The organism is Ilyobacter polytropus DSM 2926 (genome assembly GCF_000165505.1).
Classification (GTDB): Bacteria; Fusobacteriota; Fusobacteriia; order Fusobacteriales; family Fusobacteriaceae; genus Ilyobacter; species Ilyobacter polytropus.
The window spans coordinates 285,881-747,253 of the sequence record NC_014633.1; the positions used below are offsets into that span (position 1 = coordinate 285,881).

Here is a 461,373-nt window from a genome sequence, read left to right on the forward strand (position 1 = left end):
TCCGAATACAGGTCCTAGAGAAGGTTCTCTCAAGGCGGCAATTGATTTTTTTCCTAACCTGTTTAGAGCCTGAGTAAGTCCTACTGAAACAGTTGATTTTCCCTCTCCTGCAGGAGTAGGTGTAATAGCTGTTACAAGTACTAGTTTTCCGTCTTCCTTGTTTTCCAGTTTTCTTAGTAAATTAGGATCTACCTTTGCCTTGTACTTTCCGTACTGCTCGTAGTCATCTTCACTGAGACCGATTGTTTTTGCCACTTCACTGATTTTTAATAACTTGGCTTCTTGAGCAATTTGAATATCACTTTTCATCTGCTAAAACCCTCCAATTTTTTCTGTATAATTTATATTTAAACTCCCTAAGTTTACAATTTTGGTATTTAAAAAACCTAAGTTCACATTAATTAAAGATTAATGCGTACTTAGGCCTTCTATGAAAAAATATATCGAAGTCCACACTTATCCCGTACCATTTGATCTTCAGTTGGCCTATATAGTTGCCCAAAAGTGAAAAAAATGATAACAGCACGTGTAAACCTCCTTCCTCAAAAATCATAAAAATCCGACATTTATCATATATGGAATGAAGTAAATGTCGGGACATGAATAAGTCCGGTCACTTCACCCATAGTAGCTAATTTAAGGTTAGCTGTAGAGACTCCCGACCAGATTACGGGATTATACGAGTGTTACAAATTGCGAATTTCTTTTCTACCAGGCCACTTTACCACGAAAAGTGGCTTTTGTCAAAAAATAAAACATCTGTATTACTATTTGAGAGGAAGGAAATCCTTTAAAATAAAGGGGTAAAAAAATTATTAAATAACTATCTGGATTTTTTTCCTCTTTTGAATATTTTACTTTCACATGGAATATCAAAAATTTCTTTTTTTTGATATTCCATGTGAAAGTACCTTTGAGATTGAGTTTTATAATTTTCTTAAAATTTTTTAAAAACATATCAGTTGACAGAAAGACTAAGTTTTGATATATTACTTCTTGATAATTTTTTTAATAAAGAGGGGGAAATCTGATGTTCGATTACAAGAAAAAAAACATTCTAAAACAATTGTTTTCACCTCTATCTATTTCCAATATATTTTTAGATTTTCCAGTTGAGATATTTATAGTGAATATTTCAAATATATTTATTTTTAATAATTATTTAAATTTTAGGAATAATGACTGATTGATATTATCAGTGTTATTCCTTTTTTTTTAGTCAAAAACACTTTTTATATAATGAAGGAGGATTATTACATGAAGGCTAAGTTAATCCTAGAAAACGGAATGACTTTCGATGGAAAGGCGTTTGGTTATTTTAAAGATACTACAGGAGAATTGGTTTTTAATACGAGTATGACTGGATATCAAGAGCTTCTCACTGACCCGTCTTATTACGGTCAGATAGTGGTTATGACCTACCCACTTATAGGGAACTACGGAATAAACCTAGAGGACACCGAATCAAACAGCGTAAAGGTAAGAGGTCTTGTTGTTAGAGAGGAAGGAAAATATCCAAATAACTTTAGATGTGAGATGACTCTAGACGGATACCTAAAGCAACACAAGGTAATGGGATTTAAAGGTGTAGATACAAGACAACTTACAAAAATTATAAGAGAAATAGGAACATGTAAGGCGATAATAACGACAGAAGAGCTGACTCAGAAAGAACTTAAAGAAAAATTTGATAATTTTTCCAATAGATACGCTGTGAAGGAAGTTTCAAGTCAGGAGAAATATGTAATACCTGGTAAAGGTAAAAAAATCGGGGTAATGGATTTTGGAATAAAGCAAAATATATTGAGATCGTTTGAAAAACGTGGATGTGAACTCACTGTATTTCCATTTGGAACAACTGCCGAAGAGATACTGAAACATGACCTAGACGGTCTTTTCCTGTCAAATGGTCCTGGAGATCCTGCTGATCTTACAGACACAGTAAACGAGATAAAAAAAATAGTAGGTAAAATGCCTCTTATAGGTATCTGTCTAGGGCATCAGCTTCTGGCATGGGCTCTAGGAGGAAGCACAGTAAAACTAAAATACGGGCACAGAGGTGGAAATCATCCTGTAAAGGACCTTCAGAAAAACAAGATTTTTATCACGGCTCAAAACCACGGCTATGTGGTAGATAAAATGCCAGAAGGTGTAGAGGTCACTCATGTGAATCTAAATGACAACTCTGTAGAGGGAATGAAAAGTGATGAACTGAAAGTAATGAGCATCCAGTATCACCCTGAAGCTTGTCCCGGACCTGAGGATTCTGGATATATCTTTGATGATTTTCTAAAAGCTATAGATAAATAAAAAAATTAAAAGAAAAGTCGGACAGATATTTTTAGATAGATCAGATAAACTCATATTTTAGGAGGAAACTATGTTAGATAAATCAATAAAGAAAACCCTTGTAATCGGATCTGGGCCTATAGTGATAGGTCAGGCGGCGGAGTTTGATTATTCAGGAACTCAAGCTTGCGAAGCCTTAAAGCAGGAGGGTATAGAGGTTGTACTTATAAACTCAAACCCTGCAACTATAATGACAGACAGAGCAGTTGCAGACAGGATTTACATAGAGCCTATTACCATAGAATTTGTAGAAAAGGTGATAAAAAAAGAAAGACCTGATTCCATATTGGCTGGAATGGGTGGACAGACTGCCTTGAATATAGCGGTTGAACTTTATGACAGCGGAATTTTAGATAAATATAATGTAAAAGTAATAGGAACTCCCATCGATTCCATAAAAAGAGGAGAGGACAGAGACCTATTTAGAGATGCAATGAAAAAAATAGGGGAACCTACCATCGAGAGTAAGATAGTTGAAAACCTAAAGGATGGTCTAGAATTTGCAGCCCAGATAGGTTATCCTCTTGTAGTTAGACCTGCATATACTTTAGGAGGATCAGGAGGAGGAATAGCCAACGATCCTCAGGAACTAGAAGACATACTTCTTAAAGGTCTAAAGCTTTCAAGGGTAGGACAGGTTTTAGTAGAAAAGTCTATCTTAGGTTGGAAAGAGGTAGAGTATGAAGTAATCAGAGACGAGAATGGAAACTGTATCACAGTGTGTAATATGGAAAACATTGACCCAGTGGGAATACATACAGGAGACTCTATAGTTGTGGCTCCATCTCAGACTCTTTCTGATAAAGAGTATCAGATGCTTAGAACTTCATCTATAAAAATAATAAATGAGATCGGTGTAATCGGTGGATGCAACGTTCAGTTTGCCCTTCATCCAAAGTCGTTTAAGTATGCGATTATAGAGATTAACCCAAGAGTTTCAAGATCCTCAGCCCTTGCATCAAAAGCCACAGGATATCCTATTGCAAGAGTTGCCACAAAACTTTCTCTTGGTTATACCCTAGATGAGGTAAAAAATGAAGTTACAGGTCAGACCTATGCATGTTTCGAGCCTGCACTTGACTACTGTGTAGTAAAGATACCTAAGTGGCCATTTGATAAATTTAAGAAAGCAGACAGAAAACTCGGAACTAAGATGATGGCAACAGGAGAGATCATGGCTATCGGAAATAATTTTGAGGCGGCCTTCTTAAAAGGGATAAGATCCCTGGAAATAGGTCAGTATAATATGGAGCATCCTGTAGCTAAGAAAATGTCAATCAGAGAGCTCAAAAATGCCGTAATGAGACCTGATGACGAGAGAATATTTGTAGCAGCAGAGATGCTAAGACGTGGATATGTAAAGTCTAAACTCCAAAAGATTACCGGTATGGATAAGTTTTTCATGGAAAAAATAGAGTGGATAGTAAAACAGGAAGAACTTCTCAAAAGAAGTACTTTAAAAGATATGGATAAGCATACCCTAAGAAATTTAAAGAAAAAAGGTTTCTCTGATAAAGGAATAGCGGCTCTTATGAATGTCTCTGAGGCGGATATTGTCGCTAAGAGAAAAGAGCTTGATATCAGACCTGTATACAAGATGGTAGATACTTGTGCAGCAGAATTTGATGCAGTTTCATCTTACTATTATTCTACCTATGATATCTATGATGAAGTAACTGTTTCTGACAAAAGAAAAATACTTGTTGTTGGCTCTGGTCCAATAAGAATAGGCCAGGGAATAGAATTTGACTATTGTACGGTTCACAGTATAAAAGCCCTTCAGAAGATGGGAATAGAAACTATCATTATAAACAATAATCCTGAGACTGTATCTACTGACTTTTCTACTGCAGACAAGCTTTATTTTGAGCCACTTATTACAGAAGATGTAATGAATATAATCGAAAAAGAGCAGCCTGAAGGTGTGGTTCTTCAGTTTGGAGGACAGACAGCTATAAAACTTGCCAATGATCTAGCAGCAGCTGGGGTAAAGATAATAGGTACTTCTGCAGACAAGATCGATGAGGCAGAGGATAGAGAAAGATTTGAAGCAATGATGGAAAAACTAGATATAAAGAGACCAAAAGGAAGAGCTGTCTGGAAAATAGAGCCTGGAATAGAGATTGCAAATTCAGTGGGTTATCCTGTGCTTGTTAGACCTTCTTATGTTCTTGGAGGGCAGGGAATGGAAATCTGTCACGATGAATATAACCTTGTAAAATATCTCGAAGCTTCTTTTGACAGAGATCCTGAAAATCCAGTACTTATAGATAAATACCTAAATGGTATAGAGATAGAAATAGATGCAATATGTGATGGGGAAGATGTACTTATACCTGGAATAATGGAACATCTAGAAAGAGCTGGAGTTCACTCAGGGGATTCGATAACTGTTTATCCTTCTAAGAATCTTTATGAAGGTACAGAGGTAAAAATCTTAGACTATGCCAAGAAGATAGCTAAAGAGTTAGAGATAAGCGGAATGATGAATATTCAGTTTATAGCCTTTGAAAATGAGATATATGTAATAGAAGTAAACCCTAGATCATCTAGAACTGTTCCTTATATATCAAAGGTAACAGGAGTTCCTATGATAGAGCTGGCCACAAAAGTAATGTTAGGTGAAAAACTGGCAGATATGGAATATGGAACAGGAATCTATAAAAAACCAAATGTCTACGCTGTAAAAGTACCTGTGTTTTCAACAGAAAAACTTGGAAATGTAGAAGTTTCCCTAGGACCTGAGATGAAATCTACAGGTGAAGTATTAGGAGTGTCTGAAAGTCTAGATGAAGCTATCTACAAGGGACTTGTAGGTGGATACAGGCTGAGTCAGATAAAAAATAAAAATGTTCTTGTTACCATAAGAGATAAGGATAAAGAGGAGTTTTTACCTCTTGCAAAGAGACTTATAGGACAGGGATGTAAATTATTTTCTACAGTGGGAACTCAGAAATTCCTTGAGACACACGGAATCACTGCAGAAAAGGTAAATAAAATATCTGAGGAAAATCCAAATATTCTTGATAAACTTAAGAATAGAGAGATAGACCTGCTAATAAACACTGCAACTAAGGCCAATGACGCCATGAGAGATGGGTTCAGAATAAGAAGAACTGCAATTGAATATGGAGTGGAGGTTCTTACTTCCCTTGATACTTTAAATGCTATACTTAATATTATGGAGAAAAATATTCATCTGAACAAAGAACTCAAAGTGTATGACATATCACAAATATAAAACTTAAGAAATAATCCATTAAAGAAGGGTGATCCAGGTAGAAAAACTACTTGAGGATCACCCTTTTTAATGAAGAATTGCAGTTTAATAATTTTGTTTTAATTTAATAATTCTGATGCAATAAGCTCTAAGACCTGGGTTTCCCTTTCAATGGAAAGTCCCATTTTTTCATCTTTTTTTGATATTACTTCTTTATTATGAGCAATAGCCTCGTGGATATCGATCCAAAGTGCACTCATCCCGTTTTTGATCTCATAATCTTCTAAGCTTGATGTTCCCAATTCGTCAGCAATGCTACAAATATAAAAGTGAGAAGTCATATGCATAAAGTCAAAGTCATCATAATGAACAGGTCTAAATTCTTCGTAAATGCCATAGTGACCGTCAACCTCTATATCTCTTGCACCTGTCTCTTCAACAAGCTCTCTTTTCAGTCCTTCTATCAGGTCCTCATGGGGTTCTACTCCACCTCCTGGAAAGCTGTAGTCATTGTATCTTTTTGTGTATAGCATCAGAATTTTTGAATCTTTTAAAACAATCCCTCTTGCAGCTATTCTTCTATAGGGATTTCCATCTAAACTGTTCAGACTATTGTGAACAGATTTTTTTAATAATCTCATAAAGCACCTCTAAAATAAATTATTCATAATATTTAAATATTTTATCACAAAAAACAAAAAACTTCCAATTAAAGGGATTCTTGTAGGGGAATGTCATTATTTTGTTATATTGAGAAATTAATTGACATTATTATAGTTAGATATTGTTGAAAAATTTGGTTCAATTGTCCAAAATATTTTGTTATAATGTTATTTTAAATTAAAGTATTGAATTTATAGGGATTCGTTACTTTTCTCTTGAAAGAAAAGTAACCAAAAGTTCAAGAATTTTCAAATGTCTAGGAAGTAGATATTTCTTTTATCGCCTTTGTAAGCTACAGTCCTCGGTTCCCTGCGGAACTTATTCTGTAGGACGGCTTAGTCCAGGTTCTTTCCTGTATAAGCCCTGCGACTTGAAAATTCAAAAAATATAAAACCGTATGTTCTCTCTATAAGAAGCAAGCGCAAAGGTTTATCAAAGTTTTCTCACTCAAAAAGGGTTTTTAAGTTTTTGGCCATTGACAAAATCAGCGTTAAGAATAACCGCAGTAAAATTCTTAGAAAAAATCGACTGTATGAGCGTAGCGAGTTTCGAGTTTTTCTTGGATTTTCAAGGTTGTTTAGCTTATTTTTCACAGGACTTGATTTTTGGTTACTTTTCATCAAGGAAAAGTAACGGAACTTTGGATAAAGTCAGTAATTTATTTAAACCAGTAACTATATTTAAGTAAAAAAGCTCTAAATTAATTTTGGGGGTAAATTCCCAGGTTTTGAATAAAATAAACTCAGATAAGTTCAACAGGAGGAATCAGTGAAAAAATCCCCTACTAACATAAAGAAAATAACAACTGAAATTTTTATAAAAATAGCAATGATCGTCCTTCCGCTACTTTTGGTTGTGGGTATACTTATAGACAGTGCCTACAAGTATGAAATTGAAAAATCCAAGAAAAACATTCTTGGTGAAATTTCAAATAAAACTGAAATTTTCGAAAAGACCGTTCAGTCACTTTTTCAGGAAGTTTTTCAGGATGTATATATAATAGAAAATGCAAATGAATTTGAAGATTTTATGCAAAATCAGAGTTATCAAAAAAGAATTGAAGCCCGAAGACTCTTTGAGCGTTACATGGGAAATAAAAGAGACTACCTACAACTGAGGTTCATAGGTATAGATGGGAAAGAGGTCATTAGAGTAGATAGGCTAAATGATCAAGTAATAGTTGTTCCAGATGAAAAACTACAGCAGAAAAAAGACAGGTCTTACTTTGCAAACTGTATAAATTCCAAAAAAGAAGGAATTTACATATCAAATCTAGACTTAAATATCGAGTTTGGGAAAATAATTGAACCCTATGTTCCTGTAATAAGATTTTCCAAAGCTGTAAAAGATAAAACTGGAAATATAATTGGAGTTGTTGTTATAAATTATGATGGGCAGAAGTTTATAAACTCCTTTAAAGATTATCTGAGGGATAACAGGAATTTTGTAGAGCTTTTTCTAACAGATAATGAGGGATATTATCTGTCCAATGAAGATTCTGACAAAAACTTTGGTTTTATGTTTGAGGGGAAATCATCAGACTACACAGTGAAAAAAGAGATCCCAGAATTATGGAATGAAATTATAAAAAATTCTGAAAAAACAGTTGAAATAAAAGATAGGATTTTTTACTTTAAAAAACTTATGCCGACTTTTAAAGATTCAGTGTACTTTGAGGATACAGATTATTACTGGAATATTATTACCACAATAAAAGAACAGAACATACCAAAGATGTTTTCAGAACAATTTTTATTCAAAAAAAATATGAAGTTTTATATACTTTTTACGTTGTTTTTACTGAGCTCGATAATAATAACTATCCTCCATCTGAAAAAAAAGGAAAGTGATCAGCTTTACTTAACTAAGATGATTTTAGGTCATGTGGAAGAGGCAGTTTTAATAACCGACCATAAAAGAAACATACTAGACCTGAACAAAGGCTTTACAAAAATGACTGGATATTCAAGAGAAGAGGCATTAAATCTAAACACAAAAATATTCAGCTATGACAAGTCGCATCCGAAACTATATATGAAGATAAAAGAACAACTTGAAAAGGGACGTGACTGGAAAGGGGAGCTCTGGCTCAGAAAAAAAGATGGATCTAAGTACCCTGCACTTCTGACGATAAATAATATAATAAATCCAAAAAATAAGAAGACTGATTATTACGTCTCAGTTATAAAAGACCTTTCACGGGAAAAGGAGAAAGAGGCGGAGATTGAGTATCTTTTGACTCATAATTCAAAAACCAATCTTCCAAATGAATTTATGTTTTATAGCTTTATAGATGAAGAGATAAAAAAAGAAAATGAATTTGGTGTTTTGTATGTGAAATTGAAAAAAATAGATGATCTGGAGATGAAATATAACGAAGAATATTTAAGTATTATTTATGAAGAAGTAATTGCAAAATTAAGGGGTTTAGCTGGTGACGATGGCAATATAGCTCATATTTCAAAAGATGTATTTATTGTTATATTCAAATTCTCAGAGGATAAATATTTTATAAACAGATCTCTTACAGAACTGTCTTCGAGACTAAAATCCACCATAAAGATAAGAGATAAGGATATAAATATTGAGTTTGACTTCGGAGCTGTTTTCTTCCCGGAACACGGTAACTCTCCTAAAGAACTTTTGAGGAAGGCTATGTTCTCAGTAAAGGCACTGAAATATTATCCAGATAGAAGTTTTTTAATTTATCAGAATTCCCTGGAAAAAAAGATACAAAGAGAGCTAGATATTGAGGAGCACCTTCCTCTTGCAATCAAAAATAATGAACTAGAGGTATATTTTCAGCCGCAGGTAAACAGTGAAAAGGATATGCTTATAGGAGCGGAAGCTTTGCTCCGTTGGAACAGCAAATCCTTGGGCAGTGTTTCTCCTGCTGAGTTTATACCCATTGCTGAAAGTATAGGGGTTATCAATAAATTAGGTATGTGGGTAGTAAAAGAAGTAGCCAGACAGACGAAATTTCTGGGACTTGATAAACATAAAGATATTAAAATTTCAATTAATTTGTCTGCTACTGATTTTAAAAATGAGTTTCTTGTGGAAGAGATCACATATATCTTAGAGATATACGGACTTGATTTTTCCCAGTTTGAAATAGAACTCACTGAAGGGGTTTTGGTAGATGATTATGATTATGTTAAACCAAAATTAGATGAATTTCAGATGAATGGAATATCTGTGGCCATAGATGATTTTGGAACTGGATTTTCTTCTATGACTCACCTTAAAAAATTGAACTTTGACAAAATTAAGATAGACAGAACTTTTATAAAAGACTATCCGAAATCAGACAGCGGTTCTATAGCTGAGATAATAACATATCTTGCAAAAAGACTTGATATCAATGTGATCGCAGAAGGAGCAGAGACCAAAGAGCAAGTGGAATTCTTAAGAGGCATAGGATGTTCCAATATACAGGGATATTATTACAGCAAACCTCTTTCAGCTTCTGATTTTAAGGAATATATAGATACTTATTTTCTAAATAAAGAACAAATTTAGTGACAGAATTTATATAGGGAATTTTTTAAAATAAACTTTTGAAATTATAAAAGAAAAAAATTCACTTGAAAAATATCTCTTAAAGTATTAAACTTATATATGTAATATTATAATTTATTTTTTTGGTATATGATTTAAATTTTATGAGGATTTGCGCGTTATTTTATTCCAAGTTATATAAGAGCACCATTGTTATATTTTTATTATTTTATTAAAAAGGGTATTTCAATAAAATTTAGCGACCTAAGAGACAGGGTATTTATAGTTTACATCAACAATGATTTAAAATCATAAAATGAAAGTACAAAAGGGAGGAAATTATGAAAAAACACTTATCCTTGGTCGCCTTTATAATGGCGATCATATTCGGAGCTGTGGCCTGTGGTAAAAAAGCAGAAACGAGTAAAAAATATTTTAGATTGGCAAAAGATGTAGAAATGGCATCTATGGATCATCACCTTGCTTCAGACGGGCTTTCTTTCGAGACAATAGGTGCGACAATAGAAGGACTGTACGGTGTAGACGGTGCAGGAACACCTATTCCTGCCATTGCCGAGTCTTACGAGGTTTCAGAAGACGGACTGAATTACACATTTTATCTAAGAAAAGAAGCAAAGTGGTCAAATGGAGACCCTGTAACTGCAAAAGACTTTGTTTTTGCATGGAGAAGACTTGTTGATCCGGTTATAGCCAGTGAATATAACTTCATTATGGACATAGCTTCTGTAAAAAATGCTTCAAAGGTAATATCAGGAGAGCTTAAAACAGATGAGCTAGGAGTAAAAGCAGTAGACGACAATACCTTAGAGGTTAATTTAGAGGTTCCAGTACCGTACTTTATAAGTCTAATGTCTTTCCCTTCTTTCTTTCCTATGAATGAAAAGTTTGTAACAGAAAAAGGCGACCAGTATGCTATGACACCTGATGACCTTCTTGCCAACGGACCATTTAAAATGGTGGAATGGAACAGAGGTTACGGATTTAAACTTGACAAAAATCCAGATTACTATGATGCTTCAAGTGTAAAAATAGACGGAGTGGATATACGTATAATAAAGGATAATCAGACGGCTGCCTTAAAGTTTGAGAAAAATGAGCTGGATATGGTAAAACTTTCTGCAGAGCTTGTAGATAAGTATAAATCAAATGAGGCTTTGACTAAGATGCCAGCAGGATATCTATGGTATATGGCTCCAAATTTCAAAAACGAAATATTTTCAAATGTTAATGCTAGAAAGGCCCTGTCTCACGCCGTAAATAAACAGTATATAGTTGACAATATTATGAATGACGGTTCTACATCTGCAGACTTTATAGTCCCTGTAGGTCTTGCAACAGGTCCTGATGCAAAAGATTTCCGTGCAACTTCTGATTCATATACTAAATATGATAAGGAAAAAGCTCTAGAATATTGGAATAAAGCCAAATCAGAACTAAAGTTAGATAAGATGGAGATAGAACTAGTATTTGATGATTTTGAAAGTAATAAAAAAATAGCAGAATTTGTGCAATCTGAACTTCAGGTAAATCTTCCTGGATTAATGGTAAGCTTAAAGGCTCAGCCAAAGAAAAATCGTCTTGCTTTAATGCGTAGCGGAGATTATGACCTTGGACTTACACGTTGGGGGCCTGATTTTGCAGATCCGCTTACATATTTAGGAATGTTTGAAACAGGTAATCCTACAAACTATCCTCAATATAGCAGTGAGGCTTATGACAAAATGATTTTTGATGTATCCAAAGGAGAACTTGCATCCAAACCGGAAGCTCGTTGGGAAATGATGAAAACTGCAGAGAAACTTCTTGTAGAAGAAGACGCAGCAGTGGCACCTCTATACCAGAGAGGTTACTCATTCTTGAAAAATCCTAAGATAAAAAATCTAGAGTACCATACAGTGGGAATTTCTTTTGTCTATAAGAATATGACTATCGAAGACTAATATATAAATTTAACTGATAAAGCCATAGGCGGCGGAAGTCAAGGCCTATGGCTTTATTACAATATTTGGACTAAAAAAAAGGAGTTGAGATACATGCTGAAATATATCGGAAAGCGATTACTGATTTCAGTAGCTACCCTGTGGGTCATCCTGACGATATTATTTTTACTTTTAGAACTAATGCCAGGTTCTCCTTTTAATGATGAGAAGCTAAACAGAGATCAGAAAATATTGCTAGATCAAAAGTACGGTTTAGACAAGCCGCTTCCTATAAGATATTCTAGATACATGCAAAATATTGTTTTTAAGGGAGATTTTGGGGATTCATACACTATACAGAAAAACTATCCTGTTATAGAGATTATAAATAAAAGACTTGCTGTCTCTGCCCGTCTTGGGTTTCAGGCACTTTTATTTGGATCAATTATAGGAATAGTCTTAGGGGCCATAGCAGCCATTTACCGTAACACTATATGGGACACCATGACGACAATGTTTGCAGTTATAGGCGTTTCGGTGCCATCCTATGTATTTGCATTGGGGCTCAGTTATTTCTTGGGGTACAAACTATCCTGGTTTCCCTTTACATATGACATCTATTCCCCTATTGAATCTAGTGTCCTTCCTACAATGGCCCTGGCAATGTTTGTAATAGCTACAGTTGCACGTTTCATGAGAACCGAACTGGTGGAAGTTTTGGGATCAGATTATATCTTACTGGCAGAAACAAAGGGACTAACAACTACAAAGGTCATAGCAAGACACTCAATAAGAAATGCGTTAATTCCTGTAATAACTGTTTTAGGACCTTTGACTGTTGGTCTTATGACTGGTTCTCTAGTTATTGAAAGAATATTTGGTATCCCGGGAGTTGGGGATCTGCTTGTAACTGCAATCAGTGTAAATGATTTTAATGTAATAATAGCAATCTCTTTTTTCTATAGTATATTTTATATATTTATGATGTTGATTATAGATGTATTATACGGAGTCATTGACCCTAGAATCAGAGTAACAGGAGGGGATTCTAATGGATAACAACATCAAGGTATATGACAAAGAGATGTTTGAACGTGTTTTTTCTGAAGAAAAAGTACAAAAAGATATAGTCTACAAGGGAGTGAGTTTCTGGAAAGATGTGAGACTCCGTTTTAAGCAAAACAAAGGTGCGATTTTTGGAATTATAATGATCACAGTCATCATATTTTTTGCCGTACTTGGGCCTCATATGAACAGACACAGTTATAGAAGCATAGAACAGCAGCATGCAAACCTTCCTCCTAGGATAGCAGTGGTTGAAAAAATTGGAATTTTTGACGGTACCTTGGAAGATAAAAATATATATCTTGAAAAAGGACTTGAGGATGTATACTATTGGTTTGGGACAGACAGTCTAGGAAGGGACATCTGGACCCGTGTATGGATAGGGACTAGAGTTTCTCTTTATATAGCCTTGCTGGCAGTAATAATAGATATGCTTATAGGAATGGGCTATGGCCTGATCTCAGGATATGTAGGGGGCAGAACAGATACGGTGATGCAAAGGATAATTGAGATTATGAGTGGAATACCGAATCTTGTAATTGTCACTCTTTTTGTTATGATAATGAACCCTGGAATAATGTCTATTTCTCTCGCCCTTGTTATCACCGGGTGGATAGGGATGAGTCGTGTTGTACGTTCACAGGTTCTAAAAATGAAGGAGCTAGATTTTATACTTGCATCTAAAACTCTAGGTGCCAGTTCTAAGCAGATAATCGCAAAGGATCTCCTTCCGAATATTTTTGGACAGGTTATCATTATGAGTATGTTTTCCATTCCGAATGCTATATTCTATGAGTCATTTTTGGCATTTATAGGTCTTGGATTGCAGCCGCCTATGGCTTCCTTAGGAGTGCTTATAAGCGATGGATATAAATCAGTACTGGTTTATCCCTATATGATAGTTACTCCTATCCTAGTTCTGGCTTTTCTCATGCTAAGTTTTAACCTCGTTGCAGACGGGTTGAGAGATGCCTTAGATCCAAAAATGAAACAACAATAAGAGGTGAAAAATGGTTAAAGATAAAATAATTGAAATAAAAGATTTGCATGTCTCATTTGAGACTCACAACGGAAAGGTATCTGCCATAAGAGGAGTCGACCTGGATTTGTATGAAGGGGAAACCCTGGCCATAGTAGGGGAAAGTGGATCAGGAAAATCTGTTACTACAAAGGTGCTCATGGGTATTCTGGCAAAAAACGGAATGATTGACCAGGGAGAGGTTTTATTTGAAGGAAAGGACCTCACAAGGCTTCCAAAGAAAGATATGGTAGCTATCCGTGGTAAAAAAATAGCCATGATTTTTCAGGATCCCATGACCTCTCTAAATCCAACTATGACAATAGGAAAGCAGATTGCAGAGTGTCTCATAGAGAATCAAAATAAGTCAAAGAAAGAGGCCAAAGAAAAAGCTCTCGAGCTTATAAATCTTGTAGGAATAACGCAACCGGAAAAAAGATTTAAGCAGTACCCTCACCAGCTTAGCGGGGGTATGCGTCAAAGGGTGGTCATAGCCATTGCCCTTGCATGTAATCCCAAGGTATTGATTGCAGATGAACCTACTACGGCACTAGATGTGACTATACAGGCTCAAATCATTGACCTTATAAAAGACCTTCAGGATAAGATGAAAATTTCCATAATTTTTATTACCCACGACCTTGGAGTAGTGGCAAATGTGGCAGACCGTGTGGCTGTAATGTATGCAGGGAAGATTGTGGAATATGGAAAGTCTGAGGAGATATTTTTTGACCCGAGGCACCCCTATACATGGGGACTTTTGGCCTCTATGCCAAACCTCGAGTCAGAGGGAGAGGAGCTTTATGCCATCCCTGGGTCTCCTCCAAACCTTCTTTATCCTCCAAAAGGAGATGCCTTTGCAGTTCGAAGTGAGTACGCACTCAAGATTGATTTTGAAGAACAGCCTCCATTTTTCAAGATAAGTGACACACATTATGCCGCCACTTGGCTGCTTCACGAGGATGCTCCCAAAGTAGAGTTGCCCCATGTATTGAAAGAGAAGATTTAGAGGATATGAAAGAGGTGCAGACAATGAATGAAAAAGATCAGATAATTTTACAGGTGAGAGACCTCAAGCAATATTTTCCCATGGGGAAAAAATCAGTTGTAAAAGCAGTGGACGGAATATCCTTTGATGTGTATAAAGGTGAAACTCTTGGACTGGTTGGAGAAAGCGGGTCTGGAAAATCAACAACTGGGAGAAGTATTATCCGTCTGTACAATCCCACAGAGGGAGAGGTTGTTTTTCGGGGTGAGAAAATATCCGGGAAAATCGACAAAAGTATAGAGGGGATGCTAAGGACAAAGATGCAGATGATTTTTCAAGATCCTATGGCATCTCTGAATCCTAGAAAAAAAGTTCTTGATATCATAGCTCAGGGACTTGATATACACGGCCTGTATAAGGATGAAGAAGAACGTCGAAAAAAAGTTTATGACATACTGGAAACTGTAGGTCTGGCAAAAGAACACGCTCACAGATATCCACACGAATTCAGTGGTGGACAGAGACAGAGAATAGGAATAGCCAGAGCAGTGGTTATGGAGCCTGATTTTATAATCGCTGATGAGGCTATAAGTGCTCTAGATGTTTCTATCCAGGCACAAGTTGTGAATCTTCTGAAAAAAATGCAGAAGGATAGAAACCTTACTTATATTTTTATAGCCCATGATCTTTCTATGGTAAAGTATATAAGTGACAGGATTGCAGTTATGCACTTGGGAAAAATAGTAGAGCTAGGTACGGCGGATATGATTTATCATTCCCCTATACACCCCTATACGAAATCCCTTCTTTCAGCAGTACCGCAGCCTAATCCTATTACAGAGAGAAAAAGAAAAAGAACATACTATGACAAGAGTAATATAGACTATGATGCCGGGAAATTTACAGAAATAACAAAAGGACATTTTGTCCTCTGTACTGAAGAGGAATTAGTAGAATGGACTAAACAATAGAAAAAGGCTTGAATCCATCAAATTGAGGGATTCAAGCCTTTTTTAAATACTATATTTATTTTATCCCCGGATACTTAACGCCGCTCCAGTAAATGTTGTCCTTTGTAACTGTTTCAGAAGGTAATTTAACCTCTTTTAAAGCCCATTTTTTAAACTCCATAAATCCGGTTCGGTCTACGATATAGCCGATATGCTCCTTGGGAAGGGTACGATCAATATATTCGTTGACATAGTCATAGGTGTTTTTTATGATTTTTATGATTGACTCTTCGTCAGCCCAGATCATCCAGTCTTCGGCTAGTCTAGGATTTCTCTTTCCTGTTCTTCCCATGATAGCCAGTCTGTAGTATTTTTTTGAATCCCTTGTCCATGCAGAGACAGGGCAGTTTAATACACATTCTCCACAGCCTATGCACCTGTCATGCTCTCTCACAGGCTTATAGTTATTCATTTTTATTGCACCAGTTGAGAGACTTTTACATTTTTTCTCACATCTTCCACAAGAGATACATCTATGTGGTTCGAGCTTTGGCAAAGTCATTCCGATTATTCCAAAGTCATGCATTCTTATTTTCTGGCAGTCATTGGGACAACCTGTGAGGGCTATCTTAAAATGAAAATCATGAGGGAAAACTTTTTTTTCTATTTTTTTAGCTAATTCAGTTGTGTTGTACTGGGCCTTAGGGCATATTTTATTTCCGATACATGCAGCTATGTTTCTAGTTCCTGCCGCAGGATAACCCTTATTTTTGTCGTTGTGGTTTATTCCTAACCCCTCCATAAGAGATTCTACCACAAGGTTTACTTCATCTATCTTATCCCAGTCAATTCCCATTATCTCAAAGCCCTGTCTGGTAGTAAGGTGTACTTTACCGTTACCGTAGTTGTTTGCGATTTCAGATACCTTCAGAAGAAGTTCTCCGGAAATTTCACCGCCGGGAACTCTGACTCTGAGAGTTGTCTTGTCTCTGACCTTGGTAACTCTATAGGCGTTTTTGGTGACCTTTTTTCTGTTTATGTCTAAACTCATGGATTAACCTCCTAATCTACTAATTTTTCTGCTTCGTCATATCTGAATACAGGGCCTTCTAGGCATATATAAGTTTCGTCAATTTTACAGTGACCACATTTTCCCACACCGCAGGACATTTTTCTCTCAAATGAAACCCATATTTTCTCTTTAGGAACGCCTCTGCTCAGAAATTCCAAAGCAGAATACTTCATCATGACAGGGGGCCCAACTATAACCACTTCCATGTCTGCAATATCATCTGCCAGCTCAAGGTCTGGGATATACTTTGTAACTAATCCTTCGCACACACCGTCGATGCTGCATGAATTGTCTACAGTTATCAGGGTGTTAAATTTTTCTTTCCACTGTTTTATCTCGTCTTTAAATATAATGGAGTCGTAGTCCTTGAATCCCAAAAGAAGGTCAACTTTTGTATCATTAGCTTCATCGTTATAGAAATGATTTATCATAGATCTTACAGGAGCCAGTCCAGATCCTCCTGCGACGATAATAAGATGCTTCCCTCTATACTCTTCTTCTGCAGGGAATCCATTCCCGTAAGGGCCTCTGAGGAACATCAAGTCTCCCGCCTTTAGGTCAAAAAGACAGTCAGTCACCTTTCCCACCTTTCTTATGAGAAACTCTATCCATCCCTCCTCTTTGTTGAACTGAGTTACCGAAAGTGGGGCTTCACCAACTCTTGGGATAGATATTTCGATAAACTGTCCGAAGGTTACTTCCTGATCGTACTCGACTCTGAAAAGCCACTCGATCTCTGTGAGCTTATTTAGGGAGATAAGCTTGTATCCTTTTGGTAGGTAGACATTTTCTATAGGGGTATAGGGGTTTCCTGGAATATAGGTATTATTCATCGTTTCCCTCCAATTCTTTAGATAATTTGTTTACACAGTTTGAAAATGAGATATATTCAGGGCAGACGTCGTCACATCTTCCGCAGCCTGTACACATATGATATCCGAATCTTCTCTTGAAATCTGATATCTTATGCATTGTCTTAAACCTCATTCGATCTCCATGCTTTTGTCTAAAAGTGTGACCTCCCGCCATATCTGTAAATCCGTCTACATGGCATGAAGCCCATACCCTTCTTCTTTCTCCAGTATTTTCATTTTCACTATAGAAAATATCCTGGGTTGTAGAACAGGTACACGTAGGACATACAAAATTACACTTACCACAGGCAACACATCTTTTATCGTATTCCCTCCATAGCTCAAGGTCTTTTACCTCTGCAAGGCTTATGTTTTCAGGCACATTAACTTTAACCTTGTTTTCCTCTACGAATTTGACATCAAATTCATCTTCCTCACCTGAGAAAACGCCTTTGAATTCATCTTCCTTTATATAAAGTTCCACAGAATCATTGTTTAAGTTTAGCCCCATGTGATAGTCATCTGTTTTGTTTGTTCCCATGCTAACGCAGAAACAGTTTTCAAAGGAGGTCGGACATCCCATAACTACAAACTTGACTTTATCTCTGATTCTCTTATAATACATATCCTGATATTTGTTTCTGAGGTATATCTCGTCTACTCTTTTCACACTGTGAAGGTCGCAGCTTCTCAAAAATACGATAATTCCCTTATCATCTATATCTGGAACCTTGAACTCCTTTTCTGTAAAGTAAAACATAGTCTGTGTAATAGGAAGCATTACCTCTTTCGGTGAAAATTCTGATTTTTTATCAAAGCAGATCTCTTGGATAGAGTCGATCTCACTATATTTCACAAGGTCAGTGTCGGAAAATCTTCCCTCACCTGCAAATACCTTTGGTGCAAATATTCGGTAATTTTCTTTTAAAAGTTTTAGCCCCTCATCAAAAGAGGTTTTATCCAAAGAAATTTTCATTATTTCACTCCCTTCTATAATTTATTTTCTGCCAATATACTTTCTTTGACTTTAGATTTTTTACCCATGTAGTAGTAGCAGAGTCCAAGTGCACTTCCCCCAACAAAGTTACCCAGTGTCACCCAGAGCATATTGTATCCGTAGCCAGCAAGAGAAACCTCAGGTCCGTGAGGAAGAAGAAGCCCCATTGTGAATATCGTCATATTTGCAATACTGTGTTCAAATCCAGCTGTAATAAATGCAAAGAGACACCAGAAGATAACCACTAACTTTGCCGATTCTTCCTTCATCTTTATACAGCAAAGAACAGCTAGACATACAAGGATATTACATAAAAAACCTTTAAAAAACAGAGTAGATGGACCTGCGTTCATTTTACTCTTAGAAAGGGCCACGATAAACTCTCCTACAGCTCCGTGAGGGGCAGTAGCACTTCCTGATAGAGTAAAAAGAGAGCCTATAAGAGTAGAACCAGCCAAGTTACCGATGTAACTTAATATCCAGATGTTTATTGCGTCTTTCCAAGTTACTTTTTTGTCTGCAGCTCCTGCTGACATTATAAGGTTATTACCGGTAAATAACTCTGAACCTGCCATTATAACCAATGTTAATGCTATTCCGAAAGCCAAGCCCATGTATATTCGAAACTGTGGACCTGTACTTTTTGTCAGTCCTCCGATGGTGGTTATGAGAACGATACCGATTCCTACATAAAACCCTGCCAGTAGAGAAGCTATAAAATATTTTGATTTGCTCTCCTTTAATAATGTTACTTTTGCAACTGCACTGTTTGAAAGTTTACTAAGCGTTTCTGAAAACATACACAACCTCCGTTTAAATATTTTTTTCACTTTGATTGAGTCTATTTTATCATCCAATAAAAAAAAACAATGTGACCTAGGTCACACTGTTTAAATTTCTCTGTAAAATTTTCTTAATTCTTCTCTTTTTACCAGGAGTTTTTTCCCTTCCCATTTGATATATCCCCTAGACTCCATTTTTTTCAACTCTCTAGAGACGGATTCTCTGCTGCTTCCAAGCATATCGGCTAAGTAGGTTATGGTCAGATTGAAGTTTATCCCTGTCCAAGGAACACATTCTTCTCTGAAATCCCTGCAGTTATAACCGTTTAGATTGCAGCTTATCCCGTAGTCCCTTGAGATTTTCCATAGTTTTGCAGCTACCTTTTTATCCAAACCAAGGGGGATAGTATTTTTTATCTGTCTGTAAAGTCTTCTTATTTTTTTACCCATGGAATTGGTTATATTTTTTGTTAACTGAAAATCAGACTCCATTATCCCTTGAAGATCTTTTTTATCATATCGTAGTAGAAGAGTTTTTTCAAAGGCCTCTGCATTTACAGATGACGGAAGGTCGTCAAAGATAACTTCATTTATGAATTCTCCATCGCCTAATATATAAATAACCCTTCTCTGGGCCTTTTGTGAATAACGGAAAATACTTATTTTCCCCTTGATGATAATATATATTTTGTTCACAACATCTTTTTCAAAAAAAAGCATACTGCCTTTTTTGATTTCAAACAATTCTCCGGATGTCTGAAGTTTATCAAGGGTCTTTTTTTCTAAATTGGAGAAAGCAGGTATTTTTTTCAGATAATCTTCATCTTTTATCACAGCACACCTCTTTAACATCTAATTTATAATAGTGATTATATATTATAAAAGAATAAAGTGCAAAGAATAAGGCATATTCAGCTGTCAATTGATAATAATATTCATAACAGAGTCTAGATTTTCTATATTTCCCTCTATAATCTCAGGAAGTTCACATATTTTATCCACATACTCTTTTTTAACATCTCTTGGAACGGTCATAATAGGTGATAGCTTGTGTCCAATGCAGTGAATGTGAAAATCTAAGATCTGATCTTTTTCAGGGCCCATTATGGTAATTAGTTCAAAATCATTGCAAGGAAAAAGAGAGGTTTCATAAAATTCCTGTCCTGAAATATGAAAAATCTTGTTTTCTTCTACTTGGAATAAATACTGAGCTCCTTCGTCCTCTATTTCTTCAAATTCAATCATTTTTGAACTGATGCAATGAATTACCTTTGCAGTGTCTTTTTCTAAGATATCATCCATAATCTGATGAAGTTTATCTTGGAGCAGTGTATTTTTTATAAAGGTTTTTATTAATTTATAAATTACAAAGGGTGAAAATATTAAAAAAGTACCTGTTAGTAAGAGAAAAAAATTATCTATTTTTTTATATATAAGCATAAAAAAAACTATGGCACAGACAGTGAATAAAGCAGAATAAAAAGGAAGATATTTCATCACCTTTTCATTGATGAAAATAAGCCGCTTCTCCTGAAGTTTATATTTTTTATTTATATATTTTATATCCTCATCATTTAGTTTGCGTTCTGTATACTCAATCATAAATTTTACTCTCCGTTTAAACTTATATTTTATTTTTATGACATATTTGGTTCAGAGATGATTTTACCAACAATAAAGTGATAAAACTTATAAAAATTCTATTTTACTCTTTTTAAAATTTTGTTATAAATATCGAAATTTTCCCGATCAAAGCAGATGAAAATTACATTTTCTAGGGACTTGTTGTTTTTTAAAAAATTACTGACCTCTTCAATTGCAATTTCTGCAGCGGCTTCTTTTGGGTACCCGTAGACACCCGTGCTTATATTGGGAAAGGCTATGGATTTCATATGATGCTCTTTGGCTAACATAAGAGAGTTTCGGTAGCAGTTTTTGAGGAGCTCTTCTTCTCTAAACTTCCCCCCCTTCCATACGGGACCTACAGTGTGAATAATATATTTAGAGGGGAGGTTTCCTCCAAGGGTTAAGACAGCCTCACCAGTTTTGCAGCCGCCTGTTTCACGTCGTATTTCGCTGCAGTACTTGGCGATCAAGGGTCCACCTGCCTTGTGAATGGCACCGTCTACACCACCTCCGCCTGCAAGCATGTTGTTTGCGGCATTTACAACAGCATCCACCTTTAGAGTTGCAATGTCACCTTTTAACAGGGTTATTTTTTTAGACATAATAAACACCTTCATTTTATTTTTTGTGGAACTTACTTTAAGTATACCTAAGGAAGGTTTTCCTATCAAATAAATTCCTTCAGTTGAGAGTAATAAAAAATAAAAAAACCGTAAAATATTGTGAAAAATATAGTGATGAATTCAAAAAAGTGGTATTTTTTGCAAAAATAAATTAGTTTTTTCCCTCAAACAGCGATATACTGAAGTTGTTAGTAGTTCTTAATTTCACAAAAGCTTTTTAAAAAAGAACCGCTATAAAATATTAGTTTATTTTACATTTCAAAGAGCCCAGTGGCTGTAAAAAAATAAATAAAACTTCAGGGGGTAGAAAATGGCTTTACAATGGTTTAGAGTTCCAAAGGATATAGTTTTTGGGGAAAATGCACTAGAATATCTATCAACATTAGAAGGGAAAAGAGCTACGCTTGTAACAGGCGGAAGTTCTATGAAAAGATTCGGATTTTTAGATGAAGCAAAAGCTCAACTTGAAAAAGCAGGAATGGAGGTCTCTATAGTTGACGGAGTAGAACCAAATCCATCTGTGGAAACAGTATTAAGAGGCGGAAAAGAGATGGCAGAATTTAATCCTGATTGGATTATTGCTATCGGTGGAGGTTCTGCACTAGATGCAGCTAAGATTATGTGGGTGTTCTATGAATATCCTGATTCAAAATTCGAAGAGCTTGTAGCTGGTAAGTTCCCTCAACTTAGAAAAAAAGCCAAGTTTATAGCTATTCCATCTACCAGTGGAACAGCTTCTGAGATAACTGCTTTCTCAGTAATAACTGATACTGAAAATCATATAAAATATCCTTTGGTTTCTTACGAGATCACTCCGGATATAGCTCTTTTAGATCCGGCTCTTCCGGCAAAAATGCCAGCTCACATAACGGCGAACACTGGTATGGATGTTATGACTCATGCAATAGAGGCCTTGGTATCGACAAATGCAACAAGCTACACAGACCCTATGGCAGTGGAATCTATAAAACTTGTCTATGACAATCTTCCTTTAGCATATGAAAAAGCAGACCATATGGAAGCTAGAAATAATATGCATAATGCTTCTACTCTAGCAGGAATGGCATTTACAAACTCGTCTTTGGGCTTAGTACACAGTCTGGCTCACAAAATAGGAGGAGAACTAGGGATAACTCATGGACTTGCCAATGCAGTATTACTGCCATATATCGTAGAATATAATAAAAAAGCAACAGATAAGTTTTCTTATCTTGAAAAAACTCTAGGAAAATCTGATTTAATTGAGAGTCTGAAAGAACTCAATAAAAAAGTTGGAATCCCGACAAGTTTAAAAGAGATAACAGAGGTTGATATGAGTGAGGAAAAATTCAACGAAGTTTTAGACAGAATGAGTAAAAACGCCTTTGAAGATCCATGTACCCTTACTAATCCTAGACAGTCATCTGTAGAAGATGTAAAAGAGATTTATAAAGCAGCATATTATGGGGTTACAGCATCAAATATATAGTTATTGATAAATAATTTCAAAGGTGTGACAAATTTCTGTATGAAATTTGTCACACCTTTTTAAAAAATTAAGAGCTATAAATTTTTATTGAAACTTTTAATAAAATTAAATTTCTAGAGAAGGGTGAAAAAATGTATAAAATTTTAAAGAAAGAGATACTGAGCCAGGATATTGAGAAAATGGTCATAGAAGCACCATATATTGCAAAAAAATGCCAACCGGGGCAATTTGTCATGGTTATGGTAGAAGAAGGTGGAGAGAGAATACCTCTTACAATAGCAGATTACGACAGATCAGAAAACAGTGTAACTATCATATATCAGATAGTAGGATATACAACAAAACTTCTCAGCCAAAAGCTGGAAGGACAGACTATAAGCAGCATAGCAGGGCCTTTAGGACAGCCGGCTCATATGAAGAAAGTCAAGAGAGTCCTCGGTATAGGGGGAGGAGTAGGAGCGGCGCCTCTATACCCTCAGATAAAGAAATTAACTGAAATGGGGGCGTCCTGTGATGCTGTCATCGGAAGCAGGACAGAAGAGATGATGATACTTCAAGAGGAGTTTAAAGAAATAGCAGAAAACATATATTTTGCCACTAATGACGGAAGCAAAGGGAAAAAGGGCTTTGTCACAGACGTGCTGAAGGATCTTATTTCTCAGGGAAAAAAATATGATGAAGTTATTGCCATAGGGCCTCTTGTGATGATGAAGTCGGTTGTAGAGTATACAAAAGAACTGAATATACCAACCTCTGTTTCACTCAATCCCATAATGATAGATGGTACAGGAATGTGCGGCGGATGCAGGGTGACAATAGGAAAAGAGACCAAATTTGCCTGTGTAGATGGTCCGGATTTTGATGGCTTTTTAGTTGATTTTGAAGAGCTCATGAGAAGGCAGACTATGTATATGCCAGAAGAAGCAGAACACAGATGTAGATTAGGAATATAGGGGGATAAAAATGGGGAAATTTAACATGACTCTTCAGAAAACAAAGATTGCAGAACAAAATCCAGCAGAAAGAAGAAAAAATTTCAAAGAAGTATCTTTGGGATATTCTGAAGAGGAAGCGATAAATGAGGCAAAAAGATGTATACAGTGTAAATCACCGGCATGTGTAAGTGGATGCCCGGTAAATGTCCATATACCACAGTTTATAAATAAGGTAGCAGAGGGAAACTTTGAAGAAGCTTATGATATCCTGGTAGAACAGAATTCACTTCCTGCAATTTGTGGAAGAGTGTGTCCTCAGGAAAAACAGTGTGAGTCAAAGTGTGTAAGAGGTATGAAAGGCGAACCTGTGGGGATAGGAAGACTTGAAAGATTTGTGGCTGACTGGTTTATTGAAAATGGTAAAACAAAAGAAAAAAAGGCAGAGAATAATAACATAAAAGTGGCTGTAACAGGAGCCGGACCTGCAGGTTTAGCATGTGCAGGAGAACTTGCAAAATACGGGTATGACGTCACAATATTTGAAGCCCTTCACACAGCAGGTGGAGTCCTTATGTACGGTATCCCGGAATTCAGACTTCCTAAAGAAATAGTGAAAAAAGAGATCGAAAATGTTGCAGAGCAGGGAGTCAAAATACAGAAAAATGTAATAGTCGGAAGATCTATAACTGTAGACGAGCTTATGGAAGAGGGATATAAGTCTGTATTTATAGGAAGTGGAGCAGGGCTTCCAAATTTCATGGGAATCGAAGGTGAAAATCTAAACGGAGTCTATTCTGCAAACGAGTTTCTGACTAGGGTAAATCTTATGAAAGCCTATGATAAAAACAGCCCAACTCCTGTCAGTGTAGGAGAGAAGATAGCAGTAATCGGTGGAGGAAATGTGGCTATGGATGCTGCTAGAACAGCTGTAAGGCTAGGAGCAAAAGAAGTCTATGTTGTCTACAGAAGAGGTGAAGAGGAACTCCCAGCAAGATTAGAAGAGGTACACCATGCAAAAGAAGAGGGAGTGATATTCAGACTTTTATCAAATCCTGTGGGAATAAAAGGAGACAACGGCTGGGTAGAAAAGCTCGAGTGTGTAGAGATGGAGCTTTCTGAACCTGATGAAAGTGGAAGAAGAAGGCCTGTAGCTATAGAGGGAAGTGAATTTATGCTAGACGTAGACAGAGTTATAATCGCTATTGGACAGTCCCCGAATCCTCTGATAAGACAGACAACTAAGGGTCTAGAAACCCATAATTGGGGTGGAATAATAGTGGAAGTGGAAAGCATGGAGACAACAAAAGAGAGTGTTTATGCTGGTGGTGATGTTGTAACAGGTGCAGCTACTGTAATCCTTGCAATGGGAGCTGGTAAAAAAGCGGCTAAATCTATCCATGAAAAATTAAGAAAATCCATTTAAAAATTTACAGAGTTTAAAGGCAGTTTCTGATAAAGAAACTGCCTTTTTTATTTGAAGAAAGAAATCTATATTTTTCAATAAAAAACAACTTATGGTATTTTGATGACACCTTTTTTTTTGAAGGTTTAGGTGGTATAATCCATAAAAAGAAAGCTGTTAAAAAGATGGTTGAAAAAGATGTTGTTTTGTAACCAAATCAAATTTTATTTTTTACAAAACTATCAACTGTCAAAAAATATATTCAGGAGAAATTCTTATGAAAAAAATTATCCATATATTTCTTTTTTTTCTGTTCATTACATTTTCGTATTCCTCAGAAAACGGCTCTTTAAATGACAGGAATATATTGGTTATACATTCATATCATCACGGTTTAGGGTGGGAGGATAATATTTCTGAGGGCATTAAAGATACCTTTGATTCTGAAGAGTTTGAGATATTTTTTGAGTATCTTGACGGGAAAAGGAATTATGGAGAGGAATACTTTAAGAGCCTGGCACCTCTATACAAACAAAAAGCAAAGACAACAAATTTTGAGGCTATAATAGTGTGTGACAATATAGCCTTAGATTTCATAATTAAATACGGTCCTGAATTTTTACCGGAAATTCCAGTTGTCTTCTGCGGGATAAACAATTTTGATAAAAATATGCTAAAAGGCAATAAAAATATAGCGGGTATTTTAGAAAATGTAGATCATAAAAAAAATATAGATCTGATTTTGAATCTTCACAGCAGCGTTAAAAATATTCTGATAGTAAATGACAGTACCGAAACCGGAAAAAAAGTGAAGAAAGAGCTAGAAAAAATAATTCCCGAATATAATTCAAAAGTAAATATTGATGTATATTCTGATTTTTCCATAAAAGAGCTTGAAAATAAGCTACAAAATACAGGTACAGATACTGTGATCTACCTGTTAGTTTTAAACAGAGACAAGACAGGGAAGTTTATTTCATATAATGACGGTTTAAAGCTTGTGTCTGATGTATCTGATAATCCTATTTACGGAGCCTGGGATTTTTATCTAGGGCACGGAATTGTTGGTGGAAATATCTTAAGTGGGTATACACAGGGATCAGAGGCAGGGCAACTTTTAAAAGAGATCATAAATAATAAAGATAAAGATTATTCCGGATATTATAAAAAAGGCGAGACGAAATACATGTTTGACTATGAAGAACTTAAAAAGTTTAACATAACGAAGTCGTCTCTTCCTAAATACAGTGTAATAGTAAATAAACCCGTAGGCTTATTTTATAAATATCACATTGAAATAATCTCTATTACCTATCTCATAATGGTAATTTTGATAATAAATATTTTATACAAGAAAAAAAATGAAAAAAAGCTTATGGAAATGGTCAAGGAAAAGACACTGCATTTGGAAAAAGCCAATCAAGAGTTAGAGTGGATTTCAAATATTGACGGCCTAACTCAGCTATATAACCGAAGATACTTTGATAAAAATCTTGAGGATATCTGGAAAGAGTTACAGAGAATACAGTTACCTTTATCTATTTTGATGATTGATGTGGATTTTTTTAAAAGTACAATGACATTTACGGCCACATGGCTGGAGATGAGTGTCTCAAGACTCTTTCAAGGGTATTTTTCAAAAGCGTAGGTAGACCCTTTGATACAGTGGCTCGTTATGGTGGTGAAGAATTTACAGTCCTTGTAAGCTCTGATGCAGCTGGGGCGGAAAAAATAGCAAAATGGATTATAGAAGAGGTGGAAAATCTCAAAATACAACATGAAGGCTCACCCTCTGGGATAGTGACTGTGAGTGTAGGTATAGGGGTGGCAGTTCCTAGCCAAAAACTAAAGGCAGAAAAACTGTTAGATACAGCAGATCAGGCTCTTTATGAGAGTAAAAATAAAGGACGAAATCAATATACATTGAGAAATTTGGAATAATAATAATTAAACTTTAAAGAATTGGAGGAGAACCTTACATGATTTTAATTACTACTAGAGACAATGAAGCTTTTTTAATAGAATCTAAAAAACTTCAAAAGGCCGGATACAAGACCATACATGCCAATTCTTATGAAAAAACTCTCGAAATTCTGGGAGACTATAAAGATATAAAACTGATTATTTTAGATGTAGACAACTCCGATGATTTAGAAAAAATGACAAATAAGATCATTTTGAATTCTGATCTTCCTATTCTTTATATGACCGATAATGAAAAAAAGTTCAGTTTTGATGACTATTATAATGATTTCTCCTATGGATTTGTACTAAAAGAAAGTAGAGATTTTATTTTGCAGTCATCAGTAAAAACCGCTTTAAATTTATTTGAAAAAAGTAGAAACCTTAAAGCAGGATATGATTATGCCAGTCATGCAGAGATAATCTCTGGTTTTGGATACTGGGAGTTTGATCTCGATAATAATACTGTTAAATCTTCAAAGGGTTCTAGAAAAATTTATGGTATTACAGAAGAAACCCTTATGGTAGATAATATAAAAGAATACCCTCTCCCAGAATATAGAGAGAGGCTTGATAAAGCTTTTAAAGATTTGATAACTGGGCGAAAGAATTATAATGTGGAATTCAAGATTAAAAATAAAATAGATGGTGAGATAAGGGCTATACATTCTGTGGCAGAATATGACCCTAAAAGAAATATTGTAATAGGAACCCTTTATGATATAACCAGGCAGAAATCGGCTGAAGAATCGGCCTTTAAAAAAGAAGAAGAATACAGAAAAATATTTCAAAATCATAATGCGGTTATGCTGATGATAGATGTACAAACCGGTGAAATAGTAGACGCAAATAACGCAGCAGTAAAATTTTATGGCTGGACAAGAAAAGAACTAACAAAGATGAAGATAGCAGATATAAACATTCTCACAGAGAATGAGATATATAAAGAGATGGAGATGGCTAGAAGAAATAAAAAAAATTATTTTACCTTCAGACACAGATTGGCTGATGGTAGTATAAGGGATGTAGAGGCCTATTCCGGTGAAATAATATCTGGTAAAAGACCGAGACTTTTTTCAATAATACACGATATCACGAAACGAAGGGAAGCAGAAAAAAAGATAAAAAATCTGGCTTTTTACGACAGCCTAACCAATCTTCCCAACAGAAGGATGTTTTCTGATTATCTTGAAAAATCAATTGTTCAGGGTCAGCGGAATGATTTTCAAGTGGCACTTTTAAATATAGACTTAGACCACTTTAAACATGTCAATGACAGCTTTGGCCATCATATCGGGGATCTACTATTGATAAGGGTGGCGGAACGTCTCAGAAGGAATTTACGTAAAAATAATATTATATGTCGTCTAGGTGGAGATGAGTTTGCTGTGATTATAGAAGAATTTTCCAGTAGACAGGAGATAAACTTTGTATCAGGAAGGATTTTAAAAGTTTTAGAAGCGCCATTTTTAATTGATGATAAAGAAATTTTTATATCTGCCAGTATAGGGGTGGCTGTGTATCCAGAAGACGGGTCTGATGTCAACACTCTTCTTAAAAACTCTGACTTGGCAATGTATGGAGCCAAAGATCGAGGTAAAAACGGATATTATTTCTTTTCTGAAGATATGAAGCATGCCTCTAATAGTAAAATGGAAATAGACACTAATCTGCGTAAGTCTCTGATAAACGGAGAACTATGCCTTTATTATCAGCCAAAAATAGATATAGCTCAAAATAAGATCATAGGTACCGAGACTCTTTTACGTTGGTTCAAAAACGGAAAAATTTACAAGGCACCTTCAGAATTTATACCTATCGCAGAGTCAACAGGATTTATTCTAGAGATAGACAGATGGGTACTTTTAAGTGCATGCAGACAGATCGAAGAGTGGGAAAAAAATAATATAAAAGGTCAAAAGATATCTGTCAATATTTCAGGGCTGCACTTTAAGCAGGGACTTATAATAAAAACAGTAACAGAAGTTCTGAAAAAAGTAAAAATTCCTAAAGACTCTATAGAAATAGAGATAACAGAAGGGGTTTTTATGGAGAATATGGAAGAGGCTGTAGGTATTTTGAATCAGCTTCGATCCATGGGAATAGGAATATCTATAGATGATTTTGGTACAGGATATTCTTCTCTGAGTTATATAAAAAATCTTCCTATCAACAGAATAAAAATAGACAAGAGTTTTATTTTTAATATGATAGACAGTAAAAAAGATACTGCAATAGCAAAAACTGTTATAACAATGGCAAAGCTTTTGGATTTATACGTAATTGCTGAAGGAGTTGAAACTTCAGAACAGTTAAAAATATTATCAGAAAATGGCTGTAATGAAATTCAGGGATTTTATTTCTCAAAACCACTATCTCCAGAAGAGTATGAAAAGTTTTTTAAAAAATGGGCCTGATTAAAAAATAATAAAAAAGACCTCACTTGAGAGAGGTCTTTTTTTACTTGTTATTTGGGGTAAATCATATTTTCTTCTTTTATATTAGTTAAAACTTCTTCTAAAAACTTTTTTGCTTCAAATTTTGCCATGGGAAGATTCATATCCAAGTAATTTCCACAGTCTCTGGCAGTGGCTCCTGGGATATCCCCCTCAAAATCAGCTATAAACTGGAACATCTCAGTAATAATAGGAAGTACGTCTAAAGGGTTAAGATCACCCTTGAAAATAACATATACTCCTGTTCTGCAGCCCATTGGACCGAAGTAAACAGTTTTTTCATCCCAGACCTCGTGGTTTCTTAGGAATGTGGCAGCTAAGTGTTCTATAGTATGGAGTTCTCCGTTGTTGATAACGGGTTCTAAGTTTGGCCTTTTCATTCTTATATCAAAAGTTGTAAGTATATGTTCATTTGCAACGACATCTTTTCTAGAAACATAGACTCCTCTTAAGAGATCAATATGGTTTACTGTGAAACTTGCAATTTTTTTCATCGGCTACCTCCTTGAAAATATATGATGTTATTATATCACAGAAACAGTCATAAAGTAATATTAAAAGGAGAGCTAAGACATTCTTGATAGGAAGCTATTTTCTTTTCAAGATTTTTTCATTTTGATAGATTGATTTTATCAGAAAAATATCTACTATAATATTATTACTACTTGTTATAAATCTATTTTTATTGGTATAATTATTTTTTAAAGTAATGACTGAATTATTGTAAAACCAAAGTATTAAAGATTAAAAAATAAGTACTGAGATAATATAGTGAAATTTAAATGGAGGTAGAAATGGCAAAAGTTCATCTGAAAAAACTGGAAAAGATCTATCCAAATGGATTTAAGGCTGTTCATGGGATAGAACTTGAAATAAAAGACGGTGAGTTTATGGTCTTTGTGGGACCCTCTGGATGTGCTAAGTCCACTATACTTAGAATGGTAGCTGGATTAGAGGAGGTCAGTGGTGGTGAGCTGTGGATAGGGGACAGAATAGTGAATAATATAGCTCCTAAAAACAGGGAAGTTGCAATGGTTTTTCAAAATTATGCCCTTTATCCCCACATGACGGCATACGAAAATATGGCCTTTGGATTAAAATTGAAAAAAACTTCTAAAAAAGAGATAGATAACAGGGTGAGACAGGCAGCTGAAAAACTAGAGATAAGCTCTTTGTTAGAAAGAAAGCCTAAGGAGATGTCAGGGGGTCAGAGGCAAAGGGTAGCAGTAGGAAGAACCATAGTAAGAAAACCCGAGGTGTTTCTTTTTGATGAGCCGTTATCAAATCTTGATGCTAAACTAAGAGTTTCTATGAGGTTAAAAATTACTCAACTTCATAAGCAACTCAAAGAAGAGGGACAGGCAGCAACTATGATTTATGTAACCCACGATCAAGTCGAGGCAATGACCATGGGAGACAGGATATGTGTTCTTGATTCTGGGAAGATAATGCAGGTAGACACTCCTCTTAATCTTTACATCAGGCCTAAAAATAAATTTGTGGCTGGCTTTATCGGGTCCCCTGCAATGAATATAAAAAAGGCTACTCTAAAGGAAAAAAACGGGTATGTTATAGTAGAAATTACAAAGGATTTTAGCCTGAAGCTTCCTTATGATAAGGGCGATAAAGTCAGAAAATATATAGGGAAAAAAATTTGGTTTGGAATGAGACCTGAAAATATTAGTATAAAAAATAACGGAATACCAGGAGAAGTGACTGTAGTTGAGGAAATGGGGAATGAACAATACATACATATTCTAATATCTGGAGAAAAATTTACAGCAAGAAGTTCTTCAGAAAATGCACTACTTGCCCGGCACGGAGGAAAGTACAATTTTATTTTTGATATGAAAAAGTGTCATATATTTGATTTTGAAAGTGAAAAAAATATATCTTTGTAAAAATTATATATAAAAAATTTAAAGTAGAAGAGTAGTACGAACACAAGTTTTATGGTGTATTATAATTAGTCCATTGAAAATGTTGAATATTTATTAAAAAAATAGAACAAAAGTTTTTTTTAATTGTTGGCTAGAAAAAAACTTTATAAAAATGATATCATTTATTGTCAGATAAATTCTGTTTAATCTGACTTTATGAATATAAATTTTTTAAGTGCAAAAAAACTAGTGATAGTGTATAATAAGAGTGTACATACTTCTGAAAGTATTAAAAAATATAATAGAAATATTTATATTTACTTTAGTGAATAAATATTTATTAGACCCTATGGGTTTTGAAAGTGTTTTGATAATTCTTAACAGAAGTAAATGGCAAGTTTGATACAGACTCTGAATATTTGAAATGAATAAAAGATTTTTGAGATTAAAGGAAAAGGGTTTAAGATTTAAAGGGTCGGGGGGCTTTTTATATAGTATTTTATTTCAAAGTTCAGGGTTTTGTTGATATATATTTTGGGTAGATACCTGGGATTTGAATTTCAGGTATCGAAAATATTTTATTAGTATGATACTTATAAAAAAAGTTTGACAAAAGAAATTTTCTATAGTAATCTTTTGTAAAGAGTTGTGTTAGAGTTTATTATTAAAAAAGGGGATGCAGAGATGATGGCTAAATTTACTTGGTGGTGGCAAAACAAAATTGACCAATACAATAAAAGTCAAGTGAACCAGGTTTTGTCAAAGTCTGCATAAAAAAATTATCTTAGAAATTGATTTTTACGACCTGTTCTCAAAGGACAGGTCTTTTTATTAGAAATTTTAATCTTAAAGGACCTGTGCACAGGTCCTTTTTTTATACCTTTATCAAAAAGGAGATAAGAACTCATACAACTTAATAGAAGTAAATCCAAAGAAAGTATTTAATAAAACTCGAGGGGGAAAAATCATGAAAAAATTATTAATTATGTGTTTTGTAATACTAGCAGCAATAGGATGTGGAAAGAAAGAGGAGCTAAAACCTATAAAAGTAGGGATTACACAGATAGTAGAACATCCTTCACTAGATGAAGTCAGAAAAGGTGTAGAGGATGCTATTTCAAAAAGTGAATTTAAGGACAGAGTAGAACTCAACTATCAAAACGCACAGGGGGATTTTAATACTGCTCAGATGATAGCCACTTCATTTAAAGAGAGTGAAGATATGGTCGTTGCAATAACAACTCCTAGTGCCCAGGCTGCACAAAATCAAATTTCAGACAAGCCAGTTTTCTTTGCTGCAGTAACAAACCCCGATGTGGCAGGACTCACTGCTTCAAATGTAACCGGAGTAAGTGATCAGTCACCTGTTGAAAAACAGATAGAACTTATAATGGATCTTTTACCTGAGGCAGAAAAAGTGGGAATCGTATATAACACAAGTGAGCAGAATTCAGTTTATCTTACAGAACTTTTTACTGATAAAGCTAAAGAAGCAGGACTAAAAGTAGTAGTAAGAGGAATAACTAATGTAAATGAAGTTGCTTCTGCCTTAGATACTATAATGCCAGAGATAGATGTACTTTATACATCGATAGACAACACAATAGCATCTGCCTATCCACTGGTTATACAAAAGGCCGATCAAGGAAAGGTGCCTGTAATCGGAGCAACTAAGCCATATGTGTACCAGGGAGCCGTTGCTACAGAGGGTATAGAGGACTATCAGGTCGGTTACCAGACGGGAGAGATGCTTGTGAGATATCTTCAAGGGGAAAAAATAGAGGATATGCCGTATGAAACAGTAAAGAACTCTTCATTGTATATAAATAGAAAAAAATCCCAAGAGTATAATATAAAAATCTCAGAAACTTTAAAAGAAAGAGCTGAAATGGTGGACTAATACGAACAAAATTTATAGGAGTATACCTGTATACTCCTATTTTTAATGCGATCCCATCTTAAAAAACCGAACAAAATGCTTTTTTTATTGTTGGATAGAAGCCTTTTAACTAAAATGATATCATTTTATACAGAGATTAAATTTTAGAGGGGTGAGGAGTTTATGAAAAAAGGTTTATTTTTAGCTATCCTAACTTTAGTTATTTTAATTACAGGGTGCGGAAAAAAAGAAGAGAAGAAAACTAAGATAGGAATTACTCAGATAATAGAACATCCGGCTTTAGATGCTTCTAAAGAAGGATTTTTACAGGCATTAGAAGATGCTGGATATGATGAAACAAAGGTAGAGATAGAATTCCAAAGTGCTCAGGGTGATTTTGGAACAGCTCAGACAATAGCTAACTCCTATGTACAGGATAAAAAAGACCTAATACTAGCCATAGCAACACCTAGTGCACAGGCTGCTTATAACACGACTAAGGAGATACCTATTTTAATAACTGCAGTTACAGATCCAGAAACAGCTGGACTTACTGGAGACAATATAAGTGGAACAAGTGATATGTCACCAGTTAAGCAGCAGATGGAGCTTGTAAAAAAACTTCTTCCTGATGCTAAAAAAGTCGGAATAGTATATAATACAAGTGAACAGAATTCAGAATTTCTTGTAAAGAAAGCAATTGAGGAATGTGATAAGTTATCTTTAGAAGTAATTACTTCAGGTGTAACAAATGTTAATGAAGTATCTTCTGCCCTAGATGTTATTTTAGGAAAAGTGGATGTACTTTATGTTCCTACTGACAATCTTATGACAGCCGCTATACCACTTGTGCTCCAAAAGACAAATGAAGCAAAGGTTCCAGTAATAGGTTCTATAAAAGACATGGTAGAGCAGGGAGCAATAGCTACTGAGACTATAGACTATTATAAATTAGGTTATCAGACAGGAGAGATGGCAGTAGAGATATTAGAAGGTGCAAGCATTAAAGATATGCCTGTGGAGACATTAAAAGATACTCAACTTATTATAAACAAGAGAGCGGCTGAAGAGATGGGAATCTCACTTGATAATATCGATGGTTTGGATAAAGCTGAAATATTTTAAGATATAGTGCTGACTCTCTGCGGAAGGAGGAAGATACATCGTGATATTACTAGGAACACTGGAGCAGGGATTAATATTTTCAATAATGGTTTTGGGGGTCTATATCTCTTATAAGATATTAGACTTTCCTGACCTTTCAGTAGATGGAAGCTTTCCATTGGGAGCTGCAGTTGCTGCAGTGTGTGTCAGCAGAGGGATGAGTCCGGTTTTGGCACTTCTTCTAGCTGTGGTAGCAGGAGGAATGGCAGGTTTTGTAACAGGTTATATACATGTAAAATGGAATATAACAAACCTTTTGGCAGGGATAATAGTTATGACCGGTCTTTATAGTGTTAATCTCAGAGTCATGGGGAAATCCAATATACCTTTGTTTGGAGTGGATCACTTATTTAACACTGGATTACCGTCTATAGTTGTTATTCTAGTGCTATTAACAGTTGTAAAAGGATCTCTTGACTATCTGTTAAAGACAAAGTTTGGTTTTGCCCTTAAGGCCTTAGGAGACAATGAAACTCTTGTAGTATCGCTAGGGATAAATGAAAAGCACCTAAAGATATATGGTCTGGCCATATCCAATGCTCTGGTTGCTTTATCTGGTGGAATTCTTGCACAGTATCAAGGATTTGCAGATGTAGGAATGGGAACAGGAACAATAGTAACAGGTCTTGCAGCTATAATAATAGGTGAAACTGTATTCAAAACAGGTAAGTTTATGAAAGCAACAACAGTAGCTTTACTAGGAACCCTTATATTTAAATATGTAGTAGCGGCTGCACTAAAAATGGGTATGAGAGCCAGTGACCTAAAGCTTGTAACTGCTGTTATAGTGGTAGGAATAATGGCCCTTAAGGAGAAGAAAAAAGGTCTGAAAAGAGGTGTTGCATCAAATGGTTAAATTGGAAAATATAAAGAAAACCTTTATTTCAGAACTTGGAACTAAGAAAGAGGTGTTTAAAAATCTCAACTTTCATGTGAAAGAGGGAGATTTTATAACTATAATAGGAAGTAATGGAGCGGGTAAATCTACCCTTTTAAATGTAATCTTAGGAAATATAATCTCTGATTCAGGAAGGGTACTTGTAGGAAGCAGAGATGTGACATATATGGAAAAACATAAGAGAAACAGTTTTATGTCTAAAGTGTATCAAAATCCATCTTTAGGAACTGCACCTTCGATGACAGTTTATGAAAATCTTTCTATGGCAGACAATAAAGGTAAAAAATTTGGACTTTCTATTGGACTTAACAAAAATAGGAGAGGTTATTATATAGAGGCACTTTCTCAGTTGGGATTAGGTATAGAAAACCAGATGGATACCGAAGTGGGACTTTTATCAGGAGGACAGCGACAGTGCCTTGCACTAATAATGGCAACTCTTAATAAACCAGAAGTTCTGATGCTCGACGAGCATACGGCGGCTTTAGATCCTAAGACATCTAAGATCATAATGAATAAAACAAAAGAGGTAGTAGAAGGAAATAACATATCTACTCTTATGATAACTCATAACCTCCAAGATGCAATAGATTATGGAAACAGAATGATCATGCTTCATCAAGGTGAAATAATAATAGATATTAGTGGAAAAGATAAGCAGGAATTGACCGTAGAATCTCTTCTTGAAACATTTCATAAAAAAGAAGCCGGATTTAGAGGGGAAGAACTCTTTTCAGTATAGAATTCTCAAAGTCTTTATGATATAATCATATAAAGATTTTTTTGGGAGGGTTTTATGAAGAAGATACGGGTGACAGTCCCGGAAGATATCTGGCGTATGATGAGAAATGACGTAGAAGAGTTTGGTATAAACAACAATAAACTCTGCAATTATATACTGGATAAACTAAAATATAAAAAAGATATTAATGTGGAAAAGCTCCTGGAAACTCAAGGAAGACCTCTAAAGAAGATAATACAGTTTGACCTCAATGTGGCAAATAGAGAGATTTATTATGATGTATTGAAGGAAAATCATGTAGATATAGAGGCTGAGTTTTTCAGGGAGCTTTTTGAAGTGTATACATCTAAATTTAAATATCAAAGAGAGCTTTTTATATACGAAGAGAGACTAAAAAGTATATTAGAAGCCATAAAACTAAAAAGAAAACTTAAATTGAAATATATAAACAAAATCTACACTGTGGAACCTTTTTTTGTAAAAAGAGAGGAACAGGGAGATGAAAACTTTTTATTCTGTTTCTGTGAAGAAGCTAAAGGCTATAGAAACTATAAGCTAAAAGAATTAGAGATAATATCTATATTAGATGACAAGATAAAAGGTAAGGATAAAAAGTACATAGAAAGTGTAAGAAAAAACTTTGATCCATTTTTGGGTAACGGGAACTTTGTGAAGGTAAGGCTTACAGGAGAAGGGGTAAGTCTTATGAAGAGTTTGACAAACTACAGGCCTAAATTTTTAAAAAGATCAGGAGATGTCTACACCTTTGAGGCTTCAAATGAAAATGCCAAGCTTTATTTTAGACAGTTTCTAAAAGAAGCAGTTATTCTTGAACCCAAAGAACTAAGAGAAGAGATGAAAAATGAATTTTTAGAAGCCTTTGAGAGTTACAACTCATAATAATTAAAATTTCTATTGAAATCCAGAGTTAAAAGTGATATTATTTTTTCTTTAGTGAATAATCTGGAGTGTGAAACTTGGAAAATATTGTTATTAATCTTAGTAAAATTGCCTGGACAGTTGGGATATTGTTGACATTTTTTTTGGTTGGAAAGCTCTTTAACAGAGGCGTTGAAAAGTTTGGAAAAAAAAATAATTTCTCTACAGACAGGATAGTAAGGGCTAAAAGACTAATTGATAGTTTTTTTGCAATATGCTTTTTTACTCTTATGACACTTATATGGGGATTCCATCTGAAAGAGTTTTTCGTAGTGGCGGCAACTATTTTCACTATTTTGGGAACTGCTCTTTTTGCTTCATGGTCAAATCTCAGTAACATATCTTCTGGCTTGATTCTTTTTTTTAGCTACAGGCTGAAAGTAGGGGACAGGGTGCTGATCAATATAGGAGATCACAAACTTGAAGGGATAATAAAAGAGATGAGACTTTTTTATGTAGAGGTAGAAAATGATAATGGAAATCTAGTCATGTATCCAAATAATCTTATGATACACCAGATAGTGGTTGTTATGAAAAAATAAAACCAGTGGTCTAAGCACCACTGGTTTTTAAATACTCAGATATATCCTTTTCTAACGAGTAAGACTGGTATCTTATATTTTCCATATCTTTAGATAGGTTGTAATGACCGACTACTTTTAGAACCTCCTCTATACACCGGACAGCTTCCTGTATCCTTTTGAAATTGGATACCAAGAGCTGGTCTATACTCTCCTTAGAGTCATTTTTGATTTTCTGGCTCACAGTGAGTCCTATGTCACCTCTGGCATCTCTGCTTTGGATAAGAATATTATCTATATTTTTCATGGTTTTTCTCAAGCTGTGCCTTATAATCCTGCATTCTTTTGTGAGAGCCTCATTTTCAAAATAAAATCTAAAGAGATCCTCGACAACTCTGATTCCCTCAGATGCCCTATTTACATTGACATCAAGAATCCTGTAAAGTTTTTGCATTTTCCGATACCTCCACTCTGTTCCTACCGTTATTCTTGGCTTTATAGAGAGCCTTGTCGACTCTGTCTAGTATGTCATCTAAGGTTTCTCCTATGGAATACTGGCCTACCCCTATACTTACTGTAACAGGATGCCCAACTTTTGGGAAAGTTATGCTCTCCACAGCTTTTCGAAGTCTTTCTGCACAGAGAAGAGCTAATTCTAAATCAGTTTCAGGTAGAAGCAAAATAAATTCCTCACCTCCAAATCTTCCAAAAAGATCCATATTTCTGATATTATTTTTTATTTCAGAAGCTACGTTTTTTAATACCTCGTCTCCTCCTAAGTGGCCGCATAAGTCATTTACTTTTTTGAAAAAATCGATATCTATGAGCATAAGCGAATAAATTCCGCCGTTTCTCTCTGACCTGCTGATCTCTTTTTTTATGCTTTCAAAAATAAATCTCCTGTTATAAATACCTGTGAGTTCATCAGTTATAGAGAGTTCGTGAAGCTTTTTCCTACTTTTTTCGATTTCTGTAATATCATCAATTAGTACAAGAGACATGTCTTTATTGTTATAGGCTATCTTTTTAGAAGAGTATAAAAAGAACTTCTCTTCTTTTTTCCCGCAAACATAGTCCTCCCTGGAAAGGATTTTCTTATTTGTGTGGGAGTTCTTGGAAATAGAGTCATATACAGAGTTTCTGAGATGGCATTCGTGGCATTTACTGGTTTCTCCACAACCTTTGTTTTCTTCAAGGGCGTTGGCACATTGCAGTAGATCTCCACATTTTTTCCCGTAAATATCATTGAGGTCAAGACTTATCATTTTTCCTGAGGATTTATTTAACTCCTGAATTTCCATATCTTCGTTAAAGACAAACATTTTTGTTTCTAAATTATCCATTAGTATTTCTAAGAATTCTTTCTGTGTTTTTAGTTTTTTTAATTTCATAGTATTCTCCTTTAAAACTTGTAAAGAACAAAAATCTATATCAATTTAAAGAGCTAAAAATGCAAAAGTAACCGACATACAGCCGGTTACTTTTTTTCATCTTCAAGGGCCGATCTCAGCCTTTGGTTTTCCTCTCGAAGCAGAGAGAGTTCCTTATGAATCTTTCTAGATCCTGTCTGCAGAGAGTTTAGTCTTATCTCCAAGGAATTTAGAATCCAAAACTGAAAGTGATTAACCTTCTGCTGTTCATGGATCATCCAGGCGATTTTTAGAGATACAAGAAGTACTCCGAGCTCTAGAGAAAGTGTCACAGGGATATAGTGAAGGACTCCACCCATAAAGAATGATACCACCACAATAGTTAGAAACGCTGCATTAAGCATCTTATGTGTTCGAGACTGATGAGAACCACCGATACTTCCTACGATCTGTTTCACTTTTTCCTGTTCTAGCCGATAGTGTTCCATTTCTTCTTGTAAAAATTCTTGGGACATGCTACACCTCCTAGAGTTTTATATTAATATCCCTTTGATGCACAACGTGCAAAGAGAAACTTTACTTTCTTTGAATGTGGTCTAGGTTAGTATAGATTATATCATCTTTTATATATAATGATAAGTTTTTTTAAGATATTTATAAAAAAATCAAGAAAATTTTTATTTTTTTATGAGAACAAAAAAGACTTTTTGTTTAGAAGAGTCCGTGATAAAATACACGGATATTGGATTCGGAGGTAATATTATGGAAAAAATTATGCATGGAGATGTGTCAAAGTTATTTTTAAGGTATCTTATACCTTCAGTTACAGGGACATTGTCCATAGGAATTTTGATTTTTATAGATACGATTTTTATAGGCAGAGGAATAGGAAGCCTAGGACTCGTGGCACTAAATACAGTTATACCCGCCTATACCTTGTATTCTTCTACTGGGATGCTTCTCGGAATAGGTGGAGCTACAGCAGCTTCTGTAGATGCAGGAAGGGGAGATTACGATGGAAGAAATAAAATATTTACTCATTCTGTAATTTTGGCACTTGTCCTCGGATGTTTATATATTATTGGTCAGACTGTACTTTTAAAGGAGATCACTTTTTTTCTAGGAGCAAGGGGTGGTGCCATTCCTATGACTGAGGATTATCTGGGGATTCTTTCGAAGTTTACTCTTTTTTATCTGCTTCCACACTGTCTAAATGCTTTTATAAGAAATGACGGGAATCCCTCTATTTCTATGATGGGAATGGTTTTATGCGGGATAGTAAATATTATTTTAGATTATACTTTTATTTTTCAATTTAACTGGGGAATGAAAGGTGCCGCTCTTGCTACGGGAATAGCCCAGATGAGTTACACTGCTGTCCTTTTGACTCACTTTATATCAAAGAAGAACTCACTTGTTCTACAAAGTCATAAACTTGAAATTTTGGTTATTCATAGAATGTTCAAGGTGGGACTTCCTAGTTTCATAAATGAGATGTCTTTCGGTGCAGTAATCTTTGCCTTCAACTATATATTTCTCCGTATAGGTGGCGAAAATGCAGTTGCTGCATATAGCATAATCCTAAATATAAATATTCTTCTGTATCTTGTGTTTTTGGGAATATCCCAGGCATCACAGCCATTATTCAGCGTGAATTATGGAGGGGGATTACACAGTAGGGTTTGGGAGACCCTAAAATTAAGCACTTTGGTCAGTGGTTTGCTAGGAGCAGTTACTATTCTTGTCACAATTTTATATACAAAGGAAATAATAGGGTTGTTTATAAGAGATGATATGGAACTTATGAAAATTACAGGAGATGGAATGCCTTTGTTCTTTAGTGCATCTATCTTTATGGGTCTGAATATAATGATGTCGACTTTTTACCAGTCAATAGAAAGTTCTGCAGTATCTTCTTTTATAACGACTATGAGAAGTTGTGTACTCATGGTGGTCGGGCTGATTTTTCTTCCAGGAATGGCCGGTATAAAAGGTGTGTGGATGACACCGCTTTTTGCAGAGGGAATAGCTTTTGTAATCTCTTTGTTTTTTTTAAAGAATTATTTTGATAAAAATAAAGGGAGTTTTCAAAAATCAGTCAATATAACACCTATTTATAACAAATAATTTAAATTTTTTTATTTTTCCTTGCTTAAAATGACAGACTATGGAAAATTTACGTAAATTCTACAAGTGAAGATTAAAAATCTATTTAACGAAAATCTTAACCTTTTCTTTGAAGGAAAATTAATTAATCAGAGAATAAAACCATATAGATTAAATATGGGAGGTAATAAGATGGAGTATAGGATTGTGGCTATAAAGATGGAAGAAAGACAAAAAACTGCAGTTAAGGTGCAGGATATTTTGACTGAGTACGGATGCCTTATAAAGGTGAGACTTGGATTGCACAATGTGGCACCGGATCAGTGTAGCCCTACTGGGCTGATACTTTTGGAAGTTATAGCCCATGACCCTAAGGCTGGGGAGATGCTCGACTCATTGAACAATATAGAGGGAGTTCAGGCAAAGGAAATTTTGATTTAGTAAAAAGGCAGCCAGGCTGCCTTTTTTTTGTGAGGTGGAGTAGATGTTTGAATCAGAAAAAAGCAAGATGATAAAAGATCACCTTATAGGCAGAGGAATAAGAGATGCAAGGGTTCTAAAAGCCATGAGCAGTGTTCCTAGAGAAAAGTTTGTAAGGGAGAGGGATAAGTTGATCTCATATGCAGATACACCTCTTTCCATAGGATGGGGTCAGACAATATCTCAGCCATACATAGTGGCGTATATGCTAGAAGTTTTAGACATAGAAAAAGAAAACAGGGTTTTAGAGATAGGGACGGGATCGGGATATGAAGCTGCTATTTTGTCAAGACTGGCTAAAGAGGTTGTGACTGTAGAGATAGTGGAAGAACTCTATAAAGATGGCAAAAGAAAACTTGAAAATCTGGGGTATGAAAATATAGAAGTAGTAAGTGGTGACGGGTATAGAGGTTATAAAAAAAAGGCACCTTATGATAGGATAATATTATCAGCAGCTCCGACTGATATTCCTGAAAATCTTGTTGATCAGCTGGCTGCAAAGGGAAAATTAATAGCTCCTGTAGGGGGGATTTTTCAAGAGCTGATATTACTAGAAAAAGATGAATTTGGGAAGATATCAAAAAAAAGACTTTTACCTGTTAGATTTGTTCCGATGGTAAGAGAGTGAAGACTTTACTTTATACTATCTCTGGTATATAATTTATGTGACGTAAGGAAAAAAATGATAAAAAAGGAGAATTAATATCATGAAAATATGTGTAGCAGGAACTGGATATGTAGGGCTATCAAATGCAATACTTCTAGCCCAGCATAATGAGGTAGTTGCCTTAGATGTCATACAGGAAAAGGTAGACATGATAAACCAAAGAAAATCACCTATCGCAGATGTCGAAATAGAGGATTTTTTGGAAAATAAAGATCTGAATCTGACTGCCACCACTGATGCCTATAAAGCTTACGAAGGTGCAGAATATGTAATAGTTTCAACTCCTACAAATTACGATCCGGATAAGCATTACTTTAACACCAGGACAGTAGAGGCTGTTATAGCAAATGTATTGTCTATTAATCCAGAATCAACAATTGTTGTAAAATCAACTGTCCCTGTTGGATATACTAAAAAAGTAAGAGAGATGTTTGATACAGACAACATTATTTTTTCTCCAGAATTTTTGAGAGAGGGAAAAGCTCTTTATGACAATCTTTATCCATCTAGAATTGTAGTGGGAGAAAAATCTGAAAGAGCAAAAAAATTCGCAGAACTGCTAGCTCAGGGAGCAATCAAAGAAAACATAGATATTTTGTTTACTGATTCTACAGAGGCAGAAGCAATAAAGCTATTTTCCAATACTTATTTAGCACTTAGAGTTGCTTATTTTAATGAATTAGATACCTATGCAGAAATTAGGGGATTAAATTCAAAAGAGATAATAGAAGGCGTAGGTCTAGACCCTAGAATAGGATCTCACTATAACAACCCATCATTTGGTTACGGAGGATACTGTCTTCCAAAAGATACAAAGCAACTTAGAGCAAATTATGAAGATGTTCCTAATAATATAATAGGTGCTATAGTAGATGCCAATACCACTAGAAAAGATCATGTAGCAGATATGATAATCTCAAAAAATCCTAAAATAGTGGGGGTATACAGATTGACTATGAAAACTGATTCAGACAACTTCAGAGCTTCTGCTATTCAGGGAATAATGAAGAGAATAAAGGCAAAGGGAATAGAAGTTGTAATTTTCGAGCCGGCTTTAGAGGAAGAGAGCTTCTTTAATTCAAAAGTGATAAGAGACTTAGAAGAGTTTAAATCTATTTCAGATATTATAGTAACAAACAGGCTTTCAGATGATCTGCAAGATGTAGAGGAAAAAATATATACACGTGACCTTTATAAGAGAGACTAAATAATTTGGACCCCTATTCTATAGGGGTCCTTTACTTTTTCATTTATCTGAGATATAATTTATTGTTTGGTATTTATATGATTTTTTTTAAAAATGAAATTAAAATTCAGATAAAGGGGCGAGTCGGTATGATAGATAAAAAAGTTTTAGATAGAATATTTGAAATTCTTCCCAAGACTTCGCTTTTCGGAGGTATCTCAGAGGAGGAGATAGAGTATTTTGCCATGTTAATGGAAGAGGTTAGATATAAAGAGGGAGACGTCATTTTTAGTGAGGGAGAACCCCCTGGAGACTCTTACCTTATTTTAGATGGCAAGGTGGATTTTTTAATGCTTGGAGAGAAATTGGGAACGGTAAAAGATGGGAAACTTTTTGGTGTAGTGGCTCCTCTTGGAATACAAAAGCAGCTTTCGACGGCTATAGCTAAAACAGATATAACACTTGCGGTGATACCTAAAATGGCACTTCTTAAGATATCCGAAGAAAGACAGGAACTTTTTGGAAAAATAATGTTTAACATAGCACGAGATCTTGCAAGAAACCTAATTCTTGTAAAAAAGATCCTTATGGAACATATGGAATGGTGTAAAATAGACTAATTTTTTGAGATTTGTAAAGACTTTTGTGTAATCAATAGCAAAAGTCTTTTTTTATTGTGAAAAATTAAATTTTATAGGAGGAATACTTGGATTAAGTTTGTAGATACTTAAAAAGATTTAAGTAATTAAAATATGCTATAAAGAAATTATTTTTGGGGTGGTTGTCATGAAAAAGGGTTTTACTCTAATAGAACTAGTAGTAGTGGTAGCATTGATATTAATCTTATCAGCGACTATTATGGTGAAAGTAAGTAAAGTTATAAAAAATTCAAGAGATGCAAAAGCTTATTTTATAACTGGAGAATATCGGACTGTGTATAAGATAGCTGCTGTTGAAAGCGAAGACGGGGGAAATGATATAGATTTTAATGATCTTGTAGAACGAGTTGACAGTCATGCAGCCAATGAACTATATTCAAGCAGAATTTCAGATTCTAAGGGTGCCTATGCAAGCGGTAGTGTCGAAGATGGAGGTATAGGGGGATTCCTTGAGGTAGGTACCAACACCGGAGGCATTACTGTTGAAGGAAGTACGATGCCTCTGATTCTACTTATTATAGAAAAAGGAGTGGGAGTTTCAATAGCGGATAACTCTACTTACTATTTTGATGATGGGGAGAATGGTAAGGATACAAGAGGAGAAGAGTGGGACGGAATAGAGTAAGACTATACATATAATTTTTTTGAAAAAGGGAGCAATAGCTAGAAATAGCTTCTACTCCCTTTTATACATTAGGTTCTCAATTTTAAAGTTGATAGTTTATATGAAAACAGAAACTGATTCTTTAATGCCCATTTTACTACAAGTCAAGAAATAAAAAATGACATTCTATCTCATAAAGTTTTTCTAAATCATCTTTTTTTAATAGATTTCTTATGGAATTTTCATATATACTCATCTGTTTCTCGTCTTTTTCTCCGGTTTTATAGTCCACGATAACTATTTTTCCTGGATTTTTATCCTTTGCTTCTTTTATCATAAGACGGTCTATTCTTCGCACAGAATTGTTTTCATCTAAGATTTTAAATTCCCTATGAATATGATCCCAATCTTTGCTGAATATCCAGCTATTGTCACGAAAGAATTTTTTTATCCCTGTTCCTTCAAAAATATTTGCCATCATTCTTTCGCCAAGCATATTTCCATATTTTGCCAGAGTGATTTTTTGGGATTTTTGAAGTTCTTCTGGAGTAAGGTATTTTATGTTTTCAAGAAAGTAGTGTACTGCACTTCCGGATTTTCGTTTAAATTCCTGGTCCAAACTCATATTATAAGAAAAGTTTTTCTTTTTCACACTATTTTCCATTAGAATATCTGTATCTACAATGTAATTGTCAAGTTCCTGGTTAAAGGAAATTTTTTTATCTTGAGAAAAAACTGTTTCTATTGGGGACTCTCTGAAAAATCCGATACTTTTCATATCTAGGTTTTCGTTGTCCTCAGATCCCATGGCATTTTTCAGACCATTCAGAATCTTATTTTCCTTCTCGATAAGTTTTTTCCTCTCTATTCCAGCATCAATAAAAGTTATAAGATTCTTCTTTGGCCTGGTCATTGCAACATAGAGGTTGTTTATTTCCTCCATTTCGTCTTTCACATTGTTTTCTTCTACAAAGTCCATGTTCAGGAAATTGAGTATAGATTTATATGAGGCATTAGTAAGAAGATAATCTTTTGTATTTTCATAAGTGTCGTCCATTTTTAGATAAAATTTTAGACCTGTGTCTGGAAATTTTCTAGTTGAAAGAGGATGGTAAAAAAATTCAGTCTCAAACTCAAGACCCTTTGATTTATGTATGCTCATTATATTTACTGCATTTATTTCTTCTACAGCTACTTGTTTTAATTTATCTCCATCGGGATTTTCTTCAGCATAGGCGAGAAAATCCTCTATACTCCTATATTCTTTGAGTATTTCATAAAATCTGAGAAGATTTTTCACATCAGAGTTTGTAGGGAATATCTCCAATATACCCAGATCCTTTATCAGGGAGAGAGCCAGGTTGTCTAGACGTCCCTTTTGATCTTTTGTATTGATTTGGAAAACCCCAAGGAATTTTTTTCTAAATCCCTTTATTAAACCAAGTTGAAGTTTGCAGATATCAGTCTTATCTCTGATGCCGTCTAAATATTCATTTATCTCTATACGTTTTACAATGAGTTCTTTCAACTCTGAGTCATCTATATTTATAATGTCACTCCTCATAAATTCTAATAAATATATATATTCGTTGTAGGCAAGGTATTTTAAAAGAGAGAATATTCCTTTCACAGCTCTGTGCTCTAGCAGAGTGCCACTAGAGTTTATTATAAAGGGTATATGATTTTCAGCTAGTTTTTCTGATATAGCTATGAGATCCTTATTTCTTCTGGCAATAATTCCAACTTTATTGTAATTATTGACATTTTGCTGTAAAATCTCAATCATGGCGTCAAAAGAGCTTTTATCATCGTCCTTACAGTTTATAACTGTCTGCACAAAGCCATTGTCCTTGGACTGCAAATAATCTACATTTTCATAATTCCAAATCTTGTTTTCTTCGTCATACTGGTCTCTCAAAGAGGAGAAGAACTTATTTACAAAGTTGATTATTGTTTTTTCACTTCTATAGGATTTCTCCAAAGTTTCACTGGTACCGTTTATTATATTAGGAAGTTTATCAAAGAGATCTTTTTCTCCTCCACGCCATCCATAAATACTCTGTTTTTCATCTCCTACACAGATAACCTTATTAGCTCTCTCTGTTATTGATCTAAGAATTTTCCACTGAAGTATGCTGGTATCTTGAAATTCATCAATAAAAATGGTCTTAATTTCCCCTTCAGTTAGCTGATAAAAATAATCGGTTACCTTGTTATTTTCCACAAGAGAGAGTCTAGGGTCACTAAAATATTTAAAGGTAAAGGTAGATATATCTGTATGGGTAAACTTTTTTTCTCTAAACTTCATCTCATCGTATACTGAAAATATAAACTCTACAAAATCAAAGAGATTTTTTTCATAGGGGATAACCTTACTGTTAAAAATAAATCTGGAGAGCTCTATTTTAAAGAGAGAATAGGCTTCTATAATTCTTTCAACATGTTTTTCGGTGCCTTTTATCTTGGCTGTAGGATTAATAAAAGATTTTACCCAGAAGGTGTCCTCCTTTAGAAATAATTTAAAGTTTTCAGTTATAAATTTTAATTTTTCCGACTGGGTGTTTTTTGACAGATACCCTTTAAAAGCTTTTTTAAATCCATCTATTAGAACTTTAGACGGACTTTTTATCTTACCAGCCTCTTCAATATCAGTTTTCATATTGTCAAGTAAGTCTACGAGGTTGCAGATGTCGTAGGCTTTTCTATCTTTTTTCTTGAAAAGCAGAAATTTCCATCGTTCGTTGAGTATGTTTTTTATAAGCTTTAGATAAGCTTCTATATCTTTTTCAGCGTTTTCATAGAGAAAGTCCTTGAAGCTTTCGAAATAGGTCTTTTTTTCTAATAGTTTTTCTAGGATTTTCAAATGAAAGTCTTTGTTTCTGTCATCGTCTATTATCTCATAAGAATATATACCAAGGCTTGGAGCGATGGACTTTTTGAAGATTATATTTGTGAAGCTGTCAATTGTATGGATTTTTAATCTGTCTTTATTTTTCATAATCTCAGAATAGACATCGACAAGTTTCTCAGTATCTACAACAAGATCCGGGTAAAGTTTTTTTATATTTTCTACTATTTCTTGTGCATCTTCTCCATCTGTTGTTATTTCTTTTAGAAAGGATAATATTCGCTCTCTTATCTCACCTGTGGCTTTTCTGGTAAAAGTCAGTACCATAATCTCTTGAAAATTTTCTCCTAGCAGAAGACTGGCTATATATTCTAATGAAAGACGGTAAGTTTTTCCTGTTCCTGCACTTGCCTTTAAGATTTTTCTATTTTTCATCTTCCCACCTCATCCTGCATACTTGCTGATATTCACACCTGTTGCAGGTGCTGTGTTTTTCTGTTCTTTTATATATGGGATTAGCGATAAATTCCTTTAGTTGATTTTTCATGTCATTATAAGTGAGGGTATTTTTCCTGCTGCTAAAGTCTTCTAATTTTCCATCCCAGGCATTAAAAATATATTTTTTTGCCTGGGATTCCTCACCATAGTATAAGATAGAATAAAAATCCAGTTGCCTTGGATCTCCTTGACCTGTCTTGTAATCTAAGATACAGTTGTCTCTGCTGCTTTCTATAATAAGATCTATTCTACCACTTAGAATGACCTTTAGATTTTCATCTATAAGTTTTTCTTTTTTACTTTTTTCTCCTGAAAAACTTATTATATTTTGGTCTCCAATAATTTTTTCAAGATTTTTATAAAATCCTTTTATTCCTTCAATAAAAACAGGAAACATTATCTCCCTATAATAGTTATCTAGATGAAAAGGTATCTGGAGTCTCCTTTTATATAATGCTTTTCTCAGTAGCTCATCTATATTAACCTCAGCCAGGGAAAAGTTTTTATTTTTCACATCATCTTCTTTTATATTGGCAATCTCTTCTAATATCTCGTGTACAATTATACCTATGATTCTAGGGGAAAGTTTTGATTCCAATTTTCTGGTTTGATACTCTATGGATGCGATCTTTTGCAGATAAAACTTATATGGACAAATCGTCAAAAGAGAGTAATCATAACTTCCAAGTCTTATGGTTTTTTCATGAAAATCACTGTCATCTTTCTGAAGAGAGTTTACAGTGAGTTCTTTTTTTACAGGAGAGCTGCCTTTGAAAAAAGTTCTTGCCATGGACAACAGATCATTTTGATCATATTTTGGATCTGTGATTTTCAGCTTGTAGTTTAGCATCAATTCCTCTATAAACGGAGAGCTGTCCAGATCATTTTCCTCATTTTTCATACTGAAAACCAATGCTTTTTTGCAGTTAAATAGGCCCTGAAAAAATCTGTATTTTTCATAGAGCCTTTTTTCATCTGAGGATAAAAGATTGTTTTCTTCTCTTTGTATCTCTGTTAAAAGAAAATCCCTTATGTTATTTTCAGGAAGAGTTTTTCCAGAAATGTCTATGTATACTCCGGTTTCTTTTAAACAAGAGTTTTCTTCTCTAGAAGATTTTATTTTTGTAGGGACAAGGTCATTTCGGCTAGATACCTTAATTTCTTTAAGTTGCATATATTTAAGAAGAAGTTTGTATAAAGGTTCTGCTAGGTTTTCACCAAAGTAATCCTCCCAAGTTTTGTGCATCTCTAACATCTCTAGGGACTTGACTTCTGAGAGTGATTCAAAATACTTGTTTATAGAATCAATATAAATATCTTCATCTAGCTTAGTGAAATTGAAAAATTCTTTATTACCCATTAATTCTAACAGTTCTCCAGCATCAGAGACTTTTCTTATTTGACAAATATCTTCAATTATATGAGAAAGTTTCTCTATAAATCCAGATATATTATCTTCACTGTCTTTAGTTGTTTTTCTTCTGTCTAAAAGGATTCGAGTTAGTTCACCTTTGTTTATAAGATCCTTTGTGATATATTGATATTCGTTTTCTATTATTTTCATAAAAAATTTTATCTCTTCATGATTAAATGAATAGTAATCAGAAAAAACTCTGTTCTCCAAGGCTTTCAAAATAGTCTGAGAAGAAAAGTATAAGATTTTACTTTTTTCATTTTCATTATAAAAAATTTTTTCTGTTATTCCAGAAAGAATCTCATACTGTAACTCCATAAAACGATAAAGATCTGTGTTTTTAAGGATATTTTTATGACCTGTAAAAATTCTAGGTGCAAATAATGGATATATACTATTTTCTGGATTTTGAGAAAAAAGTTCTATTTTCTTTTCTTTCATAATATCCATGAGATTAATCAGCTGGTGCATCTCATCAGAAACTTCGATGACTTTAATGTTATCTGACTTTTCGGGGAATGTAAATTTCTTGATCTTCAGATCATCTTCACAAAAATCACCTTCTGTTATCTGCAAAATAAACTCTAACTCATAGGTTTCAGAGAGTTTTTCTATCATCTTTTTTTCAAAGGGAGTAAAAAAAGGTATGTCAACAAAGATAAAATTTTCATAATTTTCAAAAAAATCCAAGGAATAATTATTCAGATTATTTGTCCAGTCCTGTGGGATATAATTATATCTGTCTAAAAGATCAAGGTAATTCTTTTTAATAATCTCTAAATCTTTAAGGTATTCTTCTTGCCAATTTTGGAGGTTTTTCACATCTTTTACAAGATATTCTTGAAGTTCTCTGTAGAACTTCAAGAAGTTTTCCCCCAGGTCGATTATGTCGTAGTATGAGTTTATATTATATTTTTTCCTTAAATCTTCAGGAATAGCCCTGTAAAACAGCAGAGTACGTTTTTCTTCTCTTATTACCAGTCGTTCTTCAGGAAGGAGATATTCCTTCATAGAACTCATGGTAGTATAGAGGCTGTTTCTTCTGAAAAAATTCTTTTCTGCTTTATCTTCTGCAAAGTTTTTCAGAGTGTTGTCTGAAAAAACAAATACTGATTTTCCATCATCTATTAGTTTTTCTAAAATATCCTTGCCATAATCCACATAGGTAAACTTCATATTTTTACCACCTCAAAAATAAATTTTTCATATAAATAATACCATATTCAAAGGCTATATAAAAGAACAGTAAAAATAATCACCCCAGAGAGAACTCCAGGGCGATGTTTTTTATTATTCGATTTTTTTCAATATCTGAGGAGAATATATATAGTACTAAGTATCGCAGACTGAAGGACAACTAGAGATCCATATTTAAAGAACTCTTTAAATGTAATGGGATTTCCACTTTTTGAAGCTATTCCGGCTCCTACAACGTTTGCTGCAGCTCCTACAATAGTCATGTTTCCTCCCAGGCATGCTCCTAGGGATAGGGACCACCATAGTATATTGGTATTACCAGAAAAATTTGGAGATATCTCTGTGATTACCTTGGCAAATGATATGGTATAAGGTACAGCACCCATGAATGGCGATAAAAGTGATGAAAACCATAATGTCAGTATTGCAGTAAAGTTTAGGTTTCCATCAGTCATATTGACTACGTGCTCTCCTATTCTCTCAATCACACCTATATTTTCGATTCCATCTACCAGAACAAATAGACCAGAAAGAAAAAATATTGTAGGCCACTCGATGTGATTAAATATTTCTTCTGGACTTTTTTTAGATATCAAAATCAACATTCCTGCTCCCATAATAGAGATTGTAGCAAGTCCAAGTCCTGTAGAGGTGTGAGTAAGAAAACCCGTTATAACCAATATGAAAACAACCATAGATTTTATGAGAAGGTCTTTGTCTTTTATAACCCTCTCTGCTTCCATCTCCATTATTTTTGCCTTTGAAACTCTGGAGACATCCATCTGATCTTTGAAAATAAATACCATTGTAAATATCAGTACAGCAAGGTTTATTATCACCAAAGGTGCAAGGTTATATATAAAATCATTAAATTTAAATCCTGCCATACTTCCGATAATAAGATTTGGAGGATCTCCAATAAGTGTAGCCGCGCCACCTATATTAGCTGAAAAAATCTCCACTATAAGAAATGGAAGTGATTTTATTTTTAGCTGCTCTGCCAGAAGTATTGATATAGGAGCTACCAGCAGAACTGTGGTGACATTGTCTAAAAAAGCTGAGCAGATGGCGGTACCTAAACCCAAGAAAGCCATTATTCTCACAGGGTCTCCCTTTGCTTTTTGTGCAACTTTTATAGATAAATATTGAAACATTCCAGTTTCAGACATTATACTGACTATCATCATCAGACCCATTAGTAGAAGTAAGATCTCTAAGTTTCTGCTTATCGCAAGAAGGGCCTCATGTTCGTCTATTATTCTCAAGATTATCATAGCTCCACCGCCGATAATGGCAGATAAAGAGGGTGGAACTTTTTCTGATATTATCATGGAAAATGTCAGTATAAATATTATAATACCTGCAATAATTTTGAATGTAAGCATAAAATCACCCCTGCCACAGTAGTTTAAATAATCTTCTCTTTAATTAGGACTACGAATACTATTTAGATTTCCTTTAAACTTTTGGCAGTATTTACCTTTGGATTTATATAGGTTTTTTCATAGACTCTTCCAAAACGCATCAGATCATTAATTGATTTGAAAATTTGATGTGAGTCATAAAATGCCATATTTTTGTCATGTATGCCGAGTATACTTGCGCTAAAACATGTCAGGTAATACTCATTGGCCAAAGGGACACAGTTTATTTTGCTTTTTATCCTAGATAAAACAAGTTCACCTTTTTTAAGAGTAGTATTTGGTAAAATAATTACAAATTCATCTGATTTTGTCTTTCCTGTATAATCTGTTTTTCTCAAGTCATTTATGATCGCATCGGCAAATTTATTAAGTACATCGTCTTCAATATGATCTCCTAAAGGAAGAGCAATATCTTTGAAATTTTGAAAGTCTATCATTATGACAACTAGAGGCAGTCCCTCTGTTTTGGCCTTTACAATCTCAAGATCTAGTTTTTTCAGAATATTTTTTCCATCAAATAATTTTTCGTTTGGAATTCTGATAAGACTATCTCTTAATTTTTCTTTTATTTCTTTTCTTTTGATTATTTCTCTTTCGAAGACTTCGATTTTTTCCTCTCCTCTGTGATAAATATATTTTGAGTCAGTTTCACTGGGGAAAAACTTGCGATTCTTTTTTTTATTTAACTTAACAAAAAAATTAACCACATAAATTCCTGAAATAACTACTACAGAAAATAGGATAATATAAGAAAAGTAAAGGGTGCTATCTAAACCGAGGTTTTGAAATAAATTTTTTAAATTGATATATATAATCGGAACTCCGATAAAGACTCCGACCATAAGGCTTTTGTTTATTTTCATAACAGACCCCTCATGTAAAAAATTAGTAAAAATATACTCATTAATATTATCTACTGCTTAGAGGATAAAAAACCTTTTACTTTTGAAATTTTATCTAGTTTGCTGAAAATATGAATTATCAATTCCTAGAAGGCTATTTTTGAAATCATTTCCTGATGGATTTTGAAATACCTTTAGATCAAATTCGGGAAGTACAGCTAGAAGGTGGTCAAATATATCAGACTGTACTTTCTCATAGTTCTGCCAGACCACATCTTTTGAAAAGGCGTAGATTTCAATGGGTAATCCCTGGGGAGTTATCTCGAGCTGTCTCACTAAGAGTGTCATATTTTGATTGATTTCAGGATTATTTTTGAGATACGATAGGACATAGTGTCTAAAAGTACCTATATTTGTAAGTCTTCTACCATTTGCTGTCTGAGATATATCAATATTTTTATTGTATTCATTTACTTCTAAACTTTTCTCCCCTATATATTCGGAAATATATGAAATTTTTTTATATTTTTCAAGCATTTCATCTGTACAGATTTTTATTGTAGTAGCATCTATATATATAGGTCTTTTTATCCTACGCCCTCCCGACTCAGACATTCCCCTCCAGTTTTTAAAGGAGTCTGATATAAAGGCATACACTGGTATTGTAGTGATTGTTTTGTCAAAGTTACGTACCTTGACAGTTGTCAAATTGATCTCTATTACATCTCCGTCGGCATTATATTTTGGCATCTCTATCCAGTCTCCGATTCTGATCATGTTATTGGCAGCGAGTTGTATACCAGCTACGAAGCCTAAAATAGAGTCTTTGAAAATAAGTAAAACGATGGCAGTTACAGCCCCTATACCACTCAGTAGCTTCCATGGAGACTTATTCATCAGGTTGGAGATAATCATTATACCCCCGATGATAGTTGCGATCATTTGAAATACCTGGATATATCCTTTTATTGGCCTCTCCTTTGATATATTTAATCCTGAATAAACTTCCTCTATGGATTCCATGAGTTTGAATAAGACGATTATCGTTATTATAATAAGGTAAATAAGCGACAGTTTGTGAAGCCCGGTTTTGATGAGGGGAAACATACCTGCAGAGAGATAGATCACAATTGCTGGTGCTATTTGGGATAGATAATGAAATCCCTTTTTGTCCATGAATATGTCATCAAATCTGTTTTTTGTTTTTTTCACAAGTTTTTCCACAGCTATAAGAATGACTTTTTTAGATATAAGGTCTGCCAATAGGGCGGCAATAAAGACTATGCAGATTAAAACAATATAGCTGATATACTGGCTCAGTTGTGAACCTACACCGTTTTTTTGTAGTAGTTCTATTATTAGTTTTTTCATATTTCCCTCCGATTTTTCAGTCTGACTATTTTTAATATATTAATTTTACAACTCATTGGCAAAAAAATAAACCATAAAATTATGAAAAAGACTTTATGTGCAATGTAGTCAGGTGTATAATTAGTCTGAGTAAGTTTTTTATTTCTGGTTAAATGATTGAATTTATAAGGATTCATTACTTTTCTCTTGAAAGAAAAGTACCCCAAGGGAATTTCCTCCCTTATTAGTGCTAATTTTTTTGCCTTTCATCGACTTTTATTCGTGACAAAATCTTTTGACACTGATCTTTGGATAAATTCAGTAATTTATACGAATTTTTTTAACTAGCAAATTAATTTGTTTAACTTTTTATAACGAGAAAAGAATATAAATTTAAATAGATTTGATAATTTTGAAAAAACTAAAAACAATCTAGAAGGAGAATAATTATGAAAATTTTACATACATCAGACTGGCATTTGGGTAAAAAACTTGAAGGTTACAGCAGAATATCTGAACAGGAAAAGTTTATGGAAAATCTTGTGAGAATAGCAGAAGGTGAAAAAGTGGATATTGTGCTGGTAGCGGGGGATATTTACGATGTGCCAAATCCACCTAGTGATGCAGAAAGACTCTTTTACAGAGGTGTAAAAAAGCTGTCTGATGGTGGGAAAAGGCCTGTTGTGATAATACCGGGAAATCATGATAGTGCAGACCGTCTTGCTGCTAGCAATCCCTTATCACGAGAAATGGGCATAATTATATTTGAAAAGCCATTTGAGAAGAAAGAAACTGGAATCTACGGTGAATACAAGGTGGTTTCCTCTGTAGAAGGGGGGATAGAGATAGATATCTCTGGTGAGAGGGTTTATATTTATGCTCTTCCCTATCCTGGGGAAAAGTCACTGGGAGAAAAGTTTACAGTAACAGGGGATTCTGAGGATCAGATTAGCTACAGCAAAAGAATCGGGAAAATACTGCAAGATGGAATAAATGAAAAACCTGAAAAAATCCCTGGAATAGTAATGTCACATATATTTCTGACTGGTTCCTCTGGAGACGGGGACGAGAGGTCTATAGAGCTAGGTGGCAGTATGGCGGTAAATTTATCTGATCTACCAGAAGCAGATTATATAGCCTTGGGGCATATACATAGACCTATGTGTTTTGAGAAAAAAAGAGCGGTATACTCTGGATCTCCTATAGAATATAGAGTCAGTGAAAACAGATATCCTAAAAAGGTGTATACTGCCGAACTAAATGGAAATTTAAATACAGAGATAAAAAGTATAGAGGTAGAGAATTATAAACCTATAAAGAGGTATTTTATAGAGGGAATAGAAAATGCCATTGAAAAATCAGAGTCTCTTCAGGGAGAAGAGGAGTGGATCTATCTCGAAATAGATACAGACAGACCTCTTGATAGCAACGAAGTAAGGGCTATAAAGGCCAATAAAAACGTCATAGAGATAATCCCGAAAGTAAGATGGGAAGAAAACAACTCCTTTGAAATAAATGAATATACACCTGAAAATATAACAAAGGCATTTAAGAATTTTTACAAAAAAAGCAGAAACAGTGAACCTTCAAAAGAAATTATGGAAGTTTTTATGAGAATTACAGGAGAGGTGGAATAAATGAGACCTATAAAACTTGAAATCCAAGGGCTTCAGAGTTTTAACGAGAAACAGACTATAGATTTTGAGACTCTTACTGAGCACGGACTCTTTGGAATATTCGGAGAGACAGGAAGCGGTAAGTCCACTATATTAGACGCATTGACTCTGGCTCTTTACGGAAATGTTGTCAGAATAAAGGATACAAAGGATGATAAGCTCATTGACCTTCTGAATATAAACTCTGAAAAAATAATGGTAGCTTACGAGTTTTTCATAGGGGAGGATAGATATTATGTAGAGAGAACTTTTCCAAAAAAGAAAAATAAAGATGAATTCGGGCAGTCTAAGGCGAGTTTTATCGTAAATGGAGAGATAAGGGCTGACAAGGTAGGGGAGGTAAACAGCTGTATAGGGGAGATAATAGGTTTATCTATGGATGACTTTACAAGGTCTGTGGTACTTCCTCAGGGAAAATTCAGCGAGTTTCTAAAACTTACTGGGAAAGAGAAAAGGAATATGTTAGAAAGAGTATTTGGGCTTGAGGAATACGGAAAAAAACTAATGATGAAACTTTCGGGAGAAAAAAATTCTAAGGAAAAGGAAGTAGCTGCACTAGATAACATTATTTTAGGTAAGGGAGATGTAAGTCTTGAAGAACTCCAAGAGAAAAAAGAAGAATTTGCTAAACTTCAAGATGAAAAGAAAGAACTTTTTGAAAAGTTTGAAATTTTTATGAAGGAGTATTCTGATAAAGAGGAAGTTTATAAGCTTCTAAAAGAAAAAAACACGCTTTTAGATGAAAAGAAATCTCTGGATTCTGAAAAAGAAATGTCAGAAAATATTGATGAAAAAATAAAAAAAGGTGAAAGATCAGCTCAGGTCATTAAATTTTTTGATAAACTTTCTCAGTGTGAAAAAAGTATAAGTGACTATAAAAATCAGGTTGAATTAAAGGAAAAAGAGCTTTTGGAAAAAGTAAATGAAAAGAAAGCTTTTTCAGATATTTTAGAAAAACTTCAAGAGTCTGAACAGAAATTAATAGAAAGAGATCAAGATATTAATTTAGATTCTGAAGAATATGATGCTGTAAGTAATGGAGTTCATAATGGAAAAAGTTTTTTGGAATTAGAAAGTGAATTAACCAATCTTGGTGAAAATATCTCAGAAGAAAAAACTAATCTTGTGAAGCTTCAAAAGATCCAAGAAGAAAATATAGAAAATTTGTCAGAGGTTGATAAAAAATTAGAAGACTTAGAAGATAAAGATAATGATGCCCTTGAAGCTGTCAGAAAAAAAATAGAGATTCTTAATATTGAAAAAAAAGAGGTTGAGTTTTTAGAAGAAGATATAAAATTATTGGAAAAAGATCTGGATGAATCACAAAAGGAAAAAAGTTTCTTAGAGAAAACTCTTTTATCAAAAGATCAAGAACTGAAAAAGGCCTGTGAAGAAAAAGATGAGAAGATTGCGCAAAGACTAGCAAAAGACCTAAAGGAAGGAGAGCCTTGCCCAGTATGTGGTTCTAAGACTCATCCTAATTTAGCAATGGATTCTCAAAAAAACTCAGATGAAAGTCTCATAGAGTCTATAGAAGCAGATAAAAAAAATCTTGAAAAAAAATTATACAGAATAAATTTGGAAAAAATATCTTCTGATCTTGAAAATAAAAGAATTCAGCTAAATAAAAGAAACACATCAGATATAAACTCTAAAATTGAAAAACTGAAAAAAGAGTTTGAAAAAATAGATGTTGAAAATCAGGAGATAGCTACAAAAAAAGAAAAACTTACAAGCTTAAAAAACCAACTTTCCACAGACAAAACAGTTTTGACCCAAAAAAAAGAAAACTGCCAAAAGTTTTTGAAAAACCACGAGGAGTTGGAAAAAAATAAAATCAAAAAAAGAGATTTTATAAAAAAGCAACTAATACAGACAGTTCCGTCATATATGTCTGATGGCTTGCGTATAGAAGATCTTGAAATACGTCTTTCTCAAATGAAAGAAATAAAAAAAGAACAGCTAGAAATAAAAAAAGATCTTACAAATCTGAGATCAGGTATAAAAGAAAACAGTAAACTTCAAGAAAATTTGAATGAAGTTATAAATAATACAAAGAACAGCCTGTGGGAAATAAACGGTTCTCTGAAAGAAAAAGAATCTCAAGCGGAACTGTACAGCAAAGAAGCAAAAGAAAAAATGGAATGTTTTGGGTTTATATCTAAAAACGAAGTCGAGGAATCTTTTATTCCAGAGAATGAGATGGAAAATCTGAAAAACTGGATTGAAGAATATAAGAGTAAATATGAAAAAAACAGAATCTCTTTGGATAACCTCCAGAATAAAATAAAAGATAAAATGGTTACCGAATTACAATGGGAGAATTTGCAAAAGGATAAAAGCTACCTTGAAAATCAAAAGGAAAAATTAGATAGCAAAGTTCTTCTTCTTGAAAAAAATCTGTCAGATATGGAAAAACTTTTAAAAGAAGTGAGAGGTTTGAAAAATGAGCTGGCCATCAAGAAAAAAGAGCTCAGTCTTTTAGAAGACCTGTCAAAGCTTTTTCAGGGGAATACCTTTGTAGAGTACCTTGCTGTGAGCAGACTCAAAGGAATAGTTTCAAATGCTGCTTTAAGGCTTTCTAGAATAACCAATGGTAAATATAGTCTTACAATAGATGATTCGGCCAACTTTCTAGTAGTAGACAACTTCAACGGAGGGGCAAGAAGAAGGAGTTCCACACTTTCTGGAGGTGAAACTTTCCTTGTCTCTCTTTCTCTGGCCTTGGCCCTTTCCAATCAGATACAACTTAAAGGAAAATCACAGCTTGAATTTTTTTTCCTTGACGAAGGATTTGGAACTCTGGACTCTTCACTTCTTGACAGGGTGATAACCTCCCTTGAAACACTGAAGAATCAAGAAAAGCTAAAGGTGGGGATAATAACCCATGTAGAGGACATAAAGGAGCGTGTGCCTAGAAAACTAGAAGTTTATGCTGCTGTACCAGGAGAGAGTGGGACTGTGGTTAAGATGGTATAGAGGAATCTTTCTGCAACTCTTTATAAAAATTTGAATACGTGATAGAATAAAGAGATTGAATATATTTGTTGATATGTTTCCTTGGGAAACTGTCATATATAAAGGTTGGAGATGATACAGATGGATAAATTAAAAAAATTACTGGAGAAAATAAGTTCAGACGGGTCTATGATATCGGCCACACTGAGTAATAAAAAAAAGGGATCTGATGTTAAGTTTAATAAGGTTTCCATAAAGCCTTTTTTATCAAAAGATAAACAACAGTATCAGTTTTCTTATATTTTTGATAAAAACACTACTCATGAAAATATGAGTTCTGAGGAAGCAATAGAAGAGATTTTAGTGCTCCTTAAAACATATTTTAAACAAGGAGTAATCTTTGCTTCAGATGGAGATTATCAGCTTTTGGTGAACAAGAAAAACCAGGTAAAAATCATTAAAAATAAGGCTACTAAAACTCAGGAAAAGAATCTTTCACATAACAGAAAGAAAAATTATTTGATAGAGGAAGATAAGCCTTGTAATTTTTTATATAAATTAGGAGTTATGGATGCTGAAGGCAGGGTCTATAAAAATAAATATGATAAATTCAGGCAGATAAATAAATATCTGGAAATTATAGAGGACTCTATAAAAAACCTAGATATCCAAAGAAAACTCAAGATAGTTGATTTCGGATCAGGGAAGGCATACCTTACATTTGCGTTATACTGGTATCTCAGAGAGAAACTGGGTATAGAGGTTGAGATAATAGGTCTTGATCTAAAGGTTGACGTAATAAATTATTGTAACAAAGTTTCAGAAGAATTGGGTTATAAAAATCTTAGTTTTAAAATAGGTGATATAAAAGGTTTTGAAGATTATAATGACATAGATATAGTAATAACCCTCCATGCATGTGATACTGCCACAGATGATGCACTTATAAAAGCTGTAAACTGGAATACAAAGCTACTGCTCTTAGTTCCTTGCTGTCAGCATGAGCTCTTTAGGCAGGTACGCAATAAAACAATGTCCCCTATACTAAAACACGGAATTCTTAAAGAGAGAATGTCCTCTATGATAACTGATTCTATAAGAGGTAATATTTTGGAGATATTAGGTTATTCTGTTGAGATTTTTGAGTTTATAGATACTGAACACACTCCAAAGAATATAGTTATAAGGGCTATAAATAAAAATTCTCCGAGCAAGAAAGCAAAATCTGAGTATTATGAATTTAAAAAGATGTGGAGTATAGATCCTTATTTAGAAAAATCCTTAAAGAATAAAATTGATCTTGTTTAAAAAATAAAAGATGCCCTCTCAAATTTAAGAGGGCATCTTTTTAATGGTGCTTTTATTATAAAATTATTAGTAACTTCCTTTGAAATGAGTAATTTTATTTTTTAAATCCTCCATCAAGTCCAAAATAATATCTTGACAGCTTTGCTTTTCACAGATCATAGATGCTACCTGACCGGCCATAACACTACCATTTACAATGTCGCCGTCCTGAACAGCTAATCTCAGACTTCCTTTACCCATCTCTTCTAGCTTTTCAGCAGGGGCACCTTCTTTTTCAAGTTGGATTAGGTCTTTTGCAAGCTTATTATTTATTACTCTCACTGGATGTCCTGTATGGTTTCCAGTTGCAACTGTTGACCTGTCTTTTGCTTTTAAAATAGCATTCTTGTAATTGTCATGGACATTACACTCATGAGCCACTATAAACCTTGTCCCAACCTGCACACCGTTTGCTCCTAGTGCCAAGGCAGCCATAAATTGCCTTCCACTAGCTATTCCTCCAGCAGCTATTACAGGTATACTCACTGCGTCTACTACTTGAGGAACCAGTGTCATTGTAGTCAGCTGACCGATATGTCCTCCGGCTTCTGTCCCTTCTGCAATCAGGGCGTCTGCACCAATTTTTTCCATTCTCTTTGCAAGGGCCACAGAAGGTACCACAGGTACAACTTTTATCCCTGCAGATTTTAATTTTGCCATATAAGGAGCTGGATTACCTGCACCTGTTGTAACTACAGGAACCCCTTCCTCTATACAGACCTCTACCTGAGCAGCCACCTCTTCCATCATAAGCATAAGGTTTACTGCAAAGGGTTTGTCAGTGATTGATTTTACTATTTTGATCTCTTCTCTTAGAATTTCAGCAGGCATTCCACCGCCTGCGATTATACCTAGTCCACCCGCTTTGGATACATGGCCTGCCAGGTGACCATCGGCAATCCACGCCATGGCCCCCTGAAATATCGGGTACTCTATATTAAGAAGTTCACAAACACTATTTTTAATCATAAATTTCCTCCTAAGGTAAGATATATCAAGTTAGATTATAAACAAATCTTCAAGAAAAGTTAAGAAAAATTTAGAAAACTTCTCTGAATTTTTTCATAATATCTTCTACAGAAAGAATTTCCTCGATTTTCCAAGCATCTTTTCCGGCAAAGAATATACCCTCTTCATGGTCTCCTTCATGTCCTTTGACAAGTCTTTCATTTACACAAAATGTCATGGTACATTTTTTTAGACAACCACTACATTTTGTAGGTCTTTCAGTTTCTTCATTTAGAATTTTTTCTACATATGGTGAGATTATAGCGTTTGCAGGTAGTCCGGCAGAACTCATTATCTCTACAACGTCACCTTCTTTTGCATTGATATACATATTTTTGAACTCATCACTGACTTCACACTCGTCACTGGCAATGAATCTAGATCCCATCTGTATACCGTCGACTCCTAGAGCTAACATTCTTCTGGCATCATCAGGAGTTATCACTCCACCTGCACCGAAAACAGGGACAGAGATCTTTTCAGCTATCTCTCCAACGATATCCCAAGAGTCTAAATCAGTTCCTAGGTGTCCTCCTGCATTACCGCCCTCTACTATGATTGCAGATGCTCCTAATCTTTCTGAGATTTTAGCTAGCTTCAGTGAAGAAACTATAGGAACTATAGGTACACCTGATTCTTTACCTAGTTCAAATACATCTCTTGAAAAACCCGCTCCAAAAACGATAAGGTCTGCCCCGGCATTTATAGATGCCTTTACAAGATCAATAAAGTTATTTGCAGCGAACATTATGTTTACCCCTAATGCTCCACCTTTTTTCTTTATGAGTGATCTGGCTTTTTCGATTTCTGATTTTAGCTCTTCTGGAGAAAGGGCTGTTCCGGCGATAAGGCCGATTCCACCTTCAGTGGCCACAGCAGCGGCAAGTCTTGCCATGGATGCTCTGATAGCCATACCTCCTTGTATAATAGGAAGTTCTACCTGAAGATTACCTATTTTAATAGACATTATAAATTCCTCCTTAAATAACACACGTAATTAATCACATTAACTTATATCATAAATAAGCTAAAAAGTAAATGGCTTTATGGGAGGATAGACTCGTGTAATCCTACGTTAACCATCATAAAACTTAAACATTATCTGGTATTTCTTTTGGTTTTAATTTTTTTCTCAAATTCAAAAAAGAGTTTAAAATTTCCGTATCTGAATTTAAAATTAGTTCTTTAGGGTATTCAATTTTCTCAAGTAATCCACCAACTATATCTAGATCCCCTACAGACTGAGAGAAGTGAGCATCACTTCCTAAAGAGAGATAACATCCGTGTTTTTTAGCAATAGACATTATTGATTTACAGTTTTCTTCAGATCCCTCTCTTGAACCTTTAAAGGATGAATTATTTAGTTCTATTGCGACATTATACTCCTTAGCAGTTTTGATAACTTTTTCGTAATCCATTAAAAATTTTGGATTTCCCGGGTGGGCTATTATGTCTGCCTTTTGACTTTTTATAAGATTAATCATGGTTCTGGTATTTTTTTCTTTGTCTTTTCCATCGGGGTATCCTCTTACCGGATGAAATCCAACAAGTATTACATCCATTATTTCATAAATATACTGATTGAGGTCAATACTTCCATCTTCATCTATAACATTGGCTTCCACACCTTTTAATACCCTTATGCCGTCTATCTCATTGGGAAGAGCCCTTAAATTTCTAAGAGACCACCAGTGAGGCGAGTCTGGGAGGGCGGGGCCGTGGTTTGTTATTGCAATAACCTTCATCCCCTTTTTCTTAGCTTCCAGGATATTTTCACCTAGAGTACTATATGCATGAGGATTTACGTTTGTATGGGTATGTAAATCTATGAGGTATTTCATATTATAACCTCCTAAAAATTATTTATAAATTATATATATTATATCATAGATTACTAAAAAAGTCATGAATATAGACCCCAATGAATTCTTGAAATTATTATTAAAAATATTTTCATAAAAAATCCCGGAATTAACTCCGGGATTTTTTTTGTTTGATTTAAGTTTTTTTAATTTGATTTTAAAAACTCGTCTACAACTTCAGCTGCCTTTCTTCCTTCATTTATAGCCCAGACAATAAGAGATTGACCTCTTCTCATATCTCCTGCTGCAAATATACCGCTTTTGCTAGTCATATAATTTTCATCTGTTTTTACATTACCTCTTCCGTCTAATTCTACACCGAGATTGCTAATTAGACCTTCATGCTCTGGATGTACAAAACCTATAGCTAGTAGGACAAGGTCAGCATCGAGGGTAAATTCAGTTCCTGGAACTTCTTCCATATACTTTCTTCCGTTCTCTCCATCTTTCCACTCTACTCTTACAGCATGGAAAGTGGTTACATTTCCTTTTTCATCCCCTGTAAATTCCTTTGTAAGGATATTCCACTGTCTTATATCGGTGTTGCATACCCCTCCTAGACACAGCTCAGCTTCCTCGTGGGCGGTATTAACTTTTAATACCTGAGGAAAGTTTGGCCACGGATTTGACTGTGGCCTGTCAAGAGGTGGTTTTTCTAAAAGTTCAATCTGATAGATCTCTTTAGCACCCTGTCTAAGGGCTGTACCTATACAGTCAGCACCAGTGTCTCCACCACCTATTACGACTACAGATTTTCCATCTGCATTTATAAGCTCATCAGCAGGAATTTCTGTTCCTTCTAATTTTTTATTTTGCTGTACAAGGTAGTCCATAGCATAGTGAATACCTTTTAACTCTCTTCCGTAAACAGGAAGGTCTCTAGCAAGCTTTGATCCTCCAGCCAATACAACTGCATCATATTGTTTTTCCAGGTCATCTATACTTAGGTCCACTCCGACATTTGTATTATAGACAAATTTTATCTCTTCCTGTTCCAGTTGTTTTATCCTTCTGTCTACAGTCCACTTTTCTATTTTGTAGTCAGGGATACCATAGGTCATTATCCCTCCAGCCTTTGAATCTCTTTCGTAAACTGTGACACTGTGTCCAGCCCTATTTAGCTGCTGAGCGGCAGCCAGTCCAGCAGGGCCACTTCCAATAACAGCAACTTTTTTATTAGTTCTATTTTTGGGAAGGATTGGTTTAATCCAACCTTTTTCCCAACCTTTTTCTACTATGTTAAGCTCTATATTCTTTATAGTGATAGGCTCCTGATTGATTCCTAAGACACATCCCCCTTCACATGGAGCAGGACATACCCTTCCTGTGAATTCAGGGAAATTATTTGTACTGTGGAGTACTTCAAGAGCTTCTTCCCATTTGGCCTTGTGAGCAAAGTCATTCCATTCTGGGCACACATTTCCAACTGGACATGAAAAGTGGCAGAAAGGAATACCACAATCCATACATCTAGAAGCTTGTTGTATTAAATATTCGTCAGTAAATGGTTTATATAACTCTTTATAATCTTTTATTCTCTCGTCAACAGGTCTTTTTTGAGCCTCTTCTCTTGGTATTTCTAAAAATCCACCTAATTTACCCATTTTATTTCACCTTCCCTTGTGCAAGAAGTTCCTTGTATTTTGGAGCTATTACTCTTACAAATTTACCTAAGTTCTCTTCCCAAGAATCTAGAATCTCTTTACCTCTTGAACTGTTTGTATATTCTACATGTTTTTCTATCATTAATTTTAATTTTTCTTCTTCAGCATTGTCCTCTATTTTTTCTGCCAATACCATTAGTTGGTTGACTTTTTCTTTAAAGTCTCCCTGCTGATCATAGACATAGGCGATACCTCCGCTCATACCTGCAGCAAAGTTTTTACCTGTAGGGCCTAAAACGGCTACTCTTCCTCCGGTCATGTATTCACATCCATGGTCTCCTACACCTTCTACAACAGCTTCGGCACCAGAGTTTCTTACACAGAATCTCTCTCCAACCATTCCATTGATATATACCTGTCCTTTGATGGCACCATATAGAATAGTATTACCACCAATAATGTTGTTTTCAGCTTCAAATCCTTCAATCTCTGGAGTTTTTACGATGATTTTTCCTCCAAAAAGTCCTTTACCAATATAGTCATTAGACTGTCCAACTAGATTTAGGGTAAGTCCTGACATGCCAAAGGCACCGAAACTCTGACCAGAATATCCTTTGAAGTTAAATTTAATAGTGTCTTCAGGAAGTCCTTCAGCTCCATAACGTTTTGCTATATCACCGCTCAGCATGGTTCCTGTAGATCTGTTTAAGTTAAATATATCCATGTTAAATTCTACTTTTTCACCTTTTTCAAGGGCTGGTTTAGCTAAGTCGATAAGTTTTCTGTCTAGTACATCGTCGATTCCGTGATCTTGTGCCTGTACACATTTGGTGGAAATATTTTCACCTACTTCAGGCTTATAGAGTATTTTACTGATATCAATTCCGCTGGCTTTCCAGTGGGAAATTGCTTCATTCATCTCTATAAGATCAGTTCTTCCTATCATCTCATCGATATTTTTAAATCCAAGTTCAGCCATGATCTCTCTTACATCTTGTGCAATAAACCTAAAGAAGTTTATGAGATACTCAGATCTTCCCATGAATTTTTTACGAAGTTCAGGACTTTGTGTAGCTACTCCTACAGGACACATATTTGTATGACAAGCTCTCATCATTATACATCCTAATACAACAAGTGGTGCAGTTGCAAAACCAAATTCCTCTGCTCCAAGAAGTGCCGCAATGACAATATCTCTACCTGTCTTCATCTGACCATCAGCCTGAATTCTTACTCTACCTCTGAGGTCGTTTAGAATAAGGACCTGATGTGCCTCAGACAGACCAAGTTCCCAAGGAAGACCTGCGTGTTTTATAGAGGATATAGGGGAAGCTCCAGTTCCACCGTCATAACCAGAAATGAGAATCATATCAGAGTGGGCCTTTGCTACTCCTGCGGCTACCGTTCCTACTCCGACCTCAGAAACAAGCTTTACACTTATTCTAGATGTTGGGTTTACGTTTTTCAGGTCAAATATAAGCTGAGCCAGATCTTCGATAGAGTAAATATCATGATGTGGCGGAGGAGATATGAGATCTATCCCTGGGGATGTATATCTGGTAGCAGCAATCTCTTCTGTAACCTTGTGACCAGGGAGATGTCCACCTTCACCAGGCTTTGCTCCTTGAGCCATTTTTATCTGAAGTTCATCTGCATTTACAAGATAGTTTGTAGTAACTCCAAATCTTCCAGAAGCTACCTGTTTTATTGCACTTTTTCTATTGTCTGCAAATCTTTTAGGGTCTTCTCCACCTTCACCAGAGTTGGATTTACCTCCGATAGTGTTCATGGCTATGGCCATGGCCTCATGGGCTTCCCTAGATATTGAACCAAAGGACATTGCTCCAGTAACAAATCTTTTCATGATGCTTTCTACAGGTTCTACTTCCTCTAAAGGAATGCTGTTTGATCCTTTGAATTTGAAAAGCCCTCTAATTGTAGCTAGTTTTTCACCCTGCTCATTTATAAGTTTTGCAAATTTTTTGTATTCTTCATAGTCATTTGTACGGGTAGAGTGCTGGAGTGCTGCCACTGCCTCAGGACTGAATAGACGTCTTTCTCCACCTTTTCTCCATTTATAGTCACCTGTGTTAGGAAGCACTTGAGGACTAGGTTTGTAATTGTCTCTAGCTTTATCGACAGTTTGTCTAACACTTCTTTCTACTCCCTCTATACCGATCCCTTCGATCCTAGAGGTAGTTCCAGTGAAGTACTTGTCCACAAGTTCCTTTTTAAGTCCCACAGCTTCAAATATTTGTGCCCCTCTGTAACTTTGTACAGTAGAGATACCCATTTTTGACATTATTTTAACTAGACCTTTACCGATAGCCTTTAGATATTTTAATTTTTTCTTTTCGGCATTTTTAGAGGTCATATACAGTTCATTTTCTACCATGTAGTCTATAGACTCTAGTGCAAGATAAGGATTTACCGCAAGGGCACCATAACCTATTAGAAGAGCGAAGTCCATAACCTCTCTGGCATCTCCAGTTTCAACTATTATATCTACACCATTTCTCTTCTCAGTTCTGATAAGGTGGTGATGAAGCCCAGCAGTTGCCAAGAGACTAGGGATAGGATATTCATTTTCTCCCATCTCTCTGTCACTTAAAATAAGAATATTATGTCCGTCTTTTATGGCAGATTCAGCCTTTTCAAATAATTTTTCCATTCCCTTTTCTAATCCACTCTCAAGGTTGAACATCATAGGGATTACAGCCGACTTAAAGTTATCTTCATTTAATGAAGCAATCTTATCTAAATCTTCATTTGATATAAAAGGTGAGTCCATTTTTATGAGTTTTGCCTTATCAGCAGTTTCTTCCAAGATATTACCTTTTCTACCAATATTAGTAGTTATTGACATTACCACATCTTCTCTGATAGGGTCAATTGGAGGATTTGTAACCTGAGCGAAAAGCTGTTGGAAATAATTGAAAAGTTTCTTATCGTTTCCAGACAATACTGCTAAGGCGGCATCATTCCCCATAGATCCTGTAGGCTCTTTTTCATCTTTGGCCATAGGTGTAATAACTTCATGGAGGTCTTCTCTAGAATATCCAAAGGTCATTAATCTATTAAAAAGTGTGTCAAAGTCTATTTTATATCTTGAATCTGTTTCTGGAAGATTTGTGATACACTTTTTATTTTCAGATAGCCACTGACCAAAAGGTTTGTCTTCGACTATTTTTTCAATAATCTCTTCTTGAGAATAGATTTTACCTTTTTCAAGGTCTATCATAAGAACCATTCCAGGCTTAATTCTGAAATTTTCTTTTATGTCTTCTGGTTTTGTCTCAAGGGTACCAGCTTCTGACGCAAGAATAATGGTATCATCTTTTGTTATTGTATATCTAGCAGGTCTAAGACCATTTCTATCTAATTTTGTTACAATCTGTCTACCATTTGACATAACAAGTGCAGCCGGACCGTCCCACGGTTCCATAAGTCCTGAGTAATATTCATAAAAATCCTTAAGTTCTTTTTTTATACTTGGATCCTTTTCCCATGCAGGAGGAACTAAAATTGAAGCCGCCTGAAGTAGGGATTTTCCTGATGCAACTAAAAACTCAAGGGCTCTATCTAGATTTGAAGAGTCACTTCCCACAGGTTTGTTTATAGGGAATATTTTACTGATATTTTTTCCAAGTACATCGTTATATAATTCAGGCTGTCTCGCAGTCATCCAGTTTACATTACCTTTGATGGTATTGATTTCACCATTGTGTGCTACATATCTGAATGGATGTGCCAGGTCCCAAGACGGGAAAGTATTTGTACTATATCTTTGGTGAACTATTGCAAGGGCACTTAGAGTTCTGTCATCACTTAGATCTTTATAAAATCCTGAGATTTGATCAGGCTTCAAAAGACCCTTGTAAACTATCGTTCTGCTAGACATCGATGGAATATAGAAAAACTCTTCATTTTCAAGATCAAGTTTTGGAATCTCATTCTCGATTGCTTTCCTTATAATATATAATTTCAATTCGAAATTTTCAGTGTCTGAAGATTTTTTAATAAAAAGTTGCTTTATACATGGAGTTGTTTTAGATGCAGTTTTTCCAACTTTAGTTGGATCTACAGGAACATCTCTCCAGGCTAAAAATTCCTGTCCTTCATCTTTTATTATCTTTTCAATAAGTTTTTTACATTTTTCTCTTTCAGAATTCTCCTGAGGAAAGAAAATCATACCCACTCCGTAATCTCCAAATTCTGGAAGCTCTTTTATTTCAGACCTAAATAGTTTGTCAGGTATCTGGATAAGAATCCCGGCTCCGTCTCCAGTATCAGGATCTGCTCCTACAGCACCTCTATGTTCCATCTTTTCCAGAATCTCAATACCTTTTTTGACAATATCATGAGTTTTCTGACCTTTAATCTGTGCTATAAGTCCTATTCCGCAGTTATCCTTTTCAAACTCGGGAACATATAACCCCTGTTGTTTTGGAACCCCTATTCCTCTTTTCATGCTAAACCCCCTCGTATCTTCCATATTAAATTAGTTATTAAACTTAAATCTTAAAAAAACACCTGTAATTTATACCTTGAAATTTTTTTGACCTAAAAAAGTCACAATTAAAAGATCTTGATAAAAAAAGCCTTACTTTCTCCCTTAATGAGAGAAGTAAAGCAATGCAATACCTGTAAAAGTCAAATTGTTGAAAGTTTTATTAGACATTATGACAAGATACCACATCAAAATATAACTTAACCAAATTATTTTTTTTGACAAAATAATTTAGTAAATTTATACCATTAAATAATACATTATTTGAAATGGGTGTCTTATCAGACTACACAATTTCAGAATATATTTCAAATATATTATTTCAAACCATAGAATATATATAACTTATGATTGGGAAAAACCTACCATCAGAACCCTGATTTAAAGTCAAAAAAACTTAAAACAAACTAAAATATCTAAAACAGAACACGATGTAGGGTCTGAAATTATGGATATATAAATTGGTTTTTAAAATTTTTATTTGAAGCAGTTAAGGAAAATTAATATTAAATTAATATTAAATTAATAAAATTGCATGTAAATATTATACTTGATTTTTTTCTGAATCCTGTATTTATTTTAAAATATATTACTAATTGCTTAAATTGTATCTATTTATAAAATATAGGATTTACTGTAGAGACCTAAAATCTTATTTATTTTCAAATTCTAAAATTAGATAAAAAAATCCAAATTTTTGTCACAAGGTTGCATAGAAAAAATTTTTTTAAATAAAATACTGAATTTACAAGAATATTAAAGTCAAAAGATTTTGTCACGAATTAAAACTGATAAAAGGCAAAAAAAAATTAGCACGAATAAAGAAAAACCTTTTGACCATAGAGCATCATAAAAGTGTATGTTGCACAGAGAAAAAGAGAGAGTTTCACAGATTTAAAACTGAAACTATAAACCCTCTCTTTAGCGAAGGGTTTTTTATCCTTTTTCCCTTGCCATTGACAAAATAAGCGTTAAGAATAACCGCATTGAAATCCTTAGAAAAAATCCACTGTCTGAGCGTAGCGAGTAGCCAAAAAATAACGAGTTATACGAGTATATTTTCTGGTTCTCAGAAACTTGTTTTCTGAGTCTCATTACTTTTCTTGGATTTTCAAGGTTATTTAGTTGATTTTTCACAGGCTTGAACTTTTGGTTATGCCCTGACCGAAAGGAGGAAATGCCCTTGGGGTGCTTTTCTTTCAAGAGAAAAGTAACGAATCCTTATAAATTCAACACTTTAATTCAAAACAAAAGAGCAACTTAGGTTAATATTTACAATAGACGCAAAGAAATAAAAAAGGATAGCTTTAGAAAGCTATCCTTAGAAAAATTATTTATTTACCTCATTATAGGCCCACTCTAACCATAGTAACATAACATCTATATCTTGCTTTTCTACTGTTGCACCGCACCATATTCTTATTCCTTCAGGAGCAGTTTTATAGGAATTTATGTCATAAGCAGCTTTTTCATTTTCCATGAGTTTTAACATTTTTTTACGCTTTTCAGTTGGGAGGTCAATTGTGAGACATACACTGGTGTTAGAACGAGTACAAGGGTCATTGGCCAAAAAATCAATCCATGAATGCTTTTCCACAAAAGTTTCTACAACTTTAAAATTATCCATACTTCTTTTGATGAGTCCTTGTAGCCCCCCTATAGACTCTGACCATCTCAGTGCATCTAGATAGTCCTCATTACAAAGCATTGAAGGAGTGTTTATGGTAGAACCTTCAAATATCTCTTTTGCAACTTTATCGTCTTTTTTCAACCTGAAAATTTTTGGAATAGGCCACTGTGGTGAGTAGCTTTCTAGACGTTCTACAGCACGAGGGGAGATTATGAGCATACCATGCCCAGCTTCTCCTCCTAGAACTTTCTGCCATGAAAAAGTAACAACATCTAGCTTTTCCCAAGGGATATCCATAGCAAAAACTGCAGAGGTAGCATCACAGATAGTCAGTCCCTTTCTGTCATGGGATATGAAATCAGCTTTTGGAATTTTGACTCCACTGGTGGTACCATTCCATGTAAATACTATATCATTATCACAGTCAACTTGAGAAATATCAGGAAGCTTGCCGTAATCAGCTGAAAACTCTCTGACTTTTTCTAATTTTAGTTCTTTTAAAATATCTGTAGCCCAAGATTTTCCAAAGGCATCAAAATGAATAACATCTATCTTCCTTTCCCCTAATAGGTTCCACATTGCCATCTCTATAGCCCCAGTATCAGACGCTGGTACTATTCCCACGAGATAGTTTTTTGGTATACCTAGAATTTCCTTTGTTTTTTCAATTGATTCCTGTAGTTTTGATTTTCCTAGGACACTTCTGTGAGAACGCCCTAAGGGAGCATCCTTTAATGCACCTAACGTAAAGCCAGGATGTTTGGCACAGGGACCAGAAGAAAAATTAGGATTCTTCGGTTTTATATTTGGTTTTTTGATCATGAAATTTTCCCCCTTTTGAAACACATGATGATTTAGTAAATATTACTATAATATAAAAAATTACCCAAGTTATTTTTATATACTATTTTTTATTATGGTTTTAAAATATCAAGAATTTGAATTATTTTATTTATTTTGTAATCTGCAGATAGAGTATCGGAAAATAAGTTATTTTCATCAAACAATAAGGTAGACATACCTAGTGATTTTGAATTGACAATATCATTGTTATAGTCATTTCCAACCATGAGACATTCATTTGCAGAAAAATTTGTAGATTTCAGTATAGCTTTAAAAAATCTAATATCTGGTTTTTCAAAACCGAGATCTTTAGACGTGAAAAAATATGAAAAGAAATTATCTATACCTACTCTTTTTAAAGCAGACTTCATAAGTCCTGAGTCTGACTCTCCTGCATTTGATGCCACACAAAGAGTGTAATTTTTTCCTAACTCTCTTAAAACCTCTCTTACTCCAGGGATTATATCTACGTTTTTCCAGTGAGCCATAGGACCTGAATCATTATAGTCTCTCATGAGGGTATCTCCCCAGTCAAAAATTATGATTTTAATGTTTTTAATCATATAAATTCTCCCCTGTTTTGGAAATCGTTTAAATTATTGCTTTATAGATGAAATTAGATATGGTAAAAAATCAACTTAAGAATCTGAGAAATCTTTGTAAACATATGGCGATGTCATAAGAGAGAGACAGCCTCCGTAGTTTACTCTAAACTTTATAGTATCACCAACTGATAGGCTTTTTTCTGAATCAGTAACGTCTAGTATAAGATGGTCACTGCTTCCTCCTAAAATATTTATTTTATCGTCAAGAGGCGAAACATCTTCAGGGTTTACATCCTGTCTTCCTATGGCACATATCGCCTTAGAACGTATACCCATATCTATAAAAGAAGGCTTGTTTCCAAAGGCGTCTAAACCTTGCTTTCCAATAGGTTTAGATGGTTTCTTTCTAAGTTCGATTATTTCAGCTTCTAAAATAAAAGTGTCTGCCGAGAGGCCGTTAATGGGAAGGTGGTCTATTCCTATACCTAGGATTATTGAGGCTCCAAGTCGAAGTTGGTTTATCCCATCTGGGATCTGGTTGTCCTCAAATAGTCTAATTGATCCAGAATTTCCTCCTGAAAGAATTTCTGTGTCTATATTAAAAAGATTGCTTATTTTATTTTTTATAAGGACTAGTTTTTCTAAAATCTCTTTGCTGGGAATAACGGCACCATAACAGCTTAGATTTGTTCCCAATCCCAAAAGTTTTACATTTTTTAACTGTGCTATTTCAGCAACTGTCTCTAAGATCTCTTTTTCATAAAAAAGTCCCTCTCTCAAGTCTCCTAAATCAATCATGAGGATCAAGTCAATTATTTTATTCTGATTACTAGCCTGCTCTGATAATTTTTTTATTGTGAAAATTTCAGACACCAGGACAATATCGGAATATCTCACAACATCATCTGCCTGGCTTGGCATGGGGATTCGTAAAAGCATTTTTTTACACTTTATTTCTTTTAGTTTTTCTAAGTTTTCAACTCTTGAATCAGCGATTATTTCTATGCCTGAGTCAACAAGAGACTGTGCAATATAAGGATTTCCACAAACAACCTTTGTCACCCCTGCTATTTTTATACCTTTTCTGGCAGATTCCTTCACTAGTCTAGAGCTGTTATACTTTATTTTTTTTATGTCTATTTTTAATTTTGGGTATGGCATTTTAACTCCTTTAGAGTATCTAGGAAAAATTTTAACCAACAGGGGTATATCCTCTGCCGTTTTAGTTTTCCCTCTTTGTATTTAAGTCTAAGAAAAAGCTGTATATTTTTTTGGTCAGGATGACTTGTACTATCCTCAATCTTTTGAGAAACCCCGATACTTCCGGAAGTTTTAAAAATTTTAAATCCCATTTTTCTGTAAAATTCAGGGGCTATATAAATATTTCCAGGCAGTCTTTTTACATAACCTTTAGAGTTTAGCCAGTCATCAGCCATTGCCATTATATTCTCTCTGGTGATATTTTGTCCAGTCTTATAATTGAAATTAAGGTCAAAAGTTTCGTCGATGACCTCAGTGTAATATAGAAATTTTTCTTCCCCAAGGTCTATCTCATTTAAAGGATTAACTTTTTCAATTTTATTCAGAGCTGCTGTTTTTTTATCATATTTATTTCTGACCAGACCGATAAAAGCCTCCTCTGTCATGAGCAGAGTATAACAAGAAAAAGAAAATACTATTATATATAGGAAAATTTGTGAACTAAATTTGAATATTAACTTTAAAATACCTCCAACAAGAAAACCAAAAATCAAGCCAAAGACAGGGACGGCAAAAAATATAAAAAGCCACATCATTTCAAGGTTTGAATCAGTGTAATAGACAGTTGAAGCTACTGCTGAAAAAAATATAATAATCGTTGCTAATATAATTCCCGTAATATTTTTCTTGTTCATAAAGCCTCCTAAAATAAGGGTTTTGTCGTAATTATATTGGTAATGTATTGTGTTTTCCTTTATAAAATGAATATAAATTTAATTTATCTTAATTAATATGACATGAAAATGACATTTTTTTAAGTTATTGTGCCCAAGTATTTGGTCTTCTGTCAATATAGTAGTCAACCTAACACCAATTTTTTCTGTATTTTTTCAAACTCAACAGGGGAGACATTTCCTAAGAAACTGTGTCTCCTCTCTTTATTATAAAATTCTATGTAATCAAATACCATTGCCTTCATATACCTTTTAGTTACTAAACCTTCTACATAAATCATCTCTTTCTTCAAAGAAGCATGAAAGGATTCTATTACTGCATTATCATAACAGTTCCCACGTCTACTCATAGATTGGATTAATCCTAGCTTCTTTACAAGGTTAGAGTACTCCCTACTCGAATATTGCGATCCTTGATCACTATGAATTATCAGTTCTTCCTCTGGTTCCTCCAGTAAAAATGACCTTGTTAAAGTATCTATTACTAACTCACTAGTCATGCGCTTACCTATATCGTAGGCGATAATCCTTCTAGAAAAAAGATCCATAATTGTGCTTAAATATAGCCAACCTTCGCTTGTCCAAATATATGTGATATCTGTAACCCAGACCTCATTTTTTCTACCTACTTTGAATTTTCTTTTTACAATATTTCCTGTGATATTTTCTCTTTTACTCTTTTCATTTCCTGTTTTAAACTTCTTGGTAGAATTAACTGATATATCATTTTCTTTCATTATTCTATTTATTCGTCTTTCGCTTGTTATTATGCCATATTCATCTTTGAGCTCAACCTTTAGTCTAGGGGCTCCATAGCTCCTCTTATGTCTGTTCTTTCTGACCTCTAGAATACTATCTAGAATCCCTTGATCCTTTTTCTTTCTCTCAGTAGTTTTGTTATTCTGAAACTTATTAAAACCACTTCGAGAGACTTCTAGGGCTCTACATATCTGAGATATAGAATGAACATTTCTGTGTATTTCAACGAAGATAAAGAGTTCCCTCTTAGTTATCTTTTTTTCCTTGAGAATATGGCTGTAGCCTTTTTTAAGATCTCTATATCCTCTTCTTTTTCCTTAAGTAGATTTTTCAACCTGATAATTTCTTTGTCTTGAGCGCTTAACTCCATGTCCTTCTTAGGACCTCCAAAGTATTTCTTTTCCCAGGCAGCAACAGTATTAGTGGTAATACCGTATTCATTTGATAGCTCTACCTTTGTTTTTATTTTAAGGAAAGAAAGCTCAGCGATTTGCTTCTGTTTCTCCTCTGAAAATCTTGCATATCTTCTTTTTTCTTCCATCATAGCCACTCCTAAATATGTTTATTTTTTATTATATATTTTTGAGTGCTAAACTGTCTACTAAACCATCATAACACCATATTTTTAAAATAAAGAAGTAAAAAATATTGTAAAAATATTGTAAAAATGTTAAAAATTAAAAAAAAGTAATAAAACTTATAAAAAAGTCAGTCAAAAATGACTTTTAGAGGTATTATTTAATAGAGAAATAATTAATTGTGAGGTGTAGCATGAAGGAAAGAAATAGTGATACTGAAATTAAAAAGCTGCATCTGGATTTTGAAAATCTGGATAAGCTGAATTATCTGACAAAAAGACTCCAGAGTGTTATAATGGCGGCAGAAAATGAAATTGAATTTTTTGCAAATATATCCAATCTGTTTATGGATGAGTGTGGATATAAATTTGCAAATATAAAAATTATTGGGGAAGAATCTAAAAAAGAAGGCAAAGAATCAGCAAAAATAGAAAACTTTCAGCTTAAGAAAAATTTTGAATCAAACTTTTCTGTACCTATTTTATATGGTTCTTCTAGGATGGGGACTTTGAATCTTTACTCTGATAGAAAAAATGCATTTAAGAAAGATGAAAGAAATATTTTGGAAAAATTAGCTGGAGATATAGCATATGGTTTTTATATTCTTCGTTTAAAAAAAGAGAGAGACAAAGCATTAAAATCTCATGAAGAAGCACTTTTGAATACAATAAAGGCTTTTGTAACGACAATGAGGAAAAGAGACCCCTATACTGCAGGACACCAGCAAAGAGTCACAGAGTTAGCATTGGCCATAGGTGATAAGATGGGGCTAGATAAAAACTGTATAGAGGGACTCCGTATAGGGGCTATGATACACGACATAGGAAAGATAAATATACCCGGCGAAATATTAAACAGACCTGGCAAAATAACAAGGCATGAATTTGAAATAATAAAACCTCACTCACAACTAGGGCATGAAATAATAGAAGGATTAAATTTCCCGTGGCCTGTTGGCAAAATGATACTGCAGCATCATGAAAGGATAGACGGCACAGGATATCCAAAGGGATTAAAAGGCGACGAGATAATCACTGAAGCCAAAATAATAGCTGTGGCAGATGTTGTAGAGGCTATCAGTTCTCACAGACCTTACAGAGTGGCTCTAGGAATACAGGCTGCTCTAACAGAGATAAAAAACAGAAAAGGAAGTTCTTTTGACAGCCAGATAGTGGATATCTGTGTTGAACTCTTTGAAAAACAGGAGTTTCACTGGGAAAACAGTCACAGTTTCTTGGAAAATATAACTGCCTGATTAGACATTGTTAATTAGATTATATATAACCGACTGAAAAAGTCGGTTTTTTTGGTGGGAATATGATAGAATATTTGAAATTAATCTTGAAAATCGGAGGGCTGTTTAGTGGAAAAATTAAAAAATAAGTATGCACTTATTATAAATCTAATTCTAGTAGTGGGTTTTTTAAGTGTAAGTTTGACCAGTTATTTTGTTTCTTTGAGTTCACTTAGAAAAGAAATCCGTGAAAATCAGCTTCCCTTGACCAGTGACAACATATACTCAGAGATACAGAGAGATTTTTTACAGCCTGTTTATACTTCATCTCTCATGGCTATGGATACTTTTCTCAGAGACTGGGTAATATCAGGTGAAAAAGATGAAACTAAAATTGTAAAATATCTGAGAGAGATAAAAATGAAGTATAATACCTTTACCAGTTTTTTTGTCTCAGATCGAAGTTATAAGTACTATCATACTGATGGGATATTAAAAAAAGTCAGCAGAAACAGTTCTCGTGACGAATGGTATTTTCGAGTACAGAATATGAAAAATGATTATGAGATAAATGTGGACCCTGACATGGCAAATAATGATACCATGACAATTTTTGTAAATTATAAGGTCTATGGATACAATGGTTAATATATAGGGGCTACAGGAGTTGGTCTAAAGGTAGATGCCGTAAAAAATTTAATAGAAAGATACCAGAAAGATTACGGAAGTCAGATATATTTTACCGACAAAGACGGAAACATAGTTCTCCATGGTTCAAATTTTAAAATGGAATCAAACAATATCCATACAATAAAAGGCTTATCTGAAATTTCAGATGGAATTTTGAAAAATAAAAATGAAACTCAAAAATATAAAAAAAATGGGGAGTTTATCCATGTAAACAGCCGTTATATACCTGAACTTAAATGGCATCTTGTAGTTGAAAAAAGTGAAAAAAAAGCCATCAAAAATATTCACAAGGCCCTCTATATGAATCTAGGGATATGCGCAGTTATGGTTATAATCATCTTTGTTCTTATAAATATATTGACCTCTCCCTATGAAAAACAGCTTCACCAAATGGCCACCACTGATAAACTAACCAGGGCGTATAACCGACAGGCTTTTGACCTTATGATGATGCAAACTATAAAAGATTCTGAGAGAAACAGCAGCAGATTCTCAATTATTATTTTTGACATAGATTTTTTGAAAGAGGTCAATGATGAATATGGGCATCTGGCAGGTGACGAAGTATTAAAGAATGTGGCCACCTTAACAAAGACATTCCTTAGAAAATCGGATGTTTTTTCACGATGGGGAGGGGATGAGTTTATCCTACTTCTAAAAGACTGCGGTATAGAGGATGCATATAAGCTTGCTGAGGAAATCCGTAATAAAATAAAAATTAATAAGGTAATATGGAAAAACAATCATATCTCTAGTAGTGTGAGTATAGGGGTTGCAGAATATTACCTAAAAGAGGATGCTGATAAGCTTATAAGCAGGGCTGACAAGGCCTTGTATATTTCAAAAATAAATGGAAGAGACCGAGTTGAGAAGGGGTATTTAGAAGATAACTTTTCTGAAAAATCTAAACAGAAAAAAGCTATAACTGTCTGATCTTTGAAGGTTATTTAACAGTCTCGTTCTTACTAGAAGTAAATTCTTATAAATTACTGAATTTATCCAAAAGCTGTGTTACTTTCTTTGCTTGCCCAAAGAAAGTAACCAAAGAAAAGGCACCCCTAAAAAATACCTAAAATCACTTCTGAACTAACTTTCTATTGAAATATAGTTGGTAAACCTCCTTATTTCAATGAAAGTGGATTTCACAAGATGATTTCTTAACGGTATTTTTTAAAGGGGAATTTAAAATCTTAAATGATTTTTTTAAATCTTTTGAAATTTTTTTGGCCATTGATAAAATAAGCGTTAAGAATGACTGAGAGAAATCTCTAGAAAAAATCGACTGTCTGAGCGAAGCGAGTATCCAAAAAATAACGAGGGATACGAGTATATTTTCTGGTTCTCAGAAACTTGTTTTCTGAGTCTCATTACTTTTCTTGGATTTTCAAGGTTATTTAGCTGATTTTTCACAGGCTTGAACTTTTGGTTATGCCCTGACCGAAGGGAGGAAATGCCCTTGGGGTGCTTTTCTTTCAAGAGAAAAGTAACGAATTCCGATAAATTCAATACCTTGACTTAAAATAAAAGATTAGCTGAATATAATCTAGCAAAATAAAAAAACTTCCAGGTAATTTTTCATACTTGGAAGTTTTTTAAGTTAAATCTTATTAACTTAATTTTTACGTCTCCTTTATTGTGACGGTTCCTGTATAACCGTCTACCACGAGGGTCACACCTGTTTCGATAATTTCAGTGGCATTGTCTATTCCTGTGACACAGGGGATCCCGTATTCTCTTGCAATTATTGCACCGTGTATAAGCATACCACCTCTTCGCTCTACTATGGCAGAGGCGAATTGGACAATGAATGTCATGTTGGGATCGATGGCGTCACACACGAGAACTTCACCTTTTTTAAACAAGAAAATGTCTTTTTGGCTCTGGATTACCCTACTTTTACCGATTCCTATTCCAGGGCCTGCAGGCTGACCTGTAAACTTTCTCATTCTCATTTCCGAATTTTTGTCTATGGTTGCTATTTTTATAAGTTTATTTCTTTTTTGTTTGTCATTTGAAGGGAGAGGACTTGATTTTGTATCGACAGAAACTCTTGGTGAATAATCTGGATCTGCTAGCATCATAGCCACGGTATAGGGGGTGACTTTTTCATTGATTGAAAGCCTAATTTTCCCTTGATTTACAGAATCTAATAGGGCTGATTCTAGCTTTCCCAGATAGATGTTATCGTCATCTCTGATACGCCAGCTTATTCTTGCTAAATTTAAAATATCTTTTGCAAAATCTTGCTGATCTATTTTAAATGCCGATAGAAATTTATTTTCGAGATCAGATATATCTTTATATTCTTCTTCAAAATCAATATCGATATCTGCCATATTTAAGATTAGCCTGAGTACGTCTTTTTTATTTGCTAAAAGAGAATCTCCTCTATATGAAGAATTTCCATGGTGATGCATAAAAAAATCTAGAGCTTCAAAAAAATCTAGTGACGTATCATCAAAAATTTTATTTTTTAATTTTTCGTAAAGAACCGGATCATCCTTAATTTTTTTGATAAGAGATAAGAAAGATCTGTTTCTAGTAACACTTATCATATTGTCTGATTTTAAGAGTTCTGTAAATTCATAAGGATCGGTAGGTTTTACTGCATCATTGTATATTTTCCCAAAAAGTCTTACACCGTGGGCAAAGGGAATTAGCTCCTGCCAGTAGATGTTGTGCCATTTTTCGTATAATTCGATTCGTCTAAGGATTTCTTTTGATAAAGAAAGGTAGTCTATAGAAGAAATATCCATATTTTTCATATAAGCGGCAGCCTTTTCCATATCAGGGAGGATCTCTTCCTCTATACGCCTTTGCATATCCTTTAAAGTGTCAAAACTCTTTGTAAGGCTTCTATACCAGGGCCTCTTGTCCTCTTTTTCCCAGAGTTTTTCCTCTCCTCCTTCTCCTGTTAGTGTCGTTATAGGACGTACCTGGAGAAGATACACTTTATTGTCTTTTATGGTCCATTCCAAATCTATTGGAAATTTATATTCTTCATGGAGGTTTTTTAGGGTATTGTAAAGAATATTCAGTTCTCTTTCATCTAGCAGGCTAGTCTTTTTATTGCTGTATCTTTCTTTTATGCTTCCGTTTTCTATGTCGAGCATCCATCTTTCTGGTTCTATTTTGCCGTCTACGAGGTCCTGATTTAGGCCGGGAACAGCCTCTATCACCATCTGATACTTCTCTGTGGGATCTCGGCTGAAAGCTACTCCAGAGACCTGTCCTGTTATTAGCTCTTGTACGATAACCCCCATAGAGGATTTCCATGGATCTAGCCCTAATTCTTTTCTGTAAAGAAGAGCTCTGTCTGACCAGAGAGATGCCCATACCAGTTTTATATGGGTTATAATATTATCTATTCCTTTTATATCCACGTAAGATTCATGTAAGCCTGCGAAAGAAGAGTTGCTGCTGTCTTCTCCAGGGGCTGATGATCTAACGACCACAGGGATATCACTAAAGCCAGATAAACCTTGGCGAAGCTTTATGTAAATATTTTTTGGAATTTCTGTCCGCAGAAATAAATTTCTTATACGAAGAGACGTATCCCAGAGTTCTTCCCACCTCATTGCAGAAAGTTCTCTTCTTGCAAGTTCCATTCTAATTTTATCAATTAATCCTGTTTCATTTATGAAATTTCGGTATAGACCTTCAATGATAGAGATTCCATCAGGGATCAGGTAACCTGAAGATTTTAGCTTTGAAAGGTTGTATGCTTTTTCTCCTACTTTAGGGAGATCTTTTTTTCTTATTTCTTTTATTGGGATCATCATATCTATACCTCCCTAAGAGTTTTTACTGAACTCAAGTACAGAAACATTTTGAAATCTTTCAACTACATCATATCGGTTTATATCCACTGATACTACAGAACACCCTTTGGAAAAGGCAAATTCATTCATCTGGGGGTGTTTTGTAATAAATAAATTTAATAAATTTTCTCTTTCTTCTCCTGAGCTGTCTCGGGATTTTCCGGTGATTGTTATTCCCACAGCCTTTGATATATCCACCTTTTGGTTTTCACTGTTATCTATCATCAGTGATACATTATTATTTTCAGACAAATATTGAAATTTTCTTGTATCTCTAGGTGTTATGAAAACAAGTTTTTTTAAATCCTCAGTGAGGGCAAAGGCCACAAGACTTGTATAAGGCTGGTTTTTATTGGAAGTTGCAAGAACTGCAAAAAGCTGTTTGGAACCGATTTTACTAATTAGATTTTTTAATTCTTTTATGCTTTTCATATTGGCCTCCTTTATTTAAAGCCAGATTATATATTTTTCATTAGATTAAAAACGAAAAAATACAGTTATAAATTAATTATAATATGTATTTTGAGATTTTCATATGCTGAAATATATAATATTTACTGCTGTTTATATAAAAAACTCCCTTTTTAGACAGGGAGTCTTTTGGTTCTTACTGTTCTTCTGACTTTAAAACTGACATCTGATACTGCTTTGGAGTAAGGCTGTATTTTTTCTTGAAAAGTTTTATAAAATAAGAGATGTTGTCATATCCTAAGTCATAGGAGGTTTCAGTCACACTTTTTGTTTTTAAAAGTTCTTTCGAGTAATCTAGTTTTTTATCTCGGATATATTCAATAGGATTGCATCCGGTATTTTTTTTAAACATATGAGAAAAATTGGATTCAGACATATAAAGGGATTCTGAAAGTTCTTTGACAGAAATATTATTTGTTATATTTTCATCTATAAACTTTATAGATTTGGAGACAGGGTGAGAATCATTTGGATAAAGAAGATCGTGGGTAGATTCATCTTGTATAAGGTCATATACTAATTTTTGAACATAAAGGTCTATAAGAAATTTTTTATTATTGTTTTTTTCCCTGCTGGTGACAAAAAGATTCCATATATCCTCAGCAATTTCATTTCTCTTGCTTCCGAGCATATAATTTTTATGTTCTAAAGATTTTCTTGAGGATTTAAGTATATCTGTTTTTTTGAGAACTGTTTCTATGAGATTGTTGCTGAATTCAAAAGCCAGAGCCTTGGTGTTCTTTGTAATATCCATGTGGACATTAGAGTCAGAAGGTAGAAGAAGGAAGTTGTCCCTGTTATAGATTAGAATCTTACCATTTTCTAAAGTTACCTTTATCTCTCCATCTACAATAGTACAAAATCTTGGGAAATTAAAAGTTTTGTATTCTCCTGAGTAGTCTTTATCTAAATGATAGTAGAGTATTTTTACAAATTCGGTTTCTAGTCCTCCATTACCTTTTAGATCGTTTTTAAATGGCACCATGTTATCACCTGCTTAATTTGTTAAAATTATAACTATATTTTCAAAATAAGAGTAGTTTTTTCAAAAATATGTTAGTTTTTAAATTGATAATTTAATATAATTATTGAGTAAAATATACTTTATATTTGATATTGTGTCAATGAGAAAACATTAACCAAGTAAAAATAAAGTTATTTTTATCACCAACACTCCTAAAGTGAATTAAGAATAAGTAGGGTAAATAATGCTGGTTACACTTGTTAACCGGTCCCTAAAGCTTTTATCTTACTTATTCTGTCAAAGGCACAGAGTTGTAGAAAATTGATTTTTTTAGCTGTTGTGTTTAAAATAAATTTAGAGAAATATGTAGGCATGTTTTATCGTAAGGAATATGGAAACGGATACCTCTTAGCAGGTTAAATAATTTTAAACCCTTCCAATAATGTTGATAATGTTTGTGTTAGTATAGGCCATAATCCTTCGGTAGACAATTATTTCTTGATTTAAATTTTAAACACCACTTAATCAGCCGTAATGAAATTAATCAGTTCTTCTTAGAAAATTACTCGATAAAAATTAGACGTGCTAAATTGTTTTTATAGTGACATTAAAAATCTGACATCAACAAAAAAAACAGCTAATAAAGCTGTTTTTTTGTTTTGTATAATTTTATTCAACTTTAAAGATAAGTTTTTTAATCTGAAAACATATTCAAAAGAGCAAAATCTTTTTCTTCTATTACCTTTATATTGAAGCTGTCAGATATTTTTTGAAATTGATATGAATCAATAAGTCTTTTTTTTATTATAAATGCACTTTCCTTGGATGTGTTAAACAAAAGTAATATAAACCCTACAGAAGGAATATAACCTAGTATATCTTCATACCTAATATTTTCTAGCATAAGACCACCTAAATTTTCTATATTCTCTATTTTCATACAAGGAGTAAGTTTTTCAAAAAAAATATAGTTTAGGGGAAGAGAGTGTCTCTCAGCTTTAAACCGTTCTTTTAAAACAAGATCTTTTAAAATTTCTCCTTCATAAATCCGCCTGTCCCCTATAAAGGAATCATTGGGATTTTCTAATAGTTTGAATATCTCCTCCTTTACTTTTAATTTCATCTTGTGGTAAACCTTATCGTCAGATGCAATGGTGTTATGATGGTTTAGTAGACAGTTTAGCACTCAAAAATATATAATAAAAAATAAACATATTTAGGAGTGGCTATGATGGAAGAAAAAAGAAGATATGCAAGATTTTCAGAGGAGAAACAGAAGCAAATCGCTGAGCTTTCTTTCCTTAAAATAAAAACAAAGGTAGAGCTATCAAATGAATACGGTATTACCACTAATACTGTTGCTGCCTGGGAAAAGAAATACTTTGGAGGTCCTAAGAAGGACATGGAGTTAAGCGCTCAAGACAAAGAAATTATCAGGTTGAAAAATCTACTTAAGGAAAAAGAAGAGGATATAGAGATCTTAAAAAAGGCTACAGCCATATTCTCAAGGAAAAAAAGATAACTAAGAGGGAACTCTTTATCTTCGTTGAAATACACAGAAATGTTCATTCTATATCTCAGATATGTAGAGCCCTAGAAGTCTCTCGAAGTGGTTTTAATAAGTTTCAGAATAACAAAACTACTGAGAGAAAGAAAAAGGATCAAGGGATTCTAGATAGTATTCTAGAGGTCAGAAAGAACAGACATAAGAGGAGCTATGGAGCCCCTAGACTAAAGGTTGAGCTCAAAGATGAATATGGCATAATAACAAGCGAAAGACGAATAAATAGAATAATGAAAGAAAATGATATATCAGTTAATTCTACCAAGAAGTTTAAAACAGGAAATGAAAAGAGTAAAAGAGAAAATATCACAGGAAATATTGTAAAAAGAAAATTCAAAGTAGGTAGAAAAAATGAGGTCTGGGTTACAGATATCACATATATTTGGACAAGCGAAGGTTGGCTATATTTAAGCACAATTATGGATCTTTTTTCTAGAAGGATTATCGCCTACGATATAGGTAAGCGCATGACTAGTGAGTTAGTAATAGATACTTTAACAAGGTCATTTTTACTGGAGGAACCAGAGGAAGAACTGATAATTCATAGTGATCAAGGATCGCAATATTCGAGTAGGGAGTACTCTAACCTTGTAAAGAAGCTAGGATTAATCCAATCTATGAGTAGACGTGGGAACTGTTATGATAATGCAGTAATAGAATCCTTTCATGCTTCTTTGAAGAAAGAGATGATTTATGTAGAAGGTTTAGTAACTAAAAGGTATATGAAGGCAATGGTATTTGATTACATAGAATTTTATAATAAAGAGAGGAGACACAGTTTCTTAGGAAATGTCTCCCCTGTTGAGTTTGAAAAAATACAGAAAAAATTGGTGTTAGGTTGACTACTATATTGACAGAAGACCAGCAATGATGCTCTCGTAAAGAGATAGTAGTTCGTCTGCTTTTTTCTTCATAAATTTTTCTCCAAGGTAAAATATTCTTAAGAGACATTCTACCTTATTTTCCGTCAAAAATCCAATTTTTATAAGGGATTCAACCTACCATGTATACCAGTATCTATGGCATTTTATCTACTAGCCTAAATTAAGAATAGTTTTTATGGTATCTTCAAAGAAATGATTAAAGGGCTGTATTTTTTTTAATATAAAAAAACAGGATATTTATTTATTGTGTTTTAATTTTTAACGGAATTCCCATATAAATATTTTTTATAAAAAAAGAATTCACACAAAAAAATATTGACAAGTTGTTCTAAAAGTGGTAGAAATGTATTAGAGTGTGGTACCGATACCACAAGAGGTGATGAAAGATGACGATAAAAGAAATTGCAAGATTAGCAGAGGTATCTACTTCTACAGTATCAAGAGTATTAAATGATTCCGGTTACGTAAAGCATGAAGTCAGAGAAAGGGTAGAAAAAATAATAGATGATACAGGATATCTGCCCAGTGATACGGCAAAAGATCTGAAGAAAAAAAATACAAAACTTATAGGTATTATAATACCAAAGCTGAGTTCTAGGACTATAGGCCTTGTGGCAGATGGAATAACAAAAGTTCTTGATGAAAATGGATATAGTTCTATACTGGCAAATACCGGCTTGGATTTCAAAAAAGAGATTGAATTCATAAAGATATTTAAACAGAAGAGAGTCGACGGGATTATTTTTGTAGCGACTAATATAGCTGAGGAACACATAAAGTTATTGAAAAAGATGAAGATACCTACGGTTTTTATAGGACAGGATTCAAGTAGTTATGATTTTTCCTGTGTCGTTCACGATGATTATGGTGCTACAGTGGAGATGACAAACTATCTTTTGAATAAGGGACACCGAAAGATAGGATTTATAGGGGTAGATGAGATAGACAGAGCAGTAGGATATCAGAGAAGAAGAGGTTACGAAGCTGCCCTAAAGGAACACGGGATAGATGTAGACAGGAACCTTATCTCTATAGGTAACTTCGAAATTTCATCTGTGGATGCTTCTATGAGAAAACTTATGAAAGAAAATCCTACAGCAATATTTGCAGTTACTGATAACCTGGCTGTAGGTGCTATAAATTATCTCCTGAAAAATGGATACAGGGTTCCTGAGGATATATCAGTTGTGGGAGAGGGAGATTCTGGTATAGCGGAGATTTATAATCCTGGTTTGACGACTATAAAATATCAGTATTTAGAATCAGGAGAAGAGTCTGCCAGAGTTTTGATGAGAATTTTAAAAACCGATAAATCAGAAAAAAAAATAATGAATTATAGACTGGTGGAAAGAGAGAGTGCTAGGAAAATATAGCCTTCTCTTTTTTCCGGATTGTGGTATCGATACCATGTTTCGGAAAAATATTTTTATTGCTTTTATTTTAAAGTAAGGAGTGGATTTCAAATGGGTATTCTGTCAAAAATTTTTGGAAGTAAAAAAGTAGTTGAAAAAGAAGTAGCTGAAAAAAAAGTATTGGAAATATATTCTCCAATTGACGGCGATGTTGTGAGTCTTTCAGAAGTCCCAGACGAAGCTTTTGCATGTAAGGCTATAGGAGACGGAGTCGCAATAATTCCTTCAGGAGAGATGATATACTCACCAATGGATACAGAAGATATGAGCATATTTGAAACAAATCATGCAGTGTCTTTTGAGTCAAAAGAAGGTCTTGAGCTGATAGTTCATTTTGGGGTAGACACTGTGAATTTAAAAGGAAAGGGATTTGAAAGAATTGGAACAGAAGGATCGGCAAAGACAGGTGATAAACTTGTGAAATATGATCTTGAATATCTAAAAACCAATGCTAAATCTGTAAAAACACCGGTAATAATATCTAATATGGAGCTTGTAGAGGAGATAGAGAGAGTATCAGGGAAAGTAAAGGCCGGAGATCTTCTCATGAGGGTAAAAATGAAGTAAAAAAAAGTTATTGGTCTAAAAATGGTAATGTTATTCTAAAGCTATATAAAGGAGGAATGAAATGGATTATAAGAAAATTGCTCAGGAGATAATTATTGGTATAGGGGGAAGAGAGAATATATCAAGTGCAGCTCACTGTGCCACAAGACTAAGACTGGTACTAAATGACGAAACTAGTGTAAATAAAGAGAATATTGAAAAAATAGAGGGTGTAAAAGGAGCTTTTTCAACTGCAGGTCAGTATCAGATAATTCTGGGGCAGGGAGTTGTAAATAAGGTATATGCAGAGATGACAGGAGCGGGAGAGATAAAAGCCTCTTCTAAAAGTGAAGCAACCAAAGAAGCTATGAAAAATCTTAATATTGTTCAAAAAATTGCCAGAACATTATCAAATATATTTGTTCCTGTAATACCGGCAATCGTAGCATCGGGTCTTTTGATGGGACTTTTAGGTATGGGTGCAAGATTCAACTGGTTTGATTCATCTAGTGATATGTTTGCCCTTCTGGACATGTTTTCCAATGCGGCTTTTGTATTTTTACCGGTACTGATTGCATTCTCAGCAGCCAGAGAATTTGACTGCAACCCTTATCTTGCAGCAGCTCTCGGAGGGATTTTGATACATCCGGCACTTCAAAATGCCTGGACTGTGGGAGGAGGGATCACAGGATTCTTCCAAATTGGAGGACTTAAGGTAGCAAAGTTAGGTTATCAGGGAACTGTACTGCCTATACTTATAGCTGTATGGGTGATGTCTCATGTGGAAAAAAATATAAGAAAAATAGTTCCCAACGTTCTTGACATTATCTTGACGCCATTTTTGACAATACTTATTACAGGTTTTGTTTCGCTATTTATTATTGGCCCTGCTGGTAGAGCACTAGGTACTGGAATATCTCTTGGACTGGGATCGGTGCTGAGCGGAGCCGGTGCAGTTGCTGGACTTATTTTCGGAGGACTTTATTCTACTATAGTTATAACAGGAGTTCACCACTCTTTCCATGCCTTTGAAGCTGAAATGATAAAAAATATAGGCGGAAACTACCTCTTGCCTATCTGGTCTATGGCAAATGTGGCTCAAGGCGGAGCTGCCCTGGCTGTATTCTTTAAAACAAAAGACAAAAAACTAAAATCCATAGCACTTCCTTCAGGAATATCTTGCTTCCTTGGAATAACTGAGGCTGCCATCTTTGGTGTAAACTTAAAACTGATTAAGCCATTTATAGGGGCTGCAATTGGAGGAGCTGTAGGAGGAGCCTATGTAGTAATGAGCAAGGTCTTCATGACAGGAGTCGGGGTAACAGGGATACCTGGAACAGCCATTGTGTCTACAAATTCTACGGTTAACTATATTGTCGGTATGGCTCTTGCCCTGGGAGCATCATTTGTAGCTACATGGGTAATGGGTTTCAAGGAAAACAATTAAGGATTAAGAGGGACTTGTCCCTCTTATGCTTTATTTTAATTATAAATAAGTTGTAAAATACGGGAGTGAAGAGATGTTTAGTTTAATAAAAAAAGCCATGGATGAGGTGGAAAATAAAAAGAATATGGTAGAGAAAGATTATCACAGACTTTCTTATCACCTTATGGCTCCTTCAGGGCTTATAAATGATCCCAATGGATTTAGTTATTATGACGGAAAGTATCATCTTTTCTATCAATGGAATCCCTTTGAATGCAACCACAGTACGAAATTCTGGGGACATTTTACAAGTAAAGATCTGGTTTCATGGGAAAATCTTCTGCCAGTATTGGCTCCAGAGGACTGGTACGATAAAAATGGATGTTATTCAGGGAGTGCCATTGAAAAAGATGGTCAGCTAATTCTCTTTTATACTGGAAATGTGAAGGATGACTATGGGAACAGAGAGAGCTACCAGTGTCTTGCAATATCTGATAACGGAGAAGATTTTGAGAAATTAGGACCAGTTATTGTAAATCAGCCGGAAGGATACACCAGGCATTTTAGAGATCCTAAGGTGTGGAAAGAGGGAGAAGTATACTATGCAGTCATAGGAGCCCAAAGGGATAATCTCACAGGAGCAGCAGCCTTGTATAGTTCCGGTGACATGAAGAACTGGAATTTTTTAGGGGAGATAAAGACAAATCTCGAAAATTTCGGATATATGTGGGAATGTCCCGATTATTTTAAAATAAAGGGAGAAGGGGTTTTTATTTTTTCTCCTCAGGGAATACCACCAGAAGGAGACCGATATAATAACATATACCAGTCTGGATATGTGCTTGGAAATCTAGATCTTGAAAAGGCAACTCTTAATCATGGTGTATTTCACGAGTTAGACAGGGGATTTGACTTTTATGCACCTCAGACAATGATAGATGAAAAAGGAAGAAGGATAATGGTGGCCTGGGGAGGGCTTCCTGAGGTCACTTACCCAACAGAGGATAAAGGTTGGGTTCACTGCCTCACTATGCCTAGAGAGCTTGAGATAATAGATGGGAAGCTGGTGCAAAGACCTGTAGAAGAGATGAAAAAACTCAGAAGAGATTTCGTCCAGATTGAGGAGCGGATTTCCGGTAAAAAGACTTATCCTGGTATAGAGGGTGACTCCTTTGAAATGATCTGCAGAATGAAAAGTATAGAGGCTGGGGAATTTGGTATAAACTTACGTGTAGGTAAAAATGAGAAAACCACATTGAAATATAATAGGCTTGAAAAAAAAGTCACGCTAGACAGAAGCAATTCTGGAGAGATCTTTGCTGAAGAATACGGGACAACTAGAAAATGCCCTATTGATTCTTCAGAGATCACTTTTCATATATTTATGGACAAATCAATGATAGAAGTTTTCATAAATAATGGTAGAGAGGTTTTTACTGCTAGAATATTTCCAGATGAAAAAAGCCAAGGAATAGAGTTTATTTCAGATAGTGAAGCAGAAATAAGTATAAAAAAATGGAATATATGATGAGGTGAAAAGATGAATCCGAAAATAGTATGTATAGGGGAGCTTTTGATAGATTTTATCTGTAAAGATATAGATAGTGACCTTATTGACGGAGAAAAATTTGAAAAAAAAGCAGGGGGAGCTCCTGCCAATGTATGTGCAGCAGCGGCAAAGCTTGGTCAAAAGGTAGGATTTATAGGGAAGGTAGGATATGATTCCTTTGGAAAGTTCTTGGAGAGGACTCTTATAGAGACAGGAGTCGACACCAGGATGCTTTATTTTGACAGGGAAGAACCTACAACTTTAGCTTTTGTTTCTCTCAGGAAAGACGGAGAAAGAGATTTTATATTCAACAGGGGAGCCGATGAAAATCTTTCTTTTAAAGAACTGGATTTGGATAAACTAGAGGAAGTCAAAATATTTCACTTTGGGTCGGCTACAGCACTTTTAGGTGGAAACCTCAAAAAAACCTATTATGAACTAATGAAATATGCAAAATCTAAAGGGGCCTTTGTTTCATTTGACCCAAATTGGAGAGGAGCACTTTTCGGTGAGAGAAAAGAGGAGTTCAGAGCCGAAAGTATAAAATGTCTTGCTCAGGCTGATTTTACAAAGGTTAGTGACGAAGAGGCCAGAATTATAAGCGGGAAAGAAAATCTTGAAGAGGCAGTTGACGAGATTCATAAATACGGGACAAGGTCTGTTGTGGTAACTTTGGGGAAAGAGGGAACCCTTCTCAGCATAGACGGAGAAAAAGTAGTAGTTGAAAGTATAGGGGTGAAATCAGTAGATTCCACAGGAGCAGGAGATGCTTTTATAGGTGGAGTTCTGTATAAGCTGTCAATGGAAGAAAATCCAAATAAAGCTATCTGTGATTTTGAAAAAACAAGGGAAATAGTGAGCTTTGCCAATAAAGTAGGTGCTATAACATGCACTAAATTCGGAGCAATTGCCGCACTTCCGACTTTAGAAGAAGTAGAGGGAATTTAGACAGAGAAAATTTGAGTATTTAATAATAACTGCGGGCAAGTTTTGTAATGAATAAAATTGATGCTAAACCTTTTTCAGATGCTGTCTGGAAAAGGTTTTTTTGTATATTTTATGATTAGGCAGATTGCAGAAAATAAAAAATCCCTTATAAATATTATTTTATAAGGGATTTGGAAATCACTTGGGAATTCTCTTTTGAATTTTAAGTGATATATTTTATTTAAATTTTCTTTTAAATTCAACATATCCATTTTTTCTAAGTTTGCAGGCGGGACATTCTCCGCATCCATTTCCGATTATTCCGTTATAGCATGTAAGTGTCTCATTTTTGATTATATCAAGAACTCCCAGGTCATCTGCCATTTTCCAAGTTTCTGCCTTGTCTAACCACATAAGAGGTGTGTCGATTACAAACTGGTAGTCCATGGCCAGACTGAGAGTTGTGCTTATAGATTTTATGAATATATCCCTGCAGTCAGGATAACCACTAAAGTCACTTTGGGACACTCCAGTTATAACATGATTGATATTTCTCTGTTTGGCGAATATAGAGGCGAAAGTCAGGAAGATCATGTTTCTTCCGTCTACAAATGTATTTGGAAGTCCCCCTTCAGGAGCTTCTTTATCTACCTTTATATCTGTTCTTGTTAGAGCATTTGGAGCCAGCTGACTGAGAAGTCCCATATCGAGTATATGGTGTTCTACATCATATTTTTTACAGATATCTTTAGCACACTGAAGTTCTAGATCATGCTTTTGACCGTAATTAAATGATAGTGCTATAACCTCTTTAAACTTTTTTTTTGCCCAGAATAGCAGGGTAGAGCTGTCCTGACCACCGCTAAAAACCAATACGCATCTGTCTTTATCTATTATATTCTGCATCAATAATTTCCTCCTATGATCTGTAAAGTTCCATAAGTCTTCCATAAAGGGCATCATCTGATTTGAATCTTCCCCTCAGGGTAGTGGTAATAGTCTTAGTTCCAGGTTTTTTTATACCCCTGGTGGTCATGCATCCATGCTCACCTTTTACTATTACAGCCACATCGTGACTTTGAGTTACTTTTTGGATTATTTCTGCTATATCTTTTCCTATTCTCTCTTGAAGCTGAGGTCTTCTTGAAACCATATCTGCTATACGGGCTATTTTACTAAGCCCGATCACCTTTTCCCTAGGTATATATGCCACAGCTACTGTCATATTGTACATAAGTGAAAGATGATGTTCACAGTGGGAAAATATGTCAATATCCTTCATAAGTACCATATCGCTTCCAGGTTCGGTATAAATATCCTCTTCATCAAAAGTAACCCCATACATATCTGCTATATCATCGTTTGTATAGGCGAGACCCAAAAATATCTCTGCATACATATTTGCAACTCTCTTTGGAGTGTCAACTAGACCTGGTCTGTCAGGATCGTCACCTAAGGCTTCTAATATTCCTTTTACATGTTCCTCTATTTTTTTCTTATCTATTTTTTTCATTATACACCTCTTTCTTCTGGACTCCATATGATTTTATGAAGCTGTATCTGCAGCCTCACCTTATTTAACTTATTGGTTTTCATAAATTCTACTATGGTTTCTCCTTCAATTTCCTTATATATTGGGCTGAAGAACACATGACACACTTCTGTCAGGTGATATTTGTCAATTAAATCTTTTGCTTTGGAAAGGTCGTATTCATTTCCAACTACAAATTTTACCGTGTCATGTTCTGTAAGAGTCTCAAAGTTTTTCAAAAGCATTTTTTCTTCCATAAGGCTTGAAGATCCTTTATAATCCATTGTAAATGATAATCTTCTGCCATGATTTTTTCTGAATTTCTGTATAGCTACACTGCCGTTGGTTTCCACCTCTATACACAGCTTTTCATCGGTGAGCAGATAGTCTATGAGCTCTCCCACACCTTCCTGTATAAGGGGCTCTCCCCCAGTCAGGGTTACATTAGTCACCCCGGTACTCTTGATATAATCATAAATCTCTTCTTTGCTCATTGATTTAAAGACTACATCATCTTGGTTGGCCCACATGGTATCACAGTAGCTGCATCTCAAGTTACACCCCGCCAGTCTTATAAATACCGCCAACTCACCGGATTTTTTACCCTCTCCGTTTATACTCACAAAGGTTTCTACGACTTTATAATTCATCCTATCCTCCCTGCCTTTCATAGAGGGCGCAGTTAGTAGGAGTCTCATAGACGTGGATTCTCTTTATTCTATATCCCATATTTTCTAGTTCCTCATAAAACTTACTTGCAAATCTCTCTGCCGTCGGTCTAAAATCCACCTCTATAATATTGAAACCGTCCTCTATTAAGAAGGAAAGGGTCTCTTTTCTCATGGAACCGGACTCTATAATTAAAGAATGGTCATAGTAATCAACCATTTTTTTTATATCTCTTTTGAGATCACCAAAATCTACCACCATGTCTCTTAACTGTCCCTCAGAAAAAAGCTTATCTCCTTCTACTTCTGCCACAACTCTCCATCTGTGGCCGTGGATATTGGCACATTTTCCTTGGTATCCTTTTAGAAAATGAGCACTGTCAAAATGATGCTCTGCTTTCAATATATACATCTGTTCCTCCGTTATTTTTTCATATGATTGTGTGCAAAATAGCAGCATCCTATGGCTCCGTTGAACTGGGGATCATTTACTTCTGTTATTTTATCATAGTCGTTTTTCAGATATTTTTTAATTGCTTTATTTCGGGCCACTCCACCTGTCACCACTAGGTTTCTTCCACGAAACTTTGTAAGAAGAGGCTTTAGCCTCTTGTACATAGAGTAGTTTACTCCGGCACAGAGTCTATCTAATGAGATTCCTTCGGCGATACATCCTATGAGTTCAGACTCTGAAAAAACTGCACAGGTAGAATTTAGTTCCACTGGATTTTCATGATGTTTTGATAACTCTTCTAAGGGAGTCTCTAGAACAGCACACATGTTCTCGAGATATCTCCCGCAAGAGGCTGCACACTTATCATTTAGATCAAGGTCAGTGGATATGCCTTTTTCCACCTTCACTACTTTTACATCCTGTCCCCCTATATCTAGGAGGATGAAGTTTTTTAGCTTACTCTGAAAGGACGCCCCGTAGACATGGGCTTTTATCTCGTTTATAGGGGTAAATGTCTCTAAATCTGTGTTATTACGTCCGTATCCTGTAGACACAGCACGGTCTATCTCTTCTATTCCCAGTTTTTTTAGATCAACTAGGATTTTTCCGTCATAGGAGCAGTAGTCCCGATAAAATGAAACTGTGCTCACTTTGAGCTTTTTCAAGAGTTTCATATCTTCCATGACGGCTATTTTTACCTCTCGGCTTCCTAAATCTATTCCTACAACTTTCAATTTTTTCCTCCGCTAACTTTTCAAATCATGAAGCATGTCCAAGAATGCCTCTAGACGAAGTTTCGTCCTGGCATCAAGGGAATTATGTTTGTCACCCTCTATATTCATCACAGGTATATCAAGTTTTTCCTTTAGAATAATATCCTCTATTGCCCTGTGGCAGAATGCCTGAGTATAATGGACTATCCCGTCTAATTTTCGGAGTTTCACCTGTTCTAAGATATCTTTGAGACGGTACTCTATATCGTATGGATAGGTGTAGTCGTAATATTGTTCAAAGATATTTTCTGCTTCAATAGCCCTAGGAAAAGCAAACTCTCTTTGCACCTCGTTGTATACAAATCTTGCATCAAATTTTTCTACAAAGTGGTGAAGGTCTCCCTGCATAGGAGGCACCCCTAAGTATCCCAGCCTAAGCTTCTTCGGGTTTTTATCTCTTTTTTCTATCTGGTTTATTTTTTCCTTGAGAAACTCACCGTATTTTTCCATGTTTCCGTCAAAATCACTGAGGCAAAGCTGGAAAAGGTGATTTTCAAAACCATCGGCTTTTTCATCTATATAAGTCAGTTTATCAAGTCTTATGGCGTCTTTTCTCAATAAGTTTATCTCTTGTCTCACTTTTTCAACTTTTTCTAGTGAAACTCCGAAATTATCCATAAATTTACTTATCTCTCTTTTTACCGATTCTCTAGTGTGGCAGTGGGGAAATGCAAAGGGGTGTCCCTTTACTCCCTTACTTTTTAGAACTTCTAAGAGAACCTTTGTGTTTGAACAGTCTCCCTCTGTGACCCCTATAATCTCAGTAATATTATTTTCTAGGCACGCCCCGTATATACCCTTTATCCAGGCACACATACTCTTTGGGAATCCGTCCCTTTCAGCTATATCTATATATTTATAATACTCATCAGAAGTTATAAAAAGGTTGTTTAGGTCTACGGGTGTATATCCTGCAGCTATTAAAACTTCTGTGGGTACTGTTGTTGTTATCCCTATCTTCTTCATGTGACTCCTTTCTGTGTAAAATAAAAAAAGGCAGAAAATTCTGCCCTAGACAAACGAAAACTCAGTTCTTGAGATTCCTCAAAAACTTAGCCCTAGTTTTGTTTAGAGACAGGATGGTACAAATAAACTGTCTATTAATATTTATGAATTATTATATCATATTTCATATAAAATATAAAGCCGTAAAAATCATTGGACTAATCAAAAACCTATGACATATAAGTGACATATAAGTGACATAGACTTGCCATAAATCAATAATAAAATTCATTCAACAATAAGTTTTGTGGAGAAATTAAAATAACTGTTTAGAAATTAAATCAGGTCTTTATATTTTCTAGTGACAAAACTTTTAATACAAAAAATTATAAGTTTAAAAAGATGAAAGGAAGAAAATTATGAAAAAAATTCAGGATTACCGATTTTTAGTTCAGCTTTTATGTTTGATTTTAACTGCAGTATCATTTTCTATAAGTTTCAAATTTACATCTTTACTGATTCTGACCCTTACATTTTTTACAGGGGTATTCTACTGTGGCTGGGTCTGTCCCTTTGGATTTATACAGGATTCCTTTGGTTATATAGGAAGCGCCTTTGGAATCAAAAAGAGAAAAATTCCAAAATTTCTTCACAGGATTTTAAAATTTAGCAGATATCTGATTTTAATGCTTTTATTGTTGAACTGGTCAGACTTTATATTCACTGCTCTGCAATTTGACCCGAGGGTAAATTTTCTAAGCTTAGTATCAGGAAACACTGTAATTATAATATCCATTTTAGTTCTGGTGTTTTTTTCCTTGGTTTCGATATTCTTTCAGAGACCCTTTTGTAATTATCTCTGCGTTCAGGGAGCCAAGTACGGTCTGATAAGTCTTTTCAGAGTTTTTACGATAAAAAGAGACGCTGATAAATGCGTAAATTGTAAAAAATGTGAGCAAGTTTGTCCCATGCATATAGATATCACAAATACAGGAAACCTACGAGATCCAAACTGTATAAACTGCTTTCAGTGTATAAACAGCTGTCCTGTAGAAAAAACCCTTAGCTTTGGTAGGGTTAAACTAAGTAGACCGAAAAAGATTCATTTTTCAAAAGTTATCGTCTTACTTACATTAGCTTTATCTCTCTTTCTTTATTACAGCTCGTCTATAAGTCATGCATCGGGTAATAATGGACAGACTATAACAGCGGAAAAAGTCGATGGAATTGCAGATGTAGACATCGCAATAGGGATCAAAGACGGATCATATGAGGGAAGTTCTAAAGGTTATAAGGGAACAGTAAAGGTAGAAGTAACAGTGAAAAACGAAATTATTCAAAATATTGATATTATAAGCCATGAAGATGATGCTGTCTGGTTCAATAGAGCAAAAAATACCGTTCTTGGGGAAATAATAAAAAGTCAAAACACCGATGTAGACACTGTCGCAGGAGCAACTTATTCTTCTGTAGGTATAATAAATGCCGTTTCAAATGCAGTCAAAACCGGTACTCAATAAGACTTTAAATTATTTATATATAAAATCAATAAAATAAATAAAATCAATAATTTAAGAGACCTATTTAATAAAAAAGGAGAGGGTAATTATGAAAAAATCATTAAAAACATTAGTTTTAGTCGTATCACTGGCCACAATTACAGCATGTGCCAATGCTTCAACAGGAATGGGAAATTCTTCAGGGGGAATGAATAATAGACCTCCAAGATTTGAAAAGATTTCAGAGGAGGATTTTTATGCTGGGTTAAATGTTACGAGCAGTGTAAAAGCTAAAATACAGGTTATTTTAGATGATTTCAAAACTTCCTTTGAAAGTAAACTAAAAAGTTCGCAGATGCCGCCAGCCAGAGAAGAGATTGAGCCACTTGTAAAAGCAAGAGATTCAAAAATAAAACCTTTACTTACAGATAGTCAATACGAAACTTATAAGAAAACTGTAGAAGGTTTGTTTGCTCCTGATGAGGATCAAAGACCTCCGAGACAATAAGTTTTCAGTAGTTTTAAGTACAGCTTTAACTGTACTTAGAACTACCAGCCACAAAACTATATTGAGATAAATTAGAGTTTTGAATTTATGAGGATGGAAATCCAAAAAGAGTGTCGGAATTAGTTTTTTATAGTTATTCGTTACAGACTCTTCAGATTATTTCTTTCTCGATAAATTCAAAACTCACTCTGAGATTATAATAGCAAAGTAAAAGCATTTTGGGTTATGAGACTGAAGGTTAAAATATAATAATTTTATTTTTAGGAGGATTAAAATGATCAAAGTGATTAATGATAAGTGTAAAGCTTGTGGTGAATGTATACTGGCATGTCCTTGCGACGTACTTAGAATGGATAAAGAAACTGGTCTAGCTACTGTAAAATACCCTGATGACTGTCAGCTCTGTAATCTATGTGTCTATTACTGTCCCTATGATGCCATGGAATTGACAGCTGAAAAAAATGGAAAGCTTGTTCTCAGCTGGAGTTAATAAAAGAAGGTGGTGCAGGAAGTATGATAATCCATACAAAAGAAGAGTATACTACAGATATATTAGTTATAGGTGGAGGAATTGCAGCCGTTTTCGCAGCAACCAGAGCCAGTAAAAATAAAACCAATGTAATAGTGGTAGATAAGGGCAGTATAGGAAGATCGGGGCAGACACCATTTGCCAGTGCTATGGCTGTTTTTGATGAAGAACTTGGACATAAAAGAGATGAATGGCACAGAATTGTAGAAGAAAATTCTAAAAAACTCAATAACCCTGCATATTTAGATTCATATATGGATTATTCCAAGGAGATATATAAAGATCTGGAAAGCTGGAAAGCAACTGACGTTGGATTTGGGGGAGTATTAAGAAAAAAACTACTAGAGGATAAGAATATAAAAATTATTGAAAGAACCATGATTACAACACTTCTTGAGGAAAATAATGTTGTTACAGGGGCTGTTGGATTTTCTCTTGATAGCGAAAAAGCAATTGTAATAAAGGCTAAATCTGTAATCTTGTGTACAGGTGCCGGTGGATTTAAACCAAATGGCTTTCAAGTGAGTTCCCTGACTTTTGATGGAGATGCCATGGCCTATAAAATAGGAGCAAAAATCTCAGGAAAAGAGTTTGTAGATACACATGACAATGATCCTGATTCCCCTGCATATTGCTGGGGGCAATGGCAAGGAATGTGGAGCATGGGACTTCCAAAATTAACAGAAGGTCCTATGGAAGGCGGAGGTCAGGCCCTTGACTTAACTGGAGCCCTTGCGGCACATAAGGGATTAATACCTGTGGAAATGCCAAGGCCAGATGGACCACCTCTAGGTAAAGGAGATGGAAAACAAGGCCCGCCAAATGGTGAAAGATCAGATAGACCTCAAGGCCCGCCAGGTGGGAAAGAAGATAGAGAAGGTGATCATCCAAAAGGAGGGCACCCAGAGCATCCTATCGGAGGAGCATCAGCAGGACTCAGTGTACATAAGGCTGAAGGTTTATTTCCAAGTGACAATAAGTGTGCAACTTCTATCAAAGGGCTCTATGCAGCTGGAGACTGCCTGTCTTCAATGCTGGTTGGACCTATTTATAATGGAGTAGGTGGATTCTCTGTAATGGGGTCAGCTGTACAGGGAGCCGTTGCAGGAGAAGCTTCTGCAAAATATGTAAAGAATAAAATTATAAAAAATATTAGCGATGAAAAAATAACAAATTCAATTATTGAGATGTTTGAACCTTTAAATTATGAAAAAGGGTATTCTCCAGGATGGGTAGAGCATCTGATACAAGGGGTTTTAACACCTTATTATGTCTTATATATAAAAGAAAAAAATAGATTGGAATCTGCACTTACAATGGTTGAGTTTTACAGAGAGCATTTTGTACCTAGGTTAAAAGCTAAAGACCTTCACGACTTAAGGAAGGCTCATGAAGTAAAAAATATGCTCTTAAATGCAGAGATGAAACTGAGATCATCACTTTTTAGAACTGAAAGCAGAGGGAATCATTATAGAGAGGATTACCCTGAAAGTGATGATAAAAACTGGCTTGCCTGGGTAGTTATTAAGCGGAATAATAAGGGTGAGATGGAACTTGAAAAATTCAACAGAGATGATTATAAAAAAATGATTAAATCATAAAAAAATTGACTTCATAAAAATTCAAAATATAATCGAAGCTTTTTTAAAAACTTATAATTTCATCTTTTTTTATGCCTGAAAGGAGGTAAAATTGACGAATTATTCAAAAGATAGATACAGTACTGATGTATTGGTTATTGGCGGTGGAATAGCAGCTGTGTTTGCTGCTACTAGAGCCACTGAAGCTGGTGCAAAAGTAATTGTAGTTGATAAAGGAAGCATCGGTAGATCAGGTCAAACACCCTTTGCAAGTGGAATGACAATTTTTGATGAAGAGTCAGGTCATGATAGAGCTAACTGGCATCGAATATTAGAAGAAAATTCTAAAAAATTAAATAACCCGGCATATTTAGATATGTACATGGATTATTCTAAAGAGATCTATAGTGATCTAGAAAAATGGGGAGCTACCAATACGGGTTTTGGAAAAGTATTCAGAGATAAGTTACTTGCTAACGGTAATATCAAAGTTATTGAAAGAACAATGATAACAACATTATTAGAAGAAAATGGTCATATTGTTGGGGCTACAGGTTTTAAGCTAGATAGTGAAGAAGCCGTATTGATTAAAGCTAAAACAGTGATTTTGTGTACAGGAGCAGGAGGATTTAAACCAAATGGTTTTCAGGTTGGCTCGCTGACATTTGACGGAGATGCCATGGCTTATAGAATAGGTGCTAAAATTTCCGGGAAAGAGTTTGTAGATACACATGATACAAATAGTGAAACACCTGCATATTGTTGGGGACTACCATTTCAGAGAAAGTGGAGCATGGGACTTCCGAAAGAAACTGACGGACCAGTTGATGGCGGAGGGATGGCACTTGATTTAAGTTCGGCTATAGAGGCGCATAAGGGTTTGATTCCTGTAGAAATGAAAAGACCTGAAGGCCCACCACCTGGTGGAGATAACCCACCTATGGACAAAAGACCTAAAGGGGATAGACCACCAATGGGAAAAAAACCTGAAGGAAGACCTGAAGAAGGAAAAGCACATCTGGAAATGTCAGGAGATATGGTAGGAGGAGCATCAGCAGGGCTTAGTGTGCATAAGGCTGAAGGTTTATTTCCCAGTGACGATAAATGTGCAACAAATATAAAAGGATTGTATGCAGCAGGAGACTGTCTGTCTTCCATGTTAGTTGGACCAATATACAATGGAGTGGTTGGATTTTCAGTGACTGGATCAGCTGTACAGGGCTCAGTTGCAGGGAAGGTAGCGGCGAAATATGCAAAAGGAAAATCTTTTATAAATATTTCAGACTCAAAAATGTCCGCAGCTATCGATGAGATCTTTGAACCCTTAAAAAAAGAAAAAGGGTATTCCCCTGGATGGGTGGAGCATTTGATTCAGGGAATTTTGACTCCTTATTATGTCTTATTTATAAAAGACAAAGACAGGCTAGAGTCAGCACTTACAATGGTTGAATTTTATAAAGATCACTTTTTACCAAATTTAAAGGCAGAAGATCTACATGACTTAAGAAAAGTCAACGAAGTAAAAAATATGCTTTTAAATGCCGAGATGAAATTAAGATCATCACTTTTCAGAACAGAAAGCAGGGGAAATCATTACAGGGAAGATTATCCTGATCAAAATGACAAAGAGTGGCTTGCCTGGGTCGTCATGGAAAAGGGCCCTGACGGAAAAATGAAGCTTGAAAAATTCCCTGTAAAAGATTTTAAAAAATTAATTGCCTAAACTCTAATAAACGAGGTGAAAAAGATGTATGTTAATAGACGAGCATTTATTAAGGGTGCTCTTGGTATAGGTGTAGCAGGTGCCGCCATAGCAGCAGGATTTATAAAGAACAGATCACCTAAAGAGATCTCACAGCTTATGGAAACTGCGCTAGAGCAGGAAACTGATATTTTGGTAATCGGCGGAGGTATCGCAGGGGTTTTTGCAGCTCTGAGAGCCAGCAGAAACGGAGCCAAGGTGATACTTGTAGATAAAGGAAGTGTGGGAAGGTCTGGCCAGACTCCGTTTGCCAATGGTTTTGCTGTATTTGATGAGGCCAACGGAGATGACAGAGCTACATGGCACAAAAATATGGCTACAAATACTGATGGAATACACAGACCGGAATATCTAGATCAGCTAATGGACTACTCTAAAGAGATATATGAAGAGATGGAGTCATGGGGAGCTACAAAGGTTGGTTTCGGTAAGGTTTTCAGAGAGAAATTATACAATGAAGGAATTCAAATAATTGAAAGAACTATGCTGACTACACTTCTTGAAAAAAACGGGAAAGTAGCTGGGGCTGTGGGATTTAAATTAGACAGCGAAGAGGCAGTGGTAGTAAAGGCAAAATCTGTAATTTTATGTACTGGTGCCGGGGCTTTTAAACCCAACGGGTTTCAAGTACGTTCACTGACAAATGACGGTGACGCCATGGCCTATAGAATAGGTGGTAAGATTTCCGGGAAAGAGTTTGTAGATACTCATTTTACTGGCTCTGATAGTCCAGCTTATTGCTGGGGAAACTGGAAAAACCAATGGGAAACTGGGATAATGAAGGTAGAAAATGGCCCTGAAGCAAATGGAATGGGACTAGACCTCAATATGTATCACAGTGCACATGCAGCTAATATCCCAGTTACCATGGGACCTCCTGGAGGAGGGAACGTAGAAAAAAAACCACCAGAAAGCATGGGAACCGGAAAAAAAGAACCTGGAATGGAGGGAGGGAAGCCTCCTGGAATGGGTGACGGTGATCCTATAGGAGGATCTACAGCAGGAATGGGAGTTCACAAAAGTGAGGGACTTTTCCCAACTGATGCCAAATGCGGAACTAATATAGAGGGGCTATTTGCAGCAGGAGACAGTTTATCGTCTATGTTGGTAGGAGGTAAATATGTAGGAGTAATCGGATTTGCCCTTGCAGGTTCTGCAACACAAGGAGCCTTGGCAGGAGAGGTTGGAGCTGAATACATAAAAACATCCAGTATGCCTAAGATCAGCGACACCACTATAAATGCTATAAAAGAAGAGATGTTTGCACCGAGGGAAAGAGAAAAAGGTTATAGTCCAGCCTGGGTGACTCAGATGCTTCAGTTTAACATGATCCCATACTATGTACTTTACATAAAAAAAGAGGACAGGTTAAAGGCAGCATTAAAAAATATAGAGTTTTTCAGAGATCATTTTGCAGATAAGATGATAGCAAGTGATGCTCACGATCTGAGATTGGTTCATGAAACAAAAAATATGATATTGAATGCAGAGATGAAGCTGAAAGCTTCGCTGTTTAGGACTGAGAGCAGAGGAAACCACTATAGGGAAGATTATCCAGAAACAAACGACAAAGACTGGCTTGCCTGGGTTGTAATTGAAAAAGATAAAGGTGGAGAGATGAAACTGTCTAAAGTACCGGTAAATGGATAAATTCAATATTGATTTTTAATTTTAAAGGAGGAAAAGATAATGGGTTCAACAGAATTAATGATTGTTTTGGCTATAGTAGTTCTTGTATTTGGGTCATCAGCGATACCAAAATTAGCTAAATCAGTGGGAGAAGCAAGAAGAGAGTTTAATAAAGCAATTAAAGATGAAGATAAAGAGATAAAGAAAGACGGAGAAGTATAAACAATGGAAGCAAACGCAGCATCAGACAAGTATATGCATATATTTGAACATCTTAAGGAATTGAGGAAAAAGCTTATTATTTCAGTGATCAGTTTTGCAATATTTGTTGTGGTGGCCTTTGCTATTCACAATCAGATTGTAGATTTGTTTATTAAATTCTACTCCTCTATACCTAGCGGCGGAGAGAATAAGCTCTTTGTGAACTCCATAGTTGAAGGGATGACAACGAAAATTAAAATATCCCTCATCACCGGCCTTATTCTCTCCATGCCCTTGCATCTTTATAACATTGTGGCATTTATTTTTCCCGCCTTAAATAAAAAGGAGAAGATGTGTCTCGCGGCGGCACTAGTCTGCAGTTTTGTACTGGTAATAGTGAGCATATATCTCTCATATTTTAAGATACTTCCAATTTCAATTAAATTTTTGACAGATAGTGACTTTATACCTCAAGATGTGGGACTTCTATTGAATTACAATACCAATTTATTTTATGCCTTGTATTTTGTATTTTGGTCTATTATTGGGTTTCAAAGTCCTATAGTATTTGTGTTGTTAATGGCCTTTAATATCGTAAAGAGAAAGACGGCTCTCGCAGCTAGCAGGTATATTATTGTATTTATATTTATAATTTCGGCAGTAGTTACACCGCCAGATGTGGTGAGCCAGGTAGGATTGGCTCTTCCCCTTGTGATACTATACTTTTTGGCCATTCTAGTGGCAAAAATATTTAAGTTTGGAGAGTAGATATGTTTGGATTGGGATTTACAGAGATTATTATTATTTTAGTGGTTATTTTGGTAGTTGTAAAACCAGAAGATCTGCCTAAATTTTTCAAAAAAATAGGGCAACTCTACCGTGAACTAAAAAAAACATGCAGTGATGTCAATAAGATGAAGGATGAATTCGTAAAACTAGCCGATGCAGAAGAGGCTAAAGAGGATAAAAAAATAAATGAGTCTGCAGAATTGTCTAGTAGAGAATAAAAAAAACTTATTCATTGAAATAAATTAAAATAAACTACTGAATTTATTTAAAGTTCCGTTACTTTTCCTTGATGAAAAGTAACCAAAAATCAAGGCCTGTGAAAAATAAGCTAAATAACCTTGAAAATCCAAGAAAAACTCGAAACTCGCTACGCTCAGACAGTCGATTTTTTCTAAGGATTTCGCTGCGGTTATTCTTAACGCTGATTTTGTCAATGGCCGAAGAGTTTAAAAGATTTAGAATATTGGAAATCTAAATGTGCTAATGCGCATTCTTTTAATTTGGGCTGATATTATTTTTTATGTCTTTTGAATTTTCAAGTCGCAGGGCTTATACAGGAAAGAACTTGCACTCAGCCGTTCTACAGAATAAGTTCCGCAGGGAACCGAGGACTGTAGCTTACAAAGGCGATAAAAGAAATATCTACTCCTTAGACATTTGAAAATTCTTGAACTTTTGGTTACTTTTCTTTCAAGAGAAAAGTAACGAATTCCGATAAATTCAATACTTTAATTTAAAATGAAAAAGAGACTTTAAAAATGTTGACTTGGAAAAAGTCTGATAATCATATAGATATAAAAATTAAAAGGTGATTTCTGTATTTTACAGGAGTCATCTTTTAAATTTAGTAAAAAATACTTTTCTTTTTTGATAAAATCAGAGATACTCTAATAAGGGTAGTTTAACAATGATTCTGAAGTAAAAATACAGATTGATTTTATTATAAATAAAAGGGGTGTTGCAGCTATGAGAAAAATACTTTTTAAAAGTTTCATACCGTTTTTGATCGGAATACTTATATTTTCTTTTTTGATACTGCTGAACCAGCTTAATCAGCTGGCCTTATCCTCTACTTCACTGCTTGGAAGTTACGGCTATGTCATAAGCTGGGGACTTTTTACTGCTCTCGGGATATACACCTTCTATCCTGTAGTGAGGATGCTCACAATGCCAAAGGTTATAAAAAGACCTGACGGAACCTCAAGTCCTGAGGAAAAAAGAGAATTTTATTTTTCCCACAAGGACAGGATAGTACGGGAGTATTCTAGAAAAAACTCACATCTCAAGGATATAATATCCCAAGAAAACATCGAGGAGCTTAAGGAGGCTAACAGTATACAGACTATAAGGACTGCTCTCGGAGGTATAGAGGCTAGCATGGATAAAGAGGTGGACTCTCTGGCAAAGAGTTATGCCACTGCTATATTCACTGCCACTGCCCTTTCGCAGAATGGAAGCTTAGATGCTATATTTGTACTAAAGCTTCAGCTAGAAATGATATGGAAAATATCTAGAGTATATAATCAGAAACCAAAATTTAAAGAGTTGTTTTACCTCTATACAGGTGTATTCTCAAGTGCCCTAGCCTCTGCAGGGATATCTGAGATACCGGTAGAAGAGATAGCCAACACCTTCATAAACAGTAGCTTAAAGGGAATGCCTATCATATCTAGGATAGGAAGTAAGATAATTGACGGTGTCTTTGAGGGGACATGCAACGCCCTTTTGTGTCTGAGAGTCGGCTATATAGCCAAAGGGTACAGCAAGATATCAGAGGATCTAGATGAAAAATCCATAAGGAAAAGTAGCAGGATGAAGGCACTCAGAACAATAAAAGAGATAAACTATAAAGAAACCATAATTAATCTGGTAAAGAGGGATAAAAATGATGCTTAATTTGAAAAAGGGAGTAAAAAAGATACTTTTTCTAGACCGAGGGGAAAAAGAAGAAAAAACAGAAAAAATTGTCAAAAGTGATATAAATAGGTATGATCAGGATATAGAGGAACTAAGAATAGAGATAGAGGCCATAAATAAAGAGGTGGAAAAAATAAAGAAGATTTCCAAGAGGTATAGGGGGATTTTCATCCTCTTGATTCTCGGAAACCTTCTTATGGGTTTATATATTCTGTTCAAAATAGGACTTTAAGCATGAGCTTTAGTAGAGAATGAATTTGTCCAGATTGTCAGAAGTCTATAAATTGTTTATTTATTTTCGTGCTGATATGCCCCTGCTCCGTAGTGTAGTTCATAAGAGTGAGAGTAGATTTCTATGATATTTCCAAAGGGATCTTCCATATAGACCATTCTGTATGGTTTTTCTCCTGGGTAATATTCTCTTACCGGCATTCTTTGTTTTCCACCAGCCTCTACAATCTTCGCTGCTAAACCTTCTACATCGGGATCCTTTACAGAAAAGTGGAATACACCTGTTTCAAATGGCTTAAACTCTGCTTGTGGTTTCTTATTGTTAGGAAATTCAAACAGTTCAATTCCTATACCGTCTACAGTAGAAAGATGAGCTATTTTAAATGTCTTCCATCCAGTTCCGAATACGTCGATACACATTTGTCCTATGGCGGTATCCTTTTCTTCTGCAACTACAGTTGGATTCATGATAATATACCATCCCATTACGTCATTATAGAATTTTACTGCCTGCTCTAAGTCTGGTACTGTAATTCCTATGTGTGAAAATGCTCTTGGGTATCTCATAAATAAAAACCTCCTGAATAAATTTATTTTTTCTATAATGAAAGTCTAGCAGAATAAGCTAATGTAGGGAAGTAGGCACAATTTTATCATCAAGTTACCTAAAGGTTTCCTTTGTTGGAAAATAAAGGATAGGAGGATGCAAAAAAATTATAAAATTGATGAAGGAGAAATTTTTATGTATAGATGGAATGGAAAAGATTATAGATGTCCTATAGAGGTGACAATGGATATATTGGGAGGGAAGTGGAGATCCCTTATATTCTGGCATCTGGGACAGAAAAAACTTAGATTTGGTGAGCTTCAAAAGATAGTTCCCGGGATAAGTAAGAAAGTTCTGACTGAACACCTTAAGAACTTGGAAAAGGGAGGTTTTATTGAAAGAGAGGTATTTCCAGAAGTTCCTCCAAGAGTTGAATACTCTATCACAAGCAAGGGTAAAAAACTTTTGGAGGTATTAAATGTAATGGAAAAATGGGGTCGAGATTTTCTGGAAGCAGAAGGAGAAAAAATATAATGTCAAAAAGTACCTTGTGTATAGGGGGACTTAAATCAGAAAAATAAATTATTTTATAAATGTTCTTAGAGTTTAAACTCTAAGAGCATTTTTTATATGCTCAATAAGTAGGTATATAAATTTATTTTTGGTAAATTATTATATGGGCTTGCTTTTTAACAGGACTTTATTTTAAGTGTAAGAAAGGAGGATCTAGTTATGACAAAAAGAAAGTTGTATCTTTTTATATTTTTTCTAATCTATTTAACTATGCTGTCTTCATTTTCCTATGGAGACATATACATAAGACAAAAGAAACACGTAGACGGAGTGACTATTATGGGAAGAACCCAGCCGAGCAGGGATTTTATTGTACAGACATGGCTCACACCAGATAAAGTTTCAATTGAGGATGCCAAAAGCAAGACAGTTATAGAATTTGATAAAAATATAATCACCATAGCAGATCATAATGAAAAAACAATTATGAGAATGCCTATGAATTTTTCAGAAATAACCGATCAAAAAAGTAGCGATATGTCCAAAGAAGATTCTGAAGAATTTAAAAAATTTATGGACACAATGATGAAAATAAATGTGAGTGTGACAAAAACAAACGAAAAGAAAAAGATAGGCAGATGGAACTGTGCAAAATACATTCAGGTAATGAATACTGGAATGGGTGAATTTAAATCTGTGATATGGGCAACTGAGGATATTGACGTAGACAGGGAGCTTTATACGAAATATATTTCCGCTATAAAGGGAACAATGCCAGGAATGAATGAAAACATGAAGGAAATTATCAAAGAAACTAGTAAAATAAAGGGAATGGAAGTGTATTCAGAGCAGACTACTGAAATGATGGGTCAGACTATGAGATCTTCTACAGAACTTTTAGAGTACAAAAAAGGAAGGGCTCCAGCCTCAGCTTTTGATATGCCAACAGGCTATAAAAATGTGGAATTTTAACTAATTTTTCAGAGAAAACAAAAATATTTAAGTTTATTTAAATATTTAGAAGGGCAAAATTAATTTTTTTGCCCTTCTTTATTTTATGTTCTATTTAGAAAAATTTTATTTTTTAGGTCTTCTGAAAACCATATTTCCAACTCTTTCAGGAAGTGAGCTAGATCCAGGGCCTCTTTCAATGACAGAGTCTTCAGAAATATGATAATGATCTGCTATGAGTTCTCTTACACGGCTTGAGCAGAATTGTCCCTGGCATACTCCCATACCAGCTCGTGTACGTCTTTTCACGCCGTCTAGTGAGTCGACCTTGATCCCTCTGTCCAAAGAATCTCTGATGGTTTTTTCTGATACCTGTTCACATCTGCAGACCATCCTATCAGGGTCTCCTATGGGAAGGTTAATGAGAGGCATGGCTTCTTTCATAGGAATCATAGCATCCTTTGGTTTTTTCTTAATAATAGCCTTTCTATAGGGATCAAAATTTTCCTTAGGGAACATTTCTAAACCGGATCTTTTTAATATATCAGATACATATACTGCTATCTCAGGAGATGAAGTAAGACCTGGAGACTCAATTCCCGCTACATTGACAAAGCCTTTTAAGGTAGTTTCTTCTACAATAAAGTCTTTTAAGGAACTTGAAGCCCTTATTCCTGAGAAGGACCTGATTATTTTTTTTGTGTCAAAATCTGGAACTGATTTTCTGGCCTCATCTATAATGTGCTCTAGAGCCTCTATAGAGGTCGTGGTATCCTCTTTATCCATTATATCTTGAGCATCCGGTCCTATCATGAGATTGTCGTGATATGTTGAAGTTACCAGTATTCCCTTACCTTTTTTAGTAGGGCACTGGAATATCACTTTATTTATCATAGTCCCTGTTCCTTTTTCAAAGACCAGATACTCTCCTTTTCTGGGGTTTATCTGGAATCCCCCTATACCTGCCATCTGTGAGACCTTATCAGAATATACTCCGGCACAGTTGATTACATATTTTGCTTCAAATCTTTTTTTATTTGTTATGACAGAAAAGCTGTCATTCTCTTTTTGAACGGATTTAACCTCGTTGTTTAAAAATAGTTCTGCCCCGTTATGTATTGCATTTTCTATAAGAGCGATACAAAATTCAAAGGGTGAAGCTATACCTGCACTGGGGCAGTAAAGGGCGTATAAGGCATCTTTGCTCACATTTGGCTCGATACTTTGTATCTTATCTGCATCTATAATTGAAAGGTCATTTACCCCGTTTTTTTCCCCGTTAGATTTTATCTCTTCTAGCTTTTCTAGTTCTTCTTCACTAAATGCAAGGACAAGAGAACCGCATCTTGAAAAACCAAAGTTTAGTTCCTTTTCTAGTTGATCGAACCTTTGATTTCCCTTTCTGCTAAAGTAACCCTTTTTTTTCTTGTGATCAGCATCGTAACCTCCGTGGATTATCCCGGAATTTGCCTTGGTGGAACCGGTACTTACATCTTCGGTTTTTTCTATTACAGCAATACTTAGATTATATCTTGAAAGTTCTCGGGCAATGGCACAGCCTATGACTCCTGCCCCTATAATTGCAACATCATACATTTAAACTCCTCCTTTGTAATCATGACACTAAATATATTAGTACAAAAAAATAAAAGTGGCTATAGTAAATGAAAATATAATTAAAATATTTCCACTTAATATAGCCTTTAGTTCAATTTTTTTGTTTTTTTAAATATTCCAGAGATTAGGAAAATAGACTTCAATGACATAGATATTAAAGAAATACAGTCCTGTTGCTACAAGGGATAGAAAAAAAAGAAGAGACATAGCTTGAGAGCGAAATATTAAAAGTGCCAATACCAAAATAATCAATACAATACCAAGCATAGTAACCACCCCTGACTGAATTTCAAATGATTCTACAATTGAAATAATCTAAAAACCTTACTTAAAGTTATACTTAAAATTCAATTGATTCCTTTATATTTTTTATTTTTTTTTACTCAATTATTTTTATTTTGATCTGATTTCTATTTGAAAGAAATCTAGATAAATTACTGAATTTGCAAGGATATTAAAGTCAAAAGATTTTGTCACGAATGAAAATCTTATAAAAGACAAAAAAATTAACACGAATAAGGATAAAACCTTTTGGCCACAGAGGGCACAGAGAAAAAGAATGAGTCTCACAGAGTTAAAACCAAATTGTATACGCTTTCTTTTGCGAGAGGTTTTTATACCTTTTCCCGTACTATCGATAAAATCAGAATTAAGAATAGTCAAAAATTAAGGAATGACTTTGCATATTTTTTTTATTTAGGTTCATATCAGTTTTGTTTTTTGAATTTTCAAGTTGCAGGGCTTATACAGGAAAAAACCTGCACTCAGCCGTCCTACAGAATAAGTTCCGCAGGGAACCGAGGACTGTAGCTCACAAAGGCGATAAAAGAAATATCTACTTCCTAGACATTTGAAAATTCTTGAACTTTTGGTTATGCCCTGACCGAAGGGAGGAAACACTCTTGGGGTGCTTTTCTTTCAAGAGAAAAGTAACGAATCCCGAGAAATTCAATATTTTAACTAAAAATAAAAACAGCTGCCCGAGGGCAGCCGACTTTATTTTTAGTTTGTTCCTGTAATTTCTATTTCTACTCTTCTGTTTTGCTCTCTTCCAGATGCAGTTGAGTTTGAAGCAATAGGGAATTGATAGTCGAATCCTTGAGAAGATATTCTAGAAGAAAGAACACCTCTAGAAGAAAGATATCTTCCTACACTATTAGCTCTTTCTTGCGATAGTCTTTGGTTTGTAGCTAGGGAACCTGTATTGTCAGTGTGTCCTGAAACAAAAATAGTAGTATCTTTATATTCTACAAGAATTGTTGCAACAGAATCTAACACGTCGTAGAATCCGCTGTTGATATCAGAACTTCCTGTCCTAAATGTAAGGTTTCCCGGCATTACAAGTTCTAAAGTGTTGTCTGCAGTTCTTCTTAGGCTAACTCCTGTTCTCTCGAGTTCCTGTCTGAGTGCAGCTTCTTGTCTGTCAAAATAATAACCAAGTCCAGCTCCAAGTGCAGTACCTGCAGCAGCACCTGTAAGAGTTCCCTCAGTATCTTTACCTATAACCTGACCAGCTACAGCACCGACTACAGCTCCTCCTGCAGCATATTTACTGGTTTTATTAAATTGTCCTTCTCTTGTATATGGGTTTGTACTCTGACAAGCTGACAGCGCAGTTATAATAAGTGCTGCAGCTAATAATTTTTTAGTCATAATTTCTACACCTCCGTTATTTTTGAAAAAATATTAAGTAATTCTTACTTTACGCCTTTATTTGACTATCTTTATACTAGTTTGGTTTAAAATTATCTGTTATTTTTTTCTGGAAATAATCTTTCTTTAAGTGGTTTTATAAGTGCAGGTAAAATTATAAAAGTTGCTATGGAAGAAACCATTAAAATGGCAGAGATTAAAATACCTACAGTTTTATACGGAACAAGTGGAGCAAGTAAAAGGGGTAAAAATGCAATAGATATAATTATAGAATTTTTAACAACAGCCCTTGCAGGTTTTTCGTGCATCTTATCTAAGGTAGTTTTCCAATTTTTCTCTTCTGAGTATATCTCACGGGCCCTCTCGATAAAATGTATGGCAAAATCCACTGATAGCCCCAATGTAAGGGATGAGAGAACTGCAACAGGCATATCATAACTTTTCCCAACTAAGCCTATCATTCCATAGGAGAATAAAACAGTTACACTTAAGGGAATCATACTTAAAATTCCCCACAATGGTGATTTGAAAAGAAAGGCCATCATGAGAAAGACCACTATAAAAGATCCCATAAGGGAATTTAACATTCCACGAACCATTTCATTTTGCCAGATAACATTGACATAAGTCAGGCCGGCCCAGTTATGTTTTATTTTTATAGGAGAATTATTATTTTTCATCCAGGCCTCTATACTCTCGCTCACCTCCTGCATACTTTTATTGTCACCGTTTTTAAGCTGTACCCAGATATTTCCCTTTTCATAGTCTGGTGTCACAAAATGCCAGAGCATCTGAGGTGTATGGCTGTTCTGAAATGATAAGAGTGACTGAGCCACACCAGCATTTGTGCCAGGGATTCTAAAATTCTCTTCTTGTCCTCCAAGGAGTTCCTGGTATACTTTTTTTACAATCTGTATTATGCTGTTGCTTTTACCCACATTGGGATTGGAATCTAGCTCCTGAGATAGTTGGTCTATATATTCTAGCATTTTTGGATTTTTAAATGTCTGGCTTTCAGACTGATATTCTCCCAAGATGTCATAGACATCCTCTAAAGCAAAAGAGTCGTTTTCATCTATAGTCGGTTCTATCTGATCTTTTACCTTGGAGTAATATTCCTGGACATAATAGTTTTCAGACTCTGCCATTATTTTATAGGTTGAGTCTGCAGTCTGATTCAAATAATCGTATGTTTCTTTTCCTAGTTCCCCTCTATACTCGTCAAATAAAAGTTGAGTTTTTTTTAAGGCATTTTTTATATCCTCATTTTCATAATCCCTTTCTAAAACCAAATAGGCCATGTATGTACCGGCAAAGTGTTCGTTTAATACTTTGTCTGCCTTTCTGATCTCATGACTTTTTTCAAACCATATAACAGGATTGTCATTTATGATTATCTTGCTGATTCCATAAACAGAGATAAGCACAAGGATACAAGTTGCCGTAATTATTTTTTTGTAATGAGTAAAAGTAAACTCACTGTTCTTTTGCAAAAGTTTCTCTATGAGGCTGCCTTTTGAATCATCATTTTTACCAAAATTTGTGAGGGACTCCTCCTTGATAAATAAGATTATATAGGAGGGGATAAAGGTAACTGTGAGAATCCATGCCATGGCTATACCAAAGGACACAAACAACCCAAAAATCCTAACTGGAGGTATAGGGGTCAGGGCAAGAGAAGCGAACCCTACACAGGTTGTAAGAGAGGTATAGAGCATAGGAACAAATAATTCATCCATGGTATCTCGTAGAGCTTTTTCTTTATTTAAGGACTCTGGATAAAGATCATGAAATACACTTAGAATATGCACAGAATCAACTACAGCTATTGGCATCAGAAATATTGGTATCATAGAACTCATAATGTGTACCTTGTATCCCATTCCAATTAGAAGTCCCATTGTCATAAGAACACTCATGATAGAAATAATCATAGGTGAAAGTATGAGACTGTTTTTTTTGAAAAAAACTTTTAAAAGAATAAAAATTATAACCATAGCTAAAGGTGCTGAAATTTCCATCTGTTTAAACATCTGAACACCAAAGGTATCTTCAGCCACTGGGAGACCGCTTATATAGTAGGAATCTCCATTACTGAATTTTGAAATTATATTTTTTATCATGACAGAGTATTCATAACTCATATCCTTGGATTTTATAGGGATATACAGAGCTAGTGCCTTTCCGTCTTCTGAAACCATTGTGCCCTTTAACACCGGGTTTGACATTATGTTGTCTTTAATTTTAAGAGAATCCTCTATAGTCTTGGGAGGCTCTTTCATAAGCCATTCAAAAATGACCTCACCTACTCCTCCCTGGCTTATATTGTCTTGGGTTGATGGTGAGATTATATCTTCCTTTATAACTCCGTCCCATGTCTTAATATTCTGCGTAAGAGTATCTATGTCCTGCAAAGTTTTTGGATTAAAGACTCCTTCGTCTCTATTTTCATTTACAACTCCTACCACGATGATATCATTTAAAAGAAACTCGTTTTTGGCATAATTATGAAATTTTCTCACAAAGGCTTCTTCAGAAAGCATGTTCTCTGGGTCTGTGTCGACCTCTATCCTTGGAATAAAAAAAGCAAGGGAAAGGGTAACGAGTATAAAAATTGATATTATAAATTTTGGATATTTTATAGATATATCAGTAATATATTTTTTTATTTTCATATTTATTCCCCCGATTGTCAGAATGAATATCTTATTCTAAAATAGATATTAGTGTTGTCTTTTAGCTGTGCAAAGTCTGTGTAATAATATTTCCCGTAAAATATATTCATACCCAGAGATGTACTTAAACCGTCAGACCACTTGTATGAAATATCAGGATTTATATATCCGTCTTCATCTGTAGGGGAGTAAAATGTAAAAAGTTCATATTTAAGCTTTTGCTGCATCATTAGTTTGCTCAGTCTGAGGGCAAACATACTTCTGTTTTTATGTCTTGCATACTGACTAAAACTTTCTGGAAGTGATTCCCGGTAGTTGTCATAGTCCAACATATGTTCTAGGTAATACTGAACTCCCACAGTAAAGTCTCTTCCCATTTCTCTTTTATAACCAACTAGAAACTTAAGATATGAATTTGTAATATATGGATCGTCACCATCTCTGTCATCTCTAGAATCTTCATAGCCTATCTCACTGTTGGCTATTCCGTCTAAGGCAGAACCGATCCAGCTGGCTCCAAAAACATTGGTTTTAGAATAATAATATTCACCATCCTCTGAAGGATTTGGGTCTAGATAAAATCCTCTGTATCCATATAAGGCTATTTCATTACCCTCTATATTTTTCTTTATTCTCACGGCAAGCTGTGTATTATCTAGTGAGGTGGAGGGTTCATCAGCATTAAAATAATCCTCACCTGTATAAACAAAATCCCCAGAAGATTGATCAAAAAAAGTAAGCCTTTCACCGTTTACAACCTTATTTGGGGTAAAAATAGGGATGATCACAAGATCAACTATATACTTTTGAGGAAAGAAAGATATTTTCACTGCATCTGAAGGTACTTTTAGATATTCCATATCCCTTCCAGAATAAAAAGATTCATAGTCCTTTGGGAAACGGTCATTTATAAATATAAGGTCTCCTGTTCCCCAGGTTAAAACCTGACGTCCTGCTTTTATCTCATAAAAATAAGATGGGTAATAGGAGATATAACCCTCTCTCAGATAAAGTTTCCACTCTTCTAAAACCTCGTCCCGGTAAAAATCTATTTTGAATCTACTCTCAGAAGTGTCGGTGAGTAAAGTATCTGCCTGAAGCTGTAATCTGATCTCACCTAGGTTAAAGTCTTCCTGCTGATATTCCTTAGAGGCCACAGGTTTGCCTTCAGCACTCTCTAAAAACCCGCTGAACTCAGTATCCTCAAGGGAAGCATAGGATATCCCCTGGAAGGTTAGAAAAAATATAAAAAAATATTTTAATTTCATAATTTACCCTCCCTTAAAAAACTTTATCTGAGCCATTTTCGAGGAGGACGCCTGAGGTACCTCTCAGTGAAAATATTTTCCTCCATCCCTAGGTTGTACACTGTATCGCTAAACTTGTTTACGGTGTAGGTACCCTTTTCAATTTCGTCGGCTTTCATAATAGTTATTGTAGGGAAACCATCTATGACTTCTATTTTTTCAGCAGTTATTCTCCTATAAATATTTCCAGTTGAGTTATAGTACTCTGCCTTTATAGGTAGATAATTTTTTTTATCTATATAAGTTACATAGTATGCAAAATCTTCAAGAGTTTTAGGTGTATTTTTTATTATATAATAAGAACTATCCTCACCTGTCAGCTCATGTACATCCTCTTCTATAGAACGTCCCGATATATCCTCATAGGTAAAATCAGACCCCACAAAACTGCTTCTCTTGTCATTAGATGCTATTCTTTTTACAAGATCAAGTGCTGGGAGATAAAGCCATCGGTCGTCATCTTTTTTTGTGTTTTTGTGAACCATAAAGACCATATTTTTTACATCTGAAGGCTCTTTGAAATAGGCGTAATACATCTGTTCTTTTCCGTCTGTGATATCCTTTCGAAGCATGATAATACGTCTTTTTCTTATTCGTTTATTTTTGTCCACTATCTCCATATCTACTGTGGACCTACCGTCATCACCTGCATAATAAGCGGCATTATAGGCTTTTTTTACTATTTCATCTACGTTGGCAGAAAAAGTCACTGATCCCAATAAAATCAAGATGAGTATAAGATAGATTTTTTTCATCGAAATACCTCCCTTTTGAAAATAAAAAACATTTATATCAGTAAAGTATATACTGCCCTTTATACAATAATCCTATGAGCTTTATTATTTTCTTTATTTAGATTTTTATATAAAAAAACACCTGGAAAAGTAACAAACTCCAGGTATTTTTGTAAAGTATAAACGTTTGAATTTTTTTGTTGATGTCTGGTCTTTGATATTGTAATTATTTATTCTTCAGAGAATTTTTTAAGAAGAAATTCAAATTTGGAGAGTCTGTTTTTAAGAACTTCACTCTGAGTGGAATCAGAGGTTTCCATGCATATCTCCAACTCCTTTTTAACTGCTCTTATTGCATAATTAAGAGCTAATTCCACATCTTTTTTGTATTCATTATAATCAATTTTCATAAAAACACCTCCTTTATAATACTCTATAATATTTTTACAAAAATCCTTCTGGAATCTAATTCTTTTGTTATTTTATGAAGATCTCAAATAGCTATAAATCAAAAACAGAGCCCCTATAAAGGCTCTGTTGATTTTTTATATCTTTGTAATTTGTTTTTTTAATCTAGATTTTTCTACGTTATAGAGACAGAAATCAAAATCGTCTTTCTTATTGTCATTTTGAATTAACGATTTTATTTTTTTTAGGTCTGAAACATCAAATTTTATTGATAGACCGCAGTTGGCAGTGACTTCTTTGGGAACAGGAATTATTCTTACCTTGATATTATTTTCAAGGATAAGTTTTTCAAGTTTCATTATCTGGTGTGTTGAGTCGGCAGCTATAAGACAGAAAGTTTCAGATCTCATTATGGTCTTATGACCTTTGTAGCATCTGTCTGTCTCTCAATAATTGTATACATATTTGATATTTCACCTATGGCAAGTTTATCCTCTATACCATAGTAATTGAGACAGGTTCCACACGTGAGTATCTCTGTACCTCTTTCCTTAAGAGTTTTCAGGTCCTCTACTGATTCTGATCCCTCTACTGTTATTTTTGCACCAGAGTTATAAAAAAGTATAGTACTTGGAACTTTCTCCATCTCTGTGAGGGTGTATATAAATCCCTTCATAAGGATTTTTCCTAGCTCTTCGCTGCCTTCACCCATCTTGTCAGACGCTATTACAATCACGGTTTTTTCATCTTTGTTTTCTGTTTCTTCCTGTGATTTTACAACTTTATTTACCTTCACATGATAGATTCCATTTTCTTCTGTTGTTTCAAATGATAGCCCCATTTCTCTGGCCATTTTTTCAAGATTTTCCTTTGAAATCTCACTATCGATAAGAGTTTCCACAATTCCTTCTTCTATCTCTTTCAATGCCTTTTTTGTCATTATTATGGGCATAGGGCATAATTTACCTGTTGCATCAACGATTTTATTCATAAAAAACTCCTTTAAATCAAAATTGTGTATATTTTTATTCAACGATAATTGTGTGCTTTTGCTTTGCTGTAACTCTTCCTACTATAGATGATTTTATTTTTAGTTTGCTCAATCTATCCATTATCTCTTCAGAATACTCACTTTTCACTGAAAATAAAAGCCCTCCTGAAGTTTGTGGGTCAAATAAAATCTCTTGAAGCCAGAAAGGCACGTCGTTGAATACAACTCTGTTCCCCAGGTGGTTTCTGTTTTTTTGTCCCCCGCTGGTTATATAAAACTCCTTGGCATAGGCTTTTGCCTCTTCCATGTAAGGAATAAGTTCTTTTTCAAGTATAAAACTTTTTTCAGAACCCCCTGCCATCTCAAAGGCGTGTCCTAGAAATCCGAAGCCAGTTACATCTGTACAGGCATTTATAGGGTATTCCCTTATGATATCCATAGAGTATTTATTGAGAGTTGTCATATTTTCAAGAAGTTTTTCCACAGCCTCATCAGAAGCCTCTCCTACACTGTAGGCAGTGGCTATTATCCCAGCCCCCAAAGGTTTTGTGAGGATGAGAGTGTCTCCTTCTTCGGCACCATAATTTTTTAAAATTTTATCTGGGTGAATAATCCCAGTGACTGAAAGACCGTATTTTATTTTTTCATCGTGAATAGTATGTCCTCCGCTAAGAACGGCACCAGCTTCTGCAACTTTTTCTGCTCCTCCTCTTAAGATTTCTCCAAGATAAGAGATATCCATTTTTTCCGGGAAGCATACAATATTCATTGCAGTTTTAGGTTCTCCTCCCATGGCGTAGACGTCACTTAAGGCGTTGGCAGCAGCTACCTGTCCAAATATATAAGGGTCGTTTATCATAGGTGCAAAAAAATCAAGTGTCTGTATCATAGCTAAATCATCGGTTAGTTTGTATACCGATGCATCGTCTGATTTTTCGTATCCAACTATGAGATTTTTATCTTCTAAAGTTGGGAGTGTGGAAAGTAAATCTGAAAGAACGGCAGGTCCCATTTTACAGGCACAGCCTCCAACAGAACATTCATTTGATGGAAATTTCATTTTTATCGCCTCTTTAATATTATTGTTTAAATTCTAGGAATATAATAACACTTTATCTGATAAAACTCAACAAGGTCAACACAAGCAAAATGTTTTCATAAAAAAAGGACAGGAACTTTCCTGCCCTATAAGTGTTATTATTCGTAGAGTCCATAAATCACATCTGTAGATTCACGGTTTTTGATAAATCCTCCAACTTTCATAGCTGTTTTTGCATCACCCAAAAGAATTGCCCCTACTATTTTTTCGTCACGGACAAAGAATTTTCTGTAGATTCCTTCTTTATTATATTTATAAATATGTGCTCCCATAGGTTCTATATTTCCACCTGAGAAGAATGAAATACCAGAAACTTTAAGTCTTGTCTCAGAACTTATAGGGTTGTACTTGGATTTTTCTCCGGCCATATTACTACCGGCTACATCCCCCTGTTCTTTTGCAGGTATCCAGAGTCCATAGAGAGTTCCCTGAAATTCTATAGAATCTCCCGCTGCATAGATATCTTTTATGCTTGTTTCCATATATTCATTTACAACAATTCCTCTGTTTATTTCTACTCCTGCACTTTCTGCTAATTCTAGTCTAGGAGTTATACCTGCAGATAAAACAAGACTCTTGACTTGAAATACTTCTCCGTCTCCGAACTTGATACCTTTTACACAATCCTCGCCTAATATCTCTTCAACATTTTTTCCAAGAATGAAATTTATCCCTTTTTCTTCTAGGATTTTTTGAAGTATACGAGATCCCTCTTCATCTAGTTGTCTAGGAAGAAGACGAGGTGCTGTCTCTATAACGGTAACTTTTTTACCTAAATTGAGCAGTGAAAATGCTGTCTCTATACCTAAAAGGCCTCCTCCTAAAACGGCAACCTCTTTGCAGATTTCTACATGATTTGCTATTTCATCACTGTCATTTACTCCCCGGAATTTCAAAACACCTTTTTTTTCTTTGATTCCCTTTATATTAGGGTATCTAGGCCTTGCTCCTGTAGCTAAAAGAAGTTTATTATACTCTACAGAGCTTCCGTCTTCAAAGGTAACTTTTTTATTTTTTGAGTCAATATCTGTCACTTCCATGTCGAGTTTCACATCGATATCTTTGTCTAGATAAAACCCCTCACCGTATCCGACAAGTTTTTCAAACTCTGTCTTGTCGGCTAAGTATTCGATAAGCCTTATTCTGTAGTAAAAAGGTTTTGGTGACTTTGTCACCACAGTTATTTTTCCTTCGCTGTCTTTATTTCTAAGAGACACTGCTGCAGAGATACCTGCAATCCCGTTTCCGATTATTAAATATTCTGATCTTTCTTTCAAATATATCACCTTGCCTTTATTTTGTTTTATTCTTAAAAACTCTAAAAAAAGTATGAGATTATCCTTAATTTAGTATACATCATTTCTTATCCTTAAAAAAGAGGGTTTTTAAGTAAAAATAAGAAAAACTATAATAATTTAATTTTATTAAATTTATAAAAGCTGTAATTGGCTCAAGTTTATATATGAAAAAAGAGATTAGTATTGAATTTATCAGAATAAATCATTATTTCCATAGGAGGAGAAATATGTTTGATTTTAAAAGTTGTCTTAACATAGGGAAAGATGAGTATAAAAATATGATGGAGCCTCTTATTATTAAGCTGGGAGAGCTTCAGAGATCTGCTAGGGCAAAAAAAATACCCGTTCTTATTATTTTAGAAGGTTTAGATGCCTCTGGAAAAGGAGCTGTAATGAATGAACTTTTGATAGCCTTAGATCCTAGAGGATATAAGGTTTATTCAAATAATAAAGATTCAGAAGAGGAACTCTTAAGACCTTTCTTTTGGAAGTTTTGGAAGAATCTTCCTGGTGAAGGAGAGATAGCTATTTTTGACAGGAGCTGGTATTTTTCTGTGATTAAAAACATAAAAGATATAGATAAGAAAGAATACAAAAGAAGATGTAAAGAGATAATGGATACCGAAGAAATTCTGCAAAATGGGAAAACAATGATAATAAAGTTTTTTCTCTTTATATCAAAGGATGAGCAGAAGAAAAGGTTCAAAAAGTTGGAAAAGAATCCATCCACTTCATGGAGGGTGACCAAAGAAGATTGGGAAAGTAATAAAAACTATGATGAAATTTTAGAAGAATATAGGGAACTTCTTAAAAATACACAAAGTGAAACAGACAGATGGAATATAATTTGCTCTGAGGATATTGAAAGTGCCAAGGTTCAGATATTTCAAAATACTGCGGAGTTTTTGGAAAAAAGTATAAATCAATATGAAAAAGACAGTTTGGAAATGATCCCTTTAAAGGAAAAGAGTTTTTCTTTAGATAGTATAAATTTGATGGAGTCAGTGAACAGAAGAGATTATAAGAAAAAATTGAGAAAATACAAAGGAAAGCTCATGGAGCTAGAGCACGAAATATACGAAAAAAGAATTCCGGTGGTGTTAGCATATGAGGGCTGGGATGCAGCTGGAAAAGGAGGAAATATAAAGAGAACTGTAGACAGGCTAGATCCCAGGGGCTATGATGTTATCCCTGTAGCTGCTCCAAATGATATTGAAAAAAAACATCATTATCTATGGAGATTCTGGAAAGATTTTCCCAAGGGAGGTCACATTACAATATTTGACAGGACGTGGTATGGAAGAGTTCTCGTAGAGAGAGTAGAGGGCTTTTGTAAAGAAAAAGACTGGCACAGGGCCTATCAGGAAATAAATTCTATGGAGTCCCAGTGGGTAGATGACGGCGCTGTTATACTAAAATTCTGGCTGCATATAAGTAAGGATGAGCAGATGAGACGTTTTAGAGAACGAGAGAAAATATCATATAAAAGTTGGAAGATAACAGATGAAGACTGGAGAAATAGGGAAAAGTGGGACCTCTATAAGGAGGCAGTAGAAGATATGATAACTATGACATCTACAGAAGACGTAAAGTGGCATGTCATTCCAGGGAACTCAAAGCGTTATGCCAGGCTAAAAGTGATGGAAATAATTATCGAAGAGCTTGAAAAGGCAGTGAGAAAAAAATAAAAATACTCTATTTTTTTCTAAGGATTTAAGCAGAAATAATGTCAAACTTATAATTTTTAACAAAGAAAAACAGAATATATTTTGCAAGGAATATTCTTGAGAGAATAAAAACTTCGGGGATTAATTTCTTGATTTACTTTATAAACTCTACTATACTCTATTTAAGAGTAAAATATCACAAACTGCTTTCTGATCAAAAAAAGTTACGGGCTCAATTATACTCGGTTTAGGGGGGAAATAGATTTATGAAAAAAATAGGGATTATAGATATAGGTTCAAACTCTATAAGGCTTGTTATTTTTAATGTTTCTCCTGCCAAAAATTTCTCTGTAATAGAAGATGTGAAGGAGAGTGTACGGCTAGGAGAGGGAGTAAACAATACAGGAAAATTGAAGTTAAAAAAAATAAATTTGGCATATCATACTCTGAAGATATTTAAGGGAATATGCGACCAGAATGAAACCGACGAAATTATAGCATTTGCAACTGCTGCAGTGAGAAATGCTACAAACTCTAACCGCCTGATAGCTAAGGTGGAAAAAGAACTCAAGATGAAGATAAATATTTTCTCAGGAGAAGAAGAAGCTTATTATTCTCTTCTTGGAGCGACAAATACATTAGATGTAGCAGAGGGACTTCTCATAGATATGGGAGGGGCTAGTACAGAGCTAGTGTGGTTTAAAAATCGACGAGTTTATAAGTGGGTAAGTCTTAACTTCGGGTCTGTTACCCTGGCTCAACTGGCCAAAGTAAAAGAAAGACTCACTGATTATGCAGAAAAGAAACTTAAAAATCATGTAATAAGCGAATATGAAAAAGTCCCATGGCTCAAGGAGGTTGGAGATTTACCTCTTATAGGGGTTGGAGGAACCATAAGAAATATGGCAAAGGTTCATTCTGTAATGTGTGAATATCCACTGAATATTCTTCATAACTACAGTCTTAAAGACGGAGATGTGAGCGAGATATTTGAATATGTAAAGAGAAAAACTTACTTGCATAAACTGGAGATTCCAGGACTTTCAAAATCTAGAGCCGATATATTCACAGGTGCTTTGTGTGCTGTAGTGGAACTTCTGAAGTTTACAGAATTGGAAATGGTCATAATAAGTGGTTCGGGTATTAGAGAGGGAGTTTTGTATCAGAAGCTCAATGAGTATGGAAAACATGTGGAAAATGTCTTTGAAAGCTCTCTTTTAGATGTGGTAGAACATTTTGATCTTTCAAAAGAAAAAGGAGAGAGAATTTATAAAATATTCATGAAAATTTTTGAAGCTATGAAGCCTCTTCACGGAATACCGGAAATAGAGGAGAAGGTCATAAAGACAGCTTCATATCTCGGAAGAGTGGGAGTCAATATAAATTATTACGACGGTCCTCTTCATTCTTTTTATATGATAATAAATTCGGGACTAAAGGGCATAAAACACAGGAAGCTATTGATGGCTGCTCTTATAGTTTCTCAGCAGGATAAGTTTAATGATATGGCAAAGGATTACGGCAGCATACTGGGGAAGAAGGATATAAGGGTTATGGAGAAGCTTTCAGTTATGCTGAGGATTTCAAAGATTTTCAACAGGGTTTTTCTCTTAGATAGTGAGAGGCTGAGTATAGAGGTGGATGATGAAAGTGTTACTTTTCATATAGAAAATGAGGACCTCCTCGATGTTCAGATCAGCAGAGTGCTTATGTCAGGAAAAAGATTCAGAGAGGCTTTCGGGAAACAGCTTATAGTTACAAAGAAAAATACCCATTAATATAAAAAGGACAACTGTAAACTTTTTACAATTGTCCTTTTTCTTTTTAACCTAAATATTTCAGGTTGAAGTAGAGATCAAAGGGCCACATCAACTGCAGTTGTAACTGCTTTTACAGGGACCATCAGTACCGAGCAGGCTGTAAATAGAAGCATTGTCAAAGTTAAAATTATAATTTTCATAATAAACCTCCAGTCATTTTTTTATAATGATGGTATTATACTTTTATTGAAAATGATCTGTCAATTTTTAGTCATTTTGTTTTGTATTCTCTGTTTCAGCATTTGACTTTGAAAAGGTTTCTATCTCGTCTTTTATTATCTCACGAAGTTCACTAACCTTTAATTCTTTTACCAGCTTTTTTTCAAACTTACTGGATTTTTTTGTTTTTTCAGAATTACTTTCAGGATTTTCTATAAAAGCTCCTAATCTCTCAACAGGAAGACAGAGATTTTTTTTGTCTGCAGCAAGATGACCACATTTTTTACATATAAATCTCCCGTCACCAATCAACTCAATATATTTTTCAAGTTCTTTGCCCTTTAGATTATTGCAGCATTTGCACATCTTAGTCATAGCGTACCACCTCTTCTAATAATTTACCCAATTTAATTTGATTTCCTTGATGTTATGGGGAAAATTTAATGATCAAATTAAAGTTTTTTAGAGAATTTTTATACCTGTCCATAAAGAAAGAGAATCAACTGTGGAAAACAGGATATAAACTATTGAATCAGAACGCATATGTTTAGGAAACTAGGGTAAAATAAAAGTAAATTGACAAATCAGAAAATTAAGTGTAATATATTCTTTAATTATATTATATATAGAAAAAAGCAAACCTTTGGAAACAAAGGGACGCAAAGCTATAGGGCCTGTAAGATGGTAGCCAGTTGCCGAAAGTGTATTACACTTTTGTATTCCTGTGCTCAATTTTAATTATGCCCTTCTAAGTGAAGGGTATTTTTTTTTATAAATTTGTAAAAAGGATTTTATATAATGCACATTAAGTCAAAGAAAGCTTTTATAATAGTCATAAATTATGTATTTTGGGGACTTGTATGGATACTAGTTTTAGACAATTTGATCTATACAACTGTTGAAAACTCTCATACATCCTATATTCTATCTACCCAAAAAAGGATATCCAGAGGGGTTGAAGGAAAATGAAATCCCACTATTGTCCCAAATAATAGCTGTGGCGGATTCCTAGCATGACATCAGATCGACCTTACAAAAGAGCCATATCTATAGAAGAGGGTGTAGAAGAATTAATAAGAAACAAGGGGACACAATTTCCACCTAAAATTGTAGATATATTGATTGATAATAAAATATATCTCACTGAGGCAACTTATAAATAATAAAAAAATATGATAAAAAATTTAAACTAGTATAAAAATTTATATAAATATTTATACCACGGAGGGAAGGCTAGAATGCAAAGAGAGTATTTTCAGGAAATTTTTAATAATGTTTTATCTGCAATGATATTAATCAACAACAAAGGTGAGATTACCTATATTAACAGGGAGTTCAGCAGACTTTTTGGATATAGTCCCGACGAGTCTATAGGAAAACCATTGTCAGACTTAATTTCTCCACAGGGGAATGAAAAAGAGATAACAGAAAATATTGAGAGAGTCAAAAAGGGTGAACAGGTTTTAAAAGAGGTGGTTCGTCAGGGTAAAAATGGTGAGCTCATTGAGCTGGTAGTAATAGGGTCACCTATAATCATTAAAGATAAGCATGTGGCATCTAGCATTGTATTTAGTGATATGACCGAACGCAAAGAAAATCAGATAAAGCTTGAAAAAGCAAACAAAGAATTAAAGGAAGCCACCTCTAAATTAATTCATACGGAGAGAATAAGTGCTCTAGGGGAACTTACTTCAAGTATAGCTCACGAACTCAATCAGCCTTTGAATAATATGAAAATTGTCTGCCAGGATATATTGAGAGATGTGGCAAAGGACAGGCTAGAGGTAGAGACGATTCCTGAGAGTATAGAGGACATGGAAGAGCAGATCAATAAAATGGCGAGAATAATAGATCATATGAGAATTTTTACAAGACGTCTCGACAGCAATATGAATATGGAAAAAATTAATATAAATGACCCTATAAAAAATATGTTTCTTCTTATTGGTGAGCAGCTAAAGACAAAAAATATAGATACAGTAAAAAATCTCAATGAAGAACTGCCTAGAGTGTGGGGAAGCTCCATCGGTTTAGAGCAGATATTTACAAATATTCTCATAAATGCACGACATGCCTTAGAAGAGAAAGAATGTAAAAATAAAAAAATAGAGATTGAGAGTTTTATAAATGGAGAAAATGAGGTCTCAGTATCTATAAAAAATAACGGCGGACTGATCCCTTTAGATATAAAAGAGAGAATATTTGAGCCCTTTTTTACCACAAAAGAACCGGGCAAAGGAACAGGTCTGGGTTTAAGTATTTCAAAGAAAATAATCGAAGAACACAGCGGAAGAATCGAAATAGAAGATGAAGGGCAATGGACAAAATTTATCATAACATTGCCTGCCTTAACTGGAAACGAGGTGAAATAAGTGAATATAAAAGTATTGTTGGTGGAAGATGACAAAATGGCAAGAAAAAGACTAAAAAGAGTAATAGAAAAAGAGGGCTATGAGGTTATAGCGGCTCAAGACGGCCTAGAAGGGCTAGAACTCTTTAAAAGTGAGAGACCAGATGTAGTTATCACAGATGTGAAAATGCCTAAAATTGATGGCATTGAAGTTATGCACAGAATAAAGGAGATGTCTAAAACTACCGAAGTAATACTTATCACTGGCCATGGAGATATCGATATGGCTATAGTAGCTCTGAGAGACGGGGCACTTGATTATATAAAAAAACCAATTGATATAGACCAGCTTATTGTAAGCTTGGGACGAGCCAAAGAAAAAATACAGGATAGAAAGAAAATAACCATAAGAAATAGCATCCTCATCCTAGAAGATGATGAAAAAACAAGAGAGAAATTGGGGAAGATATATATAAAAGAGGGTTACAAGGTATTTACCGCTCCTGACGGAGAAAGAGGGCTTAAAATTTTCTCTGAAAATAAGATAGATATACTTTTGACAGACTTAAGAATGCCTATAATGAACGGTCTGCAATTCATTTCAGAGGTGAAAAAGATAAGCAGTGATTGTGAATTCATTGTACTCTCAGGATTTGGAGATGAGGCTGATGCTGTTGAAGCTATGAGGAATGGTGCCATTAATTTTATATCCAAACCAATCGACCTAGAACAGTTACTACTGTCTACTCAAAAGGCAATAGACAAACTAGAGCTGCAAAGATCTTATTATTATAAAACCAGAGAATTAGAGCTTACCAAGCAGATAATGAAAAGAATTTCAAGTGAGCGAGGTTATGACATTGAATTTTCTGAAAACAGCGAGCAAGATCAAAGTGGTCTTGTACTGAATCTTATAGATATTATGAACATTTCTTATGTACTGTTTGATGAAAAACTTGATGTTGGATTTGCAAACCAATATTTTCAAAAACAGAATGATTTTTTACCAGAAAAAATAGATAAAGAGTTTTTTGAGAAGTTGGGAATTAGAGAGATAGATATGGAAAGGTTTAGAGAAGACATAGATTTTATGTTTAAAAATAAAAGATCAAAGATGATCAAACTGGATTCTGAAGATTCTACTAAAATAATAATAATCAAAATAGTATTAATAGTAGAAGGGGAAAGAGAAGAAAGAGGTCTCGTGTTTATAGGGGGAAGAAATTAAAATGTCTAGAACAATACTTATCGTTGATGACGATCCTACTATATGCAGTGAACTTCAGAAAGAGCTGAAGAGAAACTTTTTTCCTACGTTTATAGCTGGAAATTCAAAGGACGCACTAGAAATACTGAGTAAAAATAAAATCGATATTATACTTTTAGATATATTTATGCCAGATATTGATGGACTTGATATGCTAAAGAAAGTAAAATCAAAATGGCCCTCTGTGGAAGTAATAATAATCACAGGATACAGTTCCCAGGATAAAGCTATAAAGGCTCTCAGAAGAGGCGCCATAGATTATCTGGAAAAGCCCATAAATTATGAGGAACTCAATACCTCTATAGGCCGGGCAATGGAAAAAATAACTGAAAATGCCGACCTTACCTACAGGCACACAATCCTGCTAGTAGATGATGATAAAAATGCCACCAAAAGATTGTCTAGAATATTAACCAAAGAGGGATATGAAGTCTTTACAGCAAACAACGGGAAAGAGGGCCTAGAGATAATAAATAATAACAAAATAGATATTCTGATAGCAGATATAGAGATGCCAGTTATGGGTGGTATAGAGCTACTAGAAAGGGTCAAAAAGTTCCAGAAGGATATCGAGGTCATTATGATGACCGGTTTTGGAGATGAAAGTCTAGCTATAGACGCCCTTAGAAAGGGAGCGATAAATTATCTGCGTAAACCCATCGACCTAGACGAAGTGCTAATAGCAATAGAACAGGCAGTTGAACGAATAATTCTCTACAGGAATCAACTCTATCGTGACAGGGAACTCAAGATAAACTCCCAGATAGTTTCAAAGATAAACGAAGAATTAGAAAGAAGAATAGAGAAAAGAACTTTAGAGATAAATCAAGTTCAAAGTCAGCTTTTTCAAACTTCAAAACTGGCTACTCTAGGAGAGATGGCAGCAGGATTGGCCCATGAGCTGAACCAACCTTTGGCAGGGATGTCTCTATGCACTACCAATATGAAAAAATTAAAGCAAAGGGATCTTTTGAGTGATACTGAAATAGATGAAACAATTGAGAATATAGAGGGGCTCATAAAAAGGATGTCCAAGGTTATAGTTCATATCAGAACCTTTGCCAGACAGGATCTCCAGAAGTTTAAGCCAACTAATGTAAATGAAAGTGCTGAAAATGCGCTGAACCTCATGGAAGAACAGCTAAGATTGAATGATATTGAACTTATACGGAATTTTGACCTTAACATCCCACAAATAATTGGAGAACCTTATCAGATAGAACAGATCGTAATAAATGCCCTGTCTAATGCTAAGGATGCTTTGGCTCAAAAAGAGATTTCTGATCACAATAAACTTCATGTATGGAGAAAAAAAATAGAAATGAAAACTTCATTGGTGAATCAATGGGCGTGTATTGATATAATTGATAATGGTATAGGGATGTCTAAGGCAGTAAAAGAGAAGATATTCGAACCTTTTTATACTACCAAAGAAGTGGGTAAAGCAACTGGGCTAGGTCTTTCCATAAGTTATGGGATAATAGAAAGTCATAAGGGACGAATAGATGTTTCCAGTGAGGAAGGAAAGGGAACAACTCTGTCCATTAAGTTGCCTATAAGTACGGAAGGGGAAGATAATGAAGAATAAAATTCTTGTAATCGATGACGAAAAAATGATCAGAGAAGGTCTGAAAAAACTTCTTATGCTAGATGATTACGAGGTTCTTTTAGGCGAGGACGGAATTCACGGTCTTGAGGTCATTGAAAAAGAACATGAAAATATCCAGGTAGTAATATTAGATATAAAAATGCCGAGAATGGACGGAATGGAAGTCTTGCAAATAATAAAAAAGAACTATCCTGAGATAGAAGTAATAATAAGCACTGGCCACGGGGCAATAGAGACAGCAGTTCAGGCCTTGAGGTTTGGAGCTTTTGACTATACAAATAAACCTATAGAGTATGATGAACTGGTCTTGATAATTATGAGAGCTCTCGATAAGCAAAGAGTTGTGAGAGAAAAACAGGCAGCTGAAGATGCTCTAAGATTAAGTGAGGAAAAATACAGGACAGTAGTCGAGCAGGCAAATGACGGGATAGCCATTATAAAAGATGGGGTATTTGAGTATGTAAGTCCTCCCTTGGGAAAGATATTGAATTACACTGTTTCTGAGCTAGAAGGAAACTCTGTTATGAATAATATATCTTCAGATAGTGATTATGAGTTTAGGAATTACATGGACAGCGGCTTTACAGGGAAGTCGGAAATAGTATTCTTGAATAGAGATAAGGAAAAAATATATATAGAATTGAGCTCAGGGACTATCGAGTATAGGGGTAAAGAGGCTTATTTAGTAATTTTTAGAGATATAACAGAGCGAAAACTCTCAGAAGAAAAAATAAGATATTTAAGCTTTCATGATAGTCTGACAGGATTATATAACAGGGGTTATTTTGAAGAGGAGATGAAAAGACTCGACACAAAGAGACAGCTTCCAATAAGTATTATTGTCGGTGATGTAAATGGACTAAAACTCTCTAATGACGCTTTTGGTCACTATATCGGAGATGAACTGCTAAAGGCAGCAGCAGAGTGTATAAAAAAATCATGTCGCAAAGAAGATATCATCTCTAGATGGGGTGGAGATGAGTTTGTAATTTTACTTCCCACAGTTACAGAAACTAATGTCCAAAAAGTATGTGACAGAATAATGAATGAGTGTGAAAAATATGATGAGCTGCCTTTTAAGATAAGTATCTCACTTGGTGAAGCTACAAAGAATGATGAATCTCAGGATCTCAGGGAGATTTTAAAAACTGCAGAAGACAAAATGTATAAAAATAAATTGATGTCAGGTAAAAGCATGAGGAACTCTATAATAACTTCTCTAAAGACTACTTTATATGAAAATAGTTTTGAAACAGATGAGCACAGTGGAAGAATGATTAAACTGTGTAAAAAATTTGGAAAAGTTTTGGAATTGTCAAATTCTAAGATTGAAGAGCTGGTTGCCATCGCAACATTACATGATATAGGAAAGGTTGCCATACCTAAAGAGATACTTTCAAAACCTGGCAAGTTAACTTTAGAAGAGATGGAACAAGTAAAAAAACATTCTGAAATAGGATACAGAATAGCAAAATCATGCCCAGAAATATCCCATCTGGCAGAAGGAATATTAGGACACCATGAGAGATGGGATGGAGAAGGATATCCCAATAAACTTAAGGGTGAAAAAATTCCATATGAATCTAGAATAATTTCTATATTAGATTCATATGACGTAATGATCAGTGACCGCCCCTATAAAAGAAAAATGAATCAAAAAGAGGCGGAAAAAGAATTGAAACGTTGTGCAGGTACACAATTTGATCCTTGCCTAGTTGAAAAATTTTTAGAGCTATTAGAAGAGCAATCTCTGCTTGTAAGTTAAAAGAGGGTTCCATGTGGAACCCTTTTTTAACTTAATATAGTTATTCACCATCAGGATGATTATTATAGATTTCGTTGAATTTATGGTGTATTTTAGAAAAAGCGGAGAGTATATCAGGGTCAAAATGTTCAGGAGAAGTTCTTCCATCTCCTTCTAAAATTATTCTGACAGCTTCTTCGTGGGTAAATGCTTTTTTATATGGTCTTTTACTGACAAGGGCATCATAGACATCTGAGATGGCCATTATTCTGGCTGATAAAGGGATATCTTCTCCAGAAAGTCCTTCTGGATATCCTGATCCGTCCCATTTTTCGTGGTGAGAATAAGCAATCTCCTTGGCAAAAGACAGAAATGATTTATTCCCAATGAATTTTTCAGATTTTTCGATGGTCTCTCTGCCATAAATTGTATGTTTTTTCATTATTTCGAATTCCTCTTTTGTGAGGCCGCTAGGTTTTAAAAGAATGCTGTCTGATATACCTACTTTTCCAATATCATGTAAAGGAGCTGATTTAAACATCAACTCAATATTCTTTTGGGTGAGCACCTTAGAAAATTTTGGATTGTCTTTAAGATATTCAGCCAGTGTTTCAACGTAGTGCTGGGTCCTGAAAATATGACTTCCTGTTTCATTATCCCTGGTTTCGGCCAGGTAAGCCAGACTTCTAATTGTGATATCCTGGGTAAGTTTTAACTCCATATCTCGCTTATTTACTTTAATTTCAAGATTTTCATTATGACCTTTTAATTTATCATGAAGTAATTTTAACTCTTCATCTCTTGTTTTTATTTTTTTGGTCATGTTATTGAATTCCTTGATTAAAGGGTAAAATTCCCTTCCTTTAGATTCATCTACGTGATAGGAATAGTCTCCTTCTGAAACTGCCTGAGCCGCCTTATAGAGTTTTGAGGCGGGAATGAAAAGGCTAAAGGTCACTATCCCAATAATACAAAGCAAAAGCAGTATTACTATTATAAATTCTGTTTTAAGAAAAGAATTATTTAAATTCATTAAAAGTCCTTTTATAGAACCAATATCGGATTTTATATAAATAACTCCTGTGATATCGTTATTATTTATTATGCTATACCTACTTCCATTAACTGGAATGGCCATGACCAAAGTGTCGCTAGAAAAATCAGATTTTATATATTTAAGCTTTCTGCCACTGAAAAGATTATCTAAATTTTCAGTATGCAAACCGTCAGATTCATTAAAAATTATGTTTGAAGCGATAATATTTTTATTCTTATCATAGATTGTAATTTCCTTAATAAAACCACTAGCCCCTATACTTTCCGTCATACGCTGAAGATCATAGAAGTCATTGTTTTGCATCAAAATTGAACTTGATAAATTTACACTGTCCAGTATAGCAGAGATTTCTTTCTCTGTATTCGTTTGAATATAATCATAGAATAAATTTTGGTACAGAAAAGATGCTAAGATAGATACAGCAGTCATTGTGATAGCTATCCCTAAGATGATTTTTAGACAAAACTTTATAAAATTTTTCCTTATTATATTCATTTTATTCACCTGTTATTATTTTTTTGAAAATCTAAAGTTGAATTCAATCTGTAATATTATTGATTATTTCTTCAGAATAAATATCTATGGCATTTACTGGATCTTGCAAGAGGTTGTTTTTAAGTAAAAATTCATTTAGTTCATTTATATGGGTTTTTAATACTCCAGCAGAAAACATTGTTTTATTTTCATTAGGAGTAAAAAAATAAAAGCTATTATAAAAAGCCTGAAACTCTTTTACAGACATATTTTCTTTAGAGGCCATTAATTTATAGGCTTCATCTGGATTATTTATGACATATTCCTGTGCCTTATACCATGCATTTATGAGGACTTTATAATCTTCAGGTCTTTTTTCTAAAGTCTTAGTTTTAGCTATAATAGCATCGTTGTATCCATCGATATCTTCTGTAGTTATTGCCACCCTTCCATTTCCATTTTTAGCAGCCTGATTCATAAAGGGGTCATAGGTGAAGCATGCATCCACCTCGCCAGCTACAAAGAGCTTCATCGCTTTTTCAGATGTGGTGGAGATAATCTTTACATCTTTATCCGAAATCCCTATTTTTTCCAAGGCTTTGTACAACAAAAAATGTTCATCGGTAGCTACCTCTACAGCTATTTCTTTACCCTTTAGTTCTTTTAAATCGTTAATATAATTTTTTACTACGAGGCCGTCTGCTCCGTCTATACGGCTGGTAGTGAGTATTATTTTTCCATTCTCGCCTTTATTATGATTTCGCATTGTGTTCAAATAAGTAGAATGTGTCAAGTCTGTTTTTCCAGCATAAAGAGAAGCTATGGAGTCTGACCAGGTTGAAAATCTTATAATCTCAACAGGGATGTCTTCAAAGTATCCTTGTTCTTGTGCTATATACCATAGTTCACAGGGGGGCCAGCCATTAATGGAAATCCTTATGGGTTCTTTGTAAGCTTTACATCCGGTAAATAGAACTATTAAAAAGCAAAATAATAAGACAGTTTTCTTCATAGCTAAAAATCTCCTCAAAAATAAAATAAGTATGGAAAGAAATCCATACTTTAAAAAAGGGACAAAGAATTTTTCCTCGGGAACTGGCTGCCATTTTAAAGGCCCTATAGTTTTGCGTCCCATTGTTTCCAATGGTTTGCCGATATTTTTTTTAATATATTTCAAATAATTATAGCATATAATGATGAAAAAAACCATGTTAGACACAGTATTTTTGCTATCATTTTGGTTTTTTTTATCAAATTTTGTCTAACGTAAAACAAAGCCCATATCGGGTCTCTGTGCCGTAGAAAAGAATTGGTTTTACATCATTCCTGGCATTCCCATTTGTGGCATAGCTGGGTTATGGTTTCAGCAACAATTACTTTTGTGGTTAATATAAAACCGAAATAGAATCGGCATTCTGAATAGCTAATCTAATAAATGTTGCTGCGCTGAACTATGGCTTCAGAAAGGATTTTTATTTTTATACTAGCCGACTATTAGAATTAATTGGACAGATAATTTCAGTTAATGTACAATTATTCATATAGAGTGACACTTAATAATTTAATGCCAGATTTGAAATAAGTCAGATTTTCGGAGGGAATTATGAAAGGAATTATACTTGCTGGTGGGACAGGAACAAGATTGTATCCAGTAACTAAATCCATATCAAAACAGATAATACCTGTTTATGATAAGCCTATGATATATTATCCAGTATCGGTACTTATGCTAGCTGGCATAAGGGAGATACTTGTCATCTCAACGATGAGAGACATTTCTGTATTTAAAGAGTTGTTAGGTGATGGTTCTAACTACGGCCTTAAAATATCCTACGCTGTTCAGCAAGAACCCAATGGCCTGGCAGAAGCCTTTATAATAGGAGAAGAGTTTATAGGAAATAAACCTTGTGCCCTTGTTCTAGGAGACAATATATTTTATGGGCATGGTCTCACAGGTATGTTGAAAGAGGCTGCATCTATAAAAAATGGAGCCACTATTTTTGGTTATTATGTAAATAATCCTGAATCTTTCGGCGTTGTAGAATTTGATCAAATGGGAAGGGCAGTTTCATTAGAAGAAAAACCTAAAAACCCCAAATCAAATTATGTAGTTCCAGGACTTTATTTTTACGACAATACAGTTGTGGAAAAAGCCAAAAGAATAAAACCCTCTAAAAGAAATGAGTTAGAAATAACAGAGTTAAACAAAATGTATCTCAAAGAAGGAAAGCTAAAAGTATCAAATCTAGGAAGAGGTATGGCCTGGCTTGATACAGGAACTCATGATGCCTTGCTAGATGCAGCTAACTTTGTAAAAACAATACAAGCCAGACAGGGAGTTATGATCGCCTGTCTAGAAGAGATTGCCTACAATAACGGCTGGATTACCAAAGAACAATTGGGAAATCAGATCAAGCCCCTTATGAAGTCCCATTACGGTGAGTATCTTCTAAAACTTATAAATAAGGATAGATTAGAAACGAGGATAAATAATGACAAAATTTAAAATAACAGAAACGAAAATAAAAGATTTGATAATTATAGACCCAGTTGTATTAAGTGACCAGAGAGGTTTTTTCATGGAGACATACAACAAGAGATATTTTGAAAAACTAGGTTTTAACTTAGAATTTGTTCAAGATAATCACTCAAAATCAAAAAAAGGAGTTTTGAGAGGACTTCATTTTCAGAAAGAGCATTCTCAGGGAAAGTTAATAAGGGTAACAAGAGGAAGCATATGGGATGTGGCAGTTGATTTGAGGAAAAAAAGTCCGACTTTTGGTGTATGGCATGGTTTAATTCTAAGCCAGGAAAACAAAAAGCTTTTTTATATACCAGAAGGCTTTGCCCATGGTTTTTTAACCTTGGATGATGATACAGAGATACAGTATAAATGCACTGATTTTTATTATCCTGAGTTTGATTCAGGTATAAACTGGGATGACCCTGATATCGGCATAAAATGGCCCTTTAAAGAATTTGGATTAGAGGAAGAAAATCTGATTTTGTCAGAAAGAGACATGGATCAGCCTAGTTTTAAGGAGTATTTAGGAGGAGCAAAATGATTCTTTTAACAGGAGGAAAAGGTCAACTGGGCAGTGAGTTCCAGAAACTCTTTAAAAAACTCGGCGTAGAGTATATTGCCCCGGGACACAGGGAAATGGATATTACAGATATAAATGCTGTGAAAAACTTTCTCGATGGGAAAAATATAGATTTTGTAATAAACTGTGCCGCCTATAATGATGTTGATAGGGCTGAAATGGAACCGGAAAATTGTTTCGCAGTAAACTGCCTGGCACCTGAAAACTTAGCCTTAGAATCTAAAAAAATAGGAGCTGTTTTTGTGACCTATTCAAGTGATTTTGTATTTGACGGAGAAAAAAAGAAACCGTATACAGAATCTGATATTGTTAACCCGATGAGTGTTTATTCCAAATCAAAGGCAGAAGGAGAAAAACGTGTTTTTACTGCCTGTGACAAGATCTTTGTCATAAGAACCTCTTGGGTATTTGGTACGGGAAACAATAATTTCGTCAAAAATGTAATAAACTGGTCACAACAAAGAGGAAAAATAGAGCTGGTAGAAGATCAGGTATCTTCACCGACCTATGCAAAAGATTTAGCAGAATACTCTTGGAAACTTATAAATTCAGATAAATATGGACTTTATCATTTGTCTAATACCGGTACAGCCAGTAAGTATGAAGAGGGGAAGTATATATTGGAAAAAATTGGATGGAAGGGTGAATTATTAAAAGTAAAGACTTCAAAATTCAATCTTCCTGCCAAAAGACCCAGGTATTCAAAGCTTTCTAACCAAAAAGCAGAAAAAATTACAGGAAAGAAAATGCCTCAATGGAAAAATTCCATAGATAGATTTTTTGAAGAGATAAAGGAAGGGGATCTGTGAAAACTTATTTAATTACAGGGGGAGCCGGATTTATAGGGGCTAACTTTTTAAAATATATGCTTAAAAAATATGAAAAAATAAATATAATAATCTTGGATAAGCTCACTTATGCAGGAAACCTTGAGAATATAAAAGATAATTTAGAAGATCCTAGGGTGAGCTTTATAAAAGGAGATATATGCGACAGTGATATGGTAGGAAAGATATTTCAACAGGAAAATATTGATTATGTAGTCAATTTTGCAGCAGAATCTCACGTGGATAAAAGCATAGAAAATCCAGGCATTTTTCTTAAGACCAATATAATGGGTACACAAGTTTTATTGGATGCTGCCAAGGAGCATTGGTCTTTTGGAACAGATGAAAAAGGCTATCCTCTATACACTGAAGGAAAAAAGTTCGTCCAGATTTCTACCGATGAGGTCTATGGGGATTTAAAAATTGATTATCCTGACGGGAAAAAATTAAAAGTCAGATGTGAAGAAATAGAAGAGTTATTGAAAATAAGACCTGTAATACCCAAGACATTTGGAAAGGATTTTTTTACTGAAAAAACTTCAATTAATCCCAGAAGCCCCTACTCTGCATCAAAGGCATCTGCGGATATGCTTGTTAGGGCTTATCATGAGACTTATCATATACCTGTCAATATAACAAGATGTTCAAATAATTATGGGCCTTATCAATTCCCAGAGAAACTTATACCGGTGATTATAAAAAATATAATAAAAGGGAAAAAAATTCCAATATATGGAAATGGCAGACAGGTGAGAGACTGGCTTTATGTGGAGGATCATTGCAGGGGAATAGATATGGTTATAAATAATGGGAGAGACGGAGAAGTCTATAATATAGGGGGATTCAATGAAGAGCAAAATATAGACATAGCCAGAATCATAATAGACAAACTTTACTGTGTAATAAAAGAAAATCCAAAATATCAAACTATTTTGAAAACAGACTTGAAAACAATAAATTATGACTTGATAACCTTTGTAAAAGATAGACTTGGACATGATGTGAGATATGCTATTGATCCTAATAAAACAGTCAAGGAACTTGGATTTTACCCTGAAACAGATTTTTCATTGGGGATAGAAAAGACCATTATATGGTATCTTGAAAACTGGAATGTTTTTTCTTTAGGTAAGGAATAAAAATAATAAACTTTAATTTGCCAGAGGTCTAAACCTAAAAGATCTTTGGTATTTTATATATTTTTTAAAAGTTCATTATTGAGAAGTTGGTAACCCATTGATGATAGGTGAAGTCCGTCTGTATAGAGGGAAAGGTTTAAAGAACCCTCCTCATCAAAGAAAAGTTCTGATATATCTAAAAAAATCAGGTTGTTTTCTTTAGCTAGGTCCTCTATAAACCTGTTAATTTGAAGTATGTTTATAGAAAGTTTACCGTCTCCAACTGCAGGAAGAATTCCCATTAATATTATCTCATCAAAATTTTCCTTTAAAGAAGACATTATTTTATTATAAAAATCACAGGTCTTTTCAAATGGGAAATTCATCAGTATGTCGTTTATTCCAGCCATAAAAATCACTTTTTCAGCCTCTATACTTTTAACCTCATCGATTCTCCAAAAAATATCCCTGGTGGTATCGCCTGCTACCCCCATATTTATGATATTATTGTCCTTCAGTGGATTCCACTCTGTTATGCTGTCTCCAAGTAATATAGTCTTTTTCATATTTCTTCTCCCATTATCCAATCGATATCATTTTTTGTTTCAATAAACGAGACACCATTTAAAAAGTCTTGAGGATTATATAGTTTCCCGCAAATGGCCGGATGGTTATGTTTTACTATTTTTCCAGAAACAATAAATTTTTCAAATTTCTGGGCCTTTCCTCCCCACAAAAGGTAAGTGAGATTTGGATTCTTTTTCCCTATAAAACTCAAAAGTTTTTCTGTAAAAGGCTTCCACAGGTTTATATGTGCCCCGGCATTTCCTATTTTTGTGGTGAGTGCAGTATTGAGAAATATCACTCCCTCACTGGCCCATTCTTTGAATAGTTTGTCCGGTGATAAAATCCTAAACTCTCTTTTGCTTATCTTTTCTCTCAACTCCTCTATACTGAGAATTTCGCCATAGTAACTCTTATATATGAGTTTAAGCATATTTTTTAGAGAGGTGTTTACCTTTGGGTCTCCCCAGGAATCAAGTTTTACCTCAAAGGACAGACCCGTGGCCACACCTTTTTGCGGATAGGGGTCCATACCTAAAAGGAGAACTTTTGCTTGGTTTAAGTCATACCTAAACACCTTGAAAATATTCTCTTTTATAGGGGTGTAATCTTCTCCTATAATATTTAGAATATTTTCTATAAAATTTAGTGTTTCATAATCAAAAAACTCGTGGTAAGAAAAGTGTATTTTATTTTCAGATAAAAATTTTTCTCTATTCAAAATAAACCTCCATGGCTATAAATTACTTTGTTTGAAACTAAAAGTTTATCGGTACTTATGATTGAGAGATTTTATTATAGCAAAAGTTTCTAAATCCATCTGGCCACTTATATTTTTAGGTCTAAAATGCATCTGAAAGGCCTTCAGAACATTTTTTTCTTTCTCATTCCACTGGCCGGAGATTTCCATATCATAACCGTATTTTTTAAACTCAGATTGTATATCCTCTATAGAGTAGATATCAAATATGGCAGAATCATAATAAAAATTATAGTCAGCATGATCATACCAGGCCCCTATACCGAACTCTTTGTATAACCTTTCCCAAGGGAACCTAGGTCCCGGGTCGGATTTCCGACCTGGGGCTATATCTGAGTGTCCAAGGATATTTGTCGGTTCTATATTAAATTTTTTAGATGTTTTTTTCAGCAGATGAGCAGTTTTTCTTATCTGGGATTCTTCAAAAGAATAGAATTGAAGTTCACCGTCTACTTCTGAAAAGCCAAGATTTACTATCTCTATTCCTATTGAGGTGTCATTTAGGTTGGTTCTCCCATTGAAACTGCTAAAACCTGCGTGCCAGGCCCTTTCATTTTCAGAAACAAGTTGAAATATAGGATCCCATCTAAGAGTCGTTATTAGGTAGTGAGAGCTAACATTTTCCTTTGTCAGGGTCTTTATAGATATTTTGTCATTACAGGCAGTATAATGCAAAATTATAAATTTTACTCGCTGATTTTTTCCTTTAGCAGTATAAGTTATGTTGTCTATTTCATAGTTAACCATGCTACACCCTGTAAGGATTATAGATATAATAACTAATAACAATCGCATCTTTTTCACCTCTTTTTCAATGAAACCTTTTCTTTGATTATAACACGTAAAGGTCAATTAAGTTAAGGTCTAGAAAAAATGATTGTTTATCTTAAAAAGGAAAAAAACTGAATTTCATTTTAAAATTTTAAGGTTTTTCATACTTATATCCAAAGCTTTTACAGAGTGAGTCAGTTTCCCCATTGAAACATAATCTATTTTAAATTTTTTCAAATTTTGAAGCCGTTTTTCATCCATGTTGCCAGAGACCTCTATAATGGCCCTACCATTGATATAATTGATGCATTCCTTGAGAAGTTCATCCTCCATATTATCTAGCATGATAATATCTGCTTTTGCTTCGATAGCTTCTTTTACCTGTTCTAAGCTTTCAGTTTCAACCTCGATTTTTTTTATAAAAGGATGTATTGTCCTTATCAGTTCCACGGCCTTTTTAATGCTACCAGCAGCAAGAATATGGTTATCCTTTACCATGGCCATATCTGACAGATCAAAACGGTGGTTGAATCCACCTCCTGTTAAGACAGAATATTTTTCCAGATATCTAAGCCCTGGCGTTGTTTTTCTAGTATCAAATATTTTTATACCGTATTCTTTTAGTATTTCAGAAGCTTCGTATGCAGCAGTTGCTATTCCTGACATTCTTTGCAAAAGATTTAGAGCTACTCTTTCTCCAGATAATAGTACTCTAGTGCACCCAGTAAGCTTGGCGATAATCTCTCCTTTTCTTACAAGCTCTCCCTCTTTTTTTATAAAATTTATGTCTACATCTCCCAAAATTTCAAAGACTCGTGAAAAAACATTTAATCCACAGATCTTCCCATTTTCTTTTGAGATCAGGTCAATTTCTGCCTTGCTGTCTAAAGAAGTGATACTTTCTGTGGTGATATCATCGTGAACCTTGTCCTCTAAAAGAGCATTTTTTATTATATCATCAATAATGACGTAATTCATTTTTCAAATCTCCTCTATGTCTAATTATAATTTCTCTTGCTGCTTTTTCAGGGCACCACTCGTCTTCAGATGCCAGGTTCTCCGTTAAAGTTATATCCTTTATATGTATATTGATATCAGAAGCAGCCTTTCTTCCGAAAACCAAAGCTTCTAGAAGTGAGTTGCTAGCCAGACGATTTTTTCCGTGTAGTCCTGTACAGGCAGCCTCTCCCACTACATATAGATACTGACAGCTTGATCTTCCTTTAAGGTTTGTTTTTATTCCTCCCATGAAATAATGCTGTGCCGGACTTATGGGAATAAGATCAGTAGTTATATCATATCCCCTTTCAAAGCACTCATTATATATACCTTCGAATCTATTTTTGATGTAATCAGAGTCAAGTTCAGTGGCGTCTAAGTATATCTGATAATTATTATTGTTGTTTTTTCTTTTTATAATAGATTCTGTTACTTTATCCCTTGGAAGCAATTCATCTACAAATCTTTCTCCTTTAGCATCTCTGATGACAGCTCCTTCACCTCTTAGGGCTTCTGAAAGCAAAAATAATCTTTTTTTACTTGAATCATCTAATGCCGTAGGGTGTAGCTGAATACACTCTATATCTTTTGCTTCTATATTATGTCGTTGGGCTAGAGCCAGGGAGATTCCTTTTATATTTTCGTGATTGGTAGAATTCTTAAATAGACCCCCTATACCTCCTGTTGCCAGTACCACTATTTTTGAGTCCACTGAAAAGTTTTTATTCTTACTCCTGAAAAATCCACCGTAGACAGAGTTTTTAAAGATTTTAAGATCCAAAAGTTCACTGTCTTCAAGGATGGTTATATTTTCTCTTTTTTCAATGTTTTCAATCAAAGTTTCCATGATCATTTTACCAGTTTCAGATCCATGAAAAAGGATTCTTTTTTTACTGTGGGCGGCTTCTTTTGTAAATTTTAGTTCCCCATTTTCGTTCTTTTGAAACTCAGCTCCCATATCAATTAAAGTTTTGATATTTTTCCAGGACTCTCTGGCTACAATTTTTAAGGTTTCGTGATTGTTTTTAAAATGTCCTGCAGCTAGCGTGTCCTCTATAAAGGAATCTTCATCATCTGGAATTACTGTGGTTACACCACCTTGGGCTAGATAGGAGTTGCAGTCTCTTATCTTAGAATTTGTTACTATAGTGATATTTAATTGGGCATCTAAGTTTAGTGCAGTATAAAGTCCCCCTATACCGCTACCTACTATCAATACATCTGTCTTCAAACTACTCACCCCGTGGTTTCGAAAATAAAAGCATGTTATTAAGAGCCTTTGCAGCCTTAGTGACTGTTTCGTCGTCTAATATAATCTCTCCATTCATTGTCTCAAGAGATTCTAAGATTGTTTCTGGAAATATTTTCTTCATGGCTTTACAAAGCATAGGAAGAAAAAAGAACTCTTTATCTGGATTATCCTTTATCAGTTGATGATAGATACCTTTTTCTGTAACTATCAAAAATCTTTTATCGTTGCTATTTTTGACATAGTTCAATATTCCACTGGTGCTTCCCACATAATGGGACATATCTCGTATATCTTTTTTACATTCTGGATGGGTTACTATTATCAGATCTTTTCCATTTTCACCTATAGCCTTTTCTATGTCTGAGACTTTGACAGCATCGTGTATATTGCAGCATCCATCCCATGGGATTATTTTTTTATGTGGAATTTGTTCCTGTACATAGCTTGCTAGATTTCTATCAGGAACAAAGAGTATTTTTTCTGCATCTAGATTATTGATTATGTTTTCTACACTAGAAGAAGTACAGCATACATCAGAAACTGTTTTAACAGCACTAGAGGAGTTTACATAGGTAACAACTTTCACCTCAGGATATTTTTCCTTGTATTGTATTATCTCTTCAGGCGTTGCCATATATTCCATGCAGCATGGGGCTTCTGTATAACATGGAAGCAATACGGTTTTTTCAGGTGAAAGAATTTTAGCACTTTCAGCCATGAAACGAACTCCACAGAATACAATTATTTCTGCATCAGATTTTTTTCCAACTTGGGCGAGATAAAAAGAATCACCTACAAAATCGGCAATATCCTGTATATCTCCCCTTTGATAATAATGTGCTAAAATTACGGCATTTTTTTCTTTTTTTAACTTTATGATTTTTTCCCTTATATCCAAAATTGTTTCCCCCTTAGAAATCATTGACCTATTTGGGAATCTTAACACCAGAGAAAACATATTTCAATATAAGATATTATTTTCACAAATATAAAATTACAGGAGTTATTAAAAGAAAAGAATTTTTGAATTTTTTTGAAGAAATAAATTTTATATTGAACCAAACTTTCACTAAAAAATAGATCTTTTTAAAAAATTTTTATTAAATATTATTTTTTTAAATTATAAGTCCTTAAAAATGGCTCGTAAAAAAGGAACATAGAATTACTAATAAGGATAAATTTCATGTAGAAAATCAAATATATTAAACTAGGTCAAGAATAAGTGAAAATATTAACCTGCAAATCACTTAATCTCTACTAAATATATCTAAATAATAAAAACCGTGATTTTTATAAATCGACTAATATAATTTTGTCTTTACTATTCTCAAATAGTATTTAAAATCCGAAAAAAAAACGTAAAGTTCTATAAGAAAACTATTTATTGCAAAATAATCCTTGCAGTTCATGACGTTATTTTGCATTTCATGTTGATTTTAAATCCTTTTGGGTCATCTTCGTTTATTCTGTTCCTATATAAAGGGTATAATTCCAGTATAAGAAAAATAAAAAATAAATAAATAGAAGATGGAGGTAAAAAAATGATAACTTTTTTAATTTCCCTGGCAACACTGATTGGTGGTTATTTTATCTATGGAAAGGTAGTAGAAAAAGCTTTCGGAATTGATGAAAACAATCCTACCCCGGCTAAAAAGTTGGCAGATGGTGTTGACTATGTTGAACTTGACTGGAAAAAAGCCTTCCTTATACAATTCCTAAATATTGCTGGATTAGGGCCTATATTTGGAGCGGTAGCAGGAGCTCTTTGGGGACCAGCTGCGTTTCTGTGGATTGTATTTGGATGTATCTTTGCAGGTTCGGTTCATGACTACTTGGCAGGTATGCTTTCTCTGAGACATGATGGAGCTACAATTGCCGAAATAGTAGGTAAGTACCTTGGTACCAGTGCAAAAAATGTAATGAGAGTATTCTCGGTTGTTTTACTTGTGCTTGTAGGAGTTGTATTCGTAGTAGGTCCTGCAGGAATATTGACAAGTATTCTGCCTGGAGTTAGCAAAATGACTTGGGTTGGAATTATCATAATTTATTATATAATAGCTACTGTACTTCCAGTAGACAAATTAATCGGTAAAGTTTATCCAATATTTGGTGCATCTTTGATTATAATGGGATTAGGTATAGCAGTTGGATTATTTGTAAAAGGATATCAGATTCCTGAGTTAACACTTCAAAATTTAAATCCTAAGGGAACACCGTTTTATCCGTTTTTATTTATAACAATTGCTTGTGGAGCCATATCAGGATTCCATGCTACTCAGTCTCCGCTTATGGCTAGATGTATAAAAAATGAAAAAGAAGGTAAAAGAGTATTCTTTGGTTCTATGATAGCAGAGGGAGTTATAGCTCTTATCTGGGCAGCAGCAGCCATGACATTCTTTGGAGGAACTGAAGGGCTTGCAGGAGCAGGTTCAGCTGGAGTCGTTGTAAATACAATATCTAATTCAATGCTTGGAAAAGTCGGAGGAGCCCTTGCTCTTCTAGGAGTAGTTGCTTGTCCGATAACATCAGGAGATACTGCATTTAGAAGTGCTAGACTGGCAATTGCAGATGCTACAAATTTCAAACAAGGACCTATAAAAAATAGATTCCTTATAGCGCTTCCGTTGTTTGCAGTTGGTATCGCACTTTGCTTTATGGATTTTGGAATCATTTGGAGATATTTTGCATGGTCAAATCAGACTCTTGCGACTATAGTTCTATGGGCTGGGTCAGTTTATCTAGCACAAAGAGGCAAGAACTTCTGGATCTCAGCAGTACCGGCTACATTTATGACAGCAGTTGTTACTACGTATATAATTATAGCACCTGAAGGACTTACACTACCTACTTCAGTGGGATATCCTGTAGGAATAGGAGCAGCAGTAGCTTCACTGGCTCTTTTCCTAAAGAAAAAAAGTGCTCAGCCAGTTGGAGAAGTTGCTTAAGAAATACATTGATGTTACGTTCTTATAGGGCTTAACATAGACCCATAAAAATTCCTGTTTACAACCAAAAGCAAAGAAGGGACGCTCCCCGTGTCCCTTCCTTGCTTTTTTGATTTTTTTGTAAATGATGATGTTTAGTCCACATCCAATAATAAAAAAGATGTCTTTTTTTACAGGAATTACACTTAGATTTCAAATATACTTTTGTAGTTTAAATTTTAAAAGGGGATGAAAATATGGGGAAAGGTTCGAAAAAGAAAATAAAAAAAGTAGGAGTCCCACCTGGAACCCTTCTTTATACCGGAGATAATATATCTGAAAAAATTAGTATAGAATACTTTGCTTATGATGAAAAAGAATGTCAGGTTTTAAACTATAGGGCTTCAGATATAAATAAATTGAATACAGTAGATAATAAAGTTGTATGGATAAACATCTTTGGATTAACAGATACAGGATTCATAGAAAAATTTGGTGAAAAATTCAATATTCATTCACTTATTCTAGAAGATATTCTTCATACTTCCCAAAGACCAAAAATAGAGGAGTCTGAAGATTATATTTTTATGGTTTTGAAAATGATGAGTGTTTCTAAGGGGAATGATAAAATAGAGGAAGAGCAGATAAGTCTCATACTGAGAGAGGGGGTAGTTATATCCTTTCAAGAGCATGAAGGTGATGTTTTTGACATAATTAGGGACAGGATACTAAATTCCAAAGGTAGATTGAGAAAAAAGAAAGCAGACTATTTGTTTTATTCTCTATTAGATACGATAATAGACAATTACTTTTTGATATTAGAGGAACATGATAACAGGCTTGAAGAGTTGAATACAGATGTTCTTGAAAAGCCAAAAACTGATTTAGTTGAAAATTTACAAAAGATAAGGGTTGATCTGAACAGTATGAAAAGAGACCTTTGGCCATTGAGAGATGCTGTGGGAAAATTGGAAAAAAATGAATCCATTATGTTGAATGAAAATACTAAACTCTATATCCGTGATCTCTATGATCATACGCTTCAGATAATAGACTTGATGGAGGGGCTGAGAGATTCTCTAAGCAATATTTTTGAGTTGTATATGACAGGGGTGAGCAACAGAATGAATGAGATAATGAAAACCCTAACTATCATCGCAACTATTTTTATTCCCCTTACTTTTATTGCAGGTATATATGGGATGAATTTTGAATATATGCCTGAACTTAGGTTTAAGATGGCTTATCCTATTTTGATAATCTTTATGATTTTTGTTTTTGTAGGTCTCATTGTTTTTTTTAGAAAGAAAAAATGGCTTTAAAAATGTAAATGAAATGTCACAGGATTCCATAGGAACTCATGTGGCATTTCATTTTTGGGGAAATTTGTTATTAAGATTAAACTCAATAAAAACTAGCACGTAGAATGAAATAGCCCCCCTATACGAAAGTTTTCACCTGCTAATTTGTTATAGAGTTCGACAGCTTTTTTGGTGTCAAGGATATGATACTCTATATTATGCTTTTTTAGTAGCTCTATAGTTGAATCCATAACCTTTAAGCTTGATTCCACTCCTTTTGATAGTACAACCACTTGGCATCCCCTATCTAAGAGTTCTTTTATATCTGCAGGTTGTATACCAGGAGAATGTTCTGTCCCTGTTTCAGACCAGTTCCAGGGGCTGGCCCCACCTGGATACAGCTTAAAATCCTTGCCTTGCCCGTATCCTTCTATATCCATTACTCCCCATGAAAAGTTAAGTATTTTAGGTGAAAAATTATCAAGGTCATTTTTCATAATTTTACTCCTTTATTATATTAGAGATCTGGAGCGATTAGCCATTTAATACACCACCTCCCTTGGGATTCTACTAAGCACAGTACCCCACTTGTTTTTATCTTGATTAGAACTTTTTTTTCATCACCTGTTAATATAAATGAAGCAAGCCTTTCCATAAAAGGTAAATGCCCTACATACATAACCTTGTCTTCATTTTTTAATTTTTTGAAAAATTCTTCTACGCTGTCATTAGGGTTTAATCTTTTTGAGACAAATGTTTTACCGTCACATAGGTTTTCAGAAAAAATTCTAGCTGTTTCTTCTGCTCTTTTCTTACCGCTGTGCATTATTTTATTTACTTTTAATCCCATGGTTTCAAGTAAATGTGCCATTTTTTCTACCTCAGCTTTTCCTTCTTGAGAAAGAGGTCTCTCGGGATTTTTTTCTAGTGAGACTGCCTCCCCATGTCTTGCTAAATATATAGTCATTTTAACTCTCCTTTCATTGGACTTTTTATCATGTCTCCAAGTTGACAGTTTTAAATAATTTTCTTAAAAATGCTAACAATATAATTGATGCTATTCCACCGGTAGTGTCTATCAAAATATCTTTAAATTCTAAACTTCTACCTGGGATGAACCATTGGTGAAGTTCGTCAGAACAGGCATATAAGAAAACAGTGGTTATAACTACTATTTTACTTCGTAGACTTTTAGAGTTGTCATCAAAAGAAAGCTGAAGTGAAGTTCCAAGTAAAAAATAAAGTATAAAGTGAGCAAAATTTCTGACTATATGGGAAGATGTTTCTTTGGTGATTTCCTGAGGGAGTATTTTTTTCATTAATTGTATTACCATTCCAGAATGTCTAGAGGAAGTAACTGCATCTTCACTTGAAAATTTAAAAATAATAATCATTATAAGAATAGTTGAAAATATAAAAAAGTATTTTTTCATAGTCATCTCCTGATGTTTAAATTGTTTCTGTAAATCTCTTCTAATTAAATAATTAGATTTTTTTTACAAAAACCCTTTAAATTTATTTGATGCCATTAGTAACAGTGGAATTTACAAACTTACTACAGTATGTACATATTAGCTATACATAAAAATGGTATAAAATAGAAAATTAAAAAGGAGGTAAATTTTATGAAAATATTGTCTTTTGATCTTGACGGGACTCTTTTGACAGATGATAAAAAAATATCTGAAAAAACCTTGGAGGTGCTTTTGAGATGTAAAGAAGAAGGGAAAGTAATTGTTTTCAACAGCGGTCGTCCTACTCAGTTTATATATAGCGTTCTCCCAGAAGTTTTCCATGAGGATATAGTCATCTCATCAAATGGAGCAATGGTATATAAAAACAAAAAGCTTATGCATGAAAATTTAATAGACAAAAACACAGTATGGGATATTATTCAAATGATAGAAACTGTTTTTAATGACATGTTTTTTATAGTAGAACAAGATAACAGGAGCCTTACTAGATGTAAAGACAGAGAGTATAATAAACAGATGCTTTGCAATTATCATGAGTTCTCCAAGGAAAATGTCCTAGACTCACCGAAAATACTTTTGAAGACTAAAGATTTGGACTATTTTGATTTAAATATCTTAAATATGCTTATTCCAGAATCATGTAGACTGATTTTTACAGACAACATGGAATTTGCTCAGCTTGTTCACGCTGATACCAACAAGCTTTACGGGGTGAATAAAGTACTAGAAACAGAAAAATTAAACCTTGAAGAACTTGTATCTTTTGGAGACGATTTCAATGACCTAGAGATACTAAGCTGGTCTGGTTATGGAGTGGCAATGGGAAATGCCATTGAAGAGATCAAAAATGTGTCAAAGTACATTGCTGATACAAATGAAAAAGATGGGGTGGCAAAATTTATAGAGGCCTATGTATTAGAAAAAATAGAGGCAGCATAAAGGCCCTTTAGTTGAATATAGGGTGAAATTATTCTGCCCAACCGTGATAATACCATCTGCCTTTTATTTTTACAAAGAGACTCTTTTCATGATGGATATGTCTTTTACCATTTGCTATATAAGAGGCTTTGAACTCTACAATGCCTTTTTTATCCCTTACTTTTCCTGCCTTTGTTTTTACTATTTCAAGGCCATCCCATTTAGAAGACTCAGACCATGCAATTATTGAATCTCTGCTGACATCTGACACTGTGGCTGGATCGTGAGTTTCCAATATGTAATCAAAATCGCCGACTACGTATGCCGTATATCTAGATTTCATAAGAAGCTCAGCCGTAGGAGGTATAAGAGCTTTTTTTATATATTTTTTGCAGCAATCTTCATATTTTTTACCACTTCCACAGGGACATATATTCATATTATTACTCCTTTCAATTGAAAATTCTTCTGCTATTATACCATGAAATTCCTATCGTTATAATGGAAATATTTTATAGAATTGCCTTTATTTCAATCTTTGACGGTGATATAATAAAGTATATTATTTTGAAATGGGGTCATAACTATGAAGATTATAAATAAATTTTCCAGAGAGGAAGAAATAGCTAACGCCTTATCCCACGGATTAGGGATACCTCTTTCTGTAATAGCTTTAGTTTTTTTATCTGTCAAAGGAGTGAAGTCGGGTAACAGTCTAAGTGCAGTAGGGTTTATAAGTTTTGGTGTTTCACTTTTTATTATGTATACCATGTCTACTTTGTATCATTCTCTAAGGCCAGGTAGGGCAAAGAGAGTTTTCGAACGTCTTGACCATTGCTCTATATATATTTTGATAGCAGGAACCTACACCCCCTTTTGTTTTACCCTCTTAAAGGGAAAAGCGGGCTGGATTCTTTTTGGATTTCAATGGGGACTGGCTCTGATCGGGATAATTTTTAAATCTATCTGGATAGATCGGTGGGTTGCTGCGGCTACTGCAGTATATGCCGCTATGGGATGGTCTATAATTTTCGTTATACAGACACTATTAGCCTCTATAGCCTACGGAGGATTCTTACTTCTCCTTATAGGGGGGATCCTCTATACTTTAGGCATAATATTTTTTGCCCTTCCTCTGTTTAAATATCATCATGGAGTCTGGCACTTTTTCGTTCTAGGAGGAAGTATAACTCACTTTTTCTGTGTTTATCTTTATTTGTGACATCATTTTTATGTAAAATCAGAAAAAAAATAGAGCCGTATAACGGCTCTATGCTAAAGGTACTCTTTTAGAATCTATTATTTTTTGTTTTTCATTTACTAGGATATCTTTTAATTTAGTCTTAGACTCACTTATAGCGTTGTAAAGGTCTTTGTCCTTTGCTTTCACTACATAGTTATGACTTTTTACTTTTGCAATAGCTTCAGCTTCAAATTCCTTGTGCATATGTCCAGAAAGGACTACTTCGACTTCATCAATATGGTCAAAATATTTTTCTAACTTTTGCACTTTTTCCTCTGCAAAATTTTTGATAGCATCTGTTACTTCCAGGTGTCTTCCTCTTACGATGATTTTCATAAAATCACTTCCCTTCTGTAGTAAAAATTTATTGTAATAAGATTATATCTCCTAAAATCTGAAAAAGCAAGATTATAGAGGTAAATAGACCCACAAGGAAGCATTGCACCTATAAGTTTAATTTTATTTTCCGCGAATACTTCCAACCAATTGAAGTTTTTTCTTGATCGGTATTGTTATTTTAAAAGTTGTCCACTCTTTGTGCTTGCTTTTTACTTCTATTTCACCTTCCATCATATCTACTATCTCTTTTACGATTGTAAGGCCTAGGCCAAAGCCTTTTTTTTCTATGTTTTCATTGAGATCAAGTTGATGGTATCTTTCAAAGATAGAGCTAAGTTTGTCTTGGGGAATTCCCATTCCGGTATCTGTTATACTTATAAAGAGTTTATCATTATAACTGTCAAATTTGACTTCGACCTTTCCAAATTTGGTAAATTTAAAGGCGTTATTCACAAGATTTAAAATTACCTCTGTGAGCCTCACTTCATCACCCATAAAATATTTTGGGACTTTTTCTGTTACATTCATGATAAAGAAGACATTCCGACCTTTATTTAGACCGTTACATATTCTCTCGATATTATCTATCATATTTCTCAAATTGATTCTTCTATACTTGAGTTCCACTTTACCAGCCTCTAGTTTAGATAAGTCTAAAATGTTATCTATAAAAGTAACCAGGGTGTCTCCAGCCACTTGTATATTTTCAAGAAGCTTTTGTTTTTTTGGGTCATCTTCTCTTTTTAGAAGGAGTTTTGTGAATCCCATGACTGCAGTCAAGGGGGTTTTTAACTCGTGGCTTACATTTGCCAAGAAGGCAGTTTTTATATTCAGTGCATTTTCTAGTTCTCTTTTTGTTTCTAGCAGTTTTATTTCTGCTTTTTTTCTTTTATTAATCTCGTTCTTTAGAATCATGAGATAAGGTACTAATATCAGTATGGCTAATCCAAAGATTATCATCCATTGCCGGTAAGGCGGTTCCTCATTGTTTTCCTGGGCTTTAAATGTCCATTTTGAAAAAACTTCATCAGTATCTGTAATTTTTAAAATTTTATCCATGATATTTCTAAGAATTATGTCCTCTTTAAAAGTTGCAAATGAAAGAGAAAAATCTTTATCCAATATTCCGTAAAGTTTTAAGTTATTCATTCCTTTTTTATTTCTAGAGTTACTCATGAGAGTATAATCATAGATAAAATAATCTATTTTGCCCGACTTCATCATTTTGTAAAGCTCTTCTAAATCGTCAGCAGATTTTATTTCAAAATTATCATTTATATTTAACGATCGTAGGCTCGATTTTTCTTGTGTAATTCCTATTTTTTTTCCAGAGAGTTCATTCAAATTCCTAAAAAAATTGTGTCCTGAATGTTCAAGGCCAAAAATACCTAAAGTACAACGATAGTACGGTCTTGTGGTTACAAGTTCCTTGTGTGTCAGATCCTTTGAAGCAACTGCAAAAAGATCGATGTCTAATTCTTTACCATATTCTTCTAGAGACGTGCCTTTGTTTATATACTCAGGAATAAACGACACCTCTACACCGGCACCGTATTTAAACATATTTATATAGTCTGAAACTACTCCCTTTAAATTTCTTGTAGAATCAAAATACATAATAGGGGCTAAGTCCTTTAAAAATCCGCCGATCTTAATGGTACCCTTTTCTTCTAAATATCTTTTTTCTGCAGGAGTTATTTCTATAAGATTCCATAGAAATTTAGCTGAACTTTTTTCATAATTTTCTTTTTTTTCCAAGTGACCGTAGTTTCCTATAAATACATTTGATATTCTTTTCAAGTTTTTATTTTTGGATTTCACACTGAATTTTTTTTCTAAATATAAATTTTTACTTAGAGTCAACTTTTCAAATATCTTCTGTTCAGGAAGTCTCATGTACATATCGTCTTTAAGAGAAAAAAACAAATCTAATTTTTTTTCTCTTAGAAGTGAGAATCCTTTTTCGATATCTTCTACTTTTATAACCTCTATATTCTCAGCTATTTTTTCAAGCTTACTTACAGGAGAGTGATCTCCTTTTAATACTCCTATTTTTTTGTTTTTTAAAAAGTTTTCTTCTTTATTTTCCTTTCCTTTAAGCCGATAAAATGCATAGGGAAACACATTTATAGTGGGACTCTCAGAATATTCTATAGTTGATTTCGGACTGTCTATTATTATATCTATATCTTCTGTGCTTGTAATCTCGTCAAAACTGCCCTTTATTACAAAAGTTTTCATCCCTGTTTTTTCACTAAAAGTTTTTATAAGTTCTTCATTATATACATCATTATAGCTTTTTCCCTGTGAGCTGTGTTGGATATATGCAAATGTTACTACTTTTTTATTTTTTATATATGCTATATCTTCTGGGCTCAGAGCATCATCTAAAAGGGAGAAAGCTTTAAAAAAAATCATAAGGAATAATAAAAGAAATTTCACACTAGAGTTTATTTTTTTCAAATTTTTCGCCCCCTTTTCACATGACATCATCTGTATCATATTATTACATTTTTCACTGTTTTTCAACTATTGAAGGGTAAAAATTATTTTTATATGACAATATGGTGAAAAATTTTCTTTTTTAATCAGACTTTAAATAATTTAATAATTTTGATATAATAAATGATGAATTTTATAAAATCATGAGTTCAAGAGCAGCTAAATTTCTTTTGACTTTTATTTATATTGGGAGGCCACTTTGCTAAAACATGAAAAAGAGGTAATAATTGATTTTTTAAATAAACCTGAAATGAAGATAATCCAGAGAGCAGACTATTTTAATTTTTCGCTGGATTCGGTGCTTGTTTCAGAATTTCTTACAATAAACCGTGGAGTTAATAAAATACTGGACCTTGGAACTGGAAATGGGTCTATACCAATGCTTCTTTCTAGCCGTTCAAAGGCTCGAATAACTGGGGTTGAGATACAGGAAGTTTCTGCAGATCTTGCTAGAAGAAATATTGAACTAAATAAGCTTCAAGAACAGGTAGGTATTATACATGACGATTTGAAGAACTGGAAAAAGCATTTTAAAACCGGAAGCCAAGATGCGGTTATAAGTAATCCCCCGTTTTTTAAGTTTAATGGAAACACAGAACTTTTAAATGATTTGGATCAGCTTACCTACGCCAGACATGAGATAACTGCCAATTTGGAAGATATAGTATCGACTGCATCGGGTTTACTAAAAGACAGAGGATATTTTGCCCTGGTTCACAGGCCAGATAGGATGATTGAAATATTAGACCTTATGAGGAAATATGATATATCTCCAAAAAGACTTCAGTTCTGCCATTCAAAATTTGGAAAACCTGCAAAAACCATCTTACTTGAGGGAATCAAATATGGTAAAGAGGGGATATCTATTCTTCCGCCTCTATACACACATACAGAAGACGGATCTTATTCTCCTGAGGTTTTGGAGATGTTTAAATAAAAAAATCAGGAGAAAGCTTATAGACTTTCTCCTGATTTTTTATCGCTTTTTATAAAAAATTATTTTATTTCGTCCTGTTTCTTTGGCTTTATAAAGCTTTGAATCTGCAATTTTAATGAATTCTTCTAAATCATCATCTTTAGTCGGGACTGCGCTATAGATACCAACACTTGCAGTTACAACACCGTCTATACCCTTTGAATGCTCAATTTTTTCATTTCTGAGATTACTTATAAATGAATTTATAAGTCTGTTTATCTCTTGAGCTGCTTTTCCCTTCGAGAATACTAAAAACTCTTCTCCACCGTATCTCATTATGAAATCTGAGCTGTAAAAGGTTGATTTTAGCATCTCACCGATTTTCATAAGAACAGTGTCTCCCTGGATATGGCCGTAGGTGTCATTATACAGCTTGAAATGATCCACATCTATCATTGCAATAGATATGAGTTCATTGTTCTCTGTAGCGTCTCTAAAGTCCTCTGGCATCTTATCCTGAAGCAGTCTTCTTGATCCCACTCCGGTAAGGGTGTCGATATACACCATGTCAGCAAGAACACAGTTTTGATTTTTTAATTCAATATCTCTTTTTTCAAGTATGTGAATCATTTTGTTGAAAGAATGGATTACTGTATCTACTTCATTTTTTTTATTTTTGTGAACCAACGGCTTTAAGGTAGACAAGTCACTGATATTTTCTATGTGTTTATGAAGGTTTATAATAGGTCTGGTTATAGATTTTATTCTTAAGTTTGTAAATAATATTATTAAAATTATAAGGACGACAAGGATAATTTCAGTAAAGTGCATTAAGGTATTATTTTGTAATTCCTGATCTTCCATTTTTAAATTTACTGCAAAAGATATATTATCATCTGATCCGTAGAAAGGAATGAGCAGTGTTCTGCCAAAATCATGATGAGGTTTAAAACCGATTTTTTTTGGTGGTGGTGGCGGCTTTTGTTCCTTTAAGGGAGTTTTAATAGCATTTAAAGGAACAAAACTAAAATTAAATCCGGTACCCTCTGATAATTGATCTACATATTTGCTGTCTATCTCCCTTAAAAAAAATAAATACCCTGCAGGGGTCTCATTTTTTAAATTGTCTAGGATATGGTGAACTCCGTAGACATAGCTTTTCCCGTTGAAGTTGATAAGGTCAATATCCCTATAATTTTTTAATTTATCATTCCATTCTAGGTCGATTAAGCTATCTGCTTTATTATTTATAAAGTCCTCTGTTTCAAAATAATGCCTTGAATTTTTAACTGACCAGATTTCTTCTTTTGAAAGATCGAAAAAGCCGATATAGTCTAGTTTAAAATTAGTGAGATAAGTTGGGTCAAAATAATTTTTCAAAAATTTTATATCTTTATCTGATACTGCCTTATGAAGGTCAAACCAAATAGAGTGAGTACTAAGGTTATGTTTTAAGGTGTTTAGATCTTTTGAAAAAATAGATTCTACCCGAGCTATTTCACGACTTTCAAGTTTATTTCTAAAATCCCGTATTGCAGGATTTATAAAAAAAAACCTTGTAATTAAAATAATTACGACTGCCAAAATGGCAAGCGTTTTAAATATTTTATTTTGTTCTTTTAATATTCCCTTTTCCATATTTTCCTCTCAGTACATTCTTCAAAATTTATGTTATTAATATATTACACCATAAACTTCGAAAATGTAAATACCTCAGGAAAGTTTTAATTTTACCTGTTTATTGATCATATCTTTTGCAAAGTCAAGGGAAATGTCATAATCTGAAAATATTTTTTCCTCTCCGATCATGTCGAAGATTCCGGATTTTTTTAAGTAGCCTATGAGTCCGCTTTTCACACCTGATAAAACCAAGGTGGTATCCTGGTGCTGACATTTTTTTACGAGGTGTTCTAAGGCTCTCAAACCTGTGGCATCTATAACACTGACCTCTCTCATTCTCAGGATGAGAATCTCTGGAGCATAATTTATATCAGAGAGAATCTCTGTAAATTTATCTGCAGCTCCAAAGAAAAAAGCTCCCTGTATCTCATAGACCTCTATACCCTTAGGGATTTGACTCTTATCGAATAAGCTGTCCATCTCCTCTTCTATTACCTCATCGGTTATAAAGTTTCCTCCGCTAACGTCTGCCATTCTTTTCATAAACAAGAATGCAGAAAGAATCATCCCCATCTCAATGGCCACAGTAAGATCTAAAAATACTGTGAGAAAAAATGTGGTGAGCAGTACAGACACATCACTTTTAGGACTTTTGAAAAGCTTGATAAAATAAGCTAGCTCACTCATGTTGTAAGAGACTACTATCAGAATAGCTGCTAAGGTAGCCATGGGTATCATGGCTGAAAGTTTTCCGAAGAACAGCATTATTAACATGAGAGTTGTGGCATGAACTATACCTGCTACAGGAGTTCTACCTCCGTTTTTGATGTTGGTGGCTGTTCTGGCTATGGCACCGGTAGCAGGGATTCCTCCGAATAGGGGAGAAAAAATATTTGCTATTCCCTGTCCCACTAGCTCCATATTGGAATTGTGCTTACCTCCTATCATACCGTCAGATACCACAGCAGACAGAAGTGATTCTATACCTGCAAGGATAGCTATAGTTATAGCAGGCTGTATGAGATTCTTCATTGTGGCTATATCTGCATGAGGTATTGATGGCATCCTCAGCATATTTGGTACCGCTCCGAAATTTGTTCCTATGGTTTCCACAGGAAGGTTCATCAATTTAACTATAACTGTGGTAACTATAACTGCCACCAGAGAACCAGGTATTTTTTTGTTTATTTTGGGGAAAAATAAAATTATGAAAATAGCTATTAGTCCTATTGCAGCCGCTTGATAGTTTATATTGTGAATATTTGTAAAATAATAATGGATTTTTTCATGAAATTCCGAGGGGAGGTTTTCTGCTCGTATTCCCAGAAAATCCTTTAACTGTCCCGAAAAGATAACTAAAGCTATACCTGTTGTAAAACCTATTGTTACAGGATATGGTATGTATTTTATGATGGTACCCATGCCGGTAAGCCCCATTAATATGAGCATGACTCCTGCCATCATGCCAGATATAGCAAGACCGTCATAACCGTATTTTCCCACGATCTGAGAAAGGACGACAATAAAGGCACCTGTGGGACCACCTATCTGAACTCTGCTTCCACTGAAAAAAGAGATAAGGAATCCTGCAACAATTGCTGTATAGAGGCCCTGTTCTGGTTTTACTCCTGATGCTATGGCCAGTGCTATGGAAAGAGGAAGTGCTATTATTCCAACCACCACCCCTGCATTTATATCTTTTAAAAACTGTTCTTTTGAATAACCCTCTTTAAACATGATTTTAAAGAGCTTTGGTTGAAAATGCCCTAAATTCATCACTAATCATCTCCTGTAAAGTATAATTTAACAATTAAAAATTATACTCCTGTTATGATTTTTCTGCAATGATATAATTATTAATTTTTATTAATTAATTTCTTCAATATTTCATTTAGCGGAACTTATAGAATTGTAAGGCTTCATAACCCAGATGTAATATAAAAGTGGATATTCTGAATTCAGAATATCCACTGATATTTTAGTAAAAGTTATAAAAAATTTTAATTATTTTTTATTTGTGAATAAAGATGTAGTCATGGTTTCGAAATTTTCCTTTGTTTCTTTCAGTTTTGTATCTATTTTGGAAGTTTCATAAGAGATAGAATTTATTTGATTATTTATGGAAGATATTTTATCATCATCTACTTTAAACTTTTTAAACAGTGTATCTGAAATTCTCAGAAAAAAATTCTTAACTGTACATTTAAAATCTGAGTCAATTGAAGAAGAGGTTTTTTCTATATTTTCTAAAAAAAGATTAAATTCTTCGGTGCTTTTTTTTAAGTTTTTGCTAGATGCCATACCAACATCCTGATAATAAGTAAAATCCGATATCTTAGATGAAATTTTATACACAAAATTTGCAATATACTCTATTTCTTCGTACGGAAGTATTTTTATTTTGTCCACTGCATCGAGATACACATCTGAATCTATACCAAATTCTTTGGATATATTTGTAAATTTTTCTTTATCGGGTTTTTCTGACAAGACCTGACCGCACAAAAAACATCCTATCAACTTGTCTCCCATCAGTATAGGGCTGGCAAAATCAATCAAACCAGCGTGGCATTTGTACACTATTGGTTTCTTTAAAAGCATGGCCTTTGTTCCTCCGTATGAATCACAAAGCATACATTTTTTAAAACCTAACTCAGTTTTTCTGGTGTGATCGCCGCAAAATTCCGTAAAATTACTAGGTTTTGTTATGGGAAATCCGTTTACATCTGTTATGACACTGGCTATCTGAAACTCTTTTGACAATCGGTCCTGCAATATCTGGAAAAACTCTATATCCAATGAATTTTTATTATTATCAACTAAATTATTCATAGTTTACATCCTTCTTATTTCAAGATATATCCAAATCCTCTTTTGGATACTAATGCGTCATTCAATAACGGAATTTTTTTTCTGAGTCTTTTTAAACACTGATCAACAGCCTTGTTGCTTATTTCTAGGTTATCATCCCACACATGATCTAGTATTTTTTCTCTGTTCAGTAAAATACCCTTATTAACTATGAAAAATGTAAGTAGTTTAAATTCATTTTTTGAAAGAGTTACATTGTCGGTATCATAAACAACATTTTTATTTTTCAAATTGACATTTATTTTTTCGTATGTTAACTCCTGTTTTTTTTCTGGAACTCTTTTAATAAATTTTTTTATTCTTATTAAAAGTTCCTTTTGATTAAAAGGTTTTTTTATGTAGTCATCACAACCTAGCTCGAGATTTTTATTTATACTACTCTGAGAAGTTTCTGCAGTGATAGCCAAAATAAAAGGGTTGTTATATAAGGTAGGATTTTTTCTCAGTTTTTCACAAACATAACTTCCGTTTCCATCTGGCAGGTTAAGATCTAAAAGGATTATATTTGGTTTTTTCAAAGTTATAATCTTCATTCCCTCTTTCACTGAACTTGCCTCATAAATTTCAATATTATTTTCATTGCGTAGTATCACTTTCAAAAGTTCTACGGTTTCTTCAGAGTCTTCTATAATTAACACTTTTACCATTAATTATCCTCCATTTCATTATTTATAAAATATTCTAAATGACTAAAAAATATAGGCTCATTAATTGGTTTGGTTATATACCCGTCAAATCCAAGAGGGAGGTATTTTTCTTTGTCGCCCACTATTGCCTGAGCTGTCAGAGCAAGGGTAGGTGTTTTTTTTAATTCAAAATTTGATTTTATATGCTTTAAAGCCTGGACTCCGTCCATTACCGGCATTTGAATATCTAAGAAAATAATATCAAATTTATTTTGCTGTAATTCTTTTAAAGCCAACAAGCCATTCTCTACACAAGTTAGTCTTACTGCATCTGATTCTAATAGAGCTCTCATAAAATCTCTATTTTCTTCCACATCTTCAGCCATAAGAATACTTAATTTTTTATTTTTCATCTTCAGATATTCTTTAAAAATACTATCATATTCTAAAGTCCGATTCATATTTTCCAGTTCTGAGATGCAGGAGAGGATTTTTTTAAAATTAACTTTATCTTTTTTTAGTTCGCTTGATATATCCTTTGATTTTCCATAGATAAATGCCATATTTAAATTTCCGTACGTGCCCAAATTCTTGTGGTTTAATTTTCTGATTTCTTCTATATTTTTGTTTTCACAGGCTTCTTTTAGTTTTTTTAATCTAATAGGGAATTTCAAAAGACTTTTTAAAATAATAGGTTTTACTTTTGGATTTGTCTTGTTCAACAATTTTCTTAAATTAAAGGCAAAATTTTCATCTGAGTTTTTGTAAATTTCAATTGGAATACTTACATTAAAAGTGGTTCCGATACCCAATTTACTCTCGACTTTTATATCTCCCTTTAGAATCTCAATTAATCTTTTAGTGATGCTAAGTCCTAGACCTGCACCTGCAGACTGTTTGTTTATCTGTCCGAAACTTTCAAAAATATAATTGATATTTTTATCAGAGATTCCTATGCCGCTGTCATAGACATCAAAGCATAACAAAGAGTCTCTTATTTCTACGGTACACAGAACAGATCCCTTTTTAGTATATTTAATGGCGTTATGAACCAGATTTTTTACAACTTCATATAACTTCATTTTGTCAGAATATATTATTATGTCATTTTGAGGTAACTCAATTTGAAATTGTATATTTTTTTCCTCAGCTTTTTCACAGTGTTCATTGTAAATTTCTTTGAAAAATTTTTTGATGCCAAAAGGCTCAAAATTCAGTTCGACTGTTCCGGCTTCTATTTTTGAAAAGTCCAAAAGTTCATTTGTAAAGTTTAATAACTTAACTCCGGAGTTGTGGATAGTTTCGAGTTTTTCTTTTGTATAATCTGATAATTCTGATTTTTTTAACATACGAGAGTATCCGATTATAGGAGTCAGAGGTGTCCTCATTTCGTGACTTATTTTTGCTAGAAATTCATTTTTAGACCGGTTTGCAGCTTCAGCATGTTCCTTTGCAGATTTTAACTGGGTAGTCCTTTTCTCAACCATCTGTTCTAGATTTTTGTTCAAAAGGGTTAGTTTTTCACTGAGTTCTTCAGCTTTTTCTTTTTGTTTTTTTATCTCACTTTCTTTAACCAGGATATCAATAATATCTATTTTAATGGATGAAAAGATTTGGTGAAAACATCCTTCCATGTTTAAAAGCTCTTTTCTTAAGTTAGAAATAAACTTGTTATTTATTAGAGATATTACCTTATCTAATTTTTCAAGACTGCTGTAGACGGTTATTAACATAAATTTAGAAATGAAATTTGACATGATGAAAAAAACAGAAACAGCTGCTATTGTCTTTATAAAAAAATGATCTTTAAGTATTGAAATACCGATGCTTTCTTTTAAAAAAATATAAGCTGCTGTTAAGTACAAGGTAAATATAATAGTGTTGGAAAGAGCTATTTTTCTATGTATTTTCATAATTGTTCCCCTTATCTATATTCTTAGAATGTTACAGAAAAACATAATAATTTTTTTAAGTGTGTGTAAAAATAACACTAAACGACATTATTATGACACTTCTATCTAATATTATATCATTATTTCTAGAATATCAATATTATTTCAATTATAATGACAAGAATGAAATACTTTTTGAGATAAAAGATTGAGATACTAGGGCGTAGAGAAATAAAGAATGGATGAAAAAATATTTTAAATAGTTTTAATTAAATTAATGTTTTATATATAGATTGATATTATTGTTACTTAAATTTGATTTTTGGAGACAACAGACTGTCATATTTAAAGTAGTGTTTAAAGTTAAAAAAAGTTGAAGGAGGGAAGGGATGGATATTGTTCAAAAAATACGTGAAGCCGGAATTGTAGGTGCTGGAGGTGCCGGTTTTCCCACCCACATAAAATTTTCTGTGGATAAGGTAGATTATTTACTGGTAAATGGAGCTGAGTGCGAACCCCTTTTACAAATAGATAAGTACCTCATGAGGGAAAAAGCCAGTGAAATAATTAAAATTTTGGAGCAATTAGGTGATAGAATCCAGGCAAAAGAGATACATATAGCTCTTAAGGGAAAGTATAAATCTGAAATTACTGAGCTGGAAAATGCAATAAAAAATTTAAATTCAAGGGTGAAGATATTTAAAATGGGTACTTATTATCCTGCTGGTGACGAGCAGCAGATAGTTTTTGAGGTAACAGGGCGTACAGTTCCAGAAGCAGGAATACCTCTTGATGTTGGGGTTATAGTTACCAATGTAGGAACCCTTGTAAATATATATGAGGCTGTGGACTCTGACAAACCTGTGGTTGATAAATGTCTAAGCATACATGGGGAAGTAAAAAAACCTCTGATTATAAAGACGCCTATTGGAATGACCTTTGAAAAATGTATAGAGGCTGCCGGAGGTGCAACTATTGACAATTATAAGATAATTGTCGGGGGCCCTATGATGGGAAAAGTTATAGTTAAAGAAAGTTTGAAAAAAGAGGTAGTTACAAAAACAACAGGGGCACTTATTGTGGTACCGGAAGATCACTATATGATCTACAGAAATGGGAAAACCGTAAAGCATATTGTAAATGAAGCCAAGTCAGCTTGTATCCAGTGCAGGATGTGTACTGATCTCTGTCCTAGATATCTTATTGGTCACAAGCTCAGACCTCACAGAATCATGAGAAATGTGAGTATGCTGGAAAATGACAGCGAGATATTGAAAGAGGCCATGCTCTGCTGTGAGTGTGGTATCTGCGAGCTATTTGCATGCCCTATGCAGATTTCTCCAAGACTTGTAAATATACACTTAAAAAATATATTTAGAAAAAATAATGTCAGGTTTGAAAAAAGTACAAGGGAACTCGCGGCAGATTCTATGAGGGAGTATAGAAAAGTACCTACCGACAGGCTTATAAGCAGGATAGGTATGAGTAAATATACTGATTTTTCTGAAAAAAAAGCTGTGGTTTTAGAGTCAGATGAAGTTTCTATTCCTCTGAAACAGCATATAGGAGCACCTGCTAAACCAGTGGTGTCTGTAGGGGACCATGTAGAGTGCGGTCAGGTTATAGGTGAGGTAAAGGAAGGTTTAGGAGCAAATATCCATTCTAGTATAGAGGGGATCGTGATTGGTATAGGGGATTCTGTAATTATAAAAAACAAGGGGGCGAATAAATAATGGATACAGTGGGAATTATAGAACTAAACAGTATAGCTCGTGGAATAGAGGTAACTGATAGTTTATTGAAATCTGCAGAAGTAACTCTTTTGAAAGCCGGTACAATATGCCCCGGAAAATATATGGTTATTGTAAAAGGATATGTAGGGGCTGTAAAATCAGCTATACAAACAGGGGTAGAAATTGGTGCGGAAAATGTAGTGGAAAGCAAGGTGATAACCAGACTAGACCCGAGGGTTATAATGGCAGTAAATGCTGCTAGTGAAATAAAAAAAATGAGGTCCCTGGGAGTAATTGAATTTTTTGATGTCACTTCTGCTCTTTATGCTGCAGACTCAGCAATAAAATCCGCAGATGTTGAGATTATAGAGATAAGGATGGGGTATGCTATAGGAGGTAAATCTTATGTTACTCTGACCGGTGACCTGAGTGCTGTAAAAACTGCTGTAGAAGTGGGTTCTAAAGCTGGGGAAGACAATTGTATGCTTGTCAATAAAGCTGTCATTGCTTCGCCTCGAAAGGAGTTAATTGAAAGCCTATTATAAGTGGGAGTTTTCTGTAAATATCCCAAATAGCTGTCTCAGTAATTACTCGAGTAAAAGGAGGAGTGGAATTGGGATTGATTTTGGATAATGAAAATATTGAGTTATATGTAAAAAAACGGACGAAATTATTTGATCAACACTCAGAGTTAACAATTGTAAATATTGCTGATCAAGATGATGAAGAGACTGATGGATTTGTAAACTTTCTCTTTCGTATTATAGATGACGCAGGGAAATCTGTTATATTAAAGCAGGCTCGACCTTATATAAGAGTATTTGATGAGGCATCACTAGATGTATCACGAAATAAGCTAGAATATGAAACAATGAGAATCCGTAGCAATATTTGTCATAATTACGTTCCAGAGATTTTTCATATAGATTATGAAAATAACGCCTTTATTATGGAAGACTGTAAAGATTATAGACCTTTAAGATTTGAGATGTCCAAGATGAAACGTTTCGATGATTTGGCAAAACAAATTTCAGAGTATATGTCAAAGTCAAATTTTTATACTTCAGAATACTTTTTATCATCAGAGGATCACAAAGGACTTCAGGCAGCCTTTGTTAACATTGAAATGAGAAATATTATAGAAAATGCTGCCTTTATTAAAGATTATGTGAATGTAGGTACCCGGCGTGATGATATTCATGAGACTATCGTTGAGTGGATATGGCAACAAGAAATTGTTCAGCTCGAGACATTAAAAAGCCGTGACATATTTATGAAAAAAGGACAATGTCTGGTACATGGTGATCTGCACACATCAAATGTTCTTGTTTCAGAAGATAACATAAAGATTATAGACATGGAGTATACTTTTATGGGGCCTTTTTCAGCAGATATGGGGTATTTTCTGGCTAATTTTATATTTGCTTACAGTGCTTTAATGATGAGGGAAGACTGCAGTACTAGTGAAAGATCTGATTATGCCAAGTATATCTTGGAAACTATTGAGGAAACAGTCGATAATTACTATAAAAATTTTAGGCTGTGTTGGGAAAAGGATGCTAAGGAGATCTATCGAAAAGTCCCGGGATATCTTGAAAATATTGAAAAAGATTTTTTATTCGAATCCATGGGGATAATGGCTTCAGCTGCTATTTGCAGAGTAACTGGAGATTTTGAACTGACTGACTTAAATTGCATTGATGACCCATTAAAGAAAAACAAGGCACGCAGCTTGGTTATGCTAATATGTCATCAGGTTTTTAAAGAAAGAGAGAAATATGGTGGCATAAAAGATTTGATTAAAACCATTGTTGATACGAGCAAGGTATTTATATCAATTAACGGATTCTAAATTAGTTATAAAATATGCAGATGCAGGATTATTTGATACTGGATTTTATGAGGTTTATTATAGTTTTTTTCTTCAAAATATTCTAAAATAATCATTTGGAAGATTTCTAAAAATGAAAAATTAACAATGACAAGAGATGATTTGATAAAATTCAAGGTAAATAATTTAAGATGTCATAAAAAAGCTGTAGCCAAAAGTATTGGTCTACAGCTTTTTTATTGGAGATAAAGAGATTATTTTATTTGCTTCTTTTAAAATTCCAAAACATTTGTAAGTATGAATTCTTAATGAAAACCAATAATATAGAACAGTTTGAATAAAAAGTAACAAAAAATGACATTATCACGACATTTTTATCTAGTATTGTATTTGTATAACTAATGAATAAAAGTTTTTATTTTGATTTTAAGGGGGATTGATATGGGAATATTTCATGTCAAAACTGAGATATACTCCGGTATAGGGGTTAGAGAAGTTTTAGAAATGGATAATCTGAAAAAGGTAATTATTATAACTGACCCTGTGATGGTTAAGCTAGGATTGGTTGAAATTGTAGAAAAGACATTGGAAGAGCTGAAAGTGAATTATGATATTTTTGATGAGGTAGAAGTCGATCCGACTCTGGAATCTGTAAAAAAAGGGTTGGAAAAGGTAATGAAGTTCGCTCCGGATAAAATGATAGCCTTGGGAGGCGGTTCAGCCATAGATTCTGCCAAATCAATATATTATTTTATGAAAAAAAGCGGAAAAGAGATACCTATAATAGCTATTCCAACAACAAGTGGGACTGGTTCTGAAGTGACATCTTATGCAGTTATAACAGACAAAAAGAAAAAGGTGAAAATACCAATCAAAGATGAAGATATGATACCGGAAAAGGCAATACTTGACCCTGTATTTACTAAAACTCTGCCAAGAGTTGTTGTGGCAGACGGAGGGATAGATGCTCTCACACATGCCATAGAATCTTACACATGCAAAAGTGCAAATTTTTATACCCAAACATTTGCATTGACTGCGATTGTTGGGATTTTTAAAAATATTTTGAAGGTATATAACAACATTGAGGATGAAGATGCAAGAGTTGAAATGGGAAAAGCTTCATGTATGGCCGGGATAGCCTTTGATAGATCAGGATTGGGAATAAATCACAGTATAGCTCATGTAATCGGAGGTAGGTTTCATAAATCTCACGGAAGATCCAACGGAGTCATTCTTCCATACGTAATAAAATTTAATTCAAGTGATAAAGAGACAGCAAAAAGATATTGGCAGATTTCTAAAAGGCTGGGTTTGCCAAGTGAGACAAAAGAACAGGGAGCAGAAAGTCTCGCTGTAGCTGTAGAGGTTTTAAATAAATGCCTTGGAATTCCAAGTTGTTTGAAAGAAATGGAGATCGGCTGGGAGGCCTATAAAAAATTGATTCCTGAAATGGCTAAAACTGCCATGGAAGATATCTGCACCGATGGAAATATTAAAAAAGTTTCTCAGGGGGATATGGAGGAAATATTCCAAAAGATTTATTAATGTTTTAAAAAAGAATCTGTTGTATTGAAATAGTCTTAAAACGACATTCAAATGACATTTTGAACTTTTATAATGTAAAAGACACTTCTAAATATAAATTAAAATAACGAGGAGGTAAATGAATGCAAGAAAATCTGGTAGAAAAAATGATGGCTGAAGTAATGGAAAAATTGGGAGGCGAACAGAAAAAAGATGAACCTGTTGTAAATACAGAGTGTCGTCTGACAGAATTTGTAGGAACTACAACTTTAGGTGACACAATAGGCCTTGTGATCGCCAATGTAGACCCTGCATTGCACGAAGCCATGGGAATAGACAAAAAATATCGTTCGATTGGAATTATGGGGGCAAGAACTGGGGCAGGACCACATATTATGGCTGCAGATGAAGCTGTAAAAGCCACCAACACAGAGGTTATATCTATAGAACTTCCTAGAGATACAAAGGGAGGAGCAGGACATGGTTCTTTGATTTTATTTGGTGCTGAAGATGTGTCTGATGCCAAAAGAGCGGTAGAAGTTGCTCTTAATGCGGTTAATGAAAAATTTGGAGACGTATATGCAAATGATGCAGGGCATATAGAACTTCAGTATACAGCTAGAGCTTCTTATGCTTGTAATAAAGCATTTAATGCACCTCTAGGAAAATCTTTTGGATTAATAGTAGGAGCTCCGGCGGCTATAGGGGTAGTTATAGCAGATACAGCCTTAAAGGCAGCCAATGTAGAAGTACTTGCTTATTCATCTCCTTCTAATGGAACTAGTCTTTCAAATGAGTCTATTTTAGCAATTTGCGGAGATTCTGGAGCAGTTAGACAAGCTGTTTTAACAGCAAAAGAGGTTGGAGTTAAGCTTCTAGAGACAATGGGAGGATCTGCACCTTCAGTAACTACACCATATATTTAAAGAGAATTTAAAATAAAAAATAGGAGGTCATAATGAAATCAAAACGTTTTGAAGTATTGGGAGATAGACCTGTAAATAAAGATGGATATATAAAGGAATGGCCAGAAAAAGGGCTGATTGCAATGGATTCTCCATTGGATCCTAAACCAAGTGTAAAAGTTGTAAATGGAAAGATAGTAGAGCTTGATGGAAAAAAAGAAGCTGACTTTGATCTTTTAGACAGTTTCATTGCTAATTATGGGATAAATATAGAAAATGCGGAAAAAGTAATGGCCATGGATTCTAGAGAAATAGCCAAAATGCTGGTAGATATCAATATTTCTAGAGATGAAGTAAAAAAAGTAACTCTATCCTTGACTCCTGCAAAGGCTGCTCAGGTAATGACACACATGACTGTTCTTGAGATGATGATGGCTGTAAATAAAATGAGAGCCAGAAGAACTCCGTCAAATCAGTGTCATGTAACAAACTTGAAGGACAATCCGGTACAGATAGCAGCAGACGCAGCAGAAGCAGCTCTAAGAGGATTCTCTGAACAGGAAACAACAGTAGGGATAGTTAGATATGCTCCTTTTAATGCTTTGGCATTACTTGTGGGAGCTCAGGTTGGAAGACCAGGAGTATTGACTCAGTGTGCCGTAGAAGAAGCTACAGAACTACTTCTAGGGATGAGAGCACTGACTAACTATGCAGAAACAGTATCGGTATATGGAACAGAACAAGTATTTATAGATGGAGATGACACTCCTTGGTCTAAGACATTCCTAGCATCAGCTTATGCCTCTAGAGGGCTTAAGATGAGATATACATCAGGAAGTGGATCTGAGGTATTGATGGGTTATGCAGAAGGATGCTCGATGCTATATCTTGAAACTCGTTGTCTTTTTGTTACAAAAGGAGCCGGGGTACAAGGAATACAAAATGGTTCTGTAAGTTGTGTAGGAGTACCTGGAGGGGTACCTGGAGGTGTCAGAGAGATTCTTGCTGAAAACCTAGTAGCTATGATGCTAGACCTTGAGTGTGCATCAAGTAATGACCAGACATTTACACACTCTGATTTAAGAAGAGTGTCTAGAAGTTTGATGCAGATGATACCAGGAACTGACTTTATATGTTCTGGATATAGTTCTACACCAAACTATGACAATATGTTTGCAGGTTCAAACTGGGATGCAGAAGATTATGATGACTGGAATATAATCCAGAGAGACTTAAAGATAGACGCAGGTCTGCACCCTGTGGACAAAGATGAAGTAATAAAGGCTAGAAATAAAGCAGCAAGAGCAATTCAGGGTATTTTTGATGCTCTTGGATTCCCTGAGGTTACTGATGAAGAGGTAGAGGCAGCTACTTATGCTCACGGAAGTAAAGATATGCCGGCAAGAGATGTTGTAACAGATCTGAAAGCAGCTCAAGAACTTATGACAAGAGGAATAACAGGTATAGACTTAGTTAAAGCCTTGAAAACAAAAGGATTTGATGATGTGGCTTCTGATCTTTTACAGGTACTTAAATTGAGAGTGTCTGGAGACCTTCTACATACATCGGCAATATTAGATGGTGACTTCAATGTAATAAGTGCGGTAAACGACAGAAATAATTACAGTGGTCCAGGAACAGGTTATCAGATATCTGATGAAAGATGGGAAAAAATTTCAAATATTCCAAATGCGATAGATCCAACAACAATTAAATAAGGAGGTAAACATGCAGTTAAATGAGCAGGCGATTCGTGGAATTATAGAAGAAGTGGTAAAAAGATATGCAAGCGGTGCAACACCTATTGAAACAACATCGAACCCGGTTTCTCAAGGAAAACTTGAGATTACAGAAGTAGGAGAAGCCACAAAAGGGATGAGCAAGGACGAAGTGGTAATAGCTGTAGCTCCTGCTTTTGCCAAGTACCAGACAGAAACAATTACTAAGATACCTCACTCAGATGTGTTGAAAGAGATGATGGCAGGAATAGAGGAAGAAGGTTTAAAGCCTAGACTGATAAGAGTTCTAAGAACTTCAGATGTATCGTTTTTGGCAAATGACGGAGCAAAACTAAGTGGATCAGGGATAGGTATAGGAATTCAGTCAAAGGGAACTACAGTAATTCACCAAAAAGACTTATTTCCACTATCAAACCTAGAACTATTTCCTCAGGCACCTCTTTTACAAAGAGAGCATTTCAGAATGATAGGTAAAAATGCAGCTAAATATGCAAAGGGTGAATCACCTAATCCGGTGCCTCAGATGAATGACCAGATGGCAAGACCTAAATATCAAGCAATAGCTGCACTTCTTCATATAAAAGAGACTGAACATGTAGTTAAAAATTCGGCTCCTGTAGAATTAAAAGTAAAATTTAAATAATAAAACAGATAAGGATGGTGAAATAATTGGAACAGCAAATGTTGGAAAAAATGATAAGAGAAGCAATCCTTTCAATGTCAGGAGAGAGTGAGAGCTGTGGTGTAAACACAGGAACTATATCTGTAAAAGATTATCCTTTGAGTAAAAATAAAGCTGATGTTTTAAAATCTTCTACTGGAAAAAGTCTTAAAGACTTTACTGTGGAAAATGTAATGAACGGAAGTATAAAACCTGAAGATATAAGAATATCTCCAGAAACTCTTGAAATGCAGGCACAGGTAGCAGAGTCAGACGGAAGAAAGGCTTTTGCACAAAATCTTAGAAGGGCCGCAGAGCTTATCGCAGTTCCTGATGACAGAATTCTAGAGATATATGACAAGTTAAGACCTTATAGATCAACTAAAGACGAACTTCTAGGAATAGCAAGTGAATTGGAGACAAAATACAATGCAAAAATAAATGCCGCACTTGTGAGAGAAGCTACAGTTCTTTATGAAAAACGAGACAGACTAAAAAGATAAGTTTTTAGCACCTGGAGGTAAAAGTGAAATTAATCGTAGGAATAGATATAGGAAATGCTACTACAGAAAGTACCCTTGCTCAGGTAGATGGAGAAAAGGTCCAAGTACTAAGTAGTGGAATAGTAAAAACTACCGGGATTAAGGGTACCAAAGAAAATATTAAGGGAGTCTTCAAATCACTTCAAAAAGCACTTGAAAACTGCGGAAAGACATTGGAAGAAGTATCTCTTATAAGAATAAATGAGGCAGCTCCTGTTATTGGTGATGTGGCCATGGAAACAATCACAGAAACCATAATAACGGAATCTACTATGATAGGTCATAACCCTTCTACTCCAGGAGGAATAGGAATAGGTGTTGGAATTTCACTTCCAATCGAAGATATAAAGAAAGACCACGTTGGAGTAGAGGTAATAGCCCTTATTAATAAGGATGTTGATTTCCAAGTGGCAGCAAGAACAATAAATAATCTTGTAAAAATGGGAGTTAATATAACAGGGGCAATTGTCCAAAAAGACGATGCAGTCCTTATAAATAACAGGCTAGATAGGAAAATACCCATTATAGATGAAGTTCTCCATATTGAGAAAGTACCTGTAAATATGAAGACGGCTATAGAGGTCTCTGAAAAAGGTAAAGTAATCTCTATGCTCTCTAATCCCTACGGGATTGCCACTTTATTTGATCTAACCCCAGAAGAAACTAAAATGATAATGCCGCTATCTAGGGCTCTTATCGGGAACAGGTCGGCTGTTGTAATAAAAACCCCTAAGGGAGATGTAAAATCTAAAATTATCCCTGCTGGGGAATTAAATATAACAGGTGAATCTAAAAAAAGATCTGTACGAGTGGACAGGGGTTCAAAAGAGATAATGAGTGCTATAAAAGCATGCCATCCTGTCAACGATATCTACGGAGAAACGGGTACCAATGCAGGTGGAATGTTAGAAAAAGTAAGAGTGGTAATGGCTCAGTTGACAGATCAAAATGTAAAAAATATTAAAATCCAGGATTTGTTAGCTGTAGATACCTTTGTTCCTCAAAAAGTAGTAGGGGGAATGGCAGGGGAATTTGCCATGGAAAATGCAATCGGAGTAGCGGCCATGGTAAAAGCTGACAAGCTTCAAATGAAAATGGTTGCTAGTAATCTTGAAGAAAAATTAGATATAGCTGTAGAAGTAGGGGGAGTAGAAGCAGAGATGGCTATAATCGGTTCTCTTACTACTCCTGGAACCACAAAACCTCTTGCAATATTGGATATGGGTGCTGGCTCAACAGACGCATCTATTATAACAAAATCCGGGGAGATATCTTCGTGTCATTTGGCAGGAGCTGGGAATATGGTAACAATGCTTATAGACAGAGAGTTGGGTCTAGGGGATTTTGACCTAGCTGAAGATATAAAAAAATATCCTCTGGCAAAGGTGGAAAGCTTATTTCATATAAGGCATGAAGACGGAAGTGTACAGTTTTTTGATACACAACTAGATCCAGGTATATTTGCAAGAATAGTAATATTGAAAGACGGAGAGATGCAACCTCTGGAAATAGATGGGAATATAGAAAAGATCAAAAACATAAGAAGAGAAGCAAAGAAAAAAGTTTTCGTAGAAAACGGAATAAGGGCCTTGGTGAGAATATCTCCTACGAGCAATATAAGAGATATTGATTATGTGGTTTTGGTAGGAGGTTCAGCACTTGATTTTGAAATTCCTCAGATGATTACTGACAGCCTTGCTCATTATGGAATAGTGGCAGGACGAGGAAATATAAGAGGAGTGGAAGGACCTAGGAATGCTGTGGCAACAGGACTATCTCTTTCATATAGGGAGGGATAATAATGGAAAATATAGCAATAAATATATATTATTCCAATTCTCTGAAGATAAATGGTGATCTGGAAGAGATACTTTTTGGAATAGAAGAAGAGGGACTGCCGTGGATTGTGACAGAGTCTGAAGAAAAAGATTCAAAAGTATTGGGAAATATAGCTTCTCAGTCATCAAAGCTTGGTGTTGGTATTGGAATAGGCATCGATGGGGTGACCCTTCATCATGATAAGTTGGAAAAATATAAACCATTGTTTACTTTTCCTTTGTCGAGTATGAAAGAAACCTTTAGAATGCTAGGGATGAACGGAGCTAGATTAATAAAAGGGGAACCTTTCGTTATCCCCAAAGGAGGGAAATAACTGAATATGGGTAACTCATTAGGATTTATTGAGGTAGTAGGAATGTTAGGGGCTATAGAGGCCTGTGATGCGGCAGTTAAATCAGCTTATGTAGAACTTGTAAGATGTGAGCTTACGAAAGGTAGCGGTTGGGTTACTATAGTTTTAAAAGGAGATGTAGCAGCTGTAAAAGCCGGAGTAGATGCGGCAGTAGCCTCTGCTGAAAGGGTTTCAAAGGTAGTTAGCTATACAGTAATAGCTAGGCCTTCTGAAGAGCTTAGGAAAATAACCCCAGACAAACCTGCCCAATCAAGAGAAAAAAAAGATGAACAATCTGAAAATAAAAATGATAAAGATGAAAAAAGAGTAACTGAAGAAAAGCCTTTGGTTGAAGCAGAAAAAAAAGAAGAAAAAATAGCTCAACCTAAGGCTTTACCAGAAAAAAAAGAGGAAAAAATAGTTCAACTGAAAACTTTACCAGAAAAAGTTGCAGTTAAAGAAACAGCCACAGCAGAAAAACAAGAAAGTAAACCTGATGAAGGAAAATCAACGGGAACAACTAGAAGACGAAGAACAACTAGAACAGCAAAAAAATAAAGAAAATTGAGGAGGAAAATCAATGGGAAATGCGTTAGGATTAATTGAAACTAAAGGACTTGTAGGAGCGATAGAGGCGGCAGATGCTATGACAAAATCTGCAAATGTTGAATTAGTAGGATATGAAAAAATAGGTTCTGGTCTCATAACTGTAATGGTAAGAGGAGATGTAGGAGCAGTAAAAGCAGCAGTAGACGCTGGAGCCGCAGCAGCAGAAAGACTAGGAAGCGTTCAGGCTGCTCATGTAATCCCTAGACCTCATACAGATACAGAAAAATTACTAGAAAAGTTAGAAAAGTAATGGTGATTTAAATGAAGCCGTGTAAAAAGACATTGGAGCTTGTATTAAAGGAGGTTCTTTCTGATATTATTTCTGATGAAGTAGTCGTTGGAGTATCAAATAGACACCTGCATATTTCCCAAAATGATCTTGAAAAAATTTTTGGGCCAGATTACAAGCTAACCAAAATGAAAGAGTTGCGACAGCCAGGGCATTATGCAGCAAATGAAACGGTAACTATTATTGGACCAAAAGGAAAGATGGATAAGATCAGAATTTTAGGTCCAGTAAGAAAAGAAACTCAGGTTGAGATATCCATGTCTGATGCTTTTAAACTTGGAATAAAAGCTCCTGTGAAAGAGTCAGGTAAGTTAGAAGGAACACCTGGTCTAACAATAGTAGGGCCTAAAGGTACTCTGAAAACAGATAAAGGCGTGATAGTGGCAGGGAGACATATACACATGCCCAAATTTATTGCCGATATTAAAGGCTATAAAGATGGAGATATGGTATCTGTGGAAACTTCTGGAGAAAGAAAAGCGTTATTTCATAATGTTTTGATAAGAGTGGGATCTAATGTAGTGAAAGAGATTCACTTGGATATGGATGAAGCAAATGCTTCAGGCGCATCAAATGGTGATTTTGTAAAAATAATAAGGGATTAAAAAAATGGAAAGGAGTTCTTGGGCTCCTTTCTCTTTAAGCCCTGTAAGGGGTGAGATATGGAATTTGACCTATTGATAGATCATATAGTCAAAGAAGTCATTGAAAAATTAAAAACTCAAAATCCAGTAATGGAATTGAAAAAAAAGAGATGTCTTGTAATAGTTAATGGAGGAACCGCAGGTCTAGAACAAGTCCTTTTGCAGCTAAAGGAAATCTCGTCCAATTATGAATTGCAGATTATGTTTTCTGAGTCGGGAAAAGAAATAATCGGAGAAGACAGATTTTCTCAATATGAGACAAAGGATCCTTCTTTAATGGAAGTTTCTTCTTTTATTAAAGATATTGATATGATTTTACTCCCTTTGCTTACTAAAAATACATGTGCTAAAGTTGCTGTGGGAATAAGGGATAATGCTGTCACTTATCTTATTTCTAAAGGGATAACCTCTGGAAAAAAGATTGTAGCAGTAAATGATTCCTGCACTGCAGAAGGAGGCACAGTTTATGCAGATCAGATCAATCTTAATATAAAAAAGCTCAAGAGTTACGGTATTACATTTGTAAAAAGTACTAAACTGTCTAATTATATATTAAGAGAAGAAAAAAATAAAAATACCTGTCTCAGAGAGAAAAAAATTATAACTTTGAAAGACTTGTTTAACGTGAAAAACTGCAAAATTTTATTGTCAAAGGACACTATAGTCACAGCTCTTGCAGAAGAAAAAGCCAGAGAAAATAAGGTGAGCTTCGAAATAGAGGAATAACAGGGAGTTGATAGGAATGTTTTTAGCTAAAGTAGTAGGAAAGGTAGTGGCCACAACTAAAAACGAAGGGTTGAACGGGAAGAAAATTCTGATAGTTGCCCCTATAGATATGGACGGGAATATCTCCGGAAATGAATTTGTGAGCATAGACAGTGTCGGGGCCGGAATCGGAGACCAGATATTGGTAACAAAAGGAAGTGTTTCTACATATGCTTTTGACAATAAGAACATTCCTGTGGATTCTGCAATTGTAGCTATTATTGACGTAATAGAGAAAAATTAGGTGGTGATAGGAGTGGGAGAAGTCTACACCAATTTGGTAAGTGTTTACACTAAAAAGGGAGATTCTGGTGATACGGGACTTTACGGAGGGTCAAGAGTCTCTAAAACAGATATAAAAGTAGATACCTATGGGAGTATAGATGAGGCCAGTTCTTTTATAGGAGTTGCAAGAGCATTAATAAAAGATGAAAAGATAAAAACAACTCTGTATAAAATTCAGGAAAAATTTATCATAATAGGCGGATATCTGTCTAGTGACAGAAATGGAGTTTTAAAATTAAAGGAAAAGATTTCTGATGATGACGTAATTAAACTAGAAAAAGAAATAGACTACTTTTCAAAAGATCTTCTTCCCCTTAAAAACTTTATAATTCCAGGGGAAAATATTCAGTCTTCTTCTCTACATGTTGCAAGAACTGTGGTACGTAGAAGTGAAAGAAAGATTGTTCAATTAAAAGAGAGAAGAGATGTTCCGAGAGAGATTTTAAAATATATTAACAGGACTTCAGACCTTTTATTTATTCTAGCTAGAGTAACAGAAGGCCAGGAGGCTATAAGTTATATATCAAAAGATATCATGGAAAGAATGGAAAAACCTGAATCTGAAAATAGATTAATAACTGGAAAAACAAGTTGGAAAGGAAGGGATATGGAAAGTAAAAATATGCTTAGTTTAGAGGATGCCAAAGAAATAGTATATGCAGGGGAAAAAAAAGCTGCTGAACTTGGTAAGGATTTTGTTTTTGCAGTTGTAAATTCAGAGGGGAATTTAATACTGGAAGAAAAAATGGACAACGCCATTTTGGCAAGTACAGATATCGCTCTTAAAAAAGCCTATACATCTGCTGCCCTAAAGATGCCTACCTCTGAACTTGCAGATTTGGTTAAGCCTGGGGCATCTCTTTACGGTCTTCATTCAGACTCTAAATATGTGGTATTCGGAGGCGGATACCCACTGGAATTAAAAGGAGAAGTGGTAGGAGCAGTAGGGGTTAGTGGTGGTACGGTAGAAGAGGATATGACCATTGTGGATGCATGTGTTGAATCCTTTATAAAACGGGAGGACTAATTATGAATTTGGATGCAAATAATCTAAATAATATTGTTTCTTTGATCATGAAGGAACTGGACAAGAATAATAATATAGACGACACCGGTCAGGGTTGCGGTGGAGAAGAGGGTAAAAACGGTATATTTTCTTCTATGGATACAGCAGTCTCTAAGGCTAAGGAGGCTCAAGTAACTCTGTTTGCGTCTAAGCTTGAGCTTAGAGAGAGAATAATAAAGGCCATTAGAGAAGATGTCAGAGAGGCAGCGGCTGAACTCGCTGAGATCGCAGTAGAAGAAACAGGTATGGGAAGAGTAGATGATAAGACTCTGAAACATTATGTTACTGTGGATAAAACTCCAGGTGTGGAGGATTTGAGAGCCTTTGCCTATAGTGGGGATAACGGACTGACAGTTATGGAATTGTCTCCATATGGAGTAATAGGATCGATAACTCCATCTACAAATCCAAGTGAAACTATTGTATGCAACGCTATAGGTATGATTGCTGCAGGAAATTCAGTGGTATTTGCACCTCATCCTGGTGCAAAAAAGACTTCTCTTAGAGCAGTGGAAATCCTAAATAAAGCAGTGGCAAGGGCTGGAGGTCCTAATAATCTTGTGGTAACAATTTTTGAACCTAGTATAGAAAATACCAATAAAATGGTCAAAAATCCAGATATAAAAATGGTAGTAGCCACAGGAGGACCAGGGGTTGTAAAAAGTGTCATGTCTTCTGGAAAGAAAGCTATAGGGGCAGGAGCAGGTAATCCACCTGTATTAGTAGATGAAACTGCAGATATAGAGAAGGCGGCTAAGGATATTGTAAATGGATGCAGTTTTGATAATAATTTGCCGTGTATAACTGAAAAAGAGGTTGTGGCAGTAGATTCAATAACAGATTATCTTATATTTGAGATGCAGAAAAACGGAGCATATTTGGTACAAGACAGTAAAACAATAAAAAAATTATGTGAGATGGTTATAAATGATGGATCACCAAACAGAGCTTACGTAGGTAAAAATGCTTCATACATTCTTAAGGATTTGGGAATAGACGTTGGTGATGAAATAAAAGTAATTATTGTAGAGACTGATGCAGGGCATCCACTTGCTGTCTTAGAAATGCTTATGCCGGTTTTACCAATAGTAAGGGTAAAAGATGCTCTAGAAGGTATAAAAGTATGCAAAAAACTTGAAGACGGACTTAGGCATACTGCCATGATTCACTCAAAAAACATAGACATTCTGACAAAATATGCAAGGGATATGGAAACAACGATATTAGTAAAAAATGGACCTTCATATTCAGGAATTGGAGTAGGCGGAGAAGGGTACACTACCTTTACCATAGCGGGGCCTACTGGAGAGGGATTAACATCTGCCAAAAGTTTTGCCAGAAACAGAAGGTGTGCATTGGTAGGAGGCTTATCAATAAAATAAAAAAAATTATAAATCAATTTTATGTGCATTGAATTTATTTGAATCTGGAGGAGGTTAATTTGAAAAAAAATCTTATCTTATTGGAATTTAGAAATATAAGCTCAGCCTTTTTCATTTTGAATGAGATCACAAAAAATTTTAATGTGAATGTTGAAGAATCAAGATTGATTTGCCCTGGGAAATATCTGCTTATATTTAGCGGTTCCCAGGGAGACATTGACAATGTCAGAAGGAATGTGGAAGAAATAAGAAATCAAAAGGGTAAATATAAACATATTATTGTAAAAACAATAAGTGGTATCAGCGGTGACCTCTTAGGGAAGTTAAATAAAATTATTCAATATCCCGAGTATGTCAGAAGCCTGGGTATAGTTGAGTTTAGCAATACTGCAGAAGCAATAAAAACTGCTGACATTATAGAGGATATGAGTCCTGTAGTCATACTGACAATAAAGATCGGGATTGGAATGTGTGCTAAAGGAGTAATAATTTTTGAAGGGGATACATCAGCTGTTACTGAGATTATATCCAAGATAGAAAATGAGAATTTAGAGGGGATGATTTCATCTGATATTGTAAATTCTCCTAGCAAAATTTTATTGGATAATTTCCGTTTCTAAATGGAGAGTATGAGTATGAATATAAAAGAGGCTAATGCATATATAAAAAAATTTGATGAGAAAATTCAAAAACCAAGTATTATTTCTCCTGATACAGAATTTTATGTAGGAGTGGACTTAGGGACGGCTAACATCGTTATAAGTGTCGTGGATAAAAATGGAGAGCCTCTAGGGGGAGCAACTTACCCGTCTTCAGTGGTTAAGGATGGAATCGTTGTTGACTTTATAGGGGCAATTAAAATCGTAAGGGATTTAAAAGGAAAAGTAGAAAAAGATCTGGGAATAGAAATCACCGAAGGATTCACGGCTATACCTCCAGGAGTAGAAGTTGGGAGCGTCAAGGCCATATCTAATGTCATAGAGTCGGCAGAAATAGATGTGGTAAGAGTAATAGATGAGCCTACAGCTGCAGCTAAAACACTGAAAATAACCGACGGAGCGGTTGTGGATGTGGGAGGAGGTACAACTGGAATAAGTATATTGAAAGACGGCAAGGTGATTTTTGTGGCTGATGAACCTACTGGAGGTACTCATATGTCACTTGTTCTTGCAGGAAATTACGGAATAACATTTGATGAAGCGGAAGAGCTAAAAAAAGATAAGAGTAAAGAAAATGAAATTTTTACCACTGTAAAGCCAGTAGTGGAAAAAATGGCTGCAATTGTAAAGAAATTTTTATCTGGTTATGATGTAGATACTATTTATTTAGTCGGAGGAGCTTGTACTTTTAAAGGTTTTGATTCTGTATTTGAAAAAGAGCTTGGAAAAAAGATCGTAAAAACATATAAACCCCTTTTGGTAACTCCTTTGGGGATAGCTCTTACAGAGGTACAGGGAAAAGCATAAAGGGTTAATCTGTATATTTTGATCAAATAGTTTCTTGAAAAATTAGGAGGAAAAAAATGAAAAGAGAAAATTTATTTGGAGAATGTATTGCTGAGTTTTTAGGTACAGGTCTTCTCATCTTCTTTGGTGCTGGATGTGTGTCGTCTCTAGTACTCTCGGGTGCCCAGATGGGATTGTGGGAGATAAGTATCGTCTGGGGATTTGGAGTTTCAATGGCAATCTACATAACTGGTGGAGTTTCTGGGGCGCATATAAATCCTGCAGTTACCATCGCTCTTGCAACATTTAAAGGTTTTGACAAGAAGAAGGTAATTCCATATATAATATCTCAGATAGTAGGAGCATTTTCAGCATCTGGTTTGGTATACTTTCTCTATAGAAACCTATTTATAGCATTTGATAAGAATAACGGAATAGTAAGAGGTTCAGTTGAAAGTCTGTCAACAGCGGGGATTTTTACAACATATCCCAATCCAGCAATAAACAACATGCAGGCATTTATAGTGGAAATCATAATAACAGCAGTACTTATGATGACAATATTAGCAGTTACTGATGACAAAAATGGAGCTCCCAAAGGACATATGTCAGCGCTACTTATAGGAATAGTTATTGCAGTTATAGGAGGTTCTTTTGGTACACTTACCGGGTTTGCTATGAATCCAGCAAGAGACTTTGGTCCAAAGTTATTTCTTTTTGTTTCAGGGTGGGGAAATGTAGCATTAACCGGTGGACTCTCAAATCCTTATTTCTGGGTTCCTATTTTAGGCCCTATATGCGGAGCCTTGGGTGGTACTGTCATTTATGACAAAATGATAGGAGCTAACATCCCCGTTGAAGAAGAGGAAGAGGTAAATGAGTTGGCGGTGGATTAAAAAATAAAGGTTATATTAAACAGTATTCATAAAAATATTTTTAAACCTCTTGGTTAAGGTGGGATGCTACTCTTACTGAGAGGTTTTTTTCTAGAAAAATAGCTTAATTTGAAGATTGAAGTTTTTTAGATCAAGAAAATATATTTTTTTAAAGGAGGAAGGTCTTATGAAATTAATTTATTTACCCTTTATATTTATAAGCCTTACTCTAGATGTTTTTACAGCTTCGTTAACAAAGGGATTTACCATTGAAAAATTAAAGTTTACAGATATTTTTAAAACCATTACTGTATTTGGAGTATTTCAGGTTTTGATGTTTTTTATAGGGTTTAAAAGCAGAGTTTTATTTTTAGGAAAGACCAGTGCTTTTATTCACTTTTCTCTGTTTTTCATTCTTGTATTTTTAGGAGGGAAAATGGTTTTTGAATCTTACAAAGAGTATAAGAACAAAAAAACATTAGAAACCAAGTCTGAGTTTAATCTTATTTTGCTCAGTCTTGCAACGAGTATAGATGCCTTGGTAATAGGAGCCTCTGTATCTTTGAAACTTAGTGTTGAAATCTTTGTTATTACCGCTATGATAGGCGTATTTACTTCTATGGCTTCTCTACTAGGGATTTATTTGGGATATAAAACGACTTATTTTGCAAACTATCCAATGAATTTTGCTGGCGGATTTATACTTATATTTATAGGGGTGAAGAGTTTATTCTGATTTAAATAGTTATTTTAAAGTTTAGATTGTAAAAAAAAGCAGACCAAGCTTTAAAGCTTGGTCTGCTTTTTAAATGAGGGAGAAAATTATGAAGGTGAGAATTGTCGAATACAAATTCTCGATTTGCCACTTCATAAATTTAGTCGTCTAAGATCTATAAAAAGTTTAAATTTTTTTTTAAATTTTAAAAACCTCACTACCAACTACAAAGTCCGATAATTTATAAGTATTATATTTTTTTTAAAATAACAAAAACAATAAAATATAATAATAGAGATATAAAAAATAAATATTGATACACTGATTTTTTTATGTAAAACTGATTAAAATATTAAATAGTTGTTGAAAAATACTACAAAAAGATTTATAATGAACAGGTAATATTATATAAAACGATTAAGGTTTTGGAACAATTCCAAATTAAAAGGGAAGAAGAGTGAAAATCTCTCGCGGTCCCGCCACTGTAAAGCTGACTAAGGTATGTTTGCCACTGGAAAATATTTTCTGGGAAGGGTGTACCTTATAGGATGAAGCTGAGCCAGGAGACCTGCCTTGATCTTAGAGATGTACTAGCCTGCGAGGACAGGGAGGCATAGCTTGATTTGAGGCAGAAAAACATTCTGATCAGACTGAGATATTCCTGACCTTCCTTGCACAAGGAAGGTTTTTTTATTGGAGGATATTCTATGAAGAGATTACTGATAGCAGGAACAAATTCAGGAGTTGGAAAAACTACCATAAGTACGGCTATAATGGCTGCTTTAGATAAAGTTACTCCTTTTAAGGTGGGACCGGATTATATTGATCCAAGATTCCATGAATTTGTAACAGAAAACCCATCTTACAATCTGGATATATTTATATGTGGAGAAGAAGCAGTAAAAAAAATATTTATAGATGGAAGCAGCCGAGGGAATATATCAATAATAGAAGGTGTAATGGGACTCTATGATGGTAAAAACCATGATCTAGACAACGGAAGCAGTGCACATATGGCGAGACTTTTAAAAACCCCGGTTATGCTGGTAGTAGACGCTAAGGGTGCATCTACAAGTGTAGCGGCAAAGGTATTAGGCTATAAACTTTTGGATTCTAGGGTAAAAATAGGAGGAGTCATATTAAACAATGTGTCTAGTGAGAAACTGTACGATTTATTGAAAGAAGGGATCGAAAGACACACAGGAATAAAATGTTTTGGTTACTTTCCTCCGAACCCTGAGATAGAACTAGGAAGCCGTCACCTGGGTCTCAGACAGGCAGAGGAGATAGAAGGACTCAAGAAAAAACTTGAGGTTTTGAAAGAGATGGCAGAAAAGTACTTAGATTTAGAGGGGATTCTAGAGGCATCAGAAACTGATGAGGTTATAGAGAGTAGTTATGAATCAGAAAAAATCAAAGATATGTTTAAAGGACTCAAGGTTGCAATAGCCAGAGACACAGCATTTTCTTTTTATTATAGATCAAACATAGAGCTTATGGAGTATGCAGGGATGGAAATAACTGGTTTTAGTCCCCTTAATAACGAAAAGATTCCAGAAAACAGTGACTTTATTTATCTAGGGGGAGGATATCCTGAAAATTTCGGAGAAATTCTTGAAAATAACAAGATAACACAGGACTCCATAAGAAACGCCTATGAAAATAATATTCCAATTTACGGGGAATGCGGTGGATTTATGTACCTTGGTAAGGGAATTAAGGACAAAGAAGGTGTCTATCACAAAATGTGTGGACTAATAGATGTAGATGTAGAGATGAAAAACCGACTTAATATAAAAAGGTTTGGATACATAAATTTTGAGACTACTGACGGACTCAAGGGCAGAGCCCATGAATTTCACTATTCAGACATATCAAGAGTTGGAGATGAAAAATGTTACTTTGATATTTCCAAGGAAAACGGAAGAAAGTGGCAGTGTGGCTTTACAAAAAGAAACCTTTTGGCAGGATATCCTCATGTGCATTTCTGGGGAAATATAGAATTTTTTAAAAAACTTTTTGAAAAAGGGAGAAGATAATGAAATACATAAAAGTACCTATGGATATCGAAAAGAGAAGTTTTGAGATAATAACAGAAGAGTTAGGTGAGAAAAACAAGCTTTTTACAGAGCAACAAGCTCCTGTTATAAAAAGACTTGTTCACACTACAGCTGACTTTGAATATGCTGATATAACTGAATTTTCAGAAGGTGTAATAGAAAAGGCTATGGAAGCAATTAAAGGCGGATCTAGAATATATTGCGATACCAGTATGATAGTGAACGGATTATCTAAAAAAAATCTTGAGAGATTTGGATGTGTACCTTACTCTATGGTTTCAGACCCTGAGGTGGCAAAAATAGCAAAAGAAAGAGGAGTAACTAGATCAATGGTGGGGATGGAAAAGGCCGCTAAAGATCCAGAAACGAAGATATATCTAATAGGAAATGCTCCTACAGCACTTTTTACTTTAAAAGAACTTGTAGAAAAAGGAGAGGTAGAAAAACCTGCCTTAGTTATCGGTGTTCCTGTTGGTTTTGTGGGAGCTGCTGAATCTAAAGAGGCCTTAAAAGAGATGAAAGATATACCATATATAATTACAAAGGGAAGAAAGGGCGGAAGTACCGTTGCAGTGGCAGCACTTCACGGGATACTTTACCAGATGTACGACAGAAAGGATTTCTAATGGAAAATTTTGTTCATATGGATAAATTTACTTATCAGGACGGGAAAAAACTCCGTTATGGTTACACCACAGGAAGTACTGCAACTGCCGCGGCTAAGGGAGCTGTAGAGGCTCTTTTTGCAGGAGAGTTTAAGGAATCTGTAAAAATAGATACACCCTTTGGCTGGGAACTTGATTTGCAGATAACAGAGGCAGAACTTGATAGAGACAGGGCAGTATGTGCTGTACGAAAGGATGCGGGAGATGACCCTGATGTAACACATGGAATTTTGATATTTGTGTCGGCAGAAAAAGTTGATGACCTGAGTATAGAGAGAGAAGACTGCTTTTATAACGAGAATAGAACCATAGAACTTACAGGTGGTGAGGGAGTGGGGAAGGTTACAAAAAAAGGACTTCAGGTTCCACCTGGAAAGCCAGCAATAAATCAAGGACCGAGAAGCATGATTTTCAAGGAAGTTCAAAAAGTTCTTCCAGAAGGTGAAAAAGTGAGGCTAGAAGTATTTATCCCTCAGGGACAGGAAAAGGCTCTTATGACATTTAATCCAAAACTTGGAATAGTGGGTGGGATATCGGTACTTGGAAGCAGTGGGATAGTAAAGCCAATGTCAGAAGAGGCTTATAAAAATTCTCTTACTGTGGAGCTTGGATTTCACAAAGAGGAGAGAAAGAAAAATACTGTTGTTTTTACCTTTGGAAATTACGGAAAGAGATTTATAAAAGAGAATCTCAACATTCCAATTGAAGATGTATTTGTAATAAGCAATTTCGTAGGATTTATGATAGAACAGGCAGCTCATAGGAAATTTGAAAGAGTTATCTTACTAGGGCATATAGGGAAAATGGTTAAACTAGCAGGGGGTATTTTTCATACTCACAGTAAGGTAAGTGATGCCAAGCTAGAGATCTTCACAACCTGTGCTTTACTAGCAGGGGAAGACTATGAAACACTGTTGAAAATCGCTGATTCAAATACAACAGATGAGGCTGTGGAATATGTAACCAATGAAAAAACTTATGAAATAATGTGTGAAAGAATAGTTGAAAAATGCAGTCATAAGGCTAAAAATATAGAATTTGCAAGTTTATTATTCTCCTTTGAAAAAGGTGAATTGGGAAGAAGTTATAATTTTGACAGAGTGATTGAGGAGCTGGAAACAGTATGAAAATAAATGTGCTGGGACTGGGACCTGGAAACAGAGATTATATACTCCCAGAGGTAGAAAAAAGAATAAAAAGTTCAGATCTTATAGTCGGTGGAAAAAGGAATATAGAAAGTATCCCAGACTTAACATCAGGGAAAGAGATAGCTTATATAGACAGACACCTAAAAGAACTGGTTCAATCTATGAAAGACAACATGAGTGAAAAGAAAATTGCGGTGGTTCTTTCTGGAGACACGGGATTTTACAGTATGCTAGGTTATCTCAGGAAAAACTTTGAACTGTCACAATTAGATGTAGTGCCTGGGATATCATCTATGCAGTATTTTTTCGCAAAGATAGGCGAGCAGTGGCATGATGCAGTAATAAAAAGTGTCCACGGAAGAGAGTTTGATTATATAGAGGCTCTGAAATCAGCAGGAAAGGTAGGGCTGCTAACTGACAATATTAATACTCCCCAGGAAATAGCAAAAAAAATCTGGGAATCTGGTATAGAGGCCACTGTCTATGTAGGAGAAAACCTCTCTTATCCTGATGAGTGCATAACTTCAGGAAAGGCCAGTGAAATCAAGAGTATTCAGAAAAAGTTTGATTTGAACGTCGTAATAATAAAAGGTGAGGAATTGTGAGACATATAAGAGACAGGGAATTCATAAGAGGCAGTGTGCCTATGACTAAAGAGGAAGTGAGAGCTGTATCAGTAGCAAAACTTCAGTTAGAACCTCATCACATTCTTGTAGATGTAGGGGCGGGAACTGGTTCTGTAGGTATAGAGGCTGCCGGTTATCTTTCTCAGGGAAGCGTCTACGGTATAGAGATAAACCCTGACGGAATAGATATAATCAAAAAAAATATCGAAAAATTTCAAATTGGCAATTACAACTTGATAGAGGGGCTTGCTCCTGAAAATATTCCGAAGATAAAGTATCATAGGATGTTTGTGGGAGGAAGCAAGGGAAATCTGGACACCATTGTAAATCATTTTATGGAACATTCTGCAGAGGATGGAGTTATAGTGATAAACGCTATAGTGCTAGAAACCCTAACAAAGGCAATGGACACATTGAAGGCCAATAGATTTACAGATATAGAGGTAGTATCTATGACTGTTGCTAGAAACAGAAAAGTAGGAACAATGAACATGATGATGGGCGAAAACCCCATATATATAATAACTGCTAAAAGAGGAGAGTAAAAATGTCAAAACTTTATGGAATTGGTGTAGGAGTAGGAGATCCTGAACTGATAACGCTAAAAGCTATCAGAAAAATAAAGGAATTGGATGTGATAATCCTTCCTGAGGCCAAAAATATAGGCGAGAGTACAGCATATACCATTGCAAAAGAATATATGAAAGAAAATGTGGAAAAAGTAGCAATTTCTTTTAAAATGCAGGATAGCTGGGAAGCAAGAAGAGAAGACCACAAAAGAAATGCAGTGATAGTAAATGAACTTCTTGAGGCAGGTAAAAATGTAGGATTTTTAACAATAGGGGATCCTATGACTTACAGTACCTTTGTGTACATCATGGAATTGCTAAACGACGGAGTAGAGGTAGAAACTGTACCTGGAATAACTTCTTTTGCTTCTATTACAGCCAGAGTAAATATACCTCTTGTAATGGGAGACGAGTCTATGAAAGTTGTGGGTATCGCAAAAGAAACAGATATAGTAAAAGAGATAGAAAGCTCAGACAACGTCATCTTTATGAAGGTTGTAAGAAACCTAGAGAGACTAAAAGATGCTCTTAGAGAAACAGGAAACATGAATAATGTAGTCTTGATCTCAAACTGCGGTAAAGAAGACGAACAGATTATATATGATTTAGAAAACATAGAGAAAGATGACATATCTTATTTCTCAACAATGATATTAAAAAAAGGTGGGATTGAAAAATGGAAAAGGTTTACTTCATAGGAGCTGGTCCTGGGGACCCGGAATTGATAACGGTAAAAGGACAAAGACTTGTTTCTGAAGCAGATGTGATAATTTATGCAGGTTCTCTTGTACCTAGACAGGTAATAGAATGTCATAAAGAGGGAGCAGAAATATATAACAGCGCCAGTATGAACTTGGACGAGGTAATGGAAGTAACTATAAAAGCTGCAAAAAATGGGAAAATGGTAGCAAGAGTACACACTGGTGACCCTGCTATCTATGGAGCTCACAGAGAGCAGATGGATATTTTAGCAGCCCACAACATAGATTTTGAAGTAATACCAGGTGTAAGTTCGTTTTTAGCATCTGCTGCAGCTATAAAAAAGGAGTTTACACTCCCAGATGTAGCTCAAACAGTTATCTGTACTAGAATGGAGGGAAGAACTCCTGTACCTGAACTTGAAAAGCTAGAACTTCTAGCATCTCACAAGACATCAATGGCAATATTCTTGTCTGTTCAGATGATAGATAAAGTTGTAAACCAGCTGCTTACACACTATGAAAAAGATACACCAATAGCAGTGGTCCAAAGAGCCACATGGGAAGATCAGAAGATTGTAGAGGGGACACTTGAAAATATAGCAGAGAGAGTAAGGGAAGCTAACATTACAAAGACTGCTCAAATCCTGGTTGGAAGATTTATGGGAGATGAATATTCAAAGTCAAAACTTTATGATAAACACTTTACTCATGAATACAGAGTTGGAATTGATAAAAAATAACTTTTATTTAGATTTTTAGGTAAAATGATTAGAATAAAAGATAAAAAGAAATGCCACGAGTTTACCTTAGCTATTTATGTGATTTGTGACAAAGAATATTTTTCTATAAAGTTAGAAAGATTTAGGGGATGAAATTATGAAATGGGCTGTTATAAGTGTCACTGAAAAAGCAGTGGAAAAAGCTATGGAAGTTGCAAAAAAAATTGATTGTGATATCTATACTCTTCCTAAATACTCTGTAGAAGGAACTATTCCCTTTGAAAATGGATTCAAAAAAGGAGTTGGCAATATTTTTTCAGAATATAAGACACTTCTCTTTATAATGGCTAGTGGAATTGTAGTGAGAACCATCGCTCCCTTAATAAAGAGTAAGGACATAGATCCAGGAATACTGGTCATGGATGAAAAGGGAAATTTTGTAACTTCCCTTTTATCGGGCCATTTAGGAGGAGCAAATACAGCTTGTGAAACTATAGCCCAAGCTGTGGGTGCAGTACCTGTAATATCTACAGCCTCTGATGTTTCAGGAAAAACTGCTGTAGATACCCTTGCTATGGCGATAAAAGGAAAAATGGACAGTTTGGAAAAAGCTAAGCATGTAACTTCTCTTATTGTTGGAGGAGAAAAAGTAAGTCTTAAACTTCCTGATAACGTAACTATTTCAGAGGATAATTCAGCTGGGGTAATTGTTCTCTCTAACAGGAAAGAAGTAAAAGTCAGCCAGATTATACCCCAGAATATAGTTGTTGGAGTGGGCTGCAGGCGGGGGACACCTAAAGAAACCATCATAGAAGCTGTTGAAAAAGCGATGTGTGAAGCCAATCTTCATATGGACAGTATAAGAATATTTGCAACTGTGGATTTGAAGGGAGACGAAAAAGGGCTCTTGGAAACGGTAAAACATTACGGCAGAGAACTAACTGTGATCTCGAGAGATAAGATACTTCCTATTGAGGATAATTTTGAAGGATCGGATTTTGTAAAAAAGAGTATAGGAGTTAAGTCTGTATCTGCACCCTGTGCTTTTCTGGCCTCTGAATCTAAGGGGAAGTTTATAACTGAAAAGATGAGACAGGCTGGGGTAACAGTATCAATATATGAAGAGGAGATAAGAAGAGATGGGTAAAATTTATGTAATCGGTATAGGTCCTGGAAACAAGGAAAACATGACTTTCAGAGCATATAAGGCTATGGAAGATTCAGATATAATCGTAGGACACAAGACATATATAAATCTTGTAGAAGACTTGTTTGTAGGTAAAGAGACATTTAGATCTGCAATGAAAAAAGAGATAGAAAGATGTCAGGAAACTCTAAACTTTGCAAAGAATGGGAAAACAGTTGCTCTTATAAGCTCTGGAGACGCCGGAGTATATGGTATGGCAGGAATAATGCTAGAAGTAGCTGCAGACAGCGGTATAGAGGTGGAAGTAATACCAGGAGTAACATCTGCTAATGCTTCAGCAGCTGTAGTAGGAGCTCCAGTAATGCACGACCACGCAACTATAAGTCTAAGTGACCTTCTTACTGATTGGGACCTTATTACAAAGAGGATAAAACTTGCCTCTGAAGGAGATTTTATAATTTCTTATTATAATCCTAAAAGTTTCGGAAGACAGACTCAGATAGTCGAAGCATGGGAGATCATGTTGAAATACAAGAAAAAAGATACTCTGGTTGCTATAGTTAGAAATACTGGAAGAGAGGGACAAGAGTACGAACTTACTACCCTTGAAAATATGCTTGAGCATGAGATAAATATGTTTACTACAGTAATTGTTGGAAATTCTAAGACCTTTATAAAAGGTGGTAAAATGATAACTCCTAGGGGATATAAGGTCTAAGCTATGATCTGGATTATAGGGGGGACCAAAGATTCTAGGGACATAATAAACAAGCTTGGGGACATTGAAATAATAGTGTCTACAGCTACAGAATATGGAAAGAAATTGTTAAAAGGACTGAATGTTGTATCTGAACCTATGAATAAGGATGAGATGCGAAAGTTTATAAGGGCAAATAGGGTGGATCTGGTGCTCGACGCCAGCCATCCATATGCAGTAAATGTATCTCAAAATGCTATAGAGGCTTCTACGGCTGAGGGTATAGATTACCTAAGATTTGAGAGAGAGATGCTTAATTATGACGGAGGAGTGAAATTTACTTCAATGGAAGAACTAACAAAGTACTTGGGAGGTCTAAAAGAGAAGATATTAGTCACTCTTGGAAGCAACAATCTAAGTTACTTTAAGGATATATCCAATTTGGAAAATATCTACTTTAGAATACTTCCTGTGAAAGAGTCTCTTGAAAAGGCGGAAAAAGCGGGGATACTCCCAAAACAGCTTATAGCTGTTCAGGGACCTTTTTCAAAGGCGTTTAACACAGCTATTTATAAAAATTATGAGATAAAGTATGTAGTCACAAAAGAAAGTGGATCTACAGGAGGAGAGCTAGAAAAGATAGAGGCTGCTGCAGACTGCAGAGTAAAACCTATCATATTATCTAGACCTGAAATAGATTATCCTTGGAAAACTGGTAATATAGACCAAATAATAAAAAAGGTGATGGAATATGAAGAAGCATAAAAATATTATGGTACAAGGGACTGCATCCTCTGTGGGGAAAAGTCTTGTTACAACAGCATTATGCAGAATTCTCTATAAGGACGGATATTCGGTATGTCCTTTTAAATCACAAAATATGGCTTTAAACTCATTTATCACAGAAGATGGTAAAGAGATGGGGAGAGCTCAGGTAGTTCAGGCAGAAGCCTGTGGTATAAAGCCTGAAGCCTTTATGAATCCAATATTATTGAAACCAACAACAGATCGAAAATCACAGGTAATCTTAAACGGCAAGGCTCTAAGAAATATGACTGCTAGGGAATATCATGAGTTTAAACCAAGCCTGAAAGAGGAACTGATAAAAATATACAGTGGAATAAAAGAAAATTATGATACCTCTGTAATCGAAGGAGCAGGGAGTACTGCTGAGATTAATCTCAAAGAGGGAGACATTGTAAATATGGGGATGGCGGAGATCGCTGATTCTCCTGTAATACTTGTTTCGGACATAGACCGTGGAGGTGTGTTTGCCTCTATACTGGGAACACTCATGCTCCTGGAAGATCACGAGAGGGAAAGAGTAAAGGGTGTAATCATAAATAAGTTCAGAGGTGATGTGGGGATATTGAAACCTGGCATAAAACAGCTGGAAGAGATAATAAAAAAACCAATTCTAGGTGTGTTACCTTATTCAGAACTGGATATAGAAGACGAGGACTCAGTAACAGAGAGATTTAAAAAATATAGCGGTGACAAAGATATAAGAGTCTCTGTAATAAGAATAAATCACATGTCAAACTTTACTGATCTGGATGCACTTGGTGTTTATGAAGATGTGTCGGTAAAGTATATCACAAAGGCTGAAGATCTAGGAAATGAAGATATTATTATAATACCTGGTTCAAAAAGCACTATTGACGACTTGAAAGAGATAAAGGACAAGGGAATAGCTGAAAAAATAGTAAGACTTGCTAAAAAAGGAACGATAATATTTGGAATCTGCGGAGGATATCAGATGTTAGGTCAGAAAATTTCAGATCCTGATAAAATAGAGAGTTCTCTTTTGGAAATCCCTGGAATAGGATTACTAGATATGGAGACAGTCATGAAAAGTGATAAGAGAACTGTGCAGTATGAAGGAAAAGTAGTTGTAGACGGAGGATTCTTAGAGGGAACAAAGGGAATGACAGTGAAAGGATATGAAATACACCAAGGGATTACCAATGGAAATGAGGGCAACGTATTTCTACAGGGAAACGGCTGTGTAAATGGAGCCTTTAAAGACAATATAATAGGGACTTATATCCACGGAATCTTCGACAACAGTGATTTTACAAGAAAGTTTCTCAATAACATAAGGAAAAACAAGGGACTTGACGAGATAAATGACGCCATAGATTTCCAGGAATTTAAAGAAAGAGAATTTGATAAGCTTGCTGATATAGTCAGGGAACATCTTGACATGGAAAAAATATATAAGATATTAGAGGGTGAGAATGTTGAATGTGATTGCTAAGATAGCTATCGCTTATCTGATAGATCTAATAGCTGGAGATCCCTACTGGATGCCTCATCCAGTACAGTTTATCGGTAAATTTATTGAAAAATTTGAAAAGTTTTTGTACAGATTTAAAAACAAAAGGTTTTCAGGAGCAGTACTCACAATCACGGTACTTTCTCTTACCTTTGCAATAAGTTATACCCTTGGAATGTTTCAGATTCTAGAAATTTATTTTCTTTATACAATTTTTGCTACGAGGTGCCTGGCAAAAGAGGGAATGAAGGTATACAATATATTGAAGGCTAAGGATATGGAAAAAGCTAAAAAAGAGCTGTCATATCTTGTGAGCCGTGATACAAACAGCATGGATGAAAGAAACATAATAAGAAGTGTCATGGAAACTATCTCAGAAAATACAGTTGATGGCATTATAGCACCTATGTTCTATATGATGATCGGAGCACTACTTTTACCTGGGAATCCTGGTGCAGCCTTGGCTTTTGGGATGACTTATAAAGGTGTAAATACTCTTGATTCTATGGTTGGCTATAAAAATGAAAGATATAGTGATTTCGGATGGTTTTCAGCAAGACTTGATGACTGGGTAAATTTAATCCCTGCTAGAATAACCGGGATGATACTTTATCCTTTATCGGCTATGATTTTAGGTTTTGACTATAAATCTTCTTTTAGAATTTACTTTAGAGACAGGCTAAGGCATGCCAGTCCAAATGCAGGTCATCCTGAATCTGCTGTTGCTGGAGCAATAGGGATACAATTTGGAGGAGTCACAAGTTATTTTGGAGAAAGTCATGAAAAACCTACAATAGGAGATAAAATTAAAGAGTTTGATATAGAAGATATAAGAAAAAATATAAAGATGATGTACGGAGCTTCTATTATAGGGATAATCTTTTTTATGGGGATAATCTGGGGAGTCCATAGATCTTTCATAGCATAGGAGTGGTAGGATGGAACTGCACGGAGGAAACATCTATAAACTTGCAAGAGAAAAGGGAATCGAAAAGATACTGGACTACAGTGCAAATATAAACCCTTTCGGACTTCCTGAAAGTCTGAAAAAAGCGGTTGTGGAAAATTTTCATATTTTTGAAAAGTATCCCGACCCAGAATATGTAGAACTGAGAGAAATCTTGGCAAAGCATAATGGTATGAACTATGAAAATATAATTGTTGGGAACGGAGCCACTGAAATTATATTTCTATATATGAAAATGCTCAATCCTAAAAAAGCACTTGTTGTAAACCCTACCTTTGTAGAATATGAAAGAGCTCTAATGCAGACTTCGTGTCAGGTAGATCACTTCAGGCTGGAAGAAAATGAGAATTTTGTACTGGATAAAGAAAAACTCCGAGAAGAATTAAACAAAGGTTATGACCTGCTGGTAATATGCAATCCAAATAATCCTACCGGTCGTTTTATGACAAGGGCAGAGATGGAAGAGATCGCAACAATAGCAAAAGAGTCTGGTACAAGACTTATGGTAGACGAAGCATTTATTGAATTTGTAGAAGGTAATTACAGTGAGAGTATAGCCCATCTAAAAGATCCGAATATATTCGTAGTAAGAGCCCTTACAAAGTTTTTTGCCATACCTGGAATAAGGCTGGGGTTTGCAATATGCCACGATAGTGCTATAATAAATCGAATACAGGGAGAAAGAGAACCTTGGACTGTAAACGCTCTGGCAGAACTAACTGCCAAGGTTGTTTTAGATGACAGGGAATATATAGAAAAATCTGAGAATTGGGTTAAAAAAGAAAAAAAATGGATGTACGAGGAACTTACTAAAGGCAATAATATAAAAGCTTATAAAACCGAGACAAACTTTATACTTGTAAAACTGACGGGAAACTCTAACTCTAAAGCACTGAGAGAAAAACTTATTGAGGATGGAATACTAATAAGAGATTGTTCAAATTTTCCGTTTCTTGATGAAAATTATATTAGACTTGCGATCAAGGATCACAAAAGCAACCAATATGTTGTGGAAAGGGTAGTGGCTAGGACAAATGAGAATGGATAACTTTTATGCAGTAGGAATAGATCATAAAAAAGTTGATATGGGCGGCAGAGAGAGTTTTATACAGAAAAACCCGACTGAAATTTTTGATGAACTCCTTGGGAACAAAAAAATAAAGGGCTATGTAAATCTTTCCACTTGCCTCAGGATCGAGTATTATATCCATGTAGAGGAAGGATTCACAGAAGATGAAATAGTTGGCCTTTTTCCAAGTCAGGAGGAACTCTTTGTAAAGCGAGGGGAAAACGCTCTTCACTATCTTTTCAGAGTTATATGTGGATTTGAGTCTGTAATAAAGGGAGAGGACCAGATCTTAGCACAGGTAAAAAAAGCTCACTATGATTCTGTAGAGGTAGGGACCACATCAAAAGTTCTAAATGTAATATTTAATAAGGCTATAGAGGTTGGGAAAAAATTTCGAAATGAAAGTCAGATAGCACACAATGCCCTATCGCTAGAAGCAATATCACTGAAATTTATAAAAAACAATGTAGAGAATCTTGAAGATAAAAATGTACTTATTCTAGGTGTAGGAGATCTTTCCCAAGGGATACTCTACCTTCTTAAAAAAAGTAAAGTGAAAAATATAGTTGTTACAAACAGAAGCCACCATAAAGCCCTTGTTTTAAAAGACAGTTATGATGTGGATGTAATAACTTTTGATCAAAAGGTTAAGATGGCTATAGATAGTGACGTAATAATCAGTGCCACATCGGCTCCTCATTTCGTGCTCAAGAGTGAAGAACTGATGGGAAAACTTGATGACGGAAGAAAAAGGTTCTTTTTAGACCTTGCAGTGCCTAGAGATATTGATGAGAAACTCGGGGACCTTCCCAATGTAGATATTTATAATTTGGATCATATATGGGAAACTTATGAAAAAAATGTTACTAAAAGAGAGAACAGACTAAAAGAATATTCACACCTTATCACAGAACAGATAGAAAATGTGAAAAAATGGTTTGAATACAGAGAAAGGATAGCTTAATGATGAAGAAAAACAAAGTGGTAATAGGAACTAGAGGAAGTTTACTGGCTGTAGCTCAGTCAAAACACGTAAGATCAATGTTAAAGGAAAAATATCCAGAAATAGAATTTGAGATCAAAGAGATAGTTACTACAGGGGATGTTGACTTAAGAACCAACTGGAACAACAGTGACACTTCTCTTAAAAGCCTTTTTACAAAGGAGATAGAAAAAGAACTATTAGATGGAACTATCCACCTCGCAGTTCACTCGATGAAAGATATGCCAGCAGAAAGTCCAGCAGGATTAATCTGTGGTTCTATTCCTGAAAGAGAGGACTACAGGGATGTTGTAGTATCAAAATCCAATTTAAAGCTTTCTGAACTTCCAGAAGGATCTGTAGTTGGAACAAGTTCTCTAAGAAGAACAATGGCTGTTAAAGAGATGAGACCTGATCTAGTTATAGAACCTATAAGAGGGAATATTCATACAAGACTTAGAAAACTTAAAGAGGAAAATTTTGATGCAATAGTACTTGCTGCTGCAGGTCTAAAAAGAGTTGGTCTAGAAAATGAGATAACTCAGTACTTAGAAACTCACGAGATGATGCCTGCTCCTGCTCAAGGAGCTCTTTGTATACAATGCAAAGAAGATGATCTTTTTATAAGAGAAATATTATCCTCTATAACAGAGAAAGAAGTGGAAGAAGTAGTAGAGATAGAGAGAGAGTTCTCTAGAATATTTGACGGAGGATGTCATACTCCTATGGGCTGTAGTGCCGAGATAATAGGGGATGAAATCTGCCTCAAGGGAATGTACTGCCATGAAGAGGTAGTATATAAGGGCGAGGTTACAGGAAAAAGAGAAGAGGGAAAATCGCTTGCTCAAAAACTTGCAGGAATTATTAGGGGGCAGATTGATGAACAAAGGTAAGGTATATATTGTAGGAGCAGGGCCTGGAGACTTGGAGCTTCTATCATTAAAAGCTAAGAGATGCGTTGAAGAAGCTGACTGTATAGTTTATGACAGGCTTATAAATAAAAGGATTCTAAAATTTGCAAAACCTGATGCAGAACTTATATACCTAGGAAAGCTAAATACAGAAGGAGGAGTGATCCAGGACGAGATCAACAAGACCCTTGTGAGAGAAGCTTTAAAAGGTAAAGTAGTGACTAGGTTAAAAGGCGGTGACCCCTTTGTATTTGGTAGAGGCGGTGAGGAGATACAGGAAATATTAAAAGATGAGATTCCTTTTGAAGTTGTTCCTGGTATCACTTCTTCTATATCTGTTCCTGCATATTCTGGTATCCCTGTTACTCACAGGGGAATCTCAAGGTCTTTTCATGTGTTCACAGGTCACACAATGGAAGACGGAGGATGGCATAATTTTGATGCCATTGCCAAACTAAAGGGAACTCTGGTTTTCTTGATGGGTGTAAAAAATCTTGATCTTATTACAGGTGACCTCATAAAAAACGGGAAAGACCCTGAAACACCTGTTGGGATAATAGAAAAAGGAAGTACTTCTAAGCAGAGAGTTATAAGAGGAACTCTTTCAACTATAGTTGAAATTGCCAAGAAAGAAGATGTAAAACCTCCAGCTATAATTATTATAGGAGGCGTTGTAAACCTACGTGACGAGTTTAACTGGTTTGAGAAAAAGGAACTCTTCGGTAAAAAGATACTTGTGACAAGAGATGAAAAACAGGCTGAAGCAATGAGTAGTGTTATAGAAAAAAAAGGCGGAGAAGCAGTGGAACTTCCTCTTATTCAGATAGAGGATCAGATGAAGGATTATGATTATTCAGAGATCAAAAAATATAGCTGTCTTCTTTTTAATTCGCAAAATGCAGTGAGAAGTTTCTTTAGGTATCTTCCTGACATGAGATTATTGGGCGATATAAAGATAGGTGTAGTGGGAGTGAAGACTAAGGAAGAGCTGTTAAAAGTGAAGCTGGTTCCGGACTTTATGCCTGAAGAGTATATTGGAGAACTTCTTGCAAAGGAAGCTTGTGATTGTACAAAAGAGGAAGACAAAATTTTGTTTGTAACATCTGATATATCTCCGAATAATCCAGAGGAATGGAGTGCCAAATACAAAAGAAACTTTGAAAAATTAGCGGCATATAAAACAGTAAAGATAAAAAAAGATAAAAGTGAAGTGGAAGAAACTCTTAAAGGGGTTGATATAGTTACATTCTTAAGTTCTTCAACTGTAGAGGCTTTTGTAGAAAGCCTTGATGGAAATTTGGACGGGATAAAAGGTGTGAAATTTGCATCTATAGGACCTGTGACAAGTGAGACCATGAAAAAGTTGGGATTATCTGTGGATATAGAGGCCAAGATATTTACAGCAGAAGGAGTTTTAAAGTCGATTGAGGAGGCTATGTGATGTTTAAGAGACACAGAAGGCTAAGGGGCAGTCAAGTAATGAGGGATATGGTGAAGGATCTTTATCTAGATGTGAAAGATTTTGTATATCCTTTATTTATAGAGGAAGGAACCGGAATAAGACAAGAAATACAGTCTATGCCGGGACAATACAGACTATCGATTGACATGCTAAAGCCTGAATTGGATGAAATATGGGATCTAGGTATTAGAAGTATATTGATTTTTGGTATACCTCTTGAAAAAGACCCCATGGGTAAAGAGGCTTATAATGATCTTGGAATAGTTCAGGAAGCTGTAAGGTTTATAAAAAAATCTTATCCTAAAATGCTCGTGATAACAGACGTATGTATGTGTGAGTATACTTCCCACGGTCACTGTGGTATATTGAGCGGGCCTCATGTACTAAATGATGAGACTCTTTATTACCTTTCCAAGATAGCTGTGTCTCATGCCAAGGCAGGTGCTGATATGGTTGCTCCGTCAGATATGATGGACGGAAGGATTTTAGCTATGAGGAAGGCATTAGACAATGAAGGGTTTATAAACACCCCTATAATGTCCTATAGTGTAAAATATGCATCATCATTTTACGGTCCTTTCCGTGATGCTGCAGACTCATCTCCTTCTTTTGGCGACAGAAAGACCTACCAGATGGACTTTAGAAGTACAAAAGAAGCTTTGAGAGAGGCAGAGGCGGATTTAGATGAGGGAGCTGACATTCTTATAGTGAAGCCGGCTTTATCTTATCTAGATGTGGTAAAAAGACTTTATAGAAGATACGATGTTCCAATAGCTGTCTATAATGTCAGTGCTGAATATTCCATGGTAAAAGCTGCTGCCCAAAACGGGTGGATAGATGAAAAGGGAATTGTCATGGAAAAAATGTATGCCTTTAAAAGAGCAGGTGCTTCTATAATAATAACCTACCATTCAAAGGATATCGCCAGATGGCTCAAGAATAAAGAGATATACTAAGGAGTGAAAATAATGAGATATGAAAATTCTGCTGAAATTTTTGAAAAAGCAAAAAAAGTAATTCCTGGAGGAGTAAACAGTCCTGTTAGAGCTTTTGGATCGGTAAATAAAAGCTATCCTATTTTTGCCAAGAAAGCCAAGGGAAGTAAAATCTGGTGTGAAGATGATAATGAATATATAGATTACATATGTTCTTGGGGTCCAATGATTTTGGGACACAATAACGAGAGGGTAATGGCAGGAGTTAGAGAGGCTATAGAGGACGGAAGTTCTTTCGGACTACCTACAAAGATGGAAGTAGAACTTGCCGAACTTGTGATAAAATGTTACCCTTCTATAGAAAAAATAAGACTGACTACTTCTGGAACAGAGGCTACTATGGCTGCTGTGAGACTGGCCAGAGCTTATACAAAGAAAAATAAGATACTTAAATTTGAAGGTTGTTATCACGGACATTCTGATTCTCTCATGGTAAAAGCCGGGTCTGGACTTCTCACTGACGGATATCAGGATAGTAACGGGATCACACAGGGAACTATAAAAGATACCCTTACTTTACCTTTTGGGAGAATGGATCTTGTAAAAGAATTATTTGAAAAAGATGACGATATCGCCTGTATCATAATGGAACCTGTACCTGCAAATATGGGAATAATAGAGACAGATGCAGAGTTTTTGAAAGGTGTAAGAGAGCTTTGTACCGCTAAGAATTCTGTTCTTATCTTTGACGAGGTAATAAGCGGATTCAGACTGGCTCTAGGCGGGGCACAGGAATTATTCGGAGTGACTCCTGACCTGACAACCCTTGGTAAAATTATAGGGGGAGGCTATCCTGTAGGAGCCTTTGGTGGAAAGAATGAACTTATGGATATGATAGCTCCTGTGGGAGATGTATATCATGCTGGAACTCTTTCTGGAAATCCTGTATCAGTGAGAGCAGGATATGAAACTATAAGTGAGTTACTGGAAAACAAAGATACCCTTTATAAAGAATTAAAAGAAAAAGTAAATTATATTACTTCTAATATCGAAAAGATTTCTGAAAAACATAATGTTCCTGTATGCATAAATAAACAGGGGTCACTTTTCACAATATTTTTCACAGATAAAGATGAGATCAAGACTCTGGATGATGTAATAGAAACAGATACAGAAAAATATGCAAAATATTTTAATGTGATGTTAGATTCTGGAGTTGTTACACCTCCTTCTAAATATGAGGCTCATTTTGTATCAGCAGCTCATACAAAAGATGATATGGATAAGACTTTAGAGATTATGGATAAGGCTTTTGAAGAGATTTCAAAGATGTAATAAAAAAACCAGTTGATTTTTTCAGCTGGTTTTTTTATGGAATCAGACATAGTGTGATTATTTCTTTAAAATATGCTAAGAGATAATTCTGATGAAAGATCTTCTAAAAGAGCCTCACCAGCTATAGGGTTGCCTTTATTATCAAGAGCTGGACTAAAGACCCCTATACCCATTTTACCAGGAACTACAGACATTATTCCCCCTCCTACACCTGATTTTGAAGGAATCCCCACTCTCAGGGCAAACTCTCCTGATCCGTCATACATTCCGCAGGTTATCATAAGAGTTTTTATTATTTTTGCGATACGTTCACTTACAACTCTTTCTCCGTTACTCATGACCCCGCCTCTTGCTAAAAAAAGACCTATTCTGGCAAGGTCTTTTGCAGTGACCTCTATAGAGCACTGCCTAAAATAAACATAGAGGGCATCCTCTATACTTCCATCGATATAACCCTCTCCTTTCATAAAATAAGCCATTGCCTTGTTTTTATTTCCTGTGAGGCTTTCTCCTAGATAAATATCATCATTCACTTCAAGTGTTTCATTTTCTGATATTTTTCTAAAAAAATCTAGAAGTCTTTGAAATTTTTCTTGGGAATTTTTACCCTTTATTAAAGCACTGGTAGCTATTGCTCCTGCATTAATCATAGGGTTAAAAGGTTTGTGAGTTTTGCAGGTTTCTAATTTTTGAATGGAATTAAAAGCGTCTCCTGTAGGCTCCATACCCACCTTGGAGAAAACATGTTCTTCTCCGTGATCGAGTATTGCCAGCATCAATGTTATTGGCTTTGAAACACTTTGTATGGTAAATTTTATATTGCAGTCTCCTATTGAGTAGATAGTGCCGTTGGTGCTCGTAATACACAGTCCCAGGGCATTTTTATCTGACTTTTCAAGTCCCGGTATATAGTCTGCTACGTTACCGACCTCACTTTTAATTCTATTTTTTTCCACCAAACCTTTAAGGAATTCTTTCATTTTTTTACCTCCTCTATAGATAATGATTTGTTTTTTATTAATATTTATATTTATTTGAAAAGCTTTATAAATTCAGGAAAGTTAATTCATTAATTAAAGAATAGCAAATTTTGTATTTTAAGATTGTATCTTAAAATACAAATAAATTATTATTTTTATTAAAATCAAAAAAGGCACTCTTATGAGTGCCTGGATAAAACAGATACTAAATATTTAATTTTTGAAAATATCTATTATTTACTGTGCCCTGATTATTTCTATGGCATATCCGTCTGGATCTTTTACAAAATAGTATCTAGGTTTTTCCCCTGGTAAGCCTTTGAGATCACCTACGTCATAGCCCATATCTATATGTCTTTTATGTGATTCTTCTAGTTCTTCTACTGTCAAAGCAAAATGGCTAAAACCGTTTCCTATATCATAAGGTTTTTCAGTATCGTAATTGTATGTTAATTCGATTTCATAGTTATTGTTTTCATCAGTTAAATATACCAGTGTAAACTTATGTTCTGGAAAATCTTTTCTTCTTACCTCTTTTAAACCTAAAGCATTTTTGTAAAAATCCAATGACTTATCGAGATCCATTACTCTGATGCACCCATGTTCTAACTTGTATTTCATAATTTCCTCCTTATAGTAAATTAAAATTTATAATTTTTAATATTTTTTATTTATCTTTTAACTAAAACCCCAAAGCATCTAAAATTTTACCACCTAACTCTCTGTTTGTACCTATATAAGGATAACAGTGAATATGAATTGCAGGATTAAAATTTATCTCTATTATACCATAGTTGTTTTCTGGATTTGGATTTTTTATATCCTTTATAATCATATCTACCCCACAGATAACCGCTCCTGCAGATTTTGATGCTTTCACAGCTATCTCCTTGTAGATAGCTGGGATATCATCGGTGTAGTCGATGCTGTCCCCCCCTGTGCTTATATTTGAGTTTTCCCTCAAGAAAACCTTCTCTCCACTGAGAGGGACGTACTGAATATTTTTTCCCTGGGATTCTAAAAACATTTTTTCAGATTCTCCGAGAACGATCTTTTCTAGAGGAGTCTTATATCCTTTTCCTCTGAGATAATTTTCATTTTTTATTTGAACAAGTTTTTCTATACTTTTTTTTCCGTCACCTAAGACATTGGCCGGTACACGGTGAAGAATACCAACTGTTTCATCTCCTATAACAAAAAATCTGTATTCTTTTCCCTCTATAAATTCCTCTATAAGTATGGAATTGTCCTCATTAAAGGCCATATCCACTGCCTTTTCATAATCATTTCTGCTGAATCCCGCCTTAAAAATAGTTATCCCAAGACCAAAATTAGTGGATTTTGGTTTGATTACAGTACCTGAATTTTTATAGTCCTCATAATCACTCTTGGCCTTTGATGGATCATCATAATTCTCTCCCTTAGGGACCACTATATTGCTGTCTGACAGAACTTTTTTTGTAACAACCTTATTTTCCATAATAAGTGCAGTAATATACGAGTCCAATGAGGTTTTTGTGGCCTGTTTGATATACTCTTTTTTTATTCCGTTATCCAAGAGCACGAAGTTTTCACTTCGATCTACAATCTCAAACTTTACACCTCTTTTTATGGCTTCTTTTAATACTATCTGTGTAGAAAGTTCCAAATCTTCATAGCCCTTTAGTGCAAAACTTTTTTTCCTACTCTCTTCAAGGGAACTTTTTGCTTTTTCAAGGTGAAAATTAATAAAGCCTTTATCTTTTATACCTTTTAAAAGACGCGAAACATATTGTCTGTCTTCATTTTTTATTTTTTCCTTTTGGAAATTAATAATTTCATTATATTTATCATCTAAGATACCCAGTTCTCCAAAATAGCCAGTCATCTCATCTATAATTTCTTCTGCCCATTCCCTGGCAGTAATTTTAAGATCTTTGCCTTTATTTAAAAGTAACTCTTTATCTCGCCCTCTGCTTGCAAGCAACTCCTGGTTTTGAATGGCATTTTTGTACTGGGATTCTCCAAACTCATTGTTTTCTTCTTTTAAAAGAAGGTAAATAATAAAGAGATGTACGAACTTCAAATCCAAGATATCCACCCCTATTCTGCTGAAGGGGTTCAGGTCAATAGAACGAAATTCAAGATACTCGATTCCGTCTTTTTCTAGGGCATCAAGGATATTTGTTTTGCTTTTGGATTTGACTCTTATGGAACTGTAGTATTCTTTGGCTTCTTGAAGGACATTTTTTTCAATTAATTTTTTTATGTCAGACACATAATCTGTTAGGCTGCTGTGGGAAACATAGATTTCACCTAAATTTTTATATCCGCATATCCCGTTTCTAAAGGAAAGTGTGTCTTCAAAATAATAGGAGTTGTCTTTTAGCTGTGCCATCTTTTCTATACACTCTTTTTTGTATGTCCCGTGTATAGGGGAGCTTGCCCCAAAAAGATATATGAAAAACCAGCCATACCTAAAGTGATTTCTTGCTATTTTCAGATAAAGATGGTTTTTGAACTTTTTAAAATCCCGAAATTCTGAGCCGTGAGGGATCTCTTCGTAAAGCTTATTTAAAAATTTATCTGAGAAAGAAAAATTATAGTGTATCCCTGATAAAAGCTGAAGCTTTTTACCATATTTTTTTGCCAGTCGTTCTCTGTATTCTTTGTTACTTTTCCCCGCCTCGCCGTGAAATATCCCTATGGGGATATCTTTTTCTTCAGGAAGAATAGGAGGGATGCTTTGTGGCCAAAGATATTCACTGTCTAGAGTGGTGCTGACAATATCGTGTAAATTCTCCAAAAAAGTATAAGCTTTTTCGACGGTATCAAAACTGGGAGTTATCATTTCCAGCTGACTTTCTGAAAAATCAATTGTTATATATGGATTTTTTAGCTTATCACCGAATTCTTTTGGGTGCAAAGTAAGTGCAAGTTCACCGTTTTTATTCACCCTCAGATTTTCCTTTTCCAACCCAAAATTTCCTCTTGTTAGCAAAGATTCTAATTTTGATTTTTTTATCAAATCCCTAAAATTTAAATCCATAAACCCTCTCCCTTGATCTTTCTGTAAATTTTTCTTAAGTTATTTAAAAATAATCCTGAAAGAATAATCCCTTTAAATATACTGGTTAAGGCAATACTCACCCATACACCGTTTATCCCCATTCTAGATTCATGTGATAAATAATATGCTATGGGTATTCTCATACCTGTAAATATTATACTCACTGTAGATGCAATTTTCGGTCTTCCTATACCGCTAAAGGCTGCATTGCTTATGATTTCGATGCACATAAAAAACTGTGATATACCAACTATTCTCAGATAACTTACACCGATTTCTATAGTTTTCCTGTCTTTTACAAAAACTTTGATTAGTTCTTCTGGAAAGACTAAAAAGATAAATGTTGCAGCTCCACCTATTATAGCAGAAAGTAAAAACGCTGTTTTAAAACCTTTTGATATTCTTTTGTATTTCTTTGCACCATAATTTTGACCTATAAAACTTGCTACTGCACCGTAGAGCCCCCCTGCAGTCATATAGGCTATAGATTCTATCTGCAGACCTATCTTCTGAGCTGCAATCGCATCAGGTCCCCAGTTAGCGATTATTTTTGCTATGAGTATACCAAAACCTGTAAATAAGATTCTCTGTACTGCTATAGGCAGACCCAAACTCAGTATTTCTCTTATCTTTTTAAAATTATACTGAAAGATATTTTTTATAGAAAAATATTCCCTAGAGGCTTTTATGAATAAAACCATATTGACTGCCTGTGATATGATAGTTGCCAGTGCAGCACCTGCCACTCCCATATCCAATCCAAATATCAGTAGGGGATCTAATATGATGTTTAGCACTACACCCACCGCATTGATTTTAAATGGAAGTTTACTTTCTCCAAAACTATTTAAAATTCTTGTAAAAAGAAAATTTAAAAACTTAAAGACAAGTCCAAAGGCTGTTATTACCAGGTAGGTTTTCGCCATGTTTTCAACATTGCTGTCGTTTAGCTTAAAAAACCCTATTAAGTTATCTCTGAAAAATATTAAGCCACTTATAAAACAGGAAAACATTATGAGATTTATAAGGAAGGCATTTTTTATACACTCTGCAGCATCATTATAATCTTTTGATCCGATGCTGTGAGACACTTTAATCCCCGTTCCTGTTACAACCATAGAATTAAGGGCATATCCCAAATTTATAAAAAACATTGCAGTTCCTATAGCGGCTACGGCACTACTTCCGAGTCGACCGATCCACAGCATATCTACCAGTCCGTAAGCCATCTGCAAAAAAGAAGATCCCATTATCGGCAGTGCCAGTGCAATAAGCTGCCTGCTTATAGGCCCTTCTGTTAATCTATTTACATTTTTCATTAAATTTTAGTTCACCCCTTTAAAATATATATTGATTTGTATGTGTTTATTTTTCTGTACGAAGTTGGAAAGTTTTTATAGGCTTTCTTTCGGAAACGAACAAACATAATTATATACTTTTTTATGCTAAAATAGCAATAGTTTTTTTACTTTAGAATGAATTTTGTAGAGATAGACCTATGGAAAAAAATCCTGATTTAAGACTAAATTTTTCTTGAATGTATGTTAGAAATATATACAAGTTATGGTATAATAATTTATATTTTTTTTAAATTTGAAGGAAATGTCATTTGTATTAGTATAAATCATAGAGATTATTAAAATATCATATCAGAAGTTAAAACAAATCGCAAAAAAACATACCACATCAGGAGGTAATACATTATATGGAACATAAATTTTTTCCGCTGTTTGTGGACTTGAACGACAAGAGATGTCTGGTTATAGGTGCCGGGAATATAGCATACAGGAAAATAAAAACACTGTTAAAGTATGGTGCAATGGTAGAAGTAATAACCAGGGATGTGGCAGAAGACAGAATTTCTGAGCTTCAAGGAGTGAAAGTCTCTGTTAAAGCTTTTTCAGAAAAAGACCTTGAAAATGTATTTTTGGTAGTTGCAGCAACAAATAACAGTGACTTTAACAAGGAGATATTTGAGATCTGTAACGCAAAGAATATTCTTGTAAATAATATGACATCAAAATTTGACATGAACGCAAGATTTTCTGCAGTATACGAGGGAGAATCGGTGCAGGTGGCGGTATCCTCAATGGGTTACCCAAAAAAATCATTGGAGATAAGAGATAACATAAAAAAGATGCTTGAAAAAAATAATTGTCAATGAAAACATAAATTTTTTACTAGAACGGGAGGTAGCTTAGGGTGGGGAAATTTTGGTTAAAATTCTTAAAAAGTACTGCTGTGATATTTTTGATTATTATTTTTGGAGTTAATTACAGTATTCAAAAGAAAAAATCCATAGAAAAATTTAAAAAGCAAGCAGATGAAAATTTTTTTACTATGGATAATAATATCTCTTCTGTGAACAAGTTACTTAATATTCTTGAAACTTCCGGAGACACGTATTACAAGAAAAATACACGGGTTGGGAATAATAATTTTAGATTTAAGTATATTCCAGAAGATGATTTGTATATATCTACAGATGAATCAGAAAGAGTAGTAGTAGGTGTAGATAAAATAAGCTCTAGGTGGTCTGTAAAAAAAGAGCTGGATATGTCAGAGGTTCTAGCATCTAGCTATGATAATGTAATCGGAGTTATGCCGGATATTGCTTATATCTATTACGTATCTAACAGTGGTTTTATAAATCTTTTTCCCAAAGTATCAGATGACAAATACTCGTCTTTGAAAAACATTTACAAATTAAATTTTGTAAAAAAAGAGCTTTTTTCAAAGGAAAAAAGTGGGGAGAACGAATCTTTCTGGAGTGGGATATACAAAGACCCGTTAGGGGAAGATCTGCTTATAAGCAGGGGAGCTCCTATTTATGAGGGAAGTACACTAAAAGGTTTAATAACTTTAGGATTAAAAAGTGATTTTTTTGTGAAAAAAATAGATTCTGATCTCATATTAGAATTTTTTATAGTGGATGAAGATGGGAATGCTTTATCTACAGAGAATCTTCAAAATAAAAAGGTGTCAAAATTCTACGATAGTCTTCCCCAAAAAATTTATGACAAAAGATATAAACTTCCAGATATGAAACCCTGTGACATTGAGAAAATAGGAAAGTATTATATCTATTATGAACAATGCAATTCTTCTCCATGGAGAATTTACTATGTAACTGACTCAATGAAACTACATAGTGAAATGCTAAAAAGTAATCTGGTGTTTCTTTCTTTATGGTTTATGTCTCTGGTATTTTTATATGGAGCATTAAAGCGTAAGGCTGTGGTAGAAGATAGCCAGCAGACCATAGAAAAACTTCAGGTGATGCTCAGAAAAAGTGACAAGGAAATTGAAAAAGATTTTTTGACTGGTTCTTATAACAGGAAAGGTTTTACTAAAATAGCAAACTTGGAATTGGAAAGAATGAAAAGGTATGACATTGATGCCTGTGTAATGATGATGGATATAGATTTCTTTAAAAAGTTCAATGATACTTACGGGCATGCCTGCGGAGATTTTGTTTTAAGATCTTTTGTTAGAGTTGTCACAAAGAATGTCCGTCTCAGTGATATAATAGGAAGATGGGGAGGAGAGGAGTTTCTAGTACTTCTTCCTGAAACAGACTATAAAGGGGCACTTCTTGCTGCAGAGAAAGTAAGAAAGATGGTGGAACGTGAGGTTTTTTATTATCATAAACAATCTCTGAATATAACTGTGACAATAGGAGTATCAACTCTCAATGTGAGAAAACCTCTTGAGAAGGCAGTGGCAGAAGCAGATGCGGCCATGTATAGGGGAAAAGAGGATGGTAGGAACCGTGTGGTTGGATTCCAGGATATTATGACCAAAGATGTAAAATGGAAGAAATAAATAACTAAAATTATATTTTAAAAGTCATAAGAAAAAGAGACAGAAAATTTAATTTCTGTCTCTTTTTAGTTTAGTTCTTGCATTTTCAACGAGGGAATAAAGTATAGGTATAATTATTAGAGTAAGAAGAGTAGAAAGTGAAAGACCGAAAATAACTGCAATAGCCATTCCATTGTACATCTCGGCACCCTCTCCCCTACTTATTGCAAGTGGGATCATACCAAAAACTGTAGTGAGAGTTGTCATGACAATAGGTCTTAGTCTGGTCTCACCGGCTTCAATAAGAGCCTCTTCCATGTTGGACCCTCTGAGTCTCAAAAGATTAATATAGTCTATGAGCACAATGGCATTATTTACAACTATTCCAACAAGCATTATTATCCCCACCATCACCATGATATCGAGTTTTCTTCCTGTTATAAAAAGACCTAAAAATACACCAATTACAGAAAGAGGTATTGCCCCTACTATGATAAAGGGAAGGACAAAAGATTCAAACTGTGAAACTAATATAAAATAAACGATAAAGATAGAAAGTATTAGGGCTATATTTAAATCTGTCATTGCCTCGTTTAGCTGCTGCCCCTCACCACCAAAGCCATAGGATACTGTCTTTGGAGGATTAAGTTTTTTAAACTCCTCAGCCATAAAAACCTGAGCTTCTTTCAAGGTAAAATCATCAGCTAAGTTGGCAGAGATTGTCACTTTTCTTATCTTGTTTTTTCTTTCTACCTGTGACGAACCCTCTTGAATTTTTAGGTATGCCACATCTCTTATTTTTACTGATATGCCAGCAGGAGTTTTTATTTTGGACTCTAAAAATTTGTCTATGGAATTTCGAAACTCTTCAGCTAATTTTACAGTAACATCGACCTCTTCATTATCAGTCTTTATGGTGATGGGATCGTCCCCTAATATCTGATAACTCAAAGCTTGGGCTATCTCGGTGACCCTTAGACCATAAGACTGTGCCTTATCTCTGTTTATCATTATTTTTGCCTGAGGTCCTCCTCCTTCAATAGATGATTTAAAGTCAACAAGCCCACGTTTATTTTGCATAATCACAAAAAGTTTTTTTGTGATGGACTCCATTTGAAGATAATTTGAGGAATATATCTCAAACTGGAAATCTCTTTCTGAAGTTTGTGGACCTCTAAAAACAGTAGTGAGATTGAGTTTTATATCTGGGATTTTTGAGAGGTCACTTCTGAGGGAATCTACAATGGCGAAAACATCACGGTTTCTATCTTTTTTCTCTTTTAGCTCGACGTTTATGGCTATCTGACTGGGGTTACCTGTGGTGCTGTATCTTAACATTTCATCGTTTTCTTTTTCTTTTACCACTCTTTTTTCTAGAAGCTGTGAAGTTCGTTCTGCCATGGAAATTTCCATTCCAGATGGAAGTTCTGCTATTATCGTATACTGACTTTCATCCTGCTCGGGCATAAATTCTCCACCGATGGTTCCTGCTATAAACACTGAGATAATAAATAATATTATTGTTATTAGAAGAGTCTTCCATCTGTGGATCAGTGTTAAGTTTAAAAGCTTCATATAGAATATTCTTATTTTTTTTAATAATCTTCCGTCCTCACTGTGTTTCTCCTCTTTTTCCAATATCTTGCTAGATATCATAGGGACAAATGTAAGAGCAACTATAAGCGAGGCTAACAAAGAAAATGAGATTGTATAGGACATATCGCTGAATATCTCTTTTGCTATTCCCTCTCTGAGGACGATGGGAATAAATACAGCAACTGTGGTGGCGGTAGAAGCCAAAATTGGCATTGCAATCTCTCTTGCTCCTTCACCTGCAGCTTCTGAAGGACTCTTTTTTAATTCTTTATAATGTCTGTAGATATTATCTAAAACTACCACTGAGTTGTCTACTAGCATCCCTACTCCTAGGGAGAGTCCCATCAACGAGATTACATTGAGTGATATCCCCTTCATATCCATAAAAGCAAAGGTAAAAATTATGGAAGAAGGTATGGCAAGAGCAATTATCGAAGTGGCTCTAAAACTTTTTAGGAAAACAAATAAAATTATAGAGGCCAGTACAAGCCCTGTGATAGCGTTATTTTTTACTGTATTTATAGACTGGTTTATAAATTTTGATGCATCATAGCCCACTGAAAGATATGTTTTGGCAGGCAGGTATGGTGAGAGTTCCTCTATATCAGCTTTTATTCTGTCTGCAATATCGACTATGTTTCCGTCCTCAGCTTTATTTACCATGACGGAAACTGCAGGCTGACCGTTTACCCGATAAAATGAATCCTGGTCCTTATTGGTAAGAGTGACAGAGGCCACATCTTTGAGTCTTAGTATTTTTGAGTTTATATTTGAGATAACGACATTTTCTATTTGAGAGACATTTTCTAGCTCCCCCTCTATTTTTACAAGATAACTTTTCTCACCGGATTTGACCTCTCCTATGGGAATGTTTATATTTGACTGTCTTATGATGTTGAATATATCCACTGCATTTAAATTATAAGAATCCAGTTTGTAGGGATTTAGTTCTACAAGGACCTCTTTTTCAAGACCACCCCGAACTGTTACGTCTCCCACACCTTTTACCCTTTGGAACCTTGGTTTTATCAGGTTTTCTGCAGTGGACCTCAGGGAGGTGATGTCATCCCCTATATAATCCACCAGTATAGAGGTCTCGGCCCCTATATCGATTTTGTCTGTGACAGGTTCGTTTATATCGTCAGGAAGTTCACTTCTTATCTTGTTTACCTCTGTCTGAATAAGATCCACCTTGTCATCAGAATTTGTTCCGTAGTCAAATTCTATAACTATCTGTGAAAGTCCCTGACTAGAGAAGGAATTAAAGTTTTTTATCCCCTCTACAAGGGATACGGCATCTTCTAATTTTCTTGTGACCAACTTGTCCATGTCTTCAGGAGATGCCCCAGGCCAGGTTGTAACCACTGTGGCAACAGGGATATTAAAATTTGGAAGTAGAGCCACAGGCATTTGAGATAAACTGAGGAGTCCCACAACTATCATAGTTACGATAAGCATTAAGGTAGTCGCAGGTTTTTTTATAGCAATTAATGGAATATCTCTCATGCTATTCGACCTCCTTGATGCTGTCTCCGTTTTCTAAAAGGTACTGTCCCTGTATAATTACTTTATCTCCAGATGATACTTCAGAGGAGATAACTTCGTAAAAAGAGTCAGATTCCATTCCTGTTTTTATCTGAATTATCTTAGCCTCACTGTTTTCTGCAATTGCGATATAACTTAAGAGGTCTTTTATCATAACAGCTTCTTTTGGAACCGCAGGAACATTTCTAGGGTTTGACTCTAACCTTACCTCTGAGTACATACCTTTTTTTAGATATCTATCGCTGTTATCTAGGGAAATTTTTACTGTGAATTTTTTTGTAGTTGGATCGGCAGAGGGATTTATTTCATAGACTTTTCCCTCTATCACATCTGAAATATCAGGAATAAATACATCTATTTTTTTGCCGACAGAAATATCAGAGATATCTTCTCCTGGGACTCCCATATCCACTTTCATGAGAGAGTCATCAATGATGCTAAAAAGAAAATTCTTTTCGTCGATATACTGATAAAGGTCTAAATCCATATCTGATATAATTCCCGATATCTTAGCCTTCACATTGAGGTCTTCATAATCTTTTTTTGCAGCATTAAATTCTGCTAAGGCTAACTGATAGTCGGCTTTTGTCATTGATATATCATATTTCCAGCTCTCATCCTCTTTATATTTTTTATAGAGAAGATAAGCAGCTTCTTTTTCCCTGACTCCTCCGTTTTTTAAGGACTCATATCTTACTTTTGCCTGTTCAAAGGAGCTTATTATCTCTCTGTACTCTTTTTCTGAGATAAGCCTTTCTTTATAAAGTTTTTCATTACCTGCAAAAGTAGTTTTTTTCTCGTTAAAACTTTTTTCTGCAGCAGCAAGATCTCCTGTTGCGGAAATATATGCCGATTTTGCTTCTTCATAATTTTTTAGTATTTCATCCTTTGCAAATTTTACTGTTTTTTCCATCTGAGACTTCTTGTTTTCCATATCTGCCTTGGCTCTGAAATATCTAGAAGATACTGTTTCATTTTTTATAGTTAATATTATCTCGTCTTTTTCAACCTTATCTCCGTTATTAAAGTTTATGTTTATTATCTCTCCACCTTTTTCTGTGATTTGTTCTACCTGAGAAATAGGAACTATATCAGAATTGTCAACCACTCTTTTAGACATTTCAATATTTTTTATAAGAGTTGTTTTTATAGGTTTTATCTCTTTAGGTGGAACTTCTTCTTGTATTTTTTTACCACATCCAGTTAAGAGAATAAGTATTATCAAGGTGATTGTTTTTTTTATCATAACAGTTCACTTCCTTGGGATAATATAAAAGTAATTACTACCGTCTAGCTTTTTAATATAATTTTTTTAAAAACAAAAGCACTTATAAAATAGATTGAGTTTATGATAACTATGGTGGCGCCAGTAGGAATATCTAATATATAAGAGGTGAAAATCCCTAAAATCACAGATGTAGAGGAAAAAAGGGCAGAAAAGGCAAGGGTGCTCTTGAAGCCTTTGGCCACCTGCAGCGCGGTAACTGCTGGGAATACAATTAGAGAAGATATAAGCATGGTTCCTACGATTCTTATTCCTAGGGCTATTGTGACCGATGTGAGTATTATAAGGAGCTGATTTAAGAGTCTTACATTTAGTCCTTGTGACACAGCGAACTCTTCATCATAAGTTATTGTGAAAAGATCAGGATAAAATAAGATAACTCCTGCTACAACAGTAACACAGAGGATCCCAGACATGATTATTTCTCCTTTGGTTATAATGAGAATGTTACCGAAAAGAAAACTGAATAAGTCCACGTTAAAGCCCTTTGAAAGACTGGCTATAAGTACACCTAGGGATACTGCAAGGGAAGAAACCAGACCAATTGCCGCGTCTCCGTCGATATTTGCCTTTTCATTTAGTTTCAGTATAAGGAAAGAAGCCATTATGACTAACGGAACAGACACCAGTATAGGTGAAAGAGAAAGCATTATCCCTAGAGCTACTGTTGCGAAGGCCACATGAGCCAGACCATCTCCTATAAGGGAAAGATTTTTCAGTACTAGGAAAGGTCCTAAAAAAGAGCATGAAAGAGATATAAATATACCTGACAATATTGCCCTTTGTATAAATGAGAAACTCAGTGCCTCTGTTATTTCATTAATGATCATGGGTATGCCTCCAGCAAAATTGATGTTGTGAGATTGAGCCAAAGTAAGCCGTCATCTTATCTGACTGGCAAAATTCATCATAATTTCCATAAAAAACAAGAGACCTGTCCAGATAAAGCATTTTTGAGGTATGTTTCCCTATCCCTCCTACATCGTGGGAGACAAAAAGTATAGTGACATTCTCTCTTAAGTTTATCTCTTTTAAAAGTTCATAGAACTCATTTCTTACCTTTGGGTCTAAAGCTGATGTAGGCTCGTCTAAGAATAAAATTTTAGGTTGTGATACTAGAGCTCTGGCTAAGAGCACCCTTTGTTGCTGACCTCCAGAAAGGTTTCCTATGGATTTATCTGCTAATTTTTCTATTTTTAGTTTTTTTAAAAGCTCATCTACATTTTTCCATTCTTTTTTTGAAAGATAGCGTGGAAACCTCTTTTTTCCAAGAAGTCCGGAAGCTACTACTTCTCTAACTTTTCCTGGGAAAGTCTTGTCAACCTTAAAACTTTTCTGTGGAAGGTAACCTATCTCTCCCGGACTTATGTTATGGTATTTTATACTTCCTGTAGAACTTTTTATTATTCCGACCATGGTTTTAACAAGGGTAGTTTTTCCAGAACCGTTTGGCCCTACGATGCCGATATAGTCCCCTGTGGCCACATCAAAAGATATATTTTCCAGAATTCTGATTCCGTTATAAGCTATGTTAAGTTTATCTACAGAGATGATGATATTATTCATTTTTTAGACCTCTTTTCAAATTTTTAAGGTTATCTTCCATTATATCTATATAACCCTTTCCGGATTTTAACTCTTCTTTGGATAGATTATGGACGCCATGTAAAAGCAGAATTTTTGTTTGGGTTTCTCTGGCTATAAGCTTTGCACTTTTGGGGTCTATAAGTTCTTCAAAATAAATATAAGAATCCCCACGTTTTTTTATAGTTTTGATAAGTTCTGCCATACGCCTTGGTGTAGGTTCTGCATCAGGAGAAAAACTTCTGTAAGGAGTAGTAAAGGTCAGGTTGTACCTCTTGGCAAAATATCCGAAGACCATATGTCCTGAGAAAACAACATCTCTTTTGTCTAGCTCTGACAGCTCTCTGTCTATTTTCTGATGAAGTCTTATAAGTTTATTTTTGTAAATTCTGGAATTTTCAATATAATATTCACTGTTTTTGGGATCTGTCTTTATAAATGCTGCAGTTATGTTGTCTGCCATCTTCATAGCAAGGACTGGATCTGTCCATATATGCGGGTCTTTATGATCGCCGTCTTTTATTTTCTCAATTCCCTGGCTGATGTCAGATACAGCAACTGATGAGGGGAGATTTTTACTCATTCTGTGAACCCAGGGTTCCATGTCTTCACCTGTATAGAGTAAAATATCAGAGGTAGTTATCCTGACCATATCTCTAGGTGTGGGCTCATAGGAGTGAGCCTCTACTCCAGGCGGCAAGAGAAGAGTAACTTCCGCCTTTTCTTTTCCTATATTTCTGGCAAAGTCATAATTTGGAAATATTGTGGCTATGACTTTTATATTTTTTCCAAAGGAAAAAGCTGTAAAAAACAGCGTAAGCAACAAAGTTATAAAAAATCTATTCATATATTTCCTCCTTTTTAACTATATATAGATTTATTCTAGTAATTTAAAAACATCCTTTATAATTACTTATAAATTCAGAGTAAAACTTTATTTTATTACTGGAAATTTTAAAAAAGCAACCTCGAAAAAATCCCGAGGTCGCTAAGTCAGATATATTTATAATTTAACTAATATTATTTGAGTTAGTCTTTTGTCTGTACATATCTTCGTCTGCAACATGGGTCAGTTTGTCGAAATCAGTTTCATCTGTTGGATAAACTGAACTTCCGATACTAGAGAAGATTTTAATTTTTTTATTCTGATGCTGGTAATCTATTGTTACGGCTTTTCTTATTCTTTCTTTTATAATTTTTACATCTGAGATATCCCCTATATCCGGGATAATAATAAGAAATTCGTCTCCTCCCAGTCTAAATACTGCCTCAGACTTTCTACATATTTTCAGTAGCTTGTCTGAGATCAGCTTCAATACCTCGTCTCCTGCCTTGTGTCCATAGGTGTCATTTATACTTTTAAATTTATTTATATCTAAAAGTAGTATGAGGACTTTGGTATTATTTCTCTTGGCCTTTTCAAATGCCATCTGGTAGAACTCATCAAGGAAAGCTCTGCTATAAAGTCCTGTAAGGTGATCATGAATCACTTCATTTTTAAATTTGAATCTCGAAATTATATTGTTGTAAAGAAGCGTTGCCGACAAAAAGGTCAGTAAAATCGACACGACAAATTTTAATACAATTTTATCATCTGCTCTTTCCCAACCGTTTATCGGGATAATAGCAGCACTCCAAAGGGTATTGCTGAATTCCATGTCAAGTATAATAGGGTCCTTTTTAAGTATTGAGCTCTCACCTAAAAACGGATTTTTTCTAAAAGTGTTGTCGTTAAAAAGTGCTATGTGAAGTCTGTTCTGTTTTTCAGACAAAAGGGCCCTCTCCATAAACTGGTCAGCATCTATTACTATACTCACCTGTCCCCAGTATCCTGTCTCATCATTTACTACTGGAATTCTTATGATAAATCCTTTTCCACCCTGTACGAGATCCAATGGTCCCTGTAGAATCTGCTTGAGCTTATATTTTACTTCTAGGACCTTTTCCCCTTGAAGGGGGATATCCAAAAGGTCTATTCCCACTGCTGACTCATTTCCTTCTTTTGGAAAAACCGATACTATAGTTGTATCTTTGATGGTTGATATATTTCTGATTAAATGCCCATCCCCCTGTACTAGATTGGAAAGATATTTGTCAGATTCCTCTGGACGAACCTGAGGATGGGTTTTTAAATAAGCTATATAACCCTTTAGTATATGCTCATTTATATTAAAAAAACTCTCGGTCTGAGACCTGTAGTGAAGAAATTTACCTATGGTTTCCTCTCTTTCATGCACATTACTGCTGTAGATCTCATTCTTCATATTAGAATAAAATGTAAATGACAATACAGCGAAGAAAAAAATAGGAATTGCAGCTGCTATGATGTAATATTTTTTAGAGATATTTTTTTTCACGGACTTTCTCCTTTGCGTAGAATCATATCAATCCTCTTTTAATTCGAGATATATTTTATGAAATTGATCCTGTATATCAGTAAAGGCCTTTAGAATGTCCGGATCGAAATGTTCAGGTGACGTTCTGCCATCACCTTCTGTTATTATTTTTACAGCTTCCTCATGGGTGAATGCTTTTTTATAAACTCTTTTGCTGATAAGGGCATCGTAGATATCAGCTATTGTCATGAGCCTAGCAGACAGGGGAATATCTTCCCCGGAGATCCCCTTAGGATAACCGGAACCGTCAAATTTTTCATGATGGCAGTAGGAGATCTCTTCTGCAAACTTTAAAAAAGTGTTTACTCCGTTTTTTTTCTCGGATTTGATAATGGCATCTCTTCCATAAATAGTGTGTTTTTTCATTATTTCAAACTCCTCGTCAGTATACCTTCCTGGCTTTAATAGGATGGCATCTGATATACCCACCTTACCTATATCATGAAGAGGAGCAGACTTTGAAATCAGCTCGATGTTTTTGTTTGTGAGAGCTTCTCTGAATCTAGGATGATCTTTTAAGTGTTCAGCCAAGGCTTTTACGTATCTTTTGGTCCTCAGAATATGGTTTCCTGTTTCGTTGTCACGCATCTCAGCTAAGTATGCAAGGCTGTTTATAGTAACCTCCTGTGTGAGTTTAAGTTCTTTGGTACGTTCATCTACTTTCTTTTCCAGGTTCTGGTTATGCTCTTTTAAGAGTGAGTCTCTCTGGTGGAGTTTGTAGGCCATGGAGTTGAACTCGGTGATAAGGTATCCCATCTCATTTTTAGAATTATAATCGATATTGTGGTTGAATTTTCCACTAGAGATTGAACTTATTGCCCTGTTTATTTTTGATATGGGAATAAACAAAATCTTTGTGAGGATAATGATCATAAAAATAAGCAGTGTGATACCCAGTGCCACAGTTTTTTCCAAAAAATAAATTTTGGAATTTTTGAGCTCTATCATTGCATTGTCCACATTTGACTTTAAAAAAAATACCCCACTTATATCTGAGTTGTTTATTCGGCTATACTCAGCCCCCTTTATAGGCATGGCTATGTTGAGTTTTCCTTCTTTAAAATCAGAGTCAATGTGTCTAAATTTATTTTTATTGATGATCTCTTTCACTGATGGCTCAGGTATTTTTTTTCCGATTTCTTCCTGATAATTTGAGGCGATAACTGTCTGGTCAGGGCTATAGACACGGATGGTATCAATATCTGGATAGGAACCTGCGTCTTCTATCTGTCTCTGGAGGGTAGCAATATCATAGTTTTCTAGTAAGACAGAGGTAGACCAGTTGAGGCTTGACAGAGTAGAGGAAAAATTGTCGATATATTCATTTTCAAAATATTCTTCTGAATAGTTATTCAGCATGGAAAAAGCCGATAAATTGATAACTATTATGGCAGCTATAATTCCGAGGGATATTTTCATATATATAGAAGAAAAAACTGTACCTCCGTAGAAGTCGAGTTTCTCCTGAGTCTCTTTTTTGTAGTTTAAAATTTTTTGCCAAATACCGGCAGGTTTTTTCTTGATCATTTAAATATCTCCTTTGACCATTTTGACAACAGTGCTGTCGTAGAGCTTTCTAGTGTCGATTTTTTTCTTTGTTAGTTTACTTTCAATCATAAATTGGTTTAAATTTTTCAGTTCTTCATCTATTTTTCCAGAAGAAAGTTCTTCCATGTTTTCATCTATAGAAAAAAATATGAACTTTTCATAGAATTTTTTGAATTCATTTACTGTAATTTTTTCTTTAGAAGCCATTATTTGATAGCCCTTTTCTGGGTTGTTTTTCACAAATTCCTGTGCCTTGTACCAGGCCTTTACCAGTTTTGAATAGTCCTCAGGCCTTTTGTCTAGAGATTTTTCTCTGGCTAAAATCACATCGGTGGACATCAACTTTCGGTTGCTTTGCATGAGTAGATTTCCATTTACCTTATCAACTGCAGTGCTTACATAGGGTTCATAGGTAACGGCTGCATCTACTTTTCCATCTATAAAGAGTTTTGAGGCTTCTTCAAAGGAGGAAACAGAGACAAGCTCAATATCATTTTCACTCATATTATTCTTTCTGAGGAACTTGTACAGTAAATAGTGTTCATCTCTATCAATTTCTACTGCTATTTTTTTCCCCTTTAAGTCACTGGCACTCTGAATCTCTTTATTGACAACCAGTCCCTGGTTTCCAAAGATGGTTTCTGTCATGAGTATTATCTTTGACTTTTCACCTTTTCCTGCGTGATATACAGCATTGAAATATGTGGAATGAACAAGATCGGTTTTCCCCAGGTAAAGTGATGCCATAGAGTCTGACCATTTTGTAAATCTTACTATTTCCACAGGAACATCTTCAAAATATCCTTGTTCTTCTGCAATATACCAAAGTTCACACGAAGGCCAGTTGTTGGCCGCGATTCTGATGGGTTTTTTCTCTTTGAAGCAGGAAGCAAACAAAATAATAGTAAACCCAAATATAAAAGGGAACAAGATATTCTTAATTTTCATAGGAACTCATCTCCAAAAGTGTTTTGGTCAAGACTTATATTTCTATCTACATAAATTATATAACAAAAAAATCACAAAATTAATTTTTACAATCACTCAATAATACCACAAGTCAACATAAAAATAACCTTAGAATGATAAAAAAACAATATTTTTAACATCTTAGTTAGGTTTGCTATTTGAAGGAACTTCCGGTAAATCACTGAATTTACCAGGATATAAGGGTAAACAATATTTTTCAACGAATATACACTAATAAAGGACAGGGAAATTAACACGAATAAGGATAAAATATTTTGGTCACAGAGGAAGCAGAGAAAAAGAGAGAGTGTCGCAGAATTAAAAACAGAACCATTTACGTTTTATTTTGCAATAGGTTTTTTATCAATTTTTATTAGCGGTAAAAGCTATTGACTCTTATATTTTTTTAGATTCGATTATTTTTGAGGATTTCTTAAAAGTAGCAAGTTAAGTCAAATTATACTATACTTGATATTAGGAATAGTTTGAATTTTATTAAAAATTAATTATTTTATTTGAAAATTAGGTTTTAATTGGGATTGACCGAAAAAATCAACTGGGGGAATTGATTATGGAAATTATTGAGCTTAAGACTAGCGGAAAATGTGAGATGGTAGATATAACCAAAAGAATAAAAGAAGCAGTGTATAAAAACAGATGGAATGACGGAATCCTTGTGGTTTTTTCTATGCACACCACAGGAGGAATCACCATAAATGAATCCTATGACCCTGATGTGCAGCATGACCTTATAAGGGCCTTAGATAAGATGGTTCCTGATCTTAACTTCAGACATATGGAGGGCAACTCTGATGCTCACTTAAAAACCAGTTTGATAGGTGCAGAAAGCACTCTTATAGTAGAAAAAGGTGAACTTTTACTGGGAACCTGGCAGGGAGTTTATTTTTGTGAGTTTGACGGTGGAAGAGAAAGACGGGTTCTTTTGAAATTCATAGGTAAATAATGTCACAGAGTAAAAAAACTTAAAAATGTCGTATACCGGATATTGCAGTTATAAACCTGAGGAGAATAAATATGAAGCTAGAAAATCGGATAAGAGTCTACATATTGACCTTGTTGACATTGAGCCTTGTTATAACATCAGGCCTTTTTATCGAAAGGGAACTTAGACTTATAGAGGATAAGGTGCAGGGGAATCTGAAGAATGTCAGTTCTCTTTTTGCCAGAGACCCATTTATTCAGAAGAATCTCTATGAAAAAAATCCTGACCTAATACAGAATTATGTGGAAAGAACCATGGAGTCCCTAGAGGAAATTGACCTTATTGTTGTGGCTGATATGTATGGAAAGCGATTTTCCCACGTAAACAGAGAAAAAGTGGGGAAATATTTTGTAGGGGGAGATGAAAAAAAAGTAATAGAAACAGGGGAAAGCTATTTTTCCAAGGCCAAGGGTACTTTGGGCATATCTATAAGAAGATTCGAACCTGTAGAGTATAGGGGGGAACAGGTAGGCTTTGTAACAGTTGGAAAGCTCTACTGGAAAATCCAAAAGGTGAAACGAGGCGTCATAGTTTATTTCACCTCGGCTCTTGTTATGGTTATACTTTTGAGTTTTATCCCTGCATCGACACTTTCTCAAAGCATCAAAAAGGAGCTAAAAGGATTTGAACCCAATGAGATAGGTAAGATATACGAGGAAAAGAAGACGATATTTGAAAGCATCCATGAGGGTATAGTGGCTATAGATCAAAAGGGAAAAATAACACGGATGAACCGAGCAGCCGAATCAATATTAAATGACAGCAGACTGGATAAGTTAAAGAAAATCGCTGAAGAAACAATTGAAAAAAAGCACGGAATATACGACAGGGAGATAGATCTTCAGAAAAAAAAGGTTTTCATAAACTCTATACCGATCTTTAAAGATGAAATTCCTCTAGGGGTTGTTCTCACAATGAGGGACAGTGAAGAGGTAAATAAAAGAGCGAAAGAAATAACGGGATTCTCACAGCTTATAGATTCCCTCAGGGCAAATATCCATGAGTTCAAAAACAAACTTCATGTGATATTAGGACTCTTAGAATTAAATGAGGTAGATGAGGCCATAAAATATATAAGCAAGTTAGAAGATGAAGTAGGGGCATCGAGATTTGAAAATGCCGATATAAATGACTCGATACTACTAGCTCTTCTGACTGGTAAGCTAAATACTGCCATGGAAAAAGGTGTAAAGCTGAAGTTGATAAAGGGTACCTATCTAATGTCTGATCATGGAAGGATAAGCACCAGCGACCTTGTAATAATAGTGGGGAATCTCATAGAAAATGCACTAGAAGCCTGTGACAGGTCTATGAGAAACGGTATAGAGGTCTATCTCAAGGAAAGTGAAGATGATATTCTCATAATGGTTTTAGATACAGGTAGGCCCATAGCCTTTGATGTGGAGAAAATATTTGAAAAGGGAGTATCTTCTAAGAATGGTAATACTAGAGGGTCTGGGTTGGCTCTGGTAAAAGAAAAAATAGACCTCTACGGAGGAGAGATGCAGGTAAATCAAAGAGAGGGAACAAAGACATTTAAAATAAGAATCTACAAAGGAGATATTGATGATAAAAGTTATAATAGTTGAAGATGATCCCATGGTGAAGATGATAACAGAAAAATTTGTCTCTTCCACCGGGGAATTCAAGGTTGAGGCCTCTTTTGGAGACGGAGAGGCGGCCTATGAATATATTTCTAAGGGAAAGGGAGACCTTCTCATCCTAGACATGTACCTTCCAGGAATGGACGGCCTCACACTGCTTAAAAACCTGAGAGAAAATGAGATATGGATAGAGACCATATTTGTCACTGCTGCAAGCAACCTAGAAGACATAGAGAAGGCTTCTCAGTTAGGAGCCCTGGACTATCTTATAAAACCTTTTAATTTTGCCAGGCTCAGAAGCTCCTTTAAAAAATATCTAGATAAAAAGGAAACTACCTACGGGAAAGAATCCCTAACCCAGGAAGATGTAGATAAGATTTTTTTGGGAGACAAGAAAAATGTGGTTACATGTAAAGGGATACATGAGAGCACCTTAAAAAAAATAATATCTATTTTAGAAGAAGACAGGTCAAAAGAATGGTCTACCAAAGAGGTTGCCGAAAAAGTAGATTCTAGTGTGGTGACTGTGAAAAAATATCTAGATTATCTCACTGAGACTGGAAAGGTAGAAAGTACACTTCATTACAAGAGTGTAGGAAGGCCCCAGTACAAATATAAACTGAATATATAAATTATTAAAAAAAGATTGCTAAAAAAAGTGCAATCTTTTTTTATTTTAAAAACCTTTTAATTAGTTTAATATTATTTTTTATTCTGAAAATGAATGGTATAACCTTAATAGGAACGAAAAAGTAGCAAAAAGAACAAAAGTTACTGCTTTAAAAAGAAATTTAATCATAAAAAGTTTGGGGGGACTTATATCGATTACAGTGTCTATGAAAAAGTGGCATGAGAACTAAAAGCACAAAAAATTAATAACAAATAAAATTTTCAAAGGAGGAGAAATATGCAAAATACAGCTGTTTTAGAAAATGAGCAAAGCAGTCAGTACAAACTTATGGGGATAGAGATGAAGTATTTTATCCCAATCACAATTGTCGTATTTGTAGCGACATATCTAGGAGTTTTACCTAAGGGGATGCTCGGAGCATTTCCGTTGATGATGATACTAGGAGCAATTTTAAATGAAATAGGGAATAAAACCCCTATAGTGAAAGACTATTTCGGCGGAGGTCCAATTGTTATAATATTTGCCTCAGCAGCACTTATCTCCTATGGTGTCATTCCGGAAAATGGGAAAACTATAATGACCTCATTTATGAAGGGTGAAGGATTCCTTAACTTCTATATAGCTGCCCTTATTACAGGAAGTATTTTAGGTATGAACAGAAAGCTACTGATTAAAGCGGCTCTTAGATATCTTCCAGTTATAATCGGCGGAGTGGCTTGTGCCATTTTATTAACAGGTGTTACAGGAGCACTTCTAGGTTACGGATTTAAAAAAGCTGTATTCTACATTGCCATACCAATTATGGGTGGAGGTATGGGTGCAGGTGCAGTACCACTAGCTCAAATGTTTGGTCAGGCTATGAGTAAAGACCCTGCAGAACTTCTTTCTGTAATGGTTCCAGCTGTTGCCTTAGGAAATGCAGTGGCAATAGTTGTAGGTGGAATACTAAGTAAAATCGGAAAGAAAAACAAAAATCTAAGTGGAGACGGAAAACTTCTAAAAGACCAGACCAACGATATAGGCGGACAAGAAAAAGAAACAGAACTTAAAATCAGTTTTGAAAATATGGGAAAAGGACTGTTGTTTGCATGTACCTTCTTTATATTCGGAAAAATGCTTGCAAAATATATAAATCTGCATCCGTATGCTCTTATGATCTTATCTGTAGCTGCAGTTAAAGGAACAGGACTCATAAAAAGAGAATATGAACAGTGTGCTTCACAATGGTTTCAGTTTATAATGAAGAACTTTACTCCTGCTTTACTTGTAGGTATAGGGGTGGCATATACAAGTCTTGATGCAGTTATAAAAGCATTCAGCCCTACTTATATACTACTTGTGTTTACAACAATAATAGGAGCAGTTATCGGTACAGCGATTATAGGACACTTATTGGGATTCTATATGATAGAAGGATCTATCACTGCTGGTCTTTGTATGGCAAACATGGGTGGTACAGGAGATGTGGCGGTACTTTCTGCTTCAGACAGAATGGAACTTATGCCATTTGCTCAGATATCATCAAGAATCGGTGGAGCCTTTATGCTCATTCTCACGTCGGCACTGCTGAAATTCTTCTTATAAAAAAAGGAAGGCCCTATACCTTGACGTATACATTTTTGAGGTGGTGTAGATGTCAAAAATTGATTATTTGAGGCATGAGATGGAAAAAAAGGGTTACCATATAACAGAAAGGATCTCAGCTTCAGGTGAAATTTCTATCCGAGAAGGAAGAGGCGGACATATAATAATGGAGATAGAAAATATTGACCGGGATAAGATAAAAATCCTGTTAAATAATCTTCAATGCAGAACAATGATCAGAGTCAAAGATGACGGTAAAATCCAATTTATAATAAAAATGAGCAGTGTCTAAAATGGCACTGCTTTTTTACTGGGCGATAAAAAAGAGAGGGTTTGTACTAAATCGTAGTTATGTGCTTGACTAACTATAAAAACTTAAGTATAACTATATTATTATTTTAAGATACAGCATGGTTAGAAACCAATTGGAGTTGTTTTTATCATTGACTTCTTGGGATGTTCTTACTTAACTAAACTACTCGTGGGCAGGATACTTGGAGGGTCAAATGAAATCAAAAAAACAAAAGTCAAAAAAAATATTGAGAGAAATCAGCAAGCAAATAGTTATAATTTCTTTGCCGATTTTAATCATTTCCAGTCTTTTACTCGGATCAATTTATCGTTATGAAATAAAAAGATCTACATCAAATCTGATAGGAAATCTTTCAGGAAAAACTGATGTATTTGAAGATACAGTACAATATCTTTTTGAAGAGACCTTCAGAGACATATACATTATAAAAAATTCCAATGAGTTTCAAAATTATGTAAAAAATCAAAACTTTGAAAATAAACTAGAGGTTCAGCACCTTTTTGAAAGGTATATGTTGAATAAAGAAGATTATCTCCAGGTGAGATTTATAAATCCAAAAGGAGATGAAGTTATCAGAGTAGAAAGAGAAACAGACAGTGGTATTATTGTAAATATTGCAGACGATGAGCTTCAGTCCAAAAAAAAAGCGTTATTATTTTGGAAATACAATGAGTATAGGGGGATCGGATATATATGTTTCAAATCTTGATCTCAATATCGAACATAAAAAGATAGAAATGCCACATCTTCCTGTAATGAGATTTTCCTCACCTGTGGAAAACAACAAAGGAAAAACCATAGGTATTCTGATAATCAATTTTAAGGGATTCAAATTTTTGGATACATTTAGAAATTATCTGAAAATAAATAACCCATTGATCCAAATATCCCTCACTGACAGCAACGGATATTACCTATACAACAAGGATGAAAGCAAAAATTTTGGATTTATGTTTGAAGGTGAGGCCAAGAACTACAGACTAGAAAATGAGTCTCCTAAACTCTGGGAAATGATAAACTCTTCTTCTGAGAAAAACTTTGAGACAAAAGATAAAGTTTTATATTTTAAAAAAATAGACCCTGAATTTAAAGGACATATATATTTTGATAATGAAAATTTCTACTGGAATGTGGTGGCCTCTCTTAAAAAAGAAGATCTGCCAAAGCTTTATCCCGATATATTTATATTTAAGAAAAATATAAAACTATATATATTATTGGGGATACTGGCTTTGTCAGCAACTATAATCACACTCCTTCATCTAAAAAAAAGGGAGAGTAATCAGCTTTATATGGCAGAGCTTATACTAGGTTATGTAGATGAGGCAGTGCTGATAACGGATTCTGCAGGTAATATCCTGGATTTTAATGATGAATTTCTCAATTTTACAGATTTGGATAAAGACGAGATTCTAAAGTCAGACACAAGCTTATTTGAGCTAAATGTAACTCACCCTGAAATTTATGATGATATAAAGAAAGAAATGAACAAGGGTAAAAAATGGGCAGGGGAACTCTGGCTCAAGAAAAAAGATAATTCCAAATATCCGGCTATTCTCACTATAAATAATGTGGCAAATCCAAAAAATAAAAATACAGAGCATTACGTATGTGTGATAAAAGATCTGACCAGCGAAAAGCAAAGGGAAGCAGAGATAGAATACTTACTAACTCATCATTCAAAGACAAAACTACCAAATGAAAATCTAATGAGGCAGCTTATAGATGAAGAGATAAAAAATAACAGTGGTTTTAGCCTAATATATATAAAACTTAAAAATTATAATGATTTGGAGATAAAATACACTGATGAATTTTTGAATCTTATTTATGAAAATATAATCGGGAAAATAGAATCAATTGTCAGTGAAAAGGAAAACATAGCTCATTTATCAACAGATACCTTTATAGCTATATGCAAGACCTCTACAAATAAACTTCTTCTCAACAAATCCATGATTGAACTTTTTAAGGGGCTGAAATCAAGCATCACTATAAAAGATATCAGTGTTCACTTAGAATTTGAAATGGGCTCGGTGATATTCCCGGAACATGGTGATTCCTCTAGAGAACTGCTGAAAAAGGCTCTGTTTTCAATAAGAGCACTTAAATTTCATCCAGAGCGTAACTATATAATCTATCACAATAATATCGAAAAAAGTGTGAGAAGGGAGCTTGAGATAGAGGAAAACATAGTTTCAGCAATTGAAAACAATGAATTTCAAGTTTACTTTCAGCCTCAGATTGACAGCAACACTGAAACAATAAACGGATTGGAGGCACTGATACGATGGAATAACACGACCTTGGGAAATGTTTCTCCTATGGAGTTCATACCTCTTGCTGAAGAAAAGGGTATAATAAATAAAATAGATATGTGGGTAGTAGAAGAGGTTGCCAGGCTTACTAAAAAACTTGGCCTTCACGAACAAAAGGGGATAAAAATTTCCATAAACTTATCTGCTAATGATTTTAAAAATGATTTTCTTGTTGAAGATGTAGTAGCCATACTAGATTTCCACGGACTTGATCATAATCAATTTGAAGTTGAACTTACTGAAGGGACGCTGATAAGTGATCATGAATATGTCAGTACAAAATTGGAAGAATTTAAAAGTTATGGTATAACTGTTGCCATAGATGATTTTGGAACAGGCTTTTCTTCTATGAGTTATCTGAAGAAACTAAATTTTGATAAACTAAAGATAGACAGGTCGTTTATAAAGGATTACCCAAAAATGGACAACGGCTCTATAGCTGAGGTCATAAGCTACTTGGCTCAGAAACTGAAAGTAAATCTCATTGCCGAAGGTGTAGAGACTGTAGAGCAACTTAAGTATCTTCAGAGTATAGGGTGTGTCAATATACAAGGGTATTACTATAGTAAGCCTTTATCAGAAAAGGAACTTAAAATTTATTTAAAAGAACATTTTGAAAAAAAGAGGTTATCCTGAGAAACTTTAGAAAGATGTTAATAGAAAAAGCTGATCTAAAAAAATAATAAATGAGGTATGATATGGAAAAAATATATGATCTTATAATATTAGGCGGAGGCCCTGCCGGTCTTTCGTCGGGACTATATGCAGGGAGAGCCAGACTAGATACTGTTATAATTGAAAAGGGTATTGCCGGAGGACAGGCTGCTACCACTTCTGATATTGATAATTATCCAGGTGTGAAAAATGCCAAAGGGCCTGAAATTTCTGATGTAATGAGAAATCAGGCAGAGGACTTTGGTACGGAGTTTATAACCGGAGATATATTAGAAGTGGATTTTTCTCAAGAGATAAAAAAAGTAAAAACAAGCAGCGGAGAGTATAGGGGAAGAGCAGTGATAATATCCACCGGAGCCAGACCAAAAAAATTAGGCTTTCCAGGGGAAGAAAAATATACAGGAAGAGGAGTTGCTTACTGTGCAACATGTGACGGAGAATTTTTCACAGACTTAGAAGTATTTGTTATAGGGGCAGGTTATGCAGCTGCTGAGGAAGCTATATATCTCACTAGATTTGCAAAAAAAGTTACTGTTATTGCCAGAGAGCCTGAATTTACCTGTGCAAAAGCTATAGCCGAAAGGGTTTTGGAAAACAATAAAATAGAGGTTATATTTAACACTGAAATAATAGAAGCTTCTGGCGACGAGATGGTAAATTACGCCAAGTTTAGAAATAACGTCACAAAAGAAACCTGGGAATATAAGTCTGGGGAAAATTTTGGTATATTTGTTTTTATAGGATATGAACCTATCACAGAAAAATTTAATGGTCATGTAAAGATGGACGATAAGGGATATATCCCTACAGATGAAACTATGAAAACAGATATAGAGGGAGTCTATGCAGCTGGAGATCTTCGGCCAAAAATGCTTAGACAGGTAGTTACGGCTGTTGCTGACGGGGCCATAGCAGCTACAGCAGCAGAAAGATATGTTTCGGAACTTAAAAGAAAATCCGGTGAATCTCAGGATGAAAAATCCAAGCCAAAGGCCCAGGTTGAAAAAGAAGCAGTGAAAAATAAAAAACTCGGCTTTTTAAAAGGTGAAATAGCTTATCAGTTGAGAGAAGTATTTGAAAAAATGGAAAAAGAAGTAATTTTTGTTACTATTGTGGATGAAAGTGTAAAAAAATCATTGGAGCTAAAGGAAGTTCTTGAAGAAATAGTCCAATTGGGTGATAAACTGGAACTTGAGGTTTATAAAAAAGGAGAAAATCCTGAGATAGAGGAAAAAATAAATGCAGATAAATATCCTGTAGTTGCCCTGCTAGATAGCGAGGGGAGGTATAGGGGTGTTAAATTCCATGGTATTCCTGGAGGGCACGAACTCAATTCATTTGTTATGGCAGTTTATAACTTAGCAGGTCCAGGACAGGTTATTAGTGTGGATATTTTAGAAAAAATAAAAGAGATAGACCAAAAGGTAAATATAAAGGTGGGGGTATCCCTTACCTGTCATCACTGCCCAGATGCAGTTATAGCTGCTCAGAGGCTGGCCATTGAAAATGAGAATATAGAGGCTGAGATGATAGATGTTCTGCAGTTTGCAGATATCCGATCAAAATATAACATAATGAGTGTTCCGGCCATAATTATAAATGACAGTGAAGTGACCTTTGGTGCAAAAAAAATAGATGAAATACTCCAAATGCTTAAGAAATAAAGGAAGTAAAAAAAATCAGAGCCAGTTCCTATTTAAAGGAGCTGGTTTTTGAATTTCAACTTTCTTGACAAAGTAAGTAAAGAAATGTATAATTCATTTAGTTATTATTACAAAAATGAAAACAATGAAAAGGAGGTTTCATTATGTCACTGATAGGCAAAAAGATAGAAGATTTTAAAGTCCAGGCTTTTCACGATGGTAAATTTAAAGAGATAAGCGATCAGGTATTAAAAGGACAATGGTCGGTGTTTTTCTTTTATCCTGCAGATTTTACATTTGTATGCCCTACTGAATTAGGAGACCTTGCAGATAATTATGAAAAATTCAGAGAACTGGGAGCAGAGCTATATTCTGTATCAACAGACACCCATTTTGTGCATAAGGCCTGGCATGATGCTTCGGATACTATAAAAAAAATTAAGTTTCCTATGCTTTCTGACCCTACAGGGGCTCTTTCTAGACAGTTTGGTGTCATGATAGAAGATGCCGGTCTGGCTTTAAGGGGTACATTTATAGTCAATCCAGAGAGAGAGATAAAGGCATATGAAGTCCATGATCTAGGAATAGGAAGAGATGCTGATGAGTTGTTGAGAAAGGTTCAGGCAGCTCAGTTTGTAGCGGCTCATGGTGATCAGGTTTGTCCTGCAAAATGGAAACCTGGAGAAGAAACTCTGAAACCAAACTTAGACCTCATAGGAAAACTTTAATAAAATATAGGCTCCCTAGGGAGCCTATATTTTATATTATAGTCATCTTCTTTTTTACCTCTTCTACCTTTTCTGGCCCCACCAAAACCTCTGCAAGCTTCAGTCCAAAATCTATGCCTAAACCTGCACCACTTGCAGTAACAAGATTTCCATCTAGAATAACTTTTTCGTTTCCCAAGATACCGTCTTTTATAAGATCCTTAACTCCGTAATGACATATAATTTTCTTTCCTTTTAGCAGTCCTGCATTCTCTAAAACTGATGGTGCTGCGCAGATAGCACCTAAAAATTTTTCAGAAGAATTTAAATATTCTTTTGAAAGCTCAATGACTTTAGAAGATTTACCTAAGTTTTCATATCCAGGAGATCCTCCTGGAAGTATGAGCATATCTCCGTCTAAATAATCTTCAGAAGAAAGGAGTTTATCGGCTTCTACAGGTATATTCTGTGATGAGACAACTCTTTTTGAATCACCTACAGAAAGGGTGACAACCTCTATACCGCATCTCCTCAGGACATCTACAGGTGCAAGGGCCTCTATAGTTTCAAAACCTTCAGCAAGTAAAAGATAAACTTTTTTCATGTTGGATTCCTCCTTAAATTTCATCATATATTTATATTTTACTATACTGAACCTTATACCGCCACTCACTTATTTTGAAAAGTTAAAACATAAAAAAAGAAAAAAGTGTTTAATTTTGTCTATATTTTATTGGGATCATCTATATGTAAAAAAATAATATATAAAAAAAACGTTGAAAAAATACCCGTAGAATGGTACTATTACTTTAATTTAAAACTTCTTATTATCGAAAAGGGACAGGTGGTCTTCATGGCAAGTCAAAATTTAACGAACTGGTATTTTTATTATTATTTTAGAAATTAGGATTTGTAGTTGGTGTATATGCCAGAACAAATCCATTTTGTATTATAAAATATAAAATAAAAATTGGATTTGTATCAGGGCGGTAATAAAAGGAGAAACATAAACCCCATAGGTGCAAACCTGTGGGGTTTTTTTTATCTATAAAATTTTAAAAAAATTCAAGGGGGAAAATAGCATGGTAATCAAAATGAGAAAAGATTCAGGAGAAAAGGAGTTGCTACATTTAGTGGAATTCTTACAAAAGAAAGGTTTAGAGGTAAAGGATGCTTCTAGCTCAGAATTTAAAGTAGTAGGAGTGGTAGGGGACACTTCTGTAATAGATGTAAAAGATATAGAGGCTCTAAGTGGAGTAGATAAAGTAACAAGAATCCAGGACCCTTTCAAAAAAGCCAATAGATTAATGAAAAGTGAAGATACAGTAATCGACGTATCTGGAGTAAAAATAGGTGGAGGAACATTTACAGTAATGGCAGGACCTTGTTCTGTAGAAACTAGAGAACAGATTTTAGAGGTAGCCAACTCGGTACAAAAATCAGGAGCACAAATTTTAAGGGGTGGAGCATTTAAACCTAGAACATCACCTTACGCTTTCCAAGGTCTTGAAATGGAAGGACTAGAACTTCTGAAAGAAGCTAGAAAAGAAACTGGTCTTCCGATAGTTACAGAGATAATGTCTCCTTCTCATGTTGCAAAATTTGCAGAAGAGGTTGATGTAATACAGGTGGGGGCAAGAAATATGCAAAACTTTGACCTTCTAAAGGAACTTGGAAAAATCGATACGCCTATTCTCTTAAAAAGAGGTATGTCTGCGACTATTGAAGAATGGTTAATGTCAGCTGAATACATAATGGCTGGAGGAAATGAAAATGTAATTCTTTGTGAAAGAGGAATAAGAACCTTTGAAAAATACACTAGAAATACCCTTGACCTAAGTGCAGTGCTAGCTGTTAAAAAACTTAGTCACCTTCCTGTAATCGTAGACCCTAGTCATGCTACAGGAAAAAGATGGATGGTAAAAGACCTTGCTCTTGCAGCTGCAGCAGTTGGAGCAGACGGTCTGATGATAGAGGTTCACAACGATCCAGAAAATGCTCTTTGTGACGGAGCCCAGTCTCTAGAGCCAAAGGCGTTTGACAAATTGATGAAATCTGTAAACAGCTTAGTTACAGCACTGAGAAGCACAGGGGAATAATAGCTATGAAGATAGCAGTCGTAGGTCTAGGGTTGATAGGAGCATCTGTATCAAAGGGACTTCTTGATAATGGTCATGAGGTTTATGGAGTTGACATAGATCAGGATGCCATAAACTACTGTGAAAAAAATAAACTTATTTCAAAGGGTTTTTCTGACATGGGAGAGGTACTAGAAAAATGCAAAATTGTACTTTTTTCTGTATATCCCAAAACCATGATAAGCCTTACTGAAAAATATATAGATAAATTTAAAAAAGGTACAATAGTAACAGATGTGAGCGGGGTAAAAAAAGAGGTCGTTGCAAAAATGCAGCGACTGCTTCCCACTGATGTTGAATTTGTAGGAGTTCACCCAATGGCCGGTCGTGAAAAAATTGGTGCAGAATATTCTGATCCCAATATTTTTAAGGGAGCAAATTATATAATAACACCTACAGAAGAAAACAGTCCGTCTGCTCTAAAGCTTTTAGAGGATATAGGAATAGAACTGGGATTTAAAAAAATTAGTTATTTGACTCCAGAAAGGCACGATGAGATGATAGCTTTTACAAGTCAGCTGACTCATGCGATAGCAGTAGCACTTGTAAACAGTGATAAGGATCCCGATACATATAATTTTACAGGGGATTCCTACAGAGAACTTACCAGAATAGCCATGATAAATGGTGATCTTTGGAGCGAACTTTTTTTGGAAAACAGAGAAAATCTTATAGATAGAATCGAGGAATTTCAAGAAAGATTGGATATAATAAAAGAGGCATTGAAAAACAACGATAGAAAAACTCTCATTACAGAGTTTGAGAAATCTACTAAAAAAAGACTTACTTTGGAAAAATAAGGGGGACAGCATGGATATCAAAATAATACCTGGGAAGTTAAATGGTGAGGTTATAATACCACCTTCAAAAAGCCTTTCTCACAGAGCCATAATAGCAGGGGCTATGGCTAAAGGAAAGAGCAATGTAACAAATCTTATTATGTCAGACGACATAGAGGCTACTATAGAGGCTATGGAAGCTTTAGGGGTTAGTATTTCTAAGGGTGAACATGAGGTAGATATAGAAGGGACAGGAACTCTCGTAAGAAAAGAAAGTACAATTAACTGCAGAGAATCAGGTTCTACTGTAAGGTTTCTTGTGCCTATCTCATTGTTAGCAGATGGGGAAGTGAAATTCATAGGTGAGGGTAGGCTAGCTAAAAGACCTCTTACAACTTTTTTCAATATTTTCAACGATTTCGGTGTGAAGTACGAAAGAGGAAAGGACTATCTTCCTTTGACTATAAAGGGTAAACTTACCGGCGGAAGATATAAGATGAAGGGAAATGTGAGTTCACAGTTTATAACTGGACTCATGTATACACTTCCTAAATTAAAAGAAGATTCTGTAATAGAGATAACAACACCTTTAGAGTCTATCGGATATGTGGACCTTACTCTGGATATGCTTAAAAAATCTGGAATTGAAATCGAAAACAAAGACTATAAAGAGTTTCATATAAAAGGAAATCAGGAGTTTAAACCTGTTAATTATCGTGTAGAGGGAGATTACTCGCAAGGTGCATTCTGGATGGTTGCAGCGACTTTGGGAGCTGGATTAGACTGCATAGGCCTTGAAAAAGATTCTCTTCAAGGGGATAAAGAGATCCTTGACATAATAACAAAAATGGGTGGAATAGTAAAAGATACAACTAAAGGTCTCACGTCGGAATTTACAAAAACAAAAGGTGCAGTCATCGACCTTTCACAATGTCCTGACCTAGGTCCTATTGTAACTGTGATGGCATCAGTAAGTGAAGGGGAAACAAGAATAGTAAATGCTCAGAGACTTCGTATAAAGGAATCTGACAGAATTACCGCTATGGTTACTGAGCTAAATAAAGTAGGTGCCGATATAACAGAAACTGAAGACGGTATGATTATAAGAGGAGTAAAAAAATTAAAAGGCGGAGCAAAGGTATCTAGCTGGAATGACCACAGAATAGCAATGGCGATGGCTGTAGCTTCTACTCAGTGTGAAGAGGCTATAATTATAGAGGGTGCAGAGTCGGTGAAAAAATCTTATCCTCACTTCTGGGATCATTTTAAACAGCTAGGCGGAAAGGCCGAGGTATTATAATGATTAAAGACTTAAAAACTTTAAGAGATGAAATAGAGGTAATAGATAAAGAGATGATAAAACTCTATTTGAGAAGAATGGAGATAGTAAAAGATGTGGCACTTTACAAGCAGGAAAACGGAATGGAAGTTCTTGACAGGTCTAGGGAGCTAGAACTTCTTGATAAAACCTCGTCACTTGTTCCGGAAAAAGACTTAAGAGGATACTACAGAGAACTCTTAGAAAAACAGATGGAGCTTTCTAGGGATTATCAGAGAAAAATTCTTGGTCTCAAAACAAAGGTGGCATACCAAGGTGTAGAGGGAGCATTTCAACATATAGCTCTTAGGGAGATATTTGAAAAGTGCGAAGAGAACTCTTATCTTACTTTTGAAGAGGTATTCAGAGCCGTATCGAGCAAAGAAGTGGATTTGGGTGTACTTCCTATAGAAAACTCAAGCACAGGTGAGATCAGTGAAATTTTTGACCTTCTGAGAAAGTATAACTGTTATATAACAAAGGTACACTCTTTAAAAATAGAGCAGCATCTTTTGGGAATAAAGGGTGCAAAAATTTGTGACATAAAGGAAGTTTATTCACATCCCCAAGGGTTTCTTCAGTCGTCTAAATTTCTCTATGGAAGAGGATGGAAGGAGATACCATATCACAATACAGCAGTAAGTGCAAAATATGTCAGTGATCAAAAAGATAAAACAAAGGGCACAATAGGCAGCTATGAGACTGCTAGTCTTTATAACCTCGATATATTGGCAGAAAGCATAAATACAAATGATCAAAATCAGACTAAATTTATTGTTATATCTTCAGAAAAACCAAAAACAGGAGATACTTGTGCACTGATTCTCACAGTTCCCCATGAATCTGGTTCTCTGATGAAAATTGTGGACTCCATAGGTAAACGAGGCTACAATATGCTTAATATAAAGTCAAGACCAGTAAAAAATGTACCATGGGAATATTTTTTCTTTATTGAGTTCCAAGGAGACATGGATAACTCAGAAGAACTTATAGAGGAACTAAAAGAAAACAGCCTATCCTTTAAGGTTGTAGGTAGATATCAGAAGCCGGAGGGAATAAAATGAAAAGTCTCCTGAAAGAAAATTCAAAAGACAAAATGGTAGAAGATACTGTATTTAAAGTAGTGGCAGAGGCCATGAATGCGGTTAAAATCCACGGAGACAAGGTTGTAAACGCAACGTTAGGTTCTCTATCAGACGAAGATGGAAACCTTGTTACGATGAAAAGTGTCTGGGATGAATATAAAAATATAGATGCAAAGGAACTGGCTTCTTATTCTGCTTCTTTTAGAGGTGAAGCAGATTTTATAGAGGCTGTAGAAAAATGGGTGTTTCAGGGAGTAAAAAAAGATTTTTTAACTGGAATAGTAGCCACACCAGGTGGTAGTGGGGCAGTGAGTACAACCTTTAAAAATTATCTTGGAAGAGGAGAAACAGTACTTTTACCAGAGATAGGATGGGGACCTTACTGGCTTATGGCCAAGGAATTTGGATTTGAAACAGAAGAGTATTCTCTTTTTGACGGAGACGGCTTTAATATGCAGTCCTTTATGACAAAATGTGAGGCAATAATGGAGAAACAGGGAAGGCTATTAGCTGTAATAAATGATCCCTGCCACAATCCTACAGGTTATTCTCTAACGTCAGAAGAATGGAATGATTTAATAAGTTTCATGGATAAGTTGAGTAAAAAAGGACCGGTAGTTCTTCTTGACGATATAGCATACATGGATTTTTCAAATAATAGAGAAACGATCTCAAAGGCTATGGAAGAACTAAAGGGCAGAAATGAAAATTTTTTGGTTGTTTTTGCTTTTAGTATCTCAAAGACTCTCACAGCCTATGGTTTGAGGGTAGGTGCACAGGTAGCCGTCTCTTCGTCTCAACAAGTCATAGATGACTTTATAAGGGCAAATGAGATAAGTGCCAGAGCTGTATGGTCAAACATACCTAAAGGTGGAATGAAACTCTTTGCAAGACTCATACTAGATAAAGACAAAAGAGAAGCTTTAACAAATGAAAGAAACATTTACATAGAACTATTAAAAGACAGGTCAGATATTTTTATGAAGGAAGCAGAAGATGTGGGTCTTCCTGTCTATCCTTATAAAGAGGGATTCTTTGTGACACTCAAAGTAGAAGATAGTAAAAGACAAAAAGAGATTCAGAAGAAGTTAAAAGAAAAGTTAATATACACAATTTTAGTTAATAAGGGTATAAGGGTGGCAGTTTGTTCCCTTCCTAAAAGAAAGATAAAGGGACTTGCAGGAAGAATAAAGGAGGCATTTTAGGATGAATAGTTTCGGTAGAATGTTCAGGGTATCCATATACGGAGAGTCCCACGGAAAGGGAGTAGGTGTCCTTATCGACGGCTGCCCGGCTGGTATTCCTGTGGATAAAGAGGACTTTATGGGAGACTTGTCTAGAAGAAAAGCAGGGGGAGCAGGTAGTACCAAAAGGATAGAAAGTGACGAACCAGTAATTATTTCAGGTATATGTGACGGGCATACAACAGGAGCCCCTATAAATATCCATTTTGTAAATGGAGATACCAGATCAAAGGATTACAGCCTTTTTAAGAGGATGCCAAGACCCGGACACTCTGATTTTGTGGCAATGAAAAAGTACAATGGAAATAATGATATAAGGGGAGGAGGGCACTTTTCAGGAAGACTAACCCTTGCCCTTGTTGCAGCTGGAGTAATTGCCAAAAAAATACTCGCAGGTTCTAAACTCAATGCAAAGTTGGTACAGGTTGGGAAAACTGATGTAAGAAATGCATCTGAAAAGGAAATAGATAAGATTCTCACACATGTTCAAGAAAACGGAGATTCAATAGGAGGAATTGTTCAGTTTACAGGAGTTGACCTTCCTGTAGGCTTAGGAGAACCTTTTTTTGGATCGGTAGAATCTCATATCTCATCTATGATTTTCTCTGTACCAGCTGTAAAAGGTATAGAATTTGGTGCAGGTTTTGAAGGGGTAAAGTTAAAAGGAAGTCAGCATAATGACTCAATAATAGATGCCAGCGGGAAAACATTGACTAACAATAATGGAGGGATAAATGGAGGGATATCCAACGGAAATCCAGTTGTATTCAGAGTGGTCATAAAGCCGACTCCGAGTATATATATTCCCCAGGAGACCTTTAATTTTGAAGAAGGAAAGATGGACACCCTGCAGATAAACGGACGACATGATGCATGTATAGCAAAGAGAGCTACTGTAGTGGTAGAAAATGCTGCGGCCATAGCATTGGCAGATTTATTTCTTATCAATAAAAGCAGTCAGATATAGGGGCTGATTTATGAATAATAATATTTTTTTAATAGGTTTTATGGGATCGGGTAAAAGCACAGTTGGTCATATTCTCTCTGAAAAATTGGGATATTCTTTTGTAGATACAGATAACATTGTAGAAAAAGATTGGGAAATGTCTATTTCTTCAATGTTTGAAGAGCACGGAGAAAACTATTTCAGAGAAAGAGAATATAAGGCCCTAAAAAAAATTATAGAAAATAAAAATCAGGTTGTTTCTACCGGGGGCGGTATAGTAACATTTGAAAAAAGTAGGGAACTTTTAGAGGGACAGGAGGTATATTATATCGATGTGGATTCTGAGACAGTATATAAGAGGCTAAAATCTGACAACACAAGACCTCTTCTGAAAAACTGCTCTTTTGAAAAAATGTCTGACCTGTTGTCTTTCAGAAAAAAAATCTATGAAAATACATGTACAAGTAAAATAGACGGAAAAAAAGATCCCCAAAAGGTGGCAGAGGATATAATTTTTAACATGAGTTTAATTCATGACAGACCTTAAAAACAGTGGTTTTTTAAAGATGAAAATTGAATTTTGAAAAAAACTCTTGACTAATAGGCAAAAAAGCTGTAAATTAATACAAAACAATAGTGAAGGAGGACAAACCATGATGAGATTTACTTGGTGGTGGAAGAATAGCATATCAGACCAATCAAATAAATTATCAGGTTTTGCTGCTCTTTCATAAAAAGGGACTTTTTGGAATATACCAAAACAATTATAAGAAAAATTATTGTAAGCAATACCTGTTCCCTAGGGAGCAGGTTTTTTATTACAAATTTTCAAAGACCTGACTGAATAGTGGGTCTTTTTTTATAGGGGGGAATCATGAGGAAAAAAGTTTTTTTCAGGGGAATAACAAAAGAGATTACAACTAACGATCTGTATCTCAAATTGTCAAATGGCGATAGGGGAATACTTTTCGAAAGTGATGAAAAGGATACCGGTTTTACATTTATAGGTGGAGGTCCTAAAAGGGTATTTGAGGACAGGGTCACTGAATATGTAATAGACGGGGAGTCTTATAAAAAGGATAAAAGATTTCTAGAGATAATCAAAGAGGCCTTGGACGGTATAGAGGTAGAAAATGCTCCTAAGCCTTATGTTGGTGGAGCCTATGGAAACATAGCCTATGATATCATAAGAGACTATGAAAAGCTTCCTATGGGAAATCCATATGATCCTACGGTAGGTGAAAGTGTAATGATGATCTTTGAAAAGGGTGCAGTTATCAATCACGACACAGGGGAGATGTATTTTACTGCAATAGCAGAAAATGAGAAAGAGGGAAAAGAGCTCCTCGATGAACTAGAAAAAACATTAGACAATAATATTGAAATAAAAGCCCTTAACAGCGATTGTGAGGAAATAATAGGAAATACAACTCAGGAAGAGTTTGAAGAAGTAGTTAAGAAAGCAAAGGATTATATAGTTCAGGGAGATATTTTTCAGGTAGTATTGTCTCAGAGATTCAGGGTTACTAGCAGTAAACATCCCTTTGAAATTTATAAAAGGTTAAAAGAGATAAATCCATCTCCATATATGTTTTTCTTAGATTATGGAACTCACCAGGTTATAGGTAGCTCTCCAGAGAGGCTTGTAAGCCTGCAAGAGGGAATAATAAAAACTGTTCCAATTGCCGGGACAAGACCTAGAGGAAAAAATGAGCAGGAAGATGAGCAGTTTGCGATAGACCTCATGGCAGATGACAAAGAAAAGGCCGAACACGTTATGCTTGTAGACCTTGCCAGAAACGACATAGGAAAAGTATCTGAAATTGGGACCGTAAAAGTTACAGAGTATATGGAGGTAAAAAAATATTCTCATGTAATGCATATAGTATCTCTTGTCGAAGGAGAGATAAAAAAAGGGGAAGATGCCTTTTCAGTAATAGCCTCAGTACTTCCTGCAGGAACTCTTTCAGGAGCACCAAAGATAAGGGCTATGGAAATAATAGAAGAGTTTGAAAAAGAAAGAAGAGGATTTTACGGAGGAGCAGTAGGTTACATCAACTTTAACGGGGATATGGATACCTGCATCACAATAAGGTCGCTTATGCATAAAAATGGGGAATATATATATCAGGCTGGAGCTGGAATAGTGTTGGATTCTGTGCCAGTAAATGAATATATGGAGTGTAGAAATAAAGGGGCTGCTATAACAAAGATTTTTAGGGGGGAATAACTGATGATACTTTTGATAGATAATTATGATTCATTTACCTACAACTTATATCACCTTATAGGGGAGCTTCACAGGGATATAAAAGTAGTGAGAAATGACAAAATCACAATAGACGAGATAAGAAAACTCAATCCAGATGTAATAGTATTGTCGCCTGGACCAAAGGCCCCAAAAGATGCAGGTATATGTCTAGAGGTTGTAAAAAAGTTATATAAGGAATATCCTATCCTTGGAATATGTCTTGGGCATCAGACTATCGGAGAGGCTTTTGGAGGAGATGTGGTCATCGCCAATAAAGCTGTTCATGGAAAAGTTTCTTATATAAAACATACTGGAAAAAGTATATTTAAGGGCTTAGAACAGGATGTTCAGATAGCTAGATATCATTCACTTATTGTTGAAAAAGACAGTATGCCTGAAATCTTGGAAATATTGGCAGAAACAGATGAGGGTGAGGTCATGGCTGTAAAACATAAAAACTACCCTGTGGTGGGACTGCAGTTTCATCCAGAGTCTATAAATACCCCAAAAGGGAAAGAAATGATGAAAAATTTTTTGGAAGAGGTGATGTAAATGAGCGATGTATATAGAAAATTGTTGGACGGAAATAGTCTTACTTCAAAAGAGATGTACAGTCTTATGGAGGATATATTTGATGGTAAATTATCTGAAGTACAGACTGCCTCTATACTCACAGCCCTCAAAATAAAAGGAGAAACCTCCCAAGAGATAATCGGTGGTGCCACCTTTATGAGAGACAGGGCCATAGCCTTTGAAAATGACCAGAACTCCTTTGATCCAGTAGGTACAGGTGGAGACGGAATACACAGTATCAATATATCCACAGGAACGGCTTTTATAGCTGCAGCAGCTGGAATAAGAGTTATAAAACATGGAAACAGATCGGTTTCTAGTAAGTCTGGAAGTGCTGATGTACTTCAAAGCCTGGGAATGGATCTGACTACAAATAAAGAAAAGATGAAAAAAGCCTTGGAAGAGACAGGAATGTCCTTTTTGTTTGCCCCTATATACCACCACAGTATGAAGCAGGTGGCAGGTATCAGAAAGGCTATGGGTGTGAGAACAATATTTAATATTCTCGGTCCTCTTGCCAATCCAGGTAAGGCCAATCACATGCTTTTAGGAGTATACGATAAAAAACTCATGGATAATATGGCAGATGCTCTTATAAAAATGGGATGTAAGAGAGCTCTTATTGTCCACGGTATGGAAGACGGAGCCGACGAAATATCAATAACAGGTAAAACAAGAGTTGTCGAAGTTGAAAACGGAAGAATAAAAGAGTATGAGATATTCCCGGAAAATTTCGGACTTAAAAGAGCCACTCTTGAGGATATAAAAGGAGGAGATCCTGATGAAAACAGACAACTCCTTATCGATGCCCTTTCGGGAAAAGAAAGAGGTGCCAAAAGAGATGTTCTGCTTTTAAATGCAGGAGCGGCACTTTTTATCAATGGAAAGACAGAAAATATAACTGAAGGTGTGAAACTAGCCGGAAAACTTATAGATGATGGCATTGTAATGGAAACAGTAAACAGCTTTATCGAGAAGGTGAAATAGATGATATTAGATGAAATTGTAAAATCTAAAAAAGAATATCTAAAGAAACTATCCCTAGATAAAAATAAACTTGCTGAGATAGCAGAAAATATGGATACTCCACCGAGTTTTTATGAAGCTATGAAAAAAAGTGGGCTTTCTATAATAGGTGAGGTAAAAAAGGCTTCTCCGTCTAAGGGTGTAATAAAGGAAATGTTTGATCACAAGGCTATAGCTGCAGTATATGACACCTGTGTAGATGCAATATCTGTTCTCACAGAGGTTGAGTATTTCAAAGGAAATCCTAAATATCTGAAGGAAGTTTCAGAGATCACAAAACTTCCTACTTTATGCAAAGACTTTATAATCGACGAAGCTCAGATATATGAGGCTAGAACTCTTGGAGCCTCTGCAGTACTTCTCATTGTAAGTATTTTAGATGATGAAACCTTAAAGAACTTCATTGCTATAGCTAGAGAATTGAAAATGGAGCCCCTTGTAGAGGCCCACAGCGGTGAGGAAGTAAAAAGAGCTCTAAAGGCAAAGGCTAAAATAATTGGAATAAACAACAGAGACTTAAAGACCTTTAATGTAGATCTAAACAACTGCATAGAACTTTCTAAAAATATACCAGAAGACGTACTGGTAATAGGTGAAAGTGGTATAAGTAAAAGAGAAGATGTAAAAAAACTCAAAGATGGGAAAATAAGCGGTGTCCTTATAGGTGAAGCCTTTATGAGATCCGAAAGTATAAATAAACTGGCCCGGGAATTAAAGGAGGAATTTAATGACTGAGGCAAAAATATGCGGAATAAAAAATTTCGAAGATGTAAAAATAGTAAATGAATTTAAACCTGATTATATCGGGTTTGTATTTGCCAAATCCAAAAGACAGGTAAGTCTTGAAAAGGCTGCTGAACTTTCTAAAAATCTAGATGGGAAAATAAAAAAAGTAGGGGTATTTGTAGATGAAAGCCCTGAAAAAGTTGCTGAGATTGCAAAGGCCTGTAATCTTGACATATTACAGTTCCATGGAAAGGAAACACCAGAATACTGCAGAAGTTTTGAAAAATATGAGGTATGGAAAAGTTTTACTGGAGATGAAAAGATACTAGAAAATATAAAAAAATATGGTGACTGTGCAGATGCCTTTCTTGTTGATTCTAGTGTCCCTGGAAGTGGTAAGAAATTTGACTGGAATAATATAAAAGGGTTGTCAGAAAATTATAGGATAATTCTGGCAGGGGGACTAAATCCTGAAAATGTAGCCGAAGCTTCAAAAAAAGTAAAACCGCAAGTTGTGGATGTGAGCTCAGGTGTAGAGGGAGATAATGGTAAATCGAGAGAAAAAGTGGAAAAATTTATAGGGGAGGTAAGGTTACATGGATAGAAAATTTGGTGATTTTGGAGGGCAGTATGTGCCGGAGACTTTGATGAAGCCTCTTGAAAATTTGGAAAAAGCGTACTTAAAATATAAAAATGACGATGAATTCAACAAAGAACTGAATTATTATCTAAAGGATTATGTAGGAAGAGAAACACCTCTATACTATGCAGCTTCTCTCACAGAGAAAGTAGGAGGAGCAAAAATATATCTAAAAAGAGAAGACCTTAATCATACAGGTGCACACAAGATAAACAACGTAATGGGTCAACTCCTTCTTGCCAAGAGAATGGGAAAAACAAAGGTCATTGCTGAAACAGGAGCAGGACAGCACGGAGTGGCCACTGCCACAGGAGCCGCACTTCTAGGAATGGAGTGTGAGGTATTTATGGGAGAGGAAGACATAGTAAGACAGGAGATGAATGTCTTCAGAATGAGGCTTTTAGGAGCTACTGTAAATTCTGTGACGTCAGGGACAGGAACTTTGAAAGATGCTACAAATGAGGCTATAAGACAGTGGGTTGCCAGAATCGATGATACATTTTATGTTATAGGTTCAGTTGTTGGTCCTCATCCTTATCCGACTATGGTAAGAGATTTCCAGAGGATAATAGGAGACGAGACAAAGAAACAGATAATGGAAAAAGAAGGTAGACTTCCTGACGCTATAGTAGCTGCTATAGGGGGAGGATCAAATGCTATGGGTATATTCTATCCTTTTGTCAACGACAAGGAGGTTAGACTCATCGGTGTAGAGGCTGCAGGGGAAGGGGAAGCCACAGATAAACATGCTCTTGCGATGCTAAAGGGAAGTAAGGGAGTTATTCATGGTATGAAGACTTATCTTTTACAAGACGATATGGGTAATATAACTCCTGCACATTCTATCTCCGCCGGTTTAGATTACCCTGGTGTAGGACCTGAACATGCTTATCTATACGATACAAAAAGAGCAGAATATGCTCCTATAGATGATAAAGAGGCCCTAGGAGGTTTCAAGCTTCTCTGTGAAGTAGAAGGAATTATCCCTGCATTGGAGAGTGCCCATGCAGTGGCTCATGCAGTAAAAGTAGCGAAAGAGATGTCAAAAGATGAGATTTTAGTAATAAACTTATCTGGACGTGGAGATAAAGATATAAATACAGTATTAGAAGTATATCAAAAGGGGGAGCTATAATGGGTAGAATTGAAAATGCACTGAAAAAAGGAGAAAAAAATCTTATAGCGTATCTCACTGCAGGTGATCCATGTATTGAGAAAACTCCTGAGCTTGTACTAGGCATGGAGAGTGGAGGTGCAGCACTTGTAGAGATAGGTATCCCATATTCAGATCCTCTAGCAGACGGGCCTGTGATTCAGGCTGCTTCTACAAGGGCTCTGTCAAAGGATATTTCCATTGAGAAGATTTTTGATGCAGTAGAAAAAATAAGAAAAGAAAGTCAGATACCTTTGGTTTTTTTAGTCTACTATAATACAATACATAATTATGGTGGGGAAGAATTTCTTAAAAAATGTGAGGAAACAGGTGTAGACGGCCTTATTATTCCTGACCTGCCAATGGAAGAGCAAAAAGAACTTCCAAAAAATGCAGCAGTAAGTATAATTCCACTTGTGGCTCTTAATTCAGGTGATAGAATAGAAAATATTGTAAAAGATGCTACAGGATTTGTTTATTGTATTTCCTCATTTGGAGTTACAGGTACGAGAGATACCATAAGTAATAAAGCTTCTGAAATAGTTTCTGAGATTAAAAAATATACAGATATACCTGTGGCTTTAGGTTTTGGGATATCTCACAATAAAATGGTTGAAGATGTAAACAGATATGCCGATGCAGCTATAGTGGGAAGTGCTATTGTCAAGGTAATCGAAAAAACAAAAGGCAGTGCAAAAGAAGTTGAAGATTTTGTAGCTTCCCTGCTAAGATAAGTAAATTTTGAGTAGTATTCAAATCTATATTATTTATTGAGGGACCCAAGGGGTCCCTTTTTTAATTTCTAAGACTTTAATTAAAAATAGAATCATAGTAGCGGTCCAACTTTATCTCTAACTCACTTAGATTAAAAAAACGGGCCCCTCTATACAGTTCTTTCCCTCTAGAATAGATAATAAGAGCCGGTATTGAAAATACCATAAATTCCCCCGCCGCCTCAGGACATTCATTTAAGTCGATCTTTTGAAAAGTGGCCTGATTGTATTTTTCAGAAAGTTTTTTGATTTTAGGAAGAAGTGCGTGACATACAGAACATTCTTCACGTGATATATATACAAAAGAAAATTTTTTATATTTCAATTGCTGCAGATCCATAGGCTTTCTCCTTTGTGAAAATTCTTAATATAATTATTTTCATAACCAAGTTATTTTAATAATGTTTATCATTTGTTGTAAAATTATATGGGATTTTTAGGTAATAAAAGATAAAGAAAAAGTCCGCCTCTATACAGTAAAGACGAACTTTTTCAGATTATTTCTTATTTACACTCCTTTAATATATCACAAGTTAGCTTAAACAGATAAATTTCTATTCTGATTTTTCAGGTATCAGTCTTACTTCAATATAATTATCTAAATCCACAGCAGAGTTCATAAATTTCAGCATATTTTGTCTGCTGAGTGTCTTTTTATATTTTTCAGGAGGGAAAATTCTGAAATTGTCTCCAAACTCCTCTCTCTTACTTATATAATCAATCCAGAACTCATTTTTTTTCAAGATGGAGTCATAATTAAAGGCATAGTTTTCAACGACACTTTTTATTATCCTGTCCTCAAAATTTCCCTCTAGAGCATTTTTAAGAACATTTTTTATCTCCTCAGTAACCATATCAGCTTTTTTAGGGTCGGTGCTGTAAGATATTGTGAGGTAATTTTCCCCAAAGTTAAGGGGACTTAACTCTGTATCAGCATAGATTGTGTAAATTCCTCCTATTTTTTCTCTTATCTCTTCTAATAAAATCATATCCAGTATTTTTGAAATACCTAGGTATTTTACCCTGTTTTCATATGTATATTTCCCTTTATAGGGATAGATCAAATTTACAGATACTTTTTTATCAGTACCTTTTTTTACACTTTCTTTTGTTATTCCCTTTGGAAAATTAACATCCAAATTTTTAGGAAGCTCTGAAATATCTTTTGAAGGAATTCCAGCTAAATACTTTTGCACAAGATTTTCCATATCCATATCTTTGGTGCTTCCTACAATGACAGCCTGAAAATCCCCTATACTAGAGAATCTGCCTCTAAAAGCCTCTATAAAATCCTTTTCATTGACCTTATCTAAGTCCTCTAAGGTCAGTGGCTTTCTTCTTGGGTGGTTCTGAGACACAGTTTCTTTTATTTTATCTCTATATAGTGTCTTAGGTGAATTTTTCCTGTTATTTATACGTTGTTTTTGAAGTTCCATAAAATTATTGTATATGTCCTTATCAATCTTAGGACTGGTAAGAAATATATTCAAAATTTCTAAGGCAGTGACAAGGTTATCTCTGTCTGTTTCGATATTTATTCCCTCAGAGTAATCGGATATATAGGGGTGAAACTGTATATTTTTCCCCTTCATAAAAATATCTGTTTCCACAGGAGAAAGGTTTCCTATGCCAGAGGATATTATTACTGGCAGAGCTAATCTTGATGCTATATATCCCTTTTCATCCATGAGGGAACTTCCCCCCTTGCTGAAGAGTTTTATAAGTATTTTATCTCTGTCAAAATCAGTTTCTTTTAGGATTACCTCCATATTATTTGAAAGCTTGTAACGTATAAAATCTTTTTCTTCTTTCTTATCTAGTATTTTCCCAGAGGAAAACTCATTTATCTTCAAAACAGGCTTTTGATTATTTTTTTCAATTCCTAATAGTTTTTTATTTTTAGCATGTTCAATTATTTTTTCTATCTCACCCTTAGAAGGTATATACAGATTTTTCTTTTGAGGTGCAGTTAGAAAAAATGCTTTGTTTGAATTTTCATATATTTCATGAGCCTTTTTCAGGATATCCTTATAGGATATTTCTTTTATGATCTCGTTGAAGACTTCTGCTTCATTCTCTATATCTGTAAAGATATACCCTTCTAGATAGTCTGCTATTATCTCAGAGGCAATCTCGCTGTGTTCCTTACTCTCTCTATTTTTATATGCGTTTTCCATATACATTGAAAGTTCGGCTTTTTCTCCGTCTATCTCCCAGGAAGCAGGGCCATAGACAGATAGTTTTTTCATTTGGGTAATAACTTCAGCTATTCCTGACTGGATATCTTTTTCCTTTAGCATAGCTCCTGTAATCTGCACAGTATCGTGTTTTCCAAGGTTTACCAGATAGCTGTATCCCTCACCTATAGTAGGAGAGGCTTTTTTTGAAATACTGTCAAACCGACTTTGAAGAATTCCTGTGGCAATTTCTTCTATAATGGCTCTTTTATAACTCTCACGGTCTTGTATCGGTTCTAGTCTGTCTTTTGTAAGCACATCAAAGGTTACAGATGTTATCTCTGGGTCTTTAAAAATTGTAATTTCACCATTTGATTCACCTATTCTATATTCAAGGCTCTTTTTAAAAGTGTATTTTGATTCATAGTTAAAATATTTTTCAACAAGAGTTTTTACATGATTTTTATCAAAGTCTCCCACTGCAACTACGGCAATATTTTCAGGGTGGTACCATTTATGATAATATCTCTTAAGCAGTTTTGGATTGGCATTTTTTATAATCTCAGGGTCTCCTATTGGAAACCGTTCAGTAAATCTAGATTCACCGTAAACGGCTTTTTTCTGTGCATCTGAAATTCTCTGGGATAGTCCCTGCATCAGTCTCCACTCTTCTAGGATAACACCTCTCTCATCTATTGTATCTTTTGGATAAAAAGTAATATCATTAGCCCATTCTTTTAATATCTCAAAGGATTTTTCAAATTCCTCTGTTCTGTCTGTTGGAACATGAAGCTTATATATAGTTCTGCCAAAACCAGTAAAGGCATTTAAATCTGCCCCAAAATTCATTCCTATAGACTGAAGGTGCTTTACAAGCATATTTCCTGGATAGCTTTTAGTTCCGTTAAAAGCCATGTGCTCTATAAAATGAGCCATTCCAAGCTGATCTTCATCTTCCTGAAGCGACCCGGAATTGACGATCAATGCAAGATAAGCCTTGTTTTCAGGTTTTTTGTTTTTGTATATATAGTACTTCATACCATTTTTTAGAGTACCTTGTTCTAGTTCACTTGATACTTTAAGATCGGCAGCATTTAGTCCAGTAAATAAAACTAAAAGCATAGTAATTATAAAAATCTTTATTTTTTTCATCTGAGAGATCCCTCCTGTTTTTTATTTGTGTGAATATTTCTTAATAATTAAGCTTATTTCCTGTAAATTAAGAATAACACAATTAAACCATCAAGTCCATATTCAGATCACTTTTCTTATGTTTTCAATATTTGAAAAATCTGAAAAAAATAAGTTTTAGTAAAATAATACATTATTTTTTCATAATGCTGTATAATTTAGTAGTTGGAGGTGACTGCATGTCTTTAAAAAAAAATATTATACTTATAATTTTTCTTGTTTTAGCATTTAGAAGTTTTTCAGTTGGAATATCTACTTTGATAATAAAGGAGAAAAAATCTAACTATGATATAGATGTAAAGCTTCCCTATCTTATAGGGGATACCAAGGTGGACAAAACAAACAAGGTGATAATGGAGCGGCTAAAAGAACTTGAAATTCAGATAGAAAAAGATTCTAAAAAAAACTTTAGAGAATTGACCGACTCAAAAGAGCCTGAGGTTACATTAAAAGGTGAATATACTGTGAGAGTTAGTGATTCTAAGATGGTTATTTTAATTGTAAAAAACAGGTACTTTTTAGACGGTTATGATGCTCAGATAAGAACCTACAGTTATACCCTTTCCCCATTAGACGGAGAGTTTTATTCACGGGAGGATATATTCATAAATCCCAGTGAAGGAGTATACCAGGTAAAAAAAATAATTGAAAATATGATTCGTAAAAGGGTCCGCCAGACAAAAATCGGAGAATCTGTAAACATTTACCCAAATGATATAATTTTAGATATTGATTACGGAGGCTTTTATTTAGAAGATAAAAACCTTGTGGTGGAGCTAATAGTAAAAGGGGCTCCTCCATATTACGACGGATGGGAAAAGTTTAAAATACCTCTAGATCAAATAAAAGATTTTATAAAATATGATCTGAAAAACAATCTTCAAAGCAGTTCTTTTAGAAATATAAAGTTGAATCAACAGTGGTTTTCAGAGTATAATCAACTGAGAATTTAGGAGGTTATCCAATGAAAAAAATTATAGTTTTTATTTTTATATTCGCAGTATTTCAAAATATGTTTTCAGTAGAGACAAAAAAATCAAATATAAAACTTGAAAATCAGTATCTTATGATAGATGGTAAAATACCTGTTTTTTATAATAAAGGAAAATACATCGGTAATTCTAGCAACAAGGTAAAAGGCGGCTTTAGAGCCCTAATGGAAATGATAAAGATGGAATCAAATAAAAACCGTCTTGAAAATCCAGATAATAGAGATGGTAAATTTATTTTAAAAAGTGATTTTAAGAAGATAGATAATGAGAGCAAAATAGACAGTTATCTAGTTAAGACTTTTTATTTTACAGGTGGATCCCACGGCATGATACTAGAAGAAGGGTATAATTTTAAAAACGGAAAAGAAATTTTTCTGAAGGATATATTTAAAGGCAACATCAACTACAAGGGACTCATCAAACAAAAGGTGGAAGAACAGATAATAAAATACGGAGGGGATTTATATTATGCTGATATAAATATTCCCGATGAAGAGTATAGTTTTTATTTTGAGGGTGACTCTTTAGTTGTGTTTTTTAACCCCTATACCCTAGCATCTTACGAAGCAGGAATAATAACTTTTGAGATACCAATCTCAGAGATTTCCTCCTTCATGAAAATTTAGGGTTTATTTAGATAACCCCTTTTTTTTTAACTTTAGATTTTTAAAATTAGGTTGTATTTTTAAAAAAATATTGACACTTCTTTACCTTTGTGGTAAAGTAACTATCAACAACAGAGAAACAAGTGAACCAGTATTAAAATATGTAAACCCTAGAATAAAGGGTTTATCCATCAAGAGAGGTGTAGGGACAGGCCCGGAGATACCTCAGCAACCTACCTATTCAGGTGTGGTGCTAATTCCTGACAGATGGCAATAGGGCTAATTTTAGAGTAACCAACCCTTTCATCTGACTTAGATGAAAGGGTTTTTTTTATAAAATCCCGTTGCCTCCATTTTATCTTATTTTTACAGAGGCTTTATATTAGGCTTTTGTGACACAATTAAACTAATGACATTAAGGGGGAATTAAACATGGCACACAAATTTGAAACTTTACAATTACACGGAGGACAGCAACCAGACCCGACTACTGGATCTAGAGCGGTACCTATTTACCAAACTACTTCTTATAATTTTGAGAGCACAGAACATGCTGCAAAGTTATTTGCTTTAGAGGAACCTGGAAATATATATACGAGAATAGGAAACCCAACTACAGCTGTACTAGAAGAGAGAATAGCTCTTTTAGAAGGGGGAGTAGGGGCTCTTGCAGTAGCTTCTGGAACTTCTGCCGTTACTTATTCTATACTGAATGTAGCTAGATGCGGTGATGAAGTAGTTTCTTCAAATAACCTTTACGGGGGTTCTTTCAACCTTCTTTCAAATACAATCAACGATTTCGGAGTCAAAGCCAGATTCTTTGATCCTGTGAATCCCGAGGAAATAAGAGGTTTGATAAACGAAAAAACAAAGGCCGTATTTATAGAAAGTCTTGGAAATCCAAGCGGTGAAGTGTTGGACATTCAAAAAATAGCAGAGATAGCCCATGAAAACGGTCTTCCGCTAATTGTAGATAATACCTTTGCCACTCCTTATCTTTTGAGACCTTTAGACCACGGGGCAGACATTGTAGTATACTCTGCTACAAAATTCCTAGGGGGGCACGGGACGACTATAGCAGGACTCATTGTAGACGGAGGAAAATTTGACTGGAAAAACGAAAGATTTACAGCATTTAACGAACCAGACCCAGGTTACCATGGTCTAAAGTATGCTGACCTTGGAGCGGCGGCATATATACTAAAGACGAGGGTTAAACTACTTAGGGATACAGGAGCTGCACTTTCACCTTTTAATTCTTTCCTGATTTTACAGGGGATAGAAACTCTTTCACTGAGAGTAGAAAGACATGTGGAAAATGCAAGAAAAATTGCTCAGTTCTTAAAAAATAACGATGATGTAAACTGGGTTAGTCACCCTGAAGTAAGTGATGATGAAGATCAGCAAAATCTTGTAAAAAAATATCTTCCAAAGGGAGCTTGTTCTATATTCACCTTCGGTTTAAAAGGTGACAGAGAAAGGGCGGCTAAATTTATAGAAAAACTAGATATCTTTTCTCATCTTGCAAATGTGGCCGACGCCAAGTCACTTATAATACATCCTGCTAGCACTACTCACGGACAACTAAGTGAAGAAGCACTTAAGGAATGCGGTATAGGTACAGATACGATCAGAATCTCTGTAGGACTTGAAAACATCGACGACCTTATAGAGGATCTTCAAAAGGCAATAGAAGCTACCAGATAATTCATAAATTTCAAACATAAAAATAGGGGGCATCATGTTTATAAAAGATATATATGAAAGCAAAAAACCGGTAATATCCTTTGAGATATTTCCTCCAAATGAAAGATATCCTGTGGAAAAGGTCTATGACACCATTGACGAATTGGTGAAACTTAGTCCGGATTTTATCAGTGTAACATACGGTGCAGGGGGTACTACCCGTGGGAGAACTGTAGAGATAGCATCTAGGATTAAAAAAGTTAACAATGTAGAGGTTTTGGCTCACCTTACTTGTATAGGGGCAGATAAGGTAGAGATAGACGGAATTTTAGATGAACTAAAGGAAAATGGTATAAACAATGTCCTAGCCTTAAGGGGAGATTACCCAAATGACGGAAGCATTCCTGAAGGGGATTTTAAGTATGCACACCAACTTGTAAAGCAGATCAAGGAAAGGGGGGGGTTCTCAATAGGAGGGGCCTTCTATCCAGAGGGGCATCAAGAAAGCAACGACCTCATGGATCTTTTTCATCTAAAAAGAAAGGCAGAAGAGGGAACTGATTTTCTTATCTCCCAGATTTTCTTTGACAACTCTTATTTCTATGACTTCAAAGAAAAAGCAAAAAAGCTAGAGATAGATGTACCACTTGTGGCGGGTATAATGCCAGTAACAGACGCTAGACAGATAAAGAGGATAACGGCTCTTTGTGGAAGCTCTATCCCACCAAAATTTCAGAGAATATTAGATAGATATGAAAATAATCCTGAGGCTCTAAAGGATGCCGGTATAGCCTATGCCGTAGAGCAGATAGTGGATCTTATATCTTCAGGAGTAGACGGAATCCACCTCTATACAATGAATAAGGTGGACACTACACAAAAGATAATGGATGCAATAGCAAATCTGAGAATTGCTTTATAGGGGGACAGTAAGATGTGTTGTATCGCTGGAGCTCCCTCCCTTTCGGGCAGAGAGAGAGCCGAAAAAGAGGGAATTAGATTTAAAGAAAATAAAGGGGAATTAAAAATTGGTATTATCAACCTCATGCCTTTTAAGGAGGAGGTTGAGTACCAATTTTATGCTGTACTGGGAAGATTTGATATAAGTGTGGAAGTGGAGTTTTTGTATCCGGAAAATCATGTTTTCAAAAATACAGACGGCTCCTATATAAAGGATAACTATTATCCCCTAGGCGAACTAAATAACAGAAACTATGACGCCATCATAATGACTGGGGCTCCTGTAGAGCTCTTGGACTTTCAAAAGGTTAATTACTGGGATGAAATAAAAAATCTCATAAAATCTAATAAACTTCCGGCACTTTATATATGTTGGGGAGCTCAGGCAGCTTTATATGTTAAATACGGGATAGAAAAATTTACATTAAATGAAAAACTTTTGGGTATATTCAGGCACAGGACAAATAAAAACCCCTTTGTATCTGGTGAATTTTGGGCTCCTCACTCTAGGAATACCCAAAACAGCAGTAAAGACATAAAAAATGCCGGTCTGAGAATACTTGCAGAATCTGATGAAGCTGGGGTTTATATGGCATCTGATCGTGATTACAGAGAGTTTTATATTAGTGGGCATGGGGAGTATCAGAGGGAAAGGCTGAAATATGAGTACAGCAGAGATCAAAATTTATTTCCTAAAAATTATTTTCCAGAAGACGATCCTAAAAAAGAGCCGCCTATGAAGTGGGACAGTCACAGGAAAGAATTTTACTATAAATGGCTGAGTCACATAAGAGAAAAAAAGTTTAGTAATATCTCGGATAAGAGGTAAAATAGATAAAAGAATTTATATAAATTTAAACTCAAAAATTTTAATGTCTGTAAAAAATAACTTAGCATTTTTATAAATGTACAGAGAAAAAACGGGGGGGGGTAAATATGTCCATTACAGTAGAGAAATACGGTGGAACATCTGTAAAAGACTCTGCACGGCTAAAAGAGATAGCAGCTAGAATTGCAGAGAGAAAAAAAGAAAACGAGGATATTGTCGTAATAGTATCTGCTCCTAGCGGAATGACTGACAGTCTTATCAAAAGAGCAAAAGAGATTTCGGAAGTTCCCAAGGGAAGGGAATTTGACGTACTTCTTTCAACGGGAGAACAGGTATCTATAGCTCTCCTTGCAATGGCTCTTAAGGAAGTAGGGGTAAAGGCAATCTCCTATACGGCTTCACAGCTTGGTATAGTAACCTGTGGAAATCATAATGAAGCTAGAATACAGTCTGTAAATACTGATCTAATAAGAGAAAAAATAGCTGAGGGCTATGTAATTATTGTACCTGGATTTCAGGGTGTGTGTGAAGATGGAAATATAACCACTCTTGGAAGAGGCGGTTCTGATACCTCGGCAGTGGCTATTGCAGCTGCTTTGGGATGTAAGTCAGTGGACATCTATACTGATGTAAACGGTATATACAGTGCAAATCCTCAGATAATACCGGGGGCAATAAAACACAAAGAGGTATCCTTTAGCGAAATGATCGAGCTAGCTGGTTCTGGAGCAAAGGTTCTCCATACGCGAAGTGTGGAGCTTGGGGCAAAATACGGAATAGAAATTCATCTGAGATCTGCTTTTGACTGGCAGGAAGGAACTTTTGTAAGGAGTGATGAGAAAGTGGAAAGTGCTGTAATTAGAGGAATTAGCGGATTTGGTAATCTTGTAAGAATAAGTTATAAAAGCGACAAACTACGTCTTTCGGAAACTGTTAATACTATTTCTAAAAAAGGTATAAATATAGATCTTATAACTCATACAATGGAAACAAATGGCGGAGATGAGATAACCTGCATAGTAAAAGAGGATTATTTTGAAGAAGCAGTGGAAGCTTTGAATACAATATCTTCACCAGAAGATGAAATTCTAGTGGAAAAAGGATTGGCTAAGGTTTCTGTAATCGGTCTAGGGGTAAGATCAAAGGGGATCGCAGCTTCTGTATTTGAAATCTTAGAAAAAGAGGGAATTGAGATACATGCAGTGTCATGTTCTGAGATCAATATTTCATGCATCATCACAGAGGAGGACTTGAACAAGGCTCAAAATGCCCTGCACAAGAAGCTTATAGAGGAGGAATAAAATGAGAGAATTACTAAAAGAAAAAATACTTATACTGGATGGAGCTATGGGTACGGCTATTCAGAATTATTCTCTTGAAGAATCTGACTTTAGAGGAGAACTCTTTTCTCATATTAAAGGAAGCCTAAGGGGCTGCAATGAACTTCTAAACCTTACTAAACCAGAGGTTTTAGAGGAAATACACCTTTCATACTTAGAAGCCGGAGCTGATATAATAGAGACAAACACTTTTAACAGCAATAGAATATCAATGAGAGAATACGGACTGGAGGAAAAATCCTACGATCTTTCAAAAGCCGGTGCTGAGCTAGCAGTTAAAGCTGCTAGAAAGTATGAATATGATAACAAAAAAAGAATATTTGTAGCTGGTTCCATGGGGCCTACTAGTAAGAGTGCCTCTATACCAACAGGGGGAGATCCCTTCGGAAGAGAGGTATCCTATTCAGAACTAAAAGCTGCCTATAAAGAGCAGGCACTTGGCTTATTTGACGGCGGTGTAGATGCCTTTCTTATAGAGACAATATTTGACGGTCTCAATGCAAAGGCTGCAGTCATTGCCATAGAAGAAGTCCTAGAAGAAAAGGGAGAGAAACTTCCTATAATGATATCAGGGACAGTAGACGTCAACGGAAAACTTCTCTCTGGTCAGAGTATAGAGTCCCTCATCGTGGCAATCGACAGAGATTCTATTATTTCCTATGGATTAAACTGCTCTTTTGGTGCCAAGGAGCTTATTCCACTAATAAAGAAACTTGGAAAACTTACAAAAAAAAATATATCACTTTACCCAAATGCCGGTCTGCCAAATGAAAAAGGTGAATATGACGAGACACCTCACATGACAGGGTCATATGTAAAGGAACTCATAGAAAATAAAGATATAAATATCCTAGGGGGATGCTGCGGAACAACGCCAGAGCATATAAAAGTCATGGCAGAACTTGCTCAAGGCAAATCCCCAAGAAAAACTTCTATGGAAAACCTGGCAGGTATTGTATCTGGAAATGATACTGTAAGTCTGCATGAAGAGTTTCTTGTAGTAGGAGAGAGAAATAACGTCTCAGGGTCTAGAAAATTTGCTAGATTGATTAGAGAAGAAAGCTATGATGAGGCTCTAGACATAGCTAGAACTCAGGTAGAAAAAGGAGCTAAAATTTTAGATATAAATCTAGATGATGCCCTTCTTGATTCTGTAGAAGAGATGGAAAAATTTATAAGACTTTTGCAAAATGATATGATTTTATCAAAACTCCCTATAATGATAGACTCTTCAAACTTTGATGTAATAGAAAAAGGTCTTGAAAATCTCGCAGGAAAAGGTATTGTAAACTCTATCAGTTTAAAAGATGGAGAGCATGAATTTCTGAGAAAAGCAGCAGTTGTGAGAAAGTTTGGTGCAGCCCTTGTGGTTATGGCCTTTGATGAAAAAGGACAGGCTGTAAGCTCAGAGAGAAAAAAAGAAATCTGTAAAAGAGCTTATGAGCTTTTGACTTCAAATAATTTCCCGGCCGAGGATATTATCTTTGATCCAAATGTCCTCACTGTAGGAACAGGAACAGAGGAAGACAGAATGCACGGGGTAGACTTTATAGATAGTGTTAAATGGATAAAAGAAAACCTTCCCGGTGCAGGAGTCAGCGGAGGGGTTAGTAATCTTTCCTTTGCTTTTAGAGGTAATAATATCCTAAGACATACTATTCATAAGATCTTCCTAGAAGAGGGAGAAAAGGCCGGCATGACCATGGCTATAGTAAATCCGGGAGAAGATCCAGGAAACATAACTCCTGAGGTTAGAAAAGCTGTGGAAAACCTTCTTGCTGGAGATAAAAATGCAGTAGATGAAATTCTGAATCTCTCATTTGAGAAGTCGGCAAAGAAAACCGCAGAAATAAAGCCTGTAACTGTAGAGGAAAGGCTCAAGGATTATCTCCTTAAGGGAAGAAGCCAGGGTATAGAGGACGATATCAAGACTGCTCTCGAAAAATACTCACCTCTTCAAGTTATACAGGAAGTTCTGATGGAGGGAATGGAAGAGGTAGGAGCTCTTTTTGAAAAGGGTGAACTTTTCCTTCCACAGATACTTAGGTCAGCAGCAGTTATGGAAAAAGCTGTGGAGTTCCTAACTCCTCTTATAGAGGCAGGAGGAAAAGAAAAAAATGTAAAGGGAAAAGTCCTTATGGCAACAGTAGAAGGAGATGTTCATGATATAGGGAAAAATATCGTTGGTACTGTATTAAAGTGTAATGGCTTTGATGTTGTGGACCTTGGTGTTATGGTTCCTAAGGATCAGATATTAGAAGCTATTCTAAGGCATGATGTAGATATGGTTACATTGAGTGGTCTTATTACCCCTTCTCTTATGGAGATGGAAAAAGTGGCAGAAATGATGGCTGAACAAAATATGGATATACCCCTTCTAATAGGAGGTGCGGCGGCTTCAGAACTAAGTACTGCAGTAAGAATCGAACCTAAGTATTCTGGTAGAGTAATACATGTAACAGATGCCTCAGGGACACTTCCAGTGGTATCATCATTGATGTCTGAAAAAAAATCAGATTTTCTTGATGAAAGAAAAAAGAAAGCAGAGTATCTCAGAGATGCTTATTTGAAAAATAAAAACAAGAAAGAGATGCACTCTTTAGAAGAAGCCAGAAAAAGAAGAAAAAAATTAGACAATGCCATAGAGTATCCTAAAGAGATTGGAAAACAATTTATAGAGATAGCGTTAGAAGACTTAGAGCCACTGATAGACTGGGATATGCTCTTACATGCACTAAAGTCTAAGGGAAATACTCAGGAGAAAAAAGTATTGGATGAATCTAAAGAAATTCTCTCAAAAATGAAAGATATGAACATAAAGGCAAAATGTGCCTTTGGTATATTTAACCTTTTCAAAGATGAGGATACCCTTATAGTCAGTGGAGAGAAAGATTACGAACTGCCTATGGTCAGAAGTCAGATTGGAAATGAGACAATTTCCATGGCTGATTTCTTCTCAAAAGAGGATCATATAGGGGCCTTTGTAATATCTGTGCCTGAGATAGCTGGTAGTGATGATTATGAATCAATTATATATCAGCTTTTAGGGACTAGGCTTGCAGAAGCGGCATCAGAGTGGATGGAAAAATATGTAAATGACAATATATGGAGGGTGAATATAAGACCAGCCATAGGTTATCCATCGGTTCCAGATCATTCTATGAAAAAAGAGATATTTAAACTTGTAGATGGTGCGGAAACTGGTGCTAAGCTCTCGAGTAATTATGCCATGACTCCTTTGTCATCTGTATGCGGATTATATGTATCTAATCCAAATAGTTTTTATTTTGATCCAGGAAAAATAAGTTATGACCAGCTAAAAGAGTTGGCAAATCTAAGGGGTCTGTCTGTAGACGATATGAATGCCCTCTTAGGTGGCATAGTATAATTGATAAAAGTCCCGTGATTTTTCGCGGGACTTTTATCATCCCTAAAATACAGCAGGAATTTGACTCAAAATTTTATGTGTGATAATATTAGTTTAGAATTAAATTCCTATAGAACGACTGTATTTTAGGAGGCATTATGATCGGAACAAATAAAGGACATTACGGCCTGATAGCTTTGATTTACATGGCGGGAAACATAGAAAAAAAAGTGAGCGTTAAAGAGGTGGCAGAAAAAGAAAATATTTCAAAAAGATATTTAGAGCAGATTTTTTCAGCTCTTAAAAAAAGTGGAATATTGATAAGTGTAAAAGGATCGCAAGGGGGCTATTTACTCTCTAGAAGTCCTAAAGAAATAAAGGTGGGAGATGTGCTTAGGGCCTTAGAAGATATCGAGAGTGCAGTACCTAAAAATTACAGAATAGAGGATACAAGTTATACGATACAAAAAGAGGTCTGGGATACTATAGAAAAGAGTATAAATCAAATAATAGATAATACAAGTATAGAGGATCTTAAGAATAAGCACAATGAAAACAGTGCCAATATTTATTATATTTAAATATGAAAAAGGAAAGCAGTCCATACCTACACAGAGGTTTTTAGGACTTTGCTCTCCTCTTTTTTTATGTAAAAAAACGAGAAAACTGCCACAAGGGTAATAATTACAGCACCTGATATACTTTTTAAATCCGGTATCTCACCCCATAAAATAAATCCGATAATTCCAGAAGAGATCACACTAAAATAATTATAAATTGAGACTTCTGATGCCGGTGCATATTTATACGCCAAGGTTATCATAAACTGTCCTAGGGCTGCAAAGACACCTGTTCCCAGGAGATACAGCAACTGATAATTTGAAGGAACTTGGAAATTTAAAAGTAAAAACGGTATGGTCCCAAGTACCGAAACAAGAGAGAAGTAAAATATAATCGTTGCCGGTTCCTCTTTACCCTTCAAGTATCTTATTACGGTATAGGCAGCTCCAGCACACATTCCTGAAAAGGCCCCTGAAAGAGCCGGAAGGACTTCTAAGCTAAACTGCGGCTTGATTATAAGAAGGGCTCCGGAAAATGCTAAAATCAATGCTGGTATTTGAATTTTTGACAGTTTTTCTTTTAAGAAGATAAATGCAAATATTGTAACAAAAAATGGAGAAAGTTTATTTAGCATTGTAGAATCAGCTAATACAAGGTGATTTATAGCATAAAAATTAGCAAATACTCCTAAAAGTCCCATTATAGATCTCAGCATTAAAAATTTTTGATTTTCCATTTTTCCAAAAATACTTACTTTAGATTTTTTTATCATGTAAAATGCAACTAGCAAGCTTACCAAATTCCTAAAAAAAACTTTTTCAAATACAGGAATATTTCCTGAAAGTTTTACTGTGGCTCCCATGAACCCAAATGCGAATCCAGAAAATATCATAAATAAAATTGCTTTTGTCTTGTCTTTCATTAAACATACATCCTTTTAAATTTAATAAGACATATTTTACTATAGAATTTAAATTTACGCAAGAATCAATATCAAACAATCAGTAAATAAAATCTTTGAGACAAATAAAGCCAGGTATTTAGAACTCATCTTGTAAATTTAGTATAAATATTTGTTATTTTCTTGATAAAAATTCCCTTAAAAGTCTGTTATTTTCTGAGAGTAACTTTATAATCTCTTCCTGATTGGATACTCTTTTGCTGATATTCCAGTACCATAACCAAAACGACCTAACTACAAGAAAAATCAAGAAAATTATCAAGAAGGATATTATAAAAGGAAACATACTATCTGTCATATTAATTACCTCCATTTTAAGATATACATCACTTTCTTAAAGTATATCTTAAAATTAACTTTAACACAAGTTAAATTGGGCTCTACACTTGAGATGAAAGAAATATAATAAGTTATTTTTATATTTTAAAATGTTGACAAAAGCAATTATAGGGTGTATAATTATTTTGTAATAGAGTAAGCTTAATATCTAATTTCAGTATGTTTTACCTTTGGTTAATACTTGAAAAATTGGTTATATGAGTCATTATTTCTATTTAAAAATAGTATTTTACGGAGGTATTACAAATGGTAAACGGAACAGTTAAATGGTTTAATCAAGAAAAAGGATTCGGATTCATCACTTCTGAAGATGGAACAGATGTATTCGTACACTTCTCTCAAATCAACAAACCTGGATTCAAAACTTTAGAAGAGGGTGAGCAAGTAACTTTTGAAATCACTCAAGGTCAAAAAGGACCACAAGCTTCTAACGTTACAGCTCAATAATTAAATTGATTTGAATTCCTGCCTTAGGGCAGGATTTTTATTTTAGAAGTATATAACAAAAGCCCCTATAGAATTTTTCAAGGGGCTTTTGCTATATATATTGATCAGAAAATTCTCTTCGTCCTTCTATTTTTATAGTGAAAATGGAATAGACGCTGACTTTCTTCTCCTAGTGGTTCTTTTAAGTATTCTGAATATAAGGTCTTTACATCTGGATTTTCCCATGAGCATCTAATTTCACTAGAAGCATCATAGGAATATATTTTCTCAGCTCTTTTCTGTATTATATCAGGGTCTTCAGATAGAGGTATCCCCCCTCCCCCAACACAACCACCAGGACATGCCATTACTTCTACAAGGTGGAACTCAGTTATTCCATCCTTAATCATATCTAAAATAACAGGAACATTTTTTATTCCGTTTACAACAGCAATATTCAGCTTTTTTCCTCCTAATACAACAGAGGTTAATTTAATTCCGTCCATTCCTCTAAGTTTTTTCAAATCAACTGAAAAAGGATCTTCTCCTATCATGTGTGCCGTATTTCTCAGTATTGCCTCAGCAAGTCCTCCAGTTACGGCTTTTATTCTAGAAGACCCTGTATCAGACTTCATAGGTTTATCAAAAGTTCCGAACTTTGAATAATTATTTAGATCGATACCCTTCTTATTTAGAAGAGAGGCAACTTCATTTACTGTAAGCACAAGGTCTACATCTTTATTACCATACTCATCTTTCATGTCAAACCGATTAGCCTCATCTTTTTTTGCAATGCACGGCATCAGAGCGACTGAAAATATATTTTCTCTAGAAATATCTATTGACTCTTCATAATAACTCTTCGAAAGAGAACCTAAAATTTGTTGTGGTGATTTACATGGAGATAAAAGACCTAAAAATTCAGGACAAAATTTTTCTGCATAATTTATCCATCCTGTGCATGTAGATGTAAATACCGGAAATGGTCCGTTTTCATCTAAACGTTTTTTTAAATCGGCACTTGTTTCTACAATATTTACATCAGAGGCAAATCCTGTGGAAAATACTTTTGAAAATCCAATTTCTTTTAGTGCAGATATAATTTTAGGGCTTGTGTCTGTCCCTGAACTTATTCCGAACCCGTCCCCTATAGTATGTTTAAAGGATGGAGAAAGCTGGGCAACCACATGCTTATTTGGATTATTGAGCTGTTCTTTCAAAAGACTTATATTGCTTTTTTCTTTTAATGCCCCTGCAGTACATACTTTTATGCATTGGCCACAGGAGATGCAAAGTGTGGCAGCCATATTCTCTTCTTTTATTCCTACTGTACCGTCTTCTTCAACTTGAAAAACAGAAATTCCCTGAGTATCTTTACAGACTTTTACACATTTGTAACATTTGATACACTTGCTTGTATCTCGTGAAAATGTATAGAAAGATTTATCAATCGTTCTGTTTTCTAAATTTTCTGAGCAATTTAACTTATTGTCAATTTTATCATTAGACACAGTTTTGTTTTTCAATTTTTCCCTCCTGGTCTTTTACAAGATATAAAAATAAACCTTGGTCTTGTGTTTTTCAATATTACAAATATTTAAATTAAAGTTAACACACCTTAGTCTAATACTTTAAAATAAATAGTACAAGAAAAAATTTAAAAAATTTCAATTTTAATACTTTATAATCAAAAAAAATATTTTAATATTGTATATATCTGTCGGTCTGTGTTATATTTTCAGTAGAGGTTTTTATTATTTAAAATATAGAGACAGGGAGAAGTAAAATATGATGGAATATGTTGGATTTATAGCGGCATCACTTACAACTCTTTCTTTTTTGCCTCAGACAATAAAGATCATAAAAACTAAAGACACTAAGAGTATCTCTCTAGGAATGTATATGATGTTTGTTTTAGGAGTTGCCTTTTGGCTTATTTATGGCCTCTATACAGGTGATATGCCTATAATATTAGCCAATCTGATAACGCTCATACTCTCCTCGATAATCCTTGTCTTTAAACTAAATGAATTGTTTGGAAAAAAATAGGCAAGTCCCATTACATATTTTTGTTCTAAATGGCGTTTTTCTACTATTATATAATATGCTATTTGATATAAAAATTGGAGGAAGAAATGATAGGAACTTTGGTAAACACAGGAACAATTGTTGTAGGAAGTATAGTCGGGTCCATGGCTCAAAAAAATATAGAGGAACGTTATCAGGAAAGAATGCTACAGGGAGTGGGTCTCGTGGCTCTTTCTCTTGGAATGACGTGGATTGTCAAAAATCTGACTAAAAGTTCTTACCCCCTTCTTTTTGTTGCCAGCATGGTTCTAGGGGCCTTTATAGGAGAATGGCTGGACCTTGACCAAAAAGTAAATAAGCTAGGGGAAAAATATAGAAAAACTGGAGAAAAATCCTTGATAGAAGGCTTAGTAACTGCGGTTCTACTATTTTGTATAGGGACTCTTTCTATACTTGGACCGATAGAAAGCTCTCTTAACAATGATAATACTTTACTCTTTACAAATGCAATCTTAGATGGTTTTACATCGATGATATTAGCTTCAACTTTTGGAATAGGTATAATCTTATCTGGAGCAATACTTTTTATCTGGCAGGGAAGTATATATCTAAGTGCCGGCCTTTTAGGCCCATATGCAACTCCTGAAATAATGGGTGAAATTTCCATTATTGGAGGTATTCTTATACTTAGCACAGGAATGAATATTTTAAAAATAACTAAAATAAAAACACTAAATCTTCTTCCTGCTCTTTTGATACCTGTATTATATTTTATTCCTATAGTTAGTGAGAATATAGACAAGATTACTCAAATGTTAATTATAAAATAAAATTCAATTTCACAGGAAAAATAAGGATTTTGCAAAGGTATTGACTTCTTTGATTTTATAAGTTATATAATATATAAGTTCAAAATAATTTTAGTCTAAAAAAATAAAAATACTCCTAAGAAGAGCTGGAGGGCTTAATAAATGAGTGAAGATAAAAAAGCAGAGATACTTCAGATGATTGAAAAAATATCTATTTTTGGTGGATTAAATACTGAACAAGTAGGGAAGATACTAGATCAATCAAACTATCTAATAGTGGCAAAAGATGAAAATGTGATGCTTCAAGGGATGTCTCCTAAAAGCATATATGTTATATTAAAGGGTAGAGTTGAAGTCTATGAAGAGTCCAATAATAAAATATATCCTATGATGTTTATGGGCGAAGGAGAATGTTTTGGTGAAGTTGAAATACTAGGTATTTTTCCAAATATGGCTTCTGTGAAAACTATGGAAGATACTGAATTCATTGAAATTCCAAAAAATCAGCTTCACAATTTTTCTCATAAGGATATGAAAATATTTAACATACTTATACTAAATATGGCGAGAGAGGCTTGCAGAAGGCTAGCTAAGTCGGACAAGTCTTTAATGGAATACATGTGTAAATAAAGGCTTGTAATGGCCTTTTTTTTATAAATTTACATATATATAAGCTTATAAGGGAGTAGTTTATGGATTATAAAAACTTAAAATTAGGTGATAAAATAGGAAATAAAGATATAGCATTGTTTTTTCAGTGTACAAATCAGGGGGGCATAAGAAAAAGTAATAAAACTAAAACCGTAGTGCTTATTGCTAAGTTTACTGACTGTCTATATAAACATCGAAAAGAAAATAATATACTTTATTTTACAGGAATGGGAAAAGTTGGAAATCAGGAGCTTAAAAGACAAAATAAAGCTGTTGTAGAGGCCAAGGAAAATGATTTTCATCTTCACTTATTTGAAATGCATGAGGAGAAGGTCTATACTTATTGTGGAGAGGTGGAGCTAGCTGATGTTCCTTGTATAGAGGAACAATTAGATGATAATGGAAATATTCGTGAGGTTTTCGTTTTCCCCTTAAAAAATATTGAGCAGGTGATTTAGGTGCATCTAAAAATAAAAATTCCTATCTCTAAGCTTGAGGTAAAAGGAGTCGAGGATCACAGAATAAAAATCAGGAATATAAATGTTCAAGGAGTGGAGCGAACATTTGCATATTACACACCGGCTAATTTGAGACAAAATTGCCCGGTGATCATTGCTTGCCACGGAGCATACTGGAATCACGAAATTATGAGAAGGGCTACAGGATTTGATTTTGAAAAATTGGCAGATGAGTTTGGATTTATCATAGCATATCCTAATTCATTTAGTTCATACTGGTTTGATGGAAGAATATCTTTTTCACATCCAGCTAAAAATCTTGACTTAGATGAAGGAGAATTTTTAAAGAGAATTATTCATTATATGGCTACTGTCTATGGGGCTAGCAGAAATGATGTCTTTTTTAATGGGTTTTCAAATGGTGGAATGCTTGGGTTTCGGTTGGCTGCAGAAAGGCAACCTATATTCAGGGGAATGGCTCTCTGCTGCTCACATCTTCCTCATGAAAACTTTTTAAATTTTCAGATAGACAGTTCATCGACCCCTATACTCCTTATAAACAGTAGAGGAGACAGGGTTGTTCCCTTTTACGGTGGAGATCTTAATTCTGCTGGGAAAAGTAACGGCATTGTTTACTCATGTTATGATACCTTCCTTAAAATAGCAGGTATCTCAAAAATGCCTTCAGGAAGAGATTTTGGAGAATATTTACTCTATAGAGATAATAAAAATATACTTATAGAAGTGAAAAAAGGTGGGCATACCATCCCTCATCCAAAAACTAGCTGGCCTCCGATTTTAGGTAATGTTGCAAATTTTAATTCCACAGAAATAATCTGGAAATACTTTAAAAAAATTATAGACGGAGATATTTAAGTCCCCTAACGGGGATTTTTAAATAATTTTTTATAAAAAGCCCTATATAAAAAAATATAGAAAATTATCTTCCCAGCTTACTGTATAAAGACTCCTGCTGCTTTGTTGTGAAGTCAAAATAAATCATTGTATTGTCAACATTTCTGTGTCCGAGTATATACTGAACTTCTTTTATATCTAGTCCTTCTTCTGCCATATGGACCCCAGATGTATGCTTTATAGTATGAAAGTGTGCTTTTTCCATGGGGAGGGCAGCAGATTTAAAATATTTTTTACATATTTTATTCAGTGTGAATTTAGTTATTGGTAATTTTTTTCTGCTGAGGAAAATATAAGGCGAATCATTGGGGTATCTCTCCATGAAGTTTTCTAAAAGTATAGAGGTATCCTGAGTTAGTTTCACAGTGTTATTCCGACTTCCCTTTAATCTTCTGCAGAACATCTCTCTTTTATCACTAAAGAAATCCTCTTTTTTTATACTTCCAACTTCAGATGCACGAAGTCCACATTCAAATGCTATCAAAAATAAAAGTTTATCCCTCATCCAAAAATAATCTCCGTTATTTTCTATGGTTTTTATAAGATGTTGGAATTCTTCGTAACGAAGATACTTAATGTCTCTGTTGGCTGTTCGCTTCTTTTTTCGTCTTATTTTTTTTAGTTCTTCCTTCAACTGTTTTATCTTATCTTCTAAAAGGGTATAAATGACGATATTACTTCTATTCTTATTTAGCTCTTCTTCTAGCTGTTTTATCTGTAGTTCCAATTCCATGTTGAGTCCCCCTTTTTAAAAATCACATTATTTTTTGAAATATTTCTTCATATATTTCTTTTTTTCTCTGTTCACTTAATCTTTTTTGAGTTGTATATTTCTCTTCTGATATTGCTTTAAAATATTTCTTGTCAATTTCACTTAAGGTTATCCATTCATCAACATAAATGAAAAGATTTCCATTTTTTGTTACTGTTTTTCGTCGTGTCGATCCAATCGCTACACAATATTTTTCATTTGTAGCTTTACAGGATGCTTTTACAGATGAGTATACCTTTTCTGTTCTTGCATTGATGACTTCTCTTATCTTTCTATTATTAGTTCTTTCAAAATTTTTTAATCCTTTAGTATTATAACCATATGTTGTTGATGTAGTGTCAAATGTTTTTATATAATCAAGTTCTTTTATAAAAGCTTCAGAACGACTTTCTAGTTGTTCTAAAATTTCCCATTTCAAATTTTTTATTCCCCAGTCTCTAATGGCATTATATAGAGGGTTATTAACACCTTTGTGGGCGTTATTTATATGTGTGTATTTTCTTTGTTTAAAGTCAGTAGTTAATCCAATATACTTTTTTTTATTTGGAAATATAATAGCATAAATAAAAAACACAATCAAACCTCCTTAATGTCAGAGTCTATAATATAGTTTAACAAATGTCACATATGAAAGTAAAGTATATATTTTTTAGTTAAAGAATAACTATTTGTTGACCAAAACATCAAATGTCCTAATTTTATTGAGGTTCAAGAAGGAGATAAACACCGTCTTTAATCAATGTCAACTTATAAATAAAATGTATTTCCAATGTCAACTTATGTTAGGCTCTTATATCTTTTTTAAGGCCCTTTAAAAAGTATTTTCATATAAACACAAGGAACACCTATTTGAATGCGCCAATATGGATTTTAATCAAAAATCCTTATTTTTAACGTAACAAATCTTTCTAAAAGCACTGTTGTTCCTATATATAAAATAATAGGACTATTTCAATTGACACGATTGCTACTCAAAAGGAATTTAGACAAATTACTGAATTTACAAGGATATTAAAGTCAAAAGATTTTGTCACGAATGAAAATCAATAAAAGGTAAAAAAAATTAACACGAATAAGGATAAAACCTTTTGGCCACAGAGCATCATAAAAGTGTATGTTGCACAGAGAAAAAGAGAGTGTTTCACAGAGTTAAGACGAAAACTAGATACGATTTCTTTTGCGAGAGGTTTTCGATCTTTTTTCTTTTGCCATTGACAAAATAAGCGTTAAGAATAACCGCAGTGAAATCCTTAGAAAAAATCGACTGTCTGAGCGTAGCGAGTAGCCATAAAATAACGAGTTACACGAGTATATTTTATGGTTCTCAGAAACTTGTTTTCTAAGTTTCCTTATTACTATTGGATTTTCAAGGTTATTTAACTGATTTTTCACAGGCTTGAATTTTTGGTTATGCCCTGACCGAAGGGAGGAAATGCCCTTGGGGTGCTTTTCTTTCAAGAGAAAAGTAACGAATACCGATAAATTCAATATTTTATTTTAAACTCAATGAAAAATATTAGTTTAGTTATTCTTAAAGAATCACTAATTTGTATTTTGTCCAGATTTATTTTTACAGGACTTTTTTAGAGTTCTGATCTTATTTTCTCAAATAAGAAAAAAACCGGCAATAAGCCAGTTTTAATTTTCAAATTTCATTCAAGAGAAATTCTAGCAATACTCTTATGTTCATAAAATTCACTCTACAATTTGTTATTTCCTATATTTCTAATTTCAAAAATCAATCTACATAAAAACTACTTCTTTTTATAAAATTATTTATATATGTCGCAGTTCCTATTCTTTTATGAATCTCTTTATGTCCCAGTGGAAGTATCAAAAAATCTTTCAGTCCTCCCATCATAACCTCATCAACCTCTATACGTCCGTCATTTTTCTGGTTTAAAAATCTTCCTAAAAAAAGATTGGATTCACTTCCAGCAATGGCGGCAATGTCCACCCCTATTCCCTTATAAACATTCAGTTTTTCCATATTTTCACTCTCAAGAGACTTTAAGGTTTTAAATATCTTACTCATAAAAGGAAAATATTTTTTTGCCAGATCAGCAAGCTTACATCCCATATTAGGTGAGGCTACTAAAACTACCTTGTCCACTATCCGCCTTATTCTTTTGTCACTGAGAGCACCTCTTATCACAAGTCCCCCTGTACTGTGGCCGATAAGTATTATCTCTTCCCTTTTATTCACGCCACTCCTTTGGAGTCCAAATAAAAACTCTTTTAGATGCGAGATAGAGTGCTCTACTTCTTGAAAAAGAAGGGGTAGATTAAGGTACTCAACTTTATAATCTAATTCTTCTAGATATTCTCCTAGGGTATGCATATCTTTTTCAGTTTTATTATAACCGTGTATCAGAATAACTCTGTAACTGCTCATAAAAATACCATCCTTTTCTAAAGGCTTTGTAAAAATAACTATGTATAGTTTATTTGTTTATAACGAATTTGTAAAGTACTCTTTTCAATTTATGAATTCTTTAACTTTTATTTTGTACGTATTCTCTAGTTTACAGGAAATCTTATTTCAACAGTAGTTCCCTCTCCTACTTCACTTATAAAAGACAAATCCAATTTTAGAATATCTGCAATACTTTTTACTATAGACAAGCCTAACCCGTGTCCTCCTAGGTTTCTATTTCTAGACTGCTCTGCTCTGTAAAATTTATCAAAAATCCTAGTCTGCTCCTCTTCAGTAATCCCAGCTCCATTATCCTTTATTTTTATTTTAGCACTACCTTCATTTAATATAGAAATATTAACACTTTCCCCTCCACCGTATGCAATAGCGTTATCAACTATATTTTTTATAAGGTGCTTCAATAAATCTTTATCAGAATCTATAATAAAATAATTTTTAATATAATTTATATGCTGACTGGGGTGAATAATTTCCATTTCTTTTATTACTTCTTCAATCAGACCTCCCAATTCTACTTCCTCTTTTATAACATCAATATTATCCTGTTTTGCTAAAAATAGAAGCTTTTCTATAAGTGTCTCCATATTCCTAACCTCGTCATAGATGGATTCTATGGCTTCTTGAGAAACTTTTTTATTTTTACCACCCCACCTTTTCAGCAGGTCAATATAACTTCCTATTATAAATATAGGCGTCTTCAGTTCATGTGATGCGTTATTTATAAAATCTATCTGTGAAGATGCTTGATTTTCCAATCTCTTCAACATTTTTTCGTATGAGTAAAGTATATTAGAAAATTCTACAAAAAAACTACTTTTTTCAATTTCCATTTCAAATGATCTAAGATTTATGTTATTTGTAGCTTCTTCCAATTTTTTTAACTGGGGTACTACCGTGCCATAAAAAGATTTTGATATAAACAAAGCTGCTCCAGAGAATAAAATAATTACACATGATAATAATTTTAGAATTTTGCCCATGAAATACTTTTCTCGGCTCATCCCCCTTATTATAGTAAGAACAATCGTCTCATTGTTTAGTGCTTTTATTTTTTTACTCAATAAAAAATAATCTTCGTGCCCTATCTCTTGTATTTTATCTGTTGTTTCTGTGATTTTTATATTAGGAGTTCCTTCCTCCTTATATTCGACCCCTTTATGGTTTAATACTATATAAAGTTCATTTATTTTCGGACTTTCTTTTAAGGCCATATTGTAAAATTCCTCTATAACCTGATGTTCTGGCTCCTTCATCTCATCTTTAATAAAATTTTCTGCAGTAGTAATATCTTTTTTAGATTGTTTTACAAAATAACTCCAAATAGAGTATATGAAAACACCGTAACCTGTAACAGAAATAAATATCAAAATCATAAACTTTTTCCAAAGTTCTTTTGAAAATGTTTTCATAAATTAACTCTCCTTTTTTAACATGTATCCGAAACCTCTTACTGTATGAATAAGTTTTTTTTCTCTAAAATCCACTTTTTTTCTGAGAGATTTTATGTACACATCTACTATTTTTTCTCCTCCATTATAGTCATATCCCCATATATTATTTAGAATCTTTTCCCTAGATAAAACTATCTCTCTGTTTAATATAAGATAATGAAGAAGATTAAATTCTGTCTTGGTAAGGGATATTTCTTCTTCTTGAACAATAACTAATTTTTTATTTAAATCCAGTCGTATTCCTTCATAACTAATCACCTGACCTTTGTCAGAAAACTCCTTATTGTGCCTAAGTGCCACTCTTATTCGGGCCAAAAGCTCTCCAATTATAAAGGGCTTTGTTATATAGTCATCTGCCCCTAAATCTAATAGATTTATTTTGCTAAAAGTCTTATCAGTTGCTGTAAGCACTATTACCGGGACATCTGATTTTTTTCTTATCCGACGGCAAACCTCTTCACCAGAAAGTTTGGGAAGCATGAGATCAAGGAGAATTATGTTATAAAAATTTTCCCCGAACAACTTTAATGCCATTATACCATCAGAAGCAATATCCACAGAATAACCTTCATGTTCTAGCTCAAGCTGGAGATATCTGCTTATTTTTTTTTCATCTTCTATAATTAATATTTTTTTCATATTATAAACTACCTCCAAAATAATTATAACATCAATATACAGTAAGATAATAAAAAAATAGTAAAAAAACAAGATAAATTTTTACCAAATATTCATCTTTGCAAAATATAATCAAACTATAAAAAAATATAAATAATGGGGGGATGCAGATGCAGAGAATATCAGTCATAGCACCGGTATACAATGAAGAGGAAAATATAACACGTTTTATAAAAAAAGTTGAGGATGCAATTCGAAAAGATTTTGTATCCTATGAAATTATCCTTATAAATGACGGAAGTACAGACAAAAGCAGAGAGATACTCGATAAGGAAGCTTCTCAAAATGCTCATGTAAAAGTCTTTCATTTCACTAGAAATAACGGTCAGACTGCCGCTTTGGCTGCGGGTTTTGAAAAATGTTCTGGAGATATTGTGGTTACCATGGATTCTGATCTTCAGACAGACCCGGAAGATATCTATACTCTTTTGCCATATCTTGAAAATTATGACATGGTAAACGGCAGAAGAGCATCAAGAGAGGACGGAATCAAGAAAAAAATCTCTTCTCTGGTTGGAAATGGGGTCAGAAATCTTATAACAGGGGACAACATACAGGATACAGGCTGCCCTCTAAAATTATTTAAAAAGGAAGTTGCCAAAAGCTACGTATTATTTGAAGGGATGCACAGGTTCCTTCCCACCCTTGCAAGACTCAGGGGGTTTAAGGTTGTTGAGGTCCCTGTGAGGCATTATGACAGAGAGTTCGGAGTTTCAAAATATGGAGTTTGGAACAGGCTTTTTAAAGGACTAAAAGATGCCTTTGCTGTAAGATGGATGAAAAATAGAATTTTAAAATATGAATTTGAGACTGGAGGAAATCAAAAATGAAACCTTTTTTAATACTGGGATTTATAGGCCAGGCTTTTTTTTCCATGAGATTTCTAGTTCAGTGGCTGGCCAGCGAGAGGGCAGGCAAGAGTGTAATCCCTCTTTCCTTCTGGATATTTAGTATAATGGGAAGCTTTTTCCTTCTGATCTATGCCATATACAGAAAGGACCCTGTATTTATACTGGGTCAGGCTCCGAATCTCTTTATCTATACAAGAAACCTCTACCTCATAAAAAAAGAGAGGCTGGCAGGAGGTCGTGATGCAGGCTAGAGAGAGAAAAAATCTTCTTTATCTTTTTTTCTACGGAATGATAACCCTGTTTCCAGATCTTTGGGCTGGCAGAGTTGGGATAATGGAAGCCAGAAATTTTGTCACTGCCAGAGAGATGGTACAAAATGGGAACTGGATCATCACCACCATGAACGGTAAATTCAGATTTGAAAAACCTCCCTTTCCCACATGGCTGACAGCTTTATTTATGAAATTTTTTAACACAACAACCAATGAGTTTGTCCTCAGACTTCCAATTGCAATATGCACCTTGGGACTAATTTTTCTGATCTATTTCCTAGTAAAATCAGCTACAGAAAATCCTGAATTGGCTTTCATATCAGGATTTGTAAGCACCACAACCTTTATGATAATAAAACTTGGAAATGATAATGCCTGGGATATGTTCCCCTATATTTTTATGTTTGGATGTGTTACATATATTTTTATAGGTTTAAAATCCTTGAACACAAGGGATTTCATAATCTCCGGTGTCTTCATGGGAGCGTCACTCCTCAGTAAAGGGCCCATACCTGTCTATGGCATGATGTTACCATTTTTTGTAGCATATTCTGTAACCTATGGGTTTTCAAATATAAGAGTTAGCTGGAAAAAAATATCTCTTACTATTATTATAGGAGTGAGCTTAGCTGCTTTATGGCCTGCAGCGATTATGCTAACTCAAAAAGATCTCTTTATCTCTGTCATGAATAAAGAGGCTTCTACCTGGTCGAACAAACATGTAAAAAGCATATTTTACTATTTTGACTATATTATTTATATAGGTGTATGGATGATTTTTGCTTTGGCTTCTTTTTTCAAAAAATGGTCAGAAAAAAGAAGCCCAGACAATAAATTTTTCTCAATGCTTTTTTTATGGAATCTGATAACTTTTGTTTTGATATCTTTAATAAAAATGAAGAAAAAAAGATACGGAGTTCCACTGTATATACTGACTCCTATGATGGCCTCACACCTCATCTTTTATTTCATGAACAAAGACTGGAAAGAGCTTGTAAAAAAAGAAAATTTTATAATAAAAATCCATACCATACTTATGGTCACAATATCGATTTTAATTTTCCCTATGTTTTACTTCAAAGGATATAGAAGTGGATATATAGGAATCATATATTTATCATTTATTGCAGTGGTGTTTTTATTCTTTTCATACGAGTTTATAATGGGATTTACTGAAAAAAGGAAAATAAAGCAAATCCTTTTTCTGACGGGTTTTTTAATGATTACAATCAATATCTCAGTAACATGGTTTGTACAAAAGTATGTAAAAACAGAATACAGGAATGAATATAAATATTTGAGTACTCTCAAAAGTTCAGGACCACAAGAATACCCCATCTATACATTTGATGATGACGAAATCACAAATGTGTGGAATGTAGGGCAAAAGATAGAATTAATCGGTGATCTTCAAGAACTTCCCAATAATTTTTTTGTTTTAGACGACAGAGAAGAACCGTTAATAAAGGAAAAATTTAGGACTGAATTTATAATTAAAAGTAAAAATACATATTATAAATATGAAGATGAGGATAAAGTTATCTATTTATATAGAATGGCTAAAAGTACAAAAAACTAAAATAGTTTAAATGGGTTTTATTTTATTTGAAAGGAATTGAGTTTATGAAAAACAGAAAAATACTAGTATTTATTATAATGGCACTACTTGTTTATCCGTTGTTTTTCTTCAGAGACCTTACACCTGACAATGAGCTGAAGTATATAAGCATCGTAACAGAGGCACTGGATAAAGGAAATATCTTTGCTTTTTACAATCATGGAATCCCCTATGCAGACAAGCCTCCCCTATACTTTTGGATCATCATGATGGTAAAGAACATAATGGGAAGCTACAGTGTCCCTGCAATTGGAATATTCAGTCTTTTACCGGCCCTTTTGATACTTATAGTAATGAGCAGATGGTCTTCCTCCGTCCTTGACGAAGGAGATCAGACTCTGGCATCAGGGATGCTCTTCACCACCGCTATATTCCTTGGAGGCGGACTTGTTCTGAGGATGGATATGCTCATGACACTGTTTATCGTACTTGCGCTATTCAGCTTTTATAGGTGCTATACAGAGACTGGAAAGTCCTGGGAGCCTTATCTTGTATGGGTGTGGATCTTTCTTGCACTGTTTACCAAGGGGCCTTTGGGAATACTCATTCCGCTGGTATCTATAATTGTATTTCTTACAGCTGAGAAAAAACTTTCTAAAATAAGACAGTATCTTCCATTAAGAGGACTTATTATTCTAGTTAGTCTAACAGTCATCTGGCTTTCCTTGGTATATTTCGAAGGGGGAAAGGGTTACCTTTATAACCTCACAGTAAAACAGACTGTAGGAAGGGGGGTAAACTCCTTCAAACACAAAAGACCTTTTTATTATTATTTCACAGGATCTCTAGCAAGTTTTCTTCCTTGGTCTCTTTTTTATGTCACTACTTTTATCCTGGGAATAAAAAACAGAAGCAATGCAGGTCTTCTGGAAAAATTCTTTAGAACAGTTGTAATATCTACTTTCATCCTGCTTTCTTTTATAAGCAGCAAGCTTGAAATATACCTACTTCCAGCTTATCCCTTTGTGGCTTTTCTATCTGTGTTACAGTTTAGGAGACTGTCAAAGGAAAAATACTGGAAATGGTGTGCGGCACTTCCTGGATTATTACTGTTTTTAATATTCCCTGGAATTTTTGCGGCTGCATTTTTAAATAAACTACCCTTTGAAATAACTTTTTTATTTTATAGTGGCTTGCTGTTTGTCTCTTTAGCAGGTATATATTCCCTTTTACATATAGAAAAGGGGAATTTTAAAAAATCATTTTGGGGAATTATTTTTGGGATGTTGTTTCTTATTTTTTCCATTTCTATGAATCTTGAAGACTTAAACAGCGAAATAGGGCTAAAGGCTCTCGCTGAGAAGGGACAGGAAATAAAATCAAAAAAAATAGCATCCAGCTTTTATGCATTTAATTTTGAAAAATCAGAAAATATGGATGTCTATCTCCATGAGCCAGTTATAAATATTAATGATTTGGATAGCTTACATAAGGTTATCAGAGAGAAAAATATAATCCTTTTTGTAAGAACAAAAGATATTAAAAGAAATCAGGAGCTAAAAAATACTTTAAGTAATTTCAATAAGTTTAAGATAGGAAGCAACTATCTATATCAAGTATCATCAGAAGAAAGTGAGGTTATCCCATGAAAGTAATATTTTCTAATTTACTAACCTTGGTACTTTGGATTTTATTCATCCCAATGTATATTGTAGGAAAAGCTCTGATAATCTTTGATCTATAATAAATGTTTAACGAACAAAAAAATAAAGTTATCCAGCATTAGATTAAGACTTAGGTCTACTTGTATTTATAAAAACTTAATATATAAAAAAAGGTTATTTGAATAATCGAAATCAAGGAGGGAAAATGATTATTATTACTGGAGGAGCAGGGTTTATAGGCTCACATCTTTGTGAAAATCTTATAAAAAATGGAGAAAAAATAATCTGTATAGACAATTTTAATGAATATTATGATCCTATGATTAAAGAAAATAATATTAAAACGCTTATATCAAATGATAGATTTCAACTGTTTAAAGGAGATATAAGGGATATGCCTTTTTTGGAAAAAATTTTCTCTGAAAACAGAGTAGAAATGGTAATTAACTTAGCGGCTATGGCAGGGGTAAGACCATCTTTGGAAGATCCTTTGTTGTATGAAGAAGTTAACATTAAAGGCTTAATGAATATTCTTGAACTGTGTAAAAAATATAAAATTAATAAATTTATTCAAGCATCTTCTTCGTCAGTTTACGGAAATAACAGTAAGGTTCCTTTTAGTGAAAATGACGTAGTTGATTACGCTATATCTCCTTACGCAGCAACTAAAAAATCAGGAGAAATTCTAGGACATGTATTTCATCACCTTTATAATATAGATATGATTCAACTCAGATTTTTTACTGTTTATGGTCCAAGACAAAGACCTGATTTGGCAATACATAAATTTACAAAATTTATTACAGAAGGAAAAGCAGTACCTGTTTACGGGGATGGGTCTTCAGAAAGAGATTATACATATATAGATGATATCCTAGACGGGATAATAAAAAGTATCGATTATTTAAGAGAAAACCAAGGTATTTATCATATATTGAACTTAGGAGAGTCCGAAACAATTTCTCTAAATAAAATGATTCAAGTTATACAAGATGAGCTTGGAATTAAAGCGATCATAAATCACCTTCCACTACAACCTGGAGATGTAAACAAAACTTATGCTGACATTTCTAAAGCAAAAAAACTCTTAGGATACTCTCCTAAAACTAATTTTAAAATTGGTATAAAAAACTTTATTTCTTGGTATCAAGAATTTAATGAATTAAAAAAGACCTCTCTTCGATAGATGAGTTCAAGTTAGTTGGTTTGATGAGAGTGTCCAAAATATTCTGTAAATAGTATTTAAATAAAAAGCTTCCTGTATTATACAAGGAAGCTTATTATCTTTTACCTAGCTTCATTCTAGAACCTATATCAGTTATAAAGAAATCAGCAAATCTAAACATGAGATTTCTTTTCAGTTCTTCGTTATCAGAATAATTTACCATTATGGTTTCTAGGCCTTTCAAAAAAACCTTTGCAGAAACTTTTACAATCTCAGTATCTTCCTGGCTCAATTTTGAATTTCTTAAACCTAGCTCCGCCGTATATATAGAGTTTTCTATAAACTTCAGCTCTAGGTTTTTTTCAAATTTATCAAATTTAGACCCGTGACTTTTTTCAAAAAGTATCTCGATTGTTCTTTTGTTTTTTAAGGATAATTCTAAAAGCTTTTCCAAAAATTCCAACACTTCTTTCCTTAAACTATCACTGTAAGACTTATCAGTAGATAAATATTTTATTTTTAAGCAATTTGAAAATAGATTGGACAACTCTACTGCAACATCTTCCACGATATCTTTAAATATAGCTTCTTTATTTTTATAATATCGGTAAATATTTCCAACTGGAACTCCTGAATTATCAGAAATAGTACTCATAGTGGCTTTTTTAAAACCCTTTTCGTAAAACTCTTCAAAAGCTGCTCTATAGATTTTTTCCTTTATTTCCTGCTTTTTGACCTGCATCTATACCCCCTGATGTCCTATTTCATAGAATAAATCAGTTCTAACAAATAATTTTATTATACCTCTCTCTCTTTGTCAAATAATTTTATTCCTTTATAAAATTTACATGAAAATATTTTAATAAAAGTTTATAGTGCAGAAAAAAGAAATTAAAAAGAGTTAAAAATTATATTTTCATATGGAAATAACCCCTATACCAATACAGTTATCAAATTTGGTCCTTATATCCCTCTCTTAGTACGTAAAATTCCCCAGTGACAAGATCTAGATCGTAGATATTAAAGTTAGTCTTTATATCAAATCCTTTTTTTCTCATGGCGAAATTAAGTGATGCAGAGCCTTTTTCCCCGCTGGTTATCCTGTGAAAAACCTGAGTTGGCCATGAGAGCATAACTCCCCCCTCATAAAGAAGTTCACCGTTTTTATATATTCTGTCAGGATGAATTTCAAAGGTTACAATCTTCCCATGGTCTTTTGTGTAAAGTTCCACTGTCCTGTACCCGTTGAGAACCAGTAGATTGTCTCTTTGAAAGGGATGAAAATACCATGGTCGTTTCACATTCCCTATCTCCCCGGGAGATATTGCATCATTCTCATGAATAACCCTGTCTACTGACACTGTTTCTTTCACTATTTCATTGGGTACCAGATCAAAAACTACTCCTTTAGTTTTTCTAAATGGCTTCATAGCCGTTACTTGATATAATCCATCTATTTTTTCTATAATCAATTTGAACCCTCCTTTATACTTTTATTTATATTTTATTAGTCTATCCTTGTTTCCTTTTATTTTATATCTCCAAGAGATAAAAATATTTTATGTATTCAAATTTTCTTTGAATAAACTATTTAGTGAGATATAATAAACAGATATAAGAAAATTGTAAAAAATATAAAGGAATATTAGTTTTTATATAGAATTCACAGTATATGAATATTCTTTTTAAGACAACAAAACTTCTAGACTACCCTGTACAAAATTGGTATAATATAGGTTATATATCAAAGGAGGAAATTTTATGGACGAAAGAATGCAAAATAGAAGTTATATCTCTACTGAAGAGATAGATCAGCTGGTTACAAAAAAGATAGCAGGTGTTTTTGGATGGATGGTCTTAGGACTATTTGTCACTCTAGCGACTTCTATTTTTACACTTACCAATCCAGTTTTATTAAACCTGGCATACAAATATATGTTTGCCTTTATTATCGGCGAACTTGCCCTTGTATTTATCCTATCTATGAGAGTATATCATATGAGTACTGCTAAAAGCAGGGCTTTGTTTCTGTTTTACTCTGCACTGAACGGAATAACTCTGTCTCTAATCGCAATTGTTTATACAGGAGTTTCCATACTGTATACTTTTGCCGGTGCAATGGCAATATTTCTAATAATGGCTATCTATGGATATACAACCAAAGAAGATCTGAGCAAATTCGGTAATTTACTGAAAGTCGGACTGATATCACTTATCATCGTCTCAGTAGTAAATATTTTCCTGAAGTCTCCAACTTTATACTGGATAATATCCTATATGGGAGTACTTATATTTATAGGACTAATCGGTTATGATGTAAACCGTATAAAAAACAACATTACTGTGGCTGTTTCTCAGGATATTTCTGTGGTGGACAAGGTTTCAATAATAGGAGCTTTGGCACTTTACCTAGATTTCATCAACTTATTCCTTTATCTGCTCAGAATATTTGGAAAAAAGAGATAATAATAAAAAAAATCCTTCTATATGGAAGGATTTTTTTTATCTGCAATACCATATACTTATCCTTATAAAAAAAGTAGTAAAGAACTTCCAGCGGTTAAACTTATAATTATTAAAATATTCACCGCGACAAATTTATCCAAATATGAAGAGGATATTTTTGCCTTGTTTTTTATATATAACAGGTATAAATTACATATCAAAGGGATTGCAAGTATAGTATAGGATTTTAAAGAATTTAACTGAAGCCATGCAACACGATAAAATATAAATAAACTGATAAAATTTATTCTTATAATATAACCTTTGGTTTTTTCAAATCCAAATATCACCGTAGTGGTCTTTTTATTTCCCTTTTTGTCAGAGGGATAATCTGGAAGACTAGTGGACATGGCACAGCCTAACTGTAAGGGAAAGAAAAATAAAAGAAAAATCCACGGAAATCCCTGAACAGTTCCTCCTTGAACATAATAACCAAATAAGGGAAGGATTACAGCCACTCCCATTGTCTGAAGTACCTCTCCGCCACCTCTATATGATAAGCGTATAGGGGGATAACTATATGCCCATAACAAAAGAAAGGAAAGTATTATAATAGGAAGACTCAAAATTCTTCTAAAACCAAGTGTTAAAACTATTCCTAAGAAACCATTTAATCCTACTACCAGTATTATTGCCTTTTTCATCTCTTTTTTAGATATTAGATTCTCCACTAGTACCCTAGAACCTCCTGAAAAGATATTGAATGTGTCATTGGTTTTATCTATCTCATAATCTGCGTAATCATTGGCATAAACTATATAGAGCTGAATCAAAAGGCCAAATAGCTGTACCAGTATAAAAAAAACAATGCTAAAGTTCCTGGTTATGTTATAGTAAAAACCCTGACCCAAAAGTAGGGGGAAAAATATATAACTCTGGGAAGGTAATCTTGAAGCCTTTATCCAAGAAGTTATTTTATTCATAAATTATCAACTCCCAAATTTATAATTAAAAATATAGGGATAAATTATTGTTGCACAGAAGCCTGCACCAAATCCGTAGATCAATTCCTCTAAGGGAACTCTCATAAAATATTTATCCAATAACAAGTCAGTATTCCATATTTTTACAAATACACCAGGATATATCTGGCCAAAAATGAGGCATAAAATAAAATACACAAAAGCCGAAAGAATTCCTCCCCAAAAACCTGGGCCTAAAAAATCAGGTCTTTTAAAAACTATTATTAACGGAACAAATATCATTATAAAAACTGCACTGTATATAATAGGGATAGTCATCCATAAAGATAATATAATGAGAGCTATTACAAATAGTGAAATAAAAAATATTCTTCTTAAAAATAAGCCAGAGTCTTCAGCATTATTTTTTATATATTTTTTCCTAAAAGTAAAAGCATATACTGTAGATGTAAAAGATGCCAATGAAACTACAAAAATAAAATCCTCTAAGCCAAATCCGATCCTATTTCCAAGGTCTAGAAGAAAATTTGGATCCCAGTAGCTAGGATAAAACAATTTTTCTGCTAGAGCAAAGGGAAGGGAAATCAGAGACATTTTTTTTATCGTTGTTCTCAAGTCTTTTCTAAGAGTAAATATAATCGCACCAGGAATTAGAAATATTAAAGATAAAACTAAAAAATCATATTTTAAAATTCCCACAACTACCTCCCTGTATAGAAATACTACAAAATTCATAAAATGTTGACTAAAGACTATAATTTTGTTATCATACTACTTGAGTTTAATATGAAGTAGGTAAAATTAGTACCTGGTTTGTGAGGTCAATAATGTATTATACAGTGTTGATTCAAGCTAACCTTTAATAGGAAAAATTTTATTGAAAAATATCTGTAGAACTGGGGTTTGTTCAGGGTCTTTATATTTTTTTATAAAGGCAACGAACTATGCTATTTTTAATGGTATATAGTGAATCAAGTATAAATTGGTGAAGCTAAGGCACTCTAACTCTATTATTCAATGAATAATAGAGTTAGAGTGCCTTTTTTATAAAAAAAGGAGGAGTATATTGTATTCAAAAGGACCTACGTATGAGACACAAAAATTAAAGGGGAAATCAAAACTGCTGCATTCTAGAAACTTTAATAAGTTTGGTTTTGATTTCCATCCTCAAGTTTCTATAATTTCTGGAATATTGGTAATATTATTTTTAATATTTACTTTAAAAAACCCTGATGCTGCAAACACTGTTTTCAGCAGTCTGAAAAATAGTATCACAACAAAGTGGAACTGGTTTTTCATATTAAGTGCAAACTTTTTCCTGTTATTTCCTATCTACCTTTTATTTAGTAAACTAGGAGAGGTAAGACTAGGTGGCCCAGAAGCAAAGCCTGAATTTACAAATTTTGCCTGGTATTCTATGCTTATCAGTGCCGGAATGGGTATCGGTCTTATGTTCTGGAGTATAGGGGAACCCCTATACCACTATAACAGTGTTTTACCTATGTTTGGAGAAAAAGCTACCTTAGCTTCTGCACTTGGAATAACATTTTATCACTGGGGTTTCCATCCTTGGGGAATATATGCCCTTATATCACTGGCACTTGCATTCTTTGCCTATAACAGAGGACTTCCATTGTCACTGAGATCGGTATTTTACCCTATTTTCAAAGACAAGGTTTTCGGTATCTTAGGAGACATAATTGATATATTAGCTGTAATATCGTGTTTATTTGGTCTGGCTACATCCCTAGGATTTGGTGCACAGCAGATAAATGCAGGACTTAATTACTTATTTGGTATCCCTCAAAATACAACAGTACAGGTATTATTAATCTGTATTATCACTGGAATAGCTACTATATCAGTAATATCTGGAATCGGAAAAGGTGTAAGAATTTTATCTGAACTCAATATGAGAGTAGCGACAATATTTTTATTACTCGTACTTTTCATAGGCCCGACTCTATTTATAGTAAGACTTTTTAATAACAGTGTAGGATTTTATTTAAATAATATTATAAGTATCAGTTTCTGGTCAGAGCAGGGAAAAGAGAACTGGCAAGGAAGCTGGACAATATTCTACTGGGCGTGGTGGATCTCATGGTCGCCTTTTGTGGGAATGTTCATAGCTAGGATTTCAAAAGGAAGAACCGTAAGAGAGTTTCTTTCTGCTATACTTATAATCCCTGCACTTCTTAGTTTCGTTTGGATGTCAGTTTTTGGAGGTGCGGCATTATTTCAGGATATATCAGGCAACGGTATTTTGTTCAATGCTGTAAAATCAAATGTGGCAACATCGCTATTTGAAATGATTCAAAATATGGATGTATCTAATACATTAAAAATAATAATGTCTTCAACTGGAATATTTTTAGTAATTTCTTTCTTTGTCACATCTTCTGACTCAGGTTCATTGGTTGTAGACAATCTTACCTCAGGTGGTAAACTCGATTCCCCTGTGCCACAAAGAGTCTTTTGGGCTGTCATGGAAGGAGTTTTAGCCATAGCTCTTCTTATAGCAGGCGGAACAGACGCCTTAAATGCACTTCAGACTGCAGTTGTAATTTCAGGTCTGCCTTTTGCAGCACTATTGCTAGTAATGACTTACAGTCTACATGTGGGTCTTAATACTGACCTGAAGAAACTAAAAAAGTACAGAGAAGATAAACTGCTAAATAAAATTTTCAACGAAAAAATCCGTGGGAATTTTGAAAAGAACGAACAAATAAAAAGTAGATTAAATAAATAATAAAATTGTTAAAAGAGCCTTTAGATTAAATTCTAAGGGCTTTTTTAATTATTTATTAAAGTATATAATTTAGAAATAAGACTTACAGATATATTTACCAAAATTTATAGATTTAAATTTTGATTTATTTTTTTTCTTTAGTTTATCTCCTATCTGCTTGGCGATACTATCAAAAGATTCTGTTTCTTCAGCTGTTATATTATATAGAAACTTATCCTCTACAGGATCTAACTCCCTAAGGTCCCTCCTGTTTCTAGACGCTTCTCTTTCTAAAAGGGCCTTTAAAAATCCAGCTTCCTTTAATTTAAGATCAAGTTTCATTAAGATCACCCCTATACGAGTATTTTTTTTAAATTGCTGTCTTTATCCCTATAAAATAATACATTAAGTCCAATTATATTCTCCATTTAAAAATGTCTATTGTATTTTTGTTTATTTTGAAGTATAATCTACTCTAGAATGTAATTAGGTAGGAGGAAAAATGAATAATTTTCATTTTTGGGTATTATTAACTTTTTTGCTTTTCACCAGATGTAATACCACGAAGACACAGTTTTTCGTTAAAAATACATTAAAAAGTTTTGTTTTCCCATCAAAACATATTGCTCTTGAAAAGACGAAAAAAAACTATGAATACTTCATCAATGGAGATACTGACCTTTGCAACTCGTAATATTAATATTTACCTATATTATAAAAGACACCCTCTGGGTGTTTTTTTATTTATTTTCATAAAAAATAGGGAGATCTGGATATATTTGATAGTATTGTTTTTCCGACTCATCTGCACTGTCAATCTCTGCTACTGTATGAGTTTTAGTTGTGTCTGACTTTCTGGCAAGATAAATAAGTTCTTTAGCTATCTCAAATTCTTTTTCAGGGATATATTTTTTTATCATATCTAAAAACCAATCTTCTATCTCTGTGTCGTCACTTAACATAAGATTTATGATTCCATAAGACTCACCTATTTTTTCAGACAATTTTTCTCTAGTGGAAAATTCTTTCTCTAAATATGATTTTAAAAGTTTTACACCTCTTTTCATAGTATGTTCTCCTTTCATAAAAGGCTTTTCATTACTTATATACAAATTAATAATCTAACTTTAGCTAGATATATTCAAAAGAATTATTAAATTATATATTTGTCTTATTTAAGTTTCCCCACACATAAATTATGTAACATTTCCTTAGAATAATATTGGAAAAATCTGAATTTCTCCTCTTTTAAATTCTCAAAGTTTATTTTTACGGAGAATTAACTAATCAACTGAAAACAAAGCACTATCTTTAATAAAAAAAGAAAGTTTTATTAAAGATATTAGCATATTTTTGTACTCCAATGGTCTAGTGCTATCAAAGAGGTAGTTTCTCAACTCATGAAAATTTTTATTGGAAATTAAAACTAGTACTTTTCAATATATTTACAAAATATTATACCCACAAAATAAAACCAGCCGGTATTTTCGCCGGCTGGTTTTAAAATTTTATAAGAATATCTGCCTTTAATTGTCACTTTATTTTCTTTCAGGAAGTAGTACCACTGGAATTTCTTCGACATTATTTTCATGGTTTATACAAAGAACCATATTATAAAAATATCACTCAGCATATTGATAGACTCTTCTATCTCAATGGCCTCGAATGTAATTTCATTTTTTGCCTTGGAAAACATTCTAGATATTTTTTTAGACATAGACCTGCAAATATGGAGATTCCCTGCCAAAAGATCCCCCTGTGGCAGTATAAATATATATTTTCTAATTTTCTCACCTTTTTTATCATATCTATTCTTTATTTCTTTAAGAATTAACTTATCCTCTTTTAAAAAATCACAGTTATCTCTCAAATTTCCCATAAGTTTGTAGGTAAGATTTAATATTTTTAGAAGGTCTTCTTTTATTTTTTTGTCTTCACATTGGCCAAAGGCCTGTCCTGCAAAGGAGGAAAGTATATCTATCTCATCTGTCAAATCACAAACTTTACTCTTGTAGCATATATCTGGAAAACAATGCATAATTACTCCTTTCACATTTTGAAACTGAAAATAAACTAAGTTATCTTATTCTTAAATGTTAACAGAAAAAACAATTCAACACAAATTAATATATTTTAACTGATAAATTTAAAATGTTTTTACAAAGCAATGCTTATTTAAAAATGTCATTGAAAACCTTCTAAAATAGTTACTTTTAAGTTTTGAAGATTCAAATTGAAAGTTTATATTGTAATATTTCAAATGAGTGATTTATAGATATACCACTAAATTTCAAACAAAAAAGGAGCTATCAATAGCTCCTTAAAAATTTAATTTTTTCCTTCTGAAAAATTATCCTCGAAATCTTTCTCTCATAATTTCAATATCTTCAAAAATAGCCTGGAGATCTTCTTCGTGTTCTTCTTCTTGTTCAAGTATTTTAAGTGCCATGTTGTAAGTTACCATATCTTTATCCTTGGTAATGTCCATTATATTCTTATAAACACTGATGGCACACTGTTCACCTTTTATATTTTGTTTTAATATTTCTTCTACATAGGGATCAGCTGGGGCGTCATAGCCACAGTGAGTTTTTTCTAGTATTTCTTCAAATGAAATTGGTGGAGTTCCTCCCAATTGGATTATCCTGTCACTGACCCACTGTGCATGAGTAAATTCTTCAGTTGCATGCTGCAATAATTCTGCAACTGTAGCTTCTCTCATAGGTCCTTTTACAACTTGAGCTCCTATCCAATACTGATAATATGCAAGCCATTCATCTGCATAAGCGCTGTTCAATAATTTTAGAAGCTCATTTACGTCTAGATCTACAATCTCTCTTCCTCTTGTTCCCATTTAACTCCCCCTTTTATTTATGATAGTGTTTTTAGCACAAGTGAAATTAAAACTAAAATTCCATTTGTAAGTGCATATGCACATTTAAAATATACATCATTTTTTAATTGATGTCAATAAAATAGATCCATTTTCAACTAAAATGATAAATTCAGACTGTTTATTTCATAAAATTCATCTAAACCAATGTCTGAGACAACAGTTTAATACAAATCAAAACTCAATATTAAAAATTTAAAAGGATAATAAAGATATTCTTCCAATTAAAAATTAAAATCCTTTGAGGATTATTAGATTTAATATATTGCTGTCATGGTTATAACTTGATTTTTAACACTTTAGTTGCTAAAAAAGCTAATTTTCATCTTAGAATCTCAAGATTATATGTCATATTTATGTCAACTTAAAATTTAAAACTGAGTAATTTACAATAAGTTTTTAATAAGTCCAGTAAAACAATTGAAAAACCATATAAAATAACGGCTCTATGGTAACCCTATGCCAAAGGATAAATTACTCAACAAAATAATCAAGTTATAAAAATATAAACAACAAATATAAAAAAAGGAGAATAATAATGGAACATACTTTTTGGATAGCATTTTTTTGGAGTTCTATTGCTGCTGCCGTCACATCTACAGGTATTTATTCTATACGTCATTTTGCAGAATGGGGAAAAAAGAATACCACATATTTCATATGTTTTGCAGTCGGAGTACTTATTTCTGCCACATTCCTTCACATTATTCCAAAATCTTTTTCTATGAATATCCAAGCTCCTAGATATCTTCTGGGAGGTTTTTTTGGACTGCATATTTTCAATCGTTTCTTAACTGCCTTTGTTTGTGAAAAAGACCCAGAAAAAACAGGATATAACTTGGGTCTTATAACTATGCTAGGCATTGGTTTACACTCTTTTATCGATGGTTTTATTTATTCAATCTCTTTTAGAGTAGGTATTTTTACTGGATTTTTAGCCACTACAGGTATGGTTTTGCACGAGTTTCCTGAAGGTATAATTACTTATCTGATATTAATTCGAAGTGGATTTAGTGAACGTGCTTCTTTGTCTATGTCATTTTTATCAGCCGCTTTGACTACTCCCCTAGGAATGCTTTTTTCCTATCCCCTCATCTCCAGAATAGATGATTCAAAACTTGGAGCTCTACTGGCACTTTCAGGAGGTGCCTTGATCTATGTGGGAGCAACTCACCTTTTACCCAAAGCAGAAGAAGAAAATAAAAAATTCAGTATAATCGTATTAGGCACAGGTATTTTGGTTGCTATAATTATTATTTTATCAAAAGCTTGATCTTCTTTTATGAACCTACTGCATTATAGATTCAGTAAATTCAAATATTTTATTTTATAAATCTGATATTAAACTTAGTATATTTAAGATAGTCAGGTTGTATTTGAAAGCCATATTTATATCATCTATATTTGGGTCAATCTGCCTTCTTGAGGTGTGTATACAAATAGAATCAATTATAAAACATATTCACTGGGATTAAGAAGAAAAAAGGATTTTTTATTCATTTAATGGTTTCAATCTATCTGTTAGGATCCTTTTTAATAGAAAAAATTCTTACAAGTTAAGACAAGGGGGTTATACTTGAAAATATTGGCTTAATAAAGAATTAATTTTATAGATCACTATTAAAAAAAGACAGCCCTTAGAACTGTCTCCTAAAATTATGACTTGATCATTGTAAGAAGCATCTTAAATCTTTCCTCTGCTCTTAGAGCGTGTGGCTCATCTGCAGGCATTATAAGCATATCGCCTTTCTCTAGTATGTACTCTATCCCTGAAACTGTTATAAGAGCCTTACCGTCTAATATCTCCACCATTGCATCAAAGGGTGCTGTATGCTCACTGAGAACCTGTCCTTCATCGAATGAAAAAAGTGTTACCGTTCCATTTTTTTTACCTATGAGAATTTTACTTACAACTGAACCATCTTGATAATTTATCATTTGACCTAGATTTTCTACTTTTAAATTTTTATTCATAATATCCTCCCTTTAAAGTGAAAATAACCTGACAAATTATTCTCTGTTACTTCACTGCATTTAATAAAAATATAATAACATCTTTATCACAGACTTTCGGTAACATCTGTTACTGATTTTTTTCATAGAAAAAAGCTCCCTAAATTTGGGAGCTTTTTAAATTATTTTGATATTAGTTTTTCCAGTGACCGTGAATATTGCAGTACTCTCTTGCAACAACTTTCTCTGCATCTATCATAAATACAGCTTCTGGTTTTTCTCCAGGTTTTAAATTTTGTCTGTAAACTTTATTGTCAGCAATAATCTCTATCCATTCAATATAGTGTTCTGCAGTCATCGGATGCTCTGCTCCTTCCCCTATACGAACTTTAAATCCGCCGTCAATTTTTTCAACAAAAGGAACGTGCTTTTCCTGACTTCCGTCTGCAGTTTTTTCCTCCTGATATTTCATCGCCTCACCACAGCAAACTAATTCTCCGGCTCCCCCGTGAAAAACCTCTACAATATTTCCACACAGATCACATTTGTAAACTTCCAATAATTTTGCCATTACTTTATGCCTCCTTTTTATGTTTAATAAAATTTTTCTTATTCTGCTGGTGCAATACACTCTACCGGACAAACTCCTGCACACGCTCCACAATCAATGCACGCCGATTCGTCTATCTCTCTCTTACCGTCTACCACTTCTGAGATGCAGCTAACTGGACAAACCGGTTCACATGCACCACAGGCTATACATTCACTCTGATTGATTCTATAAGCCATTGTTATACCTCCTAGTTTATAGGATAAAATTTATTTTAAAAATTTTTAAAGCAATTCCACAAAGAGATTTTTTGCAAACTCTCTACCAAATTCTACACATTTCTCACGATCTTCATCATCTAAATTCCACATGGTTTTTACACCATCTGACACCCTCTCGAGTCCCATTTCGTCTAATCCCTCATTTAAAATATCAAGTGACTTACCATTCCAGCCATAACTTCCGAATGCGCCTACTTTTTTATCTCTAAATTTCAGACCTTTGACAGATTCCATCAGTGAAGCCATAGAAGGAAGAATTCCGTTATTTATAGTAGAAGATCCCAAAAGAAAACCTTCTGATCTAAACATTTCAGTGGCTATATCATTTTCTGAATTTTTACCTGAATTATATAGTTTAACCCTTATATCTTGTCTCACATCACTGATTCCCTCAGCAATAGATTCAGCCATTTTTCTGGTACTTTCCCACATAGTATCATATACAATCGTAATTTGGGATTCACTATAGTTGTTACACCATTTTAAGTATTTCTGAACTATTTGTAAGGGATTATCTCTCCAGATAACTCCGTGCGAAGGACAGATCATGTCAATCTTCAGGTCCAGTGCCAACACTTCTTCAAGCTTATTCTTTAGTATACCACTAAAAGGAGTGAGAATACAGGCATAATACTTCATACATTCGTAATTTAGCTGGTCCTGGTCTGACATATCATTGAAAAGACCGTAATTTGCATAGTGTTGACCAAAAGCATCATTACTAAAAAGTATATTTTCCTCTGTAAGATAAGTTAGCATACTATCAGGCCAGTGCAGCATTTTCATCTCCACAAAAATAAGTTCCTTAGAGCCTATATTAAGCCTGTCTCCGGTTTTTACAGTCTGGAAATTCCAATTTTTACCATAATATTTTTTTAGAATTTCCATACCTTTTTCTGTACAGACTATGGGAGTTTCAGGAATCTCCCTCATGAGTTCTAAAAGACCTCCGCTGTGATCAGGTTCACTGTGATTCATAATTATATAGTCGATCTCATTAAGATTTATCTCTTTTTTTAATTGAGAAACCCACTCATACCCCTCTTTATAAATAACGGTGTCTATTAGTACTGTTTTTTCATCTCTTACAAGATAAGAGTTATAACTCGTTCCATTAGGAATAGACAGCTCTTCTCCATGAAACTTCTTCATATCTTGATCTATTACCCCAGTCCAAGTCACGCTGTTACTTACCTGAACAAAATCCTTCATAATCAGTTCCCCCTAATTACTGTACTATATCTAATGATTTTTTACTTATAAAAAAATCACTTAATTAATATATTACTGCAATAATGCTAAAAACCTTTTACTTTATATAATTTTTTTCAATTAAATTTTCAATCCATTTTAAGAACGGTATGTTCTATTTTTTTCTTGACATATATTTCTTTTTAGGGTTTAATATAGAAAAGATATAATGTTCGGTAAATGATGAATTCATTGTCAGAAACAGATTAAACCCCTGTTTCTTTATCAGTTAATTTTAGTCGTTTTACTTTCTCAGTCTCTGGGAGTAAAACGACTTTTTTTGTTTTCCAATTTTGGAGGTTATTTTTATGATAAGCACAGTCAGGAAAAAAATATCCCTTGCGACACAGGGAAAAATACAAAATTCAATTTCAGAGCTAAAAAAATTAAAAAAAAGCCAGGGAACTCCAGTAGGAGCAGCATTTCTAATGGCAGCATCTGCAGTTGGACCTGGATTTCTAATACAGACATCTTTTTTTACCAGCCGGTATAAAGCTGATTTTATCTTTGCAATAATTCTGTCAACAGTTGTAGCACTTATTGTCCAGATGAATTTATGGAGAATTATCGGTGTTTCAGGAATGAGAGGACAGGATATAGCCAACCGAGTGGCACCGGGACTGGGTTATCTGGTGGCTCTTCTGATATCTCTAGGAGGACTTGCTTTTAACATCGGTAATATTGCGGGAGCAGCTCTTGGATTCAACATTCTTACTGGAATAGATCCATCTATCGGAGCAGTTATATCCGGTGGAATGTGCAGTATCATTTTCATTTCAAAGGATGCTGGAGCAGCTATGGAAAAGTTTACAAAAATTTTGGCAATAATACTGGTAACTCTTGTAGGATACGTACTCTTTACTGTTAATCCCCCTGCTAGCGTTATTTTACACAAAAATTTAAATCCTGAAAATTTCAGAAATCTTATATTTCCAATGATGACTATAATCGGAGGTACCATAGGCGGATATATCTCATTTTCTGGTGGACATCGTTTAATAGAAACAGGCTTAAGTGGAGAAAATAATCTGAAAAAAATAGATGGCAGTGCTTGTATAGGGGTTCTACTTTCAACTTTTATAAAACTTATGCTCTTCTTTGCCGTTTTAGGACTTATAACTAAAGGTGTAAATTTTCACAGTATCAACCCCGAAGCTTCATCTTTAAGACATGCATCAGGAATTTTTGGTTATAAAATTTTTGGGATAATAATCCTTTTGGCGTCAATCACATCAATAGTTGGTTCTGCTTATACATCTGTTTCATTTATAAAAACACTTTTTCCAGTGGTTGAAAAAAATGAAAAATTCTCCATGATATTTTTTACTGCTTTTTCAGCTCTTGTGATGGCTCTTATGGGAAACCCGGTAGTACTTTTATTGATAGCAGGAACATTTAATGGAATAATTCTTCCGGTGGTATTGGCAATAATTCTATTGGCTTCTAAAAATAAAACTGTGATAGGTAAAAATTATAAACATTCTGAGATACTTACCTTACTTGGATTTATAGTCGTTATGATTCTTTGGTTAGGTGGCATGGAATCACTAGATAAAATTATAGCCTATCTTTTATAAATAATTTACGTAACTATTTGAAAGAAATTCTGATAAATTACTGAATTTATCTGAAAACCTGTGTTACTTTCTTTTCTTGATAAAAGAAAGTAACCAAAGAAAATCAAGAATTTTCAAATGTCTAGGAAGTATATATTTCTTTTATCGCCTTTGTAAGCTACAGTCCTCGGTTCCCTGCGGAACTTATTCTGTAGGACGGCTGAGTGCAGGTTCTTTCCTGTATAAGCCCTGCGACTTGAAATTCAAAAAAATATAAAACCATATGGTCTTACTTAAGAAACAAGCGCAAAGGTACACCAAAGTTTACGCACTAAAAAGATTTTTTTTAGTTTTTGGCCATTGATAAAATAAGCGTTAAGAATGACTGAGAGAAATCTTTAGAAAAAATCAACTGTCTGAGCGAAGCGAGTTTTGATTTTTACTTAGATTTCCGAAGGCATTTAGCTTATTTTTCACAGGCCTTGATTTTTGGTTACTTTTCATCAAGGAAAAGTAACGGAACTTTGGATAAATTCAATAATTTACTCTACCACTTCTTCTGTAATTATACCCTTTTTTGAAAACAGTTTCTTTTCTGAGTTCTCATATTTTTCAACTGCTCTTTCCATTTTATCTAAGGATCTTTCAGAAAAAGAATCTAATAAATTTGGATCAATGGTATGCTCATAAAAATATTCTTTAACTGCATTTTCTATTTCCTCATCGGAAATCCCAGATATCCTCACTTCTCTTCTTATTCTCTTCTCTGCTTTTATTTGTTCCTTATAAAGTTTCTCATCAAATTTATCAAAATCTCCGTCACTATCAAGGTCTGTCTGAGATTCCTTGAAATCATTCTTAAGCTGGCCCCAATTTTTCTTTGCATCGCTAGATTTCACACTAGAATTGATACTTCCCTTTGATTCTCTAGAGGCTCTGAATTTGCTGCTTTTATCTTTATTCGCCTTATCGTTTTTTGCATATAAATCTTGTGTCGATATGAGTGTTAATATTGTTAAGAAAAAAATACATTTACTTTTCATGAAAACCACCCCTTGATATTTTAAAAGTACTGCTCTTATACAATTATAATTACATATATAGACCGATTTATAATATTATACAAAACTTAACATAAGTTACTCTTTTTAAGACTATATATTTTAGTATTTTGAATATCAGCCAGCATTATGCTTGAAATATTTTTAAAAAAATATTGACTTTTAAGACGACTGGTCATATACTAATGATATGAAGAATAAAAAAACGAGAAAAGACGAAATTATAAAGGATTCAATAGATTTAATGTATCTAAAAGGTTACAACGGTACAAGTGTAAAAGATATTACAGATGCTGCCGGTATTCCGAAGGGATCTTTTTATAACTATTTTGAAGATAAAGAACAGTATGCAATAGATGCCCTGAACTATTATTATGACAATAATCCTGTTCATAAAATTCTTTTATCAACAAATAAAGAGCTTGAACCTCTAGAAAGAATAATAAAATTCTTTGAAAAGGGAATACAAAATGCAGTGAAAAAAGAATTAAAATACGGTTGTTTCATAGGAAATCTAAGCCAGGAAATGGGTGATGTCACTGAAACAATATCAAAGACTGCTGCTGACATAACCAAAGAAATCGTATTGCAAGTTTATAAAAACTTGGTGGAAGCACATGAGAAAGGAGATCTAAAAAGTAATGTTGATCTAAAAATCTTGGCCAGTTTTATAATCAGCAGTTGGCAGGGATCACTAGTAAGAATGAAAATGGCAGCCAATAAAACTGCCTTAGATGACTTTTACACTATTTTAACCGAGGTCTTACTGAAGTAAGAATTAAAACATTGCTATATTTAAGTTTTTGACTTAAAAGTAGTCTTGTTCTAAACCATCTAAGACGACCGGTCATATAAAGAGTGCGAATTAGGAGGAAGTTATGGATAAAATTTACGATGTTATTATAATCGGTGGTGGCCCGGCGGGCCTTTCAGCCGCCTTATATACTTCGAGGTCAAAGCTTTCCACACTGATCCTTGAAAAAGATAAAATGGGTGGTCAGATAGTAACTACAGAAGAGGTAGCAAACTATCCAGGATCACTATTTAAAACAGATGAGATGGAGACTTCAGGACCCAAATTAGTGGCTAGAATGGTAAAACAGGCAGAGCATTTTGGTGCTGAAAAAATTATGAAGGGAGTAGAGAGCCTGGATTTTTCCGGACAGATAAAAAAAGTTATAACAGAAGATAATACTGAGTTTCTGGGTAAAACAGTAATCATAGCCACAGGAGCATACTCAAGAAAACTTGGTGCTCCAGGGGAAAAAGCCCTTACTGGTAAGGGCGTATCTTACTGTGCTACCTGTGACGCTGATTTCTTTGAAGACCTGGAAGTATTTTGTATCGGAGCCGGATATGCTGCTGCCGAAGAAGCAATATACCTCACAAAATTTGCAAAAAAGGTAACTATTATCGCCAGAGAACCTGAGTTTACCTGCGCTAAATCAATCGCTGATCAGGTCATGGCAAACCCAAAGATAGAGGTTAAATTTAGCAGTGAAGTATTGGAGATGAGAGGTGACGGGATCTTAGAAGAGGTGACTTTCCGAGACAATCTAACTGGTGAAACTTGGGATTATGTTGCCGAAGAAGATATAGGGACATTTGGAATATTTGTATTCATAGGTTACAAGCCTGCCACAGATTTGTTTAAAGGGCATATTAACATGGACCAGTGGGGCTATATTCCTACAGACGAATTTATGGCTACGAATATACCTGGTGTATATGCCGCAGGAGACTTGAGACCCAAAGAACTGAGACAGGTAATAACTGCCGCTTCAGATGGTGCAATAGCCGCTACTGCCATAGAAAAATACCTGACAAATTTTGAGATATAAGACCGATAAAAATTTTATAATTAAAAATAGGAGGAGTTGTCATGATTCAATTGGAAAAGGACACATTTGAAGAAAAAGTTCTTGAAAACAAAGGACTTGTATTAGTTGACTTCTGGAGTGACAAGTGTGAAGATTGTAAGGCTCTCTTGCCCCATGTAGAAGAATTATCTGAGGAATTTGGAGATAAGATAAAATTTACAAAGTTTAACACCATTGGAGCCATGAAAGTTGCTATAAAACAAAAGGTATTGGGGCTTCCTACAGTGGCAATTTATAAAGACGGAGAAAAAATATATGAACTCGTTAAAGAAAATGCCACTAAAGAAAATATCAAAAAAATGATCAATGAAGTTTTGTAAAAATAGAAAATAAATCTATTTAATTTTTAAGTTTAAATATTTATAAAAATATGATTTAAAAGGAGAATATACTATGAAAACACTAAAAGAAGCTTTAGAAAAAAGGAATAGCGACAAGAAAAAAGCACTTCCAAGTGAAACATTAGAGTACATGGATAAAGTAACTAATGATCTAAAAGAAGCTGGCTATGAAAATAATCCTCTTAATGTTGGTGATAAGATACCAGACGGACAACTTTTAAATCACCGTGGTGAGACTGTTTCCATATCAGAACTGTTAGGCAACAAACCTGCTATAATAAGTTTCTACCGTGGAACATGGTGTCCTTACTGCAATATGGAGCTTGCTTTCTATGACGAACTTCTAGGAGAAATTAGTGAAGAAAAAATAGCAATGTTTGCTGTATCTCCAGAGAAGCCAGATGTTACAATGGAATCTATAGAAATTGAAAAACTTAATTTTAAGGTTTTAAGTGATATTGATAATAAATTTGCCAGAAAATTAAACTTACTTTTCAAAGTTCCTGAAAAGCTCCAGACTATATATGATGGTTTTGGTATAGATCTCAAGAGATCACAGGGAAATGAAGAAGCTGAGTTACCTATAGCTGCTACTTATATCATCGATAAAAACGGAGTTATTACCAATGCCTGGGTAGACGCTGACTATACAAAACGTGCTGAACCAAGTGAGGTTATCGAAGCTTATAAAAAAATGCTATAACTTCTAAGCATATTAATTATCTATGATATATTTTAAACTTTAACAGACAAAGAAGTTTCACACACAAATCACCCATGCCATTCTGTTTTAATATCTATTTAAATTCAGTTGGCATGGGTAATAATTTAAACCTCTAAAAATTGGGATGTTACATAAAAAACAGATTACGTTTTAATCAGGATTCGGAGTGAGAATCGGACTATATAAAAGCTCGATTAAAAAGCATAGGGGGAGAAAATGATAAAAACTGTATTATTTGATATGAATGAGACAATGTTAGATTTAAGTTTACTCAAAGAAAATTTTGATAAATATTTTGATGATAGTTATGTGCTGAAATATTGGTTTACTAAATTATTACATACATCTACTGTAATAGGTGCCATGGATGAATACAAAAACTTCGGAGAATTAGCAGAAGTTGTTTTAGAAAGTTTGTTTTACGAAAATAATAAAATATTTACAAATGAAATTAAGGTCGAGATATTAGGCAGCTTCAGAAATTTGCCTGCATATGATGACGTTCCTAAAGCACTTAAGCTTCTCAAAGAAAATAAAATCAGAGTAGTGGCTGTATCTAATTCATCATTGGAAATGATTAAAGAACAACTTACAAATGCAGGAATAATAAATTTGTTTGACACTTATTACTCTGTGGATTCTGTAAAAAAATACAAGCCCTTTAAAGATATATACCAGTACGCAGCCCTTAAGGAAGAAACCTCTGTTAAAAATATCGTCATGGTTGCATCTCATGACTGGGATCTATTCGGAGCAAAAAAAGCAGGATTTACAACAGCTTATATAAAACGTAAGGAAGAAATATTTAACCCCTACTATCTTGAGGCAAATATAAAAGAAAAAAACCTAGTTGATTTGGCTAAGAAAATTATCGATATCAAATAACCTAAATAGATATTTTAAATAAAATTTTTTAAGTAACAGTAATTCCAAGAATATTAGAATCAAAAGATTTAGTTACAAATAAAAATCAATAAAAGAGAAAAAAATCAGAGAGGGGAGTTTTTTAAAATGAAAGATAAAAATAAAATGCTTTTAATCTTAGGATCAATGGCTTTTTTGGCCAACGGAGACAATTATGCTGCCGCTCCTCTGCTCATTAATATATCAAAAGATTTAAACCTTACTTTGAGCACAGCTGCCATGTCAGTTACTGCATATATGCTAGCATTTGGTATTTTTACATTATTATTTGGGCCTTTATCTGACAGATTTGGTAAAGTAAGGGTCATAAATACAGCAGCAATAGGGACAGCTATATTTAGTATTTTAGGAGCTACAACATTCAATTTATCCTCACTAATATTTTTCAGGGCAATGAATGGTGCTTTTGGAGCAGGTATCTTTCCTGTCACAATAGCCCTGATCGGAGAAAGTTTTGATCCTGAAGACAGACAAAAAGCTCTGGGAAAACTAATGGGATTTATGTTCCTCGGAGCAGCCACTGCAAGTGCCATAGGAGGAGCAATAGCCTATTTCGGATCTTGGAGAATAGTTTATCTCATATACGGTGTAGGTGAGCTAATACTGGCTATAATGATGCTTAAAGTATTAGAAAGAGATAAGCCGGTGGTAGACAGGCTTAACTTTTTCTCAGCATACAAAAATGCACTTACCAACTATAGATTTATGAGAACAGTTATTATGGTATTCTTAGTTGGATTCAGTGTATTCGGAAGTTTTACATACTCGGGAAAATTAATCCAGGAGCTAACTGGTTATAATATTCTAAGTGTCGGGCTAATTCTCTCTGTATTTGGCATAGGAACTGTTATAGGAGGGAGAATTGCACCTGAAATGAGAAAAATGCTTAGGAATGGTTTTCTAGTTATTAGCGGACTGATAGGTGGTCTGTCAATGTTTGTATTATCTGTATTTAAAAATATATGGATATTATCACTTGGTCTTTTTGGCTTCGGTCTTGCATTTGTCTGCATACAATCGACTTTAATTTTGATGGCACAGGAAAAACTTCCGAAAATGAAAGGAACAGCAATGTCAGTAGTGTCATTCAACCTTTTTGTGGGAGGAGCAATCGGAACATCGGCCAATGGAGTCATTATGGAATCACATGGAATCACAAAAATATTCAACAATAATTCCTACATAATTTTAACAGTTGGAATATTGACATTTATATTTGTAGCACGTTTCGAAATGAGAAAAAATAATTCTACTGTTACATAGTCATGTGTATTAAATAACTCATCCTATATTGTACCTGAGCTAAAATTCTTTTAGAATCAAAAGAATTAGTCAAAAATGAAAATCAACAATAAAGAGAAAAATAAACACTAATAATAAGAAGAACTTTCATTCACTAAGAAAACTGAGAAAAGTAACAAAACTTTTAAATTCAATGAAATAAAAGATCAATTTAGATTATATAATATTCGTATAAAAGGAGTGATAATTGTGAAAATAGAAATCTGGTCTGATTTTGTATGCCCATACTGTTATTTGGGTGAAAAAAAACTGGAAAAGGCTCTTGAAACCTTTGAAGACAAAGAAAATATCGAAATAACCTTTAAAAGTTTTCAGTTAAATCAAAATGAAGTGAAACATAAACAGGGAAACTATTATAATTTCATATCCAATAAATACGGGATACCATATGAACTTGCAAAAGAACGTATGGATGCAATTAAAAATGAGGCTTCTAAAGTGGGGTTGAATTATCGATATGATATCATGATAAGGAATAATACCTCACTAGCTCATCAAGCTGCAAAATTTGCCAAGGATGAAGGAAAAGAAAAGATTTTTGTTGACCGTATATTTAAAGGATACTTCGAAGAGGGAGCAGACTTAGGTGATTTAAAAAATATATTATTTCTAGCTGGAGAAGTTGGTCTAAATATTAATAAGTTAGAAAATGTTCTAAAAGAGAAATCCTTTTTATCGGAGGTTACCGAGGACCAAGAGGATGCGTCAAAATTGGGAATTAACGGTGTCCCATTTTTTATAATTAATGACAAGATAGCTGTTTCAGGTGCACAGAGTATAGAACATTTCAAAGGAGCTTTAAAGAAAGCCGCTGAAATGTAGCTGTTGGTGGGTCTATATCAAAATACCTGTAAACCATATAGTTAATAACTTATAGGGGGCTTCCAGTCAGAGCCCCTATTAAATTAAAGTAAATTCAAAATATATCCTAAGATAGCATTAATTTTTTTAATTAGTATTTATGTTGTAGAAAGACAAACTGAAGGAGAATTATTTGATGCTGTATCGGCTGAGCTGAAAAAGATTGGTATGGCTATGACAGGACTATGGATATTTAAACCAACAGCTATATTTGATCAAAGTGCTGGACCAAATGCAGGAACTCAGATTCTATAATTAAAGATAGATATCTACAAAAGAAAAAGTAACATCTATAAGATATACTTTGAAATAACCAAAATTTCAAAATAAAATATATCAAATTTAAAAAAAAATTTTTTAAGGTGACTGATCATATAATACGTTTATTGGTTTAATAAAATTTGTAACTACATAAGATAATATATTAGAAACATTTATAAGGGAGGATTTTATATGGAAAAAAAATTAAATGAGAGATGTACTTGCACTGCCGACTGTCCGTTACACGGTAAATGTATGGAATGTATCACAAAGCACATGGACAAAGATATCGCCGTTCATTGCATGAGAAACAAATAGTTTTTTCGAGTTTTTATGGCTAAAAATATTTACGAGGCCTCCTTAGAGAGGCTTTTTTAATAATTTTTTGCTTTGAACAGCAAATGATGATATAACGAGTTATTGGATATAAAAGATTCTATTGAAAGGAGATCAAATATGATTTTAGGAATATCTGGAAGTCCCAGACAAAACAGAATAACAGATCATGCAGTAAAAGAAGTACTCGCAAACTATCATGGAGAAACAAAATTTATATCTCTTTCTGGAAAACAGATATCAGGGTGTATTAGCTGTCTTGGATGTATCGAAGATAACAAGTGTGTAGTTAAAGATGATTTCCCAGAAATAGCAGAAGCTATGGTCAAGGCTGAGGCTATTGTTCTGGGAGTCCCAAATTACTATGACCTTCCTAATGCTCTTTCACACAGTTTATTAGAAAGATGTTTTTGTTTCCGTCATAAAAGTGCGTTTTTATTGAAGAATAAACCCCTTGTAATTATTTCCACTGGTTATTCTAAGGATGAAGAAAATAGTCAGGTACTTAAAATTGTTGAATACTTTGGAAAAAGCAATAAAATGAATGTGATTTCAAAGTTTTTAGTAGGGGCATATTCTCAATGTTATACTTGTGGAGCCGGAATGACCTGTGTTGATGGTAATGTGGTAAAAAATCATGGATTTGTGGACAAAATAACCTGTGAAATGCTGCCCCATGAATTTGATAAACAACCGGAATCAATAAAAAAATGTAAAAATGCAGGAAAAATCCTACAAGACTGCTTAGATAAAAAACAGTTTTAGTTGAAAATACTTTTTGATAGGTGGGAAAGTTTATCTGATATCTAAGAGATAATTTATGTATAGAGGAGATGAAAAAAATGAAAAAAAATCATTTATATATTCTATGGACAAATGACAACCCTTTAACGGCAGAGCATATGGTTATGATGTACTCTAAAAATGCGTTACTTAGAAATTGGTGGGATGAGGTTACAGTTATTATTTGGGGAGCGACCTCTAAACTCGTTGCTGAGAATGATAATATTCAGCAGCTTATAAAAGAGGGGGAAGAGTCAGGAGTAAAGTTTAGCGGATGTCTTGCTTGTGCCAATAATCTTGGAACAACAGAAAAACTTATGGAATTGGGAATTGAACTGAAACTCTGGGGCGAGCCTTTAACTGAACTCATAAAAAATAAAGAAAATATTTTAACAGTATAAAAACATTTCTAAAAACATTTAATTTTTGGTAGAATAAAGAAAATTAAATCAATCGAATTTAGGAGAAGAAATGAATAAAGAGATAACTATTTACAGTAAAAACAACTGCCCTTATTGTGTTAGGGCTAAAATGCTTTTGGATTCCAAAAAAGTAAACTATACGGAAATAAATGTAGAAGATCATCCAGAACAGCGTGAAATTATGATCAAAAGATCAAATGGCAGAAAGACTTTCCCACAGGTTTTAATTGGTGAATTTCATGTGGGCGGCTGTGATGACCTATATGCCCTTAATGATTCAAAAAGGTTGGACCCTCTTTTGAATCTAAGTGAAACGAATTCAGAAGCAGAACATCATAACCTCGCAATTGTAGGATCTGGGCCTGCTGGTTATACAGCTGCTATATACAGCGCCCGGGCAAACTTAAGTCCTGTTCTTTTTACTGGAAGAGAGAAAGGTGGGCAACTAACTACTACCACAGATATTGAAAATTTCCCAGGATTCCCCAATGGTATAAACGGGGTCGAGCTCATGAATTCAATGGAAAAACAGGCAGAAAATTTTGGAACTAAAATAATCTTTGGAGAACTTACCAAGGTTAATTTAAGCCAGAGACCTTTTACGATTTATAGCGGTGAAAAAATATCCACATGTGATTCGCTAATTATAGCAAGTGGAGCGACAGCTAAATATCTGAATGTACCTGGTGAGAGTGATTATAAAGGCAAGGGAGTCTCTGCCTGTGCAACTTGTGACGGTTTTTTCTATAAAGATGAAGAAGTGGCCGTAGTAGGTGGGGGAGATACTGCTATGGAAGAAGCCAGTTATCTGACTAAACTTTGCAAAAAAGTATATTTAATCCACCGTCGTGATAAATTTAGAGCCAGTCAGGCTATGCAAGACAGGGTAAAGAATAATCCTAAAATTGAAATCATATACAACAGTTCTGTCCAAGAGATAAGCGGTGACGGAAAAGAGATGAATACATTAAAGGTGAAAAATAATCTAGACAGTTCAGTTAGAAGTCTTGATGTAAAGGGTCTTTTTATATCCATCGGTCACACACCTAATACAAATTTTTTAGAAGGGCAGCTTCCCCTTGATGAAAAAGGTTATCTTAAAGTCAATCACAATGGTGCGTCAACAGAAATCCCAGGTGTTTTTGCCTGTGGAGATGTCATAGATTCCAATTACAGACAGGCTATAACTGCTTCTGGAAGTGGTTGTAAAGCCGCCATCGATGCAGAGCGTTGGCTTGAAGAAAATAAGCTATAAAGTAGAAATAATAAAATCGGAGGTATTTAATTGGATAAGAAAAAAGCTTCTAACTATAAATTTGTACAAAACAGTAAGTGCGAGTATTTCCCATGTCACAAAATCGAGGAAACAGAAAAATTCAACTGTTTGTTCTGTTATTGCCCTCTATACATGATGGGTGAAGAATGCGGGGGTAATTTCAAGTACACAGAACACGGAATAAAGGATTGTTCTCAGTGTAGCCTCCCTCACATAAAGGAAGTAGGATTTGACCACATTCGCGGTAAAATGAAAACTGTTATCAATATAGTCAAAGACAAACACCTAAAAAATATAAAAAAATAATATTTTAAGTTTAGATTTACCTCTCTAAGTTATATTAGAGAGGTTTTTTTATGTTTTTTTCAATTTATAACTTGATAAGTCTGAAAAATAAAGTAAAATAAAGTCAGGAGGTATTTACATGAATAAAAACTCGAACAACTATAAGCTTTTTGACGAAAATTTAGAGATAAGAGATGAATATTTAGCCCGTATATGTTCCAAGTGCAAAAAATACGATAGGTTCTGTAAAGGAAGAAAGACTTTTAAGGGAAATGAAATTGAATTCTGCCCTAACAGGGAAAAAATAAAGAAATAATCTTATATATCCAATATGGCAACTGCCCGTATAGGGGAACCGTCTGAGTTTTCTGTTTTTAAGGGCAGAGCTGAAAATAAGAATTTTTTCCCATGAAGTTTTTCAGGTATTTTTAAATTTTCTATTATCACAATCTCTTTTTTTAGGAAAATGTTGTGATTAACGAGCTCATAACTATTTACAGGGTCTACAGATATAGCATCAATCCCTAGACCTTTTATTTTTTTACTAGAAAGCCACTGGGCCGCCTTTTTTGTCATACACGGAAAGCCGTTATAATAATTTTCTTTTCCCCAGTTTCTGTCCCATCCTGTATTTATAAGGATAAAGTCACTTTTTTCTATCTTTTCTTCATATTCGATTAAAAGATCAAGACTTATACTACTTTCACCTCTAGCATCAACGACTACACCTTTTCCTAAAAATTTATCTGCAGAAAATTCATCAAGACCCTTACCGTAAGGAATTATGTGTTTAGGAGCATCCATGTGAGTTCCAGTATGGGAATAAATTGTTATTTTCTTTTCCTCAAAACCGTCTTTTTCCAAAATTCCTATACTTTCAAATTTCGGACATTCAGACCCTGGAAATACAGGCATATTTTCTCTGATTTCATGTGTAAGATCCACTATTTTCATATTTTCCTCCTTTATTTAAACTTTATTTTTCTAAATAATGATAAAAGGGCACAGAAAATTCTGCACCCTCAATATTTCTATCCGTAAAGCTGTTCTAATCTTTCTTGTATAGCCTCATCTTGAATATAGTCATCATATTCCATTAGTTTATCAAGTATTCCGTTAGGAGTGACCTCAATTATTCTGTTTGCTACAGTTTGTATAAACTCATGGTCATGAGCGGCAAACAAGATTGTTTCGTCAAATTTAACAAGTGACTTGTTCAAAGATGTAATGGACTCTAGATCCAAGTGATCTGTAGGGTTATCAAATAATAGTACATTGGATCCTGTAAGCATCATTCTAGAAAGCATACATCTTACTTTCTCTCCTCCAGAGAGAACATTTACTTTCTTAAAAGATTCTTCTCCTGAGAAAAGCATTCTTCCTAGAAATCCTCTTACAAAGGAATCATGCTGGTCTGGAGAGTACTGTCTCAACCAGTCAATTAATGCGAGGTCGGAACCTTCAAAGAATTTTGAGTTGTCTCTAGGCATATAAGCCTGAGTTGTTGTAACTCCCCAAGTATAACTTCCGCTATCTGGCTCTATCTCCCCTGCCAGTATAGATAGAAGTGTAGTTTTTACTATATCATTTTTAGAAAGGAGAATAACTTTGTCCTTAGGATTTATTGTAAAGCTTATGTTGTCTAGTACTTTTACTCCATCAATGGTTTTAGTAAGGTTTTCTACTTTTAGAATGTTGTTTCCAGATTCTCTCTCTGCTTTAAACTCTATAAACGGATACTTTCTGTTGGAAACCTGCATATCTTCTAACTGAAGATTTTCTAGCTGCTTCTTTCTGGAAGTTGCCTGTTTTGACTTTGAAGCATTGGCACTAAACCTGGCGATAAAGTCTTTTAATTCGGCTCTCTTTTGCTCAAGTTTTTTGTTTTTGTTATTTATAAGTGTTACCATAAGCTGATTTGACTCATACCAGAAGTCATAGTTACCTACATACATTTTTACCTTACCATAATCAACGTCTGCGATATGAGTACACACCTTGTTTAAAAAGTGTCTGTCATGGGATATAACTATAACAGTAGTATTCTCAAGGGTCATAAGAAAATTTTCAAGCCAAGAGATCGCCATGATATCAAGTCCGTTGGTAGGCTCGTCAAGTAGTAGTACATCTGGATCACCAAATATAGCCTGAGCTAGGAGAACTTTTACTTTTTCTCCCTCTGTGAGTTCTTTCATCATTTTAGTATGAAGATCAGCCCCTATACCTAATCCCATTAGTATTTTTTCTGCATTTGTTTCTGCTGACCAACCATCTAGCTCTTCTATTCTATCAGTTAGCTCTCCTGCCCTAGCATAATCTTCTTCAGTTGCATCAGGCTTGGAGTATAATTCTTCCTGTTCTTTTTTTATTGAGTATAACTCTTCGTGACCCATTAGTACAACATCTAAAACAGCGTTTTCTTCATAAGCAAAGTGATCCTGCTTTAATACTGCCATACTTTTTTTCTTGTCAAAAATAACTTCTCCCTCAGTAGGGTCTAGTTCTCCAGAAAGTATTTTTACAAAAGTTGATTTACCGGCACCATTTGCACCTATTAATCCATAGCAATTCCCAGGAGTAAATTTTACATTTACATCTTCGAAAAGCTTCCTTCCTCCAAAACTCATTGAAAGGTTACTTGTTGCGATCATTATTTTCCTCCTTTTATGTATCTTAAATAAAAATTCATCATATTATATCATAAATTTTAATTTATCTGAATCTTCTTAGTATTTATTATTTTTATTTTTTAAAATAAATTAAATATTAATAAATTATAGGACCTTTTAAAAGATTGTGTTTTTATGTTAAAATAATATATCAAATACAAATAAGAAAATTTAACTAAAATATAGTTTTGTATTGCTCAATTTCTATATAAAATGTATATTTTATTAAGTATAGCTAAATTATTAAAACTGGAGGTCTTTATGAAAAACCCATACTCAGTTCCGAAAGGAGAAGCTGTTTCTTACGCTTCTGCTATAGAATACGAGAAATATATACCGGAAATGACTGAATCTGTAAACTTTATAATGAGAAATATCAATTCGAGTGAAAATTTAATCGGAGATAACCCATTGTCAGTCATGTATGAGAATCATATTCATCATTCTAAGTTTATGGCAAATATTTTCAAATTAAACGATTATGAACTTCTGAATAATACACTGAAGTGGGTATTAAACAGCTATATCAGCAGAGGATTTAAAAGTGAATATTTTCAAAAAGAGTTAGATGCTTGGATAAAGGTTATAAACGATACAATAGATCCGAATTATTCTTCAGATATAATTAAAATATACCAATGGATGAAATCTGTTGTAAAATTTATAGAAGAAGATAATAAAAATATAGTAGATGAAATCCCCTTTCCTTTTGATTCTCAATGGGAAAATATTAAAAATAAATTTTTTAACCTTCTAATCAAAGGAGACTCCACTGAGGCATTGCAGTTTTCAAAATCTATCGTACATGACAGAAAATCTCTTGAAAATTTTTATACAAAAGTTATAACATATTCTATGTATGAAATCGGTTTATTATGGGAAAAGGGTCAGATATCTGTCGCTCAGGAGCATCTTGCCACGTCTATAGTAATGAGAATAATGTCATATTTATATATGAATTTTATTTTGATCCAAGCCAACAAGGGAAAGGCTATAATCACATCATCTGCAAATGAACTTCACGAAGTTGGAGCAAGGATAATAGCCGACATACTTGAATTAGACGGGTGGAACATTTTATATCTTGGAGCCAATACCCCAAATGAAGAACTAATAAAACTAATAAGAGAAGAAAAACCTGATTTTCTTGGCATATCCGTTACTATGGCATTTAATCTAGATAATGTTAAAAATTTAATCTCAAATATAAGATCCCAGTCAGATTTTAATGACTTGAAAATTTTAGTAGGTGGATATGCATTTACATTTGGCGGAGATAGTCATAAAAAAATCGGTGCAGACAAAATTTCAACTAGCATAAGTGAAACTCTAGAAACCTCAAGATTGTGGTGGAGGGATAAAAATGAATCTAAATATAAATAACAGCAAAATTTTATTGGATTATCTAACTGAAAAGACCAATAATCCTATAATTACACTGACAAAAGATCTTCGAATAGATCAGTATAACAAGGCTTTTGAAAAATTAATTGACGAATCTGAACATATATATAATAGTTTTTTTGAAAAGACCGTCGGAAAATTGGAAGTTTATTCTGAAAAATCGATTGACGAAAACCATGTCATAAAGGAGATCAGCGCAAGTTATAGATCTAAATCAGGGTCAGTAACACATCTTCAGGGAACACTAATAAAAAAAATTGATGAGACAGTTATAATTTTTAAAAATTTTATGATAAATGAGTCACAAATAATAGATGAAATTTCCAAAATGAATATAGAAATGTCTAATCTCACAAGGGAATTGTCAAAAAAAAATTTTCAGTTGAAGTTGGCCAACGAGAAAATAACAAAATTATTAAATACTGATTTTCTAACTGATCTTTATAACAGAAAACATTTTTTTGAACGTTTAGAAGAACTTGTATCATTGAAAAAAAGAAAAGATTGTCTCAATATCGGTATTATTTTTGCTGATATAGATTTTTTTAAGACTATTAATGACACTTACGGCCACGATACAGGGGATTTGGTCTTAATTAAATTCTCACAAATGCTAAAAGAAAGCCTCAGAAAGGAGGATATAATTGCAAGAATTGGAGGAGAGGAGTTCTGCATTATTGTTCAGTGCGGCACGGATAATTGCCTGACTAATATTTCTGAGAAACTACGAAAAAATTGTGAATCTATGATATTTGATAATATAGATATTAAACTTACAGCAAGTTTTGGAGCAACTTTTTACAGGGTTGGGGAAGAGATAGACAGCACAATAAAACGAGCAGATGAAAATATGTATAAGGCAAAAGATACTGGTAGAAATAAAGTTATATTTTCTTTATAAACAATCTATAAAATGAAAAAATTTTAAATAATTGACTGATTTTTTTCTTAATAGCTATTGTTTTTCTAGTTTTTTTATCGGTCTTTTGATAAAATCTTAGAATATATTTAAAATTAAGTTTTCAATTAATATCGGAGGGCACATGAATACAATTTTTTCACCTTATAAAATAAAAAATATAGATATAAAAAACAGAATTGTACTTCCCCCTATGGTACGGTTTTCTCTGGTTAAAAAAGACGGACTTGTTACCAAAGAGCTCGTAAACTGGTATGAAGACGTAGCTAGAAATGGTGTAGGACTTGTAATCGTTGAAGCCTCCTGTGTGGCTTCTGATGGAAAGCTCCGTCCAAATCAGATTGGGATATGGGACGACAGTTTTATTCTAGGACTTTCTGAAATCTCCAAAGTCTGCCACAAATGGAATGTTCCTGCTATAATACAGATCCACCATGCAGGTTTTAAGGAAGAGATAGCAACTGTCGATGAGAAAGTCCTCGATAAAATACTAGACCAGTTTGTAGAAGCCTTTCATAGGGCAAAAAAATGCGGTTTTGACGGAGTTGAGATTCACGGGGCACACACCTACCTTCTCTCACAGTTAAATTCACGTCTTTGGAATACTCGGGAAGATAAATACGGGGGAAATTTCGAAAAAAGAATGTATTTTAACAAAGAGCTCATAGAGCGTACCAAATACCTTTTTGACGACAACTTTATTCTAGGTTACCGAATGGGTGGCAATGAGCCTCACCTTGAGGACGGTGTCGAGATAGCGCGTTATCTAGAGAGTATAGGGGTGGGTCTCCTTCATGTTTCCAGTGGAGTACCTGATCCTGACTATAATTCTGAAATCAAAATTGATATTCCAGAAGAATTTCCTCTTGACTGGGTTATTTATCTGGGAACTGAGATAAAAAAACATGTAAATATACCTGTTATAGGGGTTCGGAAAGTAAAGACAGAAAAAGATGCCAGTTGGCTTATCGAAAATAACTATTTGGATTTTGTGGCTATAGGACGAGGTCTCATTGCGAGGCCCCACTGGATGAAATGGGCAGAAAAGCAATTTAAAAAAAGAAAAAATCTGAATATAGAGAAATAATTTTTTTATTGATCATTATATATAAAAGGAATTTTAACAATTGTTAGTAAATAACTTTAATATATTTTCAAAAAAAACTATACCGATAAGAGGTGTGGACATATGAATTTAAAGAGAATACTTATAATAATAACTGATTCCACATTAATTTTGTCTATTGCCATTGTTCTAGTTGGGGGTATAGGGGCTCTTAGTCAGAATATATGGCTTGGAAAGATGGGAACAAAAAAATTCAAGGCACAGAAGCTTAGAAAAAAATCTATTGTCCCCTATATTATGGTTTTTTTTCCCCTTCCTTTTACTACATATACCTATATTTTTTTTAGATCGATAACAAGTAAACACCCACGGATAAACTTCAAAAAAATACCCATCGTGAGAAAGCGAGTTTTCAATTTTTATTTCAAAAAAAAACACTACAAATAAAAAAATCACGTAGTCTATGTTAAGACTGCCGTGATTTTTTATATAAAATTACATTTCACTTCCTCTTGTCATGCTAGTTACACCTGTTCTTGCAACTTCTAAAATTCCAAAAGTTTCTACATAGTCAAGAAAACCTGCGATTTTATCTTTCCCACCTGTAATCTCTATTATAAGGCTCTCTCTTCCAACATCTACAATATTTCCCCTATATATTGTAGTTACCTGCATTATTTCAGCTCTTCTAGAATCGTCAGCCTTCAGTTTAATAAGAGCCAGTTCCCTGTCAACACTCTTTTTATCGTCAAACTCTTTTACAAATCTCACATCAAAAAGTTTTTCTGCCTGAGCCATTATTTGATGGACTGTATACTCATCCCAGTTTCCACACACTGTCATTCTTACAAGATCCGCAGGATAACTTTCCCCTGCTGTGATTGTCTCTATATTGATTCCCCTCTTTTGAAACAATCCCGATATTTTACTTAAAACCCCTGGTTTATTGTTCATTATTATAAGTATTTCCCTGTATTTCATCCCATTCACTCCCCTATTATCGTTTCTGAAAAAGACTTACCTGCTGGTATTATCGGATATACATTGCAATCTCTAGGAACTACCACGTCCACAAGAAGAGGCTGGTCATCATTTATCATCCCTTCAATCTGCTTTAGTTCCTCTACACTATTTACCCTTACTCCTCTTAAGCCATTTGCCTCTGCAAGTTTTACAAAATCAGGATTTACATCCAGAATTACTTCTGAATATCTCTTTTGATTAAAAAGTTCCTGCCATTGTCTAACCATTCCCAATGTTCCGTTGTTAAGTATAAAAATCTTTACAGGAAGATTATACTGCCTCAACATAATAAGTTCTTGCTGATTCATCTGAAATCCACCGTCTCCTATTATAGAGATTACCCTTTTGTCAGGATTCCCCACCTGTGCTCCTATAGCTGCAGGAAGTCCGTATCCCATAGTCCCAGCACCCCCAGATGTACAAAATGAAAGAGGTTGTTTAAATTTAAAATGCTGAGCTGTAAACATCTGGTGCTGTCCAACATCAGTAACCACTATACTTGTATCTGGTAAAATATCTCCTAGATACTTGATGGTACTGACCTGATTTAGACAGTCTCCTAGTGAATCCTCATCTAGTATATAAGACTCACACTTTTCCATCCAATCGGAAAAGTCAGCCTCTATACCTGCATTAAGAAGGTCCTCTAATACATCCTTGGCATCTCCTATTAGTGGAAGGTCTATCTTAACATTTTTATTTATTTCTGCAGCATCTATATCCACATGTATTTTTTTTGCGTGAGGTGCAAATTTTTCTGGATCCCCAACTATTCTGTCATCAAATCTCATACCAAGGGAAATTACTAAATCCGCCTCATTTACACACCTATTAGCCCATACCTTCCCGTGCATACCTATCATCCCCATATGTCCAGGAAAATTATGTGGAACTCCCCCAAGACCCATTAGAGTAGCTACACTAGGTGCATTTATTTTTGACAGCAGCTTTTGAGTTTCTTCTGCCGCTCCTGCATTCATGACACCGCCGCCTATTATAAATACAGGATGATTTGCATTTTTTATAAGATTCACAGCAGAATTTATCTCTTTTGATGTATATTTTTTGGGATATTTATTTCCAACGTATTCACAGTGAATTGAAAATAATTCTTCAAACCTTTCCATTGAGATCTCCTGCATCTGTATATCTTTTGGAATGTCAACAAGTACAGGTCCCGGTCTTCCCTTTTTTGTCAGTGCATAGGCCTCTTTCAGAATCCCAGGAAGCTCTTCTATATCTTTTACAAGATAATTATGTTTTGTAATAGGTGAAGTTATTCCCAGTATATCAGATTCCTGAAAAGAATCTCTTCCGAGAAAACTTGTAGGAACTTGTCCTGTTATTACCAAAAGAGGAACTGAATCCATATATGCAGTCATTATTCCTGTGACTGTGTTTGTAGCTCCAGGCCCAGAAGTTGCAATACACACTCCTGTTTTGCCAGTAGTTCTTGCATAACCATCTGCAGCATGAGTCGCACCCTGCTCATGCCTTGCCAGATAATGTTTTATACCTTCAAAATCATAAAAAGCATCATAAATTGGAATAACTGCTCCTCCAGGATAACCAAATATATCCTTTACACCCATTCTTTTCAAAACCTCTAGCACAATTCTCGACCCTTTTAAAAAGCTTTTATAACTCATCTGTATCTCCCACCCCCGTATTTAACTAAATCTTTGATGCTAAACTTTTCTGTAATATCAAATGCTATTTAATTTACCAGAACGAATGACAAACGCCCTCTGTTATCTCCCTAAAAAAAAAAGCTTAAACCAGATGGCTCAAGCTTGTTTTGATTCATTGTTAACTCTCAGCTCAAGCCTTTTTTATGAGGATCAAAACAGGGCTCAAACTTCTATGTAAAAAACTTTCGTTTTTACAAAGTTTAAACCTGAGAGCAAATCAGTATGATAATGAGAAAAAATTTATATTCAAATCTATTAAAAGTCATATTATTTCTCCTGTAAATAGCTTTTATTAGTACTAATCATATAGTAATTTTGTCCATTTGTCAACGATTTTTAAACAATCAATCTCTATTCCCTTCAATTATCTACCCCATTCATTGGGATTTTTATTCCATTTCATAGCTATTTCAGCTTCTTCTGAGTTTAGGTAGTTATCATTTTCTGCAAGATTTATGAGAGTTGAAAAGCTTGATATTGTTTGACATTCACATTTTGCATCTTCAAAACTCTTAGCAGCTTTTTCAAACTCATAAGAAAATATTGCAAGCACTTCCACATGAGCTGCCCCAGCTTCTCTAGCTGCCTCCACAGCTTTTATAGAACTTCCACCGGTAGAGATTAGATCTTCTATAACTATTACTCTTTTCCCTTTTAAGTCAGCTCCTTCTATCTGTTTCCCTGCTCCATGCTCTTTTTTCTTTGATCTTATGTATGACATAGGTATATCTAGCTTTTCAGCAATAAATGCTGCCCAAGGTATTCCCGCTGTAGCAGTACCTGCAACTACATCATATTTTTTATTTTGGAGAAGTTCTACAAAACCTTCTACAACTATTTTTCTCCCTTCTGGATAGCCTATCACTTTTCTGTTGTCACAATAAATAGGACTCTTGATTCCAGATACATAAGTGAAAGGCTCCTTTACATTTAACCTCACTGCCTCTGTATCTAAAAGTACTTTCGCTACTTGTTTTGCTCTATCCATTAAACTCCACTTCCCTTCCGATTTTATTTTTAAAATTTCCATTTTTATATACTATCTCGCCTCTGACAATAGTTGTCAGCACAGTCCCTCCTGTTTTAATTCCTTCATACGGACTCCACCCACACTTAGAGATGACTTCTTCTCTTTTTATAACTCTCTCTTGATTCATGTCTATCTCTACAAAGTCTGCATCATAGCCGACTTTTATTTTACCTTTGTTTTTTATATTAAAGATTTCAGCAGGATTTTTGCTCATAACCTCTATAAGCCTTTTCATGCTTATCTTACCTTCCTTTATGCCTTTCAACATTATCTCCAAAGAATGTTCTACTCCTGGAATTCCAAAGGTCGTCTTTTCCATTTTTTCAGACAGAAGGTGAGGAGCATGATCGGTTCCCACTGTATCAATTATTCCGTTATTAAGGGCATCCCACAGCTTTTCGTTGTCTTTATCCCTTTTAAGCTCAGGTTTCATTATAAGCAACTTACTGTTTTGTTCGTTTTCATCCCTGTTGTTGGTATTCAGAAAAAGATGATGAGGAGTTACTTCTCCGTATACTTTCATTCCTTCCTCTTTTGCTTTCTTCAACTCCTCTACCTCTTCTACTAAAGACAGATGGCAGAGATAAAGTCTATTTTTATTTTTCTTAGAAAGAGAAATGGCTTTTTTTACCATCTCTTCCTCTGCATGGACACTTACTATTTCAGACGATGAAAAAATTTCATTTAAGATTTCATCATTTTCAACCATCATCTTACCAGTAGAAATATTCAAAAATACCTTTGTTGAAGCTGTATTTTTTACATTTTTTATTTCTTGACTGTTGTTGTCTCCTGCTGCACCAAAATGAAAACCATAATCTACATAAGTTTTATTTTTAAATATATCTCTTTTGTCATCAAGGATTTCTTCAGTTATTGTAGCAGGAATAGTGTTAGGCATATCTAAAAAGGTAGTAACCCCGCCCTTAGCACAAGCCATAGATCCAGTAGTCGCACTTTCTTTATGAGTCAGACCTGGATCCCTCATATGAACATGAGGATCCACTACTCCAGGGATGAGGTATCTTCCCTCAAGGTCTAGGTAGTCCATTCTTACAAGGTGAGTATCAGTCTTAAATACTTTTTTTATAGCATCCTCTATACTTATCTCCTTGGATATCTCTGCTATTTTACCCTTTGATACCAGTATATCTCTCAGAGTCTCTTCTCCGTTTTCCAGTACCAGCCTGGCGTTTTTTATCAGCATACCTTCGCCTCTGCCAGACCTTCTTTTATCTCACCTAAGACAAGTTCAGCAGCATTTACAGGATCATCAGCCTTGGTTATAGGTCTTCCTACCACCAGATAGTCACACCCCTTTAATATGGCATCTTTAGGAGTCATGATCCTCTGCTGATCATTTGCCGCAGCCCATTTGGGTCTTACACCTGGGCAGATAGTCTTAAAGTCTTTTCCGCATTTTTCTTTTATAGCCGATGCTTCCCAAGGAGAGCAGACAACTCCGTCCATTCCGCTTTCTTTGGTTACCTTTGCCCAGTGCATCGCAAGTTCTTTAATAGAATGCTCTGTCTGATAAAGTTCTTTTATCTCGTCATCAGAGAAACTTGTGAGGACAGTTACAGCAATGGCTAAAGCATCTGGATTTATCTTCTTGACCTCTTCAGAAACACTCTTCATCATCTTTCGACCACCTGCAGCATGAACATTAAACATAAAGACATTCTGTTTTGCTGCAAAGACAGACGCCATCATAGTTGTATTCGGTATATCGTGAAATTTAAGATCTAAAAAAACCTTTTTTCCAAGAGAACTGAGATAATCTACGGCTTCTCCTTTGGAATTTAGAAACATTTCAAGTCCTACCTTATATACAGAGACCGATTCTCCCAATACTTCTACTAAACCCTTTGCTTCCTCTATTGTCGGAAAGTCTAGTGCCACTATAAGTCTGTCTTTAGCATTCATTTTATTCCCCCTAAATGATTCATTGTTTTCGATAACTCAAACTATTTATTTGGATGTGCTGCTCCTACAATCTCTGATATGTTATCTATATTATTTTCAATGCAGTATTTTTCAAGGCCCTCTTTAATCTCTAGAGGAAGTATTGGATTCATAAATATTCCTGTCCCTAGGGATATTGCAGATGCACCTGCCATTAAAAATTCTATTGCGTCATTTACACTGCTTATGCCGCCCATACCAAGTACCGGTATTTTTACAGCCTGTGAAACCTGATATATCATTCTAAGGGCTACAGGCTTTACTGCAGGACCTGAAAGGCCTCCGAATATATTCCCTAAAACAGGCTTCTTTTTCTTTATATCGATAGACATCCCTAAAAGGGTGTTGATGAGAGCCACTGCATCTGCCCCGTTTTCTTCTACAATCTTTGCTATCGCTACTATATCTGTAACATTAGGAGAAAGTTTAACTATTACTGGCTTAGTCGTTACCTCTTTTACCGCCTTAGTCACTGCCCCTGCCACTTCAGGTCTAGCACCAAAGGCCATCCCACCGTCTTTTACATTGGGGCAAGAGATATTTAGCTCTATTGCCTTTACGGCCTCTATACTTTCCACTCTCTTTGCTATCTCCACATATTCCTCGATGGTTCTACCGTTTATGTTAGTTATAATAGGACTAGTTATCTTCCCATCTATCTCTTTTGTTATCACATTCTCAAAATGATCTATCCCAGGGTTTTCAAGCCCTACAGAGTTCAGCATTCCTCCTGGAGTTTCAGCTATTCTTGTACCAGAGTTTCCGTCTCTAGGTTCTAATGTAAGGCCTTTTACAACTACTGCTCCCAGTTCGTTAGGATCAAAATAATCTTTATACTCAAGGCCAAATCCAAAGCATCCTGATGCTGTCATTATGGGATTTTTCAAATCCAAACCTACAAAATTAGTTTTCAATCTATTCAAAATTATTCACCCCTCAAAATTATTTTCCGCAGCTGCATCCTGTATTTTCTTTAGGATTTACGTCCACAATTACCTCAGCCTCAAATACAGGCCCGTCTGCACAAACTCTTTTCATTCCCTCTTTAGTTTTTATAGAGCATCCTACGCAGGCCTTCACTCCACAGGCCATTTTTTCCTCTAGGGATATCTGACATCTCATATTGTGTTCTGACGCTACCCTGGCAACTGCCTCCATCATTTTATGAGGTCCACATGTATACACAATATCATATTTTTCTTTAGAAAGAAGTTCTTTCATCGCATCTACTGCATTTCCCTTCAATCCCACAGTACCGTCATCAGTGGCAAAGACTATATCCTCTTTTGGGAAGTGGTAGTTGTCTGCTATTCTCACTGCACCGACGTCTCTTCCCGCTGCGATTATTGTAACGGTATTCTTATTTTTTACTGATTCCACCAAGTATTTCAGAGGAGCCATACCCATTCCTCCACCTACTACGAGAATCTTCTTTCCCTTTAGCTCTGTATCAAAGCCTGTACCTAAAGGCCCCTGTAATCTAATCTCTTCACCGATCTTATAATTGGTAAATTCCTTAGTTCCTTCACCTATTACTTCATAATAAAATTCAAGCATATGATTTTCCTGATCTGCATAATGTATACTTATTGGCCTTCCTAATATTCTTATCCCGTTATGGCACTTTATCATGTAAAACTGTCCTGCTTTGGCTGCGACAGCTGATTTTACCGCCTTTACTTTCATAAGATAGTAGTTATCTCCCATATTTTTGTTTTCTATGATTACCCCGTCTTCTAAAAACATGCTGCCTCCTCTATTATTTCAAAATTATATTATTTTTCTTAATACTTGTCTCACAATAAGCACATCTGTATTTTTTACCTTCTTTGTAGAATTTAGTAGGTACTTTTTCAAAATTTGTAACACATTTTTGATTATGGCATTTTATAACATCGTTGATGATATCTGGAATTTCAACCATTTTCTTTTCCACTACCTTATAATTCTTTATTATATTTATAGATGCCATTGGAGCTAAAATGGATATTTTTTCTATCTCCTCGTCTTTCAATATTCTTCCATCTATTTTTATTATCCCTTTTTTTCCCTGTTTTTTACTCTCTAGATTAAAAGCTACCATTATTGTCCCTTGTTCTTTATTTAGTTCCAAAAGATTCATTATTTCCAGAGTTTTCTCTGAGTCTATATGATCTATTACCGTTCCGTTTTCAATTGCATTTATCTGAAGTTCCATCCTCAAAATACCCCCCTAAATTTGATTATCTCTTCCTAAGACAATTGCCAGCATTGCCATTCTGACTGGTACACCATTTGAAGCCTGCCTGAAATAAAGGGCATGCCTTGTATTATCAAGGTCAGTGGATATTTCATCTACTCTAGGAAGAGGATGCATTATTATCATATTTTCTTTGCACTTCCCCAAAATATTTTCTCTGTTTATTATGTAAACTCCCTTTACCTTTTGATATTCTTCTTCATCTGGGAATCTTTCTCCTTGAATCCTTGTCATATAAAAGACGTCTATCTCTTTTAAAACCTCTCTGAAATCTTCAAGTATGTGATATTTTATTCCTGCTTTATCTAAGTCTTCTAGTATGTATTCAGGCATCTGCAGAGAATCAGGTGCTATAAAGTACAGCTCTGCATTAAAATGTGATAATGCCTTTGTGAGGGAGTGGACGGTTCTGCCGTATTTCAAGTCTCCTACAAGAGCCACTTTCAGGTTGTCTAACTTGCCCATTTCTTTTTTTATGGTATAGAGGTCTAGCAGGGTCTGACTTGGATGCTGATTTGATCCGTCCCCTGCATTTATAACAGGTCTCACTGTCGCCTCGGCAGCCAGCCTAGCTGCTCCGTCTAGATAGTGTCTCATTACGATTACATCAGAATAAGCTTCTGCCATTCTCACTGTATCTTTGAGAGATTCACCCTTTTTCAGTGATGTTGCATCTGGAGAATCGAACCCTAGAACTCTTGCACCCAACCTTTGTGCCGCAGAACAGAATGAAAGTCTTGTTCTCGTAGAAGGCTCAAAGAAAAGTGTTGATACGATTTTGTCCTTCAAAAGTTCAGGCTTTGGATTTTTTTCCAGTTTTTCAGCAACTTCTAAAATCCCTAATATATCCTCTTTTTTTAAATCTCTCAGTGAAATTATATTCTTCATGACAGCCTCCCATATTTTTATAAAAAAAAGAATAGGAACTATAAGAATTATCTTATAGCTACTATTCCTGTGAAATTCATTTTATTTAAATTCAAAATTGAAACAATATTACGATCAATATTATAGGTAGAAAAAACTTTAAAAATAGAGTGAAATGATTTAGAAAATATAAAATATATCATTTTTTTTCTTCTTATAGAAGATATTTTAGACATCATTTTCTACCTCCTTTTAAAATTTTTACTGGAATTATTCTATCAAAAAAAACAGATTAATGCAACTTTTTTTATAAAAACCTTATTTTAAAGCTTAAAAGACCAGAATATCAAAACATCTTAAGTTGCTCTCCAGGTTTTATTGGATCCACTTTCAATTCTTTTTCCAGATTTTCTGCATATATTTTTATATCTTTTAGAATCTTAATTTTTTCTTTTTCTCCTCTATACTTTTTTTCTAATTCCAAAATTTCATTTTTTAAAGAATCAATATTTTGAAAACCTTCACGTTCGTTACTTATACATTTATAACAGTGTCTTTTCCATTCTGACATTTCATCCTCTGTCAAAATCTCAGGCATATTCCTTCCTATAAATCTAAAATAAAGTTCCTTATATTTTTTATCTTTAAATTTAGGTATGTACTGATAATTCTCTCTGTGCATGGCTGCCATCTCTTTCTTGTCCCATTGACTGGCAAATGAGCCGTATATATCTAAATCTGCATCTATTTTCACTTTATCTTTTTCTCTCGTAAATACATTCAGAAACTCTTCTTTTCTTTTAGCTGATAGTTTTTTTATTTTTTCCATCTTATATTTCAGATTTACAGATATTTCTTCCAGAAATTTTGGTTTCTCCCTGAGGTTATTATAAGGAATAACAAGTGGACTTTGATTAATTCTTATCTGTTTTAAACCTGGTCTAGTTATCCCTATCTCTTCAAGCTTTTCATTGGAATAATATAAATATTCCTTTATCTCATCAAAATCCATCTTTTCAAGATTTTCCACATCACTTAAAATATCAATAAATAAAAATGCATTTTTATCTCCCTGATTTATAAAATCTCCAATTTTATAAATAATTGAAGCGTAGCCTCTGTCATAACCATATCCAAAATCTATATGTAAAAACAATTCGTCCTTAGAGAGTTCTGATTTTACAAAATCCTTGTCCCTAAGGTTGAAAAAATAATCAAAAACATTTGGAGATTTTTTACTGATAAGTTCTGCCAATCCAATTGTAGCATAGACATCTGATTTCGCATCATGGGCATTTTCATGAATGATCCCATTTGCTATGCTCAGCTCTTCTAGCCTAAACGATGGCCTGCCGTCATCTTTTAGCGGCCACTTAAGAAGTTCTGGCTTCATAACGTAGACACCTAAAATAGCTCTCATAAAGTCCCATCTCGAACAGTTGTTTTTCCACTCCCTTTCATAGGGATCTCGAAAAGTTCTGTAAAATAAATTTCTAGTTACTTCATCATCAAACTTGATACTGTTATACCCTATTGTCACTGTTCCCTCTTTTGTAAACTCTTTAAAGAGTATTTCTGCCAGTTCATTTTCTGTTATTCCTTTTTCATTTGATTCCTTTGGTGTTATTCCTGTTATAATGCTTGCCTCAGGATTTGGAAGATAATCCTCAGCAACTTTACAGTAATAGACCATCTCATCTACCACTTTAAAATCCATATCCGTTCTGACCCCTGCAAACTGAGAAATCCTATCTCTTTTAGGGTCTGCTCCAAAAGTTTCATAGTCGTACCAGAGATAAGTTTTTTTCATAATAAGCAACTCCTTAATAAAATTATTTTACTGTATCAGTATACTAGACTGAGTATTAAAATCAAATAATATAAATTATATATTAATCTAAAATAGATCTTCTATAAAAAAAGATCCAGGCACATTCCCGGATCTTTCCATGATATTTCACTTCATTTTTTAAAAATATGAGATCTTTAAAATCCGTAAAAAAACTAGTATATCATCAATTAGTCATAAGATACCCTAAAAACGCAACCTTCTCTAGAATTATTTTTTTGATATCTACGATTGAAGTTTTACGACAAAATTTATAACTCTATCTTATATACTTTATTGATATCTTCACCTAGAAAATCAGCTGCGACTTCTTTAAACTTTTTTATGTCACCGCTTATATAATACTCCGGATCTCCGTTTTTATTTTTTTTCGACTTCCCTGCTTTCAAAAACAGCTCTTTTTTTACTGTATCAGCAGTTTCTTTTGCAGAATCTACTATAGTTCCTTTAAAGTATCTGGCTATAACATGTCTTATAAGCGGATAATGAGTACACCCCAACAATAACGTATCTGTTTGTTCTGGTATATAGCTTAGATACTCTTTTACAACTTCGTCATTCTCTAGAGTATCCTCCCAACCATCTTCTATCATATAACACAACTTCGGACACCCTTTTTGAAATACCGAAATCTTCCTGTTTATGTTTCTCAAAGCCTTTGGATAAGCATCCATAGCAACGGTTGCAGGTGTTGCAAATATGCCAATAGAATTATTTGAAGTCATCTCTACCCCAACTTTAGCACCAGTATCTATCACTCCAACTATAGGAATATGCGCAAATCTCGACTTTAATGTATCAAGAGCTGCGGCAGTAGCTACGCTGCACGCTACAACAACTGCATCAACACCGTTAAGCACTAAAAATTCCACAATTTTCATACAGTGCTCTCTTATCTGGTCTACACTCAAATTTTCATAATGAAAATTTTTGTTGTCTCCATAATATATTATTGTATCTTCAGGCAAAATTTTATTAATCTCTTTTACTACGGTAATTCCTCCGACACCAGAATCAAAAACCCCGATTTTCGCCATTCAAATTTCACTCCTTCAATAGTTTCATTCCAAAACAACAATAAAAAACTAAAGGTCAAACATCTTCTTAAACAAGAAGCCTATTTGACCCTAGTTTTCTAACACAATCTAATTTAATATTCAATAGGCAATATATATTTTATATCTTCAATAATTCAATTTATGAAAAGATGTTTATAAAGAACGTAATTATAGATGCATTTGTAAAATCAATAAACAATGCTCCTACCAGTGGCAGTACAAAGAAAGCTCTTGGTGATGGGAAATTAGAAGCAGTAAATGATTCCATATTTGCCATTGCATTTGGTGTTGCTCCCATTCCAAACCCACAGTGTCCACAAGATATAACTGCAGCATCATAATCTTTCCCCATGATCTTGTAAGTTACAAAGTATGCAAAAGCCGCCATAAGTGCTGTCTGAGCCAGTAACATTACAATCAACGGTACTGCAAGTGCAGCTAGATCCCATAGTCTCATTGTCATAAGGGCCATCGCTAGAAAAAGAGATAAAGAAATATTACCAATAGTATCTATAGTTTTGTGATGCAGGTTTATAGATTTCCCGTCTGCTAAGTTTCTTACTATAGCAGCTACTATCATTGGACCGATGTAGATTGGCAGAACTATTCCAGCTTTTTTAATAAGCATTGAAATAACTGTTCCAAGACCCATACATAGCGTTATTAGGTAAACTGTGTTCATTAGCGTATTCTCTGTAATTTTTTCCTCTTCAGGTTTTTCTACCCCTTCATATTTCTGTGAATCTCCTTCAGAAATTGATGTGATTCCGTGTCTTGCCATGAGTCTCTTTCCTATAGGTCCCCCTATAACACATCCGGCAATAAGTCCGAAAGTGGCAGACGCTATTGACACAGCCATGGCTCCTTGTGCTCCTGCTGCTTCAAGTACAGGTCCGAATGCTCCTGCAGTTCCGTGTCCTCCAGTTAACGGAACAGATCCTACAGCAAGTCCTAATAATGGATTAAGATGAAATGCCTTGGCAAGACTTACTCCTACAACATTTTGTAAGATTACAAGTGAAGTAGCTACTCCCAAGAAAATCCCTACTTGAATTCCACCCTTTTTTAAAAGTTTGAAACTGGCTGCAAATCCAATAGTAGTAAAGAAAGCAACCATGAATAATGTTTTAAGCTGCCCGTCATAGGTAAATTCAAAAGACCCACTGCTATGCCCTATCAAAGTAATGATCGAATAGAGAACACCTCCAATAACAGGTGACGGTATAAAGAACTTTTCAAAGAATGGAACTCGGTGTTTAATGGCTCTCCCTACCAATAAAACAATTGCTGCTAAAGTAAGTGTCTGCATCATGTTAAACTCATAAACTAACATTAAATCTCCTCCTTGCTAATTTTGTAATATAGTTGTTGATGGTTATTATAAGATAAAGTTAAAACTTTTTTTCATCATTCTATCACATCTTTTATTAAAATTAAATTAATAATATATATACCAGTATGTTTTTCCAATGAATTATAGTTTAATGTTCTATTTAAAACCAAAATAGGCGTTAAGTGTTTAATTCATCTACAAAGAGAGTATACTATGACAAGTATTCAATTTGCAAACATATTATGCTATAATCTTGCTATATATTATCAATATTCTCTTTATTAAAAATTAATAAAACAAATACTTTGAATCTAAGTCAATGTTTACACGGTTTTATTTTTAATAAAAACCCTCTGAAATCTAAATTTTCAGAGTAAAATATAAAAAAAATTACGTTTTCTACCCTTCTTTTTGCAGTCATTTATCATGATTTTGATACACTAAAAATCTTATAAATAATTTAAAAGTAATTTTCATCCAAAAAAATTCTCCAGTAATATATTCTATTTATATTTATACTATGATTTTTATAAATTTTATTTACAGACATTTCTATATTTTTATCAATAAAAAAAGAGGAGATTCATCCCCTCTCAGATTTACTATTTATGATTTTCAATTCCTTATCGTGAAGTCTTCTGAAAAAAACCAGTGATAAAAAAGCACCTATAAGGCAATAAAACATATCCGACTGCGTATCCCAGATATACCCCTGTGTCCCCAAGAACTCATTAGATCCAGTCCCTGTAGCAAGGGCAACCCACCACTCCAAGAGTTCATAAAAAGAACTTATTGCCATGCAGATAGATATAACAATGAAGAAAAGCCACCTTCCTTTAGAAACCACCGACTTTCGCAGTAAAATTTCTCTTGCTATCATTGCAGGAGTGAATCCCTGAACAAAGTGACCTAGCTTATCATAATTATTTCTCTCCAATTCAAACACATCTCTAAACCAGTTAAATAAAGGTACTCTTGCATAGGTATAGTGTCCCCCTATTATTAAAATAACCGCGTGAATAAGTACTAACCAGTAAACAAGTGGTGTCAGAGGAAATTTTTTATAAGTCGTCACTATTACAATAAGACCTATGACTGCCGGAGCTACCTCTAACATCCACGTAAAAGTATCATAAGGCTTTATTCCACTCCATGCTAAAACCACTAAAAATATCCACAACTGGAAGAGATTAATCTTTTCTCTGCTCATTTATCCCACCTCTTTACATTTATGGAATAGTTATTTTATATTCATTATATCTTTAAACTCTTTGACTTTACCACGGCTTACAGGAACTTCATTTTTGAGACCCTTGAATTTAAGGTTATAAGTGCTGTTAAACCATGGGATTATCTCTGATATTTTATCTATATTCACTATATATGACCTGTGACACCTAAAAAACATTTCTTTAGGGAGCTTGGTTTCCAAATCAGAAATTTTAAGTTTGGATATATAAACATCTTTTTCAGTGAATACTTTTGTTTCTCTTTCACAGGCTTCACAATAATATACTTCATCTAGTGATAAAACCTGCATTTTATCTCCCTTACATATTGTCAGCTTTGAATGAGGGTGAGATTCTTTAACTTCATCTGATTTTATTACAGGTCTGCTTTCAAGTCTCTTTAGGGTATTAACGATTCTTTCTTCTGAATATGGTTTCATAATATAATCGAAAGCCTGTATATCAAATGCATCTACTGCATAATGGTCATATGCAGTTATAAAAACCATTTCCGGTCTTTTGTTAAATTTTGAAATAAGTTTGCCAAGACTCATCCCATCTAAATTTGGCATGTTTATATCCAAAAATATAATATCCACACTGTTTTCCTGAAGATACTTTAGAACCTCTAAAGGATCTTCAAACTCTTGAACAATCTCTAAGCTGCTAAAATTTTCTATAAAATATTTTAATTCCTCTCTTGAAGGATATTCATCATCTACTATTATACATTTCATATTTCCTCCCCAGATTTCACAAGAAAACTTATTCTTGTACCTTTTTCGAGTTTTTCTATCAAGAGCCCCTTACCATACAAGAGCTTTATTCTGCTGTGAACATTATATAATCCAATCCGTTCGGGTTTTTTGTCTTCAGAATTTATTCTTTCTATTATCCTCTCATCTATACCGACTCCATCATCTTGTATCTCAACCCTGAGGTCTTTCCCGTCTCTATAAGCACTGATCCAGACATTCCCTGAATGTGTGCTTTTCAAAATCCCGTGTTTTATGGAATTTTCAACTAGAGGCTGTATTATGAGACTTGGAATCTTACGTCTTTTTACCTCTTCCTCTATAAAATAATGAACATTTATTTTCCCGTTAAATCTGGCTCGTTCTATGTTCACATAGGCCTTAACCTGCTCAAGTTCTCTTTCAAGAGTCACTAGTTTATCGCCACTTTCAATGTTAAATCTCAGATATGTTGAAAGGTCAATTATTATTTCTCTCGCTTTAGATGGGTCCATTCTTACAAAAGAAGATACTGTATGCAGTGCATTAAAGAGAAAATGAGGGTTTATCTGAGCTTGTAGTGCCCGAAGTTCTGATTTAGCTGCCATCTCCTTTAATCTTTCAAGACGGCTTATTTCCAGCTGAGTCGAGATTAATTGAGAAAGTCCCTCAGCTAGATACCTGTTTCTAGACGAAAGAGAACTATTTTCCGTATAATATATTTTAAGTGCCCCTACAACTTTATCATCCTCTTTTAGAGGTGTTATGATAGCGGAATGAATATCTTTTAGACCACAGTGAAATTTGGTCTCATCATCGGTACTTTCAATAACCAATAATTTCCCCGAATCTAGAACCCTTTTTGTAGACTCACTTATTATCTTTTTATGGGTTAAAAGGTACTCAGGGTCATCACTGTAATTGGCCAGTATATCTTTCTTATCTGTTATTATTACTACTTTAGCTCCTAAAGATTCCTGTATAACACGACAAACATTTTTTAGCGAATCGTTGTCAAGTTCTCTGAAAAAAGGAAGGGTTTTATTGGCTATTTCCATGGCAAGTTTAGACTGTTCTCCTGCCATTTTTTCCTTATCCTCCTGTATACTTTCTGTAATAGCTATGACAATAGATACCCCTAATGCATTTGCAAGAACCATAGGAACATATATATTCATTACAATATCCTGAGCTATATGAAAAGGTTTTGACATAATAAGTATAAAGGCCATGCTTATATTTTCCACAATAACCCCTGCAACAAAACCATAAATTTTTCTGTTATTCACCCCTATATTCTTATATAGCATTCCAGATAAAATTCCACCTAAAATAGTTGCGAGTCCGCAAGGTAAAGCGGTTATACCATTTATATCAATTAAAACTCTGTGTATTCCTGCAATTATCCCTGCAGTTATACCAACTACCGGACCTCCTAACACACCACCTACAACCACACCTATATTTCTTGTATTTGCTATGGCACCATTGTAATCTACTCCTACATAGGTTCCTAATATGGCCATTGTAGAAAAAACCAGTGAAAGTATCAGCTTATCCCTGGTTTCAAATGCTTCTTTTTCAATAATTTTCCTGAAAGCCTTTAGCCTTGAAAGAAAAAACGCTATTGTAATTGTATATCCTATATTATTTAAAAGATGATTAAATAGTTGAAGCATAAATCACCAACTCCATAATTTTATTATAGGACATTATATCTTATTTACATATTATTGTCCAATTTATAGGTCACAATATATATTATTTTTTATTTATACAAGGATATTATAAAAATTGTTGAAATATTTAGATTAATTACTTATACTTTATTTGCTAAAATTTTTTTAATTAGGAGATGGCAGATGATAACAGATAAAATATTAAAACTCTCCACCTACGCAGGAAAAATTATCCTCGAAAACGGTGGAGAAACTCACAGGGTGGAGAATACCGTATGTAAAATATGTGAAATGTACGGATATTCTTCCGACTGCTTTGCCACTCTTACGGGAATAATGGCATCACTTGAAGACCAAGAGGGAAACATATCCTCTTTAATAGTTAGGATTTCAAAACGTGGCACCAATCTCGATAAAATACACCGAGTAAACTTACTCGCCGATGAGGCCTATAAACATACTCCTGAAGAATTTATGAGGTCGTTAAAATCCATTGAAATAAAAAAACCTTACCCTATGCATTTAAATTTCTTGGCCTATGCCTTTTGTGCTGCATCTTTTTCTGTTATATTCGGGGGAACCTACCGGGATTTCATTGTTGCAATGATTGTAGGTGGAGCATTAAATATTTTCATCCGTATTTCCACCAAACTTGAAATAAATAATTTTATCATCAACAGTGTAGGTGGTTCAATATGTGCAGTAATTGGAGTTTTCTTTTTAAAAATCGGAGTTGCCGATAATTTGGACAAGATAATTATCGGATCACTTATGCTTTTAGTTCCAGGACTGGCCCTTACAAATGCAGTCAGGGATATTATTGCAGGAGATTTTATAGCTGGAATTGCCCGTGGTGTAGAGGCTCTGCTTATAGCAACATCTTTGGCTATAGGAACAGGTGCCGTTCTCACATTAATGTTATAAATTTCGGAGGTTTATTTTATGTTAAAACAGGTTTTATTTTCTTTAATTGCCACATTTTGTTTTGCAATAATTTTTAATATCAGAGGAAAAAAACTTTTCTTCACCTCTATAGGAGGTGGAATAAGCTGGCTCACCTATCTTTTATGCATAAATGCAGGATACTCAGTATCTTTTTCATATTTTTTGTCCTCCATAGCTTTGACCCTTTTCTCTGAAATATTTGCAAAGTATTTAGAGACTCCAGTCACTACAATCCTCATATGTGGGCTGATTCCTTTAGTTCCAGGAGGAGGTATATACTACACGATGTATAATATCATAAAAGAAAAACCTCTGGCGGCATTTTCAAAGGGAATAGAGACCTTCCTTATATCATGTTCCTTAGCCATGGGTATAGTCTTTGTAACATCTTTTATAAAAATTTTAAAAGATATCCACAGAAAAAAAATTGCCTCAAGAATAATTTCTAAATAAATCCATAAAAAAAGCTCTTTTAAAGGAGCTTTTTTTATTTTCATTCTATTATAATGGTTTCACTTGAATATTTTTTCTATTTTAATTATCAGTTTGTCCGGTATGACATAATCTTTTGCCATGACTTTTTTCAATGCCATAAAAGGCTTGTGCCTATAGTTTTTTCTATCTCTGTCGCTGCCCTCTATTTCTTCCTCTATATCATTTTCAAACTCCACATAACTTCCTATGGAATAATTTATACTTCTTTGAATTCCCTTATTTTTAAATTCTGCGTTTTCTTTGTCGTATTTAGTTCTCCAATCATGCTTATCCTTATCATATACAGCTGTGTATGGTATCTTAAACCCATTCAGCAAACGTATAAACTGGGGTATAGTACTTTTACTGCCACATTCTATTATAGAATATTCATATTTATATACCCCTATACATTCTGCCAGATAAGGAAGAAGTATCTTATCTGTCTGTCCTTCTACTAGGATCACCTTTTTAGCAAAAAAAAGTTCACTTCTGTCTGGATTTATCCAATAGTTCATGTTAAATCTTTTGACCTCATCTCTAGAAAAAAGTCTTTTTCTGTTTTGAAAAACCTTTGTTCCCCTTTCATCACGCCTTACTATACATATCGACCTATATTGCTTCAATCCTACAAAGTTGCTAGAGTGTGTGCACACATATATCTGAGTCCCAAACTTAGAAAGATGTATCAATGTGTTGTATAGCTCTCTTTCTGCCTGAGGATGCAGATAAAGTTCCGGTTCCTCATATAAAATCAAGGTATTTCCCAATATACTTCTTTTTTTATTTTTAGATTCCCTAGAAAGAATCCTGGCAATATTAAATATTACATTTCTCTGAAGGCCCCTGCTTGCATAATCCTGCTGCAATACAGAATAAACTGTCTTTATTTCTTCGATTATCCCTTTGTCACATGCACCTTCATTACTGAGCACCGTGAGAAGTTTTTTATAGAAAAAATCAGTTAGCTCTTTTGAAGTTGCCGCCACTGAAGGAATAAAAACAACCTCTATATTTTTTATAATATCCTGATAATCATTCCATTCTATTTCTTTAATCTTGTACTCTTTGACCACCTTGTATGTAAATCCGTCGTCTCCACCTGTTATTCTAAGTACAAGCTCGTCATTTTTATCTAAATAAGGTTTTAGTTTCTTTAGTTTTTCCAGGGACACTATCTGAAATTTCCCCTGTATCTCTACACTACCTCCACCTTTTCTCTTATCTTTTTTTCTATAGTTTCGCTCTCCCAGAAAAAATAATATTGCTGAAAAAATACTTGATTTCCCGTGGTTGGCCCCCCCTATCAACAGCATTAGATTCTCTAGGTCAATACTCTCATTTTCTATTGATTTCCAGTTTTTTATGTCTATTTTTTTTAGGTACATAAAATTAACCCCTTTCCATATATTTTGTATTTAAACCAAGTTGTCACCTTTATTTAAAATTAAATTATTGAATTTATCCAACGTTCCGTTACTTTTCCTTGATGAAAAGTAACCAAAAATCAAGGCCTGTGAAAAATAAGCTAAATGCCTTCGGAAATCTAAGTAAAAATCAAAACTCGCTACGCTCAGACAGTTGATTTTTTCTAGAGATTTCTCTCAGTTATTCTTAACGCTTATTTTATCAATGGCCAAGTAGATCAAAAGATTTGGAATATTGTAAATCTAAACATAGCTATAGGAGTATTTTTTATTTTTTTTGAATTTCAAGTCCAGGGCTTATACAGGAAAGAACCTGCACTCAGCCGTCCTACAGAATAAGTTCCGCAGGGAACCGAGGACTGTAGCTTACAAAGGCGATAAAAGAAATATCTACTTCCTAGACATTTGAAAATTCTTGAACTTTTGGTTACTTTTCTTTCAAGAGAAAAGTAAGAGGTTCAAATAAAGTCAGTAACTTATATCGAATCATTTCAAATGGCTATTTATAATTTAATTTTAAGAAAATAATTCGCAATCAATTTTGATTTCCTTTAAATAACAAAAGAGGTCCTAAGACCTCTCAAGTTTTTACAATTATTAATTTACACTAAGTTTTCTATCCTTTGTGTCTGATTATTACTCTACCTATAAGCCGGCCATTCAGCATATTTTCCACTTCATCGAAAATACCAGCCATGTCTACTTCTTTTATCCCTGACTCAAGATTTGCTCCCTTCCATTCTTTAGATATAAGTTCCCATATTTTTTCCCTTTTTTCTTTAGGACACTGTACAGAATCAATCCCTACAAGTTTTACTCCTCTCAGTATAAACGGATATACTGTTGAGAAAGGTAATTCTCCTCCCGCTACATTCCCGCAGGTTGTGACTACTCCTCCATAGCTTGCCGATCTTATAGCAGTTGAAAGAGGATTTCCACCTACAGTGTCAACAACCCCTGCCCAGCTTTGCTTCAATAGTGCCTTTCCACTTTTATCATCTAATACTTCTCTATTAACAGTATCTTTGGCTCCAAGCTCTTTTGCCAGCTTCTCCTCTTGATCGCCATTAATAACAGCCGTTACATTATATCCCATTTTTGAGAGGAATCTCACTGCATGACTTCCTACTCCCCCAGTTCCTCCGCTTACAAGGATTTTTCCGTTTTCAGGTTTGACATCTTTCATCAGCTCATAAACTGAAAGTCCAGCTGTAAATCCTGCCGTTCCATAGACCATAGCTTCTTTCAAAGAAAGGTTTTCAGGTCTTTTTATAACCCATTCCTTGGGAACTCTTATATATTCTCCGAAACCTCCGTCGGTATTCATACCCAAATCAAATCCAGTAAGTATTACCTCATCACCAGGTTTGAAGTCAGAAGTTTTAGATTCTGTTACCACTCCTGCAGCATCTATCCCAGGAGTATGAGGATAATTTCTAGTCACTCCTCTGTTACCTATACAAGATAAGGCATCTTTATAATTTAATGATGTGTATTTTACATTGATTACAACATCACCCTCTGGAAGATCATCTATACTTCTTTCTACTATTTTCTTTAGAAATTTCCCATCTTCTTCAAATATTCTAACTGCTCTAAATTTCATAATTTACCTCCTGCGTTTTTAGTTCGGTTTCGTACTTTTATCTTACATCATTTTTTTTTCTGTGTCAATGCAAATATTCAGATTCTATTTTTCTATGACTTTACAATTCCTCACTATAGTAGTTATACCCTAAATTTTTTCGAGACACAAACCAAACTCATAGAGAAATTAGTTTCCTCAAAAATAAAGAGTTTTTTCAAAAAAAAAGCAAAGAGCCAAACCTCACGGTTTGACTCTGATCTTTTATTCAGCCATAGTGATAAGCAACTGTCCTGCCTTTACCCCTTGACCCTCTTTAGCATATATTTCCTCTATTATTCCTGCATTTTTTGCAGTTATATTTGTTTCCATCTTCATGGCCTCTATTATGACAACCACCTGATTTTCTGTTACTTCCTCTCCCTCTTTCACAAGGACTTTTGTGACAGTTCCAGGGATACTCGACCCTATATGCTTCTCATTTCCAGGATCAGCCATTTTAGCTGATGTATCTTCTCCAAAAGCTACCTTTTGTGATTTATCCTTTACCCTTACCTCAGTTCTGTTTCCATTCAATTCAAAGGTTACAGTCCTGTACCCTTCTGAATCAATCTTAGAAATTTGAAGAAGAGTTATCACAAGAGCTTCTCCTTCTCCTATTTTAACTTCACATGTTTCGCCCTCTGCAAGTCCGTGGAAATAGATGTCACTGCCTATAGAACTGAAGTCTCCGTACTCCTTCAAATATTCTAAATAGGCTTCAAAAACATCAGGATAAAGTGCATAACTAATTGCATCTTCCATAGTTGCCTCTATTCCATGTTTAGCACTTAGGTCCTTCATAATTGCATCAAAATCTTCAGGTGGTAACAGCTCCCCAGGTCTGCAAGTTATTGCTTTTTCTCCCTTTAAGACAATCTTTTGAATATCTTCAGGGAATCCGCCGTCAGGCTGTCCCATCATCCCTTTAAAATATGCCACAACTGAGTCTGGGAATGCCATATCCTTACCTTTTTCCATGAAATTCTCAGGAGTCATATCATTTTTAACCATGAAAATACCAAGGTCTCCGACCATCTTTGAAGAAGGCGTTACCTTTACTATATCTCCAAGCATAGTATTCACCTTACAGTACATCTCTTTAATCTCATTAAATCTGTGTCCTAGCCCAAAACTTTCTATCTGAGGCTTTAGGTTTGAATACTGTCCCCCTGGTATCTCATACTTGTATATTTCAGTTGAACCAGACTTAAGACCAGATTCAAACTGAGCATATACAGGTCTTACTGCATTCCAATAGTCAGATATTTTTTGGACATCGTCAAGATTAATTCCTGAATCCCTTTCAGTATTTTCAAGTGCTGCAACTATAGAGTTTAGAGACGGTTGACTTGTTAGTCCTGACATGGCATCAAAAGCCGTATCTACTATATCCACACCTGCTTCTGCTGCCATGAGGCATGTAGCTACCCCATTCCCTGTAGTATCATGAGTGTGCAGATGTATTGGTATAGATATATTTTCCTTTAGAGCCTTTACAAGTTTAAAGGCTGCATATGGTTTCAATAGAGCCGACATATCTTTTATTCCTAAAATATGTGCCCCTGTTTTTTCTATTTCCTTTGCCTTAGCTATATAGTACTGAAGTGTATATTTGCTTCTTTTACTATCAAGTATATCTCCTGTATAACATATACAAGCTTCAGCAATTTTTCCGTTTTTTATTACTTCCTGAATAGAAAGCTCCATTCCTTTTACCCAGTTCAGCGAGTCAAAGATTCTAAAAACATCCACTCCGTTATCAGAGGCTTGCTTTATAAATTCTTTGATTACATTATCAGGATAATTCTTATAACCTACTGCATTAGAACCTCTTATAAGCATCTGAAGAAGCACATTAGGAACTCTCTTTCTTATCTCTCTTAGTCTGTCCCAAGGGGATTCCTTTAGGAATCTGTAGGATACGTCAAATGTAGCTCCTCCCCAGCATCCTATTGAGAATAAATCTTTAGCCAGAATAGAAGTGTCCTTTGCTATTTTTATCATATCTGTTGTTCTCACACGTGTAGCCATTAGAGATTGATGTGCATCTCTCATAGTAGTATCTGTCAGAAGAAGTTTATTTTGAGCCTTGATCCACTCAACAACTCCCTCAGCTCCTTTTTCTTCAAGAATCTGCTTAGTTCCATATAAATTATCAGGTTTTTTAGCTCCTGGAACTATAGGAACATCAAAATCTTTTTCTGCACCGTGAGTTTCATTAACTACCTTTTCAGCTATAAACTTTACAACATTTCCTTCAAAGTCATGTTTTACAGAATTTTCAAATAATTCACTGTGGTTTCCGATAAAACTGGTATTGCATTCTCCCTTTGCAAATACAGGATGATTTAGAACATTTATTAGGAAAGCGACATTTGTTTTTACTCCAGTAACCTTAGTTTCTTTTATAGAACGTAGTGCTTTTCTTCGAGCGTCCTCAAAACTTCTTCCGTGAGAAACTATTTTTACCAAAAGGCTGTCATAATATGGACTGATTACAGCTCCTGAATACCCATTTCCTCCGTCAAGACGTATTCCGAATCCAGAACCTGTTCTGTACACATCTATCTTTCCTGTATCTGGTGCGAAGTTATTTACCGGGTCTTCTGTTGTAATTCTGCACTGAATGGAATATCCTCTTGCCACTATACTGTCTTGTGACGGTATTCCTATCTCTTCAGAATCTAGACTATAACCTTCAGCCACTAGTATCTGACTCTGTACAATATCTACACCTGTTACCATCTCACTGATAGTATGCTCTACCTGTACTCTAGGATTCATCTCGATAAAATAGTGGTTTTCATCTTTATCTACCAAAAACTCAAGTGTACCTGCATTTCTATAATTAACTGATTTTGCTATTTTAATTGCATCTGCACATATAACTTTTCTTTTTTCCTCAGAAAGAGTAATTGCAGGCGTAATCTCAACAACCTTTTGGTGCCTTCTTTGTACAGAGCAGTCTCTTTCATAAAGGTGTACTATGTTTCCAGATTTATCTCCCAATATCTGAACTTCTATATGTTTTGGATTCTCAACATATTTTTCCACAAATATATCATCTATTCCGAAGGCCTTCATGGCTTCATTTTTAGCACTTCTGTATGAGTCAATGAGTTCTGAATGAGTTCTCACTATACGCATCCCACGTCCTCCACCACCGGCAGCGGCTTTAAGCATTATAGGATACCCACATGTTTCGGAAAAAGAAAGTAGATCTTCTTCAGATTTTATGGGCTTGTCCACTCCTGGTATAGTGGGAACTCCTACTTTTGCAGATACTATTTTAGACTTTATTTTATCCCCTAGACTCTCCATCATCTCAGCTGTAGGCCCGATAAATTCGATTCCAGCCTCATCACATTTTCTTGCAAATTCAGGATTTTCAGAAAGAAATCCGTAGCCAGGATGTATCGCATCTACTCCCTTTTTTTTAGCTAACTGAATTATCTCATCTATTGAAAGATAGGCGTCGATGGGCCCCTTATTCTTACCGATCATATAGGCTTCATCAGCCTTCATTCTGAAGAGAGCAGTTTTATCTTCTTCCGAATATATAGCCACCGCCCTTATTCCAAGCTCTTTACATGCTCTTATTATTCTTATTGCAATTTCACCCCTGTTTGCAATAAGTACTCTTTTAAACTTTCTAGACATATTATCCCCCCTATATATCAAATATTTAAATTTGTGATTCCCCATAACTACTAATATTTTACCGATGAAAATCTCATTAACCTTCATAAACCCTATAAATCCGTAAAAAAAATACAGGCACTTAAAATCACAGCTTAAAAATAAAATAAGCTCAAATGATTTTAAATCCCTGTAAAACATATATACTACTACTAATCATGCTGGGCACGAAAAGATTCATATAAATATATTTAAAGTTCTCTAAAAATTAGTTATTCTCTTTATGTTATTAAAGTTTTGAAAAAAATGCCGGCTTTCACCAATTCCAGCTCGCTTATTAAAATCAATTTACAGTAAATCGACTCATTTGTCAAGAATTTTTTTATTTTTATAAAGCTAAACACCTCATATTTATTGAATGTTCAAAAATATTTCATGTTATAGAAAAAGCTCTGAGAACATTTCCCAGAGCCTCTATACTTCCACACATATTACTACTTTTTCAGTTCATCCAATGTTTCCTTGATAGTGAAGGCCAACCCCTTTACCTTTTTTTGAGTTAAACCGCAGAGAGCTATTCTTATTCCACCGCCTACAGCTACTGTGAAAATATTTTTCTTTTTAAGAGCTTCTTGAAGGTCTAAAGTCTTTTCTTTGTCCAGTCTTACAGTTACAAAAAATCCCTCTTTATACGGATATATAGGCAGACCACACTCTTTAGCTTCAGATCTAAATATATTTCCTCTTGTAGCTAGCATATCCACAAATTCAGCTCTCTCTTCATTTGACTTCTTCAGAAGGTCAGCGTCATTCATTATATCAGAAAATATTTCCATTCCCCCATTTGGGATATTAGACCATCTAGATCTGCATGAAAACTCAGTTATTTTCTTAAACTCTTCAACAGTCTCCTCTTTTTTAGCAAGGGCTATCTGAGCTCCCACTCTAAATCCATAACTTGTAAAACTTTTAGACATTGAGAAGGCTATTATTACCATTACATTGTCAGATATATTGTTAAAGGCTTTCATATACTGTCTAGATTCTTTTAGTCCCTTGAAAGAAAAGTCCATATAGGCTATATCATTTATAAGAATAACAGCACCCTTTTCACCTATTTTGTTGAGTCCCTCTATAACTTCCTTCCACTCTACATCATTCATTGTATATCCAGTAGGGTTATGGCATGGATCATTTATTATTGCCACCACTTTCCCATGTTTGTCCACAGCTTCCCTGCAGTTATCTAAGAAGGATTTTACATTAAAAGTGTCATTTTCATCAAAAAGCTCATACTCCATTGTCTCTAAAGAATACTCTCTAGCCATTACTTTATAAGATCCCCAGGCTATATCTGGAAAAACAATTGCTTGCCCAGCATCTAGATGGTTCCACATTGTATTGCTAAGGGCTCCTGTTCCTCCTGCAGTAGCAACACTTCTCACATAAAAGTCCCTTTTTACATCATCTAAAACCCAGTTTTCAACGGCATCTAGATATTTCTTGTTTCCTATGATAGCCTCTGCATATTTAGCTTTTTTTAGAGAATCAAGTTCATTGTATTTCTCAAAGAAAGTTGCCAGAGTACCCAACTCCTCATTTTCCGTGAAAAATACCCCAAGAGTTGAATCGATGACCTTATCGTTTCCTAGCTCAGCCTTTCTTTCTCTAGCTTCTTTTGCAACCCCGAAAACCCCATCTGACAGATATTTCCCCTGGGAATGTTTTGATGTAAATTGACTCATATTTTCTCCCCCTTCTTCAAAATATATCAATTATATAATATTAAAATAACTTAAAAACTAAATTTAAATTTGTATATAAACTACTTCATTAGCTCCAATTTGTCAAGCATTATAAAAAAAACATACCTAATTTTATCAATTATTTCACTTTTTATTCACAAGAAAAACATCAACTAATTTTTACACTATTTTGAATAAAAAAACTTGGACTTCCTTCAAATTCCAAAAAAATTATAATTATTTTAATATATTCAAAAATCTTATTGATCTCTAAAGTGTCTCCTTTAAATAATTATAAATAAATTACTGACTTTAAACATATTTATTACTTATCTCGTGAAAGAAATTCACTCAAGGATATTAATATATATCTTTCTCATTTTTTGCGACACTTTCTATTTTTATCTGGGACCTATGTTTCCATAAGGTTTTATTCTTATTTGTGAACTTTTGATCTTTAATAATTTCTCATTCCAAACAAAATCTTTTACTTTATTATTCAAAAAAATTCAATATTTAACTTTAAATTTCACAATAATAATAAAAAATTTGTCTACTAAAAACTCATCTTCTTTAAATCGCAGTAATTTTCATTTTACAAAATTCATACTATAAAGAGTGTTTGAAAAGAAATCCGTATTTTTTATATTTGAAAAAAGTAATTCTTAATTCCTTTTTTAGATTTGTTATGAATTGAATTATGTGTTATAATATCTCCGGGGGTGTTAGATTTTTATGTATAAAAAAATTAACAAAGAAGAAATAGTAAAAAAATTAGATGGAAAATCAAGTATTTCAAAGTGGTATGATTGGAAATGGCAGTTAAAGCATTCCATTAAGGATATCGAAACTTTAGAGTCTGTTTTTGATGTTGAGCTAGACGCTAAAGATAAAAAATCAATGCAAAAGACAATTGAACAATTCCCATTTGCGGCAACACCATATTACCTTTCACTTATAGATATTGGCGACTATAAAAATGATCCAGTCTATAAACAAGCTGTGCCTGATATTGAAGAATTAAATCTTACAAATTGCGATATGAGTGATCCACTTCATGAGGATCATGACAGTCCGGTGCCCGGGATAACCCATAGATATCCAGATAGAGTTTTATTACTTGTAAGTAATGTCTGTTCCATGTATTGCAGACACTGCACCAGAAAAAGAAAAGTTGGAGATATGGACAATATCCCTGATAAAGAAACTATTATGAATGGTATTGAATATATCAAAAGTCACACTGAGATACGTGACGTACTTTTATCAGGAGGAGATCCTTTTTTATTAAGTGACGACTATCTAGACTGGATCTTATCAGAGGTAAAAAAGATACCTCATGTGGAGGTTATCAGAATAGGTACAAGAACCCCGGTTGTTCTGCCTCAGAGAATCACTGATAATTTAATAAACGTATTAAAAAAGCACCATCCTATATGGATCAATACTCACTTTAACCATCCAAAAGAATTTACAGAAGAGTCTAAAAAGTCAATCAGCAGACTAGCTGATGCAGGTATTCCTTTAGGTAACCAGTCTGTCTTATTATCAAGAGTCAATGACTGCCCTAAAATCATGAAAAAACTTGTTCATAATCTTGTTGCAAATAGGATTCGTCCATATTACCTCTATCAGTGTGATCTTTCAGAGGGTCTAAGTCACTTTAGAACTCCTGTTGGAAAGGGAATAGAAATAATAGAAAGTCTTATAGGACATACAAGTGGTTTCGCCATTCCTAGGTATGTTATAGATGCACCTGGCGGTGGTGGTAAAATTCCAGTAATGCCAAGTTACCTTATATCTTGGTCACAAAACAAAGTAATACTCCGTAATTATGAGGGAGTAATTACAACTTATAGAGAACCTGATAATTACAAAACTCAGTTATGTGATGATGACTGTGATAACTGTAATTTACATTTAAATCTTGATGGTGTCGTAGATTATAACAGTGTGGGAATAACCAAACTCTTGTCAGACACAAATGATGATATCTCTCTCACACCAGACAACAATCAGAGAATAGAAAGAAGAGAAGGAGAAGAAACAGAGAACGAGGATAAAATAGAAAAAATTTCAAACTCAATTGTTCATCACGGAAAAAATAACAACAGAGTTTATCTTATGAAGTTAGATCACACAGATGTTCCTCATATATTCACAAGTCTTTATGACTTGGCCTACAAAAATAGATACGGAAAAATTATTGCCAAGGTTCCTACAACTTCTTATGGTTATTTTCTAGAAAATGACTATATCAGAGAGGCTCATGTTCCCGGTTTCTTTAAAAATGGTGAAAATTTATATTTTATGTCAAAATACCTAAATGAAAACAGAAAAAATGAACCCTACGAGGAGATAATCGAAAGCGTCCTCTATAATTCTAAAAATGTGGATACATACAACCTCAGAAAATTAGCTGATCAATTTAAAATCCGTGTGTGTGGTGAAAGTGACATTGAAGAGATGGCATCTTTATATGAAAAAGTATTTGAAACTTATCCTTTCCCGATACACGACGAAAATTACATACTAGAAACAATGAGAGAAAACGTTATCTATTTTGGTGTTTGGCACGATGATCAGCTTGTAGCCCTATCATCTTCAGAAACTGACAGGGAAAATATGACTTCGGAAATGACTGACTTCGCAACTGATTCAGAATACAGAAAGACTGGACTTGCAAGTTTATTATTAAAAGCAATGGAAGTAGAATTAAAGAAAAGAAATTTCAGAATACTTTACACCATCGCCCGTGCAAGATCTCAAGGAATGAATAAAGCATTTGCTAGAAATAAATATGAGTATACAGGAACACTGACCAACAATACCAATATATTTGGAAATGTAGAAAGTATGAATGTCTGGTATAAAAACATACTCTAAAATAAATATAAAACCCAAAAAAAAATTACTCTTGTAATTTAATTAAAATTTAATAAGAGTCTGTTAAATAATCATTAGATGATTTTTAACAGGCTTTTATTGTGTTAGAATTTTGATTCACAAGTAAAAATTTAAATATTTTTTTGATAAAAAACTGTAAAATTCCATTTATTTCACAATCAAAAACACTAATTATTTTATTTACAAGCCTTATTTTTAATGGATTCCAATATAGTATCTATATCTTTATTTTTCTCATTGTTTAAGTCTAAAAAAATATTTTAAAAATACCATTTGACTATTGCAAAGAAAAGGAATAGAATGTCTCGTCCAGCTAAAAGAAGGCTGTAATAATTCTTTTTAAAAGATAACTTCAGTATCGGCTGTAAATAAGTATTAGAGGTATTTTTTTAATTCATTTATAAATATTAGAAAAAATATCGTCTGGGAAGATGATAAAAAAGGAGGAGATATGACTAAGCTAAATCAAAACATGACCCCGCTATTTTCCGTATTGAAGGATGTATATGCAAAGAGGGAAATCGTCCCCTTTCATGTACCGGGGCACAAAAGAGGTGCAGGAATGGATAAGGAGTTTTTTGACTTTATAGGCAAAAATGCTTTTTCCATAGATGTTACCATCTTTAAGATGGTAGACGGACTGCATCAGCCAAAAAGCTGCATAAAAGAGGCTCAAGACCTTGCTGCTGATGCATATGGCGTAAAAAAAAGCTTTTTTGCAGTCAATGGTACATCTGGTGCTATCCAGGCTATGATAATGGCAGTTGTGAAGTCAGGAGAAAAAATCCTTGTTCCTAGAAATGTTCACAAATCTGTAACTGCAGCTATAATCCTAAGTGGTGCAGAACCTATATATATGAATCCTGAGATTGATGATGACTTAGGTATTGCACACGGTGTAAAACCAGAAACAGTTGAAAAAATGCTAAAACAACATTCTGATATAAAAGCGGTCCTTATAATAAATCCTACATACTACGGTGTAGCAACTGACATCAAGAGAATTGCTGACATCGCACACAGCTATGATATACCACTAGTTGTTGATGAGGCTCATGGTCCACATCTTCATTTTCACGAAGATCTGCCCATATCTGCGGTAGATGCAGGAGCGGATATCTGTGCACAGAGTACACATAAAATAATTGGTGCTCTCACCCAAATGTCTCTATTGCATGTAAATTCAGACAGGGTTGATCAAAACAGAGTACAACAGATACTGAGTTTACTGCACACAACTTCTCCTTCATATATATTGATGGCATCTCTTGACTGCGCCAGAAGACAGATTGCAACTGAGGGAAGAGAACTTCTCACCAAGAGTATTTCCCTTGCACATAAACTCAGAAGTGAAATCAACAAAATACCAGGAGTATCATCTTTTGGAATAGAGATAGTTGGAAGAGAGGGTATCTATGCCTTTGATCCTACAAAGTTAACAATAACAGCCAGAGACCTTGGTTTAACAGGTTTTCAGCTAGAAACTCTACTTGTAAACGAATACAATATACAAGTTGAACTGTCTGATTACTATAATGTTTTAGCTATAATAACCCTAGGTGATTCTGAAGAAAGTATCGGGAAACTTAGTGATGCATTGAGAGATATAAGTGAACGATTCTTTGGTAAAGAGGAAATTCACAGAAAATCCCTAAAAATGCCTGCTATTCCTGAACCTGTACTTATACCAAGAGAGGCTTTTAACAGTGTAAAGAACAAAATTCTTTTTGCTGAAAGTGAGGGAAAAATCTGCGGTGAGCTTATAATGGCGTATCCTCCTGGAATACCTATTATCTGTCCCGGTGAAAGAATAACCTCAGACATTATAGAGCATATAAAAGAACTCAAAGACGCCGAACTTCACATTCAGGGAATGGATGATCACGAACTTCAATACATTAATGTAATTGAGGAAGAAGATGCAGTATATATCTATACAGAAAAAATGAAAAACCAATTATTTGGTGTGCCTATGAACCTAGGGGCCAACAAAACAGGAATTGAATTTGGATTGGAAGCTCTCTGGGACAACTATCCAGATGTTTTTGATGAAATGGAAGTTATCGAAATCGAGAGACAAAAGGAAGATTTTTCTGTTCAAAATCTTCGATATAAAAACACTATTCTTGATACTTGTGAAAGAGTTGCCCATACAGTAAATTTAGCAGTAAAAGATGGTTACAGGCCTATTACAATAGGAGGAGATCATTCTATAGCCATAGGAACTATAGCAGGAGTAGCCAAAGAAAAAAATATAGGGGTCATTTGGATGGATGCCCACGGTGATATGAACACTCAAGAAAGCACACTTACTGGAAATATTCACGGTATGCCTCTTGCACTTTTACAGGGACTAGGGGACAAGGATCTATGCAACTGTTTTTATGACGGACCTAAAATAAAAAGTGAAAATATTGTACTATTTGGTGTAAGGGACCTTGATGAGCAAGAGAGAGAGATCATAAATAAAAGTGGAGTAAAAGTTGTATTTTATGATGAGATAGCTCAAAGGGGAATAGATGTAGTTTTAGACGAAGTCAGAGAATACTTAGATGTAGACAACCTACATATAAGTTTTGATATCGATGTTCTCAATCCTGAGTACGCCCCAGGTGTCAGCCTTCCTGTCAGAGGTGGTTTTGCCCCTGATGATATATTCCACAGTTTCAAATATTTATTTAAAAATTATACCATTACATCTGTGGATATTGTAGAATTCAATCCAATCTATGACAAAAACAGTAAAACAATGGAATTTGTAAAAGAGCTTACTGAGTATGTTAAGAATCCTGATTAATTTCTAATAAAACACAGAGTATTAAAAATTTAAAAAATAAAATTACCCATAAATAGTAAAGTCCAAATAACCTAACTATTTATGGGTATTCTTTGTTTTATTTTCAGACTACAATAATTTAGATAAACTTACTTTTCTTTGCATAATTCGAGTCATTACCATTTACAAATAAGACACTTCCATTTTTTATGGTGTCTATAATCTCTGGTGAAAGTTCTTCAGGAAGTGCAGGGCAGCCCCAACTTCTTCCTAATCTTCCGCTAGTTTTTATAAAATCAGGGTTAGCATAGTCTGCAGCATGGATAACTATCGCTCTTTTTCTGGCATTGTCATTTATCCCCTCTTCGAGCCCTTCTAGCCTCAAAGAATAACCCTTACTTCCCACATAAGTCTCATCTGTCAGAAAAAATCCTACAGAACTTTTGTGAGAATTAACAGTATTAGAAAATTTTTCAGCAAAAATATCACCTGTTCTTGTACCGTGAGCTACATATGTTTCATAAAGTAACTTTTTATTTTCAATATCCAATACAAAAAATCTCTGTTCAGTAGATGGTTTTGTATAATCAATAATAGTTAAAATACTGGAATTTTTTTTCTCTTTTATTTTTTGGTATCCAGCTATAGCATTTTTAAAAATTTCAAAACTAACCTTTTCTTTTAGGTTAATTCTAGCATACAGGTCTTTTAAATCAAAGTTGTTGGGAGTAAGAGCATAAGAAGTAGAGGACATCAACAAACTTAAAAGAACTATAAACTTAATCATTCTTTTTCTCATAAGTACCTCCTGATAATTGTAAATAAACATATTACAATTACATTATAGCTTTTTTTTAGAAATTCAAAAAGATTTTTTTATATTTTTTAATATCTTTTTAATTATAAGACTTAAAATATTCTTCATAAAAAATGCCAGCCTGTAAAGCTGACATTTAACAATTTATTTTTTTATTATAACTGAAGCATTGTGATCAAATGGATTTGTTCTATAGGCAAGAGAAAATAAATAAGGATAACTTTTTCTCAGATGTTTCATATAGCTGATCCATTGATGTTTTAATTCTCCGTACACTCTATTCATATCTCCTGTAAGATGCTGATAATCTTCTTCAGGAAGTTCATGAAGAGCCCCCCTATACCTCAGCTCTTCAGCAAGGTGAAAAACAGCCCACAAAAGTTCCGTAAAACTTTCGTGTTCCAATAAGTTGGGATTCTCAAGGAGTCTCAATAGAAAAGATTTTTTATTTTCTAAGAGAGACTTTAACTTAGACCACTCAATTTCCTCTATAGCGAATTCACTTTTGTGTCCCTTTAAAAAGTCACACATATCTTGAAATTCCTTTTCGGAAGAACGGTCTGTTACACTAAATCTAGACTGAGACCCTGCTATACCCTCATCCATATTTGCTATAATACTTAAAAGTTCGGTTCCTACCTCACTGTAAAAGGTTCCTATTACCATGTTTAATTTTTCCATACGTTCCTGCTTTTCCCTGTTCTCAAGAACTTTATGTATAACCAGTGTAACCAGCAAAACCTCAATAAACATAAAAGCAATATCTTCTATAAGGAATTCAACAATATGATGTGGATTTTTAAATAAAAAATATGCAATAAGATAGAATATTATCGACATAGATATTAGTAATATACCAGTATAAACCTTCCAATTTAATTTTTTCATTTCCACCACCTGATTTGATTTTATATGAGATCATATTCAAATAACATTTATTTTAACATATTAAAATAAAAAAATCTATCTTAAAACATGAATACTAAGTACATAACTAAGTTGACTTTTTTAAAAAATTAAAAAAATTTAAGAATCTTTCAGCAAAAAAAGCTTAATATTGCACTCATTATAGTGAAATTTTGTACAAAACTACCTTGAAATAATGAGCATATAAATAATAAATTATATTTTATTGAAAAAAATTATTAGAATATAATGTCACTATGTCAGTTTTATGTCAATAATATTTTAGCCGGAAATATTCATAAAATGAAGACTTGTTTAAATCTTTATCTGCATATTTACGACTAAATTTATTATAAAATATATTTTTTAGAAGGGAGAGAAACAAATTGGGTAGATTTATAGTAAAGCGTATGATACAAATGTTTATTACACTGTATCTTGTAGTTACTGCTACTTTCTTTTTGATGCATGCTATACCCGGAGGACCTTTTACTAGAGAAAAGCCTCTGCCGCCTGCAGTTATAGAGGCACTTGAAGCAAAATTCAAATTAGACCAGCCTTTACACGTACAGTATTTTGATTATGTTAAAGGGGTTTTTACTTTTGATTTTGGACCCTCATTCCAAAAGGTAGGGGTAGATGTGACAGATATGATTATGAAAGGACTTCCAGCCTCAGCAAAAATTGGAATGATGGCAGTATTGGTGGTTCTTCTCATCGGTATTCCACTGGGTATTATATCTGCATTAAAGCAAAACAAGTGGGAAGACTATGTGGTGACTATACTAGCCACAATAGGTGTAACGATTCCTAGTTTTGTAATGGCTACACTAATAATATATGTCTTCAGTGCAAAACTTCAGGTCCTTCCGTCCTTTGGACTTAAGACCTGGAAACACTTTATAGGGCCTGTTATCGCACTAAGCGGATTTTCCCTTGCTTTTGTAGCGAGACTAACACGTTCTAGTATGCTAGAGGTTCTGCAGCAGGATTATATAAGGACAGCAAGGGCTAAAGGATTGTCTGAATTTGTAGTAATCGGAAAACATGCACTTAAAAATGCTCTTATTCCAGTTATCACTTATGTAGGTCCTATGATCGCTAGTATCCTAACCGGATCATTTGTAATCGAGAAAATTTTTGCCATACCGGGTATGGGAAAATATTTCGTAGAAAGCGTAGGTAATAGAGATTACACAGTCATTATCGGTGTTACTGTTTTCTATGCTGCTTTCTATATTATTATGGTCTTTATAGTGGATGTAATCTACGGTATTATAGATCCGAGAATAAAGCTGCATGATTAGGAGGGAGTCACTTAATGGATAAAAGATGGGAAAGGGTCCCTAAAGAGGCCCTTGAAAAAGAAAAAGTAGTCAGACCCAGTCTTACTTACTGGCAGGATGCCTGGAGAAGACTAAAACAAAACAAACTTTCTATGATTGGTCTAGTTACAATAGTCTTATTGTTTATTTTAGCTATCTTTGGACCAATAATTTCAAAATTCAGTTATGAGGATCAGAATCTAAATCTTGGAAACATACCTCCTAGATTTGAAATTTACAAAGTTGACGCCGATAATTTTGTTTATGTCCATTCAGAATACAAGCTTATCTCAGTTTCTGAAAAGGGAGAATTGTTTGATATGATTCTTCCGTCAAAAGAAGATATTCCAAATTTGAAAAAAGAATATGAAATCGACGGAAATAAAGTTGTTTTGGATTTTAAGAATGCCAGAAACGCGAAAAAAAATCCAAATATTAAAAAATTTCAAATATTTGTAAATGATTCTGAAATACAGCCGCTGAAGAAAGTCTTTAATAAGACCTATTATTTCGGAAGTGATTCCTTTGGAAGAGATCTTTTTATAAGAGTTCTTTACGGAGCTAGAATCTCTCTTACAGTTGCTGTTATGGCTACACTGGTAAACTTTTTTGTAGGTATACTCTATGGTGGTATTTCAGGATATGTCGGAGGAAGAATAGATTCATTCATGATGAGATTTATAGACTTGATAAGTACTATACCTCTTCTTCTTTATGTAATTCTTCTGATGGTAATAATAGCGCCGGGTCTCAAAACTATTATTTTGGCCATGGGTATCACTTATTGGGTAAATATGGCAAGAATAGTAAGAGGACAAGCACTTTCTATCAAGGGACACGAGTATGTTCTTGCAGCTAGGACTTTAGGGGCTAGTAATACGAGAATATTAGTAAGGCATATTATTCCAAATGCCATGGGACCTATTATTGTTTCACTGACAATGATGATCCCTAGCGCAATTTTTACGGAATCATTCCTTAGTTTTATCGGTCTTGGAGTATCAGCTCCTCAAGCTTCTTGGGGAACTCTTGCAAGTGATGCCTTAGGTGGATTAAGGTCATATCCTTATCAACTTATATTTCCTTCCTTGGCAATTAGTATAACTATGCTTGCATTCAATTTTCTAGGAGACGGACTGCGTGATGCACTAGATCCTAGATTACGTAAATAATAAAGGGGTGTTTTGATTTGTCGGATAAATTATTAGAGTTGAAAAATGTAAAAACCTCTTTTTACACTCACCTCGGAGAAGTTCAGGCTGTGAGAGGGGTGAGTTATCATCTTGAAAGAGGTGAGGCTCTCGGTATAGTAGGAGAGTCTGGCAGTGGTAAAAGTGTGACTTCCATGTCAGTAATGGGATTACTTCAGCACCCTGGAAAGGTAAAAGAAGGAGAAATTTTATTTAAGGGTGAGAATCTCTTGAAGAAAAACAGTAAAGAGATGATGAATATAAGAGGTAATGAGATTGCCATGATATTTCAGGATCCTATGACTTCACTAAACCCTGTTTATACTGTTGGTGATCAGATTATGGAAGCCATAAAAATTCACCAAAAAGTTTCAAAAGATGAGGCAAGAAAAAAAGCCATAGAAATGCTTACACTTGTTGGAATTCCGTCTCCTGAGACAAGAATAGACAACTATCCACACGAATTCAGTGGTGGTATGAGACAAAGAGCGATGATTGCCATAGCTTTATCTTGTAAACCGGATCTTCTTATAGCAGATGAACCGACTACTGCTCTTGATGTTACAATACAAGCTCAGATATTAAAACTAATGAAAGATCTGAAAGAAAAAATAAATACATCCATTATACTTATTACTCACGATCTTGGTGTAGTTGCTGACGTATGTTCTAGAGTTATAGTTATGTATGGCGGATTAATCATGGAGGAAGGTACTACTGAAGAGATTTTTTACAGACCAAAGCACCCCTATACAATGGGGCTCCTAAAATCCATCCCAAAACTAGTAGAGGAAGAGAGACTCATCCCAATAGACGGGACGCCTCCTGACCTTTTAAAACCACCAGTGGGCTGCCCTTTCGCAGCTAGATGTGACTATGCCATGAATATCTGCTTAGAAGAAAAACCAGATTACTATTCTTCTAGTCCCAATCACAGGGCTATGTGCTGGCTTCTCGATGAAAATGCGCCTCATGTAGAAGTAGATACCGGTGTCAGAAGGGGGGCTAAATAAGTGTCTGATATAAAAAAGGAAGATATACTTTTAGAGGTAAAAAACTTAAAGAAATATTTTGAATCTAAAAAAGGTTTTTTTGGAAAAAAAACCCAATATGTAAAAGCAGTAGACGATGTTAGCTTTTATATAAAAAAAGGTGAAACCTTTGGATTGGTAGGAGAATCCGGATGTGGTAAATCAACTACAGGACGGACTCTTATAAGGCTCTATGATGTCACCGCTGGAAATATAATTTTTGACGGACAGGACATCAGTAACTTAAAAGAAAGAGACTTGATTCCATTTAGAAAAAAAATTCAAATGATATTCCAAGATCCATATGCTTCACTTAATACAAGAATGACTGTAGCAGATATTGTAGGTGAGCCTTTAGATATTCACGGTATTGCCAAAGGACAAGATAGACAAAACAGAATATATGAACTACTGGAAAAAGTCGGTCTAAGCAAAGACCATGCAAGCAGATATCCTCATGAATTCAGTGGTGGTCAAAGACAGAGAATCGGTATAGCCAGAGCTCTCGCAGTAGATCCAGAGTTTATCATCTGTGACGAACCTATCTCTGCTTTAGATGTATCCATTCAGGCACAGGTTGTTAATATGCTTGAAGATCTGCAGAAGGAATTGGGGCTTACTTATCTTTTCATAGCCCATGACCTTTCTATGGTAAAGCATATATCTGACAGAATAGGGGTAATGTATCTTGGTAAAATGGTTGAAGTGGCAGAAAGTGATGAACTGTATGAAAAACCTGCTCACCCCTATACCCAGGCACTCCTGTCTTCTATACCTATACCAGACCCTGAGCTCAATGCCCAGATGGAAAGAGAGATTCTAGAGGGAGATGTCCCAAGTCCTCTTAATCCACCTAGCGGATGTAGATTCAGAACAAGGTGCAAATATGCCAAAGAAATTTGCTCACAACAAGAGCCGATCTTACAAGAAGTTGCTCCTGGACATATGGCTGCCTGTCATTTTTCAAAGGACTTCTACAATAATAAATAATTTGATCTTAAACAAATATATATAAAGGGAGGAAACACATTGAAGAAAAGATTTATGATGTTAGGAATTCTAATCTTATCACTTCTCATGGTAGCATGCGGTGGTAAAAAAGAAGCGTCAACAGGAAAAGATACAGAGCAAGTGCTTGTATTCAACCTTGGAGCTGAACCAAAAACTGTAGATCCACAGCTAAACTCAGCAACTGACGGAGGTATCGTTATCAACAATACTTTCGAAGGTCTTATGAGAATGAATAATGAAGGGATGCCAGTTCCTGCAACTGCAGAGTCATACGAGGTATCTGAAGACGGTAAAGTATATACATTCCATATCAGAGAAGGGGCCAAATGGTCTGACGGTCAGCCTGTAAAGGCAGGAGACTTTGAGTATGCATGGAAGAGAGCCCTTGACCCTGCAGTTGCCTCAGAATATTCTTTCCAACTTTACTATATTCAAGGTGCTCAAGAATACTTTGAAGGAAATGCTTCTGCAGATGATGTAGCAGTAAAATCAATCGACGATAAGACTTTAGAAGTTACACTTGTTGGTCCTACTCCATATTTCCTTGCTCTTACTACATTCTACACTTACATGCCTGTAAGAGAAGACGTAGTTACCCAGAAACCTGAAGGATGGGCAAAAGATACAACTATCGCTGTTTCAAACGGACCTTTTGTAATTAGCGAGTACAGCCCTTCTGATAAGATAATTCTTCTTCCTAATGAAAACTACTGGAACAGAGAAAATGTAAAATTAGATAAAATAATTTTCGAAGAGATAGTCGACAATACTACAGCTCTTACCGCCTATGAAAATGGAGAACTTGACATCCTTAGAGATGGAGAAGTGCCACAGCAGGATATACCTAGACTTCAGCTTGAAGACCCTACTTTCTCTATAGCTCCATTCTTGGGAACTTATTACTATATTTTCAACGTAGACAAGGAACCAACTGATGACGTAAATGTAAGAAAAGCCCTTACATACGCTATCGACAGAAAGGCAATCACAGAACAAGTAGCAAAAGGCGGACAGCTTCCTGCTACAGGATTCGTTCCAAATGGTCTTTTTGATTCAGAAGGAAGAGACTTCAGAGCTACTGCTGGAGATTTTGATATCAGTGTAACTGCAGATATCGAAAAAGCTAAAGAATATCTTGCTAAAGCCGGATACCCTAACGGAGAAGGATTCCCTAAACTTACTGTAGTTTACAATACTTCTGAGGGACACAAGGCAATAGCTGAAGCTGTACAGGAGATGTGGAAGAAAAACCTTGGAATAGACGTAGAGCTTATGAACCAAGAGTGGGCTGTATTCCAAGACACTAGACACGTTGGTAACTTTGAGATTGCAAGAGCAGGATGGATAGGAGATTATGCTGACCCTATGACATTCCTTGATCTATGGACATCTTATTCTGGAAACAACGATGCACAGTGGAAATGGACAACTAACGAAAAGAAATTTGCTTCTAATAAAAAATATGATGCACTTATCGAAAAGTCAAAAGTTACTCAGGGAACTGAAAGAGATGCTCTTCTTTATGAAGCAGAAAAAATTCTTATGGACGAGATGATAACTATGCCTATCTACTACTATACTGGACCTATGATGGTGCAAGAATATGTTAAAGGATGGGAAAGAGACATCTTAGGAACTTGGTATTTCGGAAATGCAGAAATGGTAAAATAATTCAATGATTTTATTTTAAAGTAAGGCTTCGGCCTTACTTTTTTTTATTATTAAAAAAATATATGTTATAATTGATTATGTATTTTGTTATATATATTGAAAAGTCTTTCCGAGCTTTATATTGGGCTGACTTTTTATTAATAAATTTATTCTTTATAAGGAGGTTAAGATGAACACTTTTACACTGGGAATTTGTATTTTTCTTTTTACTTATTACCTCATAATAACTGAAAAAATACCCCATACCCTTTCTGCACTGTTAGGTGGTGTGCTTATGGTTATTTTGAAGATTTTACCTTCAGAAAAGGCCTTTCATTCCATTGATCTAAATGTTATTTTTCTTTTGATCGGTATGATGATAATTGTCCATATAACATCTGAATCGGGTTTATTTCAATGGGTTGCCATTAACATTGCAAAGAGTGTAAGAGGGGAGCCCTTTCCATTGATGCTTTTACTCATGGTAATAACAGCTTTATTTTCAGCCCTTTTAGACAACGTTACTACGATTTTACTACTAGGCCCTGTAACCATACTGATAACTGAGGAGTTGAAAATTGACTCTATTCCATTTCTTATAGCAGAAGTTATCGCTTCTAATATTGGTGGAACTGCCACACTCATTGGAGATCCTCCGAATATTCTCATTGGAAGTGCTTCTAAATTAACTTTCAATGAATTTGCAATTAATTTATCACCTATAGCATTAATTATACTCGTAGTCACAATTATTAATTTTAAATTTATTTTTGGGAATAAAATGAAGGTATCTAATGTTTTGAAAGCCAAAATTATGGATATTGATGCAAGCAGAGCTCTCAGGGACAAAAATCTTATGATAACATCTTTATCAGTTCTTTTATTTGTTTTTATAGGGTTCCTGACCCACTCCATAACTCATATTGAGCCTGCATTTATAGCCTTTGGGGGTGCAGTTGTCCTTATGATAGTTACTAAAAAAGACGTGGAAGAGATTTTTAAGACTATAGAATGGAAAACTTTATTCTTTTTTATAGGTCTTTTCATTATGGTAGAAGGTATCGTAGAAATAGGTGCTATCGATATTTTAGCTAACAGGGCATTAACTTTCACAGGAGGTGACCTTCCCAAAACATCTATCCTAATTCTATGGATGTCGGCAATAATATCATCCGTTGTAGATAATATACCCTATACAGCCACTCTTATTCCTATGATTAAGACAGGACTGATACCAAACATTGCAACTTCACATCCTGAGATATCTCTTCAAGTAATTAGATATTCTCTCTGGTGGGCTCTGGCTTTAGGAGCTTGTCTCGGTGGTAATGGTACACTAATCGGAGCTTCTGCCAATGTTGTAGCTGCTGGAATAGCATCAAAAAGTGGAAAAAACCTTTCATTTATGAAGTTCACCAAATATGGATCTCTTATAATGATAGAGTCTCTATTACTCAGCACTTTATATCTTTGGTTTAGGTTTTTTAGATAGAAAAAATTTTTATTCTGCAATATAAAAGACCTGGATATATCCAGGTCTTTTATATTGGTATAGTTTATTGTTTAGCCTTGGCCTCTATACTAGCTAAAAGCTCTCTATAGGCATCCTCAAAAGCAGACAGTCCTTTTTTAAGTAGGACATTAAAGACTTCATTCATTGACACCCCTGCATCCTCTAAATCTCTGAAAATTTCATTTGCCTTAGAATCATCTGCATCAAGGGCTATTTTAGCAGTTCCGTGATCTATCAATTTCTCAAGAGTATTATAAGGTAAAGTATTTACTGTGTCTGGAGCAATAAGTTCAGTAACATATTTTATATCGCTGTAAGCTGAATTCTTTGTCCCAGTAGAAGCCCACAATACTCTTTGTAAGTTAGCTCCTTTTCTAGATAGCTCTTGGAACTCTGGAGAATTTTCAATCCCTCTATAAATAGAATAAATTATCATAGAGTTTGCAACAGCAGCTTGTCCCGCAAGATCTTCTCTTCCTCTTTCTTCCAAAAGGTCATCAACCATACTCTCTATTCTGCTTACAAATACACTTGCAACTGAGTGAACCTTGGTTAAATCTTCGTTATTATCAGCTAGCCTTTTTAGACCTCTAATATAAGCTTCAGCCGTCTTTCGGTACTGCTCTGGAGAAAATATAAGTGTTATATTTACACAGATACCCCTAGAAATAAGCTCCTCTATAGCCACTATCCCTTCATCAGTTGCAGGAACTTTAAACATCACATTTTCTCTGTTTACCTTTTCATGAAGTCTTATTCCTTCTGAAAGGGTTTTTTCTGTGTCTTCTGCCAACAATGGGTTAAGCTCTAGACTTATATACCCGTCTCTTTCTGCAGTTTTTTCATACACAGGTTTCAGAATATCTGCCGCCTCCTGTATATCTCTCACAGTTAACTCGTCGTATATCTCTTCAACTGATCTTCCATTAGAAGCTAGTTCTTTTATTTCATTGTCATAGTCGTTACTTTTTGCTATGGCATTATGAAATATACTAGGATTTGATGTAACACCCATAAGCCCAGCATTGATAAGTTTTTTTAGTTCTCCGCTTTGTATGATATCTCGACTAATAAAATCAAGCCATAAACTTTGACCTAGATTATCTAGTTCTCTTATGATTTCTTTGTTCATTTCAACCCCCCTGAATTATATGCTTGTAATATATTATGGGTTAAAATTTTAAAAAAAGCAATTTTTTTTACACTCTAAACCTTTTTAAGAACTGGTTCTTTGAAAAAAGCCAGTGTTTCTCCGACAATAACTTTTCTAAGTACTAAAAGTCCAACAAGATTTGGTATTACCATAACACCATTTACTATATCGGCAATAAGCCAGATTGTATCTAGCTTTAAGAAAGGTCCTGATGCTATCATCACAAGGAATATAACTTTAAACCACTTGATAGCTTCCTTTTGGAAAAGATACTGAGTACACTTTTCTCCATAGAAGTTCCAACCTATTATTGTAGTAAAGGCAAAGAATATTATTCCAATGTTCACGATAAGAGAACCATAAGAACCAAGGTAGAATTCAAAAGCCTTTGAAGTAAGTAATGATCCTGATAAACCGTCTTGAGACCACAAACCTGATGAAACAACTATTATTCCAGTAATGCTACAAACTATCAAAGTATCTAAAAATGGTCCTATCATTGATATTAGACCCTGTTTAACAGGTGAGTCAGTTTTTGCACTAGCCGCTGCAATTGGTGCTGAACCAAGTCCGGCTTCATTTGAGAATACTCCTCTAGCAACACCGGCTCTCATAGCCATCATAATTCCAGCTCCTGCAAAACCTCCTACTGCTGCACTTCCATTAAATGCAGATTTTATTATAAGAGATATAGCCGACATTGTAGCAGAAGGATTTGAAGCCATTATTACAACTCCACCTACTATATAAAATACAGCCATGAATGGAACAAGGAATGAAGCAACCTGAGAAATTCTCTTGATTCCACCGAAAGTAACAAGGGCTACTGCTATTGTAAGGACAATACCGGTAGTCATAGTCGGTATTCCTATGGCACCTTTCACACCTTCTACCACTGCGTTTACCTGTGGGAAAGTCCCTATTCCTAAAAGGGCAACCATTATTCCAGAAAAAGCAAATACTTTTCCTAAAAATTTGTTTTTAGCACCTTTTTCGATATAATACATCGGTCCGCCTGAATATTCTCCGTCTTTTTTTTCACGGTATTTGATTGCAAGAAATCCTTCTGCAAATTTTGTACTCATACCAAAGAAAGCAGCAATCCACATCCAGAATATAGCACCTGGACCTCCTAACTTTATTGCAGTTGCTACACCTACGATATTACCTGTACCGATTGTAGCTGCCAGAGCTGTACAAAGGGCTGCAAATCCAGATACATCTCCCTCTTTAGAATCAGAATTACCGTCTTTTTCAAATAGAAATTTAAAAGCTGTTACAAGTTTTGAAATCTGAATACCTTTTAAATTTACAGTAAGATAAATTCCAGTTCCCACAAGTACAAAAAGTGTAGGAAATCCCCATATAATGCTGTCTAGTTGTCCTAAAATTTCTTTCATTTTTTCCTCCCTTATCTGTCAGATGGCAGAAGGGGCGTAATAAAAAAAGAGACTACAAAAAAATGCAACCTCTAGAAAACACGCCATGCCTGTTTTCCTCTGTCCTTTTACCTGAGAGTATTACTCCTTCGGTGACTAGAATTAACCAATTCTCTCCAGAGGCTCGTCCAGTATAGGTCCATTTACCTGAAAGATTTACTTCTTCGGTGGCTGTAAAAACAGCTCTCTCCCCATACCTTCATCCGACTTAATTAAATTTTTATTAAAAATATAATAATCAATTTATTAAAAAATGTCAAAGGTTTTTTTTTAATACATATCATTATATTTTTTTATACCCCCTTAGACTACTATATATATTATTAATAATCTCTTAATTATTTAATTTTATTAAAATAATTTTATGACAAAAGTTCTTTTGGATCTGTCTAATAAAGGAAAATAAAAGAATAAGAGTAATCTTTTAATAGGTTACTGTGTTATACTTTTTATCTAATTTTTTATTCAGGAGGAAATATGAAAAGGGCAAGGTTAATATACAACCCATATTCTGGTGAAAATTATATAGTGAAGCATTTAGATACTATTTTTAAAGTTTATCAGAAAAAGGGATATACCATTGATGCTTTCAGAATAAGCTATGAAGCTAATATAGAAGATGCATTCAAGGATATTGGAGGTGAATACAACCACATAATCATAGCAGGTGGGGATGGGACAGTAAATCAAATAATTAATATAATGAAAAAAACAGGTATTGACTTACCTGTTGCCATACTTCCAACTGGCACTGCCAATGATTTTGCAACCTGTCTGGGAATGCCAAAAGATATATCTGAAGCCTGCCAACAGATCCTCAGTTCTAATGTTAAACTAATCGACCTTGGAAAAGTAAACGATACTTATTTTGTAAATGTTGCCAGTACAGGCTTATTCACAGATGTTTCCCAAAAGACAAATGTCAATCTTAAGAACACAATGGGAAAATTGGCATATTATTTCAGTGGTATTATAGAGATCCCAAATTTCAAGAGACTTCAGATAACAGTTGAATCTAAAGAACTAAAATATACAGGCCACTCGCTTATTATATTTGCTTTCAACGGAAAAAGTGCTGGAAATATTGATATTGCCTATAAGTCTCAGCTAGATGACGGACTTTTGGATATTGTCATAGTAAAGGCAGAAATAATGACCGAAACCCTTTTATCCTTTTTTAAGTTTTTAAAAAAAGAGCATCTTGAAAATCCTAAGGGAGTAATACACTTCAAAACTAACCGATTATCTCTAAAGTGCAATGAATCTATCTCCACAGATTTAGACGGAGAAAAAGGTCCTGATTTTCCTCTTGACATACAATGCATAAAAAACGGCTTAAAAATATTGGGGTATGCAAACTAAATAATACTTGAAGGGAGAACACCATGGAAAACTACAATGAAAGAAACTACTATACAACTTTGAAATTCATTTTGATCAAGGCTACTTACGACCTGTTTCCAGAGGCAGAAGTTAAGATACACCACTCTCTAAATAAAGGAATCTACGGTGAAATCCTAAAGGATCCTAAAATACGTTCTGAGGATATTTTAGCTATAAAAAACAGAATGAATGAACTTATAAGGGAAGATATTCCCATAAGGCCTGTTATTATGCCTGTCTGTGACATTGAAAAACATGACTGTATTTATAACAGACCAGACATGAGAAGGCTTATTGAGTACAGCGATTGGGTTGACCTAAGAGTCTATGAAATGGAAGGTTTTTATGACTATTATCACAATGGTATGTTAAGTAGTACCGGTTATCTCAACTTGTTCGATTTGTCACCTTATAACGGAGGATTTATTTTAAAATATCCTTTCCAAAATGACCCCTATAGAATACCTGTGGAAACTGACCATAAAAAACTTGCAAAAATATTTCATGAATCAGAAGAATGGGGTCAGATAATGGAAGTTTCAGATGTGGGAGCCTTAAATGAAAAAATACTAAACAATGAGATAGCCGAACTCATAATGGTAAATGAAGCCCTGCATCATAAAAAACTTTCATTTATTGCTGACGAAATCGCCAAAAAAGAAAATGTTAAATTAGTTACAGTAGCCGGGCCTTCGTCTTCTGGTAAAACCACTTTCACCCAAAGGCTTGCAATACATCTGAGGGTAAATGGCCTAAAGCCACTTGTTATCTCTCTAGATAACTACTATATCGGGAGAGCGCTGCTTCCCTTAGACGAAAATGGAAAAAAAGATTTTGAATCAATAAAAGCTCTGGATACAAAACTATTAAATAAAAACTTGAAAGACCTTATGAACGGAAAAGAGGTAGAAATACCAAAATATAACTTCTTCAGTGGAGAGAGGGAATACACAGGTAAGAGAGTAAAATTAGCAAAAAATGGGATTATTCTTATAGAGGGAATACACGGTCTAAATGAAGAACTCACCCGGGATATACCAAAACAAAATAAATATAAAATTTATATTAGCTGCCTGACCACCCTAAATGTCGATGACCATAATAGAATTCCAACAAGTGAAGTCAGAAAACTTCGAAGGATTGTAAGAGATAGCCTTTCAAGAGGTACCGGTGCAGAGGGAACATTAAATATGTGGGAATCTGTGAGACGTGGAGAAGAAAAAAATATATTCCCCTTCCAAGAAGAGGCTGATGCAATATTTGATTCAAACCTAATTTATGAATTGGGGGTACTTAAAAAATATGCTCACGGGGAATTAAAGAAAGTGAAACCGGGAAGTATATTTTACGAGGAGTCTCAGAGACTTATTAAGTTTTTAAATTATTTCAGAGAGATAAATCACGACTTTGTTCCTGATGACTCTATTCTCAAAGAATTTATAGGCGGAAGTTATTTTTATAAATACTAAAATAAATTTATATAAACATAAAGAAGAGAGATGAATAATCATCCCTCTTCTTTAATTGCATATATTGTCAAATCAAATAAAAAACTGCTACACAGAATAAAAAATATAAATACCACTTGTTACAGATAAATCGCTATTATATCTATCTTGAAAGCGGTTAAAGATAAATAATCAAAAAATTACAGCTTAACTTTTACATATTATATATCAGGAACTAAATGAATTATGTTCCTTTGAAATCTCTTGTGTCTGATTTAATTATGTAGTATAATTTTTAAAAACTGTTTTTTGGAGGAATTTAATGAAAATCAGAGTAAACAGAGAGGAACTTATTAAACTCCTTTCAAATCTTTCTGTAGTAATAAAAGAAAATTCAATAAAACCCGTAATATCCGGTACAAAATTAGAAGCAAAAAATGGAATGGCTGTATTCACTGGTTCAAATCTTGAATTCAGTTTTATATCTTCTATCCCTGCACAGATAGAAAATGAAGGTGTAACAGTATTTAAAATTCCTCTTATTCTGGAGTATATCAAACTTTTAGAGGTAGAAAATCTTGATATAACAGTGAGCGAGGGTAAACTTTTGATTCACAGAGCAGAATTTTCAATAATGGACTGGGAAGAATATCCAGAGATAAAGCAACCTGAGTCTGAAAATATTTTTGAAGTTGAAAGTCAGGAGATAATATCAGCTTTTGAAAAGGTTAAATTTTCAGCTTTTCCAACTGCAGATAATCTGGCCATAAACTGCATAAGAATGGCCTGTGATGACAATGAGTTAAATATGATCTCTACAGATTCATACAGACTAACAAAATATTTTCTTGAGACCCCTTGCAAAAGTAAAATGGAAGTATCAATTCCCCTTGAAAGTGTAAATATAATATGTAAGCTATTGAAAGATTCAGAAGAAAAAGCTTCTTTTGGGGTTAAAAACGGTATTTTAACAATAAAAAAAGGAAATTCTTTTATGTCTACAAGACTTATCGAACTTCCATTCCCCGACTATAAAACAATATTTAAAAATATGTCCTATACAAAAAATATAGAACTTAACACAGCAGACTTTAAGGGAAGTATGAAAAAAGTCCTTACTGTGGCTAAGAGAAATATCGAGACAAAAAACGGGGCTATCTTTGAATTTAAAGGAAATCGACTTATTTCAACTGTTTCTTCAGGGAGTGCAAAGACAGTCCAAAAGATAGATACGATAAAAGAAGGAGAAGATTTCAAAGCCTCTTTAAATGTAAAATTTGTATATGACTTTATATCTAATATCCAAAAAAATATCCTTATCAAGGCTACGAACTCCAGTTCTATGTTCATAATGGAAGAGGCTGGAAATAAAAACTATAAATATATACTTATGCCTTTAGCATTGAGAGATTAAGTGGGTATTTTGCCCACTTTTTTCTTGGCACCTTTAAAAATTAAAAAATGAGTTTATTTATTAGATAAGACCGGTAGATAATATCTGAATTTTTAATTTTTCAGAAAAAACATGAATTTTCAGGTGTTGTATTCATTTTTTTATCATTTTCACAGATAGGAAAATCAAATTTTTTAAACTTTCAGATATTTTAATATATCAATTTAAATTAAAAAGTTATTTTTATAGTTGAAGAACCTTAAAGTAAATATACAACCTGAAATAGTATGTTTCTTCTTTGTAAAATACTTTAAATTAATTACAATCAAAAGGAGGGATAAATGTTAGATAAAGTTCTTATTATTAACACTGGCGGAACGATAGGCATGGTTCACAGCGAAAAGGGAAACACCATGAGTCCCTTAAGACCGGCCGAAAATTGGAATGAGATTGCCAAGGAACACCCTGTTCTTAAAGGCTTTGCAACTGACTATTATCAATTTCATCCACTTGTGGACTCCTCTGATATTAACCCAGAAAGCTGGACAAAAATGGCTCAAGTGATCGAAACCAATTATAATAACTATAGGGGATTTGTTCTTCTTCACGGTACTGACACCATGTCGTACACGGCATCTGCCTTATCATTCATGCTTAAAAATCTTGATAAACCGGTAATTATTACTGGAGCACAGGTGCCCCTAGAAAAGCCTAGGAGTGATGCTCTGCAAAACCTGGTTACCGCCATTCAAATAGCTGGAAATGAGTTTTATGGTATAAGACTTGTCCCTGAAGTCTGTATATTTTTCAGAGATACTCTTCTAAGAGGTAACAGAAGCAGAAAAAATGATGCCAGAAACTATTTTGGGTTTTCTTCTCCAAACTATCCATCACTGGCTGAGGCTGGGGCAGAACTTGGAATCAAGAAAAACAAGCTTTTAAAAAAATCCAAAGGTACTTTTCATATAGAAACTGCTTTGGACGACAGAGTAATAATAATTGAAATATTCCCCGGATTAAAACCTTCATACTTAAAAAATATATTTGAGAGTATAGGGGATCTAAAAGGTGTTATCTTAAAAACCTATGGAAACGGGAATGCTCCTACCAACGTTGATTTTATAGATGTTATTAATTCTCTTACCTCTAGAGGTATCGTAGTTATAAACATTACACAGTGCACTACTGGTACTGTAAAAATGGGAATGTATGAGGCCAGCATTAAGCTTGTAGATGCAGGAGTAGTAAGTGGGCTAGACTTAACACCTGAAGCAGCACTGACAAAACTCATGTATCTCTTGGGTAAGACTGAGGATTCAGAAGAAGTAAAAAAACTCATGTCAATTGATATATGTGGAGAACAGACGCTCAATCATTATAATTTTAAGTTCACTCAAAATAGTCCTGCTAAAATTTGTAAATTTTCTTTTGAAATTCCAAAGGAGATAGCAGGTGGAGATATGATCGAAGCCGCCTTAAGGATAAAAAACCTTTCCCTGAAAAATAAAATAGACAAAATAAATATTAGAATTTCTATAGAGGGAGACAATTTTATTGAGAATATTGAAAAATTTCAGAGTATTAAAACCCTCAAAAAAAACAAGGATAATATAAATGAAGATATTCTTTTAAATTTTAATAAATGTGTCAAAAAAATAGCAGAAGAAAGCCGAGTGATAAAGATCACACTAGAGTCCGATGAGTCAATTGTATGGGGTGACGCGGTATTCTCAATATATTCCGAGTGTTAGCTAATGAGTAGTGCAAACCTTAAAATATATTCTAACTTTAAAATTAATATCACCTTTATTGACAGCATGTAAATAATGATGTATAATATTTAAAATAGAAAAATAAAAGGGGGATGAAGCTCTCCCGGAAAAATTCCAAATGCTTCTAATTACGGAGATGATGGCTTCTACAGAAAAAACTGTAGGAGCTTTTTTTGTTAAAAGGGGTGAAAAATGAAAACACTACTTTCTCTGGCTATTCTCCTTATAGGGGGACATTATGCCGGTAAAATTGCAGAAAAGATGAAACTTCCAAAACTAATGGGTATGATTATCTTCGGATGTATCGTCGGTCCTGCATACCTAAACCAGATAGACAGCCTTACCCTGCATATGAGTAAGGAATTAAAAAGTATAGCCTTGGTTACTGTTCTTATTACAGGAGGACTGGGAATAAGTACAGAACAATTGAAAAAAATGGGTCGTCCTGCTCTTTTATTAAGCTTTATTCCAGCAGGACTTGAAGGCTTTGCAGTTGCCTTTGCAGCAATGAAACTTTTCGGATTTACTTTTATACAGGGTGGAATTTTAGGATTTATAATATCTGCAGTGAGTCCTGCTGTACTGATTCCCTCTATGGTTGACCTTATAAGCAGAGGAATAGGTCAGAGAAAGGCCATACCTCAGATGATGTTAGCTGGAGGATCAGCAGATGACAGTATCGCAATAGCTCTTTTTACTACATTTATGAGTCTTTATCTTGGATCTTCTTCAGGAATAGCATCCAACTTATTGTTGGTGCCGGTCTCTATAGTTTTAGGAGTTTTTTCTGGTATCGCCGCGGCACTTTTATTAAAATTTTTATGTAAAATTACAAAAAATCCTATAACTCACTGTTTTTTAGTATTGGCAACCGGTGTTGGGATGAGAGTCTTAGAAGAATTAAAAATTCTTAAAATCAACTCCCTTATTGGGGTTATGGTCATGGGATTTGTTATAAGTAACTACTGTGAAGAAGAGCTTGGAACTAGTTTAAAACAGACTCTAGGAAAGGTATGGCAGGTTGGACAGATATATCTGTTTACCCTTGTGGGTACTGCAATTAATCCTACTCTTATAGGAAATTTACTTATTCCTGGAACACTGGCCATTATGAGTGCCCTGGTAATTAGGTCAATAGGAACATGGATCTCGCTTATCGGAACAGACTTAACATATAAAGAAAGATTATTTTGTGTTATTGCTTACCTCCCAAAGGCAACTGTGCAGTCTGCCAAGGCGGGTGTACCACTTCAAATGGGAGTGGTCGGAGGCGAACTGATACAGGCTGTATCCATTCTGAGCGTCCTTATAACGGCTCCTATAGGGGCTATAGGCATAAAGCTCACAGCTATACCTCTATTAGAGCCAGAAAGCCAATTAAAAGTATCACAGGAATACCTAAAATAAACTGTTTCAAGCAAAAGTAGTCCGGTGAATATTCACCGGACTACTTTGTTTATCTGCTAGTCTCCATTTTTAGTAACTTATTCAAAAGATATTTTATGATTTCTTCAGAGTAAAGAAAAACTCAACACCGTCTGCGAGGTTATGAACTCCATAGTCAGAGTTATGAATATCCAATATTTTCTTTACTATAGAGAGCCCTAATCCTGTTCCGCCATACTTTCTAGTTCTGGCTTTATCAAGTTTGAAGAAAGGTTTCCATATGTCATTGATTTTATCTTCTGGAATTTTATCTCCACTATTATAAATCCTTATTTTAAGAAAGCCATCTTTTGCAGTTCCCGTTATTTTGATTTCCCCATTTTCAGGAACATAGGTAACAGCATTACTAAAAAAGTTTTCCAAAACTCTTTCAACGAGTTTTATATCTCCATAAACTTCTTCATTTTTCAATAAAAAATTCAATTTAACTTTTTTCTCCTTAAAGTCATAGGAGTAGTTTTCCAGTACATTTTCTACAAGTGAGTCTATTCTGAAAGATTCCATTTGGGCTTTTTTGTATCCCGCTTCTATTTCTGAAAAATACAGAAGTTCTTTTACTATTTTTTCCATGTTTTCAACTTCTTCTACAATAGTCGAACAGTATTCCTCAATCTCTTCACCGCAAGCTACTCCTTCGAGGAGTCCTTCTGCATATACCCTCATGATGGCAAGGGGTGTCTTGAGTTCATGATTTACACTAGATATAAAGCTACGCCTCATTATTTCCAGTTTTCTTTCGTTTTCTAGGTCAATCTCTAGCTGAGTATTGGCATTTTTAAGATTTCCAATGGCACTTTCAAGCTTTTCAGACATAGTATTTATACTTTCCCCTAGACTTTCAAGTTCATTTCCAGTTTTTATATCCACTTTTTCATCAAAATTGAGTCTCGATATATTCTTGGCATTTTTTTCTAGACGAATAATTGGTTTAGAAACCTTATTAGAAAATATATATGAAACAGCCAGGGATAAGAAAGCAACAAGAAAAAAACTATAGTAATAAAATTCCCTGCTTATTTTTACAGAATTCTCTACAGAAGATACCGGGGTTGTTATAACTAAAAACATCTGATTTGTTATTTTTGTTATATTGACCAGAAGGTTTATTCCCTGTTCTTTCTGATATACTTTCTCTATATTGGCACCGATCTCCACATCAGCCCAGTCTAAATCGTCTAAAATTCCCCTCACATCGTCATCTATACGGTACTGATACCTGTCCTCCATATTGAGAAAATAAACCTCTATATTGCTCTCCCTCTTTAGCCTAGGAATGTTTATGTTGCCGTCTCCTTCTGTGAGAAGTGTTGATATTTTATGAAGTTCTTCCTTTTTTTTGTTTAAAGAGTAGCTATCTAGAAGCGTCGCATTCAAAAGATATATCAGAAATATGGGCAGTATGGATATTATCATCATATAAAAAAATATATCCCTGCTTATTTTACCTTTCATTATTCCTCCTCAAACCTATACCCAACTCCACGAACAGTCTTAATATGTTTCCCTTTAAGTTTTTTACGCAGCTGTTTTACATGGGTGTCCACAGTTCGAAGGTCTCCATAATAATCAAAACCCCATATCTGGTTTAAAAATCTCTCTCTGGAAATAGCAATATCTTTGTTTTCAACCATCATAAGGAGCATATCATACTCCTTTGGAGTCAAATCCAAAATTTCATCAAAAAAAATTACCCGATGGCTACTAGAGTCAATTTCTAATTTACCAACTTTTAAGCTATTCTCTTCTGTTTTAGTATCTTTTCTTTTTAACAGCACCTTGACTCTTGCTAAGAGTATTTTAAGGCTGAAGGGCTTAGTTATATATTCATCCGCCCCTAGATCAAATCCAAACAGCTCGTCATCCTCAGTACTTCTTGCAGTCAACATTATAATTGGAATTTTAGACTCTTTTCTTATTTTCCTGCATATAGTCCATCCGTCAATTTTGGGAACCATAACATCTAAAATTGCCAGATCAAAAGTATTCTCGTAAAATAATTCTAAAGCTTCTTCTCCGTCGCAGGCCTCTATAACCTCATAACCGGCTTTTACAAGAAAGTTCTTTACCACCTTTCTCATTTTATCCTCATCTTCTAAAAGTAAAATTCTTTCCATTAATATACCTCCTTATGCCTTGAGTCAATTATATAATGAAATCAAAAAAAACACAAAAAGGGCTTTGAAAAGCCCCTTTTAAAAATTTTTATTAAAGCGTTGTATTTATCTCAAGACTTCGGTACTGAATAAGTCCTTTTATCATTCCGATCTCTTTGGTAATATCCTTAAGCACTTCAGAAGATTTAGGATACTTTGACATCTCGTCGGCACTGGTCTGAAGTTTTAAAAGTTTGCCATATAATTCTTCTAGCTGTGGATCATCCATTGACTTCGCCGAATTTATATAGCAAGTCACTTCGTGTGATCTATTTTCTTCTGCTACAAACTCAATATTTTCTTCCTGAATTTCCTCTGCTTCTACAGAATTATTTTGGATGTCACTCATTTCTTTTTTATCTGAATTCAGACTGCCGTCATTATTACATGCTGATAAAGAAATAATAATTAAAAATACTGCCATAAATTTTTTCATCGTACCTCCTCCTGTTGTATTAGTTTTTACTCAAAACGATATATTCTAGTTTCCCCTTTAGCTCTCCGGCTCTTTGAGTTAGAACCTTTATAGAATCCCAATCTTTATCAGATTTTTCATTTTCTTTTATTAGATCAGCTTCTACAACTCTAAGTTCCTTAACTATGGCCTTTATATTAGGCTGTGAAGATCCTTCATACATCGTTATTACTTCTTCTGTGCAGACAGGTATCTCTTTGCTCAAATTCAGATTCATCCCCGCAAATGCAGCAGTTGCAATAAACAACAGACAGGCACTCAGCGGTAAAAGATTTTTTCTCATAATGTAACATCCTCCTGTATTTCATTTTATAAAGATATATTATTCTATAAATGTGATGTTCCATTGAGGTTTTCTTAAAAGTTTTAGGGTTTTATACATTTTTTTTAATTATTTCTTTTAAAAATCGACTAAAACTAGTAAAATTAAGATATATAACGAAAATTTAAGTTCTTATTTAAAAAGCATATTTTAGGGAGGATGATCATGAAAAAATTTTTAATCTTTTTTTCTCTACTTATTTTTATTGGGTGCGAAACTTTGGATATACCATCGAAAACTCCTGAAAAATTACCAGAGGTAGAAACCGAAATAAAAGAAGAGATAAAAGAAGAAATTAAAACAGAAATTGAAGAAGAAGAACCTTCAAAAACCTATGAAATAAAAAACAATGAAATACTTTTTTATTCAAAGGAGCAAAAGGTCATCAAGAGAATTGATCTGATAAAGAGGCGTGAAGAAGAATTCAATGATAACGAGATTCTTTTTTCAACCAGCCCTATTCCGTCATCTTATGAAAAAATTCTTAAAAATAACACTCAAATACAGAGGGTATCAAACTCCTTTGGGAAAAACAAACTCATAAAAAGTTCAAAGGTATATTTGTACGGATATCTCGACAACACGATTTTGTACGAATATGATTCCCTTATGAGGCTTTCGTCAGAGAAGTATATTGACCCTCAGGGAAAATTATATACAAAAAAGAGTTATAACTACAACAACAACTATAGAGTCATCGAAAAAAAAATCTTTGATGCAAAGGGAGCTTTTTTAGAAGAGGAGGTTTTTTCCTATACCGGGGGAACTCTTTCAAAAGTAACAGTACTTTCCGGTGACGGGAAAATATTAAGTACTAAGAATTTCATTTATGATAATTCTGGAACTCTTAAAGAAGAAAGGTTTATTAGTGGGAAAATAAATACAAGACTGGTTTATAAAAAGGACAGTTTAGGAAGAGTCGACAGAATTTCTGAGTACTCCTCAGGGAAGTATAGGGGATACTATAAACTTATTTATGATTCTAAAGAGAGATTAACTGAAAAAAGATTTTACTCTACAGATCAGGCTGTTGTCTCTAGAGAAATATATAAATACTAATAATTTTATTTTAATAGCTAAAAATCATTTAGTATATATTTAATCTACCAGAAAAATAACTTAGTGATTCTATATTAGAATTTAATTTGAATAAAGCAAAAGAGCTGCTATCGCAGCTCTTTTACTTTTCCATATTTTTAGGATTAAAATTAACATCCATTTGAGGAAACGGTATCTCTATTTTTTCTCTGTCAAAAATTTCTTTGGCTTTTTCAATTGAATCAAAATATACTGTCCAGTAGTCTGCAGTCCTACACCACACTCTGTAAGTTATATTTACAGAAGAATCTCCTAATTCTTTTACCCTTATAGTGATAGGGTCATCTTTCAATACTTTTTCATGTGAATGGGCTATCTCGTTTAAAAATGAAATAGCTTTCTTAAAATCATCTCCATAGGAAATTCCAAAATCAATATCTACTCTTCTTTTATCATTTTTGGAATAGTTGATCAATGAGTTATTAGACAATTCTCCATTAGGAATTATGATTTTTTTGTTGTCTGGAGTATTCAAAACTGTATAAAATATCTGAATCCCTTCAACAGTTCCTGAATGACCTGCCGCCTCTATATAGTGACCTATCTCAAAAGGCTTAAAAATAAGGATAAGAACTCCTCCTGCAAAATTTGACAAACTTCCCTGTAAGGCTAGACCTACTGCAAAAGTTGCCGCACCTAGAATTGCAACAAGTGATGTCATCTGGATTCCCACTACAGATGCTGTTATTATTACCAAAATAACATAGCTCAGAGATCGTAAGCATGATACTGCAAAGGAATGTACCATAGGGTCTGTCTTTCTCTTATACATTGCCTTATGAACCAATGCCATAATGTTATTAATGACAAATTTACCGATTATGAAAATAACTATCGCCCCTAGTAACTTCATGAAAAGATCAGCAAAGTTACTTGTGATAAAAAGCTTCATGTTCTCCATATATACCCCCCTAAATTTTTATGTTATAGATATATACATTTTTCTAATAAAATTCCTTTTATTTTCTTAAAGTAAAAAAACCTCCATCAGATAAAATCTGAAGAAGGTTTTCCATTGATTTTGATTATAACTTATAAAGTAACTCTTCATAAGTTGGCATAGGCCAAATTTCTTTAGAACATAAAGTTTCTAAATTATCAGCTGCAGTTCTGATTTTATCCATCGCTGGTAATATCTCTTTTCTTGCGTACTGAACTTCAGCATCTAAGTCTTCTGGTTTATTAGCAATTATTGTCTCTAAAGCTTTTGTCTCATTCAAAAGTGTATCAACGTTTTCAGCTATTGAAACAACAAGGTCTTTTTGACTTTTTAATAAGCTTTCAGGTAAAAATTCTTTACTACTGTTGATTGTATCTGCTATTTCTTTCATGTACTTGTTAGCAGCAGGAGCAACTTCAGTCTCAGACATTTTTGTTATTACTTTTGCTTCAAGTTCTACTTGATTTACATAAATTTCACTATAAATGTTATGTCTTGACTCTAATTCTTCTGCAGTTAGAACCATGTGCTTTTCAAATACTTCTATTGTTTCTGGAGCTAAGTTATATTTTAATACGTCACTTGTAGCCTTTAAGTTTGGAAGACCTCTCTTTTCAGCTTCTACTATCCACTCTTCTCCATAACCATTTCCGTTGAATACAACTTTTCCATGCTCAGTGTATGCATTAGTAATGATTTGCTTTATAGCTTCATTTTTATCTTCTGCTTTTTCAAGAATATCTGCATATTCTGAAAGTACCTCTGCAACAATTGTATTTAGGATTACATTTGGACCTGAAGTAGATGCTGAAGATCCAACCATTCTAAATTCAAATTTATTTCCTGTAAAGGCAAACGGAGAAGTTCTGTTTCTGTCTGTAAGGTCTTTTGGTAATTTTGGAAGAGAGTCTACTCCAATCTCAAGTTTTGAAGATACAGCTGCACTTTCAGTTGCAACTCCTGCTACATTAGCAAGTACATCTGAAAGTTGATCTCCCAAGAAAACAGATATAATTGCTGGAGGTGCTTCATGTCCTCCTAATCTGTGGTCATTATTCGCACTTGCAGCAGATAGTCTTAGAAGTGGAGCATATCTATCCACAGCCTCTATTACAGAACTTAGGAATACAAGGAACTGAGCGTTATCTTTAGGGCTATCTCCTGGCTCAAGTAAGTTCGCACTTTCAGTTGCAAGAGACCAGTTATTATGCTTTCCAGAACCATTTACTCCTGCAAAAGGTTTTTCATGTAAAAGAGCTACTAGTCCATGTCTAACTGCTACCTTTTGGATAATATCCATAGTAAGTTGATTACTATCAGTTGCTACGTTTGCTGTAGAGAATACTGATGCAACCTCAAATTGATTTGGTGCAACTTCATTATGCTTTGTCTTAGACGAAACTCCGATTTTCCATAGCTCAAGGTCTAGATCCTGCATGAATGTAGCTACTCTTTCTTTTATAGTACCAAAGTAGTGACCTGTAAGTTCCTGCTCTTTTGCAGAAGCGGCACCTAATAATGTTCTACCAGTATGCATAAGGTCTAATCTTTTTTCATAGAAATCTTTCTCTACTAAGAAGTACTCTTGCTCTACTCCTAAAGTAGTATATGTTTTTTTAGTTTTTGTATCTCCTAAAGCTTTTAAAACTCTTAAAGATTGTTTTTCAACAGCTGCCATAGATCTTAAAAGAGGAACTTTTTTATCTAAAGCATGTCCCTTGTATGAAACAAAAGCTGTAGGTATGTAAAGAGTTATACCAGTCTGATCCTCTCTCAAGAATGCAGGTGATGTAGTATCCCATGCAGTATAACCTCTAGCTTCAAAAGTAGCTCTTAGTCCTCCACTTGGGAATGATGATGCATCAGGTTCTCCTTTTATTAGCTCTTTTCCAGAGAATTCTAACATTACGTTTCCGTCTGGGCCTGGATTAACAAAAGAATCATGCTTTTCAGCTGTAATTCCTGTAAGTGGTTGGAACCAGTGAGTAAAGTGAGTCGCTCCTTTCTCAAGTGCCCAATCCTTCATAGCGTTTGCAATAACTTCTGCAACATTTAACGTAAGATCTTTTTCTCCATTTTGTACTTTTTTAAACTCTTTAAAAATACTTTTAGGTACTCTTTGCTTTAAAGTAGCCTCATTAAAACAGTTAGTTCCATAAACTTCAGTCAAAGGTCTCACTTTAAAATCATTATTTTTCATAAATATTTCCCCCTCTAAATTGAAAATTATATAAAAAATGGGCAGGAATTCAAAAGAATCCTATCCCATGTTTCTGCACGTGTTAAATAAACCACTTTTTCTGTAGAAAGTTATCCCGTAAACAGCTGCTTCTTTTTTGCAAAATGAGATTTTATCCATTGACAAGCATTGGATAAGCTCAAAACGTGAACTATACTCATTTAAAAAGCAAAATTTAGAAACTGCCACAAGAACCATCCTCCTAAAATTATTAATTCTGAACACTTTTTTAATCAAGTTCGAAAACCAGTAAAACATCAATCGAATGTATATACCACATAAATATTTTTTATATTTTACTATTTATACAGTCAATATCTGATCTTTCTTAATGAGAATAATATCACAGCTAACTTGAAAAATCAAGATTTTTTTTAAAAATAATTTTTGAGTTTTTCCCAAAAATGGATACTTCGCCATCTATGAGTTCACTTTCCGTAATAGGACTTTCCACATAAATTTCCTCTGTTAAATTAAATTTCAAATTTTTTAAATGAGTCTTGAAGTTTCTAACAATATTAATAGTGTCACCCTCTATAAATTCACCATTTTTGATGTTTATATTAATTTTACTTTCTATTGGTTTTTCAAGCATCAATTGATAAATAAGATCCACTTCATAAGAATTTTTTAATACTTTAGTGAATTTTTCATTGGGTGTTATTTTTTCCTCATTACAAATAAAATTATATTTATTAAGAGTGTCTAAAACCTTTTGTATTTTAAATCTTTCAATTTTATTTTCTAAAGTTACAGATGCAGATAGATAACCTATGTTAAACTCAAGTTTTTCACCTGAAAAAAGATTCACAAAAAACTTACAAACCTCTATAGATCTTTTTACAGAAAGAGTTTCAGATATGGAATAAGCTAAATATCTATCAGTGGATATTACCTTATTATTATCCTTTGATACTTTTCCTTCAAATATAATCTTGCATTCTCTATTTTTAACTTCAAAATAATTGACTCCATTGGATTTTAAAAACTTCAGGGTAAAATTCAAAAGTTTAGAATTCCCACATATAATATCAACTTTTCCTATAGTCGTTATTTTTTCTTTCATGTTAAATTCTGGAATATTTGACCTTGAAATTGGAAATTTTATATTTTGATTGAATTCTGACTGCATTTCAAAATAAGTTTTTACAACACCACCAAAATCTTCATCTATTATGATCTCTTTTAACAAAGGTTTCCTAGGTTCTTTTTCCAGTGAAAAAAGTCTTGGATTCTCATCATCAGCTGTTACCTGAACTTTTTTTTTACTGACAACTCTTGAGGGGTGTCAGTAGTTTCAAAAATATGCTGTTTTTCTATCAAATATTTTTTCAGTTCATTTAAAAATTCAATTTCATTTTGTTTTAAGAGCTTTATCTCATTGGAATTCAGCCAATTAATTGTTTCTGTATTTATAATAGAGGAAGATGTTACAAAATAGGCATTTGGTTTTGAATCACCTAATTTATTATATACAAAAGATAAAATCTCTCTTGTATCGGGATCCTCTAAGTCATAACCAATAAATAAAAGAAGTTTCCCTTTCAGTTCACGTTTCAGATTTTCAAAAAGAGGACTATAAAGTGTCAATAATTTTAACTTTCTGAAATCCTGTTTTGTAACAAGCATTTTATCCATGTGTTCAAAATCCCCATTTATTTTGTAAAGTCTAGGTAAGTCAGATTCTACTTCACCTTCATTCTGTATATCTACCTTAAAGATATCAGGCCCATAGGAATTTTCAATAAGAGTATCAAAATTTGTTGTTACAACTGCATCAATAAAGGGAGATTTTGGAAACAAATAGAGAAGATCAGAGGTTGCCCTTGTATTCGAATAAGAGTTCTTTAACTTGTTAAGAAGCTTCAATTTGCTTCCTGTCACGCTGTCTAAATAAACTTGACACACCTCAGCTAAAGAGTTGGTGTCAGTAACCTCTAACTTTGAATACTTATCCAAATCTTCATATATAAGCTTAGCTAACTCTCTTTTGCTGGGATAACCCATCAATTTTCCTAAAATATCTCCTATCCATAATACAATATTTTCCCCGTCTCGTAATCTATTTATAAAATTTGTCATAATTTACTCCTTGTAAATATTAATCATTTCTTAGCTTAGTATACCCTATTAATACCCATTTCACAACCTTAAAAAGCAAAGAAAATAAAATCCCCCTGCCTTTGCAGACAGGGGCTAATACTAGTCAAATGCAACTTTGATAACATCTTCAAAATAATCTACAAAATGAACCGTAACTCCCTCTTTTATATAATCTGGAAGACGTTCATAGTCTTTTTTATTATCCTTTGGAACTATAAGGGTAAAAATACCAACTCTTCTTGCAGCGATTGTTTTTTCCCTTATTCCCCCTATAGGCAGCACCTTTCCTGTAAGGGTTAGTTCACCAGTCATGGCCACTTCCTTTCTCACAGCTTTTCCTTTTGCCAGAGAATATAAGGCTAAGGCCATTGTTACTCCTGCAGATGGACCGTCTTTAGGAGTTGCCCCTGCTGGAACATGAAGGTGGACTGTATTTTTATCAAAAAAGCTTCTTTCTTCTTCAGAACAAGCTTTTTCTTTGTTTAGGTAAGACCTGACATAAGAGTGGGCTATTTCCGCAGATTCTTTCATCACATTTCCTAGCTGTCCTGTAAGTTTAAACCCTTTTTCTTTATTACTAATACCGGTAGCCTCTATATACAGTGTGGCTCCCCCCATAGATGTCCATGCAAGTCCTAGTGTAACTCCAGGTACAGATCTCTGATAAAGCTCCTCAGTTATAAAGAGAGGCTGTCCCAGGAATTCTTCTAGGTTTTTTTTGTTGATATTCACTTTATTCACATCACCTTCAGCTATACGTAGGGTGGTTTTCCTCATTATCTTTCTTATATTTTTTTCAAGATTTCTTACGCCTGCTTCTCTGGCATACTTGTCTACCACATCTTCTATTGCTCCCTTGTTGATGTTTACCTCACGCTTGGTAAGGCCATGTTCTTTCATCTGATTTGGGATTAAAAACCTCTTGGCGATCTCTAGCTTTTCCTCCATTATATAACCAGGAAGCTGAATGACCTCCATACGGTCAAGAAGTGGTTTTGGTATAGTATCCATGGTGTTTGCAGTTGTAATAAATAATATCTTGGAAAGATCATACCTGACATCTAAGTAATGATCCAAAAAGTCTCTGTTTTGTTCTGGATCTAGCACCTCTAAAAGTGCAGAGGCAGGGTCTCCCTGGTAGCTGTTTCCTATTTTGTCAATCTCATCTAGCATTATAACTGGATTTGAAGTTTCTACTCTTTTGAGAGCCTGTATTATCTTTCCTGGCATTGCACCTATATAAGTCCTTCTGTGTCCCTTTATCTCAGCCTCATCCTTCATACCTCCAACAGAAAATCTGTAAAATTTTCTGTTGAGAGTACTGGCTATAGATTTACCTATAGAAGTTTTACCAACTCCTGGAGGACCGACAAGGCAAAGAATAGAACCAGTTACATTCCCTGTTTTCATTATGGTACTTATAAATTCTAGTATATTTGTTTTTACATCCTGAAGACCATAATGATCCTTATCTAATATGGTTCTGGCTTTTTTTACGTCTAGCCTGTCATCAGAATATATTCCCCAAGGAAGTTCTATTATGGATTGTATATAAGACCTGGTCACATGATATTCAGGAGAGCTCTGATCTATCATTTTCAGCTTTTCAAACTGCTCTTCTACAACATTTTTAGCTTCTTCTGAAAGTTCTATTTCTGATAATCTTTCTACAAGTTTATCTATTTCAGTCTGTTTATCATCTTTTTCCATTCCAAGCTCTTTTTTTATAAGCTTAAGCTGTTCCCTGAGAAAATAGTCTTTCTGCTGTTTGCTTACTTTGTCTTCGATCTGCTTTTGTATTTTTTCCTGAAGCTGAGATATTTCTAGCTCTTTTTTCAGAAGTGTCAGAAGCTTCCTACATCTTTCTTCTAGATTAAATTCTTCTAAAAGTTCCTGAAGCTCTTTGCTTTCAATCTTTAACATTGCCGCTATGAGATCCATCAGTATACTAGGTTTGTCATAGGAAACCTGAGACATTAAAAGTTTCAGCTCTTCTTGCATTATAGGATTAACCTTAAATATCTCTTTAAGCGAGGTCATGATAGCAAGCATATAAGCACGTACTTCATCATTTGGAGCTCCGCTTGGTTCCTGGTTATATTCTACATTCCAAGTGAGAAGCGGTGTCTTCTCCACTGTTTTTATCTTCTTAAATCTAGTTATTCCCTGTACTATTATTTGTACAGTATTCGGAGAAATCGGTGTGATCTTATGAATTTTAACTACAGTTCCCACATCATAAAGCTCCGATTTAAAAAGATCGACTTCATCTACTTCTTTTGTAAATACAAGTCCCATTAACCTATTTTCTTTTTCTTCCACTTTTCTTATTGCTTCAAGGAACTGTCCCCCTGAAAATGTTATAGGAATCATTATATTGGGGAAAACAGGTCTTGTTACAATGGGAAGAATTACAAGTTTTTCCGGCATTATCTCATTGACACTAACAAGTTCTGTTATGTTATTATTATCAGCCATAGTGATCTCCTCCTTGTATGTTTTTTAACTATATAGTTACAAAGATATAAAGAATTTCCTTTATATTTTATTTAACTAATTAAAAAAAAATAACTCGAGGAAAAAAATTTTACTTTTGTATAACTATATTAAAGACAAGAATCTGAGGTGAAATGTTATGGTTTTAGAGCATCTGATTTTCTTCGCAAAGTATATTTACTTTATTAATATACTTTTTGTAGTCGTTATAATCTTCGTTGAAAGAAAAAAACCTGTCTATAGTTTGTTCTGGATCACAGTTCTTGTTCTGACATCCTATATTGGATTTATATCTTATCTGTTGTTTGGTTTAAGTTTTAGAAAAAAAAGACTAAGTAAAAAGTTTTATATGAGAAATCTTTTCAGGTATACTAATCCTTCTGAAAATAATGAGGCCAAAAAACTTGAAAAATGGGAGCAGATGATACAGTATTTAGAGCTTACAGGGAAAAACCGGTTAACTTTTTCAAATAGCACAGTAATTTTTACTGATGGAAAAAAACTTTTCCAGGACATGAAAGATGAGTTAAAAAAAGCGACTTCTTATATACACATGGAATATTTTATCTTTGACAATGATGCTTTGGGGAAAGAATTCTTTTCTATTTTGAAGGAAAAGGCAAAATCCGGTGTAGAAGTCAAACTAATATTAGATGGTGTAGGGTGCAGAAAACTTCCGCTAAAAAAAATTGTAGCACTCAGAGATTCAAAAATCGATGTGTTGGTTTTTTTCCCCTCTTATTTTCCCTTTATAAACCTGAGGGCCAACTACAGAACTCACAGAAAAATATGTATAGTTGATGCAAAGTTAGGCTATATCGGAGGATTTAATATTGGGAAAGACTACATAGGGAAGGGTCACCTGGGAAAGTGGAGAGACACTCATATAAAAATGAAAGGTGAAATCTTAAATGAGCTTCAGAAAGAATTTTTTTCATCCTGGGATTTTATAAAAAATCAAAAGTTTTTAAGTTTCAAGAAAAAAGTTAGGAACAGATATGATGAAAAAAAATATTTTCCTGAAAAAGAAAAGATTGGGAATTCTTCTATACAGATTGTAGGAAGTGCCCCAGATTATGAATTTCACCTGATAAGAGATGCTATTCTTCATATGATAACAAAGGCAAAAAAATATATTTATATACAGACTCCTTATTTTATACCAGATGATATTATTTTTGAAGCTTTGAAAATAGCTTCACTTTCTGGGGTAAATATAAAAATAATGATTCCAAATAAACCTGACCACCTTATGGTGTACTGGGCAACTCACTCTTATGTTGGAGAGATGATAACTATGGGAGTGAAGTTTTACTCCTATAAAAAGGGGTTTCTTCACAGCAAAGTAGTCATCGTAGACGATGAGGTTGCCACAGTTGGAAGTTCTAATTTTGATTACAGGAGTTTTTATCAAAATTTTGAAATAAATGCTTTTATATATGATTTTGACACTGTGAAAAAATTAAAAGCAACATTTATAGAGGATCTGGCAGAAAGTTCATCTATAACAAAAGAAATTTACCACAACAGAAAGCTCTTGGTAAAATTCAAGGAATCCATCAGCAGACTGTTTTCTCCAATTCTCTAAGGGGGTAATAATTATGATTGAATTTGATAAATTATCAGATTATTTTAATGAATTTTATGACTTTAGGCCGAATGATGACTCAATTTACCTAGACCTACATCTTCATACAAGCGCTTCAGACGGATACAATACCCCAAAATTTTTCATAGATTTTTTAAATGAAAAAAAACACTTGATATCCATAACAGATCACAATGAGATCAGAGGTGCAGTAAAAATAGCCGAACTTGGAATAAGTGTAGTTCCTGGAATAGAACTCGGGTGTGAAGACGGCTTTGAACTTCTGGTTTATTTCAATACCTTTGAAGACCTTGAAGAGTTTTATGCCAGAGAGGTCGAAGGAAACAAACACCCCTATAGGATGGCTAGAACCACAAAGGATGTTTTTTATTATTTAGACCTTTTAGAGGGTAGAGGCTGCCATATCTCAATCCCTCACATAAATGGAATGGCTCAGAAAAATTTTATTAAAAACAAGCATTATCTTTCTGAGGTAATAAAAAGAGTAGATTCTTTAGAAACATATAACCACTCTCTGTCAAAAAAAAGAAATTTAACTGCAAAAGATTTGAGAAAAAGATATGATTTAAATGCAACCTTTGGAAGTGATGCTCATATCAACAGAGAAATCCTTTCATTTTACCGCTTCCTAAACATGGAAGAAAAAAAACATCATAAATTAATGGATTCTCTCTATAAGGTTCCCATGCTTTCAGGTCTCGGAAAGAAACATCTAGTGCATATGTTCAAGAAAAAATAAAATTTTTATAAAAAATCATCCGTATTATTTACGGATGATTTTCATTTAATAGATTATTATACTCAAAAAGATCTTTGACAGCTTTAAAATATTTTTCCGCCATTATTTCATAACCATATTCATTTGGATGAACTGTGTCACTCATATACTTTGGCGTTCCCCAGGCTTCACCCCATATATCCTCAATGAGGAAAACATTGTCTTTAGAGGAAAGCTCTTTATATATTTCATCATAATTTTTCTTATCTTTTGATTTTATAAAAGATAATATAGAATTTTCAGGAAAAAATTTTGCTATAAAAACCACTGTACCTCTGTCTAAAAGACTGTCAACCATATGTTCCAAATGAATCTTTGTCTTTTCACTAGCTATTTTTCTGAAATAATCATTGGCTCCAAATTCTAGTATAACTATGTCTGGATCAAGGCTCAAAACATCTTTTTTAAGCCTTTTTCTTCCCTGTGAAGCTGTTTCACCTGGAACGCCTTTATTTATGATCTTTACATCTAGGTAATTTTTAAGGTAATCAGGATAGCTTTTCCCCTCAGGAGCCCCTATACCTGCAGTTAGGCTGTCTCCGAAACACACTAAAACAGTCTCCCGCCCTTTTGGCAGTTCTATTTTTAACGGATTCTTATCAAAAAAAACAAAAGCTCCTAAAATAATCGTTATTAATCCGCTTATTATTAAACTTTTTTTCTTCAAACTTTCACCTCACAGATCATTAAAAACACTTTATCACAGCTATTTTATCTTTATTCTTGTCATGTGTAAAAAACTCTCTCTGTTTTTGCTTATTCCGGGTCCACCCATAAATTCTAGAAAAATATCCCCTATAGTCTCATAATTATTGTCTTCTATCCATTTCAAAAATAATTTTAAACTTTCCTCTGTAATAGGTGCGCCTTTTACATACACGCAGGCATACCTTCCCTTTTCCAAAGTATAAGTGTTTTTATAAGATTTTTTCTCTCTGAAGATTACAAACTTGTCTTTTTTTAAATTTCTATTTTCTAGGTTATTTTTATCTATAATCAAGCCCACAGAAGCTTTCTGTCTCGAATTCCGATCACCAAAAATTTCATTAATTTTATTAAAAAAATACATTCTATTTTCTTCTTCTTTCTCTGAAATTTTTTCTACAAATATACCCTTCATCTCATCATACTCCTCAAGAAAAGGTTTATTCACAATTTTATCTGCTTTTAGAAGATCTGTAAAATATTTTTTTTGTATTTCAAGATTTTTCTCTATCTCCATAAGCTTTTCTATTTCTATTTTATTTTCAGAGATTCTTTTTTCTATCAAACCCAGTGTGTAGTCGTAATCCAATTTATCAAGATGCTTTTTTATAAACTCCAGAGGAAATTCTAAGCTCCTGAGATGTACAATTATTTCTAATACACCAATCTGGCCTGCTGTATAGTACCTATAACCGTTATTTTCATCTCTTTTTTTTGGTTTCAGGATGTTTGCCTTATCATAATATCTAAGTGTATGTGCCGATACTCCGCTTATTTTAGATATTTCGCTTATTGTAAACAGTTTCTCCATAAAATAAAATTCCCCCTAAGCCTTGCTTAATAAATTATAGCAGATAAGGGGGAAAGTTTTATACAATATTTAAATTTTTATACAGTTTCATTTTCAATTTCAGTATTTCCGGGATATTTTTTTCTCCATGCTGCAATAAAATATTCTCTAATATCTTCTACGATATAGTAAATACATGGTATTAAGATCAAAGTCAGTATAGTGGCAAAGCTTAGACCAAATATAACTACGAAGGCCATTCCGTTATACATCTCGGCCCCCTCACCATTGCTTATTGCTAGAGGAACCATCCCGAGGACTGTTGTCATAGTTGTCATAAGTATAGGTCTCAGTCTTGTGACTCCAGAAGTCATAACTGCTCTAGAAATATTATCTCCTGCGTCTATCCTCTGATTTATAAAATCTATGAGAACGATGGCATTGTTTACAACGATACCTATTAAAAGGATTATTCCCACGAAGACCATGGCATCCAGACTTTTCCCTGCAAAGTAGAGGCCAAAAATAGCCCCCATTGTGGATAGTGGTATTGAGAATAGTATTATCAACGGAAAAACAAAGGATTCAAACTGCCAAACAAGTATGAAATATATCAGAAAAACTGCCACAACAAAGGTAGAAGCAAGTTGTTTGAATATAGCCCCCATATCTTTGTTGTTTCCGCTAGAACTGTAAGTCACACCATCTGGAAGTCCTATTTTATTAAGCTCTGATATAATGCTAGCCTCTGCACTCTGCAGGTTTGCATTCTTTTCAAGGTTGGCATATAAAGTCACCTTTCTCTTCTTATCTTTCTTCTCTATCTTTGACGGACCTTCTACCAACACATAATCTGCCACATCAGATATTCTGACACTTTTACCATTATCTAGAGCTATTCTAGAGTCTAATAGAAGCTTGCTGGATTCTCTGTACTCCTTTTTCAACTGAACAGTGACATCTATCTCATCATTATCACTATTTATTGTTATAGGAACGTCCCCATTTATCTGAGTCTCTATCATACTAGCTATATCAGACACACTGACACCATAATATTTTGCTTTTTCCCTGTCTATTATAAACCTTCCCTCTGGCTTACCTCCTTCAAGAGATGTGCTTACATCTGTCAATCCTGGAATCTCTGATATTTTTTCTTTTAGTTCATCAGAGATTACCTCTAACTGCTTTTCGTTATCAGAATAAAGGTTAAATTCAAGATCATTTACATCAGAGGATCCTCTTACAAAATCCGGAACAACTGTAATAGTTACATCAGGTATTCCTTGGAATTTATTTCTAAGGTCACTCATAATGTCATACATACTCTCTTCTCTGGTAGTTTTTAGACCTGCGCTTAGATTTAGCACCACATCTTCTGTATCTCCCATTATTGAGTAATTGGTCGCATAGTTTAGATCCTTTGCTCTTTCTTCTAGTATCCCTGCTATTCTGTCAGCCATTTTTATATCTGCTCCAGAGGGAAGGGACGCTATTACGGCAAAATCTCCACTGTCCTGAGTCGGTAAGAATCTTCCGCCTAAGGTTTTTGACATGAATATAGAGGCGATAAACATAATTATTGCTCCAGTGACAACTAAAAATCGTCTTCTTAAAGCTAATTTTAAAACATCCTTATACTTTTGCTTTACAAATTTCATCAAAGAACCTTCATGGGCTATGTCTGTATTTTTTTTGAGAACCTTACTACACATCATAGGTACAAACATTACAGCCACTATAAGTGATGCTGTGAGACAAAAGCTTATAGAATAAGACATGTCTCCAAACTGCTTTTTAACTATCCCTTCCTGAAACACCATAGGTAAAAATACTGCCATTGTTGTAAGGGACGATGTTATTACAGGCAGGGTAACTTCACTAGCTCCCTTTTCCGAAGCGATAAGCTTATTTTCTTTGAATTCTGTAAAACGTCTGAATATATTATCTATGACTACTACCGAGTCATCAACAAGCATACCTACTCCAAGAGATAGACCCATCAGTGAAATTATATTGATGCTTACCCCCATGGCGTTTAATAAAAAGAAAGTAAATATTATAGATGTTGGGATAGACATAGCAACTATCATTGTCACAGAAATATTTTTTAAAAATAAAAATAATATTATAGATACAAGAATTATCCCTGTGTACGCACTCTCTTTTACGCTGGAAATGGAATTTAATATGGTTACAGATGAATCATGGGCTATCTTTGTCTCGGTATTTATAGGCATTGATCCCTCTACATTTTTCAAAACTTTTTTTATGGAATTTACTATTTCTACTGAATTTCCGTTGTCAGTTTTTGTTATAATCAAAGCAAGGGCATCTTTACCACTGTTTCTAAATATAGTGTCTTTGTCCTTTATAGACATTTTTACATCTGCCACGTCTTTTAATTTAAGAAGTTTTCCATTTGAATTTTTTAGAACTATATCTGAGATTTCCTCTACGGTAGAAAGCTCTCCCTCTACTTTAATTATATATTCTTTTTCCCCTTCCATGAGTGTCCCTCCAGGGATATTGACATTAGCATCAGATATAATAGAACTTATCTCCTCTATACCTATATTATAGTTATCTAGTTTTTCAGGATCCACTTCCACTAGGACTTCCTGCTCCTGTCCACCTCTTATAAGCACCTGGGATACACCGTCTATTCTCTCAATTAATGGTTTTACAGTTGCATTGGCATAGGTCCTCATCTCCATGGGATCTCCCCCTACAAGCATTAGAACCATTGCAGGTATACCAGATGTAGACTGCTCCCTTATTACAGGTTCGTCTGCATCATCAGGAAGTTTCCCACTTATCTGGTTTATCTCATTTTGAATCAGAGTTATCTTAGTTTCTACGTCTGTTCCGTAATCAAATTTTACATCTATTGTCGACTCTCCCACCTCAGATGTAGAATTATATTCAGTTATTCCGTCTATATTTGGCAGAATATCCTCTATTTTTTTCGTTATCATATCATTTACATCATCAGGAGTTGCCCCATCCCATTTTATACTTATGCTCGCCATTGGGTATGATGTGCTGGGCATCATTTCCACAGGCATCTTGGTAAGTCCCAGGTATCCAAAAAATATCATGGCTATCATTATCATGGTAGTTGTAGCCGGTTTTTTTATGGAAAAATTTGATAAGCTCATCTGTTTAGGCCTCCTTTATTTTGTCGTTGTTCTCGAGAAGGTACTGCCCCTGGGTTATTATTTTATCTCCTGGCTGATATTCATCAAAAACTATCTGTTGGTAGTCATCTGTTGATATCCCTAGGTCTACCTTATAGATAACTGCCTTTCCTTCTCTTGAAACTGCGATATAATTATACATATCTTTCAACATTACTGATTCTTTTGGAACAAAGAATCCTTCGACCTCTTCACTGCTTACCTTTACCTTAGAGTACATCCCCTTGACCAACTTCCCATATTTATTTTCTACCAAAATTGTAGTTTCGTATTTTTTAGTATCACTGTCAGATGCGGGATTTATTTTTTCTACTATTCCTTCTACCTCTTCTTTTATATCCTCTAGGTATACCTTGGCTTTGTTGCCTTTTTTTATGTTTTTAAGATCAGAAGCAGCTATGCCTATTTCTATCTCCATCTGACTGTTGTCTACAACTGTAAAAAGGTTTGCGTCTGCATTTATTTTTTGGTATTTTTTTATACTAAGATCACTAACTAAGCCTGAAATTTTTGACTTAACTGTGAGGTTTTCATAGTCTTCTTTTGACTTTATATACTGGGATTCAGTTATTTCCATCTCTCCTTCACTCTGTATATACTGATTTTTCACAGTAAGAAACGAGTCTTCAGATATTAGTTTTTTATCAAAAAGAGTCTTGTATTTCTCATATGATATTTTGCTCGTCTCATAGTCTGACTTGGCCTTCATATACTCACCCTTTGATTCTAAGTAAGCAGCCTTAGTGTCTGTATCTTCCAAAACCATAACAATTTTTCCCTTTTCAACATAGTCACCATTTTGATAATTTATCTTTACCACGTCTCCTCCAGTGTCAGTTACGTGAGTCACTTCATTCAGGGGAGTGAGTTCCCCGTTATAATTTTTGATGTTTTCAACCTTAGTTTTTTTAAGCTCTATGCTTTTAACACTTTTAGAAATTTCTTTTTTTTCAACTGGTGTTACTTTGGATTTACCGCATGCAGCTAGTAACACTATAGTTATAATTAATATAAATTTTTTCATTTTATCCTCCTGTTACTTTATAAGATTTAGGTATTCTTCGTATGCCTGATAATAATCCATCTGTATGTTGATATAATTAACCTGAGCTTCTCTAAGGTCTGATTCTGTCTGCAAATAATCTACTGTATCTAACAGTCTGTTGGCATATTTTTCTCTGTCTATCTCATATATCTCATTTGATGTTTCATAGGCTTTTTTTCTTGTTTCTATAAGACTGTAAAGAGTTTTCATCTCAAGATATGCCGAAGTTATTTCTTTTTTCAGTTCCTCTATACTGTCATCTCTTGAAATTTCAGCCTTCTCTGTATCCAGTTTTGCACTTTTGTAAGAATCCATGGAACTTCCAAAATTAAATATCTCCCACTCAAAACTTACCCCTATACTCCACTGCCAGTCTTCTACATCTGCAGAATCTGAAAAACTAGCAAGATCCGAGCTTTCATAAGCATACTCGAGATCCACCTCTGGTAAAAATTCACTTTTAGCAGCCTTTTCCTCTATTTTTGTTATCTCAGCTGTTAAATTTAACTTCTTCGACTCTAGACTTTCCTTCACTGCATTTTTCAGATCATTTTTAAAGTTAATTTTTTCAGGATTTATTTTCTCTGTATCTATATTTGATAGCTGAATCTCTTTTTCAAGGGATATCCCCATCAATTTTTTTAGTGTCATCTTTTCTTTTTGAATTTCATTTTTGGTATCTATAATGTCACTTTCGTTCTCATAGAGAGAGGATTCAACCTTTAGAATCTCACTTTTGTCTATAAGTCCTAGATTGTAAAACTCCTGTTGTCTATTTAGTTCCTCTTCTTTTTCACGCTTGGAAGTTTCATATACTTCCAAGGTCTTTTGAAGTTGAAGTATAGCTATATATTCTTTAACCACTTCAAGCCTGGTGTCCCACTTTTCTTTCTCATAAGTGAGCTCATATAATTCTTTGCTTTTTTGGGATCCCTCTATACCATAAAAGATCTCTCCACCTGAATATATAGGCTGTGTCAATACTATCCCGTTCTCAAAATAACCGTCGTCGTAACTGTCACTTTTGTCATCTGTGTAGTTACTTTCCAAGCTTATGGAAGGTAGCCCTTCTTTATAAGACTGCTTATAAAGAAGATCCTGCTGTACTGTCTCTATTTTACTGTTTTTAAGGTCGCGGTTATTTTCATAAGCCATGTCCACAGCCTTTTCCAAGGAAACTTCCATACCAAAGGAACTGCATGACATTACCATCATCAAGCCCAATATTTTTTTCTTCATCTAATCTTCTCCTTATAAAAGTATCTGTATTTAATTCAAATTGCTACTTAAAAATTGTAAATAAATTACTGAATTTATCCAAAGTTCCGTTACTTTTCCTTGATGAAAAGCACCCCGAGGGCATTTCCTCCCTTCGGTCAGGGCATAACCAAAAATCAAGGCCTGTGAAAAATAAGCTAAATGCCTTCGGAAATCTAAGTAGAGTAATGAAACTCAGAAATTAAGTTTCTGAGAACCATAAAATATACTCGTATAACTCGTTATTTTATGGTCACTCGCTACGCTCAGACAGTCGATTTTTTCTAGAGATTTCTTTCAGTCATTCTTAACGCTGATTTTGTCAATGGCCGAAAGAATTTCAAAAGATTTAAAAAAATTATTTAAAGATTTTAAATTCCCCTTTAAAAAATACCGTTAAGAAATCATCTTGTGAAATCCACTTTCATTGAAATAAGGAGGTTTACCGACTATATTTCAATAGAAAGTTAGTTCAGAAGGGATTTTAGGTATTTTTTAGGGGTGCCTTTTCTTTGGTTACTTTCTTTGGGCAAGCAAAGAAAGTAACACAGCCTTTCGGAGAAATTCAATACTCTAACCAAAGTTAGATATAAATAACAACTCAGTTTATATTTACAAAGTATAATAATCCTTAGAGTCACTCTAAGGTCAATAATAAATCTTCCTGTATACCTACAAAAATCCCATGATACATTAATGCCTTTCTTCTGTGTCATTTCAATGTCCGGCAGAGTCCTAAAATCAGATAATATAAAAGGGAGTTCCATAAGGAACTCCCTGCAATAATTATTAAACTGTTTTACCCATAGTCAGAAAAATCCTGTTAGGATTTCTAGCTTACCTAAAATTTCCAGCTGACACCTAGGTCTATGTTGTTTTCACCAAGATCATCCTGCTGTGTATATGAATACATGATTCTGTAAGTCAGGGAATCATTTACGTTGTAGTTGAATCCTGTCAAGATGCTGTAAGTGTCTTCATCGATATTGGCTCCCTGGATTTTGAAGCTTTCTGCATTGGCATCACCTTTGAAAGAAGCCTTCTGGTCTTTGTTTAAGTCGGCATATTCATGCTCCCAAGATCCACCTAGACACCATACCAGTTTGTCAGTAAGATCTACATCAAGTCTAAGTCCGAGTTTGCTTGTTACTGAGTCTAGACCCTGCTTTTCTACGTCAAGAGCTGCCAGTCCTATACTTCCGCTTTCTGTGAAGCTTTCTCTCTCTATTCTTGAATAGCCCACACCGATTGACGGAACCATAGTCACTCTTTCACTTAATTCTATATTTTTATTCAGATCTGTACCGATACTCACACTGTAACTGTCATAATCAGAGTTTGCCTCAAGACCCAGTGTAGTTATCTCACGGGTCACATCATTTTTAGAGTACTCTGCCCCTAGATGAGACGCCAGCATATAGTCCTTCCCAAAGTACAACTTATGAGTCATTCCAAGATGGAAGGTCTCTGTCTCAGCATCACTGCCGTCGTCGTAGTCATTTCTCATGTCGAAGTAACCATAAGACATTCCCATTGAAGAGTTTTCTCCTATTATTTTTTCGGTTATACCAACGAATCCAGAACCGTGAGTGTCATATTCCACACCTGTCTGATCAAATCTTCCGGTAGTCCCCAAAACGTCAAAATGCTGAATATATTTTTCTTCTCCCTGCAAAAAAGAATAATTAGGGCTTTGTGTAAAGGTATCTGAAGAGAGTTCCGCCGTAGCACTATCAAGCAACAGAGCAAAATCACTCTGTCTTTTCCCCTTTAACGTCAGAGGGCTGCTCATCATAGAATTAATTTTTCCTGTAAACATTTTATTTACCTGAATATGCTCATCAACCAAATTGCCGTACATCTCCCCACCTAGTTCGCTGACGGCTTTTTCTGCATCATCCATAGAAACATTTGACAGAGCCTCATGTATACCCAGGCTATCCTGGTCATCATCTAAAATGTTTATTATTTGAGTTTCATCATTATCCTCGGTGGTTGCTCTCAGTTCATCGTATACATCCTTTCCACTCAAGGTAACCACTGTCTGAGTTCCGCTTTCGTCTATATCTGTGACACTCCATCCCAGAGTTTCTACAAATAGCTCATCATCATATTCCAAGGTTCCGTCTTCAGCCACAAGATTACCGTCTGAAACAACGTTGGTAGTAATTAGATCTCCTCCGAATATAACTTCATAGCTAGATTCAGCGGCAGTATCTAGACCACTTACGTAAAACTGAACCTTACCTGTGTCTGAAACTGTGATATCTCCTCCGAACGTCTCAATCTTAGGAACCAGTATATCACTTCCAGATATCTCTGTATTCAGAGTAAGAGTTCCATCGATTGTAAGCCCTGTAGCCGTTCCCCTGTAAGGTGTATATCCGTCATAAGGGTTCATGATTATCTCATAACCTTCTGCAAGAGTAGCAGTCGAACCTGTGCTTATCTTAAGCTCATTAAAATCATAAATGTTTTTTTCTATGAGCATTTCCGAAGTTTTATAGGCATATAACATATTGTACCCGCTTTTATCACCGTAGATATCTCCAGTTCCATCTACGTTCACACCGGTATAAGTTAAATAATTGTACCCTTCTCCAAAAAATTTAATATCTCCATTTATCTTACCACCAGAAACTGTTACTGTGTTTGTACCTCCTGATTTCATCAGTACGTCTCCATTAATATTATTATCAGAATTGGAATTTGTCAGAGTATTGTTGCCAGTATCTGAAGTCATTATAACTGCTGTATCCGCACTTATATTTCCACTATTGTTAAAGGTTCCACCTTGAGAAAAATAGAAACCTATCCCGTGTCCTTCAGTATAAACGTTTACATCCACGCTACCATAGTCCGATTTATTTTCTGTATAGTAGATTCCTATAACATCAGCACCTGTCAAAGAAGCCACATTAAACCTTGTTCCCTGACCGTGAAGGTAACCTCCATTCTCTAGCTTTAAGCCTACGAAAACTTCACCTTCAGACAAACCTCCTGTATTTTCGAGAATATTTGTATCAGTATAGCTGTGAAAACACGTATAAGTATCATGTTTAGAGCCTACCACAAGGGTTTTATCACCACTATCGCCTGTAAAAGGATTTAAAGTTTTTGCAATAAAAGTTGTATTTTTATCATTTACATTAACATTCTTGTAATTACGGTCATGATCAGGCAGGCTATTTCCACTTCCAGTATAAGCTGCCTCTCCCATAGTCACAATTCCATTCTTTACAACAATACCATTATTAATATTAATTATGTTATCCCCTATAACTATCCCACTGTTTGTTTCTATTATACTACCATCACCGGTAACAATATCCCTGTTATCATTGACAGAAGATATAGCCATTGCCACATTCCCTGTTATAAGCATTGTAACTATTAATCCCACCGTTATCCTGATCTTATTCTTAAAGCTAGACTTAAACCTTTTTGTAAAACTGTTATTTAAATTCATAATTCTCCCCTTTTATATTTTTTTAAAAAGATCAAACCCCTAAATTCGATCTTCTTCCTTTGATAACTTATAATTCAACATATCTGTATATAAATTTATTATTTTTTAAAAGTTTTAAATAATCCTGCCATTTAAATTCCATTGAAAATGTTTTTGTGTCATAACTGTGTCGCTTTTGTGTCATTCATGTGTTGCAGTTGATTATCGGGATAATATTACCCCAATTTATACCTATATGCAAATTTATATCTGTAAATACTCCTGTAAATTCAGATATTTTTGAGTTTACTGTCAAAAAATATGTATTTTAAACAAGTCTAAATTTTGAAAAATTTAAAAGAAATCTATAATTATCGCACGAATATATTTATATTGTGATATTTTTGATATTTTTTTATTGTAATTTTATAAAAATAAAAAACATCAGAAAAATTTTTCTTTTTAGATTTTCCAATGATTTGAAAAGACCCAAATAATCTATAAAAAATTTTTAATATGTTTTTATCCTCTGTTGCTAACTTTATTTCAAACAGTAACCTAGGTTAAATTAATAGGGATGTTTTATTTTATTCCCAAATAGTATATAATTTAAAATAATATAGATATTTTATCTGATCTGGGTTTTAAGAATTATTCAGATAGATTTATTTCAAATTAAGGGGGAATTTACATTGGATAAAAAAATAGGATTCATAGGCTGCGGAAATATGGGAGAGGCTATTCTGGGAGGAATCATTTCTTCTGGTGTTTTAGAAGGAAAAAATATCTGGGTTTCTGAGCTTAGCAGCGACAGATTAAAAGAACTTTCTGATAAATACGAGGTAAACACTACCACTGACGGGAAAGAGGTGGTTAAAAACACAGATATATTCATAATCGCAGTAAAGCCGAATATCTACCCTGTGGTTCTAGAAAATATAAAAGAGCTGATAGACAGCACAAAAACAGTGGTGACAATAGCTGCAGGAGTGACTATCGCCTCAGTGGAAAATATTATCGGGTCTGACAAGAAAATCATCAGAACCATGCCAAACACCCCGGCTCTTGTGGGAGAGGGGATGACCTCTATATCTCCTAACGGTGTTGTAAAAGAAGATGAAGTTGAAGAGGTAAAAGGAATATTCAAAAGTTTCGGAAAAGCCGAGATTTTATCAGAATATCTTATTGACAGCGTGATAGGTGTCAGCGGTTCTGCTCCTGCCTATGTATTTATGTTTATCGAAGCCTTAGCCGACGGGGCAGTTTTAGAGGGGATGCCAAGGGAAAAGGCCTATCAGTTTGCAGCACAAACAGTCCTTGGGTCGGCAAAGATGGTATTAGAGACAGGAAAACACCCTGGTGTCTTAAAAGATGCAGTCTGCTCTCCTGGAGGGACAACTATAGAGGCTGTAAAAGTTTTAGAAGAAGAGGGATTCAGAAAAGCTGTAATAAAAGCAGTAGAAGCCTGTGCATCAAAATCAAAAAAAATGAGTAAATAAATTTTGCTTCACAAATTAGACTGCAAATTAAAATAATTTCTGATAATTTACACGATATATCAAAAAGCTTAAAGTCAAAAGATTTTGTCACGAATGAAAATCGATAAAAGATAAAAAAATTATCACGAATAATAAAAAACTTTTGGTCACAGAGGACGCAGAGAAAAAGAAAAAGGTTCACAGAGAAAAAATAAAAAAACAACTTGACTTGCCAATATAATTTTTATAAAAGACTTTCTGTAAACTACAGGGAGTCTTTTATACATTAGTATTGCATTTTTATTAATTAAAAATTAACTTTTTTTAACTTGTCTTAAAGAATAAATTATATTATAACTTTATTAATGTACATTCTTAATTTCTGATAAATTATAGGGGGGAAAAACTTGGAAAAAAATATAATTTCCCAAGAGGAATTAAAAGATTTTGAAAAAAAAATAATAAAACAGATATCTGGTTTCAGAACCAGAAAATTTAAGAATCCCTTATTAATAATTAATACCGGGGGCACAACCTCTAATCGTAAAGTTAAAACTTTTATCAACAAATTTTTAAATACATTAAATGAGTATCAATCCTTTGACACAAACTACCACCTCATCCTGGCAACAGAAAAAATCGAAAATATGGAAATTTTTTCAGAAAATTCCAGAGTTGAATTCAAAAAATACATAAACTCTATCAAGCCTCAAAGTACAGACTACAGCCTTTTAAATCCTATTCATTTTATAAGCACCTTAAACTTCAAACCTGATATTGTTTTTATATTTAATATGTCTAGAAACAAAGACTGCCTCAATGACACCAAAGAACTACGAGATGATTTTTTATATATTTCCAAAAAATTAGTCTGGATACTTCCTGAAGACTATGCCGATGAATTCACTAACCTTGATCCACATATTATTAGTCAGAAAAAATATATCGAGATAAGCACAGAGTCCCAGTGGAACAAAGTAGATATTTTCCAGCGGGCATTGACTCTGGCTACAAAGGCACACAAAAATCAATGCAGAAAAGGAACGACGACCCCCTATATTGTTCACCCTGTCATGGTGGCTATGCTTTTAAGGGAAGAGGGATGCCCAGAACACCTTATTTTATCAGGCCTTCTCCATGACACTATAGAAGACTCTCATATCACCTATGAAGACATAAATACAAAATTTGGTAAAAAAGTGGCAAAAATAGTCCTTCATCTTTCAGATAAAGATAAGAGTCTTCCATGGGAGACGAGAAAACAATGTGAGATTGACTTTTTAAAAAAGGATGCTACGCCAGAAGAGATAATAGTAGCCTGTGCAGATAAATTTCACAATATCTCATGTATCAGTGCCGACTACAAACAAGCAGGAAACCATGTGTGGAAAAGATTTAATGCACCGAAAGAAAAACAGCGATGGTATTATTACGAACTTTTAAATATTTTTGAGAATAATTCAGAAACTTTGGAGTCACTTTCGCTGTATGAAAAATTCAAAAATAAAGTCTATGAAGTTTTCCCGGAGTAAGTCTCCGGGTTTTTTCTATTATGGCACAATTAAAAATCAATGGTGGAATTTTATTTTTTTTTAGATATAATGTCTTTAAAAATAAAAGTATTTGTAAGGAGACTTTATGATTCTGTGGGAAATTTTTTGGTCATTTTTCAAAATAGGGGCATTTACTTTCGGAGGAGGATATGCCATGATTCCCCTTATTGAAAAAGAGATCATCACAAATAAAAAATGGATAGATGAAGATGAACTATTAGAAATAATATCTATAGCACAGATGACTCCTGGAGTTATAGCCATAAATACCGCTACATTTGTAGGAAGAAAATCCGGCGGGGTAAAAGGTGCCCTGGTGGCTTCAGCTGCTGTGGTTTTACCCTCGCTATTTGTCATATCTATAATAGTAACTTTTTTTTCCAAAAGTTTTGAATCTGCCCTGGTGCAAAAATTCCTGACTGGAGTCAGGGCAGGTCTTCTGGCTCTAATGGCAAACTCACTCCTCAGACTTTTTAGATCTGGAGCCAATAACATAGTGGGAATAATTCTTCTCACCATAAGCCTGACAGCACTTATATTATCTATGTTATCCCCTATTACCCTTATTATTTTTGGATCTGTAACAGGTATTATGCTCTACAGGTTTTTTCCTGAGTTCACTATGAAATACCTTGGTGGTGGTAAAAAATGATCTATTTTAATCTATTTTTTACATTTTTTAAAATCGGTCTTTTTACCTTTGGGGGAGGACTGGCCATGCTTCCACTTATCCAGCAGGAACTTTTGAGAAAAAACTGGATGACTGTACCGGAATTTTTGGACCTAGTATCAATAGCCCAGATAACTCCGGGAGCTATAGGGGTAAACTCTGCTACATATGTAGGAAACAAACTCTGCGGATTTTGGGGAGGAGTAACCGCCACTGCAGGGGTAATTACCCCATCTATAATTATAATCCTCATACTTTCTGCCATACTTATAAAACTAAAGGGAAATGTCTATAAGGATGCATTCTTTTTTGGTATAAAACCCATCACTATCGGGTTAATAAGTTATGCCGGATACACCATTGGAAGGGATACATATTTTATAGATCATAAAATCAGCATCACCCCTATACTTATTTCGATCTTTGCCTTTATTATCCTTAGAAAATTTAAGACGAATCCAGTTTACATTATTTTTCTTTCGGCTATAACTGGAATAATTTTTTTATAAGATTTTTCCAAAATAAAAAGGAGTCTTTAACCTATTACAGGCAAGACTCCTTTTTTATTTTTTCTTTCCTCTATACACCCCTGTCCTCAGCTCGTTGATATAATGCTCTAAGTCAGGTATCTTTTTTTCTATGGCGTACTGGACAGCTAGCTCTATGTCATAGGGCACTCTCACAATAGATATAGAGAAAGCTCCCTCCTCAAGGCTTTTATAACTTCCCTCTATAATTCCGTAGGATGCCAATGTAAACTCGAGAGGATTCCCCACACTTCCTACATTAAATATCATCTTTTGATCAAAACACTGGGAATAAGCTCCGTGAATATCTCCGTATATTATAACATCTGAATCAAGCTCAGAATCTTCTGGAGCCTCAAAGAGTTCAGCCTTTTCAACATAACTTGCCGAGGCATGTACCCTTTTTAAGACATCTTTAGGTGAGGCGTGACATATTCTGACTAATTTACCACTCATGTAAAACTCTTGATATAGTGGAAGGCTTTTCAAATATTCTAGTCTTTCTTTTCCTAGTATACCTCTGTGCCACAGTACTTCTTCAAACTCATTATCTTCCTGTTCTGAGATAAAATATTCCCAATTTCCTTTGACTACTATCTCACATTTTTTCCTTATAATGTCAACTGTTTCACAAGAACCCGGACCCTTTCCTGCAAGATCCCCAAGACAAAATATCCTAGATATTTTTCTATCTTCTATATCTTTTAAAACAGCTTCCAAAGCAGGTATATTTCCATGAATATCTGATATGACAGCTATTTTATCCATAATCTATCTCCTTTTGAAAATTGATATTAAAAAAATCTATGCTATAATCTATTATAATCCATTTTTTTTATTCTGTATATTAGAAAGAGTTATTTTTAATGTCTTATAAAGACTTGGATAAACAGTCAACATAAGTTTTACATTGTAATTTTTATTAAATAATTGTATAATACAGGGTATTTGTTATTCAAAGGAGTGTAATATGATAAAAATAGGAAAAAGACAAAAGATGAAAGTAAATAATATTGCGAGTATCGGTGCTTATATGGACGCTGAGACGGACAATCCTAAAGATAATATCCTTTTACCTAATAATGAGATTGAAAATATTGAGGTGGAACCTGGAGACTACCTAGATGTATTTATCTACCGTGATTCTGAGGACAGGCTAATAGCTACACTAAGAAAAACCTATGCAGTTGTAGGAGCACTTTCAAAACTTGAAGTTGTAGATATAACTGAAATAGGGGCTTTTTTAGACTGGGGACTCAATAAAGATATCCTGCTTCCTAGGGGTCAAGAAGAGGGAAAATTAAAATTAAGAAATAAATATCTCGTAGGTCTATACGAAGACAAAAAAGGAAGACTTTCTGCCACTATGCAGATTTATAAATTCCTTCTGCCTTGCAACGACTATAAGTCAAATGATCTTGTTTCAGCTACAGTTTACAGAATTCAGAAAGATATCGGGGTTTTCGTTGCGGTAGATGACAGATATTTCGGACTTATTCCAAAAAGTGAATGCTATGAAGAATATGAAGTAGGACAGGAATTAGAACTAAGAGTTATCAGAGTAAGAGAAGATGGTAAACTTGATCTTAGCCCTAGAGCATTATTGCACCAGCAGATGGACAAAGATGCAGAAAAGCTTATTGAAAAGATGAAACTCTATAGAAATACCTTTCCTCTAAATGACAAAAGTTCACCAGAAAAAATAGAAAAAATGCTTGGTATGAGTAAAAAGGCCTTTAAAAGAGCCATGGGAAGTCTTCTGAAAAACGGTCTTGTGACAAAAACAGAAGATGGATTTAAAGTCAAATAATAACAGTAATATCAAATACGTTTAATTTAAAAAACCGCCTGAGTATAGAGGCGGTTTTTTTCATATTCTTTTTATTATTTTCATATTTTTTTTAATGAGTTTTTCCCCTCTGCTGGTGTCAAAATATCTTATTAGGTAAAAGGCTGCTATGAGAAAAAGAAAACTTATAAATATTCCAAGGCCCTCTTTTGCACCAAAAAATTGTGCTATGAGATATCCCATTATCATAAAAAGTGGAGGCACAACATAAAGAAAAAGTCCCACTGAATACACAGAACTGTCTTCCATCTCAAGGAGAACTCTGTCTCCAGAATCAACAGGAAAGTCAGGAAGATCAACCTCTATAACAAACTCATCTTTCTTTACCTTACATTTTCCACAGCTTCCGCACCCTCCTTTATGGGCAGGCTTTACATTTACATAGGCTGTATCATCTTCTATTTGTAGTATTATCCCTTCTTTTTGCATAAATAACACCTCTTTTAAAAAAACAAAATATATGATTTACCCTAAGTTGCTCTATTATTTTAAATTAAATTATTGAATTTATCCAAAGTTCCGTTACTTTTCCTTGATGAAAAGTAACCAAAAATCAAGGCCTGTGAAAAATAAGCTAAATGCCTTCGGAAATCTAAGTAAAAATCAAAACTCGCTGCGCTCAAACAGTTGATTTTTTCTAGAGATTTCTTTTAGTCATTCTTAACGCTGATTTTGTCAATGGCCGAAAGAATTTCAAAAGATTAAAAAAATTATTTAAAGATTTTAAATTCCCCTTTAAAAAATACCGTTAAGAAATCATCTTGTGAAATCCACTTTCATTGAAATAAGGAGGTTTACCGACTATATTTCAATAGAAAGTTAGTTCAGAAGGGATTTTAGGTATTTTTTAGGGGTGCCTTTTCTTTGGTTACTTTCTTTGGGCAAGCAAAGAAAGTAACACAGATTTTGGATAAAGTCAGTAATTTATTGGAATTTATTTAAGCAGTAACTAGAATTGCTTATCCTTTTTAGTTGTGCCTCAGTGAAGTTTTCATCACAAAGATTATGTCACCTGAATCTTTATTTTTTCTTAAAAAACTTGGAAAAAATTCCGGATTTTTTCTCACCTTCAAATTCACTATCATCTATATTTTCTATAGACACCACTGTGTATCCCTCTTTTTCTATTGCTTCTTTTAGAATTTCTTCAGATACCATCCCTTTAATCAAAGCTTCCTTTTCTTCTAGTTTAACCTTTACTTCATTTATGCCCTCTATACCATTCAATGCCTTAGTCACAGCATTTACACAATGATCACACATCATTCCCTCTATTTTTATTCTCTTCATCTTATTTTCCTCCTGCTTATATTATTCAACCCTTTTATAAATTATACCCACACACCCTATTTAAAGTCAATAAAATTAAGAATAATGAACTTATATATGAAAAAAGCCCGGAATACTCCAGGCTTACAAAATTTCCACATCTGCAGATACTCTGTAGACTAAATCTTTTCTTTCGATTATTATCTCAGTCTTTTCTTTTAGATTTTCATCAGATTTGATCTCTTTAAACAATTCCTTAGACGGATTTACAGCCCTGGGATTTCCAACTATTCTCAGCATGCTGAGATCTCCTTTGGTGTCTCCGTAGGCAAAGCACTCATTTAGATTTAGATTATATTTTTCCCGAAAATGATCTATTGCCTTTATCTTATTTTCAGAATCCCACATTGGAGATATCTCTCCTGAAAATTTACCGTCTTCTGAAAAATATTTTGTTCCGCAGTAGTCATCGGCATCCCATTTTTGAGCCATTCTAGACACAAGAAAGTCCGGGCTTCCTGATATAAATATCACCTTATGTCCTTTTTCCTTATGAAATTTTATCATATTTCTAGTGTACGTATATACCCTGTTTCCCTTTAGATCCATAACCTGATCTGACACAAAGTCATTGTATTTCAAGGATATTCCCTTTATGGCTTCTACATAGGTATCTGCCAGTCCCATGAGATACTTATCGTAATCTCCGGTTCTTTCATCCCACTGCTTAAAACTGTTTTTTACCCTGTCCTCATACATTTGAATATTCAAGAGTTCATATTTTATGAGTTTCTTAAAATGCTCTATAAGGAGAGAATTTCTGTATATGGTACCATCAATATCAAAAAATGCTGCTGTCATTGTGAGTCCCCCTCAATAATTCTAGTTAATATAATAGTTATGAAGAAAAATAGAAATTCCTTTAATTTTATAGTGAAAATCTATCATCTATATGTTATCATTAATTAAGCTCCTTTTGGAGTATTATTTTAGAGCGGGGTGTTTTAATGAAAATAGAAGAGAGCAAAGTTGTAGTTTTGGATTTTATTCTTAGTGACGAAGATGGAAATATACTAGAAGATACAAAAGAAGTTGGCCCTTTTGCATATATTCAAGGGATTGGAGATTTCATTCCAAAAATAGAAGAAATTTTAGAGGGGAAAACTGAAGGATTCCAATCAAAAATAATCGTATCTCCTGAAGAGGGATATGGGCAGTACGATGAAGATCTTATCTCTGAAATGTCAAAGGAAGATTTTTCAGAATTTGATGATATTTATGAAGGACTGGATTTCCAGGCTGAAACAGATGAAGGAGTTATGGAATTCGTTATAAAATCAATTGAAGATGACGTTGTTCTTGTAGACGGAAACCACCCTTTTGCAGGTAAAAACCTTACATTTGATCTTAAGGTGACTGAAGTAAGAGACGCTTCAGAAGAGGAATTAGAGCACGGTCACGTTCACTTCTAAATAAATACCAGCAGTCAGACAGGCTATAATATTATAGCCTGTTTTTTTTTTGCTGAATTTCACTTAAATCCCTTTCTTAAAGGCCTTTTAAATCTTATTTTTTTGATAAAATTAAGTTTTTTGAAGGAATTTTATCTCCTGAAGAATATATCTATTGTAAGTATTATAAGTAAAAGAGGAGGGAATATTATGTCTGATTTCAAAAGTATGTTTCAATTTACTTTATCCAGTCAGTTACTTTCAATTGTCGGAGTAATTCTGATAGTTGTGGTAGGACTGATAATAGCTTCATTTATTGCCAAAAAAATAGGAGCTCTTATCAGTAAATCCAAATTCATTCAGGGGAAAATTTCCGAAGATAAAAAGGAACAGTCCCAGGTCTTCTTCAATGTCATTGTAAAGGCTATCTATTATCTGATTGTTATTTTTATAATAGTTGCCGCAGCAGAGAAACTAGGTTTAGGTAAATTTACAGAACCTCTCACAGGTTTTCTAAATTCTATATTTTTATATATGCCTAATATTCTCGGTGGTGTCTTCTTACTAATTATCACCCTGATATTTGCAAAATTAGGTAAATTCTTCACTGTAAAAATCTTTGATAAGATAGAATTAGACAAAAAACTAAAAGTAGGAGAAGGAACTTCTGTAACAAAAATATTAGGTGACGTTGTATACCTCATTATCTTTTTGATTTTTTTACCAGGTGTCCTTTCTGCCTTAAAACTAGACGGAATCTTAGAACCTGTAACCAATATGCTGAGCAAACTCCTTGAGCAACTTCCGAATATACTTGCAGCAGGAATTTTCCTAGTGCTTGGTTGGTTTATCGCCTTTAAGATCAGAGATATCCTAACTGGAATCTTAGAATCATTCAATTTAGATGAACGATTAAAAATTGACGGTAAAAAAGTATTTGAGGGAAATTTAAGTAAAATTATCGCAAATATCGTGTATATCCTAATCTTAATACCTGTTATAACAGCGTCTCTTGGATACATCGGTTTACAGCATATAACAGAACCAGTGGTAATGATGATAGAGGTAATATTCAGCTATCTTCCTAGAATTGCCGGTGTTGTTATAATTCTTCTTGTGGCTACTTTCTTTGCAAAACTTATAGAGGGCATAATTACAAGTCTTCTTAAGGGACTTCATTTTGATTCACACCTAGAGAAAACTGGTATGAAAGCCAAAGAAGATACTTACTCAAAACTTGTAGGTAAAGCTGTAAAAATTACCATTATATACCTTGCTATTATACAGTCCATAGATATACTTGAATTCACCGTGCTAAAAGACCTCAGCAGCAGTCTCACTGTGCTTTTAGGAAAAATATTCCTTGGATTATTAATAATTGCAATAGGCGTATATATTGCAGGCTTTGCTTCTGATATTATCAAGAAATCAGAAATGAAAAGCAAAGACTGTCTTGCAGCTCTTTCAAAAGCTTCAATTATTATCTTTGTTGGAGCTATGGGACTAAGACAGATGGGAATTGCAAATGAGATAATCAACATGGCCTTCGGATTCACTATAGGAGCTATTGCAATCGCTCTGGCTATCGCCTTTGGTATAGGTGGTAGAGATCTAGCTGCTAAGAAACTAAATGAATTAGACAATAAGTTAAATGAAAAAGATGAACAGCAACAATAACCTATAAACAAAATAAAGGGGAGCTTTAAGTATCTGATACTTAGAGCTCTTTTTTTTACTGAATCTAACTTCAGAAGCCTTGATTAGAGTATTTCCACATACTTTTAAATAACATATATTAATTTTTTAAATCACAATTTATTTAAGTTACTGTTTTCGGTTTCTCTTTTAGTTCTTACTTTCAATCTATTTGAAAGTATTCCTTAACCCTTCTGCTGCCGACTCTAAAGAAACTCTCTGGTAAACAAATAACTAGATTTAAATTTATAATACTTAGTTGAAGTATACATACTCTTATTTACTCCGATCTTCATCACAATGTCTATCCCGACTCCCAATTTAACAATAGAAAAATTGTAAAACTTTAAAGTAAAATATAGCCCAAAGTATCCAGAGAACAAAATTAGAGGATACTTTATTCAAAATCTGTATAAATATAGATAAGTTGTAGCAAACAAATATCACAACTATCAATGCGAACATTTAAAAATCAGTTTTAAGATATTTTATTGAAAAACCGGTAAAAAATTAATTTTTTTGATTGCTATTAACTTTAATGTTATTATATATAGTATTTACTAAATGATCTGATTTTGAAATACATTTAAAAAATTAATTTATATAAAGGAGATAAAAAATGGTTGCAGATACATTTTTAGAGATATTCAGTAAAGAAATAATTTTAAATCTAATCATAAGAACTCTAATATTTTCAGCAGTGGTTATGCTGACTCTGTTTTTCGTGAAAATTTCTAGAAAGGTAATGGACAGCAATCATAAACTTAGGGAGCTTGACCCCACACAATTTACCTTCATCAAACACTTTTTGGCAGGGATAATCTATTTTATCGGTCTCTTGTCTGCAGTGTACACCATCCCTTCATTTAGAAGTTTAGTGGTTTCCATATTTGCAGGTTCCGGTGTCCTCGCCATTATTATCGGTTTTGCATCTCAACAGGCTTTTTCAAACATAGTAAGTGGGATTTTTATAGCCATTTTCAAGCCCTTTAGAATCGGAGATCGAGTAAAACTAATCGGAAAAGAAACCTTTGGAATGATAGAGGATATCACTCTCAGGCACACCATGATAAGAACATTTGAAAACAAAAGGATAATAATCCCAAATTCGGTTATAAGTAATGAAATAATAGAAAACTCAAATATAGTAGAAGATAAGGTGTGCAACCATTTAGAAATAGGTATCAGTTATGACTCTGACGAGGACAAGGCCATTGAAATAATAAGAGAAGAAGCTATGAAACATCCAGCATTTTTTGATAACAGAACTTTTGAAGAGGTAAATGAAGGAATGCCTCCTGTGAATGTTAGAGTGGTAGGATTCGGAGACTCTTCTGTTAATTTAAAGGCTTGGGTATGGTCTAGAGACAGTGCATCTGGCTTTGTAATGAAATGTGATCTGAATAAAAGTATAAAGCAGAGATTTGATCGTGAGGGGATAGAGATTCCTTTTCCTTACAGAACTATTGTATTTAAAAAAGACGAAGAACAATATAAAAATACTGACGAAAGCGAGACTTAGATGAGAATAATAATAGATGCCGATGCCTGTCCCAAAGCTGTAAAGAAAATATGTGAAGATCAGGCTAGAAAACACGGAATAGAACTGATCATGGTAGTAGATGAAGCCCATGAAATATACGGAGATTTCACTGTGATAAAGGTGGTGCAGGGTATGGATTCAGTGGATCACAAAATAATCACCACCTGTATAGAGGGTGACATCGTAGTTACCCAAGACTACGGACTAGCCTCTATACTTCTCCAGAAAGCTTCAGGAGTGATCCACCCAAAAGGGTTTCTTTATACGATTTTCAATATCGAGTCCCTTATGTTTCAGAGACATATGGGTCAGAAAATAAGAAAAGCAGGTGGAAGAACCAAAGGTCCTAAAAAAAGAACTGGCAATGAAGACAAAGAATTTGAAAAAATACTTGTCTCAATCATTGAAAAAAAGCAGTAAAAAACAGCTGTAAGCATCTTTCTACAGCTGTTTTTTACTGCTTATATCTCATAATTAACTTAAATTACTATTTAAATATATTCTGATAAAGCTGCCAAATTTTTAGCCAGATATATTTTCTCTTAAAAAAGAGCATTTAATCATCAAAATTTTAATCTTCAATCAGTACGAGACTGCTTTCTATAAATTGTTTAACATGTATTTTACCGGGTTGTTTTGACTCTCCAGTTATATTTTTCATCTCTTTTCTCATTTCGGTAAAATCAAATAATTGGCTGGCATAATCTTCAAAAAGAGGGTTCATAGAATCTTCTATTCCCAGGGAAGCCATTGATTTAAATGCCTTTGTAATAACCCTACCAATACGTTTTTTCACTGCATCTATCTGCTGAATTCCATCTTCATCACTGATTAATGCCTTGTACATATCTGACAAAGAATAATCTGATTCTTGTGATTTAGACCATATAACCGCCTTAATCAGTTCCTCACAACCGCTAGAACCGATTATACCCAGTTTACTATATAGTTTTTTTAACTTTTCCTCATACCTAATCGCAGGTTTTTCTTCTGATCCCAAGTTATTTTTCAGTATACTCAGTACATCTTCAAATTGACTCAGTGCACCTTTTATTTTTAGATGTTCTATCACTTTTTTTATAACAGAAACAACCTCAACTACATTAATAGGCTTAGATATAAAAAACTCTATATCTTTCTTGTAGGCTTTTGCGATCATCTGCTTGTCTGACACTTCGGAAATCATTATAATCCCCTGATCGTATTCTTCTCTTATGACTTTTATAACTTGAAGACCGTCTTTATCAGGTAACAAAAAATCCAACAACACTATATTAGGCTTGAGCATTTTTATCTCTTCAATTGCATCTTCGCCATTAGAGGAACTCCCGATGAGCGATCCTTTAAAATATTTATTTGAAATATCTTTCAAAATAGTAACAATACTAGGATCATCATCTACTATATAAATTGTTGTCATCGGTTTCGCCCCCTCTCATCAGTGTTTCTTTCGGAATATCAATAATCATTTTGGTCCCCTTTTTTATTTTAGATTCCACTTTAATAACTCCATTAAAAGATTCTGTAACAATATTATGAACATGGGAAAGCCCTAATCCCGTTGACATTTTACCTGTTTCAGCGTCATACTTTGTAGTATACCCAGATTTAAAAATGACCTCCATTTTATCTTCTGGGATTCCTTCTCCGGTATCGACAACAGTAATCTCTATCTCTTCGTCTTTAAAGGTCATTTCGATATCTATCTCCCCAAAAGATTCGATGGAATCAATACTGTTAATTGTCAGATTATTTAAAATAGATATAATTGAGTAAAAGTCATTTGTCAAAAATATTTGGTCATAGTGTACAGACAAGGCTATGTTTTTATCCTTGCTTTTTATTAATTTCAATGCATTATCAGCCACAATATTTAAAATATCTTTGTTGGTCATATATTTTATATTGGTATCAGAGTGAAAAATAGTGTCCATACCTGCAATAACCCGCAGATAATCTTTTTTTATCTCATGAATATCCTTGGCAATCTTCAAAAAAGGAGTCTTTAATTTCTCATCTTCAGTGACTTCATAATAATGATGTACATAGGCAACCATATCTTCAATGTTATCCCTGGATTTTTTCAGAAAAAAGAGTTCTGTTTTTAATTTTGAAATAAACATAATACTTTCATGATAATATTTATCTCGCTCACTTTTTTGAAATTTGATAAGTAAATATCTTATCAAATAATAAATAAATAGTATAATCGATGTTCTTATGGCTCCTACAAGCATAATCTTGCTTAATATAGTACTAAAATCAACAACTCTCCAGATCTGCCTAGTTGAAACCTCTATAACGTTGGATATAGAATCACATGCCCAAATGCTCAGAAAAGCATTGAATGGATTATCTAATATCTGCCTTACTTTTAATTTCTGAAATAAAATCCCAAATGATAGATAATAAACCAGTAACGGCGTATACTGAGTAAATACATTTTCTAACGGAACCTCGTTGCTCAGGTAAAAAACAATAGACCGAAATAAAAAAGTCGATAACCCCAATGACATTGAGATGACCACGACATTATCATTCTTAAAACAAATTAAAAAAAGTGATAAAAAAATTGGTAATAATGTAAGATAAAAATTTGTGTTAAATGGAGTTATATAAAATGGCCCTATCAAAATAGCTACCATAGAAACAATAAAGATATTTCGAATTTTTATGTCACTCTTTTTTATCAATGTGATCTAACCGCCTTCTTTTTCATAATATTTTTTACATTGTATAATAATCATGTATAAATTAAAAGTGCTAATATTTTCATTTACACTAAATTTGCCCGTAATCAAAATCAAAAAAAATCAAATACTTTTGAAACTTTAGAAATAAATAAAAACAAAGTGATGTGCCATATAAAGCACATCACTATTTGAGGTGATTAAATTTTCTAAAAAAGAATTTTCTTTTTTTTCTCAATACTTGTAGTAGTTTTTTCTCTGATTATCTTTAGATATAAGAAAGATATTCTTCAGTATAGTTTCCTTGTTATTTTGATATAACTTTTACTCACTCATGCATGCCGCTAATTCACCTTTTTTTCTAACATTTTGCATCAAATAGACTACTCCATATAATATCAGGCCGATACCATAATAGTAATATCTACTTTCCATAGGAAGTTTAAACAGTATGGGTATTATTCCTGGAAAAAACAAAATTACTGTTATAATTGCAAATAACGGTAATTCATACCACCTGTTTTTAACAAGGAACCACCCTTGAGCAAGACTTGTGAATGCAAATGCTCCCAAACATGCCATCCCGAATATTAGTAACGCTTCAGGCCAGTTATCTATCCCTACAAGAACCAGGTCAGGATTAAACACAAACATAAATGGGATTACAGCTGTTCTTAAATCATATATAAATCCTTGAACACCTGTTGCAATGGGATCAGATTCAGCTATTGCTGCTGCAGTATATGCAGCTAGTCCCACAGGTGGAGTGTCATCAGCTAAAATTCCAAAGTAAAAACAGAATAAATGTGCAGCTACTGGGGCTACTGGATTAAGTGCATAAACTGCACTCAGTTTGATAATCACAGGAACTGTAATTGAAGCCATAACTATATAAGTTGCAGTAGTAGGAAGTCCCATGCCAAGTATTAGACTCGCAATTGCTGTTATGAATAAAAGTAAGAAAATATTTCCTTGGGATAGCACTTCTACTATTTGTACTATCATACTACCTATTCCCATGGAAACCACTCCAACCACTATACCGGCTGCAGCTGTAGCTAGGGCTACCCCCATCATATTTCTAGACCCATTTATTAGTCCACTTGTAATAAGTTTTATTCCGTTATTTAATCCTGTTACAAATCCTTCACCCCTCTTATTGGATCTGAATATTTCCTGTACAAGAGCCACAACAAATAAAACCATTATAGCATTGAAAGCTGAAAGTTTTGGAGAATGTCTCATTACCATAAGTTCATATACTAGCATCCCAAGAGGTATCAAATAGTGTCCCCCTGATTTAACCGTCTTAAAAAAGTTAGGAAGATCGGCTTTTGGAAGACCCTTTAAGCCCAATTTTAAAGCTTCTAAATGAGTTATGTAAAATAAAGCAAAGTATGATACAAAGGCCGGCACCGCTGCTGCTTTTATCACTTCTATATATGAGATTCCTAGATATTCGGCTATGATAAAGGCGGCGGCTCCCATTATAGGTGGCATCAGTTGACCATTTGTACTTGCGGCAACTTCTGTAGCTGCAGCTATTTTGGCGGGATATCCGGCTTTTTTCATCAAAGGAATTGTAAAGGTTCCCGTAGTAACAACATTTGCTATACTTGATCCAGAAATAAGTCCACTTAAGCCACTTGATACAACAGAGGCTTTTGCAGGTCCACCCTTGTATTTACCCAACAAAGAGAATGATAGATCGTTAAAAAACTGCCCTGCCCCGACTTTATCAAGGAGTGCTCCAAGTAGTACAAACAAAAATACCGTGTTTGCTGAAACATCCAACGGGATTCCGTATATCCCTTCTGTGGATAAAGATATCTGACTGATATATTTTGTAAGGGACACCCCTTTGAAAGCAAATATTCCGGGCATATTAGGCCCCATAAAGGCATATGTTGATATCAGTATGGATATTATCGGCAAGGCCGGCCCGATCATTCTATATGCTGCTAAAAGTACAATTATAACTGTACTTGTTCCAAAAATATAGTCAGTCTGGTTTGGCATCCCAGATCTCGACGCTATCCCTCCCTTGTCTAAAATTATATAAAGGATTACCCCTATAGACACAAAGGCAAGCAGCATGTCAGACAGCGGAATATAGTCTATTCTGTGTAAAAACTTCAATTTTTTCAGGGGTTTCTTAACTGCAGGAATACTTAAAAAAGCTAATACAACTGCAAATGTGAGATGTACAGCCCTTGTAGAAACACTGTCTAGTATTAAAAATTTAGGTAATGCCAACTGAAATACCGCCCATAAAATTGATATCCCAGATATTAATATTCTATCTATTTTTCTGTTGTTTCTTATTTTACCAGTTTCTTCTAGCAAAAGCTCTTCTGCTATACTTTCATCATTTTCAGACATTCTATTTCTCCTTCCTAAAATTCATAAATAAAATTTATGAATTTCACCCTAGTAAAGTATTTCAAGTTCTTTATAATAATAACCCCTGTTTACATGCACCAGGGGTTATGTTGTAAGTAGTTCAATTTAAATTATATTTTCGATAGTTCAGTTTATTACATAAGATCAGAATTAATGAATTTATCTAACCCAACTTCTTTATAATATTTTATCGCTCCTTTATGAAGAGGTGCAGATAACCCCTGTAACATGCTTTCTTTAGTTAAAACTGAATATGCAGGGTGAAGTTTTTTGAATTCTTCAAAATTTTCGAAAACTTCTTTAGTGATAGCATATACTATCTCTTCACTTTCTTCAGCAGATGTTACAAAAGTTGCCTTTACCCCTACTGAATCTATATCTTCTTCATTTACTGCGTTAGGATAATTTTTTGCCTCTATTTTAGCCTTTGCATAATAAGGCTTTTCTTTAATAAGTTCTTCTATTTCACTTCCAACTATAGGAACTATTTTAACTTTAACTCTTCCTGATGTAGCCTCTTTTATAGCTCCACTAGGATGTCCTACTGTATAGAAAAATGCATCTATTCTTTCATCTTGAAGTAGCCCAGGTGCTTCCACAGCTTTTACATTTTCTGCTTTTATATCATCTTCTGAGAACCCGAGCGTTCCAAGAACATCTAACGAGTTTTGTAGCTGACCAGATCCTACATTTCCGATATTAACTTTTTTACCTTTTAGATCCTTTGCTGAATTTATCCCTGCTTCTGATGATGCTACTAAAGTAATTGCTTCCGGGTGAATTGAAAATACTGATCTAAGATCACTCTGAGCTCCTCTTGATTCCCACTCAGCTTTACCAAAATATGCTTGATACTGTCTATCAGACTGAGCCACTCCAAAATCAAGGTCTCCTGCTAAAACTGCATTAATATTATATACAGACCCTGCTGTAGATTCTACCGTCGCCTTGATATTGTAGTCTTCTTTTTTATTGATCATTTTACTTATTGCCCCGCCTGTAGGATAATAAACTCCAGTTACTCCACCTGTTCCTATGGTGACAAACTGTTTTTTATTGGTTGTTGCCGAGTCTGACTTTTCTGAACCACCACAGCCTACAAATCCAAGTGCCAAAATTAAAGATACTGCTGTTCCTAATAAAAACTTTTTCATAAATTTCCCCCCTCTGATTTTATATTGGCATGCTATATACACACCATTTTATTTTTAAACTAAATTTGTTTAAAATTAAATTCACTTAAATATTTAATATTTTTACTCAGACAAATTATTTTTTAATTTCATTTTTATAAAATTTCATTCAGATATTTCAAATAAAAAAAGTCATAGTACTCCCATTTAAAAATAAAATGAAAGTAAAATGACTTTATATCTTTAAAGGGTAAAATAAAGCTGAACTTTATCTTTTCTTACAAAGATGCCTTTTACTTAAATAAAAATTAAAATAAATTTCTATTTGATAAATTATATTACATCCGGGACAAATAGTGACTGATGCGGACAAAATAAGACAAAATTTTTATATATGAAACAAATGATATTTTAATATAGCATTCATATTCATAATGTGTACCAAACTAATTAACGTCGACCCATAACACGTTTTATAGCTTTTTCATGTGCATTTATAGTAAAGTTTATATCATCAATAGTATGAGCTGTGGACATCGAATATCTATTTAAAGGCTTAGAATAAACTCCCAATTCTAATAAAGCATAATCAATCTCTTTTCTTAATTTACTATCAGCAGAGTTCATATCACGATAATTTTTGATCTTTTTGTCAGTGAGGACAATATTAAAGATACTACCCATACCTACTGTTTGCATTGGAATATTATAGGATTTATATAATCCTTCTAGTTTTTCTCTCAAGTAGTTGGTATTTTCAATCAAAGAATTCATAACATTATCTTTTTCTAGCTCATTGATCGTTGCCAGTCCTGCAGCCAATACAGTAGGATGTCCGTTATAGGTACCGCTGTGAAAAAGACCCAAAGATTTATCATCATTGCTGGCACTAGGTGTAAGTATATCTCCGTATCCAGTTGGGCTGACAATTTCAAGTATCTCTTTTTTCCCTCCTACCGCTCCTACTGGAAAACCTCCTCCTAAAACTTTCCCCAATGAAGTCAGATCCGGCTTTATACCGTAGATGTCTTGAGCTCCTCCAAGAGTTAATCTAAACCCTGTTTTTACCTCGTCATATATTAGTAAAATATCTAATTCTTCTGTAACTTTACGTAATTCTTGCATAAATTCAAGATCTGCAGGTATAAATCCACTTTGTACCGGCTCCATGATTACCGCTGAAATATCATCTGCATGTTTTTTTAGTATTTTTTTTGTTGATTCTATATCGTTAAAAGGTAAAATTACAGTGTTGTTTACATAATAATCAGAGATACCTCTTGATTCTTTAATTGTTTTAGGTTCTTTAGCATCACCAGCTTTTTGAATATCTGGATGTACACTTAGTAAAACCTGATCATAACCACCGTGATAATGGCCTTCAAATTTTGCTATTTTAGATTTTCCATTATAAGCCATGGCCATTCTTATGGCAAATAAAGTTGCTTCTGTTCCGGAATTTGTAAACCTAACCATTTCTATACCAGAAAATAATTCAATTATTTTTTTTGCCATAGTGGTTTCATTTATATGTGGTGTCCCAAATATTGCAGTTCCGTTGACCTGTAGTTGTTTATTTACAGCTTCTACAACACTAGTATGTCCATGACCCAATATCATCGCCCCATAACACAGTAAATAATCTACATATTCGTTCCCGTCCACATCATAGAGCTTGGATTTACCCGCCTTTTTCATCACTATCGGGTGAGGTTCGAAATATTTAATGTTTGCTGAAACACCACCTGGTATAACTTCACAGGCCTTTTCATACATCTTTCTAGAGTTACCAGTTTTTTTCTCGTAAAGTTTAAACTCCTCATTGATCATTTTTAATCCCCCCGTATCTAAAATTTAATGGTTAGTTAAAATTTTAGTCTAAATAATAAATTGCTATAAATATATTCTACTGGGGACAAAAGATGACTATTATAGACAAAATAATACAATATTTTTTTATTTTTTATAAATATCTCTAATTTTATTTAGCAATCGCCTTAATTATCTAAGAAAATAAAGCATAATTTAAAAATAAACTAAATTTATTCAGCCCCTGACTTTATTTTTTGATTTTTCTAGTATGTAAATCAGCAAAATAATTAGCCAACTAAAATAAAAAAACTTTATAAGAATTCCTGTATAAGATAATCAGAAAAATAGCGCTTATCATGATGATACACTAAAAAATTGATAATCAAATATAAAAACAGACCCTCAGAATATTTTATTCTCGAGAGCCTGTAGATTTATTTAGTAATTAAGTTTTATAGAAAACACAAAACTTGTTATAACCAATTTTAAAATTCAAATTTAATTAACTAGTTTTTTTCATCCTCTTCTCTTCCGTGGGTATAGCTAGGTAAAAGTATAGGCGAGACTCTATCTGTTTCAACACCGTTATATTTCATCTCATCGCTATATTTCTTAATATGGTCTAGAGTAAGTTCTTTTACCTCTATACTCTTATACTTTTCCCCTGCATCCTTTCCGGCTCTTCTTCCGAAAACTATTATATCCAATAAAGAATTACCCATAAGTCTGTTTTTACCGTGTATTCCTCCGGCACATTCTCCTGCCACATATAAGTTTTCCACCTGAGTTTCTCCATTTTCCTTTATCAACAATCCACCATTCTGATAGTGAAGAGTAGGATATACAAGAATAGGTTCTTTTCTCATATCTATTCCGAATTTCAGATACATTCTCATCATAGCTGGAATTCTCTTTTCTATAGTCCCTTCTCCGTGAATTATCTCAATAAGTGGAGTATCTAGCCACACACCCGACCCGCCACTAGGAGTAGGGAGCCCTTTTCCCTTGACATTACACTCTCTTATTATTGCAGAAGCCTCTACATCCCTTGTCTCAAGATGATATACAAACTGCTCTCCGTCTACGTTAAGAGGAGTCGCTCCCAGGCTACGTACTTTTTCCGTAACTAAGGCTCCGAAGATCTGAGCCGGATAAGCTACTCCTGTAGGATGATACTGGATAGTATCAGCAAAGGCCAGCTCTACTCCTACTCTGTATCCCATCACAAGACCGTCTGCTGTGGCCCCATAGTGGTTAGATGTAGGGAATCCCTGATAGTGAAGTCTTCCTGCTCCTCCAGTTGCCATTATTACAGTTTTCGCTCTCGCCACAAGGTATCTACCAGTTTCAAGATCGTGCAATACTGCACCTGCTGCTTTCCCGTCGCTGTCAAGAATCAGCTCTACCACAGGGGAGAACTCTAAAACCTCTATACCTTTATTTCTCACTTCATCTCTTAACACACGCATTATCTCTGCTCCACTGTAGTCTGCAGCCGCATGCATTCTTTTCCTTGAAGTTCCTCCACCGTGAGTTGTTACCATAGTTCCGTCTGCTTCCTTGTCAAACATTACTCCTAGGTCGTCTAACCATTTTATGGCAGAGGGAGCATCTTTTACCAAAGCAGCTGCAAGTTCAGGTACATTGGTGTAATGTCCCCCTCCCATTACATCCAAGTAATGTTTGTCAGGGGAATCATTTTCTTTATCTGCAGCCTGTATTCCACCCTCAGCCATCATCGTATTGGCATCTCCAAAACGAAGTTTCGTTGTTATGAGCACCTTGGCACCTTTTTCATCGGCTTCTAAAGCTGCAGCAGCTCCTGCTCCACCTCCGCCTATAATCAAAACGTCTACATCATAATCTATTTTTCCAAGGTTTATATCTATATTTTCTAGCTTACTCTTAGCCTCTATAAGATCAGCAAGTTCTTTTGGAACTCTCTGTCCCTTATTTACTCCGTGCTTTAAAACTCTGAAACCCTTGTCAGTGTAATCAGGATGATTTTCATTTAAAACATCTATCTTTTCTTCAGGACTCATCCTAGGAAAATCTTTTCCTAATCTTTGGGAACGTGTTTCCACTACTTTTTTCATCAGTTCCCTCATATCTGCCGTGTACATCCAAATACCTCCTCGCTATCCAAAAATTATGACTTTTTAAATAAATCTAATTATTTCAAAATTATTTTGTTATATCTCTATTATTATATAACTCTTTCAGTTCATCGATACTCTTGTTCATCATATCTTCCATAACCTCGTCGTATTCTCCGGCCTCTGCCATGGCTACCTTATCTTTTAGATGCTGAGTCTGCGGTGCAATATACTTTCCCGTTAGACGACGGGCTAGAAGTCCTACATTATAATGAGTTATATTAGCCGGACATCTTGATGCACAAATTCCACAGGCCACGCAGTCAAAGGATTCATGAGCACATTTTTCCAGTTCCCCTCTCTGAGCATAGGCTATATACTGCATTACATTTAGATCCTGAGAACATCCCTTTGTACATGAATTGCACCCTATACAGCTATAGATTTCTGGATAGAGTTTAGCCATCGTATCTGCATTTGGTTCTAGTTCATTTATATCATAAGCTGGTTTTTCTCCAGGGAAAAACGGCAGCTGAGTGAAATACATCCCGTCTTCTACTGTGGTCTGACATGCCAGTGCCACCTTCAGTTCCTTTTGACCCTCTGTCCTGTATATTGTTGCACATGCCCCGCAGAAACCAGACCTGCATCCGCACCCTCTAGTCAGTTTATATCCTGCATATTCCATTGAATCCATTATTGTCAAGCTGGCAGGCACGGTATATTTTTTACCTAATATATATACATCAACCATTTCTCTTTTAGACATTTATGCCTCCTTAATTATTAATATTCATCTGGTAGTTCTGTGATCTCATCGCATCTGAACACAGGACCGTCTTTACACACATATTTATCCCCTATATTACAACGTCCGCATTTACCAAATCCACATTTCATCTTAAGCTCTAGGGTAGTATAGACCTGGTCCTTTTTAAACCCTATTTCCTCTAAGGACTGAAGGGTGTATTTTATCATTATAGGTGGTCCGCAGACCAAGGCAACCTTATTTGTATCAAAGGCTAGCTCTCCCACATAGCTAGGTACAAATCCCACATGTCCTTTCCAGGTATCTACCTCTTTGTCCACAGTAAGATGAACTTTTGTCCCATCCTTTTCCGGCCAGACTTCAAATATATCCTTTGGATGTACAAGGTCTTCAGGAGTACGTGCTCCGTATACTATATCCACCTTCCCATAGTCTTTTCGGTTAGCCATGGCATAGTTTATAACAGAACGAAGAGGAGCTAACCCTATCCCTCCTGCGATGAATAGAAGATCTTTTCCCTTGAGTTCTTCCACCGGGAAATTATTTCCATAAGGCCCTCTTATTCCTATTTCAGAACCCTCTTCAAGCTGGTGAAGATAATCAGTTACATTTCCGCATCTTTTTATGCTGCATTCGATATATCCTTCTTCTGTAGGTGAGGAAGTTATAGAAAATATTGCCTCCCCTATAGGAGGTGCAGATATCATGGCACATTGTCCTGGCATAAATTCAAAAGGTTTCCCTCCGTCGGGATTAACTATCTTAAAAGTTGTGACATCGTGGGTGTCTACCCTCACATCTTCTACAACTGCTATTTGAGGCATCAATGGATCGTTGTCGTGACAAGTGCAACTCATTATTTTTCACCGCCTAATTTTTTGATAACTTTTACTATATCCAAATGAACAGGACATTTGTCCACACATCTTCCGCAGCCTACACATGAATAGACTCCTTCATGATTTTTAGGATAATAGACAAGTTTATGCATAAACCTCTGTCTTACCCTCTGCATCTGGCTTGTTCGCGGATTTCCATGAGCCATAAGTGTAAAATCAGAGGACATACACGAATCCCAGCAACGGAATCTTTCTCCGCTTTTCCCACCGTCATAGTCTTTTACATCATAACAATGACAGGTAGGACATACATAAGAACACGTTCCGCAGGCGAGACATCTTTCACTGAACTCGTTCCACATCTCTTCTTTATCAAATATTTCCTGCTGAGTTCCCTCTATTTTGGAAGGATCTATTTTTGAAAAAGGAAGTTCTTCCATCTTCTCTTTTATCTCATTTTGTATCTCTTTGAGTTTTTTCTCATTTTCTTCCCCGGCATCTTCCAAAAGATCCATAACACTAATAGTTAGAGCCTCTCCCTTTTCACTCTGAGACTTCCAAAGAAGTTCAGAACCAATATCCCACAGAGCTATGTCAGCATCTTTTGGAGCCGAATCAGGTTCTATCCCGAAAGACCCGCAAAAACAAGTTTCTTCAGGGTCATTACATCCCAATGATATTATTGTTCCTTTGTCTCTGTGAGCCTTATAATAAGTGTCCACAGGCTCTCTCAAAAATATATTATCAAGAAGTTTAAAACTTGCTATGTCACAAGGTCTTGCTCCGAAGACTACATAATTGTCTCCCTGGGCGGCAACACTCTTAAGACTTAGTTTTTTACCCTCATTTTTAAATTTAAGGTAGGTTTCCGTTTGAGGAAAAACAATATTTTTAAGAGGCATATTGGTTCTCAATTTTTTCAGATTCACCTTTTCTCCATCTTCCCACATGGAAAAATTAAGTGTTTTATCTTTTTCAACAGGGAGAAACAGATCAAAATCACCACTGATTTTTTGCCACAACTGAGGCAATTTATCTTTTGATATTTTTTTCATCATTTCCCTCCTTTTTTAAATGTGTCTCTATCATTAACCTCAAAGGTCACAAGAGGGGCTGCAGTCGTAGAATCCGATCCTGCATCAAATTCCCCATAATTCTCATTTATATCTTTTATTATTTTACGATTAAGTTTGTCTAAAGGTATCCCCGACGGACATACTCTTGCACATTCGCCGCAATCCACACAACGTCCTGCCACATGGTAGGCTCTTATCATATGGAAAAAGGCATCTTCACTCTCTACTCTTGCTTTCCCAGACAAATCTGCATCATTATTGTCAAATATACACTTTACACAGCTGCATGCAGGGCATATATCACGGCAAGCATTACATCTTATACATTTTTTAAACTGTTCTGCCCAAAAATCATAACGTTCATCGGGAGACATGGCTTCTATCTCTTCTACTCCCTTAAACCTGTCATCTATACTTACTTCTCTTGCTACTTTTTCTCCCATAAGTTCATCATAAACTACAGGATTAGGATAAAGACACAGTGCACATTTATCATACTCTACACTTTCGGCAGATATATTTTTATCGCCGTCCTTAGTCACTAGAGTAACTGTATCTCCGCAACGTGTAACTTTTTTTAAACCTTTATTCAATTCAAGATCTTTTATTTTCTCAGGGTCTATCATTCCTTCACAAGGTATTCCGTAGAGCACCACTCGTTTTCTGTTTACCCTGTTGTCTTTTAACAATTGGTTAAAAGAAGTAGAGTCACATCCCTTTACAAAAATACCAACTTTATCATTTTTTTGAAGTTCCTTTATAAGATACTTGCTCAGATTATTTACACAGAAAGAATCCCATACGATAGAATCTATATCCTCAACTTTAGCAATAAAGGCAGGGTGTGAGTCATACCACAAGTCTCCTTTTTTCCACGCCAGTACTTTATCTACTTCTTTATTTTCAAGGGCACGTTTTGCAGTTTCCCTTATCTTTTCCCCTATCTTTCCCATCTTGCATCCCTCAACTTTCTGTTTGGACCAAGTTTATGAACATTCTCTAAAACCTCATTCATAACACTTGCAAATTTATTTGCCTCTGCAGCAGATATCCAGTCAACCTTAAACCTTCCGTTTTCTATTCCCATATATTCCATAAGATTGGTCACAAGGGAAAACCGTCTTCTGGTATAATAGTTCCCCGTAGAATAATGGCAGTCTCCAGGATGACACCCTGCGATAACTACCCCGTCTGCACCTCTTTGAAAGGCTCTTAATACAAAGTTGGCATTTACTCTGCATGAACATGGAACTCTTATTATTTTTACATTTGCAGGATAGTTCAGTCTGCTATTCCCAGCTAGATCAGCCCCTGCATAACTACACCAGTTGCAGCAAAAGGCAACTATCAAGGGTTTAAATTCTACTGACATATTGCATCTACCTCCGCTAAAATTTGTTTATTTGTAAATCCTTTAAGGTCAATAGCTCCAGGACGGCATGTAACCGTACATCCTCCGCATCCTTGACAGAGAGCTTCATTTACCTTTGCTACCACTTTTTTGGTTATTTTCCCATGATCATTTATCTCAATTTCTTCTGAAGATATTGCATCATATGGACACATTTTTGTACAAGCTAGACATCCGCTGCAGAGATCTTTATCCACTTTGGATACACACGGATTATTTACAAGTTTTGCCTTATTTAAGAGACCTATGGCTTTTGCTGCTGCGGCACTTGCCTGAGCCACCGTTTCCGGTATATCCTTTGGACCCTGACATGCTCCTGCCAAATATATCCCTGCTGAAGCAGTCTCTACCGGTTTCAGTTTTGCATGTGCTTCAGTAAAAAAGTTGTCTGAATCTGTACTTATATTTAATTTTCTTTTGAGATCCACTGCGTCATCTTTTGCCTTGGTCGCTGCAGCTAACACCACCATGTCAGCATCTATCACCAGGGTTTCTCCGCTCATGGTATCTACTCCGTGAACCATCAGCTTATCACCCTCAGGAAATACTTTTCCCACCATACCTTTGATGTAATTTACACCGTAATCTTCTACAGCTCTTCTGTAAAATTCATCAAAGTTTTTCCCCGGAGTACGTACATCTATATAAAATACATAGGCCTCTATATCCGGATATTTTTCCTTTATGAGCATTGCATGCTTAGCCGTGTACATACAGCATATTTTGGAACAATATGATTTTCCTCTCTCCGTCTTATCCCTTGATCCTACACACTGGACAAAGACCATTTTTTTTGGCCTATTCCCGTCAGAAGGACGGACAAATTTACCGCTTGTCGGCCCTGCAGCATTTGTTATTCTCTCAAATTCTAAGGAAGTTACCACATCTGGATGGTCGCTGTACTGGTACTCTCCAAACTTATCAAGGTTTATAAGGTCATATCCAGTCGCAACTACTATCGCTCCATAATTCTCAGTTATTACCTCTTCTTTATCGTCAAATTTTATAGCTCCTGCTGAACACAGCTTTTCACAAAGTCCGCATTTACCTGTTTTAAGTTTTATACATTCTTTTTCATCTATCACAGGTACATTCGGTACTGCCTGGGCAAATGGAGTATATATTGCTCCTCTCTTTGAAAGCCCTTCTTCAAATTCATTCTTTGCTTTTTTAGACGGACATTTTTCTGTACAAACTCCGCATCCTGTGCATTTATCCATATCCACATAACGGGCTTTTTTCCTTATATCCACCTGGAAATTACCAACATATCCTTCCACATTTTTTACCTCACTATATGTGTGAAGGGTTATATTAGGATGCTGGGCAGCATCCACCATTTTGGGGGTCAGTATACAGGCAGAACAATCTAGTGTAGGGAAAGTCTTGTCAATCTGAGCCATCTTTCCGCCGATACTAGGTGACTGTTCTAAAATGTCTACCTTGTATCCAGCCTCGGCTATGTCAAGGGCTGTTTGGATCCCGGCTATTCCTCCACCTATAACAAGGGCTTTTTTCGTTACTCCTATCTCTCCAGGAACCAGTTCCTGATTCAGAGCCACTTTGGCCACTGCCGCTCTTGTGAGAGCTATAGCTTTTTCTGTTCCTGCAGCCTTGTCTTTATGAACCCAAGAACACTGCTCTCTTATGTTTGCTACTTCTATGAGATAAGGATTTATCCCTGCAGCTTTGGCAGCCTTACGAAAGGTAACCTCATGCATTCTAGGAGAACAAGATGATATCACCAATCTGTCTAGGTTATGCTCTTTCACAGCATCCTTTAACATATTCTGCCCTATCTCAGAGCACATATATTGATAATTGCTGGAATAAACTACTCCCGGCATATTTTTTATCTCTTCAGATACCTTTTCTACATCTACGGTGGCAGCTATATTAGAACCGCACCAACACACAAAAACTCCAATTCTTTGCAATGCTATACCTCCTTACAAGATGACACCCCTATAAATATGGGGTTTTATGAATCTATTTGTTATATTTACGGAATGCACTGACTACAGCCTGCTGAGGCATTTTTTTGTCTTCCATTAACTCAGATACAGTTTCAGGTTTCAGTCTGTCACTTCCTTTTTTTCTCACTATGAGAAGACGTGCAGCCTCTATTAGTCTTGCCAGGTCTACATTTCTAGGACAACGGGATGCACATGCAAAACATGAAGCACAGCTCCATATAGTCTTGCTTTCTATGACTTTTTTTACCTGTCCCAGCTGGAGATCTCTTATTATCTGATGAGGGAGGATATCCATTCCACCAGTTGCAGGACAGCCTGCAGTACACTTACCACACTGCATACAGTCGTTTATCGTTTCACCGCTGATTTTTAAGATTTCAGATAGCTCTTTTTTATCATTATCAGGAACAACTTTTGATCTTACCACTCTAATTCCTCCTATTTTGAATATTATTACTTCACTCCCAGGGCCTCAGCTAAAAGTTCTGTGAAATAACTAACCCCTATATTTTTATTACCTGCTTCTCCACTTTCCTCTAAGTTGTACTTGCAGAGAGGACAGGCAGTTACAATCTCTTCCACCTTATTCATAGCCGCTGATTTCACTATATTTTCCGTCATCTCATCTGTCACAGCTTTATTATCAGTTATGAGGTAACCTCCGCAGCACTCTGTCCTATATGGATATTTTACAGGTTCAGCACCTAAGGCAGCTATGAAGTTTTCAATAATGACAGGATTTTCAGGATCATCAAAATTCATTTCTCTATTCGGTCTCAATAACAGACATCCATAATAAGCTCCTATTTTACGACCTTTCAGAGGATTAGTAACTTTTTCAGCTAGTTTATCAAAACCTATATCGTCTCTGAGCATCTCTAGGAAGTGTATTACCTCTCCTTCACCGCTGTAGATTTTTTCAAGTTCTAAATAGTTGTTCACCTTTTCTCTGATTGCCGAGTCATTTTTCATATCATCGTTGACTCTCTTTATAACATGGTGGCATGCAGAACATAGGGTCACCAATTTTTCTCCTTTGTCCCTTGCAGCTGCAAGGCTTCTCACCGAAGATAGTTTTGTAGCCACTTCATCTTTCCCCATTGGATATACAGCACCACAGCACTGCCAATCTTTCTGTTCCTCCATTATTACACCTAGTTCATTTGCAGAATCTAGAGCAAACTTTTCCAGTTCCTGTGCCTTAGTTTTCAAGGTACATCCAGGATAATAACTATACTTCATCTATTCGATCTGAATTCATATTTTGATCCAGATCTTCACCTCCTCTCAAATTATAAATAATATTTTTAATAACTTTGTTACTTTTTTAACAAATAAAATTATTTAAAACTTAAAATCAATATTAAGCTTTGACTTACTTCTTCTTTAAATTTACAGATAATATAATTTACTATTGTAACGTTTAGAAGGATTTAAAAAATAATCAATACTTTTTGTTACAATCTACTACACGATTATATTTCATCTATAAAATAAATACAAGGCCATACTTAATAAGTTAATTAAATAAATCACTTTTTTTAATTAAATTAAGTAATTTAAAATTCCTTATTTCATTAAAAATCCCAGCCAAATTACTTTAGACTGGGATTTTTAATTTATCTTGATAATTGAAGAAAATTACTTTTTCAAAAAATTTGCCTTTTATCTAGGCAACAGTTCTTTTCCAGAGATTCCCGGATTGGTCATGTTAAAAGGGTTCAATATTACATCTATAGCTTCCTGGCTTATAAGACCTTTTCTCACGAGAAGTGTTGCCACAGGGATCCCTTTCTTTAGAGACTCTTTTGCTATATCCGAAGCATTTTTGTATCCAATATGCGGATTCAGTGCCGTAAGAATCCCAATACTGTCATCTACCATCTTCTTGCATCTTGCTTCATTTGCCGTTATTCCCTCTATACAATTTTCAACCAGTGTATCCACTCCATTTTTCAAAATTTCGATGGACTGAAACAAATTAAAGAAAAGAACAGGTTCAAATACATTGAGTTCAAGCTGTCCAGCTTCTGCCGCCTTTGTTATAGTGAGATCATTTCCAAACACTTGAAAAGATACCTGATTCATTACTTCTAAAATTACAGGATTTACTTTTCCAGGCATTATTGAAGATCCTGGCTGCATCTGGGGAAGGTTTATCTCATTAAAACCTGCAGTAGGTCCTGAAGCCATGAGTCTTAAATCATTTACCATTTTAGAAAGATTCACTGCACATATTTTTAGTGCTGAGGACATCCAGACAAATACATCCAAATTTCTAGTTCCGTCTACAAGATCTTCTGACTGGATAAGCTCTATTCCGCTAACATCTGATAAAAATCTAACAACACTTTTAACATAGCTCACATCTGCATTCAGACCGGTACCTACCGCTGTAGCCCCCATATTCACATTTTGAAAATCTTCTAGAACTGATTTAATTCTGTTTATATCCCTTTTTATAGGTTGTGCATAAGCCCTAAACTCCTGACCTAATCTAATTGGTATAGCATCTTGAAGATGGGTCCTTCCCATTTTTATAACCCCATCAAACTCTTTTGATTTTTCCATAAGAGCATCATATAGCTTTTCAAGGCTTACAAGCATCTTTCTACTCATTCTTAGAATTGTCAACTTTCCAGTTGTAGGTATTACATCATTAGTAGACTGGCAATAATTTACATGATCATTGGGGTGTACTAGATCATAGACACCCTTTTCTCCACCTAAAATCTCATTAGCCCTGTTTGCAATTACTTCATTCATGTTCATATTCATGCTGGTTCCGGCTCCGCCTTGTATAACATCAGTTATAAACTGATCATGCATCTTCCCAGCAATGATTTCGTCTCCAGCCATTATTATTGCATCAGAAACTTTCTTTGAAATGACACCTGCTTCGCAATTGGCCATTGCAGCAGCCTTCTTTACCATCGCCATGGAATTCATAAAAAGCGGAGAAACTTTGTAGCCAGTTATATGAAAATTATTTTTCCCTCTTAGAGTCTGCGCTCCATAATATGCCTCTGCCGGTACTTGAATTCCCCCAATTGAATCAAATTCAGTTCTAAACTTGCTCATTTTAATCCCCCCAAAAATTAAATTACGCTGATCATAAAACAATAATTTACCACTATGCCCGTCTTTTAGATTGAATATATAATTTTAAAAATAATTAAAAACTTTTTGTAATATAACACTTTATTTACTTTTCTCTCTTTACAGGCCAATATTACCAGCTAAATTTTCCTAAGTCAACAGTTTTTGAATGTCTTTCCTTCAAAAACTTGTTTTATGATTTTTTTTCTTCACAAACTTTTTATTTAAATTTCACTTTCATTTGATCTGTTTGTTGTTCTCTTAATAGTATTTTAATTTTTATATTCTAAATCTTGAGACAGAAAATTACAATGTATGTCAGCCCTAGATTTATTGTGTTTCAGCACAAAGAAATAAAAATACATTTATCTATTCATAATATTACTATTTTTTTAATACAACTGTTTTTAATAATTAGGCAAGAGATCCTTAATATATTGGTTTTATCCTAAAGGGTGGGTTATTTTTAAATAAATAAACTTCTGATTGTGCTATAGCACATTTTTTTTCAGGTTTACGCCTATTGTATTTAAACCAAAAAAAACTAAACTATCTCATATCAGACAAATTAAAAAATTAGGGGGCTTAAAAATGTGTAAAAAATGTGAATCTAAAGGATTGGTAACAAAATGTTCTGCATGTATAGTTATGTTTAAAAAAATGGAAAAGTTAGTTAATTCAAATTAAGAAATAATCTAATATTTTGTTTTAAAAATATTAGATCCAAACATAATTTTACTTATAAACACATCGATTCTAGCAACTTAGAATCTAAAGCACATTACGAGTAATTAGTTAATATAATACATAGTGCACAGACAAGTCTTAGAAGGTCTATACTCCAACAAATAATAAAATTAATAAAGATTCAAAATATATCAGGTGAAACCTCATCCTAGTTTATGCATCAATCATACTTTCAATTATTATTTTTTTGATTTAAAAAACCTTGTAAAAATAAGCGATCTACAATTTTTTTATCTTCAAAATTCATAATAAATTTTATAAATTTAATTGTTTTATAGATTAAATTGCTTTTGATAATCTTTTGAGGTAAATAAATTATATAGTTATATTTTTTAGTAGGATTTTTTGTGTAACTTAATTGTTATAAGCTTCTTAAAAAAATTTAAAATATTAACTTCGGGAGGTAAACGTGGTAACTCTTTTTACAGAAAATGATAAAGTCAAGATAAAAAACGATATTGAAAACAAGTACCAAAAGGTTGGTCTTCTGTCAATATAGTAGTCAACCTAACACCAATTTTTTCTGTATTTTTTCAAACTCAACAGGGGAGACATTTCCTAAGAAACTGTGTCTCCTCTCTTTATTATAAAATTCTATGTAATCAAATACCATTGCCTTCATATACCTTTTAGTTACTAAACCTTCTACATAAATCATCTCTTTCTTCAAAGAAGCATGAAAGGATTCTATTACTGCATTATCATAACAGTTCCCACGTCTACTCATAGATTGGATTAATCCTAGCTTCTTTACAAGGTTAGAGTACTCCCTACTCGAATATTGCGATCCTTGATCACTATGAATTATCAGTTCTTCCTCTGGTTCCTCCAGTAAAAATGACCTTGTTAAAGTATCTATTACTAACTCACTAGTCATGCGCTTACCTATATCGTAGGCGATAATCCTTCTAGAAAAAAGATCCATAATTGTGCTTAAATATAGCCAACCTTCGCTTGTCCAAATATATGTGATATCTGTAACCCAGACCTCATTTTTTCTACCTACTTTGAATTTTCTTTTTACAATATTTCCTGTGATATTTTCTCTTTTACTCTTTTCATTTCCTGTTTTAAACTTCTTGGTAGAATTAACTGATATATCATTTTCTTTCATTATTCTATTTATTCGTCTTTCGCTTGTTATTATGCCATATTCATCTTTGAGCTCAACCTTTAGTCTAGGGGCTCCATAGCTCCTCTTATGTCTGTTCTTTCTGACCTCTAGAATACTATCTAGAATCCCTTGATCCTTTTTCTTTCTCTCAGTAGTTTTGTTATTCTGAAACTTATTAAAACCACTTCGAGAGACTTCTAGGGCTCTACATATCTGAGATATAGAATGAACATTTCTGTGTATTTCAACGAAGATAAAGAGTTCCCTCTTAGTTATCTTTTTTTCCTTGAGAATATGGCTGTAGCCTTTTTTAAGATCTCTATATCCTCTTCTTTTTCCTTAAGTAGATTTTTCAACCTGATAATTTCTTTGTCTTGAGCGCTTAACTCCATGTCCTTCTTAGGACCTCCAAAGTATTTCTTTTCCCAGGCAGCAACAGTATTAGTGGTAATACCGTATTCATTTGATAGCTCTACCTTTGTTTTTATTTTAAGGAAAGAAAGCTCAGCGATTTGCTTCTGTTTCTCCTCTGAAAATCTTGCATATCTTCTTTTTTCTTCCATCATAGCCACTCCTAAATATGTTTATTTTTTATTATATATTTTTGAGTGCTAAACTGTCTACTAAACCATCATAACACCAAGGTTGCGTCCACTGCCGAGGGACAGTTTAAATATCCTACAGGTAGAGAAGCACTGGAAAGATTAAAATATGATCCTGTAATTCTTAGAACACTTCCAGAGTCAGTAACAAATTCCTACTGCGGTACTGGAAATCCATTTTCCATGGAAACTATAGGGGCTGAAGAGATACTTTTAGATTTTGGGTGTGGAGCAGGTGTTGATGCCATCTTTGCTGCCAAAATGACCAAGAATACAGGCAGAATTATAGGTCTAGATATAGTTTCAGAGATGATTAAAAAAGCCGAAATAAATAAAAAAACTCTAGGTATTACAAACCTAGAGTTAACCTTATCTAATGGAACTATATTAGAGTTTGCAGATGAATATTTCAACACTATTATCTCCAACAGTGTGATCAATCTTGTTCCTGACAAAGAGACAATTCTTAAGGAGTTTTATAGATGTCTGAAACCAGGGGGAAAGCTCCTATTGGTAGATCAAGTTTTTAAAGGAACGAAGATCAAAGAACATCCTGCTAGAGTTAAAAGCTGGTTCCAATGAGAAGGTGGAGCTGTACCAGAAAAGGTTTTTCTGGAAATGTTAAAAAACACAGGTTTTAACCATCTGAAAGTTTGGGGAGAAACTGGATTTAATAGTTCTCCTAAAACTAAAGGGATTTTGATCAGCTGTAAAAAACCACAGGCTTCAGAGTATTGTAAGCCTAAAGATTAGAAGGTTTAACCTCTTTTTTTATAAAAATAAATAATGGAGCTCCATTTGGAACTCCATTATACATCTAGAAATCAAATTCACATATTACTTGATAATGATTAAAATTTTATTTAACCTTTATCTGCAGGAAGCTTTTTATTGTACGACCACTCTATCCAAGAACCATCGAAGTTTCTAACTTTTTTATATCCCAGAAGCTGTGTAAGTACAAATGTAGTATGTGCAGATCTAACTCCAGACTGACAGTATGCAATCACTTGAGAATTCGAATCAATACCATGCTCTGCATATATTTCCTTAAGCTGACTTATGCTTTTGAAAGTTTTATCAGAGTCATTGTGTACTGCTGTTTCCCAAGGGATAAATGTTTTGCTAGGAATACGTCCTGGTCTAAAAGCACCTTTTTTTGTTACTCTTCCTAAGTGCTCTTTTTCAGACCTTGTATCAACAATTATAGTTTTTTTGTTTTCTACAGCTTGTTTTACATCGTTTAAATAAGCAAGTTTGGAGTAATCAGTTTTTTTATTGAAATTGTATACTTTTTTATCTTTCTTTTTGGCAAATCCAACTTCCAAAGAAAGTCCGGCTGCTTTCCATCCATCAATTCCTCCATCTATAAGAGAAATTTTTTCATGACCGTACATATCTAATATCCACCATAGTCTTGCGGCATCATAGTCAGCCTTTGCATCATAAATAAGTATATGTGTATTTGAGTCTACTCCATATTGTCCAAGAACATTTTCCATTTTTTCTACCGTAGCTCTCATTCCACCAAATGGATATTCATTTTTGTCTGCAGATATGTCATTTCTCCAAATATCAACAGCTCCAGGAATATGTCCAACCATGAATTCAGCACTTCTTCTTACGTCAAATACTACAACATTTTTGTTACTCTCCATAATTTTTTTTGCTTTTTCAGGACTTACTAAGGCTTCTGGATTGGCGTATTGAGAATAATCTTTTGCCATTGCTACAGATACAATAAATAATCCCATCAAAAATACAACAAGTTTTTTCACTTTAAAAATTCCTCCCCTAATTTCAAAATTAAAAGACACTTTTTACAGAGTGTTTTTGTACTACGGATTATATTGTTCTTTACCGCTTTTGTCAATTAAAAAGTTGCATTTACTTTGACATAAAAAAAGAGCTCCCCAAAATAGAGCTCTAAATAAATTAAATTTCATGATATGAATATGAAAGTTTACATAAAATTTAAAGACTTAACTACCCCTTAAATCTTTCTCTCATAATTTCAATATCTTCAAAAATAGCCTGGAGATCTTCTTCGTGTTCCTCTTCCTGTTCCAATATTTTAAGTGCCATGTTGTAAGTTACCATATCCTTATCCTTGGTAATATCCATTATATTTTTATAGACACTTATAGCACACTGCTCACCTTTTATATTTTGTTTTAATATCTCTTCTACATAGGGATCAGCTGGGGCGTCATAGCCACAGTGAGTTTTTTCTAGTATTTCTTCAAAAGAAATAGGTGGAGTACCTCCCAATTGCATTATTCTGTCACTGACCCACTGTGCATGAGTAAATTCTTCAGTTGCGTGTTGCAATAATTCTGTCACAGTAGCTTCTCTCATAGGCCCCTTTATAACTTGAGCCCCTATCCAATATTGGTAATATGCAAGCCATTCATCGGCATAGGCACTTTTTAATAATTTTAAAAGTTCATCTACATCTAAATCTATAATTTCTCTACTTCTTGTTCCCATTTAAATCTCCCCCTCTTATATTATATTTGTTGCTTTATATACATTACCACTCCAAGTTGAAGCTATAGCAGCGTAACTCCTATCATCAGAACCACTGCTCCAGTCAGATGCTCTTTTGGCATAACTTATACCGCTTTCTGCCAAAATATTCTTGCTCCAATTAGATGCTATACTTGAGTAATTTTTGCTACCATTAAATTTTATAGAATTCAAGTTACTTGTAAATAAAATACTCCCAATAAATACTAATATACCTGATACAATTAATATGCTCTTTATTCTCTCAACTGCTAACTTCATAATTCCCTCCTGATTTTTTTTATTTATGTATTTTAAGCCATGATTTCAGGCAAGTTATTTTCTAATTAATTTTTCTTTTTTTGCAGGCACTTTTTACAAATACCTTTGTAATATATATGCTGCTCGTCTATTTGAAAATTTCCAAGTGACTCTATTTCAGAAATTTTACTATCAATCTCAATATCATAAATTGTTTTGCATTTTTCACACTTAAAATGTCCGTGTGTGTTCATATGAGCATCATATCTTGTTTCATTTTCCTCGATTATAATAACATTAGCGATTTTCTTCTCAACAAATAAATTAAGAGTATTATAAACTGTTGTTTTAGAAAGTGTTGGAATCTCATTTACCAGCTCTTTATAGATCATTTCAACTGTTGGGTGGTTTTCTTTAGTTACTAAATATTCAAAAATTTTTATTCTTTGAAAAGAAGGCTTAACTCCATTATTTTTTAAATGACCGATGACATCGTTCATATCATAACCTCCTTGTGTTTTGACTGAAGAGAAAACTCATGCTATCTCTTCAGTCAGTTTAATTACTTCTTGAAATGTCTTTCTAAAAGTCCCAAAAATGCTCTACCATGTCTAGCTTCATCTTTTGCCATCTCGTGTACTGTATCGTGGATAGCATCAAATCCTAGCTGCTTAGCTCTCTTTGCGATATCGAATTTTCCTGCAGTAGCACCGTATTCTGCCTCCACCCTCTTACTTAAGTTTTCCTCAGTTGACGCAGATACACACTCACCTAATAGTTCAGCAAACTTTGCAGCGTGCTCAGCTTCCTCAAATGCTATTCTCTTGTAGGCCTCTGCTACTTCTGGGTATCCCTCTCTGTCTGCAACTCTTGACATTGCAAGATACATACCTACTTCAGTGCATTCACCTTCAAAATTGGCTCTTAATCCTGCGATTATCTCTTCGTCACCACAAGCCAATCCTTCTCCAACAATGTGCTCTGTAGCCCATACTCTTTTTTCGTCAGCTTTTATTTCCTCAAACTTATCTGATCCTGCCTTACATACTGGACAAACTTCAATTCCTGCTTCAATAATCTCCCCACATACTGTACATCTAAATTTCATTTACCTACCTCCATTATTTTATATTCATTCTAGAATTGTAATAGTTACAAATCTGATAACGAAGTAAGTATATATCCAATATAAAAAAATGTCAACACTTTTTATAAAAAATATAATTTTTTATGAGTCTCTTATAGTTACACTTTGAAATATAGAGATGGGTGATTTCAGTTGTTTTTTGCAGATGCTGTGTAGACTGCAAGGATTTTTCAGGATATACTTATTTTAAGCGATGGAATTATCTAAATTAGCATTCGAGGAACTGTTAGCTATATCTAATTTTCACCATGCAAATTTTTGGCCTATACTTTGTATCTGAAATAATAAGAAAAAAAGTTCAGGGAGTAGCTCATGAATGAGGTTGTAAAAACAGCTACATACTTTTATTAAAAGGACACTTTAAACAGAAATTTATTGGATCAGATACTTGAAAACCAGATAAGAATGAAAGAAGGAATAGAGCTTCCTTCCTAGGAGGTATAATGATGAGAGATAACTTTTTTTCAGAAGAATGCATTGATGAAGAAAAAAGAAGAGTAAAGTCTCAACATGAAAAATGTCCTATTTGCGGATTTTCACTTGTGGCCACCATATTATATGGTGACATTGGGTATAGTTTGCAACTGTCAGAGCAGATGGAAAAAAGAGAAGTAGTTCTGGGAGGATGCTCTATACATCCTGACATGCCTAGATGGCAGTGTACCAAGTGTGGGACAAAGTTCTACAAGGTTAGATAAAGATGAAAAAGATTTTAAGAATCCGCAGTCTTACTTTTATTTTAGTAAGTTTATAAAATTTTTCATAGAAATCACCTGATTTTAAATGATCATACCGAGGTAATTTTGTGACTCACAATAATTCCCGGTATAATTTCTTACTCATGACGATTCAATTTCTAACTAGCATAAATCCTACTTTTGTTAATTTCATTTGAAGGGAAAAAACAAAGCATGGCCAGCTCGGTTCATCATTTTTTTGTATAATCAGAAAAAAAATCCAAAATTTAAGATAAAAGAGGCCTGTTTGTGTAACATTAAAAAAGTATGGTGAAAATGTGTAGAAACCCTACCAACTATTCACACAGCCCATACGATTTTGATGACTTTTTCAAATTATATGTGTGTAATCTAACTTGAATTGTATAATTTAATTTCAACAAAAAAAAGATCCATAGATATTTCCTTAGTATAATGTAAGTCCGATCAAACATTAAAAAAGGAATATCTATGAATCATAAATATTTTACCATTGATGAGAGAGAAAGTATGTTTAAATATTCAACTTGAAAAAAGTAGATAATTTTTATGTCGTGCTGACATACACATGGAACCACTTTTCAATAAGTACTCTGATTTTTAACTAGATTATCTCTTTTTTTCTTAAAAATATATGGAATCCCTAAGATCAAAGTATTCAAAACAAATGCAAATATTATATATATATTTCCACTCTGTCCGCCATATATTTTTCCAATTAATGCCAGTCCTCCACCTGCAAAAATAGCCAAAATAACGTATCCTTTAGAAGCTCTGTATCCTAATATTCCTAAAAAAGTCGGTATAATAAACGCTCCTGAATATATCGAGAATGCCAAAAATATTGAAGACAGAATAAATTTCATCTTAAGTGCTATATATATTGAGACAACACCTAAAAATATAATAAAGATCCTTGTAATACCGATGCTTTTTTTATTTTTTAAATTTCCAATAAATATTTGTGTCAACATAGATGACGCTGTTAATAATGTCGTATCTGCAGACGATATTACTGCTGATAAAAGACAAAAGTACATAAGTACTGCCATGGATTTTGGTAGAATTTCTTCTATTAAAAAGATTAGTGATGAATCTACAACTCGGTCTCCAATAAGAGCTGCAGCGTGTATCCCCAAAGAAGAAAGTATGTATGATAATGGTAGTAAAATTACTATAGATAAAATTATCGCTTTTTTAGCTGTTTTTAGGTCCTTTGCACAAAATATTCTAGAGTAAATGTCCGGTCCGACAAAGAAAGTGGTTGAGTATGTAAGTAACATGACAACCAATTCTTTATATCCAAATTTATAGCTTATTAAAGGTAAAGCATCACCTAGATCATAGTTAAAGCTTGTATACATGAAACAGAAAAACAAACCAAAAATTATAAATAAAAATTGAATAAAATCTGTTTTTATTATAGAAAGCTGTCCTCCTAAACAAGTATATGCAATAAATACTAAACCACTAATCCAAATCCCACTGGTATAAGCAATACTTGTCATCTTGGACACAATCATTGCTGCGCCCATTATTTGAGATGCGACTATACCTGTCCATGCAATAGGAATCACAAATGAAGCGATTTTGTTTACTTCTATTCCATAAAAGTCACCTAGTAACTCTGGAAGATTATATCCTTTAAATGTTCTTAACTTTTCTAAAATGAAATATAAGACACCTAAACCCAGAGCGGCGCAAATCATAAACCATGAACCAGCCCATCCATTTCTAGTAGAAAAATTTACACTTCCAATAATAGCAGAGCTCCCTAATATAGTGGCAAGCAAACTACCTGTAAGTCTGAGAACACTCGCATTCCCTCCAGCAATATAAAAATCTTTGGTTCCTCCAATTTTTTTGTAAGATGCTACACCCACTAAAAAAATTCCAAAGATATATAAATAAAATAATAAATCACTCATTTTTTCGCACTCCTTATATATTGTACATTTCTATTTCTTTACTCTTTATTGCCTCTATTCTATTTTATATATATACCTCTTAATTTATGAGTTTCATTAAATAATCGTATAATTTGATAGAAGCTTCTCTAAATCTTAAATTTTTATAAAATTATTCCAAAATATTTAAGGTACATATTTTGAAATTAATTAATTTCAAATAGGTTCCAGTTGGAACCTATATAAATATTTAAGAATATAATTTACATGTCAGATGAAAAAGATTCTAAGAAAATCTATCTAAACTTTAAAAGATCTATTTTTGAATAATCAATACTTCCGTTTTCTTTTATAAGATCTTCCTTAGCATGCACATACTCTACCTTTCCCACAAACATTTCATGAGACCCTGTCATTATCGAATCTACAACTTTACATTCAATGCTTACAGGACTGTCTAAAAGTAAAGGTGCGTTGACTTTAACTCCTTCACCAACATTCATTCCTAGTGCTTTTAATTTATCTTCGTCTCGTCCACTACGACTCCCCAAGTATGCATACTGTTCTCTCTGATCTTCAGAAACTAAATTCACAACAAATACCCCTGTTTCTTTTATCATATTGTATGAATGTCGACTTGGAACTATACCCACCATAATCATCGGAGGATTATAACTGCAGTTACCAGCATACCTTACAGCTAAGGCATTGTCCTCACCATCTTTACTTCTGCACGAAACAAGTATGTCCGGCATTGGTTTTAAACAACTTTTAAAATCAGTCACATTTTTTTCCATATTAATAAATCCCCCTTATTCAAATTACAAAATTTTATTTAATCTTCATGTAATAAATTGCTTTATATTTAAAATAATGATTTGTGCGGCTCTTATTATTAGATATTTACTTAGAAAAAATTAAAAGCTGATAATAGCCTCTTTGAGACTTATACACTTAATTTACAGTATTAATAAAATTAATACCGTTAATTTTTCGTATATCAAGTAATAATAATTACCCCTAGAAAAATCATCTGACACATTTCATAATGTGCATATGCTCAGTTAACTTTATCTCTTTTTTCTTCTTTTGTCAACGTTATCCATCATAAAACTAGAATTGTGTAATTAATGTTTGACAGGGTCACAGTCTTATGGAACTGTATAATTTGAATGGCAACATTTTTTAGACACCTTTTTGAGATTATGACAGGAAGTTATTTGTCCATTTACAGAAGAACTTCACATTCCTAATCCAAGGAAGTATTTTCACCTAATATGTCTCTTTTGAAGCAGTTATATCTTGTAGTAATTGATCTAGATAAGAAATGGGATAGGAGTTTTAAAAGAGGTTGGGATCAGATTCTTGGGCAAATAGCAATTAAATATGAAAACAGACTCTCAGAATATTTATTTTAGAGAGAGCCTGTTGGTTTATTCAGTAATTAAGATTTGGAGAATACACAAAAGGTGTTACATTACCCGGAAATGTGTAGGAATCGAACCTACCGACGACTCACGCCGTCCACACGGTTTTGAAGTTTCCTAAACCACCATAACTTCTCTAGAACTTTCTAATAAAGGCATAGAACCAAAGTGTTACTTTCAACCGACACGGTCTAGGTAAAAATTGATTATTTTTACAACACATATTTACTGATTAAAGACCGATAGAAATATAATGGTTACTATATGCTTATATAATATTTTAACTTAGATATGCAATACTTCCTTGAAACTTTTGATTAAAAATAAATACATAACCCAGTATCTCTATTCTTCTAAGACAGGTTCGATGACTTTTTTTACAGATTTTACATTTCTTCTGATCTTTTGCAGCAACTTCAGCTTGTTTGATATCTGGATCATTAGGTGCATATTGTAGATAATGCCAAGCATAACCTGCTCTTACAACCTCTTCATTTAGATATGTGCCATTGCCATAGTAGATCTTCCCAACTTTTATTGGTCAGTATCCATTACCTGTATTTTGACAGTCTTTCCAACTACTCTTTCAGAAACAAATTCCTTGGCTTCGAGTCCGTATTTCTGAGAACTTTCAGGGACATCGACACCGTAAAATTTGATTTTATACTTTTCACCATTAGAAATTAGTTGTAGTGTGTCTCCGTCACTTACATAGCTGACATTGCCTGGGATGGTTTGTGTAAAGACTGTAATTGATAAGAGGAAAAAGACTACTAGTAATTTTTAATTTTTGCATAAGATCCGTCTTTCTATTCGATTTCAACGGTATTATATATTTCTTTGATTATAAATGCTACATTGAGTTTTACAAGTTCAGAAGTTAATGCTGTTACATATTTATATTAAATATAATTTTTTTGTTATTGCAGTTTGACATGGATATAATTAAATAATATACTAAAGTAGCGACACACAATTGACACATACTTGCAAACGGAAGGAGATTAGTTTGAAAAAAGGATTTACAATTATAGAATTAATGATAGTTATCTCTATTATTTCACTTATATCAGCTATTGTTATCCCAAAATATAGCAATATTACATCAGAAGCTAAGATAGCAAATGTTCAAGCTAACCTTTCTAATTTAAATACTGCAATATCTTTGTACAAATTAAAAAATGAAAGTTATCCTGATTTGGTCGGAAATGAAGATGATTTAGGTGATTTTACAGATGTCTATTCTAAAAGTAAAATGCCAGACACACCTAACTATTCTGGAGGGTCAAAATCTAATACTATTTATAGCAGTAGGTCTAATACCGGAGGGTGGATTTATATTGAAAGTGATGGTGTAATATATGCTAATTTGGAAGACGGAACATACAGTGGTGACACTGACACTGAGATATGGAGTGGAGAAAGTGAAACTTCTAACTCTATTTTATACGACTTTGACGATGATGACGGATTAATTTTTAAATTAGGTAGTACCGGTACATGGGCAATCTCTGAAGATGGGACACTATATTCAACTGGCGGATGGAATGGATATGTCTTCATGGAAAACCCTTATTCAGAATATACAATAGAGACGACAACAACTTTACTTGGTCTTGACAATGGTTACGGTTTATTTATCCAATCGGATGAAGACGGTTCAGGATATGTACTTCAGTTTGATTATGGTCTCAATGCAATAGTAATAAAAGAGCGTGATTCGTATGGAAATGAAATTTCTAGTTCTACTCAATACATACTTAATGGTAACGATGACGGTAACGAATACATGGATGTTAATGATGAGGATTACGATGGATGGTGGACAGACGAGCATGATATATCTGTAAGTGTAACGAGTAACGGTGATGGAACTAATTCTGTAGCAGTAAGCATTGATGATGAAGAGATAACAGATGAAGATATAATAATTGACGAGGGTACATCTGACACTAACTACACAGGATTCAGGTCTTGGGGTGAGGCAGATGTGGAAGTTGAAAGTCTTAGTATTACCGAGATTTAAAAATATAAATAAGAACAGAGTTAATTTGTTAAAATTAATAGTTTAGTATTATTTTTAATGTTGTAATCACTTCACAAGGAAAGTTGATATAATTATAGGCATGGAAATAAAAGGAGCATAAATGAAGAAAGCCTTTACTTTAATAGAACTTATGATAGTAATATCTGTAATAGGATTACTTTCAGCTATAGCCATTTCAAAGTTCACAGATATTAACAAGAGTGCAAAAGTTGCCAATGTACAAGGAAATTTGGAAAATCTGAGAACTGCCATAGGCATCTATTATGTGAAAACTTCAAGTTATCCTGACATTGAGAATAATGAAGATTTGGAATCTATTATAAATTTAGGATATAAATTTACTGAATTTTATAGCAGGTCAACAATGCCTGAAACCCCATCTTCTGATACGACTTCAGAGACCAATAATGTTGTAAGCGACAGAGACAACACAGGTGGATGGTTATATTATTACGATGAAGGGGAAATTTATGCAAACTTAGAAAACGGGACATATACAGGATATGAGTCTACTGAAATATGGGAAGAAGAGGATGAATCTGCAACAGAAATTGAAGAACTAACTTCTTTAGGAAGCACTTTTGAAGAGATATCTTCAGCAATAATCTCTTTAATGGAAACACTGGTAATGGAAACAGGGAAATATGGAAGAACGTGGGGAGATTATAGATATACAGATCTTGGACTAGATCCAGAAGAATGGGCAGAGGCCATTGATCATATTTATTACAAACCAAGTGGAAGTACATTACTTATTGAACCTGAAGACGGTTATACTTTTATAGTTACAGACTCAGACGGTAACACCAGAGAACTGTCGTCAACATTAAATTGGAATCTTATTTATGATGATTCAGATGGAAATTGGTACTATCATACAGTAGATGAAGATAATATTATAGATATAAGTACCCTTCAAGTTGTAGAAAGTTAACTTTTATGGATTATGTTTTCGGTATTATCCTCACTTTTCTATCACAAGGTATACCTTGTGAGACAAAGTTTTTATAACGTATTTACTGGGCTAGAGAGCCGTATTTCTGCGTAAAAAGTTATCATAATTCACATTGACCTTTTGGAACATTTTATATTACAGTTTCTAGTGAGATAGATTGTCGGAGGTGTGAAATGAAATACGGTTATGTGAGAGTATCAACTAAAGAGCAAAATGAGGAGAAACAGGTCGATCAAGTAAGAGTGATGCCATCACAAAAGAACAGGGATTTAGCATAAGCTTGAGGATAAAACTTACCAACTGCATAAATCTAACAGAGCTGAGCAGACCCACTTTATGTAGAATAAAAAACGGAGACCTTAAATAGACCTCATTATAAATAAAAATGTATAATGTTAGTTTGCTAAACTTAAATAATAATAAGTTAGGGAATGTCTCAAATTATATATATTCTTTTAATAGTGAGAACTTTTTATGTTTCTGTTTAAGATCCTCTATATCCAACTGAATGTACCTCCTAGTAGTAAGAAGGGTACTATGTCCCATGATCCTTTGAAAAGTAAATATATCCCCCCTTTACGGATAAAATTAGTAGCAAAGGTATGTCTAAATACATGAGGACTACACCTTCAATTTATACCTGCCTTTTTTCCATAATTTCTAAAGCACCAACTCACAGTTGCATAACTAAGTTTACCTCCTAGTTCATTTAAAAAAACGTAATTGCTCTTATATTCCTTGGACATCTTTATAATCTCTCTGAATTTTTTGCAGGTGTCTAAGCTTATTGGAAGTTCTCGGAATGATCTAGTCTTTGAAATTTCCCCACGAATAACGATAACTCCTCTTTTGATATCTACATCAGCGATTTTCAGGTTAACTGCCTCCTTTACCCTAATACCTGTATCCAGCATAAGTAACATCAATAAGTAATCTCTGTAGTCATTGTATAAAGTTTTATTCGGAAGTCTGAGCATTTTTCTTATATCTTCTTTAGGTAAAGGCTGTACCAGATCAACAGGGATTCTCATTAGCTTTATACCTTTATAGAGTTTGTCATCGATATATCCTTCTTGTATAACCAGTGAAAATAGGCTTTAAGGGTACGCAGTCTTAAATTTATTGTAGCAGGTTTATACTGTTTTTCATAATCCTCCAAGGTCCTATCAGATATACCCTCCAGCTTTTTCACTTCCAAAAATTTTTTATAAAATTCGAAGAAATCATCGAATTTTAGCTGATCAGACCGAGGTGATTTTGTGACTCGCAACGGTCCTCGGTCTAAATTCTCATTCATAACGATTCTCTTTCTATCCATTGTAAATCCTCCTTTTGTTAATTTCCTATGAAGGTAAAAAAAACAACATGGCCAGCTCGGTTCATCATTTTTTTGAAATTTATAAAAAAATCCAAAAAATAAAATAACAGGGGTCTATTTCTCTCTAGACACCTGTATCATTAAAAATTATGGCGGAAATGTGTAGGAATCGAACCTACCGACGACTCACGCCGCCCACACGGTTTTGAAGACCGGGAAGAACACCAGTTGCTCATACACTTCCATTTTTTCAATATGTAGTATACCATTGTCAGATATGAGCGTCAACAATTTAAAAAAATAGCTTTACTAATTTAAAGTTAGATATTACAATTTTTTTATATAATAACATACTGATAGTTCAAAATATTGAGATATTACCTTTAAAATGGTATTATTCTATTTGAATGTGTATATATCATGAAATTTGAGACAAATTGATAAAAAGGAGAAATATAGTGGATAAAATAAATATTTCAAAAATAAGGAAAACAGCTGAAGATTATTATAAAAATGGTGATTTTTATTGTTCAGAGGCTGTTATAAAAACTTTAAAAGATGTCTTTAAACCTGAAATAGGAGATGAAGTGATCGCATTGGCATCAGGATTTCCTGTGGGAATGGGAAACGCAGGTTGTACCTGTGGTGCTGTTGTGGGAGCACAAATGTCCTTAGGACTTATCTTCGGAAGGCAAAAGGCCAAGGGAAAAGAGGTAAAAAAAACTATGGAATTATCCAAAGAGATTCATGATATATTTAGAGAAAATAACAAAACTCTTTGCTGTCGAATACTCACAAAAGATATGAAACTAGGTTCTAAAAATCATATGACACAGTGTGTGAAATTCACCGGAGATATGGCAGAAGCTGCAGCAAAAATAATTGCAAGGGAGTTATCTATAGAAACTGAAGAAGGTCATATAGACTCAACAGATAAAAAAAACTTTATAAGTAAAATTTTTGGAAGGTAAAAATTATTACTTTTATAAAAACAGATAAAGCTAATTGTTTTCAGTATTTAGTGAGTTTGAAAGGTAGGTTATAAATTGTGAAAAAAAAGTTATTCAAACAACTTCCAAAAGTAGATGAAATATTAAAAATACCTGAGATAATTGAACTCTCTAAAAATATAGATTATTTCAATTTTACAGAGGGAATTAGAGAAGGAATTGATTACTATAGGCAGGAAATTGCAAAGGAAAGTATAACTGAACTTCATATAAAAGATGTCGTAGAAAATATTAAAATTATTCTCAAAAAAAGATCTCTTATGAATCTAAGAAATGTGATTAATGCAACTGGAACATTGGTACATACAAACCTCGGAAGATCACTGATCTCTGAAAAGGCAGCCAAAAATGTATTTGACGTAATAACATCATACAATAACCTTGAATATAATCTCCAAGAGGGAAACAGAGGCAGCAGATATGATCATATAGAAAAACTAGTCTGTACAGTTACAGGTGCTGAGGGGGCTATCCTTACAAATAACAATGCTGCAGCAGTAATGCTTGCACTAAATGAATTTGCAAAAGACGGAGAAGCTGTTGTATCTAGAGGAGAACTGGTAGAGATTGGGGGTTCTTTCAGAGTCCCAGATATAATGAAAATATCAGGAACAAAACTTATAGAGGTAGGAACAACAAACAGAACTCACCCAAAGGATTATAGGGAAGCAATAACAGAAAATACATCTGTGCTTCTTAAAATTCATACATCTAACTATAAAATTGTAGGTTTTACCAAGGAAGTCACAAATAGTGAGCTTGCTGAGATAGGACGAGAAAATAATGTCCTTACAATGGAGGACCTTGGAAGTGGAGTCCTTGTTAACTTTGGTAAGTACGGGATAAAAAAAGAACCTACAGTACAGGAGAGTATAGCGTCTGGAATAGATCTAATAACTTTTAGTGGAGACAAGCTTTTAGGAGGACCTCAGGCTGGGATAATAGTTGGAAAGAAAAAATATATCGACAGGCTAAAAAAGAATCAGCTTCTAAGAGCCTTAAGAGTCAGTAAAATGACGCTGGCAGCTTTAGAATCAACCTTGAGGTATTATCTGGACGAAAGAGAGGCTATAGAGGAAATTCCCACTCTAAAAATGATATTAGAGGACAGTGTTAAGGTGAAGGAAAGAGCTGCAAAGTTGTTTGAAATTCTTCAAAAGAACGATGTAAAATGTAGCATTGTGGAAACTGAAGCCACAATAGGTGGTGGTTCTATGCCTGGAGAAACAGTAAAGAGCTGTGGGGTGGGTATAGAGGGCAGTCCTCTAGAACTAGAAAGAGAGTTTAGACTAGGGACACCTCATATTATTGGAATAATAAGAAATAACCTTTTTATATTAGATGTTAAAGCTGTTAAGAATGATGAACTTTATTTAGTTGCAAAAAAAGCAGCTGAAATTATTAAAAAACAAATAATAAAAATCTGAAATCATTTATAATAAAGAAAGGAAGTAATTATAAAAATCCAGATATTAACTTAAAGAAAGATTTAAATAACAAATTTTTCAAAGAGGTGAAGATATGAGAAATATTGTAATTGGTACAGCAGGGCACATAGACCATGGTAAAACTACCCTTGTAAGAAACCTCACAGGAATAGATACAGATACACTGCCAGAAGAGAAGAAAAGGGGAATGACTATTAACCTTGGATTTACATATCTTACACTGGAATCAGGTAAAAAAATTGGTCTAGTAGATGTACCGGGACACGAAAAATTTATAAAAAACATGGTGTCTGGAGTAAGTGGTATCGACTTTATGATATTAATAGTAGCAGCAGATGATGGTGTAATGCCCCAGACAAGAGAACATTTTAATGTAATAAAGCTCCTAGGTGTAAAAAAAGGAGTAGTGGTAATTACCAAAAGTGACCTTGTTTCTACTGAAAGAGTGGCAAAGGTAAGGAATGAAATAAGGAAAGAGTTTGAAGGAAGTTTTATAGATCAATGTGAAATATTAGAAGTAAATTCTTTAGATTTAAAAAGCTATGAACCCTTAAAAAAGCTTTTGAATTATGAGGTAGAAAATATAAAAGATAAGAATAAAGATAAGAATAACTTCAGACTGCATGTGGACAGAGTATTCAATGTAAAAGGATTCGGAACCGTTGTAACTGGTACTTCCATGGGAACTTTGGTACACGAAGGTGATATTCTGACTCTATATCCTCAGATGAAAAATGTGAGAGTAAAAGGGATACAAAACCACGGCGAAACACTAACAAGTTTAAAACCTGGTAACAGATGTGCATTAAATCTAGGCGGAGTCCAAGTAAAGGATATAAAAAGAGGGGATATCTTAGGAACTCCGGAAACACTTTCCATGTCAGATAGAATCGATGTAAACCTTCATATTCTAAAAGGAAAGAAAAAGATAAAAAATAACCATAGAATAAGACTTCACCTAGGAACAACAGAGGTAATAGGAAGAATAAAGCTTTTTGGAAAAGATGACGTTGAAGGAGGGGATGAAAGTCTTGCTCAACTTTTATTGGAAAATACTATAGTTGGTCTTCCTGGAGATATAGGTATCATTAGAAACTTCTCTCCCATGGACACCATCGGCAATATAAAAATTTTGAGTATGAAAGGAGAAAGAGTAAAAAGAAAAAACTCTAAATATATAGATTCTCTGACTAATTTGTTAAATGGAACTTCACACAACAAAATAGAAAGTTGGATAATCAAAAACAGTGAATTTTTTCCCACCCTAAAGGATATACTCTTAGCTACTGGAAGTGAAACCGCCGAAGAAGTTTTGGAAAGTCTTATTGAAGATAAAAAAGTATTCTGCCTAAAAGAATTGGGGTTCAAGAGATACTTTCATATAAATTATCTAATAAAGATGGAAAAAGAAATATCTTTATTATTAAAAGATTACCACGAAAAAAATCCTCTTAGATCAGGAGCCAATAAATCCGAGATAAAGAATAAATATTTTGATAAAAAACTAAAAGTTAAAAATTTCAACGAAATTCTTGACCTTCTAGAAAAAAGAAAAAGCATCAAAGTAAGTGAAAATACTGTACACCTTTCAGACTTTAAAATCCGCCTGAATAAGGAACAAAAAAAAATAAAAGATATTATCCTTATCAAATATAAAGAACAAGGATTTAAACCTCCAAAATACATTGAACTTGAAACTCTTGTTGAAGATAAAAAAGCTCTTGAAAAAATACATTCTATTCTTATAGATACAGGACTCCTTATTCCGTTAGATGAAGATATCTGTTTCATGAAGGGATTTTTTAATGAAGGAGAAAAAAGAATAAAAGAAAAAGCTAAAGAAACTGGAAAGATTACCCTAGGTGAAACGAGAGAAATACTTGGAACAAGCAGAAAATTTGCACTGGCATTTTTAGAAAAACTTGATTCCATGGGTATAACCAAAAGAATTGAAGATTATAGAATTGTGTTATCTAATTAATAATTTATAAGTGGATAAAACAAAAGACCCCAAGGGGTCTTTTGTTTTATCTTCCAAGAGTTGCAACCATAACAGCTTTTATAGTATGCAGTCTGTTTTCAGCCTGATCAAATACCACTGAATTTGGTCCTTCAAAAACTTCATCTGATACTTCCATCTCTGTAATTGCAAATTTATCAAAAATATCTCTTCCTACACTTGTTTCTAAATCATGAAAGGCAGGAAGACAGTGAAGAAATATAGCGTCATCCTTTGCGTGAGACATAGCCTCGCTATTAACTTGATAAGGTTTCAGGAATTCTATTCTTTCCTCCCATACTTTATCTGGCTCACCCATAGATACCCACACATCTGTATACACTGCATCTGCATCCTTTAGGCCCTCTTCCACAGATTCTGTGAAAGTAAGTTTAGCCCCAGTTAATTTGGATATTTCTAGACACTGATTAATCAACTTCTGTGTAGGAAAAAGTGACTTTGGACCTACTATCCTAAAATCCATCCCCATCTTGGCAGCTCCAACCATTAGAGAGTTACCCATATTATTTCTTCCATCTCCCATATACACAAGTTTAACTCCTTGAAGCTTACCCTTGTGCTCTAAAATAGTCATAAAATCTGCTAATATCTGAGTAGGGTGAAACTCTGTCGTCAGTCCGTTCCAAACAGAAACTCCAGAATGTTCTGCTAGTTCTTCCACTACCTTTTGCCCATAGCCTCTATACTCTATCGCATCAAACATTCTTCCGAGGACCCTTGCAGTATCCTTGATAGACTCTTTTTTACCTATCTGAGATCCAGATGGCCCAAGATAAGTCACATGTGCTCCTTGATCATAGGCCGCCACCTCAAAAGAACATCTGGTTCTTGTAGAATCCTTTTCAAAAATAAGGGCAATATTTTTACCCATAAGTTTTTTATCTTCTTTTCCTGATTTCTTATCATCTTTGAGTTTTTTCGAGAGATCGAGAAGTTCCTGTATCTCTTCAGGTTTAAAATCTAGTAATTTTAAAAAATGTTTATGTTCCATCTTGCCCCCTAGTAAATCTAAAGTTCTTCAAACACCTCTTTTATTATCTGAAGTGCCTTATCCAGTTCTTCATACGTAACATTCAGAGGAGGTACAAGTCTTACTACATTATTCCCTGCTCCTACAAGCATAAGTCCCTTTTCAAAAGCTTTTCCGACAAAAGTTTTAGCCTCAAGCTCCTCTTTCAATTTTATTCCAAGAAGGAGTCCCATTCCGTTTACTTTTTCGATTACAGAGTGCTCTTTCATCATTTTTTCTATTGCTTTCCTTGTATAATCACTCTTTTTATCTACTTCAGCTATTATTCCACCCTCTACAAGTTCATCTATAATTGTAACTGCCACTGCACACGCTAAAGGATTCCCTCCAAAGGTAGCACCGTGGTCCCCAGGTACAAGGGTGTCAGAAGCCTCTCCTTTTGTAAGGACAGCCCCTATAGGAAACCCTCCTCCCAGTCCTTTTGCCATGGTAACTATATCAGGAACTACTCCAAATTTTTGGTATGCAAAATATGTCCCTAATCTACCTGCTCCACATTGAACTTCGTCAAAGATTAAAAGTGCGTTGTTCTTATCGCAGAGCTCTCTTATTTTTTCAAGAAACTCTTTTTCCGCACTTATGATTCCTCCCTCTCCCTGGATAACCTCCATGATTACTCCACAGACATCATCATCCATCTTAGATACAAAGTCCTCTATATCGTTATACTCACATTCTACTACTCCTCCGATAAGAGGTCTGTAAGGGTCCTGATATTTCTTCTGACCAGTTACAGAAAGAGCTCCCATTGTTCTCCCGTGAAATGAGTTTTTCATATAGATTATCTTGTGCTTGCCTTGAGAAAACTCTTTACCAAATTTTCTTGCAATCTTGAGCGCCAGCTCATTTGCCTCTGTCCCACTGTTACAGAAAAACATTTTCTCTAAATCCCCTAGCTGAGAAAGTTTTTTAGCAAGAGTAATCTGTTTTTCATTCCAGTAAAGATTTGATATATGCATCAAAGTTTCACTTTGATTTTTTATTGTCTCTACGATTTTAGGATTACTATGCCCTAGGCAGTTTACTGCCACACCGGCTACAAAATCTATATATTCCTTTCCAGTTTCATCGTAGGCATATACTCCATTACCTCTGACAAATGTAGGTTCAAATCTATTATAAGTATTCATTACATTGCTTTTTCCCATTATACCTCCCCTGACACTATCTAACTATTCTATAATCTTTTACTATCATTGTACCTATACCAGAGTCTGTAAAGAGCTCTAGTAAAATAGTGTGTTTTACTCTTCCATCTATAATATGGACATTTTCAGCTCCGGCGTCTAAAGCAGTCATGCAGGCATCAATTTTCGGAAGCATACCCCCGCTTATTGTTCCGTCTTCTATAAGGTCCTTTGCCTCATTATATTTCAGCACACTTATCTTGCTGCTAGGATCATTTATATCCCTCAGAAGTCCCGGAACATCTGTCATAAATAAAAACTTGTCGGCATTTAAGGCCCCTGCAATTGCTCCTGCCACATAGTCGGCATTTATATTATATGTATTTCCATCTTCATCTACACCTACTGTTGATATTACAGGGATAAAGCCGTCTTTTTGCAGATCCTCTATAATACTGGCATTGATCTTCTTTACCTCTCCTACAAAGCCGATATCGACCTTTTCTTTTCCATCCATGAGGTATTTTTTTCTTGCTAAAATTAGATTTCCGTCCTTACCGCTAAGGCCGATGGCTTTCCCACCATGCCGATTGATACCAGCTACGATGCCCTTATTCACTTTTCCAGATAATACCATCTCCACTATTTCCATGGTTTCCTCATCTGTTACTCTATTTCCCATTTTAAACTCTGCTTCTTTACCTATTTTTGCAAGCATACTATTTATTGCAGGTCCTCCCCCATGAACTATCACCGGGTTAACACCTACATATTTCATGAGAACTATATCCTTCATGACCTGATCTTTTATCTCGTCATTTATCATGGCATTCCCGCCGTACTTTACAACTACTGTTTTACCTGCAAATTTTTTTATATATGGAAGTGCCTCTACTAACATCTCAGCCTTTTCTATTTGTTTTTGCATATATTCCTCCTCAAAGGTATGATTTAAAGTCCTAGATAGTACCTCATATGATTATATGTCACAGGTTTATTGGATTTTTTAACCTCTATAGCCTTCATAAATAAAGACGCTGTATCTATAGAAGTAAAGGCAGGAATCCTGTACTCAGAAGCCTTTCTTCTGATTCCAAATCCGTATCTGCTTCTGTCGTCTCCTATTGTAGGTGTATTTATTATGAGGTTTATGACTCCATCTGATATAAGTTCTTTTAATTTTTCACCTTGTATATACTCGGCCTCTATACCCTTTTTATTCAGGTACTCCGCCGTCCCCTTAGAAGCGCATACAGAAAATCCTAGTTCTTTGTAATCTTTTATTGTTTCAAGTCCCATATCTTTGCTGACATCATTTAAGGATACATAAAGTTTACCGTCTACTGGTATTTTCATTCCCACAGCAGAGAACCCCTTGTACACAGCCACATCAAAATTCTGATCCACTCCTAAAACCTCTCCGGTAGATTTCATCTCTGGACTTAGGAATGTATCCACATCACTAAGTTTTTCAGTTGAGAATACAGGAAGTTTTACTGCATAGAAGTTTTTGTTTTGTCTGAGACCAGTACCATATTCCAGGTCTTTTAGTTTTTTTCCTAGCATAGTCTCTACTGCCACTTTTACCATAGGCACCCCTGTTACCTTACTTAAAATCGGTACAGTTCTAGAAGCTCTCGGATTTACTTCTATTATATAAAGTTTCTTTCCGTCAAATACATACTGAATATTTATTATTCCCAAAGTTTTTATATTTACTGCTATTTTTCTTGTGCTTTCCACAAGCTCGGCTATTACCTCATCACTCAGACTTATAGTCGGATAGCTTGTTATACTATCTCCAGAGTGGACTCCGGTTTTTTCTATATGCTCCATTATACCAGGAATCAATATATCCTCACCATCACAGATTGCATCCACTTCTATCTCTGTCCCGTAGACATATTTATCTATAAGAATCGTAGTTTCTTTAGACATATCAATGGCATGGGTCATATACTCTGTTAAACTTTCCTTGTTGTGTACTACCCTCATGGCTCTACCACCTATTACATAAGATGGTCTCACAACTACAGGGTAGCCTATCTTTTCTGCCGCTGCATAAGATTCTTCTAGATTTTTTGCAGCATAACCTTCAGGACTTTCTATTCCGAGACCTTCAAGGAAGTTTCGGAATTTATCTCTATCTTCTGCAAGGTCGATAGATTCGTATTTTGTTCCTAGGATATTTACACCGGACTCTTCTAGTCTTTTTGCTAGATTTATAGAGGTCTGTCCTCCGAACTGCACTATTACTCCGTAAGGATTTTCCTCACGAATAACATTTAAGACATCATCGATATATAGAGACTCAAAATACAGCTTGTCAGATGTGTCAAAGTCAGTACTTACAGTTTCAGGGTTATTGTTTATAATAATAGACTGGTAACCAGCTTCTTTTATGGCCCACACACCATGTACAGAGCAATAGTCAAATTCCACTCCCTGTCCAATTCTTATAGGTCCAGATCCTATAACCACTATTTTTTTATCCTCTGAAAGTATATTTTCATCTTCCTTTTCATAACACGAGTAATAATAAGGGGTAACGGCTTCAAATTCACCACTGCATGTATCTACCATCTTATATACAGGATACATTCCCTTTTCTTGTCTCATTTTATCTACTTCTGATTTATCCCAGTTACTGAGCCTCAAGATCTCATCATCGGTGAATCCCATAGTTTCAGCTTTTTCTAGAATTTTATGAGAAAGACTATTTTCAGAAAGTTCTTTTTCAAGGTCAATTATATTTTTGATTCCGTTTAGAAACCATCTGTCGACCTTACTCACTTCATGTATCTCCTCTATACCTACGCCTATTCTCATGGCCTGAGCTATGGCAAAGATCCTCTCATCGTCACACTCTTTTATCTTTGTAAGTAGTTCCTCTTTTGTGAGGCTGTTAAATGCAGGTAGGTTTATACCTGAAAGTCCTCCCTCAAGGCATGTTATCGCCTTTAAAAGTGAGGCCTCAAAGGTTCTGTCAATTGCCATTACCTCTCCAGTAGCCTTCATCTGGGTACCAAGTTTTTTAGAAGCCGATCTGAATTTATCAAAAGGCCATTTAGGTATCTTCATTACAACATAATCAAGGGCCGGTTCAAAGAAGGCACTAGAATAACCTGTAACATAGTTTTTAAGCTCATCTAAGTTATAACCTAAGGCTATCTTTGCCGCTATCTTTGCAATGGGATAACCTGTGGCCTTAGATGCTAGGGCAGATGATCTACTTACCCTAGGGTTTACCTCAATTACTATATAATTATGAGAATGAGGGTCTAGGGCAAACTGTACATTACACCCTCCCTCTATCTTTAATTCATCTATTATCTTAAGAGAAGACTGTCTAAGCATCTGATATTCATAATTTGTCAGAGTCTGAGAGGGAGCTATTACAATACTGTCTCCAGTATGAATTCCCACAGGGTCAAAGTTTTCCATGTTACACACAGTTATGCAGTTCCCTTTAGAGTCCCTCATAACCTCATATTCTATCTCTTTCCACCCTGCCACACTTTGCTCAAGAAGAAGCTGCTTTATAGGGCTCATTATAAGGCCCTTAGAACAGATATCCTTAAAGTCCTCCATATTGTCGGCTATTCCTCCCCCTGTTCCTCCCATTGTATAGGCAGGTCTCACTATTATAGGGAAGCCGTTTGTCTCTGCAAATTTTACACACTCGTCCATTGTAGATGCTATTCCACTTATCGCCACAGGTTCTCCTAGTTTTTCAAGAAGTTCCTTAAACTCCTCTCTGTCTTCAGCTCTTCTTATAGCCTCACTGTTTATCCCAAAAAGTTTAACATTATATTTATCAAGAATCCCCTGACCTTCTAGTTCCATAGCCAGATTTAAGGCTGTCTGACCTCCAAAACCTGCAAGAATTCCCTGAGGTTTCTCTTTTTTAATAATCTCCTCAGCAACTTCTACTGTAAGAGGTTCTATATATACCTTATCAGCTATATTGTTGTCTGTCATTATTGTAGCCGGGTTACTGTTTAAAAGGACTATTTCAATTCCCTCTTCTTTTATGGCCTTACATGCCTGTGTACCAGAATAGTCAAATTCTGCAGCCTGTCCGATGATTATTGGTCCGGAACCTATAATCATTACCTTTTCTATATTATGCTTCATTTTTACTCTCCTTCATAAATTTTATAAACTTGTCAAAAAGATAGGTCGTATCCTCAGGCCCCGGTGCTCCCTCAGGATGGAATTGCACAGAAAATACCGGATAATTTTCCATTTCTATCCCCTCTACAGTGTTATCATTCAAATTTATAAAATTTACTCTAGCTCCTGTACCTGCAAGACTTTTTTCCTCAGTGGCATATCCGTGGTTTTGAGAACTGATAAAAGATTTATTTCTATCAATATCTAAAACTCCGTGATTTCCTCCCCTGTGTCCAAATTTTGTCTTGTAGGTGTCTCCCCCTATAGCCAGGGAGATAACCTGATGACCAAGACAGATTCCAAACATAGGAATTTTTCCTATGAAATCCTTAGCAGCCTCTATACCCTCTACTGCAAATTTTGGGTCTCCAGGTCCGTTACTAAGAAGTACACCGTCAGGATTTCCTGCCATAACCTCTTCACTTGTTGCGTTAAATGGATATACAGTTACATGACAGCCTCTCTTTTGGAGGTTCCTTATTATATTCTCTTTTACACCAAAGTCTATAAGAGCCACTCTAAACCCGTCTCCTGGTACTTTGTAGGCTTTTTGAGTCCCTACTACTCTCATCCAGTCATCCTCAGTCTTGATGGTCCCCATATGCTCATCTATTTCAGACTGAGTAAGCTTTCTGCTAGATATAACACATTTCATAGCCCCATTGTCTCTTATCTTTTTGGTGACAGCTCTCGTATCTACTCCATATACCCCTACAATCTTCATTTTTTTCAGGAATTTATCAAAATCCCCTTCACTCATAAAGTTGCTTGGATTTTCAGATACAGCCTTTACAACCATACCCTTTGCATAAGACTTGTCTGCCTCATTAAAGGTTTCATTTACTCCATAATTTCCAATAAGTGGGTAGGTCATGGTAATAACCTGACCTGCATATGAAGGATCTGTCAGTATCTCTTGGTAGCCAGTCATAGATGTATTAAAAACCAGCTCGCCACTGGAAACTCCCTCGTATCCAAATCCTTTGCCTTCGTACACAGTACCGTCTTCTAGGTAAAGCGCTCCGTACATAATTAAGTTTCCCCCTTTTTTAATCAAATAAGACTATTTCTGCCTAATAACTCAACACTAGTTATTAGGTTCTGTATGCTCCGTTTATTTCCACATATTTATAACTAAGATCGCATCCCCAAGCAGTCGCCTCAGCTTCTCCTATTTTCATATCTATATAAACAGTTACCTCTTTTTCTTTTAGAATTTCCGAGGCAAGGAGTTCGTCAAATGCCATCCCTCTCCCGTTTTCAGCAACCTGTATTGAAAGTCCATTTGACTTCAGGAAAATATCGATTTTTTCAGGATCAAAATCAGCTTCAGAATACCCTACTGCACATAGGATTCTACCCCAGTTTGCATCTTCACCGAAGAATGCACACTTTGTAAGGTTAGAAGTTATTACAGACTTAGCAGCCGACTTGGCACTTTTTACATCCTTTGCATTTACTACATTTGCCTCTAGAAGTTTTGTGGCACCCTCTCCGTCTATTGCTATCAGTTTTGCTAACTCTTTATTAAGATAGTCAAGGGCAGCCTTAAACTTCATGAAATCCTCATTTTCACTATCTATCAGTTTGTTTTCGGCCATACCATTTGCCATTACTACTACCATGTCATTTGTGCTCGTATCTCCGTCTACTGAGATCATGTTGTAAGAGTCATCTACACTTCCCTTAAAAGCCTTTTCAAGCATAGCCTTTGTTATATTTATATCTGTAACCACAGTTCCTAGCATAGTTGCCATATTTGGATGAATCATCCCAGATCCTTTTGCCATACCTGCTATAGTTACAGGCTTCCCATCTACTTCTATCTCTATTGCCACCTCTTTTACAAAAAGATCTGTGGTCATTATTGCTTCTGCTGCATCGTGTCCACCTTCTGCTGACACTGATTTACAAGCCTCTTCTATTCCTGAAACAATTTTATCCATTGGAAGCTGTACCCCTATAACTCCTGTAGATTCTACAATGACCTCCTTTGGATCAATTGCAAAGTGCTCTGCTACTACCTTACCCATTTTTACAGAATTTTCATATCCCTCTTTACCTGTACAGGCATTTGCATTTCCGCTGTTTACCACAATGGCTCTTATAGTATCATTTTTTATATTTTCCATATCTAGAAAAAGAGGTGCAGCCTTTACCTTATTTGTTGTAAACACCGCTGATCCCACAGCTTCTTTCTCACTGTAAACAACGCACACATCTTTTCTTCCGCTCTTTTTTATTCCTGCCGTTATTCCTGCTGCCTTTATACCCTGTACAGCAGTTATGGATTTTCCTTCTAATATTTTCATTATTTCCCTCCCTATAATTATGGATTCATTGCCAAAATATCTAAACCGTCGTTTTCCTCAAGACCAAACATGATATTCATATTCTGTATTGCCTGTCCTGCAGCACCTTTTATAAGGTTATCTATTGCAGATATTGCTATCACTCTATTTGTCCTTTTGTCCACCCTTACTGCGATATCACAGAGGTTAGTTCCCCTTACAAATCTAGTTTCAGGAAGGTCATTTATAACCCTTACAAAATACTCATTTTCATAGAACTTGTTATATAGGTCATAAATCTCTTTTTCACTGATATCTTTTTTCAGCTTTGAATAAGTCACAGAAAGTATCCCTCTGTTCATTGGTACAAGATGAGGCGTGAATGTTAAGGCTATGTTTTCCTCTCCTATCTTAGATAACTCTTGCTCAATCTCTGCTGTATGTCTGTGAGTTGTCACACCATAAGCCTTTATAGATTCGTTGCACTCTGTATAAAGGGATGCTATCTTTGCAGATCTACCTGCCCCTGAGACTCCCGACTTTGCATCTATCACAATAGAATCCTTTTCTATAAGGTCATTTTCTAAAAGGGGAGCTAGAGCCAATATGCTAGCAGTAGGATAACATCCTGGATTTGCTATTATTTTGCAGTTTTTTATCTCTTCTCTTCTTTTCAGTTCAGGCAGACCATAAACTGCATCTTTTATGAATTCAGGATGTTTATAATCGTCTTTGTACCACTCTTTAAAGGTTTCTTCACTATCTAGCCTAAAGTCTGCACCTAGGTCTATAGCTTTTATACCCTTGTCCATTGCGAGCTTTACAAAGGGAGCAGATTTACCGTGAGGAAGAGCCATAAAAAGAACATCTATCTCATCTAACTTAGATTCTACATCTTCTACCCCTATAAGCTTGTCATCTAAAAACTTTTTAAAGTTCCTATAGATTTCGCTGAACTCCTGTCCTACATAGCTATTTGATACCATAAACTTTATCTCTGCATTCTTGTGCATATTTAGATACCATACAAGCTGTTGTCCAGCATAGCCAGTGGCTCCGATTATTCCTACTCTCACCATTTTACAATTCCTCCCGTTCATATTTATATATAGTACATATTACTCTTTTAGATGATTTGATTTGACTACCTTTTTTATTCTACTTTAATTTCTATTTTAGTATAAAGCTTATAAAAAAAACCGGTATCCGCCTAAGTTTATCTGGCTAATACCGGTTCATCCTTTTAAAAAAAAACCAACAGATTTATACTGTCGGCTTTATCAACTTTTGTATACTCATAGAGAGCCGATTCTCTCTAATCTTTTCAAAAGAAATTTTGATGTCAATTAGCCATTTAGAACAATAAGGTTTTTTAATTTTTTTATTTCTCCTCATCCTTCTTATCCTGAACAACATTCCAATTCCTCCTAATTTTTAGCTAGCTTTATTAAGAAGATAATACCAAAAAAAACATATACCTGTCAATTGTTTTTTATACACTCCACTAGAATTCCTCTTGAAAAGGTCATAATTTAATTAATTCCTTTTGGATCACAGTGACACCTGACTTCTTAATTCTCATAGTTATATAACCTAATGTTACCCTGTGGTTTTCTATATTTATTTAAACTTTAAGATTTTAAAAACTTCATTTACCAAATTAAAAAAAATATTCAATTTTCACTTACCATTCTTTACGTTACTATATATTATTTTTAATATTATTCAACAATAGTTTTTAAAGCTTCAATTATATTATCATTTGAAAAAGTTGACTGTTCAATATAATCTTTAGCATCATCTAAAATTTTATCTACATCATTCATCTGCTTATATTTTTTAAACTTATCTTCTCTTTCAATGCCTAAAGCTTCTGCAATTAAAGAAACATAATTAACAACCGAATAATTATATTTTTGTTCTCTATCTATAAAAACTTCATGACAATAATGACATACATCTACCAATAACTCTGCTTTTGTTTCTGCAGCTTCATTCATACGTTCCTTTCTTACTGTATCAAAGCTTTCTTTAAAAAAAGTTACTGCTCCACTGCCGCAGCAAGAGGTATTTTTACCATGACGTGGCATTTCTACCAAAGAAACCCCTGGAAGTTTTTTCAAAATATTCCTAGCACCATTTAAATCCAATCCCGTAAAAGCTGACTTACAAGCTTCGTGTAAAGTAACTGTTTTATTTATTTCTTTTTTAAATGACAGGCTATCTATATTCTCTGCAACAAATTCAGGAAAAGAAATCATTTTAAAAGGAATATCCACTGCAAAAGTTAATGTTTTCTCAAAACGACATAAACAAGTTGGACACCAGAAGATAACTGTTTTAGGAGTGTAAGATGACAGTTTATCAATTAATTTCCTAGATATACTGTCAGCTTCTTTTATTGCACCTGCCCCTATATGAGACTCTCCACAACAAAAATCCAACCCCGGCACAAAAGCCAAGTCCTTACCTATAAGATCCAGTATGTCCAAAGCATTTAAAAGCTTTTCAGGCTGAAAGTAGACGTTGCACCCAGGGAAAAATACATAATCGGCTTTTGAAGAAGGGGAGAAGGTTAGTAATTTATCATAGTCCTCTTTATTTATCTGTGTGCTGGATATAATTCTATGTAAAGAATTTTTATCCTTAGGGTCAGTATATTTAGATTCAATCAGATTGTTACGTCTATAATCCCATTTGATCATATCATTAATAAGCATAGGATCTAAACCTTGGGGACAACAGGCATCAACACATCCAAAACATTCCATACAAGAAAAGCCCCTGTTATATACAGTTTCATTTGGAATCCCTTCTTTCAAAAATTTAATAACTTCTTTCTGTATATTTTGAGGTGTAATATTTTTCAATTTAGTATTTTTTATAATTGGACACTTTTTAATACATAAACCACATTGAGTGCATTTTTTTAAAATATTTTTCCGTTGATTGTTCATATAGTTGACCAATAAATCTTTCATAAATTTAACTCCTTTGGAAATCTCCTTATCGCATCATTAGTATACTATAAAATTTAATTAAGATTTCCATTAAATCCAACTATTATCGTTATATCTATCTCAAATCTAACTGTTTTTTCAAGCTTCTTTATTAGACTAAGCAAAACATATTTATAAAATAAAAAGAAGAGTATTTTCAACTCTTCCTAGCAAACAAATATATAAGTATGTGACTCTGTAATAAGACCGCTTATTCTTTTATCGTGCTTTTCTGTTGGCACTTCATCCACCATTTGGACATTGTACCCTAGAGCCACCTTAGAAACTTCTTTATCTATGCCGTCAAAGAATTTGTCATAAAATCCTCCTCCGTAGCCTACCCTGTAACCATTTATGTCAAACCCAACTCCTGGAACTACCACTAAGTCCAGTTCTTCAGCGGCAGCCTTTGATTTTTCCTCAGAAGGTTCTAATATTCCATAGTAACCCTCTTTTAGTTCGTCCATGCTTTCTATTTTAAATACTTCCATAACTTTATCTTTTGAATTTATTTTGGGAACGCATACATTTTTTCCGTCATTTATGGCTTGTTCTATTATTATATGAGTATTTACCTCACTTCCAAAGCTTACAAATATAAAAATTGTCTCTGCATTTTTATAAAAAATACTTTTTGTAAAATTACTAAGTATTTGCTTATCTAGATTCTCTTTTTGGGCTGAACTTAACTGATCTCTTTTGTCTAAAAGTATCTTTCTCATCTCTGTTTTCTTTTTTTTCATAGTTTCCTCCACCCATATTTAGATTTCATAAAAATGTTTTATATCATATATTATAGCTTATTATTACATAAAAACAAAATTAAACTTGTCAGACCAATTCTGATCCCCTATATTCCTTGCATTCTTATTTCCTTCCCCTCTTAATTTTTCTCGCCTTATTTTATACTATTATTAATAGTAATAATTTGAATTTTAGAATAATTCTCTCAAGTTGCTTTTTAAAATAAATTTCAATAAATCACCTAATTATTCCGCTATTTTTCTCTTAATCAATAAAATATAACTATATTCTAATATAAAAAATTCCTTTATAAGCCATCATTTTTACTATCTTTTAAGTTTTCCATTAGGGCTTACTCTTGAAGATAAATAATTAGTATGATAAATTATATAAAAGAAGATTTACAAGGAGAAAAAGATGATAGTCAAATTAAGGGAATTGTATGGTTCAGTTAAAGATCAAGAAATAAAGCTTATTGCCGGAAAAAAAGGCCTAGACAATATTGTAAGATGGGTACATATGGTCGAAAATATTGAAATATCTGTTTTTTTAGACGGTCAGGAGATTGCCTTTACCACAGGTATCGGTCTAGAAAAGAAAAGTGATCTGCTTGATCTGGTTAAACACGCTTACAATAACCGGTGTAGTGGTATGGTTATTAACATCGGTCCTTTTATCGATGAGATTTCAGATGAGATCATAGCCTTTGCCAACGAGCATAATTTTCCTATTTTTGAAGTCCCATGGCATGTACATGTAGCCGAAATAATGCGTATCTTCTGCTATAACATAACAATATCTGATAGGATCAATACTGAATTATCCGGTGCTTTCAAAAACTCCATCTTTTTCCAAAACCAAGAAGAATTGTATGTACCACAGCTCGAAAGGTACGACTTCAATGCCAATTGGTCATACTGCCTTGCTATTATGGAACCTGTAAACATGAATACTGATAAAAGATCTAAAATATTAAAAACTATTGAAAATACTGTAAGTTCTATAACCCAAAAATCCTTTGTTTTCGAATTAGAGGGTAAATTTGTCTTGGTCTTTGCAGAGTATACAGAGGAAGAAATAAGGGAAATCATTAAAATTACAAAGGATAAATGTTCACCTTTGTTGAAAGGCAACGAAGAGATTTATTGTGGAATAGGGAAGAGTACCAGAAATATCAAGTGTATTGCAAAAAGTTATAAAAGAGCATCAGATGTATTAAAACTTCAAAAGAGCAGCGATAATAATGATATAATTATATACCGTGAGTTAGGTTTGTATAAACTTCTCCTTTCCCTCGAGGATGAAGAGGTTGTACAGGAATATTACCAGGAGACACTAGACCCCCTTGTAAAACACGACCAGTTAAATAACACAGATTATGTGGAAGTACTAGATACCTACCTCAAAAACAACGGAAGTCTCAAAGGAGTGGCTGCGGAACTTTTTTATCACCGAAACACAATTACATATAAATTAAATAAAATCCAAGAGATACTTTCTTGTGATCTGTCAGAGCTTAATACAAAGCTTGCCTACAGTATCGCCCTTATGTTGAAAGAGATTATCTAAATTTACTTTAATTATACTGTAAACTATCTATAAATATATTCTCCATATAGTCTTTGGAGTTCAATAATATGACCATTTTTTCAATATTATAAGATATATCTCTTGTAATATTGAAGGAAATATAAAAATCCAGCCCTTATATCTCTTGTATAGAGGTATAAGGGCTGGATTAATTTTTAAATTTTATTTTTTTTTATTTATTAGCATCTGAGACGTAAGAATTTCTATGAAACCCTTTTCTGAGATACATTTATAACTTTTTGTTCTGGAAGTTTTTGTGGCTCAGGCATCTCTTTAGATAGCTCTTTGGCCATTTTTTTAAATTTTACAATACAAGCTGAACAATTTGTAACTAATCTCTCTTCAATACATCTTTTGCACATTATCGACACCTCCAAATGGCTTAAGCCATTTATATAAAATTATAAAATTAATATTGGCCATAGACTCTGAGAAATACTTCCCATTACACAAAAACAGTTCCCTTTACATATTTAAAAATTAATTTCTTTCTTTGTCTTATGATTAATTTTAGAGCTTTTTCACTTCAATTACAATGTGTGACGACATTAAAAAATATGTGCTATAGCACAAAATTTGCCTCTTAAAAAAAGAAAAAACATCAAAGAGTCGCCTCTGATATTTTTATTATATGAATAACCACGCTTTCCATATACTCTGCAAATGTTACTTCAGGAATGCAAACTTATTAAGTTTAAAACTTTTTTTCAAATTTTATAATGTTTACCGACACGAAATTGAATGTGCTGCAGAACAAATATTTATATAACATCATGCACAATAAAAACAGGACACAGACTATATTTATAAAAATATAGTCTGTGTCCTGAATATATATACTATAACTGTGAGTTTCCCTCTTTAATTATCAATTAATATAAATCTTTATATATAGTCATTATCTGTTTTTTTGATAAGTCTGCATAATTATTTGATAAAAGTCTCTGTTGTTTTTCAATTACACTTTCAGTAAATTCTAAAATTTCTTTTTCTTCCATTCCAAAGAAATTAAGCTTTTTCTTTTCCCATATAGAATTAAAGAGTTGATCTAATGCTGCATAAACATCGGATTCTTTATCTAGTTCCAATGTTGAAATTACCAAGTCATTGAATTTTTTTATTTTACCCTCTGGAGCTATCTCAGTATAAGCTTTAAAAACCGGTGTAAAAAATTCATAGTTACACTCTCCATGTGCCACATGGTATTTTCCCCCAAGCGGATATGATAAGGCGTGTACCGGGCCTACACCTGTATTTCCAAAAGCTATTCCTGCATAATTACTCCCTATAAGGAAATCCTCTATGATTTCAGAATAACAGTCTTTCCCATTTTCAGCTATTACCTTGTACCCCTTTAGGATAATCTCTATTGCATTTTGAGCAAAAATATCTGTATAGGGGTTTGACCCAGGTGAAACAAAGGACTCTGCCGCATGTACAAGGGCATCTAAAGTGCTGAATGCAAAGAACTTATAAGGAATATTTCGTAGAAGTTCAGGAATGAGAACTGCATAATCAGGTAGGAACTCTTCTATTCCTATACCCATTTTTGTCCCTTTTGATTTTATTTCTGCTACTGAATATGACGTGACCTCACTCCCTGTACCACAGGTTGTAGGGATGGCAATTAATTCTTTTATTTTATTGAACTCAATTTTTCTTTCAAACACATCTAGAGTTTCACTTACGTTTTCAATAACAAGGAATTTGGATATATCCATTACTGCTCCGCCTCCGATTGCGATCACCCTGTCAAAATCGTGTTGAGAAGCTTCTGCAAGTACTTTATCTATGATCTCATCTGATGGTTCTCCGTCTCCATATTTTTTGGGAGATATAAATATGCTTTTCAGATCAAGTTTTTTTATAAATTTGTTATAAATCGAGTTATTTACTACTATTAGATCTTTGTCACTGACACCGAATTCTAAAACAAACTCACTAAAGTTATCAAATTTATGAATTTCAGGTTGTAATTTAAATAATTTCATAATCTGCTGCTCCTTATTTATAAAATAATAACTATCGAGATAATGTATACTAAATTACGCTATTATCCCGATAGTTTTGGATTTTAATTATATTGTATAGTATTCAGTATAAACTTAACTTAAAGCTTTTTCAAGTGATTTCTCAAGAACATCCAGACCATATTCCAACTGCTCATCAGTCATTACCAAAGGTGGAAGGAATCTGAGGACGTTCCCATAAATTCCTGCACTTATGAATATTACTCCCTCTTGAAGGCTTTCTTTTGTTATTTTCCCTATAATTTCCTTATTAGGTTCTTTTGATTCAGGATCTGTTATGAACTCCACAGCACACATTGCTCCAAGCCCTCTTATATCACCGATAACAGGATATTTTTTTTGCATTTCAGAAAGTCTTGATTTAATCTTTTCACCGATAGCATTAGCTCTTTCTGTTAATTTTTCTTTTTCTATTTTTTCAAGGACTTTGATAGCAGCAGCACAGGCAACAGGGTTACCGCTAAAAGTCCCACCTATAGATCCCACAATTGGATTTTCCATTATTTCCTCTTTTCCGACTACTGCGGCTAAAGGCATTCCGGCAGCTAGTGATTTGGACATTGTCATCATATCAGGCTCTATATCAAACTGCTCAGATGCAAAGAGAGTACCTGTTCTGGCAAAACCTGCCTGTATTTCGTCAACTATGAAAAGAATATTATTATCATTGCATATCTTTTGAAGTCTTTGTAAATATCCCTTTGGAGGCACTATGAATCCCCCTTCACCCTGGACAGGTTCCACTACTAAAGCGGCTATCATATCAGCCGAAAGTTCACCTTTAAGCAAGTCTTCTAATTTTTGAGCACACTCTAAATTGCAACCAGGATGTTTTTTTCCAAATTGACATCTGTAACAATAAGGTGACGGAATTTTATGTGTGTCACTGTTATATGGCGCAAACCCATATTTATAAGGCTTTACCTTACTTGTAAGTGTCATAGACATATAAGTTCTTCCGTGGAAGGCGTTTTCCAAGGATAAAATCATCGGTTTACCAGTATATTTTCTTGCAATTTTAACTGCATTTTCTACAGCCTCGGTACCACTGTTTATAAGTAAAGCTTTTTTATCGTAATCCCCAGGAGTCGCTGCAACCAGTTTTTCGGCTAAATTAATATAGGGTTCATACATGGCAACATTAAAAGATGTGTGTATATTTTTTTCAACCTGTGATTTTATTGTTTCTACTATTTCCTCGTCACAGTGTCCGACATTTTGTACCCCTATACCTGCTGCAAAATCAACAAATACATTGCCGTCAATATCCTTTATAAGAGCACCTTTGGCCTCATCTACAAATACCTCTGTAGAATAACTGACACCTCTAGCAACATATTTGAGTCTTTTTTCCAAAAGTTCCTTAGACTTTGGACCTGGAATTGCCGTTGTAATTTTTGCATTTTTTTCTAAAATCATGATTGGTACCTCCAATATATGTTTAAATTTTTATATCCTATAGTTTTTCTTTTTATTTTAAAGAATAAACGCTTTATTCTCCATTTATCCTAGAGCCTCTTCCTCTGCATGCTTTCCGAATTCAACATATGACATTTTTGACCATGTATAAAATACAGCACCTAGAACAAACCACCCAGTTACAATAGCCCATTCATAAGACACAAGTGCAGAAGGAGCTCCCGGAAGATAAAGGAATATACATAATCCGCTCAATAGAACAGCTATTGAACCTACTAAAACACCTTTTCTAACCTTGTAAGGTCTAGGCATATCAGGCTCTTTATATCTTAGGACTATAAATGATATTGATACTATAAGGTAAGATATCACTATGGTAAATCCGCCTGCATCAACAAGCCAAACAAGCATTTTTCTCCCTAAAAGAGGAGCCAGTGTGGATAATATACCGATTAAAAGTACAGCATTTACAGGTGTTTTGTATTTTGGATGCAGTTTCCCTAGGAATTCAGGAAGCATTTTTGAATCAGCCATAGAGTATATAGCTCTGCTTCCGCCTACAAAGAATGAGTTCCAGCTTGTTATTATTCCTCCGATTCCGGCTATAACCATTATCTTAGATGCTAATGGACTGTCAAAGAATACAGCTTTCATTGCATCGGCAGTTGCAAGCTTAGAAGCTGCTAGCGCACTGCTGTCCATAGCAAGGGATACTCCATAAATTATCATTACATACCATATAACAGCCATAACAACTGAAAGTACTAATATTTGACCGATCTTTTTAAATGGAAGATTTATCTCTTCTGCAGCCTGAGGGATAACATCAAATCCTACATACATAAAAGGTGTCATAACAGCTACTGCAAGAACCCCTTTGTTTCCGTCGCTGAAAAGTGTCGTGATATTGGCAGAATCACCGTTGACAACTGCTCCCCCGAAAAAGCTCAAGCCTACCGCCCCTATAATAAGAGTAAGTACACCTTGCAAAAATGCAGCAGGTTTAACTCCGAAATAATTAATAACTGTTATTGCAATAGAGCTTATCATACCCACAAGTACCCAGGTAAAGTAAACGTCATACCCTGCTACCGTATACATCTTTCCTTGTATATAGCCAGGCACCAGATATTCCAAAACAGTGGGAAAAGCCACAGCCTCAAAAGCCACTACTGACACATATCCCAATATGATTGCCCATGTACATATAAAAGAAGCATTTGTTCCCAAAGCTCTCAGACTAAATACGTGTTCACCTCCGCATTTAGGCATAGCAGAAGTTAGCTCTGCATAAGTTAGTCCTACAAATAAAACCATAATTCCACCCATTATAAAGGCTATTATTGCTCCTAGGGTACCGGCAGTTTCTATCCAGCTACCTGCCATAACTACCCATCCCCAACCTATCATCGCACCAAAGGCAAGAGCCAATACATCTTTTTTTGATAATACCCTGTCAAAAGATTCCTGTTTCGTCATATTTTTACCCCCTTATTTAATAAAAAGTTATACTACCCATATTTGATAATTAAATAAAAGTAACATGACTTTATATCTTTGAAGGGTAAAATAAAGCTGAACCTTATTTTTTCTTACAAAGACGCCCTTTACTCAATGAAAATTTTTCTGTTTTAATTTAACTTTGTAGTGGGATAGTTACGCTGTTAGAAAATACATTATTTAGAACAATTAAAATAAAAAAGTCATACTACTCCCATTTAAAGATCAAATGAAAGTAACATGACTTTATATCTTTGAAGGGTAAAATAAAGCTGAACCTTATTTTTTCTTACAAAGATGCCCTTTACTTAATGAAAATCATTCTATTTAATGTCATTATATAGCCAGGTTTATATCTTTTCAGGGCATAAAAGAAAATCTCTTTTTTCTGATAAGATTTAACCTGCTTTTTATTATCCGTAAAAAGTCCAGTGAGAGATTTTTATTTTCTCTTGGTGAGAAATTTTTTAATCAGCTCTCAAATTTGCTATAATTAATTGTAATTTTTTTTTAAATGAATTACAATGGATTACTATCCGAAAAATTTTGTGCTGGAGTTGAAAATAATATTTCTAAACCTTTTAATTTCACGACTAATATAGACTTATATGGAAAATCCATTGTGGTAAAAACACTTGGGTTCAGTTTTGTATTTTAATATCGTTGTAGAAAAAATTGACAAATGAATTATATAGAGATAATATTATTAATCAATGTAATTTTAGATTCTATCAAAGTGAAATATCAAATTATAGGTAGTGAGGTAAAAAAATGGCTATGACATTAAGAGAATTATATGAATCTACCAATAAAAGAGATATAAAATTAATCGCTGGTAAAAACGGTTTAGACAATGTGGTAAGATGGGCACATATGATTGAGGGCAAAGAGATATCAACTTACTTGGAAGGACAAGAACTTTCTTTTGTTACTGGTATCGCTTTGGGCAAGGACGAAAGTTTATTTGAACTAGTTAAGCATACTTATTATAATCAAGCTAGTGGTATGGTTATAAATATAGGACCTTATATCGAAGGTATCTCAGAAGAAATTTTACAGTTTTGTGACGAGAACGACTTTCCTCTCTTCCAAATTCCATGGCATATTTACATGGCTAATTTCATAAAAGATTTTTGTTATCAGATTACAATATCAGACAGGATTAATATAGAGTTACTGTCTGCAATTAAAAATGCTATATTTTTCCCTGATCAAGAAAATTTATATAAACCTCAATTGGAAATACACAATTTTAGTGCCAACTGGCCATACTGTATTGCAATTATAGAGATCTTGGAAAACTCTACCGGTGAAATAATTGGTGATGAAAAGAGAGCTAAGTTATTAAAAAATATAGAAAATATCCTTATCTACTCTTATAAGAGAACCTTTATATTTGAATTAAAAGGCAGATTTGTTTTGGTATTTGCTGAATATAGTGAAGATGAGATAAGAAATATTGTTCACGAAATAAAAAGAAAGTGCAGGGAAATTTTAAAGAAGAAAAATAAAATGTATTTTTGTATCGGAGAAACTTCTAAAAATATTGACGATATTTCAAAAAGCTACCACCAGGCAATAAGTATATTAAAACTGCAAAAGAAAAGAGAAAATAGTGATGAAATTACTGCCTATAGTGAACTAGGCCTATATAAATTACTTTTATCTATGGAAAACAAAGAGGCTATGAGTAATTACTACCAAGAAACCTTAGAACCTTTAGCCGAATATGATAAAATTAATGGAACAGACTATATGATAGTATTAGATACTTATTTAAAAAATAATTGCAGCGTTAAAGAGGTCGCTGCACAACTCTTCTATCATAGAAATTCAATTAATTATAAATTATCAAAAATACAGGAGATCCTATCTTGTGATCTGTCTCAGCTTAACACAAGACTTGTTTATAGTATAGCCTTGATGCTTCGAGAAATTATATAAATATAGACTTTTAAATAGAAAAGCTGCAAATGGCGGCTTTTTTTAGTGCCTATAAATATTAATTAAAAGGATTATTGCAAAAACATAGAGCAAGCTAAAATTGACCGTTTTTATAAAAAAAATTACGACTAACAGATTTTTATAGTATAATATCCAAAAGTGATTTTAGGGGGGAATAATTTTGGAGAGAATAATAAACAGTGTTACCTTGATAATGTTTCTCATGGGAACAGGTTGTTTTTTTGCTAGAAAAAATATTTTAGGAGAGCACAGCAATAAACTTTTTTCCTATTTAGTGCTGAATCTATGCCTGCCTTGCCTTATAATTTTAGGGCTTACAAGCCGTTTTACAAGAGAGGGATTGATGCAATCCACAGAGTGGCTCGGACTTTCTTTTGTAATACTATTAGCACTTATATTGGCAGCCAAGATCTTTAGTTTCAGCTCTTTCATAAAAAGAAAGGAACTTTTCCAACTTTCCTTTGTCTTTGCCAATACGGTATTTATAGGTCTACCGGTGAATATAGCCTTATTTGGAGACGAAAGCATACCTTATATATTCCTATACTATTTTGCCAACACTTGTTTCTTTTGGACCTATGGTGTCTATTGTGTCCGTGGAGGAGGAAGCATAAAAGACGGATTTAAAAAGCTTATGACTCCTGCTACCATATCCTTTTTCGTAGGTATTATTATGATTCTTTTAGACTTAAAAGTCCCTCCGTTTCTGGCAACTTATATGAAATATCTAGGAGGAATGACAACACCTCTGGCCATGCTCTACTTGGGAACGGCCATATACAGTCTCGGAATAAAATCTTTAAAACCAGATTTTGAAGGTCTGCTAGATCTTATATCCAAGTTTATCATAGCTCCTATAATAGCCCTGGTGCTTATAAAAATTGCCGATGGTTTTTTAACTCTTCCGGTTCTTTTGAAAAAGGTATATTTCATACAGACTACCATGCCTATAATGACCAATGTGGCCATTTTGAGCGGATACTACAATAAAAATCCAGAAGACGCCTCAAAAGTAGTTGGGCTTTCCACCATACTTGTTGTGGTGACTATACCAGTTTATGCTTTCCTTGCAGAGATTCTTTTTTAAACTGAAATAAAGTTAAAAAAAGCATAATTATGGGTAATTGTGCTTTTAATATAAAATACAGGGGGGACAAAATGAAAAAATACAAAATCGCTGTAATTCCAGGAGATGGTATCGGAGTAGAAGTAATGAAAGAGGGAGTAAAAGTCCTAGAGACCTTGTCAAAACTCACAGGAGAAGTTGCCTTTGATTTCACATGGTTTGACTGGGGATGTGAATACTATCTAGAAAATGGTAAAATGATGGACGATGACGGCCTCGAAAAACTTAAAAACTTTGATGCCATATTATTAGGGGCAGTTGGATTCCCAGGAGTTCCAGACCACGTTTCTCTAAGGGATCTGCTTTTAAAAATAAGACAGGGATTCGACCAATATATCAACTACAGACCTGTAAAACTTCTTTCGGAATTGGATTGTCCAATAAAAGGAAAAAAACCTGGGGACATAGACATGATCTTTATAAGAGAAAATACTGAAGGGGAGTATGCAGGTATCGGGGGAATAGAAAGAGAAGGCAAAGAAGAAGAAATAGCTCTTCAGACAAGTGTCTTTACCCGTAAAACTACAGAAAAGGTAATGGACTACGCCTTTGACCTTGCTAAAAAGAGAAACAAGCTAAACCACCTTACAAGTATAACAAAATCCAACGCCCTAAACCACAGCATGGTTTTCTGGGACAAGATTTTCAAAGAAAAGAAAGCTAACTATCCAGAGATAAAAACAGCAGAATACCATGTAGATGCCGCTGCCATGTATATGATACAAAGACCTGAATCTTTTGATGTTGTTGTAGCCTCAAACTTATTTGGAGATATCCTTACTGACCTAGGAGCTGCCTTACAGGGTGGTCTTGGATTTGCAGCAGGAGCCAACATCAATCCTGATGGAAAGTATCCTTCTATGTTTGAACCAGTACACGGTTCTGCCCCTGAGATTGCTGGAAAAGGCCTAGCCAATCCTATAGCAATGATATGGACAATAAAAATTATGCTAGATTTCCTAGGACACGAGTCACTTGCAGATACTGTGATGAAGGGTATAGAGGGATCTCTAGAGATGAGAGAGAAGCTTACTCCCGATATGGGTGGTAAAGGTTCTACTAGTCAGGTAGGAGAGATCATCTGCGATATCATGAGTAAAAAACTTAATTAGTAAATTTATATTAAAAAGTTCCCTGAGACTCTGTTGTAAAATGCAGAGTACAGGGAACTTTTTTATAGGGTAGTCGTTTTTGGCTTAAATAATTTTTCAAAGGATATTTTCTTGTCATTAATAAGGACACCAGAAAGGATAAGAAGACCTCCTGTAATCATGAGCGGAGTAATTTTCTCATCTAAAATAACCACAGAAGATATCATAGCCACAAGCGGTATCAAATAGATAAAGTTCGTTGTCTTTATTATCCCTATTATGTTTATTGACCTGCTCCACATTATAAAGCAGATGGAAGAAGCCACTAAAGCAAGATAAAATATGCTAAACGAAACATCTTTATTAAACAAATACTCAAAATGTATTTTTACCTTGAGTAAGTAAAGTCCAGGTAACATAAACATAAGGCCGTAAAAAAATGTCTTTCTGACAACTAATAGTCCTGAGTAGCTTTTATCCACCTTTCTCAGAAGGTTGGAGTAGATAGCCCAAATAATGGAGCATACTACGGCCAAAATATCCCCTATAGGATTAATTTTCAAAACTTTGTTTCCATTATAAAGTATTAGGAATATCCCTGTTATGGCCAGGGCAAAGCCCAAAATAAGGTTTTTATCAAACTTTTCGTCCTCAGTGGTAAAATGAGCTATTATCGATGAGAATATCGGTATAGAGGATACTATAAGCCCCACATTAGAAGCCGAAGTATATTTTAGTGCCATATTTTCCACTAGAAAGTAAAGCATTCCTCCTGTAAGTCCTAATAACAAAAACAACTTCTCTTCCTGAAAATTAAATTTAAAATTAAATTTAAAATTAAATGTTGGCTTTACAATCAACAAAAATAAATAAGCTATCAAAAATCTCAGAAAAAGCACTTCGAACGGTGTAAAATAATTTAACAAATTTTTGGTGATTGCATAAGTTGTACCCCATACAAATATCGTTATAAATGCCATTGTGTATCCTATATATTTACTATTCATACTGCCCCCTATACTATTCTAACTATATGTATATCTATTTAACATAAATCTTTACGACAAAACTACTGCTCTCACCTTATCATCCTATCCTATTTTCAGACACCTCATAGAAAGAGATGAGTGGTGTATTTCATCATAGAAAAACTCAGTTTTTTCTCCCGGTGTCTGCATAGCTGCAACATAAATCAAAGGAAGATAGTGTTCATCTGTAGGAAGGGAAAGTTCTGCACATTCTCCTGCATTTTTATAATCAATAAGATTATTATGTTTATCACTACTTACAGAGTCTGCTATATATCTGTCAAATTCCACAGCCCAGGAATACGGTTCTGATAAAGTTTCCTTCCCTATATTCTTTAGATTATGTACGATATTGCCGCTTCCTATTACCAACACTCCCATGTCTCTCAGAAAAGAAAGTTTTTTACCAAGCTGATAATGAGAATCTACGTCTAAATCTACATCCAAACTCAACTGCAGTACAGGAATATCTCCATCTGGGAAGATATGAATCAGAATTCCCCACGAACCATGATCTAGGCCCCAGTAATCTACTCCAGTTACTATGGCGCCTTCTGCATTTAAAGTCTCTATTATATAGTTTGACAGTTTCTCATTTCCTTTAGGCTGATATATAACATTATAAAGTTCCCTTGGAAAACCGTAAAAGTCATATATTTGCTTGGGATCATCAGATAAAGTTATACTTGTTCCCTTTGTCTGCCAGTGTGCGGATATTACGACAATGGCGTCAGGTTTTTCTATAGTTTCAGATATTTTCTTCAGTGATTTTGTGAAGTTATTGTATGAAATGGCATTCATGGGATTGCCGTGACCTATAAATAAAACAGGTTGTTTTCTATTCATAATGTGCCTCCAAATGCAGATGCAATGTATTTCTTTTTATATTATATACGATTCCTCTTATTTTACCCACATAATTATTTTATTTTGGGCCATAATGCCCAACTTATCAACAGAAATCATCATAATCCCCTTTTGCATATATCAAATATATAGGTAGGCTATATATTATATAATTGCATTTATTTTTAAAAACAGCTATACTTCATATATAGAATAAATAAAAAAATATTTTTACATCAACTAAATCAATTTAAACATTTGTATAAATTACAGGAGGTGGTTAATTTGCATAAGATTACCTCATTACCTGGATTTGGAAGATACTCAAAAATATGAGGAAATAATTAAACTTAAGTAAAAAATGGGGGAAGTACTTCTAGTAGTACTAGCATAATGAAAAACTCATTATGCGTTTGTAGCGTTGTAATTGTCAACCAAAATGGTTGATACTGAAATCGCAAAGTAGGAGGGTGATTTTTATGAAAAACTTAAACACAATGGATACCGAGGTATTTTACGAATATAAGGAATTAATAATGGACACAAACCACAATGTATATGATGGTGCAGGATCTAGTGAAAACTGTGAAATAATTGAAGAAATTTACAGATTTGAACCAAAAACAGATGCTTTTGAAGATATGAAAAATCTTATAGAGGACACAAACCACAATGTATATGACGGTGTTTCTGATTCTGTTCTTTACTGTGATGCAAAGGAAGAGATCTATAGATTTGAAGAACCAGAGGTTTTCCAAGAGATAAAAGATCTTATAGAAGATACAAACCACTATGTATATGATGGTGTTGCAGTCTAATTGGTGATTTAATAAATATTTAAAATAAAATCTCAGATATACCTGGGATTTTTTATTTTTTTGCAAATTTTTTAGTATAAATATAAACAAGACGCCTTAAAGACGCCTTGTTTATATTAAAAAGATATTTTATTTATTGTTTACTCTCTCTAAGTACTCACCATTTCTTGTATCGATTCTGATAACATCTCCGATATTTACAAAAAGTGGTACACTTAACTCATATCCAGTCTCTATAGTAGCAGGCTTTAGAACCTTTCCAGTAGTATCTCCTCTTAGTCCTGGCTCTGTGTAAGTAACTTCTCTCTCTACAGAGTTTGGAAGTTCTACACCTACAGGTCTCTCTTCATATAACAGGATATCTATGAACATTTCTTCTTTTAGGTAATTCGTAGCGTCTCCTAAATCATCAGCTGTAAGAGCTATCTGCTCAAAAGTTTCCTGATCCATAAAGTTGTAGTCTCCTCCAACTTCATATAAGAATTGCATTGTTTTTTTGTCAAGTCTGATATCTTCAAGCTTATCTGCTGCTTTCATAACGTCTTCTTTTACCTGACCTGTAATAAGATTTTTCATTTTGAATTTTACAACTGCAGAGTTTCTCCCTGATTTGTTGTAAGTAGCCTTTTGAATTATAAATACTTCTTCACCTATTTTGATGATATTTCCAGATGAAATTTCTTGTGCTGTTTTCAATGTTATATCCTCCTAGTTCCTTTTTCTATATTGTATCACAGTCTTAAAAGATTGGCAAAGTGAATATTTCATTGAAAATTTCAGTGATAACAGTTCTTTTAGACAGATACTTTTAATTTTAAAAATCATTTTCAGAAAGCTTTTCCTTCAAAAAACAAAGAAGTTTATCTGCTAAGTTTCCGTTTTTTTTGACATAATCTGATATGTATTCAAAGGCTTTTTTCTCTTTTTCAAAATTTTCAAAAAAATCAGAAAAATCTTCTTCTTCAAGATTATAATGATTTTCGGTTCTGCAGTTATAGTTATAGGTTATCTTTGAATACTTTTCATAAAAATCTACCGGGGTTTTATCCTTTAAAAATGATAAAAAACCTTTTACCTTATTTAAATGCTCTTTTTCTTCCTGACAGTAGGCATGCCATAGAAATGGGACTCGTGAAACTATTGCTCTAGAGAAACTCTCCTCACCTCTGACAAAGTTGAAATCTGAGTTATTCAAAATTTCATCATAAAGGTTTTGTTCTACATAATCCATAAATATTATTTTTGTATTTTTAAGAGCTTTAATATTTTTTGTGATTAAAAAACCATTTTTACTCATATCTCCAAATATCAAAAGAATTATTTTTTTGTCAAAATTTTCAAGGGTATCTAGAAAGTTTTGAAAATTGTATTCATATGAGAAAATAGTCCCTACGAACGTATCCTTATCTACCACCAAATCAGAATTGACTGGAAAAAATTTTTCTGAATGACTAGATATCACCTTATTAAAAAACTCGACTCTATCTATGACAGGAACCTGATTATCTATAATTAAGCCGCCACTCCAATTTTCAAATCCAGGCATATAAAAATATTTTTTTACACCTTTTACATTGATATAAGAGCTTTGAAGATGGTACTCTTTTGCCCACTCTTCTGCTGTTAGATATTCAATATTTATGACTATCTTTAATTCTTCAGAAGAATTTTCAAGATAAACTTCTGGTATGTCACATCCATAGGCCTCTATAGCCACCTCTGAGTTCCCAGCCTTTTTGTAGTCCTCTGAACTCATTATTGTCATATCATAATATGTTATATCTTCTATTATCTGGATTTTTTCCCCTACAATGATGTTTTTATTTATTTTTGAAAAAGTCTCTGCATCATTAAAAAAAACCCTCACCCTGGCATCTTTCTCTTTTCTTTTTATCTCCTTTGCCAGCCTGTAGACAAAGCCTATATCACCGAAATTATCTATTATATCACAGAATATATCTATACTTTTTAACATTTCATCCCTCTGTCATCTATTTAAATTTTCCAAAGTAAATTCTTCGGACAACTTCATTATATCAGTTTTTCAGTCAGAATATGTAGAATAATCTTAAAATTAAATGGTCGTACTCGTACTTCCCTAATTATTTTAGCTATGTTACAATAAGTTATACTTGAGTATAGAAAAAGCGGTGGTTGTACTTCCCTAATTATTTTAGCTATGTTACAATATTCTAAATGTGATACCCTTAGTTTTATTTGTTGTACTTCCCTAATTATTTTAGCTATGTTACAATGACTTGGAAGAGATTTTATCTGCAATAGGAGTTGTACTTCCCTAATTATTTTAGCTATGTTACAATTTTGATTTATTAGAAACCTAAAGTGATTAGGTTGTACTTCCCTAATTATTTTAGCTATGTTACAATAAGAGGGGAAAAACTAACCTCTCTTTTTGTGTTGTACTTCCCTAATTATTTTAGCTATGTTACAATACTAGAAGAAAGTAAAGCTTGGATAGACTTGTTGTACTTCCCTAATTATTTTAGCTATGTTACAATAAAATCTAAAAACTTAATACAGTTTGCAATGTTGTACTTCCCTAATTATTTTAGCTATGTTACAATAGAGAGGATTACATAGTCAAAGATATAGGTTGTACTTCCCTAATTATTTTAGCTATGTTACAATAGAAGAGAAAAGGCTTCAGACAGATAAAGCGTTGTACTTCCCTAATTATTTTAGCTATGTTACAATGGTGGGGTTGTATATGACAGAGAGTTTATAGTTGTACTTCCCTAATTATTTTAGCTATGTTACAATCCTGCCTGCATTTGGCTTTTGGCCTGCTTCGTTGTACTTCCCTAATTATTTTAGCTATGTTACAATTCACTTTGTCTCAACTACTCCACATTTTCCGTTGTACTTCCCTAATTATTTTAGCTATGTTACAATTAAAAATAACGCTACAAAGCTTACAGCCGGTTGTACTTCCCTAATTATTTTAGCTATGTTACAATAAAGTGAATGTTATACACGCTGTCAAAGAGGTTGTACTTCCCTAATTATTTTAGCTATGTTACAATCTAGAGGAGGTATAAATGTTCGGTGTAGGAGTTGTACTTCCCTAATTATTTTAGCTATGTTACAATAAGTACCGCCTTACAGTATTCACAATATAAGTTGTACTTCCCTAATTATTTTAGCTATGTTACAATATTATAATTTTTACTATCTACCTTTGATAAGTTGTACTTCCCTAATTATTTTAGCTATGTTACAATGTATCAAGCGATATTACATATCAGCAAGGGGTTGTACTTCCCTAATTATTTTAGCTATGTTACAATAAAATCGGATGGTTCATGGCATGTAGAAGGGTTGTACTTCCCTAATTATTTTAGCTATGTTACAATTCAAAAGAATTAGATTATACAATGGGTTATGTTGTACTTCCCTAATTATTTTAGCTATGTTACAATACGTGTTTTTAAATCCCTATATATTACTAGGGTTTCTAAGGTGTTTTCACTAAAAAAACATCCTTCCCAAAAGAAAAATGGCTGAAACCAGCCATTTTTTTATATTATTATAGTTTTACTAGTACCTATTTTTTCTTCCGGGGACCTCTCTTTTGATACCAGCAACTCCATCCCCACATATTGCTTTTCTGTGAGTGTAAGTACCCTTATAGAACCATTTGGGGGTAAATTATTATTTAATTTTTTAATATGCTTTTTAACGCTGTCGTACCCGTTGCAGATTCTGGAATAAACGGAAAACTGAAGCATATGATAACCATCATTTAGCAAAAACCTTCTGAATATAGCATAGTTTTTTCTGTCTCTTTTTTTAGCCGTAGGTAAGTCGAAAAACACTATTATCCTCATAAACTTATACATACCGATGCTCTTGTATTGGTATTATTGAGGGCAAGATTAAATTTCCACCCTTTCCCCTTATACATTTTGTATATCTCTTTATCACCTCATCTATAGAGATATTTACAGAATATTTCTTACCTGTCAGCTTAACATCTGCATTTAATATTTCTACAAGAGACACTTTATTATCAGTAGTCAGTTCATCAGAAAGTTTATCTATATTATTTGCAACCCAAAGGTCTACAACTGACCTGTAGGGCTCTATTATATCATCTGCCAGATTAAATGCATTATATTCATTTTTATGCTGTATCCCCAGAGAACATATATACCCATAACTTGTAAGGCTCCTCGCAATTCTCCCCCTTATTACTGCATAACCATAATTCAGCGCAAAATTTTTTATATCGTGATCCCTTCTTGTAAAATCATCTCCGAATAATTTCTGAAAATAATATTTAGCCCCCAAGGCTTCAAGGTTTCCGTCATCACCAGATTTTACACGTTTTGAAAGGTCGTATAAATACTTACTTCCTTCACACCTCATCAATTCTAATACTCTACCCTGATTTTCCAATTTTTTAGTTACAATCTCCTGCCACAGTCTTTTTTTTCTGGGTACACTCATGTTGATCTGTGCTTTTGCCACGGCAAGTTGTCTCGAGTGTCTTCCGTAACCCTGAAATATACCGTTTGGCAAGTGTTTTTCATCGCTTGTCAGTAAAACTATATCTCTGCTAGCTATTTCTTCTAAAACCCTAGATGTTATTGTAACGGAATTATTATCCAGTATTATACTGGATATATCTTCCAAAGGGATATTTACTTCACCTCCCTCTTTTGTGATCAGCAGTCCGCTGTCCCTAGTAGAAATTTTAGTAGAGCTCGTTATAAAGATGTTTCTCCATCCCATAATC

The 461,373-nt window shown here is 34.4% G+C and carries 406 protein-coding genes, 1 tRNA gene, 3 pseudogenes, 1 CRISPR repeat array and 8 riboswitches (1 of these 419 running past the window's edge); of the genes and pseudogenes, 211 read left to right on the top strand and 199 right to left on the bottom strand.

Translation table 11 applies throughout. From position 1 onward, the window contains the following. Window positions 1–309: the 5' portion of a formate--tetrahydrofolate ligase gene (locus tag ILYOP_RS11285; RefSeq protein ID WP_013388629.1), read on the bottom strand. Its footprint begins 1,356 nt before the window's first position; the window shows 309 of its 1,665 coding nt (coding positions 1–309); the start codon lies at window positions 307–309; its stop codon lies beyond the left edge, outside the window. Between the two features lie 296 nt (window positions 310–605). Then, window positions 606–703, bottom strand: a riboswitch (purine riboswitch). Between the two features lie 554 nt (window positions 704–1,257). Here ILYOP_RS11285 and carA (ILYOP_RS11295) point away from each other — a divergent pair. After that, complete coding sequence (gene carA, locus ILYOP_RS11295; protein ID WP_013388631.1) at window positions 1,258–2,310, top strand: glutamine-hydrolyzing carbamoyl-phosphate synthase small subunit; 1,053 nt, start codon at window positions 1,258–1,260, stop codon at window positions 2,308–2,310. A gap of 70 nt (window positions 2,311–2,380) precedes the next feature. After that, a complete protein-coding gene (carB, locus tag ILYOP_RS11300; RefSeq protein WP_013388632.1) occupies window positions 2,381–5,590 on the top strand; it encodes a carbamoyl-phosphate synthase large subunit in 3,210 nt (1,069 codons plus the stop codon). 98 nt (window positions 5,591–5,688) lie between these two features. On the opposite strand, the gene ILYOP_RS11305 is transcribed toward carB (ILYOP_RS11300), so the two are convergent. Continuing rightward, window positions 5,689–6,210: an NUDIX hydrolase gene (locus tag ILYOP_RS11305; RefSeq protein WP_013388633.1), complete on the bottom strand. Its 522-nt coding sequence runs from the start codon at window positions 6,208–6,210 to the stop codon at window positions 5,689–5,691. Window positions 6,211–7,000: 790 nt separating this feature from the next. On the opposite strand from ILYOP_RS11305, the gene ILYOP_RS11310 reads away from it, so the two are divergent. From ILYOP_RS11310 to ILYOP_RS11335, 6 genes are all read left to right on the top strand, one after another. Continuing rightward, window positions 7,001–9,754 carry a bifunctional diguanylate cyclase/phosphodiesterase gene (locus ILYOP_RS11310; RefSeq protein ID WP_013388634.1) on the top strand — a complete coding sequence of 918 codons (2,754 nt, stop codon included), beginning with the start codon at window positions 7,001–7,003 and terminating at the stop codon, window positions 9,752–9,754. Between the two features lie 320 nt (window positions 9,755–10,074). Beyond that, window positions 10,075–11,694 carry a peptide ABC transporter substrate-binding protein gene (locus tag ILYOP_RS11315; RefSeq protein WP_013388635.1) on the top strand — a complete coding sequence of 540 codons (1,620 nt, stop codon included), beginning with the start codon at window positions 10,075–10,077 and terminating at the stop codon, window positions 11,692–11,694. A gap of 93 nt (window positions 11,695–11,787) precedes the next feature. Continuing rightward, on the top strand, window positions 11,788–12,732 hold the full coding sequence (locus tag ILYOP_RS11320; RefSeq protein ID WP_013388636.1) for an ABC transporter permease: 945 nt from the start codon (window positions 11,788–11,790) through the stop codon (window positions 12,730–12,732). Beyond that, complete coding sequence (gene opp3C, locus ILYOP_RS11325) at window positions 12,725–13,738, top strand: oligopeptide ABC transporter permease (protein WP_013388637.1); 1,014 nt, start codon at window positions 12,725–12,727, stop codon at window positions 13,736–13,738. Before ILYOP_RS11320 ends, opp3C begins: the two co-directional genes overlap by 8 nt. A gap of 10 nt (window positions 13,739–13,748) precedes the next feature. After that, the gene (locus tag ILYOP_RS11330; RefSeq protein WP_013388638.1) at window positions 13,749–14,765 is read left to right on the top strand and encodes an ABC transporter ATP-binding protein; all 1,017 of its coding nucleotides are present in this window, start codon (window positions 13,749–13,751) and stop codon (window positions 14,763–14,765) included. Window positions 14,766–14,788: 23 nt separating this feature from the next. Continuing rightward, window positions 14,789–15,715: an ABC transporter ATP-binding protein gene (locus ILYOP_RS11335; protein WP_013388639.1), complete on the top strand. Its 927-nt coding sequence runs from the start codon at window positions 14,789–14,791 to the stop codon at window positions 15,713–15,715. A 55-nt stretch (window positions 15,716–15,770) separates the two neighbouring features. Here the strand turns inward: ILYOP_RS11335 and asrC are convergent, their stop codons facing one another. The 7 genes from asrC to ILYOP_RS11370 form a co-directional block, all read right to left on the bottom strand. Next, complete coding sequence (gene asrC, locus ILYOP_RS11340) at window positions 15,771–16,745, bottom strand: sulfite reductase subunit C (protein WP_013388640.1); 975 nt, start codon at window positions 16,743–16,745, stop codon at window positions 15,771–15,773. Window positions 16,746–16,756: 11 nt separating this feature from the next. Beyond that, window positions 16,757–17,599 (bottom strand): anaerobic sulfite reductase subunit AsrB, encoded by an 843-nt coding sequence (gene asrB, locus ILYOP_RS11345; RefSeq protein WP_013388641.1) that lies wholly within the window; start codon window positions 17,597–17,599, stop codon window positions 16,757–16,759. Beyond that, window positions 17,592–18,596 carry an anaerobic sulfite reductase subunit AsrA gene (gene asrA, locus ILYOP_RS11350; protein ID WP_013388642.1) on the bottom strand — a complete coding sequence of 335 codons (1,005 nt, stop codon included), beginning with the start codon at window positions 18,594–18,596 and terminating at the stop codon, window positions 17,592–17,594. The genes asrB and asrA overlap by 8 nt, the downstream gene beginning before the upstream one ends. 14 nt (window positions 18,597–18,610) lie before the next feature. Continuing rightward, window positions 18,611–19,417: a formate/nitrite transporter family protein gene (locus tag ILYOP_RS11355; protein WP_013388643.1), complete on the bottom strand. Its 807-nt coding sequence runs from the start codon at window positions 19,415–19,417 to the stop codon at window positions 18,611–18,613. Between the two features lie 90 nt (window positions 19,418–19,507). Next, window positions 19,508–20,233, bottom strand: coding sequence for a Crp/Fnr family transcriptional regulator (locus ILYOP_RS11360; RefSeq protein WP_013388644.1), 726 nt, complete (start codon window positions 20,231–20,233; stop codon window positions 19,508–19,510). Window positions 20,234–20,317: 84 nt separating this feature from the next. Then, window positions 20,318–21,001 carry a hypothetical protein gene (locus ILYOP_RS11365; protein WP_013388645.1) on the bottom strand — a complete coding sequence of 228 codons (684 nt, stop codon included), beginning with the start codon at window positions 20,999–21,001 and terminating at the stop codon, window positions 20,318–20,320. A 98-nt stretch (window positions 21,002–21,099) separates the two neighbouring features. After that, complete coding sequence (locus ILYOP_RS11370; RefSeq protein WP_013388646.1) at window positions 21,100–21,627, bottom strand: O-acetyl-ADP-ribose deacetylase; 528 nt, start codon at window positions 21,625–21,627, stop codon at window positions 21,100–21,102. Window positions 21,628–21,958: 331 nt separating this feature from the next. Here ILYOP_RS11370 and ILYOP_RS11375 point away from each other — a divergent pair, with 331 nt between their 5' ends. The 5 genes and pseudogenes from ILYOP_RS11375 (at window position 21,959) to ILYOP_RS15290 (ending at window position 29,832) form a co-directional block, all read left to right on the top strand. Next, window positions 21,959–23,116, top strand: a complete 1,158-nt coding sequence (locus ILYOP_RS11375) for an iron-containing alcohol dehydrogenase (RefSeq protein WP_013388647.1) — start codon at window positions 21,959–21,961, stop codon at window positions 23,114–23,116. Between the two features lie 131 nt (window positions 23,117–23,247). Beyond that, complete coding sequence (locus tag ILYOP_RS11380) at window positions 23,248–24,069, top strand: sulfide/dihydroorotate dehydrogenase-like FAD/NAD-binding protein (RefSeq protein WP_013388648.1); 822 nt, start codon at window positions 23,248–23,250, stop codon at window positions 24,067–24,069. A 10-nt stretch (window positions 24,070–24,079) separates the two neighbouring features. Continuing rightward, entirely contained in the window at window positions 24,080–25,474 is a 1,395-nt protein-coding gene (gene gltA / locus ILYOP_RS11385; protein WP_013388649.1) for an NADPH-dependent glutamate synthase, read from the top strand. A gap of 256 nt (window positions 25,475–25,730) precedes the next feature. Further along, window positions 25,731–27,394: pseudogene (locus ILYOP_RS16050) on the top strand (ABC transporter substrate binding protein). A gap of 38 nt (window positions 27,395–27,432) precedes the next feature. Next, window positions 27,433–29,832: a sensor domain-containing protein gene (locus ILYOP_RS15290; protein WP_013388650.1), complete on the top strand. Its 2,400-nt coding sequence runs from the start codon at window positions 27,433–27,435 to the stop codon at window positions 29,830–29,832. A gap of 50 nt (window positions 29,833–29,882) precedes the next feature. On the opposite strand, the gene ILYOP_RS11405 is transcribed toward ILYOP_RS15290, so the two are convergent. Then, the gene (locus ILYOP_RS11405) at window positions 29,883–30,365 is read right to left on the bottom strand and encodes an S-ribosylhomocysteine lyase (protein ID WP_013388651.1); all 483 of its coding nucleotides are present in this window, start codon (window positions 30,363–30,365) and stop codon (window positions 29,883–29,885) included. 300 nt (window positions 30,366–30,665) lie between these two features. Between ILYOP_RS11405 and ILYOP_RS11410 the strand changes: the two genes are divergently transcribed. From ILYOP_RS11410 to ILYOP_RS11440, 7 genes are all read left to right on the top strand, one after another. After that, on the top strand, window positions 30,666–31,772 hold the full coding sequence (locus ILYOP_RS11410; protein ID WP_013388652.1) for an ABC transporter ATP-binding protein: 1,107 nt from the start codon (window positions 30,666–30,668) through the stop codon (window positions 31,770–31,772). 946 nt (window positions 31,773–32,718) lie between these two features. Then, window positions 32,719–33,651, top strand: coding sequence for an ABC transporter substrate-binding protein (locus ILYOP_RS11415; protein WP_013388653.1), 933 nt, complete (start codon window positions 32,719–32,721; stop codon window positions 33,649–33,651). Window positions 33,652–33,813: 162 nt separating this feature from the next. Continuing rightward, window positions 33,814–34,755, top strand: a complete 942-nt coding sequence (locus tag ILYOP_RS11420) for an ABC transporter substrate-binding protein (protein WP_013388654.1) — start codon at window positions 33,814–33,816, stop codon at window positions 34,753–34,755. 37 nt (window positions 34,756–34,792) lie between these two features. Beyond that, entirely contained in the window at window positions 34,793–35,650 is an 858-nt protein-coding gene (locus ILYOP_RS11425; RefSeq protein ID WP_187288131.1) for an ABC transporter permease, read from the top strand. Then, on the top strand, window positions 35,643–36,434 hold the full coding sequence (locus tag ILYOP_RS11430; RefSeq protein ID WP_013388656.1) for an ABC transporter ATP-binding protein: 792 nt from the start codon (window positions 35,643–35,645) through the stop codon (window positions 36,432–36,434). Before ILYOP_RS11425 ends, ILYOP_RS11430 begins: the two co-directional genes overlap by 8 nt. A 54-nt stretch (window positions 36,435–36,488) precedes the next feature. Continuing rightward, window positions 36,489–37,334: a WYL domain-containing protein gene (locus ILYOP_RS11435; protein ID WP_013388657.1), complete on the top strand. Its 846-nt coding sequence runs from the start codon at window positions 36,489–36,491 to the stop codon at window positions 37,332–37,334. 77 nt (window positions 37,335–37,411) lie between these two features. Next, window positions 37,412–37,915, top strand: coding sequence for a mechanosensitive ion channel domain-containing protein (locus ILYOP_RS11440; RefSeq protein WP_013388658.1), 504 nt, complete (start codon window positions 37,412–37,414; stop codon window positions 37,913–37,915). Between the two features lie 10 nt (window positions 37,916–37,925). Here ILYOP_RS11440 and ILYOP_RS11445 read toward each other — a convergent pair whose 3' ends face one another. From ILYOP_RS11445 to ILYOP_RS11455, 3 genes are all read right to left on the bottom strand, one after another. Continuing rightward, the gene (locus tag ILYOP_RS11445; RefSeq protein WP_013388659.1) at window positions 37,926–38,348 is read right to left on the bottom strand and encodes a hypothetical protein; all 423 of its coding nucleotides are present in this window, start codon (window positions 38,346–38,348) and stop codon (window positions 37,926–37,928) included. Then, window positions 38,323–39,285 carry a GGDEF domain-containing protein gene (locus ILYOP_RS15295; RefSeq protein ID WP_013388660.1) on the bottom strand — a complete coding sequence of 321 codons (963 nt, stop codon included), beginning with the start codon at window positions 39,283–39,285 and terminating at the stop codon, window positions 38,323–38,325. The genes ILYOP_RS11445 and ILYOP_RS15295 overlap by 26 nt, the downstream gene beginning before the upstream one ends. A gap of 86 nt (window positions 39,286–39,371) precedes the next feature. Beyond that, complete coding sequence (locus ILYOP_RS11455; RefSeq protein WP_013388661.1) at window positions 39,372–39,779, bottom strand: hypothetical protein; 408 nt, start codon at window positions 39,777–39,779, stop codon at window positions 39,372–39,374. Window positions 39,780–40,026: 247 nt separating this feature from the next. On the opposite strand from ILYOP_RS11455, the gene ILYOP_RS11460 reads away from it, so the two are divergent. From ILYOP_RS11460 to ILYOP_RS11485, 6 genes are all read left to right on the top strand, one after another. Beyond that, entirely contained in the window at window positions 40,027–41,391 is a 1,365-nt protein-coding gene (locus tag ILYOP_RS11460; RefSeq protein ID WP_013388662.1) for an MATE family efflux transporter, read from the top strand. Between the two features lie 171 nt (window positions 41,392–41,562). After that, window positions 41,563–41,811 (top strand): CPF_0552 family protein, encoded by a 249-nt coding sequence (locus ILYOP_RS11465; RefSeq protein WP_013388663.1) that lies wholly within the window; start codon window positions 41,563–41,565, stop codon window positions 41,809–41,811. A 43-nt stretch (window positions 41,812–41,854) separates the two neighbouring features. Beyond that, the gene (locus tag ILYOP_RS11470; protein ID WP_013388664.1) at window positions 41,855–42,478 is read left to right on the top strand and encodes a protein-L-isoaspartate(D-aspartate) O-methyltransferase; all 624 of its coding nucleotides are present in this window, start codon (window positions 41,855–41,857) and stop codon (window positions 42,476–42,478) included. Between the two features lie 79 nt (window positions 42,479–42,557). Continuing rightward, the gene (locus ILYOP_RS11475) at window positions 42,558–43,724 is read left to right on the top strand and encodes a nucleotide sugar dehydrogenase (RefSeq protein WP_013388665.1); all 1,167 of its coding nucleotides are present in this window, start codon (window positions 42,558–42,560) and stop codon (window positions 43,722–43,724) included. A gap of 128 nt (window positions 43,725–43,852) precedes the next feature. Further along, window positions 43,853–44,323, top strand: coding sequence for a cyclic nucleotide-binding domain-containing protein (locus ILYOP_RS11480; protein ID WP_013388666.1), 471 nt, complete (start codon window positions 43,853–43,855; stop codon window positions 44,321–44,323). Between the two features lie 166 nt (window positions 44,324–44,489). Then, window positions 44,490–44,987, top strand: coding sequence for a type II secretion system protein (locus ILYOP_RS11485; RefSeq protein WP_013388667.1), 498 nt, complete (start codon window positions 44,490–44,492; stop codon window positions 44,985–44,987). Window positions 44,988–45,123: 136 nt separating this feature from the next. Here the strand turns inward: ILYOP_RS11485 and ILYOP_RS11490 are convergent, their stop codons facing one another. The 5 genes from ILYOP_RS11490 to ILYOP_RS11510 form a co-directional block, all read right to left on the bottom strand. Next, window positions 45,124–48,249: a UvrD-helicase domain-containing protein gene (locus ILYOP_RS11490; protein ID WP_013388668.1), complete on the bottom strand. Its 3,126-nt coding sequence runs from the start codon at window positions 48,247–48,249 to the stop codon at window positions 45,124–45,126. Next, window positions 48,239–50,902 (bottom strand): PD-(D/E)XK nuclease family protein, encoded by a 2,664-nt coding sequence (locus tag ILYOP_RS11495; protein ID WP_013388669.1) that lies wholly within the window; start codon window positions 50,900–50,902, stop codon window positions 48,239–48,241. The genes ILYOP_RS11490 and ILYOP_RS11495 overlap by 11 nt, the downstream gene beginning before the upstream one ends. Window positions 50,903–51,030: 128 nt before the next feature. Beyond that, on the bottom strand, window positions 51,031–52,308 hold the full coding sequence (locus ILYOP_RS11500) for an ArsB/NhaD family transporter (protein ID WP_013388670.1): 1,278 nt from the start codon (window positions 52,306–52,308) through the stop codon (window positions 51,031–51,033). Between the two features lie 62 nt (window positions 52,309–52,370). Next, window positions 52,371–53,210 carry a GGDEF domain-containing protein gene (locus tag ILYOP_RS11505; protein ID WP_013388671.1) on the bottom strand — a complete coding sequence of 280 codons (840 nt, stop codon included), beginning with the start codon at window positions 53,208–53,210 and terminating at the stop codon, window positions 52,371–52,373. 90 nt (window positions 53,211–53,300) lie between these two features. Then, window positions 53,301–54,560 (bottom strand): mechanosensitive ion channel family protein, encoded by a 1,260-nt coding sequence (locus ILYOP_RS11510; RefSeq protein ID WP_013388672.1) that lies wholly within the window; start codon window positions 54,558–54,560, stop codon window positions 53,301–53,303. A gap of 428 nt (window positions 54,561–54,988) precedes the next feature. Here ILYOP_RS11510 and ILYOP_RS11520 point away from each other — a divergent pair, with 428 nt between their 5' ends. From ILYOP_RS11520 to ILYOP_RS11530, 3 genes are all read left to right on the top strand, one after another. Next, on the top strand, window positions 54,989–56,176 hold the full coding sequence (locus tag ILYOP_RS11520; protein ID WP_013388673.1) for a metallophosphoesterase family protein: 1,188 nt from the start codon (window positions 54,989–54,991) through the stop codon (window positions 56,174–56,176). Continuing rightward, window positions 56,177–59,194 carry an AAA family ATPase gene (locus ILYOP_RS11525; RefSeq protein WP_013388674.1) on the top strand — a complete coding sequence of 1,006 codons (3,018 nt, stop codon included), beginning with the start codon at window positions 56,177–56,179 and terminating at the stop codon, window positions 59,192–59,194. It abuts the gene before it with no gap. A gap of 120 nt (window positions 59,195–59,314) precedes the next feature. Then, the gene (locus ILYOP_RS11530) at window positions 59,315–60,481 is read left to right on the top strand and encodes a class I SAM-dependent methyltransferase (RefSeq protein ID WP_013388675.1); all 1,167 of its coding nucleotides are present in this window, start codon (window positions 59,315–59,317) and stop codon (window positions 60,479–60,481) included. A gap of 66 nt (window positions 60,482–60,547) precedes the next feature. On the opposite strand, the gene fabK is transcribed toward ILYOP_RS11530, so the two are convergent. The 11 genes from fabK to ILYOP_RS11585 form a co-directional block, all read right to left on the bottom strand. Then, on the bottom strand, window positions 60,548–61,489 hold the full coding sequence (gene fabK, locus ILYOP_RS11535; RefSeq protein ID WP_013388676.1) for an enoyl-[acyl-carrier-protein] reductase FabK: 942 nt from the start codon (window positions 61,487–61,489) through the stop codon (window positions 60,548–60,550). Window positions 61,490–61,559: 70 nt separating this feature from the next. Continuing rightward, window positions 61,560–62,495, bottom strand: a complete 936-nt coding sequence (locus ILYOP_RS11540) for an NAD(P)H-dependent flavin oxidoreductase (RefSeq protein WP_013388677.1) — start codon at window positions 62,493–62,495, stop codon at window positions 61,560–61,562. Between the two features lie 124 nt (window positions 62,496–62,619). Next, window positions 62,620–63,369, bottom strand: coding sequence for a phosphatase (locus ILYOP_RS11545; RefSeq protein ID WP_013388678.1), 750 nt, complete (start codon window positions 63,367–63,369; stop codon window positions 62,620–62,622). A 167-nt stretch (window positions 63,370–63,536) separates the two neighbouring features. Further along, window positions 63,537–64,994 (bottom strand): glutamate synthase subunit beta, encoded by a 1,458-nt coding sequence (locus ILYOP_RS11550; RefSeq protein ID WP_013388679.1) that lies wholly within the window; start codon window positions 64,992–64,994, stop codon window positions 63,537–63,539. 1 nt (window position 64,995) lies between these two features. Next, on the bottom strand, window positions 64,996–69,465 hold the full coding sequence (gene gltB, locus ILYOP_RS11555) for a glutamate synthase large subunit (protein ID WP_013388680.1): 4,470 nt from the start codon (window positions 69,463–69,465) through the stop codon (window positions 64,996–64,998). A gap of 1,369 nt (window positions 69,466–70,834) precedes the next feature. Next, entirely contained in the window at window positions 70,835–71,956 is a 1,122-nt protein-coding gene (locus ILYOP_RS11560; protein ID WP_013388681.1) for a phosphoserine transaminase, read from the bottom strand. A gap of 92 nt (window positions 71,957–72,048) precedes the next feature. Beyond that, the gene (locus ILYOP_RS11565) at window positions 72,049–72,540 is read right to left on the bottom strand and encodes an HAD family hydrolase (RefSeq protein WP_013388682.1); all 492 of its coding nucleotides are present in this window, start codon (window positions 72,538–72,540) and stop codon (window positions 72,049–72,051) included. Window positions 72,541–72,615: 75 nt separating this feature from the next. Next, window positions 72,616–73,683, bottom strand: coding sequence for an ornithine racemase Orr (gene orr / locus ILYOP_RS11570; protein WP_013388683.1), 1,068 nt, complete (start codon window positions 73,681–73,683; stop codon window positions 72,616–72,618). Beyond that, window positions 73,665–74,417, bottom strand: a complete 753-nt coding sequence (locus ILYOP_RS11575) for a hypothetical protein (protein WP_013388684.1) — start codon at window positions 74,415–74,417, stop codon at window positions 73,665–73,667. Before ILYOP_RS11575 ends, orr begins: the two co-directional genes overlap by 19 nt. 164 nt (window positions 74,418–74,581) lie before the next feature. Then, entirely contained in the window at window positions 74,582–75,487 is a 906-nt protein-coding gene (locus ILYOP_RS11580) for an IS3 family transposase (protein ID WP_148223647.1), read from the bottom strand. Beyond that, window positions 75,466–75,759: a transposase gene (locus tag ILYOP_RS11585; RefSeq protein ID WP_083789061.1), complete on the bottom strand. Its 294-nt coding sequence runs from the start codon at window positions 75,757–75,759 to the stop codon at window positions 75,466–75,468. Before ILYOP_RS11585 ends, ILYOP_RS11580 begins: the two co-directional genes overlap by 22 nt. Before the next feature lie 227 nt (window positions 75,760–75,986). Between ILYOP_RS11585 and ILYOP_RS11590 the strand changes: the two genes are divergently transcribed. The 3 genes from ILYOP_RS11590 to ILYOP_RS16060 all read left to right on the top strand — a co-directional run bounded on the left by ILYOP_RS11590 (window position 75,987) and on the right by ILYOP_RS16060 (window position 78,650). After that, window positions 75,987–77,048 carry an HD domain-containing phosphohydrolase gene (locus ILYOP_RS11590; RefSeq protein ID WP_013388685.1) on the top strand — a complete coding sequence of 354 codons (1,062 nt, stop codon included), beginning with the start codon at window positions 75,987–75,989 and terminating at the stop codon, window positions 77,046–77,048. 108 nt (window positions 77,049–77,156) lie between these two features. Further along, window positions 77,157–77,675: a hypothetical protein gene (locus ILYOP_RS16055; RefSeq protein ID WP_245546527.1), complete on the top strand. Its 519-nt coding sequence runs from the start codon at window positions 77,157–77,159 to the stop codon at window positions 77,673–77,675. Between the two features lie 138 nt (window positions 77,676–77,813). Beyond that, on the top strand, window positions 77,814–78,650 hold the full coding sequence (locus ILYOP_RS16060; RefSeq protein WP_245546528.1) for a GGDEF domain-containing protein: 837 nt from the start codon (window positions 77,814–77,816) through the stop codon (window positions 78,648–78,650). A 686-nt stretch (window positions 78,651–79,336) separates the two neighbouring features. Here ILYOP_RS16060 and ILYOP_RS11600 read toward each other — a convergent pair. From ILYOP_RS11600 to ILYOP_RS11615, 4 genes are all read right to left on the bottom strand, one after another. Then, complete coding sequence (locus ILYOP_RS11600) at window positions 79,337–81,499, bottom strand: PEP/pyruvate-binding domain-containing protein (RefSeq protein ID WP_013388686.1); 2,163 nt, start codon at window positions 81,497–81,499, stop codon at window positions 79,337–79,339. Between the two features lie 12 nt (window positions 81,500–81,511). Continuing rightward, window positions 81,512–81,970, bottom strand: a complete 459-nt coding sequence (locus tag ILYOP_RS11605; protein ID WP_013388687.1) for a pyridoxamine 5'-phosphate oxidase family protein — start codon at window positions 81,968–81,970, stop codon at window positions 81,512–81,514. 175 nt (window positions 81,971–82,145) lie between these two features. Further along, window positions 82,146–82,994 carry an AraC family transcriptional regulator gene (locus ILYOP_RS11610; RefSeq protein WP_013388688.1) on the bottom strand — a complete coding sequence of 283 codons (849 nt, stop codon included), beginning with the start codon at window positions 82,992–82,994 and terminating at the stop codon, window positions 82,146–82,148. A gap of 673 nt (window positions 82,995–83,667) precedes the next feature. Further along, window positions 83,668–84,096 (bottom strand): hypothetical protein, encoded by a 429-nt coding sequence (locus tag ILYOP_RS11615; protein ID WP_013388689.1) that lies wholly within the window; start codon window positions 84,094–84,096, stop codon window positions 83,668–83,670. A 105-nt stretch (window positions 84,097–84,201) separates the two neighbouring features. On the opposite strand from ILYOP_RS11615, the gene ILYOP_RS11620 reads away from it, so the two are divergent. From ILYOP_RS11620 to ILYOP_RS11650, 7 genes are all read left to right on the top strand, one after another. Further along, the gene (locus tag ILYOP_RS11620) at window positions 84,202–84,495 is read left to right on the top strand and encodes a transposase (protein WP_083789061.1); all 294 of its coding nucleotides are present in this window, start codon (window positions 84,202–84,204) and stop codon (window positions 84,493–84,495) included. Between the two features lie 17 nt (window positions 84,496–84,512). Then, window positions 84,513–85,379, top strand: a complete 867-nt coding sequence (locus ILYOP_RS11625) for an IS3 family transposase (RefSeq protein ID WP_245546512.1) — start codon at window positions 84,513–84,515, stop codon at window positions 85,377–85,379. A gap of 428 nt (window positions 85,380–85,807) precedes the next feature. Beyond that, the gene (locus tag ILYOP_RS11630) at window positions 85,808–86,794 is read left to right on the top strand and encodes a LacI family DNA-binding transcriptional regulator (protein WP_013388690.1); all 987 of its coding nucleotides are present in this window, start codon (window positions 85,808–85,810) and stop codon (window positions 86,792–86,794) included. 90 nt (window positions 86,795–86,884) lie between these two features. Then, on the top strand, window positions 86,885–87,400 hold the full coding sequence (locus ILYOP_RS11635) for a PTS sugar transporter subunit IIA (RefSeq protein WP_013388691.1): 516 nt from the start codon (window positions 86,885–86,887) through the stop codon (window positions 87,398–87,400). A 61-nt stretch (window positions 87,401–87,461) separates the two neighbouring features. Then, window positions 87,462–88,826 carry a sucrose-specific PTS transporter subunit IIBC gene (locus ILYOP_RS11640; protein WP_013388692.1) on the top strand — a complete coding sequence of 455 codons (1,365 nt, stop codon included), beginning with the start codon at window positions 87,462–87,464 and terminating at the stop codon, window positions 88,824–88,826. A gap of 73 nt (window positions 88,827–88,899) precedes the next feature. Next, on the top strand, window positions 88,900–90,333 hold the full coding sequence (locus tag ILYOP_RS11645) for a glycoside hydrolase family 32 protein (protein ID WP_013388693.1): 1,434 nt from the start codon (window positions 88,900–88,902) through the stop codon (window positions 90,331–90,333). Window positions 90,334–90,345: 12 nt separating this feature from the next. Next, window positions 90,346–91,302 (top strand): carbohydrate kinase family protein, encoded by a 957-nt coding sequence (locus tag ILYOP_RS11650; RefSeq protein ID WP_013388694.1) that lies wholly within the window; start codon window positions 90,346–90,348, stop codon window positions 91,300–91,302. A 216-nt stretch (window positions 91,303–91,518) separates the two neighbouring features. Here the strand turns inward: ILYOP_RS11650 and queC are convergent, their stop codons facing one another. The 6 genes from queC to ILYOP_RS11680 are packed head-to-tail and all read right to left on the bottom strand — an operon-like array spanning window position 91,519 to window position 95,673. Next, window positions 91,519–92,187 (bottom strand): 7-cyano-7-deazaguanine synthase QueC, encoded by a 669-nt coding sequence (gene queC / locus ILYOP_RS11655; RefSeq protein ID WP_013388695.1) that lies wholly within the window; start codon window positions 92,185–92,187, stop codon window positions 91,519–91,521. A 13-nt stretch (window positions 92,188–92,200) separates the two neighbouring features. Beyond that, window positions 92,201–92,794, bottom strand: a complete 594-nt coding sequence (gene folE, locus ILYOP_RS11660; protein WP_013388696.1) for a GTP cyclohydrolase I FolE — start codon at window positions 92,792–92,794, stop codon at window positions 92,201–92,203. Beyond that, on the bottom strand, window positions 92,794–93,462 hold the full coding sequence (queE, locus tag ILYOP_RS11665; protein WP_013388697.1) for a putative 7-carboxy-7-deazaguanine synthase QueE: 669 nt from the start codon (window positions 93,460–93,462) through the stop codon (window positions 92,794–92,796). The genes folE and queE overlap by 1 nt, the downstream gene beginning before the upstream one ends. Window position 93,463: 1 nt before the next feature. Beyond that, the gene (gene queD, locus ILYOP_RS11670; protein ID WP_013388698.1) at window positions 93,464–93,892 is read right to left on the bottom strand and encodes a 6-carboxytetrahydropterin synthase QueD; all 429 of its coding nucleotides are present in this window, start codon (window positions 93,890–93,892) and stop codon (window positions 93,464–93,466) included. An 11-nt stretch (window positions 93,893–93,903) separates the two neighbouring features. Beyond that, window positions 93,904–94,668, bottom strand: coding sequence for an acyl-CoA dehydratase activase (locus ILYOP_RS11675; RefSeq protein WP_013388699.1), 765 nt, complete (start codon window positions 94,666–94,668; stop codon window positions 93,904–93,906). Window positions 94,669–94,680: 12 nt separating this feature from the next. After that, window positions 94,681–95,673 carry a 2-hydroxyacyl-CoA dehydratase family protein gene (locus ILYOP_RS11680; RefSeq protein ID WP_013388700.1) on the bottom strand — a complete coding sequence of 331 codons (993 nt, stop codon included), beginning with the start codon at window positions 95,671–95,673 and terminating at the stop codon, window positions 94,681–94,683. Between the two features lie 398 nt (window positions 95,674–96,071). On the opposite strand from ILYOP_RS11680, the gene ILYOP_RS11685 reads away from it, so the two are divergent. The 11 genes from ILYOP_RS11685 (at window position 96,072) to ILYOP_RS11735 (ending at window position 106,298) form a co-directional block, all read left to right on the top strand. Beyond that, the gene (locus ILYOP_RS11685; RefSeq protein WP_013388701.1) at window positions 96,072–97,172 is read left to right on the top strand and encodes an FMN-binding protein; all 1,101 of its coding nucleotides are present in this window, start codon (window positions 96,072–96,074) and stop codon (window positions 97,170–97,172) included. Between the two features lie 88 nt (window positions 97,173–97,260). Then, window positions 97,261–97,659 carry a peptidylprolyl isomerase gene (locus tag ILYOP_RS11690; protein ID WP_013388702.1) on the top strand — a complete coding sequence of 133 codons (399 nt, stop codon included), beginning with the start codon at window positions 97,261–97,263 and terminating at the stop codon, window positions 97,657–97,659. 274 nt (window positions 97,660–97,933) lie between these two features. Next, window positions 97,934–98,149, top strand: a complete 216-nt coding sequence (locus ILYOP_RS11695; RefSeq protein ID WP_013388703.1) for a 4Fe-4S dicluster domain-containing protein — start codon at window positions 97,934–97,936, stop codon at window positions 98,147–98,149. Between the two features lie 23 nt (window positions 98,150–98,172). Beyond that, a complete protein-coding gene (locus ILYOP_RS11700) occupies window positions 98,173–99,789 on the top strand; it encodes an FAD-dependent oxidoreductase (RefSeq protein WP_013388704.1) in 1,617 nt (538 codons plus the stop codon). Window positions 99,790–99,880: 91 nt separating this feature from the next. After that, window positions 99,881–101,491: an FAD-dependent oxidoreductase gene (locus ILYOP_RS11705; protein WP_013388705.1), complete on the top strand. Its 1,611-nt coding sequence runs from the start codon at window positions 99,881–99,883 to the stop codon at window positions 101,489–101,491. 24 nt (window positions 101,492–101,515) lie between these two features. Then, window positions 101,516–103,180: an FAD-dependent oxidoreductase gene (locus tag ILYOP_RS11710; RefSeq protein WP_013388706.1), complete on the top strand. Its 1,665-nt coding sequence runs from the start codon at window positions 101,516–101,518 to the stop codon at window positions 103,178–103,180. A 39-nt stretch (window positions 103,181–103,219) separates the two neighbouring features. Beyond that, complete coding sequence (locus ILYOP_RS11715) at window positions 103,220–103,381, top strand: twin-arginine translocase TatA/TatE family subunit (protein WP_013388707.1); 162 nt, start codon at window positions 103,220–103,222, stop codon at window positions 103,379–103,381. Between the two features lie 3 nt (window positions 103,382–103,384). Continuing rightward, the gene (tatC, locus tag ILYOP_RS11720) at window positions 103,385–104,128 is read left to right on the top strand and encodes a twin-arginine translocase subunit TatC (protein WP_013388708.1); all 744 of its coding nucleotides are present in this window, start codon (window positions 103,385–103,387) and stop codon (window positions 104,126–104,128) included. Window positions 104,129–104,130: 2 nt separating this feature from the next. Next, a complete protein-coding gene (locus ILYOP_RS11725) occupies window positions 104,131–104,367 on the top strand; it encodes a twin-arginine translocase TatA/TatE family subunit (RefSeq protein ID WP_013388709.1) in 237 nt (78 codons plus the stop codon). A 748-nt stretch (window positions 104,368–105,115) separates the two neighbouring features. Next, window positions 105,116–106,045 carry a DUF697 domain-containing protein gene (locus ILYOP_RS11730; RefSeq protein ID WP_013388710.1) on the top strand — a complete coding sequence of 310 codons (930 nt, stop codon included), beginning with the start codon at window positions 105,116–105,118 and terminating at the stop codon, window positions 106,043–106,045. Beyond that, entirely contained in the window at window positions 106,035–106,298 is a 264-nt protein-coding gene (locus ILYOP_RS11735) for a hypothetical protein (protein ID WP_013388711.1), read from the top strand. Before ILYOP_RS11730 ends, ILYOP_RS11735 begins: the two co-directional genes overlap by 11 nt. Window positions 106,299–106,354: 56 nt before the next feature. Here ILYOP_RS11735 and ILYOP_RS11740 read toward each other — a convergent pair whose 3' ends face one another. Beyond that, window positions 106,355–106,864, bottom strand: a complete 510-nt coding sequence (locus tag ILYOP_RS11740; RefSeq protein ID WP_013388712.1) for a lactoylglutathione lyase family protein — start codon at window positions 106,862–106,864, stop codon at window positions 106,355–106,357. 175 nt (window positions 106,865–107,039) lie between these two features. Between ILYOP_RS11740 and ILYOP_RS11745 the strand changes: the two genes are divergently transcribed. Continuing rightward, complete coding sequence (locus tag ILYOP_RS11745) at window positions 107,040–107,378, top strand: winged helix-turn-helix transcriptional regulator (protein ID WP_013388713.1); 339 nt, start codon at window positions 107,040–107,042, stop codon at window positions 107,376–107,378. A gap of 198 nt (window positions 107,379–107,576) precedes the next feature. Further along, window positions 107,577–108,329, top strand: a complete 753-nt coding sequence (locus tag ILYOP_RS11750) for a hypothetical protein (RefSeq protein ID WP_013388714.1) — start codon at window positions 107,577–107,579, stop codon at window positions 108,327–108,329. A gap of 105 nt (window positions 108,330–108,434) precedes the next feature. Here ILYOP_RS11750 and ILYOP_RS11755 read toward each other — a convergent pair whose 3' ends face one another. The 10 genes from ILYOP_RS11755 to ILYOP_RS11805 all read right to left on the bottom strand — a co-directional run bounded on the left by ILYOP_RS11755 (window position 108,435) and on the right by ILYOP_RS11805 (window position 120,069). Beyond that, window positions 108,435–109,904: an NAD(P)/FAD-dependent oxidoreductase gene (locus tag ILYOP_RS11755; protein ID WP_013388715.1), complete on the bottom strand. Its 1,470-nt coding sequence runs from the start codon at window positions 109,902–109,904 to the stop codon at window positions 108,435–108,437. A 1,023-nt stretch (window positions 109,905–110,927) separates the two neighbouring features. After that, window positions 110,928–111,578 carry a YiaD family glycine zipper/OmpA-like lipoprotein gene (locus tag ILYOP_RS11765; RefSeq protein ID WP_013388716.1) on the bottom strand — a complete coding sequence of 217 codons (651 nt, stop codon included), beginning with the start codon at window positions 111,576–111,578 and terminating at the stop codon, window positions 110,928–110,930. Between the two features lie 92 nt (window positions 111,579–111,670). Beyond that, on the bottom strand, window positions 111,671–114,253 hold the full coding sequence (locus ILYOP_RS11770) for an efflux RND transporter permease subunit (protein ID WP_013388717.1): 2,583 nt from the start codon (window positions 114,251–114,253) through the stop codon (window positions 111,671–111,673). A 17-nt stretch (window positions 114,254–114,270) separates the two neighbouring features. Then, the gene (locus ILYOP_RS11775) at window positions 114,271–115,521 is read right to left on the bottom strand and encodes a hypothetical protein (protein ID WP_013388718.1); all 1,251 of its coding nucleotides are present in this window, start codon (window positions 115,519–115,521) and stop codon (window positions 114,271–114,273) included. 23 nt (window positions 115,522–115,544) lie between these two features. Then, the gene (locus ILYOP_RS11780; protein ID WP_013388719.1) at window positions 115,545–116,315 is read right to left on the bottom strand and encodes an outer membrane lipoprotein-sorting protein; all 771 of its coding nucleotides are present in this window, start codon (window positions 116,313–116,315) and stop codon (window positions 115,545–115,547) included. 209 nt (window positions 116,316–116,524) lie between these two features. Continuing rightward, a complete protein-coding gene (locus tag ILYOP_RS11785) occupies window positions 116,525–116,704 on the bottom strand; it encodes a hypothetical protein (protein ID WP_013388720.1) in 180 nt (59 codons plus the stop codon). A 135-nt stretch (window positions 116,705–116,839) separates the two neighbouring features. After that, window positions 116,840–117,112 carry a putative Se/S carrier protein gene (locus ILYOP_RS11790; protein ID WP_013388721.1) on the bottom strand — a complete coding sequence of 91 codons (273 nt, stop codon included), beginning with the start codon at window positions 117,110–117,112 and terminating at the stop codon, window positions 116,840–116,842. After that, window positions 117,112–117,693 carry a sulfurtransferase-like selenium metabolism protein YedF gene (gene yedF / locus ILYOP_RS11795; RefSeq protein WP_013388722.1) on the bottom strand — a complete coding sequence of 194 codons (582 nt, stop codon included), beginning with the start codon at window positions 117,691–117,693 and terminating at the stop codon, window positions 117,112–117,114. Before yedF ends, ILYOP_RS11790 begins: the two co-directional genes overlap by 1 nt. Before the next feature lie 34 nt (window positions 117,694–117,727). Further along, the gene (gene selD / locus ILYOP_RS11800; RefSeq protein ID WP_013388723.1) at window positions 117,728–118,753 is read right to left on the bottom strand and encodes a selenide, water dikinase SelD; all 1,026 of its coding nucleotides are present in this window, start codon (window positions 118,751–118,753) and stop codon (window positions 117,728–117,730) included. 137 nt (window positions 118,754–118,890) lie between these two features. Next, the gene (locus ILYOP_RS11805) at window positions 118,891–120,069 is read right to left on the bottom strand and encodes an NAD(P)/FAD-dependent oxidoreductase (protein ID WP_013388724.1); all 1,179 of its coding nucleotides are present in this window, start codon (window positions 120,067–120,069) and stop codon (window positions 118,891–118,893) included. Window positions 120,070–120,317: 248 nt separating this feature from the next. Here ILYOP_RS11805 and pap point away from each other — a divergent pair, with 248 nt between their 5' ends. Then, on the top strand, window positions 120,318–121,778 hold the full coding sequence (gene pap, locus ILYOP_RS11810) for a polyphosphate:AMP phosphotransferase (RefSeq protein ID WP_013388725.1): 1,461 nt from the start codon (window positions 120,318–120,320) through the stop codon (window positions 121,776–121,778). A 245-nt stretch (window positions 121,779–122,023) separates the two neighbouring features. Beyond that, window positions 122,024–123,535 (top strand): Ppx/GppA phosphatase family protein, encoded by a 1,512-nt coding sequence (locus tag ILYOP_RS11815; RefSeq protein ID WP_013388726.1) that lies wholly within the window; start codon window positions 122,024–122,026, stop codon window positions 123,533–123,535. A gap of 249 nt (window positions 123,536–123,784) precedes the next feature. Here the strand turns inward: ILYOP_RS11815 and ILYOP_RS11820 are convergent, their stop codons facing one another. Beyond that, a complete protein-coding gene (locus ILYOP_RS11820; RefSeq protein ID WP_013388728.1) occupies window positions 123,785–124,111 on the bottom strand; it encodes a hypothetical protein in 327 nt (108 codons plus the stop codon). Window positions 124,112–124,360: 249 nt separating this feature from the next. Continuing rightward, a riboswitch (cyclic di-GMP riboswitch) is annotated at window positions 124,361–124,436 on the top strand. 313 nt (window positions 124,437–124,749) lie between these two features. Here ILYOP_RS11820 and ILYOP_RS15880 point away from each other — a divergent pair. The 5 genes from ILYOP_RS15880 to ILYOP_RS15310 all read left to right on the top strand — a co-directional run bounded on the left by ILYOP_RS15880 (window position 124,750) and on the right by ILYOP_RS15310 (window position 130,727). Then, window positions 124,750–124,899, top strand: a complete 150-nt coding sequence (locus ILYOP_RS15880; RefSeq protein WP_187288128.1) for a hypothetical protein — start codon at window positions 124,750–124,752, stop codon at window positions 124,897–124,899. Window positions 124,900–124,974: 75 nt separating this feature from the next. Next, the gene (locus ILYOP_RS11825) at window positions 124,975–126,108 is read left to right on the top strand and encodes an ATP-binding protein (RefSeq protein ID WP_013388729.1); all 1,134 of its coding nucleotides are present in this window, start codon (window positions 124,975–124,977) and stop codon (window positions 126,106–126,108) included. Then, the gene (locus ILYOP_RS15300; protein ID WP_013388730.1) at window positions 126,109–127,314 is read left to right on the top strand and encodes a response regulator; all 1,206 of its coding nucleotides are present in this window, start codon (window positions 126,109–126,111) and stop codon (window positions 127,312–127,314) included. 1 nt (window position 127,315) lies between these two features. Further along, the gene (locus ILYOP_RS15305) at window positions 127,316–128,941 is read left to right on the top strand and encodes a response regulator (RefSeq protein WP_013388731.1); all 1,626 of its coding nucleotides are present in this window, start codon (window positions 127,316–127,318) and stop codon (window positions 128,939–128,941) included. Then, window positions 128,931–130,727, top strand: a complete 1,797-nt coding sequence (locus ILYOP_RS15310; RefSeq protein WP_013388732.1) for an HD domain-containing phosphohydrolase — start codon at window positions 128,931–128,933, stop codon at window positions 130,725–130,727. Before ILYOP_RS15305 ends, ILYOP_RS15310 begins: the two co-directional genes overlap by 11 nt. A gap of 40 nt (window positions 130,728–130,767) precedes the next feature. Here the strand turns inward: ILYOP_RS15310 and ILYOP_RS16205 are convergent, their stop codons facing one another. Together ILYOP_RS16205 and ILYOP_RS11850 are read right to left on the bottom strand one after the other, a co-directional pair. Further along, window positions 130,768–132,258, bottom strand: coding sequence for an HD domain-containing phosphohydrolase (locus ILYOP_RS16205; protein WP_013388733.1), 1,491 nt, complete (start codon window positions 132,256–132,258; stop codon window positions 130,768–130,770). A gap of 43 nt (window positions 132,259–132,301) precedes the next feature. After that, the gene (locus ILYOP_RS11850) at window positions 132,302–133,249 is read right to left on the bottom strand and encodes an ABC transporter substrate-binding protein (protein ID WP_013388734.1); all 948 of its coding nucleotides are present in this window, start codon (window positions 133,247–133,249) and stop codon (window positions 132,302–132,304) included. Between the two features lie 75 nt (window positions 133,250–133,324). Then, window positions 133,325–133,400: riboswitch (cyclic di-GMP riboswitch) on the bottom strand. A 440-nt stretch (window positions 133,401–133,840) separates the two neighbouring features. Here ILYOP_RS11850 and rfbA point away from each other — a divergent pair. From rfbA to ILYOP_RS11870, 4 genes are read left to right on the top strand one after another with little or no spacing between them, the layout of a single operon-like run. Beyond that, window positions 133,841–134,743, top strand: a complete 903-nt coding sequence (gene rfbA / locus ILYOP_RS11855) for a glucose-1-phosphate thymidylyltransferase RfbA (RefSeq protein ID WP_013388735.1) — start codon at window positions 133,841–133,843, stop codon at window positions 134,741–134,743. Then, window positions 134,730–135,302, top strand: coding sequence for a dTDP-4-dehydrorhamnose 3,5-epimerase (rfbC, locus tag ILYOP_RS11860; protein WP_013388736.1), 573 nt, complete (start codon window positions 134,730–134,732; stop codon window positions 135,300–135,302). Before rfbA ends, rfbC begins: the two co-directional genes overlap by 14 nt. Further along, window positions 135,299–136,150, top strand: coding sequence for a dTDP-4-dehydrorhamnose reductase (gene rfbD / locus ILYOP_RS11865; protein WP_013388737.1), 852 nt, complete (start codon window positions 135,299–135,301; stop codon window positions 136,148–136,150). Before rfbC ends, rfbD begins: the two co-directional genes overlap by 4 nt. Further along, a complete protein-coding gene (locus tag ILYOP_RS11870) occupies window positions 136,147–137,307 on the top strand; it encodes a dTDP-glucose 4,6-dehydratase (protein ID WP_013388738.1) in 1,161 nt (386 codons plus the stop codon). The genes rfbD and ILYOP_RS11870 overlap by 4 nt, the downstream gene beginning before the upstream one ends. Before the next feature lie 53 nt (window positions 137,308–137,360). Here the strand turns inward: ILYOP_RS11870 and ILYOP_RS11875 are convergent, their stop codons facing one another. From ILYOP_RS11875 to nadA, 6 genes are all read right to left on the bottom strand, one after another. Next, the gene (locus ILYOP_RS11875; protein ID WP_013388739.1) at window positions 137,361–137,852 is read right to left on the bottom strand and encodes a GDSL-type esterase/lipase family protein; all 492 of its coding nucleotides are present in this window, start codon (window positions 137,850–137,852) and stop codon (window positions 137,361–137,363) included. Further along, window positions 137,849–138,571 (bottom strand): uracil-DNA glycosylase, encoded by a 723-nt coding sequence (locus ILYOP_RS11880; protein ID WP_013388740.1) that lies wholly within the window; start codon window positions 138,569–138,571, stop codon window positions 137,849–137,851. The genes ILYOP_RS11875 and ILYOP_RS11880 overlap by 4 nt, the downstream gene beginning before the upstream one ends. Window positions 138,572–138,616: 45 nt before the next feature. Then, window positions 138,617–139,405, bottom strand: a complete 789-nt coding sequence (locus tag ILYOP_RS11885) for an N-acetylmuramoyl-L-alanine amidase (RefSeq protein ID WP_013388741.1) — start codon at window positions 139,403–139,405, stop codon at window positions 138,617–138,619. A 114-nt stretch (window positions 139,406–139,519) separates the two neighbouring features. After that, window positions 139,520–140,359: a carboxylating nicotinate-nucleotide diphosphorylase gene (nadC, locus tag ILYOP_RS11890; protein ID WP_013388742.1), complete on the bottom strand. Its 840-nt coding sequence runs from the start codon at window positions 140,357–140,359 to the stop codon at window positions 139,520–139,522. Next, complete coding sequence (locus tag ILYOP_RS11895) at window positions 140,340–141,620, bottom strand: L-aspartate oxidase (protein WP_013388743.1); 1,281 nt, start codon at window positions 141,618–141,620, stop codon at window positions 140,340–140,342. The genes nadC and ILYOP_RS11895 overlap by 20 nt, the downstream gene beginning before the upstream one ends. Then, window positions 141,613–142,530 carry a quinolinate synthase NadA gene (nadA, locus tag ILYOP_RS11900; protein ID WP_013388744.1) on the bottom strand — a complete coding sequence of 306 codons (918 nt, stop codon included), beginning with the start codon at window positions 142,528–142,530 and terminating at the stop codon, window positions 141,613–141,615. Before nadA ends, ILYOP_RS11895 begins: the two co-directional genes overlap by 8 nt. Window positions 142,531–143,173: 643 nt before the next feature. On the opposite strand from nadA, the gene ILYOP_RS11905 reads away from it, so the two are divergent. Beyond that, entirely contained in the window at window positions 143,174–144,577 is a 1,404-nt protein-coding gene (locus ILYOP_RS11905) for a carbon starvation CstA family protein (RefSeq protein ID WP_013388745.1), read from the top strand. 236 nt (window positions 144,578–144,813) lie between these two features. Further along, window positions 144,814–145,878, top strand: coding sequence for a magnesium/cobalt transporter CorA (corA, locus tag ILYOP_RS11910; RefSeq protein WP_013388746.1), 1,065 nt, complete (start codon window positions 144,814–144,816; stop codon window positions 145,876–145,878). A 92-nt stretch (window positions 145,879–145,970) separates the two neighbouring features. On the opposite strand, the gene ILYOP_RS11915 is transcribed toward corA, so the two are convergent. From ILYOP_RS11915 to ILYOP_RS11925, 3 genes are read right to left on the bottom strand one after another with little or no spacing between them, the layout of a single operon-like run. Continuing rightward, a complete protein-coding gene (locus ILYOP_RS11915) occupies window positions 145,971–146,354 on the bottom strand; it encodes an Mth938-like domain-containing protein (RefSeq protein WP_013388747.1) in 384 nt (127 codons plus the stop codon). Window positions 146,355–146,374: 20 nt separating this feature from the next. After that, window positions 146,375–146,824: a phosphohistidine phosphatase SixA gene (gene sixA / locus ILYOP_RS11920; RefSeq protein ID WP_013388748.1), complete on the bottom strand. Its 450-nt coding sequence runs from the start codon at window positions 146,822–146,824 to the stop codon at window positions 146,375–146,377. A 28-nt stretch (window positions 146,825–146,852) separates the two neighbouring features. Further along, complete coding sequence (locus ILYOP_RS11925; RefSeq protein WP_013388749.1) at window positions 146,853–147,290, bottom strand: VanZ family protein; 438 nt, start codon at window positions 147,288–147,290, stop codon at window positions 146,853–146,855. A 192-nt stretch (window positions 147,291–147,482) separates the two neighbouring features. On the opposite strand from ILYOP_RS11925, the gene ILYOP_RS11930 reads away from it, so the two are divergent. Beyond that, entirely contained in the window at window positions 147,483–148,271 is a 789-nt protein-coding gene (locus ILYOP_RS11930) for an HAD family hydrolase (protein WP_013388750.1), read from the top strand. 28 nt (window positions 148,272–148,299) lie between these two features. Here ILYOP_RS11930 and ILYOP_RS11935 read toward each other — a convergent pair whose 3' ends face one another. Next, window positions 148,300–148,689 (bottom strand): YchJ family protein, encoded by a 390-nt coding sequence (locus tag ILYOP_RS11935; RefSeq protein WP_013388751.1) that lies wholly within the window; start codon window positions 148,687–148,689, stop codon window positions 148,300–148,302. Window positions 148,690–148,836: 147 nt separating this feature from the next. Between ILYOP_RS11935 and trhA the strand changes: the two genes are divergently transcribed. Continuing rightward, a complete protein-coding gene (gene trhA, locus ILYOP_RS11940; RefSeq protein ID WP_013388752.1) occupies window positions 148,837–149,472 on the top strand; it encodes a PAQR family membrane homeostasis protein TrhA in 636 nt (211 codons plus the stop codon). 48 nt (window positions 149,473–149,520) lie between these two features. On the opposite strand, the gene hpf is transcribed toward trhA, so the two are convergent. After that, window positions 149,521–149,829 carry a ribosome hibernation-promoting factor, HPF/YfiA family gene (hpf, locus tag ILYOP_RS11945; protein WP_013388753.1) on the bottom strand — a complete coding sequence of 103 codons (309 nt, stop codon included), beginning with the start codon at window positions 149,827–149,829 and terminating at the stop codon, window positions 149,521–149,523. Between the two features lie 123 nt (window positions 149,830–149,952). Next, window positions 149,953–152,295 (bottom strand): ATP-binding protein, encoded by a 2,343-nt coding sequence (locus ILYOP_RS11950; RefSeq protein WP_013388754.1) that lies wholly within the window; start codon window positions 152,293–152,295, stop codon window positions 149,953–149,955. Window positions 152,296–152,584: 289 nt separating this feature from the next. On the opposite strand from ILYOP_RS11950, the gene ILYOP_RS11955 reads away from it, so the two are divergent. Continuing rightward, complete coding sequence (locus ILYOP_RS11955) at window positions 152,585–153,271, top strand: tRNA1(Val) (adenine(37)-N6)-methyltransferase (RefSeq protein ID WP_049774909.1); 687 nt, start codon at window positions 152,585–152,587, stop codon at window positions 153,269–153,271. A 39-nt stretch (window positions 153,272–153,310) separates the two neighbouring features. Here ILYOP_RS11955 and ILYOP_RS15320 read toward each other — a convergent pair whose 3' ends face one another. The 5 genes from ILYOP_RS15320 to ILYOP_RS11980 all read right to left on the bottom strand — a co-directional run bounded on the left by ILYOP_RS15320 (window position 153,311) and on the right by ILYOP_RS11980 (window position 160,280). Next, a complete protein-coding gene (locus tag ILYOP_RS15320) occupies window positions 153,311–154,888 on the bottom strand; it encodes a diguanylate cyclase (RefSeq protein WP_013388756.1) in 1,578 nt (525 codons plus the stop codon). Between the two features lie 75 nt (window positions 154,889–154,963). Further along, window positions 154,964–156,646: a SulP family inorganic anion transporter gene (locus ILYOP_RS11965; RefSeq protein ID WP_013388757.1), complete on the bottom strand. Its 1,683-nt coding sequence runs from the start codon at window positions 156,644–156,646 to the stop codon at window positions 154,964–154,966. A 228-nt stretch (window positions 156,647–156,874) separates the two neighbouring features. Then, window positions 156,875–157,702: a PocR ligand-binding domain-containing protein gene (locus tag ILYOP_RS11970; protein WP_013388758.1), complete on the bottom strand. Its 828-nt coding sequence runs from the start codon at window positions 157,700–157,702 to the stop codon at window positions 156,875–156,877. 14 nt (window positions 157,703–157,716) lie between these two features. Further along, window positions 157,717–158,388: a response regulator transcription factor gene (locus ILYOP_RS11975; protein ID WP_013388759.1), complete on the bottom strand. Its 672-nt coding sequence runs from the start codon at window positions 158,386–158,388 to the stop codon at window positions 157,717–157,719. Then, window positions 158,388–160,280, bottom strand: a complete 1,893-nt coding sequence (locus tag ILYOP_RS11980) for an ATP-binding protein (RefSeq protein WP_013388760.1) — start codon at window positions 160,278–160,280, stop codon at window positions 158,388–158,390. Before ILYOP_RS11980 ends, ILYOP_RS11975 begins: the two co-directional genes overlap by 1 nt. A gap of 368 nt (window positions 160,281–160,648) precedes the next feature. Here ILYOP_RS11980 and ILYOP_RS11985 point away from each other — a divergent pair, with 368 nt between their 5' ends. The 39 genes from ILYOP_RS11985 to hemL all read left to right on the top strand — a co-directional run bounded on the left by ILYOP_RS11985 (window position 160,649) and on the right by hemL (window position 197,713). Then, window positions 160,649–161,992: a 4Fe-4S dicluster domain-containing protein gene (locus ILYOP_RS11985; protein WP_013388761.1), complete on the top strand. Its 1,344-nt coding sequence runs from the start codon at window positions 160,649–160,651 to the stop codon at window positions 161,990–161,992. Further along, window positions 161,992–162,537 (top strand): BMC domain-containing protein, encoded by a 546-nt coding sequence (locus ILYOP_RS11990; RefSeq protein ID WP_013388762.1) that lies wholly within the window; start codon window positions 161,992–161,994, stop codon window positions 162,535–162,537. The genes ILYOP_RS11985 and ILYOP_RS11990 overlap by 1 nt, the downstream gene beginning before the upstream one ends. A 62-nt stretch (window positions 162,538–162,599) precedes the next feature. Next, window positions 162,600–163,844, top strand: coding sequence for a phosphotransferase (locus ILYOP_RS11995; RefSeq protein WP_425364872.1), 1,245 nt, complete (start codon window positions 162,600–162,602; stop codon window positions 163,842–163,844). Between the two features lie 420 nt (window positions 163,845–164,264). Beyond that, a complete protein-coding gene (locus ILYOP_RS12000) occupies window positions 164,265–165,371 on the top strand; it encodes an iron-containing alcohol dehydrogenase (protein WP_013388764.1) in 1,107 nt (368 codons plus the stop codon). A 122-nt stretch (window positions 165,372–165,493) separates the two neighbouring features. After that, window positions 165,494–166,276, top strand: a complete 783-nt coding sequence (gene pduB / locus ILYOP_RS12005; protein WP_013388765.1) for a propanediol utilization microcompartment protein PduB — start codon at window positions 165,494–165,496, stop codon at window positions 166,274–166,276. Window positions 166,277–166,308: 32 nt separating this feature from the next. Continuing rightward, a complete protein-coding gene (locus ILYOP_RS12010) occupies window positions 166,309–167,973 on the top strand; it encodes a propanediol/glycerol family dehydratase large subunit (RefSeq protein WP_013388766.1) in 1,665 nt (554 codons plus the stop codon). 10 nt (window positions 167,974–167,983) lie between these two features. After that, a complete protein-coding gene (locus ILYOP_RS12015) occupies window positions 167,984–168,637 on the top strand; it encodes a propanediol/glycerol family dehydratase medium subunit (protein WP_013388767.1) in 654 nt (217 codons plus the stop codon). A gap of 38 nt (window positions 168,638–168,675) precedes the next feature. Beyond that, window positions 168,676–169,158, top strand: coding sequence for a diol dehydratase small subunit (locus ILYOP_RS12020; protein WP_013388768.1), 483 nt, complete (start codon window positions 168,676–168,678; stop codon window positions 169,156–169,158). Between the two features lie 23 nt (window positions 169,159–169,181). Continuing rightward, entirely contained in the window at window positions 169,182–170,996 is a 1,815-nt protein-coding gene (locus ILYOP_RS12025; protein WP_013388769.1) for a diol dehydratase reactivase subunit alpha, read from the top strand. 2 nt (window positions 170,997–170,998) lie between these two features. Continuing rightward, window positions 170,999–171,349 carry a glycerol dehydratase reactivase beta/small subunit family protein gene (locus ILYOP_RS12030; RefSeq protein ID WP_013388770.1) on the top strand — a complete coding sequence of 117 codons (351 nt, stop codon included), beginning with the start codon at window positions 170,999–171,001 and terminating at the stop codon, window positions 171,347–171,349. A 6-nt stretch (window positions 171,350–171,355) separates the two neighbouring features. Beyond that, window positions 171,356–171,925 carry a BMC domain-containing protein gene (locus ILYOP_RS12035; RefSeq protein ID WP_013388771.1) on the top strand — a complete coding sequence of 190 codons (570 nt, stop codon included), beginning with the start codon at window positions 171,356–171,358 and terminating at the stop codon, window positions 171,923–171,925. A gap of 22 nt (window positions 171,926–171,947) precedes the next feature. Then, the gene (locus tag ILYOP_RS12040) at window positions 171,948–172,226 is read left to right on the top strand and encodes a BMC domain-containing protein (RefSeq protein ID WP_013388772.1); all 279 of its coding nucleotides are present in this window, start codon (window positions 171,948–171,950) and stop codon (window positions 172,224–172,226) included. 11 nt (window positions 172,227–172,237) lie between these two features. Then, a complete protein-coding gene (gene pduL / locus ILYOP_RS12045) occupies window positions 172,238–172,870 on the top strand; it encodes a phosphate propanoyltransferase (protein ID WP_013388773.1) in 633 nt (210 codons plus the stop codon). A 57-nt stretch (window positions 172,871–172,927) separates the two neighbouring features. Beyond that, window positions 172,928–173,635, top strand: a complete 708-nt coding sequence (locus ILYOP_RS12050; RefSeq protein WP_013388774.1) for a flavoprotein — start codon at window positions 172,928–172,930, stop codon at window positions 173,633–173,635. 16 nt (window positions 173,636–173,651) lie between these two features. Next, window positions 173,652–173,918 carry a EutN/CcmL family microcompartment protein gene (locus tag ILYOP_RS12055; protein ID WP_013388775.1) on the top strand — a complete coding sequence of 89 codons (267 nt, stop codon included), beginning with the start codon at window positions 173,652–173,654 and terminating at the stop codon, window positions 173,916–173,918. A gap of 12 nt (window positions 173,919–173,930) precedes the next feature. Next, window positions 173,931–174,986 carry a cob(I)yrinic acid a,c-diamide adenosyltransferase gene (locus ILYOP_RS12060; protein ID WP_013388776.1) on the top strand — a complete coding sequence of 352 codons (1,056 nt, stop codon included), beginning with the start codon at window positions 173,931–173,933 and terminating at the stop codon, window positions 174,984–174,986. A 2-nt stretch (window positions 174,987–174,988) separates the two neighbouring features. Continuing rightward, window positions 174,989–176,407 carry an aldehyde dehydrogenase family protein gene (locus ILYOP_RS12065; protein ID WP_013388777.1) on the top strand — a complete coding sequence of 473 codons (1,419 nt, stop codon included), beginning with the start codon at window positions 174,989–174,991 and terminating at the stop codon, window positions 176,405–176,407. Between the two features lie 59 nt (window positions 176,408–176,466). After that, a complete protein-coding gene (locus ILYOP_RS12070; RefSeq protein ID WP_013388778.1) occupies window positions 176,467–177,027 on the top strand; it encodes a BMC domain-containing protein in 561 nt (186 codons plus the stop codon). Between the two features lie 15 nt (window positions 177,028–177,042). Then, on the top strand, window positions 177,043–177,873 hold the full coding sequence (gene eutJ / locus ILYOP_RS12075; protein WP_013388779.1) for an ethanolamine utilization protein EutJ: 831 nt from the start codon (window positions 177,043–177,045) through the stop codon (window positions 177,871–177,873). A gap of 56 nt (window positions 177,874–177,929) precedes the next feature. Continuing rightward, window positions 177,930–178,748: an MIP/aquaporin family protein gene (locus tag ILYOP_RS12080; RefSeq protein WP_013388780.1), complete on the top strand. Its 819-nt coding sequence runs from the start codon at window positions 177,930–177,932 to the stop codon at window positions 178,746–178,748. Window positions 178,749–178,914: 166 nt separating this feature from the next. Next, window positions 178,915–179,463, top strand: a complete 549-nt coding sequence (locus ILYOP_RS12085; protein ID WP_013388781.1) for a manganese efflux pump MntP — start codon at window positions 178,915–178,917, stop codon at window positions 179,461–179,463. A 382-nt stretch (window positions 179,464–179,845) separates the two neighbouring features. Beyond that, a riboswitch (cobalamin riboswitch) is annotated at window positions 179,846–180,032 on the top strand. 117 nt (window positions 180,033–180,149) lie between these two features. Beyond that, window positions 180,150–181,481 carry a cobyrinic acid a,c-diamide synthase CobB gene (locus ILYOP_RS12090; RefSeq protein WP_013388782.1) on the top strand — a complete coding sequence of 444 codons (1,332 nt, stop codon included), beginning with the start codon at window positions 180,150–180,152 and terminating at the stop codon, window positions 181,479–181,481. Beyond that, window positions 181,481–182,128 (top strand): precorrin-8X methylmutase, encoded by a 648-nt coding sequence (locus tag ILYOP_RS12095; protein WP_013388783.1) that lies wholly within the window; start codon window positions 181,481–181,483, stop codon window positions 182,126–182,128. The genes ILYOP_RS12090 and ILYOP_RS12095 overlap by 1 nt, the downstream gene beginning before the upstream one ends. A gap of 17 nt (window positions 182,129–182,145) precedes the next feature. Next, complete coding sequence (gene cbiD, locus ILYOP_RS12100; protein ID WP_041921365.1) at window positions 182,146–183,294, top strand: cobalt-precorrin-5B (C(1))-methyltransferase CbiD; 1,149 nt, start codon at window positions 182,146–182,148, stop codon at window positions 183,292–183,294. Next, entirely contained in the window at window positions 183,291–183,920 is a 630-nt protein-coding gene (cbiE, locus tag ILYOP_RS12105; RefSeq protein ID WP_013388785.1) for a precorrin-6y C5,15-methyltransferase (decarboxylating) subunit CbiE, read from the top strand. The genes cbiD and cbiE overlap by 4 nt, the downstream gene beginning before the upstream one ends. A 41-nt stretch (window positions 183,921–183,961) precedes the next feature. After that, complete coding sequence (gene cbiT, locus ILYOP_RS12110) at window positions 183,962–184,486, top strand: precorrin-6Y C5,15-methyltransferase (decarboxylating) subunit CbiT (RefSeq protein ID WP_049774910.1); 525 nt, start codon at window positions 183,962–183,964, stop codon at window positions 184,484–184,486. A gap of 2 nt (window positions 184,487–184,488) precedes the next feature. Continuing rightward, window positions 184,489–185,208 carry a precorrin-2 C(20)-methyltransferase gene (gene cobI / locus ILYOP_RS12115; RefSeq protein WP_013388787.1) on the top strand — a complete coding sequence of 240 codons (720 nt, stop codon included), beginning with the start codon at window positions 184,489–184,491 and terminating at the stop codon, window positions 185,206–185,208. After that, entirely contained in the window at window positions 185,187–185,951 is a 765-nt protein-coding gene (gene cobM / locus ILYOP_RS12120) for a precorrin-4 C(11)-methyltransferase (protein WP_013388788.1), read from the top strand. Before cobI ends, cobM begins: the two co-directional genes overlap by 22 nt. A 136-nt stretch (window positions 185,952–186,087) precedes the next feature. Further along, window positions 186,088–187,077 (top strand): cobalt-precorrin 5A hydrolase, encoded by a 990-nt coding sequence (cbiG, locus tag ILYOP_RS12125; RefSeq protein WP_013388789.1) that lies wholly within the window; start codon window positions 186,088–186,090, stop codon window positions 187,075–187,077. Beyond that, entirely contained in the window at window positions 187,070–187,795 is a 726-nt protein-coding gene (gene cobJ, locus ILYOP_RS12130; RefSeq protein WP_013388790.1) for a precorrin-3B C(17)-methyltransferase, read from the top strand. The genes cbiG and cobJ overlap by 8 nt, the downstream gene beginning before the upstream one ends. A 3-nt stretch (window positions 187,796–187,798) precedes the next feature. Then, a complete protein-coding gene (gene cobK / locus ILYOP_RS12135; RefSeq protein WP_013388791.1) occupies window positions 187,799–188,539 on the top strand; it encodes a precorrin-6A reductase in 741 nt (246 codons plus the stop codon). Further along, a complete protein-coding gene (locus ILYOP_RS12140) occupies window positions 188,526–190,034 on the top strand; it encodes a cobyric acid synthase (protein WP_013388792.1) in 1,509 nt (502 codons plus the stop codon). The genes cobK and ILYOP_RS12140 overlap by 14 nt, the downstream gene beginning before the upstream one ends. Further along, on the top strand, window positions 190,015–190,980 hold the full coding sequence (gene cbiB / locus ILYOP_RS12145; RefSeq protein ID WP_013388793.1) for an adenosylcobinamide-phosphate synthase CbiB: 966 nt from the start codon (window positions 190,015–190,017) through the stop codon (window positions 190,978–190,980). Before ILYOP_RS12140 ends, cbiB begins: the two co-directional genes overlap by 20 nt. 10 nt (window positions 190,981–190,990) lie before the next feature. Further along, window positions 190,991–192,067 carry a threonine-phosphate decarboxylase CobD gene (gene cobD, locus ILYOP_RS12150; protein ID WP_013388794.1) on the top strand — a complete coding sequence of 359 codons (1,077 nt, stop codon included), beginning with the start codon at window positions 190,991–190,993 and terminating at the stop codon, window positions 192,065–192,067. Further along, window positions 192,060–193,052, top strand: coding sequence for a glutamyl-tRNA reductase (gene hemA, locus ILYOP_RS12155; RefSeq protein WP_013388795.1), 993 nt, complete (start codon window positions 192,060–192,062; stop codon window positions 193,050–193,052). The genes cobD and hemA overlap by 8 nt, the downstream gene beginning before the upstream one ends. A gap of 2 nt (window positions 193,053–193,054) precedes the next feature. Beyond that, window positions 193,055–193,963, top strand: a complete 909-nt coding sequence (gene hemC, locus ILYOP_RS12160; RefSeq protein WP_041921367.1) for a hydroxymethylbilane synthase — start codon at window positions 193,055–193,057, stop codon at window positions 193,961–193,963. Then, window positions 193,950–195,422: a uroporphyrinogen-III C-methyltransferase gene (gene cobA / locus ILYOP_RS12165; RefSeq protein ID WP_013388797.1), complete on the top strand. Its 1,473-nt coding sequence runs from the start codon at window positions 193,950–193,952 to the stop codon at window positions 195,420–195,422. Before hemC ends, cobA begins: the two co-directional genes overlap by 14 nt. After that, window positions 195,422–196,399, top strand: coding sequence for a porphobilinogen synthase (gene hemB / locus ILYOP_RS12170; RefSeq protein ID WP_013388798.1), 978 nt, complete (start codon window positions 195,422–195,424; stop codon window positions 196,397–196,399). The genes cobA and hemB overlap by 1 nt, the downstream gene beginning before the upstream one ends. Before the next feature lie 12 nt (window positions 196,400–196,411). Beyond that, on the top strand, window positions 196,412–197,713 hold the full coding sequence (gene hemL, locus ILYOP_RS12175) for a glutamate-1-semialdehyde 2,1-aminomutase (RefSeq protein ID WP_013388799.1): 1,302 nt from the start codon (window positions 196,412–196,414) through the stop codon (window positions 197,711–197,713). Window positions 197,714–197,778: 65 nt separating this feature from the next. Here hemL and glsA read toward each other — a convergent pair whose 3' ends face one another. From glsA to ILYOP_RS12195, 4 genes are all read right to left on the bottom strand, one after another. After that, window positions 197,779–198,693 carry a glutaminase A gene (gene glsA / locus ILYOP_RS12180; protein WP_013388800.1) on the bottom strand — a complete coding sequence of 305 codons (915 nt, stop codon included), beginning with the start codon at window positions 198,691–198,693 and terminating at the stop codon, window positions 197,779–197,781. 237 nt (window positions 198,694–198,930) lie between these two features. Continuing rightward, window positions 198,931–199,314 carry a lactoylglutathione lyase gene (gloA, locus tag ILYOP_RS12185; protein WP_013388801.1) on the bottom strand — a complete coding sequence of 128 codons (384 nt, stop codon included), beginning with the start codon at window positions 199,312–199,314 and terminating at the stop codon, window positions 198,931–198,933. Between the two features lie 61 nt (window positions 199,315–199,375). Next, entirely contained in the window at window positions 199,376–201,721 is a 2,346-nt protein-coding gene (gene gshAB / locus ILYOP_RS12190; RefSeq protein ID WP_013388802.1) for a bifunctional glutamate--cysteine ligase GshA/glutathione synthetase GshB, read from the bottom strand. Continuing rightward, window positions 201,712–203,061, bottom strand: coding sequence for an MATE family efflux transporter (locus ILYOP_RS12195; protein ID WP_013388803.1), 1,350 nt, complete (start codon window positions 203,059–203,061; stop codon window positions 201,712–201,714). Before ILYOP_RS12195 ends, gshAB begins: the two co-directional genes overlap by 10 nt. A gap of 386 nt (window positions 203,062–203,447) precedes the next feature. Here ILYOP_RS12195 and ILYOP_RS12200 point away from each other — a divergent pair, with 386 nt between their 5' ends. Both ILYOP_RS12200 and ILYOP_RS12205 read left to right on the top strand, forming a co-directional pair. Then, window positions 203,448–203,906, top strand: coding sequence for a precorrin-2 dehydrogenase/sirohydrochlorin ferrochelatase family protein (locus tag ILYOP_RS12200; protein ID WP_013388804.1), 459 nt, complete (start codon window positions 203,448–203,450; stop codon window positions 203,904–203,906). Between the two features lie 38 nt (window positions 203,907–203,944). Continuing rightward, window positions 203,945–205,567 carry a GGDEF domain-containing protein gene (locus ILYOP_RS12205; protein ID WP_013388805.1) on the top strand — a complete coding sequence of 541 codons (1,623 nt, stop codon included), beginning with the start codon at window positions 203,945–203,947 and terminating at the stop codon, window positions 205,565–205,567. Between the two features lie 48 nt (window positions 205,568–205,615). On the opposite strand, the gene ILYOP_RS12210 is transcribed toward ILYOP_RS12205, so the two are convergent. The 8 genes from ILYOP_RS12210 to ILYOP_RS12245 form a co-directional block, all read right to left on the bottom strand. Further along, window positions 205,616–208,648 (bottom strand): efflux RND transporter permease subunit, encoded by a 3,033-nt coding sequence (locus tag ILYOP_RS12210; RefSeq protein WP_013388806.1) that lies wholly within the window; start codon window positions 208,646–208,648, stop codon window positions 205,616–205,618. A 1-nt stretch (window position 208,649) separates the two neighbouring features. Then, window positions 208,650–209,933 carry an efflux RND transporter periplasmic adaptor subunit gene (locus tag ILYOP_RS12215; protein ID WP_013388807.1) on the bottom strand — a complete coding sequence of 428 codons (1,284 nt, stop codon included), beginning with the start codon at window positions 209,931–209,933 and terminating at the stop codon, window positions 208,650–208,652. Between the two features lie 44 nt (window positions 209,934–209,977). Beyond that, complete coding sequence (locus tag ILYOP_RS12220; RefSeq protein ID WP_013388808.1) at window positions 209,978–210,802, bottom strand: metal ABC transporter permease; 825 nt, start codon at window positions 210,800–210,802, stop codon at window positions 209,978–209,980. Then, entirely contained in the window at window positions 210,792–211,538 is a 747-nt protein-coding gene (locus ILYOP_RS12225) for a metal ABC transporter ATP-binding protein (protein ID WP_013388809.1), read from the bottom strand. The genes ILYOP_RS12220 and ILYOP_RS12225 overlap by 11 nt, the downstream gene beginning before the upstream one ends. Continuing rightward, window positions 211,531–212,403, bottom strand: coding sequence for a metal ABC transporter solute-binding protein, Zn/Mn family (locus tag ILYOP_RS12230; protein WP_013388810.1), 873 nt, complete (start codon window positions 212,401–212,403; stop codon window positions 211,531–211,533). Before ILYOP_RS12230 ends, ILYOP_RS12225 begins: the two co-directional genes overlap by 8 nt. A gap of 163 nt (window positions 212,404–212,566) precedes the next feature. After that, window positions 212,567–213,913, bottom strand: coding sequence for a diguanylate cyclase domain-containing protein (locus ILYOP_RS12235; protein ID WP_013388811.1), 1,347 nt, complete (start codon window positions 213,911–213,913; stop codon window positions 212,567–212,569). A gap of 27 nt (window positions 213,914–213,940) precedes the next feature. After that, the gene (locus ILYOP_RS16210) at window positions 213,941–215,479 is read right to left on the bottom strand and encodes an HD domain-containing phosphohydrolase (protein WP_013388812.1); all 1,539 of its coding nucleotides are present in this window, start codon (window positions 215,477–215,479) and stop codon (window positions 213,941–213,943) included. Then, on the bottom strand, window positions 215,480–216,448 hold the full coding sequence (locus ILYOP_RS12245) for an ABC transporter substrate-binding protein (RefSeq protein WP_013388813.1): 969 nt from the start codon (window positions 216,446–216,448) through the stop codon (window positions 215,480–215,482). It lies immediately after the preceding gene. A gap of 592 nt (window positions 216,449–217,040) precedes the next feature. Between ILYOP_RS12245 and ILYOP_RS12250 the strand changes: the two genes are divergently transcribed. The 9 genes from ILYOP_RS12250 to ahpC all read left to right on the top strand — a co-directional run bounded on the left by ILYOP_RS12250 (window position 217,041) and on the right by ahpC (window position 226,968). Beyond that, window positions 217,041–217,433 (top strand): secondary thiamine-phosphate synthase enzyme YjbQ, encoded by a 393-nt coding sequence (locus ILYOP_RS12250; RefSeq protein ID WP_013388814.1) that lies wholly within the window; start codon window positions 217,041–217,043, stop codon window positions 217,431–217,433. A 71-nt stretch (window positions 217,434–217,504) separates the two neighbouring features. After that, window positions 217,505–219,061 carry an ATP-binding protein gene (locus ILYOP_RS12255; protein WP_013388815.1) on the top strand — a complete coding sequence of 519 codons (1,557 nt, stop codon included), beginning with the start codon at window positions 217,505–217,507 and terminating at the stop codon, window positions 219,059–219,061. Beyond that, on the top strand, window positions 219,039–219,707 hold the full coding sequence (locus ILYOP_RS12260) for a response regulator (RefSeq protein WP_013388816.1): 669 nt from the start codon (window positions 219,039–219,041) through the stop codon (window positions 219,705–219,707). Before ILYOP_RS12255 ends, ILYOP_RS12260 begins: the two co-directional genes overlap by 23 nt. A gap of 276 nt (window positions 219,708–219,983) precedes the next feature. Further along, a complete protein-coding gene (locus ILYOP_RS12265; RefSeq protein WP_013388817.1) occupies window positions 219,984–221,291 on the top strand; it encodes a 2-hydroxycarboxylate transporter family protein in 1,308 nt (435 codons plus the stop codon). A 49-nt stretch (window positions 221,292–221,340) separates the two neighbouring features. Beyond that, window positions 221,341–221,583 (top strand): hypothetical protein, encoded by a 243-nt coding sequence (locus ILYOP_RS12270; RefSeq protein ID WP_041921293.1) that lies wholly within the window; start codon window positions 221,341–221,343, stop codon window positions 221,581–221,583. Between the two features lie 214 nt (window positions 221,584–221,797). After that, window positions 221,798–222,313: a hypothetical protein gene (locus ILYOP_RS12275; protein WP_013388818.1), complete on the top strand. Its 516-nt coding sequence runs from the start codon at window positions 221,798–221,800 to the stop codon at window positions 222,311–222,313. After that, window positions 222,273–224,558, top strand: coding sequence for a sensor domain-containing protein (locus ILYOP_RS12280; RefSeq protein WP_013388819.1), 2,286 nt, complete (start codon window positions 222,273–222,275; stop codon window positions 224,556–224,558). The genes ILYOP_RS12275 and ILYOP_RS12280 overlap by 41 nt, the downstream gene beginning before the upstream one ends. A 62-nt stretch (window positions 224,559–224,620) precedes the next feature. Further along, window positions 224,621–226,261: an FAD-dependent oxidoreductase gene (locus ILYOP_RS12285; protein WP_013388820.1), complete on the top strand. Its 1,641-nt coding sequence runs from the start codon at window positions 224,621–224,623 to the stop codon at window positions 226,259–226,261. 143 nt (window positions 226,262–226,404) lie between these two features. Then, window positions 226,405–226,968, top strand: coding sequence for an alkyl hydroperoxide reductase subunit C (gene ahpC / locus ILYOP_RS12290; RefSeq protein WP_013388821.1), 564 nt, complete (start codon window positions 226,405–226,407; stop codon window positions 226,966–226,968). Between the two features lie 31 nt (window positions 226,969–226,999). Here ahpC and ILYOP_RS12295 read toward each other — a convergent pair whose 3' ends face one another. Further along, window positions 227,000–227,551 carry a DJ-1 family glyoxalase III gene (locus ILYOP_RS12295; RefSeq protein ID WP_013388822.1) on the bottom strand — a complete coding sequence of 184 codons (552 nt, stop codon included), beginning with the start codon at window positions 227,549–227,551 and terminating at the stop codon, window positions 227,000–227,002. 478 nt (window positions 227,552–228,029) lie between these two features. Between ILYOP_RS12295 and aroF the strand changes: the two genes are divergently transcribed. From aroF to trpA, 14 genes are all read left to right on the top strand, one after another. Continuing rightward, complete coding sequence (gene aroF / locus ILYOP_RS12300; protein WP_013388823.1) at window positions 228,030–229,046, top strand: 3-deoxy-7-phosphoheptulonate synthase; 1,017 nt, start codon at window positions 228,030–228,032, stop codon at window positions 229,044–229,046. A gap of 5 nt (window positions 229,047–229,051) precedes the next feature. After that, window positions 229,052–229,885 carry a prephenate dehydrogenase gene (locus ILYOP_RS12305; RefSeq protein ID WP_013388824.1) on the top strand — a complete coding sequence of 278 codons (834 nt, stop codon included), beginning with the start codon at window positions 229,052–229,054 and terminating at the stop codon, window positions 229,883–229,885. 10 nt (window positions 229,886–229,895) lie between these two features. Continuing rightward, window positions 229,896–231,164, top strand: coding sequence for a 3-phosphoshikimate 1-carboxyvinyltransferase (gene aroA / locus ILYOP_RS12310; RefSeq protein WP_013388825.1), 1,269 nt, complete (start codon window positions 229,896–229,898; stop codon window positions 231,162–231,164). Further along, a complete protein-coding gene (locus ILYOP_RS12315) occupies window positions 231,164–232,246 on the top strand; it encodes a bifunctional chorismate mutase/prephenate dehydratase (RefSeq protein WP_013388826.1) in 1,083 nt (360 codons plus the stop codon). Before aroA ends, ILYOP_RS12315 begins: the two co-directional genes overlap by 1 nt. Continuing rightward, entirely contained in the window at window positions 232,243–233,472 is a 1,230-nt protein-coding gene (locus ILYOP_RS12320; RefSeq protein WP_013388827.1) for a pyridoxal phosphate-dependent aminotransferase, read from the top strand. Before ILYOP_RS12315 ends, ILYOP_RS12320 begins: the two co-directional genes overlap by 4 nt. A 1-nt stretch (window position 233,473) precedes the next feature. Continuing rightward, complete coding sequence (gene aroC, locus ILYOP_RS12325; RefSeq protein ID WP_013388828.1) at window positions 233,474–234,478, top strand: chorismate synthase; 1,005 nt, start codon at window positions 233,474–233,476, stop codon at window positions 234,476–234,478. Between the two features lie 10 nt (window positions 234,479–234,488). Then, on the top strand, window positions 234,489–235,004 hold the full coding sequence (locus ILYOP_RS12330) for a shikimate kinase (RefSeq protein ID WP_013388829.1): 516 nt from the start codon (window positions 234,489–234,491) through the stop codon (window positions 235,002–235,004). 327 nt (window positions 235,005–235,331) lie between these two features. Continuing rightward, window positions 235,332–236,687, top strand: coding sequence for an anthranilate synthase component I family protein (locus ILYOP_RS12335; RefSeq protein ID WP_013388830.1), 1,356 nt, complete (start codon window positions 235,332–235,334; stop codon window positions 236,685–236,687). Window positions 236,688–236,690: 3 nt separating this feature from the next. Beyond that, window positions 236,691–237,260 (top strand): anthranilate synthase component II, encoded by a 570-nt coding sequence (locus ILYOP_RS12340; RefSeq protein ID WP_013388831.1) that lies wholly within the window; start codon window positions 236,691–236,693, stop codon window positions 237,258–237,260. After that, complete coding sequence (gene trpD, locus ILYOP_RS12345) at window positions 237,261–238,268, top strand: anthranilate phosphoribosyltransferase (protein ID WP_013388832.1); 1,008 nt, start codon at window positions 237,261–237,263, stop codon at window positions 238,266–238,268. It abuts the gene before it with no gap. Beyond that, entirely contained in the window at window positions 238,269–239,042 is a 774-nt protein-coding gene (gene trpC / locus ILYOP_RS12350; protein ID WP_013388833.1) for an indole-3-glycerol phosphate synthase TrpC, read from the top strand. Then, complete coding sequence (locus ILYOP_RS12355) at window positions 239,035–239,637, top strand: phosphoribosylanthranilate isomerase (protein ID WP_013388834.1); 603 nt, start codon at window positions 239,035–239,037, stop codon at window positions 239,635–239,637. Before trpC ends, ILYOP_RS12355 begins: the two co-directional genes overlap by 8 nt. Further along, on the top strand, window positions 239,630–240,808 hold the full coding sequence (gene trpB, locus ILYOP_RS12360; RefSeq protein WP_013388835.1) for a tryptophan synthase subunit beta: 1,179 nt from the start codon (window positions 239,630–239,632) through the stop codon (window positions 240,806–240,808). Before ILYOP_RS12355 ends, trpB begins: the two co-directional genes overlap by 8 nt. Beyond that, on the top strand, window positions 240,808–241,560 hold the full coding sequence (gene trpA / locus ILYOP_RS12365; protein ID WP_013388836.1) for a tryptophan synthase subunit alpha: 753 nt from the start codon (window positions 240,808–240,810) through the stop codon (window positions 241,558–241,560). Before trpB ends, trpA begins: the two co-directional genes overlap by 1 nt. 76 nt (window positions 241,561–241,636) lie before the next feature. Here trpA and ILYOP_RS12370 read toward each other — a convergent pair whose 3' ends face one another. Together ILYOP_RS12370 and ILYOP_RS12375 are read right to left on the bottom strand one after the other, a co-directional pair. Next, window positions 241,637–241,939: a thioredoxin family protein gene (locus ILYOP_RS12370; protein ID WP_013388837.1), complete on the bottom strand. Its 303-nt coding sequence runs from the start codon at window positions 241,937–241,939 to the stop codon at window positions 241,637–241,639. A 214-nt stretch (window positions 241,940–242,153) separates the two neighbouring features. Beyond that, window positions 242,154–244,928, bottom strand: coding sequence for a M16 family metallopeptidase (locus tag ILYOP_RS12375; protein WP_013388838.1), 2,775 nt, complete (start codon window positions 244,926–244,928; stop codon window positions 242,154–242,156). Window positions 244,929–245,146: 218 nt separating this feature from the next. On the opposite strand from ILYOP_RS12375, the gene ILYOP_RS12380 reads away from it, so the two are divergent. The 8 genes from ILYOP_RS12380 to ILYOP_RS12415 all read left to right on the top strand — a co-directional run bounded on the left by ILYOP_RS12380 (window position 245,147) and on the right by ILYOP_RS12415 (window position 255,327). Continuing rightward, window positions 245,147–245,920 carry a hypothetical protein gene (locus ILYOP_RS12380; protein WP_013388839.1) on the top strand — a complete coding sequence of 258 codons (774 nt, stop codon included), beginning with the start codon at window positions 245,147–245,149 and terminating at the stop codon, window positions 245,918–245,920. Window positions 245,921–245,931: 11 nt separating this feature from the next. Further along, the gene (locus tag ILYOP_RS12385) at window positions 245,932–246,585 is read left to right on the top strand and encodes a DUF3298 and DUF4163 domain-containing protein (RefSeq protein WP_013388840.1); all 654 of its coding nucleotides are present in this window, start codon (window positions 245,932–245,934) and stop codon (window positions 246,583–246,585) included. Between the two features lie 164 nt (window positions 246,586–246,749). After that, window positions 246,750–246,838, top strand: a riboswitch (SAM riboswitch). Between the two features lie 158 nt (window positions 246,839–246,996). Next, the gene (locus ILYOP_RS12390; protein WP_013388841.1) at window positions 246,997–248,271 is read left to right on the top strand and encodes an O-acetylhomoserine aminocarboxypropyltransferase/cysteine synthase family protein; all 1,275 of its coding nucleotides are present in this window, start codon (window positions 246,997–246,999) and stop codon (window positions 248,269–248,271) included. Window positions 248,272–248,305: 34 nt separating this feature from the next. After that, window positions 248,306–249,172, top strand: a complete 867-nt coding sequence (gene metF / locus ILYOP_RS12395) for a methylenetetrahydrofolate reductase [NAD(P)H] (RefSeq protein WP_013388842.1) — start codon at window positions 248,306–248,308, stop codon at window positions 249,170–249,172. A gap of 12 nt (window positions 249,173–249,184) precedes the next feature. Further along, a complete protein-coding gene (locus tag ILYOP_RS12400) occupies window positions 249,185–250,039 on the top strand; it encodes a homoserine O-acetyltransferase (protein WP_013388843.1) in 855 nt (284 codons plus the stop codon). A gap of 107 nt (window positions 250,040–250,146) precedes the next feature. Then, window positions 250,147–251,340, top strand: a complete 1,194-nt coding sequence (locus tag ILYOP_RS12405) for an aspartate kinase (RefSeq protein WP_013388844.1) — start codon at window positions 250,147–250,149, stop codon at window positions 251,338–251,340. A 1-nt stretch (window position 251,341) separates the two neighbouring features. Then, window positions 251,342–254,767: a methionine synthase gene (metH, locus tag ILYOP_RS12410; RefSeq protein ID WP_013388845.1), complete on the top strand. Its 3,426-nt coding sequence runs from the start codon at window positions 251,342–251,344 to the stop codon at window positions 254,765–254,767. Between the two features lie 137 nt (window positions 254,768–254,904). Further along, a complete protein-coding gene (locus ILYOP_RS12415; RefSeq protein WP_013388846.1) occupies window positions 254,905–255,327 on the top strand; it encodes an RrF2 family transcriptional regulator in 423 nt (140 codons plus the stop codon). A gap of 26 nt (window positions 255,328–255,353) precedes the next feature. On the opposite strand, the gene ILYOP_RS12420 is transcribed toward ILYOP_RS12415, so the two are convergent. Then, entirely contained in the window at window positions 255,354–256,229 is an 876-nt protein-coding gene (locus ILYOP_RS12420; RefSeq protein ID WP_013388847.1) for a DMT family transporter, read from the bottom strand. A gap of 624 nt (window positions 256,230–256,853) precedes the next feature. Here ILYOP_RS12420 and ILYOP_RS12430 point away from each other — a divergent pair. Then, a complete protein-coding gene (locus ILYOP_RS12430) occupies window positions 256,854–257,054 on the top strand; it encodes a cold-shock protein (protein WP_013388848.1) in 201 nt (66 codons plus the stop codon). A gap of 104 nt (window positions 257,055–257,158) precedes the next feature. On the opposite strand, the gene ILYOP_RS12435 is transcribed toward ILYOP_RS12430, so the two are convergent. Continuing rightward, a complete protein-coding gene (locus tag ILYOP_RS12435; RefSeq protein ID WP_013388849.1) occupies window positions 257,159–258,559 on the bottom strand; it encodes a [Fe-Fe] hydrogenase large subunit C-terminal domain-containing protein in 1,401 nt (466 codons plus the stop codon). A gap of 262 nt (window positions 258,560–258,821) precedes the next feature. On the opposite strand from ILYOP_RS12435, the gene ILYOP_RS12440 reads away from it, so the two are divergent. The 5 genes from ILYOP_RS12440 to ILYOP_RS12460 all read left to right on the top strand — a co-directional run bounded on the left by ILYOP_RS12440 (window position 258,822) and on the right by ILYOP_RS12460 (window position 261,855). Beyond that, on the top strand, window positions 258,822–259,082 hold the full coding sequence (locus ILYOP_RS12440) for a SemiSWEET transporter (protein WP_013388850.1): 261 nt from the start codon (window positions 258,822–258,824) through the stop codon (window positions 259,080–259,082). Window positions 259,083–259,168: 86 nt separating this feature from the next. Continuing rightward, window positions 259,169–259,891 carry a DUF554 domain-containing protein gene (locus ILYOP_RS12445; protein WP_013388851.1) on the top strand — a complete coding sequence of 241 codons (723 nt, stop codon included), beginning with the start codon at window positions 259,169–259,171 and terminating at the stop codon, window positions 259,889–259,891. Between the two features lie 141 nt (window positions 259,892–260,032). Further along, the gene (locus ILYOP_RS12450) at window positions 260,033–260,500 is read left to right on the top strand and encodes a Crp/Fnr family transcriptional regulator (protein ID WP_013388852.1); all 468 of its coding nucleotides are present in this window, start codon (window positions 260,033–260,035) and stop codon (window positions 260,498–260,500) included. A 62-nt stretch (window positions 260,501–260,562) separates the two neighbouring features. After that, window positions 260,563–260,979, top strand: a complete 417-nt coding sequence (locus ILYOP_RS12455; protein ID WP_013388853.1) for an SRA domain-containing endonuclease — start codon at window positions 260,563–260,565, stop codon at window positions 260,977–260,979. Continuing rightward, a complete protein-coding gene (locus ILYOP_RS12460) occupies window positions 260,980–261,855 on the top strand; it encodes a CE1 family esterase (RefSeq protein WP_013388854.1) in 876 nt (291 codons plus the stop codon). Window positions 261,856–261,919: 64 nt separating this feature from the next. Here the strand turns inward: ILYOP_RS12460 and ILYOP_RS12465 are convergent, their stop codons facing one another. The 5 genes from ILYOP_RS12465 to ILYOP_RS12485 all read right to left on the bottom strand — a co-directional run bounded on the left by ILYOP_RS12465 (window position 261,920) and on the right by ILYOP_RS12485 (window position 267,193). Further along, a complete protein-coding gene (locus tag ILYOP_RS12465) occupies window positions 261,920–262,627 on the bottom strand; it encodes a tyrosine-type recombinase/integrase (protein WP_013388855.1) in 708 nt (235 codons plus the stop codon). A gap of 22 nt (window positions 262,628–262,649) precedes the next feature. Beyond that, entirely contained in the window at window positions 262,650–263,240 is a 591-nt protein-coding gene (locus ILYOP_RS12470) for a GIY-YIG nuclease family protein (RefSeq protein ID WP_013388856.1), read from the bottom strand. Window positions 263,241–264,404: 1,164 nt separating this feature from the next. After that, a complete protein-coding gene (locus tag ILYOP_RS12475; protein WP_013388857.1) occupies window positions 264,405–265,061 on the bottom strand; it encodes an esterase/lipase family protein in 657 nt (218 codons plus the stop codon). A 125-nt stretch (window positions 265,062–265,186) separates the two neighbouring features. Then, the gene (locus tag ILYOP_RS12480) at window positions 265,187–266,512 is read right to left on the bottom strand and encodes a sensor histidine kinase (RefSeq protein ID WP_013388858.1); all 1,326 of its coding nucleotides are present in this window, start codon (window positions 266,510–266,512) and stop codon (window positions 265,187–265,189) included. Window positions 266,513–266,515: 3 nt separating this feature from the next. Next, window positions 266,516–267,193, bottom strand: coding sequence for a response regulator transcription factor (locus ILYOP_RS12485; RefSeq protein WP_013388859.1), 678 nt, complete (start codon window positions 267,191–267,193; stop codon window positions 266,516–266,518). 149 nt (window positions 267,194–267,342) lie between these two features. On the opposite strand from ILYOP_RS12485, the gene ILYOP_RS12490 reads away from it, so the two are divergent. From ILYOP_RS12490 to ILYOP_RS12510, 5 genes are all read left to right on the top strand, one after another. Further along, on the top strand, window positions 267,343–268,062 hold the full coding sequence (locus tag ILYOP_RS12490) for a glycosyltransferase family 2 protein (protein ID WP_013388860.1): 720 nt from the start codon (window positions 267,343–267,345) through the stop codon (window positions 268,060–268,062). Further along, window positions 268,059–268,334 carry a lipid-A-disaccharide synthase N-terminal domain-containing protein gene (locus ILYOP_RS12495; RefSeq protein ID WP_013388861.1) on the top strand — a complete coding sequence of 92 codons (276 nt, stop codon included), beginning with the start codon at window positions 268,059–268,061 and terminating at the stop codon, window positions 268,332–268,334. Before ILYOP_RS12490 ends, ILYOP_RS12495 begins: the two co-directional genes overlap by 4 nt. Continuing rightward, entirely contained in the window at window positions 268,324–269,934 is a 1,611-nt protein-coding gene (locus ILYOP_RS12500; RefSeq protein ID WP_013388862.1) for an ArnT family glycosyltransferase, read from the top strand. The genes ILYOP_RS12495 and ILYOP_RS12500 overlap by 11 nt, the downstream gene beginning before the upstream one ends. Before the next feature lie 44 nt (window positions 269,935–269,978). Next, entirely contained in the window at window positions 269,979–271,562 is a 1,584-nt protein-coding gene (locus ILYOP_RS15330) for an ArnT family glycosyltransferase (protein ID WP_013388863.1), read from the top strand. A gap of 220 nt (window positions 271,563–271,782) precedes the next feature. Continuing rightward, window positions 271,783–272,763: an SDR family NAD(P)-dependent oxidoreductase gene (locus tag ILYOP_RS12510; protein ID WP_013388864.1), complete on the top strand. Its 981-nt coding sequence runs from the start codon at window positions 271,783–271,785 to the stop codon at window positions 272,761–272,763. Window positions 272,764–272,857: 94 nt separating this feature from the next. On the opposite strand, the gene ILYOP_RS15335 is transcribed toward ILYOP_RS12510, so the two are convergent. Both ILYOP_RS15335 and ILYOP_RS12520 read right to left on the bottom strand, forming a co-directional pair. Beyond that, window positions 272,858–273,484 (bottom strand): TetR/AcrR family transcriptional regulator, encoded by a 627-nt coding sequence (locus ILYOP_RS15335; RefSeq protein WP_013388865.1) that lies wholly within the window; start codon window positions 273,482–273,484, stop codon window positions 272,858–272,860. Window positions 273,485–273,692: 208 nt separating this feature from the next. Beyond that, window positions 273,693–274,214: a hypothetical protein gene (locus ILYOP_RS12520; protein ID WP_013388866.1), complete on the bottom strand. Its 522-nt coding sequence runs from the start codon at window positions 274,212–274,214 to the stop codon at window positions 273,693–273,695. A 289-nt stretch (window positions 274,215–274,503) separates the two neighbouring features. Here ILYOP_RS12520 and ILYOP_RS12525 point away from each other — a divergent pair, with 289 nt between their 5' ends. Continuing rightward, window positions 274,504–275,208, top strand: coding sequence for a Bax inhibitor-1/YccA family protein (locus tag ILYOP_RS12525; RefSeq protein WP_013388867.1), 705 nt, complete (start codon window positions 274,504–274,506; stop codon window positions 275,206–275,208). A gap of 62 nt (window positions 275,209–275,270) precedes the next feature. On the opposite strand, the gene ILYOP_RS12530 is transcribed toward ILYOP_RS12525, so the two are convergent. Continuing rightward, window positions 275,271–276,170, bottom strand: coding sequence for a prenyltransferase (locus ILYOP_RS12530; protein WP_013388868.1), 900 nt, complete (start codon window positions 276,168–276,170; stop codon window positions 275,271–275,273). A 6-nt stretch (window positions 276,171–276,176) separates the two neighbouring features. Beyond that, window positions 276,177–276,869 (bottom strand): lycopene cyclase domain-containing protein, encoded by a 693-nt coding sequence (locus ILYOP_RS12535; RefSeq protein ID WP_013388869.1) that lies wholly within the window; start codon window positions 276,867–276,869, stop codon window positions 276,177–276,179. Window positions 276,870–277,236: 367 nt separating this feature from the next. Between ILYOP_RS12535 and ILYOP_RS12540 the strand changes: the two genes are divergently transcribed. Next, complete coding sequence (locus ILYOP_RS12540; RefSeq protein ID WP_013388870.1) at window positions 277,237–278,919, top strand: BCCT family transporter; 1,683 nt, start codon at window positions 277,237–277,239, stop codon at window positions 278,917–278,919. 69 nt (window positions 278,920–278,988) lie between these two features. Here the strand turns inward: ILYOP_RS12540 and ILYOP_RS12545 are convergent, their stop codons facing one another. The 4 genes from ILYOP_RS12545 to ILYOP_RS12565 all read right to left on the bottom strand — a co-directional run bounded on the left by ILYOP_RS12545 (window position 278,989) and on the right by ILYOP_RS12565 (window position 281,752). Beyond that, the gene (locus ILYOP_RS12545; protein ID WP_013388871.1) at window positions 278,989–279,240 is read right to left on the bottom strand and encodes a hypothetical protein; all 252 of its coding nucleotides are present in this window, start codon (window positions 279,238–279,240) and stop codon (window positions 278,989–278,991) included. A gap of 398 nt (window positions 279,241–279,638) precedes the next feature. Beyond that, window positions 279,639–279,965 (bottom strand): hypothetical protein, encoded by a 327-nt coding sequence (locus ILYOP_RS12555; RefSeq protein WP_013388872.1) that lies wholly within the window; start codon window positions 279,963–279,965, stop codon window positions 279,639–279,641. 527 nt (window positions 279,966–280,492) lie between these two features. Continuing rightward, window positions 280,493–280,936: an ATP--cob(I)alamin adenosyltransferase gene (locus tag ILYOP_RS12560; RefSeq protein ID WP_013388873.1), complete on the bottom strand. Its 444-nt coding sequence runs from the start codon at window positions 280,934–280,936 to the stop codon at window positions 280,493–280,495. A 312-nt stretch (window positions 280,937–281,248) separates the two neighbouring features. Then, complete coding sequence (locus ILYOP_RS12565; RefSeq protein ID WP_013388874.1) at window positions 281,249–281,752, bottom strand: ferritin-like domain-containing protein; 504 nt, start codon at window positions 281,750–281,752, stop codon at window positions 281,249–281,251. A gap of 577 nt (window positions 281,753–282,329) precedes the next feature. Between ILYOP_RS12565 and ILYOP_RS12570 the strand changes: the two genes are divergently transcribed. Next, entirely contained in the window at window positions 282,330–283,064 is a 735-nt protein-coding gene (locus ILYOP_RS12570; protein ID WP_013388875.1) for a ZIP family metal transporter, read from the top strand. Between the two features lie 383 nt (window positions 283,065–283,447). Here the strand turns inward: ILYOP_RS12570 and ILYOP_RS12575 are convergent, their stop codons facing one another. The 4 genes from ILYOP_RS12575 to ILYOP_RS12590 all read right to left on the bottom strand — a co-directional run bounded on the left by ILYOP_RS12575 (window position 283,448) and on the right by ILYOP_RS12590 (window position 285,787). Then, window positions 283,448–283,765 (bottom strand): cupin domain-containing protein, encoded by a 318-nt coding sequence (locus ILYOP_RS12575; protein WP_013388876.1) that lies wholly within the window; start codon window positions 283,763–283,765, stop codon window positions 283,448–283,450. Between the two features lie 172 nt (window positions 283,766–283,937). Next, on the bottom strand, window positions 283,938–284,315 hold the full coding sequence (locus ILYOP_RS12580; RefSeq protein WP_013388877.1) for a desulfoferrodoxin: 378 nt from the start codon (window positions 284,313–284,315) through the stop codon (window positions 283,938–283,940). A gap of 38 nt (window positions 284,316–284,353) precedes the next feature. Continuing rightward, window positions 284,354–284,533 carry a ferredoxin family protein gene (locus ILYOP_RS12585; protein ID WP_013388878.1) on the bottom strand — a complete coding sequence of 60 codons (180 nt, stop codon included), beginning with the start codon at window positions 284,531–284,533 and terminating at the stop codon, window positions 284,354–284,356. Window positions 284,534–284,578: 45 nt separating this feature from the next. Next, window positions 284,579–285,787 (bottom strand): oxygen-binding di-iron domain-containing protein, encoded by a 1,209-nt coding sequence (locus tag ILYOP_RS12590; protein WP_013388879.1) that lies wholly within the window; start codon window positions 285,785–285,787, stop codon window positions 284,579–284,581. A gap of 347 nt (window positions 285,788–286,134) precedes the next feature. Here ILYOP_RS12590 and ILYOP_RS12595 point away from each other — a divergent pair, with 347 nt between their 5' ends. Then, the gene (locus ILYOP_RS12595) at window positions 286,135–287,403 is read left to right on the top strand and encodes an NRAMP family divalent metal transporter (RefSeq protein ID WP_013388880.1); all 1,269 of its coding nucleotides are present in this window, start codon (window positions 286,135–286,137) and stop codon (window positions 287,401–287,403) included. Between the two features lie 521 nt (window positions 287,404–287,924). On the opposite strand, the gene ILYOP_RS12600 is transcribed toward ILYOP_RS12595, so the two are convergent. Continuing rightward, window positions 287,925–288,425 carry a hypothetical protein gene (locus ILYOP_RS12600; protein ID WP_013388881.1) on the bottom strand — a complete coding sequence of 167 codons (501 nt, stop codon included), beginning with the start codon at window positions 288,423–288,425 and terminating at the stop codon, window positions 287,925–287,927. Window positions 288,426–288,633: 208 nt separating this feature from the next. Here ILYOP_RS12600 and ILYOP_RS12605 point away from each other — a divergent pair, with 208 nt between their 5' ends. From ILYOP_RS12605 to ILYOP_RS15885, 12 genes are all read left to right on the top strand, one after another. Beyond that, window positions 288,634–289,218 (top strand): TetR/AcrR family transcriptional regulator, encoded by a 585-nt coding sequence (locus ILYOP_RS12605; RefSeq protein ID WP_013388882.1) that lies wholly within the window; start codon window positions 288,634–288,636, stop codon window positions 289,216–289,218. Between the two features lie 103 nt (window positions 289,219–289,321). Beyond that, a complete protein-coding gene (locus ILYOP_RS12610; protein ID WP_013388883.1) occupies window positions 289,322–290,284 on the top strand; it encodes an FAD-dependent oxidoreductase in 963 nt (320 codons plus the stop codon). A gap of 41 nt (window positions 290,285–290,325) precedes the next feature. Then, window positions 290,326–290,643: a thioredoxin TrxA gene (trxA, locus tag ILYOP_RS12615; protein ID WP_013388884.1), complete on the top strand. Its 318-nt coding sequence runs from the start codon at window positions 290,326–290,328 to the stop codon at window positions 290,641–290,643. Window positions 290,644–290,716: 73 nt separating this feature from the next. After that, window positions 290,717–291,367, top strand: a complete 651-nt coding sequence (locus ILYOP_RS12620; protein ID WP_013388885.1) for a peroxiredoxin-like family protein — start codon at window positions 290,717–290,719, stop codon at window positions 291,365–291,367. 237 nt (window positions 291,368–291,604) lie between these two features. Beyond that, window positions 291,605–292,273: a haloacid dehalogenase type II gene (locus tag ILYOP_RS12625; protein WP_013388886.1), complete on the top strand. Its 669-nt coding sequence runs from the start codon at window positions 291,605–291,607 to the stop codon at window positions 292,271–292,273. Between the two features lie 126 nt (window positions 292,274–292,399). Continuing rightward, a complete protein-coding gene (locus ILYOP_RS12630) occupies window positions 292,400–293,575 on the top strand; it encodes an MFS transporter (RefSeq protein WP_013388887.1) in 1,176 nt (391 codons plus the stop codon). Between the two features lie 228 nt (window positions 293,576–293,803). Further along, window positions 293,804–294,436 carry a DsbA family oxidoreductase gene (locus tag ILYOP_RS12635; protein ID WP_013388888.1) on the top strand — a complete coding sequence of 211 codons (633 nt, stop codon included), beginning with the start codon at window positions 293,804–293,806 and terminating at the stop codon, window positions 294,434–294,436. Between the two features lie 756 nt (window positions 294,437–295,192). Next, the gene (locus ILYOP_RS12640; RefSeq protein ID WP_013388890.1) at window positions 295,193–295,837 is read left to right on the top strand and encodes a flavodoxin family protein; all 645 of its coding nucleotides are present in this window, start codon (window positions 295,193–295,195) and stop codon (window positions 295,835–295,837) included. 77 nt (window positions 295,838–295,914) lie between these two features. After that, window positions 295,915–296,256: a hypothetical protein gene (locus ILYOP_RS12645; RefSeq protein ID WP_013388891.1), complete on the top strand. Its 342-nt coding sequence runs from the start codon at window positions 295,915–295,917 to the stop codon at window positions 296,254–296,256. 70 nt (window positions 296,257–296,326) lie between these two features. Next, the gene (gene trxB / locus ILYOP_RS12655) at window positions 296,327–297,532 is read left to right on the top strand and encodes a thioredoxin-disulfide reductase (protein ID WP_013388892.1); all 1,206 of its coding nucleotides are present in this window, start codon (window positions 296,327–296,329) and stop codon (window positions 297,530–297,532) included. Between the two features lie 30 nt (window positions 297,533–297,562). Then, a complete protein-coding gene (locus ILYOP_RS12660) occupies window positions 297,563–297,859 on the top strand; it encodes a cysteine-rich small domain-containing protein (RefSeq protein WP_013388893.1) in 297 nt (98 codons plus the stop codon). 118 nt (window positions 297,860–297,977) lie between these two features. After that, window positions 297,978–298,154, top strand: coding sequence for a hypothetical protein (locus ILYOP_RS15885; RefSeq protein ID WP_013388894.1), 177 nt, complete (start codon window positions 297,978–297,980; stop codon window positions 298,152–298,154). Between the two features lie 2 nt (window positions 298,155–298,156). Here the strand turns inward: ILYOP_RS15885 and ILYOP_RS12665 are convergent, their stop codons facing one another. Continuing rightward, window positions 298,157–298,792, bottom strand: coding sequence for a cyclase family protein (locus ILYOP_RS12665; protein ID WP_013388895.1), 636 nt, complete (start codon window positions 298,790–298,792; stop codon window positions 298,157–298,159). 77 nt (window positions 298,793–298,869) lie between these two features. After that, on the bottom strand, window positions 298,870–300,489 hold the full coding sequence (locus ILYOP_RS12670; RefSeq protein ID WP_013388896.1) for an ABC-F family ATP-binding cassette domain-containing protein: 1,620 nt from the start codon (window positions 300,487–300,489) through the stop codon (window positions 298,870–298,872). A gap of 279 nt (window positions 300,490–300,768) precedes the next feature. On the opposite strand from ILYOP_RS12670, the gene ILYOP_RS12675 reads away from it, so the two are divergent. The 4 genes from ILYOP_RS12675 to ILYOP_RS12690 all read left to right on the top strand — a co-directional run bounded on the left by ILYOP_RS12675 (window position 300,769) and on the right by ILYOP_RS12690 (window position 304,343). Beyond that, on the top strand, window positions 300,769–301,890 hold the full coding sequence (locus ILYOP_RS12675) for a cobalamin B12-binding domain-containing protein (RefSeq protein ID WP_013388897.1): 1,122 nt from the start codon (window positions 300,769–300,771) through the stop codon (window positions 301,888–301,890). Next, on the top strand, window positions 301,871–302,812 hold the full coding sequence (locus ILYOP_RS15340) for a GGDEF domain-containing protein (RefSeq protein ID WP_013388898.1): 942 nt from the start codon (window positions 301,871–301,873) through the stop codon (window positions 302,810–302,812). Before ILYOP_RS12675 ends, ILYOP_RS15340 begins: the two co-directional genes overlap by 20 nt. A 142-nt stretch (window positions 302,813–302,954) precedes the next feature. After that, window positions 302,955–303,917: an NADH:flavin oxidoreductase gene (locus ILYOP_RS12685; RefSeq protein WP_013388899.1), complete on the top strand. Its 963-nt coding sequence runs from the start codon at window positions 302,955–302,957 to the stop codon at window positions 303,915–303,917. A 102-nt stretch (window positions 303,918–304,019) separates the two neighbouring features. Next, a complete protein-coding gene (locus tag ILYOP_RS12690; protein WP_013388900.1) occupies window positions 304,020–304,343 on the top strand; it encodes a hypothetical protein in 324 nt (107 codons plus the stop codon). Between the two features lie 48 nt (window positions 304,344–304,391). Here the strand turns inward: ILYOP_RS12690 and ilvN are convergent, their stop codons facing one another. From ilvN to ILYOP_RS12765, 16 genes are all read right to left on the bottom strand, one after another. Continuing rightward, window positions 304,392–304,877 carry an acetolactate synthase small subunit gene (gene ilvN / locus ILYOP_RS12695; protein WP_013388901.1) on the bottom strand — a complete coding sequence of 162 codons (486 nt, stop codon included), beginning with the start codon at window positions 304,875–304,877 and terminating at the stop codon, window positions 304,392–304,394. A gap of 5 nt (window positions 304,878–304,882) precedes the next feature. After that, entirely contained in the window at window positions 304,883–306,568 is a 1,686-nt protein-coding gene (gene ilvB / locus ILYOP_RS12700; protein ID WP_013388902.1) for a biosynthetic-type acetolactate synthase large subunit, read from the bottom strand. A gap of 406 nt (window positions 306,569–306,974) precedes the next feature. Beyond that, window positions 306,975–307,598, bottom strand: coding sequence for an orotate phosphoribosyltransferase (pyrE, locus tag ILYOP_RS12705; RefSeq protein WP_013388903.1), 624 nt, complete (start codon window positions 307,596–307,598; stop codon window positions 306,975–306,977). Further along, window positions 307,591–308,847 (bottom strand): dihydroorotase, encoded by a 1,257-nt coding sequence (locus tag ILYOP_RS12710; protein WP_013388904.1) that lies wholly within the window; start codon window positions 308,845–308,847, stop codon window positions 307,591–307,593. The genes pyrE and ILYOP_RS12710 overlap by 8 nt, the downstream gene beginning before the upstream one ends. After that, window positions 308,841–309,566 (bottom strand): orotidine-5'-phosphate decarboxylase, encoded by a 726-nt coding sequence (gene pyrF, locus ILYOP_RS12715; RefSeq protein ID WP_013388905.1) that lies wholly within the window; start codon window positions 309,564–309,566, stop codon window positions 308,841–308,843. Before pyrF ends, ILYOP_RS12710 begins: the two co-directional genes overlap by 7 nt. A 41-nt stretch (window positions 309,567–309,607) precedes the next feature. After that, complete coding sequence (locus ILYOP_RS12720) at window positions 309,608–310,528, bottom strand: dihydroorotate dehydrogenase (RefSeq protein ID WP_013388906.1); 921 nt, start codon at window positions 310,526–310,528, stop codon at window positions 309,608–309,610. 19 nt (window positions 310,529–310,547) lie between these two features. Further along, window positions 310,548–311,351, bottom strand: coding sequence for a dihydroorotate dehydrogenase electron transfer subunit (locus tag ILYOP_RS12725; protein ID WP_013388907.1), 804 nt, complete (start codon window positions 311,349–311,351; stop codon window positions 310,548–310,550). 13 nt (window positions 311,352–311,364) lie between these two features. Next, complete coding sequence (gene pyrI / locus ILYOP_RS12730; RefSeq protein ID WP_013388908.1) at window positions 311,365–311,802, bottom strand: aspartate carbamoyltransferase regulatory subunit; 438 nt, start codon at window positions 311,800–311,802, stop codon at window positions 311,365–311,367. A gap of 15 nt (window positions 311,803–311,817) precedes the next feature. Beyond that, window positions 311,818–312,732, bottom strand: coding sequence for an aspartate carbamoyltransferase (pyrB, locus tag ILYOP_RS12735; RefSeq protein WP_013388909.1), 915 nt, complete (start codon window positions 312,730–312,732; stop codon window positions 311,818–311,820). Window positions 312,733–312,779: 47 nt separating this feature from the next. Beyond that, window positions 312,780–312,950: a hypothetical protein gene (locus ILYOP_RS15890; protein WP_013388910.1), complete on the bottom strand. Its 171-nt coding sequence runs from the start codon at window positions 312,948–312,950 to the stop codon at window positions 312,780–312,782. Window positions 312,951–313,057: 107 nt separating this feature from the next. Next, window positions 313,058–314,521, bottom strand: coding sequence for an exodeoxyribonuclease I (sbcB, locus tag ILYOP_RS12740; protein ID WP_013388911.1), 1,464 nt, complete (start codon window positions 314,519–314,521; stop codon window positions 313,058–313,060). Window positions 314,522–314,811: 290 nt separating this feature from the next. Then, on the bottom strand, window positions 314,812–315,597 hold the full coding sequence (gene murI / locus ILYOP_RS12745; protein WP_013388912.1) for a glutamate racemase: 786 nt from the start codon (window positions 315,595–315,597) through the stop codon (window positions 314,812–314,814). A 160-nt stretch (window positions 315,598–315,757) separates the two neighbouring features. Beyond that, window positions 315,758–316,951, bottom strand: a complete 1,194-nt coding sequence (gene gltS / locus ILYOP_RS12750; RefSeq protein ID WP_013388913.1) for a sodium/glutamate symporter — start codon at window positions 316,949–316,951, stop codon at window positions 315,758–315,760. Window positions 316,952–317,534: 583 nt separating this feature from the next. Further along, window positions 317,535–318,161 (bottom strand): DUF2238 domain-containing protein, encoded by a 627-nt coding sequence (locus tag ILYOP_RS12755; protein WP_013388914.1) that lies wholly within the window; start codon window positions 318,159–318,161, stop codon window positions 317,535–317,537. 30 nt (window positions 318,162–318,191) lie between these two features. Next, entirely contained in the window at window positions 318,192–318,917 is a 726-nt protein-coding gene (locus tag ILYOP_RS12760) for a LytR/AlgR family response regulator transcription factor (protein ID WP_013388915.1), read from the bottom strand. Continuing rightward, entirely contained in the window at window positions 318,914–320,593 is a 1,680-nt protein-coding gene (locus ILYOP_RS12765) for a LytS/YhcK type 5TM receptor domain-containing protein (RefSeq protein ID WP_013388916.1), read from the bottom strand. The genes ILYOP_RS12760 and ILYOP_RS12765 overlap by 4 nt, the downstream gene beginning before the upstream one ends. 183 nt (window positions 320,594–320,776) lie before the next feature. Between ILYOP_RS12765 and ILYOP_RS12770 the strand changes: the two genes are divergently transcribed. Beyond that, window positions 320,777–321,517 carry a threonine/serine exporter family protein gene (locus ILYOP_RS12770; protein ID WP_013388917.1) on the top strand — a complete coding sequence of 247 codons (741 nt, stop codon included), beginning with the start codon at window positions 320,777–320,779 and terminating at the stop codon, window positions 321,515–321,517. 18 nt (window positions 321,518–321,535) lie between these two features. Then, window positions 321,536–321,991, top strand: a complete 456-nt coding sequence (locus ILYOP_RS12775) for a threonine/serine exporter family protein (RefSeq protein WP_013388918.1) — start codon at window positions 321,536–321,538, stop codon at window positions 321,989–321,991. A 59-nt stretch (window positions 321,992–322,050) separates the two neighbouring features. On the opposite strand, the gene ILYOP_RS12780 is transcribed toward ILYOP_RS12775, so the two are convergent. The 4 genes from ILYOP_RS12780 to ILYOP_RS12795 form a co-directional block, all read right to left on the bottom strand. Then, window positions 322,051–323,400: an ATP-dependent nuclease gene (locus tag ILYOP_RS12780; RefSeq protein ID WP_013388919.1), complete on the bottom strand. Its 1,350-nt coding sequence runs from the start codon at window positions 323,398–323,400 to the stop codon at window positions 322,051–322,053. 655 nt (window positions 323,401–324,055) lie between these two features. After that, a complete protein-coding gene (locus ILYOP_RS12785) occupies window positions 324,056–325,045 on the bottom strand; it encodes a YhdH/YhfP family quinone oxidoreductase (protein ID WP_013388920.1) in 990 nt (329 codons plus the stop codon). A gap of 243 nt (window positions 325,046–325,288) precedes the next feature. Beyond that, window positions 325,289–328,726, bottom strand: a complete 3,438-nt coding sequence (locus ILYOP_RS12790) for a pyruvate carboxylase (protein WP_013388921.1) — start codon at window positions 328,724–328,726, stop codon at window positions 325,289–325,291. A gap of 473 nt (window positions 328,727–329,199) precedes the next feature. Next, window positions 329,200–330,450 carry a pyridoxal phosphate-dependent aminotransferase gene (locus ILYOP_RS12795; RefSeq protein ID WP_013388922.1) on the bottom strand — a complete coding sequence of 417 codons (1,251 nt, stop codon included), beginning with the start codon at window positions 330,448–330,450 and terminating at the stop codon, window positions 329,200–329,202. Between the two features lie 735 nt (window positions 330,451–331,185). On the opposite strand from ILYOP_RS12795, the gene kamA reads away from it, so the two are divergent. Beyond that, the gene (gene kamA, locus ILYOP_RS16215; protein WP_013388923.1) at window positions 331,186–333,336 is read left to right on the top strand and encodes a lysine 2,3-aminomutase; all 2,151 of its coding nucleotides are present in this window, start codon (window positions 331,186–331,188) and stop codon (window positions 333,334–333,336) included. A 472-nt stretch (window positions 333,337–333,808) separates the two neighbouring features. Then, complete coding sequence (locus ILYOP_RS12805; RefSeq protein WP_013388924.1) at window positions 333,809–336,154, top strand: aminotransferase class I/II-fold pyridoxal phosphate-dependent enzyme; 2,346 nt, start codon at window positions 333,809–333,811, stop codon at window positions 336,152–336,154. Window positions 336,155–336,272: 118 nt separating this feature from the next. Here the strand turns inward: ILYOP_RS12805 and ILYOP_RS12810 are convergent, their stop codons facing one another. Both ILYOP_RS12810 and ILYOP_RS12815 read right to left on the bottom strand, forming a co-directional pair. Next, on the bottom strand, window positions 336,273–336,932 hold the full coding sequence (locus ILYOP_RS12810) for a murein L,D-transpeptidase catalytic domain family protein (RefSeq protein WP_013388925.1): 660 nt from the start codon (window positions 336,930–336,932) through the stop codon (window positions 336,273–336,275). 162 nt (window positions 336,933–337,094) lie between these two features. Then, complete coding sequence (locus tag ILYOP_RS12815; protein ID WP_013388926.1) at window positions 337,095–337,838, bottom strand: hypothetical protein; 744 nt, start codon at window positions 337,836–337,838, stop codon at window positions 337,095–337,097. A gap of 404 nt (window positions 337,839–338,242) precedes the next feature. Between ILYOP_RS12815 and ILYOP_RS12820 the strand changes: the two genes are divergently transcribed. The 6 genes from ILYOP_RS12820 to ILYOP_RS12845 all read left to right on the top strand — a co-directional run bounded on the left by ILYOP_RS12820 (window position 338,243) and on the right by ILYOP_RS12845 (window position 345,555). After that, window positions 338,243–339,163: an ABC transporter permease gene (locus tag ILYOP_RS12820; protein WP_013388927.1), complete on the top strand. Its 921-nt coding sequence runs from the start codon at window positions 338,243–338,245 to the stop codon at window positions 339,161–339,163. A 14-nt stretch (window positions 339,164–339,177) separates the two neighbouring features. Continuing rightward, the gene (locus ILYOP_RS12825; protein WP_013388928.1) at window positions 339,178–340,353 is read left to right on the top strand and encodes an ABC transporter permease; all 1,176 of its coding nucleotides are present in this window, start codon (window positions 339,178–339,180) and stop codon (window positions 340,351–340,353) included. A gap of 17 nt (window positions 340,354–340,370) precedes the next feature. Continuing rightward, window positions 340,371–341,384, top strand: a complete 1,014-nt coding sequence (locus tag ILYOP_RS12830) for an ABC transporter ATP-binding protein (RefSeq protein WP_013388929.1) — start codon at window positions 340,371–340,373, stop codon at window positions 341,382–341,384. Further along, window positions 341,385–342,392, top strand: coding sequence for an ABC transporter ATP-binding protein (locus ILYOP_RS12835; protein WP_013388930.1), 1,008 nt, complete (start codon window positions 341,385–341,387; stop codon window positions 342,390–342,392). It begins immediately after the preceding gene. 39 nt (window positions 342,393–342,431) lie between these two features. Next, window positions 342,432–344,084, top strand: coding sequence for a peptide ABC transporter substrate-binding protein (locus ILYOP_RS12840; RefSeq protein ID WP_013388931.1), 1,653 nt, complete (start codon window positions 342,432–342,434; stop codon window positions 344,082–344,084). Window positions 344,085–344,253: 169 nt separating this feature from the next. Then, entirely contained in the window at window positions 344,254–345,555 is a 1,302-nt protein-coding gene (locus ILYOP_RS12845) for an ArsB/NhaD family transporter (protein WP_013388932.1), read from the top strand. Between the two features lie 64 nt (window positions 345,556–345,619). Here the strand turns inward: ILYOP_RS12845 and tal are convergent, their stop codons facing one another. Next, window positions 345,620–346,708, bottom strand: coding sequence for a transaldolase (gene tal / locus ILYOP_RS12850; RefSeq protein ID WP_013388933.1), 1,089 nt, complete (start codon window positions 346,706–346,708; stop codon window positions 345,620–345,622). A 74-nt stretch (window positions 346,709–346,782) separates the two neighbouring features. Continuing rightward, window positions 346,783–348,129, bottom strand: a complete 1,347-nt coding sequence (locus ILYOP_RS12855) for an alanine/glycine:cation symporter family protein (RefSeq protein WP_013388934.1) — start codon at window positions 348,127–348,129, stop codon at window positions 346,783–346,785. 96 nt (window positions 348,130–348,225) lie between these two features. Continuing rightward, window positions 348,226–348,291: riboswitch (glycine riboswitch) on the bottom strand. A gap of 2 nt (window positions 348,292–348,293) precedes the next feature. Next, window positions 348,294–348,371, bottom strand: a riboswitch (glycine riboswitch). 274 nt (window positions 348,372–348,645) lie between these two features. On the opposite strand from ILYOP_RS12855, the gene ILYOP_RS12860 reads away from it, so the two are divergent. From ILYOP_RS12860 to ILYOP_RS12880, 5 genes and pseudogenes are all read left to right on the top strand, one after another. Continuing rightward, entirely contained in the window at window positions 348,646–349,530 is an 885-nt protein-coding gene (locus ILYOP_RS12860; RefSeq protein ID WP_013388935.1) for a YegS/Rv2252/BmrU family lipid kinase, read from the top strand. 23 nt (window positions 349,531–349,553) lie between these two features. Beyond that, window positions 349,554–351,020, top strand: a complete 1,467-nt coding sequence (locus tag ILYOP_RS12865) for a uridine kinase family protein (RefSeq protein WP_013388936.1) — start codon at window positions 349,554–349,556, stop codon at window positions 351,018–351,020. 301 nt (window positions 351,021–351,321) lie between these two features. Continuing rightward, window positions 351,322–352,413: a DNA polymerase III subunit beta gene (gene dnaN, locus ILYOP_RS12870; RefSeq protein WP_013388937.1), complete on the top strand. Its 1,092-nt coding sequence runs from the start codon at window positions 351,322–351,324 to the stop codon at window positions 352,411–352,413. A gap of 320 nt (window positions 352,414–352,733) precedes the next feature. Beyond that, window positions 352,734–353,762, top strand: a pseudogene (locus ILYOP_RS12875) (asparaginase); the annotation flags it as partial. 481 nt (window positions 353,763–354,243) lie between these two features. Beyond that, window positions 354,244–354,320: riboswitch (Fluoride riboswitch) on the top strand. A gap of 36 nt (window positions 354,321–354,356) precedes the next feature. After that, window positions 354,357–355,571, top strand: a complete 1,215-nt coding sequence (locus ILYOP_RS12880; protein ID WP_013388939.1) for a cation:proton antiporter — start codon at window positions 354,357–354,359, stop codon at window positions 355,569–355,571. A 93-nt stretch (window positions 355,572–355,664) separates the two neighbouring features. On the opposite strand, the gene ILYOP_RS12885 is transcribed toward ILYOP_RS12880, so the two are convergent. The 4 genes from ILYOP_RS12885 to ILYOP_RS12900 form a co-directional block, all read right to left on the bottom strand. Continuing rightward, window positions 355,665–357,062, bottom strand: coding sequence for a sensor histidine kinase (locus ILYOP_RS12885; RefSeq protein WP_013388940.1), 1,398 nt, complete (start codon window positions 357,060–357,062; stop codon window positions 355,665–355,667). Next, window positions 357,062–357,724, bottom strand: coding sequence for a response regulator transcription factor (locus ILYOP_RS12890; protein WP_013388941.1), 663 nt, complete (start codon window positions 357,722–357,724; stop codon window positions 357,062–357,064). The genes ILYOP_RS12885 and ILYOP_RS12890 overlap by 1 nt, the downstream gene beginning before the upstream one ends. A 91-nt stretch (window positions 357,725–357,815) precedes the next feature. Continuing rightward, window positions 357,816–358,199, bottom strand: a complete 384-nt coding sequence (locus ILYOP_RS12895) for a hypothetical protein (protein ID WP_013388942.1) — start codon at window positions 358,197–358,199, stop codon at window positions 357,816–357,818. Between the two features lie 19 nt (window positions 358,200–358,218). After that, on the bottom strand, window positions 358,219–358,521 hold the full coding sequence (locus tag ILYOP_RS12900; RefSeq protein WP_013388943.1) for a hypothetical protein: 303 nt from the start codon (window positions 358,519–358,521) through the stop codon (window positions 358,219–358,221). 204 nt (window positions 358,522–358,725) lie between these two features. On the opposite strand from ILYOP_RS12900, the gene ILYOP_RS12905 reads away from it, so the two are divergent. Further along, window positions 358,726–359,619, top strand: coding sequence for a hypothetical protein (locus ILYOP_RS12905; protein ID WP_013388944.1), 894 nt, complete (start codon window positions 358,726–358,728; stop codon window positions 359,617–359,619). Window positions 359,620–359,740: 121 nt separating this feature from the next. Here ILYOP_RS12905 and ILYOP_RS12910 read toward each other — a convergent pair whose 3' ends face one another. The 6 genes from ILYOP_RS12910 to lon form a co-directional block, all read right to left on the bottom strand. Then, complete coding sequence (locus ILYOP_RS12910; RefSeq protein ID WP_013388945.1) at window positions 359,741–360,559, bottom strand: mechanosensitive ion channel family protein; 819 nt, start codon at window positions 360,557–360,559, stop codon at window positions 359,741–359,743. A 124-nt stretch (window positions 360,560–360,683) separates the two neighbouring features. Then, window positions 360,684–362,798, bottom strand: a complete 2,115-nt coding sequence (locus ILYOP_RS12915) for a glutamine synthetase III family protein (protein ID WP_013388946.1) — start codon at window positions 362,796–362,798, stop codon at window positions 360,684–360,686. 60 nt (window positions 362,799–362,858) lie between these two features. After that, on the bottom strand, window positions 362,859–363,026 hold the full coding sequence (locus tag ILYOP_RS15895; RefSeq protein ID WP_187288121.1) for a hypothetical protein: 168 nt from the start codon (window positions 363,024–363,026) through the stop codon (window positions 362,859–362,861). A 160-nt stretch (window positions 363,027–363,186) separates the two neighbouring features. Then, window positions 363,187–364,029, bottom strand: coding sequence for a hypothetical protein (locus ILYOP_RS12920; protein ID WP_013388947.1), 843 nt, complete (start codon window positions 364,027–364,029; stop codon window positions 363,187–363,189). A gap of 56 nt (window positions 364,030–364,085) precedes the next feature. Further along, the gene (locus ILYOP_RS12925; protein ID WP_013388948.1) at window positions 364,086–364,919 is read right to left on the bottom strand and encodes an SIR2 family NAD-dependent protein deacylase; all 834 of its coding nucleotides are present in this window, start codon (window positions 364,917–364,919) and stop codon (window positions 364,086–364,088) included. Between the two features lie 120 nt (window positions 364,920–365,039). Beyond that, on the bottom strand, window positions 365,040–367,418 hold the full coding sequence (gene lon / locus ILYOP_RS12930) for an endopeptidase La (RefSeq protein WP_013388949.1): 2,379 nt from the start codon (window positions 367,416–367,418) through the stop codon (window positions 365,040–365,042). 157 nt (window positions 367,419–367,575) lie between these two features. Here lon and cls point away from each other — a divergent pair, with 157 nt between their 5' ends. Next, window positions 367,576–369,024, top strand: coding sequence for a cardiolipin synthase (cls, locus tag ILYOP_RS12935; protein ID WP_013388950.1), 1,449 nt, complete (start codon window positions 367,576–367,578; stop codon window positions 369,022–369,024). Window positions 369,025–369,037: 13 nt separating this feature from the next. Continuing rightward, entirely contained in the window at window positions 369,038–369,784 is a 747-nt protein-coding gene (locus tag ILYOP_RS12940) for a PHP domain-containing protein (RefSeq protein WP_013388951.1), read from the top strand. Window positions 369,785–369,812: 28 nt separating this feature from the next. On the opposite strand, the gene ILYOP_RS12945 is transcribed toward ILYOP_RS12940, so the two are convergent. The 6 genes from ILYOP_RS12945 to ILYOP_RS12975 all read right to left on the bottom strand — a co-directional run bounded on the left by ILYOP_RS12945 (window position 369,813) and on the right by ILYOP_RS12975 (window position 380,289). After that, window positions 369,813–370,490, bottom strand: a complete 678-nt coding sequence (locus tag ILYOP_RS12945; protein ID WP_013388952.1) for a GDSL-type esterase/lipase family protein — start codon at window positions 370,488–370,490, stop codon at window positions 369,813–369,815. Between the two features lie 39 nt (window positions 370,491–370,529). After that, window positions 370,530–371,339 (bottom strand): MerR family transcriptional regulator, encoded by an 810-nt coding sequence (locus tag ILYOP_RS12950; protein ID WP_013388953.1) that lies wholly within the window; start codon window positions 371,337–371,339, stop codon window positions 370,530–370,532. Window positions 371,340–371,416: 77 nt separating this feature from the next. Next, window positions 371,417–374,479, bottom strand: a complete 3,063-nt coding sequence (locus ILYOP_RS12955) for an efflux RND transporter permease subunit (RefSeq protein WP_013388954.1) — start codon at window positions 374,477–374,479, stop codon at window positions 371,417–371,419. Between the two features lie 4 nt (window positions 374,480–374,483). Continuing rightward, window positions 374,484–375,542 (bottom strand): efflux RND transporter periplasmic adaptor subunit, encoded by a 1,059-nt coding sequence (locus ILYOP_RS12960; RefSeq protein ID WP_013388955.1) that lies wholly within the window; start codon window positions 375,540–375,542, stop codon window positions 374,484–374,486. Window positions 375,543–375,554: 12 nt separating this feature from the next. Next, window positions 375,555–376,802, bottom strand: a complete 1,248-nt coding sequence (locus tag ILYOP_RS12965) for a TolC family protein (RefSeq protein WP_013388956.1) — start codon at window positions 376,800–376,802, stop codon at window positions 375,555–375,557. Between the two features lie 859 nt (window positions 376,803–377,661). After that, a complete protein-coding gene (locus ILYOP_RS12975) occupies window positions 377,662–380,289 on the bottom strand; it encodes an autotransporter outer membrane beta-barrel domain-containing protein (protein ID WP_013388957.1) in 2,628 nt (875 codons plus the stop codon). Between the two features lie 671 nt (window positions 380,290–380,960). Here ILYOP_RS12975 and proC point away from each other — a divergent pair. From proC to ILYOP_RS12995, 4 genes are all read left to right on the top strand, one after another. After that, the gene (gene proC / locus ILYOP_RS12980; RefSeq protein WP_013388958.1) at window positions 380,961–381,767 is read left to right on the top strand and encodes a pyrroline-5-carboxylate reductase; all 807 of its coding nucleotides are present in this window, start codon (window positions 380,961–380,963) and stop codon (window positions 381,765–381,767) included. 386 nt (window positions 381,768–382,153) lie between these two features. Further along, entirely contained in the window at window positions 382,154–383,278 is a 1,125-nt protein-coding gene (locus tag ILYOP_RS15545; RefSeq protein WP_013388959.1) for an HD domain-containing protein, read from the top strand. 106 nt (window positions 383,279–383,384) lie between these two features. Next, window positions 383,385–383,951 (top strand): chromate transporter, encoded by a 567-nt coding sequence (locus tag ILYOP_RS12990; RefSeq protein ID WP_013388960.1) that lies wholly within the window; start codon window positions 383,385–383,387, stop codon window positions 383,949–383,951. Next, window positions 383,948–384,478: a chromate transporter gene (locus ILYOP_RS12995; protein WP_013388961.1), complete on the top strand. Its 531-nt coding sequence runs from the start codon at window positions 383,948–383,950 to the stop codon at window positions 384,476–384,478. Before ILYOP_RS12990 ends, ILYOP_RS12995 begins: the two co-directional genes overlap by 4 nt. A gap of 54 nt (window positions 384,479–384,532) precedes the next feature. On the opposite strand, the gene ILYOP_RS13000 is transcribed toward ILYOP_RS12995, so the two are convergent. Continuing rightward, the gene (locus ILYOP_RS13000; protein WP_013388962.1) at window positions 384,533–385,264 is read right to left on the bottom strand and encodes a metallophosphoesterase family protein; all 732 of its coding nucleotides are present in this window, start codon (window positions 385,262–385,264) and stop codon (window positions 384,533–384,535) included. Window positions 385,265–385,466: 202 nt separating this feature from the next. Here ILYOP_RS13000 and ILYOP_RS13005 point away from each other — a divergent pair, with 202 nt between their 5' ends. Continuing rightward, entirely contained in the window at window positions 385,467–386,306 is an 840-nt protein-coding gene (locus ILYOP_RS13005) for a CvfB family protein (RefSeq protein ID WP_013388963.1), read from the top strand. 60 nt (window positions 386,307–386,366) lie between these two features. Here the strand turns inward: ILYOP_RS13005 and ILYOP_RS13010 are convergent, their stop codons facing one another. From ILYOP_RS13010 to ILYOP_RS13020, 3 genes are all read right to left on the bottom strand, one after another. Further along, window positions 386,367–386,774, bottom strand: a complete 408-nt coding sequence (locus ILYOP_RS13010) for a SoxR reducing system RseC family protein (protein ID WP_013388964.1) — start codon at window positions 386,772–386,774, stop codon at window positions 386,367–386,369. Between the two features lie 591 nt (window positions 386,775–387,365). Then, window positions 387,366–387,635 (bottom strand): heavy-metal-associated domain-containing protein, encoded by a 270-nt coding sequence (locus ILYOP_RS13015; RefSeq protein WP_013388965.1) that lies wholly within the window; start codon window positions 387,633–387,635, stop codon window positions 387,366–387,368. Window positions 387,636–387,758: 123 nt separating this feature from the next. Next, window positions 387,759–388,475 (bottom strand): HAD family hydrolase, encoded by a 717-nt coding sequence (locus ILYOP_RS13020; RefSeq protein WP_013388966.1) that lies wholly within the window; start codon window positions 388,473–388,475, stop codon window positions 387,759–387,761. Between the two features lie 146 nt (window positions 388,476–388,621). On the opposite strand from ILYOP_RS13020, the gene ILYOP_RS13025 reads away from it, so the two are divergent. The 4 genes from ILYOP_RS13025 (at window position 388,622) to ILYOP_RS13040 (ending at window position 392,723) form a co-directional block, all read left to right on the top strand. Then, window positions 388,622–389,086: an FKBP-type peptidyl-prolyl cis-trans isomerase gene (locus tag ILYOP_RS13025; RefSeq protein ID WP_013388967.1), complete on the top strand. Its 465-nt coding sequence runs from the start codon at window positions 388,622–388,624 to the stop codon at window positions 389,084–389,086. A gap of 189 nt (window positions 389,087–389,275) precedes the next feature. Next, on the top strand, window positions 389,276–390,742 hold the full coding sequence (locus ILYOP_RS13030) for a mechanosensitive ion channel (RefSeq protein WP_013388968.1): 1,467 nt from the start codon (window positions 389,276–389,278) through the stop codon (window positions 390,740–390,742). A 637-nt stretch (window positions 390,743–391,379) separates the two neighbouring features. Beyond that, window positions 391,380–392,282 carry a mechanosensitive ion channel family protein gene (locus ILYOP_RS13035; protein WP_013388969.1) on the top strand — a complete coding sequence of 301 codons (903 nt, stop codon included), beginning with the start codon at window positions 391,380–391,382 and terminating at the stop codon, window positions 392,280–392,282. After that, the gene (locus ILYOP_RS13040; protein ID WP_013388970.1) at window positions 392,283–392,723 is read left to right on the top strand and encodes a YaiI/YqxD family protein; all 441 of its coding nucleotides are present in this window, start codon (window positions 392,283–392,285) and stop codon (window positions 392,721–392,723) included. 151 nt (window positions 392,724–392,874) lie between these two features. Here ILYOP_RS13040 and ILYOP_RS13045 read toward each other — a convergent pair whose 3' ends face one another. The 17 genes from ILYOP_RS13045 to ILYOP_RS13125 form a co-directional block, all read right to left on the bottom strand. Continuing rightward, window positions 392,875–393,723 (bottom strand): response regulator, encoded by an 849-nt coding sequence (locus tag ILYOP_RS13045; protein ID WP_013388971.1) that lies wholly within the window; start codon window positions 393,721–393,723, stop codon window positions 392,875–392,877. Continuing rightward, window positions 393,698–394,819: a sensor histidine kinase gene (locus ILYOP_RS15550; protein ID WP_187288122.1), complete on the bottom strand. Its 1,122-nt coding sequence runs from the start codon at window positions 394,817–394,819 to the stop codon at window positions 393,698–393,700. The genes ILYOP_RS13045 and ILYOP_RS15550 overlap by 26 nt, the downstream gene beginning before the upstream one ends. 498 nt (window positions 394,820–395,317) lie before the next feature. Continuing rightward, entirely contained in the window at window positions 395,318–397,375 is a 2,058-nt protein-coding gene (locus tag ILYOP_RS13055) for a TRAP transporter permease (RefSeq protein ID WP_013388973.1), read from the bottom strand. 155 nt (window positions 397,376–397,530) lie between these two features. After that, window positions 397,531–398,550 (bottom strand): TAXI family TRAP transporter solute-binding subunit, encoded by a 1,020-nt coding sequence (locus ILYOP_RS13060; protein WP_013388974.1) that lies wholly within the window; start codon window positions 398,548–398,550, stop codon window positions 397,531–397,533. Window positions 398,551–398,979: 429 nt separating this feature from the next. After that, on the bottom strand, window positions 398,980–400,359 hold the full coding sequence (locus ILYOP_RS13065; RefSeq protein ID WP_013388975.1) for an aspartate aminotransferase family protein: 1,380 nt from the start codon (window positions 400,357–400,359) through the stop codon (window positions 398,980–398,982). A 488-nt stretch (window positions 400,360–400,847) separates the two neighbouring features. Next, the gene (locus ILYOP_RS13070) at window positions 400,848–402,464 is read right to left on the bottom strand and encodes an FAD-dependent oxidoreductase (RefSeq protein ID WP_013388976.1); all 1,617 of its coding nucleotides are present in this window, start codon (window positions 402,462–402,464) and stop codon (window positions 400,848–400,850) included. Window positions 402,465–402,525: 61 nt separating this feature from the next. Next, a complete protein-coding gene (locus ILYOP_RS13075) occupies window positions 402,526–403,206 on the bottom strand; it encodes a 4Fe-4S dicluster domain-containing protein (protein ID WP_013388977.1) in 681 nt (226 codons plus the stop codon). Between the two features lie 17 nt (window positions 403,207–403,223). After that, complete coding sequence (locus ILYOP_RS13080; protein ID WP_013388978.1) at window positions 403,224–404,063, bottom strand: FAD/NAD(P)-binding protein; 840 nt, start codon at window positions 404,061–404,063, stop codon at window positions 403,224–403,226. After that, window positions 404,063–405,100: a 4Fe-4S dicluster domain-containing protein gene (locus tag ILYOP_RS13085; RefSeq protein ID WP_013388979.1), complete on the bottom strand. Its 1,038-nt coding sequence runs from the start codon at window positions 405,098–405,100 to the stop codon at window positions 404,063–404,065. The genes ILYOP_RS13080 and ILYOP_RS13085 overlap by 1 nt, the downstream gene beginning before the upstream one ends. After that, window positions 405,100–406,074: a 4Fe-4S dicluster domain-containing protein gene (locus ILYOP_RS13090; protein WP_013388980.1), complete on the bottom strand. Its 975-nt coding sequence runs from the start codon at window positions 406,072–406,074 to the stop codon at window positions 405,100–405,102. Before ILYOP_RS13090 ends, ILYOP_RS13085 begins: the two co-directional genes overlap by 1 nt. Continuing rightward, window positions 406,062–406,493 carry a hydrogenase iron-sulfur subunit gene (locus tag ILYOP_RS13095; protein WP_013388981.1) on the bottom strand — a complete coding sequence of 144 codons (432 nt, stop codon included), beginning with the start codon at window positions 406,491–406,493 and terminating at the stop codon, window positions 406,062–406,064. Before ILYOP_RS13095 ends, ILYOP_RS13090 begins: the two co-directional genes overlap by 13 nt. Further along, on the bottom strand, window positions 406,484–408,469 hold the full coding sequence (locus ILYOP_RS13100; RefSeq protein ID WP_013388982.1) for a CoB--CoM heterodisulfide reductase iron-sulfur subunit A family protein: 1,986 nt from the start codon (window positions 408,467–408,469) through the stop codon (window positions 406,484–406,486). The genes ILYOP_RS13095 and ILYOP_RS13100 overlap by 10 nt, the downstream gene beginning before the upstream one ends. Window positions 408,470–408,521: 52 nt before the next feature. Next, window positions 408,522–408,935 carry a 4Fe-4S dicluster domain-containing protein gene (locus tag ILYOP_RS13105; RefSeq protein WP_013388983.1) on the bottom strand — a complete coding sequence of 138 codons (414 nt, stop codon included), beginning with the start codon at window positions 408,933–408,935 and terminating at the stop codon, window positions 408,522–408,524. Window positions 408,936–408,961: 26 nt separating this feature from the next. Further along, window positions 408,962–409,750, bottom strand: coding sequence for a CoB--CoM heterodisulfide reductase iron-sulfur subunit B family protein (locus ILYOP_RS13110; protein WP_013388984.1), 789 nt, complete (start codon window positions 409,748–409,750; stop codon window positions 408,962–408,964). A 423-nt stretch (window positions 409,751–410,173) separates the two neighbouring features. Then, a complete protein-coding gene (locus ILYOP_RS13115) occupies window positions 410,174–411,589 on the bottom strand; it encodes an aspartate ammonia-lyase (protein ID WP_013388985.1) in 1,416 nt (471 codons plus the stop codon). Window positions 411,590–412,856: 1,267 nt separating this feature from the next. Further along, window positions 412,857–413,762 (bottom strand): IS3 family transposase, encoded by a 906-nt coding sequence (locus tag ILYOP_RS13120; RefSeq protein WP_148223647.1) that lies wholly within the window; start codon window positions 413,760–413,762, stop codon window positions 412,857–412,859. After that, window positions 413,741–414,034 (bottom strand): transposase, encoded by a 294-nt coding sequence (locus ILYOP_RS13125; protein ID WP_083789061.1) that lies wholly within the window; start codon window positions 414,032–414,034, stop codon window positions 413,741–413,743. Before ILYOP_RS13125 ends, ILYOP_RS13120 begins: the two co-directional genes overlap by 22 nt. A 75-nt stretch (window positions 414,035–414,109) precedes the next feature. Here ILYOP_RS13125 and ILYOP_RS13130 point away from each other — a divergent pair. Then, window positions 414,110–414,811 (top strand): annotated as a pseudogene (locus ILYOP_RS13130) (methyltransferase domain-containing protein); the annotation flags it as partial. Window positions 414,812–414,933: 122 nt separating this feature from the next. Here ILYOP_RS13130 and ILYOP_RS13135 read toward each other — a convergent pair. From ILYOP_RS13135 to ILYOP_RS13155, 5 genes are all read right to left on the bottom strand, one after another. Next, window positions 414,934–415,848, bottom strand: coding sequence for a sulfurtransferase (locus tag ILYOP_RS13135; protein WP_013388988.1), 915 nt, complete (start codon window positions 415,846–415,848; stop codon window positions 414,934–414,936). Between the two features lie 208 nt (window positions 415,849–416,056). Further along, entirely contained in the window at window positions 416,057–416,560 is a 504-nt protein-coding gene (locus ILYOP_RS13140; RefSeq protein WP_013388989.1) for a ferritin-like domain-containing protein, read from the bottom strand. 15 nt (window positions 416,561–416,575) lie between these two features. Then, window positions 416,576–416,860, bottom strand: coding sequence for a hypothetical protein (locus tag ILYOP_RS13145; RefSeq protein ID WP_013388990.1), 285 nt, complete (start codon window positions 416,858–416,860; stop codon window positions 416,576–416,578). Window positions 416,861–416,925: 65 nt separating this feature from the next. Then, a complete protein-coding gene (locus tag ILYOP_RS13150; protein WP_013388991.1) occupies window positions 416,926–417,339 on the bottom strand; it encodes a Fur family transcriptional regulator in 414 nt (137 codons plus the stop codon). Between the two features lie 62 nt (window positions 417,340–417,401). Further along, entirely contained in the window at window positions 417,402–417,947 is a 546-nt protein-coding gene (locus ILYOP_RS13155; protein WP_013388992.1) for a ferritin family protein, read from the bottom strand. Window positions 417,948–418,429: 482 nt separating this feature from the next. Between ILYOP_RS13155 and ILYOP_RS13160 the strand changes: the two genes are divergently transcribed. Next, window positions 418,430–418,684, top strand: coding sequence for a hypothetical protein (locus ILYOP_RS13160; RefSeq protein WP_245546524.1), 255 nt, complete (start codon window positions 418,430–418,432; stop codon window positions 418,682–418,684). A gap of 599 nt (window positions 418,685–419,283) precedes the next feature. Here the strand turns inward: ILYOP_RS13160 and ILYOP_RS13165 are convergent. After that, complete coding sequence (locus ILYOP_RS13165) at window positions 419,284–420,630, bottom strand: sodium:solute symporter family protein (RefSeq protein WP_013388994.1); 1,347 nt, start codon at window positions 420,628–420,630, stop codon at window positions 419,284–419,286. A gap of 275 nt (window positions 420,631–420,905) precedes the next feature. Then, entirely contained in the window at window positions 420,906–421,406 is a 501-nt protein-coding gene (locus ILYOP_RS13170) for a flavin reductase family protein (protein ID WP_013388995.1), read from the bottom strand. 489 nt (window positions 421,407–421,895) lie between these two features. Between ILYOP_RS13170 and ILYOP_RS16170 the strand changes: the two genes are divergently transcribed. Continuing rightward, the gene (locus ILYOP_RS16170; protein WP_280985352.1) at window positions 421,896–422,027 is read left to right on the top strand and encodes a hypothetical protein; all 132 of its coding nucleotides are present in this window, start codon (window positions 421,896–421,898) and stop codon (window positions 422,025–422,027) included. A gap of 289 nt (window positions 422,028–422,316) precedes the next feature. On the opposite strand, the gene ILYOP_RS16280 is transcribed toward ILYOP_RS16170, so the two are convergent. Both ILYOP_RS16280 and ILYOP_RS16285 read right to left on the bottom strand, forming a co-directional pair. Next, window positions 422,317–422,574, bottom strand: a complete 258-nt coding sequence (locus ILYOP_RS16280; RefSeq protein ID WP_083789135.1) for a thermonuclease family protein — start codon at window positions 422,572–422,574, stop codon at window positions 422,317–422,319. Next, the gene (locus tag ILYOP_RS16285; protein ID WP_083789136.1) at window positions 422,571–422,789 is read right to left on the bottom strand and encodes a thermonuclease family protein; all 219 of its coding nucleotides are present in this window, start codon (window positions 422,787–422,789) and stop codon (window positions 422,571–422,573) included. The genes ILYOP_RS16280 and ILYOP_RS16285 overlap by 4 nt, the downstream gene beginning before the upstream one ends. A gap of 256 nt (window positions 422,790–423,045) precedes the next feature. Here ILYOP_RS16285 and ILYOP_RS15345 point away from each other — a divergent pair, with 256 nt between their 5' ends. Together ILYOP_RS15345 and ILYOP_RS15350 are read left to right on the top strand one after the other, a co-directional pair. Further along, a complete protein-coding gene (locus ILYOP_RS15345; protein WP_013388996.1) occupies window positions 423,046–424,062 on the top strand; it encodes a prepilin-type N-terminal cleavage/methylation domain-containing protein in 1,017 nt (338 codons plus the stop codon). Between the two features lie 121 nt (window positions 424,063–424,183). After that, window positions 424,184–425,017: a type IV pilin protein gene (locus ILYOP_RS15350; protein WP_013388997.1), complete on the top strand. Its 834-nt coding sequence runs from the start codon at window positions 424,184–424,186 to the stop codon at window positions 425,015–425,017. A gap of 650 nt (window positions 425,018–425,667) precedes the next feature. Here the strand turns inward: ILYOP_RS15350 and ILYOP_RS13185 are convergent. The 3 genes from ILYOP_RS13185 to ILYOP_RS13195 form a co-directional block, all read right to left on the bottom strand. Next, entirely contained in the window at window positions 425,668–426,069 is a 402-nt protein-coding gene (locus ILYOP_RS13185) for a tyrosine-type recombinase/integrase (protein WP_041921298.1), read from the bottom strand. 5 nt (window positions 426,070–426,074) lie between these two features. Further along, complete coding sequence (locus tag ILYOP_RS13190) at window positions 426,075–426,356, bottom strand: hypothetical protein (protein ID WP_041921299.1); 282 nt, start codon at window positions 426,354–426,356, stop codon at window positions 426,075–426,077. A 150-nt stretch (window positions 426,357–426,506) separates the two neighbouring features. Beyond that, window positions 426,507–426,600 (bottom strand) — tRNA-Sec (locus ILYOP_RS13195). Between the two features lie 214 nt (window positions 426,601–426,814). Here ILYOP_RS13195 and ILYOP_RS13200 point away from each other — a divergent pair. From ILYOP_RS13200 to selB, 3 genes are all read left to right on the top strand, one after another. Then, window positions 426,815–427,327: a C-GCAxxG-C-C family (seleno)protein gene (locus ILYOP_RS13200; RefSeq protein ID WP_013388999.1), complete on the top strand. Its 513-nt coding sequence runs from the start codon at window positions 426,815–426,817 to the stop codon at window positions 427,325–427,327. 74 nt (window positions 427,328–427,401) lie between these two features. Continuing rightward, window positions 427,402–428,793, top strand: coding sequence for an L-seryl-tRNA(Sec) selenium transferase (selA, locus tag ILYOP_RS13205; protein ID WP_425364873.1), 1,392 nt, complete (start codon window positions 427,402–427,404; stop codon window positions 428,791–428,793). Between the two features lie 94 nt (window positions 428,794–428,887). Next, window positions 428,888–430,795: a selenocysteine-specific translation elongation factor gene (gene selB / locus ILYOP_RS13210; protein ID WP_013389001.1), complete on the top strand. Its 1,908-nt coding sequence runs from the start codon at window positions 428,888–428,890 to the stop codon at window positions 430,793–430,795. A gap of 46 nt (window positions 430,796–430,841) precedes the next feature. Here the strand turns inward: selB and argF are convergent, their stop codons facing one another. From argF to ILYOP_RS13255, 9 genes are all read right to left on the bottom strand, one after another. Then, on the bottom strand, window positions 430,842–431,825 hold the full coding sequence (gene argF, locus ILYOP_RS13215; protein WP_013389002.1) for an ornithine carbamoyltransferase: 984 nt from the start codon (window positions 431,823–431,825) through the stop codon (window positions 430,842–430,844). Window positions 431,826–431,842: 17 nt separating this feature from the next. Continuing rightward, the gene (locus tag ILYOP_RS13220) at window positions 431,843–433,012 is read right to left on the bottom strand and encodes an aspartate aminotransferase family protein (protein ID WP_013389003.1); all 1,170 of its coding nucleotides are present in this window, start codon (window positions 433,010–433,012) and stop codon (window positions 431,843–431,845) included. 16 nt (window positions 433,013–433,028) lie between these two features. Continuing rightward, window positions 433,029–433,919, bottom strand: a complete 891-nt coding sequence (gene argB, locus ILYOP_RS13225; RefSeq protein WP_013389004.1) for an acetylglutamate kinase — start codon at window positions 433,917–433,919, stop codon at window positions 433,029–433,031. A gap of 23 nt (window positions 433,920–433,942) precedes the next feature. Beyond that, window positions 433,943–437,128, bottom strand: a complete 3,186-nt coding sequence (carB, locus tag ILYOP_RS13230) for a carbamoyl-phosphate synthase (glutamine-hydrolyzing) large subunit (protein WP_013389005.1) — start codon at window positions 437,126–437,128, stop codon at window positions 433,943–433,945. After that, window positions 437,118–438,197: a glutamine-hydrolyzing carbamoyl-phosphate synthase small subunit gene (gene carA, locus ILYOP_RS13235; protein ID WP_013389006.1), complete on the bottom strand. Its 1,080-nt coding sequence runs from the start codon at window positions 438,195–438,197 to the stop codon at window positions 437,118–437,120. Before carA (ILYOP_RS13235) ends, carB (ILYOP_RS13230) begins: the two co-directional genes overlap by 11 nt. Window positions 438,198–438,261: 64 nt before the next feature. Continuing rightward, window positions 438,262–439,479 carry a bifunctional glutamate N-acetyltransferase/amino-acid acetyltransferase ArgJ gene (gene argJ / locus ILYOP_RS13240; RefSeq protein ID WP_013389007.1) on the bottom strand — a complete coding sequence of 406 codons (1,218 nt, stop codon included), beginning with the start codon at window positions 439,477–439,479 and terminating at the stop codon, window positions 438,262–438,264. A gap of 17 nt (window positions 439,480–439,496) precedes the next feature. After that, a complete protein-coding gene (argC, locus tag ILYOP_RS13245) occupies window positions 439,497–440,537 on the bottom strand; it encodes an N-acetyl-gamma-glutamyl-phosphate reductase (RefSeq protein ID WP_013389008.1) in 1,041 nt (346 codons plus the stop codon). Between the two features lie 642 nt (window positions 440,538–441,179). Next, window positions 441,180–442,439, bottom strand: a complete 1,260-nt coding sequence (locus ILYOP_RS13250; RefSeq protein WP_013389009.1) for a (Fe-S)-binding protein — start codon at window positions 442,437–442,439, stop codon at window positions 441,180–441,182. A gap of 185 nt (window positions 442,440–442,624) precedes the next feature. After that, the gene (locus tag ILYOP_RS13255) at window positions 442,625–443,200 is read right to left on the bottom strand and encodes a 5-formyltetrahydrofolate cyclo-ligase (protein WP_013389010.1); all 576 of its coding nucleotides are present in this window, start codon (window positions 443,198–443,200) and stop codon (window positions 442,625–442,627) included. Between the two features lie 418 nt (window positions 443,201–443,618). Here ILYOP_RS13255 and ILYOP_RS13260 point away from each other — a divergent pair, with 418 nt between their 5' ends. Further along, the gene (locus tag ILYOP_RS13260) at window positions 443,619–444,770 is read left to right on the top strand and encodes a PucR family transcriptional regulator (protein WP_013389011.1); all 1,152 of its coding nucleotides are present in this window, start codon (window positions 443,619–443,621) and stop codon (window positions 444,768–444,770) included. A gap of 224 nt (window positions 444,771–444,994) precedes the next feature. Here the strand turns inward: ILYOP_RS13260 and ILYOP_RS15900 are convergent, their stop codons facing one another. The 4 genes from ILYOP_RS15900 to ILYOP_RS13275 form a co-directional block, all read right to left on the bottom strand. After that, a complete protein-coding gene (locus ILYOP_RS15900) occupies window positions 444,995–445,153 on the bottom strand; it encodes a hypothetical protein (RefSeq protein WP_013389012.1) in 159 nt (52 codons plus the stop codon). A gap of 510 nt (window positions 445,154–445,663) precedes the next feature. Next, window positions 445,664–446,782 carry a 4-hydroxybutyrate dehydrogenase gene (locus ILYOP_RS13265; RefSeq protein WP_013389013.1) on the bottom strand — a complete coding sequence of 373 codons (1,119 nt, stop codon included), beginning with the start codon at window positions 446,780–446,782 and terminating at the stop codon, window positions 445,664–445,666. A gap of 114 nt (window positions 446,783–446,896) precedes the next feature. Then, window positions 446,897–448,240, bottom strand: coding sequence for a 4-aminobutyrate--2-oxoglutarate transaminase (gabT, locus tag ILYOP_RS13270; RefSeq protein WP_013389014.1), 1,344 nt, complete (start codon window positions 448,238–448,240; stop codon window positions 446,897–446,899). A gap of 84 nt (window positions 448,241–448,324) precedes the next feature. After that, window positions 448,325–449,719, bottom strand: a complete 1,395-nt coding sequence (locus tag ILYOP_RS13275; protein ID WP_013389015.1) for an APC family permease — start codon at window positions 449,717–449,719, stop codon at window positions 448,325–448,327. A 792-nt stretch (window positions 449,720–450,511) separates the two neighbouring features. Between ILYOP_RS13275 and ILYOP_RS13280 the strand changes: the two genes are divergently transcribed. The 3 genes from ILYOP_RS13280 (at window position 450,512) to ILYOP_RS13290 (ending at window position 453,943) form a co-directional block, all read left to right on the top strand. After that, window positions 450,512–451,684: a PucR family transcriptional regulator gene (locus ILYOP_RS13280; RefSeq protein ID WP_013389016.1), complete on the top strand. Its 1,173-nt coding sequence runs from the start codon at window positions 450,512–450,514 to the stop codon at window positions 451,682–451,684. Window positions 451,685–451,865: 181 nt separating this feature from the next. After that, window positions 451,866–452,792, top strand: a complete 927-nt coding sequence (locus tag ILYOP_RS13285) for an AEC family transporter (protein ID WP_013389017.1) — start codon at window positions 451,866–451,868, stop codon at window positions 452,790–452,792. Window positions 452,793–452,863: 71 nt separating this feature from the next. Further along, entirely contained in the window at window positions 452,864–453,943 is a 1,080-nt protein-coding gene (locus tag ILYOP_RS13290) for a tartrate dehydrogenase (RefSeq protein ID WP_013389018.1), read from the top strand. 62 nt (window positions 453,944–454,005) lie between these two features. On the opposite strand, the gene ILYOP_RS13295 is transcribed toward ILYOP_RS13290, so the two are convergent. Next, window positions 454,006–454,929, bottom strand: a complete 924-nt coding sequence (locus ILYOP_RS13295) for a DMT family transporter (protein WP_013389019.1) — start codon at window positions 454,927–454,929, stop codon at window positions 454,006–454,008. Between the two features lie 84 nt (window positions 454,930–455,013). Then, window positions 455,014–455,796, bottom strand: a complete 783-nt coding sequence (ygiD, locus tag ILYOP_RS13300; protein WP_013389020.1) for a 4,5-DOPA-extradiol-dioxygenase — start codon at window positions 455,794–455,796, stop codon at window positions 455,014–455,016. Between the two features lie 479 nt (window positions 455,797–456,275). Between ygiD and ILYOP_RS13305 the strand changes: the two genes are divergently transcribed. Further along, a complete protein-coding gene (locus ILYOP_RS13305; RefSeq protein WP_013389021.1) occupies window positions 456,276–456,614 on the top strand; it encodes a hypothetical protein in 339 nt (112 codons plus the stop codon). Between the two features lie 129 nt (window positions 456,615–456,743). On the opposite strand, the gene efp is transcribed toward ILYOP_RS13305, so the two are convergent. From efp to cas1, 4 genes are all read right to left on the bottom strand, one after another. After that, entirely contained in the window at window positions 456,744–457,310 is a 567-nt protein-coding gene (gene efp, locus ILYOP_RS13310) for an elongation factor P (RefSeq protein ID WP_013389022.1), read from the bottom strand. A 118-nt stretch (window positions 457,311–457,428) separates the two neighbouring features. Beyond that, window positions 457,429–458,589: an elongation factor P maturation arginine rhamnosyltransferase EarP gene (locus ILYOP_RS13315; RefSeq protein WP_013389023.1), complete on the bottom strand. Its 1,161-nt coding sequence runs from the start codon at window positions 458,587–458,589 to the stop codon at window positions 457,429–457,431. A gap of 112 nt (window positions 458,590–458,701) precedes the next feature. Continuing rightward, window positions 458,702–460,054: a CRISPR direct-repeat array (repeat unit 36 nt; unit sequence GTTGTACTTCCCTAATTATTTTAGCTATGTTACAAT). Between the two features lie 99 nt (window positions 460,055–460,153). Then, window positions 460,154–460,462, bottom strand: a complete 309-nt coding sequence (cas2, locus tag ILYOP_RS13320) for a CRISPR-associated endonuclease Cas2 (protein ID WP_041921399.1) — start codon at window positions 460,460–460,462, stop codon at window positions 460,154–460,156. 4 nt (window positions 460,463–460,466) lie between these two features. Continuing rightward, complete coding sequence (cas1, locus tag ILYOP_RS13325) at window positions 460,467–461,369, bottom strand: type II CRISPR-associated endonuclease Cas1 (RefSeq protein ID WP_013389025.1); 903 nt, start codon at window positions 461,367–461,369, stop codon at window positions 460,467–460,469. Window positions 461,370–461,373: the final 4 nt, after the last annotated feature.

Coding starts and splice junctions, on each gene's coding strand:
- carA (WP_013388631.1), top strand. CDS start 1,258: ATGAAGGCTAAGTTAATCCTAGAAAACGGAATGACTTTCGATGGAAAG.
- carB (WP_013388632.1), top strand. CDS start 2,381: ATGTTAGATAAATCAATAAAGAAAACCCTTGTAATCGGATCTGGGCCT.
- ILYOP_RS11305 (WP_013388633.1), bottom strand. CDS start 6,210: ATGAGATTATTAAAAAAATCTGTTCACAATAGTCTGAACAGTTTAGAT.
- ILYOP_RS11315 (WP_013388635.1), top strand. CDS start 10,075: ATGAAAAAACACTTATCCTTGGTCGCCTTTATAATGGCGATCATATTC.
- ILYOP_RS11320 (WP_013388636.1), top strand. CDS start 11,788: ATGCTGAAATATATCGGAAAGCGATTACTGATTTCAGTAGCTACCCTG.
- opp3C (WP_013388637.1), top strand. CDS start 12,725: ATGGATAACAACATCAAGGTATATGACAAAGAGATGTTTGAACGTGTT.
- ILYOP_RS11330 (WP_013388638.1), top strand. CDS start 13,749: ATGGTTAAAGATAAAATAATTGAAATAAAAGATTTGCATGTCTCATTT.
- ILYOP_RS11335 (WP_013388639.1), top strand. CDS start 14,789: ATGAATGAAAAAGATCAGATAATTTTACAGGTGAGAGACCTCAAGCAA.
- asrC (WP_013388640.1), bottom strand. CDS start 16,745: ATGAGTTTAGACATAAACAGAAAAAAGGTCACCAAAAACGCCTATAGA.
- asrB (WP_013388641.1), bottom strand. CDS start 17,599: ATGAATAATACCTATATTCCAGGAAACCCCTATACCCCTATAGAAAAT.
- asrA (WP_013388642.1), bottom strand. CDS start 18,596: ATGAAAATTTCTTTGGATAAAACCTCTTTTGATGAGGGGCTAAAACTT.
- ILYOP_RS11355 (WP_013388643.1), bottom strand. CDS start 19,417: ATGTTTTCAGAAACGCTTAGTAAACTTTCAAACAGTGCAGTTGCAAAA.
- ILYOP_RS11365 (WP_013388645.1), bottom strand. CDS start 21,001: ATGATTGAGTATACAGAACGCAAACTAAATGATGAGGATATAAAATAT.
- ILYOP_RS11370 (WP_013388646.1), bottom strand. CDS start 21,627: ATGTCTAAAAAAATAACCCTGTTAAAAGGTGACATTGCAACTCTAAAG.
- ILYOP_RS11375 (WP_013388647.1), top strand. CDS start 21,959: ATGGCTTTACAATGGTTTAGAGTTCCAAAGGATATAGTTTTTGGGGAA.
- ILYOP_RS11380 (WP_013388648.1), top strand. CDS start 23,248: ATGTATAAAATTTTAAAGAAAGAGATACTGAGCCAGGATATTGAGAAA.
- gltA (WP_013388649.1), top strand. CDS start 24,080: ATGGGGAAATTTAACATGACTCTTCAGAAAACAAAGATTGCAGAACAA.
- ILYOP_RS15290 (WP_013388650.1), top strand. CDS start 27,433: ATGATTTTAATTACTACTAGAGACAATGAAGCTTTTTTAATAGAATCT.
- ILYOP_RS11405 (WP_013388651.1), bottom strand. CDS start 30,365: ATGAAAAAAATTGCAAGTTTCACAGTAAACCATATTGATCTCTTAAGA.
- ILYOP_RS11410 (WP_013388652.1), top strand. CDS start 30,666: ATGGCAAAAGTTCATCTGAAAAAACTGGAAAAGATCTATCCAAATGGA.
- ILYOP_RS11415 (WP_013388653.1), top strand. CDS start 32,719: ATGAAAAAATTATTAATTATGTGTTTTGTAATACTAGCAGCAATAGGA.
- ILYOP_RS11420 (WP_013388654.1), top strand. CDS start 33,814: ATGAAAAAAGGTTTATTTTTAGCTATCCTAACTTTAGTTATTTTAATT.
- ILYOP_RS11430 (WP_013388656.1), top strand. CDS start 35,643: ATGGTTAAATTGGAAAATATAAAGAAAACCTTTATTTCAGAACTTGGA.
- ILYOP_RS11435 (WP_013388657.1), top strand. CDS start 36,489: ATGAAGAAGATACGGGTGACAGTCCCGGAAGATATCTGGCGTATGATG.
- ILYOP_RS11445 (WP_013388659.1), bottom strand. CDS start 38,348: ATGCAAAAACTTTACAGGATTCTTGATGTCAATGTAAATAGGGCATCT.
- ILYOP_RS15295 (WP_013388660.1), bottom strand. CDS start 39,285: ATGAAATTAAAAAAACTAAAAACACAGAAAGAATTCTTAGAAATACTA.
- ILYOP_RS11455 (WP_013388661.1), bottom strand. CDS start 39,779: ATGTCCCAAGAATTTTTACAAGAAGAAATGGAACACTATCGGCTAGAA.
- ILYOP_RS11460 (WP_013388662.1), top strand. CDS start 40,027: ATGGAAAAAATTATGCATGGAGATGTGTCAAAGTTATTTTTAAGGTAT.
- ILYOP_RS11465 (WP_013388663.1), top strand. CDS start 41,563: ATGGAGTATAGGATTGTGGCTATAAAGATGGAAGAAAGACAAAAAACT.
- ILYOP_RS11470 (WP_013388664.1), top strand. CDS start 41,855: ATGTTTGAATCAGAAAAAAGCAAGATGATAAAAGATCACCTTATAGGC.
- ILYOP_RS11475 (WP_013388665.1), top strand. CDS start 42,558: ATGAAAATATGTGTAGCAGGAACTGGATATGTAGGGCTATCAAATGCA.
- ILYOP_RS11480 (WP_013388666.1), top strand. CDS start 43,853: ATGATAGATAAAAAAGTTTTAGATAGAATATTTGAAATTCTTCCCAAG.
- ILYOP_RS11485 (WP_013388667.1), top strand. CDS start 44,490: ATGAAAAAGGGTTTTACTCTAATAGAACTAGTAGTAGTGGTAGCATTG.
- ILYOP_RS11490 (WP_013388668.1), bottom strand. CDS start 48,249: ATGAAAAATAGAAAAATCTTAAAGGCAAGTGCAGGAACAGGAAAAACT.
- ILYOP_RS11495 (WP_013388669.1), bottom strand. CDS start 50,902: ATGAAGTTTACCTATGTGGATTATGGCAAGGATATTTTAGAAAAACTA.
- ILYOP_RS11500 (WP_013388670.1), bottom strand. CDS start 52,308: ATGCTTACATTCAAAATTATTGCAGGTATTATAATATTTATACTGACA.
- ILYOP_RS11505 (WP_013388671.1), bottom strand. CDS start 53,210: ATGAAAATAAACAAAAGCCTTATGGTCGGAGTCTTTATCGGAGTTCCG.
- ILYOP_RS11510 (WP_013388672.1), bottom strand. CDS start 54,560: ATGAAAAAACTAATAATAGAACTACTACAAAAAAACGGTGTAGGTTCA.
- ILYOP_RS11520 (WP_013388673.1), top strand. CDS start 54,989: ATGAAAATTTTACATACATCAGACTGGCATTTGGGTAAAAAACTTGAA.
- ILYOP_RS11525 (WP_013388674.1), top strand. CDS start 56,177: ATGAGACCTATAAAACTTGAAATCCAAGGGCTTCAGAGTTTTAACGAG.
- ILYOP_RS11530 (WP_013388675.1), top strand. CDS start 59,315: ATGGATAAATTAAAAAAATTACTGGAGAAAATAAGTTCAGACGGGTCT.
- fabK (WP_013388676.1), bottom strand. CDS start 61,489: ATGATTAAAAATAGTGTTTGTGAACTTCTTAATATAGAGTACCCGATA.
- ILYOP_RS11540 (WP_013388677.1), bottom strand. CDS start 62,495: ATGTCTATTAAAATAGGTAATCTTCAGGTAGAACTTCCTATTATACAA.
- ILYOP_RS11545 (WP_013388678.1), bottom strand. CDS start 63,369: ATGAAATACCTCATAGATTTACATACCCATACAAACGTAAATCCTCAT.
- ILYOP_RS11550 (WP_013388679.1), bottom strand. CDS start 64,994: ATGGGTAAATTAGGTGGATTTTTAGAAATACCAAGAGAAGAGGCTCAA.
- gltB (WP_013388680.1), bottom strand. CDS start 69,465: ATGAAAAGAGGAATAGGGGTTCCAAAACAACAGGGGTTATATGTTCCC.
- ILYOP_RS11560 (WP_013388681.1), bottom strand. CDS start 71,956: ATGATCAAAAAACCAAATATAAAACCGAAGAATCCTAATTTTTCTTCT.
- ILYOP_RS11565 (WP_013388682.1), bottom strand. CDS start 72,540: ATGATTAAAAACATTAAAATCATAATTTTTGACTGGGGAGATACCCTC.
- orr (WP_013388683.1), bottom strand. CDS start 73,683: ATGCCATACCCAAAATTAAAAATAGACATAAAAAAAATAAAGTATAAC.
- ILYOP_RS11575 (WP_013388684.1), bottom strand. CDS start 74,417: ATGAACAAGAAAAATATTACGGGAATTATATTAGCAACGATTATTATA.
- ILYOP_RS11585 (WP_083789061.1), bottom strand. CDS start 75,759: ATGATGGAAGAAAAAAGAAGATATGCAAGATTTTCAGAGGAGAAACAG.
- ILYOP_RS11590 (WP_013388685.1), top strand. CDS start 75,987: ATGAAGGAAAGAAATAGTGATACTGAAATTAAAAAGCTGCATCTGGAT.
- ILYOP_RS16060 (WP_245546528.1), top strand. CDS start 77,814: ATGGAATCAAACAATATCCATACAATAAAAGGCTTATCTGAAATTTCA.
- ILYOP_RS11600 (WP_013388686.1), bottom strand. CDS start 81,499: ATGATGATCCCAATAAAAGAAATAAGAAAAAAAGATCTCCCTAAAGTA.
- ILYOP_RS11605 (WP_013388687.1), bottom strand. CDS start 81,970: ATGAAAAGCATAAAAGAATTAAAAAATCTAATTAGTAAAATCGGTTCC.
- ILYOP_RS11610 (WP_013388688.1), bottom strand. CDS start 82,994: ATGGTGCCATTTAAAAACGATCTAAAAGGTAATGGAGGACTAGAAACC.
- ILYOP_RS11615 (WP_013388689.1), bottom strand. CDS start 84,096: ATGAAATTAAAAGTAAAGGAGGAGATATTCAAACTATTAGAAAATCCC.
- ILYOP_RS11620 (WP_083789061.1), top strand. CDS start 84,202: ATGATGGAAGAAAAAAGAAGATATGCAAGATTTTCAGAGGAGAAACAG.
- ILYOP_RS11630 (WP_013388690.1), top strand. CDS start 85,808: ATGACGATAAAAGAAATTGCAAGATTAGCAGAGGTATCTACTTCTACA.
- ILYOP_RS11635 (WP_013388691.1), top strand. CDS start 86,885: ATGGGTATTCTGTCAAAAATTTTTGGAAGTAAAAAAGTAGTTGAAAAA.
- ILYOP_RS11640 (WP_013388692.1), top strand. CDS start 87,462: ATGGATTATAAGAAAATTGCTCAGGAGATAATTATTGGTATAGGGGGA.
- ILYOP_RS11645 (WP_013388693.1), top strand. CDS start 88,900: ATGTTTAGTTTAATAAAAAAAGCCATGGATGAGGTGGAAAATAAAAAG.
- ILYOP_RS11650 (WP_013388694.1), top strand. CDS start 90,346: ATGAATCCGAAAATAGTATGTATAGGGGAGCTTTTGATAGATTTTATC.
- queC (WP_013388695.1), bottom strand. CDS start 92,187: ATGCAGAATATAATAGATAAAGACAGATGCGTATTGGTTTTTAGCGGT.
- folE (WP_013388696.1), bottom strand. CDS start 92,794: ATGAAAAAAATAGATAAGAAAAAAATAGAGGAACATGTAAAAGGAATA.
- queE (WP_013388697.1), bottom strand. CDS start 93,462: ATGAATTATAAAGTCGTAGAAACCTTTGTGAGTATAAACGGAGAGGGT.
- queD (WP_013388698.1), bottom strand. CDS start 93,892: ATGTATATATTGAAAGCAGAGCATCATTTTGACAGTGCTCATTTTCTA.
- ILYOP_RS11680 (WP_013388700.1), bottom strand. CDS start 95,673: ATGAAGAAGATAGGGATAACAACAACAGTACCCACAGAAGTTTTAATA.
- ILYOP_RS11685 (WP_013388701.1), top strand. CDS start 96,072: ATGAAAAAAATTCAGGATTACCGATTTTTAGTTCAGCTTTTATGTTTG.
- ILYOP_RS11690 (WP_013388702.1), top strand. CDS start 97,261: ATGAAAAAATCATTAAAAACATTAGTTTTAGTCGTATCACTGGCCACA.
- ILYOP_RS11695 (WP_013388703.1), top strand. CDS start 97,934: ATGATCAAAGTGATTAATGATAAGTGTAAAGCTTGTGGTGAATGTATA.
- ILYOP_RS11700 (WP_013388704.1), top strand. CDS start 98,173: ATGATAATCCATACAAAAGAAGAGTATACTACAGATATATTAGTTATA.
- ILYOP_RS11710 (WP_013388706.1), top strand. CDS start 101,516: ATGTATGTTAATAGACGAGCATTTATTAAGGGTGCTCTTGGTATAGGT.
- ILYOP_RS11715 (WP_013388707.1), top strand. CDS start 103,220: ATGGGTTCAACAGAATTAATGATTGTTTTGGCTATAGTAGTTCTTGTA.
- tatC (WP_013388708.1), top strand. CDS start 103,385: ATGGAAGCAAACGCAGCATCAGACAAGTATATGCATATATTTGAACAT.
- ILYOP_RS11725 (WP_013388709.1), top strand. CDS start 104,131: ATGTTTGGATTGGGATTTACAGAGATTATTATTATTTTAGTGGTTATT.
- ILYOP_RS11730 (WP_013388710.1), top strand. CDS start 105,116: ATGAGAAAAATACTTTTTAAAAGTTTCATACCGTTTTTGATCGGAATA.
- ILYOP_RS11735 (WP_013388711.1), top strand. CDS start 106,035: ATGATGCTTAATTTGAAAAAGGGAGTAAAAAAGATACTTTTTCTAGAC.
- ILYOP_RS11740 (WP_013388712.1), bottom strand. CDS start 106,864: ATGAGATACCCAAGAGCATTTTCACACATAGGAATTACAGTACCAGAC.
- ILYOP_RS11745 (WP_013388713.1), top strand. CDS start 107,040: ATGTATAGATGGAATGGAAAAGATTATAGATGTCCTATAGAGGTGACA.
- ILYOP_RS11750 (WP_013388714.1), top strand. CDS start 107,577: ATGACAAAAAGAAAGTTGTATCTTTTTATATTTTTTCTAATCTATTTA.
- ILYOP_RS11755 (WP_013388715.1), bottom strand. CDS start 109,904: ATGTATGATGTTGCAATTATAGGGGCAGGAGTCATAGGCTGTGCCATT.
- ILYOP_RS11765 (WP_013388716.1), bottom strand. CDS start 111,578: ATGACTAAAAAATTATTAGCTGCAGCACTTATTATAACTGCGCTGTCA.
- ILYOP_RS11770 (WP_013388717.1), bottom strand. CDS start 114,253: ATGAAAATAAAAAAATATATTACTGATATATCTATAAAATATCCAAAA.
- ILYOP_RS11775 (WP_013388718.1), bottom strand. CDS start 115,521: ATGAAATTAAAATATTTTTTTATATTTTTTCTAACCTTCCAGGGGATA.
- ILYOP_RS11780 (WP_013388719.1), bottom strand. CDS start 116,315: ATGAAAAAAATCTATCTTATACTCATCTTGATTTTATTGGGATCAGTG.
- ILYOP_RS11785 (WP_013388720.1), bottom strand. CDS start 116,704: ATGAAAATTGATTATAATGAATACAAAAAAGATGTGGAATTAGCTCTT.
- ILYOP_RS11790 (WP_013388721.1), bottom strand. CDS start 117,112: ATGAGATCTGAAACTTTCTGTCTTATAGCTGCCGACTCAACACACCAG.
- yedF (WP_013388722.1), bottom strand. CDS start 117,693: ATGAATAAAATCGTTGATGCAACAGGTAAATTATGCCCTATGCCCATA.
- selD (WP_013388723.1), bottom strand. CDS start 118,753: ATGAAATTTCCATCAAATGAATGTTCTGTTGGAGGCTGTGCCTGTAAA.
- pap (WP_013388725.1), top strand. CDS start 120,318: ATGTTTGATTTTAAAAGTTGTCTTAACATAGGGAAAGATGAGTATAAA.
- ILYOP_RS11815 (WP_013388726.1), top strand. CDS start 122,024: ATGAAAAAAATAGGGATTATAGATATAGGTTCAAACTCTATAAGGCTT.
- ILYOP_RS11820 (WP_013388728.1), bottom strand. CDS start 124,111: ATGACTAAGATGTGCAAATGCTGCAATAATCTAAAGGGCAAAGAACTT.
- ILYOP_RS15880 (WP_187288128.1), top strand. CDS start 124,750: ATGACATCAGATCGACCTTACAAAAGAGCCATATCTATAGAAGAGGGT.
- ILYOP_RS11825 (WP_013388729.1), top strand. CDS start 124,975: ATGCAAAGAGAGTATTTTCAGGAAATTTTTAATAATGTTTTATCTGCA.
- ILYOP_RS15305 (WP_013388731.1), top strand. CDS start 127,316: ATGTCTAGAACAATACTTATCGTTGATGACGATCCTACTATATGCAGT.
- ILYOP_RS15310 (WP_013388732.1), top strand. CDS start 128,931: ATGAAGAATAAAATTCTTGTAATCGATGACGAAAAAATGATCAGAGAA.
- ILYOP_RS16205 (WP_013388733.1), bottom strand. CDS start 132,258: ATGAATATAATAAGGAAAAATTTTATAAAGTTTTGTCTAAAAATCATC.
- ILYOP_RS11850 (WP_013388734.1), bottom strand. CDS start 133,249: ATGAAGAAAACTGTCTTATTATTTTGCTTTTTAATAGTTCTATTTACC.
- rfbA (WP_013388735.1), top strand. CDS start 133,841: ATGAAAGGAATTATACTTGCTGGTGGGACAGGAACAAGATTGTATCCA.
- rfbC (WP_013388736.1), top strand. CDS start 134,730: ATGACAAAATTTAAAATAACAGAAACGAAAATAAAAGATTTGATAATT.
- rfbD (WP_013388737.1), top strand. CDS start 135,299: ATGATTCTTTTAACAGGAGGAAAAGGTCAACTGGGCAGTGAGTTCCAG.
- ILYOP_RS11875 (WP_013388739.1), bottom strand. CDS start 137,852: ATGAAAAAGACTATATTACTTGGAGACAGCATAACAGAGTGGAATCCA.
- ILYOP_RS11885 (WP_013388741.1), bottom strand. CDS start 139,405: ATGCGATTGTTATTAGTTATTATATCTATAATCCTTACAGGGTGTAGC.
- nadC (WP_013388742.1), bottom strand. CDS start 140,359: ATGAATTACGTCATTATTGATGATATAATAAAAAATGCTCTTTTAGAG.
- ILYOP_RS11905 (WP_013388745.1), top strand. CDS start 143,174: ATGATAACTTTTTTAATTTCCCTGGCAACACTGATTGGTGGTTATTTT.
- corA (WP_013388746.1), top strand. CDS start 144,814: ATGGGGAAAGGTTCGAAAAAGAAAATAAAAAAAGTAGGAGTCCCACCT.
- ILYOP_RS11915 (WP_013388747.1), bottom strand. CDS start 146,354: ATGAAAAATGACCTTGATAATTTTTCACCTAAAATACTTAACTTTTCA.
- sixA (WP_013388748.1), bottom strand. CDS start 146,824: ATGACTATATATTTAGCAAGACATGGGGAGGCAGTCTCACTAGAAAAA.
- ILYOP_RS11925 (WP_013388749.1), bottom strand. CDS start 147,290: ATGAAAAAATACTTTTTTATATTTTCAACTATTCTTATAATGATTATT.
- ILYOP_RS11930 (WP_013388750.1), top strand. CDS start 147,483: ATGAAAATATTGTCTTTTGATCTTGACGGGACTCTTTTGACAGATGAT.
- ILYOP_RS11935 (WP_013388751.1), bottom strand. CDS start 148,689: ATGAATATATGTCCCTGTGGAAGTGGTAAAAAATATGAAGATTGCTGC.
- trhA (WP_013388752.1), top strand. CDS start 148,837: ATGAAGATTATAAATAAATTTTCCAGAGAGGAAGAAATAGCTAACGCC.
- hpf (WP_013388753.1), bottom strand. CDS start 149,829: ATGAAAATCATCGTAAGAGGAAGACACCTGGAAGTAACAGATGCTATC.
- ILYOP_RS11955 (WP_049774909.1), top strand. CDS start 152,585: ATGAAGATAATCCAGAGAGCAGACTATTTTAATTTTTCGCTGGATTCG.
- ILYOP_RS15320 (WP_013388756.1), bottom strand. CDS start 154,888: ATGGAAAAGGGAATATTAAAAGAACAAAATAAAATATTTAAAACGCTT.
- ILYOP_RS11965 (WP_013388757.1), bottom strand. CDS start 156,646: ATGAATTTAGGGCATTTTCAACCAAAGCTCTTTAAAATCATGTTTAAA.
- ILYOP_RS11970 (WP_013388758.1), bottom strand. CDS start 157,702: ATGAATAATTTAGTTGATAATAATAAAAATTCATTGGATATAGAGTTT.
- ILYOP_RS11975 (WP_013388759.1), bottom strand. CDS start 158,388: ATGGTAAAAGTGTTAATTATAGAAGACTCTGAAGAAACCGTAGAACTT.
- ILYOP_RS11980 (WP_013388760.1), bottom strand. CDS start 160,280: ATGAAAATACATAGAAAAATAGCTCTTTCCAACACTATTATATTTACC.
- ILYOP_RS11985 (WP_013388761.1), top strand. CDS start 160,649: ATGGATATTGTTCAAAAAATACGTGAAGCCGGAATTGTAGGTGCTGGA.
- ILYOP_RS11990 (WP_013388762.1), top strand. CDS start 161,992: ATGGATACAGTGGGAATTATAGAACTAAACAGTATAGCTCGTGGAATA.
- ILYOP_RS12000 (WP_013388764.1), top strand. CDS start 164,265: ATGGGAATATTTCATGTCAAAACTGAGATATACTCCGGTATAGGGGTT.
- pduB (WP_013388765.1), top strand. CDS start 165,494: ATGCAAGAAAATCTGGTAGAAAAAATGATGGCTGAAGTAATGGAAAAA.
- ILYOP_RS12010 (WP_013388766.1), top strand. CDS start 166,309: ATGAAATCAAAACGTTTTGAAGTATTGGGAGATAGACCTGTAAATAAA.
- ILYOP_RS12015 (WP_013388767.1), top strand. CDS start 167,984: ATGCAGTTAAATGAGCAGGCGATTCGTGGAATTATAGAAGAAGTGGTA.
- ILYOP_RS12020 (WP_013388768.1), top strand. CDS start 168,676: ATGTTGGAAAAAATGATAAGAGAAGCAATCCTTTCAATGTCAGGAGAG.
- ILYOP_RS12030 (WP_013388770.1), top strand. CDS start 170,999: ATGGAAAATATAGCAATAAATATATATTATTCCAATTCTCTGAAGATA.
- ILYOP_RS12035 (WP_013388771.1), top strand. CDS start 171,356: ATGGGTAACTCATTAGGATTTATTGAGGTAGTAGGAATGTTAGGGGCT.
- ILYOP_RS12040 (WP_013388772.1), top strand. CDS start 171,948: ATGGGAAATGCGTTAGGATTAATTGAAACTAAAGGACTTGTAGGAGCG.
- pduL (WP_013388773.1), top strand. CDS start 172,238: ATGAAGCCGTGTAAAAAGACATTGGAGCTTGTATTAAAGGAGGTTCTT.
- ILYOP_RS12050 (WP_013388774.1), top strand. CDS start 172,928: ATGGAATTTGACCTATTGATAGATCATATAGTCAAAGAAGTCATTGAA.
- ILYOP_RS12055 (WP_013388775.1), top strand. CDS start 173,652: ATGTTTTTAGCTAAAGTAGTAGGAAAGGTAGTGGCCACAACTAAAAAC.
- ILYOP_RS12065 (WP_013388777.1), top strand. CDS start 174,989: ATGAATTTGGATGCAAATAATCTAAATAATATTGTTTCTTTGATCATG.
- eutJ (WP_013388779.1), top strand. CDS start 177,043: ATGAATATAAAAGAGGCTAATGCATATATAAAAAAATTTGATGAGAAA.
- ILYOP_RS12080 (WP_013388780.1), top strand. CDS start 177,930: ATGAAAAGAGAAAATTTATTTGGAGAATGTATTGCTGAGTTTTTAGGT.
- ILYOP_RS12085 (WP_013388781.1), top strand. CDS start 178,915: ATGAAATTAATTTATTTACCCTTTATATTTATAAGCCTTACTCTAGAT.
- ILYOP_RS12090 (WP_013388782.1), top strand. CDS start 180,150: ATGAAGAGATTACTGATAGCAGGAACAAATTCAGGAGTTGGAAAAACT.
- ILYOP_RS12095 (WP_013388783.1), top strand. CDS start 181,481: ATGAAATACATAAAAGTACCTATGGATATCGAAAAGAGAAGTTTTGAG.
- cbiD (WP_041921365.1), top strand. CDS start 182,146: ATGGATAAATTTACTTATCAGGACGGGAAAAAACTCCGTTATGGTTAC.
- cbiE (WP_013388785.1), top strand. CDS start 183,291: ATGAAAATAAATGTGCTGGGACTGGGACCTGGAAACAGAGATTATATA.
- cbiT (WP_049774910.1), top strand. CDS start 183,962: ATGACTAAAGAGGAAGTGAGAGCTGTATCAGTAGCAAAACTTCAGTTA.
- cobI (WP_013388787.1), top strand. CDS start 184,489: ATGTCAAAACTTTATGGAATTGGTGTAGGAGTAGGAGATCCTGAACTG.
- cobM (WP_013388788.1), top strand. CDS start 185,187: ATGGAAAAGGTTTACTTCATAGGAGCTGGTCCTGGGGACCCGGAATTG.
- cbiG (WP_013388789.1), top strand. CDS start 186,088: ATGAAATGGGCTGTTATAAGTGTCACTGAAAAAGCAGTGGAAAAAGCT.
- cobJ (WP_013388790.1), top strand. CDS start 187,070: ATGGGTAAAATTTATGTAATCGGTATAGGTCCTGGAAACAAGGAAAAC.
- cobK (WP_013388791.1), top strand. CDS start 187,799: ATGATCTGGATTATAGGGGGGACCAAAGATTCTAGGGACATAATAAAC.
- ILYOP_RS12140 (WP_013388792.1), top strand. CDS start 188,526: ATGAAGAAGCATAAAAATATTATGGTACAAGGGACTGCATCCTCTGTG.
- cbiB (WP_013388793.1), top strand. CDS start 190,015: ATGTTGAATGTGATTGCTAAGATAGCTATCGCTTATCTGATAGATCTA.
- cobD (WP_013388794.1), top strand. CDS start 190,991: ATGGAACTGCACGGAGGAAACATCTATAAACTTGCAAGAGAAAAGGGA.
- hemA (WP_013388795.1), top strand. CDS start 192,060: ATGGATAACTTTTATGCAGTAGGAATAGATCATAAAAAAGTTGATATG.
- hemC (WP_041921367.1), top strand. CDS start 193,055: ATGAAGAAAAACAAAGTGGTAATAGGAACTAGAGGAAGTTTACTGGCT.
- cobA (WP_013388797.1), top strand. CDS start 193,950: ATGAACAAAGGTAAGGTATATATTGTAGGAGCAGGGCCTGGAGACTTG.
- hemB (WP_013388798.1), top strand. CDS start 195,422: ATGTTTAAGAGACACAGAAGGCTAAGGGGCAGTCAAGTAATGAGGGAT.
- hemL (WP_013388799.1), top strand. CDS start 196,412: ATGAGATATGAAAATTCTGCTGAAATTTTTGAAAAAGCAAAAAAAGTA.
- glsA (WP_013388800.1), bottom strand. CDS start 198,693: ATGAAAGAATTCCTTAAAGGTTTGGTGGAAAAAAATAGAATTAAAAGT.
- gloA (WP_013388801.1), bottom strand. CDS start 199,314: ATGAAATACAAGTTAGAACATGGGTGCATCAGAGTAATGGATCTCGAT.
- gshAB (WP_013388802.1), bottom strand. CDS start 201,721: ATGGATTTAAATTTTAGGGATTTGATAAAAAAATCAAAATTAGAATCT.
- ILYOP_RS12195 (WP_013388803.1), bottom strand. CDS start 203,061: ATGAAAAATGTAAATAGATTAACAGAAGGGCCTATAAGCAGGCAGCTT.
- ILYOP_RS12200 (WP_013388804.1), top strand. CDS start 203,448: ATGGAACATAAATTTTTTCCGCTGTTTGTGGACTTGAACGACAAGAGA.
- ILYOP_RS12210 (WP_013388806.1), bottom strand. CDS start 208,648: ATGAGAGATATTCCATTAATTGCTATAAAAAAACCTGCGACTACCTTA.
- ILYOP_RS12215 (WP_013388807.1), bottom strand. CDS start 209,933: ATGATAAAAAAAACAATCACCTTGATAATACTTATTCTCTTAACTGGA.
- ILYOP_RS12220 (WP_013388808.1), bottom strand. CDS start 210,802: ATGATCATTAATGAAATAACAGAGGCACTGAGTTTCTCATTTATACAA.
- ILYOP_RS12225 (WP_013388809.1), bottom strand. CDS start 211,538: ATGAATAATATCATCATCTCTGTAGATAAACTTAACATAGCTTATAAC.
- ILYOP_RS12230 (WP_013388810.1), bottom strand. CDS start 212,403: ATGAATAGATTTTTTATAACTTTGTTGCTTACGCTGTTTTTTACAGCT.
- ILYOP_RS16210 (WP_013388812.1), bottom strand. CDS start 215,479: ATGATCAAGAAAAAACCTGCCGGTATTTGGCAAAAAATTTTAAACTAC.
- ILYOP_RS12245 (WP_013388813.1), bottom strand. CDS start 216,448: ATGAAAATTAAGAATATCTTGTTCCCTTTTATATTTGGGTTTACTATT.
- ILYOP_RS12250 (WP_013388814.1), top strand. CDS start 217,041: ATGGAAATTATTGAGCTTAAGACTAGCGGAAAATGTGAGATGGTAGAT.
- ILYOP_RS12255 (WP_013388815.1), top strand. CDS start 217,505: ATGAAGCTAGAAAATCGGATAAGAGTCTACATATTGACCTTGTTGACA.
- ILYOP_RS12260 (WP_013388816.1), top strand. CDS start 219,039: ATGATAAAAGTTATAATAGTTGAAGATGATCCCATGGTGAAGATGATA.
- ILYOP_RS12265 (WP_013388817.1), top strand. CDS start 219,984: ATGCAAAATACAGCTGTTTTAGAAAATGAGCAAAGCAGTCAGTACAAA.
- ILYOP_RS12270 (WP_041921293.1), top strand. CDS start 221,341: ATGTCAAAAATTGATTATTTGAGGCATGAGATGGAAAAAAAGGGTTAC.
- ILYOP_RS12275 (WP_013388818.1), top strand. CDS start 221,798: ATGAAATCAAAAAAACAAAAGTCAAAAAAAATATTGAGAGAAATCAGC.
- ILYOP_RS12280 (WP_013388819.1), top strand. CDS start 222,273: ATGAGTATAGGGGGATCGGATATATATGTTTCAAATCTTGATCTCAAT.
- ILYOP_RS12285 (WP_013388820.1), top strand. CDS start 224,621: ATGGAAAAAATATATGATCTTATAATATTAGGCGGAGGCCCTGCCGGT.
- ahpC (WP_013388821.1), top strand. CDS start 226,405: ATGTCACTGATAGGCAAAAAGATAGAAGATTTTAAAGTCCAGGCTTTT.
- ILYOP_RS12295 (WP_013388822.1), bottom strand. CDS start 227,551: ATGAAAAAAGTTTATCTTTTACTTGCTGAAGGTTTTGAAACTATAGAG.
- aroF (WP_013388823.1), top strand. CDS start 228,030: ATGGTAATCAAAATGAGAAAAGATTCAGGAGAAAAGGAGTTGCTACAT.
- ILYOP_RS12305 (WP_013388824.1), top strand. CDS start 229,052: ATGAAGATAGCAGTCGTAGGTCTAGGGTTGATAGGAGCATCTGTATCA.
- aroA (WP_013388825.1), top strand. CDS start 229,896: ATGGATATCAAAATAATACCTGGGAAGTTAAATGGTGAGGTTATAATA.
- ILYOP_RS12315 (WP_013388826.1), top strand. CDS start 231,164: ATGATTAAAGACTTAAAAACTTTAAGAGATGAAATAGAGGTAATAGAT.
- ILYOP_RS12320 (WP_013388827.1), top strand. CDS start 232,243: ATGAAAAGTCTCCTGAAAGAAAATTCAAAAGACAAAATGGTAGAAGAT.
- aroC (WP_013388828.1), top strand. CDS start 233,474: ATGAATAGTTTCGGTAGAATGTTCAGGGTATCCATATACGGAGAGTCC.
- ILYOP_RS12330 (WP_013388829.1), top strand. CDS start 234,489: ATGAATAATAATATTTTTTTAATAGGTTTTATGGGATCGGGTAAAAGC.
- ILYOP_RS12335 (WP_013388830.1), top strand. CDS start 235,332: ATGAGGAAAAAAGTTTTTTTCAGGGGAATAACAAAAGAGATTACAACT.
- ILYOP_RS12340 (WP_013388831.1), top strand. CDS start 236,691: ATGATACTTTTGATAGATAATTATGATTCATTTACCTACAACTTATAT.
- trpD (WP_013388832.1), top strand. CDS start 237,261: ATGAGCGATGTATATAGAAAATTGTTGGACGGAAATAGTCTTACTTCA.
- trpC (WP_013388833.1), top strand. CDS start 238,269: ATGATATTAGATGAAATTGTAAAATCTAAAAAAGAATATCTAAAGAAA.
- ILYOP_RS12355 (WP_013388834.1), top strand. CDS start 239,035: ATGACTGAGGCAAAAATATGCGGAATAAAAAATTTCGAAGATGTAAAA.
- trpB (WP_013388835.1), top strand. CDS start 239,630: ATGGATAGAAAATTTGGTGATTTTGGAGGGCAGTATGTGCCGGAGACT.
- trpA (WP_013388836.1), top strand. CDS start 240,808: ATGGGTAGAATTGAAAATGCACTGAAAAAAGGAGAAAAAAATCTTATA.
- ILYOP_RS12370 (WP_013388837.1), bottom strand. CDS start 241,939: ATGGATCTGCAGCAATTGAAATATAAAAAATTTTCTTTTGTATATATA.
- ILYOP_RS12375 (WP_013388838.1), bottom strand. CDS start 244,928: ATGAAAAAAATAAAGATTTTTATAATTACTATGCTTTTAGTTTTATTT.
- ILYOP_RS12380 (WP_013388839.1), top strand. CDS start 245,147: ATGTCTTTAAAAAAAAATATTATACTTATAATTTTTCTTGTTTTAGCA.
- ILYOP_RS12385 (WP_013388840.1), top strand. CDS start 245,932: ATGAAAAAAATTATAGTTTTTATTTTTATATTCGCAGTATTTCAAAAT.
- ILYOP_RS12390 (WP_013388841.1), top strand. CDS start 246,997: ATGGCACACAAATTTGAAACTTTACAATTACACGGAGGACAGCAACCA.
- metF (WP_013388842.1), top strand. CDS start 248,306: ATGTTTATAAAAGATATATATGAAAGCAAAAAACCGGTAATATCCTTT.
- ILYOP_RS12400 (WP_013388843.1), top strand. CDS start 249,185: ATGTGTTGTATCGCTGGAGCTCCCTCCCTTTCGGGCAGAGAGAGAGCC.
- ILYOP_RS12405 (WP_013388844.1), top strand. CDS start 250,147: ATGTCCATTACAGTAGAGAAATACGGTGGAACATCTGTAAAAGACTCT.
- metH (WP_013388845.1), top strand. CDS start 251,342: ATGAGAGAATTACTAAAAGAAAAAATACTTATACTGGATGGAGCTATG.
- ILYOP_RS12415 (WP_013388846.1), top strand. CDS start 254,905: ATGATCGGAACAAATAAAGGACATTACGGCCTGATAGCTTTGATTTAC.
- ILYOP_RS12420 (WP_013388847.1), bottom strand. CDS start 256,229: ATGAAAGACAAGACAAAAGCAATTTTATTTATGATATTTTCTGGATTC.
- ILYOP_RS12430 (WP_013388848.1), top strand. CDS start 256,854: ATGGTAAACGGAACAGTTAAATGGTTTAATCAAGAAAAAGGATTCGGA.
- ILYOP_RS12440 (WP_013388850.1), top strand. CDS start 258,822: ATGATGGAATATGTTGGATTTATAGCGGCATCACTTACAACTCTTTCT.
- ILYOP_RS12445 (WP_013388851.1), top strand. CDS start 259,169: ATGATAGGAACTTTGGTAAACACAGGAACAATTGTTGTAGGAAGTATA.
- ILYOP_RS12450 (WP_013388852.1), top strand. CDS start 260,033: ATGAGTGAAGATAAAAAAGCAGAGATACTTCAGATGATTGAAAAAATA.
- ILYOP_RS12455 (WP_013388853.1), top strand. CDS start 260,563: ATGGATTATAAAAACTTAAAATTAGGTGATAAAATAGGAAATAAAGAT.
- ILYOP_RS12465 (WP_013388855.1), bottom strand. CDS start 262,627: ATGGAATTGGAACTACAGATAAAACAGCTAGAAGAAGAGCTAAATAAG.
- ILYOP_RS12475 (WP_013388857.1), bottom strand. CDS start 265,061: ATGAGCAGTTACAGAGTTATTCTGATACACGGTTATAATAAAACTGAA.
- ILYOP_RS12480 (WP_013388858.1), bottom strand. CDS start 266,512: ATGAAAACATTTTCAAAAGAACTTTGGAAAAAGTTTATGATTTTGATA.
- ILYOP_RS12485 (WP_013388859.1), bottom strand. CDS start 267,193: ATGAAAAAAATATTAATTATAGAAGATGAAAAAAAAATAAGCAGATAT.
- ILYOP_RS12490 (WP_013388860.1), top strand. CDS start 267,343: ATGCAGAGAATATCAGTCATAGCACCGGTATACAATGAAGAGGAAAAT.
- ILYOP_RS12495 (WP_013388861.1), top strand. CDS start 268,059: ATGAAACCTTTTTTAATACTGGGATTTATAGGCCAGGCTTTTTTTTCC.
- ILYOP_RS12500 (WP_013388862.1), top strand. CDS start 268,324: ATGCAGGCTAGAGAGAGAAAAAATCTTCTTTATCTTTTTTTCTACGGA.
- ILYOP_RS15330 (WP_013388863.1), top strand. CDS start 269,979: ATGAAAAACAGAAAAATACTAGTATTTATTATAATGGCACTACTTGTT.
- ILYOP_RS12510 (WP_013388864.1), top strand. CDS start 271,783: ATGATTATTATTACTGGAGGAGCAGGGTTTATAGGCTCACATCTTTGT.
- ILYOP_RS15335 (WP_013388865.1), bottom strand. CDS start 273,484: ATGCAGGTCAAAAAGCAGGAAATAAAGGAAAAAATCTATAGAGCAGCT.
- ILYOP_RS12525 (WP_013388867.1), top strand. CDS start 274,504: ATGGACGAAAGAATGCAAAATAGAAGTTATATCTCTACTGAAGAGATA.
- ILYOP_RS12530 (WP_013388868.1), bottom strand. CDS start 276,170: ATGAATAAAATAACTTCTTGGATAAAGGCTTCAAGATTACCTTCCCAG.
- ILYOP_RS12545 (WP_013388871.1), bottom strand. CDS start 279,240: ATGAAACTTGATCTTAAATTAAAGGAAGCTGGATTTTTAAAGGCCCTT.
- ILYOP_RS12555 (WP_013388872.1), bottom strand. CDS start 279,965: ATGAAAAGAGGTGTAAAACTTTTAAAATCATATTTAGAGAAAGAATTT.
- ILYOP_RS12560 (WP_013388873.1), bottom strand. CDS start 280,936: ATGCATTGTTTTCCAGATATATGCTACAAGAGTAAAGTTTGTGATTTG.
- ILYOP_RS12565 (WP_013388874.1), bottom strand. CDS start 281,752: ATGGGAACAAGAGGAAGAGAGATTGTAGATCTAGACGTAAATGAGCTT.
- ILYOP_RS12570 (WP_013388875.1), top strand. CDS start 282,330: ATGGAACATACTTTTTGGATAGCATTTTTTTGGAGTTCTATTGCTGCT.
- ILYOP_RS12575 (WP_013388876.1), bottom strand. CDS start 283,765: ATGAATAAAAATTTAAAAGTAGAAAATCTAGGTCAAATGATAAATTAT.
- ILYOP_RS12580 (WP_013388877.1), bottom strand. CDS start 284,315: ATGGCAAAATTATTGGAAGTTTACAAATGTGATCTGTGTGGAAATATT.
- ILYOP_RS12585 (WP_013388878.1), bottom strand. CDS start 284,533: ATGGCTTATAGAATCAATCAGAGTGAATGTATAGCCTGTGGTGCATGT.
- ILYOP_RS12590 (WP_013388879.1), bottom strand. CDS start 285,787: ATGAAGGATTTTGTTCAGGTAAGTAACAGCGTGACTTGGACTGGGGTA.
- ILYOP_RS12595 (WP_013388880.1), top strand. CDS start 286,135: ATGATAAGCACAGTCAGGAAAAAAATATCCCTTGCGACACAGGGAAAA.
- ILYOP_RS12600 (WP_013388881.1), bottom strand. CDS start 288,425: ATGAAAAGTAAATGTATTTTTTTCTTAACAATATTAACACTCATATCG.
- ILYOP_RS12605 (WP_013388882.1), top strand. CDS start 288,634: ATGAAGAATAAAAAAACGAGAAAAGACGAAATTATAAAGGATTCAATA.
- ILYOP_RS12610 (WP_013388883.1), top strand. CDS start 289,322: ATGGATAAAATTTACGATGTTATTATAATCGGTGGTGGCCCGGCGGGC.
- trxA (WP_013388884.1), top strand. CDS start 290,326: ATGATTCAATTGGAAAAGGACACATTTGAAGAAAAAGTTCTTGAAAAC.
- ILYOP_RS12620 (WP_013388885.1), top strand. CDS start 290,717: ATGAAAACACTAAAAGAAGCTTTAGAAAAAAGGAATAGCGACAAGAAA.
- ILYOP_RS12625 (WP_013388886.1), top strand. CDS start 291,605: ATGATAAAAACTGTATTATTTGATATGAATGAGACAATGTTAGATTTA.
- ILYOP_RS12630 (WP_013388887.1), top strand. CDS start 292,400: ATGAAAGATAAAAATAAAATGCTTTTAATCTTAGGATCAATGGCTTTT.
- ILYOP_RS12640 (WP_013388890.1), top strand. CDS start 295,193: ATGATTTTAGGAATATCTGGAAGTCCCAGACAAAACAGAATAACAGAT.
- ILYOP_RS12645 (WP_013388891.1), top strand. CDS start 295,915: ATGAAAAAAAATCATTTATATATTCTATGGACAAATGACAACCCTTTA.
- trxB (WP_013388892.1), top strand. CDS start 296,327: ATGAATAAAGAGATAACTATTTACAGTAAAAACAACTGCCCTTATTGT.
- ILYOP_RS15885 (WP_013388894.1), top strand. CDS start 297,978: ATGAATAAAAACTCGAACAACTATAAGCTTTTTGACGAAAATTTAGAG.
- ILYOP_RS12665 (WP_013388895.1), bottom strand. CDS start 298,792: ATGAAAATAGTGGATCTTACACATGAAATCAGAGAAAATATGCCTGTA.
- ILYOP_RS12670 (WP_013388896.1), bottom strand. CDS start 300,489: ATGATCGCAACAAGTAACCTTTCAATGAGTTTTGGAGGAAGGAAGCTT.
- ILYOP_RS12675 (WP_013388897.1), top strand. CDS start 300,769: ATGAAAAACCCATACTCAGTTCCGAAAGGAGAAGCTGTTTCTTACGCT.
- ILYOP_RS15340 (WP_013388898.1), top strand. CDS start 301,871: ATGAATCTAAATATAAATAACAGCAAAATTTTATTGGATTATCTAACT.
- ILYOP_RS12685 (WP_013388899.1), top strand. CDS start 302,955: ATGAATACAATTTTTTCACCTTATAAAATAAAAAATATAGATATAAAA.
- ILYOP_RS12690 (WP_013388900.1), top strand. CDS start 304,020: ATGAATTTAAAGAGAATACTTATAATAATAACTGATTCCACATTAATT.
- ilvN (WP_013388901.1), bottom strand. CDS start 304,877: ATGAAATACAGGGAAATACTTATAATAATGAACAATAAACCAGGGGTT.
- ilvB (WP_013388902.1), bottom strand. CDS start 306,568: ATGAGTTATAAAAGCTTTTTAAAAGGGTCGAGAATTGTGCTAGAGGTT.
- pyrE (WP_013388903.1), bottom strand. CDS start 307,598: ATGGATAGAGCAAAACAAGTAGCGAAAGTACTTTTAGATACAGAGGCA.
- ILYOP_RS12710 (WP_013388904.1), bottom strand. CDS start 308,847: ATGCTGATAAAAAACGCCAGGCTGGTACTGGAAAACGGAGAAGAGACT.
- pyrF (WP_013388905.1), bottom strand. CDS start 309,566: ATGAATGCTAAAGACAGACTTATAGTGGCACTAGACTTTCCGACAATA.
- ILYOP_RS12725 (WP_013388907.1), bottom strand. CDS start 311,351: ATGTTTTTAGAAGACGGGGTAATCATAGAAAACAAAAATATGGGAGAT.
- pyrI (WP_013388908.1), bottom strand. CDS start 311,802: ATGGAACTTCAGATAAATGCAATTGAAAACGGAACGGTAATAGATCAT.
- pyrB (WP_013388909.1), bottom strand. CDS start 312,732: ATGAAGAATATAATTTCACTGAGAGATTTAAAAAAAGAGGATATATTA.
- ILYOP_RS15890 (WP_013388910.1), bottom strand. CDS start 312,950: ATGATGTCTAAAATATCTTCTATAAGAAGAAAAAAAATGATATATTTT.
- sbcB (WP_013388911.1), bottom strand. CDS start 314,521: ATGAAAAAAACTTATCTCTGGTACGACTATGAAACTTTTGGAGCAGAC.
- murI (WP_013388912.1), bottom strand. CDS start 315,597: ATGGCGAAAATCGGGGTTTTTGATTCTGGTGTCGGAGGAATTACCGTA.
- gltS (WP_013388913.1), bottom strand. CDS start 316,951: ATGTTAGTTTATGAGTTTAACATGATGCAGACACTTACTTTAGCAGCA.
- ILYOP_RS12755 (WP_013388914.1), bottom strand. CDS start 318,161: ATGAGCAGAGAAAAGATTAATCTCTTCCAGTTGTGGATATTTTTAGTG.
- ILYOP_RS12760 (WP_013388915.1), bottom strand. CDS start 318,917: ATGAAATGTATAATAGTAGATGATGAATATCCTTCAAGAGAGGAATTA.
- ILYOP_RS12765 (WP_013388916.1), bottom strand. CDS start 320,593: ATGCTTCAACTATTTAATCATCTTTTAAATAATATAGGATATACAATT.
- ILYOP_RS12770 (WP_013388917.1), top strand. CDS start 320,777: ATGATAACAGATAAAATATTAAAACTCTCCACCTACGCAGGAAAAATT.
- ILYOP_RS12775 (WP_013388918.1), top strand. CDS start 321,536: ATGTTAAAACAGGTTTTATTTTCTTTAATTGCCACATTTTGTTTTGCA.
- ILYOP_RS12780 (WP_013388919.1), bottom strand. CDS start 323,400: ATGTACCTAAAAAAAATAGACATAAAAAACTGGAAATCAATAGAAAAT.
- ILYOP_RS12785 (WP_013388920.1), bottom strand. CDS start 325,045: ATGAAATTTAGAGCAGTTAGAATATTTGAAGAAGATGGGAAATTTCTA.
- ILYOP_RS12790 (WP_013388921.1), bottom strand. CDS start 328,726: ATGTCTAGAAAGTTTAAAAGAGTACTTATTGCAAACAGGGGTGAAATT.
- ILYOP_RS12795 (WP_013388922.1), bottom strand. CDS start 330,450: ATGAGTCAATTTACATCAAAACATTCCCAGGGGAAATATCTGTCAGAT.
- kamA (WP_013388923.1), top strand. CDS start 331,186: ATGTATAAAAAAATTAACAAAGAAGAAATAGTAAAAAAATTAGATGGA.
- ILYOP_RS12805 (WP_013388924.1), top strand. CDS start 333,809: ATGACTAAGCTAAATCAAAACATGACCCCGCTATTTTCCGTATTGAAG.
- ILYOP_RS12810 (WP_013388925.1), bottom strand. CDS start 336,932: ATGAGAAAAAGAATGATTAAGTTTATAGTTCTTTTAAGTTTGTTGATG.
- ILYOP_RS12815 (WP_013388926.1), bottom strand. CDS start 337,838: ATGAAAAAATTAAATTGGAAGGTTTATACTGGTATATTACTAATATCT.
- ILYOP_RS12825 (WP_013388928.1), top strand. CDS start 339,178: ATGGATAAAAGATGGGAAAGGGTCCCTAAAGAGGCCCTTGAAAAAGAA.
- ILYOP_RS12845 (WP_013388932.1), top strand. CDS start 344,254: ATGAACACTTTTACACTGGGAATTTGTATTTTTCTTTTTACTTATTAC.
- tal (WP_013388933.1), bottom strand. CDS start 346,708: ATGAACAAAGAAATCATAAGAGAACTAGATAATCTAGGTCAAAGTTTA.
- ILYOP_RS12855 (WP_013388934.1), bottom strand. CDS start 348,129: ATGAAAGAAATTTTAGGACAACTAGACAGCATTATATGGGGATTTCCT.
- ILYOP_RS12860 (WP_013388935.1), top strand. CDS start 348,646: ATGAAAAGGGCAAGGTTAATATACAACCCATATTCTGGTGAAAATTAT.
- ILYOP_RS12865 (WP_013388936.1), top strand. CDS start 349,554: ATGGAAAACTACAATGAAAGAAACTACTATACAACTTTGAAATTCATT.
- dnaN (WP_013388937.1), top strand. CDS start 351,322: ATGAAAATCAGAGTAAACAGAGAGGAACTTATTAAACTCCTTTCAAAT.
- ILYOP_RS12880 (WP_013388939.1), top strand. CDS start 354,357: ATGAAAACACTACTTTCTCTGGCTATTCTCCTTATAGGGGGACATTAT.
- ILYOP_RS12885 (WP_013388940.1), bottom strand. CDS start 357,062: ATGAAAGGTAAAATAAGCAGGGATATATTTTTTTATATGATGATAATA.
- ILYOP_RS12890 (WP_013388941.1), bottom strand. CDS start 357,724: ATGGAAAGAATTTTACTTTTAGAAGATGAGGATAAAATGAGAAAGGTG.
- ILYOP_RS12895 (WP_013388942.1), bottom strand. CDS start 358,199: ATGAAAAAATTTATGGCAGTATTTTTAATTATTATTTCTTTATCAGCA.
- ILYOP_RS12900 (WP_013388943.1), bottom strand. CDS start 358,521: ATGAGAAAAAATCTTTTACCGCTGAGTGCCTGTCTGTTGTTTATTGCA.
- ILYOP_RS12905 (WP_013388944.1), top strand. CDS start 358,726: ATGAAAAAATTTTTAATCTTTTTTTCTCTACTTATTTTTATTGGGTGC.
- ILYOP_RS12910 (WP_013388945.1), bottom strand. CDS start 360,559: ATGGAGAACATGAAGCTTTTTATCACAAGTAACTTTGCTGATCTTTTC.
- ILYOP_RS12915 (WP_013388946.1), bottom strand. CDS start 362,798: ATGAAAAATAATGATTTTAAAGTGAGACCTTTGACTGAAGTTTATGGA.
- ILYOP_RS12925 (WP_013388948.1), bottom strand. CDS start 364,919: ATGACAAATTTTATAAATAGATTACGAGACGGGGAAAATATTGTATTA.
- lon (WP_013388949.1), bottom strand. CDS start 367,418: ATGGCTGATAATAATAACATAACAGAACTTGTTAGTGTCAATGAGATA.
- cls (WP_013388950.1), top strand. CDS start 367,576: ATGGTTTTAGAGCATCTGATTTTCTTCGCAAAGTATATTTACTTTATT.
- ILYOP_RS12940 (WP_013388951.1), top strand. CDS start 369,038: ATGATTGAATTTGATAAATTATCAGATTATTTTAATGAATTTTATGAC.
- ILYOP_RS12950 (WP_013388953.1), bottom strand. CDS start 371,339: ATGGAGAAACTGTTTACAATAAGCGAAATATCTAAAATAAGCGGAGTA.
- ILYOP_RS12955 (WP_013388954.1), bottom strand. CDS start 374,479: ATGAGCTTATCAAATTTTTCCATAAAAAAACCGGCTACAACTACCATG.
- ILYOP_RS12960 (WP_013388955.1), bottom strand. CDS start 375,542: ATGAAAAAATTTATATTAATTATAACTATAGTGTTACTAGCTGCATGC.
- ILYOP_RS12965 (WP_013388956.1), bottom strand. CDS start 376,802: ATGAAGAAAAAAATATTGGGCTTGATGATGGTAATGTCATGCAGTTCC.
- ILYOP_RS12975 (WP_013388957.1), bottom strand. CDS start 380,289: ATGAATTTAAATAACAGTTTTACAAAAAGGTTTAAGTCTAGCTTTAAG.
- ILYOP_RS12990 (WP_013388960.1), top strand. CDS start 383,385: ATGATTCTGTGGGAAATTTTTTGGTCATTTTTCAAAATAGGGGCATTT.
- ILYOP_RS12995 (WP_013388961.1), top strand. CDS start 383,948: ATGATCTATTTTAATCTATTTTTTACATTTTTTAAAATCGGTCTTTTT.
- ILYOP_RS13000 (WP_013388962.1), bottom strand. CDS start 385,264: ATGGATAAAATAGCTGTCATATCAGATATTCATGGAAATATACCTGCT.
- ILYOP_RS13005 (WP_013388963.1), top strand. CDS start 385,467: ATGATAAAAATAGGAAAAAGACAAAAGATGAAAGTAAATAATATTGCG.
- ILYOP_RS13010 (WP_013388964.1), bottom strand. CDS start 386,774: ATGCAAAAAGAAGGGATAATACTACAAATAGAAGATGATACAGCCTAT.
- ILYOP_RS13015 (WP_013388965.1), bottom strand. CDS start 387,635: ATGAAGAGAATAAAAATAGAGGGAATGATGTGTGATCATTGTGTAAAT.
- ILYOP_RS13020 (WP_013388966.1), bottom strand. CDS start 388,475: ATGACAGCAGCATTTTTTGATATTGATGGTACCATATACAGAAATTCT.
- ILYOP_RS13025 (WP_013388967.1), top strand. CDS start 388,622: ATGAAAATAGAAGAGAGCAAAGTTGTAGTTTTGGATTTTATTCTTAGT.
- ILYOP_RS13030 (WP_013388968.1), top strand. CDS start 389,276: ATGTCTGATTTCAAAAGTATGTTTCAATTTACTTTATCCAGTCAGTTA.
- ILYOP_RS13035 (WP_013388969.1), top strand. CDS start 391,380: ATGGTTGCAGATACATTTTTAGAGATATTCAGTAAAGAAATAATTTTA.
- ILYOP_RS13040 (WP_013388970.1), top strand. CDS start 392,283: ATGAGAATAATAATAGATGCCGATGCCTGTCCCAAAGCTGTAAAGAAA.
- ILYOP_RS13045 (WP_013388971.1), bottom strand. CDS start 393,723: ATGACAACAATTTATATAGTAGATGATGATCCTAGTATTGTTACTATT.
- ILYOP_RS15550 (WP_187288122.1), bottom strand. CDS start 394,819: ATGTCATTGGGGTTATCGACTTTTTTATTTCGGTCTATTGTTTTTTAC.
- ILYOP_RS13055 (WP_013388973.1), bottom strand. CDS start 397,375: ATGTCTGAAAATGATGAAAGTATAGCAGAAGAGCTTTTGCTAGAAGAA.
- ILYOP_RS13060 (WP_013388974.1), bottom strand. CDS start 398,550: ATGAAAAAGTTTTTATTAGGAACAGCAGTATCTTTAATTTTGGCACTT.
- ILYOP_RS13065 (WP_013388975.1), bottom strand. CDS start 400,359: ATGATCAATGAGGAGTTTAAACTTTACGAGAAAAAAACTGGTAACTCT.
- ILYOP_RS13070 (WP_013388976.1), bottom strand. CDS start 402,464: ATGTACACGGCAGATATGAGGGAACTGATGAAAAAAGTAGTGGAAACA.
- ILYOP_RS13075 (WP_013388977.1), bottom strand. CDS start 403,206: ATGTCTAAAAGAGAAATGGTTGATGTATATATATTAGGTAAAAAATAT.
- ILYOP_RS13080 (WP_013388978.1), bottom strand. CDS start 404,063: ATGAGTTGCACTTGTCACGACAACGATCCATTGATGCCTCAAATAGCA.
- ILYOP_RS13085 (WP_013388979.1), bottom strand. CDS start 405,100: ATGAAAAAAATATCAAAAGATAAATTGCCTCAGTTGTGGCAAAAAATC.
- ILYOP_RS13090 (WP_013388980.1), bottom strand. CDS start 406,074: ATGGGAAAGATAGGGGAAAAGATAAGGGAAACTGCAAAACGTGCCCTT.
- ILYOP_RS13095 (WP_013388981.1), bottom strand. CDS start 406,493: ATGTCAGTAGAATTTAAACCCTTGATAGTTGCCTTTTGCTGCAACTGG.
- ILYOP_RS13110 (WP_013388984.1), bottom strand. CDS start 409,750: ATGAAGTATAGTTATTATCCTGGATGTACCTTGAAAACTAAGGCACAG.
- ILYOP_RS13115 (WP_013388985.1), bottom strand. CDS start 411,589: ATGAGCAAGTTTAGAACTGAATTTGATTCAATTGGGGGAATTCAAGTA.
- ILYOP_RS13125 (WP_083789061.1), bottom strand. CDS start 414,034: ATGATGGAAGAAAAAAGAAGATATGCAAGATTTTCAGAGGAGAAACAG.
- ILYOP_RS13140 (WP_013388989.1), bottom strand. CDS start 416,560: ATGGGAACAAGAAGTAGAGAAATTATAGATTTAGATGTAGATGAACTT.
- ILYOP_RS13145 (WP_013388990.1), bottom strand. CDS start 416,860: ATGAAGTTAGCAGTTGAGAGAATAAAGAGCATATTAATTGTATCAGGT.
- ILYOP_RS13150 (WP_013388991.1), bottom strand. CDS start 417,339: ATGAACGATGTCATCGGTCATTTAAAAAATAATGGAGTTAAGCCTTCT.
- ILYOP_RS13155 (WP_013388992.1), bottom strand. CDS start 417,947: ATGAAATTTAGATGTACAGTATGTGGGGAGATTATTGAAGCAGGAATT.
- ILYOP_RS13160 (WP_245546524.1), top strand. CDS start 418,430: ATGATGAGAGATAACTTTTTTTCAGAAGAATGCATTGATGAAGAAAAA.
- ILYOP_RS13165 (WP_013388994.1), bottom strand. CDS start 420,630: ATGAGTGATTTATTATTTTATTTATATATCTTTGGAATTTTTTTAGTG.
- ILYOP_RS13170 (WP_013388995.1), bottom strand. CDS start 421,406: ATGGAAAAAAATGTGACTGATTTTAAAAGTTGTTTAAAACCAATGCCG.
- ILYOP_RS15350 (WP_013388997.1), top strand. CDS start 424,184: ATGAAGAAAGCCTTTACTTTAATAGAACTTATGATAGTAATATCTGTA.
- ILYOP_RS13185 (WP_041921298.1), bottom strand. CDS start 426,069: ATGAGAATCCCTGTTGATCTGGTACAGCCTTTACCTAAAGAAGATATA.
- ILYOP_RS13190 (WP_041921299.1), bottom strand. CDS start 426,356: ATGGATAGAAAGAGAATCGTTATGAATGAGAATTTAGACCGAGGACCG.
- selB (WP_013389001.1), top strand. CDS start 428,888: ATGAGAAATATTGTAATTGGTACAGCAGGGCACATAGACCATGGTAAA.
- argF (WP_013389002.1), bottom strand. CDS start 431,825: ATGGAACATAAACATTTTTTAAAATTACTAGATTTTAAACCTGAAGAG.
- ILYOP_RS13220 (WP_013389003.1), bottom strand. CDS start 433,012: ATGGGAAAAAGCAATGTAATGAATACTTATAATAGATTTGAACCTACA.
- argB (WP_013389004.1), bottom strand. CDS start 433,919: ATGCAAAAACAAATAGAAAAGGCTGAGATGTTAGTAGAGGCACTTCCA.
- carB (WP_013389005.1), bottom strand. CDS start 437,128: ATGAAGCATAATATAGAAAAGGTAATGATTATAGGTTCCGGACCAATA.
- carA (WP_013389006.1), bottom strand. CDS start 438,197: ATGTACGGAGCGCTTTACCTAGAAGACGGTACTGTGTACGAAGGCAAA.
- argJ (WP_013389007.1), bottom strand. CDS start 439,479: ATGAAAATATTAGAAGGAAAATCCATAACTGCTGTACAGGGTATAAAG.
- argC (WP_013389008.1), bottom strand. CDS start 440,537: ATGGTGAGAGTAGGAATAATCGGAGCCACTGGCTATGCTGGACAACAG.
- ILYOP_RS13250 (WP_013389009.1), bottom strand. CDS start 442,439: ATGAAAGATTTATTGGTCAACTATATGAACAATCAACGGAAAAATATT.
- ILYOP_RS13255 (WP_013389010.1), bottom strand. CDS start 443,200: ATGAAAAAAAAGAAAACAGAGATGAGAAAGATACTTTTAGACAAAAGA.
- ILYOP_RS13260 (WP_013389011.1), top strand. CDS start 443,619: ATGATAGTCAAATTAAGGGAATTGTATGGTTCAGTTAAAGATCAAGAA.
- ILYOP_RS15900 (WP_013389012.1), bottom strand. CDS start 445,153: ATGTGCAAAAGATGTATTGAAGAGAGATTAGTTACAAATTGTTCAGCT.
- ILYOP_RS13265 (WP_013389013.1), bottom strand. CDS start 446,782: ATGAAATTATTTAAATTACAACCTGAAATTCATAAATTTGATAACTTT.
- gabT (WP_013389014.1), bottom strand. CDS start 448,240: ATGATTTTAGAAAAAAATGCAAAAATTACAACGGCAATTCCAGGTCCA.
- ILYOP_RS13275 (WP_013389015.1), bottom strand. CDS start 449,719: ATGACGAAACAGGAATCTTTTGACAGGGTATTATCAAAAAAAGATGTA.
- ILYOP_RS13280 (WP_013389016.1), top strand. CDS start 450,512: ATGGCTATGACATTAAGAGAATTATATGAATCTACCAATAAAAGAGAT.
- ILYOP_RS13290 (WP_013389018.1), top strand. CDS start 452,864: ATGAAAAAATACAAAATCGCTGTAATTCCAGGAGATGGTATCGGAGTA.
- ILYOP_RS13295 (WP_013389019.1), bottom strand. CDS start 454,929: ATGAATAGTAAATATATAGGATACACAATGGCATTTATAACGATATTT.
- ygiD (WP_013389020.1), bottom strand. CDS start 455,796: ATGAATAGAAAACAACCTGTTTTATTTATAGGTCACGGCAATCCCATG.
- ILYOP_RS13305 (WP_013389021.1), top strand. CDS start 456,276: ATGAAAAACTTAAACACAATGGATACCGAGGTATTTTACGAATATAAG.
- ILYOP_RS13315 (WP_013389023.1), bottom strand. CDS start 458,589: ATGTTAAAAAGTATAGATATATTCTGTGATATAATAGATAATTTCGGT.
- cas2 (WP_041921399.1), bottom strand. CDS start 460,462: ATGAGGATAATAGTGTTTTTCGACTTACCTACGGCTAAAAAAAGAGAC.
- cas1 (WP_013389025.1), bottom strand. CDS start 461,369: ATGGGATGGAGAAACATCTTTATAACGAGCTCTACTAAAATTTCTACT.